Source organism: Pseudomonas sp. Pme6b (genome assembly GCF_058129925.1).
In genome coordinates this window covers 1,886,124-2,347,496 of record NZ_CM176704.1, presented here as the reverse complement: position 1 = coordinate 2,347,496, position 461,373 = coordinate 1,886,124, and the positions used below count along the sequence as shown (strand labels likewise).

390 protein-coding genes, 10 tRNA genes, 1 other RNA gene, 19 pseudogenes and 6 other annotated features (2 of these 426 running past the window's edge) are annotated in these 461,373 nt (G+C 57.9%); of the genes and pseudogenes, 198 read left to right on the top strand and 222 right to left on the bottom strand.

Annotated elements, in window-relative coordinates:
* The 4 genes in view from AC4ANE_RS10730 to AC4ANE_RS10715 are tightly spaced (each overlapping or abutting the next) and all read right to left on the bottom strand, a layout consistent with a single transcriptional unit that may run on beyond the window.
* A protein-coding gene (locus AC4ANE_RS10730; RefSeq protein ID WP_011104541.1) for a PA0613 family protein crosses the window boundary here: on the bottom strand, positions 1 to 340 show its 5' portion. The gene continues 20 nt to the left of window position 1, outside the view; 340 of the gene's 360 nt are visible here — the first part of the coding sequence; the start codon lies at positions 338 to 340; the stop codon falls past the left edge of the window.
* Positions 333 to 2,552 (bottom strand): VapE domain-containing protein, encoded by a 2,220-nt coding sequence (locus tag AC4ANE_RS10725; protein ID WP_460408900.1) that lies wholly within the window; start codon positions 2,550 to 2,552, stop codon positions 333 to 335. Before AC4ANE_RS10725 ends, AC4ANE_RS10730 begins: the two co-directional genes overlap by 8 nt.
* Positions 2,542 to 2,769, bottom strand: a complete 228-nt coding sequence (locus tag AC4ANE_RS10720; protein WP_460408899.1) for a TraR/DksA family transcriptional regulator — start codon at positions 2,767 to 2,769, stop codon at positions 2,542 to 2,544. Before AC4ANE_RS10720 ends, AC4ANE_RS10725 begins: the two co-directional genes overlap by 11 nt.
* Positions 2,762 to 3,280, bottom strand: a complete 519-nt coding sequence (locus AC4ANE_RS10715; RefSeq protein ID WP_004881083.1) for a phage regulatory CII family protein — start codon at positions 3,278 to 3,280, stop codon at positions 2,762 to 2,764. Before AC4ANE_RS10715 ends, AC4ANE_RS10720 begins: the two co-directional genes overlap by 8 nt.
* 650 nt (positions 3,281 to 3,930) lie before the next feature.
* Here AC4ANE_RS10715 and AC4ANE_RS10710 point away from each other — a divergent pair.
* Positions 3,931 to 4,578, top strand: coding sequence for a LexA family protein (locus tag AC4ANE_RS10710; protein ID WP_460408897.1), 648 nt, complete (start codon positions 3,931 to 3,933; stop codon positions 4,576 to 4,578).
* 436 nt (positions 4,579 to 5,014) lie between these two features.
* Here the strand turns inward: AC4ANE_RS10710 and AC4ANE_RS10705 are convergent, their stop codons facing one another.
* Positions 5,015 to 5,929, bottom strand: coding sequence for an AAA family ATPase (locus AC4ANE_RS10705; RefSeq protein WP_460408896.1), 915 nt, complete (start codon positions 5,927 to 5,929; stop codon positions 5,015 to 5,017).
* A gap of 96 nt (positions 5,930 to 6,025) precedes the next feature.
* Complete coding sequence (locus tag AC4ANE_RS10700) at positions 6,026 to 6,307, bottom strand: hypothetical protein (protein ID WP_460408894.1); 282 nt, start codon at positions 6,305 to 6,307, stop codon at positions 6,026 to 6,028.
* 368 nt (positions 6,308 to 6,675) lie between these two features.
* On the opposite strand from AC4ANE_RS10700, the gene AC4ANE_RS10695 reads away from it, so the two are divergent.
* The 7 genes from AC4ANE_RS10695 (at position 6,676) to AC4ANE_RS10665 (ending at position 10,719) form a co-directional block, all read left to right on the top strand.
* Complete coding sequence (locus AC4ANE_RS10695) at positions 6,676 to 7,251, top strand: hypothetical protein (protein WP_460408893.1); 576 nt, start codon at positions 6,676 to 6,678, stop codon at positions 7,249 to 7,251.
* Positions 7,252 to 7,259: 8 nt separating this feature from the next.
* A complete protein-coding gene (locus AC4ANE_RS10690; RefSeq protein ID WP_154972066.1) occupies positions 7,260 to 7,544 on the top strand; it encodes a phage antirepressor KilAC domain-containing protein in 285 nt (94 codons plus the stop codon).
* 140 nt (positions 7,545 to 7,684) lie between these two features.
* The gene (locus tag AC4ANE_RS10685) at positions 7,685 to 8,059 is read left to right on the top strand and encodes a hypothetical protein (protein WP_460408892.1); all 375 of its coding nucleotides are present in this window, start codon (positions 7,685 to 7,687) and stop codon (positions 8,057 to 8,059) included.
* A complete protein-coding gene (locus AC4ANE_RS10680; RefSeq protein ID WP_024690320.1) occupies positions 8,056 to 8,379 on the top strand; it encodes a pyocin activator PrtN family protein in 324 nt (107 codons plus the stop codon). The genes AC4ANE_RS10685 and AC4ANE_RS10680 overlap by 4 nt, the downstream gene beginning before the upstream one ends.
* A 50-nt stretch (positions 8,380 to 8,429) precedes the next feature.
* A complete protein-coding gene (locus AC4ANE_RS10675) occupies positions 8,430 to 8,849 on the top strand; it encodes a hypothetical protein (protein ID WP_460408890.1) in 420 nt (139 codons plus the stop codon).
* On the top strand, positions 8,846 to 9,547 hold the full coding sequence (locus AC4ANE_RS10670; protein WP_460408889.1) for a hypothetical protein: 702 nt from the start codon (positions 8,846 to 8,848) through the stop codon (positions 9,545 to 9,547). The genes AC4ANE_RS10675 and AC4ANE_RS10670 overlap by 4 nt, the downstream gene beginning before the upstream one ends.
* The gene (locus AC4ANE_RS10665; RefSeq protein ID WP_460408888.1) at positions 9,544 to 10,719 is read left to right on the top strand and encodes a hypothetical protein; all 1,176 of its coding nucleotides are present in this window, start codon (positions 9,544 to 9,546) and stop codon (positions 10,717 to 10,719) included. Before AC4ANE_RS10670 ends, AC4ANE_RS10665 begins: the two co-directional genes overlap by 4 nt.
* Position 10,720: 1 nt before the next feature.
* Here the strand turns inward: AC4ANE_RS10665 and AC4ANE_RS10660 are convergent.
* A protein-coding gene (locus AC4ANE_RS10660; RefSeq protein WP_095178853.1) for an IS3-like element IS51 family transposase occupies positions 10,721 to 11,943 on the bottom strand; the annotation gives its coding sequence in 2 pieces (ribosomal slippage) (positions 10,721 to 11,658 and positions 11,658 to 11,943; 1,224 coding nt in all).
* Positions 11,549 to 11,665 (bottom strand) — a sequence feature (AL1L pseudoknot). Its footprint overlaps the gene before it by 117 nt.
* A gap of 61 nt (positions 11,944 to 12,004) precedes the next feature.
* Between AC4ANE_RS10660 and AC4ANE_RS10655 the strand changes: the two genes are divergently transcribed.
* A complete protein-coding gene (locus AC4ANE_RS10655; RefSeq protein WP_460408887.1) occupies positions 12,005 to 12,274 on the top strand; it encodes a pyocin activator PrtN family protein in 270 nt (89 codons plus the stop codon).
* 60 nt (positions 12,275 to 12,334) lie between these two features.
* On the opposite strand, the gene AC4ANE_RS10650 is transcribed toward AC4ANE_RS10655, so the two are convergent.
* Positions 12,335 to 13,384, bottom strand: coding sequence for a hypothetical protein (locus tag AC4ANE_RS10650; RefSeq protein WP_460408885.1), 1,050 nt, complete (start codon positions 13,382 to 13,384; stop codon positions 12,335 to 12,337).
* A gap of 665 nt (positions 13,385 to 14,049) precedes the next feature.
* Here AC4ANE_RS10650 and AC4ANE_RS10645 point away from each other — a divergent pair.
* From AC4ANE_RS10645 to AC4ANE_RS10635, 3 genes and pseudogenes are all read left to right on the top strand, one after another.
* Positions 14,050 to 14,910: pseudogene (locus AC4ANE_RS10645) on the top strand (MCP four helix bundle domain-containing protein); the annotation flags it as partial.
* A complete protein-coding gene (locus AC4ANE_RS10640) occupies positions 14,902 to 15,765 on the top strand; it encodes a methyl-accepting chemotaxis protein (RefSeq protein ID WP_371904465.1) in 864 nt (287 codons plus the stop codon). The pseudogene AC4ANE_RS10645 and the gene AC4ANE_RS10640, both read left to right, overlap by 9 nt.
* A gap of 750 nt (positions 15,766 to 16,515) precedes the next feature.
* Complete coding sequence (locus AC4ANE_RS10635; protein WP_005734080.1) at positions 16,516 to 17,040, top strand: GNAT family N-acetyltransferase; 525 nt, start codon at positions 16,516 to 16,518, stop codon at positions 17,038 to 17,040.
* Positions 17,041 to 17,154: 114 nt separating this feature from the next.
* On the opposite strand, the gene AC4ANE_RS10630 is transcribed toward AC4ANE_RS10635, so the two are convergent.
* The 4 genes from AC4ANE_RS10630 to AC4ANE_RS10615 form a co-directional block, all read right to left on the bottom strand.
* Entirely contained in the window at positions 17,155 to 18,282 is a 1,128-nt protein-coding gene (locus AC4ANE_RS10630) for a sensor histidine kinase (RefSeq protein WP_002552904.1), read from the bottom strand.
* Between the two features lie 134 nt (positions 18,283 to 18,416).
* Complete coding sequence (locus tag AC4ANE_RS10625; RefSeq protein WP_002552903.1) at positions 18,417 to 18,656, bottom strand: hypothetical protein; 240 nt, start codon at positions 18,654 to 18,656, stop codon at positions 18,417 to 18,419.
* Positions 18,657 to 18,734: 78 nt separating this feature from the next.
* Entirely contained in the window at positions 18,735 to 19,178 is a 444-nt protein-coding gene (locus AC4ANE_RS10620; protein ID WP_002552902.1) for a S24 family peptidase, read from the bottom strand.
* A 134-nt stretch (positions 19,179 to 19,312) separates the two neighbouring features.
* On the bottom strand, positions 19,313 to 20,557 hold the full coding sequence (locus AC4ANE_RS10615; protein ID WP_002552901.1) for a M20/M25/M40 family metallo-hydrolase: 1,245 nt from the start codon (positions 20,555 to 20,557) through the stop codon (positions 19,313 to 19,315).
* Between the two features lie 240 nt (positions 20,558 to 20,797).
* Here AC4ANE_RS10615 and AC4ANE_RS10610 point away from each other — a divergent pair, with 240 nt between their 5' ends.
* Both AC4ANE_RS10610 and tal read left to right on the top strand, forming a co-directional pair.
* Positions 20,798 to 23,167 (top strand): TonB-dependent siderophore receptor, encoded by a 2,370-nt coding sequence (locus tag AC4ANE_RS10610; RefSeq protein ID WP_002552900.1) that lies wholly within the window; start codon positions 20,798 to 20,800, stop codon positions 23,165 to 23,167.
* Positions 23,168 to 23,375: 208 nt separating this feature from the next.
* Positions 23,376 to 24,302 (top strand): transaldolase, encoded by a 927-nt coding sequence (gene tal, locus AC4ANE_RS10605; RefSeq protein ID WP_002552899.1) that lies wholly within the window; start codon positions 23,376 to 23,378, stop codon positions 24,300 to 24,302.
* Positions 24,303 to 24,387: 85 nt separating this feature from the next.
* Here tal and rssC read toward each other — a convergent pair whose 3' ends face one another.
* Together rssC and rssB are read right to left on the bottom strand one after the other, a co-directional pair.
* A complete protein-coding gene (gene rssC, locus AC4ANE_RS10600) occupies positions 24,388 to 24,873 on the bottom strand; it encodes an anti-sigma factor antagonist RssC (RefSeq protein WP_002552898.1) in 486 nt (161 codons plus the stop codon).
* Positions 24,870 to 26,054 carry a two-component system response regulator RssB gene (gene rssB / locus AC4ANE_RS10595; RefSeq protein ID WP_002552897.1) on the bottom strand — a complete coding sequence of 395 codons (1,185 nt, stop codon included), beginning with the start codon at positions 26,052 to 26,054 and terminating at the stop codon, positions 24,870 to 24,872. The genes rssC and rssB overlap by 4 nt, the downstream gene beginning before the upstream one ends.
* Before the next feature lie 267 nt (positions 26,055 to 26,321).
* Between rssB and AC4ANE_RS10590 the strand changes: the two genes are divergently transcribed.
* The gene (locus AC4ANE_RS10590; protein WP_002552896.1) at positions 26,322 to 26,621 is read left to right on the top strand and encodes a PilZ domain-containing protein; all 300 of its coding nucleotides are present in this window, start codon (positions 26,322 to 26,324) and stop codon (positions 26,619 to 26,621) included.
* 88 nt (positions 26,622 to 26,709) lie between these two features.
* Here AC4ANE_RS10590 and AC4ANE_RS10585 read toward each other — a convergent pair whose 3' ends face one another.
* Positions 26,710 to 27,411, bottom strand: coding sequence for an MlaA family lipoprotein (locus AC4ANE_RS10585; protein WP_004659844.1), 702 nt, complete (start codon positions 27,409 to 27,411; stop codon positions 26,710 to 26,712).
* 199 nt (positions 27,412 to 27,610) lie between these two features.
* Here AC4ANE_RS10585 and pcrP point away from each other — a divergent pair, with 199 nt between their 5' ends.
* On the top strand, positions 27,611 to 28,219 hold the full coding sequence (gene pcrP / locus AC4ANE_RS10580) for an HAD superfamily inactivated hydrolase PcrP (RefSeq protein ID WP_002552894.1): 609 nt from the start codon (positions 27,611 to 27,613) through the stop codon (positions 28,217 to 28,219).
* 103 nt (positions 28,220 to 28,322) lie between these two features.
* Positions 28,323 to 28,589, top strand: coding sequence for a DUF4404 family protein (locus AC4ANE_RS10575; protein ID WP_002552893.1), 267 nt, complete (start codon positions 28,323 to 28,325; stop codon positions 28,587 to 28,589).
* 229 nt (positions 28,590 to 28,818) lie between these two features.
* Here the strand turns inward: AC4ANE_RS10575 and AC4ANE_RS10570 are convergent.
* From AC4ANE_RS10570 to AC4ANE_RS10550, 5 genes are all read right to left on the bottom strand, one after another.
* Positions 28,819 to 30,170 (bottom strand): IS3 family transposase gene (locus tag AC4ANE_RS10570; protein WP_460408883.1). Its coding sequence is split into 2 segments (ribosomal slippage): positions 28,819 to 29,711 and positions 29,711 to 30,170, totalling 1,353 coding nucleotides; the frame shifts between segments, so codons are not numbered across the junction.
* A gap of 109 nt (positions 30,171 to 30,279) precedes the next feature.
* Complete coding sequence (gene queF / locus AC4ANE_RS10565; RefSeq protein ID WP_002552892.1) at positions 30,280 to 31,110, bottom strand: NADPH-dependent 7-cyano-7-deazaguanine reductase QueF; 831 nt, start codon at positions 31,108 to 31,110, stop codon at positions 30,280 to 30,282.
* Between the two features lie 129 nt (positions 31,111 to 31,239).
* Positions 31,240 to 32,484: a lipoprotein-releasing ABC transporter permease subunit gene (locus tag AC4ANE_RS10560; protein WP_031596118.1), complete on the bottom strand. Its 1,245-nt coding sequence runs from the start codon at positions 32,482 to 32,484 to the stop codon at positions 31,240 to 31,242.
* A gap of 77 nt (positions 32,485 to 32,561) precedes the next feature.
* Positions 32,562 to 33,245 (bottom strand): lipoprotein-releasing ABC transporter ATP-binding protein LolD, encoded by a 684-nt coding sequence (lolD, locus tag AC4ANE_RS10555; protein WP_011168252.1) that lies wholly within the window; start codon positions 33,243 to 33,245, stop codon positions 32,562 to 32,564.
* A 7-nt stretch (positions 33,246 to 33,252) separates the two neighbouring features.
* A complete protein-coding gene (locus AC4ANE_RS10550) occupies positions 33,253 to 34,503 on the bottom strand; it encodes a lipoprotein-releasing ABC transporter permease subunit (RefSeq protein WP_460408882.1) in 1,251 nt (416 codons plus the stop codon).
* A gap of 102 nt (positions 34,504 to 34,605) precedes the next feature.
* Between AC4ANE_RS10550 and AC4ANE_RS10545 the strand changes: the two genes are divergently transcribed.
* A complete protein-coding gene (locus AC4ANE_RS10545; protein ID WP_002552888.1) occupies positions 34,606 to 35,193 on the top strand; it encodes a PilZ domain-containing protein in 588 nt (195 codons plus the stop codon).
* 72 nt (positions 35,194 to 35,265) lie between these two features.
* Positions 35,266 to 35,988 carry a glycerophosphodiester phosphodiesterase gene (locus tag AC4ANE_RS10540; RefSeq protein WP_010203821.1) on the top strand — a complete coding sequence of 241 codons (723 nt, stop codon included), beginning with the start codon at positions 35,266 to 35,268 and terminating at the stop codon, positions 35,986 to 35,988.
* 42 nt (positions 35,989 to 36,030) lie between these two features.
* Here the strand turns inward: AC4ANE_RS10540 and sthA are convergent, their stop codons facing one another.
* A complete protein-coding gene (sthA, locus tag AC4ANE_RS10535; RefSeq protein WP_002552886.1) occupies positions 36,031 to 37,425 on the bottom strand; it encodes a Si-specific NAD(P)(+) transhydrogenase in 1,395 nt (464 codons plus the stop codon).
* A gap of 166 nt (positions 37,426 to 37,591) precedes the next feature.
* The gene (locus tag AC4ANE_RS10530) at positions 37,592 to 38,584 is read right to left on the bottom strand and encodes an FAD:protein FMN transferase (RefSeq protein WP_010203820.1); all 993 of its coding nucleotides are present in this window, start codon (positions 38,582 to 38,584) and stop codon (positions 37,592 to 37,594) included.
* Between the two features lie 416 nt (positions 38,585 to 39,000).
* Between AC4ANE_RS10530 and AC4ANE_RS10525 the strand changes: the two genes are divergently transcribed.
* Positions 39,001 to 40,293, top strand: coding sequence for an MFS transporter (locus AC4ANE_RS10525; protein ID WP_002552884.1), 1,293 nt, complete (start codon positions 39,001 to 39,003; stop codon positions 40,291 to 40,293).
* Positions 40,294 to 40,377: 84 nt separating this feature from the next.
* Here the strand turns inward: AC4ANE_RS10525 and AC4ANE_RS10520 are convergent, their stop codons facing one another.
* Positions 40,378 to 41,640, bottom strand: coding sequence for an MFS transporter (locus AC4ANE_RS10520; protein WP_002552883.1), 1,263 nt, complete (start codon positions 41,638 to 41,640; stop codon positions 40,378 to 40,380).
* A 147-nt stretch (positions 41,641 to 41,787) separates the two neighbouring features.
* Positions 41,788 to 43,251 carry a glyceraldehyde-3-phosphate dehydrogenase gene (locus AC4ANE_RS10515; protein ID WP_005734450.1) on the bottom strand — a complete coding sequence of 488 codons (1,464 nt, stop codon included), beginning with the start codon at positions 43,249 to 43,251 and terminating at the stop codon, positions 41,788 to 41,790.
* Positions 43,252 to 43,441: 190 nt separating this feature from the next.
* Here AC4ANE_RS10515 and mfd point away from each other — a divergent pair, with 190 nt between their 5' ends.
* The 3 genes from mfd (at position 43,442) to AC4ANE_RS10500 (ending at position 50,255) form a co-directional block, all read left to right on the top strand.
* The gene (mfd, locus tag AC4ANE_RS10510) at positions 43,442 to 46,900 is read left to right on the top strand and encodes a transcription-repair coupling factor (protein ID WP_031596112.1); all 3,459 of its coding nucleotides are present in this window, start codon (positions 43,442 to 43,444) and stop codon (positions 46,898 to 46,900) included.
* 11 nt (positions 46,901 to 46,911) lie between these two features.
* Entirely contained in the window at positions 46,912 to 47,436 is a 525-nt protein-coding gene (locus AC4ANE_RS10505; RefSeq protein ID WP_002552880.1) for a CsiV family protein, read from the top strand.
* A gap of 74 nt (positions 47,437 to 47,510) precedes the next feature.
* Complete coding sequence (locus tag AC4ANE_RS10500) at positions 47,511 to 50,255, top strand: DEAD/DEAH box helicase (RefSeq protein WP_460408881.1); 2,745 nt, start codon at positions 47,511 to 47,513, stop codon at positions 50,253 to 50,255.
* A 12-nt stretch (positions 50,256 to 50,267) separates the two neighbouring features.
* On the opposite strand, the gene AC4ANE_RS10495 is transcribed toward AC4ANE_RS10500, so the two are convergent.
* Positions 50,268 to 50,834, bottom strand: coding sequence for a cysteine hydrolase family protein (locus AC4ANE_RS10495; RefSeq protein WP_002552878.1), 567 nt, complete (start codon positions 50,832 to 50,834; stop codon positions 50,268 to 50,270).
* A gap of 114 nt (positions 50,835 to 50,948) precedes the next feature.
* Here AC4ANE_RS10495 and AC4ANE_RS10490 point away from each other — a divergent pair, with 114 nt between their 5' ends.
* The 3 genes from AC4ANE_RS10490 (at position 50,949) to AC4ANE_RS10480 (ending at position 52,594) form a co-directional block, all read left to right on the top strand.
* On the top strand, positions 50,949 to 51,698 hold the full coding sequence (locus AC4ANE_RS10490; protein WP_002552877.1) for a 3-oxoacyl-ACP reductase family protein: 750 nt from the start codon (positions 50,949 to 50,951) through the stop codon (positions 51,696 to 51,698).
* Positions 51,699 to 51,876: 178 nt separating this feature from the next.
* Positions 51,877 to 51,966 (top strand) — tRNA-Ser (locus AC4ANE_RS10485).
* Positions 51,967 to 52,195: 229 nt separating this feature from the next.
* Positions 52,196 to 52,594, top strand: coding sequence for a hypothetical protein (locus AC4ANE_RS10480; protein WP_031596108.1), 399 nt, complete (start codon positions 52,196 to 52,198; stop codon positions 52,592 to 52,594).
* A 117-nt stretch (positions 52,595 to 52,711) separates the two neighbouring features.
* On the opposite strand, the gene AC4ANE_RS10475 is transcribed toward AC4ANE_RS10480, so the two are convergent.
* From AC4ANE_RS10475 to AC4ANE_RS10455, 5 genes and pseudogenes are all read right to left on the bottom strand, one after another.
* On the bottom strand, positions 52,712 to 53,164 hold the full coding sequence (locus AC4ANE_RS10475; protein ID WP_031596106.1) for a hypothetical protein: 453 nt from the start codon (positions 53,162 to 53,164) through the stop codon (positions 52,712 to 52,714).
* Complete coding sequence (locus AC4ANE_RS10470) at positions 53,142 to 53,537, bottom strand: polymorphic toxin type 44 domain-containing protein (protein ID WP_004659794.1); 396 nt, start codon at positions 53,535 to 53,537, stop codon at positions 53,142 to 53,144. Before AC4ANE_RS10470 ends, AC4ANE_RS10475 begins: the two co-directional genes overlap by 23 nt.
* Before the next feature lie 29 nt (positions 53,538 to 53,566).
* A pseudogene (locus AC4ANE_RS10465) lies at positions 53,567 to 54,068 on the bottom strand (Hcp family type VI secretion system effector).
* A gap of 644 nt (positions 54,069 to 54,712) precedes the next feature.
* Positions 54,713 to 54,935 (bottom strand): annotated as a pseudogene (locus tag AC4ANE_RS10460) (IS3 family transposase); the annotation flags it as partial.
* Positions 54,936 to 55,037: 102 nt separating this feature from the next.
* Positions 55,038 to 55,223, bottom strand: coding sequence for a hypothetical protein (locus tag AC4ANE_RS10455; RefSeq protein WP_031596102.1), 186 nt, complete (start codon positions 55,221 to 55,223; stop codon positions 55,038 to 55,040).
* A 637-nt stretch (positions 55,224 to 55,860) separates the two neighbouring features.
* Here AC4ANE_RS10455 and AC4ANE_RS10450 point away from each other — a divergent pair.
* The 5 genes and pseudogenes from AC4ANE_RS10450 to istB (AC4ANE_RS10430) all read left to right on the top strand — a co-directional run bounded on the left by AC4ANE_RS10450 (position 55,861) and on the right by istB (AC4ANE_RS10430) (position 60,798).
* Entirely contained in the window at positions 55,861 to 57,057 is a 1,197-nt protein-coding gene (locus tag AC4ANE_RS10450; protein WP_002552874.1) for an IS256 family transposase, read from the top strand.
* 51 nt (positions 57,058 to 57,108) lie between these two features.
* Positions 57,109 to 57,309, top strand: a pseudogene (locus tag AC4ANE_RS10445) (transposase); the annotation flags it as partial.
* Positions 57,310 to 57,621: 312 nt separating this feature from the next.
* Entirely contained in the window at positions 57,622 to 58,410 is a 789-nt protein-coding gene (locus AC4ANE_RS10440; RefSeq protein ID WP_460408880.1) for a hypothetical protein, read from the top strand.
* Between the two features lie 92 nt (positions 58,411 to 58,502).
* Positions 58,503 to 60,002 carry an IS21-like element ISPsy20 family transposase gene (istA, locus tag AC4ANE_RS10435; RefSeq protein WP_122302115.1) on the top strand — a complete coding sequence of 500 codons (1,500 nt, stop codon included), beginning with the start codon at positions 58,503 to 58,505 and terminating at the stop codon, positions 60,000 to 60,002.
* A complete protein-coding gene (gene istB / locus AC4ANE_RS10430) occupies positions 59,995 to 60,798 on the top strand; it encodes an IS21-like element ISPsy20 family helper ATPase IstB (protein WP_031598096.1) in 804 nt (267 codons plus the stop codon). Before istA (AC4ANE_RS10435) ends, istB (AC4ANE_RS10430) begins: the two co-directional genes overlap by 8 nt.
* A 138-nt stretch (positions 60,799 to 60,936) precedes the next feature.
* On the opposite strand, the gene AC4ANE_RS10425 is transcribed toward istB (AC4ANE_RS10430), so the two are convergent.
* The 4 genes from AC4ANE_RS10425 to AC4ANE_RS10410 form a co-directional block, all read right to left on the bottom strand.
* Positions 60,937 to 61,266, bottom strand: coding sequence for a hypothetical protein (locus AC4ANE_RS10425; RefSeq protein ID WP_460411044.1), 330 nt, complete (start codon positions 61,264 to 61,266; stop codon positions 60,937 to 60,939).
* 101 nt (positions 61,267 to 61,367) lie between these two features.
* Positions 61,368 to 62,627, bottom strand: coding sequence for an IS256-like element ISPsy17 family transposase (locus AC4ANE_RS10420; protein WP_054082596.1), 1,260 nt, complete (start codon positions 62,625 to 62,627; stop codon positions 61,368 to 61,370).
* Between the two features lie 361 nt (positions 62,628 to 62,988).
* A protein-coding gene (locus AC4ANE_RS10415) for an IS3-like element IS51 family transposase (RefSeq protein WP_095178853.1) occupies positions 62,989 to 64,211 on the bottom strand; the annotation gives its coding sequence in 2 pieces (ribosomal slippage) (positions 62,989 to 63,926 and positions 63,926 to 64,211; 1,224 coding nt in all).
* Positions 63,817 to 63,933 (bottom strand) — a sequence feature (AL1L pseudoknot). (Overlaps the previous gene by 117 nt.)
* 785 nt (positions 64,212 to 64,996) lie before the next feature.
* Positions 64,997 to 65,254, bottom strand: coding sequence for a DUF1652 domain-containing protein (locus tag AC4ANE_RS10410; protein ID WP_010197125.1), 258 nt, complete (start codon positions 65,252 to 65,254; stop codon positions 64,997 to 64,999).
* Between the two features lie 214 nt (positions 65,255 to 65,468).
* On the opposite strand from AC4ANE_RS10410, the gene AC4ANE_RS10405 reads away from it, so the two are divergent.
* The 3 genes from AC4ANE_RS10405 (at position 65,469) to AC4ANE_RS10395 (ending at position 67,199) form a co-directional block, all read left to right on the top strand.
* Positions 65,469 to 65,972 carry a cupin domain-containing protein gene (locus tag AC4ANE_RS10405; RefSeq protein WP_002552872.1) on the top strand — a complete coding sequence of 168 codons (504 nt, stop codon included), beginning with the start codon at positions 65,469 to 65,471 and terminating at the stop codon, positions 65,970 to 65,972.
* 261 nt (positions 65,973 to 66,233) lie between these two features.
* A complete protein-coding gene (locus AC4ANE_RS10400; RefSeq protein WP_002552871.1) occupies positions 66,234 to 66,764 on the top strand; it encodes a hypothetical protein in 531 nt (176 codons plus the stop codon).
* Positions 66,765 to 66,830: 66 nt separating this feature from the next.
* On the top strand, positions 66,831 to 67,199 hold the full coding sequence (locus AC4ANE_RS10395) for a c-type cytochrome (RefSeq protein WP_002552870.1): 369 nt from the start codon (positions 66,831 to 66,833) through the stop codon (positions 67,197 to 67,199).
* A 52-nt stretch (positions 67,200 to 67,251) separates the two neighbouring features.
* Here AC4ANE_RS10395 and AC4ANE_RS10390 read toward each other — a convergent pair whose 3' ends face one another.
* Entirely contained in the window at positions 67,252 to 67,422 is a 171-nt protein-coding gene (locus tag AC4ANE_RS10390; RefSeq protein WP_002552869.1) for a DUF6021 family protein, read from the bottom strand.
* Between the two features lie 151 nt (positions 67,423 to 67,573).
* Between AC4ANE_RS10390 and AC4ANE_RS10385 the strand changes: the two genes are divergently transcribed.
* Positions 67,574 to 67,993 carry a DUF4124 domain-containing protein gene (locus AC4ANE_RS10385; RefSeq protein ID WP_002552868.1) on the top strand — a complete coding sequence of 140 codons (420 nt, stop codon included), beginning with the start codon at positions 67,574 to 67,576 and terminating at the stop codon, positions 67,991 to 67,993.
* Between the two features lies 1 nt (position 67,994).
* Here the strand turns inward: AC4ANE_RS10385 and AC4ANE_RS10380 are convergent, their stop codons facing one another.
* Positions 67,995 to 68,324, bottom strand: coding sequence for an EthD family reductase (locus AC4ANE_RS10380; protein WP_031596028.1), 330 nt, complete (start codon positions 68,322 to 68,324; stop codon positions 67,995 to 67,997).
* A gap of 162 nt (positions 68,325 to 68,486) precedes the next feature.
* Here AC4ANE_RS10380 and AC4ANE_RS10375 point away from each other — a divergent pair, with 162 nt between their 5' ends.
* From AC4ANE_RS10375 to AC4ANE_RS10365, 3 genes are all read left to right on the top strand, one after another.
* Positions 68,487 to 68,780: a DUF6388 family protein gene (locus AC4ANE_RS10375; RefSeq protein ID WP_002552865.1), complete on the top strand. Its 294-nt coding sequence runs from the start codon at positions 68,487 to 68,489 to the stop codon at positions 68,778 to 68,780.
* A 125-nt stretch (positions 68,781 to 68,905) separates the two neighbouring features.
* Positions 68,906 to 69,595 carry a crotonase/enoyl-CoA hydratase family protein gene (locus AC4ANE_RS10370; RefSeq protein ID WP_002552864.1) on the top strand — a complete coding sequence of 230 codons (690 nt, stop codon included), beginning with the start codon at positions 68,906 to 68,908 and terminating at the stop codon, positions 69,593 to 69,595.
* Positions 69,596 to 69,719: 124 nt separating this feature from the next.
* Positions 69,720 to 70,691, top strand: a complete 972-nt coding sequence (locus AC4ANE_RS10365; RefSeq protein ID WP_002552863.1) for a magnesium and cobalt transport protein CorA — start codon at positions 69,720 to 69,722, stop codon at positions 70,689 to 70,691.
* Positions 70,692 to 70,731: 40 nt separating this feature from the next.
* Here the strand turns inward: AC4ANE_RS10365 and AC4ANE_RS10360 are convergent, their stop codons facing one another.
* Positions 70,732 to 71,460: an amidotransferase gene (locus AC4ANE_RS10360; RefSeq protein WP_002552862.1), complete on the bottom strand. Its 729-nt coding sequence runs from the start codon at positions 71,458 to 71,460 to the stop codon at positions 70,732 to 70,734.
* Positions 71,461 to 72,068: 608 nt separating this feature from the next.
* On the opposite strand from AC4ANE_RS10360, the gene AC4ANE_RS10355 reads away from it, so the two are divergent.
* On the top strand, positions 72,069 to 72,440 hold the full coding sequence (locus AC4ANE_RS10355) for a rhodanese-like domain-containing protein (protein ID WP_002552861.1): 372 nt from the start codon (positions 72,069 to 72,071) through the stop codon (positions 72,438 to 72,440).
* Between the two features lie 59 nt (positions 72,441 to 72,499).
* Here the strand turns inward: AC4ANE_RS10355 and AC4ANE_RS10350 are convergent, their stop codons facing one another.
* The 8 genes from AC4ANE_RS10350 to AC4ANE_RS10315 form a co-directional block, all read right to left on the bottom strand.
* Complete coding sequence (locus tag AC4ANE_RS10350) at positions 72,500 to 73,330, bottom strand: transglutaminase family protein (RefSeq protein ID WP_002552860.1); 831 nt, start codon at positions 73,328 to 73,330, stop codon at positions 72,500 to 72,502.
* Positions 73,327 to 74,286, bottom strand: a complete 960-nt coding sequence (locus AC4ANE_RS10345; RefSeq protein ID WP_002552859.1) for an alpha-E domain-containing protein — start codon at positions 74,284 to 74,286, stop codon at positions 73,327 to 73,329. Before AC4ANE_RS10345 ends, AC4ANE_RS10350 begins: the two co-directional genes overlap by 4 nt.
* Positions 74,287 to 74,298: 12 nt before the next feature.
* Positions 74,299 to 75,708 carry a circularly permuted type 2 ATP-grasp protein gene (locus AC4ANE_RS10340; RefSeq protein WP_002552858.1) on the bottom strand — a complete coding sequence of 470 codons (1,410 nt, stop codon included), beginning with the start codon at positions 75,706 to 75,708 and terminating at the stop codon, positions 74,299 to 74,301.
* 461 nt (positions 75,709 to 76,169) lie between these two features.
* The gene (locus tag AC4ANE_RS10335; protein ID WP_002552857.1) at positions 76,170 to 76,511 is read right to left on the bottom strand and encodes a ribonuclease E inhibitor RraB; all 342 of its coding nucleotides are present in this window, start codon (positions 76,509 to 76,511) and stop codon (positions 76,170 to 76,172) included.
* A gap of 248 nt (positions 76,512 to 76,759) precedes the next feature.
* A complete protein-coding gene (locus tag AC4ANE_RS10330; protein ID WP_002552856.1) occupies positions 76,760 to 76,996 on the bottom strand; it encodes a hypothetical protein in 237 nt (78 codons plus the stop codon).
* A 192-nt stretch (positions 76,997 to 77,188) separates the two neighbouring features.
* On the bottom strand, positions 77,189 to 79,276 hold the full coding sequence (locus AC4ANE_RS10325) for an LTA synthase family protein (RefSeq protein ID WP_002552855.1): 2,088 nt from the start codon (positions 79,274 to 79,276) through the stop codon (positions 77,189 to 77,191).
* A gap of 262 nt (positions 79,277 to 79,538) precedes the next feature.
* Positions 79,539 to 80,399, bottom strand: coding sequence for a polyamine aminopropyltransferase (speE, locus tag AC4ANE_RS10320; RefSeq protein ID WP_002552854.1), 861 nt, complete (start codon positions 80,397 to 80,399; stop codon positions 79,539 to 79,541).
* Positions 80,400 to 80,588: 189 nt separating this feature from the next.
* Positions 80,589 to 80,780 carry a PLDc N-terminal domain-containing protein gene (locus tag AC4ANE_RS10315; protein ID WP_002552853.1) on the bottom strand — a complete coding sequence of 64 codons (192 nt, stop codon included), beginning with the start codon at positions 80,778 to 80,780 and terminating at the stop codon, positions 80,589 to 80,591.
* Between the two features lie 152 nt (positions 80,781 to 80,932).
* Between AC4ANE_RS10315 and AC4ANE_RS10310 the strand changes: the two genes are divergently transcribed.
* The gene (locus AC4ANE_RS10310; protein WP_002552852.1) at positions 80,933 to 81,859 is read left to right on the top strand and encodes a ZIP family metal transporter; all 927 of its coding nucleotides are present in this window, start codon (positions 80,933 to 80,935) and stop codon (positions 81,857 to 81,859) included.
* Here AC4ANE_RS10310 and AC4ANE_RS10305 read toward each other — a convergent pair.
* Together AC4ANE_RS10305 and AC4ANE_RS10300 are read right to left on the bottom strand one after the other, a co-directional pair.
* On the bottom strand, positions 81,856 to 82,374 hold the full coding sequence (locus AC4ANE_RS10305; protein WP_002552851.1) for a hypothetical protein: 519 nt from the start codon (positions 82,372 to 82,374) through the stop codon (positions 81,856 to 81,858). The genes AC4ANE_RS10310 and AC4ANE_RS10305 overlap by 4 nt on opposite strands.
* Positions 82,375 to 82,469: 95 nt before the next feature.
* Positions 82,470 to 83,015: an ankyrin repeat domain-containing protein gene (locus tag AC4ANE_RS10300; RefSeq protein ID WP_002552850.1), complete on the bottom strand. Its 546-nt coding sequence runs from the start codon at positions 83,013 to 83,015 to the stop codon at positions 82,470 to 82,472.
* Between the two features lie 347 nt (positions 83,016 to 83,362).
* Between AC4ANE_RS10300 and AC4ANE_RS10295 the strand changes: the two genes are divergently transcribed.
* Positions 83,363 to 83,641: a DUF3509 domain-containing protein gene (locus AC4ANE_RS10295; RefSeq protein WP_002552849.1), complete on the top strand. Its 279-nt coding sequence runs from the start codon at positions 83,363 to 83,365 to the stop codon at positions 83,639 to 83,641.
* A gap of 109 nt (positions 83,642 to 83,750) precedes the next feature.
* On the opposite strand, the pseudogene AC4ANE_RS10290 reads toward AC4ANE_RS10295, so the two are convergent.
* The 6 genes and pseudogenes from AC4ANE_RS10290 to aroC form a co-directional block, all read right to left on the bottom strand.
* Positions 83,751 to 84,474: pseudogene (locus AC4ANE_RS10290) on the bottom strand (response regulator transcription factor).
* 258 nt (positions 84,475 to 84,732) lie between these two features.
* Entirely contained in the window at positions 84,733 to 85,416 is a 684-nt protein-coding gene (gene mtnC / locus AC4ANE_RS10285; RefSeq protein WP_002552847.1) for an acireductone synthase, read from the bottom strand.
* A 16-nt stretch (positions 85,417 to 85,432) separates the two neighbouring features.
* A complete protein-coding gene (locus AC4ANE_RS10280; RefSeq protein WP_002552846.1) occupies positions 85,433 to 85,978 on the bottom strand; it encodes a 1,2-dihydroxy-3-keto-5-methylthiopentene dioxygenase in 546 nt (181 codons plus the stop codon).
* An 82-nt stretch (positions 85,979 to 86,060) separates the two neighbouring features.
* Positions 86,061 to 86,675 carry a methylthioribulose 1-phosphate dehydratase gene (locus AC4ANE_RS10275; protein ID WP_002552845.1) on the bottom strand — a complete coding sequence of 205 codons (615 nt, stop codon included), beginning with the start codon at positions 86,673 to 86,675 and terminating at the stop codon, positions 86,061 to 86,063.
* Positions 86,672 to 87,835 (bottom strand): MFS transporter, encoded by a 1,164-nt coding sequence (locus AC4ANE_RS10270; protein ID WP_002552844.1) that lies wholly within the window; start codon positions 87,833 to 87,835, stop codon positions 86,672 to 86,674. Before AC4ANE_RS10270 ends, AC4ANE_RS10275 begins: the two co-directional genes overlap by 4 nt.
* A gap of 30 nt (positions 87,836 to 87,865) precedes the next feature.
* Positions 87,866 to 88,957 (bottom strand): chorismate synthase, encoded by a 1,092-nt coding sequence (gene aroC / locus AC4ANE_RS10265; RefSeq protein ID WP_002552843.1) that lies wholly within the window; start codon positions 88,955 to 88,957, stop codon positions 87,866 to 87,868.
* A 141-nt stretch (positions 88,958 to 89,098) separates the two neighbouring features.
* Between aroC and AC4ANE_RS10260 the strand changes: the two genes are divergently transcribed.
* Positions 89,099 to 90,127: an alpha/beta hydrolase gene (locus tag AC4ANE_RS10260; RefSeq protein WP_002552842.1), complete on the top strand. Its 1,029-nt coding sequence runs from the start codon at positions 89,099 to 89,101 to the stop codon at positions 90,125 to 90,127.
* Between the two features lie 101 nt (positions 90,128 to 90,228).
* Complete coding sequence (locus AC4ANE_RS10255) at positions 90,229 to 91,032, top strand: hypothetical protein (RefSeq protein WP_002552841.1); 804 nt, start codon at positions 90,229 to 90,231, stop codon at positions 91,030 to 91,032.
* A gap of 43 nt (positions 91,033 to 91,075) precedes the next feature.
* On the opposite strand, the gene prmB is transcribed toward AC4ANE_RS10255, so the two are convergent.
* Positions 91,076 to 91,984, bottom strand: a complete 909-nt coding sequence (gene prmB, locus AC4ANE_RS10250; RefSeq protein WP_002552840.1) for a 50S ribosomal protein L3 N(5)-glutamine methyltransferase — start codon at positions 91,982 to 91,984, stop codon at positions 91,076 to 91,078.
* A gap of 261 nt (positions 91,985 to 92,245) precedes the next feature.
* On the opposite strand from prmB, the gene AC4ANE_RS10245 reads away from it, so the two are divergent.
* From AC4ANE_RS10245 to AC4ANE_RS10225, 5 genes are all read left to right on the top strand, one after another.
* The gene (locus tag AC4ANE_RS10245; RefSeq protein WP_002552839.1) at positions 92,246 to 92,836 is read left to right on the top strand and encodes a cysteine hydrolase family protein; all 591 of its coding nucleotides are present in this window, start codon (positions 92,246 to 92,248) and stop codon (positions 92,834 to 92,836) included.
* 149 nt (positions 92,837 to 92,985) lie between these two features.
* A complete protein-coding gene (locus AC4ANE_RS10240) occupies positions 92,986 to 93,303 on the top strand; it encodes a hypothetical protein (protein ID WP_002552838.1) in 318 nt (105 codons plus the stop codon).
* 45 nt (positions 93,304 to 93,348) lie between these two features.
* Positions 93,349 to 93,906: a Smr/MutS family protein gene (locus AC4ANE_RS10235; RefSeq protein WP_002552837.1), complete on the top strand. Its 558-nt coding sequence runs from the start codon at positions 93,349 to 93,351 to the stop codon at positions 93,904 to 93,906.
* Between the two features lie 448 nt (positions 93,907 to 94,354).
* Positions 94,355 to 94,900 carry a GTP cyclohydrolase I FolE gene (gene folE / locus AC4ANE_RS10230; protein ID WP_002552836.1) on the top strand — a complete coding sequence of 182 codons (546 nt, stop codon included), beginning with the start codon at positions 94,355 to 94,357 and terminating at the stop codon, positions 94,898 to 94,900.
* Positions 94,901 to 94,975: 75 nt separating this feature from the next.
* On the top strand, positions 94,976 to 95,353 hold the full coding sequence (locus AC4ANE_RS10225; protein ID WP_004658436.1) for a glutathione S-transferase N-terminal domain-containing protein: 378 nt from the start codon (positions 94,976 to 94,978) through the stop codon (positions 95,351 to 95,353).
* 21 nt (positions 95,354 to 95,374) lie between these two features.
* Here the strand turns inward: AC4ANE_RS10225 and AC4ANE_RS10220 are convergent, their stop codons facing one another.
* From AC4ANE_RS10220 to AC4ANE_RS10210, 3 genes are read right to left on the bottom strand one after another with little or no spacing between them, the layout of a single operon-like run.
* Positions 95,375 to 95,761, bottom strand: a complete 387-nt coding sequence (locus AC4ANE_RS10220) for a lysozyme inhibitor LprI family protein (RefSeq protein WP_002552834.1) — start codon at positions 95,759 to 95,761, stop codon at positions 95,375 to 95,377.
* 30 nt (positions 95,762 to 95,791) lie between these two features.
* Positions 95,792 to 96,394, bottom strand: coding sequence for a glutathione S-transferase family protein (locus AC4ANE_RS10215; protein WP_460408876.1), 603 nt, complete (start codon positions 96,392 to 96,394; stop codon positions 95,792 to 95,794).
* A 38-nt stretch (positions 96,395 to 96,432) separates the two neighbouring features.
* Positions 96,433 to 97,599 carry an aminotransferase-like domain-containing protein gene (locus AC4ANE_RS10210; RefSeq protein WP_460408875.1) on the bottom strand — a complete coding sequence of 389 codons (1,167 nt, stop codon included), beginning with the start codon at positions 97,597 to 97,599 and terminating at the stop codon, positions 96,433 to 96,435.
* Positions 97,600 to 97,681: 82 nt separating this feature from the next.
* Here AC4ANE_RS10210 and AC4ANE_RS10205 point away from each other — a divergent pair, with 82 nt between their 5' ends.
* Positions 97,682 to 98,152, top strand: a complete 471-nt coding sequence (locus tag AC4ANE_RS10205) for a MarR family transcriptional regulator (RefSeq protein ID WP_004658431.1) — start codon at positions 97,682 to 97,684, stop codon at positions 98,150 to 98,152.
* A 116-nt stretch (positions 98,153 to 98,268) separates the two neighbouring features.
* Entirely contained in the window at positions 98,269 to 99,462 is a 1,194-nt protein-coding gene (locus AC4ANE_RS10200; protein ID WP_031596030.1) for a benzoate/H(+) symporter BenE family transporter, read from the top strand.
* Between the two features lie 30 nt (positions 99,463 to 99,492).
* Here AC4ANE_RS10200 and AC4ANE_RS10195 read toward each other — a convergent pair whose 3' ends face one another.
* A complete protein-coding gene (locus tag AC4ANE_RS10195; protein WP_002552830.1) occupies positions 99,493 to 100,428 on the bottom strand; it encodes a S66 peptidase family protein in 936 nt (311 codons plus the stop codon).
* Between the two features lie 231 nt (positions 100,429 to 100,659).
* On the opposite strand from AC4ANE_RS10195, the gene AC4ANE_RS10190 reads away from it, so the two are divergent.
* Entirely contained in the window at positions 100,660 to 101,667 is a 1,008-nt protein-coding gene (locus AC4ANE_RS10190; protein ID WP_002552829.1) for an NADP-dependent oxidoreductase, read from the top strand.
* A 67-nt stretch (positions 101,668 to 101,734) separates the two neighbouring features.
* On the opposite strand, the gene pyrF is transcribed toward AC4ANE_RS10190, so the two are convergent.
* Positions 101,735 to 102,433 carry an orotidine-5'-phosphate decarboxylase gene (pyrF, locus tag AC4ANE_RS10185; RefSeq protein ID WP_002552828.1) on the bottom strand — a complete coding sequence of 233 codons (699 nt, stop codon included), beginning with the start codon at positions 102,431 to 102,433 and terminating at the stop codon, positions 101,735 to 101,737.
* Between the two features lie 291 nt (positions 102,434 to 102,724).
* On the opposite strand from pyrF, the gene eat reads away from it, so the two are divergent.
* Together eat and AC4ANE_RS10175 are read left to right on the top strand one after the other, a co-directional pair.
* On the top strand, positions 102,725 to 104,089 hold the full coding sequence (eat, locus tag AC4ANE_RS10180) for an ethanolamine permease (protein ID WP_460408874.1): 1,365 nt from the start codon (positions 102,725 to 102,727) through the stop codon (positions 104,087 to 104,089).
* Positions 104,090 to 104,208: 119 nt separating this feature from the next.
* Positions 104,209 to 104,376, top strand: a complete 168-nt coding sequence (locus AC4ANE_RS10175; RefSeq protein WP_002552826.1) for a DUF2897 family protein — start codon at positions 104,209 to 104,211, stop codon at positions 104,374 to 104,376.
* Positions 104,377 to 104,412: 36 nt separating this feature from the next.
* Here AC4ANE_RS10175 and AC4ANE_RS10170 read toward each other — a convergent pair whose 3' ends face one another.
* A complete protein-coding gene (locus AC4ANE_RS10170; RefSeq protein WP_002552825.1) occupies positions 104,413 to 105,249 on the bottom strand; it encodes a substrate-binding periplasmic protein in 837 nt (278 codons plus the stop codon).
* Positions 105,250 to 105,498: 249 nt separating this feature from the next.
* Between AC4ANE_RS10170 and AC4ANE_RS10165 the strand changes: the two genes are divergently transcribed.
* Both AC4ANE_RS10165 and ppnP read left to right on the top strand, forming a co-directional pair.
* A complete protein-coding gene (locus tag AC4ANE_RS10165; RefSeq protein ID WP_002552824.1) occupies positions 105,499 to 106,041 on the top strand; it encodes a 3'-5' exonuclease in 543 nt (180 codons plus the stop codon).
* A 112-nt stretch (positions 106,042 to 106,153) separates the two neighbouring features.
* Positions 106,154 to 106,435, top strand: coding sequence for a pyrimidine/purine nucleoside phosphorylase (gene ppnP, locus AC4ANE_RS10160; RefSeq protein ID WP_002552823.1), 282 nt, complete (start codon positions 106,154 to 106,156; stop codon positions 106,433 to 106,435).
* Positions 106,436 to 106,498: 63 nt separating this feature from the next.
* On the opposite strand, the gene AC4ANE_RS10155 is transcribed toward ppnP, so the two are convergent.
* Positions 106,499 to 108,268, bottom strand: a complete 1,770-nt coding sequence (locus tag AC4ANE_RS10155; RefSeq protein ID WP_002552822.1) for an ABC transporter transmembrane domain-containing protein — start codon at positions 108,266 to 108,268, stop codon at positions 106,499 to 106,501.
* Between the two features lie 280 nt (positions 108,269 to 108,548).
* On the opposite strand from AC4ANE_RS10155, the gene AC4ANE_RS10150 reads away from it, so the two are divergent.
* Positions 108,549 to 108,719 (top strand): PA1571 family protein, encoded by a 171-nt coding sequence (locus tag AC4ANE_RS10150; RefSeq protein ID WP_002552821.1) that lies wholly within the window; start codon positions 108,549 to 108,551, stop codon positions 108,717 to 108,719.
* 72 nt (positions 108,720 to 108,791) lie between these two features.
* On the opposite strand, the gene pdxB is transcribed toward AC4ANE_RS10150, so the two are convergent.
* From pdxB to dnaX, 4 genes are all read right to left on the bottom strand, one after another.
* The gene (pdxB, locus tag AC4ANE_RS10145) at positions 108,792 to 109,934 is read right to left on the bottom strand and encodes a 4-phosphoerythronate dehydrogenase PdxB (RefSeq protein WP_002552820.1); all 1,143 of its coding nucleotides are present in this window, start codon (positions 109,932 to 109,934) and stop codon (positions 108,792 to 108,794) included.
* 89 nt (positions 109,935 to 110,023) lie between these two features.
* Positions 110,024 to 110,278 (bottom strand): sulfurtransferase TusA, encoded by a 255-nt coding sequence (tusA, locus tag AC4ANE_RS10140; RefSeq protein ID WP_002552819.1) that lies wholly within the window; start codon positions 110,276 to 110,278, stop codon positions 110,024 to 110,026.
* Positions 110,279 to 110,434: 156 nt separating this feature from the next.
* On the bottom strand, positions 110,435 to 110,761 hold the full coding sequence (locus AC4ANE_RS10135) for a YbaB/EbfC family nucleoid-associated protein (protein WP_002552818.1): 327 nt from the start codon (positions 110,759 to 110,761) through the stop codon (positions 110,435 to 110,437).
* Positions 110,762 to 110,822: 61 nt separating this feature from the next.
* Entirely contained in the window at positions 110,823 to 113,036 is a 2,214-nt protein-coding gene (gene dnaX / locus AC4ANE_RS10130) for a DNA polymerase III subunit gamma/tau (RefSeq protein ID WP_002552817.1), read from the bottom strand.
* A gap of 109 nt (positions 113,037 to 113,145) precedes the next feature.
* On the opposite strand from dnaX, the gene AC4ANE_RS10125 reads away from it, so the two are divergent.
* Positions 113,146 to 113,925 carry a substrate-binding periplasmic protein gene (locus AC4ANE_RS10125; protein ID WP_044343796.1) on the top strand — a complete coding sequence of 260 codons (780 nt, stop codon included), beginning with the start codon at positions 113,146 to 113,148 and terminating at the stop codon, positions 113,923 to 113,925.
* 93 nt (positions 113,926 to 114,018) lie between these two features.
* On the top strand, positions 114,019 to 115,704 hold the full coding sequence (locus AC4ANE_RS10120; protein WP_002552815.1) for an acid phosphatase: 1,686 nt from the start codon (positions 114,019 to 114,021) through the stop codon (positions 115,702 to 115,704).
* 17 nt (positions 115,705 to 115,721) lie between these two features.
* Here AC4ANE_RS10120 and AC4ANE_RS10115 read toward each other — a convergent pair.
* Positions 115,722 to 116,845, bottom strand: a pseudogene (locus AC4ANE_RS10115) (mechanosensitive ion channel family protein).
* A 335-nt stretch (positions 116,846 to 117,180) separates the two neighbouring features.
* On the opposite strand from AC4ANE_RS10115, the pseudogene AC4ANE_RS10110 reads away from it, so the two are divergent.
* Positions 117,181 to 117,834 (top strand): annotated as a pseudogene (locus AC4ANE_RS10110) (DUF1826 domain-containing protein).
* Positions 117,835 to 118,020: 186 nt separating this feature from the next.
* Here the strand turns inward: AC4ANE_RS10110 and ffs are convergent.
* Positions 118,021 to 118,117: signal recognition particle sRNA small type (ffs, locus tag AC4ANE_RS10105), an RNA gene on the bottom strand.
* Between the two features lie 226 nt (positions 118,118 to 118,343).
* Here ffs and AC4ANE_RS10100 point away from each other — a divergent pair.
* Positions 118,344 to 118,832 carry a GNAT family N-acetyltransferase gene (locus AC4ANE_RS10100; protein ID WP_002552813.1) on the top strand — a complete coding sequence of 163 codons (489 nt, stop codon included), beginning with the start codon at positions 118,344 to 118,346 and terminating at the stop codon, positions 118,830 to 118,832.
* A 52-nt stretch (positions 118,833 to 118,884) separates the two neighbouring features.
* Here AC4ANE_RS10100 and AC4ANE_RS10095 read toward each other — a convergent pair whose 3' ends face one another.
* The 5 genes from AC4ANE_RS10095 to AC4ANE_RS10075 all read right to left on the bottom strand — a co-directional run bounded on the left by AC4ANE_RS10095 (position 118,885) and on the right by AC4ANE_RS10075 (position 128,106).
* Positions 118,885 to 120,048 (bottom strand): zinc-binding metallopeptidase family protein, encoded by a 1,164-nt coding sequence (locus AC4ANE_RS10095; protein ID WP_005731470.1) that lies wholly within the window; start codon positions 120,046 to 120,048, stop codon positions 118,885 to 118,887.
* Positions 120,049 to 120,340: 292 nt separating this feature from the next.
* The gene (gene ligA, locus AC4ANE_RS10090; RefSeq protein ID WP_031594825.1) at positions 120,341 to 122,704 is read right to left on the bottom strand and encodes an NAD-dependent DNA ligase LigA; all 2,364 of its coding nucleotides are present in this window, start codon (positions 122,702 to 122,704) and stop codon (positions 120,341 to 120,343) included.
* A gap of 129 nt (positions 122,705 to 122,833) precedes the next feature.
* Positions 122,834 to 123,703 carry a cell division protein ZipA gene (zipA, locus tag AC4ANE_RS10085; RefSeq protein ID WP_002552810.1) on the bottom strand — a complete coding sequence of 290 codons (870 nt, stop codon included), beginning with the start codon at positions 123,701 to 123,703 and terminating at the stop codon, positions 122,834 to 122,836.
* Between the two features lie 250 nt (positions 123,704 to 123,953).
* A complete protein-coding gene (smc, locus tag AC4ANE_RS10080; protein WP_460408872.1) occupies positions 123,954 to 127,442 on the bottom strand; it encodes a chromosome segregation protein SMC in 3,489 nt (1,162 codons plus the stop codon).
* Between the two features lie 4 nt (positions 127,443 to 127,446).
* Entirely contained in the window at positions 127,447 to 128,106 is a 660-nt protein-coding gene (locus AC4ANE_RS10075; RefSeq protein WP_002552808.1) for a GntR family transcriptional regulator, read from the bottom strand.
* A 275-nt stretch (positions 128,107 to 128,381) separates the two neighbouring features.
* On the opposite strand from AC4ANE_RS10075, the gene xdhA reads away from it, so the two are divergent.
* From xdhA to guaD, 4 genes are read left to right on the top strand one after another with little or no spacing between them, the layout of a single operon-like run.
* Positions 128,382 to 129,836 carry a xanthine dehydrogenase small subunit gene (xdhA, locus tag AC4ANE_RS10070; RefSeq protein WP_002552807.1) on the top strand — a complete coding sequence of 485 codons (1,455 nt, stop codon included), beginning with the start codon at positions 128,382 to 128,384 and terminating at the stop codon, positions 129,834 to 129,836.
* On the top strand, positions 129,829 to 132,348 hold the full coding sequence (gene xdhB, locus AC4ANE_RS10065; protein ID WP_002552806.1) for a xanthine dehydrogenase molybdopterin binding subunit: 2,520 nt from the start codon (positions 129,829 to 129,831) through the stop codon (positions 132,346 to 132,348). Before xdhA ends, xdhB begins: the two co-directional genes overlap by 8 nt.
* Positions 132,345 to 133,184, top strand: coding sequence for a xanthine dehydrogenase accessory protein XdhC (xdhC, locus tag AC4ANE_RS10060; RefSeq protein WP_002552805.1), 840 nt, complete (start codon positions 132,345 to 132,347; stop codon positions 133,182 to 133,184). Before xdhB ends, xdhC begins: the two co-directional genes overlap by 4 nt.
* Positions 133,185 to 133,201: 17 nt before the next feature.
* A complete protein-coding gene (guaD, locus tag AC4ANE_RS10055; protein ID WP_002552804.1) occupies positions 133,202 to 134,515 on the top strand; it encodes a guanine deaminase in 1,314 nt (437 codons plus the stop codon).
* Positions 134,516 to 134,679: 164 nt separating this feature from the next.
* Here the strand turns inward: guaD and AC4ANE_RS10050 are convergent, their stop codons facing one another.
* On the bottom strand, positions 134,680 to 135,432 hold the full coding sequence (locus AC4ANE_RS10050) for a GntR family transcriptional regulator (protein ID WP_002552803.1): 753 nt from the start codon (positions 135,430 to 135,432) through the stop codon (positions 134,680 to 134,682).
* A gap of 111 nt (positions 135,433 to 135,543) precedes the next feature.
* Positions 135,544 to 135,897 carry a hydroxyisourate hydrolase gene (gene uraH, locus AC4ANE_RS10045; RefSeq protein WP_002552802.1) on the bottom strand — a complete coding sequence of 118 codons (354 nt, stop codon included), beginning with the start codon at positions 135,895 to 135,897 and terminating at the stop codon, positions 135,544 to 135,546.
* Between the two features lie 388 nt (positions 135,898 to 136,285).
* Here uraH and puuE point away from each other — a divergent pair, with 388 nt between their 5' ends.
* The 6 genes from puuE to AC4ANE_RS10015 all read left to right on the top strand — a co-directional run bounded on the left by puuE (position 136,286) and on the right by AC4ANE_RS10015 (position 141,976).
* Positions 136,286 to 137,215: an allantoinase PuuE gene (puuE, locus tag AC4ANE_RS10040; RefSeq protein WP_002552801.1), complete on the top strand. Its 930-nt coding sequence runs from the start codon at positions 136,286 to 136,288 to the stop codon at positions 137,213 to 137,215.
* Complete coding sequence (uraD, locus tag AC4ANE_RS10035) at positions 137,212 to 137,727, top strand: 2-oxo-4-hydroxy-4-carboxy-5-ureidoimidazoline decarboxylase (protein WP_002552800.1); 516 nt, start codon at positions 137,212 to 137,214, stop codon at positions 137,725 to 137,727. The genes puuE and uraD overlap by 4 nt, the downstream gene beginning before the upstream one ends.
* Before the next feature lie 41 nt (positions 137,728 to 137,768).
* The gene (gene alc, locus AC4ANE_RS10030) at positions 137,769 to 138,764 is read left to right on the top strand and encodes an allantoicase (protein ID WP_002552799.1); all 996 of its coding nucleotides are present in this window, start codon (positions 137,769 to 137,771) and stop codon (positions 138,762 to 138,764) included.
* A gap of 242 nt (positions 138,765 to 139,006) precedes the next feature.
* Entirely contained in the window at positions 139,007 to 139,519 is a 513-nt protein-coding gene (locus AC4ANE_RS10025; RefSeq protein ID WP_002552798.1) for an ureidoglycolate lyase, read from the top strand.
* Between the two features lie 5 nt (positions 139,520 to 139,524).
* Positions 139,525 to 140,799 (top strand): urate hydroxylase PuuD, encoded by a 1,275-nt coding sequence (locus AC4ANE_RS10020; RefSeq protein ID WP_031594823.1) that lies wholly within the window; start codon positions 139,525 to 139,527, stop codon positions 140,797 to 140,799.
* 391 nt (positions 140,800 to 141,190) lie between these two features.
* Positions 141,191 to 141,976 carry an outer membrane protein OmpK gene (locus AC4ANE_RS10015; protein WP_002552796.1) on the top strand — a complete coding sequence of 262 codons (786 nt, stop codon included), beginning with the start codon at positions 141,191 to 141,193 and terminating at the stop codon, positions 141,974 to 141,976.
* A gap of 178 nt (positions 141,977 to 142,154) precedes the next feature.
* Here the strand turns inward: AC4ANE_RS10015 and AC4ANE_RS10010 are convergent, their stop codons facing one another.
* On the bottom strand, positions 142,155 to 143,063 hold the full coding sequence (locus AC4ANE_RS10010; RefSeq protein WP_002552795.1) for a DUF808 domain-containing protein: 909 nt from the start codon (positions 143,061 to 143,063) through the stop codon (positions 142,155 to 142,157).
* 149 nt (positions 143,064 to 143,212) lie between these two features.
* Positions 143,213 to 143,719: an Lrp/AsnC family transcriptional regulator gene (locus AC4ANE_RS10005; protein ID WP_002552794.1), complete on the bottom strand. Its 507-nt coding sequence runs from the start codon at positions 143,717 to 143,719 to the stop codon at positions 143,213 to 143,215.
* Positions 143,720 to 143,906: 187 nt separating this feature from the next.
* Here AC4ANE_RS10005 and AC4ANE_RS10000 point away from each other — a divergent pair, with 187 nt between their 5' ends.
* Positions 143,907 to 144,923, top strand: coding sequence for a 1-aminocyclopropane-1-carboxylate deaminase (locus AC4ANE_RS10000; protein WP_002552793.1), 1,017 nt, complete (start codon positions 143,907 to 143,909; stop codon positions 144,921 to 144,923).
* A 50-nt stretch (positions 144,924 to 144,973) separates the two neighbouring features.
* Here the strand turns inward: AC4ANE_RS10000 and AC4ANE_RS09995 are convergent, their stop codons facing one another.
* Positions 144,974 to 145,828: a LysR family transcriptional regulator gene (locus AC4ANE_RS09995; protein ID WP_002552792.1), complete on the bottom strand. Its 855-nt coding sequence runs from the start codon at positions 145,826 to 145,828 to the stop codon at positions 144,974 to 144,976.
* A 74-nt stretch (positions 145,829 to 145,902) separates the two neighbouring features.
* On the opposite strand from AC4ANE_RS09995, the gene AC4ANE_RS09990 reads away from it, so the two are divergent.
* Positions 145,903 to 146,835: a DMT family transporter gene (locus tag AC4ANE_RS09990; RefSeq protein ID WP_002552791.1), complete on the top strand. Its 933-nt coding sequence runs from the start codon at positions 145,903 to 145,905 to the stop codon at positions 146,833 to 146,835.
* Positions 146,836 to 146,865: 30 nt separating this feature from the next.
* Here AC4ANE_RS09990 and AC4ANE_RS09985 read toward each other — a convergent pair whose 3' ends face one another.
* From AC4ANE_RS09985 to AC4ANE_RS09975, 3 genes and pseudogenes are all read right to left on the bottom strand, one after another.
* Complete coding sequence (locus AC4ANE_RS09985) at positions 146,866 to 147,570, bottom strand: methyl-accepting chemotaxis protein (protein ID WP_374191710.1); 705 nt, start codon at positions 147,568 to 147,570, stop codon at positions 146,866 to 146,868.
* 201 nt (positions 147,571 to 147,771) lie between these two features.
* Positions 147,772 to 148,665: pseudogene (locus AC4ANE_RS09980) on the bottom strand (methyl-accepting chemotaxis protein); the annotation flags it as partial.
* A 397-nt stretch (positions 148,666 to 149,062) separates the two neighbouring features.
* Entirely contained in the window at positions 149,063 to 150,190 is a 1,128-nt protein-coding gene (locus AC4ANE_RS09975; RefSeq protein WP_002552788.1) for a saccharopine dehydrogenase family protein, read from the bottom strand.
* A gap of 153 nt (positions 150,191 to 150,343) precedes the next feature.
* Between AC4ANE_RS09975 and AC4ANE_RS09970 the strand changes: the two genes are divergently transcribed.
* Positions 150,344 to 150,859 (top strand): GNAT family N-acetyltransferase, encoded by a 516-nt coding sequence (locus AC4ANE_RS09970; RefSeq protein WP_002552787.1) that lies wholly within the window; start codon positions 150,344 to 150,346, stop codon positions 150,857 to 150,859.
* 42 nt (positions 150,860 to 150,901) lie between these two features.
* Here the strand turns inward: AC4ANE_RS09970 and AC4ANE_RS09965 are convergent, their stop codons facing one another.
* From AC4ANE_RS09965 to AC4ANE_RS09950, 4 genes and pseudogenes are all read right to left on the bottom strand, one after another.
* Positions 150,902 to 151,771: a TauD/TfdA dioxygenase family protein gene (locus tag AC4ANE_RS09965; protein WP_031594822.1), complete on the bottom strand. Its 870-nt coding sequence runs from the start codon at positions 151,769 to 151,771 to the stop codon at positions 150,902 to 150,904.
* Between the two features lie 98 nt (positions 151,772 to 151,869).
* Positions 151,870 to 161,022 carry a hybrid non-ribosomal peptide synthetase/type I polyketide synthase gene (locus tag AC4ANE_RS09960; RefSeq protein ID WP_031594821.1) on the bottom strand — a complete coding sequence of 3,051 codons (9,153 nt, stop codon included), beginning with the start codon at positions 161,020 to 161,022 and terminating at the stop codon, positions 151,870 to 151,872.
* The gene (locus tag AC4ANE_RS09955) at positions 161,022 to 165,134 is read right to left on the bottom strand and encodes a non-ribosomal peptide synthetase (protein WP_002552783.1); all 4,113 of its coding nucleotides are present in this window, start codon (positions 165,132 to 165,134) and stop codon (positions 161,022 to 161,024) included. The genes AC4ANE_RS09960 and AC4ANE_RS09955 overlap by 1 nt, the downstream gene beginning before the upstream one ends.
* Positions 165,131 to 174,168 (bottom strand): annotated as a pseudogene (locus AC4ANE_RS09950) (non-ribosomal peptide synthetase). The gene AC4ANE_RS09955 and the pseudogene AC4ANE_RS09950 overlap by 4 nt, the downstream one beginning before the upstream one ends.
* A 619-nt stretch (positions 174,169 to 174,787) precedes the next feature.
* Between AC4ANE_RS09950 and AC4ANE_RS09945 the strand changes: the two are divergent.
* Entirely contained in the window at positions 174,788 to 175,306 is a 519-nt protein-coding gene (locus AC4ANE_RS09945) for a GNAT family N-acetyltransferase (protein WP_002552781.1), read from the top strand.
* Positions 175,307 to 175,331: 25 nt separating this feature from the next.
* Here the strand turns inward: AC4ANE_RS09945 and AC4ANE_RS09940 are convergent, their stop codons facing one another.
* Positions 175,332 to 176,054, bottom strand: coding sequence for a haloacid dehalogenase type II (locus AC4ANE_RS09940; protein ID WP_002552780.1), 723 nt, complete (start codon positions 176,052 to 176,054; stop codon positions 175,332 to 175,334).
* A gap of 157 nt (positions 176,055 to 176,211) precedes the next feature.
* On the opposite strand from AC4ANE_RS09940, the gene AC4ANE_RS09935 reads away from it, so the two are divergent.
* Positions 176,212 to 177,207: an aldo/keto reductase gene (locus AC4ANE_RS09935; RefSeq protein WP_002552779.1), complete on the top strand. Its 996-nt coding sequence runs from the start codon at positions 176,212 to 176,214 to the stop codon at positions 177,205 to 177,207.
* Positions 177,208 to 177,495: 288 nt separating this feature from the next.
* Positions 177,496 to 179,136: a methyl-accepting chemotaxis protein gene (locus AC4ANE_RS09930; RefSeq protein WP_002552778.1), complete on the top strand. Its 1,641-nt coding sequence runs from the start codon at positions 177,496 to 177,498 to the stop codon at positions 179,134 to 179,136.
* 72 nt (positions 179,137 to 179,208) lie between these two features.
* Here the strand turns inward: AC4ANE_RS09930 and AC4ANE_RS09925 are convergent, their stop codons facing one another.
* From AC4ANE_RS09925 to AC4ANE_RS09895, 7 genes are all read right to left on the bottom strand, one after another.
* Entirely contained in the window at positions 179,209 to 180,408 is a 1,200-nt protein-coding gene (locus AC4ANE_RS09925) for an MFS transporter (RefSeq protein ID WP_031594820.1), read from the bottom strand.
* A gap of 250 nt (positions 180,409 to 180,658) precedes the next feature.
* Positions 180,659 to 181,951, bottom strand: a complete 1,293-nt coding sequence (locus AC4ANE_RS09920) for a PQQ-dependent sugar dehydrogenase (protein WP_002552776.1) — start codon at positions 181,949 to 181,951, stop codon at positions 180,659 to 180,661.
* Positions 181,948 to 182,376 (bottom strand): DUF2231 domain-containing protein, encoded by a 429-nt coding sequence (locus tag AC4ANE_RS09915; protein ID WP_002552775.1) that lies wholly within the window; start codon positions 182,374 to 182,376, stop codon positions 181,948 to 181,950. Before AC4ANE_RS09915 ends, AC4ANE_RS09920 begins: the two co-directional genes overlap by 4 nt.
* Before the next feature lie 146 nt (positions 182,377 to 182,522).
* Positions 182,523 to 182,666, bottom strand: a complete 144-nt coding sequence (locus AC4ANE_RS09910; RefSeq protein WP_004658371.1) for a DUF2256 domain-containing protein — start codon at positions 182,664 to 182,666, stop codon at positions 182,523 to 182,525.
* On the bottom strand, positions 182,663 to 184,201 hold the full coding sequence (locus tag AC4ANE_RS09905; RefSeq protein WP_031594819.1) for a cryptochrome/photolyase family protein: 1,539 nt from the start codon (positions 184,199 to 184,201) through the stop codon (positions 182,663 to 182,665). Before AC4ANE_RS09905 ends, AC4ANE_RS09910 begins: the two co-directional genes overlap by 4 nt.
* A gap of 255 nt (positions 184,202 to 184,456) precedes the next feature.
* Positions 184,457 to 185,041 (bottom strand): glutathione S-transferase family protein, encoded by a 585-nt coding sequence (locus AC4ANE_RS09900; protein WP_002552773.1) that lies wholly within the window; start codon positions 185,039 to 185,041, stop codon positions 184,457 to 184,459.
* Positions 185,038 to 185,466 carry a VOC family protein gene (locus tag AC4ANE_RS09895; protein WP_005731427.1) on the bottom strand — a complete coding sequence of 143 codons (429 nt, stop codon included), beginning with the start codon at positions 185,464 to 185,466 and terminating at the stop codon, positions 185,038 to 185,040. The genes AC4ANE_RS09900 and AC4ANE_RS09895 overlap by 4 nt, the downstream gene beginning before the upstream one ends.
* A 115-nt stretch (positions 185,467 to 185,581) precedes the next feature.
* Between AC4ANE_RS09895 and AC4ANE_RS09890 the strand changes: the two are divergent.
* Both AC4ANE_RS09890 and AC4ANE_RS09885 read left to right on the top strand, forming a co-directional pair.
* Positions 185,582 to 186,490: pseudogene (locus AC4ANE_RS09890) on the top strand (LysR family transcriptional regulator).
* Between the two features lie 185 nt (positions 186,491 to 186,675).
* On the top strand, positions 186,676 to 188,844 hold the full coding sequence (locus AC4ANE_RS09885; RefSeq protein WP_031594818.1) for a TonB-dependent siderophore receptor: 2,169 nt from the start codon (positions 186,676 to 186,678) through the stop codon (positions 188,842 to 188,844).
* Between the two features lie 50 nt (positions 188,845 to 188,894).
* Here the strand turns inward: AC4ANE_RS09885 and AC4ANE_RS09880 are convergent, their stop codons facing one another.
* Complete coding sequence (locus AC4ANE_RS09880; protein ID WP_002552769.1) at positions 188,895 to 189,578, bottom strand: ArsR/SmtB family transcription factor; 684 nt, start codon at positions 189,576 to 189,578, stop codon at positions 188,895 to 188,897.
* A gap of 125 nt (positions 189,579 to 189,703) precedes the next feature.
* On the opposite strand from AC4ANE_RS09880, the gene AC4ANE_RS09875 reads away from it, so the two are divergent.
* From AC4ANE_RS09875 to AC4ANE_RS09865, 3 genes are all read left to right on the top strand, one after another.
* Positions 189,704 to 190,879 (top strand): MFS transporter, encoded by a 1,176-nt coding sequence (locus AC4ANE_RS09875; RefSeq protein WP_044423665.1) that lies wholly within the window; start codon positions 189,704 to 189,706, stop codon positions 190,877 to 190,879.
* 297 nt (positions 190,880 to 191,176) lie between these two features.
* Positions 191,177 to 191,425, top strand: coding sequence for a hypothetical protein (locus tag AC4ANE_RS09870; RefSeq protein ID WP_002552767.1), 249 nt, complete (start codon positions 191,177 to 191,179; stop codon positions 191,423 to 191,425).
* 59 nt (positions 191,426 to 191,484) lie between these two features.
* Positions 191,485 to 194,175: a beta-glucosidase gene (locus tag AC4ANE_RS09865; RefSeq protein WP_031594816.1), complete on the top strand. Its 2,691-nt coding sequence runs from the start codon at positions 191,485 to 191,487 to the stop codon at positions 194,173 to 194,175.
* A 74-nt stretch (positions 194,176 to 194,249) separates the two neighbouring features.
* On the opposite strand, the gene AC4ANE_RS09860 is transcribed toward AC4ANE_RS09865, so the two are convergent.
* On the bottom strand, positions 194,250 to 194,903 hold the full coding sequence (locus AC4ANE_RS09860; protein WP_002552766.1) for a TetR/AcrR family transcriptional regulator: 654 nt from the start codon (positions 194,901 to 194,903) through the stop codon (positions 194,250 to 194,252).
* A 342-nt stretch (positions 194,904 to 195,245) separates the two neighbouring features.
* On the opposite strand from AC4ANE_RS09860, the pseudogene AC4ANE_RS09855 reads away from it, so the two are divergent.
* The 6 genes and pseudogenes from AC4ANE_RS09855 to AC4ANE_RS09830 all read left to right on the top strand — a co-directional run bounded on the left by AC4ANE_RS09855 (position 195,246) and on the right by AC4ANE_RS09830 (position 204,654).
* A pseudogene (locus AC4ANE_RS09855) lies at positions 195,246 to 198,105 on the top strand (PAS domain-containing hybrid sensor histidine kinase/response regulator).
* Between the two features lie 106 nt (positions 198,106 to 198,211).
* On the top strand, positions 198,212 to 198,820 hold the full coding sequence (locus AC4ANE_RS09850) for a TetR/AcrR family transcriptional regulator (RefSeq protein WP_002552765.1): 609 nt from the start codon (positions 198,212 to 198,214) through the stop codon (positions 198,818 to 198,820).
* 354 nt (positions 198,821 to 199,174) lie between these two features.
* Positions 199,175 to 200,806: a methyl-accepting chemotaxis protein gene (locus tag AC4ANE_RS09845; protein WP_002552764.1), complete on the top strand. Its 1,632-nt coding sequence runs from the start codon at positions 199,175 to 199,177 to the stop codon at positions 200,804 to 200,806.
* A 103-nt stretch (positions 200,807 to 200,909) separates the two neighbouring features.
* On the top strand, positions 200,910 to 201,731 hold the full coding sequence (locus AC4ANE_RS09840; RefSeq protein WP_031594815.1) for an aldo/keto reductase: 822 nt from the start codon (positions 200,910 to 200,912) through the stop codon (positions 201,729 to 201,731).
* A 170-nt stretch (positions 201,732 to 201,901) separates the two neighbouring features.
* Positions 201,902 to 202,921, top strand: coding sequence for a transporter (locus AC4ANE_RS09835; RefSeq protein WP_002552763.1), 1,020 nt, complete (start codon positions 201,902 to 201,904; stop codon positions 202,919 to 202,921).
* A 116-nt stretch (positions 202,922 to 203,037) separates the two neighbouring features.
* Positions 203,038 to 204,654 carry an inorganic phosphate transporter gene (locus tag AC4ANE_RS09830; RefSeq protein ID WP_005733138.1) on the top strand — a complete coding sequence of 539 codons (1,617 nt, stop codon included), beginning with the start codon at positions 203,038 to 203,040 and terminating at the stop codon, positions 204,652 to 204,654.
* Positions 204,655 to 204,969: 315 nt separating this feature from the next.
* On the opposite strand, the gene AC4ANE_RS09825 is transcribed toward AC4ANE_RS09830, so the two are convergent.
* Together AC4ANE_RS09825 and AC4ANE_RS09820 are read right to left on the bottom strand one after the other, a co-directional pair.
* A complete protein-coding gene (locus AC4ANE_RS09825; protein ID WP_005733139.1) occupies positions 204,970 to 206,127 on the bottom strand; it encodes an HlyD family secretion protein in 1,158 nt (385 codons plus the stop codon).
* Positions 206,124 to 207,803, bottom strand: a complete 1,680-nt coding sequence (locus AC4ANE_RS09820; RefSeq protein WP_002552759.1) for an MFS transporter — start codon at positions 207,801 to 207,803, stop codon at positions 206,124 to 206,126. Before AC4ANE_RS09820 ends, AC4ANE_RS09825 begins: the two co-directional genes overlap by 4 nt.
* 278 nt (positions 207,804 to 208,081) lie before the next feature.
* Here AC4ANE_RS09820 and AC4ANE_RS09815 point away from each other — a divergent pair, with 278 nt between their 5' ends.
* Positions 208,082 to 209,179, top strand: coding sequence for an enoyl-CoA hydratase/isomerase family protein (locus tag AC4ANE_RS09815; protein ID WP_002552758.1), 1,098 nt, complete (start codon positions 208,082 to 208,084; stop codon positions 209,177 to 209,179).
* A 3-nt stretch (positions 209,180 to 209,182) separates the two neighbouring features.
* Positions 209,183 to 210,334 (top strand): acyl-CoA dehydrogenase family protein, encoded by a 1,152-nt coding sequence (locus AC4ANE_RS09810; protein ID WP_004664374.1) that lies wholly within the window; start codon positions 209,183 to 209,185, stop codon positions 210,332 to 210,334.
* Positions 210,335 to 210,377: 43 nt separating this feature from the next.
* Here AC4ANE_RS09810 and AC4ANE_RS09805 read toward each other — a convergent pair whose 3' ends face one another.
* Both AC4ANE_RS09805 and AC4ANE_RS09800 read right to left on the bottom strand, forming a co-directional pair.
* Positions 210,378 to 215,603: a dermonecrotic toxin domain-containing protein gene (locus tag AC4ANE_RS09805; protein ID WP_460408869.1), complete on the bottom strand. Its 5,226-nt coding sequence runs from the start codon at positions 215,601 to 215,603 to the stop codon at positions 210,378 to 210,380.
* 137 nt (positions 215,604 to 215,740) lie between these two features.
* The gene (locus AC4ANE_RS09800) at positions 215,741 to 216,310 is read right to left on the bottom strand and encodes an NADPH-dependent FMN reductase (RefSeq protein WP_002552754.1); all 570 of its coding nucleotides are present in this window, start codon (positions 216,308 to 216,310) and stop codon (positions 215,741 to 215,743) included.
* Between the two features lie 211 nt (positions 216,311 to 216,521).
* On the opposite strand from AC4ANE_RS09800, the gene AC4ANE_RS09795 reads away from it, so the two are divergent.
* A complete protein-coding gene (locus AC4ANE_RS09795; protein WP_002552753.1) occupies positions 216,522 to 216,737 on the top strand; it encodes a hypothetical protein in 216 nt (71 codons plus the stop codon).
* A 46-nt stretch (positions 216,738 to 216,783) separates the two neighbouring features.
* Here the strand turns inward: AC4ANE_RS09795 and AC4ANE_RS09790 are convergent, their stop codons facing one another.
* Positions 216,784 to 217,338 carry a GNAT family N-acetyltransferase gene (locus AC4ANE_RS09790; RefSeq protein ID WP_002552752.1) on the bottom strand — a complete coding sequence of 185 codons (555 nt, stop codon included), beginning with the start codon at positions 217,336 to 217,338 and terminating at the stop codon, positions 216,784 to 216,786.
* A gap of 21 nt (positions 217,339 to 217,359) precedes the next feature.
* Positions 217,360 to 218,139 (bottom strand): DNA polymerase III subunit epsilon, encoded by a 780-nt coding sequence (dnaQ, locus tag AC4ANE_RS09785; protein ID WP_002552751.1) that lies wholly within the window; start codon positions 218,137 to 218,139, stop codon positions 217,360 to 217,362.
* Between the two features lie 260 nt (positions 218,140 to 218,399).
* On the opposite strand from dnaQ, the gene epsC reads away from it, so the two are divergent.
* Positions 218,400 to 219,164, top strand: coding sequence for a serine O-acetyltransferase EpsC (epsC, locus tag AC4ANE_RS09780; RefSeq protein WP_031594810.1), 765 nt, complete (start codon positions 218,400 to 218,402; stop codon positions 219,162 to 219,164).
* Positions 219,165 to 219,179: 15 nt separating this feature from the next.
* Positions 219,180 to 220,085 (top strand): VOC family protein, encoded by a 906-nt coding sequence (locus AC4ANE_RS09775; protein WP_002552749.1) that lies wholly within the window; start codon positions 219,180 to 219,182, stop codon positions 220,083 to 220,085.
* A gap of 21 nt (positions 220,086 to 220,106) precedes the next feature.
* Here the strand turns inward: AC4ANE_RS09775 and rnhA are convergent, their stop codons facing one another.
* Both rnhA and AC4ANE_RS09765 read right to left on the bottom strand, forming a co-directional pair.
* Entirely contained in the window at positions 220,107 to 220,556 is a 450-nt protein-coding gene (gene rnhA / locus AC4ANE_RS09770; protein WP_002552748.1) for a ribonuclease HI, read from the bottom strand.
* A 46-nt stretch (positions 220,557 to 220,602) separates the two neighbouring features.
* On the bottom strand, positions 220,603 to 221,364 hold the full coding sequence (locus AC4ANE_RS09765) for a class I SAM-dependent methyltransferase (RefSeq protein WP_002552747.1): 762 nt from the start codon (positions 221,362 to 221,364) through the stop codon (positions 220,603 to 220,605).
* Between the two features lie 81 nt (positions 221,365 to 221,445).
* Here AC4ANE_RS09765 and gloB point away from each other — a divergent pair, with 81 nt between their 5' ends.
* From gloB to fabI, 8 genes are all read left to right on the top strand, one after another.
* Positions 221,446 to 222,225, top strand: a complete 780-nt coding sequence (gene gloB / locus AC4ANE_RS09760; protein ID WP_031594809.1) for a hydroxyacylglutathione hydrolase — start codon at positions 221,446 to 221,448, stop codon at positions 222,223 to 222,225.
* A gap of 99 nt (positions 222,226 to 222,324) precedes the next feature.
* On the top strand, positions 222,325 to 223,911 hold the full coding sequence (locus tag AC4ANE_RS09755; protein ID WP_460408868.1) for a lytic transglycosylase domain-containing protein: 1,587 nt from the start codon (positions 222,325 to 222,327) through the stop codon (positions 223,909 to 223,911).
* A gap of 137 nt (positions 223,912 to 224,048) precedes the next feature.
* Positions 224,049 to 225,878: an extracellular solute-binding protein gene (locus tag AC4ANE_RS09750; RefSeq protein ID WP_002552744.1), complete on the top strand. Its 1,830-nt coding sequence runs from the start codon at positions 224,049 to 224,051 to the stop codon at positions 225,876 to 225,878.
* Positions 225,875 to 227,731 (top strand): extracellular solute-binding protein, encoded by a 1,857-nt coding sequence (locus AC4ANE_RS09745; RefSeq protein ID WP_002552743.1) that lies wholly within the window; start codon positions 225,875 to 225,877, stop codon positions 227,729 to 227,731. The genes AC4ANE_RS09750 and AC4ANE_RS09745 overlap by 4 nt, the downstream gene beginning before the upstream one ends.
* A 1-nt stretch (position 227,732) precedes the next feature.
* A complete protein-coding gene (locus AC4ANE_RS09740; RefSeq protein ID WP_002552742.1) occupies positions 227,733 to 228,806 on the top strand; it encodes a microcin C ABC transporter permease YejB in 1,074 nt (357 codons plus the stop codon).
* Between the two features lies 1 nt (position 228,807).
* The gene (locus tag AC4ANE_RS09735; RefSeq protein ID WP_002552741.1) at positions 228,808 to 229,827 is read left to right on the top strand and encodes an ABC transporter permease; all 1,020 of its coding nucleotides are present in this window, start codon (positions 228,808 to 228,810) and stop codon (positions 229,825 to 229,827) included.
* A 1-nt stretch (position 229,828) separates the two neighbouring features.
* Positions 229,829 to 231,439 carry an ABC transporter ATP-binding protein gene (locus tag AC4ANE_RS09730; protein WP_031594808.1) on the top strand — a complete coding sequence of 537 codons (1,611 nt, stop codon included), beginning with the start codon at positions 229,829 to 229,831 and terminating at the stop codon, positions 231,437 to 231,439.
* An 18-nt stretch (positions 231,440 to 231,457) separates the two neighbouring features.
* Positions 231,458 to 232,252, top strand: a complete 795-nt coding sequence (gene fabI / locus AC4ANE_RS09725; protein ID WP_004660733.1) for an enoyl-ACP reductase FabI — start codon at positions 231,458 to 231,460, stop codon at positions 232,250 to 232,252.
* A gap of 110 nt (positions 232,253 to 232,362) precedes the next feature.
* Here the strand turns inward: fabI and AC4ANE_RS09720 are convergent, their stop codons facing one another.
* The 6 genes from AC4ANE_RS09720 to tig all read right to left on the bottom strand — a co-directional run bounded on the left by AC4ANE_RS09720 (position 232,363) and on the right by tig (position 240,911).
* Positions 232,363 to 234,246, bottom strand: coding sequence for a SurA N-terminal domain-containing protein (locus AC4ANE_RS09720; protein WP_002552738.1), 1,884 nt, complete (start codon positions 234,244 to 234,246; stop codon positions 232,363 to 232,365).
* 205 nt (positions 234,247 to 234,451) lie between these two features.
* Positions 234,452 to 234,724: an HU family DNA-binding protein gene (locus AC4ANE_RS09715; protein WP_002552737.1), complete on the bottom strand. Its 273-nt coding sequence runs from the start codon at positions 234,722 to 234,724 to the stop codon at positions 234,452 to 234,454.
* 146 nt (positions 234,725 to 234,870) lie between these two features.
* The gene (gene lon / locus AC4ANE_RS09710; RefSeq protein ID WP_002552736.1) at positions 234,871 to 237,267 is read right to left on the bottom strand and encodes an endopeptidase La; all 2,397 of its coding nucleotides are present in this window, start codon (positions 237,265 to 237,267) and stop codon (positions 234,871 to 234,873) included.
* A gap of 210 nt (positions 237,268 to 237,477) precedes the next feature.
* On the bottom strand, positions 237,478 to 238,761 hold the full coding sequence (gene clpX / locus AC4ANE_RS09705; protein WP_002552735.1) for an ATP-dependent Clp protease ATP-binding subunit ClpX: 1,284 nt from the start codon (positions 238,759 to 238,761) through the stop codon (positions 237,478 to 237,480).
* A 106-nt stretch (positions 238,762 to 238,867) separates the two neighbouring features.
* Positions 238,868 to 239,509, bottom strand: a complete 642-nt coding sequence (clpP, locus tag AC4ANE_RS09700) for an ATP-dependent Clp endopeptidase proteolytic subunit ClpP (protein WP_002552734.1) — start codon at positions 239,507 to 239,509, stop codon at positions 238,868 to 238,870.
* A gap of 91 nt (positions 239,510 to 239,600) precedes the next feature.
* Entirely contained in the window at positions 239,601 to 240,911 is a 1,311-nt protein-coding gene (gene tig, locus AC4ANE_RS09695) for a trigger factor (protein ID WP_460408867.1), read from the bottom strand.
* Positions 240,912 to 242,034: 1,123 nt separating this feature from the next.
* On the opposite strand from tig, the pseudogene AC4ANE_RS09690 reads away from it, so the two are divergent.
* Positions 242,035 to 242,522 (top strand): annotated as a pseudogene (locus tag AC4ANE_RS09690) (hypothetical protein).
* Positions 242,523 to 242,657: 135 nt separating this feature from the next.
* Here AC4ANE_RS09690 and AC4ANE_RS09685 read toward each other — a convergent pair.
* The 4 genes from AC4ANE_RS09685 to AC4ANE_RS09670 form a co-directional block, all read right to left on the bottom strand.
* On the bottom strand, positions 242,658 to 243,302 hold the full coding sequence (locus tag AC4ANE_RS09685; RefSeq protein ID WP_031594806.1) for a hypothetical protein: 645 nt from the start codon (positions 243,300 to 243,302) through the stop codon (positions 242,658 to 242,660).
* Between the two features lie 391 nt (positions 243,303 to 243,693).
* Positions 243,694 to 243,778, bottom strand: a tRNA-Leu gene (locus AC4ANE_RS09680).
* Positions 243,779 to 243,834: 56 nt separating this feature from the next.
* A tRNA-His gene (locus AC4ANE_RS09675) sits at positions 243,835 to 243,910 on the bottom strand.
* Positions 243,911 to 243,961: 51 nt separating this feature from the next.
* Positions 243,962 to 244,038 (bottom strand) — tRNA-Arg (locus tag AC4ANE_RS09670).
* A gap of 293 nt (positions 244,039 to 244,331) precedes the next feature.
* On the opposite strand from AC4ANE_RS09670, the gene folD reads away from it, so the two are divergent.
* Positions 244,332 to 245,186, top strand: coding sequence for a bifunctional methylenetetrahydrofolate dehydrogenase/methenyltetrahydrofolate cyclohydrolase FolD (gene folD, locus AC4ANE_RS09665; protein ID WP_002552732.1), 855 nt, complete (start codon positions 244,332 to 244,334; stop codon positions 245,184 to 245,186).
* Between the two features lie 62 nt (positions 245,187 to 245,248).
* Here the strand turns inward: folD and AC4ANE_RS09660 are convergent, their stop codons facing one another.
* From AC4ANE_RS09660 to AC4ANE_RS09635, 6 genes are all read right to left on the bottom strand, one after another.
* Positions 245,249 to 247,021, bottom strand: coding sequence for an ABC transporter substrate-binding protein (locus AC4ANE_RS09660; protein ID WP_002552731.1), 1,773 nt, complete (start codon positions 247,019 to 247,021; stop codon positions 245,249 to 245,251).
* A gap of 85 nt (positions 247,022 to 247,106) precedes the next feature.
* The gene (locus AC4ANE_RS09655) at positions 247,107 to 247,379 is read right to left on the bottom strand and encodes a DUF2160 domain-containing protein (protein WP_002552730.1); all 273 of its coding nucleotides are present in this window, start codon (positions 247,377 to 247,379) and stop codon (positions 247,107 to 247,109) included.
* Between the two features lie 12 nt (positions 247,380 to 247,391).
* Positions 247,392 to 248,192, bottom strand: coding sequence for a carbohydrate ABC transporter permease (locus AC4ANE_RS09650; RefSeq protein WP_031594805.1), 801 nt, complete (start codon positions 248,190 to 248,192; stop codon positions 247,392 to 247,394).
* A gap of 10 nt (positions 248,193 to 248,202) precedes the next feature.
* Positions 248,203 to 249,069 (bottom strand): carbohydrate ABC transporter permease, encoded by an 867-nt coding sequence (locus AC4ANE_RS09645; RefSeq protein WP_002552729.1) that lies wholly within the window; start codon positions 249,067 to 249,069, stop codon positions 248,203 to 248,205.
* Entirely contained in the window at positions 249,062 to 250,177 is a 1,116-nt protein-coding gene (locus tag AC4ANE_RS09640; protein WP_002552728.1) for an ABC transporter ATP-binding protein, read from the bottom strand. Before AC4ANE_RS09640 ends, AC4ANE_RS09645 begins: the two co-directional genes overlap by 8 nt.
* Entirely contained in the window at positions 250,177 to 251,271 is a 1,095-nt protein-coding gene (locus AC4ANE_RS09635) for an ABC transporter ATP-binding protein (RefSeq protein ID WP_002552727.1), read from the bottom strand. Before AC4ANE_RS09635 ends, AC4ANE_RS09640 begins: the two co-directional genes overlap by 1 nt.
* Positions 251,272 to 251,570: 299 nt before the next feature.
* Between AC4ANE_RS09635 and AC4ANE_RS09630 the strand changes: the two genes are divergently transcribed.
* Positions 251,571 to 253,424, top strand: a complete 1,854-nt coding sequence (locus AC4ANE_RS09630) for a sigma-54-dependent Fis family transcriptional regulator (RefSeq protein WP_002552726.1) — start codon at positions 251,571 to 251,573, stop codon at positions 253,422 to 253,424.
* A 147-nt stretch (positions 253,425 to 253,571) separates the two neighbouring features.
* Here AC4ANE_RS09630 and AC4ANE_RS09625 read toward each other — a convergent pair.
* The 3 genes from AC4ANE_RS09625 to AC4ANE_RS09615 all read right to left on the bottom strand — a co-directional run bounded on the left by AC4ANE_RS09625 (position 253,572) and on the right by AC4ANE_RS09615 (position 258,140).
* Positions 253,572 to 254,947, bottom strand: a protein-coding gene (locus AC4ANE_RS09625) for an IS3 family transposase (protein ID WP_095178871.1) whose coding sequence is annotated in 2 segments (ribosomal slippage) — positions 253,572 to 254,476 and positions 254,476 to 254,947 — 1,377 coding nt in all. Because the reading frame shifts where the segments join, the coding sequence is not laid out codon by codon here.
* Positions 254,948 to 255,043: 96 nt separating this feature from the next.
* On the bottom strand, positions 255,044 to 256,426 hold the full coding sequence (gene cysS, locus AC4ANE_RS09620; protein ID WP_002552725.1) for a cysteine--tRNA ligase: 1,383 nt from the start codon (positions 256,424 to 256,426) through the stop codon (positions 255,044 to 255,046).
* A gap of 19 nt (positions 256,427 to 256,445) precedes the next feature.
* A complete protein-coding gene (locus tag AC4ANE_RS09615) occupies positions 256,446 to 258,140 on the bottom strand; it encodes a glutamine--tRNA ligase/YqeY domain fusion protein (RefSeq protein WP_031594802.1) in 1,695 nt (564 codons plus the stop codon).
* A 207-nt stretch (positions 258,141 to 258,347) separates the two neighbouring features.
* On the opposite strand from AC4ANE_RS09615, the gene AC4ANE_RS09610 reads away from it, so the two are divergent.
* A complete protein-coding gene (locus AC4ANE_RS09610; protein WP_002552723.1) occupies positions 258,348 to 258,851 on the top strand; it encodes a peptidylprolyl isomerase in 504 nt (167 codons plus the stop codon).
* The gene (gene lpxH, locus AC4ANE_RS09605; protein ID WP_002552722.1) at positions 258,848 to 259,594 is read left to right on the top strand and encodes a UDP-2,3-diacylglucosamine diphosphatase; all 747 of its coding nucleotides are present in this window, start codon (positions 258,848 to 258,850) and stop codon (positions 259,592 to 259,594) included. The genes AC4ANE_RS09610 and lpxH overlap by 4 nt, the downstream gene beginning before the upstream one ends.
* Before the next feature lie 260 nt (positions 259,595 to 259,854).
* Here lpxH and AC4ANE_RS09600 read toward each other — a convergent pair whose 3' ends face one another.
* From AC4ANE_RS09600 to AC4ANE_RS09590, 3 genes are all read right to left on the bottom strand, one after another.
* Complete coding sequence (locus tag AC4ANE_RS09600) at positions 259,855 to 261,192, bottom strand: MFS transporter (protein ID WP_005733175.1); 1,338 nt, start codon at positions 261,190 to 261,192, stop codon at positions 259,855 to 259,857.
* Between the two features lie 148 nt (positions 261,193 to 261,340).
* Entirely contained in the window at positions 261,341 to 262,285 is a 945-nt protein-coding gene (locus AC4ANE_RS09595; protein ID WP_002552720.1) for a 1-aminocyclopropane-1-carboxylate deaminase/D-cysteine desulfhydrase, read from the bottom strand.
* Positions 262,286 to 262,310: 25 nt separating this feature from the next.
* Entirely contained in the window at positions 262,311 to 264,350 is a 2,040-nt protein-coding gene (locus AC4ANE_RS09590; RefSeq protein WP_031594801.1) for an NADPH-dependent 2,4-dienoyl-CoA reductase, read from the bottom strand.
* Between the two features lie 203 nt (positions 264,351 to 264,553).
* On the opposite strand from AC4ANE_RS09590, the gene AC4ANE_RS09585 reads away from it, so the two are divergent.
* Positions 264,554 to 265,687, top strand: coding sequence for a nitrilase-related carbon-nitrogen hydrolase (locus AC4ANE_RS09585; RefSeq protein ID WP_002552718.1), 1,134 nt, complete (start codon positions 264,554 to 264,556; stop codon positions 265,685 to 265,687).
* Between the two features lie 2 nt (positions 265,688 to 265,689).
* A complete protein-coding gene (locus AC4ANE_RS09580; protein WP_002552717.1) occupies positions 265,690 to 266,730 on the top strand; it encodes an AraC family transcriptional regulator in 1,041 nt (346 codons plus the stop codon).
* Positions 266,731 to 266,736: 6 nt separating this feature from the next.
* On the opposite strand, the gene AC4ANE_RS09575 is transcribed toward AC4ANE_RS09580, so the two are convergent.
* The gene (locus tag AC4ANE_RS09575) at positions 266,737 to 267,156 is read right to left on the bottom strand and encodes a hypothetical protein (protein WP_010208991.1); all 420 of its coding nucleotides are present in this window, start codon (positions 267,154 to 267,156) and stop codon (positions 266,737 to 266,739) included.
* A gap of 121 nt (positions 267,157 to 267,277) precedes the next feature.
* On the opposite strand from AC4ANE_RS09575, the gene ilvA reads away from it, so the two are divergent.
* Complete coding sequence (gene ilvA / locus AC4ANE_RS09570; RefSeq protein ID WP_080900718.1) at positions 267,278 to 268,813, top strand: threonine ammonia-lyase, biosynthetic; 1,536 nt, start codon at positions 267,278 to 267,280, stop codon at positions 268,811 to 268,813.
* A gap of 158 nt (positions 268,814 to 268,971) precedes the next feature.
* On the opposite strand, the gene AC4ANE_RS09565 is transcribed toward ilvA, so the two are convergent.
* The 32 genes from AC4ANE_RS09565 to AC4ANE_RS09410 all read right to left on the bottom strand — a co-directional run bounded on the left by AC4ANE_RS09565 (position 268,972) and on the right by AC4ANE_RS09410 (position 296,952).
* Positions 268,972 to 269,790 carry a DUF2242 domain-containing protein gene (locus AC4ANE_RS09565; RefSeq protein WP_002552716.1) on the bottom strand — a complete coding sequence of 273 codons (819 nt, stop codon included), beginning with the start codon at positions 269,788 to 269,790 and terminating at the stop codon, positions 268,972 to 268,974.
* A 233-nt stretch (positions 269,791 to 270,023) separates the two neighbouring features.
* Positions 270,024 to 270,100, bottom strand: a tRNA-Asp gene (locus tag AC4ANE_RS09560).
* A gap of 115 nt (positions 270,101 to 270,215) precedes the next feature.
* A tRNA-Asp gene (locus AC4ANE_RS09555) sits at positions 270,216 to 270,292 on the bottom strand.
* Positions 270,293 to 270,358: 66 nt separating this feature from the next.
* Positions 270,359 to 270,434, bottom strand: a tRNA-Val gene (locus AC4ANE_RS09550).
* A 149-nt stretch (positions 270,435 to 270,583) separates the two neighbouring features.
* Positions 270,584 to 271,348: an SDR family oxidoreductase gene (locus tag AC4ANE_RS09545; protein ID WP_161796185.1), complete on the bottom strand. Its 765-nt coding sequence runs from the start codon at positions 271,346 to 271,348 to the stop codon at positions 270,584 to 270,586.
* A gap of 50 nt (positions 271,349 to 271,398) precedes the next feature.
* Entirely contained in the window at positions 271,399 to 272,610 is a 1,212-nt protein-coding gene (locus tag AC4ANE_RS09540) for an O-succinylhomoserine sulfhydrylase (RefSeq protein WP_002552714.1), read from the bottom strand.
* Between the two features lie 21 nt (positions 272,611 to 272,631).
* On the bottom strand, positions 272,632 to 274,140 hold the full coding sequence (purF, locus tag AC4ANE_RS09535; RefSeq protein WP_004657889.1) for an amidophosphoribosyltransferase: 1,509 nt from the start codon (positions 274,138 to 274,140) through the stop codon (positions 272,632 to 272,634).
* Between the two features lie 12 nt (positions 274,141 to 274,152).
* Positions 274,153 to 274,740: a CvpA family protein gene (locus AC4ANE_RS09530; protein ID WP_002552712.1), complete on the bottom strand. Its 588-nt coding sequence runs from the start codon at positions 274,738 to 274,740 to the stop codon at positions 274,153 to 274,155.
* Positions 274,741 to 274,858: 118 nt separating this feature from the next.
* Entirely contained in the window at positions 274,859 to 275,524 is a 666-nt protein-coding gene (locus AC4ANE_RS09525; RefSeq protein ID WP_002552711.1) for an SPOR domain-containing protein, read from the bottom strand.
* Positions 275,508 to 276,812 carry a bifunctional tetrahydrofolate synthase/dihydrofolate synthase gene (folC, locus tag AC4ANE_RS09520; RefSeq protein ID WP_031594873.1) on the bottom strand — a complete coding sequence of 435 codons (1,305 nt, stop codon included), beginning with the start codon at positions 276,810 to 276,812 and terminating at the stop codon, positions 275,508 to 275,510. Before folC ends, AC4ANE_RS09525 begins: the two co-directional genes overlap by 17 nt.
* Positions 276,809 to 277,729, bottom strand: a complete 921-nt coding sequence (gene accD / locus AC4ANE_RS09515) for an acetyl-CoA carboxylase, carboxyltransferase subunit beta (protein WP_002552709.1) — start codon at positions 277,727 to 277,729, stop codon at positions 276,809 to 276,811. The genes folC and accD overlap by 4 nt, the downstream gene beginning before the upstream one ends.
* A gap of 249 nt (positions 277,730 to 277,978) precedes the next feature.
* The gene (locus AC4ANE_RS09510) at positions 277,979 to 278,599 is read right to left on the bottom strand and encodes a phosphoribosylanthranilate isomerase (protein ID WP_002552708.1); all 621 of its coding nucleotides are present in this window, start codon (positions 278,597 to 278,599) and stop codon (positions 277,979 to 277,981) included.
* A 61-nt stretch (positions 278,600 to 278,660) separates the two neighbouring features.
* Positions 278,661 to 279,485 (bottom strand): tRNA pseudouridine(38-40) synthase TruA, encoded by an 825-nt coding sequence (gene truA / locus AC4ANE_RS09505; protein WP_011168144.1) that lies wholly within the window; start codon positions 279,483 to 279,485, stop codon positions 278,661 to 278,663.
* A 161-nt stretch (positions 279,486 to 279,646) separates the two neighbouring features.
* Positions 279,647 to 282,475 (bottom strand): motility hub landmark protein FimV, encoded by a 2,829-nt coding sequence (locus AC4ANE_RS09500; RefSeq protein ID WP_031594872.1) that lies wholly within the window; start codon positions 282,473 to 282,475, stop codon positions 279,647 to 279,649.
* A 109-nt stretch (positions 282,476 to 282,584) separates the two neighbouring features.
* Positions 282,585 to 283,595, bottom strand: coding sequence for an aspartate-semialdehyde dehydrogenase (locus tag AC4ANE_RS09495; RefSeq protein ID WP_002552704.1), 1,011 nt, complete (start codon positions 283,593 to 283,595; stop codon positions 282,585 to 282,587).
* Between the two features lie 85 nt (positions 283,596 to 283,680).
* Positions 283,681 to 284,241 (bottom strand): DUF1285 domain-containing protein, encoded by a 561-nt coding sequence (locus AC4ANE_RS09490; protein WP_002552703.1) that lies wholly within the window; start codon positions 284,239 to 284,241, stop codon positions 283,681 to 283,683.
* A 20-nt stretch (positions 284,242 to 284,261) separates the two neighbouring features.
* Positions 284,262 to 284,864 (bottom strand): DUF4823 domain-containing protein, encoded by a 603-nt coding sequence (locus AC4ANE_RS09485; RefSeq protein WP_002552702.1) that lies wholly within the window; start codon positions 284,862 to 284,864, stop codon positions 284,262 to 284,264.
* A gap of 123 nt (positions 284,865 to 284,987) precedes the next feature.
* A complete protein-coding gene (locus tag AC4ANE_RS09480) occupies positions 284,988 to 285,650 on the bottom strand; it encodes a TetR/AcrR family transcriptional regulator (RefSeq protein ID WP_031594871.1) in 663 nt (220 codons plus the stop codon).
* Positions 285,651 to 285,805: 155 nt separating this feature from the next.
* Positions 285,806 to 286,459 (bottom strand): LysE family translocator, encoded by a 654-nt coding sequence (locus tag AC4ANE_RS09475; RefSeq protein WP_002552700.1) that lies wholly within the window; start codon positions 286,457 to 286,459, stop codon positions 285,806 to 285,808.
* A 359-nt stretch (positions 286,460 to 286,818) separates the two neighbouring features.
* Positions 286,819 to 287,604 (bottom strand): TatD family hydrolase, encoded by a 786-nt coding sequence (locus AC4ANE_RS09470; protein WP_002552699.1) that lies wholly within the window; start codon positions 287,602 to 287,604, stop codon positions 286,819 to 286,821.
* Positions 287,605 to 287,618: 14 nt separating this feature from the next.
* The gene (locus tag AC4ANE_RS09465) at positions 287,619 to 287,975 is read right to left on the bottom strand and encodes a PilZ domain-containing protein (protein WP_002552698.1); all 357 of its coding nucleotides are present in this window, start codon (positions 287,973 to 287,975) and stop codon (positions 287,619 to 287,621) included.
* Positions 287,976 to 288,009: 34 nt separating this feature from the next.
* The gene (locus AC4ANE_RS09460; protein ID WP_002552697.1) at positions 288,010 to 288,996 is read right to left on the bottom strand and encodes a DNA polymerase III subunit delta'; all 987 of its coding nucleotides are present in this window, start codon (positions 288,994 to 288,996) and stop codon (positions 288,010 to 288,012) included.
* The gene (gene tmk, locus AC4ANE_RS09455; RefSeq protein ID WP_460408865.1) at positions 288,989 to 289,621 is read right to left on the bottom strand and encodes a dTMP kinase; all 633 of its coding nucleotides are present in this window, start codon (positions 289,619 to 289,621) and stop codon (positions 288,989 to 288,991) included. The genes AC4ANE_RS09460 and tmk overlap by 8 nt, the downstream gene beginning before the upstream one ends.
* Before the next feature lie 22 nt (positions 289,622 to 289,643).
* Positions 289,644 to 290,768 (bottom strand): endolytic transglycosylase MltG, encoded by a 1,125-nt coding sequence (mltG, locus tag AC4ANE_RS09450; RefSeq protein ID WP_002552695.1) that lies wholly within the window; start codon positions 290,766 to 290,768, stop codon positions 289,644 to 289,646.
* Between the two features lie 3 nt (positions 290,769 to 290,771).
* Positions 290,772 to 291,587 (bottom strand): aminodeoxychorismate lyase, encoded by an 816-nt coding sequence (gene pabC / locus AC4ANE_RS09445; RefSeq protein ID WP_002552694.1) that lies wholly within the window; start codon positions 291,585 to 291,587, stop codon positions 290,772 to 290,774.
* Positions 291,587 to 292,831: a beta-ketoacyl-ACP synthase II gene (gene fabF / locus AC4ANE_RS09440; protein WP_002552693.1), complete on the bottom strand. Its 1,245-nt coding sequence runs from the start codon at positions 292,829 to 292,831 to the stop codon at positions 291,587 to 291,589. Before fabF ends, pabC begins: the two co-directional genes overlap by 1 nt.
* Positions 292,832 to 292,959: 128 nt before the next feature.
* Entirely contained in the window at positions 292,960 to 293,196 is a 237-nt protein-coding gene (gene acpP / locus AC4ANE_RS09435; protein WP_002552692.1) for an acyl carrier protein, read from the bottom strand.
* A gap of 191 nt (positions 293,197 to 293,387) precedes the next feature.
* Complete coding sequence (gene fabG, locus AC4ANE_RS09430; protein WP_002552691.1) at positions 293,388 to 294,131, bottom strand: 3-oxoacyl-ACP reductase FabG; 744 nt, start codon at positions 294,129 to 294,131, stop codon at positions 293,388 to 293,390.
* Positions 294,132 to 294,146: 15 nt separating this feature from the next.
* Positions 294,147 to 295,085 carry an ACP S-malonyltransferase gene (gene fabD / locus AC4ANE_RS09425; RefSeq protein ID WP_002552690.1) on the bottom strand — a complete coding sequence of 313 codons (939 nt, stop codon included), beginning with the start codon at positions 295,083 to 295,085 and terminating at the stop codon, positions 294,147 to 294,149.
* 116 nt (positions 295,086 to 295,201) lie between these two features.
* Positions 295,202 to 296,224 (bottom strand): phosphate acyltransferase PlsX, encoded by a 1,023-nt coding sequence (plsX, locus tag AC4ANE_RS09420; RefSeq protein WP_002552689.1) that lies wholly within the window; start codon positions 296,222 to 296,224, stop codon positions 295,202 to 295,204.
* Positions 296,225 to 296,228: 4 nt separating this feature from the next.
* The gene (rpmF, locus tag AC4ANE_RS09415) at positions 296,229 to 296,411 is read right to left on the bottom strand and encodes a 50S ribosomal protein L32 (protein WP_002552688.1); all 183 of its coding nucleotides are present in this window, start codon (positions 296,409 to 296,411) and stop codon (positions 296,229 to 296,231) included.
* A 13-nt stretch (positions 296,412 to 296,424) separates the two neighbouring features.
* Positions 296,425 to 296,952, bottom strand: coding sequence for a YceD family protein (locus tag AC4ANE_RS09410; protein WP_002552687.1), 528 nt, complete (start codon positions 296,950 to 296,952; stop codon positions 296,425 to 296,427).
* A gap of 106 nt (positions 296,953 to 297,058) precedes the next feature.
* Between AC4ANE_RS09410 and AC4ANE_RS09405 the strand changes: the two genes are divergently transcribed.
* Entirely contained in the window at positions 297,059 to 297,637 is a 579-nt protein-coding gene (locus AC4ANE_RS09405; RefSeq protein ID WP_002552686.1) for a Maf family protein, read from the top strand.
* Positions 297,638 to 297,692: 55 nt separating this feature from the next.
* Here the strand turns inward: AC4ANE_RS09405 and sppA are convergent, their stop codons facing one another.
* The 3 genes from sppA to rluC are packed head-to-tail and all read right to left on the bottom strand — an operon-like array spanning position 297,693 to position 300,324.
* Positions 297,693 to 298,691: a signal peptide peptidase SppA gene (gene sppA / locus AC4ANE_RS09400; RefSeq protein WP_002552685.1), complete on the bottom strand. Its 999-nt coding sequence runs from the start codon at positions 298,689 to 298,691 to the stop codon at positions 297,693 to 297,695.
* A 24-nt stretch (positions 298,692 to 298,715) separates the two neighbouring features.
* Positions 298,716 to 299,378, bottom strand: coding sequence for an HAD-IA family hydrolase (locus AC4ANE_RS09395; RefSeq protein WP_002552684.1), 663 nt, complete (start codon positions 299,376 to 299,378; stop codon positions 298,716 to 298,718).
* Complete coding sequence (gene rluC / locus AC4ANE_RS09390) at positions 299,368 to 300,324, bottom strand: 23S rRNA pseudouridine(955/2504/2580) synthase RluC (RefSeq protein ID WP_002552683.1); 957 nt, start codon at positions 300,322 to 300,324, stop codon at positions 299,368 to 299,370. Before rluC ends, AC4ANE_RS09395 begins: the two co-directional genes overlap by 11 nt.
* A 717-nt stretch (positions 300,325 to 301,041) precedes the next feature.
* Between rluC and rne the strand changes: the two genes are divergently transcribed.
* Entirely contained in the window at positions 301,042 to 304,383 is a 3,342-nt protein-coding gene (gene rne, locus AC4ANE_RS09385) for a ribonuclease E (protein WP_445261102.1), read from the top strand.
* 154 nt (positions 304,384 to 304,537) lie between these two features.
* Here rne and murB read toward each other — a convergent pair whose 3' ends face one another.
* The 10 genes from murB to AC4ANE_RS09335 form a co-directional block, all read right to left on the bottom strand.
* Complete coding sequence (murB, locus tag AC4ANE_RS09380; protein ID WP_002552681.1) at positions 304,538 to 305,557, bottom strand: UDP-N-acetylmuramate dehydrogenase; 1,020 nt, start codon at positions 305,555 to 305,557, stop codon at positions 304,538 to 304,540.
* Between the two features lie 34 nt (positions 305,558 to 305,591).
* Positions 305,592 to 306,356 (bottom strand): 3-deoxy-manno-octulosonate cytidylyltransferase, encoded by a 765-nt coding sequence (gene kdsB, locus AC4ANE_RS09375; RefSeq protein ID WP_002552680.1) that lies wholly within the window; start codon positions 306,354 to 306,356, stop codon positions 305,592 to 305,594.
* Positions 306,353 to 306,538: a Trm112 family protein gene (locus tag AC4ANE_RS09370; RefSeq protein ID WP_002552679.1), complete on the bottom strand. Its 186-nt coding sequence runs from the start codon at positions 306,536 to 306,538 to the stop codon at positions 306,353 to 306,355. The genes kdsB and AC4ANE_RS09370 overlap by 4 nt, the downstream gene beginning before the upstream one ends.
* A 17-nt stretch (positions 306,539 to 306,555) precedes the next feature.
* Entirely contained in the window at positions 306,556 to 307,551 is a 996-nt protein-coding gene (gene lpxK / locus AC4ANE_RS09365) for a tetraacyldisaccharide 4'-kinase (RefSeq protein WP_002552678.1), read from the bottom strand.
* On the bottom strand, positions 307,551 to 307,982 hold the full coding sequence (locus AC4ANE_RS09360) for an ExbD/TolR family protein (RefSeq protein ID WP_002552677.1): 432 nt from the start codon (positions 307,980 to 307,982) through the stop codon (positions 307,551 to 307,553). The genes lpxK and AC4ANE_RS09360 overlap by 1 nt, the downstream gene beginning before the upstream one ends.
* Positions 307,979 to 308,656: a MotA/TolQ/ExbB proton channel family protein gene (locus tag AC4ANE_RS09355; protein ID WP_002552676.1), complete on the bottom strand. Its 678-nt coding sequence runs from the start codon at positions 308,654 to 308,656 to the stop codon at positions 307,979 to 307,981. Before AC4ANE_RS09355 ends, AC4ANE_RS09360 begins: the two co-directional genes overlap by 4 nt.
* An 81-nt stretch (positions 308,657 to 308,737) precedes the next feature.
* The gene (locus AC4ANE_RS09350) at positions 308,738 to 310,954 is read right to left on the bottom strand and encodes a DNA internalization-related competence protein ComEC/Rec2 (RefSeq protein ID WP_031594867.1); all 2,217 of its coding nucleotides are present in this window, start codon (positions 310,952 to 310,954) and stop codon (positions 308,738 to 308,740) included.
* 136 nt (positions 310,955 to 311,090) lie between these two features.
* The gene (locus AC4ANE_RS09345) at positions 311,091 to 311,879 is read right to left on the bottom strand and encodes an ABC transporter permease (RefSeq protein WP_002552673.1); all 789 of its coding nucleotides are present in this window, start codon (positions 311,877 to 311,879) and stop codon (positions 311,091 to 311,093) included.
* Positions 311,876 to 312,808 (bottom strand): ABC transporter ATP-binding protein, encoded by a 933-nt coding sequence (locus AC4ANE_RS09340; RefSeq protein WP_002552672.1) that lies wholly within the window; start codon positions 312,806 to 312,808, stop codon positions 311,876 to 311,878. Before AC4ANE_RS09340 ends, AC4ANE_RS09345 begins: the two co-directional genes overlap by 4 nt.
* A 183-nt stretch (positions 312,809 to 312,991) precedes the next feature.
* Positions 312,992 to 313,615 (bottom strand): glutathione S-transferase, encoded by a 624-nt coding sequence (locus AC4ANE_RS09335; RefSeq protein WP_031594866.1) that lies wholly within the window; start codon positions 313,613 to 313,615, stop codon positions 312,992 to 312,994.
* 162 nt (positions 313,616 to 313,777) lie between these two features.
* Here AC4ANE_RS09335 and AC4ANE_RS09330 point away from each other — a divergent pair, with 162 nt between their 5' ends.
* The 3 genes from AC4ANE_RS09330 to AC4ANE_RS09320 all read left to right on the top strand — a co-directional run bounded on the left by AC4ANE_RS09330 (position 313,778) and on the right by AC4ANE_RS09320 (position 317,769).
* Positions 313,778 to 316,225: an acyl-CoA dehydrogenase gene (locus AC4ANE_RS09330; protein WP_031594865.1), complete on the top strand. Its 2,448-nt coding sequence runs from the start codon at positions 313,778 to 313,780 to the stop codon at positions 316,223 to 316,225.
* 77 nt (positions 316,226 to 316,302) lie between these two features.
* Positions 316,303 to 316,713 (top strand): PA2817 family protein, encoded by a 411-nt coding sequence (locus tag AC4ANE_RS09325; protein ID WP_004657828.1) that lies wholly within the window; start codon positions 316,303 to 316,305, stop codon positions 316,711 to 316,713.
* Positions 316,714 to 316,914: 201 nt separating this feature from the next.
* Complete coding sequence (locus tag AC4ANE_RS09320) at positions 316,915 to 317,769, top strand: pirin family protein (RefSeq protein ID WP_002552668.1); 855 nt, start codon at positions 316,915 to 316,917, stop codon at positions 317,767 to 317,769.
* 107 nt (positions 317,770 to 317,876) lie between these two features.
* Here AC4ANE_RS09320 and aceE read toward each other — a convergent pair whose 3' ends face one another.
* On the bottom strand, positions 317,877 to 320,552 hold the full coding sequence (aceE, locus tag AC4ANE_RS09315; protein ID WP_460408863.1) for a pyruvate dehydrogenase (acetyl-transferring), homodimeric type: 2,676 nt from the start codon (positions 320,550 to 320,552) through the stop codon (positions 317,877 to 317,879).
* Positions 320,553 to 320,696: 144 nt separating this feature from the next.
* Here aceE and AC4ANE_RS09310 point away from each other — a divergent pair, with 144 nt between their 5' ends.
* Positions 320,697 to 321,149, top strand: coding sequence for a MarR family winged helix-turn-helix transcriptional regulator (locus AC4ANE_RS09310; protein WP_002552666.1), 453 nt, complete (start codon positions 320,697 to 320,699; stop codon positions 321,147 to 321,149).
* A gap of 2 nt (positions 321,150 to 321,151) precedes the next feature.
* Here the strand turns inward: AC4ANE_RS09310 and AC4ANE_RS09305 are convergent, their stop codons facing one another.
* Positions 321,152 to 322,255: a transketolase-like TK C-terminal-containing protein gene (locus AC4ANE_RS09305; RefSeq protein WP_002552665.1), complete on the bottom strand. Its 1,104-nt coding sequence runs from the start codon at positions 322,253 to 322,255 to the stop codon at positions 321,152 to 321,154.
* Between the two features lie 289 nt (positions 322,256 to 322,544).
* Between AC4ANE_RS09305 and AC4ANE_RS09300 the strand changes: the two genes are divergently transcribed.
* Complete coding sequence (locus AC4ANE_RS09300; protein ID WP_002552664.1) at positions 322,545 to 323,288, top strand: helix-turn-helix transcriptional regulator; 744 nt, start codon at positions 322,545 to 322,547, stop codon at positions 323,286 to 323,288.
* Between the two features lies 1 nt (position 323,289).
* Here AC4ANE_RS09300 and AC4ANE_RS09295 read toward each other — a convergent pair whose 3' ends face one another.
* Positions 323,290 to 323,970 carry an acyl-homoserine-lactone synthase gene (locus AC4ANE_RS09295; RefSeq protein WP_002552663.1) on the bottom strand — a complete coding sequence of 227 codons (681 nt, stop codon included), beginning with the start codon at positions 323,968 to 323,970 and terminating at the stop codon, positions 323,290 to 323,292.
* A gap of 218 nt (positions 323,971 to 324,188) precedes the next feature.
* On the opposite strand from AC4ANE_RS09295, the gene AC4ANE_RS09290 reads away from it, so the two are divergent.
* Genes AC4ANE_RS09290 through AC4ANE_RS09270 form a run of 5 tightly spaced genes read left to right on the top strand, consistent with a single transcriptional unit; the run spans position 324,189 to position 327,760 of the window.
* Complete coding sequence (locus AC4ANE_RS09290; RefSeq protein ID WP_002552662.1) at positions 324,189 to 325,385, top strand: aminotransferase class I/II-fold pyridoxal phosphate-dependent enzyme; 1,197 nt, start codon at positions 324,189 to 324,191, stop codon at positions 325,383 to 325,385.
* Complete coding sequence (locus AC4ANE_RS09285; RefSeq protein ID WP_002552661.1) at positions 325,378 to 325,896, top strand: DUF6190 family protein; 519 nt, start codon at positions 325,378 to 325,380, stop codon at positions 325,894 to 325,896. The genes AC4ANE_RS09290 and AC4ANE_RS09285 overlap by 8 nt, the downstream gene beginning before the upstream one ends.
* Complete coding sequence (locus AC4ANE_RS09280) at positions 325,886 to 326,683, top strand: dihydrodipicolinate synthase family protein (protein WP_002552660.1); 798 nt, start codon at positions 325,886 to 325,888, stop codon at positions 326,681 to 326,683. Before AC4ANE_RS09285 ends, AC4ANE_RS09280 begins: the two co-directional genes overlap by 11 nt.
* Positions 326,683 to 327,540 carry an iron-containing redox enzyme family protein gene (locus AC4ANE_RS09275; RefSeq protein WP_002552659.1) on the top strand — a complete coding sequence of 286 codons (858 nt, stop codon included), beginning with the start codon at positions 326,683 to 326,685 and terminating at the stop codon, positions 327,538 to 327,540. Before AC4ANE_RS09280 ends, AC4ANE_RS09275 begins: the two co-directional genes overlap by 1 nt.
* Entirely contained in the window at positions 327,524 to 327,760 is a 237-nt protein-coding gene (locus tag AC4ANE_RS09270; protein ID WP_002552658.1) for a Rieske (2Fe-2S) protein, read from the top strand. Before AC4ANE_RS09275 ends, AC4ANE_RS09270 begins: the two co-directional genes overlap by 17 nt.
* Before the next feature lie 41 nt (positions 327,761 to 327,801).
* Here the strand turns inward: AC4ANE_RS09270 and AC4ANE_RS09265 are convergent, their stop codons facing one another.
* Positions 327,802 to 328,983: a patatin-like phospholipase family protein gene (locus AC4ANE_RS09265; protein ID WP_002552657.1), complete on the bottom strand. Its 1,182-nt coding sequence runs from the start codon at positions 328,981 to 328,983 to the stop codon at positions 327,802 to 327,804.
* A gap of 33 nt (positions 328,984 to 329,016) precedes the next feature.
* Positions 329,017 to 329,949, bottom strand: coding sequence for a lipid A biosynthesis lauroyl acyltransferase (locus AC4ANE_RS09260; protein WP_002552656.1), 933 nt, complete (start codon positions 329,947 to 329,949; stop codon positions 329,017 to 329,019).
* Between the two features lie 120 nt (positions 329,950 to 330,069).
* Between AC4ANE_RS09260 and minC the strand changes: the two genes are divergently transcribed.
* The 5 genes from minC to AC4ANE_RS09235 all read left to right on the top strand — a co-directional run bounded on the left by minC (position 330,070) and on the right by AC4ANE_RS09235 (position 334,823).
* Positions 330,070 to 330,810 (top strand): septum site-determining protein MinC, encoded by a 741-nt coding sequence (minC, locus tag AC4ANE_RS09255; RefSeq protein ID WP_002552655.1) that lies wholly within the window; start codon positions 330,070 to 330,072, stop codon positions 330,808 to 330,810.
* 231 nt (positions 330,811 to 331,041) lie between these two features.
* Positions 331,042 to 331,854, top strand: coding sequence for a septum site-determining protein MinD (minD, locus tag AC4ANE_RS09250; RefSeq protein ID WP_002552654.1), 813 nt, complete (start codon positions 331,042 to 331,044; stop codon positions 331,852 to 331,854).
* Entirely contained in the window at positions 331,854 to 332,108 is a 255-nt protein-coding gene (gene minE, locus AC4ANE_RS09245) for a cell division topological specificity factor MinE (RefSeq protein WP_002552653.1), read from the top strand. The genes minD and minE overlap by 1 nt, the downstream gene beginning before the upstream one ends.
* Before the next feature lie 90 nt (positions 332,109 to 332,198).
* Entirely contained in the window at positions 332,199 to 332,834 is a 636-nt protein-coding gene (locus AC4ANE_RS09240) for an RluA family pseudouridine synthase (protein ID WP_002552652.1), read from the top strand.
* A gap of 699 nt (positions 332,835 to 333,533) precedes the next feature.
* Positions 333,534 to 334,823 carry a M18 family aminopeptidase gene (locus AC4ANE_RS09235; RefSeq protein ID WP_002552650.1) on the top strand — a complete coding sequence of 430 codons (1,290 nt, stop codon included), beginning with the start codon at positions 333,534 to 333,536 and terminating at the stop codon, positions 334,821 to 334,823.
* 252 nt (positions 334,824 to 335,075) lie between these two features.
* On the opposite strand, the gene AC4ANE_RS09230 is transcribed toward AC4ANE_RS09235, so the two are convergent.
* Entirely contained in the window at positions 335,076 to 337,589 is a 2,514-nt protein-coding gene (locus AC4ANE_RS09230; protein WP_460408861.1) for a beta strand repeat-containing protein, read from the bottom strand.
* 658 nt (positions 337,590 to 338,247) lie between these two features.
* Positions 338,248 to 338,970 (bottom strand): UTRA domain-containing protein, encoded by a 723-nt coding sequence (locus AC4ANE_RS09225; protein ID WP_002552648.1) that lies wholly within the window; start codon positions 338,968 to 338,970, stop codon positions 338,248 to 338,250.
* Positions 338,971 to 339,324: 354 nt separating this feature from the next.
* Between AC4ANE_RS09225 and AC4ANE_RS09220 the strand changes: the two genes are divergently transcribed.
* The 6 genes from AC4ANE_RS09220 to AC4ANE_RS09195 all read left to right on the top strand — a co-directional run bounded on the left by AC4ANE_RS09220 (position 339,325) and on the right by AC4ANE_RS09195 (position 344,652).
* Positions 339,325 to 340,392 carry an ABC transporter substrate-binding protein gene (locus AC4ANE_RS09220; protein ID WP_002552647.1) on the top strand — a complete coding sequence of 356 codons (1,068 nt, stop codon included), beginning with the start codon at positions 339,325 to 339,327 and terminating at the stop codon, positions 340,390 to 340,392.
* 78 nt (positions 340,393 to 340,470) lie between these two features.
* Positions 340,471 to 341,274 (top strand): alkaline phosphatase family protein, encoded by an 804-nt coding sequence (locus AC4ANE_RS09215; protein WP_002552646.1) that lies wholly within the window; start codon positions 340,471 to 340,473, stop codon positions 341,272 to 341,274.
* A complete protein-coding gene (locus AC4ANE_RS09210) occupies positions 341,271 to 342,113 on the top strand; it encodes an ABC transporter permease (protein ID WP_002552645.1) in 843 nt (280 codons plus the stop codon). The genes AC4ANE_RS09215 and AC4ANE_RS09210 overlap by 4 nt, the downstream gene beginning before the upstream one ends.
* The gene (locus AC4ANE_RS09205) at positions 342,100 to 342,897 is read left to right on the top strand and encodes an ABC transporter permease (RefSeq protein ID WP_002552644.1); all 798 of its coding nucleotides are present in this window, start codon (positions 342,100 to 342,102) and stop codon (positions 342,895 to 342,897) included. Before AC4ANE_RS09210 ends, AC4ANE_RS09205 begins: the two co-directional genes overlap by 14 nt.
* A 1-nt stretch (position 342,898) precedes the next feature.
* Complete coding sequence (locus AC4ANE_RS09200) at positions 342,899 to 343,888, top strand: ABC transporter ATP-binding protein (protein WP_002552643.1); 990 nt, start codon at positions 342,899 to 342,901, stop codon at positions 343,886 to 343,888.
* 110 nt (positions 343,889 to 343,998) lie between these two features.
* The gene (locus AC4ANE_RS09195; protein ID WP_002552642.1) at positions 343,999 to 344,652 is read left to right on the top strand and encodes an HAD family hydrolase; all 654 of its coding nucleotides are present in this window, start codon (positions 343,999 to 344,001) and stop codon (positions 344,650 to 344,652) included.
* A gap of 19 nt (positions 344,653 to 344,671) precedes the next feature.
* Here AC4ANE_RS09195 and AC4ANE_RS09190 read toward each other — a convergent pair whose 3' ends face one another.
* Positions 344,672 to 345,634, bottom strand: coding sequence for an NAD(P)H-quinone oxidoreductase (locus tag AC4ANE_RS09190; protein ID WP_002552641.1), 963 nt, complete (start codon positions 345,632 to 345,634; stop codon positions 344,672 to 344,674).
* Positions 345,635 to 345,772: 138 nt separating this feature from the next.
* On the opposite strand from AC4ANE_RS09190, the gene AC4ANE_RS09185 reads away from it, so the two are divergent.
* The gene (locus AC4ANE_RS09185; RefSeq protein ID WP_004657761.1) at positions 345,773 to 347,854 is read left to right on the top strand and encodes a carboxy terminal-processing peptidase; all 2,082 of its coding nucleotides are present in this window, start codon (positions 345,773 to 345,775) and stop codon (positions 347,852 to 347,854) included.
* Positions 347,855 to 347,971: 117 nt separating this feature from the next.
* Positions 347,972 to 349,744, top strand: a complete 1,773-nt coding sequence (locus AC4ANE_RS09180) for a bifunctional diguanylate cyclase/phosphodiesterase (protein ID WP_460408859.1) — start codon at positions 347,972 to 347,974, stop codon at positions 349,742 to 349,744.
* 136 nt (positions 349,745 to 349,880) lie between these two features.
* Here AC4ANE_RS09180 and AC4ANE_RS09175 read toward each other — a convergent pair whose 3' ends face one another.
* The 5 genes from AC4ANE_RS09175 to AC4ANE_RS09155 form a co-directional block, all read right to left on the bottom strand.
* Entirely contained in the window at positions 349,881 to 350,252 is a 372-nt protein-coding gene (locus AC4ANE_RS09175) for a hypothetical protein (RefSeq protein ID WP_002552638.1), read from the bottom strand.
* Positions 350,249 to 350,590 (bottom strand): helix-turn-helix domain-containing protein, encoded by a 342-nt coding sequence (locus tag AC4ANE_RS09170; protein WP_002552637.1) that lies wholly within the window; start codon positions 350,588 to 350,590, stop codon positions 350,249 to 350,251. Before AC4ANE_RS09170 ends, AC4ANE_RS09175 begins: the two co-directional genes overlap by 4 nt.
* A 100-nt stretch (positions 350,591 to 350,690) precedes the next feature.
* The gene (locus AC4ANE_RS09165; protein ID WP_002552636.1) at positions 350,691 to 351,143 is read right to left on the bottom strand and encodes a YkvA family protein; all 453 of its coding nucleotides are present in this window, start codon (positions 351,141 to 351,143) and stop codon (positions 350,691 to 350,693) included.
* 366 nt (positions 351,144 to 351,509) lie between these two features.
* A complete protein-coding gene (bamJ, locus tag AC4ANE_RS09160; protein ID WP_002552635.1) occupies positions 351,510 to 352,283 on the bottom strand; it encodes a BamJ family beta-barrel-assembly machinery protein in 774 nt (257 codons plus the stop codon).
* Positions 352,284 to 352,489: 206 nt separating this feature from the next.
* The gene (locus AC4ANE_RS09155) at positions 352,490 to 353,899 is read right to left on the bottom strand and encodes a DUF4329 domain-containing protein (RefSeq protein ID WP_002552634.1); all 1,410 of its coding nucleotides are present in this window, start codon (positions 353,897 to 353,899) and stop codon (positions 352,490 to 352,492) included.
* Positions 353,900 to 354,145: 246 nt separating this feature from the next.
* Between AC4ANE_RS09155 and AC4ANE_RS09150 the strand changes: the two genes are divergently transcribed.
* Positions 354,146 to 354,664 (top strand): cupin domain-containing protein, encoded by a 519-nt coding sequence (locus AC4ANE_RS09150; RefSeq protein ID WP_002552633.1) that lies wholly within the window; start codon positions 354,146 to 354,148, stop codon positions 354,662 to 354,664.
* 10 nt (positions 354,665 to 354,674) lie between these two features.
* Here AC4ANE_RS09150 and AC4ANE_RS09145 read toward each other — a convergent pair whose 3' ends face one another.
* Positions 354,675 to 355,595 (bottom strand): LysR family transcriptional regulator, encoded by a 921-nt coding sequence (locus AC4ANE_RS09145; RefSeq protein WP_002552632.1) that lies wholly within the window; start codon positions 355,593 to 355,595, stop codon positions 354,675 to 354,677.
* Between the two features lie 134 nt (positions 355,596 to 355,729).
* Here AC4ANE_RS09145 and AC4ANE_RS09140 point away from each other — a divergent pair, with 134 nt between their 5' ends.
* Both AC4ANE_RS09140 and AC4ANE_RS09135 read left to right on the top strand, forming a co-directional pair.
* Positions 355,730 to 356,785, top strand: coding sequence for a tartrate dehydrogenase (locus tag AC4ANE_RS09140; RefSeq protein ID WP_002552631.1), 1,056 nt, complete (start codon positions 355,730 to 355,732; stop codon positions 356,783 to 356,785).
* Positions 356,786 to 356,890: 105 nt separating this feature from the next.
* Positions 356,891 to 358,234, top strand: a complete 1,344-nt coding sequence (locus tag AC4ANE_RS09135; protein ID WP_002552630.1) for a dicarboxylate/amino acid:cation symporter — start codon at positions 356,891 to 356,893, stop codon at positions 358,232 to 358,234.
* 1 nt (position 358,235) lies between these two features.
* Here the strand turns inward: AC4ANE_RS09135 and AC4ANE_RS09130 are convergent, their stop codons facing one another.
* The 5 genes from AC4ANE_RS09130 to AC4ANE_RS09110 form a co-directional block, all read right to left on the bottom strand.
* Positions 358,236 to 358,613 (bottom strand): VOC family protein, encoded by a 378-nt coding sequence (locus tag AC4ANE_RS09130; protein ID WP_002552629.1) that lies wholly within the window; start codon positions 358,611 to 358,613, stop codon positions 358,236 to 358,238.
* A gap of 55 nt (positions 358,614 to 358,668) precedes the next feature.
* Positions 358,669 to 359,859: a CaiB/BaiF CoA transferase family protein gene (locus AC4ANE_RS09125; RefSeq protein ID WP_031594860.1), complete on the bottom strand. Its 1,191-nt coding sequence runs from the start codon at positions 359,857 to 359,859 to the stop codon at positions 358,669 to 358,671.
* 122 nt (positions 359,860 to 359,981) lie between these two features.
* Positions 359,982 to 360,362: a hypothetical protein gene (locus AC4ANE_RS09120; protein WP_002552627.1), complete on the bottom strand. Its 381-nt coding sequence runs from the start codon at positions 360,360 to 360,362 to the stop codon at positions 359,982 to 359,984.
* A 181-nt stretch (positions 360,363 to 360,543) separates the two neighbouring features.
* Positions 360,544 to 360,620 (bottom strand) — tRNA-Asp (locus AC4ANE_RS09115).
* Between the two features lie 21 nt (positions 360,621 to 360,641).
* Positions 360,642 to 360,717 (bottom strand) — tRNA-Val (locus AC4ANE_RS09110).
* A 171-nt stretch (positions 360,718 to 360,888) separates the two neighbouring features.
* Between AC4ANE_RS09110 and rdgC the strand changes: the two genes are divergently transcribed.
* The gene (gene rdgC / locus AC4ANE_RS09105) at positions 360,889 to 361,809 is read left to right on the top strand and encodes a recombination-associated protein RdgC (protein ID WP_002552626.1); all 921 of its coding nucleotides are present in this window, start codon (positions 360,889 to 360,891) and stop codon (positions 361,807 to 361,809) included.
* Positions 361,810 to 361,899: 90 nt separating this feature from the next.
* Positions 361,900 to 362,847: a bile acid:sodium symporter family protein gene (locus AC4ANE_RS09100; RefSeq protein WP_002552625.1), complete on the top strand. Its 948-nt coding sequence runs from the start codon at positions 361,900 to 361,902 to the stop codon at positions 362,845 to 362,847.
* Positions 362,848 to 362,944: 97 nt separating this feature from the next.
* Here the strand turns inward: AC4ANE_RS09100 and AC4ANE_RS09095 are convergent, their stop codons facing one another.
* Positions 362,945 to 364,819: an MFS transporter gene (locus AC4ANE_RS09095; RefSeq protein WP_002552624.1), complete on the bottom strand. Its 1,875-nt coding sequence runs from the start codon at positions 364,817 to 364,819 to the stop codon at positions 362,945 to 362,947.
* Between the two features lie 243 nt (positions 364,820 to 365,062).
* On the opposite strand from AC4ANE_RS09095, the gene AC4ANE_RS09090 reads away from it, so the two are divergent.
* Positions 365,063 to 368,536, top strand: coding sequence for a hybrid sensor histidine kinase/response regulator (locus AC4ANE_RS09090; protein ID WP_002552623.1), 3,474 nt, complete (start codon positions 365,063 to 365,065; stop codon positions 368,534 to 368,536).
* Positions 368,537 to 368,591: 55 nt separating this feature from the next.
* On the opposite strand, the gene AC4ANE_RS09085 is transcribed toward AC4ANE_RS09090, so the two are convergent.
* Together AC4ANE_RS09085 and cysK are read right to left on the bottom strand one after the other, a co-directional pair.
* Entirely contained in the window at positions 368,592 to 369,530 is a 939-nt protein-coding gene (locus AC4ANE_RS09085; RefSeq protein ID WP_002552622.1) for an aspartyl/asparaginyl beta-hydroxylase domain-containing protein, read from the bottom strand.
* Between the two features lie 177 nt (positions 369,531 to 369,707).
* Positions 369,708 to 370,682 carry a cysteine synthase A gene (gene cysK, locus AC4ANE_RS09080; RefSeq protein WP_002552621.1) on the bottom strand — a complete coding sequence of 325 codons (975 nt, stop codon included), beginning with the start codon at positions 370,680 to 370,682 and terminating at the stop codon, positions 369,708 to 369,710.
* Between the two features lie 126 nt (positions 370,683 to 370,808).
* Here cysK and AC4ANE_RS09075 point away from each other — a divergent pair, with 126 nt between their 5' ends.
* Complete coding sequence (locus AC4ANE_RS09075) at positions 370,809 to 371,876, top strand: DUF748 domain-containing protein (protein WP_002552620.1); 1,068 nt, start codon at positions 370,809 to 370,811, stop codon at positions 371,874 to 371,876.
* Here the strand turns inward: AC4ANE_RS09075 and AC4ANE_RS09070 are convergent.
* Complete coding sequence (locus AC4ANE_RS09070) at positions 371,873 to 372,361, bottom strand: DUF2442 domain-containing protein (protein ID WP_031594859.1); 489 nt, start codon at positions 372,359 to 372,361, stop codon at positions 371,873 to 371,875. The two genes, AC4ANE_RS09075 and AC4ANE_RS09070, sit on opposite strands and share 4 nt — an antisense overlap.
* Positions 372,358 to 372,588, bottom strand: coding sequence for a DUF4160 domain-containing protein (locus AC4ANE_RS09065; RefSeq protein ID WP_044317730.1), 231 nt, complete (start codon positions 372,586 to 372,588; stop codon positions 372,358 to 372,360). Before AC4ANE_RS09065 ends, AC4ANE_RS09070 begins: the two co-directional genes overlap by 4 nt.
* Positions 372,589 to 372,793: 205 nt before the next feature.
* Between AC4ANE_RS09065 and AC4ANE_RS09060 the strand changes: the two genes are divergently transcribed.
* Positions 372,794 to 373,639 carry an AAA family ATPase gene (locus tag AC4ANE_RS09060; protein WP_002552618.1) on the top strand — a complete coding sequence of 282 codons (846 nt, stop codon included), beginning with the start codon at positions 372,794 to 372,796 and terminating at the stop codon, positions 373,637 to 373,639.
* 39 nt (positions 373,640 to 373,678) lie between these two features.
* Positions 373,679 to 374,857, top strand: a complete 1,179-nt coding sequence (locus AC4ANE_RS09055; RefSeq protein ID WP_002552617.1) for a vWA domain-containing protein — start codon at positions 373,679 to 373,681, stop codon at positions 374,855 to 374,857.
* A 61-nt stretch (positions 374,858 to 374,918) separates the two neighbouring features.
* Here the strand turns inward: AC4ANE_RS09055 and AC4ANE_RS09050 are convergent, their stop codons facing one another.
* The 3 genes from AC4ANE_RS09050 to AC4ANE_RS09040 form a co-directional block, all read right to left on the bottom strand.
* Positions 374,919 to 375,443, bottom strand: coding sequence for a DUF2937 family protein (locus AC4ANE_RS09050; protein ID WP_002552616.1), 525 nt, complete (start codon positions 375,441 to 375,443; stop codon positions 374,919 to 374,921).
* 45 nt (positions 375,444 to 375,488) lie between these two features.
* Positions 375,489 to 376,277 (bottom strand): class II glutamine amidotransferase, encoded by a 789-nt coding sequence (locus AC4ANE_RS09045; protein ID WP_002552615.1) that lies wholly within the window; start codon positions 376,275 to 376,277, stop codon positions 375,489 to 375,491.
* A 76-nt stretch (positions 376,278 to 376,353) separates the two neighbouring features.
* Positions 376,354 to 376,830 carry a hypothetical protein gene (locus tag AC4ANE_RS09040; RefSeq protein ID WP_002552614.1) on the bottom strand — a complete coding sequence of 159 codons (477 nt, stop codon included), beginning with the start codon at positions 376,828 to 376,830 and terminating at the stop codon, positions 376,354 to 376,356.
* 131 nt (positions 376,831 to 376,961) lie between these two features.
* On the opposite strand from AC4ANE_RS09040, the gene AC4ANE_RS09035 reads away from it, so the two are divergent.
* From AC4ANE_RS09035 to AC4ANE_RS09005, 7 genes are all read left to right on the top strand, one after another.
* Positions 376,962 to 379,022, top strand: a complete 2,061-nt coding sequence (locus tag AC4ANE_RS09035) for a S9 family peptidase (protein ID WP_002552613.1) — start codon at positions 376,962 to 376,964, stop codon at positions 379,020 to 379,022.
* Positions 379,023 to 379,102: 80 nt separating this feature from the next.
* Positions 379,103 to 379,579 carry a cyclic nucleotide-binding domain-containing protein gene (locus AC4ANE_RS09030; protein WP_002552612.1) on the top strand — a complete coding sequence of 159 codons (477 nt, stop codon included), beginning with the start codon at positions 379,103 to 379,105 and terminating at the stop codon, positions 379,577 to 379,579.
* Positions 379,580 to 379,645: 66 nt separating this feature from the next.
* Positions 379,646 to 380,020, top strand: a complete 375-nt coding sequence (locus tag AC4ANE_RS09025; RefSeq protein ID WP_002552611.1) for a YajD family HNH nuclease — start codon at positions 379,646 to 379,648, stop codon at positions 380,018 to 380,020.
* Between the two features lie 86 nt (positions 380,021 to 380,106).
* Positions 380,107 to 381,885 carry a copper resistance system multicopper oxidase gene (locus AC4ANE_RS09020; RefSeq protein WP_002552610.1) on the top strand — a complete coding sequence of 593 codons (1,779 nt, stop codon included), beginning with the start codon at positions 380,107 to 380,109 and terminating at the stop codon, positions 381,883 to 381,885.
* A gap of 11 nt (positions 381,886 to 381,896) precedes the next feature.
* Positions 381,897 to 382,781, top strand: a complete 885-nt coding sequence (locus AC4ANE_RS09015; RefSeq protein WP_002552609.1) for a copper resistance protein B — start codon at positions 381,897 to 381,899, stop codon at positions 382,779 to 382,781.
* A 72-nt stretch (positions 382,782 to 382,853) separates the two neighbouring features.
* The gene (locus AC4ANE_RS09010; protein WP_002552608.1) at positions 382,854 to 383,354 is read left to right on the top strand and encodes an RNA methyltransferase; all 501 of its coding nucleotides are present in this window, start codon (positions 382,854 to 382,856) and stop codon (positions 383,352 to 383,354) included.
* Between the two features lie 98 nt (positions 383,355 to 383,452).
* Positions 383,453 to 383,833 carry a YgaP family membrane protein gene (locus AC4ANE_RS09005; RefSeq protein ID WP_002552607.1) on the top strand — a complete coding sequence of 127 codons (381 nt, stop codon included), beginning with the start codon at positions 383,453 to 383,455 and terminating at the stop codon, positions 383,831 to 383,833.
* Positions 383,834 to 383,837: 4 nt separating this feature from the next.
* Here the strand turns inward: AC4ANE_RS09005 and AC4ANE_RS09000 are convergent, their stop codons facing one another.
* A complete protein-coding gene (locus tag AC4ANE_RS09000) occupies positions 383,838 to 384,287 on the bottom strand; it encodes a YcgN family cysteine cluster protein (RefSeq protein ID WP_002552606.1) in 450 nt (149 codons plus the stop codon).
* Positions 384,288 to 384,498: 211 nt separating this feature from the next.
* Between AC4ANE_RS09000 and AC4ANE_RS08995 the strand changes: the two genes are divergently transcribed.
* Positions 384,499 to 385,092 (top strand): nitroreductase family protein, encoded by a 594-nt coding sequence (locus tag AC4ANE_RS08995; RefSeq protein ID WP_002552605.1) that lies wholly within the window; start codon positions 384,499 to 384,501, stop codon positions 385,090 to 385,092.
* A gap of 65 nt (positions 385,093 to 385,157) precedes the next feature.
* On the opposite strand, the gene AC4ANE_RS08990 is transcribed toward AC4ANE_RS08995, so the two are convergent.
* The 5 genes from AC4ANE_RS08990 to AC4ANE_RS08970 form a co-directional block, all read right to left on the bottom strand.
* Positions 385,158 to 386,090, bottom strand: coding sequence for a D-2-hydroxyacid dehydrogenase (locus tag AC4ANE_RS08990; protein ID WP_031594857.1), 933 nt, complete (start codon positions 386,088 to 386,090; stop codon positions 385,158 to 385,160).
* Between the two features lie 70 nt (positions 386,091 to 386,160).
* Positions 386,161 to 386,454 (bottom strand): YcgL domain-containing protein, encoded by a 294-nt coding sequence (locus AC4ANE_RS08985; RefSeq protein ID WP_002552603.1) that lies wholly within the window; start codon positions 386,452 to 386,454, stop codon positions 386,161 to 386,163.
* The gene (rnd, locus tag AC4ANE_RS08980) at positions 386,451 to 387,584 is read right to left on the bottom strand and encodes a ribonuclease D (RefSeq protein ID WP_002552602.1); all 1,134 of its coding nucleotides are present in this window, start codon (positions 387,582 to 387,584) and stop codon (positions 386,451 to 386,453) included. The genes AC4ANE_RS08985 and rnd overlap by 4 nt, the downstream gene beginning before the upstream one ends.
* Before the next feature lie 188 nt (positions 387,585 to 387,772).
* Positions 387,773 to 389,416: a phosphoethanolamine transferase gene (locus AC4ANE_RS08975; protein WP_002552601.1), complete on the bottom strand. Its 1,644-nt coding sequence runs from the start codon at positions 389,414 to 389,416 to the stop codon at positions 387,773 to 387,775.
* Positions 389,417 to 389,651: 235 nt separating this feature from the next.
* Positions 389,652 to 391,343 (bottom strand): NAD-dependent malic enzyme, encoded by a 1,692-nt coding sequence (locus AC4ANE_RS08970; protein WP_031594856.1) that lies wholly within the window; start codon positions 391,341 to 391,343, stop codon positions 389,652 to 389,654.
* 453 nt (positions 391,344 to 391,796) lie between these two features.
* On the opposite strand from AC4ANE_RS08970, the gene istA (AC4ANE_RS08965) reads away from it, so the two are divergent.
* Together istA (AC4ANE_RS08965) and istB (AC4ANE_RS08960) are read left to right on the top strand one after the other, a co-directional pair.
* Positions 391,797 to 393,311: an IS21 family transposase gene (gene istA / locus AC4ANE_RS08965; protein ID WP_054082386.1), complete on the top strand. Its 1,515-nt coding sequence runs from the start codon at positions 391,797 to 391,799 to the stop codon at positions 393,309 to 393,311.
* Positions 393,312 to 393,331: 20 nt separating this feature from the next.
* Positions 393,332 to 394,087: an IS21-like element ISPsy14 family helper ATPase IstB gene (istB, locus tag AC4ANE_RS08960; RefSeq protein WP_002552598.1), complete on the top strand. Its 756-nt coding sequence runs from the start codon at positions 393,332 to 393,334 to the stop codon at positions 394,085 to 394,087.
* Between the two features lie 173 nt (positions 394,088 to 394,260).
* On the opposite strand, the gene gvpU is transcribed toward istB (AC4ANE_RS08960), so the two are convergent.
* Positions 394,261 to 394,743 carry a gas vesicle accessory protein GvpU gene (gene gvpU / locus AC4ANE_RS08955; RefSeq protein ID WP_002552597.1) on the bottom strand — a complete coding sequence of 161 codons (483 nt, stop codon included), beginning with the start codon at positions 394,741 to 394,743 and terminating at the stop codon, positions 394,261 to 394,263.
* A 268-nt stretch (positions 394,744 to 395,011) separates the two neighbouring features.
* On the opposite strand from gvpU, the gene AC4ANE_RS08950 reads away from it, so the two are divergent.
* Positions 395,012 to 395,260: a CopG family ribbon-helix-helix protein gene (locus AC4ANE_RS08950; protein ID WP_002552596.1), complete on the top strand. Its 249-nt coding sequence runs from the start codon at positions 395,012 to 395,014 to the stop codon at positions 395,258 to 395,260.
* A complete protein-coding gene (locus AC4ANE_RS08945; protein ID WP_002552595.1) occupies positions 395,238 to 395,549 on the top strand; it encodes a type II toxin-antitoxin system RelE/ParE family toxin in 312 nt (103 codons plus the stop codon). The genes AC4ANE_RS08950 and AC4ANE_RS08945 overlap by 23 nt, the downstream gene beginning before the upstream one ends.
* A 134-nt stretch (positions 395,550 to 395,683) precedes the next feature.
* On the opposite strand, the gene AC4ANE_RS08940 is transcribed toward AC4ANE_RS08945, so the two are convergent.
* From AC4ANE_RS08940 to dapA, 5 genes are all read right to left on the bottom strand, one after another.
* A tRNA-Ser gene (locus AC4ANE_RS08940) sits at positions 395,684 to 395,773 on the bottom strand.
* Between the two features lie 91 nt (positions 395,774 to 395,864).
* Positions 395,865 to 396,575 (bottom strand): phosphoribosylaminoimidazolesuccinocarboxamide synthase, encoded by a 711-nt coding sequence (purC, locus tag AC4ANE_RS08935; RefSeq protein ID WP_002552594.1) that lies wholly within the window; start codon positions 396,573 to 396,575, stop codon positions 395,865 to 395,867.
* Positions 396,576 to 396,603: 28 nt separating this feature from the next.
* Positions 396,604 to 397,362, bottom strand: coding sequence for an MBL fold metallo-hydrolase (locus tag AC4ANE_RS08930; RefSeq protein ID WP_002552593.1), 759 nt, complete (start codon positions 397,360 to 397,362; stop codon positions 396,604 to 396,606).
* On the bottom strand, positions 397,363 to 398,481 hold the full coding sequence (gene bamC / locus AC4ANE_RS08925) for an NlpB/DapX family lipoprotein (RefSeq protein WP_002552592.1): 1,119 nt from the start codon (positions 398,479 to 398,481) through the stop codon (positions 397,363 to 397,365).
* 18 nt (positions 398,482 to 398,499) lie between these two features.
* Positions 398,500 to 399,378 (bottom strand): 4-hydroxy-tetrahydrodipicolinate synthase, encoded by an 879-nt coding sequence (dapA, locus tag AC4ANE_RS08920; protein ID WP_460408858.1) that lies wholly within the window; start codon positions 399,376 to 399,378, stop codon positions 398,500 to 398,502.
* 324 nt (positions 399,379 to 399,702) lie between these two features.
* On the opposite strand from dapA, the gene AC4ANE_RS08915 reads away from it, so the two are divergent.
* Together AC4ANE_RS08915 and AC4ANE_RS08910 are read left to right on the top strand one after the other, a co-directional pair.
* Complete coding sequence (locus tag AC4ANE_RS08915; protein ID WP_002552590.1) at positions 399,703 to 400,266, top strand: glycine cleavage system transcriptional repressor; 564 nt, start codon at positions 399,703 to 399,705, stop codon at positions 400,264 to 400,266.
* A gap of 9 nt (positions 400,267 to 400,275) precedes the next feature.
* Positions 400,276 to 400,749 carry a peroxiredoxin gene (locus tag AC4ANE_RS08910; protein ID WP_002552589.1) on the top strand — a complete coding sequence of 158 codons (474 nt, stop codon included), beginning with the start codon at positions 400,276 to 400,278 and terminating at the stop codon, positions 400,747 to 400,749.
* Between the two features lie 54 nt (positions 400,750 to 400,803).
* Here AC4ANE_RS08910 and AC4ANE_RS08905 read toward each other — a convergent pair whose 3' ends face one another.
* Both AC4ANE_RS08905 and AC4ANE_RS08900 read right to left on the bottom strand, forming a co-directional pair.
* Positions 400,804 to 401,874, bottom strand: coding sequence for an AI-2E family transporter (locus AC4ANE_RS08905; RefSeq protein WP_002552588.1), 1,071 nt, complete (start codon positions 401,872 to 401,874; stop codon positions 400,804 to 400,806).
* 34 nt (positions 401,875 to 401,908) lie between these two features.
* Positions 401,909 to 402,160: a sulfurtransferase TusA family protein gene (locus AC4ANE_RS08900; RefSeq protein ID WP_002552587.1), complete on the bottom strand. Its 252-nt coding sequence runs from the start codon at positions 402,158 to 402,160 to the stop codon at positions 401,909 to 401,911.
* Positions 402,161 to 402,300: 140 nt separating this feature from the next.
* On the opposite strand from AC4ANE_RS08900, the gene AC4ANE_RS08895 reads away from it, so the two are divergent.
* Positions 402,301 to 403,734, top strand: a complete 1,434-nt coding sequence (locus tag AC4ANE_RS08895) for a M48 family metalloprotease (protein ID WP_002552586.1) — start codon at positions 402,301 to 402,303, stop codon at positions 403,732 to 403,734.
* Between the two features lie 51 nt (positions 403,735 to 403,785).
* Here the strand turns inward: AC4ANE_RS08895 and nadA are convergent, their stop codons facing one another.
* Positions 403,786 to 404,844 (bottom strand): quinolinate synthase NadA, encoded by a 1,059-nt coding sequence (gene nadA, locus AC4ANE_RS08890; protein WP_002552585.1) that lies wholly within the window; start codon positions 404,842 to 404,844, stop codon positions 403,786 to 403,788.
* Between the two features lie 395 nt (positions 404,845 to 405,239).
* On the opposite strand from nadA, the gene AC4ANE_RS08885 reads away from it, so the two are divergent.
* From AC4ANE_RS08885 to AC4ANE_RS08840, 10 genes are all read left to right on the top strand, one after another.
* A complete protein-coding gene (locus tag AC4ANE_RS08885) occupies positions 405,240 to 406,838 on the top strand; it encodes a glycoside hydrolase family 28 protein (RefSeq protein WP_031597583.1) in 1,599 nt (532 codons plus the stop codon).
* Positions 406,839 to 407,157: 319 nt separating this feature from the next.
* A complete protein-coding gene (locus AC4ANE_RS08880) occupies positions 407,158 to 408,018 on the top strand; it encodes a ParA family protein (protein WP_460408857.1) in 861 nt (286 codons plus the stop codon).
* A 57-nt stretch (positions 408,019 to 408,075) separates the two neighbouring features.
* On the top strand, positions 408,076 to 409,422 hold the full coding sequence (gene dnaB, locus AC4ANE_RS08875) for a replicative DNA helicase (protein ID WP_460408856.1): 1,347 nt from the start codon (positions 408,076 to 408,078) through the stop codon (positions 409,420 to 409,422).
* A 638-nt stretch (positions 409,423 to 410,060) separates the two neighbouring features.
* Positions 410,061 to 410,390 (top strand): hypothetical protein, encoded by a 330-nt coding sequence (locus tag AC4ANE_RS08870; protein WP_460408989.1) that lies wholly within the window; start codon positions 410,061 to 410,063, stop codon positions 410,388 to 410,390.
* Position 410,391: 1 nt separating this feature from the next.
* Entirely contained in the window at positions 410,392 to 410,796 is a 405-nt protein-coding gene (locus AC4ANE_RS08865) for a hypothetical protein (RefSeq protein WP_082301281.1), read from the top strand.
* Entirely contained in the window at positions 410,793 to 411,038 is a 246-nt protein-coding gene (locus AC4ANE_RS08860) for a hypothetical protein (RefSeq protein WP_032649250.1), read from the top strand. The genes AC4ANE_RS08865 and AC4ANE_RS08860 overlap by 4 nt, the downstream gene beginning before the upstream one ends.
* Entirely contained in the window at positions 410,974 to 411,291 is a 318-nt protein-coding gene (locus AC4ANE_RS08855) for an Arc family DNA-binding protein (protein WP_060407255.1), read from the top strand. Before AC4ANE_RS08860 ends, AC4ANE_RS08855 begins: the two co-directional genes overlap by 65 nt.
* Before the next feature lie 2 nt (positions 411,292 to 411,293).
* Positions 411,294 to 413,054, top strand: a complete 1,761-nt coding sequence (locus tag AC4ANE_RS08850; protein ID WP_460408854.1) for a ParB family protein — start codon at positions 411,294 to 411,296, stop codon at positions 413,052 to 413,054.
* A 36-nt stretch (positions 413,055 to 413,090) separates the two neighbouring features.
* The gene (locus tag AC4ANE_RS08845) at positions 413,091 to 413,828 is read left to right on the top strand and encodes a DUF2857 domain-containing protein (RefSeq protein ID WP_005734582.1); all 738 of its coding nucleotides are present in this window, start codon (positions 413,091 to 413,093) and stop codon (positions 413,826 to 413,828) included.
* Positions 413,825 to 415,186: an STY4528 family pathogenicity island replication protein gene (locus AC4ANE_RS08840; protein ID WP_460408853.1), complete on the top strand. Its 1,362-nt coding sequence runs from the start codon at positions 413,825 to 413,827 to the stop codon at positions 415,184 to 415,186. The genes AC4ANE_RS08845 and AC4ANE_RS08840 overlap by 4 nt, the downstream gene beginning before the upstream one ends.
* 82 nt (positions 415,187 to 415,268) lie before the next feature.
* Here AC4ANE_RS08840 and AC4ANE_RS08835 read toward each other — a convergent pair whose 3' ends face one another.
* Positions 415,269 to 415,913: a hypothetical protein gene (locus tag AC4ANE_RS08835; protein WP_460408851.1), complete on the bottom strand. Its 645-nt coding sequence runs from the start codon at positions 415,911 to 415,913 to the stop codon at positions 415,269 to 415,271.
* 114 nt (positions 415,914 to 416,027) lie between these two features.
* On the opposite strand from AC4ANE_RS08835, the gene AC4ANE_RS08830 reads away from it, so the two are divergent.
* Genes AC4ANE_RS08830 through AC4ANE_RS08810 form a run of 5 tightly spaced genes read left to right on the top strand, consistent with a single transcriptional unit; the run spans position 416,028 to position 418,828 of the window.
* A complete protein-coding gene (locus AC4ANE_RS08830) occupies positions 416,028 to 416,807 on the top strand; it encodes a PFL_4669 family integrating conjugative element protein (protein WP_460408850.1) in 780 nt (259 codons plus the stop codon).
* 5 nt (positions 416,808 to 416,812) lie between these two features.
* Positions 416,813 to 417,367 (top strand): DUF3158 family protein, encoded by a 555-nt coding sequence (locus AC4ANE_RS08825; RefSeq protein ID WP_460408849.1) that lies wholly within the window; start codon positions 416,813 to 416,815, stop codon positions 417,365 to 417,367.
* Positions 417,368 to 417,372: 5 nt separating this feature from the next.
* Positions 417,373 to 418,206, top strand: a complete 834-nt coding sequence (locus tag AC4ANE_RS08820; protein WP_005747013.1) for a phage regulatory protein — start codon at positions 417,373 to 417,375, stop codon at positions 418,204 to 418,206.
* 10 nt (positions 418,207 to 418,216) lie between these two features.
* Positions 418,217 to 418,681: a single-stranded DNA-binding protein gene (locus AC4ANE_RS08815; protein ID WP_055003405.1), complete on the top strand. Its 465-nt coding sequence runs from the start codon at positions 418,217 to 418,219 to the stop codon at positions 418,679 to 418,681.
* Between the two features lie 9 nt (positions 418,682 to 418,690).
* A complete protein-coding gene (locus tag AC4ANE_RS08810; protein WP_005739996.1) occupies positions 418,691 to 418,828 on the top strand; it encodes a hypothetical protein in 138 nt (45 codons plus the stop codon).
* A gap of 234 nt (positions 418,829 to 419,062) precedes the next feature.
* On the opposite strand, the gene AC4ANE_RS08805 is transcribed toward AC4ANE_RS08810, so the two are convergent.
* A protein-coding gene (locus AC4ANE_RS08805) for an IS3-like element IS51 family transposase (RefSeq protein WP_095178853.1) occupies positions 419,063 to 420,285 on the bottom strand; the annotation gives its coding sequence in 2 pieces (ribosomal slippage) (positions 419,063 to 420,000 and positions 420,000 to 420,285; 1,224 coding nt in all).
* Positions 419,891 to 420,007: a sequence feature (AL1L pseudoknot), on the bottom strand. Its footprint overlaps the gene before it by 117 nt.
* A gap of 55 nt (positions 420,286 to 420,340) precedes the next feature.
* On the opposite strand from AC4ANE_RS08805, the gene AC4ANE_RS08800 reads away from it, so the two are divergent.
* The 3 genes from AC4ANE_RS08800 (at position 420,341) to AC4ANE_RS08790 (ending at position 424,777) form a co-directional block, all read left to right on the top strand.
* Entirely contained in the window at positions 420,341 to 420,613 is a 273-nt protein-coding gene (locus tag AC4ANE_RS08800; protein WP_460408848.1) for a hypothetical protein, read from the top strand.
* Positions 420,614 to 421,256: 643 nt separating this feature from the next.
* Positions 421,257 to 422,822 carry a PcfJ domain-containing protein gene (locus AC4ANE_RS08795; protein ID WP_080268041.1) on the top strand — a complete coding sequence of 522 codons (1,566 nt, stop codon included), beginning with the start codon at positions 421,257 to 421,259 and terminating at the stop codon, positions 422,820 to 422,822.
* Between the two features lie 2 nt (positions 422,823 to 422,824).
* Positions 422,825 to 424,777, top strand: coding sequence for a DEAD/DEAH box helicase (locus AC4ANE_RS08790; protein WP_460408847.1), 1,953 nt, complete (start codon positions 422,825 to 422,827; stop codon positions 424,775 to 424,777).
* Between the two features lie 321 nt (positions 424,778 to 425,098).
* Here AC4ANE_RS08790 and AC4ANE_RS08785 read toward each other — a convergent pair whose 3' ends face one another.
* Positions 425,099 to 425,782: a hypothetical protein gene (locus tag AC4ANE_RS08785; protein WP_005747020.1), complete on the bottom strand. Its 684-nt coding sequence runs from the start codon at positions 425,780 to 425,782 to the stop codon at positions 425,099 to 425,101.
* Positions 425,783 to 426,325: 543 nt separating this feature from the next.
* Here AC4ANE_RS08785 and pilL2 point away from each other — a divergent pair.
* The 10 genes and pseudogenes from pilL2 to AC4ANE_RS08735 form a co-directional block, all read left to right on the top strand.
* Positions 426,326 to 426,889: pseudogene (gene pilL2 / locus AC4ANE_RS08780) on the top strand (PFGI-1 class ICE element type IV pilus protein PilL2); the annotation flags it as partial.
* Positions 426,890 to 427,017: 128 nt separating this feature from the next.
* On the top strand, positions 427,018 to 429,039 hold the full coding sequence (locus tag AC4ANE_RS08775; RefSeq protein ID WP_460408845.1) for a DNA topoisomerase III: 2,022 nt from the start codon (positions 427,018 to 427,020) through the stop codon (positions 429,037 to 429,039).
* 1,071 nt (positions 429,040 to 430,110) lie between these two features.
* Positions 430,111 to 430,644 (top strand): regulator, encoded by a 534-nt coding sequence (locus AC4ANE_RS08770; protein ID WP_460230829.1) that lies wholly within the window; start codon positions 430,111 to 430,113, stop codon positions 430,642 to 430,644.
* 208 nt (positions 430,645 to 430,852) lie between these two features.
* Positions 430,853 to 431,218 carry a hypothetical protein gene (locus tag AC4ANE_RS08765; protein WP_460408843.1) on the top strand — a complete coding sequence of 122 codons (366 nt, stop codon included), beginning with the start codon at positions 430,853 to 430,855 and terminating at the stop codon, positions 431,216 to 431,218.
* Between the two features lie 303 nt (positions 431,219 to 431,521).
* A complete protein-coding gene (locus tag AC4ANE_RS08760) occupies positions 431,522 to 431,740 on the top strand; it encodes a hypothetical protein (protein ID WP_183142423.1) in 219 nt (72 codons plus the stop codon).
* Positions 431,741 to 431,836: 96 nt separating this feature from the next.
* Complete coding sequence (locus AC4ANE_RS08755; protein ID WP_122346800.1) at positions 431,837 to 432,409, top strand: STY4534 family ICE replication protein; 573 nt, start codon at positions 431,837 to 431,839, stop codon at positions 432,407 to 432,409.
* A gap of 360 nt (positions 432,410 to 432,769) precedes the next feature.
* A complete protein-coding gene (locus tag AC4ANE_RS08750; RefSeq protein WP_183142422.1) occupies positions 432,770 to 433,105 on the top strand; it encodes a hypothetical protein in 336 nt (111 codons plus the stop codon).
* 95 nt (positions 433,106 to 433,200) lie between these two features.
* A complete protein-coding gene (locus tag AC4ANE_RS08745) occupies positions 433,201 to 433,806 on the top strand; it encodes a DUF3275 family protein (RefSeq protein WP_122346798.1) in 606 nt (201 codons plus the stop codon).
* A gap of 81 nt (positions 433,807 to 433,887) precedes the next feature.
* Positions 433,888 to 434,412: a hypothetical protein gene (locus AC4ANE_RS08740; RefSeq protein ID WP_460408840.1), complete on the top strand. Its 525-nt coding sequence runs from the start codon at positions 433,888 to 433,890 to the stop codon at positions 434,410 to 434,412.
* Between the two features lie 65 nt (positions 434,413 to 434,477).
* Positions 434,478 to 434,897, top strand: a pseudogene (locus tag AC4ANE_RS08735) (hypothetical protein); the annotation flags it as partial.
* Positions 434,898 to 434,936: 39 nt separating this feature from the next.
* On the opposite strand, the gene AC4ANE_RS08730 reads toward AC4ANE_RS08735, so the two are convergent.
* Positions 434,937 to 436,159 (bottom strand): IS3-like element IS51 family transposase gene (locus AC4ANE_RS08730; protein WP_095178853.1). Its coding sequence is split into 2 segments (ribosomal slippage): positions 434,937 to 435,874 and positions 435,874 to 436,159, totalling 1,224 coding nucleotides; the frame shifts between segments, so codons are not numbered across the junction.
* Positions 435,765 to 435,881 (bottom strand) — a sequence feature (AL1L pseudoknot). Its footprint overlaps the gene before it by 117 nt.
* A gap of 54 nt (positions 436,160 to 436,213) precedes the next feature.
* Between AC4ANE_RS08730 and AC4ANE_RS08725 the strand changes: the two are divergent.
* The 3 genes and pseudogenes from AC4ANE_RS08725 to AC4ANE_RS08715 all read left to right on the top strand — a co-directional run.
* A pseudogene (locus AC4ANE_RS08725) lies at positions 436,214 to 436,393 on the top strand (hypothetical protein); the annotation flags it as partial.
* 30 nt (positions 436,394 to 436,423) lie between these two features.
* Positions 436,424 to 437,875, top strand: coding sequence for a DUF6094 domain-containing protein (locus AC4ANE_RS08720; protein WP_460408838.1), 1,452 nt, complete (start codon positions 436,424 to 436,426; stop codon positions 437,873 to 437,875).
* A gap of 103 nt (positions 437,876 to 437,978) precedes the next feature.
* Positions 437,979 to 439,701: pseudogene (locus AC4ANE_RS08715) on the top strand (SNF2-related protein); the annotation flags it as partial.
* Between the two features lie 99 nt (positions 439,702 to 439,800).
* Here the strand turns inward: AC4ANE_RS08715 and istB (AC4ANE_RS08710) are convergent.
* On the bottom strand, positions 439,801 to 440,556 hold the full coding sequence (gene istB, locus AC4ANE_RS08710) for an IS21-like element ISPsy14 family helper ATPase IstB (protein ID WP_002552598.1): 756 nt from the start codon (positions 440,554 to 440,556) through the stop codon (positions 439,801 to 439,803).
* 20 nt (positions 440,557 to 440,576) lie between these two features.
* Positions 440,577 to 442,091 carry an IS21 family transposase gene (istA, locus tag AC4ANE_RS08705; protein ID WP_082301208.1) on the bottom strand — a complete coding sequence of 505 codons (1,515 nt, stop codon included), beginning with the start codon at positions 442,089 to 442,091 and terminating at the stop codon, positions 440,577 to 440,579.
* A 193-nt stretch (positions 442,092 to 442,284) separates the two neighbouring features.
* On the opposite strand from istA (AC4ANE_RS08705), the pseudogene AC4ANE_RS08700 reads away from it, so the two are divergent.
* The 9 genes and pseudogenes from AC4ANE_RS08700 to AC4ANE_RS08660 form a co-directional block, all read left to right on the top strand.
* Positions 442,285 to 442,842: pseudogene (locus AC4ANE_RS08700) on the top strand (helicase-related protein); the annotation flags it as partial.
* Between the two features lie 417 nt (positions 442,843 to 443,259).
* Positions 443,260 to 444,482 (top strand): IS3-like element IS51 family transposase gene (locus AC4ANE_RS08695; RefSeq protein ID WP_095178853.1). Its coding sequence is split into 2 segments (ribosomal slippage): positions 443,260 to 443,545 and positions 443,545 to 444,482, totalling 1,224 coding nucleotides; the frame shifts between segments, so codons are not numbered across the junction.
* Positions 443,538 to 443,654 (top strand) — a sequence feature (AL1L pseudoknot). (Overlaps the previous gene by 117 nt.)
* Positions 444,483 to 444,850: 368 nt before the next feature.
* A pseudogene (locus AC4ANE_RS08690) lies at positions 444,851 to 445,306 on the top strand (transposase); the annotation flags it as partial.
* A gap of 499 nt (positions 445,307 to 445,805) precedes the next feature.
* Positions 445,806 to 446,273 (top strand): DcrB-related protein, encoded by a 468-nt coding sequence (locus tag AC4ANE_RS08685; protein ID WP_122379490.1) that lies wholly within the window; start codon positions 445,806 to 445,808, stop codon positions 446,271 to 446,273.
* Positions 446,274 to 446,278: 5 nt separating this feature from the next.
* Positions 446,279 to 450,502 carry an RHS repeat-associated core domain-containing protein gene (locus AC4ANE_RS08680; RefSeq protein ID WP_460408836.1) on the top strand — a complete coding sequence of 1,408 codons (4,224 nt, stop codon included), beginning with the start codon at positions 446,279 to 446,281 and terminating at the stop codon, positions 450,500 to 450,502.
* Positions 450,503 to 450,515: 13 nt separating this feature from the next.
* Complete coding sequence (locus AC4ANE_RS08675) at positions 450,516 to 451,109, top strand: hypothetical protein (RefSeq protein WP_053486570.1); 594 nt, start codon at positions 450,516 to 450,518, stop codon at positions 451,107 to 451,109.
* Between the two features lie 739 nt (positions 451,110 to 451,848).
* Complete coding sequence (locus AC4ANE_RS08670) at positions 451,849 to 452,772, top strand: DUF4007 family protein (RefSeq protein WP_081000179.1); 924 nt, start codon at positions 451,849 to 451,851, stop codon at positions 452,770 to 452,772.
* A complete protein-coding gene (locus tag AC4ANE_RS08665) occupies positions 452,732 to 456,094 on the top strand; it encodes an ATP-binding protein (RefSeq protein ID WP_235662945.1) in 3,363 nt (1,120 codons plus the stop codon). Before AC4ANE_RS08670 ends, AC4ANE_RS08665 begins: the two co-directional genes overlap by 41 nt.
* Positions 456,087 to 456,929 carry a phosphoadenosine phosphosulfate reductase domain-containing protein gene (locus AC4ANE_RS08660; RefSeq protein ID WP_053486573.1) on the top strand — a complete coding sequence of 281 codons (843 nt, stop codon included), beginning with the start codon at positions 456,087 to 456,089 and terminating at the stop codon, positions 456,927 to 456,929. Before AC4ANE_RS08665 ends, AC4ANE_RS08660 begins: the two co-directional genes overlap by 8 nt.
* Positions 456,930 to 456,934: 5 nt before the next feature.
* On the opposite strand, the gene AC4ANE_RS08655 is transcribed toward AC4ANE_RS08660, so the two are convergent.
* The 4 genes and pseudogenes from AC4ANE_RS08655 to istA (AC4ANE_RS08640) form a co-directional block, all read right to left on the bottom strand.
* Complete coding sequence (locus tag AC4ANE_RS08655; RefSeq protein WP_053486574.1) at positions 456,935 to 457,822, bottom strand: protein kinase domain-containing protein; 888 nt, start codon at positions 457,820 to 457,822, stop codon at positions 456,935 to 456,937.
* A gap of 18 nt (positions 457,823 to 457,840) precedes the next feature.
* Positions 457,841 to 459,001, bottom strand: a complete 1,161-nt coding sequence (locus AC4ANE_RS08650; RefSeq protein ID WP_460408988.1) for a DUF262 domain-containing protein — start codon at positions 458,999 to 459,001, stop codon at positions 457,841 to 457,843.
* 163 nt (positions 459,002 to 459,164) lie between these two features.
* Positions 459,165 to 459,968 carry an IS21-like element ISPsy20 family helper ATPase IstB gene (gene istB / locus AC4ANE_RS08645; protein WP_031598096.1) on the bottom strand — a complete coding sequence of 268 codons (804 nt, stop codon included), beginning with the start codon at positions 459,966 to 459,968 and terminating at the stop codon, positions 459,165 to 459,167.
* Positions 459,961 to 460,830, bottom strand: a pseudogene (istA, locus tag AC4ANE_RS08640) (IS21-like element ISPsy20 family transposase); the annotation flags it as partial. The pseudogene istA (AC4ANE_RS08640) and the gene istB (AC4ANE_RS08645), both read right to left, overlap by 8 nt.
* A 49-nt stretch (positions 460,831 to 460,879) precedes the next feature.
* Here istA (AC4ANE_RS08640) and AC4ANE_RS08635 point away from each other — a divergent pair.
* A protein-coding gene (locus tag AC4ANE_RS08635) for an IS3-like element IS51 family transposase (protein ID WP_095178853.1) occupies positions 460,880 to 461,373 on the top strand; the annotation gives its coding sequence in 2 pieces (ribosomal slippage) (positions 460,880 to 461,165 and positions 461,165 to 461,373; 1,224 coding nt in all) (it continues 729 nt past the right edge of the window).
* Positions 461,158 to 461,274: a sequence feature (AL1L pseudoknot), on the top strand. (Overlaps the previous gene by 117 nt.)

Here is a 461,373-nt window from a genome sequence, read left to right as displayed (position 1 = left end):
GCAGCCCTTGAATGCTCAGGTGTGCTTGATGCAGCCGGTCATAGTAGGTCTGCCGACTGCAACCGCAGTGGGTGATTTTTTGATGCAGGAAACTGTCGCTGTTGCAGTAATGCTCACGCACGACCAACGCCAGCTCGGGTGCCAGGTGCTTGTTGACGATCAGCTCTATGTCGGCAGACTCATCCAGCAGAACACGGCTGCCCCGCGTACCGCGTATCAGCTCCCCTTTGCACTCCATCAGCATGGCGATCATATTCCCGCCTGCAGCGGTTCCACCCGACGCAGGGGAATGCAGGTCTTCAGCCCAAAGTTTCAACATCGCATCAATTCGTTTAATCATCGAAGCACGGCTCATCAAACTTCTCGACAACCAGATCTGACGAACGCCCCCATGCTGCCGGTTTCTTGTAGACCCATTGCCGCAAGCCGCTTTTCGACAGCACAGAAGAACGCGCCCGCTTCCATCCCAGGCGATGCATGATTGCGCCGACGCGCATCTGTTCTGGCTTGCCCCAATGCCCCGCATCCAGTTTCAAAGCGGTGCCCAGCAACTCGTTGCCGCTGGTGGTTTCACCGATCTGCGACTCTTCCAGCCAGTTCAGAATCAGCCCTTCCCACTCGTCGACCACGAACCGCTCGTCCTGTGCCTCGGCGAACATGGATGACTCGTCACGATTGACCCACCAGATCTCGCCTGCCTGAAAGCAAAACATCGCCTCAGCCCACAACTGATCACGCATTTCACGCAGCTGCTCAAGTTCGACCTTCGTACACGCAACAGGCCAGTAGCGTCGGTTGCCGGTCGCGTCCTTAAGGTATTCCTCTTGGTTGGTCGTACCCACGAAAACACACTGGCGTGGCACGTCGTTTGTTCTCCGGCCATAGCTTTCTCGGTAGGTGTCTGTCGAAGCAGAGAAGAACTGCTTGGCCTTGGTACTCTCGGCTTTGTTGAAGCTGTCCAGTTCACCCAGCTCGACAATCCACTTGCCACGAATGGCCTGAAAGCCATCCTTGTCGCCGAGCGCAAAGGGGGTGTCCATGAACCAGTCGCCCCCGAGGATACTCATGGCGGTTGATTTACCAGCGCCCTGTGCGCCTTCAAGAATCAACACCGAGTCAGCTTTACAGCCAGGCCGCATCACCCTTGCGACCGCCGAGATCATCCACCGCTTGCCGACCTTCTTGACGTACTCAGAGGGCTCTACCCCCATAACATCGATGAGCCATTGTTCCAGTCGCGGCACTTGATCCCACTCAAGCTTCTGCAGGTACTCACGCACTGGGTGGAACGCATGGTCGTGAGCGACAATGCTCACCGCCTCAATAACGCTAGAAGCTTTGACCCGAAGGTTGTAAACCTGAGCCAGCCACTTCATGACCCGCATATCATCGATATCGGCCCAGTCGCCAGTCCCACCGCCGTAGGGCGCGGCCCGCAACTTGACGATCTTGGAGCTGAATGCGCTGAAGCTGATCACTCCGGCCCAGCGTTCGTCGTTGCCGAGTATCAGTTCGATGTTCTGCATGTGAGCGATGAGCGCGCCGTTCTCACTGCGTGCCAACTGGTCTTTCCAACCGCCTGCCGCAGGTGGCCTGACGACCGCCAACACCTGACGGCGGACCGCCTCCAAGCCCTCTGCGACATGCAGATCATTGAAGTCAGTCCATTTGTCATGACGCTCAACCGAGAAGATAGGCGCAACCACCTGGCCACCAACGATCAGAGCCGCGTTGTTGGCCTTTTCTTCGCCAGGGTTCCAAGGCTGTCCATTCGGGCGTCTGGTTTTCCAATCATCGTCGCGGCAGATGATTATCGGTCGACCAGGGAGACGGTCACGCATCAGCTTCGCGACCGCGAGCAGGTTGCCTGCATCAAAAGCAATGGCGACTCCGTATGAAGTCGCCATGTGCAAGCTAGCGCCGGTGGCGTATCCCTCACAGATCAGTAACGGCTCACCAGGCTCAGGCTCAGGGCCGATCAAATGAAACGCCCCCTCCTTTGACATGCCATAGGGCCAGTAGGATTTGTCGCGCCCGGTATCCTGTTGCTTTTCCGGGTAGATCACTTGCAGGCCGACTATCTGATCGCGGGCGTTGCTCATCGGGACCAGCACAGCGCCTGAACGCGGCGCGTAATGAACACGAAACCCGACGATCTGCTTGCGATCCAGATAGGCGCTTTTGCCTTTATCAGGCATGCGTTTGAACATGCCCGCCGCCCGACTGGCCGCACGACGGGCAGCATTGGCGGCGACCTCAGCTGCGCGGCGCTTTGCGTCCTCCTGACGAGCGCGCATGACCTCACGCTCTTCAGGCGACATTCGTCCCGCTTTCACCTTGATCTTTTGTGTCTCACCCGAACGCCAGTCGCCAAAACTGCCGAAGATCAGCGACTCGTTCTTTTCGGTCCGATGCTCGTGAATGACATACCAACCGTTCTTTTCCTTTCCCTTGTCCTGGGATGTCTTACAACGGGTCAACTTGCCGAACACCAACGGTTGAGCAGGCTCAAGGCCATAGTCAGCGAATTGCCCCAGCACCTCATCGAGCATGACGGGCCTCACGCAATTCCAGCAGGGATTGGCAGGTCAGGCATTGCGTACAACCGGGCAAGGCCATCCGTCGTGCATCGGGAATAGCCTCTTCACAGGTTTCGCAAAAAAGAAACGAGTGAAGCGTGAGTACAGGTTTGGCCGCACGCCGAGCAGCGAGGGCTCGGTCTATGCGCTCTTGCACCAGGTCGTTAGCAAAGTCGGCAATGTCAGCCATGATCAGTACCCCGCGTCGTCTGATTGACGTAGGAGGCGCGGTTGAACAACCCGAGCAAGCCCTGAATGCTGCGAAACACCTGCAGACGTATCTCAGCCAGTTCCTGATCGCTCACGACACCGTCGCCGATGCTCTTTGCCCACGTCTCGGCAAGGTTCGCGACCTGATGAAAGTATTCTGCAATGCCAGTGGTCAACGTCTCCGGCATGTCGTTGGTATAAGCCTCTGCCAACTCCTGCCAAGTCGTATCACCGACCAAGGCATGCACTGCGTCCAGAATGCGCCGATCCTTGGTCAGCTCCAGGATCTCGCCGAACTCCTGAATGTTGACGGTGTGGCTTGGGTGAGTCGGTGAAAGCTTGTGTTGCAAGGTAGTGGGGTTTCTGCCGGTGGTGACAGCAATTGCAGCAGCGCCACCGGGATAGTCCCTTGCAGCATGGTAAAGGGCCAAGTCAAGCGGCAGGATTTCCCGCTGCGCCCGTTCAACACAACTCAGAGCAATTCGGCTCATGGCATTAATCCTTGTAAGTTGCCAGTGCCGCGCAGCATGTAGTGGTGATACATTTGCCGCGTGGCTTGAAAGGGTCCACACGCCGGTCTTACCGGCACCGTGCCGAGGCGAACGATCCGTCGTTCACCTCTGGCGCAACAGCTGCCCGCTCTGTGGTGGAAGAGGCAGCAACTCAAGGCATCCGTGCCTTAAAAACGCGGTGAAGACCGACGGATTGCATGTGGTGTGCCCGTCAACCTTGATCGCGGCCCGGCTCCGCTGTGGTGGCGTGTGCAGGGGGAAACGGGGGCGACTTTATGGTCGCCCTTTTTCTTTTGCCTATGCGGCCTCCGAAGCCAGAGCGGCGTCAGTGATCCCGAAATGCTCCAACACCTCATTCAGAGAGACATAGCCTTCACTCTCGCGCGCCAAGGACTTGAGCAGAGATACGCTAGGATCTTTGCTGGCATATTTGATGTGGATCCGAAGGTAGCTGACAGCTATCGAACAACGAGCTGCATAGGCCGACATTTCATCTGGTCCCATCTGGTGGATGTAGTCACGTAGCATCATCAAAATTACCCCCGCAGACAAAGTTAACCTACAGGGTTGTATTTTTCAATACCAAAAAGAAGATTCACCTCAAAGGTTAATCAGTAGACAATCACCGAATGAAGATTTCAGACACCAGGCTACAAAATTTTCGGCGAATACTGACCGAAAAACACCTTAAATTGGCCGACATCGCTGATCTGCTCGGCAAAGCTCCTGCGCAAATCAGCTCTTTCGGGGGCAGGAATCCAACCAAAGGGATTGGTAATCAGATTGCGAGAGAGATCGAGCACGCCCTAGGCCTTCACAACGGCTACCTTGACATGCCTTTCGGTGTCGGTGAATTTAACAATGCCACTGTCCTTAGTCACACCGGTCGAAAGCTTCCGGTCATAGGCTCAATTGCTGCTGGGGCATGGTGCGAATCCCAAGCAGGCTTTGATCACAACGATGCGGAAGAGTGGATTGATGCCCCAGGGCCAGTTGGACCACGGGCGTTTATTCTTCGGGTTGAAGGAATAAGCATGGAGCCTAAATTTTCGGAGGGGGATAAGATAGTAATCGATCCTTCTTTAGACGCTTTGCCAGGACATTTTGTAGCTGCCAAGAGAACAAGAGATCAGGCAGCAACTCTAAAGCAATTAAAACAAGAAGGGAGTGAAAGGTATCTGTTTGCTTTAAACCCAGACTGGCCCGAGCGCATCATCAAAATGACAGAGGAATGGACGATATGCGGTAGAGCAAGATGGAAAATCTCAGACCTATAACGTCCGCGCCTTTAGTCATCTAATAAGAGCCTCTATACTTTCTGTATGTATAGTTCGCCTGACCCTTAGATGCAAGGAGTGAGTTTTTAATATTTCCTTTTGAAGCTTTTGTATAGCAGGTGAAGAAATCGGGGATCTCGTACAAATTAGATATCCATACTTTTTACCTACCCGCTTGCTAAGAGCATTAGCAGAAATACTTAACTGCTTAACTCCTTCAAGCACATCAGAACCTTTCAGCTCTATAAAAACTTCTATGTTAGTCTCCTTATCCACAATCATCCAATCGCATCTTTTGCCTTCAATAACTAAACCCCCATCTACCTTTGTGCGCAAGAGCTCTCGCCTAGCCGGATTACTTATATGCATAACCGACCTTCTTTCACTAAAGGTCTCGATACTATTAGAAGTATTCGTAGTGCAATGACAAGTCATATTAGAAATCCATTTCATAGGTTGCTGAAGCATTGGCCTCTAGCTCAATGAGTTTTTCAAAGCGTGTAGAAAAATACTCGGAAGCCCCATCAATAGCGTCAGCCTGAATCAATTGGTACTCATCATCCATGATAGACGTTACAGCACCGTCAAGTACCATATATGCGGAGATATCCTCATATCGAATATGCTGCTCAGCAGGGATAACTTGATAGACGTCAGAGGCGTCATGCCCAGCAAACGCTCGCACTGCATTATCAGCTTGAATAAGGTTGTTGAAGGCGGTCAGTATGTAAGGGCTATGCGTAGTAATCACGAAATCACCATGATTAATTTCAGCATTGTAAGCTGCGGCAATCAACGATACCACTTGACCTTGAGCAATAGGGAACAAATGAGCTTCGGGCTCCTCTATCACGAAGCTTCTAACAAATGCTTTAGATGAAAGATAAGGCCAAGTCGATAGGACTATAGCCATTGGTAAAACCTCCTGCTGACCCGAACTGGAATGTGACAGGCCGATTCGGCCTCGCGACCCTAGAATCCAGTCTTGGCCTTTTTCATAAACATAGGTACCACAAATTAAATCCTCTACTGTTTTATGGACGCTCTTGGGCCGCCCCCTAGAAGCCTGCCTGAGAAAAGCTGAATCCCTTGTATTTTCGTATATCGAGCCAAATTCTTTAAGAAAAAAATCAATTGGAATGTTTGATGAAATGAAAGAAAACAGGCTTTTCTGTAAGTTTGCAAAAAAAGATCGACCCGCAGGAATATAAATTGTTTGCTCCAGCCTAGAGAATTTGCTGTCGCCGGATAGAACTGATGCCACAGCTTGCCGCACTAATCCTGTGGTGTTGGGCCGATTGCGGACCCCCATGTCTGAACCAAAGTCAACGTCCCTATCGGCCTTAGCCAATTTTCTACCAGCAGCAAGAGCCTTGTTTATGCTACCAGTGTAAGTTATCGAAAACTTGAATTTCGCCCCTACTCTTTCATTTTCAATAAAAATTGCTTAATCTTTATTATCATAAACAATCAAAAAAGCATTTTTCTCCCAAGCATATGCAGGGAAAATTTTCTCAAACTTTTCTTTGTTAGCCGAATCAAACTGTCTTTTATCATGCGCCTCTAGCGCACTATCAAACACATCTAAAGGAAACTCTTTAAAATAATAAATCAACTTCGAAATTATACTTTTACCCTGAGCCTGGGGCCCTATAAAAATATTAATTCTTAGAAGACGCATTCTCGCGTTTTTTATCGTAAGAAAATTGCTAATGCTTAAACTTTCCAAAATGTCTACCTTTCCGTATGTAGAATAGCCCCTACGATAAATTATTGCCCCTCGATACCACAAGAAAATTCAAAAGCAAGCCAGCGGAAATCGCACGCCCACGAAAAAGAAACCTTTTTGGTTGTTTTTTCTTGACTTGTTAACCCCATAGGTTAACTATTTGCCTACTCTTCCACCACAGAGCGAGGCAACACCATGCGTACCACGGCAACGCTGCACGTCCATCCCAAGGTCATGGACCCCATGCGCGTCTTCGAAGTTCGTCACCTAGCCAACATAGCGGGCTGTACCTTCGTAATCAGTAAGCCTAAAAAGCAAATCCCCAGACACCCTGCACCGCTCGATCCGAATGACGGAGGGCGCGCAGCATGAGCAGATACACGCTCGACGCCAAAACGCTGGCCTTGCTCAAAGCGCAGGCCAGGCTAACAGAAACGTTCAACCACACCATTCGCTCCGAAAAAAGCGGTGCTCTGCCCTTTCGTCTCAAGGTCGAACATGCCTCGGCGGAAACTCAGTTCAGGGTCGAGGTAGGCAACCAACGCCACTCCCTGACGCTGCCAAATACCCCGAAGATGCACCTCCAACTGGCAGCTTTCATCGAGGAGATAGCCAACGGCCAGCTCGATTTAGGCACATCTGCGACAAAGCGCTCCGATGGGAAATACAACGTCCTCGACGAGCAACTGAGTCTGCAAGTCTTCGATCTGGTACGCAGGGGCGGCATGCTCAGCCTGGACGTTGGGCTTGAACAGCCGATCCATGTCTCGATTCATCGCAATAGAACCCGAACAGCAGCTACAACCCTCATGACAATCGGAGTCAGGCAGCCCCGGACCAAGTGCTTCACGCTGTCTGGTCCAGATGCCGAAATCCATGAAAAAGTCGTTGAGTCCATCAATCACCTAGCCAGCATTGCGACTCCCGCGATGCAAGCGGCGTAGGAGGACTGATGGAACGCACCTTAGCTCAGACCGCCAAGCAACTTGGCATCAGCAGACCAAAGCTCATCGCCATGATGCGGGAAAAGGCACTGCTCAATGAACGGAACCTTCCCGCCTATCCAACACGGGACCGCGAGTACATGCGTGTCAAGGACAGTAGCTGGTTCCATCACCAGTTGGGCATGCAGTACAGCCAGTCAACCAAGGTGAAGCAGCCCGGCATACGCTGGCTCGCCGAACAACTGGGGCTGGCTGTGCCTGAAATACCGGCAGACAACCGTGACGTGGCCTAGGGAATACGCTCGCCAGATCGTCGCGCTGCATACGCGGGAGGAACGCAATGCAGCGCTTCTTGAGGTTCCTGAACACCTGCGCGAGCTCACCAAACGGCACTGCCTGAACAGCTGGAACCACCCCAAGCGGAGAAGACCGAATGAACCAAGAAGCGATTGACCATTTGCTGCTCGACTTGCTGCGCATTCCTCCAGAACAGCGCACTCAGAATGATGTTGCAACTGCTGTTGCTGACATCAACGCAGCCGCACTACTTGAAGCTGTTGCGGCAACGCCATTGCAGCAGGAGCAAATCAAGTTGCTGGCCATCACTGAGTTTTTGGCCTGCGCACTTCAAATGGTCGAAGCCCATGTCACGCTTGAACTACATCCTACTTCCCGATACCGGACGCCCCTCACCCTCACCATGCGTCGACCTGACGCGGGCTACGTGTTTGGACGCGGAGATACCGCACAAGAAGCCCTCATGGACATCCACGACTACATCCCCAATCCAAAAGAAGCTGCAGCATGAAGGACAACAGCCAGAATCCACTACGTCTGATGCCAGCACCGGAAGCGGCCACCGTTGAACTGCTGTATCGAACCTTCGGAGATGTACTCATCCCCCTGGACAAGCTGCGCGAGCAGTACTTCCGAAACCTCAACGAACGGTCGTTTGTAGCGGAGATTGAGAACGGGCGAATCCCGCTCCCGATCACCACCTTGGACACGAGCCGCAAAGCACCGAAGTTCGCGCACATTCGGCACGTCGCAGCTCTAATCGACATCCGCGCATACAAGGCCGATGAAGAGATGGGCAATTCTCAAACTGAATCCGACTCACCGACATAACCAAAACGGCTGCCACCACCAGCCGAGCAACCTCACCAGGAGCACACCACATGACTACGACTCAAATCTGCGTGTTCATCGGACTCATCATTTCAGCCGGCCTGCTTTTGTGGTTTGGCTACATGATAGGGCGTAGCGACGGCATCAAAGTTGGAATCACGCAAGCCGAGCAAGTACCCCGCGCACAAGACGTCTTGGCGATCCATGAGTTTGAAACATCACTAAGGCTGATGCGCACAGAGAATGAGCAATTGGCGCGACACTGCGAAAGACTCCAGCAGGGTATGGCGTTTGGTGCGCAGGAAAGAGACGCGCTGAACGAAATAGCCGAGAAACTGAGAATCGCTGCTGAGACCTTCAGCGCGTTTCGTACCGGCAAAAAGCTGGAGCGTGATTGCCTGACGCTCCGTCAGCAGGCGTTGCGAATGGCTGAAGCGCTCGTATCAGACCAGCAGGTGAACGCAGCATGAACCGACCTACCCGTCTGCTGCGGCTCAGCCCGCAAGCTGCTGGCGACCTGCACCAGCAGCACACCAAAGCTATTGCCGAACTCCGTGCTACGGCCCGCTTTAACAAAGAGCTGAACAATCGACTGAGGTCGATGATTGGCCCTGACGCTTTGCGCACCTTGCGCAAGGACGTCGAGAACGCACTGCTACTGGCCGATCTGGTCGAGGAGAATGACAAGGCGCACGTGCTTTACGTCGTCGGCACAAAACCAGAAGCGTCCGATGAATCAACTTGCAACCAAGCATCGGAGGAAAGCGGCAGTGATCGCTCACAGACTGACCACCAGCCGCAAGCCGCTTTGCTCCGCAACAGTAGTTGGAGCACCACGCAAAAAACAAACAGTCTCTGCTGCGCAGCAGCAGGCATTACTGCTATCCCCAGCAGCACCACCGAAGCGTCTGTACCCCACGAAAAGCTGCGCGAGGCAGACACTCATGATGCAACGCTAATCGCTCAAAATCGCCCGCCCGCGCAGCCTGTGGTGGGGGGTAAGGCCCTGTCGCAGATCTGTGCCAGACCGTTCCAGTCTGAATGTCCCGTGAAAGAGCTGTACCGCTTTCCCAACGATCATGAACCCAGCCTTTCAGACATTGGGCTGAGATGCACGAAGTGCGGCCTGCAGGCCAGCGCTACGGTCGCGAATGTGGTGAAGCCATGAGCCGCACGGGAGCGCGTGACAAAGCGCGCAGGCAACTTACCGAGACCATCGCAGTGTTGAGCGACAGCGTGGCCCTGCTCGGTAAGTCACGCACACTGGTCGGGAATATCGGTACTCCAGATGCAACTCAATACATTGCAGATTTGGATGCCTTTTGCGCCCGTGTCTTTCCTGGCCAAGTACACCAACACCCCGATAATTTGGCCGTCGACAACTTCGCTGCAGCCATGAAAACAAAGCTAGCCGAAGCTCGCGCTAAAGGTCTTCGTGGCTGGAGTGAAACCAGAGTGCAGGATAGAACGCTGGCAGAGATGTTGGTCGGGCATATTCCCAAGGGAAACCCTGGCAACTTCGAGGACATCGCCAACTTTGCGATGATGCTTCATCAGCGCGATGCCCACCCTAGGGAACTGACATTCGCCTATAACGCGATGCTCAGCACAATTCCAACCAGACGGGTTCAGGGCGGGTCCAGTAACATGGCCACGCCCAACACATCGATGGCTAAAGAGCGCCCCATACTATTCAACGGGCCGATGACGCACGCATTACTGGCAGGCCAGAAGACAGTAACGCGTCGGTTGGTGGAAACGCATCCCCGTACTCAACACACGGAGCTTGCCGAGGGACGTGGAGCGCAAACGGCAGGTGTACACACGCCTGATTGCCCTTACGGCCAGCCAGGTGACCGGCTTTGGGTACGCGAGACATGGATACCCTGCCCCGACGCCGGACATGAGTCCTGGAGCAACCACACCTTTAGTTACTCGGCGTGGGTGAGAACAGGCAAAAAAATCTGCGACGTTCCAGCAGCCCTTCGCAAACCGAGGCACTGCATCTACCGGATAGATGTAGCTGGTGACTCCTACGGTTTTAAATGGCGGCCCAGCATCCACATGCCGCGCTGGGCGTCCCGGATTCTGTTGGAAATAACAGATGTAAGAATCGAACGGCTGCAAGACATCACGCCGGAGCAAGCCATGGCCGAGGGAGTACTGAGCTGCCGTAACCATCTGGACCCAGATGGCATTGGTTACTCGGAAGAGGAGCTGTTCTCGATCCTATGGGTATCTCTCAACGGGCACAAGAACTGGAACGCCAACCCGTGGGTTTGGGTAGTTGAGTTCAAGCAGGTGAACCGCCCCGGGTTTCTCGGAGACCCTTTTGTTTGAGTCATGCCACCTGGGCAGACTCGGTGAGTTGCTGATAATAGATTGCTTCTGCTTCGACCGGTGGAATATGACCGATTGGCTCCAGCAGGCGGCGGTGATTGAACCAGTCCACCCATTTCAGGGTTTCCAGCTCCACCGCCCCCCGTGTGGGCCAAGAGCGTCGATGAATCACTTCAGCCTTGTAAAGACCATTGATGGTCTCAGCCAAAGCATTGTCGTAAGAGTCACCGACACTCCCGACCGATGGCTCAATACCGGCTTCGACAAGACGCTCGGTATAGCGAATGGACACGTACTGCACGCCACGGTCACTGTGGTGAATGAGTCCACCCTGCTTGACTGGGCGACGGGCGTAAAGGGCTTGCTCCAGTGCATCGAGTACAAAATCGGTACGCGCTGAACTGGACACCTTCCAACCGACGATGAATCGGGCAAAGACATCAATGATGAAGGCCACGTAAACAAAACCCTGCCAGGTACTGACGTAGGTAAAGTCCGATACCCATAGGGCGTTCGGGCACTCAGCCACAAACTGACGGTTGACATGATCCTGCGGGCACGGCCTGGCTTGGTCGCTGACCGTCGTCTTGACGGGCTTGCCGCGTACCACGCCTTGCAGGCCCAGCTCTCCCATCAGACGTTGCACCGTACAGCGGGCGACTTGCAGTCCGTCACGCAGCAATTGTCGCCAGACCTTGCGCACGCCATATACCTGGAAGTGCTCATCCCAGACTCGCTGGATGTGCTCACCCAGTTCCTGGTCACGCTGCGCACGCGCTGACTGCTGGCTGGGGTCAGCCTGCTGAGCAGCGTACCGGTAGTACGTCGACGGGGCGATTGGCAACACCTTGCAAATCGGCTCGACCCCGTAAGACTGGCGGTTTTCATCAATAAACGTCTTCATCGTTTGAATGGGCGGTCGAGCTCCGCCTGGGCAAAATAGGCTGAGGCCTTACGCAAGATCTCGTTAGCTTGACGCAACTGACGGTTCTCACGCTCCAAGAGCTTGACTCGCTCACGTTCGACTGTGCTCAGCCCATCACGCTGGCCGCTGTTGCGCTCAGATTGGCGAACCCACAGCCGTAATGTCTCGGGCGTGCAGCCGATCTTGGGGGCAATGGCACTGATGGTGGCCCACTGCGACTCGTACTCAGGAAGGTGTTCGAAAACCATCCTGATGGCCCGCTCACGGACCTCTGGGGAATACTTCGGTAGTTTTTTCATCGCTCCATCCTCTCAAAGGTTGGAGTCTCCGAGAAACCCGGGGCGGTTCACAGGTGAAGCCATGAATACATTTTTCCTACTCATGGCTCAGTACGAAGGCCAAGCAGTCATTCCGTTAGATCGCGTTTGTAAAGACTATATGCATTTGACGGTTGAAAAATTCAAACGAAAAAGACTTGATGGCGAGATCGATATCCCTGTGGTGCGCCTGGGAGCCGACAGTCAAAAAGCGGCCTTAGGTGTTCATCTAACAGACCTGGCTGATTACATTGATCGACAAAGAGAAAAGGCAGCAAAGGAGCAAAATCAGCTAATGGGCAGAGTGGCATAACATTCACGAGACGGACATCTGGGACTTCTTATACAGCCGCAATGATGCGGCTGTTGCAGCCTAAAGGCCTGCAAGTTGTTCATACAATCGATTGCGGGCGTCCACATCAGATTGAGGCTCACCCGGAAACGCTCCAGACGATGCCATTCTTTCAAAATGCTCAGTTTCAGGCTTGACAAAACCATTACTCAAACAATGATCTGACAGCCAACGGTACGTCTCACATGCCAGGTGATCTATGTGATCCCTAAAGTATTCGCGACCTATGCAAGCGTTACTTAAAATTAAAGACGCGCCCAAGCGTCGAGCCATGTCTTGTGAGTAAACAGGGAAGGTCTGCGCAAACCTCTCGGTTATATACTCCACCAAGGCGAGAATGTACATCAACATGTACGGCAATCTTGAATACAAAAAAGACCATTGAGTATGAGACTGCAAACCCGAAGAAAAAATAAAGTTTATGTTGTACTGCTCTGTTTTTATAGCTTTGTGATCGGTAAACAAATGCATTGCCTTATTACATACTCCATCAAAGCTGTCTTGCTCAGTTTTGTCATACCTCAACTTAGCCAAATATTCTGCATCAAAACGTCCTGACGCACCAATGAGATTTAGAACATTACTAATACGCCGAGAATGTCCCTCCACCCCACCCGCGTTCTGAGGACGCAATTTAGACGGATCATCAGCGATCAAGGCTGAAAAGGAATTTTTATCTAATACTATAGACTCCAATAAATAAAGACTTTCTTGGATCGGCTTCCTTAACAGCATAAATGATACAGCCAACTTTCCTTTCCTAGAGGCCTCGATTGCTTCGAAAATACAATGCAACATATCTGAAAGCACAGCCGGAAAAGCAAATGTCACAAGAACATCTGCTTCCTCCTCGATACGACCGCTCAGTCTGAGCCAGTCAATTAAATCATCAGCCTCATCAATCGCTTTTTTATCACGATCGCTTTCCAATATTATATCAGTGACGAATACCCCCTGCTTCATACCTGAAACCAGAAGCTGCGCCAGAACATCATGAATATCAAAACAAAGCTTGTACGCAGAATGAAAGATTTCGGGCAGCACAGTATTATGTTCTAAGAGCCTTTTCATTATTAAACCCCGACGCTTCGCTTGACTACTCTAATATCAGCTTCTTACTTTGAGCAGAGAAGCAATACAACTCTGCTCCACATTTTTTAGCAAATCAGTTATACCCTAGGTTCTCTTACCTACCTGATAACCGCAAGCTCTACCATAAGAGTTATGCTGGTTAAACCTCCTACACCAGCCTCGCCTTTCACATTTGTCACCTCTGCCTCACATGTGCAGGCCTATGCCTACCCAGCCCAGTAATACGGTGATTGCCACTATGATTAAAAAACGTATCGAACACCATGCTTCGAAGATACGCAAGCGGAAGTGTTCCACTGAAGCGCTCAGTGGCGCATTGGCCAGCTACAAGCGAGCAGCCGTTAGCTCATCACTACAAATTTGCTACACAAGCTCAAAAATCGATAGAAATTGCAGTATTTTCTGGGCTTTGCAGGTATATATGTCCAATCCATCACCGCGAAGCCACAGACGTTGGACGTTGGACGTTGGGAGACTCGCCGCGCAGCTCTCACGCTGTCACAGCAAGATTGCCTCCCAGCAGCCGGGAACAGAACGGAAGAACCAGGCACCGGGATGCCTCGAAGCCAGCCTAGGCCAACAGGCTCCATCAGCGCCGATCGATCTAGCCGCCCATCGCTTCCATATCAATAGTCGCTCAGTAAATGACCTATCTGGCAGATACAGGGAGACGCCCTGCTCATTCTGAGACGGAAAGGTACCCTGACAGCGAGTCTAAGATGAATTTACTGAGTGGCACTATGCTATCAACAAGGCTAATTTCTGCATTTTCAGCCTGCGCAATAATTACATTGGGGGTTGGGCTCGTAGGCTATACGGGCATAAGCAACCTGGGGGAAAGCGTTGACGGTGTCATAAGCAACAACCTGGTCTCCGTATATAAAACGAGCAACGCACGCGCGAACGCGGTCGCTCACTACCGCGACTTGCATCGTGCCTTATTATTCAAGTATGAAAAAGTAGATCAGGAAAAATACGATTCAGTTGTCCAATCTGTTGCCGACAACCAAAAAGAAGTAGAGCAGCTTTTCAGGGAGTATCGTCAAACACCATTAGCTGAAGACGAGCGCGCTGCGGGAGACCAGTTTGAAAAAGATTGGCCAGCCTATATTGAAGCTGGCAACAGCATGGTGGGGTTGACGACAAAAGGTGACCTGGAGGGGGCAGCTCGAATTTTTGAGCAGCGAGTTGATCCAGCTTACAAAGCTGTTAATGATGAACTGAAACTTATAGTCGCTTCAAACCTTCGTCAAAGTAACGAAGCAGGACCCGATGCGGATACCACTGCCAGCCGGGCCTACTGGTCGCTAGGCACCGGTGTAATCATCGCATTTATAGCTGCAATCGCCTTGGGCCTAATCGTTACACGCTCTATTACCCGACCGCTATCAGCAGCGCTGCGTGCTGCGAAGCAGGTTGCAAGTGGAGATCTTTCACACTCAATTGATGCGCGCGGGAAAGATGAGATAGGCATCTTACTGAACGCGCTTAGCACAATGCAGCTTAACCTTAGGGCCACGATCAAGGAAATTGGCAGTGCGGCCGATCAGCTCGCATCCGCATCTGAAGAGTTGAATGCTGTCACCGAGGAAAGCTCTCGGGGTCTTGTCCGCCAAAATGACGAAATTCAGCAGGCGGCCACCGCGGTTAACGAAATGACAGCAGCGGTAGAAGAAGTTGCTCGCAACGCTACTGACGCTTCCGTAGCCTCTGAGCAGACGAGCCGCAGCGCCACAGAGGGGCGCGATAAAGTGAAAAACGCCGTCGAATCGGTCGGTGCAATGGCAGACAAGATCTCTGATTCAACTGGCAAGGTTGAAGTGCTCGCACAGCGTGTCAACGAAATCACGAAGATACTCGCAGTCATACAGTCGATCGCGCAACAGACCAACCTCCTCGCCCTTAACGCAGCGATTGAGGCAGCCCGAGCTGGCGAACAAGGGCGAGGGTTTGCTGTCGTTGCAGATGAGGTCCGTGCGCTTGCGCACCGGACTCAAGCGTCAACTGCAGATATCGAGGCAATGATGGACCAGGTCCGTACAGGCGCTGAGGAGGCTGTTTCCGCGATGAACAACAGTAAAACTCTCGCTGATGAGACGCGCAAACAGGCTGCCGAAGCAGGCGAGGCGCTGGATCGAATCACCGAGGGCGTTTCAACGATAAACGAAAAAAACCTTGTAATCGCGAGCGCGGCTGAGGAACAGGCCCACGTTGCGCGTGAAGTAGATCGCAACCTAGTCAATATTCAAGATCTTTCCACTCAGACAGCTACAGGAGCGAATCAGACAAATGCCTCAAGCTCTGAGCTTTCACGACTTGCTTCATCCTTTGGAGTACTAGTTGGAAAATTCAAAACTTGATCCGGGTTTACTCTTTTGCCGAATACGCATGTGGTGTGGCAGCGGCGACCTAAGAATCATGATTTCTTCTAAGGATTTCGGGGCTCATGATCGTGGCAAATTTGCTACATTCTGAACCATAGCCCATTCCAACCCCTTTAAAATCTGGGCCTACGTGCAGGGTAGGTCCAATCCATCATCGGGGCGACGGAGAAGCGGCGGGACAGTGTGGTGGCTGATTGGCTAATGGTTGTAGGGGTTTCGTGGTTTTCAGTTGTCATGTGAATTGATCTTTTATGCAGCCGCTCCTACCCGGGTTGATTCATTTTCAGCAAGCGGTCGTCACAATGTAGCAATCGACGCTGGAAATGTTGCAATTTGAGATGGGTACGATCACAGCACGTAAACGCGAAGGTAAAACCACTGGTCTCACGGCGCAGATACGGATTGTCAGGAATGCGCGGCAGTTTAACAGGAAGGCAGGCTGTGGAGTGCAGTAGGTGGCTTAGGTCAAGGGCCAGTGGGGATAGAAGTCAAATTCTGCTCGATATCTCAAATGGTAACTGCTGGCGTTTATCCTTGCGCAGCTTGGTGGGCGCAGCCGGTTACTGGCGAGGAGGTATGTACGAAACCGGAAGTTCGTTATGAAGAAGTCTGACGTCGAGGTGATATGAGCATCACGTCAGAAGTTCATAGCAATCTGCGCCCTCATCGGCATGCGTACCAAAACGGTCTAACCAGGTATTCAGCGTGCAAAGAAGGAGTAGATCAATGATTCGCATGGCGCGCCCCTCTGACGCAAAGGCCATTGCCCAGGTGCATGTCAGCAGTTGGCAAGACGCATACCGTGACCTGATGCCGGCCGAATACTTGAATTCGCTGGAAGCGAATCTGGCTCAGCGTGAATCATTTTGGGTTCGCTCGATTGAATCGGGCGAGCCTTGCGTATTGGTCGCGGAGTTGAACGAGCAGGTGGTCGGCTGGATATCAGTCGGTGCCAGCCGTGACGAAGATATCACCGGGGGAAACGCAGGCGAGGTCATGTCCATCTACGTCCTGGCCAGGTATTGGCAAACTGGCGTCGGGTCAGCCTTGTGGGAAGCTGGCCTGCAGTACTTGGTGAAGCAAGGGTATCAGCGCTTAACGCTTTGGGTGTTGACCCGCAATGAAAGAGCTATCCGGTTTTATCGCAAGGCAGGATGCGTTGAGCAGGCAGGGAGTGAGCGCAACCTCGAGCGTGGGGGTGTGGCGCTGGTAGAGGTGAGGTATGAGTTGCCCTTTAGTCGGTCACGTTAGACGAGACGGAAGCTACCCGGACAACTACTACACGGCGGCACCGTACAAAGGCTTTTACGCGAAGACGCAGTCGATCGAGAAAGACAGATGACACAAGCGCCATCTGTCGGGGGCTCACTCCGCATTCAGCGGAATAAACACCGCAAACGTAGTTCCCAGATCCGCTTTTGATGTCACTTCAATACGCCCGCCATGGGCATCGACGATCTTGGCGACGATGAACAAGCCAAGCCCAAGGCTTGAGTAGGGACCGTTGTCAGTCATTTTCTCGGGCGAGTAGCGATCCATCGGGTTGAAGATAAAAGGAAGCACGTCTTCGGGAATTGGACTGCCTGTGTTGTGCACGGTGAACTGAAGTGTGCCGTCAGAAGCTGCCAGCGTTACCTCGACAGGGTCGCGGCTGTTGCCGTGTTGTATGGCATTGCCAATGAGGTTCGAGAAGACCTGCTCCAGGCGATCACCATCAAAATTGCCAATGACCGGATCGTTGGAAGTGAGGTGAATATCCGCCTCTGGATTGACCGTACGCGATTCGTCAACGATGCGAGCACAGACGGGCTGGATGTCTGTCTGAGTCTTTTTCAACGGAATGCCGGGACCGATCTGTGACCGTGTGAAGTCGAGCAGATCGCCAACGATCTGATTGGCTCGTTTCACGCTTGAGTAGATCCTTGATGCCACCTTGGTCGGCCGCGCGCCCAGGTCATTGGTACGCAACAGCACGTCTGCACCCAGCAATATGGCACTTAACGGTGTACGCAAGTCGTGCCCGAGGATGCCCAGAAAGATATTGCGCGAGGCCTGAACCGCACCGGTATAGCTGGAGATGGATTCCGCGAGAGCCTGATCTATTGCTTCGTTGAAGCGGATCATGTCCTCCATCTGCTGCTGGGTGTCCGAGGTCGCGCGCATCATCCATTGTTTTATCACGCTCGCGCGTAACGCTCGAAACTCCGAGACCACCTGATCGATGGTGAAACCTGACATCAATCGAGTGATCGCATGGCTTTTCGCCGCGGTGTCTTCTTGCGATACGACCTGGCCCTGAGATTTTTCGACCTGTTGCTGCGACGACTGATCAGTCCTCAAATCGGTGGCAATGGCTCGAAGCATCTGCTCGGCGTGATCTCTGAGCTCCTTGGTATCCAGAGGCTCGCCGAGCGTGGACATGGTGCGCGCGAAGTCGGTCCACTCCAGTACAATAGGCTCGATGTTCTCAAGGATGAAGCCCGATAACCGCATAGCAATTAAAACCCGAAAATGAACCCCGCGAATTGCAGATTCGTGGGGCGAGTTAAACACCAACTCCGATCAAAAAGACGGATACATTTGTTAAATGAATTTCACGCAGACCAGAAAAATATCGAGGCCCGGAGCTAATCGGAAAGCGCTTGTAAACGAGCCTGAACTGCGTCGTCAAAAATGATGTAGAGCGCCTCGGCATCGGCGGGACGCAGCTTTCTGCTTGTCTCAAGACCGTGAATGTATTCGATCTGCAACGCCCCTTCGGCCTCCACGTCAGCGCGGGTGCTGGTTGCCTCGAGCGCTCTTACCAGATCACTGATAGCCCCCTGGACAGCCTTGGGGAGCCGTAACTGGTCAAGTTGTTCCTGCATTCGCTCAATTTCCGGGTTAAAACCATAGGGTCGGCAGCAGATCACGGTGAAGCGTGCAATGCAAGGCCATGAGCCCGATCATCGATGAGCTGAAGAGGCGGTGCGCCCTTCAAGAAGGTTTTTCAGGCTGTAGGTCACCACACCCAGAATGATCAGGTCGTCGTGGTCAGTGACATGCAGTGGTGGATAATCCGGGTGTTCGGACTTGAGGATCACGACGTCGCCACGCATGTGCAAACGCCGACACATCTGCCTTGCGTTGAGTGAGGCGACGACGATGTCACCGTGCTCGGCGTACTGACTACGGTCGACAACCAGCATGTCACCGGTGCGCATGCCGCCTCCCTGCATCCCTTCATCCTCGACCCTGGCCAGATAAACGTGCGGCTCACGGACCTCACAAAGCTCTGCGATAGAGACATGCTTCTCGACCACTGACGACCTGGAGCCGACGGATGACAAGGATAGCAAAGGGAGCTTGATGCCCTCTGCCGACAAGGGGCCAAGGAATGTGACACTCATGGGGCGAGCCTTTTATGATTAACTGTATACATATACAGTTAATCGTTTATCAGGCGCCAGGTCAATCTCCACTACCCGACCCATCGACAAATGGCGTGGACTCAACCCGATGCACGGTCAACATCCGCTGACTGTCAGGGCGCCTCACCTTGCGACAAGGGGGTAATCAGCGCCACCGTCAGGTAAAGCCTGGGAGCGATACTCGACAGTTCGATGTACTCATTGTCCGCATGCAAGCCGGCCCCGACAACACCCATGGTTTCCAGCACGGCAGGCTTTGCGCTACCCGGTACGTAGGCGTAGCCCGCATCGGTGCCGAAGCGCATGGCGATCGGCTCGACACTGCGACCGATTTTTTCATAGAGCGTCTGCGCGGTTTTCGCCAGTTGCTCGGAACCCGGATTCCTGGCCAGTGGCGGACGGCCTTTTTCCATGCGCAAGGTCACTTCGGTGCCTTCAACGAGGGTTTTCTTCATAATCCGCTGACCGTCGGCGAGCACCCTGTCGCTCTCGCTCGGATCGGAATAGCGCATGTCCGCCTCGGCCGAAGCGCTGGACGGGATGATGTTGCGCTTCTCACCGCCTTTGACAAGCGTCCAGTTGACGGTCGTACCCTTCCCAGGATCGCCAAGGTCCTTGAGTTGCAGCAGTTGGTGCGCCAACTCGATCGCCGCATTGCGCCCGGCTTCAGGGGCCGAACCTGCGTGTGACGACTTGCCTTTGACGTCGAGGAGCAAGCCATTGATGCCATTGGTAGCGACAGTCACGGCGTCTTTGTCAGGCGGCTCATAGGAAAACACGTAGTCATGCTGGCTAGCGAGTTCGGCTATGACTTTCTTCGACCCGCTGGAGCCGGTTTCCTCGTCCGGATTGAAGAGCACGGTGAGCGTGCCGAAATCCTTGAAATTCTGGTCCTGCAGCAGTTGCAGCGAATGCAGAATCATCGCCACGCCGCCCTTCGCATCTGCCACACCGGGACCATAGGCGCGTTCGCCGTCGAGCCTGAACGGGCGTTTGGCGGCAGTGCCCGGCCCGAAGACCGTGTCGTAATGGACCATTAGCAGAAAGGACCGGGTGCCATTGCCTTTGAACCTGCCAACGATGTTGTCACCCGCAGAAGGGTCTGCCGGCGTGGTGGAAACTTCGGCACCCAATGCCTTGAGACGCTCCACCAGCATCGCGCTGACTGTTTTCAGTCCGGGTGCCTGACCAGTGCCCGTATCAATATCCACGAGTTGCCGGACGGTTTTGAGGTAGGACTGTTGTTCGGCCTGGGCTTTTTTCAGTAACAGATCAGATGGCAGCTCGGCGGCGATGACGCCCATGGAAAACAATGAAAAGCCGATTGCGGCGGTTATGGGGAAACGTCGTGAATGCATGCTGGCTCCTTCAGATCATCGCGAGTTGAACAGCATCTTTACCCCAATGCACTGCTCGACGCCACAAGCGAGTCTCATCAGACAAATATGTATGAGAGTTTAACTGATAGTGATTAGCATTTAATAAAATGTGAAAAATTTGTTAGTCTCGCCCTCCGCTGCCGTCTGTCACGACCTGCCAGCCAGCACACCATCATCCAGGTGTCCCGCCACGTCCCAGTTCCTGCAGGAATTACCCCAATGCTTCGTCCGCTTCTACCTTCGTTGGCCAGCCTTGTGACTCTCGGTCTGTCGGCCGCCGCTCTGGCCAGTCCCGTTCAACTCGATCTGCCTGCACAGGCGCTTTCCAGATCGCTCGCACAGCTGAGCCAAGCGAGCGGTATGCAGATATCAGTGGATGACAAATTGATTGCAAGCAAGCAGGCTCCAGCCATTAGCGGCAGCCTGGAACCGGCTCAGGCATTGAATCAGCTATTGTTGGGCAGCGGCCTAGATACGCAGGTACAGGGCAATGCTGTGAGGGTGTTCCAGCCATCGAGCGGTGGCTCGATGACGCTGGGCAACGTGGACATCAGCGCTCAGGCGGGCATTGCAGGAATGGCCACCACAGAAGGCAGCGGTTCGTACACCACGGGCTCGATGAGCAGCGCGACCGGGTTGCCCCTTTCGATTCGCGAGACGCCGCAGTCGGTAAGCGTGATCACTCGCCAGCGAATTGAAGATCAGGGCATGAACGACCTCAATGATGTCGTCAAATATGCACCCGGCGTGACACTGCGCAAATTCGGCTCGGACCGTCAGCAGTTTCTGGCGCGCGGCTTTACCATCGATAACCTGATGTATGACGGTCTGCCGACCATCGTCAGCACCTTTACACTGGATACCATCTCCGGTGCTGACCTGGCCTTGTACGACCGCGTTGAAGTGGTACGCGGCGCTACGGGGCTGATGACCGGTGCAGGCAGCCCCTCGGCGACACTCAATCTGATTCGCAAGCGCCCTACTGCTACCCCGCAAGTCAGCGTGACCACCAGCGCCGGGAGCTGGGACCGCTACCGTACCGAGGTGGACGCGTCGAACAGGCTCAACGATTCCGGTACGTTACGTGGCCGGGTGGTGGCAGCCTATGAAACGGGCAACAGTTTTGTCGATGAGCGCGATAAAGAGCGTCAGACGTTCTATGGCGTTCTGGAAGCCGACCTTAACGAGTCGACCACCTGGACCATAGGAGCCTCGAAGCAGCGCGATGATGCAACGTCGGACTGGGGCAGCCTGCCATCCGGCCCTAACGGTGAAAACCTTCACCTGCCACGTTCCACCTTCCTCAGTAACGACTGGGCGTATTGGGACAGGGAAAACGTCAGTGTTTTCACGGACCTGACTCATCGCTTCGACAACGGCTGGAGCAGCAAACTGGCGGCGACCAGAATCTGGGCTGAATCCGACATGTACTCCAACTACCTGACCGCCAGTGGCACCGGTTACGGCCAGGCGGCTGGCGAGTACGACACCACAGACGTGCAGACCAGTCTGGATGGTTCGCTGTCCGGTCCATTCCAGCTGTTTGGCCGGCAGCACGAGCTGATGCTCGGCGTCAGTCGGCGCGAAGAAAAGTTTGATCAGAAAGGCGGCTTTTACGGCTCTACACCGGTCGATATCTACACCTTCAACCCCAATCTCATTGCAAAACCGGACCCTGCCACGCGTACCGCCTACGTCAATCAGAACACCGCCACCGAGGAAGGCGTCTACGCCGCCGCACGTTTCAATCCGATTGATCCATTGCACGTTATCGTCGGCAGCCGGGTAAGCTGGTACGACTATCAGAATCGTTCGGCCAGCAATGGTGACTACAAAGTCATTCGTGAGGTCACGCCTTATGCCGGCATCGTCTATGACCTGAACGATACCTACTCGGCCTACGCAAGCTATACCGAGATCTTCAAGCCGCAGAACCAACTGGACGTGGGAGGCGGCGTATTGGACCCGATGACGGGCGAAAGTTACGAAATCGGCCTGAAAGGCGAATACTTCGACGGTGGTCTGAACGCATCGCTTGCAGTCTTCGACATGACCCAGGAAAACCGCGCGTACGCCATCGTCAATCCGCCAGTCACTTGCCAGCAGCAGAATCGCGTCTGCTACGAAGCAGCCGGTGAAGTGCGCAGCCGAGGGATCGACGCAGAAATCAGCGGCCAGCTGACACCTGACTGGCAGGCTTCCGCCTCCTACACACTGGTGTTGAGCCAGTACGTCAAGGACCGGACCAATGACAAGGGCGACCTGTTTGCGCCCAATCAACCGAAACACCTGTTCAAGGCAGCAACGTCCTATCACCTGCCCGGCAACCTGAACAAATGGCGCGTGGGTGTCGACGTTCTGGCGCAAAGCGAGACGTACAACCGGGTCGGCACCGGTCACTCCGAGCAGGACGCCTATGCGGTTGTGGGACTGATGGCAGGCTACCGCTTCGACGAGCACTGGGACGCGCGGGTCAACCTCAACAACGTATTCGACGAAAAATACTGGCAGGGCATTCCCTTGGCGACCGGTAGCGGCGTTTACGGTGACCCGCGCAACCTGATGGTCTCGCTGAAGTGGTCGCTCTGACTCTTGCACGCTGCAAGCTGCCTGATAGCCGTTAAATTCACATCAAGGGAACAAGCAGTGCGTGCGAGGCTCAAAAACAGTCTCGACAAAGGTATTCACGACAATGCCGTCCCTCAGGGCCTATCATCGGCAGCAGGAAACGCTGCGGCCTTGAGTGGTCGGCAGCGCTCGGGTAATGTCATCCAACCGCACAGGACAGAGCACGCTCATGACTTCCAAGCTGGATCAACTCAAGAAATTCACTACCGTTGTTGCTGATACCGGCGACTTCGGCGCAATCAAAAGCCTCGAACCAGAGGACGCCACCACCAACCCTTCGCTGCTGCTCAAGGCCGCATCCGACGTAAACAACGCTCAGATGCTCGCCGACGCATTCAGCGGTGCCAAGGGTGACATCGGCCTGGCCTGCGACCGCTTTGCAGTCGCCATCGGTCAGGAAATTCTCAAGGTGGTTCCGGGCCGCGTATCCACTGAAGTGGACGCACGCCTCTCGTTCGACACCAATGCCCTGATCGAGCGCAGCGAGCGCTTGATCGGCCTTTACGATGCCGCCGGCATCAAACGTGATCGGGTGCTGATCAAGCTGGCAGCCACGTGGGAAGGTATCCGTGCCGCTGAGAAGCTGGAGAAGGACGGTATTCAGACCAACCTGACGTTGTTGTTCTCCTTCGCCCAGGCAATCGCCTGTGCCGAGGCTGGCGTGTTCCTGATTTCTCCGTTCGTGGGCCGTATCTACGACTGGTACAAGAAATCTTCAGGCATCGACTACGTTGGCGCAGAGGATCCGGGTGTGCAGTCTGTGACGCGCATCTATAACTACTACAAGGCCAACGACTTCAAAACCGTGGTCATGGGGGCAAGCTTCCGCAATCTGAACCAGATCGAACAGCTGGCGGGCTGTGATCGCCTGACCATCAGCACCGACCTGCTCAAGAAACTGGCTGAAGATACCGGTACGCTGGAACGCAAGCTTGCACCGGGCAATGCCGGTGAGGCTCGTCAGAGCCTGACCGAGAGCCAGTTCCGCTGGGCCTCCAATGAAGATGCCATGGCCACTGAAAAACTGGCTGAAGGCATTCGTCAGTTCGCTCGCGATCAGGAAAAGCTGGAAGCGCTGCTCTCCGCAAAAGCCTGATAACGAAAAAGGGCGACACCTTAACGGGTGTCGCCCTTTTTGCTGCCTGTCGTTCAGTGATCAGAAGGACAGACGCCAATGGCGCCTAGCGCTGACCTTCCAGTGCATTGACCAGATCATGGAACGCTTCACGATTCGAGTCGTTAAGGCCCATGAGAATCTTGTGCGCCTCAAGTACCTTGGCCTTTACCACTTCCTCGCACTGATCCTGCGAGGGCAGGTCAGTCAGGCTCTCAGGCCGCGGCAGGGGCCGGTCAACGATGTTGAACACCTGATCAAAGCCCATCGACTGCAACAGGCGCGTGATGTCCTCGTGAGTGGTCACGAGAGTCGGCAACAGTCCAACCTTCTGGCGCGACAGGATCGAAAGTTTGGCCAGCAAGCCAAGCGTGGTGCTGTCAATGCTGCGCGTCTCGGTAAGATCGATGACCACCGCCGAGAAATTCAACGCAGTGAAGATACGCTCGATAGTCGCATCCAGAGCCGAACACAGCGTCAACCGCACTTCACCCACGAACTTGAGAACGAAGGTGCCTTCCTGCTCGGCGAACTGGATTCTACCGGTACTCATTCAAGATTCCTGCTTAACACTAACAAGGCGATATCATCCGGCATCTCCCCTAGCGTTGCCAATTCAAAAACCCGCTGCAAGCCATCCAGGCTGCCGCCAGCCGTCTTGACCAACTCGGGAAGGACGGCTTCTTTCTCTTTGAGTGTATCACCGGGCAACAGATCCAGTATGCCATCAGACAACATGGTCAGACTGAAGGATGCTGGCAGGTCGATTTCGTGATCCTGATAGGTCGCTTCGTTGAACAAACCGACCGGTAGGCCGCGACCTTCCAGATAACGCGCCTGCCCTTCGGAATACAACACCGGCAGTGGCAGATGACCACCCACGGCATAAGTCAGTTTACCTGACTCTTCATCAATAACACCGCCGACCATCGTAACGTGCTTGCCCAGCTTGCAACTGATAAGCCCGCGGTTGATATGCCCCAGTACATCCGACGGTTTGAATTCCGGCAGTGTTCCGCCACGCCTGGATTCAAACAGCAGCCGAGTCGTCATGAACTTCAGCAGCACCGTGATGAACGCCGATGAAGCACCGTGACCTGAAACATCTGCCAGGTAGAAGGCAACACGCCGTTCGTCGACCCTGAAGTAATCGACAAAATCGCCGGACAGATACAACGACGGAATGATCTGATGGGCAAACTTGAATTCGTCAATCGACCACGGAGTGATTGGCAGCATGTTCATCTGCACTTGCCGACCCGCGTCCTGGTCTTCCTGCAACAGGTGAAGACTGGCTTCAAGTTCGCGATTGGCCTTTTCCAGCTTTTCGCGGTAGACCTGGTTTTCAGTAAGCAGACGAGCCCGATCCAGCGCCCGACGCACTGAATGCTCCAGCACGGCAAGATCTTCAAGGGGCTTGATCAGATAATCGGCAGCGCCGAGGCGCAAGGCCTCTACCGCATCGCTCATCACGCCCGCACCGGATACAACGATGACAGGCGTCTGCGGAGCGATGGCGGTGACCTGACGGATCAGCTCAAGCCCGCCCATCTGAGGCATGCGTAGATCGCAGACCACCAGATCGGGGTTCTCTTGCTCGAACATCTGAATTCCCTGCAAGCCATTACTCGCTTGCAGAACGCTGAAGCCACTGTCTTCAAGGTAGGCGGCAAGGCTCGCGCGCACTACGTCGTCGTCATCGATAATCAGCAGCTTGGCACTGGTTTTTGGCATGGGGGCAAACGGCGCCAGATCAGGTTGGCGTAGGCGGCCCGGTGTTTCCGGAGCCAGCTTACTGGATTCGCTTCTAGCCTCTCCGTAATAACACGCGACAACTGGATGTGCGTGGCGTGTCTCAGAGGTGCCCTTCAAGGCGCAGACGGTACTCCCATCCGACGGGTGTTTCAAGCATGCTCCTATCCTCACTTTGCGCTCTTTACATCGCAAATCACCCGGAGTTATAAGAACTCACAAATCAGCAACTAAAACGAAGGACTGTACATGAGTGGAAATGATCGCAACTACGAGGAAAAGCGGGATTACATCCGCATGCGCGTCGAAGCAGACGTCAACCTGATCCACGCGGGCCAGGTGATTCCCGCCGTATGCATTGACCTTTCCAGCTCAGGCATGCAGGTCCAGGCACCACGCTCATTCCAGGTCGGGGACAAGCTTAGCGTGAGCATCGACTCTGATCATCCTGCGCTCAAGGGACTTGAGGCCGAAACCGAGGTGGTGTGGGTCAATGACGAAGAAGGCGGCGGACAGAAACTGGGGCTTTCCATCGTCTCGATGCGCTGACTGCAGGCGGAATTACTTCACACTTTCAAAAAATAATAAAGGCGACCCAGGGTCGCCTTTATTGATTCACGCAGAGGCAAAGTGTCGATTAAAAATCGTCTTCGACCTTTCCGTCCTTGACCTTGAACTCGCGGTTCTGCAGGTAAGCGTTACGGATGAACGTGTAACGATCACCGCTGACCATACGCTCGGCAGACAGCAGGCTGGCACGCGTATCGATGAGGTTGACGCCCAGCGCCGTGTTACGGGTCGGCACATGATCGATGTAGCGGTATGGAGACGTGTAGGTGTCCGGGTATTTGGCGAAGGCATCACGCACGGTGCTTGGACCCAGCAGCGGAATCACCACGAACGGGCCGCTCGGCACACCCCAGTAGCCCAGTGTCTGGCCAAAATCTTCATCGTTGCGTTGCAGGCCCATGCGGGTACCCACGTCAATGAAACCCAGCAGCCCGAACGTGGTGTTGACGATCAGGCGCGCAGTGTCGACACCGGCCGCTTCAGGCTTGGCTTGCAGCACGTTGTTCGCCAGGTTGCCGACATCGCCGATGTTGTTGAAGAAGTTATGGATACCGTCTTCGACAAATTGTGGCGCGATGTACTGATAACCCTTAGCCAGCGGCTTGAGCGTATAAGCGTCGAGGGTATCGTTGAAGCTGAAAATGGAGCGGTTGATGCCTTCCCACGGGTCATCTTCGGCTGCCTGAACGGCTACCGGCACCAGCGCAATGCCGGCACAGAGAGACAATTGCAGCAAACGCTTGATAAAGCCTGCACCGGTCACGGGCATAGCTGACACTCCTGATCGAGATATCGAAATAATGACGCGGGTGCTACGCCCCACACGCTAGGACAGGGAGTATAAAGCCTTCTGTCGAGAATAAGGCAGGTCTGTCAGCAAAGGGTTCCGGATAAACCCCCGTCATCGCACATTCATCGAAGTGTCACAAAATACCGGTAGCGTTTCTGGATATTTCAGAGAGATCCTCATGCTCGCGCCGGTCCTCACGCCTCTGCCAACCTTTCCCGCCCTGCTGTTCGGCCTTAGCGGCTGTCTGGTGGACTTCGGTGCGCAGGCCGCGACCTCGCTTACACCAGGCAATGAGCTCACACAGCTCACACCTGGCGCAAAGGATATTCTGCGGACTCTGCGTGATCAGGGAATGCCTTGCGCCTGGCTTGACGAGCTGCCTGAAACCGTCAGCGCTACGCTGGCTGAACCAGTAAGTGACTGGATGATTCCCGCCCCTCGCCCAACCGCCAAATGGCCCGCCCCGGATGCTTGCTGGATGGCGCTGATGGCCCTGAAGGTCAGCCAGCTGGATGGCTGCGTGCTGATCAGCGGCGACCCACGCCTGTTGCAGTCCGGGCTGAATGCCGGGCTGTGGACCATTGGCCTGGCGTCTTGCGGGCCACTGTGCGGACTTTCGCCTTCGCAATGGCAGGCACTGAGTGACGCCGAACGCGAGCAGCGACGCGCGCAGGCCACGCTCAAACTCTATTCGCTGGGAGTACACTCGGTCATTGATCACCTTGGCGATCTGGAGTTCTGCCTGGCCGATATCGCATTACGCCGCAGCAAAGGTGAAAAACCCTGATACACATGCAGCCAGGCACTGACTGGATTAGTCTTGAGTGATCATGGACCTTTAGCTCTTCGGCGAAGTCCATGAGACAGACTTATCAATCAAGGAGCACGTCATGCCCGCCCGCGAACTGCAAGAACAACTCAACACCCTGCGCGAGCAACTGGAGCATAACCCCCCGCTTTCGGAGTCTGACCGGGAAAATCTTCACGAACTCATGCAACAAATCGAAACTGAAATTCAGCTGGAAAACGCCACCCATGAAGACAGCAGTTTGGCTGACGGCGTGAACCTGGCCGTCGAGCGTTTCGAGCTGGAGCATCCGACCATCGCTGGCACCTTGCGCAACATCGTGCAGACGCTGGGCAATATCGGAGTCTGATTAGGGAATGCCGCTCTGCTGGCTCTGCGTAAGGCCGCTGATGCATGGTGAGGCGTAGAGTTGTGACGCAGAGCGTCACCCAACGCATGCCGACGCGGAGCGTCGGCACGATAATCCTGAACCTGGAAATATCAGCCAGTGGGTAACGACGCGCTGCATCGTCACTGATGGACACAGACAACTATCGTTCCACACGCTCCGTGAACTGCCCCCCAAAAGTTGGACGGTTTTAGCTTGCCGCCTGAGCCCTGTATTTTACGGGGCTTTGGCCGTTGAGCTTCAGCTTGATGCGGTCATGGTTGTAGTAGTGGGTGTACTCATCCAGACCTGCTTTCAACTCATCGATGCTTTCAAACTGTTTCAGGTAGAAAAACTCGGATTTCAGTGTACCGAAAAAGCTTTCCATTGCCGCATTGTCCAGGCAGTTGCCCTTACGGGACATGCTTTGTTTGACGCCTCGTACCGATAGCTTATGGCGATACTGCGCGTGTTGATACTGCCAGCCCTGGTCCGAGTGCATCACAAGCTTCGGCTCGTCCTGCAACTGCTGAAGCGCCTTGTCCAGCATGCTGGTGACCAGCTCAAAGCTCGGCCTTGTCGACACTTCATACGCCACGATTTCACCGTTGTACAAGTCCATCACGGGTGAGAGATACAGCTTTCGATTGCCTACCTTGAACTCAGTCACATCGGTCACCCACTTCTGGTTCGGGCGTTGCGCGCTGAAATTGCGCTCCAGCAAATTCGGCGCAATGGTTCCGATTACGCCCTTATAGGAGCGGTATTTTTTGGGGCGCACCACTGATCGCAGGCCCAGTTCTGCCATCAGTCGTTCTACAACCTTCTTGTTGACCAAAATACCTGCAGTGCGAATGACCGCCGTGATACGCCGAGCGCCATAAAGGCCTTTCTCCTCGTGGTAAATGCTTTCGACTAACTGTTTCAAAGCAGCATAGGGATCGGGTCTGGATTGCACCTGAACCTGATAGTAAAACGTGCTGCGTGCCAAGCCCGCCAGCCTCAGCAGAGCGCAAAGCGGGAACCGGCCCCTCAGTTGCTTGATGCTCAGGGCTTTTTCGGTTGCCGTCGTTTCTGCTCCTTCAGCTCTTCCAACTTTTTTAGGTAAGCGTTCTCCATGCGCAGATATTCAAGCTCGCTCATCAACTGGTCGCGCGTCTTCTGCGTATCGTCGGCGGTTACTGGTTTGGCGGGATAAGGCTTCTTTGGCATGGCGACAGGCTTTCTTCTGGCAGGAACATACGGGGCTGTACCGCTACTGTAATGCCGCTTTTCCCAAATGACTATTTGGCCGGGATCCCCGATACCAAAATGCGCAGCGGCCTGACGGAGCGATAGCTTGTGTTCACGCCTGTGCTCAAGCACTGAGCGCTTGAAAGCTTCGCTGTATCGAAGACCAGGCTTGCGATGGCCGGTGTGACCATGACTCTTGTAGTTAGCGACCCAGCGTCGAAGCAGGCTGAAATCGATCGAGAACTGGCGGGCTACCATACGAAAGCCCATGTTGTCTTCAAGATACGCTTTGACGACAGTGAGCTTGAACTGCTCTGAATACTTACCCATTTGAACACCCCCGTGAGGTCGGATTGGTGTCCAACTTCTTGGGGGCAGTTCACCGCGTGGGAATGCCGTTGCGGACGCTCTGCGTCCACGCCCTGAGCCCCAGACGACACTACTGCCGCGCCAGCCTGCGATTGTTCGCGTCCAGCGTTTCTGTGCTGCGATACGGGTTGATATCCAGACCACCACGGCGCACGTAGCGTGCATAGACGGTCAGTTTTTCCGGTTTGAGCAAACGCTGCAGGTCGAGGAAGATTCTTTCCACACACTGCTCGTGAAAGTCCGAATGCTGGCGGAAGCTGACGATGTACGCCAACAGGCTGCTGTGATCCAGCGCCGCCCCGCCATACTCGACCACCACACTGCCCCAGTCGGGCTGACTGGTAACCGGACAGTTCGATTTGAGCAAATGACTGTGCACGCTTTCTTCGATAATTCGCGACTCATCGCAGCGCAGCAGCTCAGGCTGAGGGCGATCGTAGCTACTGACCGTGATATCCAGATCGTCGATGCAGACGCCCGGCAAAGTCGCCACACCTTCACCCTCAATGTCGCTCAGGCTGCGAATGCGCACGCCAACCGGCTTTCCGGCCGCAGTTGACAGATCCTGTTCGAGGGTTGTCTGCACCTGCTCAACGGTAGCGAAGGCGGTCTGATTCAACGAGTTGAGGTACAGCTTGAAGGACTTCGATTCGATGATGTTCGGCGAATCGGCCGGAATGCTGAACTCGGCAATGGCCACCACCGGCTTGCCGGATGGCAGCAGCCAGGACAACTCGTAACAATTCCAGAAATCGACACCCTGATAAGGCAGCGTCTGAGCCGTCAGCCCAAGCTCGGCCCACTTTGCAGCACGGGGGATCGGGAACAACAAAGACGGCGTATAGGTGGCGATGTACTCACTGGACTTGCCCAGCGGCGAGTGTTCGGCTGCGGGATGCATGGCGATACCTGGATCATGAATTAACGCGGCGAGTTTATAGCGTTTGCGACGGGCTTTCAGCGAAAATCCGCTTCAGCCCGCAGCCGTCGCGGGCCGCAATGCGGCCTCGGCGACTACACTCGGTTCTGATCACTCATAACGCAATGCATGCGCAGGCTGGATCTGCGCGGCGCGCCATGCTGGATAGATCGTGGCCAGAAAGCTCAGGATAAACCCGGCACTGCAGATCAGAAGCACATCACCGCCCTGCAATTGTGAAGGCAGGTTGCTGATGAAGTACACGTCGGAACTGAAGATGTGCTGGCCACTGACCCGCTCGACCCAACCCACCAGACTGCTGACGTTCAGCGCGGCAATAATGCCCAGCACGCCGCCGATCAGGGTGCCGACAATACCGATCACAGTGCCCTGGACCATGAAGATCGCCATGATTTGCCGGGGCGTAGCGCCGATGGTGCGCAGAATGGCGATGTCCGCGCCCTTGTCGTTGACCACCATGATCAACGTGGCAATGATGTTGAACGCCGCAACGGCGACGATCATCAGCAGCAACAGGCCGATCATGGTCTTTTCCATTTTCATGGCACTGAACAGGCTGCCCTGAGTGTGGGTCCAGTCATCGGCGCGATAACCATCCCCCAAGCCGGCGGCAATGGCCGTGGACACCTGAGGCGCCTTGTACAGGTCCTTGAGCGCCAGTCGCACGCCTTGAACCTGATTGGGTTGCCAGCGTTGCATCTGCGCGGCGTCGGCAATGTTGATCAGGCCCATCGAGCCGTCCAGCTCGGCACCGACCTTGAAAATACCCACGACGGTCAAGCGTTGCAGGCGCGGCGTGATGCCGCCCGGCGCACTGCTGACTTCCGGTACGATCAGGGTCAGCTTGTCACCGATGCTCAGGCGAAAGCGGCGCGCGGTTATATCGCCAAGTACCACACCAAATTCGCCCGGCTTCAGGTCTTCAAGACTTCCACGCGTAATGTGTTGAGTGACGATCGACACCTCATGCTCCAGCGCCGGGTCAACGCCGCTGATCTGGATCGGCTGCATCGAGCCCTTGTAGGACAGCATGCCTTCCATGTCGGTAAACGGTACAGCAGCGGTGACTTCAGGATTTTTCAACGCTGCGTCGGCCAACGGTTTCCAGTCATCCACCGGTGTGGCACCGGCGATAACCGCATGCGGCACCATGCCCAGGATCCGCGAACTCATTTCCCGCTGGAAACCGTTCATGACCGACAGCACCACGATCATCGCCAGCACACCGAGTGCCAGCCCGATCATCGAAGTCATCGAAATGAACGAGATGAAGCTTTTGCGGCGTTTTGCGCGGGTATAGCGCATGCCGATGAAGATGGGTAACGGTCTGAACATTCGCGAAGCACCGTGGGAAAAAACACCGTATAAAAAACGTAGAACCCGACGCGATGAGTTGCGCCGGGCCGGGTCAATCAGGCCTCGACGAGGCGGCCGTCTTCCAGACGCAGGACGCGGTCCATTTGCCTGGCGAGGCTCATGTCGTGGGTCACGATCAGAAACGCCGTACGCGATGAAGTGCTCAACTCACGCATCAGGTCCTGAATGCCCTGCGCGGTGTGGTGATCGAGGTTGCCGGTCGGCTCGTCAAGCATCACCAGACCGGGCTGATTGATCAGCGCACGAGCAATGGCCACACGCTGCCGCTCGCCACCGGAAAGCTCCGAAGGCTTGTGCGCAAGACGATGGCCGAGGCCGACACGTTCGAGCAACGCGGTGGAGCGTTTACGGGCCTCGGGTATCGCCGTCCGACCGATCAGCAAGGGCATGCAGACGTTTTCCAGCGCCGTGAATTCGGGCAGCAAATGGTGGAACTGGTAGACAAAACCCAATGCCCGGTTACGCAGCAGGCCACGCGCCTTTTCGCCCAGCGCCGACAATTCTTCGCCCGCCAGCCAGACGCTGCCTTCAGAAGGTGTGTCCAGGCCGCCCAGAAGATTGAGCAAAGTACTTTTGCCCGACCCCGAACTGCCGACAATAGCCACCCGCTCACCGGGATGCAGCTCCAGTTGCAGACCAGACAACACCACGACCGACTCCGGGCCTTCCTCGTAGGATTTACCCAGGTTGCGGCAACTCAATACTGCTTTATCAGACATGCCCGACTCACTCATAACGTAACGCCTCCGCCGGCTGGGTGCGCGCAGCACGCCAGGCGGGATACAGGGTGGCGAGGAAACTCAGGACCAACGCCGCACCGCAGACCTGGAACACGTCCTGGGCCATCAGTTGCGAAGGCAGGTAATCAATGAAATAGACGTCGGCGTTGAGAAACTTGTGGCCGATCAGCCCTTCCAGCGCAGCGATGGCAGCACTGACGTTAAGCGCTGCAAGGATGCCCAGCGCAGCGCCAATCAGCGTGCCGACCACCCCGATCACCGTGCCCTGCACCATGAAGATCGCCATGATCTGCCGCGGTGTCGCGCCCAGTGTGCGCAAAATGGCGATATCGCCCTTCTTGTCATTGACCACCATCACCAGCGTGGAAATGATGTTGAATGCCGCAACGGCCACAATCAGCACCAGCAACAGGCCAATCATGGCTTTTTCCATGCGGATGGCCTGATAGAGGTTGCCGTGGGTGCGTGTCCAGTCACGGGAATAGAAATTGTTTTCGCCCAGTTTCTGGGCGATTTCCCACGAAGTACGCGGCGCTGCAAACAGATCATCGAACTTGAGCCGCAGGCCCTGCACCTGATTGGGCTTCCAGCGGTGCAGACGGGCCAGGTCATCGAGGTTGGTCAGCCCCAGAAAGCCGTCGATTTCGCCAGCGCCGACATGAAAGATACCGGTCACCTCGAAACGCTTCATGCGCGGGAACATGCCGGCAGGCGTGACAGTCACCTCAGGCGCGACAAAGTTCAGTTTGTCGCCGACCACGACGCCCAGTTTGGCAGCCGCCTTGTCGCCGATCATGATGCCGAAACTGCCGGGAGACAGGCTGTCGAGCTGGCCCTGCTTGATGAAGTGGTCAATGATCGAGACCTTGCGCTCCTCGGCCGGGTCGATGCCATTGAGCAGCACCTTCTGAACCTTGCCGTCGTGGGTCAGCAAACCCTGCATTTGGGTGAATGGCGCAACGGCCAGCACCTGCGGGTTTTCCTGAACCTTCGCGGCCAGGCCACGCCAGTCGGTGATCGGGTCAGCCGATTCGATGGTCGCGTGCGGCACCATGCCCAGCACGCGGGTACGCATTTCGTGATCGAAGCCATTCATCACCGATAACACGACTATCATCACTACCACGCCGAGGGCGAGGCCGATCATGGACGTCAGGGAGATGAACGAAACAAAATGGTTGCGTCGCTTGGCACGTGTGTAGCGCGTGCCGATAAATACAAAAAGAGGTCTGAACATGTAGGAATTTGTTCGCAGGAATGAGGACGTCCATGTGGCGGGCCTTGACGTGCAGCTTTACACTCGAAACTCTCAGACCACCGCCGCTAGCTTGGGTTCGCCATGTCGACATTAGATGAAGCAGGACGCCGCGAATACTACCGTATCGACGACAGCGTCGCACTGGAAATTAACCCCCTGTCTGGTGCCGACCAGGCAAGTCAGGACGCCATGCAGGACACCTCGACACTGTTCGACCTGCTCAGCGAGCTGCACGTCAGCGAGTTCGAATCACAGCATTTGATGCGCCAACTCGACGAGCGCGACCGGGTGCTGAACAGTTTTCTCAAGTCGTTGAGCAAGCGCATCGACCTGCTGGGCGAAGTGGTTGCACACACGGCACTGGGCAAACTGGGCGCTCCACAGCCGGTAAAACTGTCCGAAGGCGGCATTCAATTCAATTCACAACAAGGTTTTGCCGTGGGCGAACAGCTGTCGATCAAGATGGTGCTGATGCCCCAGGCGGCAGGTCTGATGCTGCGCGCCAGGGTCAGCCAGTGCGATGCACGGGCAGATGGCGGTTTTGACATCAGCACCGACTTCGTCAACCTGCCGGACGCTCAACGTCAATTGCTCGCACGGCACGTGTTGCAGCGTCAGGCTCAGCATCGACGCCAGGCCCTTGAACAGGGTCAGCCATCCGGCAATTGAGTTTCCGGTATATCTCTTTTCACCTCATCATTTTCATATCAGCAGTGGGTGCCTTAACGGCCAGGAGTAAACGTGACCCTTATCTACGGCCACCGCGGCGCCAAGGGCGAAGCACCGGAAAACACCCTGGTCAGCTTCCAGGAATGCATCAAGCACGGCGTGCGCCGCTGTGAACTGGACCTGCATCTTTCACTGGACGGAGAGTTGATGGTCATTCACGACCCGACCCTCAAGCGCACCACCGACCGACGCGGCAAGGTCAATGAGCATCTGGCCGCCGACCTGGTGACCTATGACGCGCGCAAAGGTGGCCCCGGCTGGGTCTCGCCCTGCCCGATTCCGCGTCTTGAAGAGTTGTTCGAGCAATGCGATTTCGAGCACTGGCAACTGGAAGTCAAAAGCGCTTCACGCACCCGCGCCGCCAACACCGTTCTGGCCATTCGTGAAATGGCTCAGCGTCATGGCTTGCTCGACAAGGTCACCATCACTTCCAGCTCTCGTGAAGTGTTGCGCGCCGCCCTCGACCTGACGCCGGACATATCGCGCGGACTGGTGGCCGAGTACGCCTGGCTCGACCCGTTGAAGGTCGCGCAAAGCTACGGCTGTGAAATTCTGGCATTGAACTGGACACTGTGTACCCCGGAGCGCCTGCAGAAAGCACAGCGTCAGGGCCTGCATGTGTCAGTGTGGACAGTCAACGAGCCTGCACTGATGCGCAGGCTCGCTGATTTCGGCGTCGACAGCCTGATTACAGACTTTCCCGGTTTGGCCACCGCCACGCTCGGGAGTCGCTGAAATCGGTCTCCCCGGCCGGCTCAGGCCACCGGCCGGAGTCGCTTAAAAAAGCCGGTTGAGGCCGTCGTATGCCGCTACCCGATAGGCTTCGGCCATGGTCGGGTAGTTGAACGTGGTGTTGACGAAGTACTTCATGGTGTTCGCTTCACCCGGCTGGCTCATGATCGCCTGACCGATGTGCACGATCTCGGACGCCTGGTCACCGAAGCAATGCACGCCCAGCACTTCCAGCGTCTCGCGGTGGAACAGGATCTTCAGCATCCCGACCCGCTCACCGGAAATCTGCGCACGGGCCATGCCCTTGAAGAACGCCTTGCCCACTTCGTACGGCACCTTGGCCTGGGTCAGCTCGTGCTCGTTCTTGCCGATCGAACTGATCTCCGGAATGGTATAGATCCCGGTCGGTACGTCGTTGACATAGCGCCAGCTGCCGTTGTCGACCATGCTCCCAGCCGCCGAGCGGCCCTGATCGTAGGCAGCGCTCGCCAGACTTGGCCAGCCGATAACGTCGCCTGCGCCATAGACATTGGAAACGCTGGTGCGATAGTTCTCGTCCACCTCGATCTGGCCACGACCGTTGGCCTTGAGACCAATGTTTTCCAGCCCCAGCTTGTCGGTGTTGCCGGTACGGCCATTGCACCACAGCAAGGCATCTGCCTTGATTTTCTTGCCGGACTTGAGGTGCAGGACAACGCCGTTATCCAGACCTTCGACCTTCTCGTATTCTTCGTTGTGGCGAACCATCACGTTGTTATTGCTGAAGTGATAACTCAATGCCTGAGAGATTTCCGAATCCAGGAAGCTCAGCAACTGGTCACGGTTGTCCACCAGCTCGACCAGAACACCCAGACCGCTGAAGATAGAGGCGTATTCACAGCCGATCACACCGGCGCCATAAATGATCAGCTTACGCGGGGTGTGCCCCAGGCTGAGGATGGTGTCGCTGTCGTAGATGCGCTTGTGACTGAAATCGATGTCGGCCGGACGATAGGGGCGCGAACCGGTGGCGATGATGATCTGGTTGGCCACCAGCTTTTCCACCACACCGTTGGTGCAGACCACGTTGATGCTGGTCTCGTCGGCAAAACTGCCGGTGCCGAAGAACACATCGACACGGTTGCGGGCGTAGTAACTGGTGCGCGAGGCCACCTGTTTGGAAATGACCATTTCGGCGTTTTTCAACACATCCGGAAACGAAAACCAGCGCGGCTCGCCAATGGCCCGGAACATCGGATTGGTGTTGAACTGAATGATCTGCTTGACCGAGTGACGCAGAGCCTTGGACGGAATGGTGCCCAAATGGGTGCAGTTACCGCCCACTTGCCGACGGCTGTCGACCATGGCGACCTTGCGCCCCGCCTTGGCGGCGTTCATTGCCGCGCCTTCTCCGGCAGGGCCGGAACCCAGTACCACTACGTCGTAGTTGTAGACAGCCATGCGTACTCCTTTAAACAGACCGAGGCGCCACTCTGGCATCTCTGGCTAAATCACGCGGCGCAGTCTAGCGCTGCACCGAGGCGGCGAACATTAACCCTTGGTCGCGTCGAAGGCCAATTTTTGTCTGTGCAAGGTGGCAATTGACCGGAAGTTCCGGCCTCTTGACTTACCGTGGCTGCTCCACCGCCAGACGATCAAACGACGCGTTGCTACGGATGATAAAGCGCTTATCGGCACGAATCACAAAAAAAGCAGGGATTTTATGTTCTTGCGCGTAATTCCAGCCGCGCCGCGGGCCGAGAATCAACAGCAGTGAGGAGAGGCCGTCAGCCATCAGCGCCGAGGGATGAATGACCGTCACCGACGCCAGACTGTGGCTGATCGGCTTACCGGTCAAAGCATCGAGCGTATCGGAAATGCGCCACCCGTCATGATCGGCGTAACGACGATAGTCGCCCGACGTAGACACGGCGTAGCCCTTCAGTGGAAATACTTTTTGCGTGACATTGCCATCATCGAGTGGCGCGTCCAGCGTCACCCTCCAGGGCGAACCGTCGGGCTTGAGCCCGCTGACTTTCAGTTCACCCGTGGCTTGCACCAGATAATCGTGCAACCCCAGCTTTTCCATGCGCTCGCTGATGCGATCTACCGCATAACCGGCGGCAATACTGTTGAGGTCCACTTGCACAGCGGCGCTTTTGCACAACTGCTGCCCGACGACACGCAGACCGCGATAGCCCACCGTCGCCCGAGTGCGGGCCAACTGGCGCACCAGCGGCATTTGCTCAAACAGTGCATGAGCGCCCAGCCCCCACAGGTCCATCAGCGGCTTCACCGTCAGGTCGAACGCACCATCACTGTCCCGTGACAGCTGCTCGCCAACACCGATCAGTTTCAAAACCGGTTCGGGCATGGTCTGGCAGCTATTGGCAGGCAATGCATTGAAAAGCTCGATATCCGAGTCACTGCGCCAAAGCGACATCTGTTGATCGACTTCGGCCAGAATCGATTCGATCTGCGGGCGCACGACCTCAGGTTCAGGCTGCCCGGAAGCGCGCACGTATACCACTGAATAATGACTGCCCATGGCCGGCCCGCCAAAGCTTTCCAGCTTGCGTTCCTGACCGCAACCACCGCACCCCAGCAGCACCAGGTACACTGCAACCCTGCAAAACCCACGCAAACTGATGCCCCGCACTAAAAAAACCTTTCAGAGTGACTTGCCATCATTGGCAGGCAAGACAGAAACCTTCCGTAGCGGCCCGCTCGGACCAGGGCCGGGCTTCACCCATATGAGGCCGACCAAAGCATTGAGTGGTCAGTGTCGGGCTTATGGTTCCCATACGGCATGCCTGTTCATCCGGTTTCATCTGGTTGATAAGCCGTGCACGCATCGACCGGCCATGCCTGTCAAGCGTCTGTTAAGTAATAGCAAATCGCCGAAACGGTTGTCTTTGAGCCCTGTTACACATACTGTTACAAATGTGCATCGCCAGTCGCACACACGTAATGGCGATGTAAACGGGATAACAACGACAACGGACTCCAAGCCGACGAGCCTGAGCGAGTAACTAAATGGCCTCCACAACAAGTAAGGGCAAAGCGATCTTTCGCGTTGTCAGCGGTAACTTCCTCGAGATGTTCGATTTCATGGTCTACGGCTTTTACGCCACGGCCATTGCCAAGACATTTTTCCCCTCCGACAGCGCATTCGCTTCGTTGATGCTGTCGCTGGCGACCTTCGGCGCAGGCTTCCTGATGCGCCCCTTGGGCGCGATCTTTCTCGGTGCCTATATCGACCGTCACGGACGTCGCAAGGGCCTGATTATCACCCTCGCGATGATGGCAATGGGCACTTTGCTGATTGCCTGTGTGCCGGGCTACGCCACTCTGGGCGTTGTTGCACCGCTGCTGGTGCTGCTCGGTCGCCTGCTGCAAGGCTTCTCGGCTGGCGTCGAGCTGGGTGGTGTTTCGGTGTACCTCGCTGAAATCTCGACACCGGGTCGCAAAGGCTTCTTCGTCAGTTGGCAGTCCGCCAGCCAACAGGCTGCCGTGGTATTCGCCGGTTTGCTGGGCGTTGGTCTGAACCACTGGCTGAGCCCGGAGCAAATGGGCGAATGGGGCTGGCGCGTGCCGTTCCTGATCGGCTGCCTGATTGTGCCGGCGATATTCATCATCCGCCGTTCGCTGGAAGAGTCCCCGGAGTTCGAAGCCCGTACCCATCGCCCAACGCTCCGTGAAGTGGTGCGCTCCATCAGCCAGAACTTCGGCCTGGTGCTGGGCGGCATGGCATTGGTGGTGATGACCACCGTGTCGTTCTACCTGATCACCGCCTACACTCCGACCTTCGGCAAGAACGAACTGAACCTGACCGACCTGGAAAGCCTGCTGGTGACGGTCTGCGTGGGTGTGTCCAACTTCATCTGGCTGCCGATCATGGGTTCGTTCTCCGATCGCATCGGCCGCAAGCCGCTGTTGATTGCAGCGACCGTGCTGGCCATCGCCACCGCCTACCCTGCGCTGTCGTGGTTGGTAGAGCACCCAAGCTTCAGCCACCTGCTGATGGTCGAGCTGTGGTTCTCGTTCCTGTACGGTTCCTACAACGGCGCAATGGTCGTGGCGCTGACCGAGATCATGCCGGTCGAAGTCCGCACCACCGGCTTCTCGCTGGCCTACAGCCTGGCGACCGCAACCTTTGGTGGCTTCACCCCGGCGGCCTGTACTTACCTGATTCACGAATTGGGTAACAAGGCAGCGCCCGGTATCTGGCTGACGGGTGCCGCTGTGCTGGGTCTGGTTGCTACGCTGGTGCTGTTCCGCAAAGGCGGGCAGAAGCTGGAAGCGCCCGGAGCACCTGCAACCGCCTGATTCATCGCTTGATCGATCAGATAGCTGTAACGGCTAAAAGCAAAAACCCCGGCACGAGTTGATCTCGGCCGGGGTTTTGCTTTTTCAGACAGCGCGCCTCCAGGGTCGAAAGCCAAGCCAGAGCAACACCCCGGGCAATTGCAACGCAATCATTAAACCCAGCGACCACTGATAGGACTCAAGCGGATGACCGGCACCCTGCGCAACCGGCCACAGGTTGAGCACCACTCCCATCAGCCACTGGAGGAAGAACGCGAGCACAAACACCACCAGATTGAAGGAAGAGCTGACCCTGCCCGCCAGCTCCGGTGCAACCGATTGCGCCACAATGGCGTAGTTCATGGTGGTCGACGTGCCGAAGAAGCTGAAGCCCATCGCAACAATATAGGGTGACACCGGTAGACCACTGGCCATCAGCATCTGGAAGCCGATGAAGATCACCATCCCTGCACCACAGACCATGATCGACTGTACACCGAACCTGCGCAGATAATCAGTGATCGTGCCGAACGTCAGAGACCCTGCCACCATCGCGATGGCGCCGAACAGCAGTACATTGGCCATGCCTGAATCGCTCAGCCCGGCCATGTCACGCAACCACGGTCCCATCCACAGCGACAGTACCGACATGTAGATGGCGTGCGAAAACACGGAATACAACGCCAGACGCCAGAACGTCCAGGAAGAGTAAAGTTTGCCGACTGCGGCAAACATATCGCTGTAGCGGGTGTTTCTGGTCTCGTAGGCTTTGGGAACACTGAGGTGTATGACCACGGCCACACAAAAGGTCAGCAGCGCCAGCATCAGAAACGCTTCTCGCCAGGTCGGCCAGCTCAGCAACGCATGCAAAGGCGTGGTCGACGCCATCGCGCCCAGCCCGCCAATCGACAGCAGGCAGGCAGTACTCAGTGGCAAACGCTCGACCGGCAACCAGATGGCACATGCCTTGATCGCACTCATCAGCGAACCCGCAACGCCCATACCAATCAGACCCCGCCCGATCAACAACCCTGTCTCGGTGCTGGAAATACTGAAGATGACCGAACCGGCGACTGCAAACAACAGCATCGGCGCCTGCACGCTGCGCGGGCCGTAACGATCAAGCATGACGCCAAGGGGAATCTGTGCGGCAGCGAAGGTCAGAAAATACACGCCAGTCAACAACCCCAGGCTGCTCGCAGGCAAACTCAGGTCGGCCTGCAGATCGACATAGATCACCGCATTGACGGTACGAAACAGGTAGGAAACGAAATGCCCCAGACCAAAGGGGATGAAGATCGTCAGAAACAGCAGGAAGAAGCTGCTTTTGAGGGGGTGTTGCGATCCGTCCATGGCCGAACTGCTCATCCTTGGCTACTCCGTCATCCACAAGGGCTGTGCCTGACAGGTTCTCATGACACGCAACAAAACAAAACGGGCGAAGCCTGCATGTGCGCAGGGTTCGGCCCGCTTATTTGCTGCCCGGTCAGACCGGGCAGTTCAAAAGTTCAACATTTACTGCGGAAAGGCAGGCGGATTGACGTCTGCCATGTCTTCCATCACGCGAACAACCTGGTGGCTGTAGCCAAACTCGTTGTCGTACCAGACGTACAGCACAACGCGGTTATCGTTGACAATGGTGGCTTCGGCATCCACAACACCGGCGTGACGCGAGCCGACGAAGTCAGTGGACACCACTTCCTGCGAGTTCACAAAGTCGATCTGCTTGTGCAGGTCCGAGTGCAGCGCCATGTAGCGCAGGTACTCGTTCATTTCTTCGCGGGTGGTCGGCTTCTCGAGGTTGAGGTTGAGAATGGCCATGGACACGTTCGGCGTTGGAACGCGGATCGCGTTACCGGTCAGCTTGCCGGCCAGTTCAGGCAGTGCCTTGGCAGCAGCGGTGGCGGCACCGGTTTCGGTGATCACCATGTTCAACGCAGCGCTGCGACCACGACGGTCGCCCTTGTGGAAGTTGTCGATCAGGTTCTGGTCGTTGGTGTACGAGTGAACCGTTTCAACGTGACCGTTGGTGATGCCGAACTTGTCGTTGACAGCCTTGAGCACCGGCACGATGGCGTTGGTGGTGCAGGATGCCGCGGACACGATTTTGTCATCCGCAGTGATTTCACCGTGGTTGATACCATGCACGATGTTCTTCAGCTTGCCTTTGCCCGGCGCGGTCAATACAACGCGGTCGACGCCAGGGCAGGCCAGATGCTGACCCAGACCGTCGGCATCACGCCATACACCGGTGTTGTCCACCAGCAGAGCGTCCTTGATACCGTATTGGGTGTAATCCACCTCGGACGGGTTCTTGGCGTAGATGACCTGAATCAGGTTGCCGTTGGCAGTGATGGTGCTGTTGGCTTCATCAATGGTGATGGTGCCATCGAACGGACCATGTACCGAGTCACGACGCAGCAGGCTGGCACGCTTGACCAGATCGTTTTCCGCGCCTTTGCGGACCACGATGGCACGCAGACGCAGACCGTCGCCACCGCCCGTCTTCTCGATCAGAATCCGCGCCAGCAGGCGACCGATACGACCGAAACCATAAAGCACGACATCGGTGCCCTTGCGCGGGCTGGTGCCCTGCTGACCCACTACACTGGCCAGCTCTTCACGTACGAACTGCTCGGGCGTGCGGCCGTTGCCTTCAGTCTTGAACTTCACGGCCAGCTTGCCCAGGTCCACCGAAGCGGCACCCAGTTTGAGCTCGCTCATCGCTTTTACAAGCGGGAACGTCTCGTGTACGGACAACTCAACCGCATCGGACTGACGATGACGCGCAAAGCGGTGAGCTTTGAGAATCGCGATGACTGAACGGTTGATCAGGCTGCGGCCATAGATCGAACTCACCACATTATTATTGCGGTAGAGCTGACCGATGAGCGGGATCATCGCTTCGGCGAGAGCTTCACGATCGATCCATTCACCAAGACACTGGTCGGGCTTCTGAGTCACGGGAACCTTCCACATGTAGGGGCTGAAAAAAGGGGCTACATTATGACCGCGCCTTTGTTCATGAGCAATGCGCGACTGTCATATCGATGGGCACTACATAATTTTCGCCCGTAAATACGCGGTAACACTCTGGAAAACTGACAGCCACCACCTTCCCCCGTTACAATCGCCGCCCCTGTTGCAACGCCTGGAGCCCGACCTTCCCGTGCCAGTTCTGCGTCTACCGCATCTTTCTGCCGCTGCAGGCAAACAACACTGGGGCAATCTTCCCGGTGCCGCACTGAGCCTGGCCATTGCCGAGGCCGCCAGCGCAGCCAAGCGCTTTACCCTGCTACTGACCACCGACAGCCAGAGCGCCGAGCGGCTGGAGCAGGAGCTGAAGTTTTTCGCGCCCACGCTGCCGGTTCTGCACTTCCCGGACTGGGAAACCCTGCCCTACGACCTGTTTTCGCCGCACCAGGACATCATTTCCCAGCGCATCGCCAGCCTTTATCGCCTGCCGGAGCTGGAGCATGGCGTTTTGGTAGTACCGATCACGACCGCCCTACACAGACTCGCGCCGACCAAATTCCTGCTCGGCAGCAGCCTGGTGCTGGATGTCGGCCAGAAGCTTGATGTGGAAGCCATGCGCACGCGCCTGGAAGCCAGCGGCTATCGCTACGTGGATACGGTTTACGAGCACGGCGAGTTCACTGTGCGCGGCGCATTGATCGACCTGTTCCCGATGGGCAGCAAGCTGCCGTTCCGTATTGACCTGTTCGACGATGAAATCGAAACCCTGCGCACCTTCGATCCGGACACGCAGCGTTCCATCGACAAGGTCGAGTCGGTGCGCTTGTTGCCTGCTCGTGAGTTCCCGCTACAAAAAGAAGAAGTCACGCGCTTCAAGGCACGCTTTCGCGAGCGTTTCGATGTGGACTTCCGGCGCAGCCCGATTTTCCAGGACTTGAGCAGCGGCATCACGCCTGCCGGTATCGAGTACTACATTCCATTGTTCTTCGAAGAAACCTCGACGCTGTTCGATTATCTGCCGCAGGACACTCAGGTGTTTTCCCTGCCGGGTATCGAGCAGGCCGCAGAAAATTTCTGGAACGACGTGCGCAACCGCTATGAAGAACGCCGCGTCGACCCTGCACGGCCACTGCTGCCGCCGGCCGAGCTGTTCCTGCCGGTGGAAGACTGCTTTGCACGCTTGAAAAACTGGCCGCGCGTGGTGGCCAGCCAGCAGGATGTCGATGTCGATGCCGGAGCCGGACGCGAACGCTTCCCGGCCCAGACCCTGCCGGATCTGTCCATTGAAGCCAAGGCGAGTCAGCCATTGGCGGCATTGTCGACATTTCTTGATGACTTCCCCGGTCGCGTGCTGTTTACCGCCGAGTCCGCCGGTCGCCGTGAAGTGCTGCTGGAACTGCTTGAACGCCTGAAACTGCGGCCGAAAACGGTCGACAGCTGGCAGGACTTCGTCGATGGCAAGGACAGGCTGGCAATCACCATCGCCCCGCTGGACGACGGCCTGCTGCTGGAGCAACCGGCACTGGCGCTGGTCGCTGAAAGCCCGCTGTTCGGCCAGCGGGTCATGCAGCGCCGCCGTCGCGAAAAGCGCACCGATGGCGGCAATAACGACGCCGTCATCAAAAACCTTACCGAACTGCGTGAAGGCGCGCCGGTGGTGCACATCGACCATGGCGTTGGCCGCTATCTGGGGCTGGCGACACTGGAAGTCGAAAATCAGGTCGCCGAATTCCTGATGCTGGCCTACGCCGAGGATGCCAAGCTGTACGTCCCGGTCGCCAACATGCACCTGATTGCCCGCTACACCGGCAGCGACGACGAGAGCGCGCCACTGCACCGCCTGGGCTCGGAAACCTGGCAGAAAGCCAAGCGCAAGGCGGCTGAACAGGTTCGCGACGTAGCTGCCGAACTGCTGGATATATACGCACGCCGGGCAGCCCGTGAGGGTTATGCCTTCGCCGACCCGAAAGCCGACTACGCCACTTTCAGCGCGGGCTTCCCGTTCGAAGAAACGCCGGATCAGCAGACCACCATCGAGGCCGTGCGCGCCGACATGCTGGCACCCAAACCGATGGATCGCCTGGTGTGTGGCGACGTGGGCTTCGGCAAGACCGAAGTGGCCATGCGCGCCGCCTTCATTGCCGTGCACGGCGGGCGTCAGGTGGCCATTCTGGTGCCGACCACCCTGCTCGCCCAGCAGCACTACAACAGCTTCCGCGACCGTTTCGCAGACTGGCCGGTGACGGTCGAAGTGATGAGCCGCTTCAAGTCGGCAAAGGAAGTCAGCGCCGCCGTTGCCGATCTGGCCGAGGGCAAGATCGACATCGTCATCGGTACGCACAAGCTGTTGCAGGATGACGTCAAGATCAAGAATCTCGGCCTAGTGATCATTGACGAAGAACACCGCTTCGGTGTCCGCCAGAAAGAACAGCTCAAGGCACTGCGCAGCGAGGTCGACATTCTGACCCTCACCGCAACGCCGATTCCGCGAACCCTGAACATGGCCGTGTCGGGCATGCGTGATCTGTCGATCATCGCCACGCCACCGGCGCGCAGGCTGTCGGTACGCACCTTCGTCATGGAGCAGAACAAGCCGACCATCAAGGAAGCCCTGCTGCGCGAGTTGCTGCGCGGCGGCCAGGTCTACTACCTGCACAACGACGTCAAAACCATCGAGAAATGCGCGGCGGATCTGGCCGAACTGGTGCCGGAAGCCCGTATCGGCATCGGCCACGGGCAGATGCGCGAGCGCGAACTCGAACAGGTGATGAGCGATTTCTACCACAAGCGCTTCAATGTGCTGATTGCCTCGACCATCATCGAGACCGGCATCGACGTGCCGAGCGCCAACACCATCATCATCGAGCGTGCCGACAAGTTCGGCCTGGCCCAGCTGCACCAGTTGCGCGGCCGCGTCGGGCGTAGTCACCACCAGGCCTATGCCTACCTGCTGACCCCGCCGCGCAAGCAAATCACCCCCGACGCGGAAAAGCGTCTGGAGGCGATTGCCAATACCCAGGACCTGGGCGCGGGCTTCGTGCTCGCCACCAATGACCTAGAGATCCGAGGCGCAGGCGAACTGCTCGGGGACGGCCAGAGCGGTCAGATCCAGGCCGTGGGTTTTACCCTGTACATGGAAATGCTCGAGCGCGCGGTCAAGTCGATTCGCAAGGGCGAACAGCCCAATCTCGATCAACCGTTGGGCGGCGGACCGGAAATCAACCTGCGTGTACCGGCATTGATCCCCGAAGCCTACCTGCCGGATGTACACACCCGCCTGATTCTCTACAAACGCATCGCCAACGCGGCAGACGAAGAGGCGTTGAAAGACTTGCAGGTAGAAATGATCGACCGCTTCGGCCTGTTGCCGGAGCCGACCAAGAACCTGGTGCGCATCACGCTGCTCAAACTGCACGCTGAACAGCTGGGTATCAAGAAAATCGACGGCGGCCCGCAAGGTGGACGCATCGAATTCGCGACCGAGACTCCAGTTGATCCGCTGACCCTGATCAAGCTGATCCAGAGCCAGCCCAACCGTTACAAGTTCGAAGGTGCCACGCTGTTCAAATTCCTGGTGCCCATGGAGCGCCCGGAAGAGCGTTTCAATACCATCGAAGCGCTGCTTGAGCGCCTGACCCCGAAAACTGCTTGAAGGATTCACGCATGCGTCTGTTTCGTTCATTGATCCTGCTGCTGACGCTGATCGCGCCGACCGCGTTCGCCGACGGCTTGTATCAGGTCGAGATTCTGCTGTTTCGCCAGAACGGCGAACCCGCCTCGACCCGTCAGCTTGTCCCGGAAAACTGGGACAAGGACGCGCAGAAGATCGCCGCGAACGATGAACGAAGCCCCGCCCTCAATGATCTGGCCAGCAAACTGCAGGGCAGCGGCAACTACCAGGTGCTGATGCAGCGCGCCTGGCAGCAGAGCATCGGCACCGAGCCGGGCAAGGTTGCCGTCACCAGTGGTGACGAGCGGCTCGGGCACTTCCCGATCGAGGGCACCGTGAGTCTGGCGATGGCACGCTTTACCGATATTGATGCACAATTCTGGGTCAACCAGCTGGACCCGCATGGCGTGGTCATCAGCAGTGAACGATTGAAGCAGACCGCCAGGGTAAAAAACGGTGAGCTGACCTATCTGGACAATGGCAACCTCGCGTTGCTGATCAAAGTTTCTCCTCTTTGATCTTTACGTACGCAAGGGACGCGAAGGCGCCCCCTTTCTTTTGAGCATCGCTGCGGCGTAGGGCCTTTTAAAACTTGTCGTCCATTCTCGAAAAAGTCCTGGCCTCGGCCTGGACAGACTTATTCAACGATCGAACGCTTGAGCGAGGGCTTGACTACGCCCGGCAAAAACGCATCGTGCTGGAAGACTCCAGCCCGCAGATCATCCGTACCGCATGCCGCGGCTCGGGTCTGGAAATCTACACCCAGACCCTGCTGTTCAAGGACCCGGATCGCTACAAGAACTACCTGACCTGCAAATGCACCTGCCCGGTCCGCAACGACTGTAAGCACTGTGTGGCCGCGCTGCATTTTCTCCAGGACCCGCAGAACCGGCCGCTGCTGCAAGCCGCGCTGACTTCACACCAGCAGGAAATGGAAAAGCATATCGAGCAAAAGCCGAAGCTGCCGGAACGCCTGATCGATAACCTGCAACCGCGGCCAAGACTGATTCTGGCAAGCATCGAGTTCAGCGCCTACGAGCCACGCAACGGGCGCATGCAACGGCATATTCAGCACCGTGCCGCGTTGGCCTTCGCTTACGGCAAGCATTACGCGGTCGGCACCACCAACGTCAGTATTCTGGTCAGTTCGCTGGGCAGCGACCTGGTGAATCAGAAAAGCGACATCATCGAGCACACCGACACCGAAACCCTGCGCATCCGTCGTCAGGGCGAACGGGAGCGGCAGTTGCGTCAGGAACTGGCCGACCTGGGCTTCAAGGTCGCCACCCGGCAGAGCAAGGCCTTGCCCGACAGCGCTGGCGACATGTACGAACTGCCCAACGACAAGGCCTGGCTGCATTTCGTCCTCGACGACCTGCCACGCCTGCGCGAGCAAGGCTGGGAAATCGACATTCAGGACGAGTTCGGCTTCGACGTTACCCCCGTGGAAGACTGGTATGCCGTCATTGATGAAGAGAACGAGCGCGACTGGTTCGACCTGGAACTGGGCATCATCGTCAACGGCGAACGCCTGAGCCTGCTGCCGATCCTGATCAACCTGATCCGCAGCCATCCCGAACTGATGAGCCCCTCGGCCGTGGCCAAGCGCGGCGACGAAGAACAACTGCTGGTGCAGCTCAACCACTTCACCCAGAGCGGCGGCAGCCCGGTACAGATCGCCCTGCCCTACGGCCGACTCAAGCCGGTACTGGCGACGCTGGGCGACTTCTACTGGCGTCAGGAGGGCAACAACGCGCTGCGCATGAGCAAGGCCGATGCAGCACGCCTGACCCAGCTAGAAGACCTGCCGCTGACCTGGCAGGGTGGCGACCGTCTGCGCCACTTCGCCGAACGCCTGATCAACATCAAGGACGCGCCGGTCAGCCTGCCCGATGGTCTTAACGCCACACTGCGCCCTTATCAGCTGGAAGGCCTGAGCTGGATGCAGTCCTTGCGCGAGCTGGAAGTCGGCGGCGTGCTGGCTGATGACATGGGGCTGGGCAAAACGCTGCAGACCCTGGCTCACCTGTTGATGGAAAAACAGGCCGGACGCCTCGACCGCCCCGCACTGGCCGTCATGCCCACCAGCCTGATTCCCAACTGGCTGGACGAGTCCGAGCACTTCACCCCGGACCTCAAGGTACTGGCCCTGTATGGCGCCAATCGTCATCAGGACGCTGGCAACCTGCAGGATTACGACCTGATCCTGACCACTTACGCATTGCTGCCTAGAGATCTGGAACTGCTTGAGAAACAGCCCTTCCACGTGCTGATTCTCGATGAAGCGCAGTACATCAAGAACCCGAACAGCAAGGCCGCCCAGGCCGCACGCAACCTCAACGCACGTCAGCGCCTGTGCCTGAGCGGTACGCCACTGGAAAACCACCTGGGCGAGCTGTGGTCACTCTTCCACTTCCTGATGCCCGGCTGGCTGGGCAACAGCAAGGAATTCAATAGCAATTACCGCACAGCCATCGAAAAGCATGGCAACCAGGACCGCTTGCATCACCTCAATGCGCGCATCAAGCCGTTCCTGCTGCGTCGCACCAAGGAACAGGTCGCGACCGAACTGCCACCCAAGACCGAGATCATCCACTGGGTAGACCTCAACGACGCGCAGCGCGATGTGTACGAAACCGTGCGCCTGGCGATGGATAAAAAGGTCAGGGACGAAATCACCCGCAAAGGCGTGGCACGCAGCCAGATCATCATTCTCGAAGCGCTGCTCAAGCTGCGTCAGGTGTGCTGCGACCTGCGCCTGGTCAATCAGGACATGCCGGTCAACAGCAAACAAGGCACGTCAGGCAAGCTCAACAGCCTGATGGAGATGTTCGAAGAACTGCTGGCCGAAGGTCGCAAGATTCTGTTGTTCTCGCAGTTCACTTCGATGCTCAGCCTGATCGAGGAAGAGCTCAAGCAGCGCGGTATCGCCTACGCCCTGCTGACCGGATCGACCCGCGATCGCCGCACACCGATCCATGATTTCCAAAGCGGCAAGCTGCCGATCTTCCTGATCAGCCTGAAAGCTGGCGGCACCGGCCTCAACCTGACGGCCGCCGATACCGTGATCCACTATGACCCGTGGTGGAACCCGGCAGCGGAGAATCAAGCGACCGACCGTGCTTATCGTATCGGTCAGGACAAGCCGGTGTTCGTCTACAAGATGATCGCGCGCGGCACCGTGGAAGAGAAAATCCAGCGCCTGCAACGGGAAAAGTCAGCGCTGGCAGCCGGTGTGCTTGATGGCCGCACAACCGGCGACTGGAAACTGCGCGACGAAGACCTTCAGGCCCTGTTTGCCCCGCTTCCCGCAGCCCCGAAGAAAACCCGCAAGTAAACCCGTCCGGCGCTATTCAACAGCAATATGCTGAAGGATCTGCGCCGTGGACAAGACCGTAGCGTATTCACCGTGCAGGTTGGCCAGCGACATCGCGTGCACGTCTTCGGCACTACGCGGCGTGCCGAAGAAGTCTGCTTGATCAAAGGTAAAGCAGGCGTCATGCGCGACCATCACGTTAAAGCCAAGATTGCCTCCACTGCGCGCGGTGGACTCGACGGAATTGTTGGTGATCACGCCGACAATCACCACCTGCCCGATCCCGTCCGAGCGTAACCACATCTCCAGAAACGACCCGCAAAACGCGTCAGGCACCTGCTTGCTCAACTCCCGCTCATCGGCGTGCGGCAAGAACGCTGGCTGGTACTCGACCCCCGACTGCTCCGGCCAGAACACTGATTCGGGTGACGTCGAGAAATGCCGGACATGAATCACCGGCCGCCCGGATTGTCGCCAGGCACTCAGCAGCGCGCCGATATTCGCCTCGGCTTGCGGATTGTTACGCCGCCCCAGCTTGGGATGATTGATGCCCTGCTGCATGTCGATCAGGATCAGCGCGCTGTTGCCTTGAGTATCCATGATGAATCAGTCCGAACTTTTGGTTCAGCAAGACTATCGCAATCAAGGTCTATTCTGGTCGCAATCGTCGACAGGCTCAGGCTTGTCCGAGACCCGCCCCTCAAGGAGAACATCGTGATCGAACACCTTAAACTCGCTGGCAAAGTAGCGCTCGTGCAGGGCGGCTCCCGAGGCATCGGTGCAGCCATTGTCCAGCGACTGGCCAAAGAAGGCGCCGCCGTGGCGTTTACCTACGTCAGCTCCGAGGTCAACGCTTTGGAGATTCAAGACAGCATCGTCGCCAATGGCGGTCGGGCACTGGCCATTCGCGCAGACAGCGCCGATGAGAAAGCCATTCGCCAGGCCGTGCAGACCACCGCTGAAACCCTTGGCAGGCTGGACATTCTGGTCAACAACGCCGGCATTCTGGCGATCGCACCACTTAACGACTTCAAGATGCAGGACTTCGACAAAACTCTGGCGATCAACGTGCGCAGTGTGTTTATCGCCAGCCAGGAAGCCGCCCGGCACATGGAAGAAGGCGGCCGCATCATCAACATTGGCAGCACCAACGCCGACCGCATGCCTTTTGCAGGCGGAGCAACCTACGCCATGAGCAAATCGGCGCTGATTGGCCTCACCAAAGGCATGGCCCGCGACCTCGGCCCGCAGGGCATCACCGTCAACAACGTCCAGCCCGGCCCGGTGGACACCGACATGAACCCGGCACAGGGCGAATTCGCCGAAACCCTGAAAGCACTGATGGCCCTGCCCCGCTACGGCACAAGCGAAGAAATCGCCAGCTTCGTTGCCTACCTGGCAGGCCCGGAAGCCGGCTACATAACCGGTGCCAGCCTGACCATCGATGGCGGCTTCAGCGCCTGAACTTCACGAGACGAGCGGCGCTGCGCCTCAGCGCCGCACCGCCTTCTCGGGCTTTTCAGTGGCGCATAAGCGTTTATTTGCTTAACCGCATGAAAAATCTGAAAAAAAGTTTTGCGTTAGGAAAAGGTTTCGACTACATTAGCGCGCCTCGACAGACACAACGTTGTCGTCGAGATACGGTGAGGTGTCCGAGTGGCTTAAGGAGCACGCCTGGAAAGTGTGTATACAAGAAATTGTATCGAGGGTTCGAATCCCTCCTTCACCGCCATATTAAGAAAACCCTGTGAATTCAGTTACTTAGAGTTCACGGGTTTTTTGTTTGTACTACTCACAGTGCTGCAAGTTCTCGCCGGTCAGCGCTTCCCCTCCCCCGATGGCTGGGGATGTGCATACATTCTCGACGCCCGCACACCCTTCTCCAAGCCCGCCAGCTTCTCAGTCTGACTACTCGCCAGCCCGTCGCACTTTCTGCACAGGACAAGATTCTGTGGGTGCTCATGAAAGATCGGCACGACTACTTCACCGGCGAAGGCGAGCTGTGGTTCGACAATCAGAACCACATCGCCAGCGCGTTTGCTTGCAGCCTTACTGTTGCAAAGGCGTTCATCAAGAAATTGCGTGAGCATGGATACCTGACCATCGAGAAGCGCCGTATTCATGGCTGCGCATATTCCAACTCGATGACGATCACTCGCGACCTTATTCTGGCGTCCATGTCGCCGCTGGAGGCCATCCCTAAGCCTGTAGCGGTCACGCCAAACCCAAGAGGCGAACGTGTGCCTGAGTACACCCCTGCTCCCTTGCCAAAAGCGGCGCAGATTGCACCGGCGCCCAGCGTTATCGCGTACGACGAACACTTCGAAGATCAGCCGGAATGGATGAGAGACGTAGCCTAAATTCGATCTCGCCATGGTCGGAAATCGTCTATCCGGGGTAGACGGAATTCGACCGGTAGTAAGACCGATATTCAATAAGACAGATGTAGAAAGACAAAAGCATTAGAGGGTCTTCACTCAGCGTCGCTCATCTTGCTGATTCAAGCTGACGCGGTAACTTTTAAATTTTTCGCCGTCGGTGTATTGCTTGCTGTAATAATTGTAAACAGCGCCTTTAACATCAATACCCACTCCACTCTGAGTATCGCGAATTACGACATCCTGCACATTACTATCCGTAATCATAAAAGAAGCCTGTTTGTTTAGCTGCTTTAAAATCTCCTGATCGGTTCCTTGAATCTGATTGTCGATGTAGAGTCTCAGAGTATCCAAATCAGTAGCAGGTGCACCGTAGCGAGTTACGTATACCCACGCCCCGCCCTTAACCTCCTGCTTAATAACAAGCTCATCAGCATCTGCAATGCCACCGACCACCGAGTCAAGAAAGTAATCAATAACTAAAAGACCTAACAGGCACCAGAACAGAATTTTGTACACATTGCGCGACTTAGTATCCTTTTGACTTTGCATATTCAATACCTTGTTCTATCCAATATTGGTCAGTTGGATCATCGCCATACGGCGCACGCCAGTACCACTTCCCCCAATCCACCTTGGTGCTCTGCGTCCCTGAACGTTTCTGAGCAAACCCCGCAGCCCTCAGCAGAATCTGATCAGGCAACTGACCAGCTCTGCCCACGGCGCCGTAGTGAAAATTGCCGAAATCTTCCCACGCATGATTCTGCTGCTTATAGTCCCATGGACCATGATTACGTACTTTGTAATAAAACCAACTCATGAATGCACCGACAGCGGGGTCCTTCTTCCACTGATCGTTCGCAAGCTTCATGTGCACATCGACACTAACGCCGGGAGGTATCGCTTCTGGCATTTCATAGTTCATGGCTTGCTCTCTTCCAAACGCGCACAGGATCAGGCGTAAATTTTATTGCTGATGGCATCCCAGCCGCCCGCAATTTGCCCTGCGCCTTGCCCAGTCTTTCGACTTTGTTTGGAGTAGATTAATTTGATGCGGCCATAATTTAACGCAATCAGCTCACTCGGAAACGCATTAGACTGATCGCCATTGCCCGTTAAAGCGAAAGAGCTAATTATAACCTCCTCAAGCACTATCTCAAGGTATTTAACTTTCGGATCGCCAGCCCTAAATATATGAACCGACACCTGCTTAAAAATGTTTTCCACTACAGCAAGCCTCATGAAGTTTGGGGGTAGCGTTATCTACAGGTTTGCGGACAAGCAAATCACTTAAGTAAGCGCGACCAGAAGTTGCACCGCCAGCGGACGTAGCTGTAGCGGACGCTGTCTGACTGGCCGAGAGGTCGAAATCCTGTAGCTCAATCCAGTTTTCGTAACCTTCGGAGAGCGTTTCTCCGGGAATACCTTCGATTTGTAGGTAGGCTTCAAATGACATACTTAATTCCTTTTAAGGTTTTCGCAAGGGTTAGCATGATACTGAGATTCCCGCGCTGACGGAACAGTGAGGTCGTTTTCCCTGTTTTCCAATTCTCATGCTGCCTGCTCGCGCTACATTCGACGGCGATTGACTGTGCTGACTGGAAATATCTTTGGGGTCGGGTCAGCTTCAACGCTGCTAAACAGAGCGCAGAGGGGGGGGGCAGTCGAGCACAGCTTAATGATAGTGCGGTGCTTCCGATCCCGATTCAGATTCAGATTGTTCAGCGTACGAACTGGCAGTCTTCAGAAATAGGCGTCTTGGCAATGTCGCCCCTGCCGGTGCAGGCCAGAGTAATGCGCCTACCCTTTTGCAACTGAGCTATAGTAGGGTCTTTTGCATCTTCAAATGAAAACTGGGGTTCCATGAATTGATTGACTCCACCTTGCAGCGTTACGTAAGGACGACCCCGGAAATCTGTTGGGACAGAGCAGAAATTAAGGGTGGCAATGCCAAGGACGTAGGCTACGGCTCTCCAGCCGGTGGCATTTAGCCTCCCAAAGAGAGTTCGATGGGCGTTTTTTTAATCGGTTACGACTTGATATCTCCAGAAAATGACTACTCGGCAATTATTTCTAATATTAAGAGATCCACAACGACAGCCACTTCCCTTGAGCCCAGATGTAGGTGATGTCACCAGACCCGATTCGGCGCCGGCACATCAAACTCTCGATTCAAGATGTTCGGAATATAAGACCGCTCAACCGTCGCTGGCTTGTAGGCGTGTGATCCAGGTTGTTCGCTGACCAGCTCCAGTTCCCGCATCAGGCCTCGCACCTTGAACCGTCCAATTTGCTCGCCGTCTTCCAGCATCATCGACACGATGATGCGGCGTGAAGATGCGACCGTGTGACCGCATCTTCACAGGCATGCACAGGCTTGAAGCACATGTTATTTTTACCGCACATAGCGTGTATCGTAAAAAACTCAACCTTCGCCGCCACCGCCGCACGAAATCAGTTCAATAAGTCCCATCTGATACCATTTATTCTGGCAACTCCACCCGTGTTCAAATGTAAACGCACTTGCAGTGCCGCTGAATGCAACGCCCAATGTGAGCGCCAAGGCGATTCCAATATTTCGCGAACGCACTTTCTTCATATTGTCTTTCATAAATGCTCCATAGTTTTAGCGGGTAATGCGAGCCTGTAAAGGCTGCATGAACGTCACAATACCCTACCGACTTTAACGCTTTATTGTCGGCACTCAAGGTACACTGCCGCGGCCCTAAAACGTGACCAGGCAAACAGCGACCCTAAGTCAGCTGCATGAGTTTTGATTTAGAGATGCACTTCTCTATGGCACATTTGAGTACTGAAACCTAATACGATCAATAGCACAAATGGGCTAATAGCCTCATGCCACAAGGTCAGGCAGCACACGCGTCCCGGTGTCAGAATATTTGTCGCCTCTCCGGTTTTTCCTAGGGTTTGTCTGAAAGTACTAGATTGCCGTCAGAAATCGCGTCCACAAGCTTTTCTGATTGTCAGATCCTGTTTCTGCCGTCCTGGCTGCACCGCTTTGCGGATCTGGAAGATGACGTACTACGGCCCCGATGGATCGTTGATTTGCAGGGTGTATGCCCAATTTCGTAGCGCCTTGGTCTGGCTCACTTTGCACTTCGATCGTGTCCCGAGAAGTGGTGTAACTGAACCAACCGAAAGCGCCTCGAGGGCGAAAGAGGATGGTCATCGTGGTTCTTGGCTACTGTTGAGTTTGCGAAGACCAAACACTCACCAGAGAAACCACGATGACCAAGCCCACTATCGCATTGACCGAGTTGGTTGAGAAAGGGGCAGATGCTGATCTGCTCAAGCAAATGATCCAGTTCGTCGCCCAGCGGATGATGGATTTCGATGTTGAAAGCCTTTGCGGCGCTGGCTTCGATGTCAAAAGCCCTGACCGTACCAACAGTCGCAACGGTTACCGCGACCGCCTGTGGCAAACCCGTGCCGGGGACGTTGATTTGAAGATCCCCAAGCTGCGCCAAGGCAGCTACTTCCCTGGCTTTCTGGAGCCACGCAGAACCGCTGAGAAGGCGATGGCGGCAGTCATTCAGGAAGCCTATATCCAAGGCGTTTCCACGCGTTCGGTCGACGAGCTGGTCAAAGCCATGGGCATGACTGGCATCTCGAAAAGCCAAGTATCCAGACTCGCGGGTGAGATTGATGAACGCGTCAATGCGTTCCTGGATCGACCACTTGAAGGCGACTGGCCGTACCTCTGGATCGACGCCACCTACGTTAAAGTGCGGGAGGCAGGCCGCATCGTTTCGGTCGCGGTAATAATCGCCGTGGCCGTCAGCACCAATGGAGGACGGGAAATTCTGGGCATGCGGGTTGGCCCCTCCGAGGCGGAGCCGTTCTGGACGGACTTCCTTCGTAGCTTGATGCGTCGTGGCTTACGCGGCGTAAAGCTGGTGATCTCTGACGCCCACGAAGGTCTCAAGGCGGCGGTCGCCAAGGTCTTCCACGCGACTTGGCAGCGCTGCCGCGTGCATTTCATGCGTAACGCGATGGCTCACGTCGGCGAGGGGCAGCGCAGCATGGTGGCGGCGTTGCTGCGCACGGTCTTTGCTCAGGATAGCCGTCAGGAATGCCATCAGCAGTGGCGCCTGGTGGCCGACCAGTTGCGTGAGAAATACCCCAAAATTGCGGTGCTCATGGACGGTTGCGAAGATGAAGTGCTGGCACACATGGCTTTCCCGAAAGCCCATCGCCAGCAGTTGCACAGCACGAATCCGCTGGAACGCCTGAACGCAGAGATCAAGCGACGTACCGATGTCGTGGGCATCTTCCCTAATGATCCAGCGATCACCCGGCTGGTCGGAGCGATGCTGTTGGAGCAGAACGACGAGTGGTGCCTACAACGACGTTATATGCAGTTGGAGGCCTTCGAGGCGGTCAGCGATAATCCGCAGGCCAAGCTGTCGGCCGTGATCAACTAAACGGCAAACTCAATGGCCAGAGCCGTGATGAGTTACATCACTTGCTGGGACACGATCCAATACGTGTGCTCTCGCCATGAGCGCAAAAAGGTCGAAATGTTGTTCGCTCATCTCAAACGAATCCTGAAACTGGAACGATTAAGGCTACGAGGAATGACCGGTGCGAACGACGAATTCACCTTGGCGGCTGCGGTACAGAATCTAAGACGACTGGCGAAACTGACCTCTCAAGGGCCACCGACTACGGGATAGGTGCGCCCGGAGCCAGCAAAAACCCTCAAATTAACCTATTAACCAAGCTGCAACGGTCAACGCAGAACTGGAAAGCCACGCAACGTGGTGACCAGGTTCTGAAACGAAGGCCAACGTCGCCTTCTTCCAGCCTGAAATTCCGACTTTTTCAACAGAATCGGTCGATAGCAGCCGCTACATTGGTAACTTCTGCGAAAGCTGCGAAGCCCGGACGTCTGAGACACTGGCTGACGTTCACTCACCTGCGCGTCCGATATCCTCCCGGGTAGGCATTGTCCAATCCGAAGCTCTTCGTTCATGAACCGAGTCAATATGATCAGACCCACAGGCGAACGCCAACAGGTAAGAAGCAAATGCGGTTACCGCCAGTGCCAATCTTCCCAGCGGAGCCGCATCCCTAGAAAAACTACCCGGTTCAATGGCAATCCGGCCTCCTCGAAGGTAAGCGAAGACCGCTTGCATGAACCACGCCTGCACTGCAGCACCGCCCAGAAGTGGCTCCAGTCGCCAGAAAAACGCAACACTGCACTGCCCAATGACGCGATAGCCATCAATGCCGGTATCAGGTACCGATGGCGCTTTAGAATTCCGGTGTTGCTGGTTTCTCTCTCCATCGACCTTTTCCCGCTCCAATCAAAATTGAAATGCTCCAATCATGGAACCTGCGATGTTTCTGATAACATCCGCCCACATTCAATTAGCAACACCAGCATCGACACACGGAGAGTGAAAATGAAACGCCTGCACTGGCTCCTCGCTGGAAGCTGCGCCGCGCTTCTAGCAGCTTGCAGCAATCCAGTTCCCTTTGGAACACCTGAAGATTTGGCCCGTATGAAGCAAGATCTCAACTTGGCGTATTTGCCGTCGACCGTGCTCCCTCTGAAATGGGCCTATTTTGACTATGGCGTTCAACAAGAAGGGGTGGACACAGTTGATACTCTCGCGCTGGTCCAACCCGGCTTACTCACACTGGTCGGGTATGAGAACGGCCACTACGTCCGGCAAGCTGAAATTACCAGCGCGTCAACCGACTGCATGTACATTTTCAAGGGTGATGTCAGCGCACAGCCGGTGTGGTTGTTGCCGCTGACCGAAAACTGACCCAGTAGAGGCTGTTCTGCCGACTGAAAACTGACCCAGGTGTTCAACTGCTTCTGCTCACTTTTTGAGCAGGAGAACACAGGGTGATCAGCATGGAAATGTTGGGAAAAATCCGGCGGATGTACTTCCGCGACAAGCTCTCGCTGCATCAGATAGCCAAGCGTACCGGGCTGTCGAGAAACACCATCCGAAAATGGGTCAGAGCGCCCGAAGCCAATCAACCAGCGTACCAACGGTGCGCATCCTTCAATAAGCTCAACCCTTTTCACGAGACCTTAGAGCAGGCGCTCAAGGCTGATTCGTTCCGGCCAAAACACAACCGTAGGAGCGCCAAGGCACTTTTTGAGCAGATCAAGGCCGAGGGTTATGACGGCGGTTACAGCCAGCTCACGGCGTTTGTCCGCTCTTGGCGGTGCGAGCAAGGCAAGTCTGTACGCGCTTTTGTACCGCTGACTTTTGCCCTCGGTGAGGCCTTTCAGTTTGACTGGAGCGAAGAAGGCCTGCTGATCGGTGGCCTGTTTCGACGTATCCAGGTCTCCCATATGAAGCTGTGCGCAAGTCGCGCGTTCTGGTTGGTTGCGTACCCCAGTCAAGGCCACGAGATGCTGTTTGATGCCCATACACGTTCGTTTGGAGCGTTGGGTGGCGTGCCACGTCGCGGCATCTACGACAACATGAAAACGGCTGTCGACAAGGTTAACAAAGGCAAAGGCCGCACGGTCAATGCCCGGTTTTCCGTGATGTGCGCGCACTATCTGTTCGATCCGGACTTCTGCAACGTGGCCTCTGGCTGGGAGAAAGGCATCGTCGAAAAGAACGTGCAAGACAGCCGGAGGCGAATCTGGCTCGATGCTCAAAATTGCATGTTCCATACCTTCGAGGAGCTGAACGTCTGGCTCGGCCAACGCTGTCGTACGCTCTGGGCTGAACTTGTACATCCGCAGTACAACGGTTTGACGGTGGCAGAAGTCCTGGAGCTGGAGCAGGCTGAAATGATGCCGATGCCGACGGCCTTTGATGGCTACGTGGAACGCACCGTCCGTGTCTCTAGCACCTGCCTGATCAGCGTGGCGCGCAATCGTTATTCGGTGCCTTGCGAGCGTGTGGGTCAATGGGTCAGCAGCCGTTTGTACCCTTCGCGAATCGTGGTCATTGCCGACGAAACGGTGATCGCCAGTCACGAGCGCCTCTTTGATCGAGATCAGATCGGTTTTGACTGGCAGCACTACATCCCACTCATCGAACGCAAGCCTGGTGCACTGCGCAATGGCGCTCCATTTGCTGATCTGCCAAAACCGTTACAGCTTCTTAAACGCGGACTGAGGCGTCACACCAACGGTGATCGAATCATGATGCAGGTACTGGCTGCTGTGCCCATCGCCGGTCTCGAACCAGTGCTGGTGGCGGTGGAGCTGGTACTTGAATCGGGAAGTCTGAGCGCCGATCACATCCTCAATGTCGTTGCCCGCCTGACCTCCACCGCACCACCTCCCTGTGTAGAAACCAGCCTGCAACTCAAAGTGGCGCCGGTTGCCAATACAGCACGCTACGACCGGCTCCGTACGACCGATGAGGAGAATCGCAATGCGTGACCTAATGACTGAACTCAAAGAACTGCGCCTGCACGGCATGGCCAGTGCTTGGGAAGAACTGGTCTCTCAAGGAACAGCGTCGACGGCTTCATCGAAATGGCTGCTGGAACATCTGCTTCAGCAGGAACATGCGGATCGCGCGGTGCGCTCGGTGAATCATCAGATGAACATGGCAAAACTCCCCATGCACCGTGACTTAGCTGGCTTTGACTTCAGCGCTTCCAGCGCTGATGCCCGGCTGGTCAGCGATCTATCCAGCTTGGCGTTCACTGAAACCGCGCAGAATGTCGTGTTCATCGGCGGCCCTGGCACCGGGAAAACACACCTGGCCAGTGCCTTGGCTGTATCCGGAATCACGGCCTACAACAAACGCGTGCGCTTCTTTTCCACGGTGGATCTGGTGAATCTGCTGGAGCGTGAGAAGTACGATGGCAAGGCAGGGCGAATCGCCCAGGCACTGCTGCGCACAGACCTGGTGATACTGGATGAACTCGGATATTTGCCCTTCAGCCAAAGCGGTGGCGCCCTGTTATTTCACCTGCTGTCCAAACTGTACGAACACACCAGCGTGGTCATCACCACCAACCTGAGCTTCTCGGAATGGTCGAGTGTGTTTGGCGACGCCAAGATGACCACCGCGTTGCTGGATCGGCTGACACACCACTGCCACATCGTCGAAACGGGCAACGAGTCCTACCGCCTACAACACAGCACATTGGCTGCCCAGACAAAGATCAAAACACGCGAACGAAAGCGAAAGGACGGAAATGATATCGAGGACGATGAGCCATTTTGATCCGCACCATAAATGCCCTGCTGCATGCGGTGGGGCTTGATGCGTCTTCAATCGGAACACTGCTGCTAAGCTTATCCACAATTGCTGGGGCAAAAATCAGCAATCCGTCCTGGGTCAATTTTCAATCGGCAGGGTGGGTCAGTTTTCAATCAGCGCCAACACCGGGAAATCTTTTTTAGCTATTTTATCGAGGTTGAACGGTAACGAGAGGTCATCGGAGAAACCAGACAGAAAAACCATTTCCCCCAGTCTAGGAGGTGAGAGGCTGGCGGGGAGAAAGCTGAAGACCTCGGATTGTGTTTCCTTGGGAGCGAGGACCGCAATGTCGAGCTGCACGTTTTCAGAAAACGCTTCGACACAGATCTCCAAGGAGCAAAATTTCACGAGGTACTCCAGCACGGGGCGCCCAGAAAATTTGATAAAAATTTTGGCATTGGGATCGGTGTAGTCCTTCACCTGTATCGGCATTCGTCCTGTCACAACATGTGCCGCGGTAATGACTTCACCAGGGAGTATCAGTTTTTTTGTGTTCGGGCTGGTTAGGGCCTGCCGTCAGGCAGGCCCTTGTTTTACCAGCTCGGTCTGGTAAATCGGTCTCCGTACAGGATCGCAAATTGATTCATTGCCACTTTCCAGTCGTGTGCCGCATGACCCCAGTTGGCGGTGATGTTGCGCAACCCAAGCCATATCAGTTTCGTCGCGGCCTCATCGGTCGGGAAGTGCCCTCGAGTCTTGATGATCTTGCGTAACTGGGCATTGATGCTCTCGATGGCATTGGTCGTGTAAACCACTTTGCGGATGCCCGCCGGGAAAACAAAAAACGGTATAACCCGATCCCAGGCGCGACGCCATGCAGCAACCACAGTCGGATACTGCTTGCCCCAGGGGCCCGCTTCAAAGGCGTTAAGCTCTTGCTCAGCCACATCTGCATTGATCGCCTGGTAGATCGGCTTGAGTGCTTTGGCCAGTGCCCGACGTTTATCCCAAGCGGCATAGTCCAAGCTGTTGCGGATCAGATGCACGATGCAGGTTTGCAGCGTCGTGGCAGGAAAAACCGCCCCCAACGCCTCCGGTATTCCTTTGAGGCCATCCGTGACGGCGATCAGAACATCTTCAACGCCACGAGTCTTGAGGTCGTTGAACACCTTCATCCAAAACTTGGCACCCTCGGTGCTCTCGATCCATATACCCAGAATGTCGCGCGTGCCATCAGGTAATACCCCCAGCGCCAGATAAATAGCCTTGTTGCACACTAACCCCTCGTCCCGGATTTTGACCCGTAACGCATCGAAGAAGATCACCGGATACATCGGTTCCAAGGGTCGTTGCTGCCAAGTGCCCACCTCTTCCATGACCGCATCGGTGACTGAGCTGATGAAGTCATGGGACACGTTAGTTCCATACTGCTCAGATAGAAAAGCGCGGATCTCACGCACCGTCATGCCCCGGGCGTACATGGCAATTATCTTGTCGTCGAAGCCTGTAAAACGTCGTTCGTGCTTGGGAATCAGGATCGGGGCGAAGCTACCATCGCGGTCTCTGGGGATATCCAGGCGAAGCGGCCCGTCGTCGGTCAGAACCGTCTTGCTGCTTTTGCCATTACGCTGATTGGTCGACTCCTCAGGGCGCTCCGCGCCCTGAGGGTAACCAAGGTGGTGACCCAGCTCGGCGCCTAGCGCACGCTCGATCAGAGCCTTCTTGAACGCCATGGACGCGTCTTGAATGGCTTCGGCGCTCATCGGGCCTTTAACAAACTGCTCGATCAGCTCTTGGGGAATCGAGGGCAACTCCCTCGCTGTTGCATTGGCGGACTTCTTTTTGGTCGGCATACATGCACCTCTAGCTACATGTTATGCCCGAACACAAAATTTCTGACAGTCTCCTTCACCATCAGGGGTGAACGCAAAACAGGTGCCCTGACTGATCGTCTCGCCATCCAAGACAATTGTGACGTAGCCGCAACTTCGCTTCATGGCTTCATATATCTGATTGTACATTCAACTCTATTCCTAGTTTCTGTGCAGACTGACAGTGCTAGAGCCGGCATATACCCGCTCTGTTCAAAATCTCGACCGTAACAGGCGCTGATCAGGCCTAAGTCGCTACTCCACATTCGAGTGCGGCTGACTGCGCGGATGCCTCATAACCATGTGAACCGCCCCGGGTTTCTCGGAGACCCTTTTGTTTGAGTCATGCCACCTGGGCAGACTCGGTGAGTTGCTGATAATAGATTGCTTCTGCTTCGACCGGTGGAATATGACCGATTGGCTCCAGCAGGCGGCGGTGATTGAACCAGTCCACCCATTTCAGGGTTTCCAGCTCCACCGCCCCCCGTGTGGGCCAAGAGCGTCGATGAATCACTTCAGCCTTGTAAAGACCATTGATGGTCTCAGCCAAAGCATTGTCGTAAGAGTCACCGACACTCCCGACCGATGGCTCAATACCGGCTTCGACAAGACGCTCGGTATAGCGAATGGACACGTACTGCACGCCACGGTCACTGTGGTGAATGAGTCCACCCTGCTTGACTGGGCGACGGGCGTAAAGGGCTTGCTCCAGTGCATCGAGTACAAAATCGGTACGCGCTGAACTGGACACCTTCCAACCGACGATGAATCGGGCAAAGACATCAATGATGAAGGCCACGTAAACAAAACCCTGCCAGGTACTGACGTAGGTAAAGTCCGATACCCATAGGGCGTTCGGGCACTCAGCCACAAACTGACGGTTGACATGATCCTGCGGGCACGGCCTGGCTTGGTCGCTGACCGTCGTCTTGACGGGCTTGCCGCGTACCACGCCTTGCAGGCCCAGCTCTCCCATCAGACGTTGCACCGTACAGCGGGCGACTTGCAGTCCGTCACGCAGCAATTGTCGCCAGACCTTGCGCACGCCATATACCTGGAAGTGCTCATCCCAGACTCGCTGGATGTGCTCACCCAGTTCCTGGTCACGCTGCGCACGCGCTGACTGCTGGCTGGGGTCAGCCTGCTGAGCAGCGTACCGGTAGTACGTCGACGGGGCGATTGGCAACACCTTGCAAATCGGCTCGACCCCGTAAGACTGGCGGTTTTCATCAATAAACGTCTTCATCGTTTGAATGGGCGGTCGAGCTCCGCCTGGGCAAAATAGGCTGAGGCCTTACGCAAGATCTCGTTAGCTTGACGCAACTGACGGTTCTCACGCTCCAAGAGCTTGACTCGCTCACGTTCGACTGTGCTCAGCCCATCACGCTGGCCGCTGTTGCGCTCAGATTGGCGAACCCACAGCCGTAATGTCTCGGGCGTGCAGCCGATCTTGGGGGCAATGGCACTGATGGTGGCCCACTGCGACTCGTACTCAGGAAGGTGTTCGAAAACCATCCTGATGGCCCGCTCACGGACCTCTGGGGAATACTTCGGTAGTTTTTTCATCGCTCCATCCTCTCAAAGGTTGGAGTCTCCGAGAAACCCGGGGCGGTTCACATGTGTTGGTCCAACGTAACCGCTCATAGATGAGCTCCATTCAGACGGCCTTACGTCCTGGTAACCGTAAAAGTGAGTCGCCCCGGCTTCTGTAGATCTCGATGACCGCTCCTGGCCAATGGCGGTCGGGCGCCACCGGCAGATTCAGGCCCAAGCGGAGACGCCTGCGACTCGACGCAATCCAGTCGACATTGCAAAGGCGATGTAGAACATATCAATCCTCGCCCACCAGCCTCCGGCGAAGAACGCCGCACAGGGCTTTTCTAAATCCATGCGGGTGAGCTTTTGGAACGTCTTCCAGCATAGTTCACTAGATGGCAACGCCTGCGCGGCTGTATGAACTGAGTTAAACGGTGGGACATGACTTGCTAGCACCGTGATCGCGGCTCTCATCATTTTTGAGGATCCATCTGCAAATGCGGCTCCTGCCATTGGGCGCCGGTGGTTATGCATCATATTGTGCATTCAAACCGGGAGCACCGCGGCTTTCGTTACGTGAGGGAATCACTTCAAGCCCGACTCAAGGTTCGTTTCCCTGGAAAGCATCAAGTCATTGTCTTGGTGATGGGCTCGCGAGGGTAGACGCTCCGGTATCGCACCAAGCCATTGACGATTACTTGAGCCCCCTCTTTCACCGCCACATCGATAAAACGCAAACCCCCTGAATTCTGAAAGGAATTCAGGGGCTTCCTGAATGCAATCAAACAACCACAATCAAAATCCGCCCCCAGCCCCTACGCCAACCGCCTCATGGACAAATCCATCAACCCCATCAGATCCCTCTGCTCTCTCAGCGAAAGCACCAGCCGCGCGATGGATCGGCTGCTCTCTACCTCGGACAAGGACAGCCCCTTTACATACAGCTGGATATCGCCTGACTCGGGGTGGAGAAGCTTCACTGAAAAGGTTTCATCCAGCGCGACGACGCACTCGCACTTTGACGGCAGAAAGGCCGTTTCAAGAACGCGTTGAATATCGGTTTTTGAAAACATGGTGCGTCCTCTGCAAAGGGCTGAATCGTGATGTAAAGAGTAGACGAGTTTCAGGTGAATAGGTTTCCGACCTGCGCAACGGATGCACGCGGCGCGGGGGCTTTTTTGTGGCGACTGCCCGGGATTGTTTTTCCTGATCAAGGTAACTGCCTGCAACGCATCACGCTGTCTGGTCTAAAGTACCCTCTTCTGAACTCCCCGAGCGTCGACCGACATGAATGAACGCGCACGTGAACTGGCGTCTCGTCTGATTCGCAATTTCAACGAGGCTCCCCTCGCATATGAAGTTCGTGAACCTCTCTATGAAAGCTCGGCAGCCCGTCTGGGCACAGGCACGGCGGCACAAAAGCTCGGGGCCTCGATTGATATCGTCGCGCCGGGCAAGCGCTCGTGCCCTTATCACTTTCATCATGCGCAGGAAGAGATGTTCGTGATCATCGAGGGCGAAGGCAGTTTGCGTGTCGCAGGCGAGATGCTGCCGATCCGGACGGGTGACATCGTGTTTATCCCGGCTGGTTCCGAATACCCTCATCAGATAATCAACACCTCGCAGACGCCGCTGAAGTACCTGTCGATCAGCACCCGGGAAACGCCGGAGGTCTGTGAATACCCCGACTCGGGGAAGTACCAGGCGATGGTTTCAGTGCAGGGAACCCGGGTGTTTACCGCCAACCAGCGGACCACTGAAAACCTCGATTACTGGGAAGGCGAGCCCTGATTTCAATTGTTCATAAATTGTATCCGGCAGTTCACGCTTTTTTCACGTTCGCGGGTTTATTGTTAACTCAATTCCCAGCAAGACCTTAAGCCCGCTCCCCCCCATCGCGGGCTTTTCTTTGTCTGCGATTTGAGCACATGGTACCCCACATGCGCCCAGAGACATCAGGAACACGACTGCTTTCACAGGCGTCGGGCAGATAGGGAACATCATGCAGAAAATGGTTTCCAAGCCCTACTTCCCGGAAGAAAAACCTCCCACATGAAATACACCCTGAAAAAACTGGTCCTCACCGTTGCGTTTCTGACGGCGGCTCCTGCCTTCGCTGCATGCCAGATGGCACCCGTCTCCTATGACATGCCTTCACAACGCCTGGATGAGGCGCTGCAACAACTGGCGCATAGATCCGGCTGCCCGGTTACCGTCGACCTGGGCGCTGACAGCAGCAGAAAGGTCAAGAAATTCAAGGGTACGTTCACGCCGGATCAGGCACTTTGGCTGGTGTTGAAGAAAACCGGGCTGGAGGGCTATGTCGAAAACGACGGGCTCACCGTTGATCGTCGAGGCCAGGATTTCGTAAACCAGCGAGCAACCGAGCTACGCACGGCTATCGATGAGGCTGGCGCACGGATGGAGGCGAGAAAGAAGAAGCGCTTCCTTCATCAACTGGACACCATCGAGTCCGGCGCGAAGAAAGTGGTCCTTGAACAGAGCTTCGTCAGTGCCGCAGAGATGGCGAGTTACAAGCGTGACTTCGACGAACTGTCGAGCCAGATCCCGGCCAGCAAGTGAACCTCCGATAATTGCGCTAACATTCGTCGCTTTTGACCAGACGGCCGCACGCGCTGTGGGATATCGATGAGAAAAACTGCCTTATTCATAGTGGCGCTGGCACTGCAACCGCTGGCTTACGGCGCAGGTGATGCAGAAGCCGGAAAAGCAGTCTTTACCCGCCTCTGCTCCGGCTGTCACAAGATCGGCCCTTCTGCACGCAATGCATTTGGTCCGCCCCTCAACGGCATCATTGGTCGTCAGGCAGGGCAACAGGAAGGCTACATCTATACCGACGCAATGAAAAACTCGGGGCTGGTCTGGACGCGTGAAGAGTTGCGCACGTATCTCAAGGACCCAGGCGAAGTCGTGCCTGGCACGCGGATGAAACTGTGGTGGATGGGCAACGATGAGCGAATGGAAGACCTGCTCGAATACCTGGACGCAAACAAATAATACGGACAGGTAGATAAACCGCCCTCGGTGTTTACCGAGGGCGGTCGCTCAGTTACTTGTCCGGGGTGTACGGCGGGTAATCATCCTTGCTGCCCTTGTCACTGGCTGGAGTCTTGGCGGGCTCGGTCGGATCGATTTGCGGGTCCTGGGTTTTCGGTGACTCTTCGTCAAAACCCGGATCATTCTTGTCTTCGTTGCTGCTGCCTGGCTTGGTGCCGGTCATATGCGCCTCCACTGGTTAAATTCAGAACCTGATAGTCAGAAAGCGGATCAACATAGCCGTGCGATATGTCTGACGAACGGGGTCTTGCAGCAAGAGGATATGGCGGCGTTCAGAGGCAAATGATAGCCTTGCGCCATGCAAGGAGAGAACCATGAAAAGGCTTTCAATCACGCTGGCAGTGTTAGCGCTACTGGGTGCAGGCACGGCGTACGGCGAGATCTTCAAATGCACATCACCGCAGGGACAGGTGAGCTATGCGTCGATCCCCTGTGACAACGCTGCACAGAGCGCGCTGCAGCGCCAGGGCCCGCCGAACATGCGGCGCGAGGGTGAGCCTATCGATTATGTTCACCAGACCAATCTCAAGGCCACTGAATACCTGAAGATCAGTGGCCGCACCCACGTGACGGTCTACGAGACGGAACGCTACAAGGCGTATCAACGAAACCGCCCGCCACCGCCGAACATCCCTTCGCAGTGCCAGAGCCCACGTTACGACAGCCAGTGCTTTGATCCGTCGGGTGGCATGTCTTCAAAAAAACAAGCGGCTCGCCAGGACGCCGCTCGATAAGCTATCGCGCGGTTTTCACATCGGCACGCACTTCGCTGATCTGTATCTCCGGGATCAGGTCGGTGTAGTTGGTGATGTCGGCATTGATCTGCTTTGAATGCGGCCCCATGCCGGCTTCAAAGTCTTCTATGGCATCGCAATAGATGTGGCACATGCCGATATACCGAGGCTCCGAGCCCGGCGTTGCTCCGCCTATGCCTCTGTCGACGCTGTAGCCCTTGCAGTAACTGCCCATCAGCTCTTGCACCAGCGGCAAGTGTTTGTCGCGATAGTAATCGTGGTCGAAACGGGCACCCTCTTCATACGCATACAGCACACTGACTTTAATCATCTCGATAGGCTCCTGAGTGAAGGATCAATACATTCGTCTGAGCACTCTAGCGATTATTGCGGCCGGGTGCTGACATCAATGACGTGCTCCCTCACAATCACGCCGTCTTGCCCCCTGCCCTGAAAAGCAGCCGGGCTATCGAACCATTTTGAGGAACCCCGCATGAATACGCTTGAGTGGAACGAGGCCGCGCTGGCGAAATACCTCGCGACCCATCCGACCCTGAAGGACGAAATCAGCGCGTTGAGCCCGAAAGAGCAAAAGCAGCAATTACAGTGGGCTTTTGAAGACGAGGCCGAGAGCCAGGGCATCGAGTCCTGGGAACTGGCGCTGGAACTGATTGCCGAGTCGCCCGAACAGTTGCAGAGCATGCGCCTTGAAGCACACCGCCAGGTAGCCGAAGCGCTGGGAATGGACTGGGAAGAATATTGCGGCTTCAACGATATCCAGCCATGACCCGAGCCGCCGTTGAGGGTAAATCGGCCATTGATTGGCGATCTACCGAGTGACTCATCAGTCAGCGCTTTACCTGTTCCTTATGGGTGAGTAACGTCTGCTCACTTCAATAAAGGAATCACGTCATGAGTGATCTGGTCTCGTACCATCTGGACGACGGTGTCGCCACGCTGACCCTGAACAACGGCAAGGTCAATGCCATTTCTCCGGACGTAATCATCGCGTTCAATGCTGCGCTGGATCAGGCCGAACAGGACCGGGCAATCGTGATCGTCACTGGACAGCCCGGGATTCTCTCGGGCGGCTACGACCTCAAGGTGATGACCTCGAGCGCCGAAGCGGCGATCAATCTGGTTGCTCAGGGTTCCACCCTGGCGCGCAGAATGCTGTCGCACCCCTTCCCGATCATCGTCGCCTGCCCCGGCCACGCCGTTGCCAAGGGTGCCTTTTTGCTGCTGTCCGCCGATTATCGTATCGGTGTCGCAGGGCCGTTCAGTATCGGATTGAACGAAGTACAGATCGGCATGCCCATGCACCACGCCGGCATCGAACTGGCGCGTGACCGGTTGCGTAAATCAGCCTTCAATCGCTCGGTTATCAATGCCGAAATGTTCGACCCTGAAGGAGCGATGGCCGCCGGCTTCCTGGACAAGGTGGTCAGCGTCGATGAACTGCAAAACACCGCATTGTCGGTCGCTGCACAGTTGAAGAAGATCAACATGAGCGCGCACAAGAAGACCAAACTCAAGGTTAGAAAAGCCTTGCTCGATACACTGGATGCAGCTATCGAGCAGGATCGGCAACACATGCTGTGATACCCAATCGAAGCCCGCCCGCGCGGGCTTTTGTTTACCGGCGAACTCATACGCATTTGATCAATCTGATCAGCTACCGCGCATGTTTTTTGCGCCACTGACATATTGAAGAAGCGATAGCGCCATGGGTCGAGTTGTTGCAGCAGCGGTATACAGCAAAGGCAAAAAAGTCCGCGATATAACCCTTGATGAGGGCGCCGCCTGGGCCGCCAAACCCGATCATTTCGTCTGGATCGGCCTGGAGCAGCCCAGTAATGAGGAACTGACCAGCCTCAAAGAACAGTTCAACCTGCATGAACTGGCCCTTGAAGATGCCATGGAGGTTCACAGCCGTCCAAAGCTGGAAACCTTTGGCGATGCGCTGTTTATCGTGACCTACGCGCCGGTACGCGAAAACGGCAAGCTGCTGTTCATCGAAACCCATATCTTCGCGGGCAAGGGCTATGTCATCACCTCGCGCAACGGCCATTCCAAGTCCTACGGGCTGGTGCGTCAGCGCTGCGAGGCCAGACCACTGCTGCTGGAGCACGGCGAAGACTTCGTGCTCTACGCCCTCCTGGACTTCGTCACCGAGAACTATCAACCGGTGACCGAAGCCATCCATGCCGAACTTGAACTGTTGGAGCAAAGTGTCATCGGCGGCTCGTTGCGCGAATCCGACATCCAGCACATTCATGCACTGCGCCGTGATCTTTTGCGCATGCGCCGTTATGTAGCGCCGATGGTGGAAGTGGGTGAAGAACTGCAGAGACTCAATTTCCCGTTCATCGACAAGAACATGCGCCCCTACTTTCGCGACGTGGAAATTCATGTCAAACGGCAAATGGAAGACCTGGGCAACCTGTGTGACATCGCCAGCCAGACAATCGAAATCGGCCTGTTGCTGGAGTCCTCGAGGCAAAGCATCGTGCAGCGCAAGTTTGCTGGCTGGGCAGCGATTCTGGCCTTTCCAACCGCAATTGCCGGCATCTACGGCATGAACTTCGAGAACATGCCGGAGCTCAAGTGGGAATACGGCTACTTCATCGTGCTGGGCGTCATTCTGGGCGGGTGTACGGCGCTGTTTGCCAGCTTCAAGCGCTCTGGCTGGCTATAGCACCGCCACTGCATTCCCGTTCAAACAGCCATGCGCCGGATCAGACAGACTGTTTTTCCGGCTTGTGCGCCACAAAGCGCATCATCCATTCTGCCACCGTCGCCCCATGATGGTCGTGATCCAGGCTGGCAACACCCTGTTGGTAAACCTGTTCGCCCAGCGCTTCCTGACGAAGATCAAGCAAGGTCCGGGAAAACTCGTGAATGAACTCGGGATGGCCCTGGAAACACAGCACCTGATCATTGATATGGTAGGCCGCAAATGGACAGAACTCGCTGGATGCAAGCACCGTTGCGTTCTCGGGCAGCGCGGTCACCTGATCCTGATGGCTGATCAGCAACGTGAGCTTGTCCATTGCTGGCGTCATCCACGGTCTGGCGGGTGCCAATTGATAGTGATGAATACCGACACCCCAACCCTGCACGGCACGCTCGGTCCTGCCGCCCAGGAGCAAGGCCAGCAACTGGTGACCAAAGCAGATACCCAGCAGTTTTTCGCCGCGCTGATACAGCTCCAGCAGATAAACCTTCAAGGTCTGAATCCAGGGATCGGTGCCAAACGAGTCTGCCTTGCTGCCGGTCACCAGATAAGCATCGAACTGCTCGTCTGCAGGTGGATAGTCCCCTTGCACCACGTTGTAAACCGTCAGCTCTGCAGCGATTGGCTGGCGAGCGAAGAGCAATTCGAACATCCGCCCGTACCCCTGATATTGCTCGACCAGTTCCGGTCGCAGGTTGTCGGTTTCCAGAATACAGATGCGTAAAGACATAAAAGAGGCCCTGAAACAATGATGAGGCAATAGCGCACGGGCAGAGCCTGCCTTGAAGGCATCGGCAAATCAAGCAGCACCCCGCGCCTTGTCGGAGGTTTAATGCGCGTAGGAAAAGTCTGACCCGGACGAACGGTGCAAAGCTGACCGATGTGAATGAAGCGTCTAGCAAAGGCCTGAGCCTCTGGCGAACAGTTGATTGATAACGTTAAGTTGGATAAGTAGACGTTTAAATTCCCAACCGTTCTAAGGCGTGGGGCACCTCGGCTCTATTGTTAAATCTGTAACAGGAGGCGCGCAAAATCCTTTCAGCGCTCGGGCCAGCGGTCAAATGACCGGGTCCACCTGTTCAATGCGCACCCATGCCAGCGGTCGACTCTCCGCGTTGCGGAATAGACCTGCTTCTGTCGCTCAGGAATAACAACAAAAGGCGGTCAGCCATGTTCAAGTTCAAACACTCCAAAGTACGTCAGGCGGGATTAATCCTCTTTACCACTGCGCTGTTATTGATCGTGCCTAACCTGAACAGGTTGTTCGGCTGATCTGACACGCTTTCGGTCAGTGTGTAACTGTGCCACTCTTTCCACTCGACTGAAGGAGACGCGCCTATGCGCCAATGGATTGCGGTTTTTGCACTTGTCAGCAGCTTCGCAGCCCACGCGGGCATGGTAGATCAGGCTGCAGCGGTGGCTGCGCTCAAGGAAGGCAAACTGGCGATGGATGTACGCAGCCAGACCGACTATGACGCGGGCACGGTATTGAATGCGGTACGGGTCGATGACCGGCGGCTGGTCAATCAGATGAAACAGGTGCTCAACGACCGCAATGCGGTGTTCGTCATTTTCAGCAGCACTGACAGCAAAGCCGACAAGGCTCAGGAAAAACTCAGGGCAGCGGGCTATTTCAGCGTCATCAATGGCGGTAATTACGAAGAGCTGCACAACGCGCTCTACAGCACCACCGACGACCCTGCCGAATAAGCAATGGCCGGAGTTTGAATTCCGGCCATTTCAGTGATGCGCAGGTCAGTGCTTACGCGCTACTGATGCTGCGCCTGGACCTGCACACGGGTTTTCACTTTTGGCGTACCGGTCATGGGTGAAACCACGACCTTGGCGTGCATCTGTTCAGACCCGCCACCCCGGCGCATGCCGCGCACCGGACAAGCATCCAGATAGTCCAGCCCTACCGCCAGCTTCAAATGACGTTCGGGAATGGCCAGCTGGTTAGTGACATCGAAGCTGTACCAGGCGTCGTCTATCCAGGCTTCGGCCCAGGCGTGACTGGACAAATGTTCGCTGTCTTCGCTGCACAGATAACCGGACACATAACGTGCCGGCACCCCAAGACTGCGGGCGCAGGCCAGGAAGGCGTGGGTATGGTCCTGACAGACCCCCGAGCGTCCGGCGAAGGCTTGGGCGGCACTGGTGTCGACTTCGGTCGCACCCTGCGTGTAAGTCATGTGCTGGTTGAGCGCCTGCATCAGGTCGATCAATGCGCTACGGTCAGCGCGCTTGCGACATTCCCTGGCTGCGAAACTGCGAATCGCTTCGTCAGGCTCGGTCAGCCGGGTAACGCGCAAAAAAGGCAACGCTGACTGGCTTTCGTGCTCGGCCTCACGGGTTTCGTCGATTTCCACCTGCCCGCGCGCGCCGATGATGATCGCCTCGTGCGGCTCTTCCAGGCTCAGGACATGCAGGATATTGCCGAAAGGATCAATCTGCGCGCGCACAGGGCGCGGCAACGTCAATTGCCAGCTAAGCACTTGCTGGCGCTCACTGTCGTGAGGCGTCAGGCGCAGATACTGGATACTCGAGCGCACCTGGTCATCGTAGTGATAGGTGGTCTCATGGCTTATCGAAAGTCTCATGCAGCCTCCAGGTACGAAGTGTGAATGGCATCACCCAGTTGGGCCAGCATTGGAATGAATTCGTTCAACCACTCATGCAGGCCCTCATCCAGAATCTCGTCGATACTGGTGTAGCGCAATCTTGCATCCATCTCGGCGGCCATGCGCTGCGCAGGTCGGCCATTGACGCCGGGCAGACTGGCCAGAATGACGTCCATTTCTTCCAGACAGGCGCGCAACGAGCGCGGAATGTCGGCACGCAGCAGCAACAGTTCGGCAACCTGACGCGCGCCTGGCGCATCCCGATAGACTTCAGTGTAAGCCTCGAACGAGGACAGTGCGCGCAACAAGGCGCTCCACTGGTAGTACCCGGCAGCCGAGTTGTCCGCCGCGGCGTTGGCCTGTGGCCCACGCAGTTCGAGCATCTCATAGCGGGCGTCGAGCATGCGCATGGTGTTGTCAGCGCGCTCGATGAACGTTCCCAGACGAATGAAACGGAACGCATCGTTACGCATGATTGTGCCGTAGGTCGCACCACGGAACAGGTGCGAACGCTCCTTGACCCACTCGCAAAAGCGACTCATGCCGTAACGGGTCAAACCCTGTTGAGCAATGCCGCGAATTTCCAGCCAGGTGGAGTTGATGTTCTCCCACATGTCGGCAGTGATACGCCCGCGCACGGCATGCGCACTGGCCCTTGCGGCGCCCAGGCAGCTGTAGATGCTGGCCGGGTTGGTCGCGTCCAGCGCGAAGAAATGCAGCATGCGCTCGGCATGCAGTTCACCATGACGCTCGATGTAGGTTTCCAGCGTTCCGGTAATCAGCAACGGCATGGCTATTTCATCCAGCCCGTCGCCCCGCCCGTCCTGAGGCATCAACGACAGTGAATAGCTCACGTCCAGCATTCGGGCGAGGTTCTCCTCTCGCTCCAGGTAACGCGACATCCAGAAAAGATCAGAGGCAGTTCTACTTAACATTGGCAGGCATCCTTAATCCTCGACCACCCAGGTGTCTTTGGTTCCGCCACCCTGTGACGAATTGACCACCAGTGAGCCTTCACGCAAGGCCACTCGGGTAAGCCCGCCAGGTACGACGCGGGTTTCGCGACCGGACAGAACAAAGGGGCGCAGATCGATATGTCGCGGGGCTATGCCATTTTCGACGAAGGTCGGACAGGTCGACAGGCACAAGGTGGGTTGGGCGATGTACGCATGCGGCTTGGCCTTGAGGCGTGCCCGGAAGGCTTCGATCTCGGCGGCGGTCGCTGCAGGGCCGACCAGCATGCCGTAGCCCCCGGAGCCCTGGGTTTCCTTGACGACCAGATCGCCCAGGTTGGCCAGCACATGTGACAGCTCTTCCGGCTTGCGGCACTGCCAGGTCGGCACGTTCTTGAGAATTGGCTCTTCGTCCAGATAGAAACGAATCATGTCGGTGACGTAGGGGTAAACCGACTTGTCATCAGCAACGCCGGTACCAATGGCATTGGCCAGAACCACATTGCCGGAACGATACGCGGCCAGAAGTCCTGGAACGCCCAGCATGGAATCAGGGTTGAACGCCAGCGGATCAAGGAATGCATCGTCAAGCCGACGGTAGATAACATCGACAGCCTTGGGACCGTCGGTGGTACGCATGAACACGCGGTCGTCGCGGACAAACAGATCGGCACCTTCAACCAGCTCGACCCCCATCTCGCGAGCCAGAAACGCATGCTCGAAAAAGGCGCTGTTGAAACGCCCGGGCGTCAGTACCACGACACTCGGGTTGTCCAGATGGCTGGAACTCTTGAGCGTGTCGAGCAACAGATTCGGATAGTGATCGATCGGTGCAATGCGCTGGGCCGAGAACAGCTCGGGGAACAAACGCATCATCATCTTGCGGTCTTCGAGCATGTAGCTCACGCCGCTCGGGGTTCGCAGGTTGTCCTCCAGCACGTAATACGTGCCATCACCGTCGCGCACCAGATCGACGCCGGAAATGTGCGAATACAAATCGCGGTGCAGGTTCAGGCCCTGCATCGCCAACTGATATTGCTCGTTGGCCAGCACCTGTTCGGCAGGAATGATTCCGGCCTTGATAATCCGCTGGTCGTGATAAAGATCCGCCAGAAACATGTTCAGCGCCTTGACGCGCTGGATACAGCCACGCTCGACTACACGCCATTCGCTGGCGGGAATGCTGCGCGGGATGGTATCGAAGGGGATAAGCCGCTCGGTGCCCTGCTCATCACCATAGAGTGTGAACGTGATCCCGGCACGGTGAAACAGCAGATCGGCTTCGCGCCTGCGTTGAGCCAAAAGCTCGGGAGGCGTATCACCCAGCCAGCGGGCGAACTCCCGATAGTGCGGACGGACTACGCCGCCCGCATCGTACATCTCGTCATAAAAGGTGCGGATCATGCCGTACTCCTTGTCACCATGGACACCAAGACCATCGCAAAGCCCGTGCCACCGGCATAAACGCTTTGATTTCAAAAGGTTAGGTAAACACTCGACGTTCTACGCACCATTCCTGTGCACTAAACGCCCAAGCCGATTATTTCGCGCTTCATTCGGAAGCGTCATTCAACCGTGAAATCTATGATCAGCATAGTCAGAGTTGATTTCCGCCAACAACATTAGTTCGCCACACTCCACAGCAACCGAGCAAACAGGGCACCAAACGCCGTTTTTGCGCTAACCGTTATTTTGTCCAGCAGGCGAAGAACGCGTGCGGATTTTAAACAGACTTCCCTTTGCGCCACTCATTTGAGTGGCTTTTTTTTGACCACTGTTTATGAGCGCGAAGCAAAAACAGAACCGGCCGATCCAGAACGTATCCCGAATCAGCCGGTAATGTGTTGCCTGACAATCAAAAGCCATCAAGCGTGCAGTCTTCTGATCTCCTGAGTAACACCCCAACCTTCAACCTCACCGTCCATGGGCGAAATCACCATCTGAAAGTCCTGCTCGAAATCACCGATACCGTCATAAGTGGCATACATCACTTTGCTCAACTGCAAGTGCCAGTTACCGTCATCACGTACGTTTACCTGGGTATTGAGGGATTCACCGCGAAATTGCTCTGCAGCCTGCCGTGCCCGCTCCTCATCCGGGAAGATGGCGTAAAACTCGATGGGATAGATTCGCGCAAAATCAAAACCGCCTTCTTTCATGCGGCGCAGTACGTTACTGCTGATGTCCTCTTGATAGGCTGTGCTCATGAAACGTCCTCCTATGCAACGATAGATAGAGTTTCAACTCTTCCAGAGCGACCGCCGAATCATCGGGGGCCGCCGCACGACAGATAATCCGGCGTGGGGAATCAAGCATGTAGCTGACCAGACCAGGCTTGGCACAGGTCGGGTATCGAGATGTCAGAGGCCGTTTGAACAGCCTCATCTGCAGAGTAGACCCATCGTGGGCAGGATGCCAAGTGGTTGCCACGAAAAGCTTTTTGAATCACCGCAGGTCAGGCAACTTCTGTAATGGAAATGATCCGCACACTGTTATGGTCTTTAAGCGTTTTAACCGTAGGCTCGTCGGTGCGCCCGTCAAGATCATTGAGATCCAGCTCATCGGTGACTGGATACAGGTCCTTGCGCAGGAAACGCGCGGCCTCCTCCTCACTGGGACGCTCGTCAAAACCAGCCTCACGGAGTTGCTGCACACCATCCTTGTCCAGATACGAAATGGCCCACTGTTTCATCAATGCCTCCAGAACGAAGCCAGGCACTCTGGCTTATGTGATAAGGACCTTTTGGCCCACGCATTCGTTCCAACGAATTACGCCGGACAGCCCGCGATGACGGGCAAAACAAAAGGCCCTCGCAATGGATGCCGAGGGCCTTTTGTGTACTGCTGATCCGACTTGCCGGTTACCCGGACAAGTCAGTCATGGTCAGTTACGGTTCTTGCTGGCCTCGACACCGGCCGTGTTGTCCAGAAGGCTCTTGGTGGCGGTCTGCAGGAAGCTTTCCAGCTTGCGCTTGAGCTCCTGAGTGTCAGGTGCATCAGGCACTTCTTCGGCAGACGGCTTGGCACCGAGCGTGTAGGTCAACAGCTTGGCCGGCATTTCTGTCGGCTCGATCAGAATGCGGTTGCCGCTGATGATCGCGACCACCTGCTCACTGCCCGACGGCTTGATCACGCCAAAACCCTTGTCGCCTTCCGGCAGGTTCAGCAGATCGCGGCCCCAGCACTGGTTGCGGTTCAGACCACCCAGACGGCCCATGATGGTTGGCACGACGTCAACCTGCGTGCCGACAATGCTGCTGCGCTGGCCGAATTTCTCTTGTACACCAGGCCCGATCAGTAGCAATGGCACGTTGAAACGCCCCAGGTCCATTTCAGTCAACTGCTTGTCATTGCCGAAACCGTGGTCGCCCAGCACCACGAACAGGGTGTTCTTGTAGTAAGGCTCTTTTTTGGCCTTCTCGAAGAACTGGCCCAGCGCCCAGTCGGCATAACGCATGGCGGTCAAATGCTCATCCAGCGAGCCGTGCCCGGTCACGCGCTCGACCGGCAGCGGGTCCGGCAACGCATACGGCGTGTGGTTGGACAGGGTCTGCAGCAGCGCATAGAACGGCTTGCCGTCCTGACGGGCTTTGAGTTCCTGGGCGCCACGGTCGAACATGTCCTGGTCGGAAACGCCCCAGGTCGGATCGGAGAACACCGGATTGACGAAGTCCTCGCGACCGACAAAGTTGGTCATGCCCTGGTTGCTGAAGAAACCCGACTGGTTGTCCCAGGCGAAGTTGCCGTTATAGACATAGACGTCATCGTAGTTGCGACCCGCGCTCAGCAATTGCGGAAGGCCCGACAGCTTATGGCTGCCCTCTGGCGTCTGCATCAGGTACTCAAAACCCGGCAGGTTCGGGAAGCACGCCATGGTGGCGAACATGCCCTGATGGGTGTGGGTGCCGTTGGAGAAGAAGTGGTCGAACAACAGCCCCTCTTTCGACAGCTTGTCGAAATACGGCGTGATGTTGGCATCGTTGCCCAGCGCCCCTACCGAGTGACCGGCGAAGCTTTCCATCAGGATCACGACCACGTTGCGGATCGGCAACGTGTTCTCTACTGGCGGTGTGAAGTCGCGACGCACAGCGGCAATATCAGGTTCTACCAGCTTGTCATGCGAGGTCAGCAGCATGTCGCGCACCGTCTGCTGCGCCTCGGCCTGTGGCAGCGTGGCTTTCCAGATGTTGTCGCGATCTTCGGACATACGGCTCTTGGCCGCCGTAATCAGGGTCAGTGTGCCGTTCAGGCCCAGCTGGTTGGCGAAGTTGGAGTCGGTAGTGTAAGCGTCACCCCAACGCAGCGGTGGGCCTTGGCGCAGGGTGCCACGGATGCACACCACCATAACCAGCAATACCAGCACGAAAACGCCAACACGCATGTACCACGGCGCAACTGTACTGACCGTCTGGGTGCCCTTCGTCGTTACGAGGCGTGGCCGCGTCAGGCGGTCGATGCCCTTGAATACCAGGCTCAACAGCCAAGTCACGATTGCCCAGGCGAGCAGGTAGCGAACCACCGGAAAGCCATACCAGAGCATGCTCAGGACAGTCTTGGGGTCTTCCTTGACATATTGAAACACCAGACCGTTCAGGCGCTGGTGAAACTCACGGTAGAAGTCCATTTCCATCAAGCCGAAGAACAGCGTGATGCTGCCGACCAGGGTCAGCCAGAACCGGAAAAACCCGCGTGCAGCCATGGCCCGGGCGCTGAACAGCGACAGCACCAGCGGAATGAGCAGATACATGGTGAGGCGCAGGTCGAAGCGCGTGCCGTTAAACAGTGCTTCAAGGAATGTCGAGGCTGGCGTGTCGCCAATCATCTCGCGGTTGTAGACCAGCAGACCGATACGCAACAGCGTGTACATCACCATCAAAGCGAAACCGCTGAGCAGGATGTAAGCCAGATGCGATTTGACAGTCGGGTTCAGCAGGCGGGCTTGCCGATGAATCTGGGCGTCCGTTTTAGCCATGGTTGTCAGGATCCGGTGGATTCAGGGGTAGGTTCAGGGTGCAGCACCGCCCTTCACCAAGGGCGGGCGGCGTACGACAGGGCGCAGATATTACTTGATTGCGGGTCACCAGGGGCCGGGGCGGCCCATGAATACGCGTGCCTGTTCAGCTTCGCGCGCAATTCTGGGACAGAAAGTGTGAAATTTCTGTCGCCAGTTGCGCGCTTCAACGCCTCTCAGGCGGCGTTAAGGCTGACCCGGCCGCTAACGTCAGATCTATTGATCAGTCGTTGCTGGCCTTGCTCACAGCCTGCAGTACGTACTGCGGCAAGGCGAATGCGCCAATGTGAACTTCCGGGTTGTAATAGCGCGTAACAATACCGCTGCCCATGAAGCGCTGACGCAGGGTTTCCAGTGGCAGTTTGCGGTAGCCATTGTCAGTGGCGCCCCAGGCAAAAGTCATGGCACCGCCGATGTAGGTCGGGATGGCGGCCTGATAGAAATGCCAATCGGCAAACAGGCCATTCATGCGTCCTGCAGTGGTCTGCACACCGCTCAGTTGCATGAAGGGCGTACCGTTCTGGGTAACCAGAATGCCGCCTTCGTTCAGACAGCGATGACAGGCCTGATAAAAGTTCTCCGAAAACAGCACTTCGCCCGGACCGATAGGATCAGTGGAGTCGGAGATGATCACGTCGAACTTCTCTTCGGTCGTCGCGACAAAGCGCATGCCGTCGTCGATGACCAGGTTCAGGCGCGAATCGTCAAAAGCGCCACTGGAGTGATTGGGCAGGAACTCCTTGCACATCTCGACCACCGTGGCGTCGATCTCGACCATGGTGATGTGCTCGACGGTCAGGTGCTTGGCGACTTCGCGCAGCATGCCGCCATCGCCGCCGCCAATGATCAGTACACGTTTGGCAGCGCCGTGGGCCAGAATCGGCACGTGAGTGAGCATTTCGTGATAGATGAACTCATCCGCCTCGGTGGTCTGGATCACGCCGTCCAGCGCCATGACGCGGCCCATGCGCGGGTTCTGGAAGATCACCAGATGCTGGTGTTCGGTACGCACTTCGTGCAGCATTTTTTCCATACGAAAGCGCTGGCCGTAGCCTTCGTACAACGTTTCCTGATAATCGCTCATGGGTAAGCTCCCGCTGGGTACTGATGACAGGACGGCCGACCGCCCACAACAAAGGCGCGCATTCTACGTCGAGGAACATGACAGGTCGAACCTCTGTGCAGCGTCTTGCTTGCAAATGCCTTGGCCCATGAACGAAAAACGCCTGATTACTCAGGGTAATCAAGCGTTCGTTGATAACCTGGCGGCGTATCAGATTCGCACGTTGCCACGCGGTCCGAGGATTGCCCAGATGATCAGGCCCACAACAGGCAACAGCACGATCAACAATACCCAGAGAATTTTCTTGCCGGTCTCGGCGCCGCTTTTCAAGACATTGATGATGGCCCAGATATCGAGCGCCAGAATGATCAAGCCGACCAGGCCGTTGAAACTAGAACCCATGGTGTTGCCCCTAATTGAATGCTTACCTTCCTAGGATAGTTGCGCCGTTCGGGGGTTCCGTTGAACCAACCTTATATTCTCAGGCTCCCAACGGGGGTCGACTTCGCATTTCATTCATTATCGCTTTCACCCTCACACAGGTAGCCGTCTTCATGCCAACGCCCGCACAACCCCGAACGCCTTGGGCGACATGGTTCAACCATCTTCAGGGCAGCCCGCTGGTGAGCCTGGGTTTCGCCCTTGCTCTGCTGATCGTCGTCGGCCTCGGCGGCATCAGTCTTTACAACGCCTTCTATGGCACTAGCCAGGTCAACTTCAATCATGCACTGCTGGGCGGCACGGCCGGCTTCCTGGCGACGGCGCTGGGTGCAGTCATGGCGGTCGCCCTGCGCAACGTTTCGCAACGCGCTCAAGACATCATGCTCGGTTTTGCTGCCGGCATGATGCTGGCTGCCAGCTCGTTCTCGCTGATACTGCCCGGGCTGGAGGCCGCTCGGGGCATAACCGACAGTGGCCCTTGGGCGGCTGCGACGGTAGTGACCGGTCTGGGCCTGGGTGTGCTGTTGATGCTTGGGCTGGACAAGTTCACACCGCACGAGCATGAAAGCGTGGGCCGTCAGGGTCCTCATTCAGAGCGAATCAGCCGGGTCTGGCTGTTCGTACTGGCGATCACCCTGCATAACTTGCCTGAGGGCATGGCGATAGGTGTGAGCTTCGCCAGCGGCGACATGAATGTCGGCCTGCCATTGACTACTGCCATTGCTATTCAGGACATCCCTGAGGGCCTGGCCATTGCGCTGGCCCTGCGTGCTACCGGGCTGTCGGCATTCAAGGCGATGCTGGTGGCCATCGGTTCAGGACTCATGGAGCCGCTGGGCGCGCTGGTGGGCCTGGGTATTTCCAGCGGGTTTACCATAGCCTACCCGCTCAGCATGGGGCTGGCGGCAGGTGCGATGATCTTCGTGGTGTCCCATGAAGTCATCCCGGAAACCCACCGCAACGGCCATCAGACCTCGGCGACGCTCGGCCTGATGGGCGGCTTCGCGGTAATGATGTTTCTCGATACGGCGCTGGGTTAACCGCGCAATGCCTGCAGAGCGGGTGCGGCATGGATGCCGGCCAACGCTGCCAGTTCAAGCACCCGCGCCTCGTCACGGCCATACACCAGCACCGCTTGCAGTTCGTCATCCAGCGGCTGGCTGAAGTTCATCAGCACATAGCCGCCCATGTCCTTGTTCATGCTGCTCAATTGAATCTGAATCCGGTTGAGCGCTACCAGTGGTTCGACCTTGGCCAATTGTTTTGGCTTGATGTTGAACGTCACTTCCTTGCCGAATGACTGCACGATCTGCTCGAACAGGTCCATATAGCTGTCGGCCTGAAACAGCACGGTTTCCGGCAGACTGCCTACCACCACCCATTCGCCCAGTGGAATCGGAAAGGTGTCGTCGTAGTTGATATCAGGGTTGGCGGTCAGAAAAGCCTGCGGGTCGGCATACGCCTGCGCGGCTTCATCGGCAATACGCACGATTTCGTCGTCGCCCATGCAGCCGGAGCTGACTTTGCTGATTAATTCGACCAGTGAGTCTTTCATGGGAGCGATCCTGATAACGGGCAAAAAAAGAGGCGCGAAGGATAACGGTAAATCCATCGCGCCTCTATGTGTTCATGCCCTGAAGGCACTCGGCATCAGGACCGGGCCGGCTGCACACCCAGTTTGATCAGTTGATCAATGGTGACAGTCGCACCCATTGCCTGAGCGGCACCCAGTGCCGTGATGCCCTTGGCATCAGTGGCATGCGGGTCCGCGCCCTGACTGATCAGGTAATCGACTATCTCGTTGCGATTGAACATGGCCGCCATCATCAACGCAGTACGACCATCGGCAGAGGCGCCGTCGACGTCGGCACCGGCCTCGACCAGCAGCCTGACCACTGCCAGATCACCCTTGAACGCTGCGCCAGCGATGGGGCTCTGGCCATTATCGTTACGAATTTCAGGGTCAGCCTTGTGGTTCAGCAGCACACGGACCGCATCCGCATGGCAGTGGTAGCTGGCCAGCATCAGCAGCGTATCGCCCTTGTGGTTGCGCAGGTCTGCGGGCAGGCCTTTTTCAAGCAGACGCTCCAGCATGACTGCATTTCCCTGGCGAGCCACATCGAATACCTGCTCGGCGAACTCGGCGGCTTCGTCTTCAGTCATGGTTTGCGAAGCGCTGATATCTGTATCGGTCATTAACTACTCCTTGGCGCACGGTACTCCGGGCATGCGTTGACCCGGCGTCGATACACACACTGACCTCAAGTCTCGCCAGCTGTTCGATCAGCATCGATGCGGATGCGCAATGCCTGCTCCTGATCACCGCAATCGATGCAATCCTCCTTCTGCCCAATATCCATCGTGCAGGAAACGGCAAAATGCAGGGCGCACGAAGGGTGTTCATGCAAAATGCACGAAGCCTTAAAATAGAGAATATTTCAAGTCATTGATTTTAAAGGATTTAATTCAAGTGCAAAGACTGGCACAGACACTGCAATAGTACTTCCAAGCTTATTATCCCATGAGCAATGGAGCCGCCAGACATGACTTTTATTCAAGAAAAATTCGCTTCCGTATTCTCCGACTACACCGTTACCACCCAGCCACGTCCTGATGGTGGTGTTCTGTTGTCACTGCGTACTCACGATGGCAAGCAGATCCGTCGCTCCGTGTCTTATGCTCAGTTGCACACTCCGGTTCAACTGGAATGGGTAATCAGCGCTATCCGCCGCGACCTGGCTGCACAAGCCAGCGAGTTGCCAGCTATTTCGATGCTGCAAAGTCAGCACCGCTTCGACCTGCCGACTTACCACACCCGTTGATTTTCCCGCCGCCTTGACAGGCGGCACCCGCTGTACGCTCTCATCCCTTGTTTGCCGCGATTACACCTTGTTCTCGCGGCTTTTTTTTGCCCGCGTTTTCAGGTGTCGATTACCTGATCAAACCCCGGCAAAGCGCTTCGCCTACCGCCTGCGCCCTATTGGCGACACCCAGCTTGGAATAGATGGTCTTGAGGTGATACTTCACCGTCGACTCCGACACGTCGCGGATCATTGAGATCTCCCAGGCAGTTTTTCCATCCCTGGCCCACTGCAGTACCTCCAGTTCCCGATGGGTCAAACCGCGAGAGCAGAACTTCAAACCCCGCGCAACGCTGTGCAGCACCGGCATGAGACTGCTCATGAGGTATTTTTGTTCAGCGGAGATCGCTCGCCCCACTTCACCCAGCGTACAAACCGACGTCACGCTGTCGGCACCACGGCAATGGTTCATGTAGCCGTAGGAAATGGCCGGAAGCAGTTCGCACGTATCGACGATTTCTTCGTAACACGCTGACACCGGATACTGTCTGAATGCATCCTGCCAGTTCACAAATCCCAACTGATTGCGATAACAGCGGATGACCGGATCCTGGGTGATCAACCCGCGCTGGCGGTAAGCCTTGCCCCAGGCATCATCGACATTGCAGGTAATGAACGTCAGCAGCACCGGCCCTTTGAACTGATAGAACATCGCCCGCTCACTGTTGCATTCGCGCCTTAGCCATTCGAGGGCATTCTCGACGGCGGTCTGGCCGTCGAGTTCGCTGATCGTGCTCACCATCTGCTGTATCAATAAGTCCCTGCTTGCGCTTTCTTTAAATGGCACTGCACATCCGCTGCCGCTCCTTATGCGCCCGTGAATCGGTACAGGTGTTGTCCGTGACTCAGGGGGGCGATGGGCGCAGAACTTACACGAATAATCGCGTTGAAGAATGACGAGCAGAACAAACAGATTCAACGCACTTTCAGGTAGGCAACGTCCCACTCAAAAGCAGGACGCTCCTTACAGAAAATAGCGTGCAAGCCTTGCGGCAGGCAGATTTGCATGCTGCGGCATCAGGGCAATGCCGTGCACGACAGGCTGATGTCGTTTAGAACGAAGCAGGGTCGATGAGCGCGAAACTGCTCACATATCTGTGACCCGCAAGCACCCCGCCGTCACGCGCCAGACCGCAGGTGATCATGCCAGCGGCCTGCGCTGCGTCGAGCTCTTCGACGATATCCGAGAGGAACAGAATGTTCTCGGCAGGACACTCGATTGCCTGCGCAATCGTCCGGTAGGACTGCGCTTCGCGCTTGGGGCCGGACGTCGTATCGAAGTAACCACTGAACAGACCGGACAGATCGCCCGCCTCGGAACAGCCGAAAATCAATTGCTGAGCCTGAATTGAGCCCGAGGAATAAACGTAAAGCCTGTAGCCCTGTTGATGCCAGTGTTTCAAGGCATCGACAGCATCCGGATAAACATGGCCCTTGAGCTGTCCGGCGTTATAGCCCTGCTCCCAGACCATGCCCTGCAACGCTTTCAGCGGCGTGGCCTTGCGGTCTTCGGCAATCCATTCCAGCAGTATTGCAATAACCCGCTCGACATCGGCGTCAGGCTCGCCGGCCTCGGTGCGTACCGCTTGCAGCTGCGACGCCACTGCCGGTTGCCCGGCGTTTTGCCGAACAAACCCGGGCAGGTGCTTTTTGGCAAACGGAAACAGCACGTCGAAAACAAAACTCACTGCGCTGGTGGTGCCTTCAATATCCGTGAGGATAGCTTTGATGGGCATCAGAATCGGGCTCCTGTCAGTCTTCCAGCCGTGGAAAACGGCCAGCAATGTCTTCACCGGTAAAATTCGCCACCCAGCCTTCCGGATTGTTGAACAGGCGGATGGCAACGAAATGCGGGTTTTCGCCCATATCGAACCAGTGCCGGGTGCCGGCCGGTACGGAAATCAGGTCGTTCTTTTCGCACAGCACGGCGTATACGTAGTCGTCGATGTGCAATGTGAACAAGCCCCGCCCGGCTACGAAAAAGCGCACTTCGTCCTCGCCATGCCGATGCTCTTCAAGAAATTTGGCGCGCAATTCGGCTTTTTGCGGATGATCGCTGTTGAGACTGATAACGTCCACGGTGACATAACCGCGCTCGGTCATCAGCTTGTCGATCTGGGTGCGATAGGCGCTGATCACCTCTTCCTGACTGGCACCGGGGGTGATCGGCGTCGCGGCCTCCCAACGGTCGAACGCCACACCGTGCTCGGCCAGCGTCGAAGCAATATCTTCCAGATGGGTCAGCACCTTGTTGGGCGTGTCAGGGCTTGAAACGTGATAAACGGACAGGCTGCTCATGGCATGAATCCTCGGTTTAGGGCACCACCTTCCGGCTTTTACAGGCCGGTCAGGCTTACAGGCTGGTTTTAATACGACGTTTTCAACGGTTCAATACCGCGCGCATTTTAAGCTCGCATTCAAAAAGAAACTCGAACGCTTCGATCTGGCGCAAAGCGTCGCTCATTTTCGCCCCCCAGGTGTAGAGACCGTGACCGCGGATCAGGTAACCAGCGCACTCGGGATGGGCGTCCAGCCAAGGCTGCACCTTTGCGGCGAGACGGGCAATATCCTGATCGTTGTCGAAAATCGGTACCACGACCTGCGACTGATGAGTGACCACGCCATGAAAGGCCTTTTGCAGCTCGTAATCCTCGAACACCAGATGATCGGCGGCAGTCAGCCTCGACAGCACCGTCGCATTCACCGAGTGGGTGTGCAGCACCGCGCCGACCTGTGGCCTGCTGCTGTACAACTGGGTGTGCAGCAAGGTTTCAGCAGACGGCTTTTTCCCGGGCTCCAGGCTGTTGCCTGCCATATTGGTAGCCAGCACATCGTCAGGACCCAACTGGCCCTTGTGCCTGCCGGATACGGTCAGCAGCGCCTCGGTGGCTGAAAGACGCGCGGAGTAATTGCTGCTGGTGGCAGGCGACCAGCCGCGGCCATACAGGAAGCGCCCGGCCTCGATTATTTCCACGCTAAGTTGTTCGCGGCTCATACACCTTCCTCTTTCTTGGGTGTGATAATCATGATGGCTGCGGCAAAGGCTACAAGGCTGGCAATGGCAAACGTCCAGGCTGGCCCCAGCGCGTTCCAGCTGTAACCGGAATACAGAGCGCCCAGCGCGCCACCCACGCCGGACCACGCGGCATACAGTGCCTGCCCCTGTCCTTGCTGACGCGGGCCAAAGCTACTTTGCACGAAATGAATGGCGGCGGCGTGAAAGCTGCCGAACGTGGCGGCGTGCGTCACCTGAGCAATCAGCAGCGCGGTCAGGTGATCGGCAAACAGCCCCAACAGCAGCCAGCGCAATGCGGCCAGCAGAAAACTGGCGAACAGTACCTGGCGCACGGAGAAACGCTGCAGAATCCGGCTCATGACCATGAACATCAGCACTTCAGCCACCACACCGACCGCCCATAGCAGGCCGATCAGGCCACGGCTGTAACCGAGCGCTTCGAGGTGCAGGGTCAAAAAGGTGTAATACGGCCCATGGCTGAGCACCATCAGCGCGACACTGAGGTAGAACGCCAAGACACCAGGACGCGCCAGTTGCCTGAGAAAGCCGCCCGACACGGTTTCACGGCTCGACGGTGAGGAATGCGCATTCGGCACCCACCAGCTGCTGACAACGATACCGGCCATGATCGCCAGCGCGATGTAAGGAAACAGATCCAGACTGAACCATTCGAACACCCGTCCCAGCACCACGACCGCCAGAATGAAACCGATCGAGCCCCACAGTCGGATCTGACTGTAACGCGAGGTCTGGCCTTGCAGGTGCGCGAGGGTGATGACTTCGAACTGCGGCAGGATGGCATGCCAGAAGAACGCATAGAGCGCCATGACCATCGCCAGCCAGGCATAGCTTTTTTCGACCAGAATCAGCGAAAACGCCAACAACGTGCAGATGGCACCAGACCGCACAATGTTCAGACGCCAACCGGTGTGATCACCCAGCCACCCCCAGAGATTGGGCGCAACGCAGCGCATCAGCATAGGGATGGCGATCAGTTCGCCTATGCGTGAGCTGGAAAAACCCAAGTGATGAAGATAAAGGGCCATGAACGGCGCAGACAGGCCGAGCAAGGCGAAATAGCACACGTAGAACCCGGACAGCCGCCAGTAAGGAAGCTGTCCGCCGGATGTTTGCGTCACGCTAGCAGTCCGCGACCGTGACAGCGCGCATTACAACTGTCCCAGCACAGGTGTGTTGACGCTGACATCGGCGTTCTGACCGCGATGACGCAGCAGATGATCGAGCAACACGATGGCCATCATCGCCTCGGCAATCGGTGTGGCGCGAATGCCGACACACGGGTCGTGCCGGCCTTTGGTAATGACGTCGGCCGCATTGCCATCGGTATCGATCGAGCGCCCCGGCGTGGTGATGCTGGAGGTTGGCTTGAGCGCCAGATGCGCAATGATCGGCTGGCCGGAGGAAATGCCGCCGAGAATGCCGCCCGCCTGATTGGACAGGAAACCCAGTGGGGTCATCTCGTCACGGTGCTCGGTGCCGCGTTGTGCAACGCAGTCGAAACCGGCACCGATCTCCACGCCCTTGACCGCATTGATGCTCATCAGCGCGTGTGCCAGCTCGGCATCCAGACGATCAAAGATCGGCTCGCCGAGGCCGGGCATTACGCCTTCGGCCACCACGGTGATTTTCGCACCGACCGAGTCCTGATCACGTCGCAGCTGGTCCATGTAGGCTTCCAGCTCCGGCACCTTGTCAGGGTCGGGGCAGAAAAACGCGTTGTCTTCTACCGAATCCCAGGTCTTGAACGGGATCTGGATCGGGCCCAGCTGGCTCATGTAGCCGCGAATGACGATGCCCTGGGTTGCCAGGTATTTCTTGGCAATCGCCCCCGCTGCCACGCGCATGGCGGTTTCCCGTGCCGAACTGCGGCCGCCGCCGCGGTAATCGCGAATACCGTACTTGTGGTGGTAGGTGTAATCGGCATGAGCCGGACGGAACAGGTCCTTGATAGCCGAATAGTCCTTGGACTTCTGGTCTGTGTTGCGGATCAGCAGGCCTATGGAGGCACCTGTGGTTTTACCCTCGAAGACGCCGGAGAGGATCTCGACCTCATCGGCCTCCTGACGTTGCGTGGTATGACGGCTGGTGCCTGGCTTGCGCCGGTCCAGATCACGCTGCAGGTCTTGCAGGTCCAGCTCCAGCCCCGGCGGGCAGCCGTCGACGATAGCGACCAGCGCCGGGCCGTGGCTTTCGCCGGCGGTGGTGACAGTGAACAGCTTGCCGAAAGTGTTGCCGGACATGCGGGCGCTCCGAAAAATCAGCCAAAAAACCAGATCGTTAAACCAAGCGCGCCAGTATACGCAGGCTCGCGGTTCAGTTCATCCTCGAACCTTCTGTCACGCCGCGCGTCCAAGCGAGACTCTCCCCATGATGGCCTTGCGATGTTATCCGGTAATTCCCTGCTTCGAGTACCAAACGCGCTGCGTCTGCTGGCCCTGCCGATAACATTGACCCTGAGCCTAATCGCCGGAACAGCCAGTGCTGCGGCGCCCAGCGTGGTGCAGCGGCCGATCACGGTGGATACCGAAAACGGCAAACTGTACGGCACTCTGCTGATGCCCCGTTCGGACAAACCGGTCCCGGTGGTGCTGATCATCGCCGGTTCCGGCCCCACCGACCGCGACGGCAACAACCCTGAGGGTGGACGCAACGACAGCATGAAACGCCTGGCGGTGGTTCTGGCTAAAAACAATATCGCCAGCGTGCGCTACGACAAACGCGGCGTCGCAGCCAGCAAGGCAGTCACGCCGGATGAACGCAATCTGAGCGTCGAGCGCTACGTGGCCGATGTTCAACTCTGGGCCAGAGCGCTCAAAGCCAACCCGCGCCTTGGCCAGCTGATTCTTCTGGGCCACAGCGAGGGTGCGCTGGTGGCGACGCTGGCGGCTGAAAAAGTGGGTGCAGCAGCGCTGATTTCCGTGGCAGGCACCGGACGGCCTGTCGATCAGGTGCTGCGCGAACAATTTCAGGAGCGCTTGCCACCAGATCTTCTGCAACGCAGCAATCAGTTGCTCGATGAACTGAAGGCGGGCAAGACCGACGACAACGTGCCCGCCGAGCTGGAAGTGGTATTTCGCCCCAGTGTCCAGCCGTATCTGATCTCGCTGTTTCGCCAGGACCCCGCCGCAGCCTTCGCTGCAGTGCACATTCCGGCGCTCATCGTTCAGGGGCGTAACGACATTCAGGTGGGCGTGGGCGATGCCCTGCTGCTGCAAAAAGCCAGACCGGATGCCGAACTGGCCCTGATCGACGGAATGAATCATGTGCTGCGTATCGTGCCAGACGACTTACAACAGCAGTTGTTGTCCTACCGCAACCCGACCCAGCCGCTGGCCAGTGAAGTGACCAAGCGGATCCTGGCCTTCATCAAGGCCCTGCCCCAACCAGGAAAAAAATCTGACGTCAGATAATTGCAAGCCCTTCAGTCTTCGGACATCTGGCCGATAGCGGTTTGCTGGCTTTTTGTTCCGTTGCAAGTATCCCGGTGCAAGGCCCAGGAAAGGACACCATTATGACTGACGCGAATATCATGACTGAAACCACTGCAGCACCCGAAAGCGTAGAAGCCGAGGTTCAGGCATCGCCGCAGCCGTGGGAAGACGTTCTGCCCGAGAACTTTCAGATGTTGCGTCTGGCACCACAGCCTACCGACCGCGCCACCGGCGGACGGCCCTTGCGTTTTGTGCAGTTTGGTCGTGCCGAGCGGCACAGCAAGGAATTGAGCCTGCTGCGCATCAATGTGCAGCTGCCAGGCCAACGGGTCCGCAAGGAGCAGAACAATCTGGATGTCTGGGCCGATCACGAAAAGCGCACTGTGCGCTTCGGTCCCGAATCAGGCTTGCAGATTGAGCCGTGGAACCGCGGCATCGGTCGTTTCATGATCGCCCATGCCGTGCATTGGGCGCAGAAAAGATGGTCATCCTACAAGATTGAAGGCGTAGCGCTGGCGAGCAAGGACGGCCTGAACGAAGACACACGCCTGCGTCGTGACCACTTTCTGCGCACCTTGGGTTTTGAAGTAGCGTACGCCGATGCCCAGCACATGAAAGGCACCATCAAGGACGTACACGTCGGCAACCTGCACAGCACCTGGAACAACGACAAGGTGCAGATCATCGAAATTCTCGAAGCCTCGCAAATGCTGGAAAAGGCCGAGAAGAACCTGATCGAACAGGAAGTGACCATTCGCCAGCACGAGGACCGGGTCGGCAAGTACAAGCGCGAGGACGCCGGTCTGCGCTTCACGATTGCCTGCCTGGTGACCTTCGCAGTGTTTCAGGCGGGACTGTTGATCTGGATCGCGACCCACCGATAAAAAAGGAGCTGATCTCAGCTCCCCCTTCTCTCAGTCTTCCCTGTCAAACCTTCGACTGGAACAACGCCTGATGGTTGCGGCACTGTTCTGCTGTGAGCATGAACACCCCGTGACCACCGCGCTGGAAATCCAGCCAGGCGAAATCGACTTCCGGGTACAGCGCCTGCACGTGTACCTGGCTGTTGCCTACTTCGACGATCAGCAAGCCTTTCTCGTTCAGGTGATCGGCTGCCTGCGCAAGCATACGGCGTACCAGGTTCAGACCATCGCTGCCACAGGCCAGCGCCAGCTCAGGCTCATGCTGATACTCGTCGGGCATGTCGGCAAAGTCTTCGGCGTCCACATAGGGCGGGTTGGACACGATCAGGTCGAAGCGCTGACCCGGCAAACCGTCGAACCCGTCGCCCTGCACGGTGTAGACGCGATCCTCCATACCGTGACGCTCGATGTTCTGGTTAGCCACCTCCAGTGCGTCGTAGGACAAGTCGGCCAAGGCCACCTCAGCTTCGGGAAACACCTCGGCACAGGCGATACCGATGCAACCAGAGCCAGTGCACAGGTCGAGAATCCGTGCTGGTTCGTTGGCCAGCCAGGGCGCGAAACGCTCTTCGATCAGCTCGGCAATAGGTGAACGCGGGATCAATACACGGTCATCGACAATGAACGACATACCGCAAAACCAGGCTTCGCCCAGCAGATACGGCGTTGGCACACGGTCATCGATTCTGCGTTTGATCAGGCGTTGCAGTTCGGATATTTCATCGACTTCCAGGCGACAATCCAGGTAGCTGTCGGCGATTTCCCAAGGCAGATGCAATGCGCCCAGCACCAACTGCCGCGCTTCATCCCAGGCATTGTCGGTGCCATGACCGAAAAATACGTCTTCCTCGTGAAAGCGGCTGACGGCCCACCGTATATGGTCGCGCACGGTACGCAAACGGGAAGTGATCATGGACAAACTCCTTGGAAAGGCGACGAGCTGCTGTAAGACGAGCCACGGTAAAAGTCTGGTTCCGAACAATGCACATTCTTCGTACCCGATAGGCATGGAAGTTTCCATGATTCGCGTACTGCCATCAAGGCAAACCGCCAGCCACCCCCTCCCCCAACTGCCCTGCAGGCCATAAAAACCGTGGCCTGCGATGGTTGCCATTCCCAGAACGCCTCAGCCAGAGGACAATGTCACAAAAGCCCCACACCAAGGAGCCCGTGAATGTCCGATTTAAAGACCATGTTCCAACTCAGCGGCCGGGTGCATGCGCCCGCCAATTTGAGCAATGCGACGCTGATCATCATCGATGCCCAGAAAGAATACCTCAGTGGCCCGCTGGCCCTGACCGGCGTCGACGAAGCCCTGGCCAACATCTGCCAATTGGTCGAGAAGGCCCGTGCGGTCAAGTGCCCGATTGTTCATATTCGCCATCTGGGCACTGTGGGCGGCCTGTTCGACCCACAGGGCGAGCGCGGTCAACTGGTGCCGGAGCTGTTGCCAAAGGACGACGAACATCTGGTCGAAAAACGCCTGCCCAACGCTTTCAACGGCACCGGGCTGCATGATCTTCTGCAAAAGCTGGGTCATCTGGACCTGATCGTCTGCGGCTTCATGAGCCACTCGAGCATCAGCACCACGGTTCGCGCTACCAAGGACTATGGTTATCGCTGCACACTGGTCGACGATGCCTGCGCAACCCGCGACTTGCCGAGCCCGCACGGCGTCGTCAGCGCGCAGGTGGTGCATAGAACCGAGATGGCGATCATGGCCGACAACTTCGCCACACTGGCGCTGACCAAAGACCTGATCTGATCTGCGCCGGAACGAGTGGTTGTGTGGGCTTATTCACATAACCGCCTATCCCTTGCCGGCTCGTATCATCCCTGAGGCGGGAACCACCCCTTATTCTCCGGGTCACAGCGCCGATACTCCATTGAGCCGATACCTATTGAGGAAAAGGCATGAAAACGTCAGATGGTTTCGATGCACGTCGCCTGCGCCCCAGGGGTCAGGGCAACTGGGGCAAACGCATCGGTACGCTGATCGCGCTGCTTCTTTTGGCGTCAGGCGTGTTGCTGACCGTTGCCGGAGTTTCCAGCCTGACCGTTCACCCGCAGATGCTCGGCGAGCTGAATGCCAGCCCTGGAGGCGCCGCATTTGTCGCCGTCGGCGGGTTGCTGGTGCTTTATCTGGGTGTCTGGCTATGGCGCCGCTGCCGCCGTCAACGCAGTGCCAGCGGCTTGAGTATCTCGGCGCACCTGATGAAAAAACACAACTGACCTTGGCGCTTGAACGGTTAGAATGGCTTCCTTCGCGGAGGCCCCATGCAAGACGACGATTTTTCCCTGTTCAGAAGCGAAACGCGCGGCGTAAAGCCGCTCAAGCATGAACATGCCGATGTCGGCAAACCCAAGACCGATCGAAAAATGCTGGCCCGCCTGCGTCAGTCGGCGACTGTGCGCACCGATTCGGTGACCGTCGACGGCTTGTCGGATCAATTCGTGATCGATGTCGGTCCGGAAGATGTCCTGAGCTGGTCGCGTGACGGCGTGCAGGAAGGCCAGATGCGCAAGCTCAAGCTCGGGCAGATCAGCTTCGAAGGCAGCCTGGACTTACACGGCATGAGCGTGGAAGTGGCGCGTGAGACGCTGTGGGAGTTTCTGGCTGAAGCGACCCGACTGGAAATACGCTGCGTACGTGTCACCCACGGCAAGGCGGTACGCCTGGACGGCAAGCGCCCCATGATCAAGAGCCACGTCAACACCTGGCTGCGTCAGCATTCGCAGGTACTGGGCTTTTGTTCATGCCTGGCCAAGCATGGCGGTGCGGGTGCGGTGTACGTGATACTCAGACGCACCATGATGGAAGGACGCGACGAGTAATCCTCCTCGCGCCCCTCTTGCCGGACAGCAATCTGCTGCCCGGCGTATTACTCAGCGCGGGCCAGGACCGCCCGGGCCACCAGGTCCACCCCCTTCATGATGGCCACCGCCGCCGCCATGTCCGCCCGGACCAGGCCAAAACGGCCAGCAGCCGGAAACCGACGACAGTACGATTGCGAACAACGCTATTTTTGCTACTCGACTCAACATCCGGATTCACTCTCTCGACAGGCAATTGATTAATAACCTGCACAGTCAGACAGCGCCGCACCGGGGAAGTGGGTAGCGATCTGGTCGCCAACGTGTAAGCGCTACGATACAAAACGCATAACGCCCGGTTGATTTGCAGCGCTGCCGTGCACCCGCACTCTTGCGTAAGTTACTATGTGCGCCGTCGGCGACGGGCCAGCCCTCGCACCCATCGAAACCCACACGGAAACACACCCCTGTGACACTGGAACAGAATTACACCGCCATACTCGGGCAACTGGGCGAGGACGTCTCGCGCGAAGGTCTGCTGGACACCCCCAAACGCGCCGCCAAGGCCATGCAGTACCTGTGTCGCGGTTACGCGCAAACGCTGGAAGAAGTCACCAACGGCGCGCTGTTCAGCTCCGATGCCAGTGAAATGGTCATGGTCAAGGACATCGAGCTGTACTCGCTGTGCGAGCATCATCTGCTGCCGTTCATTGGCAAGGCACATGTCGCCTACATTCCCAACGGCAAGGTGCTGGGCCTGTCGAAAGTGGCGCGGATCGTTGATATGTACGCCCGCCGCCTGCAGATCCAGGAAAACCTCAGCCGTCAGATCGCCGAGGCCATCCAGCAGGTTACCGGTGCACTGGGTGTGGCGGTGGTGATCGAAGCCAAGCACATGTGCATGATGATGCGCGGTGTCGAGAAGCAGAACTCGGCCATGATCACGTCAGTGATGCTCGGCGAATTCCGTGAAAACGCTGCCACTCGCAGTGAGTTTCTCAGCCTGATCAAGTGACCCGTTCAGCCAGCGTTCACGTGCCACGGCGCACACTGAACGTCCGGCCGATTCCCGCCACTGTCCGCAAGAGGTATGACCGTGTTCATGAAAGCGTTAAGAGTCGGCCTTGGCCAGCTCGTCATCGGTATCGACTTCCTGACCCGCCCGAGCAGGAAAAAGCGCGATCCGCAGGCCCAGGCGGCTGTCGCGGAGGCGGCTCAGGACCTGACGCTGTACCAGTTCCACGCCTGCCCGTTCTGCGTGAAAACCCGTCGCACCCTGCACCGTCTCAATGTTCCTGTCGCTTTGCGCGATGCGAAGAACAACGAGCTTGACCGTCAGACGCTGCTTAACGAGGGCGGCAAAATCAAGGTGCCTTGCCTGCGAATCGAAGAAGGCGACAAAACCGTGTGGATGTACGAATCCAAGGTCATTATCGACTACCTGAATCAGCGGTTCGGCGCGATCTGAACACCTCGTGCCCGACGTGCCTCAACGCGGGCAACCTTCCTCGCGGCAGGCGACATAGGCTTGCAACTGCTTGAGGCGAACGCGGGTCTGGTCAGCCAGGCATTGCGATTGCAGCAACGGCCATATGGAGCCTGAATCCTCGGGCTTGCCAGCCTGATACAGGCAATCGGCGTCACGCAGGGCTATCCACTTCAGTTGTGCATCCTTGAACGCCTGCTTTTTGGCCGACGTCTTCAGCCACGTCATCTGCGCCTTGTACTGCTTGTTGAGATCAGCATCGAGCGCCGACAGCTCATTGGCAGCACACTGATTCATGCTGGCCTGATTGGCATCGCAATCCTGAGCCTGTGCCGAGCAGCCGATACCCAGCGCGATGAAAGCGGCCAGAAGTGCTATTGAAACACGCATAAATTTCCTTTTATTCAGCCAATGGGGGCATCAATCCAGCATACCGACATAACCCGGTTGCGCCTTGACCCGATCCAGCCAGCGCCGAATTCCGGTGTAAGGTGCCAGATCGAAACCGCCCTGATGAGCGACATGGGTATAGGCGTACAGGGCGATATCGGCGATGGAGAAATTCTCACCGACCAGAAACGGTGTGCGATCAAGCTGCTGCTCCATGACCGCCAGCGCTCGATAACCGGATTTCTGCATGGCCCGATACTCGGTCATGCGTTCAGCCGGCAAGCCCAGATAGAACTGGATGAAGCGGGCAACCGCCACCGACGGCTCATGGCTGTAATGCTCGAAAAACTGCCATTGCAGAACCTGGGTGCGCAGCCGCGGTTCGCTCGGAAGATACCTGGAACCATCAGCCAGAAAATTGAGAATCGCATTGGACTCCCATAGACAAGTGCCGTCTTCCAGTTCCAACACCGGGATCTTGCCGTTTGGGTTCTTCTCCAGAAAAGCAGGGGTCTGGGTTTCGCCATTAAGAATATCGACCGGCACCCACTCGTACTCACTGCCCAACAGGTTAAGCATCAACTTGACCTTGTAGCAGTTGCCCGAGTTGTAATCGCCATAAACCTTGTACATCGCCTGCTCCCTCGATATGCCTGTAGTGCCGGCTCTGATCAGGCGGCTTTCAGATTCTGTGCCGCACGGACCACGGACGCCAGTCGTTTTATGCCTTCATTCAGGCGCGCCGGGTCGATATGACTGAAATTGAGGCGCAGATGGCCGTGATTGGCATCCGGGTCAGCAAAAAAAGGTTCGCCCGGCATGAACGCGACGTCCTGCGACAACGCGGCATCCAGCAAGGTACGGGTGTCCAGCGGCTGTTTCAGGGTCAGCCAGAAGAACAATCCGCCTTGCGGGCTATTCCACTCGGCCAGGTCTGAAAAGTGCGTCTGCAAGGCATCCTCGAATGCATCCCGGCGACCGCGGTAGAACTCGCACAGCGTCAGCAGATGTTCACGATAGTGCTCAGAGCCAATCCACTGCAAGGCCTGCCATTGGCCGAGGCGATTGGTATGCAGATCGGCGGACTGCTTCAGGCGCAACAGGTGCGGAAACAGATCGGGACTGGCGATCAGATAACCCACACGCAGGCCGGGCAATAGCGTTTTGGAGACCGTGCCGGTGTAGATCCAGCTTGCTGTCTTCAGGCCGCTGACAATCGGCCTGGCACTGCCGCCGTCAAAACTCAACTCGCGGTACGGCTCATCCTCGATCAACGTAACGCAGAACTCGTCAAGCAACGCCGCAACCGCATCGCGGCTGGCCTGGCTGTAGCGCACTGCCGAGGGGTTCTGGAACGTCGGGATCAGGTAGGCGAATGCGGGCCTGTGCTGCTCCAGGCGCTGGCGCATGGCAACCAGGTCCGGGCCTTCGGCCTGCAGGGGCACAGTGATGCAGTCGGCACCAAACAGCTGAAATATCTGCAGCGCCGCCAGGTAGGTGGGTGCTTCAAGCAGAATCTCGGTGCCTTTGTCGATGTAGAGCTTGGCCGCAAGGTCCAGCGTCTGTTGAGAACCACTGACCACCATGACCTGACTGGCATTGCAAGCAATACCCAGGGCGCGGGCGTCGGCAGCCAGCGCTTCGCGCAGCGCAGGTTCGCCCTCGCTCATGCCGTACTGGCCCAGAGAAACAGGCATGTCAGCCCACTCGACTTTGGGCAGCATCGACTCGGCAGGCAGGCCACCGGCGAACGACATCACTTGCGGGCGCTGAGCGGCGGCGAGGATCTCGCGAATCAGAGAACTTTTCAGACGGGAAACGCGTTCGGAAAAAGCCATGGCACTTACCTGTAGCCGAGACGAAGGAAAATAAGTCAAACTTGTTGACTCAAATTACGACGCCCAGCCCGGATACGTCAACATGCTTGACTTAAAAAAACCTGCCAATCAACAAATGGCCATGGAAGCCTTCTTCTTCGGCTACCAGGCGTTCACCGCCAAGGCTGATGAAATGCTGGCCAAGCGCGGCTTCAGTCGCGTGCATCAGCGCATTGTATTTTTCATCGCTCGCTATCCCGAACTGAGCGTCAAGGAACTGCTCACGGTATTGGGCGTGAGCAAGCAGGCGCTCAATGCCCCGCTGCGCCAATTGATCGGCATGGACCTGGTGCACAGCACCGCCCCGGAAACCGACAAACGCAAACGACTACTCGGGCTCACCGATGAAGGCGCCCGTTTCGAGCAGGCGTTGCGGCGTGAACAGGTCAAGCTTCTGCAACGCGTGTTCGCCGAAGCGGGTCAGGAAGCGGTGGATGGCTGGATGACAGTCAACCTCGCGCTGGGCCAGACACTGCAATCCGGTGCGTGTCCAATCGGGACTGACGTCGAGTAAATGCCACTGTCGCAACTGTGCTGGCGGTTACTCGTATCGCTGTATCGTAAAGCCGAGTGGTCATGCGTTTAGGCTTGGCGTCCTTTGCTACCTGCCCGCTTCAAGGAACGCCCTGCATGAACGAAACCCTCAAGGCACCATTGCGCCCGCTGACCGACTCATCGCCGTCTGCGGTGGTTGCCGGCTTCATTGCCATGATGACTGGCTGCACCAGCTCACTGGTGCTGATGTTTCAGGCCGGACAGGCGGCCGGTCTGAGCAGCGTGCAGATTTCGTCCTGGCTGTGGGCGTTGTTCATGGGCATGGCGGTGTGCAGCATCGGCCTTTCGTTGCGCTACCGCATGCCGATTACTGTCGCGTGGTCCACACCCGGTGCCGCACTGCTGATCACCAGTCTGGGTGGTGTGGCATACCCGCAGGCGATTGGCGCGTTCATGACCAGCGCGCTGCTGGTTATTCTGTGCGGCGTAACGGGCAGCTTCGAACGTATCGTGCGGCGTTTGCCAGCCTCGCTGGCTGCGGCCTTGCTGGCGGGAATCCTGTTCAGGATCGGCAGTGAAATATTCATCGCCGCCCAGCACCGCACCAGCCTGGTATTGGGCATGTTTTTTACGTATCTGGTGGTGAAGCGTCTTTCCCCACGCTACTCGGTGCTGCTCGCACTGCTGGTCGGCATCGGGATATCGGGCGCGCTGGGCTTGCTGAACTTCAGCGGTCTGGCGCTGCAAGTCGCCGCGCCGGTCTGGACCACTCCCGAGTTTTCCTGGGCCGCGACGGTCAGCATCGGCATTCCGCTGTTCGTGGTGGCCATGACCTCACAGAACATGCCGGGTGTGGCGGTGTTGCGAGCCGACGGTTACTACCCGCCTACCTCACCGCTGATATCGGTAACAGGCTTTGCTTCTTTGCTTACCGCACCGTTCGGCTGCCACGGGATCAACCTGGCCGCCATCAGCGCCGCCATCTGTACCAGCCCTCATGCGCACGAAGACAAGTCCAAACGCTACACAGCGGCGATCTGGGCCGGGATTTTCTACGCAATCGCCGGGATTTTCGGCGCCACGCTGGCAGGTCTGTTCAGTGCGTTCCCCACGGAGCTGATGATTTCGATTGCCGCACTGGCGCTGCTCGGTTCGATCACCAATGGCCTGACCGTGGCCATGGCCGAGCCCCGCGAGCGCGAACCCGCTCTTATCACCTTTATGGTGACGGCCTCAGGGCTGACGCTGTTTTCCATAGGTTCGGCATTCTGGGGCATTGTTGCGGGCCTGCTGACCATGCTGATTCTCAATGTACGCAAGCCCGGATAAGCCTGCCTCAAGCCCACAGCAAAAGAGCGATCAACTACGGGCAGTGGCCGATACCAACAGGGTTCCAGCATCTGCATCAAGTATTGCCTGCGTTCCCAGTGGCACGGCCTGATTGAGATCTCCATGCCCTACCGGCAAGCCGCCCAGCACCGGAATGCCCAGACTGCCCAGCCGTTCCAGCAGCACATCGGCGGGGCTGATGGTGCCGCCGGTGTTCGCGGCAGGGGTGAACTCGCCCACCGCGACACCCGCCAGACGCGCAAGGATGCCGCAGTTACCCAGATGGGTCAGCATGCGGTCAACCCGATAGGCCGGTTCGTTGACCTCTTCGATGAGCAAAATCGCACCGGTCATGTCGGGCATGAACGGCGTACCCACCGAAGTATCGAGGATGCACAGATTGCCGCCCAGCAACAGGCCCTGCGCGCTGCCGCCGGTTCTGACCTTCGCCGTTGGTGAGGCATGATCGGCCTTGAGCAATACCGGCTCGGTACTCATCAGCACATGGTGCATGCCGCTGACGAACAGGCCACCGCGTTCCAGCTGCGAGGCGACCGGGCCATGAATAGTGGCCAGACGCGCATGGTTCCATAGCGCACCATGTAGTGCGGTGATATCGGAAAAGCCGGTCACCAGCTTGGGGTCACGACGCACAGCGTCCATATCCACCTGCTGGACAATTCGCTGCACGCCATAGCCGCCGCGGTTGCAGATGACCGCACGGATCTCCGGATCAGCCAGCGCGGCATTGAGGTCAGCAAGCCGCTCCTCGTCGGTCCCCGAATAGAATGAGTATTTACCCAGCGCATGCGGATAGACGCGCGGCCGCAGCCCCCACCCCTTGAGTACTTCGACCGCAGCGTCGATTTTGCCAGGGTCAACCGGCCCGGCAGGCGACACCAACGCCACGGCGTCGCCAGCGCGCAGAACCTTAGGGTAAAGCGTCGGTTTAGATATAGCTGGCATTACGGTCACCCAGGTGTTTGTCGAGCGACGAATCTAGAGCACAGCCGCAACTGACTCAAGCCCTATCGGCCTTCAGCATGCGTCATCTGCAGATCCGTCTGAACGCCAAAGCCGCAACGGACTCCTATCAATCACATGGATCAAACAGCATTCGCTTGATGATCGCTTCTTGCCTGAGCAACGCGGCGAGCGTTTGAATCCATCTTTGAACCATTTTCTGGAGACCCTGCCATGACTGATCTTTCCAACCGCCAGTTCCTGCTCGCCAAGCGTCCGTCGGGCGATGTGCGCCGTGAAGACTTCACCTATCAAGAGGCTCCGGTCACCGCACTTGCCGAAGGCCAGATACTGGTCAGGAACAAATACCTGTCGCTGGACCCGGCGATGCGTGGCTGGATGAATGACGGAAAATCCTACATTCCGGCCGTAAAGCTGGGCGAAGTGATGCGCGCCCTGGGCGTGGGCGAAGTGCTTGAATCGAAAAACCCGAAATTTGCCGTAGGCGACCATCTGCAAGGCGCACTTGGCGTTCAGGATTACTTCGTGGGCGAGCCAAAAGGCTTTTACAAGGTCGATACCAGCCTTGCCCCGCTACCGCTTTATCTGTCTGCTCTGGGCATGACCGGCATGACTGCCTACCTGGCGCTGCTGGATGTCGGCCAGCCAAAAAGCGGTGATACCGTAGTGATTTCCGGTGCAGCGGGTGCTGTCGGCAGCGTCGCCGGACAAATTGCCAAGCTCAAGGGCTGCCGGGTTGTCGGCATCGCAGGAGGCGCAGAAAAATGTCGCTTACTGACCGAAGAACTGGGCTTCGATGCAGCCATCGACTATAAGTCCGAAGACGTTATGGATGGTTTGAAGCGCCACTGTCCGGATGGCGTGAACGTGTACTTCGACAACGTTGGCGGCGACATTCTGGACGCGGCGCTCAGCCAGCTGGCGGTCGGCGCGCGCGTGGTGATCTGCGGTGCCATCAGTCAGTACAACAACACCACGGCGATCAAAGGCCCGGCCAACTACATGTCACTGCTGGTCAACCGTGCACGCATGGAAGGCTTCATCGTACTCGACCACCCCGAGCGCTTCGCTGAAGCCGGTCAGGTAATGGCGGGCTGGATCAAGGAAGGCAAGCTCAAGAGCAAGGAGCATATCGTCGACGGTCTCGAGACTTTCCCGGAAACCTTCCAGATGCTGTTCAGCGGTGAGAACCAGGGCAAGCTGATCTTGAAAGTGGAATAAAGCTCGCGGGCCGGACACCTCATGCTTCGGCATGGGGTGCCTTGCCTGACGCTGTGCGTCCTCGCGCTCAAGCCAGCTCGGCAACCACCGCAGCCAGGGCCTTTGCCGGGTCAGCTGCCTGGCTGATCGGGCGGCCGATGACGAGATAATCGGAGCCGGCGTCCAGAGCCTGGCGCGGAGTCAGGATGCGGCGCTGGTCGTCCTGCGCACTGCCCGCAGGACGAATGCCGGGCGTCACCAGTTGCAACGACTGGTGAGCCGCTTTCAGGGCCTGCGCTTCCAGCGCCGAACAGACCAGACCGTCCATACCGGCCTTCTCGGCCAGCGCAGCAAGGCGCAGCACCTGCACCTGCGGATCAATGTCCAGGCCGATACCGGCAAGGTCTTCCCGCTCCATACTGGTCAGAACGGTAACGCCAATCAGCAGTGGTTGAGGACCGCTGCGCTGCTCCAGCACTTCGCGGCACGCCGTCATCATGCGCAGTCCGCCTGAGCAGTGCACGTTGACCATCCACACACCCATCTCGGCAGCGGCCTTGACCGCCATCGCCGTGGTATTGGGGATATCGTGGAATTTGAGATCAAGAAACACCTCGAAGCCCTTGTTGCGAAGGGTCTCGACGATATCGGCCGCGCAACTGGTGAACAGCTCCTTGCCGACCTTGACCCTGCACAACTTGGGATCGAGCTGATCAGCCAACCGCAAGGCGGCTTCACGGGTCGGAAAATCCAGGGCGACGATGACAGGAGTCTGGCAGGCGGACATGAGCGTGGTCTCAGGTAAGTCGAAATCGGCGCGCATTGTAGCCGAACCGGCGAGCAGACGGGACCCGTAGATCGGCATTTAGCCAGCCGCCATCGTAAAAACTCATGATTCCCTGCACTCGCAGCGACCATTGCTTCGGCGGCCTGCACCAAACCTGCACAACCCGATGAATCGGTTCACTGCAGCGTTCTGTAAACGACCCGTTTTGAAGCAACACGACAATGATCAGTGCACTGGCACGGCCTCTGCTACAGGATGTTTCAACGATTACCGAATCTCAGGGAGATGACCATGAGCACGCAACTTAAGCCAACGCTGGGCACGATTCATCTATGGGGGATCGCTGTCGGGCTGGTGATTTCCGGCGAGTACTTTGGCTGGAGTTACGGCTGGGGCGTGGCGGGTACACTGGGCTTTTTGGTAACAGCCTTGATGGTTGCGACCATGTACACCTGCTTCATCTTCAGCTTTACCGAGCTCACTACGGCCATCCCGCACGCGGGCGGCCCATTTGCCTATAGCCGCCGCGCCTTTGGCGAAAAAGGCGGGCTGATCGCCGGTATGGCCACGCTGATCGAATTCGTATTCGCGCCACCGGCCATTGCCATGGCAATCGGTGCGTACCTTAACGTGCAATACCCGGGGCTGGACCCCAAACATTCGGCTGTCGGCGCTTACATCGTGTTCATGGCGCTCAACATCGTGGGCGTAAAGCTGGCAGCAACCTTTGAGCTGGTCGTGTGCATTCTCGCCGTGGCCGAGCTGCTGGTGTTCATGGGGGTGGTCGCACCTGCATTCAGCTTCAGCAACTTCGCCCTCAACGGCTGGGCCGGTTCCCAGACCTTCGGGCCGGAAGCGATTGCCGGCATGTTCGCCGCCATCCCCTTTGCGATCTGGTTCTTCCTGGCCATTGAAGGCGCTGCAATGGCCGCCGAAGAAGCCAAGGACCCGAAACGCACCATCCCGAAGGCCTACATCAGCGGCATTCTGACCTTGGTGATACTGGCGATCGGCGTCATGCTGTTTGCCGGTGGCGTGGGCGACTGGCGCACCCTGGCCAACATCAACGACCCACTGCCGCAAGCAATGAAAGCCGTGGTCGGTGACAGCTCCGGATGGCTGCACATGCTGGTGTGGATCGGCCTGTTCGGTCTGGTCGCCAGCTTCCACGGCATCATCATGGGTTACTCGCGCCAGTTCTTCGCCCTCGCCCGTGCCGGTTACCTGCCTGCCTCGCTGGCCAAGCTGTCACGCTTTCAGACACCGCACCGGGCGATCATCGCAGGTGGCCTGATCGGCATCGCCGCCATCTACAGCGATGGCCTGGTCAACCTGAGCGGCATGACACTCACCGCCGCGATGATCACCATGGCTGTTTTCGGCGCTATCGTCATGTACATCATGAGCATGCTCAGCCTGTTCAAGCTGCGCAAGACCGAGCCTGACCTTGAGCGCAGCTTCCGCGCGCCAGGCTACCCGGTGGTGCCCGGCATTGCGCTGGCTCTGGCAATCGTGTGTCTGGTGGCAATGGCCTGGTTCAACATGCTGATCGGCCTGATTTTCCTCGGGCTGATGGCCATAGGTTTTATCTACTTCAGCCTGACCGCCAAATCGCGCGCCGATGCACCGACCGACGCGATGCTGACCGGGCAATAATTCAGAGACTTTCCGGGGTTGCGTGCAAAGGGTTTTGCACGCAACCCGATCAGGGCACATACACTTGAACCATTGAGCAGCCTCGCTGCTCAAACCGGTATCACAACAAGGAGAGCGCTATGCCCTGGTATGCCTGGTTAATTCTGCTCGTAGCCATCGGCTCGATCGTCGGCGGTCTTATGATGCTGCGCGATACAGCCAAGAAACTGCCCCTCACCGAAGAACAACTCAAGCGCGTCCATGAGCGCAACGCCGAAATGGACGCCAAGGAAGCCAAGGACCGTTAAATAAGTCCGGGTGGCAGGCTGAAAACCTGCCCCTGCCTATTTCCCGATCTCTGCGCTGACCGAAAGCACCTTGATATGAAGCGGCTGAAAGATCGTCTCCAACTCGCCGTCCGCGCGCAACTTCTGCAGCAGCGCTTTGAAGTGTGGAACATCAATGTTGCCATTGGGGCGCAACAATGCGTATTGACGGTAGATCTGATCAACGCGTTCGGAGACCATTAACTGCGCCGCTTCATCTTTGTTATGTGCCATAAAATCAATCAGATAGGAACGGGTAACAGGCGCGATATCCGCGCGATTGCGCACCACCATCAATAGATTACTGTCGTGAGAATAGGTGGAGGTCACATTGAAGTGCTCACTCAAGTACTTCTGATCGGTATTGAAGTTGGCAAATCCATAATGGTAACCACTGAACAACGCCAGACGTTTGTCAGACAGATCATCGAAGTAATTCTGATCACGCCCTTCGACCCGCCTTGCTACATAGACCTCGGCATCTTCAAGGCCCAGATCGACGGTTTCGTGCGCAATATCCTTCCAGCCCCAGTCAGGGTTCTCGAAGATCGCAACATCGAAACGCCCTTCCGCGAAGTCACGAAAACGCCGGGGCACGGAGGTGGGGATCATCACAAACTCGTAATCGTCCTGCTCGGCATTCAGGGCATCGATCAGCTTGGGCAACAGACCGGCGTCTTCGCCTTTTTCAGGGCGGACCATATACGGAGGGAAATGCACGGCGGCCACCCGCACGACCTGCGCGGCATAGACTTGGGACGTTGCCATGAACGGCACAAAGAGCAGAAGGCCTGTGGCGAACGTGCGCGCGACGCCATCAATTAATACTGCAAATTTTTTCATAAAACACGACATCAATCAAAGCCCTCCACGCTATGCGGTTTCCATGATTTAAACAACTGTCAAATCAACGGCGTCAGCATTGCTCACAGTGGTTACTATTGTGCACCGCTGCGATGAACTCGCGTGAGGCACCAATGCCATTAGCAGCGGTCACTGTAAGGGCAGTTGTAAAAACGATATTGTCGGCGCAGCCTCAAGCGTGGGCGCAACAGGCTAATCTGGCTACGCTGAAGCCATTGACTATCGTAAGGGAGCTTGATGATGCCGCATTGGCTGGTGATTGATCTGGAGGCTACCACTGAAGAAGGTGGCTGGCCGGTCGCAGAAATGGAAGTCATCGAAATAGGCGCGACGCTGGTCAATCAGGACGGGCGCGAGCTGGACCATTTCGAGCGCTTCGTACGCCCCGCACGCAGGCCTGTGCTGACTCATTTTTGCCGGGAGCTGACCCATATCAATCAAAGCAGTATCGACAGCGCTGCGCCCTTGACGGCCGTGTGGCCTCAGTTCGAGCGCTGGCTGAGCCATCACCGTGCCCGCGTGCTGGGTTGGGCCAGCTGGGGGGATTACGACCGCCAGCAACTGGAAGAGGAATGGCGCTACCACCGCCTCGACAGCGCATTGTCGAGCATGCCGCACGTCAATCTCAAACAGCGATTCGCCCAGGCCCGTCAGCTACAAAAGCCGATGGGCCTGAACAGCGCCCTGCAATTGGCAGGCATGCAATTCACAGGTCAGCAACACCGGGCACTGGTTGATGCACGCAATACCGCCCGGCTCTTGCCGTTGATACTGCCTAATTGAATCTCGCTGCACGTCGTCGTTTGTTCAGCATCGACTTGCAAGGGGCGTGACGAGTTTTACCGTGTTGGGCATACTGGCGGGCCATTTCCAGCCCTTTCAAAAGGAATCGCCCATGTTCAAGGTCAACGAGTACTTCGACGGCACCGTCAAATCCATCGCCTTCAGTCAGGTCGACGGTCAGGCAACCATCGGTGTCATGGCGGCGGGCGAATATGAGTTCGGTACAGCGCAACGGGAAATCATTCACGTGATCTCCGGCGAGCTGAACGTGAAGCTCCCGGACAGTACCGACTGGGAAACTTTCTCCACCGGCAGCCAGTTCAATGTCCCGGCCAACAGCAAGTTCCAGCTCAAGGTCAGCGTTGATACCGCTTACCTGTGCGAATACCGCTGAGACTGAACACGTGGGGGGCCTGACCTCCCACCTTGCCCGCACACCTGCCTATACTGCCCCTTTCTATTCGACGCCAGCATTGAACTGCAACGCCGCCAGACGTGCGTAGAGCGGGTTGCTGGCAATCAGTTGCTGATGGGTACCGACCGCCACCAGCCGGCCCTGATCCATAACGGCAATCCGGTCGGCATTCTGCACAGTGGCCAGTCGATGGGCGATGACCAGCGTAGTACGGCCCTGCATCAGGCTTGGCAAGGCTTGCTGAATCAAGTGCTCACTTTGCGCATCCAGCGCACTGGTCGCCTCGTCCAGCAACAGGATCGGCGCATCGACCAGTAACGCACGGGCAATCGCCAGACGCTGCCGCTGTCCGCCGGACAATCCCACCCCGCCCTCACCCAGATGCGTACCGTAGCCGTCGGCCATGTCGAGAATGAACTCGTGCGCATGGGCGATACGCGCTGCTGCCTGTACCTGCTCAAGGCTCGCAGTGGCGTTTCCGTAACGAATGTTGTCCTCGACACTGCCGAAAAACAGTGCGGGCGATTGTGAAACCAGCGCGAAGCAGCGGCGCAGATCGTGCGGATCGAGCCGTGCGATCGGCACGCCCTCGATCAGGATGCGCCCTTGAATCGGGTCGTAGAAACGCAGCAGCAGGTCGAGGATAGTCGACTTACCTGCTCCGGAAGGCCCGACCAGCGCCAGGGTTTCACCGGGCTCGATGTTCAGGGTCAGGTTATCCAGCGCATTGCGCTCGGGACGCGACGGGTAGGCGAAAGTGACATTCTCCAGCGCCAGACGCCCGCTGATGCGTTGCGGCAGGCTCTGCAGCTCTGTGGCTGGCGCTTTGATCTCGCTGCGAGCCTGAAGCAGCTCGCCAATCCTCTCTGCGGCACCGGCGGCGCGCTGCAAATCGCCGATCACCTCGCTCAATGTGCCAAACGCCATGCCGACCATTAGCGCGTAAAACACAAACGCTGCCAGCTCCCCGCTGGAAATACGTCCGCTGATCACGTCCATGCCGCCCACCCACAGCATTACCGCCACTGCGCCCAGCACCAGAACGATCACCAGCGTAATCAGCCAGGAGCGCTGCAAAATCCGTTTGCGAGCGGTATCGAACGCCTGCTCCACCGTATGTGAAAAACGCTGTTTGTCCTGCTCTTGATGGTTGTACGCCTGCACCGTCTTGATCTGCCCCAGCGCTTCGGCCACGTAGCTGCCCACATTGGCGACCCGGTCCTGGCTCTCGCGCGACAGGTTTCGTACCCGCCGTCCGAACATGAGAATGGGCGCGATGATCAGCGGCAACGCCACCACCACGATGCTGGTGAGCTTGGGGTTGGTGATGAACAACAGCACGATGCCGCCAACGACCATCAGTACGTTGCGCAGGAACATCGACAGTGACGAGCCGATCACCGACTGCAACAACGTGGTATCGGCAGTCAGCCGCGACTGGATTTCCGAGCTGCGATTGTTCTCGTAGAAGCCCGGATGCAGCTCTATCAGGTGATCGAATACTTTCTTGCGCAGGTCGGCGACCACGCGCTCGCCGATCCATGACACCAGATAAAAGCGGGCGAACGTTCCGATGGCCAGGCCAACCGTCAGCAGCATGAAAAAGCCGATCGAGCGTTCGAGCAACTGCGGCGAGCGGGTCATGAAGCCCTGATCGACCATCAGCTTGATGCCTTGGCCGATCGACAGGGTGATACCCGCGGTAATGACCAGTGCCAACAACGCTCCGAACGCTTGCCAGCGATACGGCGCAATGAAACTCGCGGCCAGGCGAAGTGCCTGGCGGTGACGTCGGGTAATCCGTGAAATCATGAAGCCTGCCTGTTTGCCCGATCTGTCTGAATAGCGAAGCCTACACCTGTCATGCATGGCGCGCTGTGCATCATTTCGAATGAACTTGCGCCCGGCTTCAAAGGTCAGGTTATGACTGCTTTACAGAGGCGCTATAAGACATCGATCTAAGCGCCTGCTGGCAGATTTGCATCATTTCTGTTGCACTGGGAACGCGTTTGAGCGGCTGACAGAACCTGTCACGGACCGGTCATCAAGCGCGGTTAATTTAACGCCGTTACCTGATGAAAGGAGAAACACCATGAGCCTGCAAGAGCGCAGCAACGAAGTTCCAGTCGTTCGAGCCACGCCCAATCTGCCGGTTGGCGGTGCAATTCTCGACGAGCATGGGCAAGAAGTCCTGATCACTGAAGCAATGGTTCAGGCTGCCTGCCAGGAATGCGACAAGAACTGGGTAACCCCGGAAAAATAAAACCGAACCTGACCAAATGCCTTGAAACCCGACCCTGAGTCGGGTTTTTTATGCCCCGCGTTTACCGGACGATCAGACCAGTACCGCCCCCAGTGCCCGCACGAGTTGCGCAAGCTCCCCGGACTCACCTTCCACGCGGACCTTCAGACCTTCGATTTCCCGACGTGGCGGGTAATGCTTGCGCAACGCATCGAAGGCCAGGCGCTGGCTGGCAGTGTCGCCGGTCAGGCTGCGCCGAAAATCTGCATCGTCACGCCGCGGGTCGTACACGCCACGGCACAGCATGTTCAGTGCCCAGACCGGATCGCTTGCAGCATCAAGGCTGACCTGCGCCAGCCACGGCTTGGGCAGCAGATCGTCCAGTTTTATCACCGCAGGCTGCCCCAGGAAGGCACACAGCGCCTGATAGATCTGCGCAGTGCCCCGTTGCCTGCCATCGAGGCTGTAACCGGCGATGTGCGGCGTACCCAGAACGCACAGGTCGGCCAGCGCCACGTTGACCTGCGGCTCACCTTCCCACACATCCAGCACGGCTTGCAGGTCTTCGCGCTCAAGCAGCACGTCGTGCAGCGCAGTGTTGTCCACCACGGCACCACGGCTGGCATTGATCAGCCAGGCGCCCTGCCTGAGTTGGCGCAAACGGGTTTCGTCGAGCAGGTGCCAGGTTGCCAACGCCCCGGTCTTGCTCAACGGCGTGTGCAGGCTGATGACGTCACAGCGCTGCAATATCTCGTCAAGGCTGACGAAGTCACCACCTTCGACAGACTCGCGTGGCGGATCGCAGACCAGTACGTTCCAGCCAAGCACCTTCAAGACATCGACCAGACGACCACCCACCTGCCCTGCACCGACCACACCGTAAGTACGTTGCGCGAGGTCGACGCCTTCGATTTCAGCCAGGGTCAGCAGGCTGCCGAGCACGTAATCCACCACGCCGCGCGCATTGCAGCCCGGTGCGCTGGCCCACTGGATACCGGCTTGCTGAAACCCGTCCAGATCCAGATGATCGGTGCCGATGGTGCAGGTGCCGACAAACCGCACCGGGCTGCCTTCGAGCAGCTCACGGGTTAAGGGTGTCACGGAGCGCACCAGCAGGATGTCGGCGTTCGCCACCGCAGCGCGATCTATGGCGCGTCCCGGCAAGCGATGAATCTCACCGAAATGAGCGAAAAAAGCGTCGAGCAGGGGAATATTTTCGTCAGCAACAATGCGCATGGAAGACTCTCTGGGTCTGGCGAACAGGGACCGGTCCCCAGTGGGAACAGGTGCGTCGTGAACCGGCGCGGGTTGCAGCGATGTAACAATCAATCAGGCTTTTTGCGTATCCAGTACAGGAACGTGCCTTCTTCAGCCTGCTCCGCAACCAGCTCATGCCCAAGAAATACACAGAACTTCGGAATATCGCGGCGCGTGGACGGATCGGTCGCGATCACCTTGAGCAGGCCGCCCGCAGGCAAGTCACGCACCTTTTGATGCAGCATCATCACCGGTTCCGGACAGAACAGGCCGACAGCGTCCAGCACGGCGTCGACGGTCAGGTTTTCAATGGGCTCAGACATGGGGCACTCCAGAGGCGGGTGACGATTGTCGCTCAATTCAGTCGGTCAGGCCAAATACTGATGGTTGTACTGATGCCGAACGGCGGCGCGCAGCAAGACAGCAGACAGAAAAATGCCAGGCACATGGCCTGGCATTGATCGTGACCCAGACGACCGTCAGAACGGCAGTTTCATGCCCGGTGGCAACTGCATGCCCGCGGTCATGGAAGCGGTCTTGTCCTGGCTGGCCTGCTCGATCTTGCGCACGGCGTCGTTGACGGCGGCGGCGATCAGGTCTTCCAGCACTTCCTTGTCTTCCTGCATCAGGCTGTCATCCAGATTGATGCGCTTGACGTCGTGACGACCGGTCATAACGACGCTCACCAGGCCTGCGCCCGATTGACCGGTGACTTCCGCGTTGGCCAGTTCTTCCTGCATCTTGGCCATTTTTTCCTGCATTTGCTGCGCCTGCTTCATCAGGCCAGCCATGCCACCTTTCATCATGGGATATCTCCTCGAAAATGGATGGTTTGTTTGCGCGGCGCCAATGGCGCCCTGTGTTCAGTTATTGAGGCTGCACCGCAGGCGCGTCTACGGGCTGGATAGTATCTTCCCGGATAACAGCGCCAAACTGCTGCAACATCTGCTGGATATACGGGTCGGCCTGGATCGAGGCTTCGGCCTGACGCTGACGCTCGGCACGCAGTCGCGAAGCAGCCTGGGCAGGAGTTTCCTGCTCGGGCTTGATCAGCTCGATACTCAGATTGATCGTGCGACCATGATACTGGTTCAACGCATCGTTCAGGCGGCGCTGCTGGGTTGAGTTGAACAGGGCGCTGTGCGCCGGGTCCAGGTGCAGCAGCCACTTATCGCCATCGACCGCCATCAAGGTGCAGTTGGCGGCAATGCTGCCGGTCATGCCGGAGATCGGCAGTTTGGGGAATACCTCCAGCCAGTCGGCAGCAAGGCCGGTGGCTGGTTTGGCGGCCGGAGCGGGCTCGGGCTCGACCGCTTCAAGCTCGACGACGCTCTCGTGGGCCAGTTCATCCAGATAGCTATAGGACGCCGGGTCGATGTCGATATCCGGCTCGACGTAATCGTCATCCGCTGGCGGCTCGTCATCGCGCCCCATTGGGCCGGAATTCGAAGACATCGAATCCGGATTCATGGACAGATAGGCGGAATCAGGGATGGCTTCAAGCATCGCCGGTGTAACCTGCTGCTCGGCAACCGGCTGCACAGGTTCCGCCTCCGGCGCATCTGGCACTGGGCTGGCGGGCGCAGGCGTCGGCATTGGCGTGAGGTCTGGCTGTTCGGAGACAGTCTCCAGAACCGGCTCGGCTACCGGTTCTGCAACAGTGCCAGTGTCAGGTGCGGATTCAGCGTTTTTTTCGGCAACCGGTGCCTTTGGCTCATTCCACGGCAGATCGACTTCTTCGACCGGCTCGGGCTGTGCTTGCGGCTGTGATTCTGGCTGTGCTGCGGGCTCAGCTCGTACAGCAGCGGTCGGCATCGGGGCGGCGGCTGGCGGCAGCGCTTCGAAGGCCGGATCGGGCGCAGCCATCACCGGTGCTGTTGAAACTGCGGGAGCTACCGATGCAACAGGTGTCGCATCAGCCACTGCTTTTCGGGAATCAACCGTGGCCTGGCTGATCCCCACCGGCTTTAGCGGTTGCCTCGGCGCATCGTCGTTATCGGCCGGGCGGAACGCCAGCATGCGCAGCAGGACCATCTCGAAACCGCCACGCGGATCCGGGGCCAGCGGCAAGTCACGACGACCAATCAGACCCATCTGGTAATAAAACTGCACGTCTTCGGCAGGCAATGCCTGGGCCAGCGCCAACACCCGGTCGCGGTCGCCGTGCCCGTTGTCGACGCCTTCGGGCAACGCTTGGGCAATCGCCACGCGGTGCAGAACATTGAGAATTTCCGAGAGCACACCATTCCAGTCAGGCCCCTGCTCGGCCAGGTGGCGTACCGCCTCCAGCACACCGCGAGCGTCGCCTTCCAGCAACGCAGTCAGCACATCGAACACCTGACCATGATCCAGTGTGCCGAGCATGGCGCGCACATCGGCAGCCATGACCTTGCCTTCACCAAAGGCAATGGCCTGATCGGTCAGGCTCATCGCGTCACGCATCGAACCGTCGGCAGCGCGCCCGAGCAGCCACAGCGCGTCGTCTTCGAACGGCACATTCTCGACGCCCAGCACGTGGGTCAGGTGCTCGACCACACGTTCTGGCGTCATGTTTTTCAGCGAGAACTGCAGGCAGCGCGACAGAATGGTCGCAGGCAGCTTCTGCGGATCGGTGGTAGCGAGGATGAACTTGACGTAGGGCGGCGGCTCTTCAAGCGTCTTGAGCAAGGCGTTGAACGAGTGACTGGAGAGCATGTGCACTTCGTCGATCAGGTAGACCTTGAAGCGACCGCGACTTGGCGCGTACTGCACGTTATCCAGCAGTTCGCGCGTGTCTTCGACCTTGGTGCGGCTGGCGGCGTCGATCTCGATCAGGTCGACGAAACGACCTTCATCGATCTCTTTGCACACCGAGCAAGTGCCACAGGGCGTGGAGGTGATGCCGGTCTCGCAGTTCAGGCACTTGGCGATGATCCGCGCGATAGTGGTCTTGCCGACGCCTCGCGTGCCGGTGAACAAATAGGCATGGTGCAGGCGCTGGCTGTCCAGCGCGTTGATCAGGGCCTTCAACACATGAGCCTGGCCGACCATTTCGCGGAACGAGCGCGGACGCCATTTACGTGCAAGAACCTGATAACTCATTTAAAACCGTCGCAACTGGTAAGCGGAAGACCGCCAATGCTAGCCGAGCAGGGGCAAAATTGCATCTGGTGTCCGCCTCTATTGTGGCTAAGCTGAGCAAATGAATCCAATGACGCGCTTTAAACGGACGTTTGCAGAGCCACGGCTGCCTCGTGCAGCCGTGGCGTGCATGCTATTGCTGTCGACGCAGACCGTCAGCGCGGCCAAAGCTACTCTGGACTTCGCGGTCAACGAAGGCTGGACCATGCCGATGATGCATATCACCGACTTTCGGCCCGAATCCGGCATTCTGTTCGACATCATGCAAAGCGTTGCGCACCATGTCGGCCTTGAAGCCAGGTACCACGTGATGCCGCGCCTGCGCATCCAGTCGGCGCTTGAGCGTGGCGAAGTAGACATGCATTGCTACAGCTCACAGGCGTGGTATCCCGATCTGTCCGGGGATTACCTCTGGAGCCTGCCGATTCTCTATCAACGCGACTGGCTGGTCGCTTCAGCCGAAACAGCTGCGGGTCCTTACCCGGAGCAGTTCGACAATGAAACCGTCGGCACGGTACTTGGCTACAACTACCCTGCCCTGCAGCATCTTTTCGATAATCATCAACTGATACGTGAAGACGCGCGCACACAGAACCAGACGCTCGGCAAGCTGATGGCTGGACGCTACAACTACGCCGTGACCAACCAGTTGATCCTTGAATGGACCAATCGAAACCTGCCTGTCGGCAGAAGGCTGAAGCCCATATCGCTGGTCGCAGAGCAGCCTGCGGCCTGCCTGATACGCAACACCCCCGAGCTGCCGACAGGTAAAATCCTGCGCACACTGGTGCAAATGCGCCTGTCGGGCGAGATTCAGCAAATCATCGATCACTACACCGCGCCCCCGTAACCCTTCATCTGCGGTGTAGCAATAGCGTCATATTCCGTCGTTACGCTCGCCTGAAATCTTTGGTAATACATTAACCAGCGCGAGTATTTGGCGATGAGCGACAGACCAGACGACGAAGACACCAACAACAACCCCAGCCGCCGTCGTTTTCTGGGCGGGATGGCTGCCTTGGGCGCAGGCGTCACGCTGAGCAGCTACGTTTCGGCCCACGAGAAACCGCCCGCCGACAACGACAAGCATCATCATCTTGCCGGGCCGGCGCTGGACCGGGCCTTGCGCGAAAACGTGAAGACCATTGTGGTGATCTACGCCGAGAACCGCAGCTTCAATAACCTGTTCGGCGATTTTCCCGGGGTCCAGAAGCCACTCTCCTCGCTCAGACCTTCCGACTATGAACAGCGCGACCGCGACGGCACGCTATTGTCCAAACTGCCGCCCGCCTGGGGTGGTGTGTTGCAGGTCGGGCCGCAAACCGTTGACGGCGTGACCTACCCGGCAGGCGAGCAGTTTCAGAAAGACCTGCCCAACGCTCCCTTCCCGCTCAAGGGGCCAAACGGCGAAGATCTGCCGCTGAGTCTGGTCACTCGCGACCTGTGGCACGTTTTCTATCAGAATCAGATGCAGATCAACGACGGTCGCAATGATCGATTCGTCGCCTGGGCCGACGCTGGCGGGCTGACCATGGGCAACTACGCACAGACTCAGTACTCGCTGCGCCTGTGGGACGTTGCCTCGGAATTCGTGCTGTGCGACAACTTCTTTCAGGGTGCATTCGGCGGCTCGTTCCTCAACCACCAGTACCTGATTTCAGCCACCGCGCCGATTTACCCCAACGCTGCCGAGTCTCCGGCCAAATCCCAGATCGCAACCCTGCAGAGCTTCAACCCGCAAGACCCGCGCCTCAAGCCACTGGACAAGTCGCCTGCCAGCGCAATGGAGGGGCCACCGCAGTTTGGCCCCAGCGCCATTACCCCGGACAACTACGCCGTCAACACCATGGCCCCGCCCTACTGGCCAACCTGGCTGCGCGACCCGCAGAACCCTGATTACTCGAAACCGGATCTGCCCAACGTGCTGGTTCCGCAAAGCCACGAACACATCGGCGACAAACTGTCGAAAAGAAATGTCGACTGGGCCTGGTACGCTGGGGCCTGGCAAGTGACGCTGGACGAGTTCAAGGACTCCACGGGAATCCCGAAAATCCCTAACTTTCAATACCATCACCAGCCGTTCAACTACTTCAAGCAACAGGGTCCGCAAAACCATGAAGAACGCAAAAAACGTTTGCGTGACGGCGGCCTGGGTGACGAGTCGAGCACCAACCGCTTCCTCGCCGATGCCGAAGCCGGCAAGTTGCCCGCGGTAACCTTCTACAAGCCCCAGGGCAACCTGAACATGCACGCCGGTTATGCCGACGTGGCTGCGGGTGACCGGCACATAGACCGGGTGATCAAGGTGCTGCGCAAGAGCCCGCAATGGGACAACATGGTGATCGTCGTGACTGTGGACGAAAACGGCGGCTGGTGGGACCACGTCGCACCGCCCAAAGGCGACCGCTTCGGCCCCGGCACGCGTATTCCGGCGCTGGTCATTTCACCCTTCGCCCGCAAAGGCAAGGTGGACCACACGGTCTACGACACGGCCTCGATTTTGCGCCTGATTACCCGTGTTCACGGCTTGGAAAAGCTCGACGGGCTGAAGCGCCGCGACGACGCCATGATCGCGCGCGGCCAGGCTCCCATGGGCGACCTGACCAACGCATTGCACTTTCCTGCCTGATTCCGTCGCTGTATCGCTCAGGTACTCGCGTCGGCTGCCTCCAGTGCAGTCGGACGCGACGTCTTGACCGGTGGCAGGGACGCCACATACACCGTGCGGGACGGAAATGCGAAACGCACATCCAGTTCGGCGAAGGCTTCCATGATGTCCAGATTGATCGCCTGCTGCACATCCATATAAACGTTGTAGCTGGGGTCGAGAACGATAAAGACGATCTCGAACTCCAGTGACGTTTCGCCAAAACCACGGAAATGCGAGCGGTCGAAACGGGCGAGTTTCTGCGCGTTGATGATCGTTTCTACTTTCTTTGGCACTTCCCGTATCTGATCGACAGAGCAGTCATACGTGAGCCTGAATTCGAAGACAATGCGCCGTTCCTGCAAGCGTTTGTAGTTCTGAATGGTGTTGTTGATCATGTCGGCGTTGGCCATCACGATCTGCTCGCCGCCCAGGCTACGGATGCGTGTGGTCTTCAGACCCACATGTTCGACCGTACCGGACAGCGCGCCAACCACAATGAAATCGCCCACTTCAAAAGGCTTGTCCACTGCGATGGAAAGTGAGGCAAACACATCACCCAGAATGTTCTGCACCGCCAGCGCGACCGCAATACCGCCCACCCCGAGGCTGGCGACAAACGCGGTGATGTTGACCCCGACGTTCGACAACATCGCCATGACCACCGTGGCCCACAGCAACACCTTCGCGCCCACAGGCTCAAAGTTGCCAGCGCACTGCCCTGATAGGTGCTGCCAGCGTTGTGACGTACAAAGTAGCGCTGCAGCGCGAGCGCAATTGCCCGGTTCGCCCACAACCCGACCTGCAATGCAGCAACCACGAACCACAGACTGCTGACCCGCCCAAGCCAGCGCTCCGGCAGATCGAGCATGCCCACCCCGATCAGAATCGAAGCCAGCAGTAACAGTGTATTGCTGGTGCCCGACAGCACCTGCACCACGATGTAGCGCATATGCGTGCTGGGCGAATCAGGCCGCGAGCGCATCTTTCGGAGCACAAAACCGATAACCCCCCTGACCAGAATAAAACTCATGGTCGAGGCGAACACAGCGAGTATCCAATTGGCGAGCGAAATGCCCAGAAATTGCGAGTCTGTGAAAAATCTGATGATGTCCTGTTCCATCCGGCCCCCGGCTCCACTGCTACGAGACGCCTGACCGAAAAGCCCGTGACACCCGCAGCGACCTGAATTGCCCCTTGCCGTAAAACGGTTTCAAGCGACGCGTAAGGGGTTAGGGGGTGTGTAGGAGTGAGGGTTCAGTTGAATTGGCTATTGATCGATCACCTGAACGCACACCGAGTTTTCACTGTTCGTCGAAACTGATCGGACAGCATGGAACCTCTCCTCAATGAGTTGCCACTCACGGCCCGAGCGACGGGCTACCAAGCACCAAGCGTTCAAGCGGCCCAAAAGGCCAATTCGTGGTTAACACCACATTCAACCAGAGGAAAATATCCGTGACCTACGGCATTCGCGGCGGAGTTGGCACATCGGCTTACTACACCCAGCCCCAGCCTTTTGATGAGTTGAAGCTGAAGCCGGAACAGATTCAGGAAAAGACGGCAAAACTCATGGAGAAAGGTTATTTCACCGTTCCCATAGCAGAACCTACAAGACGTTTTTTGCATGAGCAAAGCAGTCTCAGTAACCCCGCCTGGAGACAGGAGCCCGTTGGAAAGGTTATTGATTTGAAAGCAACCGACTACGAACGATCAACAACAGCCGTAGCGAAGGAAATTGCAACCACTCTCACCGGGAAGCAACAACAATTGGGGCCTCATGAGTTCTAACTGCGAAGGGCCAAAAATCAGGGCGCAGACAAATGGCATCAGGATAAGGAGCCGAAAAAGGTCATCTGCATCGCCACTATCGAGGGGCGCGGCACCGAATACGTGAAGCGCGCAGAATCAGAAGGAATATTTGAAGCGGGGCATTTTGGGAAAATGACGCCTCTGGATGCCAGGGCTGTCGAGCAGAGAACCAGAGAAGCCAAGCAAGACCGCTTCTATTTCTTTGCGGGCAAAGGTATTTGCGAAGACAGCATTCCCAAACTGATACACCGCTCGCCCCATCAGAGTGGTCGCTCCATCTTCCTGGCACGATGGCAATAAGGCAGGCCACGCAGGATTAACCGCCGGATTGGAGACATCCGGCGGTTATCTCCGTGCCGGGCAAACTGTTTTTACAGACGCACGAAGTTCTCGCCAGCGCATGGCGCAGTCGAAACAGGAATAGGCTTTCATTTTTACGGGTAAGCCCCTTTCAGAAAAGGACCTTGAGCTTGAGATAGGTGGTGCCCCCACCAGCCACACCCCGGCACACAATGTTCCCGCTGTGGCTGCTTCCTTCCGGATCTGACCAGGTTCACGGGTAATCGTTGCGGGGGGACCGATGGGGTCACCATAACGACACTCACCAGTTGGCGAGCCGCGCCATTGTACCGGTCTGGCGTGAGTTTACAACCGTTGGTTCGGATAAAAATTTCGAGGGGGCTCAAGCACTTGTGTGCAGGGGCTAAAAGGCAAATACGTGCCGGTCATCAGCGTTACAAATCCTCGAAACGGCCCCGTTCGATCCTGTACCCTGCCCGCCTCAACCATAATCAGCCAGCAGGTTGCTCATGCAGACTCGATTGGTCGACTACCACGACCTCAGCGCCTCTCAACGCCAACAGCTCGGATACCTCGAGGTGACGCAGGAGCAGACACAGTTCTCCGGTGATATTTACACCGCGCTCAATACTCTGCTGGTCAACCCCAGCCCGAATGTTTGCGGCGTTGTGCTGCTGGGCGACGACAAGCCGGTGGGTTTTTTCCTGCTTAAGCGTGGCGACTGTCTGCCGCACTGGGCTCAGGAGGAGCTGGCTGCGACGCTGCATGCGTTGCAAATAGATCATCGCGAACAGGGCAAGGGGCTAGGCAAAGCGTGCTTGCAGGCGTTGCCTGCGGCGCTAAGCCTGAAGTGGCCAGACATCAAGCATTTGATGCTCTCGGTAGATGCAGATAATAGCGCTGCTATCGGGCTTTATTCAGGTCAGGGCTGGGTGGACACCGGAGAGGCTTACCGCGGAAGGATCGGTTTTGAGCGCAGGCTGGTGCTGAAGCTTTGATACGGCGTTTGAACACGCGCCTGACATCCAGCGATGTCAGGCGCTGTCTGGGTTACTGAGCCTGCAACACCTCGTCGGCCTTGCCGCCCGCATCCTGAATCACCAAGTGGATGAAATGCAGCTTGGCGATTACCGCAGGAGGCAGCACGAACGGATAGAAGTCCGGCTGACCCATACTGCGTGACAGCTCGTTGAGCATGCTGGCCAGTTCGATCCAGGCGTTGACGAACGACAGGAACGCCGGGCCGCCTGGGTGCTGTGGATCGTAGAGCACTTCCAGCGGGAATGGCTGGTAGTCCAGCTCCATGTCGCGCGCGCTCATGCCAAAACCCAAGGCAGTGTCGACCGCGTCCATCATGTGCAGGTAGTGAGCCCAGGTTTCGGCCCAGTCTTCCCACGGGTGCATGGTGGCGTAAGCACTGACAAAGCTTTCCTGCCAGTTGTCGGGCGCGCCGTTTTTATAATGGTGATCAAGCGCATCGGCGTAGCTGGCGCGCTCGTCGCCGAACAGATTGCGGCAACCGTCCTGCCAGTGGGTATTGGCGATCAGTCGATCCCAGTAATAATGGCCAACTTCATGGCGGAAATGGCCGAGCAAGGTGCGGTAGGGTTCGTGCATCTGCACGCGCATCGCTTCGCGGTGAGCGTCGTCGGCTTCCTCGATGTTAAGGGTAATCAGGCCATTGGCGTGGCCAGTGGTCGGCAGCTTGCCTTCCAGATCGACACCGACAAAGTCAAAGGCCAGGCCGGCTTCTTCATCGACGCTCTTGGGGATGACCTGCAGCCCCAGGGAAATCAGCTGCGCAACCAGACGACGCTTGGCGGTCTCGACCTTGCGCCAGCGCTCACCGTTTTCGGCGATGGACAGGTCGGGAATGGTGCGATTGAGGCTGCACGCAACGCAAAACTCACCGGCATTGTGCTCCGGAAACAGCCAGTTACAGGCTGCCGGGGTATCGAGGTTGGCGCAACGCCGATACAGACCAGCACCCGGCTCGTCGCTCAGGCGCCAGGTAGGCTCAGGGCCTGCTTCAAGCGTAGCCACGCGCCCCTGCTCTGGCAGGTAACCCAGCGCAGCCGAACAGGCCAGGCATTGGGAATTGGGGAAAAACACCGACTGGCCGCATGTGCACTGCCAGACCTTGCTGTTACGTTTGGATTCGCCGACAAATGGGGCGGTAATGCGTGAACTCAATTGCTCGAAAAAGCGATACATGGCGATCTCCCGTTGGCCTTGCATGGACTAGATCATGCCTAAGCTTCAGGGGTTCAAAATATTATCGAACGGTGGGGACGGATAGCGTCGACGGCGTTTGCGTGGGCGAAAACGGTGCGTCGCACGGTAGCTAAGATTATCGTTCCGCACGCTCCAGCGAGGGAATGCCGTGCGTGACGCTCTGCGTCACAGATCTACGCCGCACCATCACATTCAAGATCGGACGCAGAGCGTCCAGAACGGCATGCGACGCGGAGCGTCGCACGATAATCAAGTGGAGCGTCGGCCTGCCTCAGTCAACCGCCACGCCCAGTTCGGTCAGGCGTTTGAGCAGCGCATCTTCGTCCAGTACGGTCAGCCCCAGCTCGTTGGCCTTGGTCAGTTTCGAGCCTGCACCGGGGCCTGCAACCACGGTGTGGGTCTTGGCCGAGACCGAGCCGGAGACTTTGGCACCAAGGGTTTCGAGTTTTTCCTTGGCGACGTCGCGACTCATGCGTTCCAGCGACCCCGTCAGTACCCAGGTCTGTCCGGCCAGCGGCAAGCCTTCGACGGTTTTTTTCTCGCTGCGCCAGTGCATGCCGAAGTCTTTGAGCTGGGCTTCTATGGCGCGGGCACGCTCGGCATGTGCGCTTTCGTCGAAGAAATCACGGACTGATTTGGCCTGCTTCTCCGGCAGCGTCTGGCGCATGTCCAGCCAATCGGCGCTGATGATGGCCTCCAGCGTGCCGAATCTGTCAGCCAGTTTCTGTGCAGCGCCCGGCCCTACCGACGGGATATGTAATTTGTCGATCAGCCCTTCGAGCGTAGTGCTGGCCGCAAACTCGGCACCCAACTCGCCCTGGTCCTGCAATTTCAGTCCACATTCGCCCAACAGCGCATCAATGACGTTACGGTTGTGCTCGTCTTCGAAGAAGCTGTGAATTTCGTAGGCGACTTCCAGACCGACATCCGGCAGGTACGTCAGGACTTCCGGCAATGCCTGTTTGACGCGGTCCAGAGACGCCAGCGAACGCGCCAGCACCTTGGCCGTCTCTTCTCCCACATCAGGAATACCCAAGGCATAGATGAAGCGCGCCAGGGTCGGCTGTCGACTGTCGGCAATCGCCTTGAGCAGCTTGTTGCTGGAAATTTCGGCAAAGCCTTCCAGGTCGATGATCTGCTCGTATTTCAGCTTGTACAAGTCGGCAGGCGAGCCAATGAGTTTTTCATCGACCAGTTGCTCGATGGTCTTGTCGCCCAACCCTTCAATGTCCATCGCACGACGTGACACATAGTGGATGATCGCCTGTTTGAGTTGCGCACCGCAGGCCAGACGCCCGACACAGCGATACACCGCGCCCTCGGTGACGGTTTCCTTGCCTTTGCTGCGTTTGATCAGCTGCGTGCGCTCGACATGCGAGCCACACACCGGGCAGGTCTGTGGAACCTGCACCGCCCTGGCATTCTCGGGGCGGCGCTCGGCAACCACCTGCACTACCTGCGGAATCACGTCACCGGCACGCCGGATGATTACCGTGTCGCCAATCATCAGGCCGAGCCGCGCCACTTCGTCCATGTTGTGCAGCGTGGCGTTGGCGACCATGACACCCGCCACCTTGACTGGCTTGAGGCGCGCGACCGGCGTTACCGCACCGGTACGGCCTACCTGGAACTCGACATCCAGCAACTCGGTCAGCTCTTCCATGGCCGGGAATTTATGGGCGATCGCCCAGCGTGGCTCGCGGGCACGAAAGCCCAGTTCGCGCTGCGCAGCCAGGTTGTTGACCTTGAACACCACACCGTCGATCTCGTAGCTCAGCGTCAGGCGCCGCTCACCGATATCGCGGTAATAGTCCAGACACTCCTCGACGCCATTCGCCAGCTTCAGCTCGCGACTGACCGGCATCCCCCATTTTTTCAACGTTTCAAGCACGCCGATGTGAGTGTCGGCGATTTCCGCCGAAGTCTGCCCCAGGCCATAGCAGCAGAATTCCAGCGGACGATTGGCAGTGATTTTCGAGTCCAGTTGGCGCAGGCTGCCCGCCGCTGCATTGCGCGGGTTGGCGAAGGTTTTGCCGCCGATTTCCAGCTGGCTGGCGTTGAGCCGCTCGAAACCTGCCTTGGACATGAACACTTCGCCGCGCACTTCCAGCACATCCGGCCAGCCCTTGCCTTTCAGCTTGAGCGGGATGTTGCGCACGGTGCGTACATTGACGCTGATGTCCTCGCCGGTGGTCCCGTCCCCGCGCGTCGCACCGCGTACCAGCGCACCATCGCGATACAGCAGGCTGACTGCCAGACCGTCCAGCTTGGGCTCGCAGCTGTACTGCACCTTGCTGCCCGCACCAAACAGGTCCCCGGCAGGCAAATCCAGCCCTTCGGTTACCCGCCGGTCAAACTCGAGCATGTCGCTTTCTTCGAAAGCGTTACCCAGGCTGAGCATCGGCATTTCGTGTCGCACTTGGGTGAACGCCGACAAAGCGGCACTGCCAACCCGTTGCGTCGGCGAATCCGGCGTGACCAGATGCGGGTTTTCTGCCTCAAGGGCCTTGAGTTCGTGAAACAGGCGGTCGTACTCGACATCCGGGATGCCGGGCTCATCCAGAACGTGATAGCGGTAGTTGTGCTCATCCAGCTCTGCACGCAGTTCCAGGATTCGGGTTTCGACGGCCTTCATACGGTGTTCTCTCAAAAAGCAAAAGAGCAGCCGAGGCTGCTCAATCTGTTGGCTCTGTTCTGTTCAAGCCCAAGTCCCGAAAAGGCCTGCCGGAGCATGCTCCTGATCGGGACGTGGACAAGGATTCGCTTAACCGCGACGCTGGGTCAACGCACGGCGCTCGAATTCAACGATGCGCTGACGGTAATGCTCGATGGTTTGCGCGGTCATGACGCTGCGCTGATCATCCTTCAGTTCGCCATCCAGCTCGTGAGCCAGCTTGCGAGCGGCGGCAACCATGACGTCGAAGGCCTGCTTGGGATGACGCGGGCCTGGCAAACCAAGGAAGAAGCTCACTGCACGGGTGCTGAAATGGTCGATATCGTCCAGATCGAACACGCCGGGCTTGACCGCATTGGCCATCGAGAACAGCACTTCGCCGTTACCTGCCATGCTTTCGTGACGGTGGAAAATATCCATCTCGCCAAAACGCAGGCCGCTTTCCAGGATGTTCTGCAACAACGCAGGGCCCTTGAAGCCGCCTTCACTGCGCGAAATCACGCTGATGACCAGCACTTCCTCAACCGGAGGCAGGTCCTTGTCCTCAGTGATGCGCTGGGCAGGCTTGTCGTCCGGGAAGTCATCGTCACGCCCGGTGAACAGGCTCGGGCCGTCCAGATCCAGATTCAGGTCACCCTGCTGCGGTTCGTCCTTGCGCTTCTTGTCGCTGTTGCCACGCTTGTCACTGTTGCTGCGCTTGCCCTCACGCGGGCTGGCGCTCATCGACGGCAAATCATGCTCATCGAGCTGCGGCTCCTTGTGGGTGTCCAGCACACGGGGCGGCCCGAGCACTTCGGCCGACGTGGCTTCCTCCTCATCCGGAAGATTGGAGAAGCTTCGATCCAGCCTGAATTTCAACTTACCTTTGCTGCCGCGCATACGGCGCCAGCCATCGAAAAGAATACCGGCAATGACTATTATGCCGATGACGATCAGCCACTCGCGCAGACCGATTTCCATGTAATCCAGTGCCTCTAATGAAGAAATCTGAAAATAAGGGCCTAAACCCCTTTAATACGTGGTGCCAAGTCTATGTTCTGACTGGCAATTTGCCCACGCGAAAATAAAAAGTGGTCACTAAACTAGCACGACCAAAGGTAACTTTACACCGTCTGTTACGTCTCTTCGCCGCCCAAAGTGCCATCTATCACACAAACGTCAAATTTTCAGACCCTTACGCAGCGATTTCGCGACTGAATCAAGCCAGAACTCAAGCATCCACGAGCGCCATCGCCTGCTCTACATCCACCGCTACCAGCCGCGAACAGCCTGGTTCATGCATCGTCACCCCCATCAATTGGTCAGCCATTTCCATTGCAATCTTGTTGTGGGTGATGTAGATGAACTGAACAGTTTGTGACATTTCTTTCACTAACCGCGCATAGCGACCCACGTTGGCGTCATCCAGCGGCGCATCCACCTCATCAAGCATGCAAAACGGCGCAGGATTGAGTTTGAAAATGGCAAAAACCAGCGCCAGTGCAGTCAAGGCTTTTTCCCCACCCGACAGCAGATGAATGGTGCTGTTCTTCTTGCCGGGAGGGCGCGCCATGATTGTCACCCCTGTATCGAGTAAATCTTCGCCCGTCAGTTCCAAATAAGCGGAGCCACCACCGAAAACTTTTGGGAAAAGTGCCTGAATTCCGCTATTTATCTGATCGAAGGTATCTTTGAAGCGGTTTCGGGTTTCTTTATCGATCTTGCGGATGACGTTTTCCAGCGTGTCGAGTGCTTCCACCAGATCAGCATCCTGCGCATCCAGATAACGCTTGCGTTCGGATTGCTGCTGGTACTCGTCAATGGCGGCAAGGTTGATCGCCCCCAGACGCTGAATACGCCCGGCGATGCTCTCCAGTTGCTGCTCGGCCGCCTGCTCGCTGGCATCAGGGGTCAACGTGGCGAGCACGCCGTGCAGGTCGTAGCCGTCCTCGTGCAATTGGTCCTGCAACGCCGTGCGGCGCACCGTCAGCGACTGCCATTCCAGACGTTGCTGCTCAAGCTGACCGCGCAGCAGTTGCGACTGCTGTTCGGCCTGGGTCCGGCGCTTTTCAGCTTCACGCAATTCGCGGTCAGCGTCTTCGAGGGCGTTCTTGGCGATGCGCATTTCATCATCGACCACCATGCGCCGCTCCAGCAGCTCTTCAAGCTTGAGGCGCAGCTCTTCAAGCGGTGCCTCGCCCTCCTCCAGATTCAGACTCAGTTGCTCGCGCTTTTCGGTCAGCCTCTCGGACTGCATACGCAGGCGCTCCAGCGCCTGACGCGTCGAATCGTACTGCGCCTTGAGCGAGCCCAGACGCACCGCCAGTTGATGACTGTGATCCTTGTGCTGCCGCGCATCCTGACGAATCCTATCCAGACGCTCACGCAGCGCATCACGCTGCGCCTGAAGCACTTCGCGCTGTTCGGTATCCTGCGCCATGCTGTCCAGTGCATCCTGCAATTGCAGGCGCGATTCGCCGAGGTGCTCGTGCTCGACAGCGCGTTGCTCGCCCAGCTCGGCCAGCTCTTCGTCCAGACGAGTACGACGCAGGGTCAACTGCTCGACCTTCACCCTGACCGCCGACAGTTGCGCCTTCAACTCGCTTTGCTGACGGGTTTCGTCCTGCACGCGGCGGCGCAGTTGCTCGCGGGCTTCTTCCTGCTGCGATTGTTGCTCGCGCAGCACCAGCAATTGCTCTTCAAGCGTAGCCAGCGTCGCTTCGCGCTCATCACGCTCCAGGCCCAGCATTTGTAATTCCTGCCCCCGCGCCAGCACGCCACTCTGCGCCTCGCTGGCACGTCGCACACGTAAAAAGTGCCGACCGAGCCAATAGCCGTCACGGCTGATCAGGCTTTGTCCGGCGCTGAGTTGCGCACGTCGCGCCAGCGCTTCGTCCAGATCCTCGACCGGAATCACCTGGCCCAGCCAGGCGGACAGATCAACCGTACTGTCCACTTTCTCCAGCAGGCTGCCAGGCACCCGCACTGTATCGGCACCTGCGCTGAGCAAGCGCAGATCGCCCTGCTGGAAGTTCGCCAGATCAAGCGCGTCGAAGTCATCCACCAGCACAGCCTGCAAATCCGCGCTGAGCACGGTCTCCACGGCCAGCTCCCAGCCCGCTTCGACACTCAGCCCCTCGGCCAGACGCGGGCGTTCGGCCAATTGCTGATCGCGCAGCCATTCGGCGGTGCCGGTGTCCGGGTCAAGCGCCGCCTGTTGCAGCGCTTCCAGGGAAGCCAAACGCCCGTTGAGACGTTGCAGCTCGCCCTGCGCCTGCTGTTGCGCCTGGCTGGCCTGCTGCAGAGCTTCACGCAATTGCTCAAGACGCTCGACCGCCTGCTCTTCGCCTGCGTGCAGCTCTTCAAGGGTCATATCACGGGTGGCGAGGTCTTCGCTCAGTTCCAGAATGGCCGCATCTTCAGGATCGGCGGCCAGCAACTGACGCTCTTCGGCCAGACGCCGCTGGCGTTCGGCCAGGCGTTCGATGCTTTGTTCAAGTTGCTGAATGCGCGACTGCTGGACCTGCGCCTGGCGCTGTGGCTCGGCGGATTGCTGATTGAAGACGTCCCACTTCTCCTGCCAGCCCTGCATGGCCGCTTCGGCGTCTTCCAGGGCAATGGCCGACTCTTCGGCGGCCGCGCTGGTCATTTCCTGCTCGGGCTCAAGCATCTCCAGCTCTTCGCCCAGGGTGGCAAGCAAGGTGGTGTCGTGGCCGAGATGGGATTCGGTTTCCTGGCGGGCGCGCTCTGCTTCGCGCAGGTCGTCCTGCAATTGACGCAGCCGCTGCTGACCGTGCTGGATGCTCTGCTCGACGCGGGCGATGTCGCCACCGACCGAATAAAAACGGCCCTGCACCAGGTTGAAGCGTTCGGACAGATCATGATGGCCGTCGCGCAGCCTTTCGATGCTGGCATCGGCGCTGCGCTGATCAGCCACCAGCGCTTCAAAACCGATCTCCTGATTGCCGATCACAGCCTCGCGCTGCCCCACCAGATCATTCAGCGCCTGCCAGCGCAGGGCCGACAGTTGCGCCTTCAACTGGCGTTCTTCGGCCTTGTATTCCTGATACTTCTCGGCGGCCTGGGCCTGCCGGTGCAGACGCTCCAACTGACGCTCGAGTTCTTCCCGAAGGTCAGTCAGGCGCGCCAGGTTCTCGTGGGTGCGGCGAATACGGTTTTCGGTTTCCCGACGTCGTTCCTTGTATTTGGAGATCCCGGCGGCTTCTTCGATAAAGTTGCGCAGGTCTTCAGGCTTGGCTTCGATCAGCTTGGAGATCATGCCCTGCTCGATGATCGAATAGCTGCGCGGCCCCAGGCCGGTGCCAAGGAAGATGTCGGTAATGTCGCGACGGCGGCATTTGGTGCCGTTTAGGTAGTAGCTGTTCTGGCTGTCGCGCGTCACTTTGCGGCGAATGGAGATTTCCGCATACGCCGCGTACTCGCCAACCAGCGTGCCGTCGGAGTTATCGAACACCAGCTCGATGCTGGCCTGGCTGACCGGTTTACGGCTGGTTGAGCCGTTGAAGATGACGTCGGTCATCGACTCGCCGCGCAGGTTCTTGGCCGAGCTTTCGCCCATGACCCAGCGCACGGCGTCGATGATGTTGGATTTGCCACAGCCATTGGGGCCGACAACGGCCGCCATGTTACTGGGGAAGTTCACCGTGGTGGGATCGACGAACGACTTGAACCCTGCCAGCTTGATGCACTTCAGGCGCATGGCGTCAGTCCGCTGCCAGGGCGGCCAGCACCAGCTGGCAGCTGCGCTGACAGTAGGCGATCAGCACAGCACGAATTTTCGGCAGATCCCGCGCGATCACCGCGCCAAGCAACTCGTCGAACAGCGCCAGGTAGTCGCCCATATCGGCCTTGCGTTGCTCGAGCGCGAGGAAATAGCTGCGGCTCATGGACGGCTGCAGGTTCTCGACCGTTTCTTCGAGGTACGGGTTGCTGGCGAACGGATAGGCCGCGCGCATGACATTGAAGCTCTCTTCGACAAATGCCTTGACGTCCTGCTGCTCGAAGCTGACCTGCAGACGCTGCTGTATCTGCACGAACGGCGCAAGATCATCCTCGGTGCGCCAGCGCTCGACCACTGCATTGGCCAGCAGAATGTACAACTCGCTCATCAGGCCACACAGGCTGGTCACGTTATGCGCGTTGAGCACCGTGACCTGTGCCCCCCGACGCGGCAGGATCACCACCAGGTGGCGGCGCTCCAGAATCAATAATGCTTCGCGCACAGAACCACGGCTGACGTTCAACGCCTGCGTGACTTTCTGTTCCTGAATACGCTCTCCAGGCTTGAGCTCACCGCGAATGATCCGCTCGGCAAGATGATGAGCAATTTGCTCAGCGAGGCTGTCCGGGGCCTTGAACGTCATGACTATCCTTCAAAAAAACCAGTTCTGCACGCAAGCCGCGAAGTGTAGCGCAACCGGTACGGATGGCGCAGGGCCATAGACGCGGAAACTGGCACGAAATACGCAAAACCTTGAATACACCCGGCAGGCGATTCAAGAACCAGAGGTTGTTTGATCGGCAGATCGCCGAAAAACTCAATTTCCTGACTCCTAAGTCAGAAACAAATTGACCCAATAAGCAGAGCTGATAGATTCATCGACATGTCTGATGACAATAAATATGAGGGCTTTGCGCCGTGATTCAGTTCCTTTTGAACCAAGAGCTAAAAACCGAGCGCAGCCTGAATCCGAACATGACCGTGCTGACCTACCTGCGTGAGCAGGCACACAAGCCCGGTACCAAGGAAGGTTGTGCCAGCGGAGACTGCGGTGCCTGCACCGTCGTGGTTGGCGAGTTGCACAGTGACGCCGATGGCAAGCAAACGTTGCGTTATCGCAGCCTCAATTCGTGCCTGACGTTCATGGCGTCGCTGCACGGCAAGCAATTGATCAGCGTCGAAGACCTCAAGCACCAGGGTCAGTTGCACAGCGTGCAACAGGCCATGGTCGAGTGTCACGGCTCGCAATGCGGCTTCTGTACCCCAGGCTTTGTGATGTCGCTGTTTGCCCTGCAAAAGAACAGCACCGACGCCAACGCGCATCAGGCTCACGAAGCGTTGGCAGGCAATTTGTGCCGCTGCACCGGTTATCGCCCTATTCTGGCCGCCGCCGAGCAGTCTTGCAGCCAGCGCCAGCCGGATCAGTTCGATCAGCGCCAGGCTGAGACGGTCGAGCGCCTGCGGGCAATCACCCCAGCCCAGACCGAAGCACTGAGCGACGGCGAAAAAAACTGCTTCATTCCGCTGACCGTGGCAGACCTGGCCGACCTTTATGGCAGCCATCCGCAGGCCCGTCTGCTGGCGGGCGGCACTGATCTGGCGCTGGAAGTCACCCAATTTCACAAACAGTTGCCGGTGATGATTTACGTCGGACACATCGACGGGATGAAGGGCGTGAAGCGTTTCAACGACCGTCTGGAGATCGGCGCGGCCACTCCGCTGACCGATTGTTATGCAGCACTAAAGGCCGAATACCCGGACTTTGGCGAGTTACTACAACGCTTCGCCTCGTTGCAGATCCGCAATCAGGGCACGCTGGGTGGCAATATCGGCAATGCCTCGCCGATTGGCGACTCCCCGCCCCTGCTGATCGCCCTTGGCGCGCAGATCGTGCTGCGCAAAGGCAACAGCCAACGCACGCTGGCGCTGGAGGATTACTTCATCGACTACAAGGTCACGGCTCGTCAGGAGAGTGAGTTCATCGAAAAGATCATCGTGCCGACCGCCAATCCACTGCAGACCTTTCGTGCCTATAAAGTTTCAAAACGCCTGGATGACGACATTTCGGCGGTCTGTGCGGCATTCCGCCTGACCATAGAAGACGGCGTGATCCGCGAGGCACGTGTGGCGTATGGCGGCATGGCAGCTATTCCGAAGCGCGCAGCGGCCTGCGAGCGAGCCCTGGTCGGTCAGCTCTGGAGCAATGAAACCGTTGAGCAGGCCTGCGCCGCACTGAGCGAAGATTTCACACCGCTTTCGGACTTCCGTGCCAGCAAGGAATATCGCCTGTTGAGCGCGCAGAACCTGCTGCGCAAGTATTTCATCGAAGTGCAGACGCCTGCCGTCGCAACGCGGGTGACTGACTATGTCTGAGCATTCTCCATCCATTACCCAGGCCGAAATGCTCGCCGTGTTTCAGCAGGGCTTGAGCACTGGCGTCGGTCGCAGCGTCAAGCATGACAGCGCCGACAAACATGTGTCCGGCGAAGCGGTGTATATCGATGATCGCCTGGAGTTTCCCAATCAGTTGCATGTGTATGCACGTCTTTCCGACCGTGCCCACGCGCGAATCATCAGCATCGACACCTCGCCCTGCTACGCCTTCGACGGCGTACGCATTGCGATTACTCATCAGGATATTCCGGGGCTGAAGGACATCGGGCCGTTGCTGCCCGGCGATCCGTTGCTGGCCATCGACACGGTGGAGTTTGTCGGTCAACCGGTGCTTGCCGTTGCTGCTCGCGATCTGGACATTGCCCGGCAGGCGGCAATGGCGGCGATTATCGAATATGAGGACCTGGAGCCGGTGCTGGATGTGGTTCAGGCGCTGCGTCAGAAACACTTTGTGCTCGACAGCCACACGCACAAACGTGGCGACTCGGCCGCAGCGCTGGCAGGCGCAACCCACCGTTTGCAGGGCAACCTGCACATCGGCGGTCAGGAACATTTTTACCTGGAAACCCAGATATCCTCGGTGATGCCGACCGAAGACGGCGGCATGATCGTCTATTGCTCGACCCAAAACCCCACGGAAATCCAGAAGCTGGTGGCCGAGGTACTGGGCGTGCCGATGAACCGCATCGTGGTCGACATGCGGCGCATGGGCGGTGGCTTTGGCGGCAAGGAAACCCAGGCGGCGAGCCCGGCCTGCCTGTGCGCCGTGATTGCAAGGCTGACCGGCCAGCCCACCAAGATGCGCCTGCAACGCTTTGAAGACATGCAGATGACCGGCAAGCGCCACCCGTTCTACATCGAGTACGACGTGGGCTTCGACGACGAGGGTCGTTTGCAGGGTATAGAGCTGGATCTGGCAGGCAACTGCGGCTACTCGCCGGACCTGTCCGCGTCGATTGTCGACCGCGCCATGTTTCACGCCGACAACGCCTACTATCTGGGCGAAGCCACGGTCAACGGCCACCGCTGCAAGACTCACACCGCGTCCAACACGGCCTACCGTGGCTTTGGCGGCCCGCAAGGTATCGTCGCCATCGAAGAGGTCATGGACTGCATCGCACGTTTCCTCGGCAAGGACCCTCTGGCGGTGCGCAAGGCCAACTATTACGGCAAGACCGAGCGTAACGTCACGCACTATTACCAGACGGTCGAACACAACCTGCTGGAAGAGATGACCGCCGACCTCGAACAGAGCAGCCAGTATGCCGAGCGCCGCGAAGCCATTCGCACGTTCAATGCCGGAAGCCCGATCCTGAAAAAAGGCCTGGCGCTGACGCCGGTCAAATTCGGCATTTCCTTTACCGCCAGCTTCCTCAATCAGGCAGGCGCGCTGATTCACATCTACACCGACGGCAGCATCCACCTGAACCATGGCGGCACCGAAATGGGCCAGGGTTTGAACACCAAAGTCGCGCAGGTCGTGGCTGAAGTGTTTCAGGTGGACATTGACCGTATTCTGATCACCGCCACCAACACCGACAAGGTGCCGAACACCTCGCCCACCGCCGCCTCAAGCGGCACCGACCTGAACGGCAAGGCCGCGCAGAATGCCGCTGAAACCCTCAAACAGCGGCTGGTGGAGTTCGCAGCCCGGCACTATCAGGTGGCAGAAACAGAAGTCGAGTTTCGCAACGGCCATGTGCGGATCGGCGATATTTTCCTGCCCCTCGCCGAGCTGGCGCAGTTGGCATGGATGGGCCAGGTTTCGTTGTCCAGCACCGGCTATTACAAGACGCCGAAGATTTTCTATGACCGCAGCCAGGCGCGTGGCCGACCGTTCTATTACTACGCGTTTGGTGCGGCATGCGTCGAGGTCATCGTCGACACGCTGACAGGCGAGTACAAAATGTTGCGCACCGACATTCTGCACGACGTCGGCGCCTCGCTGAACCCGGCCATCGATATCGGCCAGGTCGAAGGCGGCTACATTCAAGGCGCAGGCTGGCTGACCACCGAGGAACTGGTGTGGAACGACAAGGGCAAGCTGATGACCAGCGGCCCGGCGTCCTACAAGGTCCCTGCGGTGGCGGACATGCCGCTTGATCTGCGCATCAAACTGGTGGAGAACCGCAAGAACCCGGAAGACACCGTATTCCACTCCAAGGCAGTGGGCGAGCCACCGTTCATGCTCGGCATCGCGGCCTGGTGCGCAATCAAGGACGCCGTGGCGAGTCTGGGCGACTACCGCCATCAACCAAACATCGCCGCCCCGGCGACGCCGGAAAAAGTGTTGTGGGGCTGTGAGCAGATGCGCCAGAAAAGCACTGCGCGTCGCGCATCCGGCGAAGGTGCCGAGCCGACTGTTTCCGCCCCTTCGCGGGTAAGTGAAGCTTCGCCAGGCTCGCCTTCACCTATTCAGGATGCCCCCGTGGAAGCGAGCTTGCTCGAGAAGGCGCCTGGCCTGGATCACTCTGTCCTGGAGCAGAAATGAACAACTGGATCAGCGCCCTGGCCGAGCTACAGGCCCGTGGAGAACCCGGCATTCTGGTGACCATCATCGAGGAGCTGGGCTCGACGCCACGCAACGCCGGCTCGAAGATGGTGGTCTGTGCCGAGCATATCCACGACTCCATCGGCGGCGGGCACCTGGAATACAAGGCCATGCAAATCGCCCGCGAGATGCTGGCCAGCGGCACCCGGCAGACGCGTCTGGAACGTTTCAACCTCGGCGCAAGCCTCGGTCAGTGCTGTGGCGGCGTCAATGTGCTGCTGTTCGAACCAATGGGCGAACCGGTCGCACAAATCGCCGTGTTTGGTGCCGGTCATGTTGGCCGTGCGCTGGTGCCACTGCTGGCCAGCCTGCCCTGCCGGGTGCGCTGGATCGACGCACGTGAGAACGAATTCCCCGAGCCGATGCCCGAGGGCGTGTTGAAGATCGTCAGTGAAGAGCCGGTCGACGAGGTCGCGCAGTTGCCTGTCGGCACTTACTGCATTGTCATGACCCACAACCATCAACTGGACCTTGAGCTGACTGCTGCAATCCTCAAGCGCGGCGACTTTGCTTACTTCGGGCTGATCGGCTCGAAAACCAAGCGCGTCAAGTTCGAACATCGCTTGCGGGAACGCGGTTTCGACGCCAGCCTGCTGCAACGCATGCGTTGCCCGATGGGCCTGGCGGAAGTCAAAGGCAAGCTGCCCATCGAGATCGCGGTGTCCATCGCCGCCGAAATAATCGCCACCTACAATGCAAGCTTTGGCCAGCACAGTGCCAATGCCGAACCAATCGCCAGACTGCTGCCCGCATCACGCCGCAGCCAGTCGCAATGAGTCACAACGAGAGTGCCATGAGTTCAGTTTCCCGCCGTAAAGCCTACCGCGCCGCCATCCTTCACAGCATTGCCGACCCCGCGGAGGTGGCAGTAGAGGCGTCTTATGAGTATTTTGCCGATGGCCTGTTGCAGGTCGAAAACGGCAAAATCATTTCAGTGGGCCCTGCTGCCGATTTGCTCGATAGCCTCGACAGCGATGTCGAGCTGATCGAATACCCGGACGCACTGATCACACCGGGTTTCATCGACACTCATATCCACTTGCCGCAAACCGGCATGATCGGCGCGTACGGCGAGCAACTGCTCGACTGGCTCAACACCTACACTTTCCCCTGCGAAAGCCAGTTCGCCGACCCCGAGCATTCAGCGCAAGTGGCGGACATCTTTATCAAGGAACTGCTGCGCAACGGTACGACCACAGCGCTGGTGTTCGGCAGCGTGCATAAAGAATCGGTAGAGGCGTTTTTCAATGCGGCTCAGGCACTCGATCTGCGCATGATCGCCGGCAAGGTGATGATGGACCGCAATGCGCCGGATTATCTGGTTGATACGCCAGAATCCGGGTATGCCGACAGCAAGGCGCTGATCGAACGCTGGCACGGTAAAAGGCGTTTGAGCTACGCAGTGACCCCGCGATTCGCGCCGACCAGCAGCCCGGAGCAATTGAGCCTGGCTGGGCAGTTGCTTACTGAGCATACCGGCCTGTACATGCAGACCCACATCAGCGAAAACCTTCAGGAGATCGAGTGGGTCAAGGCGCTGTTCCCCGAGCGCAAGCATTACCTGGATGTATACGATCACTTCAACCTGCTCGGCGAGCGCTCGGTGTTCGCCCATGGCGTGCACTTGTGTGACGAACAGTGCGCACGACTGGCGCAGACCGGTTCGGCGATTGCCTTCTGCCCGACCTCCAACCTGTTTCTGGGCAGCGGCCTGTTCAACCTGCCGATGGCCGAAAAGCACAAGGTGAATGTAGGCCTGGGCACCGACGTGGGCGGCGGCACCAGTTTTTCGATTCTGCAAACCCTGAACGAAGCTTACAAGGTCATGCAAATGCAGGGCGCACGGCTCAATCCGTTCAAGTCGCTCTATCTGGCGACATTGGGCGGCGCACGCGCATTGCGACTGGAAGACAAGGTCGGCAGCCTGAAACCCGGTAACGAAGCCGACTTTCTGGTGCTGGACTACAACGCCACCCCGCTGCTGTCATACCGGTTGAAACAGACTAAAGACATCGAAGAGATTCTGTTTGTGCTGATGACGATTGGTGATGACCGGACAGTGAAGCAGACTTGGTCGGGCGGGCGCTTGGTGCATGACAGAGGCTAAATCGTCCCTCATGCTCACGCAGGCTCTGCGTCGTCAAGAGGACGCGGAGCGTCGCACGATGGTCAAAGCTTCAGCACGAAGTTGAGATTATCGTTCCCACGCTCCGCGTGGGAATGCAGGTCTCGACGCTCTGCGTCGCACGATAATTGTTCATCCACACAGCCTCAACGCCCGGTCTTTTTCCGACCCATGACGTGCGAGAACACCGCATGCAAATCGTCCGAGGCACTGTCCTGGTCGAGGTTGAGCTTGCCGTCGATGTGGTCCATGTGATGCATCATCAACTCGACGGCGAGCGGCGCATCGCGCGCTTCGATAGCGTCGATCAGCTGAGTGTGTTCGTCATAGGAACAATGTGTGCGGTTGCCGGTTTCGTACTGGGCAATGATCAATGAAGTCTGCGATACCAGGCTGCGCTGGAAGCTGATCAGCGGCGCGTTTCTGGCGGCTACGGCCAGTTGCAGATGGAATTCGCCGGAGAGACGGATGCCTGCACCTCGATCACCACGGGCAAAGCTGTCGCGCTCGTCGCTGACCATCTGACGCAGTTCGGCCAGTTGCTCGGCAGTGGCGTGCGCGACTGCCAGTTCAGTGATTGCCTTCTCGACCATGCGCCGGGCAAAAAATACCTGGCGCGCCTCTTCGACGCTGGGGCTGGCGACCACCGCGCCACGATTAGGGCGCAACAGCACCACACCTTCATGCCCCAATCGCGATAGAGCGCGACGAATGATGGTGCGGCTGACACCAAAGATCTCGCCCAGCGCCTCTTCACTCAATTTGGTGCCCGGCGCCAGCCGCTGCTCCAGAATGGCATCGAAAATATGCTCGTAAACGACATCGTCCTGAGTAACGCTGCGGCTGGCGCTGGTCGTGCCGCGCGGCTGTTTCTTGAGAGGCAGGGACTGGTCGTTCATGGGCACTCGTGCGCAGATGGATTACGGCGTTGGGACTGGCGCATTGTACACAGGGCAAAACCGGAAACGCGCGCAAAAAAAGGCCCGCAGTGTGGGGCGGGCAAGAGGCACTCAGCTGCCCCGATACGTCGAGTAGCTGTACGGCGAGATTAACAGCGGTACATGAAAGTGTTCCTGACCTGCATCAATGCCAAAGCGCAGCACCACTTCATCAAGAAAGGCCGGTTCATTCAATACCACGCCTCGCGCACGGTAATAATCGCCAGCCTGAAAGTGCAGTTGATAAACCCCGGACTGATAAGTGTCTCCCTGCAACAGGGGCGCATCGCAACGTCCGTCGCTGTTGGTGACAGCGCTGACAACGTGCAGAAGCTGCTGGCCTTCGACCCGATACAATTCAATGCGGATGGCACTGCCTGGGCAACCGTGGGCAGCGTCCAGCACGTGTGTGGTCAATTTCCCCAAAACTTCACTCCTCACATCCGGCGATGGTGAAACAGTGCACCAATGAAGTGCTCTGCATGGTGCGATTGCGACCGATTAAGACACTTTCGCAAAAACCTGTACACAATAAAATCTTCAGTGGATTGCAGCTGACGCCTATGCTGCTCGCCAATCGTCGAATTACCTGAAAAGAAAGGAAGCAAAGGAAAAATATCAGATTTTTTTCGATTAGCTGACCACTCAGGCAGGTTTCTTGCTTTCTTTATTTGAACCGGCACAAATCGGTAACGAAACCTACAGGGTTACAAGCCGAAAATAAAATTGTATACAATCTGCGCGTCGCAGTGCCTTGTCTGCCATTCGCACCGCACCTGGCTTAACGCACATAACGCACAAAAGGAAGCTTGCAGTGAGCGCTGACTACCCACGCGACCTGATCGGTTACGGCAACAACCCGCCTCATCCACGCTGGCCGGGCAACGCGCGCATTGCCTTGTCATTCGTGCTGAATTACGAGGAAGGTGGCGAGCGCAATATTCTGCACGGTGACAAGGAATCAGAAGCCTTTCTGTCCGAGATGGTTGCTGCGCAGCCATTGCAGGGCCAGCGCAATATGAGCATGGAATCGCTGTATGAATATGGCAGCCGCGCAGGTGTATGGCGCATTCTCAGGCTGTTCAAGCAGTTCGATATTCCCCTGACCATCTTCGCCGTGGCCATGGCCGCGCAGCGTCATCCCGAGGTGATCCGCGCCATGGTCGCCGACGGTCACGAAATCTGCAGCCACGGTTATCGCTGGATCGACTATCAGAACATGGAAGAAGCCGACGAGCGTGAACACATGCGCCAGGCGATTCAGATCCTCACCGAGATCAGTGGCGAACGGCCGCTGGGCTGGTACACCGGGCGCACCGGGCCCAATACGCGGCGACTGGTGATGGAGGAAGGCGGTTTTCTCTATGATTGCGACACCTACGACGACGACCTGCCGTACTGGGAGCCGAACAACCCTACCGGCAAGCCGCATCTGGTCATCCCTTACACGCTGGACACCAACGACATGCGCTTCACCCAGGTGCAGGGCTTCAACAACGGCGAGCAATTCTTTCAATACCTCAAGGACGCGTTCGACGTGCTGTATGCCGAAGGCGAAGACGCACCGAAGATGCTTTCCATCGGTCTGCATTGCCGCCTGATCGGTCGCCCTGCCCGGCTGGCTGCGCTCAAGCGTTTCATTGAGTACGTCAGAGGCCATGAGCAGGTGTGGTTCACCCGACGTGTCGATATCGCCAGGCACTGGCACACTGAACATCCGTTTACCGGCAAGGCCGAGCAATGAGCACGTTTAAAACACTGACACCTTCAAGCCTGGGCCGGGAGGCGTTCATCGCGGCCTTTGCCGATATCTACGAACACTCACCGTGGGTCGCGCAGCAAGCGTTCGACCAAAGCACAGGCGCGCATCTCGATCAGGTCGAGACCCTTCACGCACGCATGAGCGAGATCCTGCTGGGTGCCACACACGAGCAACAACTGGCACTGATCAATGCCCACCCGGACCTGGCAGGCAAGGCTGCCGTCCAGGGCGAGCTGACTCAGGCCAGTACCGATGAACAGGCCGGCGCCGGTATCCACCACTGCACGCCTGAGGAGTTCCAGCGCTTTACCGAGCTGAACGAGGCTTACAAGGCCCGCTTCGGCTTTCCGTTCATCATGGCGGTCAAGGGCAGCGACAGGCACAAAATTCTGGCAGCGTTCGAACAACGCATCCACCACTCACCCGAGGCCGAGTTCGCTTGCGCCCTGGCCGAGATCAACAAGATCGCACTGTTTCGTCTACAGGCGCTTTGAGCGTCGCAGTCATAACCGTATTCAGAAGGCAGACAAAGAGCATGAAAGTTTACGCCGCACCGTTCGAGAAGTTCGTGAACCTGGCCGACGCACGTCTGGGCACCAAAATCCTTTCGGTCACCGATGACTGGTTCGCCGACGCCAACCGGCTGTTCCAGCCGACCCCGGCCGTCTGGAAAGAAGGCGTGTTCGACGACAACGGCAAGTGGATGGACGGCTGGGAGTCGCGCCGCAAGCGTTTCGAAGGGTACGACAGCGCAGTGATTCGCCTCGGTGTGGCAGGAACCATCAAGGGTGTGGACATCGACACCTCGTTTTTCACCGGCAACTTCCCGCCTTCCGCGTCGCTGGAGGCGTGCTTCCTGGCGTCGGGCGAGCCCGATGAAAACACTGCCTGGACCGAAGTGCTGCCGTCTGTGGAGCTGCAAGGCAACAGCCATCATTACCACGAGATCAGCAACGATCAGGCGTTCAGCCACCTGCGCTTCAACATCTACCCGGATGGCGGCGTAGCGCGCCTGCGCGTGTACGGCGTGCCGCATCGCGACTGGTCGAAAGTCAGCGAAGGCGAGCAGATCGATCTGGTCGCGGCACTCAACGGTGGCCGGTCGATTGCCTGCTCGGACGAGCATTACGGCAGCATGAGCAATATCCTCAACCCCGGTCGTGGCGTGAACATGGGCGACGGCTGGGAAACCGCGCGCCGTCGCACACCGGGCAACGACTGGGTCATCGTGGCGCTGGGACACAAGGGCGAAGTCGAGAAAGTCATCGTCGACACCCTGCACTTCAAGGGCAATTACCCGGACAGCTGCTCGATCCAGGGTGCTTTCGTCAAGGGCGGTACCTACAGCCAGATCGAAACCCAGAGTTTGTTCTGGCGCGAGCTGCTGCCAAGCCAGAAGCTGACCATGCACGCCGAACACGAGTTCGCCGAGCAGATCAACGCCATCGGGCCGATCACCCATATCCGCCTGAACGTATTCCCTGACGGTGGCGTGAGCCGCCTGCGAGTGCTGGGCAAGGTGTCCAGGTAACAACGTGTGAACTCTCGTTCCCACGCTCCGCATCATACACAGGCCTGATTTGGATTCTGGCCGAAGGCTGTAGGAGCGAACTTGTTCGCGAAGGCTTTGTTCCAAACGGTACATCTTCAGGGGGTGTACCGGCCCTTTCGCGAACAAGTTCGCTCCCACGCCCTTCGGGCAGAAGCAGGCGAGAACCGTATTCCAGGCGCGCCAAGTGCGATAAACCCTGAAGCCATTGAAGAAGAGCCCGCATGCGCAAACTGATAATCGAGCCACTGACCAAGGAAGCCTTTGCGCCATTCGGTGATGTGATCGAAACCGATGGCAGCGATCATTTCATGATCAATAACGGCTCGACCATGCGCTTTCATCGTCTGGCTGAAGTACAGACCGCGCAACCGGATGACAAGGCGATCATCAGCATATTCCGCGCCGAAGCGCTGCCGATGCCGTTGACCATTGGCATGCTGGAGCGTCACCCGCAGGGCAGTCAGGCCTTCATCCCACTGCTCGGCAACCCCTTTCTGATCGTGGTCGCGCCGGTTGGCGATGTGCCTGAATCAGAGCTGACCCGCGCCTTCGTGTCGAACGGCAGGCAGGGTGTCAATTACCATCGCGGCGTCTGGCACCATCCGGTGCTGACGATCGAAAAGCGGGATGACTTCCTGGTGGTTGATCGCAGTGGCGAAGGCAACAACTGCGACGAGCATTACTTTGCCGAGAGCCAGTTGCTGGTTCTCGATCCCAACCCACTGGAAGGGTAAAAACCGTGCTGGCACATATGATGGAATGGCTGAATCTGGGCGTACGCTGGATTCACATGATTGTGGGCGTGGCCTGGATCGGCGCATCGTTCTACTTTGTCTGGCTGGAGAACAACCTCAACCGCAGCAACCCGCGTGAAGGGTTGTCCGGTGATTTATGGGCGATCCACGGCGGTGGCATTTATCACCTGGAGAAGTACAAGCTCGCGCCGCCGACCATGCCGGAGAATCTGCACTGGTTCAAATGGGAAGCGTATTCAACCTGGCTGTCGGGCGTGGCCCTGTTGTGCGTGGTGTTCTACGCCAATCCGACGTTGTACCTGTTGGCGCCGGGCAGTAGCCTCAGTGGTGCCGAAGGCGTGCACATTGGCCTGGGTTCCTTGTTTGTCGGCTGGTTCATCTACAGTTTTTTGTGCGACTCGCCACTGGGCAAGCGCCCTGCACTGCTGGGCCTGATTCTGTTCCTGCTGCTGGTGGCCGCAGCGTACGGGTTCAGCAAAGTGTTCAGCGGTCGTGGTGCCTACCTGCACGTGGGCGCGATCATGGGCACCATTATGGTCGGCAACGTGTTCCGCATCATCATGCCGGCCCAGCGCGCCCTGGTGGCGGCAATTGCCGAGAACCGCACGCCTGACCCAAGCCTGCCCGCCAAGGGCCTGCTGCGCTCGCGTCACAATAACTACTTCACCCTGCCCGTGCTGTTCATCATGATCAGCAACCACTTTCCGAGCACATACGGCAGTGAGTACAACTGGCTGATTCTGGCGGGCATCGCACTGCTGGCGGTCCTGGTGCGCCACTATTTCAATACAAGACATGACAGCCATCGATTCGCCTGGACCCTGCCGGTCGCTGCGCTGGGCATGCTCTGCCTGGCGTACGTCACCGGCCCTGCGCAACCTCCCGCGAAAATCGTCTATCAACCGCTGCCCGGCACCGCAGTCGGCGGTCATCGGGCCGACGAGAAACCTCCGGAGCCGGTCACCGCGCCGGTCGAGGCCAAGCCTGCCAGTACCGGCGCGGACTTCGCCAAAGTGCATGAAGTGATTCAGCATCGTTGCACGGTGTGCCATTCGGCCACGCCTACCAGTAAGTTGTTCAGCGTTGCGCCTGCGGGAGTGATGTTCGATACGCCAGAACAGATTCAGCAGCAGGCCCCGCGCATCAAGGCGCAGGCCGTCACCTCGCCGATCATGCCGCTGGGCAACATCACCCAGATGACACAGCAGGAACGCGAACTGGTCGGTGCCTGGGTCGATCAAGGCGCACACACTAATTGAGCCCCTCGCTAACCAAGCGCCCCTGAAAAGGGGCGCACTCGCCCCACTTTCGCTCCAGACGCCCTGCGCTGGAGCACTTGAGCCAGACAACGCAAGTCAGTATTCTCCGCCGCCGCTGCAAAACCGGACAACCGCTCCTTGTACGCTGACTTTGACCGAACAGCCAACTAGCTGACTGTACGGTCAGGACTCTGTCGACCCGGAAAAATGACTTGAAACCGACACGTTGATGCCGGTTTGGGGATTACTTCAACTTTTTTCGCTGTTTGGCGCAGCTCTTGCTAACAACACAAAGCTGACCAGACAGACAAATTACTGCAACCACAGACAAGGCGTCATTTAGAGAACGCCAGTCTGAAAAAATCACGATCTACTTCAAGGGACTCACCGCATGAACCGTACGTTTTCCAGCGTGTTACTGGCCAGCAGTCTGCTGGCCGCTGCGCCAGCCATGGCCGGGGATATCTTCCAGTGGCAGAGCAATAGCCTGACCTATCTCAATGGACGAGACTTTGCCGTCAACCCGGCAAACCAGCAGACGTTCACCTTTGAACATGCTGACAGCTGGAAGTACGGCGACAACTTCTTCTTCGTCGACAAGATCTTCTACAACGGTAAGGGAGACGCAACGGCTGGCGATAACACCTATTACGGTGAGTTCTCGCCACGCTTGTCGCTGGGCAAGATATTTGGCCAGAAGTTTGAGTTCGGCCCGATCAGCGATGTGCTGATTGCGGCAACTTACGAATTTGGCGAAGGCGATAACGAGTCTTACCTGATCGGCCCGGCGTTCGATTTGAAGATCCCGGGTTTCGACTACTTCCAGCTGAACTTCTACCAGCGCCAGACCGAAGGCAACCGTCCGGGCGATGGTGTATGGCAGATTACCCCGGTGTGGTCCTACACCATCCCCATGGGCAAATCGGATGTGCTGATCGACGGTTTCATGGACTGGGTAGTGGACAACGACAAGACGTCGCGTGGTACTTACCACTCCAACCTGCACTTCAACCCGCAGATCAAATATGACCTGGGCAAGGCACTGAATTACCCTGAGCGTCAGCTGTACGTCGGTATCGAATACGATTACTGGACCAACAAATACGGCATCAAGGACAGCCGCTCGTTCGACACCGACCAGAACACCGCGAGTTTGCTGGTGAAGGTGTTCTTCTAAGCACGATCCGGTTGTGACGCTCGTTCCCGCGCTCAGCGCGGGAACGCATTTCTGAAGCCTCTGCGCCCAACCTTGAGAGGGTGTTGCTGCGCAGATCTGTGACGCGGAGCGTCACGGGATGCATGCCAACGCGGAGCATTGGCACGATATTCAACTCCTGCGCGGCGCCGGCCTCCACTCACTCCCTCGCCGCTTTCCAGACCTTGCCAATCAGCGTCACGACCAACACCAGCACCGCGCCAGCGATAACCCCGGCGACCGCATCGATCAGCGTCGGGACGACCATCGACAGCCCGCCCACCGCACCGGCTGCAGCTTCGGTCACGCCTTCGACCCAATGGTGAGCAAACGGCAGACCGTGAACCAGAATCCCGCCGCCGACCATGAACATGGCCGCAGTGCCGACAATCGACAGTACCTTCATCAATACCGGCGCAAGCCAGAGCAAAGCACCACCGGTTTTCTGCGCCGCAGAGCTTGCAGTCTTTTTCAGGTACAGGCCCAGGTCGTCAAGTTTGACGATACCTGCCACCAGTCCATAGACACCGACGGTAATAAGTACCGCGACAATAACCAGTACACCGACCTGATCCATGAAGGGTCGAGCCGACACTACGCCCAGCGCCAGCACGATGATTTCTGCCGAAAGAATGAAGTCGGTGCGAATCGCGCCTTTGATACGGTCCTTTTCGAACGCCACCATGTCCACTGAAGCATCCGTCGCCGCCTGCTTGCGCTGATCATGCTCTTCGCCGGTTTCGGGATGCAGCCATTTATGGGCGATTTTCTCGAAACCTTCGAAACACAGAAATGCGCCGCCGATCATCAACAAGGGAAGAATCGCCCAGGGCGCGAAGGCGCTGATCAACAGTGCTGCCGGAACCAGGATTGCCTTGTTGAGCAACGAGCCCTTGGCCACGGCCCAGACAACGGGCAGTTCGCGATCGGCTGAAACACCGGTGACCTGCTGGGCATTGAGCGCCAGATCATCGCCCAACACACCCGCGGTTTTCTTGGTGGCCAGTGCCACGTCATCCAGCAGGGTCGCAATATCGTCGAGCAGGGTAAGCAAGCTTCCAGCAGCCAAAATAAAAATCCTTGAGCAAGTAAAAAAAGGAAATAGCACTGATTGAATCATGCGCCAGGGTCAATCGTGTGGCAGTCAACAACTCTGACCTTTATCAGACGTGAACGTTTGACGCTGCGTAGTACAAGCAGGCCACGTCGAGCAACCGGTTAAATGGGTAATTGCGTGGTCGACACCACCTGACGCAATCCCATGAACGAGCGGATCTGTCTGACACCGGGCAAGTACAGCAGCTGTTCGGCATGCAGGCGGTTGAAACTCTGACTGTCTTTGGTGCGCAGCAGCATGAAGTAATCGAACTCGCCGGTGACCACATGAAACTCCATGCAGCCGGACACCTTCTGCGCGGCTTCTTCAAATTGGGCAAATGAATCCGGGGTCGAGCGGTCGAGCACCACACCGATCAGCACCACCATGCCCGCGTCCAGAACGTCGCCATTGAGCAACGCCACCACGCCCTTGATAACGCCCGCCTCCTTCAACCGCTCGACGCGCCGCAAACAAGCAGGCGGGCTCAGCTTGACCTTCTCGGCGAGTGCCACGTTGGAAATCGAGGCGTCACGTTGCAGGGTCTTGAGAATGGCGCGGTCAATCCTGTCCAGCAGCGGCGCTACATCGCCAGCGGACTTTTTAGTGCGTTCATTTATTGCTTTCATGATGGCTTTCACAAAATAAAAGTTTGCGTTAGTGGCATGACACTAACGCTAATTTTGCAAATAGACAATTCTTTGCAACCACGATTATTCAGCTATTTCCTATGATAGGAACCACTTCAGGCACACCGTTCAAAACGTCGAACTCATTCCTTGCAGGCCTGAATCAACTTATCAACGGAGCCCCGATATGAACCTGAGCAAGTTCAAGCGCTACCCTCTGACCTTCGGCCCCTCGCCCATCACCCCTCTGAAACGCTTGAGCGAGCATCTGGGTGGCAAGGTCGAGTTGTATGCCAAGCGCGAGGATTGCAACAGCGGTCTGGCCTTTGGCGGTAACAAGACCCGCAAACTGGAATACCTGGTGCCGGAAGCCATCGACGGCGGCTACGACACACTGGTGTCGATCGGCGGCATCCAGTCCAACCAGACCCGTCAGGTGGCGGCAGTCGCGGCGCATCTGGGCATGAAGTGCGTGCTGGTTCAGGAGAACTGGGTCAACTATTCCGACGCGTTGTACGACCGGGTCGGCAATATCGAGATGTCACGCATCATGGGTGCCGATGTGCGCCTGGATTCGGCAGGCTTCGATATCGGCATTCGCCCGAGCTGGGAAAAGGCCATGGCCGACGTCGAGGAAAGCGGCGGCAAACCGTTTCCGATTCCAGCGGGGTGCTCGGAACACCCTTATGGCGGCCTGGGGTTCGTGCGTTTTGCCGATGAAGTGCGCCAGCAGGAAGAGGAACTGGGCTTCAAATTCGACTACATCGTGGTCTGCTCGGTAACCGGCAGTACTCACGCAGGCATGCTGGTGGGATTCGCTGCCGATGGCCGGGCACAGCGTGTGATCGGTATCGACGCGTCGGCCAAACCGGAAAAGACCCGCGCGCAGGTTCTGCGTATCGCTCAGAACACCGCAAAACTGGTAGAGCTGGGTCGCGAAATCACCGCCGAAGACGTGGTGCTCGACACCCGCTACGCCTACCCCGAATACGGCCTGCCGAACGATGGCACCCTTGAAGCCATTCGCCTTTGCGCGCGCCTTGAAGGCGTATTGACCGACCCGGTCTACGAAGGCAAATCCATGCACGGCATGATCGACATGGTGCGCAATGGTGAATTCCCCGAGGGCTCGAAAGTGCTCTACGCACATTTGGGCGGCGTACCAGCGTTGAATGCGTACAGCTTTTTGTTCAAGGATGGTTGAAGCGCCAGCGCTCTGACAGTCGATAGCGCTGCCAACTGCAGCGCTATCGACTAAAGCCGAAAATACTTCTGCAGCGCCTGCGCCAACAGGCTAACCGCCTCGTCGTTGTGTGACGACAGCGAGCGCAGGAAAACGATTTCGTGCTCGGGAATTTCAGGCAGGTCATCGAGAATCTGCATGGCTTCCGTGACACCGCTCCGGTCGATGAGGCTGATCGCCAGGCCCGCTTCCACACAGGCTTTGATCGCCTGATTGGACGGGCTTTCGAGAACTACCCGGCTTTTGCGGCCGTTGTCTTTGAGTGACGCCATCATGGCTTCACGGTAAGGACATTGCGCTGCGTGAATGGCCAGCGGCAACGGGTCCGCAGATCCCAGTGCGACGCTGGCCGGCCCGACCCAGACCGGCTTGGTGGATACCAGAAACTGCGTATCAGCACTTGGCTGCCCTTTGGGTTGCGCGATCACGGCTGTCTGCAACTTGCCGCGCGCAATCTGCTCGCGCAGGGTGTAGCTGGGTGCGGTTTTCAACTCCAGCACCACATTGGGCCAGGCCGCAGCGAACACCGGCAGGATGTCGCGGATGACATGAACGGCGTACTCATCCGGAACACCCAGCGTGATGCGCCCTGCCAGATGAGTCCCCTGCAGGTCAGCCAGCACCCGGTCATGGGTGGACAGCAATTCCGTCGTCGACAGCAACAAACGCTTGCCCAGCGCAGTCAGAGACACCGCCTGGTTGTCCCGATTGAGCAAACGCCCGCCCGCTACCGCCTCAAGCCGCTGGATATGCACACTGACTGCCGCGGGGCTTTTGTGAAGTAGCTCGGCAGCTGCAGAAAACTTCCCTATTCGCGCCACGGCATGAAAAGTACGTATCAGTTCGATATCGAGAATTGCGCTCATGATTCATAAAACCTGAACAACTACTGCACTTAATTTTGATTTATTAGATTACGCTGACTTCGTAACCTGTGTCCATGAATCAGCACCTATCGATTTCTCCGAGCGTAACGCGGCCTGCCTGGCATCAGGCCATTCCCCTTATCTTGCTGGAAGCAGCCCTTGTCCTGACCTGGAGCTCGGGTTTCATCGGCGCACGGTTTTCGCTTGATTACGCACCGCCACTGCTGGTGGTGTTCTGGCGTTGTGTGGTGGTCACGTTGATCCTCTTGCCTTTCGTCGCCAGGCAACTGAGATCGATACCGCCTGCCACGCTGTTGAAAAATGCGGGCATCGGTCTGCTGGCCATGGCGGGCTATGTGGCAGGCGTTACGCAGGGCATCGCGCTGGGCGTACCCGCAGGACTCGCGGCACTGTTTGCCGACTTGTTGCCGATGGGCATGGCACTGCTGGCTGCCGCCGTGCTCGGGCAGCGACTTGTCTGGCAAATCTGGGCGGGGCTGGTGGTCGGTCTGGTCGGCGTGGTGCTGGTCACGTACAGCGCGCTGGCGGTGGGAGATGCGCCATTGTGGGCCTACGGCCTGCCACTGCTTGGCATGTTGTCACTGGCTATCGCGACACTGTGGCAAAAACAATCGACCCACATGCAGCCCATGGGCTTGCTTCCCAACCTGTGGCTGCAATGTTTTATATCGAGCTTCGCGTTCGCCATCATTCAGGGAACACAGGGCAGCCTGGCCCCCATTCCCAGTACCGGGTTTGCGTTGAGCGTGATCTGGACGGTGGGGCTGGCGACGCTTGGCGGCTACGGGCTTTACTGGGTGTGTCTGCGCCGCGCATCAGCCACCCGCGTTGCCAGCGTGCTGTACCTCAGCCCACCGGTGACAATGCTCTGGGCCTGGGTGATGTTCAACGAGCCGCTGTCCTGGCAGATGGCGTCAGGCATGGCGGTGTCGGGCGTCGGTGTGTGGATGGTCGTACGGGCGGAAGCGCGGCAGGTCGCCTCGTGACCGAGTCACAAGGCGCCTGGTACAGGGAAGTTAAATCTTGAAACGTGCCACCATGCTCTGCAAGTCGCTGCCCAGGCGGGCCAGTTCTACAGTCGATGCGGCGCTTTGCTCGGTTGCCGAAGCCGATTGATCAGCAATGTCGCGCACGCTGAGCACGCTACGGTTGATTTCGTCGGTCGCGGCGCTCTGCTGCTCGGCCGCGGCAGAAATCTGCTGGCTCATCTGCTCGATCGTACCGATGGACTGATTGATCTCAACCAGTGCCTGTTCGGCCTGACGAGCCAGCACTACCGTGCCTTCGGTGCGTTGCAGGCTGGCATCCATCAGACCCGATGCGGCACCTGTACCTTTTTGCAAGGCCTGGATGAGCGCTTCGATTTCCGTGGTGGAATTCTGGGTACGCTGAGCCAGCGAACGTACTTCGTCAGCCACCACCGCAAAACCGCGGCCCTGCTCACCCGCACGTGCAGCCTCGATGGCCGCGTTGAGCGCCAGCAGGTTGGTTTGTTCGGCAACGGCCTTGATCACGTCAATCACGCTACCGATCTTGCCACTGTCTTCGGTGAGGCGCTGCATGGCTTCGCCCAGCTGCTTCACTTCACCGGCCAATTGGCCGATTTCGCGAGTGGCGTGCTGCACCACACTGCTACCGTGAGCGGCACGCTCGCTGGCCTGCTTGGCCGCCAGCGAAGCGTCTTCGGTGTTGCGTGCTACTTCCTGCACGGTCGACGCCATTTCGTTCATGGCGGTGGCAACCTGGTCGACTTCGTTTTTTTGCAACGTGACGCCGGCACTGGTCTGTTCGCTGACAGCAGACAACTGTTCGGCCGCAGTGGCGATCTGCGTCACACCGTTGCCGATGCCGCCGATCAGGCCGCGCAGAGAAACCGTCATGTGCTGCATGGTGTTCTGCAACAGGCCCAGTTCGTCCTGGCGGGTGGTGCTGCTGTCATGGGTCAGATCGCCGTCGGCAATCCGGCGCGCCGCAATTACGGTGCTATTCAACGGCACGGTAATCTGACGCGTGATCAGGAACGCAGCAAAGATGCCGACCAGCAGCACTACCAGCGCCACACTCAGCAATTGCACCACAGCGGTTTGTTGTTCCTTCTTGGCACTGATGACCTGCAACGCCGCCAGATCATCGGCACGGGCAGCGGTCGCTATGGATTGCTGTTGCAGATCGGTACGGACTTGCTCGGTCTGCTGCAGCATGTCCGAAATCGACGTCATCAGCACCTTGTACTGTTTCAACGCGACCAGCGCGGCATCCACTGCAGTATTTGCCTCGACAGGCAACTGGCTGCGAGCGGCGTCCACTTGCGCGATCAGGGCGTCGGCGGCCTTATAGGTGGCCTGACGGTTGTCGGCATTCGGAACACTCAGGTAGCGGCGAAACACCAGACGGAAATTGGTCATGCCGTTACGCAGGTCGCCAGCGATCTTGACCTGCCTGATGCCGGTTTCATTCGGCGAACGCAAGGTGTCGTCAATGGTCTTGTTCAGCAGATTTTCAAAGGTCGCGCTGACGTCATCGGAAACCTTGATGATCGGTTTCAACGCCTCGTCGACTTTCTGATTGATGCCGACCAATTGGTTGAACGTCTGCTTCAGACCGCCCACCTGTTCCTTGATCTCGCGCAGCTTGGCCAGGTTGCTCGATATCACGAACACCTGCAGGCCCTGATCGACACTGCGGTCCAAGGTATCCAGCGCGCTGGCGTAGTTCTGCACACCCGCAGCGGTAGGGCCGGTCGCATAGGCTTGCGCAGCAATCCGGGCATTCAGAACGTCAGCCTTGATCTCGGCGACCTTGCTGCTTTTGCCCATGCGCTCGATCAGCAGGTTGGTGCTGGAGTAACCGATGGCGGTAACGGTCAGTACGCCCAGCAAAATAGCGGCAAAGCCCAGCCCTAATTTTTTGCTGACTTTCAAGTTGTCCAACCATTTTGCGCTCATTACGTGTGTGCCTTTGATTTTTCGGGATGCACGTGAATCGGCGCTGAAAGATTTAACTTTATAGTTAACGTTATCGGAATCACGCACGCGCCAATCGAAGGCACCCTGAAGCCCAAGAATTACGTGGCCGGAGCGCGATGATGAATATTTATTTAAATCGCCTGAGCAGAATTTTTCCGATGATTGGCACCGCGCGAAACCGGAAGATCACGCAATGAAACTGCCTTGATCTTCGCCTGTACGGAGCCATCGGAGATTGGCAACAGCGTCAGACGTTGCGGTCGGTGAAATGAACATCCAGCCGGATGTTTTCCGGCTCGTTGATCGCTGCCAGGTACTCGTCTAAGGTGATTTCTCCGACGCAGGCCCGTGCGCCCGGTTGTGGGCGATAGCCACCGGCCATTTTGCCGCTCAGCGCGACGGCAGCACTGCCGGGGATCTCCGGGCCCTTGTCGTTCAGTGCAGTCAATTGCGCACGCATGTGCAGCGGCTGGCCGGTGAGGTCGACGCCATCGACATCGATGTACATCGCGCTCTTTCGATCACCCCAGTGTTCAAAGCGCGCGCCCCAACGGTACAGCCGCTCGGCCCACGACGCAGGATCGCGCAGCAGCCCACAGCGAATCGCCAGCGCCAGCAGCCAGGTCGCGATGCCGCCGGCCTTGAGCGCGGAGCCGGCCTTGAAGCTCAGATGCCGCGCGGCATAACGTGTCGCGAATACATCCAGGTCCGGGACGTCGACATTGGCCACCAGCCGTGTGCCCATGCCGGGCATCCGGCGCAGGGTCAGGTCCATCCAGCCATGGACTTCGTGGACCTTGCCGTTGCGCAGTTGCCTGATCGGCCGCCCGGCATTGGCCAGTACGCCACGCACGGTCGACAGACCGGGCATTTTCGCTGCCGAGGAGATGCCATGCGCTATCGAATCGATGCGCAGGAAACGCTGGCGATGCTGATCGATGATGGCCGCCGAAAGCGTCGGCACCGAGCTGCATCCGCTCAGCACGCAGACGCCCGCCTCACGCGCCAGGGCATCCAGAGTAGCGATACCGGAGACGAAGGTCCGGCAATCCGACAGGTCGCAATAATTCACACCCGCCGCGATGCAATGCCGGGCCACGGCATACGACTGCCCCTGAAAAGGCCCCGCCGTATGGATAACCAGATCAATGCCCAGCGCGCGAAGTTGGCTGCCAGCGCCGTCCTGCATGATATCCACGCACCAGCTCTCGCAATATTTGCCACCCTGTGTTTGCAGCTCAGCGACTTTTTCCGCCAGCTTGCGGCTGTCACGGCCGGAAATGACCAGTTCAATGTCCGGCATCATCACCAGATGATTGCAGATAAGGCTGCCGAAGTTACCATAGCCACCAATGACCAATACGCGAAGTGCCATTTACTCGTCCCTGAAATGCTGAAGGGTATGACCATGCCTTGCTGCTCAGCGATTGCCGCGAGCGATGGCGATGAAATGCGCGTGCATTATTGATCATTGGCCGAATGCCGAGTACAAAACCCTGTGCCTTTTTGATCGTGCAAGGAGCAACGGATGCTGAAACTACACACCGAACGGCTTTATCTGCGGACCCTGTTCGCCAGTGACTGGCCGTTGTTTCTGAGGCTGCACTCCGAGCCTCAGACGATGCAGTACGTCTTCGGGGAAATCGAAGAAGCACAAGTTCGCAAAGGCTTTGATCATCGCCTCCCGGTGTGGACGCCAGAGTCCGATCACTGGCTGTGCCTGGTGGTCGTCGACAAGCAGAGCGGCGTGGAGCTGGGGGTTAGCGGCTTTCGCATCATGTCGCCAGGGCATGCCGAAGTGGGCTGTCTGTTGCTGCCGGAACATCAAGGCAAAGGCTTCGGCACCGAATCCCGCCGGGCAATCATCGACTACGCTGCCGCCATCGGCCTCGATTCACTGGAATCGACCGTGACCGATGGCAACATTGCCTCCTGCAAGGTGCTGGAGAAATGCGGTTTCTCTTTCGAACGCCGCGTCCCGCAGGCCTATCAAATCGGCGATCAGTGGTTCGACGACCTGATATACCACCTGCCACTGCGCTGATGAAGCAGCTGACCGGCGTTCGCCGGTCAATCGCAAACGCCTTCAGGCCTGGGGCCGCCCTCCGAGAATCGTCACTCGCTCGCCATAGCGCGAGTGCGGGAAGTAATCCCACACCGCGTGATGCTGGGTGCAGCGGTTATCCCAGAACACCAGCGTGTTGGGCTCCCAGCGCACGCGGCAACTGAGACAGGGTTCACGGGCGATCAGGTCGAACAGCATGTTCAGCAGCGTGCGGCTCTCTCCTGCGGACAGTTGCACGATATGCGAGGTGAAACCGGAATTGACGAACAGGCTGCGGCGTCCGGTTTCAGGGTGGCGAACCACCACAGGGTGCTCGCTTTTGGGAAGGTTGGCAGGCGGCTGATAGCCCTTCCACGGAATCTCGCCATCGTGAATGGCCGTCAGTTCGCCAAGAAACGCCTGCATCGCAGGCGAGAGCATTTCTATGGCCAGGTGCATGTTGGCAAACAGCGTGTCGCCACCGGTTCCAATGGCGGGCGTCTCTTTTACATACAGCATCGAGCCCATCGACGGTTCCAGGTCGGCGGTGCCGTCGGTGTGCCACAGCTCGCCAGCAGCGAAGCGTGACTGGGCGTTGGCGCGCACCACGACCAGCTCCGGGTCATCGCCATCAATGCTTTCTACCGGCAAGGCACGTAACGGTCCAAACAGCCGGCCAAAGGCTTTGTGCTGTTCGACCGTCAGGTGCTGATCACGAAACACCAGCACGTGGTTTTCCAGAAAGGCACGACGGATTTCCGTCAGTTGCTCCTCACCCGGAGGCTGCGACAGGTCGACCCCGCTGACCTCTGCACCGATTATGGGTGTCAGGCGGTTGACCGTGATGCTGTGATACGGCGCGCGAGGCGCCCCCGCGATGCCTTCGATGGCCTTGAGTGCCATTTGATCCATGATCCCTCACCCTTGAATGGTTGGCATGGCCGATCACCATGTCCGTAACTGGTTTACCGGGACATCAGCCCCGTCTGAAAAGCGTGCCGGTAACGCGTTCAGCCCTCCCCCGCTGGCAGGTCTGCGTTGATCATCTCGGCAATCAATTGCGCCCACGGCGCTGCGACAATGCTGTAATGATCAGTATCCAGAGGCTGCCAGCTCAGCAGGTGCGGCAACAGGTCCTGCCAGGCACGCTGCAGGTCTGCCATTTGCCAGGCGCTGCCCATGCCATATGGATTGGGACGCGTAGCAATGAACAGTCGTGCCTTGGTATCAGGCAGTTGCGCGGGCCGATGATCAGCCATGCTCGCCATGTTGTTCTGGCAGCAGACAATCAGGCTTTGCAGGTAACGTGACGCGTCTTCGCTGGCCGTGCTGGCGGCAGTGTTGAGGGCCCGTCGTGCAGAAAACTCGCGCTGGAAGACCTGCTGAATATGTTCTTCGTCGATCCGCGCCAGCTCGGTGCCAGCGTCCGGCGCAGGCGGATCGATCAGGTACAGCAACGGCTGCTCGCAACCGTCCGCCAGCAGGTTGCACATCGCCTGCGCCACCCACGCGCCGAACGACCAGCCGGCCAGCCGCCATGCTGTGCCGTCGGGGTGATGGGCCTGCAACGCGTCGAGATATAGCTGCGCCCGTTCGGCCAGGCTGATATTCGGCAACTCGGCCAGGCGCAAGGCCGGGTCGGCAATTACCCACACACCCAGATCAGGGTGCAGCGCCGAGGCCAGCTCGCGATACGCCTGAACATCGCCGCCCACCGGATGGATCAGGTACAGGCGCTCGCGGTCAGCCCCCGCATGCCATTGGTCAATCCTCACCGCATCGGCCCATTGGTCTTCGACTGCAGCCGCACCGCCCTGCGCTGACTGCACCAGCGCCAGTACCTCGCGCAGGCTGACCTTGTGGCTGAACTGTGACAACTGGAATACCACACCCGTCGCGGCCTGCAATTCGTCGATCAGGTCCAGCAAGGTCAGGGAATCAGCGCCCAGCTCGTACAGCGAGTCATCCGGATCCAGAGCGCTTACGCCAAGCCATTTGCACAGGCAGCCATGCAGACGCTCTGGCAGACCGGTTTCTGCCGCAACGGCTGGCGCAATATCGACCAGCGTCGCCCCACCGCTATGACGAGCCGGGTAAAACTGGCGTGCGGTGTTCAGATCGGTCGTCGAAATCAACAATTGCGGTAGTTGTGCAGTCATGGCGGCGTCGAATACCCGGCAGCCCTCTTGCGCCGACATGCCGACCGCCAGGTGCCGCTGATGCGCTTCATCGCCGACGCCGCTGGCAGTGGCCATACCGGTTTCGCTCCAGATGTCCCAGTTGATACCCAGCCGCACGCAGGCATTTTCGGCATTCGGGCGGTAATGGGCGAAGCCGTCGAGCACCGCGCTGGCGGCGGCATAATCCAGATGTCCAGCGCCGCCAAACAGCGCCGACATCGATGAGCAGTACAGCACAAACCCAGGCGTCATCTGTTCGATCAACGCTTCGACCGCCAGCATGCCGCGGGTCTTGCTCGCCATCGCTTCAGACAACAGGTGAGCATCGCGCTGACGGATCAGGCTGCCCGCTCCGGTCCCGGCAGCATGGATTACCCCATCAAAGCGTCCATAACGCTCGCGCAGTTGCTCAAGCACCTTGGGCCAGCGTGCCAAATCGGCGATATCCGCCTGAACGCTATCGATACGCGCGGCATAATCGCGCAGCTCCTGCGGACACTCCCCACGGCGTGACAACAGCACCACCCGCCGCTGGCTTGATTGCAGAAAGTGTTCGCACAACGTACGGCCGATACCGCCTGCACCGCCGAGCACCAGAAACGTGCCATTTACCGGCAGCAGATTCGAAACGACCGTTGGCAGCGCGAGCGAGCTGGGCTGCAACTGTGGCTGCCACAGGTAACCGTCACGAATGGCCATGCGCCGTGGCAGCGACGTCGGCTCGGCGAGCAGCGTCGCCAGTTGCCGAGCCTGCGTGCCCCATTGCGCAGTGGGCAGATCCAGCCAGTGACAGCGTATCGGGTACTCCTGCGGGACCACTTCGGTAATACCTGCCAGCGCCGCCAGTTCCGGACGCATGACCTGACCATTTACCGGGCACGCCTGCCAGGACAGCAGCCAGAGTCGCAAAGCGGTCTTCTGTGCGCGTTGCCCCCAGGCCTGCAAAAACGCGCTGACCGTGTCCAGACACGCCCATTGCGCGGCGGCAAGGCTTTGCTCGTTGACCACCCCGGCAACCGAGAGTGGCAAGGCATGCAGCCAGTCGAGTTCGGTCGCCGCCTGCCCACTCTGATCAAGTTCGGCGATCAATCGGCTAAACGCCAGCGGGTCCAGTGGATCGAGCTCATAACGGTTCGGGCCAAGCTGCTGATAGCCATTACCGGCCTGCACCTCGATGACGTGCCGATAAACGCCCTGCAGGCTGCCAAGCAGTGCGGCATCAATGCGCTCGTGACTGCACACCACCAGCCTGTCGCGACGCTCGCCAATCGGTTGTGTGCCCAGACGACGCACCCGCTGCCACTGACGCTGATAAAACCAGTCCGCCATCGGCTGGCGCTCAGCGGTTTGCGGCGGCTGCGGCTCGACAGCGGCGGATGGCTTGAAGCGGAAGGTCTGCAAGTCGAACGCCGAGGGCGGCAAGTTCCACGGTGGCGGTGCCGAACGCGTCGCCACCTCGATACTGGCTCCCGCGTACCAGGCTTCCAGCAACGCCTGCGGCGAGTGTTCACTGGCCTTCAGACGCACGTCCGAGACCGTCACCCGTTTGATCGAAGAAGGTTGCAAGCGCAGCGTGTGACCCGGCTGGCAGATCACCGCAAAGCGCCAGGGCAACGCGCGCCGTCCGTTTTGCAGGTAACGCAGCAGTGCGGTCTGTTGTTCGGGAAAGGTATTGAGCCACGCATCGATTGCCGCGACGTCCCGCTCCAGCGCTGTACGGCTGTGCGCCGACAGCAGCAGGCACGGCGGGCATTCCTCGGCGCTGTCTGCCTGCGATGGCGGCGCGCCGACAATCACATGCGCGTTGGTGCCGCCGATACCGAAACTGCTCACCCCGGCCAGCCGCCGACGGCCTTCGGGCCATGGCCGTGAGGTGGTGGGTATGTAGATCGGTGAGTGCTGCAGGTCGATTTGCGGGTTGATCCGGGCAAAGCCCAGATTGGGCGGGATCACACCATGAAATACCGCAAGCGTCGCACGAATCAGCCCGACTACACCCGCCGCCGCGCCCAGATGGCCGACCTGGCTTTTCACTGAAGCCAGAGCGCAACTGGCAGCGGGCGTTGCACCGAACGCCTTGCTCAGTGCCGCCACTTCAATAGGGTCGCCCAGCAGCGTGCCTGTGCCGTGGGCCTCGATGTAGCCCATGTCAGCCCCTGTGACACCCGCCTTGCGCAGGGCCTCGCTGATCACCGCGCTCTGCCCCGCCACCGAAGGCGCGGTGTAGCTCATCTTGGCCCGGCCATCGTTGTTCAGCGCAGAGGCCTCGACCAGCGCATAGATTCGGTCGCCATCGGACTGGGCGCGGGCCATCGGTTTGAGCACCACCACCCCATAGCCGCTGGCCCCGATGGTCCCGCTGGCATCGTCACTGAAAGGACGGCACAGCCCGTCACGAGAGAAAATGTGTTGCGGGCGATAACGGTAGCCATTCGTCAGAGTCGGGTCGACGAGCACCCCGGCGGCCAGCATTACATCACTGTCGCCCTGGCGCAGCATCGCCGCCGCAAGGTGCACGGCAATCAGCGAACTGCCGCACGCTGCCTGAACACTCAGCGCCGGGCCGCCGAGGTCCAGGTGGTACGCCGCCTTGGTGGCCAGAAAGTCCTTGTCGTGGTGCAACGCCATCTGAAAGCCGTCCGGCAGATCACCCTCGGCGGTTTCACGCAGCATCTGCTGGAAATACGTGGTTTCGCCGCAACTGGCGATCAGGCCAATGCGTGGGCCGTCGGCTGTGGGCGTGATTGCAGCATGTTGCAGCGCCTGCACACAGCCCATCAACAGGTGCCGCTGTTGCGGGTCCATCAGCCGTGCTTCCTGAAGGCTGATGCCGAAGTATTCCGGGTCGAAATCCAGCATTCTCGCCAATTGACTACGCGCGCCGACCAATCCATCGGCGGCGTCGAACAGCTCGATGCCCAACTGGTTTCCCTGGACCATTGCCCAGAACTCGGCAAGGTTGCCCGCCCCCGCCACATTCACCGACATGCCGATGATTGCCATCGGCTGTTCGTCAGCTTCGGGCCCTTGCGTACGCGCCACCGAGACCGATGGGGAGGCCGAAAGGTGCTGCGCCAGACGGCGCACGGTGACATGTTCGAACAGCGCTGCCATCGCCACTGGTTGTGCCAGTTGTTCGTTGAAACGGGCATGCAGGCGCATCAGCCCGAGGCTGGTGGCACCGGCCTCGAAGAAGGTCTGATCAAGCTCGATATCACGGCCGATGACCGCCACGAACAACTCGCTCAGTTGCTGTTCAAGCGCGCTCAGCGGCACTTGCGCAAGTGCACTGCGACGCCGTGGCAGTGCCTCGCCCACTGAACCCAACGCCTTTCGGTCGATCTTGCCGCTGGGCGTACGCGGCCAGGCATCGACACAGCGGTATTCGTCGATACGCACATGCGCAGGCAAGTGCAGCGTGACCTGGCGATCCAACTGCTGCACGTCAGGCGGCGTGCCTTTGACCTGCAACCAGGCCACCAGACGCGGCGGCTCGCCGTGCATGGCCACCACCGCATTGCTTACCTGAGCGTCCTGCATCAGTGCGGCTTCGATCTGCCCAAGCTCAAGACGCTGGCCACTGACCTTGACCTGTTGGTCGTCACGGCCAAGGTAGTGCAGGCAGGCATCGGCATCAGCCCGGGCGAGGTCGCCGGTGCGATAGAACAGCATGTTGCCCTCGGGCTGCGGCAACTCGACAAACCGCGCGGCATTCAGCGCCGGGTCGGCCAGGTAGCAGCGCGAAATCATCGGCCCCGCGACCAGCAGATACCCCCGGCTGCCACCTGGCACTGGCTGGTCGTGTTCGTCCACCAGCAGCAGCCGCGCGTTGTTCACCGCCAGCCCGATAGGCGCTCGCAGTGGCCAGTCCTGAACCGCCGCTGGCAAACGCCAGGCGCTGACCACGTGGGTTTCGGTCGGCCCGTAATGATTGAACAGACGCGCCTGCGGCATGCCACCAAACCAGCTGCGCAGTGCATCGGTGCAGAGCAGTTGCTCGCCGGCCGTGATCACCTCACGCAACGCCTGCGGGTAAACGCCCTGGCTGACTGCCGTCTGCGCCAAGTGCTGCAAGGCCACGCACGGCAGGAACAACCGCTCGATGCGCGCTTGCTGCAGATAACTCAACAATGCCTGGGCATCCTGCCGCCAGCGTGGGTTGATCAGGTGGTAGCAGCCACCGCCGCAAAGCGTGCTGAAAATCTCCTGAAACGACACATCGAACGACAGCATGGAAAATTGCAGGGTCACCGACCTGGCTGGCAACTGACCTTGGTTACGCTGCCAGTGCAACAGGTTGCAGAGGGTTCGGTCCGGTACCTGAACGCCTTTCGGCGTACCCGTCGAGCCGGACGTGAACAGCGTGTACAACGGTCGCTCGCCCGCGTGACGGCGACGTTCGAATGACCGTGGCGCAGCGCTCAGGTCGACCCGATGACGGGCCACCCGACCAGCGCTCAGTTCATCCAGTGCCGCCTCGGTGGCTGTGCTGTACAGCAGGCAACACGGTTGTGCCTGCTGCATGACCTGACGCTGCACCGCCAGCGGATAGCCAGGGTCCAGCGGCACGGCCGTGAGGTTGAGTCTGGCCAGCGCCAGCAAGGCCACGATGTGCTCGACCGACGCTTCGAGGTACAGCACCACTTGCTGCGGTGCGTCATACCCTTCCGGTAATGGGCATTGCTCGACCAGGGTCGCCGCCAGCGTGTCGGCCAGCGCATCCAGTTCGGCATAGCTGATACGCTGCTGATCCGCGACCAGTGCCAGGGCATCCGGTGTGCAATTGACCTGATGTTCGAACCAGTCGGCCAGGGTGCCGAATGGCGCCGCATCGCTGCCACCCTGACTGGCGGGCGGCAGGCTGAAGCGGTAAGGCGTGAGCAGATCGTCAAGGATGGCCGCGGGTTTTTCCAGGAGCAGATCAAGGCCCTGTTGAAACACCTGGTTGACGGCGGTCATTTGCGCGGCGTCGAAATAGCTGCACTGGTATTCCCACCAGCATTCCAGCTGTGAACCGGCATCGACCACTGACAAAGTCAGCGGGCATTTGGCCTGCACGGTCTCGGTGAGTTCGAACGTCGCTCGCAAGCTGGTACGAGCGAGTCTGGCGTAGTCGGTGTTTTCCAGCACGAACATGAAATCGAACAACGCACTGCTCGACGACAGCCGCAGGTCTTCGACCAGATCAGCCAGGGCGACGTCCTGCAAGGCCAGCACCTCGCGCACTGTGCCAGTCTGGCGGTGCATCTGCTGGTCGAGCGTCATGCTGTTGTCGAACGCCGTCGGGATCAGCACGGTGTTGGCAAACATGCCGATTGCGTCTTCGAACTCGGTCAATGGACGGTTGGAGACCGGGCTGGCGATTCGCGGCCGTTCGCAGCCGGTCAGCGCGTACACGCTCCAAGCATAAACGCTGAACAACACTTCATAGCGGGTGACGCGTTGCTGGCTGCAAAACCGATCCAGTGCGGCGCTGCGCATGGCACCCAGCGGCTGGCGGTACAGCCGTGCCTGCGGGCCTGGTTCGCGAACCGCCACCAGCGGTGGAGAACATGCTGGCTGCTGGCGATGCAACCCGGCCAAGGCACGGCGCTGGTCGCGATAGCGCGGGTCGACACGCCATTGCCGCTGCCAGAGCGCAAATTCCAGCGTGCCCAGCCCAGGCAAAGGCTCGGCACTCGCCCGCCCGTGCAGCGCATCGTCGTACAGTTGCACCAGATCATCGAACAACAGGTTCATCGACCAGCCATCAATGACAATGTGGTGCAGGTTCATCAGCAAGCGACAGCTGCCATCGGCAAACGGCAATAGCCAGGCCTGGCACAGGGCTGATGTCGCCAGATCGAAGGGTGTATCGAATACCAACGTCGCGAAGCTGCGCCAGGTCTGTTCGCTGAACGCCCCCACAGCAAAGGTGCGGCACAGCACGTCACGCTCGCAAACCTCCTGATACAGCCCGTCGGCCGCGGACACGAAGGCCGTACGTAACCCGCTGTGTCGGGCCAGCAGGCGTTGCACGGCTTCGGCCAACGCAGGCAACTGAATGCCTGCCGCAAGGTGCAGAATGAGCGGCACGTTATAGGCCGTGGCTTGCGGCGTGCGTTGCTGCATCAGCCACAGGCGGCTTTGCTCGGCAGTGGCTGGCGCACGCCCGACCCTGTTGACGGGTGGCGCGGGTGGATAGGCAGACGCAGCGCCCTGTTCATCGCTCAGGCGTTCGGCCAGTGCTGCGAACGATTCGCCCAGCACCGCGCCCAGCATAATTTCGCGTCGCCAGTGCGTGCGGATTGCAGAGCGCAGGCGCATGGCCTTGAGAGAGTCGCCACCACTGCCCAGCCAGTCATCCTGGCTGTTGAGGTCGGGCTGTGCCAACAGCCTGCGGGCCTGGGTCAACAGCCAGTCCAGTGCGGGCGAGTGCTGATCGTCAGGCAGTGAGCAGGCTTGCGGTCGCCAGGGTTTCAAGGGCTGCTCCAGCAGCGCACGCTGATCGACCTTGCCATTGGCAGTCAGCGGCAGACGCTCAAGCAGAAACAGCTGATGCGGGCGCATCCATACCGCCAGGTGTTCACGCAGGTGCTGGTCCAACTCGCGATAGTCCAGGCCTTCGCGTGGCACGATGAACGCCAGCAACTGATGGTCTTCGGCCGTTTGCCTGCGGGTACAGACATGCGCCTGCGCTACCCGCGGATGGTCCAGAATGCGTTGTTCGACCTCGCCCGGCTCGATACGAAAACCGCGCACCTTCACCTGTCGGTCGATGCGGCCCAGGTACTCGATCAGCCCCTCGGCATTGACCCGTACCTGATCGCCGGTGCGGTAATAAAGAGTGTCTGCAGCGTCGAGCGCGGGCAGGCGCACGAAACTGTGTTCGGTCTCTGCCGGACGGTGGCGGTAACCCCGTGCCACCCCGCTGCCACTCAGGTAAAGCTCGCCCGCCTCGCCGACAGCAACCGGTCGCTGTTCCGGGCTCAGCACACGCACGCCTGTGTCAGGCAATGGCCGGCCAATTGGTACCGTATCACCGGTAAAGTCTCGGGCAATGGGATGGCACAGCGCAAAGGTGGTGCATTCAGTGGGACCGTAGGCGTTGAAAATCCGGCAACGGCTGTCGGGATTGGCCTGATACCAGGCACGCACCGCAGCGGCGCTGACTTGCTCGCCGCCGATCAGTACCTGGCGCAGGCTGGCAAAACAGCCAGGGTCATCCGCACTCAGCGTGTTGAACAGCGAAACGGTCATGAACAGGTTATCGACCTGTTGTGTTTCCAGCACTGTGGCCAGCAGCCGTGCGTCCTGCAGGTCTGCGTCGGCAATGATGACGCAGCAACCGCCATTGAGCAGCGGTGCCCACAGTTCGAAGTTACAGGCGTCAAACGCCGGATTGGACAGGCAGCCAAAACGGTCGCCTGCACGAATCTCGATGTAACTGTCGGCCCGGGCCAGACGCAACAGGCCGCGCTCGCCCACTTCCACTGCCTTGGGTGTGCCGGTAGTGCCCGAGGTGTAGAACAGAAAACTCAGCTCGGCGAAGTCATCCGGCACAGGTTGTGGCGGCTGATCAGGGTAATCCAGCAGCGCCTCGACGCTGATGTGCCAGCCACGCAGCGTCGAAACGGCATCAGAATCTTCGCTCAGGGTGACCAGCCCGACACACCCCCCATCGTCCAGCATCAGTTCCCGACGCCGTAGCGGGCTGGCCCGATCCAGCGGCACCACGACGCCCCCCACTTTCAAGGCGGCCATGATCGTCGCCACCCACTGCCAGCCACGCGGCATGCACAGGGCAAGCGGATCACCGCGGCCTGTGCCTTGTGCCAGCAACCCCTTGGCGATGCGCTCACTGGCGCTGGCCAGTTGCGCGTAGGTCAGCCGTACGTGCTGATCGATCACCGCCAGTGCCTCGGGATCGCGTCGCACCTGCTCGGCAAAGCGCGACAGCAGAGTTGCGGGTTGCCGGGCCATACCCTCCTTGTGGCTGCTCATCATTGCGCCTCCTGCGTGTCGAAACGTTGCAATTCCTGCCTGAGCGTCTGCGAGACCCGATGCACCTCGGCACTTTCCAGCATGTCCCAGTGCCCGCCGTGCACCAGCCTGGCTCGATAACCGTTGCCCGCGCGGCGACGCCAGAAGCTGCGCAACTCGTGCAACTGCGCGCGGCTGAAACCTTCACGGGCCTGAATCAGCACGACGCGCCCGGCGTGCGGCTCGCATTCGTAAGCGGCCATGGCCAGGCGGTTGTGGTTGTAGAGGTGGAAATAACGCTCGACCTGCGCGTCTTCGATACCGGGGTACATGCCGTTGAAGCGCACCAGCTTGTCGCGAAATTCAGCCATGTCGACGGTGCCGATCTGTTGCCGAAAGCCTGGGTCATCCGAGCCCTGGGTATCGAGCAGCACCACCGTGACCTGACGATTGCCAGCAGCCGTCAGGCGCCGGGCCATTTCGTAGGCCACCAGACCGCCGAACGACAGCCCGGTGAGTATCAGCGGTTGTGACGTCAATGGCGCGATGCGCCGCAGATAGGCGTCGGCCATCGCTTCGACGCTCGGCTCGGTGCTCTCTCCAGGGTTCAGCCCCGGCGATTGCACGCCGTACACACCGATAGCGTCCGGCAGTTCCTTGGCCAGCGACAGGTAGCAAAACGCCGTGCCGCCCGCCGGGTGAATGCACACCACGTTACGTTGCCCGGCACCACGGCGGAATTCGATCAGGTTGCCCTGTGCCGAAGTCAGGCTGGCCCCGGTACGCAGCCAGCCGCCCAGCGCCTCGATGGTCGGATGGCCGATGATCACACGCACCAGCACTTCGACTGCGAAGGCCCGGCCGATCTCGTAGGCCATCTTGATCGCCGCAATCGATGTCCCGCCAACGTTGAAGAAGTTGTCGCGAATGCCAATCTGCGGCACCAGCAGCAGATCTTTCCAGATCTGATACAGCGTCAGCTCGATATGGTCTCTGGGGCTGCCGAGGTTGACCTGCCGTTCGGCCAGGTCCTGATCGGCCAGTGTCGCGAGAGCCACACGGTCGACCTTGCCATTGACCGTCAACGGCAAGGCGTCCAGCCACAGATAAGCGCTGGGCATGACGGCGCTGGACAGGGTCGTCGCCAAGTGAGCCCGCAGCGCGGACTCGTTCACTGCGCCGTCGGCGACACAGCACGCCACCAGACGCTGGTTCTGCGCGGTATCGCCAACGATCAGTGCCACACTGCTACGGATGCCGGGAAACAAGTCGAGCCGCGCTTCGATTTCACTCAACTCCAGGCGGATGCCGCGCAGCTTGACCTGAAAGTCGTTGCGGCCGAGAAACTCCAGCTGACCGTCCGGACGATAACGCGCCAGATCGCCGCTGCGGTACAACCGGTCACCGGCAACGAACGGGTTATCGATAAACCGTTCGGCAGTGAGCTCGTCCAGCCCCAGATAACCCCGTGCAACGCCGACCCCACCAATGTGCAACTGACCGGTGACCCCGACCGGCACCGGCGCATCACGCTCGTCGAGCACGTAAAAACGGGTGTTGGCGATAGGTCGGCCGATGGGCAGTTGGCGCGGCGGAACCTCTGCGCCAGGCTGCAGCGTCCAGACACTGCTGATCACTGTGGTTTCGGTCGGGCCATAGACATTGTGCAAGCGGGCATGCGGCAGACGCTTCTGAAACAGTCTGGCCACTGCGGGCGACAGCTCCCCGCCGCCACTGAACACATCCTTCAGGGTGTGACAGGCGCTGACCTCTTCGACCTCCAGAAACAGTTGCAGCATGGCCGGGACAAATACCATCGCGGTGACGCTTTGTTCACGCACCACCTGAGCCAGATAACCGGGTTCGAAATGCCCGCCGGGACGGGCGATGACCAGTCGGCCGCCCGTCAGCAGCGGCCAGAAGAGCTCCCAGGCGGAAGCGTCGAAACCGAATGGAATCTTGTGCAGCATGCTTCCGGATTCGCCACAGAACTGCTGACACCAGAGCAGCAGGTTGCTCAGCCCCTGGTGCGTGACCATCGCCCCTTTGGGCAGGCCGGTAGTGCCCGAGGTGTAAAGCACGTACGCCAGATGGTCGGCGTTGACCCTGACACGCTGCGGGTCTGGATTGTCTGGCGAGCATTGAGCCCAGAGCACGGCATCAGCCTGCACATCGAGGATCGGCACCTCGCAGTCTGCACCTTGCAGGGCCTCGCGGAGAATCTTGCGCGTCGGCCCGAGAGCAAGCAACACCACCGGGCAAGTGTCGTCGAGAATATGACGCAAGCGTCCTGATGGATAGTCCGGGTCCAGCGGCACATAGGCGCCACCGGCCTTGAGCACAGCCAATAAAGCCACCGGCAGTTCCAGCGAGCGCTCGATACAGACGGCTACACGCACATCCGGGCCGACGCCAAGGGTGAGCAAGTGCTGCGCCAGTCGGTTGGCCTGGCTGTTGAGCTGGCTGTAACTCAGTGACCGACCTTCGAAAATGACAGCGCACTCATCATCGCGACGCGCTACCTGAGCTTCGATCAGGCGATGCACGCAATCGACAGGCTGCGTCAGCGCTGCCGGGCTGTTCCAGTCGTGCAGAATCTGTTCACGTTCGGCGTCAGTGATCAGCGTCAGTGCGCCAACCGGCTGTTTCGGGTCCAGCGCAACCTGCTCCAGCAGGTGTCGATAATGTCCACTCAGGCGCTCGATGCTGGCCTGATCAAACAGATCAGTGTTGTATTCCACCAACAGGTTCAGCGCACCGTCGCGCTCGACCCATTCGAAGGCCAGGTCGAACTTGGCCGTGGCACTGCCGGTGCCATATGGCGTCATGCTCAGCCCCGGCATCTGCACAGCGGTACCCGGGGTGTTCTGTAGCACCATCATCACCTGAAACAACGGCGAATAACCGGTATCACGCTGTGGGTTGACGGCCTCGACCACCCTGTCGAAAGGCACATCCTGATGGGCGTGGACATCCAGCAGCGTGGCACGTACCTCGCGCAACAGTTCAGCAAAGGTCTGCTGCGCATCGAGACGCTGGCGAATCACCTGGGTGTTGACGAAATGGCCGATCAGAGACTCGATTTCAGGACGGCTGCGGTTGGCAAACGGCGTACCGATGCACAGGTCCCGCTGACCGCTGTGGCGCCACAGCAGCACGGAAAGCGCGCCGATCAACACGTTGAACAGCGTGCCCTGGGTTTGTCTGGCCAGTGCATTAAGACCGCGCAAGGTGCTGCCATCGACTGTCGAGCTGAAGGTCGCCCCAGCGTAACGCTGCACGGTCGGGCGTGGTCGGTCGGCAGGCATGTCGAGCAGCGGCGGCGCGTCGGCCAGCGTGCGCTGCCAGAAAGCCAGTTGCCCCGCCAGCGCCTCGCCGCTCAGACGCTGTTGCTGCCAGCAGGCGTAGTCGGCGTACTGCACCGCCAGCGGTGCCAGACTGGACGCCTGACCGCGCAGAAAATCGCCATACAAGGTGCTCACTTCGTGAAGGATCACCCCCATCGACCAGCCATCGGCGATGATGTGGTGCACGCTGTACAGCCACAGATACTCGTCATCGGCCAGACGCCGCAGCGAAGCCCGCAACAGCGGGCCGCTGGCCAGGTCGAATGGCGCTTTGGCCTCCCGATCGACAGCCATTCCGACCTGCACTTCACGCGCCTCTGGCGACAGGTCACGCAGGTCGACCTTCGGCATCGCCAGCGCCATCACCGGGTGCACGATCTGCCGTGGCTCGCCGTCCACACTGGCAAACGTGGTGCGCAGCATTTCGTGGCGCATGATCAATTCGTTCAGCGCCTTTTCCAGCACCGGCACATCCAGCGTGCCCTTCAGCAAGATCGCAGTGGGAACGTTATAGAACGCATTGCCCGGTTCCATCTGGTCGAGAAACCACAGCTGGCGTTGCGAAAAGGACAGCGGCAGCGCCGTTAGCCCGACAGCACGACGGGGGATCGCCGCCGGGTCGGTGCCGCTCAGCAAAGCGATCAGCTCTGCCTTGTGTTGCTTGAGTGCCTGCAACATCTCGTCATTGAGAAACCCGCGCGGAGCCTTGCAACGCAGTTTTTCGCCGTCCACTTCAAGCACCACGGCATGACGACCGAACAACTCCAGCAATTGATAGGCATTCATATCTCGATCTCCTCCATGTCGCTGGCGTCGTCCGTTTGATCCGCAGCAGAAGCGAACGCCTCGATCTGCGTGCGGCGATGTTCATCAGCAGTGCGCAGGCCGCCCACCATCGAGTAGATCAACTGATGATTCGGTCCCAGTTCGAACAACGCCGACAATTGCTGCTCTTCGAACGAGCCCATGCCGCACAGGCCAAGGCCCTGCTCGACCGCAGTCATGGTCAGCAATTGCGCCATGCCTCCGGCTTCGATATGACAGAAGTCGCGACTGCGCTCGCCATACAGCGGCCGGATTGCGGCCATGTCGGCGATGAAGAACAGCGAGAACGCAGCGTTTTCGAACACCGGACGATTGACGAAGTAGTCGTAGGTGTCCGGGTCCAGCACATCACTGTCGAGCCTCAGCAGGCGGTGCTGAACCGGGTCGTAGTAATAGGCACCCGCTGCGACACCGGTTACCCGCTGCGGCTTGACGTACAGGTAGCTCTGGATCGGGTACAGACCGCCTGCGGACGGAAACTGGTATTTGACCTCTCCATCCAGTTGCCCCTGCGCCAGGCTGGCCAGCAACCCTGCAAAGGCTGCGGTCGGGATCGGCTGGGTAGCGAACTGGCGTACCGAGCGGTAATCGCTGAAGCGCCGCGCCAACGCCGGGTCATCCGGGCGCGCAAGGTCCAGCGCCGGAACCTGCGCGTTGAAGGATCGACGCCCGCGCTGGTCGGCCTTGAAGCGCGCCCGCTGCTGCGGATCTTCAATCACCTGCTCGGGCGCAGCTGCCCGTTGCCGGACGCTGTCGACCACGCTGCCATCGGCCAGAGTCTGGCGGTACATGCCGAGCAGATTGAGCAGGGTCGGCTGCGCCAGCAATTGCGCAACGTTGGGGCGGAACTGCAGCTCGCCAGACAGCGCATTGCTGATCCTGACAATGTCGATCGACGTTGCGCCCAGGTTCAGCAGATTGGCGTCGGCAGCAATCGAAGGACGCTTGAGCACGCCCTGCACAATCGTCACCAGTTGTTGCTCCTGTGGCCCTTCGACTTCAAGCGCGGGACCTGACGCCTGAGCCTGCGTTGGTTCCGGCAGGCGTTTCTTGTCGACCTTGCCGTTGGCCGACAGCGGCCATTCCTGCACGAAGGTAAACGAGCTCGGCACCATGTAGGCGGGCAACTTGTCTGCCAGGTACTGGGCAAAATCACTGGCCTGCAACGAGGGATCGGCCTTGAGTACGTAGCCCGCAAGACGCTTCTCGCCCAGCGCTTCGCCCAGCACCCGCACCACAGCGCTTTGCACGCCGGGATGGGGCGATTGAGCGCAGCTTCGATCTCGCCCAGCTCGATACGATGCCCCTGAACCTTGACCTGAGTGTCTTCCCGACCGAGAAACTCGATATTGCCATCGGGCAACCAACGGCCCAGATCGCCAGTGCGATACAGACGCTCGCCGGTCAGCGGGTGAGCGAAGAAGCTCCCGGCACTCAGGGTTTCATCGCGCCAATAGCCCTTGGCCAGACCGATACCGCCGATATACAACTGACCGGCCACCCACGTCGGGCGAACCTGCAACGCATCATCCAGCACATAGAAGCGCTGGTGATCCATTGCCTTGCCGTAGGGAATGCTGCGCCAGTTGGGATCGACCTGTTGCAACGGATACAGGATCGACCAGATGGACGCCTCGGTCGCCCCGCCCAGGCTGATCAGCTGCAAGGTCGGCTGCAACGCCCAGGCGCGTTCGGGCAGCGTCAGGGGAATCCAGTCGCCCGACAGCATCGCCACCCGCAGGCTCGACGGCAATGCACTGCGCTCGCCTTCGGCATACTCCAGCAACATGCCGAACAAGGCTGGCACCGAGTTCCACAGGCTGACCTGATGCCGCTCGATGAGCCCCAGCCAGTGCGCCGGGTCGAGGGCCTGCTGCGGTTCGAGCAGCACCACCGCCGCGCCAGCGGCCAGCGTGCCGAAGAAGTCATAGACCGACAGGTCGAAACTCAGCGACGAAACCGCCAGCACCCGGTCCGCAGCGCCGACGGCAAAGCGCCGGTTGATGTCGAGCAACGTGTTGACCGCGCCGCGATGATCGATGACCACGCCCTTGGGCATGCCGGTCGAGCCCGAGGTGTAGATCACATAGGCGAGGTCGTCTGGCGTGAGGTCTACAGCGTGCAATTCAGGCTGATCGGAAATGGCATCGCCGGAAATGACCGGGTCGGTCACGCTGATGACCTTGACCTGCTCGGGCCATTCGATGCGTTGCAACAGTGCAGGCTGAGTCAGGGCCAGACTCGCTTCGGCACGCTGCAAAATGTGCTCCAGACGCTCTGTCGGCAACGCCGGGTCGAGCGGCAGGTAGGCACCGCCTGCGTACTGGATCGCCAGGGTTGCGACGACCTGTTCCCAGCCACGTTCCATGACCACAGCGACCAGCCTGTTGGGCACCACGCCCATACGCTGAAGCCGCGCCGCCAGATGCCGCGCTTTGGCTCGCAGCTGTCGATAACTCAACTGGCGCTGCGTGCCGATCACCGCCAGCGCGTCCGGGGCAGCAAGCGCCTGACGGTCGAACAATTCGTGCATCAGCGCCGAGTCGACAGGACTGGCATCGGGCACAGGCAAGCGTGCCAGCGATATCAGCTGCGCGGTGTTGGCGCTCCAGGCATCCGGCGCCAGCAGACGGTCCAGCAGCGCGTTGTAGGCGACGAACATCTGCTCGATCATGCCCACCGGAAACAATTCGTCGATGCTGTCCCAGTTGAACAGCAGGCGCCCTTCCAGCTCCAGCAACGTGTGGTCCAGCCACACCTGCGGGGTCTGGGTGATGCTGTGCATGTGCTCGGCGTTCAGGGCGTCGGCCAGATTGAATTCGGCCAGTTCCGGTGCGGCCTCCGACAGGGTGCTGTTGAAGACAACCGGCATGGCGGTCTGCTGCACACCACGGGCCTGGGACAGCTCGCGCAGTACCCGGACCCCGCTGACCACTGAATGGTCGATGTCTTGCCACAACCTGGCCTGCACGGCACGCGCCTTGTCAGTGAAGCTGGCTGCCGCTTCAAGGCTGACTTCGAGCAAGATCAGCGAGGTGAAGTCGCCGATGATGTCATCGACATCCGCGTGCAAGGGCATGCGATTGAACAGCGGCAGACTCAAAGTGAAGCGCGGCTGTCGACTCCACAGCGCCAGCACTTCACTGAACGCGGTCAGCAGCATCACCGACGGCGTCACGGCAAATTGTCGGGCCAGCTCCTTGAGTCGCGACCACTGCTGCACCGACAGTTCGCGATCGCGGCGGGTAAAGTGCGGCTGGCTGATGCTTTCCGGCTGACACACCAGCGGCAGGTCCGGTGCGGGCGCCAGCGTAGCGACCTTCTCGCGCCAGTAGCCCAGCGCCTGTTCGTAGCGGCGGTCACTGCGCAAGCGCTGTTCGGCCAGCACGTAGTCGCGAAAGGTCAAGCCCGGCTCAGGCAGTTGCAACTGCGGGTCGGCATAAAATGCCATCAGTTCGCGCGCCAGAATCTGCGTACTCGCCGCGTCGACGATCAGGGCATCAAGGCTGATGTGCAGATGGCTGATGCCGTCATCGAGCAACGACAGACTGAACTCGAACAATGGCCAGCGACTGGCGTCCAGCACCTGATGGGACTGACGTTCGCGGGTCTCTTGCAGGGCCTGCTGCGCAGCGGCGACGGGCAAGCCGCGCAGATCACTGCGTGGCATCCGATACGTCGGTACGCTCTCCAGAACCTGCTGCGTGCCGTCGCTGCGAAACACCACGCGCAGCATGTCATGCCGCTGGATCATGCGGTTCAGCGCCTGCTCGAAACGTGGCACGTCGAGGCCGGGAATGCGCAGCTCTTCGTAGCCGTGGGCACTGACACCGCCGAGGCTGACCGAAGACTCGCGGCCAAACCAGTACGCTTGCTGGATATCGGTCAATGGAAAGGGTGCGTAACGTGCGCCGCGGTCAGCTTCAATCGGGGTAAACGGCGTTTCAACCGAATGACCTTCGCCACGCCCGAGCCGTACCTGCTCTGCCAGATCCACCAGCACCGGCGTCTTGAACAGACTGCTCAGGGACAACTGCGCGGCCATGCGCTGGTTGATCATGTAGACCATCCGCGTGGCCAGCAGCGAATGCCCGCCCAAGTCGAAAAAGTTATCGTGGAGGCCGACCTGCTCGCATTTGAGCACCTCGGCCCAGATCTGCGCCATCTGCCGCTCGGTCTCATCACGCGGGGCCACGTAAGTGCTTGCGTTCTGGCGCTCTGGCGCAGGCAGGGCTGGACGGTCAAGCTTGCCGTTGCGGGTCAGTGGCAGTTGCGCCAGAGAAACCCAGGCGGTCGGGACCATGTGTTCCGGCAGGTGGCGCTGCAGCCCGGCGCGCAGGGTTTCAGTACTTGCCAGGCCCACCACGTAAGCCACCAGACGCTGGTCGCCCGGCACGTCTTCGCGCAGCAGCACGACCGCTTCCTGCACGCCCGGCTGCTGTTGCAAAAGGCTGTCGATCTCGCCAAGTTCAACGCGAAAGCCGCGCAGCTTGACCTGCTGGTCGATCCGCCCCAGATACTGCACGTTGCCGTCGGCGTGAAACCGCGCCAGGTCACCGCTGCGGTACATGCGCGCGCCAGGCTGCGGATCGAACGGGTCCGGCAGGAAGCGTTCGGCGCTCAACGCCGAACGATTCAGGTAGCCACGGGCCAGACAGGTACCCGCGATGTACAACTCCCCGGCCACGCCGACCGGCACCGGGTTCAAGTCGCCGTCCAGCACGTACAGACGCGCATTGGCGATGGGCCGGCCAATCGGTGGCGCGTCCGGCCACTGTCCGGCTTCGTCACAGTTCAGGCTGAACTGGCTGACCACATGGGTTTCGGTCGGGCCGTACTGATTATGCAACTGCGCGCCGCCAAGGCCGCAAACAAAGGCACGCAGTTCGTCATTGATCAGCAACGCCTCGCCGGCCGTGACGATTTCACAGCCATACGCCGGACGCGCGGCATCGGCCTCGCTGAGACCGGCCAGTTGCTGGAGCACGGCAAAGGGCAGAAACGCCCGTTGTACGCCTTCGGCCACCAGCGTCGGGCGCAGTGAAGCGAGGTCCTTGCGAGCAGTTTCGCTCATCAGCACCAGGCTGCCGCCCTGACACAAGGTGCTGCAGATTTCCTGAAAGGACACGTCGAAGTTCAACGAGGCGAATTGCAACACCCGTTGCGAAACAGGTGCCTGTTCCAGTTGCCAGGCGATCAGATTGTCCAGCGCGGCACGGCTGTGCGCTACGCCCTTGGGCCGCCCGGTCGAGCCGGAGGTGTAGAGCACATAAGCCAGATTGCCGGGGCTGACGGGCACGTGTGGATTGCAATCCGAACACTGCGCCCACTGCTGCGCATCCACGTCCAGGCAGCAGATCGACAGCGTGTCGCGCAGCTGCGGCAGGTCTGCGCGCAGGGAGGCCTGAGTCAGCAGCAGGGTCGGTGCGGCGTCACCGAACATGAACGCCAGCCGCTCGGCCGGGTACGCGGGATCGAACGGCACGTAAGCGGCACCGGCCTTGAGAATGGCCAGCAAACCGATAACCATCTGCGGCGAGCGCTCCAGACACAAACCCACACGTTGCTCGGGCTTTACACCCTGCTGGATCAGGTAATGTGCCAGCCGGTTGGCAGACTGATTCAGCTCGGCATAGGTCAACGCTTGCTCATCGGCAAGCAACGCCACGGCATTGGGCACGCGCTGCACGATAGCCTCGAAGCGCGTTACACAATCGGGCTGCCGCGAGGTGTCGCGTTCAGTGCGGTTCCAGTCATGCACAATCTGGCGATGTTGCTCGGTGTTCAGCAAGGCGACCGTCGCAAGGGGCTGTTCGCTGTCCTCGACCATCTGCGTCAGGATGCGGCGCAAGTACTCGCCCATCTGCACCACGGTCTCGGGCTCATAAAGGCCCGAAGCATATTCCAGACCGCCGACTATTTGCCCGTCACGCTCGCTGAGCGCCAGTTGCAGGTCGAATTTGGCCACTGGCTGACTGCTTTGCAGCACGCTGACGTCAAGTCCGGACAACGTCAGGTCCGAATCCTGATGCTGTTCCCAGGCGAACAGCGCCTGAAAGACCGGGCTGTAAGCCAGACTGCGCGGCGGGTTGAGCACTTCCACCACCTGATCGAACGGCAGGTCCTGATGTTCCTGGGCCGCAAGCGCGACGTGAAGCGCCTGTTGCAGCCAGCTCGCCACTGTCGGGTTGGCGGAGCGGGTCATGCGCAAGGCCAGGGTGTTGACGAAGAAACCGATCAAGCCCTCCAGCTCTTGCTGGCTGCGGTTCGCCGAAGGCACACCGATAACCACATCGTCCTGCCCCGACAGGCGCATCAACAACAGCGACCAGGCGGCCAGCAGGTTCATGAACAGCGTGGTGCCTTGTTGCGTTGCCAATGCGCGCAGGCGTGCGCTCAGCGCACGGTCAAACACCAGCGGCACGAAGCCGCCACGGTAATTCTGGACCGCTGGACGTTTGTGATCGGTAGGCAACTCCAACAGTATCGGCGCACCGCTCAACGTTTCACGCCAGTAACGTCGCTGCGCTTCCAGCACTTCGCCAGACAACCACTGGCGTTGCCAGACTGCGTAATCCACGTACTGGATCGACAGGGGCGGCAATGGGTCGGCGTGTTTGTGGAGGGCTGCTTCGTACAACACCCCCAGCTCACGCGTCAGCACGCCCATCGACCAGCCATCCGAAATGATGTGGTGCTGGGTCAGCAGGAGCACGTGATCGTCTTCGGCCAGCTTCACCAGGCTGACGCGCATCAGCGGCCCGACCGCCAGGTCGAACGGCCTGCTGCCCTCCTCGCCCATCAGCTCAGGCAGACGCGCCTGGGCATCAGGCTCGCCATGCAGGTCGATGATCGGCAATGCAGCAATCGTCCCCGTCGCAGCAACCCGCTGCCGCCCCTCACCCTCGACGGCGATGAACGTGGTACGCAACGCCTCATGGCGGGCCACCAGCCGGTTGAAACTGCTTTGCAGTGCAGCCACCTGCAACGGTCCGCGCAGGCGCAGATTCAACGGCATGTGATAGGCCGCGTTGCCACCCTCCATCTGCGCCAGAAACCACAGCCGCTGTTGAGCAGACGACAACGCGTGTGCGCCGCAACGCTCTATGACTGTGATGGGCGGACGAGCGCTGCCTGAAGCGCTGCTCAGTTGCTCAGCAAACTGCCGCAGCACGGGGGCGGCAAACAGCGCAGCCGGCGACACGTCCAGACGCAATGTCTGCCGAACCTTGGCCAGCACGCGCATCACCAGCAGCGAGTGGCCGCCAAGCGCAAAAAAGTGATCCTGACGACCGACCCGCTCCACGCCCAGCACCTCGGCCCAGATAGTCGCGAGTGTCGTTTCCAGCGGGCCCTGAGCCGCCTCGAACGCGTGTTGATCGAACGCATCGGCACCCGGTTCCGGCAATGCACTACGGTCCAGCTTGCCGTTGGCGGTCAGCGGCAGCGCGTCCATGCGCACGAACGCTGCGGGGATCATGTAGTCCGGCAGGCTGAGTTGCAGGTGCTGGCGAAGGCTTTTCGGCGTCAGCCCTGCATCAGCCTGTTCGCGAAAGTAGGCGACCAGCCTGGGCACACCGACGCTGTCCTCACGCAGCACCACCAGGTTGTCACGCACGCCGGTAACTTCGGCCAGACGCGCCTCGATTTCACCCAGCTCCAGACGCAGACCACGCAGCTTGGCCTGCGAGTCATTACGCCCGAGAAATTCCAGGTTGCCGTCTGCGCGATAACGCGCCAGGTCGCCGGTGCGGTACAAGCGCTCACCGGCCACGAACGGGCTGTCGACAAAGCGTTCAAGGGTCAATTGCGGCAAGTTCAGATAACCGCGTGCGACACCTGCGCCGCCGATATACAGCTCCCCCGTAACACCTGGAGCAACCTGTTCGCCAAACGCATCGAGCAGGTAAATCCGCGTATTGGCCAACGCCCGCCCGATGGGCAGCACCGCATCAACGTGGCTGTTGCTATCGAACTCAAAACAGGTGCTGTCGATGCTTGCTTCAGTGACCCCGTAGGCCTGAACAATCTGCACGCGCTCGCCACACAGCCTGCGCAGTTGCCGCGCGCTATGGGCAGTCCAGATGTCCGATCCGCAGACCACCGTGCTCATGAACGACAGATTGCGCCCCGTCTCCTGCGCCCAGACCAGCAACGGGTTGAGCACCGCAGGCACGAAGTCCGCAAAATCGATGCGCGCCTCGCTCAACAAGCGATACAGCGCGGGCGGGTCCATCAGCGTGTCGCGCGGGCACAGAACAAGCGTGCCGCCAAAGCCCAGTGCGCGAATCAGATCGGCGCTGAACACATCGAAGGAAAACCCGGCCATTTGCAGGTGATTGAGGGGGTTGTGCAGTGCGTATAGCCGCTCCCATGCAGCGCTTACCGCCATCAGCCCGCGATGCTCGACCATGACGCCCTTGGGTGTGCCGGTCGAGCCCGAGGTGTAGATCACATAAGCCAGATGACGCGACGTGAGCCCGACCGCATGCGGGTCCGGATTGTCTACCGGCTGCGCTGCCCACAGCCGGGTATCGGCCAGATCAAGCAGCGGCGCTAATGCCGCACCACCCTCAAGCGCTGCCAACAACGCCGGACGCGCAGCTGCATGGCTCAGTAGCACGCGCGGTGCACTGTCCGCCAGCATGTGTGCCAGACGCGCTTTTGGGTAAGCGGGGTCGAGCGGTACATAAGCGCCGCCCGCCTTGAGTATCGCAAGCACGCCGACCAGCATGTCCAGCGAGCGCTCCAGGCACACACCGACGCGCACATCCGGTCCGACGCCGAGGCTGCGCAGGTAATGGGCCAGACGGTTGGCCTGGGTATTGAGCGTCGCGTAGTCAAGCGCGCCCTGTTCGAAGCGCGCGGCTATGGCGTCGGGATTGCGCCGCACCTGAGCCTCGAACAGGCCGTGTACACACCGGTTTTCGGCAAAGGGTTGCTCTGTATCGGGATGAGCGAAGCCCGTCCCGCGCGAGGAAGATTTGTCGACCATCAGGAACCACCGTCCGTGAGCAGATTATTTTTATGAACGGACAGAGGCACAGAGCGTCCCGCCCGTCAGGCACGGCATAGGAAATGCCGGATGTACCTTGAGACTCAGGGAGAAGGTGCGGCGCGTGCTCTTGCGCTCACGTCATGACCAGACATGGAAGCGCTTGGGGGGATCGCAGAGAAATGACGGGCGAACGCGGCAAGGCGCGACTCGCATACAGAAAGGGGGGTGGCTGGCTCGTTGACGAGACTGATCGCTCTGCCCTTGGAACTGACGTTTGCATACCGCGTGACCAATTGAAACCTCATCTTCCGTTTGAGGGTCAACGACGGGGAACGGCCTGCGCCGGGTGTCAGCGCCAAGGTGGACCCGATCGGCTGCGACTGCGGGGTTGTAGACCCATGGCAATCATTGACGCTGGGTTTTTGGCCCTGAGCGCCCGGGATAATAACCATGATTTTTGGCAGTGAGGCAAACAAAAAGTTACAAACCCCCAAAGTGTCCGTCAAACGGCACTGCTGCGCGAACCAGACATCTGTTTAAAACTCAGCGTGCGGTTAAGACTTTTCCCGCCTCCGGGTGCAATACTCAACGCTTGAGTCAGACGAATCCTGCTTTTATGACCCTTACTTACCGACGACTGACACCGACCGATGCAGTGGCTTATCGCGCGTTGATGCTTGAGGCATATGATCGCCACCCGGACGCCTTTACCTCAGATGTGAAAGAGCGTGAAACGCTGCCTGGCGAATGGTGGGAAAACAGGCTGGATAACAGCAATGCGTCGACCGAAGCAGTGTTTGCCGCCGTCGAAGACAACAAACTGCTGGGCGTAGCCGGGTTGTCCGTTGAAACCCGAAATAAGGCCCGGCACAAGTCAACCTTGTTCGGGATGTACGTGCCTCAGGCTCACAGAAACAGAGGCATTGGTTACCAATTGATGTGCAGCGTGCTCGAGCATGCCAGATCCCGTCCTGAGCTTCTGGTCGTACAGCTCACCGTCACGCAGGGTAATGCCGCAGCACAGGGGCTTTATGAGCGCGTGGGCTTTGTGACCTTTGGCGTTGAACCGCTTGCAGTTGCCGTAGGCAGCCGGTTCGTCTCCAAGGTGCATATGTGGAAGGATTTACGGGAGTAAGTTATCCCCTAGCCATTATCTGCGCTCAGCATCCGAGCGCCTCGGCTGCGTCGGTCAGAGAGTCGACAATAACGTCCCAGTCCTGTTCGGCAGTAAGGTCAGACGTCTGGCCTGGCCCGTGCTCGGACGGGCGTCGGACAAATACCGTCTTGAAGCCATTCGCACGGGCTGCCGCCAGGTCGGAGTTATGCGCAGCCACCATCGCGACTGCTTGCGGGGCCAGGCCCACGGCGTCTGCCGATTTCAGGTAGGTCTGCGGCATTGGTTTGTAAGAGCCCGCGATTTGCGCGCCGACAATCACGTCCCACGGCAAGCCAGCGAACTTTGCCAGGTTGAGCATGCCGGCAATATGCCCGTTGGAAAGCGTGCCAATCGAGAACCTGCGCTTGAGCCGCGTGAGGCCGGCGACGGAATCGGGCCATGGATCAAGCCGTTCCCACGCCTTGTTGAGCTCAATCAGTTCGGTATCCGGAATGCTGCCGAAGTCTACCTCGTGCCGTGCCAGCACGGTTTCCAGACTCTCCCGGTTGAGCACGTCAAGTGTCACGAAAGGACGCTCACCCGAGCGAACGCGCTGCATGGAAGGCTGGTAGAGCCCGCGCCATTGATCGGCAAAATCGAGGGGGTCGACGTTCACGCCATGACGCAGCAGAAAGGGCGCCGCGGCGCGTGCCACACCACCTCGCCAATCCACAACGGTGCCGAATACGTCGAACCCGAGAAAACCCACCTGTGCAAATCTGGCCATATTATCGCTCCGGTAATGTGTATCGTCGCTTATAGTTCTACACAAGCAGTCGCTCGGAGGACAGTCGTTTCCGGGCAGACATTGCCCTCGTTGAAGAGGTAATGAGTGATATCGAAACCGGTCGGCGACTGGCCAATCAACGATGGATGGAGAATTCATGAACTACGTGAAGCTTGGAAACACAGGGCTGGATATTTCCAGACTGTGCCTTGGGTGCATGACCTTCGGCGAACCTGATGCCGGAACGCATCCCTGGACACTGGGCGAAAAAGCAAGCAGACCGATCATCAAGCACGCCGTCGAGCAAGGCATCAACTTTTTTGACACCGCCAACAGCTACTCGGCAGGCACCTCGGAAACCATCGTCGGAAAGTTGCTGAAAGAGTTCACGCGCCGCGACGAAACCGTGATCGCCACCAAGGTGTTCTTCCCGGCAAACATGTGGGAAGGCTCGACAAGGCCCAACGAGAAAGGGCTCTCGCGCAAAGCCATCATGTCCAGTATCGATGCGAGCCTGACGCGGCTCGGCACTGATTATGTCGACCTGTACCAGATTCACCGCTGGGACTATGACACGCCCATCGAGGAAACCATGGAAGCCCTGCACGATGTGGTCAAGGCAGGCAAAGCCCGATACATCGGCGCCTCGTCCATGTATGCGTGGCAGTTCGCCAAGGCCCAGCAGGTCGCGGTCGCGCACGGGTGGAGCAAGTTTGTGTCCATGCAGAATTATCTGAATCTGGTGTATCGCGAAGAAGAACGCGAGATGATCCCGCTGTGTATCGATCAGGGTGTCGGCCTGATGCCCTGGAGCCCGATGGCGCGTGGCAGGCTGACCCGGCCCCATGGGCAGCAGACCGAGCGGACCAGGACCGACATTTCCGGTCAATCGTTTTACCAGGCGACGGAAAAGGAAGACGGTCGGGTGATCGACGTTGTGGAACAGGTCGCAGCAGAACGGGGTGTGCCGATGGCGCAGGTCGCACTGGCCTGGGTATTGGCCAAACGAGGGGTTTCAGCGCCGATTGTCGGCGCGTCCAAAGCGTCCCAACTGGACGATGCCATCGCCGCACTGGAGCTGGTGCTCAGCGACGAAGAGATCCAACGCCTTGAGGCACCTTATGTACCGCATCTGGTGACCGGATTCGTCTGATCCGCACAGCAGAAACCCGACGCCGGCGAACGTTACAGCGTCGCCGGTAACCTGATGGACCGCAGTCATCCGATAGAACGGTGACCAGCAACGCTTATCTTATGAACACAACATCACAACCCTCGTAACCGTCACACACTTCTGAAATAACACCTGTCTATCTCGCCGCATGCAAATATCTATTGGGCGACCGACCCGCTGCACGGTATTGTCTTGCCATTCGCAATGAATGGCCGTTTGCCAGTGCTTGATTCGACTTTACCCACTTCCCCAGTTCGAGTTCCTTCCATGAAAAATCCGGTTTCTCTGGCTACCCGCATCGGCTTGGGGTTTGCCGCGGTCGTTTCACTGCTCATATTGATCACCGCTGTCGGCATTCAGCGGGTTGGCTTCATCGACAGCACCCTGGAAGACGTTGGAGACAATGCCGCAAAGGTGCAACGCTATGCGATCAACTTTCGTGGCAGCGTGCATAACCGGGCGATCGCCCTGCGCGATGCGGTGCTGGTCAACAATGATCAGGACCTCGCGCTCCATCTGGCAGAGATGACCCGGCTGGAAAAGGACTACATCGATTCGGCTGCACCGATGGATCAACTGTTCTCCAGGCCGACCGTAAGTGCCGAAGAGCGGCAACTGCTGCGTGGCATCAAGGAAATCGAACAGCAGACGCTGGGCTCTACCAAAAGCGTCATTGCCTTGCGCCGTACCGGTGACATCGCCGGTGCCCAGGCCCTTTTGCTGAGCCAGACATCGGGGGACTACAGCGAATGGCTGAAGCGCATCAACGCGCTCATCGACCATGAGGAAGCCTCGATCAGGGTTCAGCTGGATAATGTGCAGGCGACCGCCAGCCAGTTCCGTGGCCTGATGCTGCTGGCAACGGCTTTCGCCGTGCTGCTGAGTATCGTGCTGTCGGTTTTCATCATTCGCTTTGTGAAAAAGACGCTTGGCGCGGAGCCTGTAGAGGTTGCGCAGGCCATTCGAAGATTGGCGGCCGGCGATCTGCAGCAAACCATCACCACCGCGCATCCCGACAGCGTCATGGGCGTACTGAAAACCGCGTTGACTCGTCTCTCGGAAACCATCACAGAGGTGAGGACGGCTGCCCAAGAGGTCAGCCAATCATCCACCGTGCTGTCGGCGGCGTCATCTGCCAACAATACCCAGATCATGGTGCAGACCCGTGAAGCCGAACAGGTGGCGACCGCCATCAGCCAGATGGCCGCCACGGTCAATGAAGTCTCGGGCTATGCAGCACAGGCAGCGGACGCTGCACGTTTGGCAGACAGCGAAGTGGCGACCGGTAACCGACTCGTCGAAGGCACTACCACTGCCATCGAGCAACTGGCAGCCACGCTGACTGAAACAACAAATACTGTGGAGCAGGTGTCCAGGCACAGCGAGCAGATCGAAACGGTGATCGAGGTGATCAACTCGATTGCTTCGCAAACCAATCTGCTGGCGCTTAATGCGGCCATTGAAGCAGCCCGTGCGGGTGAGCACGGCAGAGGCTTTGCGGTCGTCGCCGATGAAGTTCGTTCCCTGGCGAATCGTACCCAGCAGTCGACCCAGGAAATTCAAAACATGATCAGCACGCTGCAAGGCGGTACTGAAACCGCGGCGCAGAACATGCGCGACAGCTGCGAACTGGTCAATCGCGCCGTTGACCAGACACGCAACGCACAAAGTGCTCTGTCCAGAATCAATCAGGAAGTGGGCGCGATCAATCACATGAATGCGCAAATCGCCAGCGCTGCGGTTCAGCAAAGCTCGGTGGCAGAAGACGTTGCCATGAACATCAACAGTATTCACGACTCGACACTCAAGTCCGCCAATGGATCGCAGCAGGTGGCAAGCGCCAGCGAAGAGCTGGCACAGCTTGCAGATCGCCTTACCCGCAAGGTCGCGTTTTTCAAAGCAGGCTGACGGTGTGAGCAGGTATTCGGCGATGGATGCTGCATCGGATGCTGCATCGCCGGATACCTCATTAGCGGCAAATCAGTCTGTGCAAATGACCGACCTGGAGCTACGTATCGCCAGCGCAACGGTGAACATGGACAGCGCGGCACATACCGCACCGATGACGATGGCGGCGGTAAAGCCGGCCCGACCGGACACCACGCCGCCGATGAACGCCCCACCGCCAATCGACAGATTCACCACACAGACCAGTAACGCCTGAACACCCTCCACGCGGTCATTGGAGGCCTCGAAACACCAGATCTGCGTGGTGACGGGGATCATCCCGAAAGCGAACCCCCAGACCAGAATCACCGGCCAGAGCAGCCACGGGTTGCCGACAAACATCAGCAATGCGGTCAACGATCCCAGCATCAGCAGGGTCATGATCAGCACCGAGGACGGCGCGCTTCTGGCTGCCAGGGCTCCCCCGGCCAGATTCCCTGCCACCGCTGCCAGACCGAAGGCGAAGAGCAATGCTCCCAGGGCCTGCCCCTGGATATGCGCGAACTCCTGCACGAAGGGCGCGAGGTAGGTGTAAGCCGCGAAGTGTCCGACGTAGATCAACAGTGCGGCGGCGAACATACGACGAATGCGTTGCTCGCCAGCCAGCGACAGCATCTGACTGATGCCGGCAGAGCGCTCGCCCGGTAACGCCGGTAAAAACGCTGCGATCAACAGCCCTACCGCAACCGTGACCACTGCTGCTGTTTCAAATGCCGCCCGCCAGCCGAAGGCTTCACCGATCAACGTGCCAGCCGGAATACCGGCAACGGTGCCGATCGAGACGCCCGCCAGCACATACGCGGTGGCCTTTACGCCCTCCTTGCCGGGCCTCAAGCGAGGCCCGAGCGAACCGGCAATCGTCCAGAAACCTCCCAGTGCGAAGCCAAGCAGGACCCGGCCGGCAAGCGTCAGCCAGAAGTGCGTCGACAGCGCCACGATCAGGTTGGACGCCAGCAATATCGACAGCAGCCCCAGCAGCAGGCGCTTGCGATCAACATGACTGAACAGGGCAATACAGGAAGGTGCTGAAATGGCCGCGAGGATGCCGGGGACAGCCATCATCAAGCCCGCTTGGCTGATGCTGGTTCCCAGGTCACGAGCAATATCGGGCAGCAGCCCGACAGGGAGAAATTCAGTAGTGACGGTAGCGAATGACCCAAGGGATACACTGCCTACAGCCCACCATGAAGCGGGGTTTATTACGAGGTTTCCAGCAGTTTCAAAACGACTCACAGCGGTTCCAGAATTCGGGGATGTCAGCAGCTGACCCGTCGGGCCAGCGCGTGGATGCGCGTAACCCTACCGTGTAAAGCCTTGACGAAGCCACCTTGCGAGAGAAATTCTGTGTCAACGACCCGCGATAATTTCTGCGGAAACTGGCTATCAGGCCGATGCTCTGCGTCGAGGTTTCGTGGGTGACGCAGAGCGTCACGAAAGGCGTTCCCATGCAGAGCATGGGAACGCTCACTCAGGCAGTCGTGACCTACTTGTTGCGGGTCACTCTCCAGACGGTGTTGGCCAGGTCGTCGGCGATGATGAGCGCGCCCTTCGGATCAACCGTCACGCCTACCGGCCGCCCGCGAGTCTTGCCATCAGCACCACGGAAACCCGTTGCGAAGTCCACCGGTTCACCCGCAGGACGTCCATTGCTGAACGGCACAAAGATGACCTTGTAGCCAACCGGATTATCGCGGTTCCAGCTGCCGTGCTCGCCAACGAAGACGCCGTCAGCGAACTTGTCACCCATGGCCGGGATGGAGAAATCCACACCCAGAGCGGCAACGTGCGAACCCAGGCTGTAATCCGGCTTGATCGCCGCAGCGACCTTGGCCGGATTCTGTGGCTGGGCACGCGTGTCTACGTTCTGGCCCCAATAGCTATACGGCCAGCCATAGAACGCGCCCTCCTTCACCGAGGTCAGGTAATCGGGAACCAGGTCCGGGCCCAACTCGTCACGCTCATTGACCACCGTCCACAACTGCCCGGTATCCGGCTGAATCGTCAACGCGGTCGGGTTACGCAGACCGGTCGCATAAGGCTTGTGGGCACCGGTTGCGGCGTCGATCTGCCAGACCATCGCGCGATCGATTTCGACTTCCATGCCACGCTCGGTCACGTTGCTGTTCGAGCCGATGCCAACGTACAGGGAGCGACCATCAGGGCTGACAGTCAGTGCCTTGGTCCAGTGGTGGTTGATCGCCGAAGGCAGATCGGTAACCTTGACCGGCTCACCGCTGGCCCTGGTCTGACCGTCCTGATAATCGAAGCGAACCAGCGCGTCCTGATTGGCCACGTACAGCTTGCCATCGGCAAACGCCAAGCCATAAGGAGCATTGAGGTTTTCGGCAAAGACTGTCTTTAGCTCGTACTTGCCGTCACCGTCCGCGTCGCGCAGCAAGGTCAGGCGATTGCCGCCTTTGACCTTGGTATTGCCCTGGGCTTTGATGACGCTGGCAATCACATCCTTGGGCTTGAGCTTGGCAGCACTGCCGCCGCGACCTTCGGCGATGAGGATGTCGCCGTTCGGCAACACGAGGGACTGGCGCGGAATGCTCAAGTCGGTGGCAATCGCAGTGATGCTGAACCCCTCGGGTACGGTGGGCTTTTGATCGCCCCATGCAACGGGCTCGGCAATCTTCATGCTGGGCAACAGGCCACGTTGCGGTTCCGGTAGTTTCGGGTCCGGCCCGCGTGCCTGGGTACTGTCCGCTTCGCCACCACAGGCGCTCAGCAGCAGCGCCATGCTCAATACTGTCAGTGCGTGAGAGTGCTTCATTCTGCACCTCCCGAACGCAGGCTGGTCAGCCCCGTCCATGTCGCAACACCGGCCAGTACGGTCACGATAACCGACAGGATCAAGCCAGACGGCATGACCGCCCAAGCGTCTTTAGCATGCTCGAAAGCATTGACCAGACCCAGCACCCAGGTGACCAGCAACAACAGAAAGTACACCACGGGACGACCGGCCTTGTGATCCGCACGCACTAGATTGACCAGCGCGAACAGCAACGCCAGCCCGCAGAACAGCAAGCCTCCGGCAATCAGCCAGGCGGCAAAGTTGCTCCACTGAATCTGAAAGGTCTGGTAGTAGGCGATGTCGCTCAGCAATCCGCCAAGAAACAGAGGAACGGTTCCTGCAAGCAAGGTCGCGTGTAGCGGGCCTGGCGTATATCGGTAGACGGGATGGGTGGTTACAGTCATGACGGCTCCTTTTCGTTCGGCGACCCTGGATCAATGCTCAGTGCGAATGCACTCGCCTGTCAGGGTCGCGCTGAATGCGCATAGAAAAGGATCATGCTGGCGAAGCGATAGTTCAGCACTTTTCATTTCGAAATATTTTGAAAACGCTACTGGCTTGCAGTGCGCTTGTTTCGCCGGCAACGCTCAGAGCAATAAAGCACCTCATCCCAGCAGCGCGCCCACTTCTTGCGCCAGGTAAACGGCAGCCCGCAGACCACACAGGTTTTGACCGGCAGTTCACTCTTTTTCAAAGTGCCTCTCCGGCATCGAGCCTGGCCAGCAATGCCTCGCCTCGCTCCCACAGCGCCTGCTGTTTGGGTTCAGCCATGCGATCAAGGTTCTTGTAAATAATGCCCATACGCTGGTTGCGCCGCAAAAGATCGCCATGGCGCATCAGAAAATGCCAGTAGAGCGCATTGAACGGGCAGGCATCGTCAGTCGTGCTTTCAGTGACCTTGTAAGCGCAGTCTCGGCAATAGTCAGACATGCGCTTGATGTACTGGCCGCTGGCGCAGTAGGGCTTGGAGCCCAGATAGCCGCCATCGGCGTGCATGACCATGCCCAGCGTATTGGGCAGCTCGACCCAGTCGAAAGCGTCCATGTAAATCGCCAGATACCACTCGCAGATCTGGCTCGGCACGATACCGGCAAGCAGCGCAAAGTTGCCGGTCACCATCAGGCGCTGAATATGATGGGCATAGGCATGCTTGAGGCTCTGGCCGATCGCCTGACTCATGCAGTTCATCTTCGTTTCGCCGGTCCAGTAAAACTCCGGCAGCGGCCTGCTGTTACCGAACAGGTTGCCATCGGCATACTCGGGCATTTTCAGCCAGTAAACGCCACGCACATATTCCCGCCAGCCGATCAATTGGCGAATGAAACCTTCGGCGGCATTCAGCGCCACCCTGCCCGACCAGTACGCGGACTCAACGTCACTGCAGATCTGGCGCAGATCCAGCAGACCGATGTTCAGCGCAGCGCTGATCCGCGCGTGAAACAGAAACGGCTCATCAGTGGCCATTGCATCCTGATAATCGCCGAAGCCAGACAGCCCGAAATCGAGAAAGTAGTCCCACAGCGCCTGAGCATCGACATGCGTCACCGGGTAATCGAAATCATCCAGCGAACCGTAATGACTGGCAAAACGTTCAGCGACCAGTGTCAGCACGTCGCGAGTGATCCCATCTGCCGAGAAGCGCATCGGGTAAGGCGCAGCGACGCCCTTGGGCAGCGCCTTGCGGTTTTCCGCATCAAAATTCCAGGCACCGCCCACCGGTGTGCCATCGCCGTTCAACAGCAACCGGCTCTTGCGCCGCATCTCCCGGTAGAAGAACTCCATGCGCAACTGCTTTTTACCCTGCGCCCACGACAAAAACTCTTCGCGGGAACAGAGAAAGCGCGTATCGGCATACCATTGAATCGGCAACCCGCTGTCCTTGATCGACTGCTCCAGCCGCCAGTCACCGCACTCGGTGACGTGCAGCTCTTTGGCTTGCAGCAGGGCCTGCCAGCGCCGCAACTCACCCGGCACCGACCCGGTGTTCTGCGGGTCATCAAGCATGACGTACTGCACCCGAATGCCGCGCTCACGCAGCGCCTCGGCAAAATGACGCATGGCGCTGAAGATCAGCACGATTTTCTGCGGATGATGCGGCACATGGCTCGCCTCCTCCATCACTTCGACCAGCAGGACCGTATCGCGCTCTGGGTTCAGGTCTTTCAGGGACGCCAGGTCGAAACACAGTTGATCACCAAGGACGAGGTGGAGATGGGGGGATTCGGTCAATGGAAAAAGCTCCGCATGGCGTCTGCAAGGATCTGAAAAGCTGTGGCGACAGACGATTGGCCTGTACCTCAGGGCCAGCTACCCAATACTCCGAAGCCGCAAAACTTGTACCAATGTAATTTCATGTACAAGATTTTCATAGCGTTTTTCGATGAGTTACCTGTAATGGTTGTCGCAGGTACAGCTGCGGTGGCCGAGTGGTGTCCTGCCAACTGGCAGGCACCTACACGATCATTGCCAGGCCACCGGCCCGAATCAAACCGACTGGTAACCCGCCAGCCCCGCCACCCGTTCAACCCACCGCAAAACACTCGGATACGCCCCCAGCTCCACACCGCCTTCCGGTGCCAGCACCACATACGGATAAACCGCACACTCGGCAATCGTAGGCCGCCCCATTGCCAGCCAGTCATGCTGTTCAAGGTGTTTGTCGAGTAGCCCCAACACAACAGACGATTTCTGCAGGGCCTCGGCCTTGTTCAGCGCAGCGCCGAATTTCTGCACCAGTCGCGCCGCGCAAAGGCTGTGCTGGATCTCGTTGCCGGCGAACGACAGCCATTGGGCGATTTCGGCCTGGCCTTGAGGGTGAGCGGGCCACCACGCCAGGCCGCCATATTCGCCAGCGAGGTAAATCAGAATGGCCTGCGAGTCGCGCAGGACGACCGGACCATCTTGTAGAACAGGTAATTCGCCCAGAGGATTGAGGTCAGACAGTGGTGGCTTTTTATGCTCGCCGTTCAGAAAGTCCACCGCTACCACTTCAAGCTCGATATGGGCCAGGGCAGCGAACAGGCGGACTTTGTAGCAGTTGCCGGAGGCTTGCAGATCGTACAGTTTCATTGTGTGTCTCCATCGACGAGTTGATTGAATTCCAGAACGTTGCCATCGGGGTCGCGGATGAACAGTGCAATTCGTCGCGGGCCGATGGGGTGCGGCCCTTCAGTGACGACAATTCCCTGCGCGTCGAGCCAGCGCTCTAGCGCCTGCAAGTCATCGACGATAAACGCCGGGTGCGTCATGCCGGGTAGTTTCAGCGGGGCATCCAGCAACACGTTGTGAGCACGGGGCACGCGAACGCCATTGAAGATCAGGTTGATGCGCACGCCGTCCGGGCTGAGCATCTCGTTGGCTTCGTAACGTGGAAAACGCGCACTCTCGACAAAACCAAGCGCCTGATAGAAGGCCAGTGCGCGGTTTTGGTCGCTGACGCGAATACCGATGTGGTCGTATGCGAGAATCCGGGCGGGGTTGGGTTGCAGACTCATGAGGTTGAAACTCCGGTTGGAAGCAGTTTCGCAAGTGTCGGCCACGGCAGCGGTTTCACCTATGCTGCGGACCTGACAAGACCTATGCACTAATCGCACAAATCAGAAGGTGGCAATGGACAGGCTCAAGGCAATGGCCAATTTCGTGCGGATCGTCGACAGTGGCAGTCTGAGTTCGGCGGCGGATGTCACCGGGCAATCGGTTGCGTCGCTGGTCCGCTCGCTGGCCGCTCTGGAAAGTCATCTGGGCGTACGCCTGTTGAACCGCAGCACGCGGCGCATGGCTCTGACCGATGAGGGCGAGGAGTATTTGCGCTGGACCCGGCGCATGCTCGCGGACTTCGATGATATGGAACAGCGCCTTGATGGCCGCGACGGAATCGTACGCGGCCTTCTTCGGGTGACGGCACCTGTCGAGTTCGGACAGCGTTATATCGCCCCGTTGGTAAACGCCTTTCTCTGCGAGCATCAGAACATCAACGTCGAGCTGAACCTCAATGACCAGATCGTGCCTCTGCTCGACGAGCGCCTTGATCTGGCGTTGCGCATCGGCCATCTCCCGGACTCGGCGATGGTCGCGCGCAGGATCGGGGCGACCCGGCTGGTGAGCTGCGCAAGCCCGGGCTACCTGCGCACCGCCCCGCTGCTGGACACCCCGAAATCCCTGCCTGAGCACGCGTGCATTACGCTGGCTTCGCACGGCCGGCAGTGGTACTTCCGGCATCAGGGCAAAGAGTTGATACAGGACATTATCCCCAGACTTGTCTGTAATCAGGTCCGCGCCGCCAGCCTAGCCTGCGTGCAGGGTCTGGGCGTGACCCGGCTGATGCATTATCAGGTTGCAGACGAACTGGCTGACGGTCGCCTGATCAGGGTACTCAACGACTTCGAAACGGCAGATCTGCCGATTCAACTGGTTTATCCGCACGCCTTGTAGCTCTCGCCACGGGTCAAGGCATTCGTCGAATGGGCAATTCCACAGCTGGAAAAATGCCTGCCTGATCCCTCTCTTCAAGACCGATAGCGCTGCCAAAAGCTCATCTGATGTACGGTACAGAGGCACCTGTGCTCGCAGTGGAAATGTGAAAATTTTGTTAACTATTTGTTCGCAGTGTCTTTTTCTGACAGAAACAACCTGCCACAATAATGCGAACAGTTATCAACATTATTATCATCCAGCCACGGACGGCTTCAGGGAGTGTCGGGTTCATGCCGGGCCAGCAATCGCAAAGCCGTTTTCTTTTTACCCCTGCCCTGCTGACAATGGGCATCTGGATCGCAACTTCTCAGGCTGCCTACGGCGCTGAAACGCAAGCCACAGAAGCGTCATCGGCGACGACAATGGAGCTGGGCGCGACGCAAATCAGCAGCGACCAACTTGGCTCTACTACCGAAGACAGTCAGTCCTACACCACGGGCCCGATGCAGACAGCGACCAAATTGCCGCTGACCATCCGCGAAACCCCGCAGGCTGTGACCGTCGTCACTCGTCAGCGCATGGACGACCAGGCCATGACCAGCATCAACGACGTGGTGAAATACACCCCAGGTCTGTTTTTGGACCAGTCCAGCGGACCGGGTCGGCAAACCTATACCTCTCGCGGTTTCGACATCGACAACATCATGTACGACGGCCTGCCCGCCTCATACTCGGGCTACACGGCAGGCGTTCAGCCCAACCTGGCCATGTTCGATCATGTCGAGGTGATCAGAGGCGCTACAGGCCTGGCGACAGGGTCTGGTAACCCTTCAGCGGCGATCAATATGGTGCGCAAACGTCCTACCGCCGTTCCACAAGTCACCCTCACCGGCACGGTCGGGAGCTGGGACGACTACCGCGGCGTATTCGATGCCTCCGGACCACTGAACGATAGCCGCACGGTACGCGGCCGAATAGTCGGTTCCTACCAGGATGCCAACAGTTTCCGCGACAAGGAAAAAAGCGATCACGGCGTTTTCTACGGGGTTGTCGAGGCCGATCTGAACGATGCCACGACCGCCACTCTGGGCTTGTCTCGTCAGGAAGATCAGACCAATTACTTCTGGGGCGGCCTCCCACTCGGCACTGACGGCCATCACCTGAACCTGCCGCGTTCGACCTATTCCGGCTCGGATTGGGAAAACAAGAAAATCCGCATAGACACCGTGTTCGGTGAGCTGGAGCACCGTTTCGACAACGACTGGAAACTACGCGTAGCAGGCTCGAGCTCGTCGCTGGACGGTCTGTTTTCAGGCACTTACCTGTCGCGCTACAACGGCCCGCTGGAAACGACGGCCTATCAGTCCAAGCCTGAGGAGCAGCAGACTGCGTTCGATGTCTACGCCAGCGGACCGGTCGAAGCGTTTGGGCGCACCCATGAAGTGGTGGTCGGCACCAGCAGGCGCTTGTACGACAAGACCAGCAAGGAATACAGCCCCTACGACACAGGACTGCCGATTGGCGCGCCGAAGCCGGACTTCGTCCGCGATGGCAAGACGCATAGCATCGCCACTCAGGACGCGATTTACCTCACTACACGTCTGAGCCTGGCCGACCCGCTGACCCTGATCCTCGGCGGCCGTCTGGACTGGTACGACTACGACGATCGCTCTGGCGATGAAGACTACAAGGTCACCCGCAATCTGACCCGCTACGCGGGGCTGATCTACAAGCTGGATGAACACCATTCCCTGTACACCAGCTACACCGATGTCTTCCAGCCACAGAGCGCGCAAAGCTTGTCTGGCAAGGTGCTAGACCCCGTCGTGGGCGAAAACTATGAAGTCGGTATCAAGGGCGAATATTTCAACGGCGCCCTCAATGCCAGCCTGGCAGTGTTCCGGATCGACCAGAAAAACCTCAAGACCGAGTCACCGACCCAGGCGGGCTGCGCGGTCCTGACCTGTTACGACGCAGCCGGTCTGGTACGCAGTCAGGGCATCGAGATGGAACTGCAAGGCGCGCTGACCGAGAACTGGCAAGTCGGCGCAGGCTACACCTATGCCCGCACCCACTACCTCAAGGACACCGATCCGGCGAACAAGAACCAGCAATTCAACACCGACACACCTGAGCACCTGTTCAAGGTATCGACCGTCTACCGCCTGCAAGGCGCACTGGAAAAAATGCGCGTCGGCGGCAACGTCTACTGGCAGAGCCGCATGTACAACGACATCGCGCTCACCAATGGCAGTTACCGCCTGGAACAGGGCAGCTACGCCGTCGCAGACTTGATGGCGGGGTATCAGGTGAGCAAGAACCTCGACTTGCAACTGAACGCCAACAACATCTTTGACCGCACCTACTACACGGCGATTGGCGCAAGCTCGGTATGGGGCTCCACCGACGTCTACGGCAACCCGCGCAGCTATGCGTTGACGGCCAAGTACAGCTTTTGAGCCTGAGCCACGCTGCTACCAGGCATGCTCGGTAGCAGCGTGGTTACGCCTCACACCCCAAACACCTTCGCCATACCGCCCACCCCTTTGGCCGTCAGCTTCAGTGCTCTGGAGTCCAGATGGCGGCTTACCCAGCCGCGCGTGAGCATCAGCTCCAGCAGCGCCGCCCCCAGAGCGCCACCGATGTGCGGGGCGCGTTCGCTCCAGTCCAGACAGGCATAGGCCAGACGTCTGCGTTGCTGACGTACTGCGTCCACGTCGATGCCCAGCGCATTCAGTGATTCGACACCCCGCTCACTGATCACATAGTCCTTGCCCTGCTCATTTAACCAGCCGGCCTTCAGTAAGGCATCGTGCAACTTGACGGCGACTTCACCGGCGCAATGGTCGTAACAGGTTCGAGCCTGTCGCAAGGCCGAAGGCGTGTTGGGTTTGAAGGGCACGGCGCTGTGTTGAGTCAGTAACAGCAAGGCTTCCAGCGCTTGCGCCACCTGCGCATTGGTCAGTCGATAGTAACGATGCCGGCCCTGTACGAGCATTTCCACCAGCCCCTGCTCACGCAAACGCGCGAAATGGCCGCTGGCACTCGATGCGCCTATATCGGCCAGCGCCGCCAGCTCGGTCGCGGTTCGTGCATGCCCGTCCAGTAGCGCACAAAGCATTCGGGATCGTGCAGGGTCAGCAATGGCACCCGCCACTGCCGCCAGCGAGAGGTCTGCTGCTTCAACATCCATAGTTCAGCCATCCCTGAAGTGTTCTGGTAGGCGGTCATCATACTGCTGCCAAACCACTTGAAGGGATTCACCTATGCATCAATCTAGTTTTTTTTGGCAGAAAAGTCGTCGCAGCTACATTTCTGATGGCTGTGTTTGGCTGGGGCATCGGCTTTTACGGTCCGCCAATATTCATGTATGCCGTGATTCAGAGAACCGGCTGGTCGACCGCGCTGTGCTCGGCTGCGGTCACGGTGCATTTTCTGGCAGGTACGTTGGTCGTGGTCAACCTGCCTGTGTTGTACAAAAGGTATGGCCTCCCGTGGATTACGGTTTCAGGGGCGGCAACCCTTGCTGTCGGTGTGTACGGCTGGTCGATCGCCAATCAGCCCTGGCAATTGTTCATCGCCGCAGCGCTGAGCGGATTCAATTGGGTAACCATGGGCGCGGCAGCGGTCAACGCTACCATCTCGCCATGGTTTGTCAGCAAGCGCCCTGGCGCATTGGCGATGGCCTATAACGGCGCGAGCATCGGCGGTGTAGTCTTTTCATCGGGCTGGGTGTACCTGATCGACCGGTTCGGGTTCAGCCTTACTGCGGTCGTGGTGGGTGTGCTTTCAACAGGTGTGATCGCGCTCCTCGCTTTCGGTGTGTTCCGCTTCAGGCCTGAACATCTGGGTCAGCAGCCCGACGACATTCTCCAGATAACCACTGACCTGCCTCCATTCCAGGACACTGCGCCCTTAACGTTACGGAGTAACCGACCATTCCTCACGCTGGCGGCGGCCATGTCGCTCGGGCTGTTTGCGCAGATCGGCCTGATCAGCCAATTATTCCTGCTGCTGATTGATCACGTCACACAGCAGACCGCAGGTATGGCCATGGGTGTCGCTACCTGCAGCGCTATCTTCGGCAGATTTCTGTCCAGCAGGCTATTAGCGCCAGGCACCTGTCGACGCCACGTCGCCTGCCTGAGTTACGCCTGCCAGTGCCTGGGCTGTGTGGTGCTGATGTTTATAGGCACAAGCCCTGCTCTGTTATGTGCCGGCATGATTCTTTTCGGTGTGGGTATCGGCAATGCGACATCACTGCCTCCGCTAATTGCCCAAGCGGAATTTCCCAGGCATCAGGTTGCGCGCGTGGTGACGTTGATCGTCGCCATCGCTCAAGGCTGCTACGCCTTTGCGCCAGCCTTCTTCGGTGGCGTCCGGACTTTATTCAACGGGCCTGACAGCGACCTGATAGCGCTGGCACTTGCTGCCAGTATTCAGGCGGCAGCGATACTTGTCCTCATCAGCACGCGGCCACATGTAAAACCGTAGCCAATGCCAAAAACAGAGTGAGCACTCTGCTTTTAAAAAAGAATATTAATTTCTATAAAATAGTAAAAAACACTAATTTATTGCCGTAAATATGAATTTTATGGGATTAAATCAAAGTTAAATCCGTATAGTTGATACCTGAATTTACATACCATCAACTATATAAAATTGCATTCGTGTATTTTACCGTTCAGCAATTTTCTGCTTGTTACGCACGTTTTGAAGAACCTGTCGGCCGCCCCGAGCTGCCGACTTGCCTGTCTGCCTGTTTCATATTTCTATTTGGAGACTCTCCCGATGGCCAGCCCCCTGCTGCCTGTTGTTGCCACTTTACTGATGTCCCTTGCCGCCCTGCCGGTGTCTGCCGCTGACAGGCAGAACCCGCTGCCATCCACGTCGAGCGAGCGCCGCGCAGAGGTCGACGCTCAGCGTGAGCAGATCACCGGTGCCGACGCTGCCGTACAGAAAACGCCCAATGGCGCGCAAACGGTGGTGGATGCGCCGATCGACACTGCTGACGCCCCTGCCGGCAATGAAGACCACTGAGTGACCCACTGACTGCAACCGATCAACCTATGAATGACGTAAGGAATAACTCCGTGTCCATGATCAAACAAGGCCTGGGCCTGAGCCTGTTGGCGCTCGGTATCGCCCAGGCAGGCAGCGTGTTCGCTGTGACGCCGATGACAGGCAATGAAGTCGAAGCGCGCGTAGGCGCAATGCTCGACAACATGACGCAATCGGAAAAAATCAATTTCTCGCGCGTTGACGACGGCCGGATGATTCCGAAGCTGGACAAGTTCAACCTGCAGGGTACGGTCGCCTATGATTCGGCGATGGGCGTGCTGGTCGGCGGCAAGACGTTCGGTGCGCAGTACCCTTCCCCGTCAGCACTCGCAGCCACCTGGAGCATCAACCGGGCCAAGGAATTCGGTCTGGCGATCGGCTACGAAACCCGGATAGCGGGCGGGCAGCAAATGCTCTCGCCAGCCATCAACCTCTACCGTACGCCTTTCAACGGGCGAGCGGCTGAGTACATGAGCGGCGAAGACCCGTTTCTCGGTGCCGTATTGGCACCTGCGGTGACCAACGGCATTCAGGTGCAAGGCGTCCAGGCGGCCGCCAAGCACTACCTGATGAACGAGCAAGAAGCGAACCGTCATTATCTGGATGTGAAGATTGACGAGCGAGCGATGCAAGAGCTGTATCTGCCTGGCTTCGAGTCACTGGTCAAGAACGCCAATATCGCCTCGATCATGTGCGGCTACAACAAGATCAACGGCGAATATGCGTGTGAAAACCACCACCTCATCACCGACATCCTGAAAGGCCAATGGGGCTTTCAAGGTAACGTCATGAGCGATTTCAACTCGGTTCAGGACGCCTTCAAGGGTGCGTGGGCGGGTACCGATATCGACATGCCCAGCGGGCTCCAGTTTACTGAAGCCAAACTGCTGCCTTACATCTGGAATGGTCAACTGCATCAGAACGTGATCGATGACAAGGTGCGCAGGAACCTGAGAGCGCTGGTCAGCTACGGCTTTGACAAGGGGATCAACAAGGCGCAGCCACTGGAGCATCGTGAGTACGGGCAACTGGCGGCCTTGAACGTGGCCAGGGAGTCGATAGTCCTGCTGCGCAACCAGCCGGTAGACGGAAACAAGCCTCTGCTGCCACTGTCCAGAAACGCAAAGATAGCGGTCATTGGTGATCTGGCCATGCAGCCCCCGACCGCGCCGTTCGGTACGGCTTATTCGGCACCCGCAAGCTATGTCCCTGAACTAAGCGGCCTCAAGCAACTGGCGTCGAATACATCCAACGTGGAATACCTTTCACAGATGAGCCTGAACCCGAAGTCGTCGGTCTGGTATCAGCCCGCTAAAGACCAACAGGCCATCAGCAATACCGGTGTAAAAGCCGAGTATTACGCCAATACCTCGCTGTCCGGCGACCCGGTTGCAACCCGCGTCGAACCCGGCATCAATCTGGACTGGATTACCAACACCAACCAGACCGATAACGGCACCAGCACAGTCAACGGCTATACCCCGTCAGCAGGCTCGTTCTCGGCGCGCTTCACCAGCAAGATCAAACCGACGATCAGCGGCCCTCAGGTGTTCAAGGTACGGGCGGACGGTGCCTATAAACTCTGGATCAATGACGAGCTGGTGCTTGAGGATGAGGGCTCGCAAGTCTCGTTCGACCTGATTCCAGTGGTGCCGCGCACTGTCAAAACGGCCAGTCTTAAGGCCGGTACCGAGTACAACGTGCGCCTGGAATATCGCCGGCTTAAAGGCAACTTCACTCCGGTACTGGGCGGCATGAACGGTGTGCAGATGAGCTGGGCAGCGTTGCGTCCACCGAAGAACCTGGGGGATTACGACGCTGTCGTGGTAGCCGCCGGCAATAACTTCGAATACGAGGGTGAGTCGCTTGATCGGCCGTTCGAACTGCCGCAATTCCAGTCCGAGTTGATCAGCTTCATTCAGAAAGCCAACCCTAAAACCATCGTCGTACTGCACGGTGGCGGTGGTATGGATATGCAGCCCTGGGCTGACAAGGTAGCTGCGTCTCTGCACGCATGGTATCCGGGGCAACAGGGTGGTCAGGCACTGGCCGAAATTCTGTATGGCAAGGTCAACCCGTCGGGCAAGCTTCCGATCACCCTGGACAAGAAGGCGCAGGACAACCCCAGCTATGCTTCCTACTCGAACCCGGTGCCGTACTATTTCAGCAGCGCCAACCCTCCAGTTGAAATGACCTACAGCGAAGGCCTGTACCTGGGCTATCGCGGTTACGACAAGAAGCACACCAAACCGCTCTATCCATTCGGTTTCGGGCTTTCCTATACCACGTACGAGTACAGTGATCTGAAACTGTCGAGCAACGTATTGGCTCCGGGCGCGACCATTCAGGCCTCTTTCAAGGTCACCAATACTGGCGACAAGGCAGGTTTTGAAGTTGCTCAGCTTTATGTGCAGCCATCCAGGCCTCAGGTTGATCGCCCGGAGAAAGAGTTGAAGGGCTTTACCAAGGTTTACCTGAAGCCAGGCGAAAGCAAAACCGTCACGATTGCACTGGACTCGCGTTCTTTCGCTTATTACTCACCCGATTCGGTGAGCTGGAACGTCGACCCTGGCAAGTTCAAGGTCCTGGTGGGCAAGGACTCGGAAAACCTGGCACTCGACCGCACGGTAGTAGCGCTTTATCCGGAGCAACTGACCACACGAGATTCAAACCCCCTTCCAGTCCCCCTGCGCAAGGCAGTACAAGTCAAGGCAGAGCAGGCTTACTAAGCAACAGCCATTCTGAGTAGCGGTAATCGGTGGTCGATGCGACCACCGATTACTCTCATGCGATTGATCGTTGATCAGCGCCCTGCCAGTTCCTGCGCCAGTCGTTCGAGAAACCTGGCAAATGCACTGTCTATCTGCACGTCTGCTGGCGATCGAAGCCACTGAATCTGCATGCCATCCATCATCGCAACTATCTCAAGGCTGATTTGCCTGACATCAACGTCCTGGCGAATTTCACCTGCCTGAGCCAGCACATTCAGATGCGTCTGAAGATGACTGTGCACAATCTGGAAACGCTCACTGAACCAGCGGTGTGCAGGGTGCGTGACCGACAGACTTTCAGTGTTGATGATCATCAGCGCCTGGCTGACGGAGGCGTCTTCGATGCTGAAACTCATGACCTGCTTCAGAAAGGCAATGAACCCCTCCAGCGAAGCGACTTGCCCGGCGTCCTGTAACCTGGCAGCAACGTACTGATCCCTATGTTCAAGAACAGCTTGCAACAACACCAGTTTGGTCGGGAAATGATGCAGCAATCCGACCTGAGAGAGACCTGCAACCTTGGCAATGTTAGACAACGAGGCCCCCGCATAGCCATCCCGGGCGAAGATGGTCATGGCTGCCTGAATGATCTCTGCCTTGCGCACCTCCCCTTTGGGAAGACGTCGCTTAACCGCAGGTTGCTTGACTGTGGCGGGTGTATCAGAACTGTTTGAATTCACGGACATACGAAGGGCACTGTTCGCACAACGAAAGGATAAATCGTAGCATGCGACCGGAAGAAACCCGGAAAAAAGGCCTGAGCACCGATATTGACGCCCTTTAAAGAAACCCGCACGCATGCCGATGCATACCGAAGCCCGACTGTATGTCGATAGCCATAGAGAGACATACCCAAAGTACGGCACCTGGCACCCGGACGCTGAGGGGCACTGGCAAGCGTCGACCTCGACAGTGAGATTGCAGTGCGAAAAGCAGCCACGGGCAGCTGCCCGACCATGCAGACAATTAACGTGTGAGCCGGAGGCGCTCTGAAATACCTGACAAGAGAAGAGCTGGAAGCACAGGTCGTGCACCTGCGCGCAGCACTTGAAGAAGCCGGTATCGACGCCGGGCCGGAAAACGGCGCAGCAGCACTGCACAGCCGGGAGGCGCGCAAGCGTGCGGCTTTTGACAGCGCGTTGGACTTTGCCATGATCCTCACGGATCCAGACGGCATCATTACCGACTGGAATCCGGGTGCAGAACAGGTGTTAGGCTGGTCCGCTGCACAAATGGTCGGGCAGGATGCGGAGTGTTTCTTCACGCCGGAGGACCGCGCCTGCGGCCGGATCGAACATGAAATGCAACTCGCTCTGAGCGTCGGCCGAGCGTCGGACGAACGCTGGCACCTGCGCAAGGATGGTCAGCTGTTCTGGGCGTCTGGCGAAATGATGCCGCTGTATGACGAGGAAAATACTCGTCAAGATCCTGCGCGACCGCACCCGGGAGCATCTGGTGGCACGCGCAACCGAAGAAGCCCAGGAACGTTACCGGTTGGCCGCCAAGGCTACCAATGACGCAATATGGGATTGGGATTTTACCGCCAACCACGTGCTCTGGAATGACGCACTGGAACATGCATACGGCCACCCCCTGACGACACTGGACACCTCCGGTAACTGGTGGATAGCCCAGATCCATCCCGATGACCAGACACGCATTTACCACTCTATCCATGCATTGATTGACGGCAGCGGCACTGCCTGGACCGATGAATACCGTTTTCGCCGATTCGATGGTACTTATGCCAATGTTCTGGACCGTGGTCATGTGATACGCAACAACGAGGGCAAAGCCGTACGCATGATCGGCGCGATGCTCGACATGTCACAGATGCAACAGGCAGAAAACGCGCTGCGCCAGAGCGAAGAGCGCTCCAGAGCCATGCTGGAGACCATCGAAGCAGCGTTCGCCATCATTCAGGTCAAGTTCGATGCAGACGACAGCCCGGTAGACTACCGGTTCATCGAGGTCAATCCTGCCTTTGAACGTCAGGCCGGTGTCGATTTGCGTGGCAAGTGGGTGACCGAGTTTGCTCCAGACCTGGAGCGTTTCTGGTTTGAGGCTTATGGCCATGTCGCCAAAACCGGCGAACCTGCCAATTTCGAGAATTACGCCAAGGCGTTCGAGCGCTGGTTTGAAGTCAGAGCGGTGCGTGTCGGTGAACCGGCTGATCGACAGATTGCAGTCATCTTCAGTGACGTGACGGAAAGACGCAACGCCGAGGAGCGATTGCGCACCAGCGAAGCCGTCGCACGCGCGAACGTCGACCGCGTTCAGCTCGCCCTCGCCGCGGGTGCGATTATCGGTACCTGGCATTGGGACTTGACGGCCGACCGCTTTACCGTCGACGAAGCCTTCGCCAAGGCGTTTGGTCTTGACCCCGCTCTGGGCTTCGATGGTTTGAGTCTGGAACAGGTCATTGCCACTGTTCATCCCGAAGACAAGCAAGGCTTGATCGATGCGATCAACGCGGTCATCACCAGTGGGCGTGTTTATGCCCACCAGTATCGGGTCCGCCGTGCCGACGGCCTCTACTACTGGATCGAGGCGAACGGTCGTGTCGACCGTGCCGATGACGGCACTCCACTGAGCTTCCCGGGCGTGCTCATCAACGTCGATGAACGACGTGCTGTGGCGGCCGAGCGCGACCGGGCCACTGCAGCGCTGCGCTCGCTCAACGACACGCTTGAACAGCGCGTGGCAGCACGCACTGCGGAACTGATGCAGGCTGAAGAAAAGCTGCGTCAGTCGCAGAAAATGGAAGCTGTGGGGCAACTGACTGGCGGTCTCGCCCATGATTTCAACAACCTGCTGGCGGGCATTTCCGGTGCTCTGGAATTGATGAACACCCGTATTGCACAGGGGCGCTGGAACGATGTAGACAAATACATCGTCACCGCACAGGGCGCTGCCAAGCGCGCCGCGGCCTTGACGCACAGGCTTCTGGCCTTCTCCCGACGCCAGACACTGGACCCACAGCCAACCGACGTGAACAGGCTGATGAAAGGCATGACAGACCTTATCCAGCGCACGGTAGGCCCCAGCATCGTGGTCGAAACCATTGGCACCATAGGTCTATGGCCAACGCTGGTCGATGCAAGCCAGCTGGAGAACGCGCTGCTGAATCTGTGTATCAACGCCCGCGACGCGATGCCGGACGGCGGGCGCATCACGATCGAGGCCGACAACCAATGGATAGAAGGTGATGTGGCGCGGATGCACGATATGCCTGAGGGTCACTATCTGTCGCTGTGCGTGACCGACACCGGCACAGGCATGACGCCCGATGTCATCGCCAAGGCATTCGACCCCTTCTTCACCACCAAGCCCATTGGTCAGGGCACCGGTCTTGGTCTGTCGATGATTTACGGGTTCGCCAATCAGTCCGGCGGTCGGGTGCGCATTCAGTCGCAGGTGGGCAAGGGAACCTCGATATCCCTGTATCTGCCACGTTACGACGGTACAGCGACCAGAGACGAGAGCGATGTGCACCAGGCGCCGTTCGAGTTTACCCAGTCTGGAGAGACCATTCTGATCGTGGACGACGAACCGACGGTACGCATGCTGCTCACCGACGCGCTCGGGGATCTGGGTTATACCCTGATCGAGGCGGCCGACAGCCTGGCCGGCCTCAAACTGCTGCGCTCGGACGTGCATATCGATCTGCTCATCACCGACGTGGGCTTGCCCGGTGGCATGAACGGGCGACAGATGGCCGACGCGGGACGCGAAGTACGTCCGCATCTGAAAACCCTGTTCATCACCGGTTATGCAGAAAACGCTGCCATTGGTGACGAGCAGCTCGGGCCAGGCATGCGGGTACTGACCAAGCCGTTTGCGATTGATGCTCTGGCTGCCCGAGTCCAGGAATTGATGAGCGCCTGATGCAACCGGCTCGTTGCGATCCTGCTTCGGGCCTTCGACATTGAGCGCTGCGCGAACCCGGTGCTAACATGCGCGACCGCCATGCAGGCAAGGGAATAACCGGGTCATGAGCAGTATCCGCGAGCGCAACAAAGAACTCATCCTGCGCGCTGCCAGCGAAGAATTCGCCGACAAGGGCTTCGCCGCCAGCAAGACCAGCGATATCGCGGCCAAGGCCGGTGTCCCCAAGCCCAACGTCTATTACTACTTCAAATCCAAGGACAACCTCTATCGCGAGGTGCTGGAAAGCATCATCGAGCCCATCCTGCAAGCTTCGACGCCGTTCAATCCTCAAGGTGTACCGGCCGACGTACTGAGCAGCTACATCCGTTCGAAGATCCAGATTTCCCGTGACCTGCCCTTTGCCTCAAAAGTGTTCGCCAGCGAGATCATGCACGGCGCCCCGCACCTTACGTCAGAGCAGATCGAACAGCTCAATGGGCAGGCGCGGCACAATATCGAATGCATTCAAGCCTGGATCGACAGCGGGCAGATCGCCCCGCTCGATCCCCATCACCTGATGTTCACCATCTGGGCCGCGACCCAGACCTACGCAGATTTCGACTGGCAGATCGCAACCGTTACCGGCAAGGCGAAACTGGAGGACGCTGATTACGAGGCCGCGACCCGGACCATTCTCAGGCTGGTGCTCAAGGGTTGCGAGCCGGACCGCTGAACCCCACCCCGCTTTGCTGCAGACGCAAAAAACCCGCCGAAGCGGGTGGTTTTGCAACATGACCATTCCGACATCCTGTCAGTAGCCTCCTGGCAATGGTCGATCTTCCCTGATCGCTGCGGCGTTCCTTCGCTGCAGCTGTTGAATTGGATCCTACATTCACTGAGGGTCCGTCGATAGAGCCAATCGCGTCTGTTGCTGTAAGCCTTTCGCTATACCGATGTAGGTCTGTAAAAAAATGTGACTGTTATCTCATGTTTGGTCATGATGCGCCGAGAAGCTTAAAGGCTCTGCATCGCGCGTTGCGCGGCTCGGTTTCCATAAAAAGAAAAAATAATGCACGGGATGATAATCATGAGTATGCGCAGTTTTTCCATCAGCCGCCGTCTGTGGCTGATCCTTGTGGTTTCAGTGCTGATGCTTTTTGTTTTGTCGGCGACCCTGCTCAGACAGATCCATAACGATCTGTATCAGGCCAAGGCCGAAAAAACCATGCATGTGGTCCAGACCGCCAGCGGCATACTCACCTACTACCAAGGGCTTGAAGCCGCGGGCAGCATGACGCGCGAAGCCGCGCAACAACAGGCCCTGAAAGAGATAAAGGGCTTGCGTTACAGCCAGAGCGACTACTTCTGGATCAACGACCTGCGCCCGGTGATGATCATGCACCCCACCAACCCCAAACTTGAAGGCCAGGACATATCGACCATCAAGGACCCGGACGGCTTTGCGGTGTTCAACGAAATGGTCACGCTGGTCAAAGCCCAGGGTGCCGGGATGGTGAATTACCGCTGGCCCAAGCCCGGCGCCAGCGAGCCGGTGAAAAAAACTTCTTACGTGCAGCTTTTTCAGCCCTGGGGCTGGATTCTGGGGTCGGGCGTATACGTCGATGACGTAGCGGCAGAGTTCAAGGCACAGCTATGGAACGCCGGCATCTTCATCGCAGGCATCGTGCTGGTCATGGTCCTGCTACTGGTCATGATTGTGCGCAGTATCGTGCGACCGCTGAGAGCGGCGGTCGGTGCAATGGCCAGCATCGCCAGTGGCGAAAGTGACCTGACCCGTACGCTGGAAACCCACGGCAAGGATGAAATCACCGAGCTGGGCGTTCACTTCAACGCCTTTGTCGCCAAGCTGCGCAATGTCGTCGGCCAGTTGCAGAATTCGGCAGTAGCGCTGGGCCAGGCCTCAACGGATCTGGGCAGCAATGCCGGGCAGGCGCAGAAACGCAGCGAGCAGCAGTCCCAACAAATGGACCTGGTTGCCACCGCGATCAACGAAGTGACCTATGGCGTACAAGACGTGGCCAAGAACGCCGAGCAGGCCGCCAACGAAATGCGTGATGCCGAGTCACAGGCGCAGCAGGGTCAGGTCAACATCGATAACAGCCTGCGCCAGATCGAACACCTGTCCACCACCATCGGCCAAGCCGTTGAAGTGATGCAGAGTCTGGCCAGCGAGAGCACGCAGATCGGCAGCGTACTGGAAGTCATCAGTTCGATTGCCGAGCAGACCAACCTGCTGGCGCTGAACGCCGCCATCGAAGCGGCACGCGCAGGTGAACAGGGTCGTGGCTTTGCCGTAGTGGCTGACGAAGTACGTCTGCTGGCCCAGCGCACCCAGAAGTCGACTGCAGAAATCCAGGCCATGATCGAACGCCTGCAAAAGCATTCCGACGCGGCGGTCAAGGTAATCGGCGACAGCAGCCGTTCCTCGCAACTGACTATCGAGCAGGCCAACCAGGCAGGCCAGAGCCTGACGTCCATCAGTCAGGCGCTACGCAACCTCAATAGCCTGAACACCTCCATTGCCAGCGCTACTCTGCAACAGACGCATGTGGTGGACGACATCAACCAGAACGTGACCCAGGCCGCGCAACTGTCCCAAAGCACTGCACTCGCCGCTGAACAATCGACTTCGGCCAGCCTGCACCTGCGCGACTTGAGTGAAGAACTGAACGGGCTGCTGAAGCAGTTCCGGGTTTAAATCTGCATTGCGATGGGGTGCACGGAACCTAGTGCGCCTCTTGTTGCCTGACACCTGCTTAATCAACCGCTCATTTAGATGCTTATTTATTGCAGGGGGTCACATGCGCACACTGGAATTGGCAGGCAGAACTGTACCAGTGCTGGGTCAGGGCACCTGGCACATGGGTGAAAAAGGGCACCTGCGCTCGGCAGAAATTGCTGGCCTTTGCATGGGTATCGAACAGGGCCTGACCCTGATCGACACCGCCGAGATGTACGCCGACGGCGCTGCCGAAGAGATCGTCGGGCAAGCCATCGCCGGGCAACGCGACAAGGTATTCGTGGTCAGCAAGGTCTACCCGCACAATGCCAGCCGCAGCGGTATCCCGGCCGCGTGCGAAGCAAGCCTGCGAAGGATGAACACCGACTACATCGACCTTTATCTGTTGCACTGGCCGGGCCAGTACCCACTGACAGAAACCGTCGAAGCCTTCGAACGCTTGCAGGAAGCGGGTAAAATCGGCGCCTGGGGTGTTTCCAACTTTGATGTCCCGGACATGATCGAACTGAACAACCCGCGTTGCGCGACCAATCAGGTGCTGTACAACCCGGAACAACGCGGCATCGAGTTCGACCTCATGCTGTGGAGCGCTGATCGCCACTTGCCACTGATGGCGTATTGCCCGATTGGCCAGGCAGGCGATCTGCTCTATCACCCTGCCCTGCACGAAATCGCCAAACGCCATGACGCAACACCGGCGCAGATTTCCCTGGCGTGGGTGCTGCGTCAGGACAACATGATCGCCATTCCCAAGGCGACCAACCCCGAGCATATCCGTCTGAATATCGCTGCCGAGCAGAGTCGCCTCACCGAGCGCGACCTGGCCGACATTGATCTGGCCTGGCCAGCGCCGACTCGCAAAGTACCGCTGGCAATGGTCTGACCGGTGTCGATGCAGTAGCAGCTGTCGATTGACTGAACGGCCGCCAATGCGGCCGTCTCTTCATGTGACAGATGACACACCCGGCAACAAGCTGTCACAAATATGAAATAACGCCTTGTCATCATGCGGCCTTCGCCTCCCTGCCCGGGCCAGGCCGCACGTGGACAGCCATGAACCACAGTATCGCGCACCACCATCAGGACTCCGACCTTTTCGGTCTGCTCTACGGCTTCCGTTTTCGCCACGCTGAAAGTGGCCAGGAAATCGGCTCGGCCGCCGCGCTGGATTACCTGCAAAATCCTCCCGAAGAGAACGACTTCATCTGGCTGCACCTGAACCTGTCGCACGCAGCCTGCGAGCGCTGGATGAAAACCCATCTGGACCTTCCAGAAGAGTTTTTCGAGGCCCTGCACGAGGGTTCGCGTTCCACCCGAATCGAGCACGTCGACGCCACGTTGCTGGCAGTAGTCAACGATGTGGTGTTCGATTTCAACAGGCTCTCGACCGACATCTCGACCTTGTGGGTCTGCGCTCGACAGCGCTTGCTGATCACCGCCCGGCTGCAGCCACTGCGTTCGGTAGACAAGTTGCGCTCGGCGGTCAAACGCGGCGAACAGTTCGATTCACCGCTGGAACTGCTCGCTCACCTGCTGAGCGATCAGGGCGAAGTGCTGACCCAGTTTCTGCGCAAGACCAGCGTCAACGTCGACCGCATTGAGGACCAGTTGCTTTCGCAGCGACTGAGCAACAATCGCTCCGAACTCGGTGCCATGCGCCGTGTGCTGGTGCGACTGCAGCGTCTGCTGGCGCTGGAACCGGGCTCTTTGATGCGCCTGTTGCACAAGCCTCCGCAATGGCTGCGCGAGCAGGATGTCCAGGCGTTGCGTCAGTCCATCGAAGAGTCCTCGCTGGTGATCAACGACCTCACGGCACTGGGCGAGCGCATCAAACTGTTGCAGGAAGAAATTGCCGCCAACCTCAACGAACAGAGCAGCAGAACCCTGTTTACCCTGACCGTGGTAACGGTTCTGGCATTGCCGATCAACATTGTCGCGGGCTTTTTCGGCATGAACGTGGGGGGTGTACCACTGGCGTCCGACCCTGAAGGCTTCTGGATTCTGGTGGCACTGGTCGCGACGTTTACGCTGGTCGCGGGACGCTGGGCATTTCGCAAACGTGGCGATTATTGACCCGGCCTGCCGGTTGTCAGAAATCTGGCGCAAAAGGCCACTGATTACTCGCATGTCGCATCTCTGTCACATTTTGCAATGACCATGTCAATATTCTTTCAATCAGGATTGCGAACATGGCTATAAACGCACTTTCTCCCGATGCGACGGGCCGGGCGGGCCTGTCGGCAACTCACTTCGGGCGCAAACCGGGTCGACTGACCATGGTCATCTTCTTCGCGATACTCATCGCCGGCCTGCTATTTACTGGCTACAGCCTCAAGCAGGATGTCGATGACATGGGCACGGTGGTTACCACCTGGACCCCGTTCGTGCTGCTGGGCGTGGCGTTGCTGATTGCACTGGGGTTTGAGTTCGTCAACGGTTTCCATGACACCGCCAACGCAGTCGCAACCGTGATCTATACCCATTCCCTGCCACCCGGCTTTGCGGTGGTCTGGTCGGGGTTCTTCAACTTTCTCGGCGTGATGCTCTCCAGCGGTGCAGTAGCGTTCGGCATCATCGCACTGCTGCCGGTGGAGCTGATTCTGCAAACCGGCTCATCGGCAGGCTTCGCCATGATCTTCGCCCTGCTGATCGCGGCGATCATCTGGAACCTGGGCACCTGGTGGCTGGGCTTGCCAGCGTCCTCGTCGCATACGCTGATCGGCTCGATCATCGGTGTCGGCATCGCCAACGCCTTGATGCACGGACGGGACGGGACCAGCGGCGTGGACTGGTCTCAGGCAACCAAAATAGGCTACTCGCTGCTGCTGTCTCCATTGGTGGGTTTCGGCTGTGCCGCCTTGCTATTGCTGGCCATGCGCATGTTCATCAAGAACCGCGCGCTGTACAAGGCACCAGAAGGCAATGCACCGCCACCGCTGTGGATTCGCGCCATGCTGATCGTGACCTGCACCGGCGTATCATTCGCTCATGGCTCCAATGACGGGCAGAAAGGCATGGGGCTGATCATGCTGATTCTGGTCGGTACCCTGCCGATGGCCTATGCGCTCAACCGCACCATGCCGGCCGATCAGGCCACTCAGTTCGGCGCGGTGGCAGAGGTCACCCAACAGGCACTGATGCGCAGTGCTCCCCTGCCTGCCCCGGCTGACTCGCGCCAGACCCTGTCGGATTATCTGGTCAGCAAACAGGCAGGCCCCGACCTGATCCCTGCGCTGGCGGTCATGACCGGCAAGATCGGCAATCAGGTCGCCAGTTACGGCTCGCTCTCGAAGGTGCCTGCGGAAGCGGTGACCAACGTTCGAAACGACATGTACCTGACCTCGGAAACCATTCGGGTGATGGATAAGAACAAGGTAGGCAATTTCGACGCCGATACCCAGACCAAGCTCGATGCGTTCAAAGGGCAGATCGACAGCGCGACGCGTTTTATTCCGACCTGGGTCAAGATTGTGGTCGCTATCGCCTTGGGGCTGGGCACGATGGTCGGCTGGAAACGCATCGTCGTGACGGTAGGTGAGCGCATAGGCAAGACGCACATGACCTACGCACAAGGCGCGTCGGCAGAAGTCGTGGCGATGTTCACCATCGGCGCGGCGGACATGTACGGGCTGCCCGTATCGACCACCCACGTGCTGTCATCCGGGGTAGCGGGGTCGATGGTCGCCAACGGTTCAGGCCTGCAAATGCGCACCTTACGCAACCTGGCCACCGCCTGGGTGTTGACCCTGCCGGCTGCCATCCTGCTTTCGGGTTCGCTGTACTGGGTGTTCAGCAAACTGTTTTGAGGTCTTCAGCGAGCGGTGCCTGCTGCCATCAAGTCTTGATGCAGGTCGCAAAGAGGACGCGGAGCGTCCAGAAATGCATGCGACGCGGAGCGTCGCACGATAGTTGCGATGATCGTTCCTCACGCTCCAGCGCAGGAATGCAGGTCGCGACGCGGAGCGCCGCACGATAGTTGCGATGATCGTTCCGCACGCTCCAGCGTAGGAATGCAGGTCTCGACGCGGAGCGTCGCACGATAGTTGCGATGATCGTTCCGCACGCTCCAGCGTGGGAATGCAGGTCGCGACGCTCTGCGTCGCACGATAGGGGTGGCGAGATTATCGTGCCTCGGGACCCGATGGTTCATCACCCTCTACACTGGTATCGATACTCACCACCACCGACATGCCCGGCCGTAAATGCTCGAGCATTGGCTGATCGGCATCGACCACGATGCGCACCGGGATGCGCTGGGAAATCTTCACAAAGTTGCCGGTCGCGTTATCGGCAGGCAGCAGGCTGAATTCAGAACCTGCGGCAGGCGAAATTCGTTGTACGTGGCCGTGCATCTCGTGACCGTCGAGCGCATCGACGGTAAAGCTTACCGGCTGGCCAAGGCGCACATGGGCCATCTGGGTTTCTTTCATGTTGGCAACGATCCAGCGCTGCTCGGGTACCAGCGCCATCAATTGTGCACCCGAGTTGACGTAGGCACCCAGGCGCACGCCGATCTGCCCCAACTGCCCGTCACGCGGGGCGACAATGCGGGTGTTGTCCAGGTCGATGCGCGCCAGTTCGATGGCCGCCTGAGCATTGGCCACTGAAGCTTCCAGTGAGCCACGGTTGACGATCACCGTTTGCAGATCCTCGCGGGCGATCTGCAATACCGCCCTGGCTTCAGCGACCGCGGCATTTGCCTGCGCATCGGCAGCACGGGTCACATCAAGCTCGCTTTTCGATACCGAGCCATCGGTCACCAGTGCCTGATTGCGGCGCAGATCGGCAGCACTCTTGCGGCTCTGGGCGATGCTGTTCTGCAGTTCAGCCTGGCGCTGGCCGATGGTCGCTTCGGCACTGCGTCGCTGTTGCAGGTTATTAGCCAGCGAGGCTTTCTGTACCGCCAGTTGCGCAATGGCCTGATCCAGGCGCTGGCGATAAATACGATCATCCAGACGCACCAGCAAGTCGCCGGCCTTGACGAACTGGAAGTCCTGAACCGGCACTTCGTAAACATACCCGCTCAACTGCGGCCCGATCAGCGTGGTCTGGCCCTTTACCTGGGCGTTCTCGGTGCTCTCGATCGGACTTGCGAACGGTGGCAGTTGCCAGGCGTATAGCACAACCAGCACCCCGACCAGCGCGACGGCAGCGAAAATCACCGAAGACACGACTCGCTTGCGGGTCGAGCGCGGCTTGCTGGTCACCGGCGACGTCAACGGTGCAGGTGGCGGCGCGCTGCGGGTTGCTTCTGTATCTGAGGTCGTGGATTCGTTCATGAAGATTTAACGCCGGAATTGGATACGGAAGGCGAAGCGGCAGGTGCTACAGGTGCCAACGCCAAAGGTTGAGTGGTCATTTTCAGCCACAGGACCCGGGCTGAAATCCAGATCATGGTCAGTACGGCAATCAGGGCGATCAGCATGAACACATCGTTGTAGGCCAGCACATTGGCTTCTCGGGTCGCAGCCGTAGCCATTGCGCGCATGCCTTGAGTGTTGCGCAGCGACGGGTCGGCAATAACCGAACTGTAACTGGCGCTGTAGCTCTGCAATCGCGCCTGAACCAGCGGGTCAATCAGGGTCAGGTGCTCAACGATGTGACTGGAGTGAAACTTCTCGCGCACGATCTGAAAAGTGCCCAGTGCAGCAGACCCGATCAGGCCGCCAATGTTTTGTGTGATCCCGAACAACACCGAAAAACTCACCATGTTGCGCGGGTTGGCCAGTACACCACTGATCCCCAGCACCAGCGTCGGACCGAGAAAAAACGTACCGCCGAATGCCAGCAGGAATTGACTGAGGTACATGTTCGACTGACGGGTCAGATTGGTCGAATGACTGTCCATCCAGGCACCGACTGCCATCATCGCCAGAGAAATCAGCAATGGCTTGATCAGGTGCGCAGGGTTGATGGTCAGCGCACTGACCGCCAACCCGGCCACACTGCCCAGCAACATCACCATGTACAGCGTGTGCAGTTGCTGACTGCCCATGTTCAGCGCCTGAAGAAAGCCTACGGCACCCACTGACTGCTCGGACAGCACCACGCGAAACAGGATAACGGCCAGCCCTAGACGCAGAATCGCCCCGCTGCCTAGCCAGCGCGTGATCAGCAACGGATTGCTTCGGTTATGCTCGATGGCCAGTCCGGCGCAGATCAGCACAATGGAGGCCGCCGACGCCAGACCTATCCACTGCGCTTCCAGCCACCATTCAATGCGCCCCAGCGAGAGAACGGCACAGAGCAGCGCAAAACCACCAGCCAACAGGCCGAAGGTCAGGAAATCCAGCTTTTCGAACGCCTTGAAACGATCACCCGGTGGCAGCTTGAGCAGCAGTACGCAACCCAGCGAGAGTAGCGCCATACCCAGTTCAAACAGATACAAACCGCGCCACTGGGCGATCTGCAACAAGTCTTCTGACACCAGCCGGGCCAGCGGCGTCGCCAGCTGGGCGGTGCCAAGCCCGAGCACCAGCGCCTTGAGCCGCCATTTCTGCGGAAACGCCTGAATCATGTAATACAGCCCAAGGGTACTGAGTGCAGCGCCAACCATGCCGTGCGCCGCACGCACGGCGATGGCTGAATCAATATCGTTGACGAACAGGTGCGCCAGCGTCACCAGTGCATAAAGCACTAGAAACAGTTCGGTGAACGCGCGCAAACCAAATTGCTGACGAAACTTCACCAGCAGCAGGTTCATCGACACATTGGTCATGATGTACGCAGCGGGCAACCAGGCGATGTCCTGCGACGTCGCACCCAGCGCACCCTGCAAATAGGGCAGGTTGGCAACCACCAGCGCGTTGCCGAGCCCGCCAGTCAGCGCGACGATCACCCCCACCAGCGCAAATGCCCAGCGCCGCGCATCGGAATGCAGAGGCGTCGAAGGCGAGCCGGGCATGGTTGGACGCTCATGGGCGGCCCACTCGCGCGGGGCATATTTATCAGTCATAGAGAACGGTCATGGAGACTTTCATGGGTGCACCCGAGGAATTCCCTTTTGTGACACTAATGACAGTCATAATACTCATCAGCCAGGCAATGATTCACCCCGGTCAGCCCGGCGCATTAAACTCAGTCTCGCCGCAAACGCTCTAAATAGTGGCTTTGTAAAACTTCAGGCTATGCTTAAACGCAGTTTTGCTTTGCACATTTGCGCTGCTAGGATCTTCTGCGATGCTCCAACAAGACTCGAACAAGAAGAAAGCGCAACCGAACAAGGAGTTCAGAATGAGTTCACAGGTTTCATCGGCCCGCCCGGTTCGGCAACCCTCCAGCCGGGATTCGATCGTTGTCGAGGTGCGTAACCACATGGGTCACCTGACCCTCAATCGCCCGGAAGGCCTGAACGCAATCGATCTGGATATGGTCCGCACACTTCGCCAGCAGCTTGACCTCTGGGCTGACGACCCGTCTGTTCATGCAGTGGTTCTGCGCGGCGCAGGTAGCAAAGCATTCTGCGCTGGCGGCGATATCCGTTCACTGTACGAAAGCCATCAGAACGGCCAGGACCTGCACTACACATTCTTTGCCGAAGAGTATGAGCTGGACCTGACCATTCACCGTTACCGCAAACCGATACTGGCCCTGATGGACGGTCTGGTGCTGGGCGGCGGCATGGGCCTTGTCCAGGGCGCTGACCTGCGCGTGGTAACCGAACGCAGCCGGCTAGGCATGCCGGAAGTCGCCATTGGCTACTTTCCGGATGTCGGTGGCAGTTATTTCCTGTCGCGTCTTCCAGGCGAGCTGGGCACCTGGCTGGGCGTGACCGGGTCCCAGATCGGCGCTGCCGATGCCTTGTACTGCGGGCTTGCCAACTGGTCGATGAACAGCGAAATGCTGCCGCGCCTCGACCACATGCTCGACCACCTGAAATGGAAATCGACGCCGCTCAAGGACCTGCAGGGTGCCCTCGCCAAGCTGGCGACCCAGCGCCTGCCCTACCCGCCTCTGGAAACCCTGCGCCCGGCGATTGATCATTTTTTCGGCTTGCCGGATATCCCCAGCATACTCGAGCAGTTGCAAGAGGTGGTCATCGGCGACACCCGCGAGTGGGCGCTGGATACCGTCGGCCGCATGAAGCGTCACTCGCCGCTGGCGATGGCCGTGACCCTGGAAATGCTCCGTCGTGGCCGTCACTTGCCACTACAGGAATGCTTTGCCATGGAACTGCACCTGGACCGCCAATGGTTCGAGCGTGGCGACCTGATTGAGGGCATACGCGCCCTGATAATCGATAAAGACAAGAAGCCGCAATGGAAACACGCCAGCGCGCAGGACGTCAGCAGCGCGCATGTGCAGGGTTTCTTCAGCGGTGTGGAGAATTAAGTCGTGCACGACCTTGAATTGACCGAAGAACAGGTAATGATTCGCGACATGGCGCGCGACTTTGCCCGCAACGAAATCGCCCCGCACGCCCAGGCCTGGGAAAAGGCTGGCTGGATCGATGATGCGCTGGTCGCCAAACTTGGCGAGCTGGGCCTTTTAGGCATGGTGGTGCCGGAGCAATGGGGCGGCACTTACATCGACTACGTCGCCTATGCGCTGGCGGTTGAAGAGATCTCCGCTGCCGACGCAGCTACCGGCACGCTGATGAGCGTACACAGCTCAGTTGGCTGCGGGCCAGTGCTCAATTACGGGACTGATGAGCAGAAACACACTTGGCTGGAAAAGCTCGCCACCGGTCGGGCTATAGGCTGCTTTTGCCTGACCGAACCGCATGCGGGCTCCGAAGCACATAACCTGCGCACTCGTGCCGAGTTGCAAGGTGATGAGTGGGTCATCAATGGTGCCAAACAGTTCGTCAGCAACGGCAAACGCGCACAACTGGCCATTGTGTTTGCCGTGACCGACCCGCAGCTTGGTAAAAAGGGCCTGTCAGCGTTTCTGGTACCCACCGAAAACCCGGGGTTCGTGGTTGACCGCAGCGAACACAAGATGGGCATCAGGGCGTCCGACACCTGCGCTGTCACCTTGAACAACTGCCGAATCCCGGCGGCCAACCTGCTGGGCGAGCGCGGCAAGGGGCTGTCCATTGCCCTCTCCAATCTGGAAGGTGGCCGTATCGGCATCGCGGCGCAGGCGCTGGGCATCGCCCGCGCCGCGTTTGAAGCCGCGCTGGCCTATGCGCGTGAACGTGTGCAGTTCGACAAGCCGATCATCGAGCACCAGAGCATCGCCAACCTGCTGGCCGACATGCACACCCGCATCAATGCCTCGCGGCTGTTGATTCTGCATGCCGCGCGCCTGCGCAGCGCCGGGCAGCCGTGCCTGTCCGAAGCCTCGCAAGCCAAGCTGTTCGCTTCGGAAATGGCCGAGTGGGTGTGTTCCAAAGCAATCCAGATTCATGGCGGCTACGGCTACCTGGAAGACTACCCTGTCGAAAGGTACTACCGCGACGCGCGCATCACCCAGATCTACGAAGGCTCCAGTGAGATCCAGCGTCTGCTGATTGCCCGCGAACTGCGTCACTACCTGGTCTGATAAACGCGACTGCCCCGGCGATGCCTGTCGCCGGGGCATGCTGTCAGCGCGTCATGAATCGCTCCCGCCCAAGCAGTGTCACCAGCAACGCGACCGAGTCGGCGTTTTTAAGCGTGATGTCGATACGCTTGCGAACATCGTCGTAAAACACGTCTCGGGCCTCATCTAGGGTCTTCTTACCCGCTATCCGCAGAATCGTCTGCTTACCATTACCGTCCGTTCGCCTCAAGTCGCGCCACGCGTCTTCATCCAGCTGCCTGAACAGTTTGTCGCGGTCAGTGTGGTAGGACAGGGTCTTCTGCTGTTGATAGGTCAGCTCGTTTCTGATGCGCAGTCGATACTCCGATGCATCATCCAGTAAATCAACAAATGGCGCCTGAGATTCGAGATAGGCAATGTCGTCAGTCTTGAGCACCAGGTGAGATAACTCATGAATCAGGATCGTGGCGCGATAATGCGGACCATGCTTGAATTCACCCGAGCGAATGACGTTGAGCTTGAAACGGTAGGTAGGCAAACGAAAGAACTGCTCAGTCAGAAAAACCCGCCTTAATGGGTCAGCTTCGAAGATAAACGCACTGGCGGACTCGTTGCCCACCCGGTTAATGCCGACCACGTAACGCTTGGAGTCGATAGGCGACATCGAAGGGCTCATCAACTCCTCGTAAATCTTGGTAACGGCCTTTTTGGTGACTTTATATAAATGCTCATCCGGGACCTTCTGAGCAAAAAAATCAGCCAGTATCTTTTCCGTCCGTGGATCTGGCTTTCCGTCCGGCAATCGCCTGGTCAGGTTGGCCAGGCAGTTTTCCAGATAATGCTGAGCCTGAACATATGCATCTTCGATGGCCTGGGCCATTTCTCGATAGGAATGTCGAATCTCGGACATACCTCGAGCATTGATGACTATCAGGTCGTCAACCAGATCATCAATGACGCTGCCTTCAATACGGGTAAGTGCACCACCGCCACCTTTTAGTCCGCCCTGAATATCGAGTTTCCATTGCTGATCGGCATCAAGACTGACCGAGGGGCCAATCTTCTTGCCCGCAATAATGAACCAACCGTCCTCATCGGACTGCAATTCATAGGTCTTACCACCAATGGCTGCATACTTTCTATCGGTGGCCGGATCGCGGTAGACACTTAACAGCTCATCCCTTTGCAGCGTGTCCAAGGCGATCTCATGAGCTTCGAATTCGCGCAGGCGGTCTCTTATCTGCTGCGTCAGTGAGCTATTGCTCCAGGAAAACCCGGACTCATTGGGCTCATCTTCCAGTTGCAAAAGCGTGTCGGACAGAGCAGCGTCGTCCGGTAACGTGCTGGTCTCGTCAACCGTACGTGATGTGAATGCCGAAGAGTTCTGCCCGGAAGAGATCATTACGCTCAAGGCAGCCATGAACTCCGACAGGGCCTTGCCCCAGTGCTGCCCCCCGGCCGAGATGACCGACAGATTCAATAGCGCCTGCCCCTGGATGATACCAACCAATGCACCCAGACGCCCCGGCATCAGTGCCATGACTTGCTCGGCCCCCAGAGTGAACAGGTACCGGGAAGCAGCGCGGCGCTGTTCGGCATTAGTGACGCTGTGCTGTTGCACTTGTAACTTCAGGGTATCCAGAGCGCCCTCGAACATCAGCAGCAGACAGTTACCGTTATAGGGATCGATTTGCACGGTCACCGCTGCAGGAGTATCAAAGGGCACGTCAAAAGAGGATTCTGCACTGAAAGGTAGATGCGGCTCCACGAAGCCACCTTTGTCATAGACTTTGCGCAAATGGGGATCAACACGATCCAGAATGTACGCTTGAAGATAGGTAGAGGTATGGATGTCCCTCAACAGCGCAGCCTGGTCCGGGTACTCCTTGAAAACAAATTCGTCGTGCAGTGGCGCGTAAAGCACCCACGGTCCCGATTGGCTTTCATGCGGCCCCATCAGATACGTATTGAGTACGAGGGTCGGCTCCCAGCCTTCCTTGGCAGGGAGCAACTGCAGGGGGCTGAATACCATCTTGCAGCCGTTGACGGGAAGGCGTGCAATGGCATCAGGCATATCAAGAACGTTTTCGATAACCGTATAAGCTTGCTCGGACAACTCATTCTTGAGCCTGAGCGCAAACGCTCGCAGTATATCCAGCGAAGGGATCTGATCGACGAACAGTTTGCGTCGCTTGAGGTAATCAGGAGCAGTCGCGGCAAGGATCGGGTCGAGCATGCTCCGGTAACCCGCAGCGATGTCCAGCGACCTCACCAGATCACGAACGTAAGCCGGAGTGAGCGACGCGTTCAGTGGCTTATCGTGCGCTGATGAGAGAAGGATGACCCCGTCCTGCCTGGACAGGAAACGGTCGATGGCATATTCCACAAGGGTTTCGCTGACTGATTGTGTGGCCGCCGGTATCGACTGGGGTGTCTGCCCCGGTGCGACCGGGACAGGAATGTAATGCGCCATTGTCACCCGGACGCTTTCAGGGTCAGGGCGAGGCTCGGTGAAATCAGTGTTGAACCTGCTTTTCAGTCGCTCGCAGGAGTAGTCATAGAGACTGGGTATATCAAACAAAAAATCTTTCTGGCCGATACAGGTCACATAGAACCGCTGCAGGGCATTCACCAGCGTAATCTGATCAGTCCCCGACGCTTCGCTGACCCATGAAGGGACGATGGCTTTGTAGATGATGAACTGGATGGCAACGCCCAGATAGCCAAGAGCCTGGCGATTTCGGTCATCGCGCTCTCCTGCACTCAGCAGGTTGACGAAAAGTTCTGACGGTACCCGCCAGGTCACGGCCTGCTGATAAAGATACGCCACGGTGCTTCGCTGACGTTCCACCTCGCCACGTTGTAACGTTTCGATGAAATGCTCTTCAATGCGTTGCAGTTTTACCTTGAGATCCAGCGTGCCAGTCCGGGTACGATGATCAAGCAGCCTCTGCCTGTCCGGCTCGGCAAGAACCCCCGACAAGTGCGAAACCAGTTCGAAACCTGTCAACCGCGCAGCAATGTAGTCTTTCAGTGCCTGCAGGGTTTCGAAACTTACAAGTCCCTTGCTCAGTACCCACAGAGCGGGCGAGCTGTGAGCAAGCCTGTTATTGATCACGAACGCGTTGGGCACCTGGATTGCAGGTGATTCAGGATCGAACTGAACAGAAACGGTGAACGCATCGACCTGTGACTCACCCAGAGCCTCCCTGAGACCAGGCAGTGGCCGGTCCAGTAATTGCTGAACGCTCTCGATGACCGACTCGGGAAGCAAACCTGTACGCTTTTCAACAAGCAATTCCAGGCGCAGTGCATACTCGCGGACCAGGCCGGATATCACACCGGGGCGCTCGCTGCTATCCAGCTGACGAACCGTACGTGAATAGAATTGGCTGATTTGCTCTTCGAAGCGGCGAGGAAACTCCTCCTGTACACAGACCAGTATGTGTTCGAGCAATGCCAACGGCAGGCGTTGCAACGGCCGATTCAGAACCGGAGTTATCAGCCCTGCCACCACCACGCTGTCTGACAGGGGGTCCTGCGTGTAGCCACAAACGCGGTCAAGCGCCAACGAAAGCAGCCGCACAGGCACCGCATCCATGGCAGCCGGCAAGATCCAAAGGGCCCGGGCATCCAGAGGTGGTCCTCCAATTACAGCCAGGTAACGGTTCAGCGCGTGACGCATGCAGCCCTCTACACCGGCATGTAGAACATCAACACGCTCAAGCAACACATCAAGCTTCTTCAGTTTGCCAATCCAGTTGTAAGAAGGCTCGGAAACAAGCGTCGGATGCTCCCCCACGCTAGCCTGGATCGAGGCTCCCCAGGTTTGGCCAAAGGGCAGCACTTCCGGACGCCAGCGCCCTGAGTCGTGGAGGTTTGATAGCCGGCCATCCAGTAGTGCGCGAATATCCAGTGCATCATCAACCCGAACCGGATTTTTTTCGTATTGGATCGGTGGCAGGCCCAGGACATAACGCAAATTGCGCTTTTGCAGAGCGATCACAGAGTCAGCGAATTCACTGAAAAACACGTTGGCTAACGCATCCTGATACGACTCGACCTTACCCTTCTCTTTAATGGCAAGGTGATCGTTCAAGGATGAATAAAACAGCAGCTCGGCACGTGAGGGGTCGCTCAGTACGTGCGATATTGCACGAGCCGGATCATCAAAGCGCAAGAAGCCCGACAGCGAGAAGTAGAGAAACGCACTCGACGGCTGTTCTGCGGGAAAATCAATCAGGAACACGCCCACCAGCTTGACAGGCTCCTGTCCAGCAACGGTGACTGACAACCGTTGAACGCGTATCGACTGTGCATTGCCAGGTTGCGAGGGTAACAGGCTGAGCAAACAGCGATACTCTGCTTCAGTCATCGTGCCATGTGCCCGGCTCGATAGAAGATGCTGAAGAAAGCACTCAGCGAGCGCATGACCAATAAAGTCTCTTGCTGTACGGCCGTCCTGTCGTTTTGACATCCAGTAGTCAGACAGCAATTGCTCGTATGCATCGCGGACTCCCGAAACCACGTCAGCCAGCGCCAGCTCGAAAAGCTCGCTCTGCGCTTGCGGCAAGACAAGGCCCCGCGCATCCAGAAATTGCCGTATCAGACCCGTCGGAAGAACGTTCAGGGAAAATGCCTGCACAGCAGCATCAGCCAGATACTGAGTGCCCACTACCGATGACACCACCGGATTGGCTCCGGGGTCAGTGCCCAGAATCTGCACCACCTGACTGAAAACGTCGACGCTGTCTGCGACGCCTCTCTGCACTAACGCCGTCTGCAAGGCCTTGCCTGCCGCAGCTCGCAGGTCCGGCAGCTCCTGCAACTGGACCAACAGGCGTTCCAGATGCCCGGCCTGCTGGCGCATGATCGCCAGCGTACGCGCTTCGAAGAGCGAGCCCTCGACACGCTCTGCCTCGATAGTCGATATATCGCTGACGTCGCCAAACCGCTGCTGCAAGGCACTTAGCAGCGAAGTGCGGCTCTCGAATCGCTCGACCCCGAAGGTCAGGGTACTCAAAAAGACTGGCGCGACACCTGGCGTGGGGTCACTGATTAACAAGGCACCCGCAAGTTCGGCGTTAGCGGGCGAATTGTCGCCTATGATCAGCCGATCAGCTCTTGGAAGGGGTGCATCGCTGTTGGGCTCGACACTTACTCCGACCAATAATTGCAGCCACTTGCCATCTTCACTGCTGATGCGTGAGCTGCCGACTGCGTCATGAATGTCCTGTGTGAATCGGCTGCGCAGAGAGTCGCTGAAAAAATAGGGAAGTACTGTTGGCATGTGCTGTTTCCTTTGACTAGCCCTCATCGCTCACTGCGCCGGGGCACGTGGCAGAGGAAAAGGAAACAGCTTATTGAGGTAGCACGACGCGCCTGCGTTACATAAAGCAATGGGTCCGCAGGCGCACGTCGCTCACATCAATTAACGGAAGGCTGGACGTTCTTTTCAACCCATGCAGCGAAGGCGTTGATGAACGTCTCCAGAAATGGCCGTGTCTTGTCGGACAGTGCGCCCGCTTCATCGAAAAAGCTTCCAGCGCCACCCAGGTATGCCTCAGGCTGCTGAAGGCACAGCACGTCCAGAAATACCAGAGACTGGCGCAGGTGATGGTTGGCACCAAAGCCACCGACAGCACCCGGAGAAGCGCTTATGACCGCGCCGGGTTTGCCGCTGAAAGCGCTTTTGCCGTAAGGACGCGAGCCCACATCAATGGCATTTTTCAGGGCACCCGGCACCGAACGGTTGTATTCCGGTGTTACAAAAAGCACGCCGTCGGCAGCGCCCAACTGGTCGCGAAATGCACTGTAGGCTGGCGGCGGAGAAGCGCCATCAATGTCTTCGTTATACAGAGGCAAATCGCCAATTTCGACGATATTAAGTTTAAGGCTGGCAGGTGCCAGCTCCGCGAGGGCAAGCGCAATTTTTCGGTTGATGGAGTCTTTTCGCAGACTGCCGACCAATACGGCAATGGTATGAACCTGGCTCATGAAAATATCCGTCATCTGATTAATAGGGAATATCAGGTATACAACAACAGCCGCCTTTAGACGACCATTGCCCTGGTCAATTCCCCGACGCGCCACAACCGCCCGGATTATTTTTTTCCTGCCGGCAAACTCACCTATAGATCAGTGGTCTACTAGCCTCGATGGATTCGTAAACCAGCAGTTATATTCAGTTTCAGAGGTTACAGAGCAAATGGCTTCAGTTCTCGTCGGACAATTTCATGCCAGAGACGCCGAAGGTCGCGTCTACCCGGTCCATGAATTCCAGGAATCGCAGCCGGGTGAGGTGCAGGGCGGGCAGCCGGTAATCACTTACAGACTGGCAATTGGTGACCGGGTCAAGCATTTGGGCGGTGAAGACTTTCAACTGGTGCAATCGGGCGTGAAAATCACCCGTACAACGCCGTAATACAAACAGAACTCCCGCTCGAGCTACCGCTGCCAGCGGGAAGTTGCTAGTCAGAAAAGATCAGATACCAGAAAATTGCCGTTTCACGTGTATTGGGATCTATGCCTCGATAGCGCATATGGTCCACCCCGCCTACCACGTATCCACAACGCTCATACAACCTGCAGGCACCCAGGTTATTGTTCTGGGTTTCCAGAACGATGCCGGGCAGATTGCGCTTGCGGCTCCAGAATTGAGCGACATCGAGCAATGAGCGCGCGACCCCATGACGACGCGCCGACTCGTCTACCGCCAATTCATCGATGTAGGCGAACCCGCTCCAGTGAGTGCTCATCACGATATGGCCAACCGGGCGGTCATCCAGCCAGGCCACCATCACCGAACTCGTGGCGGCATCGCGATGATCGGCAAACTCCTGAGAATCGATACCATAATTCTTGCTGTACGGCTCGACCAGCTCAACCTGCCATGAATCAACGCTTTCGCCGATACGCGGTTGGGCATAGCCAAGCACTGTAAACGTGAATTCGCTATTGAGAATGTAGTCCTCGAAGCATTCGTCTGCGATCCGAATGCTCAAGGCAGGGTTTGCCAGGTTCATGTCACCACTCGCTGGTTGCTGTCAGGAGGACGTCTGCGCTGCGGCTTCCAGCATTTGTACCCACAAAGCAGGTGCACCGGATGCCTTGGCAATGGTGCTCATACGGACTTCATGCTCGGCCAGTTCACTTTCCGAAGCACGAATGATGCGGCAAGGTTTGCGATCGGCAGGCAAACGGCGGATTTCGCTGCCTCGGTTGCCAGAGCCTTCACCGGAGCCGTTGCCGTCAGAGGCATTACCAGCCAGCGACAGGCTGGTCTGCCCGCCGGTCATCGCCAGGTAGACGTCGGCCAGAATTTCAGAGTCGAGCAGTGCGCCGTGCAGCTCGCGGCCCGAGTTGTCGACGCCGTAGCGCTTGCACAGGGCATCCAGACTGTTGCGCTGCCCCGGATGGCGCTCACGCGCCATCATCAGGGTGTCGAGGATCGAACAGTGCTGGGTAATATCAGCCCTGTCCTGCGAACCCATCAAGGCAAATTCGTTGTTGATGAAGCCAACATCGAACGCTGCGTTGTGAATGATCAGTTGCGCGCCTTTGATGAATTCGAAAAATTCATCGGCGACTTCGGCAAACCGGGGCTTGCCGACCAGAAATTCGTTGGTGATACCGTGAACACCAATCGCGCCTTCGTCACTTTCGCGATCAGGTTGCAGGTACACGTGAAAATGCCGACCGGTCAGGCGCCGGCCAATCAACTCGACACAACCGATCTCGATGATCCGGTGACCATCTGTCACCGGCATACCGGTGGTTTCGGTATCGAGAACGATCGATCTGTTATCCAGGTTTTGTAATGCCATTGACTGTCGCCTCATCTACAGGCCGCGATTCTAACACGCCATGGAAGCTGCGAGCCTGTCGGATCCATCCGCAATTGAAAGGGATAAACGTCAGCAGGCGCTGCAGGGATACAACGGATTCGGCGATTTTACCCGGAACTCGCCCGCCTCCCGAGTTGCATCATGAGTTGCGATAAAGGCAACAGAGTTCCGAGTTTGCGATGATTGCTGACGCGTCTGCCGCGTGTCCATACTCGACCCATCGGCAACAGGAGATCGATATGAGCCCTCTTTGGCAGCGCCTTCGCGATCAAGCCCGGCAACTGACCGAGCGCAACCCGGTACTCGGCGATTATGCGACAAGCCACCTGCTGGTCTATTCGACTTTCGAGGATGCGCTCGCTGCGAACCTTGCCCGACAGATGCAGGCCCAAGCGAGTAACGTGGCGCTGGAAGACTGGTTCAAGGCGATCATAAAGGCCAGGCCGTCCATCGCTCAGGCAGCAGCTGCCGATATCAACCATCTGGAAACAGTCAATCCTGCCTGCCCGGATCACCTCACGGCCTTTCTGACCTTCCGGGGCATACAGGCCGTTCAGGCATACCGCATCGCCCATGCACTGTGGGCTGAGGGCGATGAGCAAAGCGCGGTGCTAGTACAGAACTGGGCGGCCAACACCTGGAGCATCGATATTCACCCGGCGGCGCGGCTCGGCAAATCCTTGTTTGTCGACCATGGCATCGGCCTTGTTATCGGGGAAACCGCTGTAGTCGAAGATCAAGTGAGCCTCTGGCACGGTGTCACGCTGGGCAGCACCCTCAACGAAGCAGGCGACCGACACCCGAAAATCCGCAGAGGCGCACTTATTTGCGCCGGAGCAACCGTTCTGGGAAACATCGAAGTAGGAGCCAATGCCATTGTGGCGGCCAACTCGGTCGTACTCAAAGCAGTGGCGGCTGAAACGGTCGTCGCTGGCACACCGGCAAAGGTGGTGGGTAATGCCCCTGCTTTTCTGGCGACCTTTACGACAAAATCCAAAGGCTAATCAGGAGCTATTACCATGACAGCCGTTGCTCAATTTGCGCAGGGTATCGATCATCCTCTTGTCACCGTGCGTAATCATGCCGAGGCTCTGGAGCTGTATCGCAGAATGGGCTTCGCGCCGTCGCCGGTCAGCTACCACCCTTGGGGAACCGTCACCTCGTTGATGATGTTTCCCAGTAACTTTATCGAATTGATCGGCGTCGAAGATGCTTCGAAATTCGGCACCCACTCGGTAAACGGTTTCTGCTTCGGACGTCAGTTGGGTCAATTCCTCGACCGCGGCGAAGAAGGCGTTTCGCTGGTGGCGCTGCACAGTAAAGATGCCGACGATGACCACGCGCGTATGGCGGCTGCAGGGCTTGAAAGCCAGGGCCGTATTGATTTTCGCCGAAAAATGACGCTTCCCGATGGTCGCGACGATGAAGCCGTTGTTTCGCTGGCGCTCTTCATCGACCCGGAACTCCCGGACGCCTCCAACTTTATCTGCCATCAGCATCGTCCTGAGCTGATCTGGGTGCGCGGCTGGCAGAACCACCCCAATGGTGCAGACGGGATTCTGGCGATCACCTATCTGGCAGACCCCGAACGGCTTGAACCCCGCTGGCGAGCTATCTACGGCAATGCGGTGACATACAACGGTGCCGCCCTGGAGGCTGATACCCGATGCGGCGTATTGCGTGCCATCGACGCCGCGACAGCTGCCCTGGAATTTCCGGACGTCGAGCTACCTGCAATTACCAGGGAGCGCCCCCATGCGATTTCCATCCGGCTGCGCACCACGAGCCTCAACGATCTGCGCGCAATACTGGCGCGTAATGACGTGGCTCATCATGAAATACGGGGTCATGAAATACCGGACCGCGTCCTCGTGGCGCCGCACGCGGCAGGCAATGTCATCCTCGATTTCGTACAGAGTATCTGACTGAACGTCGACTGACGAATATCAGCTTTTTATGCCACGCACTTCGTCAACACCACGGTTGGCAAGCTGGTCGGCACGCTCGTTGCCGGGATGGCCGATATGGCCTCGTACCCACTGCCATTTCACGTTATGCCGGCTGACCTGTTCATCGAGCAGCTGCCACAGATCGGCATTTTTGACCGGTTCCTTGGCCGCGGTTTTCCAGCCGCGTTTCTTCCAGTTGACCATCCACTCGGTAATGCCTTTCATCACGTACTGAGAGTCGGTCACCAGCGTCACTTCGCAGGGACGCTTGAGTTCTTCGAGCCCGCGAATGGCACCCGTCAGCTCCATGCGGTTGTTGGTGGTGTTGGCCTCGCCACCCCACAGCTCTTTTTCGACACCCTTGCACACCAGCAGGGCACCCCACCCGCCCGGGCCAGGATTGCCCTTGCAGGCACCGTCGGTGAAGAGTTCAACGCTATCGCTCATTACGACCTTTCCAGAATGATGGGCTTCATGTGCAGCATGGCATTGCTCAGGAATGATCCTGAGTGTTGCGACTGACCTTGGCCATCGGCATGGGAATCAGCTTGCCGATAGGGTCGCGGCGTACCTGACGTACAGGCCTCAGGCCTACCACCAGTTTACGCGCCACCAGAAGGTAGAAGCCGCCACCGGGGCTCTGACGTCCTTCACCGAGGCTTTCGAGCCCAGCAAGGCGTGACTGCCATGCCGCTGAAGCAAGGGGCGGACGATAGCATCCGAAGCGCCGTTTCTCCAGCGCGAAGCCCAGCAGGTTCAGCCAGTCGGCGACCCGCGAGGATGAGATGCAGCGCGCCTTGCGCAGCCCATCCCGAGCGAACACGTGACGCATGCCCCAGGCGCTCCAGGGGTTGATGCCGATAATCAGCAAGTGCCCGCCCGGCCGAACACTGCTGGCCGCTTCACGCAGCAGCCCGTGGGGCGACAGACAGAAATCCAGACCGTGCTGCAGTACCACGACATCCGCCGCGTGCTCGCTCAATGGCCAGGCCTGCTCTTCGCAGACAATCTCGACGCCCGGCAATGGTGCTCCGAGCCGCACATTGCGTTGCACCTGCGGGGCAACCGGCGGCGCTTGCGCCGACGGGCCGTAATGCACCAGGTAGCCGCCGAAATACCGCCCCAGCTCTTCGTCGAGAATGCGCCGTTCCTCTTCGAGCAGAAGCTGCCCCAGCGGCCCGGAAAGCCATTCACGGGCAGCGCGGATCAATGCAAGCCACTCAGGATCAGCCTGAGCGAACGCTTCATCGGTCATGAGTTCTCCTCCAGAGGTGCTCGCGTACAGCGGCAACAGACTCTAAGATGCACCATTGTCCGCCGCTATGCGAACTGCGCCATGATACAGATCCACGCCCTTCCTGCTTTCAATGACAACTACATATGGTTGTTACAAGACCTTTCGAGCCAGCAATGCGCTGTGGTCGATCCTGGCGACGCGAAACCGGTGCTGGGCTGGCTGGCGGAGCATCCGGACTACCGGTTGACCGATATTCTCATCACCCACCACCACAATGATCATGTCGGCGGCGTGGCGGAACTCAAGCAGGCGACCCGGGCACGCGTACTCGGCCCTGCGGCAGAGACTATTCCGGCACGCGATATCGCACTGGTCGACCATGACCGACTGACAGTGCTCGGCCTCGAGTTTGTGGTGCATGCAGTTCCCGGCCACACGCTCGGTCATATCGCCTTCTACCATGAAGACGCTACAACGCCCTTGCTGTTCAGCGGCGACACGCTGTTCGCAGCAGGCTGTGGACGTCTGTTCAAGGGTACGCCAGAGCAGATGCATGACTCCCTCGAGCGTCTGGCCAAACTGCCGGACAGCACGCTGATTTATTGCGCCCACGAATACACGCTGAGTAATCTGCGCTTCGCTCAGGCCGTCGAGCCCGATAATCAGGATATTGCCCAACGCCTCGCCGAAGTCACCCGCTGGCGTAGTGAAAATCGCATCAGCCTTCCTTCAAACCTGGCTCTGGAAAAACGCACCAACCCGTTCCTGCGAACCCGGGAAACATCTGTTAAAGAAAAAGCGGACGAACGGAGCGGCGGGCAAAACACCTCGCAGAGTGCGGTCTTTGCCAGCTTGAGGGCATGGAAAGATAAGTTCTGACCTGACCATAAAACCGCAATAAAATTCTGAAAGGTTGACCGACGGCAGGCTGCTTCCTAGAATCGCCCGACATTTTCGTCTGGATGTACCCCCCGAACAATGTCGTCATCTATCAGCAAGCCTTCACATTCGGACGCATTGACTCGGTTGGCTCAGGCCATGGCTGTCACCGCGAGTGCGCTTTTGGCCGGTTGCCAGAGCACTGCCAGCGTCGACCCGGTCAGCAGCCATCGCACGCCTAATCTGGCCGCCGGCATCAAGCAAAAACCGATTTTCCTGTCTCACAAGCCCGTCACTCCCCTCGCCCCGCCACAAGATGTGTGGGAGCGCATGCGTCAGGGCTTTCAACTGCAACAAGGCAACGATCAAAACCCCCGTATCGACCAGCAGCGCCTGTGGTTCGCCAACAACCCTTCCTTTCTGGAAAACGCTGGCGAGCGTGGCAGCCTGTATATGCATTACATCGTCGAGCGCCTTGAAGAACGCAACATGCCGCTGGAGCTGGCTCTGCTCCCTGTCATCGAAAGCGCCTACAACCCGATGGCCGTTTCACGCAGCCAGGCTGTAGGTCTATGGCAGTTCATCCCCTCGACCGGGCGTTACTTCAACCTGCGCCAGACCAGCTTTTATGACGGACGTCGCGACATCCAGGCCTCGACCGTTGCCGCACTGGATTACCTGACCCGTCTGCATGACATGTTCAACGGTGACTGGTTACTGGCCCTCGCGGCCTACAACGCGGGCGAAGGCACAGTGAGCCGTGCCATCGAGCGCAATGACAAGCTCAACCTGCCGACCGACTACTGGAACCTGCCACTTCCGCAGGAAACACGGGACTATGTGCCCAAGCTGCTGGCCTTGTCCCAGGTGGTACTGTCGCCGGAAGCCTATGGCGTCAACCTCAATCCGATCGCCAACCAGCCCTATTTCGAAGTCGTCGAACTCAACAAGCGCGTCGATCTGTCCAAAGTGGCCAGCGCTGCCGATATTGACGAAGATAAGCTTATCCAGCTCAACCCTGCCTACAAGAAGCGCCTGACGGTCGATGGGCCTCAGCATCTGCTGGTGCCAACGTCCAAGGCGCAACTGCTGACTGCCAGCCTGCTGACCATGAAACAGGAAGAGCTGGTCGCCTGGCAGCCTTACCGCGTACGCAAGGGCGATACTCTGGAAAGCCTGGCGAGTCGCTATCAGGTCACGGTCAGCTCGCTCAAGGGCAATAACAAGCTGTCCGGCAACCGCCTGAAGGTCGGTCAATCACTGAGCATACCGGTCAAGCCGGGCATGCAGAATTCACAGCCCGTGTTCGAAGCGTTGGCCAGCAACGACAAGCCGTCACGTACCCGAAGTTACAAGGTGCGCAGCGGTGACAACCTGACCACCATCGCGCAAGCCAACAAGGTGGATGTCGAAGACCTGCAACGCTGGAACAAGCTGACCGGCAAGAAGCTCAAGGTCGGCCAGACGCTGGTCATGCAGGACACCAGCAAATCCAGCAGTAAAACGGTCGCCAGCGCCAAAGACGGCGAAAAGAAATCCATGCAGTACAAGATCCAGAAAGGCGACTCGATGTACCTGGTCGCCAAGCGCTTTAACGTCGAGATGCAACATCTCAAGCGCTGGAATCCACGTAGCGGGCAGGCCCTCAAACCCGGTCAGACCCTGACCGTTTACCTGCCGCACTGATGATCGCGGCCACTTGCCCTTCGATAACCTTGGGGCGGGTGGCCGATGCAGCCCCGGCTGCGCAGTCACCTGCAGTCTTTTTCCAGCTGGAACAAGCTGTTACTGTTAGCGACCCGAAAGCCCAAGTCGCCCGGATCGTGATACGTCCCTTCCTGCTAACCATCAGCCTGGCCTTGAGCTTCTGCGCCAACGCAGCCATCACAGAAAGTCATGGCTATGCGCAGTTTGGTGTTCTCAAGTACCCGGCCAGCTTTACTCATTTCGACTGGGTCAATCCCGAGGCGCCGAAAGGTGGCACCTTGAGAATGATGGCGTTTGGTACGTTCGACACGCTCAATCCTTACACATTCAAGGGCAGCAGCCCGGTCTCGACCGGAAACTTCCTGCAATACGGCGTCAATGAACTGAACGAGCCGTTGATGGTGGGCACAGGGCAGTACGACCCGTCCGGCGATGAACCGACCTCCAGTTACGGGCTGATCGCGCAGTCCGTTGAATACAGCGAGGACCGCAGCTGGGTGGTGTTCAACCTGCGCCCGCAGGCGCGCTTTCACGATGGCAAGCCCATCACCGCCTACGACGTGGCGTTTTCCTACCGAACGCTGCTCAAGGACGGTCATCCTCAATACCGCACCGCCTTGCAGGAAGTGCAGCGCGTCGACATCCTCAATCGTCATCGCATCCGGTTTGTCTTCAAGCGCTCTGGCAATCCGTTGCTGATTCTGCGTCTTGGGGAACTGCCAGTGCTGCCCCAGCATTACTGGAAGAACAGAGACTTCAAGGCGACTACCTTCGAACCGCCGCTGGGCAGTGGCCCCTACAGCATCACCCGCGTGCAGCCCGGACGTCAGCTGGTGTTCGAGCGGGTCAAGGATTACTGGGGCAAGGACCTGCCGGTCAACCGCGGCAAATACAATTTCGACCGGGTGGAAGTCGAGTTCTACCGCGACAGCGATGTGGCGTTCGAAGCATTCAAGGCGGGCGAATTCGATATCTACATCGAGCATCAGGCCAAGAACTGGGCGAATGGCTATAACTTCCCGGCAGTCGCAAACGGTCAGGTAATCAAGGCGCAGATTCCGCACCGCATACCGACCCAGACCCAAGGCCTGTTCATGAACACCCGGCGCGCGGCCTTCGCCGATATCCGCGTACGCGAAGCACTGGGGCTGTTGTTCAATTTCGAATGGACCAACCGCACACTGTTCAGCGACGCTTATGAGCGTTCGACCAGCTATTACCCCAACAGCGAGTTTTCCGCGACGGGCCTGCCGAGCGGGGCTGAATGGTTATTGCTGGCGCCTTATCGCGATCAGTTGCCCGCCAGTCTGTTTACCCAGCCATTTGCCCCATCGAAAACCGATGGCGGCGGCATCCCGCGCGACACTCTGCGCAAGGCCTTGAAACTGCTTGCCGATGCTGGCTGGACGCTGTCGGACAAGGGCTTGCTCAACGCCGACAAGCAACCGCTGCGCTTCGAGATCCTGCTGGTCAACCCCAACCTCGAACGCATCCTGCAGCCCTACATCGAAGACCTGCAACGCCTGGGTATTGATGCAGGGCTGCGCACCGTCGATCGCGCCCAGTACAAACAACGCCTGGACCGTTTCGACTTCGACATGATTCTCATGACCCTGCAACAGACGCTGAGCCCCGGTCTTGAGCAGTGGCAATATTTTCATTCAAGCCAGGCCGCGATCAACGGCAGCAAGAACTACGCCGGCATTGCCAACCCGGTGGTCGACGCCCTGCTGAACAAACTGCTCGGCGCGCAAACCCGCGATGAACAGGTCGCGGCTGCGCGAGCGCTGGACCGCGTGCTGCTGGCTCAGCACTACAGCATTCCCAACTGGTATCTGAACAATCATCGGCTTGCCTATCGCAACCGATTCGCCATGGTCACCACCCCGCCCTACACCCTGGGGCTGCGTGCGTGGTGGCTCAAGACTCTGGAGAAGCCCCGATGAACCCATTGCATTCCCTGCGCGCGCAAGCGGCCGGCCTGCTGTTGGCCAGCCTCGCCTGCACGGTACAGGCTGCGCCTCAGCATGGCGTGACGCTGTACGACGAGCCGCCCAAGTACCCGGCCGACTTCAAGCACTTCGACTACGTGAACCCGGATGCGCCCAAGGGTGGCACGTTCCGTCAGGCAGGCTTCGGCGGTTTCGACAGCCTCAACCCGTTCATCAACAAGGGCGTGCCGGCAGATGACATCGGCCTGATCTACGACACCCTGGCCCGTGCAAGCCTGGATGAACCGTTCAGTGAGTACGGGCTGGTTGCCGGTAAAATCGAGAAAGCCCCGGACAACAGCTGGGTACGCTTCTACCTGCGCCCGGAAGCGCGCTTTCATGACGGCCACCCGATGCGTGCCGAAGACGTGGAGTTCAGCTTCAAGACACTGATGGAGCACGGGTCGCCCATGTACAAGGGTTACTACGCCGACGTCGATCAGGTGGTCGTCGAAGACCCGCTGCGCGTGCTGTTCAAATTCAAGCACAAGGGCAATCGGGAGATGCCGCTGATTCTTGGCCAGTTACCCGTGCTGCCCAAACATTTCTGGGCAGATCGCGACTTCAGCAAGGGCAACCTGGACTTCCCGCTGGGCAGCGGGCCGTACAAGGTCGCCGATGTAAAAGCCGGGCGCTCGGTGCGTTATGAACGGGTCAAGGATTACTGGGCCAAGGACCTGCCGATCAATAAGGGCTTCTACAACTTCGATGTGCTGACCACCGACTACTATCGCGACAACACCGTCGCGCTGGAAGCGGGCAAAGCCGGGCAGTTCGATTATTGGGTGGAAACCAGCGCCAAGAACTGGGCAACTGCATATGACACGCCAGCAGTCCGGGATGGCAGGCTGATCAAGGAAGAGCTTCCCAATGGCAATCCGACGGGCATGCAGGGTTTTGTCTTCAACCTGCGCAAGCCGGTGTTTCAAGACGTCAGGGTCCGTGAGGCGCTGACTCTGCTGCTGGACTTCGAGTGGACCAACAAACAGCTGTTCAACGGCTCGTACAGCCGCACCAAAAGCTATTTCGACAACTCGGAAATGGCCGCCAGCGGCCTGCCGTCCGCCGAAGAACTGAAAATTCTTGAACCGTTGCGCGGCAAGATTCCGGATCGAGTGTTCACCGAACCCTTCACGCTGCCGGTAACCGATGGCAGTGGCATGATTCGTCCACAGCAACGCCGGGCCTTCCAGCTGTTGCAGGAAGCGGGCTGGAAGATCGTCGACGACAAGATGGTCGATGCCCAGGGCAACCCGGTGAAGCTGGAGTTTCTGATCGCCCAGACCGAATTCGAGCGCATTCTGTTGCCTTACAAACGTAACCTGAGTGATCTGGGCATCGAGCTGGTGATTCGCCGCGCCGACGTGTCGCAATACATCAACCGCCTGCGCTCGCGGGACTACGACATGATCGTCACTGGCTATCCGCAGTCCAGCTCACCCGGTAACGAGCAGCGCGTGTATTTCGACTCATCCAGCGCCGACAACCCGGGCAGCCGCAACTTCATGGGCCTCAAGGACCCGGCGGTAGACACGCTGGTCAACGGGCTGATCAACGCCGACTCCCGGGAAAGCCTGATCACCCATACCAAAGCGCTGGACCGCGTATTACTGTGGGGTTTTTACGTTGTACCCAACTGGCACATCAAAACCTGGCGGGTGGCTTACTGGAATCACATCGACCATCCCAAGGCCAAGGCGCTTTCCGATATCGGCCTGATGACTTGGTGGGCGAAGCCGAATGTCAAACCCGCCACCGCGACCCCGTCAGCCACTGATCAGGCCAAGCCTGCGAACGCGGAGCAATAACATGCTGGCTTATATTCTGCGACGGCTACTGCTGATCATCCCTACCCTGCTCGGCATTCTGATCATCAACTTCGTCATCATTCAGGCCGCACCCGGTGGACCGGTCGAGCAGATGATCGCCAAGATCGAAGGCTTTGATGGCGCTACCAGCCGAATTGCGGGTGGCGGTGCCGAGGTATCGGTGGCGGGCTCCAACTACCGTGGCGCGCAGGGCCTGGACCCGGCACTGATCAAAGAAATCGAACGCATGTACGGTTTCGATAAATCGGCACCGGAACGCCTGTGGATCATGATCAAGAACTACGCCACGCTGGATTTCGGCGACAGCTTCTTTCGCGATGCCAAGGTGATCGACCTGATCGTCGAGAAGATGCCGGTCTCCATCTCTCTGGGGTTATGGAGCACGCTGATCATGTACCTGGTGTCGATCCCGCTTGGGATCGCCAAAGCCACTCGCCACGGCAGCCAGTTCGACGTGTGGACCAGCTCGGCGATCATCGTCGGCTACGCCATCCCGGCGTTTCTGTTCGCGATTCTGCTGATCGTGGTGTTTGCCGGTGGCAGCTACTTCAACTGGTTCCCGCTGCGCGGGCTGACTTCGAACAACTATGACGAACTGAGCACTCTGGGCAAGGTCTTCGACTACTTCTGGCATCTGGTGCTGCCGGTCACCGCGCTGGTGATCGGCAACTTCGCCACCATGACCCTGCTGACCAAGAACAGCTTTCTCGACGAAATCAGCAAGCAATATGTCACCACCGCCAAAGCCAAGGGCCTGAGCAACCACAAGGTGCTCTACGGCCATGTGTTTCGCAACGCGATGCTGCTAGTGATCGCCGGCTTCCCGTCGGCGTTCATCGGTATCTTCTTCACCGGCTCGCTGCTGGTGGAAGTGATCTTTTCGCTGGACGGCCTGGGCCTGATGAGTTTTGAAGCCGCTATCAACCGCGACTACCCGGTGGTGTTCGGCACCCTGTTCATCTTCACCCTGCTGGGGTTGGTGGTGAAGCTGATCGGCGACATCACCTACACCCTGGTAGACCCGCGCATCGACTTCGAAAGCAGGAAGCATTGATATGAAGCTGTCTCCTCTCAATCGCCGTCGCTTCGAACGCTTCAAAGCCAACCGACGCGGCTGGTGGTCACTGTGGCTGTTCCTCATCCTGTTCGGCCTGAGCCTTGGCGCCGAACTGATCGCCAACGATAAACCGCTTGCCGTGCGCTACGACGGTCACTGGTACTTCCCGGTGCTGGAGCGTTACCCGGAGACCACCTTCGGCGGCGAATTCCCGCTGGAAGCCAATTACAAGAGCCCGTACATCAAGGAATTGCTCGCGGCGAAGGATGGCTGGACCCTGTGGGCGCCCATCCCGTTCAGTTACCAGAGCATCAACTACGACCTGAAAGTCCCCGCCCCTGCGCCACCGTCCCGGGAAAACCTGCTGGGCACCGACGATCAGGGCCGTGATGTGTTGGCACGAGTGATCTACGGCTTCAGGATTTCCGTGCTGTTCGCCCTGACCCTGACCATCCTCAGTTCGATCATCGGCGTCATCGCCGGTGCCCTGCAGGGTTTCTATGGCGGCTGGGTCGACCTGCTGGGCCAGCGTTTTCTGGAGGTGTGGTCGGGCCTGCCCGTGCTGTATCTGTTGATCATTCTCGCCAGCTTCGTGCAACCCAACTTCTGGTGGCTGCTGGGCATCATGCTGCTGTTCTCCTGGATGAACCTGGTGGACGTGGTGCGTGCCGAGTTCCTGCGTGGCCGGAATCTGGAATATGTAAGAGCCGCGCGAGCGCTGGGCATGGAGAACGGCGCGATCATGTTCCGCCATATCCTGCCCAACGCCATGGTCTCGACCATGACCTTCATGCCGTTCATCCTCACCGGGGCCATCGGCACCTTGACTGCACTGGACTTCCTGGGCTTCGGCCTGCCCGCCGGATCGCCTTCGCTGGGCGAACTGGTGGCGCAGGGCAAATCCAACCTGCAGGCACCCTGGCTGGGCATCAGCGCGTTCGCTGTGCTGGCCATTATGCTGAGCCTGCTGGTGTTCATCGGCGAATCTGCCCGCGATGCTTTCGACCCAAGGAAATAAGATGAGCAATGACAATCTGATCGAAATCCGCGATCTGGCGGTCGAGTTCGTGACGGGCGACTCACGGCAACGGGTGGTCGAGAACATCAGCTTTGACATCCGTCGGGGTGAAACCCTCGCACTGGTCGGCGAAAGCGGCTCGGGCAAATCGGTTACAGCGCATTCGATCCTGCGCCTGCTGCCCTACCCCATTGCCAGTCATCCGAGCGGCACTATCCGCTACGGCGGTGAAGACCTGCTGAAAGTGGAAGAGAAAAAGCTGCGCTCGATCCGTGGCAACCGTATCGCCATGATCTTCCAGGAACCGATGACTTCGCTGAACCCGCTGCACTCGGTCGAAAAACAAATCAACGAGGTGCTGGGCCTGCACAAGGGCCTGACCGGCAAGGACGCCACCAAACGCACGCTGGAGCTTCTTGAGCTGGTAGGCATCCCCGAGCCACACAAACGGCTCAAAGCCTTGCCACACGAGCTTTCAGGCGGCCAACGCCAGCGTGTAATGATAGCGATGGCACTGGCCAACGAGCCGGAGCTGCTGATTGCCGACGAACCGACTACTGCACTGGACGTCACGGTACAGCTGAAAATTCTTGAGTTGCTCAAGCAATTGCAGGCTCGTCTGGGCATGGCGTTGTTACTTATCAGCCACGATTTGAACGTGGTAAGGCAAATAGCCAACCGAGTATGTGTCATGCAGCGCGGTTGCATCGTCGAACAGGCATCGTGCGAAGAATTGTTCCGTTCGCCGCAACATCCTTACACCAAAGTGTTGCTCAGCGCAGAGCCCAGCGGCGGTCCTTCGACCAACCCGGCCGGCGCCCCGCTGCTTGAAGTCGAGGACCTGAAAGTCTGGTTCCCGATCAAAAAGGGCCTGCTCAAGCGCACGGTCGACCACGTCAAGGCGGTGGACGGCATACGCTTCAGCCTGCCGCAAGGGCAAACACTGGGCATCGTGGGTGAAAGCGGGTCGGGCAAATCGACGCTGGGGCTGGCGATTCTTCGGCTGATCGGCAGCCAGGGCACCATACGTTTCAAGGGCAACGCGCTAGAATCTCTGTCGCAACAGCAGATCCGTCCGCTGCGCAGGCAGATGCAGGTGGTGTTCCAGGACCCGTTTGGTAGTTTGAGCCCGCGTATGTCAGTGGGTGAAATCGTTGGCGAAGGCTTGCGAATCCATGGCATGGGCACGGCCGCCGAGCAACAGACGGCGATCATCGAAGCACTCAGGGAGGTTGGCCTGGATCCGGATACCCGGCACCGCTACCCTCACGAGTTCTCCGGTGGCCAACGGCAGAGGATCGCCATTGCACGTGCGCTGGTATTGAAACCGGCGCTTATCTTGCTGGACGAGCCGACGTCAGCCCTAGACCGGACCGTACAGCGTCAGGTCGTCGAGCTGCTTCGCTCGCTGCAAGCCAAGTACAATCTGACGTATTTGTTCATCAGCCATGACCTGGCTGTCGTCAAAGCGCTGAGCCACCAGCTGATGGTGATCAAGCAAGGCCAAGTGGTCGAACAGGGTGCAGCGCAGGACATCTTCGCCGCACCGCAACATCCTTATACACAGCAGCTGCTGGAAGCCGCCTTTTTGGCACCGGTAGCTGTCGATTAACCTGAAGAGGAACAACACATGGGTTTTCTCGCCGGTAAGCGCGTCCTGATCGTCGGTGTCGCCAGTAAACTGTCCATCGCATCCGGCATTGCTGCCGCCATGCATCGTGAAGGTGCAGAGCTTGCTTTCACCTACCAGAACGACAAGCTCAAGGGCCGTGTCGAAGAGTTCGCCGCAGGCTGGGGCTCAGGTCCTGAGCTGTGCTTCCCTTGCGATGTGGCCAGCGACGAAGAGATCACCAAGGTCTTTGAAGAGCTGAGCAAGAAGTGGGACGGCCTGGACGTGATCGTTCACTCGGTCGGCTTTGCTCCGGGTGACCAGCTCGACGGCGACTTCACCGACGCTACCACTCGCGAAGGTTTCCGCATCGCTCATGACATCAGCGCCTACAGCTTCGTGGCCCTGGCCAAGGCTGGTCGCGAAATGATGAAGGGCCGCAATGGCAGCCTCCTGACCCTGTCGTACCTGGGCGCAGAGCGCACCATGCCCAACTACAACGTCATGGGCATGGCCAAGGCCAGCCTGGAAGCCGGCGTTCGTTACCTGGCCGGCAGCCTCGGCCCGGAAGGTACTCGCGTCAATGCTGTATCGGCCGGCCCGATCCGCACACTGGCGGCTTCGGGTATCAAGAACTTCCGCAAAATGCTGGCTGCCAACGAGGCGCAGACTCCTTTGCGCCGCAACGTGACCATCGACGAAGTCGGCAATGCCGGTGCGTTCCTGTGCTCTGACCTGGCGTCGGGCATCAGTGGTGAGATCATGTACGTCGACGGCGGTTTCAACACCACCGCGATGGGCAGCATGGAAGAGTAAGACGGCAAGCGCCGCTCCTCGCGAGCGGCATTTTTCCGGCAGGCAACTTTCCTGCACTCAAAAAGAAGGCCGCTCAGTGAGCGGCCTTCTTTTTTGTGCGGGTTTCGAGCTTAGAACTTCTCGATCTTCGCGTTGCTTTCCAGCTGTGCACGGTACGCAGCGAAATCCTGCTGACCCGCACGCGACGCGAGGAAGCGACGGTATTGCGCCTTTTCCGCGTCAGTCGGCGCAGCAGCCTGATTCACGCCATTGAGGCGCACAATCACGAAGCTGCCATCGGCTGCAGTAATGCTGGCGAATTCCGGCTTGCCCTTGCCATCAGGCTTGGGCATGCGGAACAGCGTCTGCAGTACTTGAGGATCAACGCCTTCCTGACTGCGAGTGACTGCTTCCATCGATTTCCAGTCACGTCCATCCTGCTTCGCAGCCAGCGGGATCTTGCCATCACGCAGCCCGGCCAGCAGAGCCTCGCCCTTGGCCTTGGCAGCGGCCGTGGCGTGCTCCTTGACCAGTTGAGTGCGAATCGAGCTGGCAACGCTCTCAAGCGGCAACTGCTGAGGTTGCAGATGCTCTTTGGAGCGCACCACCACGACGGTCTCCGGATCCAGCTCCAACGTGTTGCTGTTGGAGCCTTCTTCCAGCACTTCCGGGCTGAACGCAGCCTGGATAACCGCACGGTTGGCTGTAATACCCTCACCGCCTTCACGACCGAATGGCGCAGTGGTCTGAACCTTCATGCCCAGGTCCTGTGCCGGTTGAGACAGATCGGACGATTCAAACGCAGAATCTTCCAGCTGCTTGGTCACTTCGACAAATTTCTGCTCGACCAGCTGCGATTTCAAATCCGTGGTCAGTTTGTCTTTCAGACTGGCGAAGGTCGGCACCGATGGAGCCTCGACGCCCAGCAACTTGATCAGGTGCCAGCCGAAGTCGGTACGCACAGGCTGCGATACCTGGTCCTTGTTCAAGGCATACAATGTGTCTTCGAACGCAGGGTCATAGACACCCTTGCCTGCGTAACCAAGATCACCGCCCTTGCTGGACGAACCAGGGTCCTGCGAATATTCCTTGGCCAGCGCCGCAAAATCTTCACCCTTGGCCAGACGCTGTTGAATTTCTTCAATCTTCGCCTTGGCCTGCTCGTCGTTCAGTTTGTCGTTGACCTCGATCAGGATGTGCGCAGCACGACGCTGTTCGGACAGATTGGCGATTTCCTTCTGATAAGCCGCCTGCAAGTCCTCATCCTTGACCTGCACCTTGTCGAAGAAAGACGACTTCTTCAATTCGATGTAATCAAGCACAACCTGCTCAGGGCTCATGAACTCCTTGGCATGCTGGTCGTAGTGAGCCTTGACTTCGTCGTCCGTCACTTTGACCGCCGTGGTATCGGCGGGCAGGGTCAGCGACGCGAAATCACGGGTCTGCTTTTCCAGACGGGCAAAAGCGTCAACCTGTGCATCGGTTACGAAAGCACTGCCGGCAACCCCCGCACGCACCTGACCGATGAGCATTTCCTGGCCAAGCATCTGGCGGAACTGCAGACGGCTGTAACCCAGCTGGCGAATGACCTGATCGAAACGGTCAGCACTGAACTTGCCATCGACCTGAAACTCAGGCGTCTGCAAAAGCTGCTGATCCAGTGCCGCGTCGGAAAACGAGAATTTCGCATCCGTTGCACCTTGCAGCAGCAGCTTGCGGTCGATCAGGCCTTTGAGGGCTGATTCACGCAACAGCTTTTCATCCAGCATCGCAGGATCGAAATCCTTGCCCAACTGCTGCGCGAGCTGCTGAGCCAACTGACGCCGCTGCATGTCGACGGCCTGGCTCAACTCATTCTGAGAGATGTCCTCGCCGTTCACTTCAGCCGCGTTCTGCTTATTGCTGGTAGCGGTAAACAACGCCTCGATGCCGGTGAAGGCCATCAAAGCGATGATGATTCCGATAATTGTCTTGGCAATCCAGCCTTGTGAATTGTCCCTGATGTTCTGCAGCATTGCGTCCCCCAAAACGGTTGAACTGACTAACCAACCGCGGAGCGTGGGTAGAAAGCGGATAGAAGAAAGGCGCATCCGAGGATGCGCCTTCTCGTAACTGACGGAGCGATAGGGCTCGAACCCCTCGGTGTTGCAACCGAATGCACCACCGCTCCGCTACTGGATCAGGACAGACCCGACCCAGCGGGCAAAGGCATCGAGAGGCTTAGTTGACAGCTTCTTTGAGGGCTTTACCAGCTTTGAAACCTGGTTTTTTAGCAGCAGCGATTTCCAGCGTCTTACCAGTCTGAGGGTTGCGACCGATGCGAGCAGGACGATCAGTCACGGAGAACGTACCAAAGCCAACCAAAACAACCGAGTCGCCAGCCTTCAGAGCGCCAGTGACGGATTCGATCACTGCGTCCAGCGCACGGCCAGCAGCAGCTTTCGGGATATCAGCAGATGCAGCGATAGCATCAATCAGTTCCGACTTGTTCACTCTAAGTCCCCTTATCTCTATATTGAGTATGTTTCTAAGTTTTAGGTGTTAAGCAAAACGAGCGCTGGAAGGCTTGCTGGTGCTTGCTTTAAAGAGCCGCTTTATAACAAGGGCTCTAAAAAGCTGTCAAGGAAGCCTACCCAGTCTTAATGCGTGCTAATTCTGTCCTTAGAGTCAGACTCGCGTTTTTCTTCCTTTGCGACCAGATCTGTAGCCACGTCCGGCAACGGCTCCGGCGCGTATTGCAGCGCAATTTGCAGGACTTCGTCAATCCATTTAACGGGCTTGATTTGCAGATCCTGCTTGATATTGTCAGGAATCTCCTTCAAATCACGCACGTTTTCTTCCGGAATGATCACCGTCTTGATTCCGCCGCGATGCGCAGCCAGAAGTTTTTCCTTCAGACCACCAATCGCCAGCACCTGCCCGCGCAAGGTAATCTCGCCCGTCATTGCCACATCGGCACGTACCGGGATCTGTGTAAGCGCTGATACCAGAGCAGTACACATGCCTACGCCAGCGCTTGGTCCATCCTTGGGCGTCGCGCCCTCCGGCATGTGGATATGCGTGTCGTGTTTCTCGTGGAAATCGGCTGGAATGCCCAGACTACGGGCACGACTGCGCACCACGGTCTGCGCGGCTGTAATGGATTCGACCATGACATCACCCAGCGAACCGGTCTTGATCAACTGGCCCTTGCCCGATACAACCGCAGCCTCGATGGTCAGCAATTCACCGCCCACCTGAGTCCACGCCAGGCCTGTGACCTGACCGATCTGATCCTGTTGCTCGGCCAGTCCGTAGCGGAATTTGCGCACACCCAGGAAGTGTTCGAGCATCTCGGCAGTAACCTGCACGGAGAAGCGTTTTTCCATGGCGTGTTCTTTGACCGCCTTGCGGCAAACCTTGGCAATCTGGCGCTCTAGACCGCGTACGCCCGCTTCACGGGTGTAGTAGCGAATGATGTCGCGGATTGCTTCCTCGTCGAACTGGATCTCGCCTTTCTTCAAGCCATTGGCCTGAATCTGCTTGGGCGAGAGGTATTTGACGGCGATGTTGATCTTTTCGTCTTCGGTGTAACCCGGCAGGCGAATGACTTCCATCCGGTCCAGCAAGGCTGGCGGAATATTCATCGAGTTCGACGTGCACAGGAACATTACGTCGGAAAGATCGTAGTCGACTTCGAGGTAGTGATCATTGAAGTTATGGTTCTGCTCGGGGTCCAGAACCTCAAGCAATGCCGACGCCGGATCGCCGCGCATGTCACTGCCCATCTTGTCGATTTCATCAAGCAGGAACAGCGGGTTGCGGACGCCCACTTTTGTCATCTTTTGTATCAATCTTCCTGGCATCGAACCGATGTAAGTCCGGCGATGACCACGAATTTCAGCCTCGTCACGCACGCCACCGAGTGCCATACGCACGAATTTACGATTGGTTGCGTTGGCGATGGACTCGGCCAGGGAAGTTTTACCCACACCCGGTGGACCTACCAGACACAGTACAGGGCCACGAATCTTCTTCACGCGCTTTTGCACGGCGAGGTATTCGAGAATGCGTTCCTTGACCTCATCCAGACCATAATGGTCTGCATCCAGGATCGCTTCGGCGCGCGCAAGGTCCAGACGCACCTTGCTCTGAGCCTTCCACGGCACCTGAACCAGCCAGTCGATGTAGGAGCGCACCACAGTCGCCTCGGCCGACATCGGCGACATCTGCTTGAGCTTGTTAAGCTCGGCAGTCGCCTTTGTCAGAGCGTCCTTGGGCAGCCCGGCAGCGTCGATGCGCTTTTTCAGCTCTTCAATTTCGTTATGGCCTTCGTCGCCATCGCCCAGTTCCTTCTGAATGGCCTTCATCTGCTCATTCAGGTAGTACTCGCGCTGGCTGCGCTCCATTTGTTTTTTCACACGACCGCGAATGCGCTTTTCAACCTGCAGCAGGTCGATTTCGGCATCCAGCAAGGCCAGCACGTGCTCGACACGGGCCGACAGGTCGATAATTTCGAGAATTTCCTGCTTCTGCTCGATCTTGAGCGCCATGTGCGCTGCCATGGTGTCAACCAGGCGACCGGGCTCATCGATGCTGTTGAGCGACGAGAGGACTTCTGCGGGGACTTTCTTGCCAAGCTGCACATACTGCTCGAACTGAGCCAGCAGGCTGCGCACAAATACTTCGGATTCTCGATCCGGGGCATCGACTTCGTCGATCAACGCGACGTCGGCGCGGTAATGGCCATCGACTTCGATGAAACGCTCTACCGAACCACGCTGCTCACCTTCGACCAGCACCTTGACGGTGCCATCAGGCAGCTTGAGCAACTGCAATACGGTGGCAATAGTGCCGACGTTGTACAACGCCTTTTCATCAGGATCGTCGTCAGCCGGGTTTCTTTGCGCCAGCAGCAGAATCTGCTTGTCGCCCGTCATTGCCGCTTCAAGGGCTTCGATAGACTTCTCGCGCCCCACGAACAGCGGGATAACCATGTGCGGATAAACCACGACATCACGCAATGGCAAGAGAGGCAATTCAATAGTGGTCTTCATGATTTCGCCTCTACGGCGGCCAATTGGCCGGGACAGATGGAATTAGCTTGAAGCCAAGATGGGGGTAGCGTCCAAAAAAAACAAGCTCTAGAGCCACGACCCGTCAAGATCAATTTCTTCATACAAAACGAATGAACGGCTGAAAAATGCAAAAGGGGGCCAAAAAGGCCCCCTTCCGTATTACTTCACACGCCCATACGCCTGCGTGTGTTACGCGTCAGGGGCAACCTTGGCAGGCGGCTCACTGTTTTCGTAGATCAGCAGCGGCTTGGACGTACCATCGATAACGCTCTCATCGATCACCACCTTGCTCACGTCACTTTGCGACGGAATTTCGTACATGGTGTCGAGCAGCACGCCTTCGAGGATGGAACGCAAGCCACGGGCACCGGTCTTGCGCTCCAGCGCGCGACGGGCAACCGACTTCAACGCGTCGGTGCGGAACTCGAGGTCCACGCCTTCCATCTCGAACAGCTTGGCATACTGCTTGGTCAGCGCATTCTTCGGCTCGGTGAGGATCTGTATCAAAGCAGCCTCATCCAGCTCGTCCAGCGTTGCAAGCACTGGCAGACGGCCCACGAACTCAGGGATCAGACCGAACTTGACCAGATCGTCAGGCTCGACTTCACGCAGGGACTCGCCAACCTTCTTGCCCTCCTCCTTGCTGCGAACCTCGGCGTTGAAGCCGATGCCGCCACGGGTGGAACGGTTCTGAATGACCTTTTCCAGGCCCGAGAAGGCACCACCGCAGATAAAGAGGATGTTGCGTGTGTCCACTTGCAGGAATTCCTGCTGCGGATGCTTGCGACCACCTTGCGGAGGAACGGAAGCCACGGTGCCCTCGATCAGCTTCAGCAAGGCTTGCTGCACGCCTTCGCCGGAAACGTCACGAGTGATCGAAGGGTTGTCGGATTTGCGCGAAATCTTGTCGATTTCATCGATGTAGACAATGCCCATCTGGGCCTTCTCGACATCGTAATCACATTTCTGCAACAGCTTCTGGATAATGTTTTCAACGTCCTCACCCACATAACCGGCTTCGGTCAGGGTGGTGGCGTCAGCGATGGTGAACGGCACATTGAGCAGACGGGCCAGTGTTTCGGCCAGCAGCGTCTTGCCGGAGCCCGTAGGGCCGATCAGCAGGATGTTGCTCTTGCCCAGTTCGACATCGTCATTCTTCTTGTCACGCTGGTTCAGACGCTTGTAGTGGTTGTACACCGCTACTGCGAGGACCTTTTTGGCACGTTCCTGACCGATTACATACTGGTCAAGGATGCCGCTGATTTCTTTAGGCGAAGGCAATTTATGCGCGCTGCTTTCGGCCTGTGCTTCCTGCACCTCCTCGCGGATGATGTCGTTGCACAGGTCGACGCACTCGTCGCAGATAAAGACCGAGGGGCCGGCAATCAATTTGCGCACTTCATGCTGGCTTTTGCCACAGAAGGAGCAATAGAGCAATTTGCCGTTGTCCTCGCCGTTGCGGGTGTCAGTCATTCGATCGATCCAATCCGGTAGGCTTGCAACACAAGATGAAGGCTATTGCGGGCTTTTTCAAGTCCGCAGGCGGTCGGTTGTGCCGACCCCCTACATTTTGAGCCGCTTAGGCAGGCATTTGACGCTTGTTGATCACGGAGTCGATCAGGCCGTATTCAGCCGCACGCTCTGCGCTCATGAAGTTGTCACGCTCGGTGTCGCGCTCGATGGTTTCGAGGCTCTGGCCGGTGTGATGCGCCAGCAGCGAGTTGAGACGATGACGAATGTGCAGGATTTCCTTGGCATGGATGTCGATATCCGACGCCTGACCCTGGAAACCGCCCAGCGGCTGGTGAATCATCATCCGCGAGTTGGGCAGGCAATGACGCTTGCCTTCTGCACCACCGGCCAGCAGGAATGCACCCATGCTGCAAGCCTGACCGATACAGATAGTCGAAACGTCCGGCTTGATGAACTGCATGGTGTCGTAGATCGACATGCCTGCTGTCACCGAACCGCCCGGCGAGTTGATGTAGAGATGGATATCCTTGTCCGGGTTTTCCGCTTCAAGGAAGAGCAGTTGTGCCGCGATAAGGTTGGCCATGTAGTCCTCTACCGGACCAACCATAAAGATGACTCGCTCCTTGAGAAGGCGCGAATAGATGTCATAGGCGCGCTCGCCACGGGCGGACTGCTCGATAACCATCGGGACCAGGCCGCCAGCGGCCTGGATGTCAGAGTTCTGCTGAATATAAGAATTGCGGGACATGTCCTGCATTCACTCCCAAATAGTCGAGTCTTGAATACGCACAAGCCAGCGCGAAGGCTGGCTTGTGGGTGTTTTCGCACGAAAAGAGAAATCAGTCGGCTTTTGGAGCTTCCACCGGCTTGACAGCTTCTTCGTAGGAGACCGATTTGTCGGTCACGCTAGCTTTCTGCAAAACAGTATCTACAACTTGCTCTTCAAGCACAACAGAACGTACCTCGTTCATTTGCTGCTCGTTCTTGTAGTACCAGGCAACAACCTGCTCAGGCTCCTGATAGGCGGATGCCATTTCCTGAATCATTTCACGTACGCGAGCATCATCAGGCTTGAGGTCGAACTGCTTGACGACCTCGGCAACGATCAGACCCAGCTCGACGCGACGCTTGGCCTGCTCTTCGAACAGCTCAGCCGGCAACTGGTCTGGCTTGATGTTGCCGCCGAACTGTTGAACAGCCTGGACGCGCAGACGGTTGACTTCGTTTTCCAGCAGCGCTTTAGGCACTTCGATCGGGTTGGCAGCCAGCAGACCGTCCATGACCTGATTCTTGACCTTGGACTTGATCGCCTGACGCAGCTCGCGCTCCATGTTCTTGCGAACCTCGGTGCGGAAGCCTTCGATACCGGTTTCCTTGATACCGAACTGCTTGAAGAACTCTTCGTTCAGCTCAGGCAGCTTTGGCTCGGAAACGGTATTGACGGTCACGGTGAACTCGGCAGCCTTGCCGGCCAGCTCAAGGTTCTGATAGTCCTCGGGGAAGGTCACGTTCAGAACGCGCTCTTCGCCAGCCTTGGCGCCAACCAGACCGTCTTCGAAACCAGGAATCATGCGACCCGAACCCAGCACCAGCTGGGTAGCCGTGGCAGAACCGCCAGCGAACACTTCGCCGTCGACCTTGCCCACGAAATCGATGTTCAGCTGGTCTTCGTTCTGGGCAGCACGGTCGGCCACTTCAAAACGAACGTTCTGCTTGCGCAGCACTTCCAGCATGTTGTCCAGATCGCTGTCCGCCACATCGGCAGACAGGCGCTCTACGGCGATGGTGTCGAAACCGGCAACGGTGAATTCCGGGAATACTTCGAAAGTAGCCACGTATTCCAGGTCTTTGCCTTTTTCGAAAGATTTCGGCTCTACAGCAGGAGCACCGGCCGGGTTCAGCTTCTGCTCAACCACAGCTTCGTAGAAAGTAGCCTGAATCAGATCGCCCAGTGCTTCCTGACGTGCGCCGTCTTCATAACGCTGACGGATCACGCTCATAGGCACCTTGCCTGGGCGGAAGCCCGGGATCTTGGCTTTGCGTGCGGTCTGCTGCAGACGCTTGTTGACTTCAGTCTCGATGCGTTCGGCAGGCACGCCAATGGTCATGCGGTGCTCAAGAGCGGAAGTATTTTCAACAGAAACTTGCATGGATATTCCTCGTTGCACAGACGTTAGCCGGCCGTTTCCGACCCCAGAATCAAGGGCATGCATTCTAGTGGGTCAAACTCAAGAAGTCACCCTACTGAAAAAGGGTGGATTTATAGGACGAAAGCGGAGCGCTGCAGCGCAAGGAAGAAAAAAGCCTCACACCCTCGGCGACGCGTCTGGCACGGCCTCTATATAAAGAAGCATCAGCGCCGGAGACGACCGACTCCATCCAGGTAGCACGTCCCACTCGACCGACGGCGGCAAGCCACCGGACCCGTGAAACGGTAAAGCGAATACGCTGAAACAAAAAAAGCCGCTTCACGCGGCTTGCAGCGACCCGGGCTTTCGCTTGAATCACTTCTGCTCTGGCGAACGGAGAACACAAAGAAATCTCCGCACACCTGCCATGCAAGGCTTCAGCCTCGAAGCCTGATGAATCAACGCACATTTTGCGCTGCTGATTCCATAGCGCCGGGCTGCTTGCAGCCTTATTCAACCCGGCGCGCATCGTACACAACGCAACCCACGCGCGCCACCCATTGCAAGCAATTGACGCGCCTGACAATTTTACTCTCGGATAAGCCCTACAACTTGTCACCCACCAGAGGCAAAAGCTGGCGTACGCTCAAACACCTTGCGGCAGCAGCCACACTGCGCACCACGGAAAGGCGGTGCAACTTACCGAGGTAACGCTTCTGACCTGCAACTCTGCACTACGCCATGATTAAAAAAGATTAACGACTGAGGAAGCAAACACCACAGTGACACGCTCGGCACGACCGCAATCATGCGGACCTCCCAACGCCAGGCCATGACGCCTCACCCTAAACCAGACACAACGTCGAAAACCGACCATCTTCCGCGTGACCATACCGGCCTCCGGCACCCGCCAACCTTGCGGCACAGCAAGGCCTGACGAGAGCCAGCACCTCCGCCGCACCCCTGTACTGCTTAGCCATCCGCTACATAATCCGACCACTGATTTCACCGCTGCTGGCAACAATAATGAAGCCTGCGCCACGAATGAACTGCACTGTTTTCGCACCACACCAGCAGCATCGCCCGAGCTCTTACACGCCAAGAAATCAATGCCCTTAAACATTGAAACCCGTCAGGAAAAACCATGTACAAGATGATTGCTGCACTTACTTTTCTCGCCATCACCTCAGCAACACTGACGGGGTGCAAAGACAAGGAGGGGAGCACGGGAAACGCAGCAGCCACTAAAACCACTTATTATTCTTCCTACAAATGCAACATTGACTCAATTGCCGGGAAGATCAGCCCGGGAACAGGAGCAAGCATTTACGTACCGCGGGGCGTCGCAATGTTCAACGGCTCGGTGATCACTGCGAACCAGGACGCTCCGAAAGAAATCAGACTTCGCCTGACCGGCTACAAAGGAAAGCCCACTACGTTCAAGGACCCGCCATCGTTGATCGAATTGACCTGGTGAAGACGTACAACAATGAAAAACTCCTGAAGTGAGGTTTTTCGTTCACCGCAGATTTATCGTCAATGGAATCCGGCGGCTACAACGTCGTACTCGAGATCCCTGGAGCAAACCCACCTCTTCTGTGCCAGGGCAAGGTGTTGCTTGTCATCGAATAACTAGAAAGCCTGATGGCGAGACTGAGCCTCGACAATCTGGTAGCTTTCTTTTCCACTTCAACGCAAAAGCCCATGCCGCTGGGGCTTTTTGGTTTCTGCCAGATGCAAAAACCGCCCAATGACGGGCGGTGCTGGTCAGTTTTTGCAGACTACCTGCGGAGGTGCCGCAGGTGTCAGCTTTTGGGGAATCACGATTGAAGTTCCGGGCAGAGACACGAGCTCGATGACTCCAAACATGCAAATAAGCGCTTGCTCACCATCGTTGCTTGATCTGCTACGTACCCCTACTAAAGCCTCGTAGTCCTTCCCTGGTTCCAGCTTGTAAACGACCGCTTGGCCAGCACAGGACAAGTAAGTGCTGCCATTGCCACCAATCGTCGCGCCCAGGGTTGCAATTTGAAACGGGAGATCAGTCCTGACGCGATACTCGGTCACAACCTCTTTATAGACACCTTCGCCCATCCGGGTGGCTGGGACGTATTCAGTAAGCGTGGGCGCAACTCGCTTCGGCATGCGAACGCTTGCCGATTTCAGGGGGTACTGCGGATAGTTGATATTCGCCGTGCCGTCTCGCCCGAAACGTCCAGCATCAGCCATCTTGTGGCGGGTAGCAGGGGCACAACTACCCATAATGCTATCTCCATACACACTGGAGTTCGTGATAACGCGAACATGTGCCAAGTCTTCTGACTGAGCAGGCTCTTCGTAGGGCACTGAAGGTATTCCGGAGCAACCAGTAAGCGCTACAGCAAAAAAAATTACGAAAGTGACAGCCCGCATTACGATGTCCTTATTGACTTGCCAATCAAAAAACCGACGCGATGGCCGGTTTTTTTGTCCCCTTTCCTACGCATGCACAAAGGAAGTAATGGCCAAATGATGGCTTTGTGACCCACTGCTGTCAAGCAGCTGCCGCATTCATTAGTCTCTCGCGAATACCCCGCCCCAGCGCTACCGCCTTTGTCAGTGCGTTTCGATTGCCAGACGGCGGATCAGTGAAACGGAAGCATGAGTACATCACCAGCAAGCCAATTCAGGATGTACTCATTAACGTACTAAAAAAATCCAGACACCGGCAAATACTCATGAAACTCAACACAACAAAAAGCCCGCACTTGGCGGGCTTTTCTTGGCTTTCGCGGTTCTCAGTGGAACCCGGCGAAAGTACATCTGGTGCGGACGGAGAGACTCGAACTCTCACACCTTGCGGCGCTGGAACCTAAATCCAGTGTGTCTACCAATTCCACCACATCCGCATTTCAGACTTTTAAAGCAAAGGCGCCAGACTATGAATCTTGCGCCCTTCTTAATATGGGGTGGACGATGGGGTTCGAACCCACGACCGCAGGAGTCACAATCCTGTGCTCTACCAACTGAGCTACGCCCACCATATTGCGCGTGACGATAAAACTTACTTGCTGTGCCAAAGCTGCCTTAAATGGCGCACCCGGCAGGACTCGAACCTGCGACCATCCGCTTAGAAGGCGGATGCTCTATCCAGCTGAGCTACGGGCACTTATATAATTTGTATTCTTGCGATAACAAACTAAAAGGCTTTCAATCACACCGAGCTGATTTGCAACTCTGCCTGACCTAATCAACCAGTGCTAGCTTAACCAGTGCTGGGCTCTGCCCGGCAAGTGCGACGAATCTTATAGACGGCCCCTGGGGTCGTCAACCTTTTTTTGAAAAAAATTCAGCTAGATAAAGGAGTTAGCGGAATATCCAACGCATGCGCCTTTGCCCTCGCGCCATGTCATGCGAGAATGCGCGCTCATTTTATTTCCTCTCGATGGTTAATCACGCGTCATGACTGCAAAACTAATCGACGGCAAGGCGATCGCCGCCAGCCTGCGCCAGCAGATCGCCAAACGTGTCGCCGAACGTAGCCAGCAAGGTCTGCGTACGCCGGGCCTCGCGGTGATTCTGGTCGGCAGCGACCCTGCCTCTCAGGTCTATGTCTCTCACAAGCGCAAGGACTGCGAGGAAGTCGGCTTTATCTCCCAGGCCTATGACTTGCCCGCTGATACCACTCAGGTTGCGCTGACCGATCTGATCGACCGCCTCAATGAAGACGCCGCTGTCGACGGCATTCTGCTGCAATTGCCTTTGCCAGCCCATCTGGACGCATCGCTGCTGCTCGAGCGCATCCGCCCGGACAAGGACGTGGACGGTTTCCATCCTTATAACGTCGGCCGTCTCGCCCAGCGCATTCCCCTGCTGCGACCGTGCACACCCAAAGGGATCATTACACTGCTGGAAAGCACTGGAGTCGATCTGTACGGTCTGGATGCTGTGGTGGTTGGCGCGTCGAACATTGTCGGCCGCCCCATGGCCATGGAATTGCTGCTGGCGGGCTGCACGGTCACCGTGACCCACCGTTTCACCAAGGATCTGGCAGGCCATGTAGGTCGCGCCGATCTGGTGGTGGTTGCCGCCGGCAAGCCCGGCCTGGTCAAGGGCGAATGGATCAAACCCGGCGCGATTGTCATCGACGTCGGCATCAACCGTCAGGACGATGGCAAGCTGGTGGGCGACGTGGTTTACGAGACTGCCCTGCCCCGCGCCGGCTGGATCACTCCGGTTCCGGGCGGCGTTGGCCCCATGACCCGCGCCTGCCTGCTGGAAAACACACTGTACGCCGCAGAAACCCTGCACGACTGATCAGCCTGCAGCAATAAAAAACGGCACCTCCAAGGTGCCGTTTTTTTTACCTCGACAAAACCTTACTTTTTGCCAGCCTCCCAGCTTTTCAGCAGGTCAGCGTAGGCGATGGTTTCACCCTTGGGTTTCTCGTTGGCCAGTTTGCGCTGTGGCGCGAGGAACTTGCCGTTGCTGTTCTCAGCCTTGGCATACCACTCCTCGGCAGACGTTTCGGGGTTCATCTTCGGCGCACACTTGCTGGCTTCCTGAACCTTGGAACGTTCGATGCGCGTCATGATGGCATCCTGATCCTTGGCCAGACCGTCCAGCGCCTGCTGTGCTGTCTTCTCGCCAGTGACCGCCTCGGCCACATGGCTCCACCACAGCTGTGCCAGCTTCGGATAGTCAGGCACGTTGGTGCCGGTAGGCGACCATTGAACGCGGGCCGGGCTGCGATAGAACTCCACCAGACCTCCCAGCTTGGGCGCCAGAGCGGTCATCTCCTTGGAATTGATATCCGACTCGCGAATCGGCGTCAGACCGACAATGGTCTTCTTCAGCGAAACACTTTTCGAGGTCACGAACTGCGCATACAGCCAGGCCGCCAGGCGCTTCTTCTCGTCGGAAGACTTCAGGAAGGTCCATGAGCCCACGTCCTGGTAACCGAGCTTCATGCCTTCTTTCCAGTACGGCCCTTTGGGTGACGGGGCCATGCGCCATTTCGGCGTGCCATCGGCGTTCATGACTGGCAGGCCGGGCTTGGTCATGTCGGCAGTAAAGGCGGTGTACCAGAAGATCTGTTGCGCGACGTTACCCTGCGACGGAACCGGACCGGACTCCGAAAAGGTCATGCCCGCAGCTTCAGGCGGTGCGTAGGCTTTCAGCCAGTCGATGTATTTCTGAGTCGCGAACACCGCTGCCGGCCCGTTGGTGTCGCCACCGCGGGTAATGCTGGAGCCGACCGGGTGGCAATCCTCGACGCGGATGCCCCACTCGTCCACAGGCAGACCGTTAGGCAAGCCCTTGTCGCCGCTGCCAGCCATGGAGAACCAGGCATCGGTGAAGCGCCAGCCCAGCGACGGGTCCTTCTTGCCGTAATCCATGTGCCCGAAGACTTTCTTGCCGTCGATCTCCTTGACGTCTTCGCTGAAGAATTTGGCAATGTCTTCGTAGGCCGACCAGTTGACCGGGACGCCCAGCCCATAGCCGTACTTGTCTTTGAACTTCTTTTTCAGGTCGGGACGTTCGAACCAGTCGGCACGGAACCAGTACAGGTTGGCGAATTGCTGATCAGGCAGCTGGTAAAGCTTGCCGTCCGGCGCGGTGGTGAACGAGGTGCCGATGAAGTCTTTCAGGTCCAGAGTCGGCGAGGTGACCTTGCTGCCTTCCGGACTGGCCATCAGGTCGGTCAGCGACAGTGCCTTGCCGTAGCGGAAGTGTGTCCCGATCAGGTCCGAGTCGTTGACCCAGCCGTCGTAGATACTTTTGTCCGACTGCATGGCGGTCTGCAGTTTTTCGATCACATCACCCTCTTGCAGCAGGTCATGGGTGACTTTGATACCAGTGATTTCAGTGAAGGCCTTGGCCAGGGTTTTCGATTCGTACTCGTGGGTGGTCAGGGTTTCCGATACCACCTTGATGTCCATGCCACGGAACGGCTCGGCGGCCTTGATGAACCACTCAAGCTCTTTCAACTGTTCTGCATCGGAAAGCGTACTCGGCTTGAATTCACTGGCCGCCCACTTCTTCGCCGCATCTTCGTACTGATCTGCCCACGCCGAAACACTCAACCCGCTGAGCATCATCATGGTCGCCAGCGTCACGCTATGTTGCAGCTTGTTTTTCTTATTGAACATAGTCATCTCCAATGTTGCTTTTATGTAGTCCCGCTTTTCGAATATTGCCGACCGGATCACCCCGGCAATCGCGCCCGGCCGCCCTCTAACCCCAACGCATCACCACCAACAGCCACACCAGGGAGGCCCCTGAAGCGATCCAGACACTCCAGTCGGTCGCGCCGATCACCAGCAAATGCAGGTAAGCGCTACCCAGAAGCCCAATGAACAAACGGTCGCCACGCGTGGTGGCAATCGGCAGAAAACCACGGCGCTCGATACTTGCCGAGCGCAACTCCCATACGGTCATCCCCGCCAGAAGCAATGCGATGCTGATGAAAAAGGCCGCAGTGGGCAGTGTCCAGGACATCCACTCCATTTTTTCGACTCCTCAGACACGACCAAGAGCAAAGCCCTTGACCACATGGTTGCGAACGAACCAGATCACCAGCATACCCGGCAGGATAGTCAACACCCCCGCCGCCGCCAGCCCCCCCCAATCGATACCCGATGCCGAGACGGTGCGGGTCATTACCGCAGCGATCGGCTTGGCGTTCACCGACGTCAGGGTGCGCGCCAGCAACAGCTCGACCCAGGAGAACATGAAGCAGAAAAACGCGGTGACACCGATACCCGAGCCAATCAACGGAATGAAAATCTTCACGAAAAACTTCGGAAAGCTATAACCGTCGATGTAGGCCGTTTCATCAATCTCCTTGGGAACGCCGGACATGAAGCCCTCCAGAATCCAAACCGCCAGCGGAACGTTGAACAAGCAATGCGCCAGAGCAACGGCGATGTGCGTGTCAAACAGGCCGATGGACGAGTACAGCTGGAAAAACGGCAGCAGGAACACGGCCGGTGGCGCCATGCGATTGGTCAGCAGCCAGAAGAACAGGTGCTTGTCGCCGAGAAAACGATAGCGAGAAAACGCGTAGGCTGCCGGAAGCGCAACGCTCAGCGATATCACGGTATTGAGGCACACGTAGTACAGCGAGTTCAGGTAACCGCTGTACCAGCTTTCGTCGGTGAAAATCACCTTGTAGTTGGCCAGGGTAAAGTCCTGCGGCCACAGGGTCAGGCCACCGAGGATCTCGGTATTGGTCTTGAACGACATGTTGATCAGCCAGTAAATCGGCACCAGCAGAAACAACAGGTAAATCCACAGCGGTATGATTTTGCGCAGACTCATGACCAGCCCCTCAATTCTTTTCGCTGTGAGTCATGGCGGTGTAGAACACCCATGACACCAACAGAATGATCAGGAAGTACACCAGCGAGAACGCCGCCGCAGGCCCCAGGTCGAACTGCCCGAGCGCCATGGTGGTCAGGGTCTGACTGAGGAAGGTGGTGGAGTTGCCAGGACCGCCACCGGTGAGCACGAACGGCTCGGTGTAGATCATGAAGCTGTCCATGAAGCGCAGCATTACCGCGATCAGCAGCACGCTTTTCATCTTCGGCAGCTGGATGTGCCGAAAGATGGCCCAGCCGGAGGCACGATCAATCCGCGCCGCCTGATAGTAGACATCCGGAATGGCTCGCAGCCCTGAATAGCACAGCAAAGCCACCAGCGAAGTCCAGTGCCAGACGTCGATGACCAGCACTGTCACCCAGGCATCCGAAGCATTGGCGGCGTAGTTGTAGTTGATGCCCAGCACGTTGTTCAACGTGTAACCCAGCAAGCCGATATCGCCACGGCCGAAGATCTGCCAGATGGTACCGACCACGTTCCACGGAATCAGCAACGGAATGGTCATCACAATCAGGCACAGCGAAGACCAGCGGCCTTTGGTGGGCATGGTCAGGGCAATCGCGATACCCAGCGGGATCTCGATCAGCAGTACACAACCCGAGTAAATGAACTGGCGCAGCAGCGAATCGTGCAGACGTGGGTCCTGCAAGACCTGACGGAACCAGTCAGTACCAACAAAATAGCGGCTGGACTGGTCGAAGATGTCCTGCACCGAGTAGTTGACCACAGTCATCATCGGGATAATCGCGCTGAATGCCACCAGCAGAAACACCGGCATCACCAGCCACCAGGCTTTGTTGTTCTGCACCTTACGCATGGGACACCTCACTGGCCGGGCCGGCTTCAAGCAGGTAATCGTCGGCATAGAGCATCAGCCATTGCCCTGGAAAGCTGATCCAGGCCTGGCCATGCGGCACCGGTTTGTCTTCCTGCAAACGAACCTTGAGCAGTTGCCCGGCCAGTTTCAGGGTAATGATCTTGTAGGTACCGAGGTCTTCCACATAGGTCACGTCGGCGCACATCGCATCGTCGTAAGGCCCGTCCCAGACATGCACGAACTCTGGACGAATACCCACTTTCAGACTTTTCCACGGTGTATTGGCAAGCTTTTGCTGCAACGACTCAGGCAGCGGCAGATGAATGTCGGCAAAACCGACACCGCCCGGTCGAGGCGTAACGTCAATCAGGTTCATGCCAGGGCTGCCAATGAAATAGCCGACAAAGGTGTGCGAAGGCTTTTCAAACAACTCCCGCGGCGTGCCGAACTGCACAATCTGTCCGCCATACATCACGGCGATCTTGTCGGCGAAAGTCGACGCCTCCAGTTGATCGTGGGTGACGTAAACCATAGTGATATTGAATTGCTCGTGGATCTGCTTGAGCTTGCGGCGCAGTTTCCATTTCAGGTGCGGGTCGATCACGGTCAGCGGTTCGTCGAAGAGGATCGCCGACACGTCATCGCGCACCAACCCGCGACCCATGGAGACTTTCTGCTTTTCGTCCGCGCTGAGGTTGCGCGCTTTCTTTTTCAGCAGCGGCTGCAGGTCCAGGACATCGGCAATTTCATTGACCTTGATGAGAATCCGCGCCTCATCCAGGCCCTGATTGCGCAACGGAAAGGCCAGGTTATCGAACACCGTCATGGTGTCGTAGATCACTGGAAACTGGAAAACCTGAGCGATGTTGCGACGCTCCGGGGGCAGCTCATTGACTACTTTCGAGTCGAACAGCACTTGGCCCTGCGACGGACTGAGCAGACCGGAAATGATGTTGAGCAGGGTTGACTTGCCACACCCGGAAGGCCCGAGCAGCGCGTAAGCACCGCCCTGCTCCCAGATGTGGCTCATCTCGCGAATTGCATAATCGTCAGGACCAGGCTTGGCGCTGTAACTGTGCGCCAGGTTCTGCAAGCGGATCTCGGCCATCAGGCAACCCTCGCCATGCGCAGGCCCGGCGCCTGAATCAGGCCGCCCTGCTGATCGAATACAAATAATTTGTGGGTCGGGATGTACACCCGAATCGATGCGTCAACGTCGTAGGCATGCACGCCCGGCAGGTGCAAAACCAGTGAAAACAGCTCGTTGCGCACATGCAGAAAGGTTTCCGAGCCGCTGATTTCTGCCAGCTCGACGGTGACCGCCAGCTCCAGATCATCATCGTTGGAAGGCACAAGGCTCAAATGGCTGGGGCGCACACCAAAGCGGTACTCACCATCCCCGACGGCCCGCAGGTCGACGTTGAGCGGGAAATGCACAAAGTTGGCGAAGCTGACCTCATTACCGTCTATTCGACCCGGCATCAGGTTGATCGGCGGTTCAGAGAACAGCTCGGCCGCCAGTACCGTGCTCGGGCGGTGATAGACCTCAGGAGTCTTGCCGCTCTGCACCACCCGCCCTTCATGCAGAATGGTGGTGGTACCACCCAGCGCCAGCGCTTCATTGGGCTCGGTAGTGGCATAGATTGCGATGGTATGGCGGGCTGCAAACAGCTCGCGCATTTCCTGACGCAGCTCTTCACGCAGCTTGTAATCAAGGTTGACCAACGGCTCGTCGAACAGGATCAACTCGGCGTCCTTGACCAGCGCCCTGGCCATAGCGGTGCGCTGCTGCTGCCCACCGGACAACTCGAGGGGGTGGCGTTGCAGGAATTTTTCGATGCGCAGCATCTTCGCCGTTTCCTGCACACGGCTGTGGATAACATCCTTGGACAGACCGGCCTGACGCAGCGGCGAGGCAATGTTTTCAAACACCGTCATGCTTGGGTAATTGATGAACTGCTGATAAACCATCGAGACGTTGCGCAGACGAACCGGTCGATTTGTAACATCGACCCCGTTCATCAGCACCCGCCCGCTGTCAGGCTTGTCCAGCCCGGCCATCAGGCGCATCAGGCTGGTTTTGCCGGACAGGGTTCGCCCCAGCAGAACGTTGAAAGATCCTGGCTCAAAGCTCAGGGAAGCGTCGTCGATCCAGACCTGACCATCGACCGCGCGACTGACGTGCTCCAGCGTGAGAGACATGGCGTGCCCTTTGTTGTTTTTTTCTTAAGGGTGAATGCGTGACTGTTTGCAGATAGCGACATTCGTGCCAGCTCGGCCAGACTGCTTGAGAGCCCCGAAACAGAGCCTTCCCCCGTATTCAGGGGGCGAAAGCGCTTTCACAGCTGAACAATAATGAACAGTAAACACTGAACACTTGAACAAAATGAACATTGACTTTGAACAAAACTGAACGACACTGGACGGACGTTGCGGGCAAGGATGGTCACGCCGACGGGACCTAAAAACAAAAACAACACGTCATATTCGCAGGCATCCTAATGTCTCAATCCAGCGCTTCGCTCGTTCACGACATCATCATTCAGGATTCATGGAGGCGCTGCCGGGATTTCGGTCTCAGCCATCAGACGCGCCCTTCATTCGGCCAACTGCCGGGCGCTGAGGTTTCCAGGCTGCTGGAGCGCCATCACGGGCTGGTGCAGACCACCCATCAGGAAGTCCTGCCGGTTTATGAAAACATTCTGAGCAACTCCAATTGCCTGATTCTGCTGGCCGACCCTCAAGGCCAGTTGCTCAAATCCTGGGGCGCGCAACGCTTCGTCGAGTCTTCTCAGGCACAGGGCTTCATGGCTGGCGCCAGCTGGAGCGAACGGGGCACCGGCACCAATGCCATCGGCACAGCACTGGCCTGTGAGCAGGCCATTCACATTGAACCGGACGAGCACTTCCTCAAGGCGAATCGCTTCATGACCGGTTCAGCTTCACCGATCTTCGATGCCGATCGGCGGATCATTGCCGTGCTGGATGTATCCAGTGACAGTTTCCTGCCCCCCTCGCATACCCTGGGTATGGTCAAGATGATGAGCCAGTCGGTGGAAAACCGACTGATCCTCGATCAGTTCCGCGACTCCCACTATCAGTTGATATTCAATACGGGCCTGAACAATCTCGACAGCCAATGGGCAGGCCTGCTGATTTTTGACGAAAGCGGCCAGATCCTTTGCGCCAATCGACGCGCTGACAATTTGTTGGGGACGACGCCGTCCGGTGCCAGTATTGAAACGTTGTTCAGATGCCCGATCCTGCAACTGCTCAGCGAGACAGAAGCGCGGCCGTTTGCGCTGCACGCGTTTGGCAACAATCGCTTTCAATGTCTGCTCAAGCGTCCGACCCGCAAGCCGCTGAAGCTGCACAGCGTCCAACCGGCTCAGGCACCTGTCGCGCCGCGGAGCCTGGATCTGGAGGCGATCAGCCTGGGTGATGCAAAAATCGAGAAAGCAGTGAATCAGGCGCAGCGGCTGCTGGAAAAAGACATCCCGCTGCTGATCCACGGGGAAACCGGGGTCGGCAAGGAAGTGTTTGTCAAAGCCCTGCATCAAGCCAGTACCCGCGCCACTCAGCCGCTGATCGCTGTCAACTGCGCGGCTATCCCGGCCGAACTGGTCGAGGCCGAGCTATTTGGCTATGAAAGGGGGGCGTTCACCGGTGCCAGTCAAAAAGGCAGCATTGGCCTGATTCGCAAAGCCAACAAAGGCACGCTGTTTCTGGATGAAGTCGGTGACATGCCCCTGCCGGTACAGGCGCGATTGCTGCGTGGGCTTCAAGAGCGCTGCGTTCAGCCGTTGGGCAGCAGTGAATTATATCCGGTAGACATACGCCTGATTTCAGCCACCAATCGCAGCCTGCGCGATCAGGTTCAGACGGGGCACTTTCGCCAGGACCTTTATTATCGAATCAGTGGGCTCAACATCGAGTTGCCGCCGTTGCGCGAGCGCACCGACAAACATGCACTCATCCAGCGTATCTGGGAGCGGCATCGCGACGCTCATCAACGGGCAGGGTTTTCCAGAGAGGTTCTCGAGCTATTCGAACATCACCCGTGGCCGGGCAACATTCGTCAGCTCAACAGCGTGATTCAGGTGGCGCTTGCTTTGGCAGATGAACAGCCGATCAGTACCGAGCACCTGCCGGAGGATTTTCTGCTGGATATGGGCATGGATGAGGACTGCCGAGAGCCGGTGAAAACTCAGGAATCCACTGTGCGCCTTCACACGACAGAAGACCTGAGCCAACTGTTTCAAGCGGCAGGCGGAAATATTTCACAGCTGGCAAAACGTCTGGGGGTAAGCCGCAACACGCTGTACAAGCGGTTGCGGGAACAGCGGATTGTCTAGTTTTTGGCTTTCGGCAGACCGCACATCGAGGATCGGACGCGGAGCGTCCAGAACAGCATGCCCACGCTGAGCGTGGGCACGATAGTCTTCCGGGTCATTTCGTTCCCATGCTCTGGTATGCCCCCCGAAGGTTGGACAATTATCCACTTACGCTGCCTTGGCGGCCTGCATCCTGAATTCCACAGGACTCAGGCCGTTAAGCTTCAGTTTTATGCGTGAGTGATTGTAATACTCAATGTACTCTTCGATACCCGCTTGAAGCTCATCCAGATCGTTAAATTTGTTCAGGTAGAAAAATTCGGATTTCAGCGTGCTAAAAAAGCTCTCTATAGCCGCGTTGTCATAGCAGTTACCCTTGCGCGACATGCTGGCTGTGATCGAATTCTCATGGAGCAGTCGCTGGTAAATAGGCATCCGATATTGCCAGCCCTGGTCAGAATGCAAAATCGGCTTTTCATCCGGTCCAAGCCGCGTGAATGCTCCGTCAAGCATTTCGTCGACCATGGAGTACAGCGGGCGCCTGGCAATCGCATAGGAAATGATTTCGCCGTTGTACAAATCCATGATCGGCGACAGATAGAGTTTCTGGCCTCCTACTTTGAATTCGGTCACGTCGGTGGCCCATTTCTGGTTAAGGTATTGCGCTTTGAAATCACGCTTTAGCAGGTTAGGCGCGGCCTTACCTGTTTCGCCTTTGTAGAAACGGTATTTCTTCACGCGTATCAGGCTCTTCAGGCCTAGCTGCCCCATTAGTTTCTGCACCGTCTTGTGGTTCACAAGATGGCCCGCCCTGCGCAAGACTGCCGTGATGCGACGATAGCCATACCGGCCCTTATGCTCGTAGAACGTTGCCTGAATCAGGTCCTTCAGCCCTGCGTATTTGTCGTCTGCCAGCAGTACCTTTTGTTGATAGTAAAAAGTGCTGCGTGCCAGACCGGCAAACTTCAGCAGGCCGTCCAGAGAATGCAAAGGCCTCAGTTCTATTACGATTTGCGCTTTTTCTGCTGCGCTATTCGTTGCTTCTTCTGAACCAAGGCATCGAGCTTTTTTAGATAATCGACCTCCATCCGCAGTTGCTTCACCTCGGCAAGCAACTCGTCACGCGAACGCGATTCATCGTCGACTGGAGCGGAATTCACAGGGGGAAGGGTCGTCGTCATCTTTCTTGGGCGTCCAGCTTTCTCAGGGGGCTTTGAGGAGGCGTTAAGCGCACCTTCGTCAAAAAGGCGCTGCCATAGATTGATGATGCCGAACTGACGGATATCGAACAAGGCCGCTGTCTGGCGCAGTGATAATCGCTCATCATGCATGCGCTTCAAAACAGCTAGCTTGAACTCGTCACTGTAACGCTGCCGCTTTTTCTCTTTAAGAGCCGCTGGGCCGTGGATCTGATAAGCCGCGACCCACTGACGAAGACAGGAAAAGTCCACATCGTGGCGATGCGCAACATCCCTCAACCCTGCCTTGCCGGCACAATATTCTTTCACGGCTGCGAGTTTTGCCTGCACTGTATATTTACCCATGACGCCTCCAAAGGTTGCGTCCAACCTTCGGGGGTCATACCACTCCGCGTGGGAATGCACGTCGTGACGCTCCGCGTCACTAGCCGCCTTATTTGATCAGTCCGCCAGACGCCAGGTCGTGCCGCCCTTGCCGTCTTCCAGCAGTACACCCATGGCGGTGATCTGGTCGCGAATCCGGTCGGATTCGGCCCAGTCCTTCGCCGCGCGTGCAGCCAGACGTGCCTGAATCAGCGCTTCCACTTGCGCCGCATCGACCCGCCCTTCCGCGCCTGCACGCAAAAAGTCGTCGGCTTCGAGCTGCAGAACACCCAGCACACTGGCCAACTGCTTCAAGCGCGCCGCCAGACCCGCCGCTGCGGTGACATCGGATTCACGCAGGCGGTTGATCTCACGGACCATTTCGAACAGTACCGCACACGCTTCCGGCGTGCCGAAGTCATCATTCATCGCCGTGCTGAAACGCTCGACGAACGCTTCCCCACCCGCAGGCTCGGCAACCGGCAACCCCTTGAGCGCGTGATAGAAGCGTTCCAGCGCCGCCTTCGACTCACGCAGGCTGTCTTCGGAGTAGTTGATCGCGCTGCGGTAGTGGCTGGATACCAGCAGGTAACGCACCACTTCCGGATGGTATTTCTCCAGCACGTCGCGGATGGTGAAGAAGTTGTTCAAGGACTTGGACATCTTCTCGCCATTGATGCGAATCATCCCGCAGTGCAACCAGGCATTGGCGTAGGTCTTGCCGGTGGCCGCTTCGCTTTGGGCGATTTCGTTTTCATGGTGCGGAAACTCCAGATCGCTGCCGCCACCATGAATATCGAAGGTGTCACCCAGGCAGCAGGTCGACATCACCGAGCATTCGATATGCCAGCCCGGGCGCCCTGCGCCCCATGGCGACTCCCAGCTCGGCTCGCCAGGCTTGACGCCTTTCCAGAGCACGAAGTCCAGTGGGTCTTCCTTGGACTCATCCACTTCGATCCGCGCGCCGATGCGCAGGTCTTCGATCTTCTTGCGTGACAGCTTGCCGTAACCCTGAAACTTGCCGACCCGGTAATACACATCGCCGTTACCCGGCGCGTAGGCATAGCCCTTGTCGATCAGGGTCTGGATCATGGCGTGCATGCCGGGGATATGATCGGTGGCACGCGGCTCCATGTCCGGCTTGAGGATATTGAGGCGCGCCTCGTCCTCGTGCATGGCGTCGATCATGCGCGCAGTCAGCGCGTCGAACGACTCACCGTTGTCACGCGCACGATTGATGATCTTGTCGTCAATGTCGGTGATGTTGCGCACATAAGTCAGCTCGTAACCGCTGAAGCGCAACCAGCGAGCCACCAGATCGAACGCCACCATGCTGCGCCCATGGCCCAGATGGCAGTAGTCGTACACGGTCATCCCGCAGACGTACATGCGCACCTTGTTGCCATCCAGCGGTTTGAATACTTCTTTGCTCTTGGTGAGCGTGTTGTAAATAGAAAGCACTATCTGCCCCTCGGACATCTCAGGTCCAGGAATCCCGCAACGTGACCGTGCGGTTGAAGACTGGTTGACCAGGTTTCGAGTCCTTGATGTCCGCGCAGAAATAACCTTCGCGTTCGAACTGGAAACGGTCTTCCGGTTGCGCGTGTCCCAATGATGGTTCAGCACGACAACCGGTCAGCACTTGCAGGGAATCAGGGTTGATATTGTCCAGAAAGCTCGCGCCGTCTTCGGCTTTTTCCGGGTTGGCGGAGCGGAACAGGCGGTCATACAGACGCACTTCGCATTCAACGCTCTCGGCCGCTGGCACCCAGTGCACAACGCCCTTGACCTTGCGGCCTTCAGGGTTCTTGCCCAGGGTGTCCGGATCGTAGGAGCAACGCAGCTCGACGATATTACCCTCTGCGTCCTTGATCGCTTCGTCGGCGCGAATCAAATAGCTGCCTCGCAAACGTACTTCACCATTGGGTTCAAGACGTTTGTAGCCTTTTGGTGGCTCTTCCATGTAATCGTCGCGATCGATGTAGATCTCCCGCGAAAACGGCAGCTCGCGCATGCCCAGGTCTTCTTTCGGATGGCGCGGCAGTTCCAGCTTCTCGACCTGGCCTTCCGGGTAGTTGGTGATGACCACTTTCAGGGGGCGCAGCACACACATGGCGCGCGGCGCGCTGTGGTCCAGGTCGTCGCGAATGCTGAATTCGAGCATACCGAAATCGACCACCCCGTCAGAGCGGTTGGTGCCGATCATTTCGCAGAAATTGCGAATCGATTTCGGCGTGTAGCCACGACGACGAAAACCGGACAGCGTCGACATGCGCGGGTCATCCCAGCCACTGACGTGTTTCTCGTCAACCAGTTGCTTGAGCTTGCGCTTGCTGGTGATGGTGTAGTTCAGGTTCAGCCGCGAGAACTCATACTGACGCGGTTTGCACGGCACCGGCAGGTTGTCGAGGAACCAGTCGTACAGCGGACGATGGCTTTCGAACTCCAGGGTGCAGATCGAGTGGGTGATGCCTTCAAGGGCATCCGACTGACCGTGGGTGAAGTCATAGATCGGGTAGATGCACCACTTGTCGCCGGTCTGATGGTGATGCGCATGACGAATGCGGTAGATGATCGGGTCACGCAGGTTCATGTTCGGCGAGGCCATGTCGATTTTGGCACGCAGTACACGGGCGCCATCTTCGAATTCACCAGCCTTCATACGCGCGAACAGGTCGAGGTTGTCCTCGACGCTGCGCTCACGGAACGGACTGTTCTTGCCCGGCTCGGTCAGGGTGCCGCGGTATTCGCGGGCCTGCTCGGGGGTCAGATCGTCAACGTAAGCCTTGCCTGCCTTGATCAGCTCGACCGCCCAGTCGTGCAACTGGTCGAAATACTGCGAAGCGTAGCGCACTTCGCCCGCCCACTCGAAGCCCAGCCACTTGACGTCGCTCATGATGGCGTCGATGTATTCCTGGTCTTCCTTGGCCGGGTTGGTGTCATCGAAACGCAGGTGCGTATCGCCACCGAACTCCTTGGCCAGACCGAAGTTCACGCAGATCGACTTGGCGTGACCGATGTGCAGGTAACCGTTGGGCTCTGGCGGAAAGCGCGTGATGATTTTACTGTGCTTGCCCGAGTCCAGGTCTGCCTGCACGATTGGACGCAGGAAATTGGTCGGTACGGCTGGGCCTGCCTTGGAATGGGCAGCGGGTTCTGGAGTGGGCTTGCTCATAGGATCCTTGGACATACGTGCGCGGCCAGGGTAGGCCGACTAAATCAAAGCGCTTATCATAGCCGAAGCTGTCAAGTCCCTGACAACAGAGTGCACATTTGAGGGCATAAAAGCTGCAAAAGCGCTGAAAAATGTAACCTCGTCCGTAAACTGCGCGTCAGGGTCATAATGTGCCCATTCATGCATGACTATAGAGCGACTTTCCACATGTCCAAAGTAAAGCTGACCACCAACCACGGCGACATCGTTCTGCAACTGAACGCAGAAAAGGCGCCACTGACTGTAGCCAACTTCATCGAATACGTTAACGCTGGCCACTACGAAAACACGGTTTTCCACCGTGTAATCGGTAACTTCATGGTTCAGGGCGGCGGTTTCGAGCCTGGCATGAAAGAAAAGAAAGACAAGCGCCCAAGCATCCAGAACGAAGCCGACAACGGTCTGCCGAACAAGAAGTACAGCGTCGCCATGGCCCGCACCATGGAGCCGCATTCGGCCTCTGCGCATTTCTTCATCAACGTGGCTGACAACGCCTTCCTGAACCACAGCGCCAAGACCGTTCAGGGCTGGGGTTACGCTGTATTCGGTGAAGTGATCGAAGGCACTGATGTCGTCGACAAGATCAAGGGCGTTGCGACTACCAGCAAAGCCGGTCATCAGGACGTGCCTGCAGAAGACGTGATCATCGAGAAAGCCGAGATCGTTGAGTGATACTGCTGATCTCCGATCTGCACCTTGAACAGGAGCGCCCGGACATTACCCGGGCGTTTCTGGATCTGCTCGCGGGCCGCGCCCGCGAAGCCGAGGCGCTGTATATCCTCGGGGATTTCTTTGAAGTCTGGATCGGTGACGACGCCATGTCACCGTTTCAGCTTTCAATCTGCAAGGCCCTGCGCGTATTGAGTGACAGCGGCACACGAATTTTTCTGATGCACGGCAACCGCGACTTCATGATCGGCAAGGGTTTCTGCAAGGCAGCGGGTTGCACCCTGTTGAGCGATCCGAGCGTCGTGCAGTTGAACGGTGAGCGCGTGCTGTTGATGCATGGCGATAGCCTGTGCACCCGCGATGAAGGTTACATCCGGATGCGCCGTTATCTGCGCCATCCGCTGACGCTTTTCATTCTGCGCCATTTGCCGCTGGGCACCCGGCACAAGCTGGCGCGCAAGTTACGCAATGAAAGCCGTGCGCAAACCCGTATGAAGGCCAATGATATTGTCGATGTGACGCCAGACGAGGTGCCGCGGATCATGCAGCAGTTCGACGTGCGTACTCTGGTCCACGGCCACACTCATCGCCCCGCGATTCATAAGTTGCAGATTGGCGATCAGGCAGCCAGGCGCATTGTGCTGGGCGACTGGGATCGTCAGGGCTGGGTGTTGCAGGTGGATGAGCAGGGTTTCAGTCTGAACTCATTCGACTTTGTGCCCGAGACGACTGCGCTGTTGAATTGATGGCGCGGGAACGCGGCTGAGAGCACAGCGGTTCTGCGATGTCAGGTGGATTGGGGTTCGACTCAGGTCACCTTTTTCACCCCTCGGCGAGTTACTTTGAGGGGCCATAGCAACCAAAGCCCCTCGCTCCTGTTTCCGGCCCGACTTCGTCGGATTCGTTCGCCGTGTCACTAAGGTCGCACTCTGCGTCGCCAGTGCCATCGCGGTTGAAACGCACTGCGTTGGCAGTTGCTATTTATATGGCATGCCGATCGTGACGCTCAGGCGATCGACCCCATCACCGGCTCTTCGCCTGCAACGGGCACATCATGCAACGAGATTTTCGAGGTTTCCGGCAGGGCTAGGCCGCCAGCCATCGCCAATACGGCTACGGCGATGAGGTAGAACGCTGGCGACAGGTTGCTGCCCGTGACACCGATCAGCCAGGTCGCCACCAGCGGCGCGGTGCCCCCGAACAGGGTGTAGGCCATGTTGTAGGTGATTGCCGAGGCGGTATAGCGGGTGCGGGTCGGGAAGGTTTCCGACAACAGCGCTGCTGTCACTACACCGCACAGCACTGCGCCCACAGCAAGCAGCATGACCCCGACGATCGAGGCAATGAACGAGCCGGAGCTGGCCATCAGGAATGACGGAAACACCACGACCATCAACAGAGTACAGGCCGTTGCCATGGTGACCCGACGGCCTACCCGATCCGAATAGGCACCGGCCAGCGGACAGAGAGCAGCGGCGAAGGCCAGTGCGATCAACGAAACCAGCAGCGCCGTCGCCCTGCTCAACCCGCCGGCCACTTGCAGGTAGGTCGCAAAGTAAGTGGTGAACATATAGAACGACAGCGCCGTCAACGACACGAACGCTCCCAGACAACACATGGCCGCTGCATGATGGCGCAAGGTGTCCTTTAGTGGCGAGTGAGCCACGGCGTGCTCTTGCGTGACAGCCTGAAAGGCCGGGGTTTCGTCGAGCTTCCAGCGCAAGTACAAGCCGACCAGCCCCAAGGGCGCTGCAATCAGAAACGGCAGGCGCCAGCCCCAACTGCCCATGGCTTCGGTCGACAGTGACGACTCCAGCGCGTAAGCCACCACTGCTGCGGCAGCGAAGGCGGAAAACGTCGACACCGGCACGAAGCTGCCGTACCAGGCCCGCTGCGTGCGCGGAGCGTGCTCCATGAGGTAGGCGCAGGCCCCGGCATACTCCCCTCCGGCCGAGAAACCCTGCGCACAGCGAATCACGGTCAGCAGAATCGGCGCCATCACGCCAATCGCCGCATACGTCGGCAACAGACCGATCAGTGTGGTCGCGCCTGCCATCAACAGGATGGTCATCGCCAGGGTCTTCTTGCGCCCGATGCGGTCACCCAGCATGCCAAAGAAAATCCCGCCCAATGGCCGGAATGCGAAGGCCACGGCAAACACGGCGAAGGTTTTCAACAACGCGGCGCTGCTGTCACCGCTGGGGAAAAATTGCAGCGCGATGGTGGTTGCCAGAAAGCCGTACACGGCGAAATCGAACCATTCGACGAAGTTGCCGATGGCCGCCGCGACGATGACCTTTTTCAGCGTGGCAGGATCGACTTGCTCTACGGCGGTAGTTGTCATGGCTGACCTCAGCGTATTGATCTGGAATGGACCAATTATCGAGACAGCGACCCGGATGCCTCACTCCAGAAGTGTCATCCACGTAGTCATGGCCGACGTCTCGCCACCGATCTGCGCAGAATTCATGCCAAAGGCTCTGCCACAAGGCTTACAGGCCCATCGCGCGCCGCCCCTGCAGGCCACCGGTATGGACGAGGACCAGACGGCTGCCTGACTTGAACCGACCGGCCAGCACCTCATCGTGCAGGGCCAGCAAAGCCTTGCCGGTGTACAAGGGCTCCAGAGGTACGCCGCTATGCGCCTCGCTGCTGGCGATGAAGTCGAGCAGCGCGGCATCGGTTCTGGCGAAACCGCCCCGGCTGGCCTCCAGCAGGACACAGGCAGCGGGCAGGTTCGGCGAGGCGTTCACCTGCGACCCTGCGGCTTCTTTCAACACAGCCACGATGTTTTGAGCAACGCCATGATCGTCCGGCACCGCCATCGCGCCATATACCGGATGGGCGCCGGCCTCGGCCAACAGCAAACCGGCAAGCGTTGTGCCTGTGCCGACTGCCAGCCACCAGCCGTGATAATCGTCCCAGCCAAGGTGCCCGAGCTGGCTATCGACCATCTCCCGCAACCTTGCGCAGCCCAGCGCACCGGCAAGCCCGCCACCGCCTTCGGCAATCGGATACAGCTCAGGATATTGCGCCTGCCAGGGCAGCCAGAAATCCGCAGCATGTCGTGCTCGATAACCCGCATAACCCAGCCAATGCAATTGCATGCCAAAAGCTTGCAGGTCCAGTACCGTCGGCGTCTGCTGGGCGTGACCACGCAACAGGCCCACCGTCGGGAAACCGAAGCGCCTGCCCGCTGCTGCCAGAGCATGGAGATGATTGGAGTGTGCGCCGCCCAGGCTGATCAATCCCTCTGCACCCGCCTCGACAGCCTGGGTCAGGTGTTCGCTGAGCTTGAACCATTTGTTGCCGCTGATGAGCGAGTCAATAAGGTCCAGGCGCAGGATCGCCACCTCGACCCCGGCATCTTGCAGCCAGGGCAGGTTCAAGCGTTGCAGCGCAGCAGTGGGCTGCCAGTCAAGGGCGTCAACGATCATCCGCGCAGTTTACAGACAAGCTCAATCAGAGCGCAGCGGCCAGACGCGAACCTTGATCGATAGCGCGTTTGGCATCCAGCTCGGCGGCAACGTCTGCACCGCCGATCAGATGGACGCTTTGCCCGGCGCTGACCAGATCGTCATACAGCTCGCGCAGCGGGTCCTGCCCGGCGCAAATCACAATGTTATCTACCGCCAGCAGCTTTTCCTCGCCGTCTTCACCAATGCGAATATGCAACCCGGCATAGTCGATTTTCAGGTACTGGACACTGTTTAGCATCTGCACCTGCTTGTTTTTCAGCCCGGTGCGGTGAATCCAGCCGGTGGTCTTGCCCAGGCCGTCGCCCACCTTGGAGCTCTTGCGTTGCAGCAGGTACACCTGGCGTGCCGGGGCGTGCACATCAGGTTTGATCCCGGCCACGCCGCCGCGCGCTTCAAGCGTGGTATCGATGCCCCACTCTTTCCAGAACGCCTCACGATCCAGGCTGGTGGCCACGCCCTGATGCACGAGAAATTCCGACACATCGAAACCGATACCGCCTGCGCCGATCACTGCCACGCTGCGCCCGACCGGCTTGCGCTGCAAAATGACATCCAGATAGCTGAGCACTTTTTGGTTATCGATACCTGGGATGGCAGGAGTGCGCGGTGCGATGCCGGTTGCCAGAATCACCTCGTCAAAGCCGGCCCCCAGCAAGTCTTCGGCTTTTATGCGAGTGCCGAGGCGCAACTGCACGCCGGTTTCTTCCACTTTGTTGCGGAAGTAACGCAGCGTCTCGGAGAACTCTTCCTTGCCCGGCACGCGCTTGGCGATATTGAACTGGCCGCCGATTTCGCTGGCCGAATCGAACAACGTCACCTCATGTCCGCGCTGTGCAGCAACGGTTGCAGCAGCCAGACCGGCAGGACCGGCACCCACCACGGCAATTTTCTTCACCTGCCGGGTGGGCAGGTAGTTGAGTTCAGTCTCGTGACAGGCGCGCGGATTGACAAGGCAACTGGTGAGCTTGCCGCCGAAGGTGTGGTCAAGGCAGGCCTGATTACAGCCGATGCAGGTGTTGATCCGTTCGGCGTGCCCCGCCGCAGCCTTGTTGACGAATTCCGGGTCGGCCAGAAAAGGACGAGCCATCGAGACCATGTCGGCGTCGCCTTCGCTGAGGATGCGCTCGGCAACTTCCGGGGTATTGATGCGGTTGGTAGTGATAAGCGGCACCTTCACCGAACCTCGCAGTTTGGCAGTGACCTTGCTGAACGCTGCACGCGGCACCTTGGTGGCGATGGTCGGAATACGTGCCTCGTGCCAACCGATCCCGGTGTTGATCAGCGTCGCACCCGCCTGTTCGACCGCCTTGGCCAGCTGGACGATCTCTTCCCAGGTGCTACCACCCTCCACAAGGTCCAGCATCGACAGTCGAAAGATAATGATGAAATCCGCACCGACCGCCTCACGCACCCGCGTAACGATCTCGACCGCCAGGCGCATGCGGTTTTCATAGCTGCCGCCCCAGCGATCGGTGCGGTGGTTGGTATGTGCGGCGAGGAATTGATTGATGAAATAGCCTTCCGAACCCATGATTTCGACACCGTCATACCCGGCACTGCGGGCCAGCGTGGAACAGGTCACGAAATCAGCGATCTGCTTTTCGATGCCCTCTTCGTCCAGCTCACGCGGCGTGAACGGATTGATCGGTGCCTGGATAGCACTCGGCGCAACCTGCTTGCGGCTATAAGCGTAGCGACCGGCATGCAGGATCTGCAGGCAGATCTTGCCGCCAGCCTCGTGGACGGCACGGGTAACGATGCGATGCTGCTCCGCCTCTTCGGCATTGGTGAGTTTTGCCGCACCGTCGTAGACGCCACCCTCTTCGTTGGGCGCGATCCCGCCGGTCACCATCAACCCGACCCCGCCGCGTGCCCGCTCGGCAAAATAAGCCGCCATGCGCTCGAAACCACCCGGCCGCTCTTCAAGACCAGTGTGCATCGAGCCCATCAAGGTCCGGTTGCGCAAGGTTGTGAAGCCCAGGTCCAGCGGGGCCAGCAGGTGCGGGTAATGAGCAGCAGTCATGGCGAAGCTCCATCGAGTCAATCACGGGAAAACAAGGACCTCTGCGGGTCCTCTCATGGGCAACAGTAAAGACGCATCCAGCCCCACACTCAATGACCGAAAGTGACAAGTTATTGATCCAAACGCGCAGCGGCACTTGGCAAGCGACTGACGTCGTCCTACCCTAGTCGACAATTCCCTGATGGCAGCCAGCCGGCCTTTTTATGCGCAAACTCTTCGCCATCTGTCTGATCCTGCTGAGCATAGCCAGCCTTGTCAGCTACGCAGTCTGGACCGGACAACGTCCGGCGGGCCACTACCTGTCCGATCTGCGCATTCGCCTGGCAATCAATGAAGGCGAGCCCGGTGAACGCGGAAACATGCTGGGCATCGAGCCGGAGCTGTTCCCCACGGACTACCAGAACACTGACCGACTGCACCGCAAGCTGGCCGCCTATCTGCAACAGGCCCGCGATTACGGGCTGATCAACCACAGAACGGTGGTAGTACTCCCCGAGCATATCGGCACCTGGCTGTTCGCCAGTGGCGAGAAGGATGAGCTTTATCAAGCAGCAACAGTCGATGAAGCGATGGACTGGCTGTCCTGGAGCAATCCGCTGCAATTCATCACGGCGATGCTCAGTGCCGAAGGCCAGGACCGTTTGGATGACGCCCATCTGCGCCTCAAGGCACGATCGATGGCACGCGACTATCAGGCACTGTTCGGCGGTCTGGCCAAAGAGTTCGGCATAACACTGGTGGCAGGCTCGATTGTGCTGCCGGAACCAAGCGTTGAAAACGGTCAGTTGAAAGTCGGTAAAGGCGCCCTGTACAACAGCAGCCTGACATTCGGCAGCGATGGCCAGCCGCTCGGCCAGCCTCAGCGTCAGCTGTACCCGGACCGTTTTCAGAAACGCTACGTGCACACGGCGAGCGACGCACCATTGAATGTGCTCGACACGCCCGCAGGGCGTCTGGCCGTGCTGATCGGTAGCGACAGTTGGTACGCGGACAATTACGCACGCTTGAATCAGAGCGGTGCGCAGCTGATTGCGGTGCCTGCTTTTGTGATCGGCAAGGCCACTTGGTCCGAACCGTGGCGCAAGCCTCGGCACTCAAGCATCGATATGGCAGCCGACAATCCAAGCGAGGGCGAAGCCTGGCATCGCCTGACCCTGATCGGCCGTCCAGCGCAAAGCAGTGCACAGGCAGGGGTCAGCGTGTTCATGCGCGGGCAATTCTGGAATCAGGGCGTTGCCGGGCAAAGTTTTGCCAGCCACGCAGGTCAGACAATTGCCGAACCGTCGTCTGACAATGGCCCCGCTGGCGGTGCCCGCCTGATCAACCTCTGGCTTTGACGATGCCGACCTTGACCCTGCGCCTTGGTGACCTGTCGGTGGGCTACATCCAGAGTCTGGCCGGTGCGGTCACTCGCTTAGGCAAGAATCCTGATCCGCTGCTCGAGCAGTACGGTCTGGACCCCGCCCGCCTGAGTCAGGCGCGTGCGCGACTGTCTATCCCACGCTACATGCGCCTGGGGCATGCTGCCATACAGCTTACCGGCCAGCCCGGGCTCGGCTTGCACATGGGCCAGCTCAGTCGTTTCGCGCATGCAGGTCTGGCGGGCGTGACCGCCGCCCAGGCTCCCACAGTGCGCGAGGCCGCCCGCACGCTGATCCGTTTCGAGCCATTGTATGCCTCCAACTATCGCGGTCAGTCGAGCTTTCACGAGGATGCGCAAGGCGCCTGGATGCGCTTCTATTCAATCAGCCCCTATAACGCTTACAACCGCTTTGTTGTGGACTCGATTTTGGCTGGCTGGCTGGCTCAGCTCTCAACACTGGCGGGCACCAGACTACGTGCACAACGTGTCGAGATCGAATTCGATGCGCCTGACTACGCCGCGCAATATGCCAGCCTGAGCGACAGCCCGGTGATATTTGCCGCAGCCACCAATCAACTGCGCCTGGATCAGAGCTGTCTTGCATTACGCAACCCTGACCACTGCCCGAGTACCTGGCGGCATTTGCTGCAATTATGCGAAGGCGAACTGGATCAACAGACCCGTACCCGCAGCTTGCGTGAACGCATTATTCAATTGCTTGGGCCGCTATTGAACGGTGGCAGGGAACCGGATCTGGAAGAGGTGGCGGCAAGGCTCAAGCTGCCGACCTGGACACTGCGACGCAAGCTGGCCGAGGAAGGCACATGCTTTCGCGCCGTACTCAATGACACGCGGCGTGATCTGGCGATGACTTATATTCGCGACACTGAACTGGCGTTCGGGGAGATCGCCTACCTGCTGGGGTTCGCTTCTGCCGAAGCCTTTCAACGCGCCTTCAAACGCTGGAACGCACAGACTCCAGGAGAGTTCCGCCGCAGCCAGCGCCAAAGCGCATGAAGCCTTTCATAACTCGGTAGCGTCGTCGGCAGGCTCTACCGGGTCCAGCTCCGATGCACGGTATTCAAGCAGTTCTTCCTGGTATTCGTCCATTTCTTCGCCCTCTTGGCTGATTGAGTATGGGTGATAATTAAAGCTGAAATAACTGACCGCAAGATCAACATTAAAGTGCCAATGTGAAATAAAAATGTTGATCCCTATCAAACAGACGAAAAAGATCGTCGCCGATTCAGCACGTCTCTCGATACGCGGCCAGCCAGGCACTATTGACTTGCAGGCCCGTGTCGACCTAACCTCAGGGCCATGAACCTCATCAAGCAAAACCTCGGCCAGATTATTATTACCGTCATTCCAGTCATGGCGGGTTAGCCGACGTTTGCAAAAACCCGCCCTGGAGGCGGGTTTCTTCTGTCTCCTGGGCAACATTATTGAACCAGGAGTCAGACATGATCGTTATCCCTCGCTCTATCGCCCTTCGCGCCTTCCTGAACCTGATTAGCGGTCTGCCATCTGTTGCCGCCCTGCGCATGTATGAGGGATCGACGCGATGAGCCAAGGCCAGCACGATCTGCTCAATCATTACGCCCGCAAAATCCTCACCTCCCGTGTTTATGACGTGGCTATCGAAACCCCGCTGCACGGCGCTCGCCAGCTGTCCGAGCGGCTGGGCAATCAGGTGCTGCTAAAACGAGAAGACCTGCAGCCGGTGTTCTCCTTCAAGATTCGCGGCGCGTACAACAAGCTGGCGCAATTGACCGCAGAAGAGGCCGCACGCGGCGTGGTCACGGCCTCGGCGGGTAACCACGCGCAAGGTCTGGCACTGGCAGCGCGTGAACTGGGCATTCTGGCGACTATCGTCATGCCGCGCACCACCCCGGAAATCAAGGTCGCAGGCGTGCGCTCACGGGGCGCCACGGTGGTGCTGCACGGCGACTCCTTCCCCGAGGCGCTGGCCTATTCGCTGAAACTGGTCGACGAACAGGGTTTCGTCTACATCCACCCGTATGACGACCCCGATACGATTGCCGGGCAAGGCACCGTGGCGATGGAGATTCTTCGTCAGCAGCCGGGGCAGCTGGATGCGATCTTTGTTCCGGTCGGGGGCGGCGGTCTGATCGCCGGTATCGCAGCGTATGTGAAATACCTGCGCCCGGAGATCAAGGTGATCGGCGTCGAGCCGGACGACTCCAACTGCCTGCAAGCGGCGATGGCCGCCGGGGAGCGCGTGGTGCTGAGCCAGGTCGGGCTATTTGCCGATGGTGTGGCGGTGGCGCAAATCGGCCATTACACCTTTGAAGTGTGCCGTCATTATGTCGATGAGGTGATCACCGTCAGCACCGATGAAATCTGCGCGGCGATCAAGGACATCTACGACGACACCCGCTCGATCACCGAGCCTGCGGGCGCGCTGGGTGTTGCCGGGATCAAGAAATATGTCGAGCAGCGCGGCATCAGCGGTCAGACACTAGTGGCCATCGACTCCGGAGCCAACGTCAACTTCGACCGTTTGCGTCACGTGGCCGAACGTGCAGAGCTGGGCGAAGGTCGCGAGGCGATCATTGCCGTGACGATTCCTGAACAACCGGGCAGCTTCAAGGCGTTCTGCGAGGCCATCGGCAAGCGGCAGATCACCGAATTCAACTACCGCTATCACACTGATCGCGAGGCGCACATCTTCGTCGGCGTGCAGACCCATCCCGAGAACGACCCACGCAGCGCCCTGATCGCCAGCCTGACCGGCCAGGGCTTCCCGGTGCTGGACCTGACCGACAACGAACTGGCCAAACTGCACATCCGCCACATGGTCGGCGGGCATGCCGAGCGCGTCGACGACGAAGTGGTACTGCGTTTCGAATTCCCGGAGCGCCCCGGCGCGCTGTTCAACTTCCTCAACCGCCTGGGCGGACGCTGGACCATCTCGATGTTCCATTACCGCAACCACGGCGCAGCAGACGGCCGAGTGGTCGCTGGCCTGATAGTGCCGGAGGAAGAGCGGCACCTGGTGGGCGCAGCGCTGGACGAGATTGGTTACCCGTATTGGGACGAGAGCGAGAACCCGGCGTATCGGTTGTTTCTGGGCTGAGGACGTGGATACCTCTCGTTCCTCATGCGGACCGGCATACCCACGCGGAGCATGGGCACGATAGAGGTTCTCTGGACACCTTGATTATCGTCCCCAAGCTCTGCGTGGGGATGCAGTTCTGGACGCTCTGCGTCCGCCGTGCATGATCACGACAGCCGTTATTGAGCGGGCTCAGCCTCGGCTGGCTTGGCGCTGTCTGCTGGCTCGGCTGCCGGTGTGTCGACCGTTTCCGCCTTGAACGATGCAGGCTCGGCTGGCGCTGGCAGTGGTTCGCTTGCCGCGGGCGGCGTGGCTGATTCGGCAGCGGGTTCGGCCTTGGCGGGCGACTCCGTTGCTGCTGGAGCCAGTTTGGCGGGTTCGGCCGCCTTGGCCGGCTCGGCTGCAGCAGGGGCTACATCAGGAACACCCAGATCTGCCTTGGGCTTCTCGACAATATGCGCAGCCTTTTTCACTTCCGGTGGCAGGAAGTTTTCCACCAGACCGAAAAAGCGCTCGTAGAACTTCGCCGATGACACGGTTTCACTGGCCACCTTGACCATCGAGTCATCAGTGGAGCCTATCGGCATCGAGACGGAACCCAGCACTCCAACCCCGAGGCTGGCCGAGTTGTTGGTCTTCTTCAGCGCATAGCGGTCCTGCAGAGCGTTGGCGAACATGGTGGAACTGCCGTCCTTCGCATCAGCGGCGCACACCAGATTGAAGCTGATTTCAATATGCGCATCGCCGGTCTGTTGAAAGCTCTTGCGACCGGCAATCATCTTCGGGTCGCTGCTGGTGATGATATAGCCCTGGCTCAACAAGGCACGCCGCCCCGCTTCGCAATAAGCCAGGTCGGTGGCGGGATAACTACGGGAGAAGGTCCCGGCGTCATCGAAATGTTCGTGGTCATAAACCGCCTGCTTCGGCGATGAACAACCAGCTGCCATCAACACGGCAGAGATCCAGAATGCGGTACGAACGTTCAGTAGCTTAAACATCGAAAATCCTGAGGAAGGAAAAGACTGCCAGCAAGACTGCGAACTGGGAAATGGCGGTAAGTCTGCAACAAGGCCGACGCTGGATCAACGTACAGATCAAAAGGATTTGGATACAACACGTGTTCAGGCCAACCACCCTACTCGCCTAAGGACAAAACGCAGACAACAAAAAAGCGACCCTAGGGTCGCTTTCGTGTTTGCTTCAAGGAGTTCAAGGGCCTTGAAACGGTGTATGGCGCAGCGGACGGGACTCGAACCCGCGACCCCCGGCGTGACAGGCCGGTATTCTAACCGACTGAACTACCGCTGCGTATCGCTGTAAACCTCTTTGAAACAAACCTTCGGTAGTTTGCTTCCTGTACTTGTGACTGAGATACCCCTGGGCTTTTCAATCGCAGACCCGGCGAACCCGATCTGTACAAATATGGCGCAGCGGACGGGACTCGAACCCGCGACCCCCGGCGTGACAGGCCGGTATTCTAACCGACTGAACTACCGCTGCGCATTGTGGACTTGCGTCCTTTTGATACTTTGAAAGCCCTCGTACTTCAGCTTTCAAACTCAACGATGGTGGGTGATGACGGGATCGAACCGCCGACCCGCTGCTTGTAAGGCAGCTGCTCTCCCAGCTGAGCTAATCACCCTTTGCTTCGTTGAGGCCGCGAAATTTACGCACCTAACGAACCTAAGTCAATAGCCTGATTGAAGTTTTTTAAAAAACAGGCTCAATCGCAAAACCGCTACCACACATCAAAAGCACAACAAAGAGTCAATGTTGGCAGACTGCACGAAACTATTCGGCGTAGACCATCTTGCGCGTCATGCCGCCGTCGACCACAAATTCCTGCCCGGTCACAAAACCGGCGTTTCTGGACAACAACCACGCAACCATCGCGGCCACATCTTCTACCGTCCCTACCCTGCCGGCAGGATGCTGGGCGTGATCGGTCTCGGACAACGGCTCGGCCTTGCGCAACGAGGGGTCGCGCGCATCAATCCAGCCGGGACTGACGGCGTTTACACGTATCTCCGGCCCCAGACTGATTGCCAGCGCGTGCGTCAGCGCCATCAGGCCGCCCTTGCTGGCCGCATAAGCTTCGGTATCGGCCTCGGACTGGCGGGAGCGAGTAGAGGTAAGGTTGACGATGCTGCCACAGTGCGCACGCAGGTAAGGCGCGCAATGCTTTGCGAGCAGCATCGGACCGCCGAGGTTGACTGCCAGTACACGGTTCCAGTGCGACAGCTCAAGGCTTTCCAGCGTAGTGTTGTGCGGATCGGCAATCGCGGCGTTGCACACCAGCGCATCGAGACGGCCAAACTGCCTGAGCACCTCGGCCACACCTGCCGCGACCTGCTCTTCACTGGCAACGTCCATGGCAATGAACAGGGCATTTTCACCCAGTGCACCCGCCACTTTGAAGCCCCTCGCACGATCCAGATCGGTCAGCACCACTTGCCAGCCCTCGGCAATCAGCCACGCCGCGATACCCAGCCCGATGCCGCGCGCGGCACCTGTCACCAGAGCAACACGGCCGTTGTGGGTGCTGGCAAATTTCAACGCCCACTCTTCGCCCGTCTCGCCACTGTTTTTGTTACCGGACTTGTCGTTCACAATGCCGCCAGACCACGAGCCAGGTCGGCTTGCAGGTCCGTCACATCTTCCAGGCCCACTGCAACCCGTATCAGGCTGTCCCGAATACCCGCTGCCTCACGCTCCTGAGGTGCCAAACGACCATGAGACGTAGTGCTCGGGTGAGTGATCGTGGTTTTGCTGTCGCCCAGGTTGGCGGTGATCGAAATCAGCCGCGTGGCATCGATGAAGCGCCATGCGCCATCCTTGCCACCCTTGACTTCGAAACTTACCACCGCGCCAAAACCCTTTTGCTGACGCTGCGCCAGCTCATGCTGCGGATGACTCTTGAGTCCGGCGTAGTGGACCTTTTCGATACCGTCCTGCTGCTCGAGCCACTCGGCCAGCGCCTGGGCATTGGCACAATGAGCGCGCATCCGCAGGTTCAGGGTTTCCAGGCCCTTGAGGAAGATCCACGCGTTGAACGGGCTGAGTGTCGGCCCGGCGGTGCGCAGGAAACCCACCACTTCCTTCATCTGCTCGCTGCGGCCGGCAACCACACCGCCCATGCAACGACCCTGGCCGTCGATGAACTTGGTAGCCGAATGCACGACAATATCAGCACCCAGCAACAGCGGCTGCTGCAAGGCCGGCGTGCAGAAACAGTTGTCGACGATCAGCATCGCACCCTTGGCGTGAGCGATTTCAGCCAATGCAGCGATGTCCACCAGCTCGGCCAATGGATTGGACGGCGACTCGACAAACAGCATTTTGGTGTTGGGCTTGATGGCCGCGTCCCAGCCACTCAGCTCTGCGAGCGGAACGTAATCCACCTCAATGCCAAAGCGTTTGAAGTACTTGTCGAACAGGCTGATGGTCGAGCCAAAGACGCTGCGCGACACCAGCACATGATCACCGGCACTGCACAGGCTCATCACGACCGCCAGGGTCGCCGCCATGCCGGTGGCCGTAGCGACGGCCTGTTCGGCACCTTCCAGCGCGGCGATGCGCTCTTCAAAAGAGCGCACGGTCGGGTTGGTATAACGCGAGTAGACGTTGCCGGGCACCTCGCCAGCAAAACGCGCGGCCGCATCGGCAGCCGTGCGAAAGACATAGCTGGAGGTAAAGAACATGGGATCGCCATGCTCACCTTCCGGGGTGCGGTGTTGCCCGGCACGTACGGCAAGGGTATCGAAACCCACACCTTCAAGGTCGCTATCCAGCCGACCTGCATCCCATTCCTGAGTCATGCCGCCCACTCCTTGTCCAATTTAGTTGTTGTACAGATCGATGATCGCGCTCACGGCCTGAGTCTTGATCTTGGAGGCGTCGTTACGCGCGCTCTCGATCCTGTTCAGATAATGCTCGTCGATGTCACCGGTCACGTACTTGCCATCGAAAACCGAGCAGTCGAAGTTGTCGATCTTGATCTTCTTGCTGCCACTGACCGCTTCGATCAGGTCATTCAGATCCTGATAAACCAGCCAGTCGGCACCGATAAGGTCGGCAACGTCCTGAGTGGAACGGTTGTGGGCGATCAGCTCGTGAGCACTCGGCATGTCGATACCGTAGACGTTCGGGTAGCGCACGGCCGGGGCCGCCGAACAGAAGTAGACATTCTTGGCACCGGCTTCACGGGCCATCTGGATGATCTGCTTGCAGGTCGTGCCGCGCACGATGGAGTCATCCACCAGCATCACGTTCTTGCCACGGAACTCCAGCTCGATGGCGTTGAGCTTCTGGCGTACGGATTTCTTGCGCGCAGCCTGGCCCGGCATGATGAAGGTCCGGCCGATGTAGCGGTTCTTGACGAAACCTTCGCGGAACTTGACGCCCAGATGATTGGCCAGCTCCAGCGCAGCGGTACGGCTGGTGTCCGGAATCGGGATGACCACATCGATATCGTGATCCGGACGCTCGCGCAGGATCTTGTCGGCCAGCTTCTCGCCCATGCGCAAACGCGCCTTGTAGACCGAAATGCCGTCGATGATCGAGTCAGGACGTGCCAGATAAACGTGTTCGAAGATGCACGGCGCATACTTGGGGTTGGCCGCACACTGACGGGTATGCAGCTTGCCATCTTCAGTGATGTAGACCGCTTCGCCCGGTGCCAGGTCGCGAATCAGGGTAAAGCCGAGCACGTCCAGCGACACGCTTTCCGACGCGATCATGTATTCGACGCCTTCGTCGGTATGACGCTGGCCAAACACGATAGGACGAATGGCGTCCGGGTCACGGAAGCCGACAATGCCGTAGCCGGTGATCATTGCCACGACCGCATAGCCGCCACGGCAGCGATTATGCACGTCGGTCACTGCGGCGAAGATATCCTCTTCGGTCGGCTGCAACTTGCCACGCACGGCCAGCTCATGGGCGAAAACGTTGAGCAGCACTTCCGAATCGGAATTGGTGTTCACATGGCGCAGGTCGGATTCGTAAATCTCCTTGGCCAGTTGTTCGACGTTGGTGAGGTTGCCGTTGTGCGCCAACGTGATGCCATAAGGCGAGTTGACGTAGAACGGCTGGGCCTCTGCAGACGTCGAGCTGCCCGCCGTTGGATAGCGCACATGACCAATGCCCATATGCCCGACCAAGCGCTGCATATGGCGTTGATGAAACACATCACGCACCAATCCGTTGTCCTTGCGCAGGAATAACCGGCCATCGTGGCTGGTTACGATACCGGCAGCGTCCTGGCCGCGGTGCTGGAGGACGGTAAGCGCGTCATACAGCGCCTGATTGACGTTCGACTTGCCGACGATACCGACGATGCCACACATGCGACACAACCCCTACTTAGTGGAACTGGATTTACCGAGCACATCCTGCGGCATTGTAGACGGCAGGATCTGTTCCTTGAACGGCAGATCAGCGGGTACGCTGATGCCGCTGGCGAGCCACTTGCTGGACATCCCTAGAATCAGGTTTTTCGACCAGTCAGCGACCATGAGAAATTGCGGCACCAGCCTGGACTGCTGCCACCATTGATCCTGTTGCACCGGCCCCAGGCTCAACAGCCCTACCGCTACAACGACAAGCAGGCCTCCGCGCGCTGCGCCGAAGACCATGCCGAGAAAACGATCGGTCCCGGAAAGCCCGGTGACGCGAATCAGCTCGCCTATCAGAAAGTTGACCATGGCGCCTACCAGCAAGGTGGCGACAAAAAGAATGGTGCAGCTCGCAATCACGCGGGCCGAAGGTGTTTCTATGTAATTGACCAGATACTGCGACAGCCCCGCGCCAAACATCCAGGCCACAACGCCTGCAATGATCCACGTCGTCAACGACAGTGCTTCTTTTACGAAGCCGCGCTTCAGACTGATCAGGGCGGAGATGGCGACAATTCCCAGAATTGCCCAGTCAACCGGAGTAAATGGCACGTTGCAGCCTGCAGACGGATAAGGCGGCGCATTTTAGCAGAGCGCCCGCCTGCCGGTAAGCAGCGATTACCGGCGCGAGGCATTTTCCTTTAACGCAAGGGCACGAGGTGCCGAACGGTCAGCCCCGCTCAGGCTGAAAGCGCACCACAATACCTTTGAGCTTTTGCTGTTTGTCGAGCTGATCGCGCAGACGATCAGCTTCGGCACGCTCGATAAGCGGGCCGACAAATACCCGATTAACGCCATCGGCAGTGCGAATGTAAGCGTTGTAACCTTGAGTTCGCAGGGTCTTTTGCAGGTTATCGGCGTTGGCACGGTTGGACATGCTTGCCAGTTGAACCGACCAGCTGATCGACAGCCCGTTGGCATCGACGCCAGCAGGTGCTGCTGGCTTGGCGGGTGCCGCAGGGGCTGCCGGGGCCGGGGCCAGAGCAGGCGCAGGTGCCGGCTTGGCAGCAGGCTTCGGGGCCGGGGCGCTGGCAACCGGGGGTGCAGCCGGAGTACTTGGGGCAGGTGCGATCGGCATGGAAGGCGGCTGGCTGCTGCTCATGTCATCGTCGTTGGGCACAGGCTCCTGAGGCAGGGCCTGAGGCTCCGGAACAGGCACCGGGTCGACCCGGATCTGCGAAGCCGCAGGTGCCTGGGGTGCGGACGGTGCATCGACCTGCACCTGACGCGTTTCATCTTCCCGCGTGAAGAGCATGGGCAAGAAGATGACCGCCACAGCGATCAGCACCAGTGCTCCAACCATTCGCTGCTTGAATACGTTATCCAGCAAAGCCATTTGCAGCGTCCTCATCGGTGTACCGGGCCACCCATTCCAGGGCCTCGGCAACACAGTAAAATGATCCGAACAGCAGAATCTCGTCATCGGGCGTGGCGTGCGCGCACTGAGCTTCCAGCGCCAACGCAACACTCTGATAGGACGTCACGCAGGCGCCAAGGTTCTGCAAGGCCGAATGCAACTCTTCTGCCGGTCGGCTGCGCGAGGTAGGAAGCGGCGCAACGGCCCACTCATCGATGACCGGCACCAGATGCGCGACCACACCCTCGAGGTCCTTGTCGTTCAACAGGCCAAATACGGCGCGACGCTTGCCGACAACCGGCTGGCGCGCAAGGCATTGCTCCAGAAATTGCGCCGCATGGGGGTTGTGACCCACATCGAGAAGCAGATTGAGCCGCTTGCCTTGCCAGCTGACAGTTCTGCGATCAAGACGACCGGCGAGCCGGGTCTGCGCCAGAACCCGCCCTACTGCATCCGTTTGCAGCGGGTACCCCAGCAAGGCAAACGCCTGAAGTGCCAACGCTGCGTTCTGCATAGGCAGGTCCAGCAGTGGCAGACCGCGCAGTTCGACCTGTTCGCCGTGAGCAACACCACGCCAGTCCCAACTGTCCTTGCCTATCGAGAGGTCGAAATCACGACCACGCATCAGCAGCGGGCAACCCAACTCACGAGCCTTGGCCAGCAGCGGCTCGGGTGGTTCTGGATCGCCGCACAACGCTGGGCAACCGGCACGAAAGATTCCGGCCTTTTCGAAGGCGACCGACTCACGGGTGTTACCCAGATACTCGGCGTGATCAACACCGATACTGGTGACCAGCGCGAAATCCGCATCAACAAGATTTACCGCATCCAGGCGACCACCCAGACCGACCTCCAGAACGACCGCATCCAGCCGGGCCTGTTCGAACAGCCAGAATGCCGCCAGCGTGCCCATTTCGAAATAAGTCAGGGTTACATCACCACGCGCCGCTTCAACCGCCGCGAACGCATCGCATAACTCCAGGTCGGTTGCCTCGACACCCTGCACTTTCACCCGCTCGTTATAGCGAATCAAATGTGGGGAGCTGTAGACACCGACTTTCAAGCCCTGAGCCTGCAACAAGGCAGCGACAAAGGCGCAGGTTGATCCCTTGCCGTTGGTGCCGGTCACCGTAATCACCCTGGGAGCCGGACGCGTCAGCCCCAACTGCTGCGCTACCTGCCGAGAACGATCCAGCCCCATGTCGATGGCGGATGGATGCAGTTGCTCCAGGTAAGCGAGCCAGTCGCTCAGGGATGTAGAGGTCATATCGTGGCCGGTGCCGGTGGAACGACGATAGGCTCGATGACCGGCGCTACAAAACGAGGCGTCGGCAGGTTCATCATCTGCGCCAGCAGGTTACCCAGACGCGGACGAAGCTCGCTACGCGAGATGATCATGTCGATAGCACCGTGATCCAGCAGGAACTCGCTACGCTGGAAGCCCTCTGGCAGCTTCTCGCGAACGGTTTGCTCGATCACGCGAGGACCGGCGAAACCGATCAGCGCCTTGGGCTCGGCAACGATGACATCGCCCAGCATGGCCAGACTGGCGGAAACGCCGCCGTAGACCGGGTCCGTCAACACCGAGATAAAGGGCAGGCCTTCTTCGCGAAGACGTGCCAGAACGGCCGAGGTCTTGGCCATCTGCATCAGCGAGATCAGTGCTTCCTGCATGCGCGCACCGCCGGAAGCGGCGAAGCAGATCATCGGGCAACGATTTTCCAGGGCGTAGTTGGCGGCGCGCACGAAACGCTCGCCGACGATGGCGCCCATAGAACCGCCCATGAACGAGAACTCGAATGCTGACGCCACCACCGGCATGCCCAGCAGGGTGCCGCTCATGGAAATCAGCGCATCCATTTCACCGGTCTGCTTCTGCGCAGCGGTCAGGCGGTCCTTGTATTTCTTGCCGTCACGGAATTTCAGACGGTCGACCGGCTCAAGATCGGCACCCAGCTCTTCGCGGCCTTCAACATCCAGAAAAATATTCAGGCGTGCGCGCGCACCGATACGCATGTGGTGGTTGCACTTGGGGCAGACGTCCAGGGTCTTTTCCAGCTCCGGGCGATACAGAACCGCCTCGCAGGACGGGCATTTGTGCCAGAGGCCTTCGGGAACCGAGCTCTTTTTGACCTCGGAACGCATGATCGATGGGATCAGTTTGTCTACCAACCAGTTGCTCATGCTTTATATCTCCAGTACCGGTGTGGCTCGAACGGCTGGCGATCACGCGCCAGTCGCATGCCCTCGGATAAATTCGTGTATGGACGATGATGAAGGATAGCGATCGACCCAAGCCAGACCTGCACATCCCTCACCCCGATTTTTCACAACGACGGCGTTGCACTCTGGCACCACCGCTTACTTGATTCGACCCGCATGCCTCGTGGCAGGGACAGGCTTATGGACGGCGGCCGACCGGCAACCGTCACATCAGGTGCCATGCACCGCACTCATGAACGCAAGGATCTTTTCCCGATCCTTGATGCCCCTGCTCTTTTCGACACCGCCGCTGACATCCACGGCGTAGGGCCGAACCTGGGCAATGGCCTGCGCCACATTCGCCGACGTCAGCCCGCCCGCCAGAATGACCGGTTTATCCAGATCGTCCGGAATCAGCGCCCAATCGAAGGTTTCTCCGGTGCCGCCAGGAACACCCTCTACATAGGTGTCGAGCAGCACGCCTCGCGCATTGCGATAGGTACGGCAAACCTGAGCGATGTTATCACCCGCCTTGACCCGCAAAGCCTTGATGTAGGGGCGATGATAACCATCGCATTCATCAGGTGTTTCATCGCCATGAAACTGCAGCATGTCCAGCGCAACCGCATCCAGCGTCTCGTTGAGTTCGCAGCGGCTGGCGTTGACGAACAGGCCGACAGTGGTAATGAACGGCGGCAACGCGGCAATGATAGCGCGAGCCTGCAGCACTGTTACTGCACGCGGACTTTTCGGGTAGAACACCAGGCCAATTGCATCGGCTCCTGCCTCGGCTGCAGCCAGAGCATCCTCTATGCGGGTAATCCCGCAGATCTTGCTGCGAACGGCTGACATATAGTGAGCAACCTCAGACCTTTCGGAAAGTCCCGGATGTTAGCAAATGCTGCTCGGGTCGTCAGCCGTCCAGTTCTGCAAAGCCCGTAAGAAAATGCGGACCTACAAAACGCTCGGGCAGCGGAAATTCATCACGGTACTCGACCTGCACGAGGTACAGACCATAAGGATGGGCTGTCACACCACCGGTACGCCGAACCCGGCTTTCCAGCACGTCCCGCGCCCATTCGACCGGACGTTCGCCAGTGCCGATGGTCATCAGAACACCGGCGATGTTGCGCACCATATGGTGCAGGAAGGCATTGGCGCGCACGTCGATCACGATCATCTTGCCGTGACGCGTCACGCGCAGGTGGTGCAACTGCTTGACTGGCGACTTGGCCTGACACTGGCCGGCGCGGAAAGCGCTGAAGTCGTGAGTACCGACCAGATACTCGGCTGCCAGTGCCATCCGCTCTACATCAAGTGGGCGATGATTCCAGGTAATTTCCTGATTCAGGTGCGCCGGGCGAATCTGATCGTTGTAGATCACGTAGCGATAACGACGGGCAATGGCCTTGAAGCGGGCATGAAACGTAGCGGGCATGACCCGGGCCCAGGTTACGCTGACGTCATGGGGCAGATTGATATTTGCGCCCATGACCCAGGCCTTCATGGTGCGCTCGGCCTGCGTATCGAAATGCACCACCTGCCCGCAGGCATGCACGCCAGCATCTGTGCGGCCGGCACACATCAGTGATACCGGTGATGCAGCCACTTTTGACAAAGCGTCTTCAAGAGTTTCCTGCACGGTCAGCACACCGGATGCCTGACGTTGCCAGCCGCAATAGCGCGAGCCCTTGTATTCAACGCCCAGCGCGATTCGGGAAAAACCCTCGGCAGCCATTTCGGCTGCCGGGTTGTCTATGTTCGCCAAAGTGGTACAGCCTGTCGGTTCGCAAAAAGTCGGTCATTATACGGCCGCAAGAAAAACACGCTACCAAGCCGGGCGATTGAAATGCAAACGGCCGCATAAGCGGCCGTTTGCAGGTTGTTGCCTTAGGGGGATCAGGCCAGCCGCGAAAGCATCTCCCGCGCTTCGCTTTTCTGTCCGTCATCGCCCTCGGTGACCACTTCGTCAAGAATATCCCGGGCACCGTCTGCATCGCCCATGTCGATATAGGCGCGCGCCAGATCAAGCTTGGTCGCGGCTTCGTCAGTGCCGGCCATGAAGTCGAAGTCCGGTTCGTCATCCAGTGCCGCGGCATCTTCGGCCGTGAACCTTGGTTCATCAAGCGGCGGATGCTCGAGATTCTGTGAAAGGCGGTCCAGCTCGGCATTGACGTCGTCGATTTCGGTCGCGAATGCCTGGCTGGCCTGATCGGTTTCAATCTCGTCCGCCAGCGACAGATCAAAGTCTTCCGGAAGCTCAAGGTCATCACTGACAGGCGGCACAGACGGCGTTTCACCCAGATCAAGTGGATCATTGCCAAGGCCGAGCAGGAAGTCATCCTCGTTCTTGAGCGCCGGATCTTCTTCGGACAGGTCCAGATCGAAGTCGGCAAGGTCTTCCGGCGTAGTCGCCGCACGGACCTCTTCCTGTTGCTGCATGATCGACTCGAAGCTCAGCTCCTCGTCATCCGCTGCTGCCTGCACCTTCGGCTCATCCAGCATCAGGTCGTCAAGCTCGTTCACAGTGGTGACTTCAGGCGTGGGCGCTTCTTCGAATTCATCCAGGCTCAAGTCAAAATCGTGATCGAACGGGTCCGCTTCTTCAGCAGGTTCAGCGGCCAGCGGCGTAACCACTTCAGGTGCGGGCTCGGGATCTGCTGTTACAGCGACTTCAGGCTCAGGTTCAACCTCTTGCTCTGCCGAATCATCGGCCAACAGCTCTTCAACATACTTGGCGTCAAGCTCTGCAACCAGCGCAGCAGCACTGGCAGCTGCCGCCGCGGCCACTGCCGGAGCAGCCGACGCAGTAGCAGATTCAGAAACCGCTGGCGCAGCAACAGGCGCTACCGGCTTCAGGGTCGAGTTAAGTTCTTCCTGCTGCTCGACCTCAGCTTCACGCTTTCCCGCTGCCACCAGTTTGCGTTCGTGGGCGGCGTAAGCTTTGTTATTACCCTGCTCGGCGTAGATTTCCATCAGCTTGAGGCGAATATCATCGCGCTTCGGATCTTCCTTCACTGCTTCTTCAAGCAGTTCGACAGCCTGATTCATGCGCCCGTAAGCAATATGGATCTCGGCCTGAAGCAGCGGATCGGCAGGACGTTCGCGAGCGGCGGTGGCAGCGGCGGCACCAGCAGCCCCCATGCGAACGTTCGGTGGTGGCACGTCCAGGCCATCGAAGCTGGCTGGCGGTGCATTCATGTCCATGTCTGAAACAAAATCCGACTCCTCAGCCAGAGCACGCGCCATACGCTTGTGCTTCTCGGCTTCGGCCTTCGCAGCGCGACGACGCGCCAGGAACAACAGCAACAAGGCCAGAATCAACAATACGGCACCGCCGATCAGGCCAAGCAGTACCGGGTTGTTGAGGATTTTCTGCAGCACGTCTTCATCTTCGGCTGCAGCCACCGGCTCCACAGCCAGCGGCTGATCGGCTGCAGGAGTCGCAACCTCGGCGGCACCTGCCGGCAATGCATCCTCAGGAGCAATCTCCCCAGCCGGTTTGACCGGAGCTCCATTGGCATCGACCAGCGAAGCAGGCACTGCCGCATTGGCAGGCGTGGTGGCTTCCGGGGTGGCAGCAGCCGGAGGCACAGCTGCACCGGCGGCCTGCATTTTGGCCAACTGACCGTTTTTCAGCTCAATCAGTCGCTGTAGCTTGTCGAGCTGGCTTTGCAGGTCGTTCATGCGGCTTTTCAGCTCGGCATTGTCACGGCGCGTGGTGTCCAGAGCTTCCTGAGCCACCGCCAGCTTGTTGCCAAGATCACTGTCACCCGCTGCACCTTTTGCCGCAGGCTTGCCGCTTGCCGAAACCAGGCTCAGGTTGTCGGAGGTATCGACCTTTGAAGGAGCAGCGCCAGCGCGATCACGGCGGGTGGCATCGACCTGGCGCGTGCCGGCAGGCAGGCGACGGCCTTCACGCCAGGCGCTGTACTGCCGGGAAACTTCTGCAACTGCCTGCGGTTGTGGCAACGCGGTGGTTTGCTGCGGAGTCGGAAGGCGCAGCACCTGCCCCTTCTTCAAGCGGTTGATGTTGCCGCCGATGAAGGCTTCCGGGTTCAACGCCTGAATGGCCAGCATGGTTTGCTGGACAGTGCCGCCAGTACGTACCTTCGCGGCAATTTCCCACAACGTATCGTTATTGGCGGTGACATATTGTGCCTGTTTGTCCGCGGCTGGCGGCGGCAATACCGGCGCACTGGCGGCAGGTGCTGGAGCCTCGGGTGCCGCAGCCTCTGTCGACGGCGCGACTGTCGCCAGTTGCGCGGGTGCGGCAGGAGCAGCAGCTGGTGCCGGGGCGGCGGCCGCAGCGGCGGCCTCTGGAGAAAACTTCGGTGGATCGAGCAGAAGGCTGTATTCACGCAGCAACCGGCCATTTGGCCAGAGCACCTGAACCAGGAACTTCACGTAAGGCTCGCGCACCGGCTTGCTGGAAGTAATGCGCAGGACACTTTTACCGCTGGCGTTGATAACCGGGGTAAAAGTGAGATCGTTGAGAAATGCCTGACGGGTAACGCCCGCCTGAGCGAAGTCAGCAGTGGTCGCCAGGCTCGGCACAACTTGCGTTGCGTTAAGCCCCTGCGCCTCAGTCAACTCTATTTCCGCTACCAGGGGCTGATTCAGGGTCGACTTGACCGACAATTCCCCGAGCCCCAGCGCCTGCGCCATACCCGATGACAGCGCTGAAGCCGCAGCGATTGCTAATACCAGTTTACGAACCTGAACCATAGCCCATCCCTTGTTTAAAGATTCCCCGAGATCCGGGGAGGTAGTCCTGCATTTGGGTGTAAGGCGTATCGCCGCTAAAACAATTATTCAAATTGTTGCCAAGTATCTTTTACACATAGTCTTTTATCAACAATTCGCCAACCTGCACAGCATTGAGCGCAGCGCCTTTTCGTACATTATCTGACGTCAGCCACAGATTCAGCTGCTCGGGATCGTCAATTCCCGCCCGAACGCGCCCCACATAAACCACGTCCTGCCCTACGGCATCACCCACTGGCGTAGGGTAATCACCCTCATCGACCAGTTCGATTCCGGCGGCAGACTCGAGTGCCGCATTGATCGCCGCAACATCGACCGAACCTGCGGTGCGCAGCGTTACGGTAAAGCTGTCGCCAAAGAACACCGGCACTTGAATGCAGGTAGCAGACACTTTGAGCAATGGCAGCGTCAGCAGTTCGCGTAATTCATCGACCAGACGCCTTTCCAGCGGCAAATGCCCCGACTCGTCAGGCGTCCCGACCTGGGCCAGTACGTTGAACGCCATCTGACGATCAAAAAAGCGGGTTTCCAGCGGGCGGACATTCAATAGCTCGGTAGTCTGACGCGCCAGCTCACTGACGCCTTCGCGCCCGAGTGCGGAGACCGCCAGACAGGCCGTTACTGTCACCGACTGGATATCGATCAACCCGCGCAACGGCGCCAAAGCCAGTGCGACCGCAGTGGCAGAGGCGCTCGGGCTGGCCACCAGCGAGGCGGCCGCGCCGCTGTGCAAAAGCGTAGCATTTATTTCCGGCACGATATTAGGTGCCTGCACGACGGGAAATGCACCGGACAAGTCGACGACCGAGCACCCCGCCGCCACGGCCTTTTCGGCGTAACTGCGGCTTACCGCCGGGCCAGCGGCGAAGAATGCCAGGCGCACCTTGCTGAAGTCGAACTCATCGACTTCCCGTACGCGTACATTCTTGCCCCGAAACGGCACCGAGTGACCCGCAGACTCGATACTTGCCAGCAGGTGCAGATTGCCGACCGGGAAGTTGCGCTCCTCCAGCACCTGGACAACGGTTTCGCCGACAGTACCGGTTGCGCCGATTACGGCGATATCAAAGGACTGGCTCATGCAAAAACCTCAGGGAAATCAGGGAGCGGCACTTTAACTGTCGCACTGGCGACAGGCAATTCAAGCCGGCAAATAGCCGTGTTTTTCAAGGTTCAAGACCCACCGGGAAAAACACGCCGTGACTCCAGACACCCAGCCAGCGCTGCCCGTCGATCTTGCGGGAGACCGCCAGCTCGACCAGTTGATAAAAGACATTGCGGTGAATCAGCGCCTCAAGATTGCTCCGCACATGGATATACGGCGCTGGCTCCTGAGTATCAGGGTTTGTCACAACCCGCAAAGGGTGCTCCGGCCCCGCTTCAGTCTGATCCTCGACATTGGTCAGGAAGCGCAGCACCTGACCCTCACCCTCTCCCAGCACCTCAAGGGTTACGGCGACAAAGGGCGCGTCATCGACCTTGATGCCGACTTTCTCGACAGGGGTAATCAGAAAATAGTCATCGCCGTCGCGACGCATGATCGTCGAGAACAACCTGACCATTGGTTTGCGGCCGATCGGCGTGCCCAGGTAATACCACGTCCCGTCTCGGGCGATACGCATGTCGATATCGCCACAGAAATCCGGATTCCACAAATGAACAGGCGGCAACCCCTTGGTTTTGGGGATCTGCGCAAACAGATCACCCGCCTTGTTTGAATCGGTCACTCCACTCTCCTGACGCTGGCTTAACGTTCGACGCCCAATAAGGTACGAGCGTAGTCCTCAAGAGGCGGACCCAGCAAATCTTCGGGGCTTTTGTCGTAAAGCGTCAGCAATCCGCCACGGCTGCGAATGCGCGCGCTGTCGATAAGGTAACGGGTGCTGGTTTCGATCAGCATCAGTTGAATGACACCGCTGTCGACACCCAGACGGTCCACGGCTTCCTGATCGGCCCACTGATCGCCGGTGCCGATGCGATCATCGGCCTTGGCAAAACGGGTGTAGAGCAAATAATGTGCGCCTGCACTGCGCGCCTCGATCATGGCCTCATCCAGGCCCATTGGCCCACGGGCACGACGGACCATCGGGAAGTACTCGATGAACCCCTTGAAGGCCTCTTCAGCCACCACATTGGGCCGCGGATAGGCATTGCCTGGCGGCACGAAGGCACCTTGCGCGATATAAATGAACGAGTCGGGCTGCACACGCCAGTTGGCAGTACGGCGAGTGTCGCTGTGATCGAGCAGACCCGCATCGCTGAATTGCTCGCGAACCCCCTCGCCCATGTCACTGACTTTCATGCAGCCACTCAACGCCAAAAGCGCGAGCAGCATAACCAGGCTACGCATCATCCCCTCCCAAATACCGGTGACGGAAAACCGGCGAATGGTCGTCGGATGCAGCTTCCGCGCCATCTCTGGCACAGCAGGCACCAAAGCCTTGAAGCAGATGCTCAAGACCGGGCCGGGGCGTTATTCCGTAGCAGGGTCGGGTTTGGGCTCGGCGACGACGTCGGCATCGCGCTTGCGCTTGTTGCCCATACGCACGCCGATGTCCATGAGGAAGTGGAAGAAGCCTTCCTGATCTTCCAGCACATTGCTCCAGAACGGCGAGTGGTACAGCGCAACGGCGCCATGCACCAGCGCCCAGGCGGCACAGTAGTGGTAGTAAGGCGGGACATCTTCGAGCTTGCCTTCGGTGATGCGGCCTTTGATCAGCAGGGTCAGGTGTTCGAAGTTGGAGGCGCGGATCTTGTGGAGCTCTTCGACCAGCTCGGGCACCTGATTGCCCTTGACCACTTTTTCCTCCAGGCGGTCGAACAGGCGATAGCGCTGCGGATCACGCATACGGAATTCGAAGTAGGCACGTGAGAGCGCCTCCTTGTCCTTGTCGACATCAGCGGAGTGCAGCAGCTCGTTCAGGTCTCGCTCATAGTCGAGCATCAGGCGCAGATAGATTTCTGCCTTGGACTTGAAGTGCTTGTAGATGGTGCCTTTACCAATGCCGACGGCGTCCGCGATCATCTCGACAGTGACGCTGTCTTCGCCCTGCTCCAGGAACAGCTTTAGCGCGGTGTCGAGAATTTCCTGCTCACGGCGGCGAAATTCACGGACCTTACGAGGTTCTTTCTGCATAGAGAGGTCTGTCAGGATCGAAATCGAAGCCGGGTATTATGCCCAATCGGCGCTAAATTGCACGGATCATCCTTACTTGTCGATCTTTATGAACGAAACCGGCGAAAAATTCGCATTTTGGCGTCAGCTTCGCAAACCGGACACACGACGGTATGCTACGACGCAGGCAGTACCGGGGATGCAGCGACAAACTCCAGGTAACCCGTGATCACTACATACAACGTGAAATAGGCAAAGATCAGCGCCGAGGCAATGTAGGACCAGCGCAACATACGCTCCCCCATGAAACGCCCACCCTGATGTGCCAGCGCACACAGCGAGATCGACCAGACCACGCCCGCCGCAACGAACCCGGCAAGAAAGGTCGAGGCACTGGCAAGATCAGAACCCTGTCGAGCAATCAGCGCACCGCCGACTGCAGCAAACCAGAGAATGGCGCTGGGTGATGACATCGCCAGAAAAATTCCGCGCAGGAACAACGCCAGGCTGGATTTTTCCGATTGAACATCCTGATTATCGAGGCCGGCACTGAGCGCGGTGGCACTCATGACCATCCTGAAGCAGAACCAGGCCAACACCGCCGTACCGCCGAGCCAGAGCACGTAGCGTACGGCTTCATATTGCAGCAGCACCGCCATGCCGAGCATGGCCAGGACCGCATAGGCCAGATCGCCGACACAGGTTCCCAACCCAAGCCACAGCCCCTTGGAAAAGCCGCGCTGCATGGACAGCGTGATCATGGCTATATTTGCCAGGCCAATATCCAGGCATAACGACAGACTCAGTAGAAAACCGTTGGAAAACTCCACTCGAACACTCCGACCAGGCACTGAAAAACCTCGGCATGCCTGACCTGCTGGCGTACACGGGCAAATTTGATGCGATGGCCTTGTATCCCGTCCGGCAAAAAGTGCTCATCAAGGACTCAAGAATCGCTTTAGTATTCCAAAACTGTTTAAAAAACGATCACAAGGCACTGGACGGTACGCCATGCTGGGCAATACTTAAGCCACTGACGGGTCATCATTCCCCAAATGACTCGCCAGTAAAGGTGCCTAAGGACTAGCGTGCCTTTGTTTTACTCCTAATGGTCTTAACCCGGCTTCACCCCCCCCAGAATCCGGGTTTTTTTTGCCCGCGATTTGCCGTCAGTCAACGTGTACGCCACTCAGCGTTGAACATGCGCCAGCGGGAACAGGCGAGCGAAGTTAGCGGTGGTCTGCTCGGCGAAATGTTCGTAGGACTCGCCCCGTAGCATCGCCAGAAACTCGGCAACTTCGCGTACGTACTGCGGCAGATTCGGTTTGCCCCGATAAGGGATAGGCGCAAGGTACGGGGAATCGGTTTCGACCAGCAGCCGGTCAGCGGGGACTTGCCTTGCGACATCCCGCAGGGCGTCGGCGTTGCGAAAGGTCACGATGCCGGACAGCGAGATGTAGTAACCCATATCCAGCGCCGCCCTGGCCATCTCCCAGTCTTCGGTAAAGCAATGCAGAACGCCCGCCTGAGGCAGCGCCGCATCACGCAGAAGGCTCAATGTATCGGCGCGCGCGCCACGGGTATGGATGATCACCGGCTTGCCAGTGACACTGGCTGCCTCCAGGTGCAACCGAAAAGAAGCCTGCTGCAGCTCGGCAGCTTCGGGTTCGTAGTGATAGTCCAGACCGGTTTCACCTATCGCCACCACTCGCGGGTGATCCAGCTCCTTGAGCAACCAGTCCAGAGGCGGCATCTCACCGGGCTTCACGTCCAGCGGATGAATGCCTACCGAGCAGTCGACATCGGCGTAGCGCTCGGCGAGCGCCTTGACCGCGCCTGCATTGTCGGCGCTGACACCGATACATAGAAAATGCCCGACCCCTCTGCCCCGAGCGGCTTCAAGGGCTGCATCCAGCGAACCGTCGTGCTGGGCAAGGTCAAGGCGATCAAGGTGACAATGGGAGTCTACAAGCATGGGTTAAAACACAACTACATCGTATGGGTTGGACGATCGGACTTCAGAGCACCGACCAGATGAGTTTCGATCAGATTGCGCGCGGTATTGTCGCCATCATTGAATTGCACGCCGACACCGGCAGTCCGGTTGCCCTGCGCACCTTTTGGCGTAATCCAGGCGACGCGGCCAGCCACCGGAACCTTCTCCGGTTCGTCCATCAGATTGAGCAGCATGAACACTTCATCACCCAGCTTGTAGCTTTTGCTGGTGGGGATGAACAGCCCGCCGTTTCTGATGAATGGCATGTAGGCAGCGTAAAGCACGGATTTGTCCTTGATGGTCAGGGACAGAATGCCATTACGTGGACCTGTGTTCAGCGGCAGACTCATGACAACACCTCAACGGTTCCGGATAACGCCGAGTCTACGCCTGTCCCGGCAGGCCTGCCCACTGCACCAGCAATGCTTCAAGCAGCAAGACCCGGTTTAGATTGGCCTTGGACATGACTTTTTGCCTCTGTGCCAGAATCCAGTCCTGGATCTCCAGCACTTTTGCGCGAGAAGACTTCTGCGCCAGGTATTGAACGACCTTGCGCATGTCGCCAAGACCAAGGCCTTCCTCGTCCTGCGTCATCTGATAGCGCAGGATCAGGTGCGACCAGTCACAGAACCAGTCGAACAACAATAACAACGGGATATCCTTCCAGCCTTCGGCCAGCTGGGTAGCCGATTGCTGTTGCTTGAGTAGCTTCTTGACGCCATCCACCACCAGCGCGTGTTGTTCGCGAACGCCTTGCGTGTAAAGTGCCACGGCAGCCAGCGGCGACCCCGCTGCCAGCGTCAGCAATTCGAAGCGTTCTTCCTGCGTGCAATCAGGCAGGGCATTGCCCAGCCAGTCCAGACTCATCTGCTCACTGGGCAATGGGCAGGCCTGCTGCACACAGCGACTTTTTACCGTTGGCAGCAAGCGGCTCGGCTGATGGCTGACCAGCAATAGAACGGTATTGCCCGACGGCTCCTCAAGACTCTTCAACAAGGCATTGGCAGCGTTGATGTTCATCGCTTCCACCGGCTCGACAAGCACCACCTTGCGACCGCCCATCTGGGCGGTCTGCACCACAAAGCTCACCAGGTCACGGACCTGATCAACCTTGATCGGCTTGTCTGCTTCTTCCGGCTCCAGCACATAGTTGTCCGGATGACTGCCAGCCGCCAGCAGCAGGCAGGATTTGCAATGCCCGCAGGCCTCAAGCGCTTCGGGAGCCTTGCACAGCAGGCTGGCCATCAGGCGCTCGGCCAGTGCCCGCTTGCCGATACCAGCCGGACCGTGCAGCAGATAGGCATGAGCGTGCTGAGCACGACCGGCCATCTGCTGCCAGAGTGATGCCTGCCAGGGGTAGGCTTCAGCCACGTCGCAGCTCCAGCAACTGCGGCAGCAATGCATCAAGGGAAGCCTGAACGTCAGCCAGCGGCTGGGCCGCGTCCACCAGACGATACCGCGCAGGATCCGCCTTCGCCCGCTGCAGATAAGTCGAGCGCACCGCGTCGAAGAAAGCCCGGCCTTCCTGCTCGAAGCGATCGAGTCGGCCACGTGCTGCGGCACGTGACAGACCGATTTCCACCGGCAGGTCAAACACCAGCGTCAGATCAGGCCGCAGATCGCCTTGAACAAACTCTTCCAACACGGCAATACGCTGCTGAGACAAGCCGCGGCCACCACCTTGATACGCGTAGGTTGCATCGGTAAACCGATCACAAAGCACCACCTCGCCACGCGCCAGAGCCGGGCGAATGACCTCGGCCAGGTGTTGTGCGCGCGCGGCAAACACCAGCAGCAGTTCGGTGTCGGCACTCATGGCTTCATCACTGGGAGCCAGCAGCAGTTCGCGAATGCGCTCGGCCAGCGGAGTGCCGCCCGGCTCGCGGGTCAGCAATAACTGAACGCCCTGCGCGCGCAGCTGTGCCGCCAGGTATTCGCGATTGGTACTTTTGCCAGCACCTTCCGGGCCTTCAAGGGTGATAAACAAGCCAGTCACAGGTAATCCTTAATTATTGCCATCATTGCGCATTCGGCTCGGGCTGAGGGGCATCTGTTGCAGTCGCAGGCTCGGGCTCTGAAGAGGGAGAATCAGTTGATGGTGCCGGTGCAGCAGGTGCCGGGCTGGAGCGATAATCTGCGCGGCGCTTGAGCTGATAGTCACGCACCGCTGAGTTATGGGCATCCAGATCGTCCGAGAACACATGGCTGCCGTCCCCCTTGGCCACGAAATACAGGCTGCTGCCCGCTACCGGGTTGAGCGCGGCATGAATCGCCTCGCGCCCCACCAGTGAAATCGGTGTCGGCGGCATACCGGCTATCACGTAGGTATTGTACGGCGTGGGTTCCTTGAGATTGGCCCGGGTCAACTTGCCGTTGTAGCGCTCGCCCATGCCATAGATCACGGTCGGATCGGTCTGCAACTGCATGCCCAGCTTCAAGCGACGCACGAACACACCCGCGATCTGGCCACGCTCCTGAGGCACACCGGTTTCCTTCTCGACCAGCGACGCCATGATCAGGGCCTGATAAGGATTGGAATACGGAGCCTCAGACGACCTGGCGTTCCATTCTTCATCCAGCACTTCTTCCAGACGACTGTAAGCCTGCCTGAGCAATTCGGCATCGGTCATGCCGCGCACATAGCGATAGGTGTCAGGAAAGAAACGCCCTTCAGGGAATACATCAGGATGGCCGATTTTTGCCATCAGCTCGCCGTCGGACAAGCCAGCCAGCGTTTGATCGAGCTTGGCCTGTTTGGCCAGCGCAGCCCGCACCTGACGGAAATTCCAGCCCTCGACCAGCGTCAGGCTGTATTGCACAACCTCCTTGCGCTTCCAGACGTCGAACAGCCCCTTGACGTTCATGCCCGGCACCATGCGGTATTCGCCGCTGTGCAGTGCCTGTCCGGAGAGGTTGAAACGCCAGTAGAGGCGCAACCAGAAGGCGTCCTTGATCACGCCATCGGCCTGCAGTCGATTAAGCACACCGGTCGGCGTTGAGCCGGCCGGGACATCCAGCAGTTGCTCCTGAGCGACTTCGAGCGGCTGGTTCAGCGCCTGATGTTGCTGCCAGAACGCAAAGCCGAGCAAAAGGCCTGCCAGAACGACAGCTGTTTCCAGCAACACCAATATTTTTCGGATCACAAATCAGATATCCAGAAGGGTGCGAGCAATACCTTGCAGTTTACGGGTGAGCGGCCCGACCGGCCAGCTCAAGACTGTAAAGCCGCGAACCGGCCAGACGCCGTAGACGCTATTGCATAGAAACACTTCGTCCGCCGATTCAAGGTCGGACAGGTGCAAATCACGGATATCGACAACCAGTCCCAGGTTTCGTGCCTGATCCAGTAACTCGGCACGCATCACCCCCGCTACCCCGCAGCGGCTCAGATCGGCAGTCAGCAGGCGGCCCTGGCTTACCAGAAACAGATTGCTGTAGACACCCTCGATCAATCGCCCGGAGGTATCGCGCATCAAGCCTTCGGCATGCTCGCTATCGCTCCATTCCGAGCGGGCCAGCACCTGTTCCAGGCGATTCAGATGCTTGAGTCCAGCCAGAAGCGGCTGTTCCGCCAGACGCGTCTGGCAGGCAAACAGGCGCACGCCCTGCTCGGCATGCACACCCGGATAGGCTGGCGCAGAGCCGCCCTGCAGGATTCGACGCGATTGGGCATTGGGGGCTGGAGCGTAACCGCGCTGGCTGTCGCCGCGGGTAAGGATCAGCTTCATGACACCATCGCCAAGCTCTGCAGCGAAGCGGGTCATTTCTGCACGGATAAGCGCATGATCGGTTGCGATCGACAAGCGCGCGCATCCGTTTTCGAGACGCTGCAGATGGCGCTCCAGGAGCAATGGCTGCCCGGCCTTGACGACGATGGTTTCAAACAGTCCATCGCCGTAGGCCAGCCCCCGGTCCTTGAGGGACAAGGCGTCTGCGGGGCAGCCATCGACCCAGGCGGGCATTACTCGGCGAACCGACGGAATACCAGCGAACCGTTGGTGCCACCGAAGCCGAACGAGTTCGACAGAACGACATCGATCGGCATGCGGCGTGCTTCGTGAGGCACGAAATCCAGATCGCAGCCTTCGCTTGGCTCATCCAGGTTGATGGTCGGCGGAGCCACCTGATCAACCATTGCCAGCACACTGAAGATCGCCTCGACAGCACCAGCAGCGCCCAGCAGGTGGCCGGTCATCGACTTGGTCGAACTGACAGCCAGCTTGTAGGCGTGATCACCAAACACCGACTTGATCGCAGAGGCCTCGGCCAGATCGCCCGCAGGCGTCGACGTACCGTGTGCGTTGATGTACTGCACCTGATCGGCATTGACCTTCGCATCACGCAACGCATTGACGATGCAGCGTGCAGCACCGGCACCGTCATCAGGTGGCGAGGTCATGTGATAGGCATCGCCGCTCATGCCGAACCCGACCAGTTCAGCGTAGATGGTCGCGCCGCGTGCTTTGGCGTGTTCAAGCTCTTCAAGCACCATCGCACCGGCACCGTCAGACAGGACGAAACCATCACGGCCTTTGTCCCAGGGACGGCTGGCACGGGTCGGGTCGTCGTTGCGGGTCGACAGCGCACGCGCGGCACCGAAACCACCCAGCCCCAGGCCACAGGCAGCCATTTCAGCGCCACCGGCAATCATCACGTCCGCTTCGTCATAGGCGATGTTGCGAGCCGCCATGCCGATGCAGTGGGTCGCCGTGGTGCAAGCCGTGGCGATGGAGTAATTAGGCCCCTGTGCACCCAGATGGATAGACAGGAAACCGGAAATCATGTTGATGATCGAGCCCGGCACGAAAAACGGTGAAATCCGTCCTGGGCCTTGCTCGTGCAGCAGACGACTGCTGTTTTCGATGTTGGTCAGACCACCGATACCCGAACCCATCGCGACGCCGATGCGTTCACGGTTTGCATCAGTGACTTCGAGGCCTGCATTACGCACCGCCTGAAAGCTGGCCGCGAGGCCATACTGAATGAAGAGATCGAGCCGGCGCGCTTCTTTGGGCGCGAGGTATTCTTCGACGTTGAAACCCTTGACCGAACCGCCGAAACGGGTGGTGAAGGCCGACAAGTCCGTGTGCTCGATAAGGCCAATGCCACTGCGGCCCGCCAGAATGCCCTGCCAACTGCTGGGCACGTCATTGCCCAGTGGCGAAAGCATGCCCATCCCGGTGACCACGACGCGTCTACGCGACACAGGACTCTCCTTCTCTCTTGTTTACGGAACAATCAGTTACGAACAATCACAGCGTTTTCTAAAGAAAAAACCGCACGCCGGTTAAAGCAGTGCGGTTTTCCCGTGACAGCAGTCAGCGATTACAAATCTTAAGCCTGGTGGCTAGTGACGTAGTCGATTGCTGCTTGAACGGTAGTGATCTTTTCCGCTTCTTCGTCAGGGATTTCGGTCTCGAATTCCTCTTCCAGAGCCATTACCAGCTCGACAGTGTCCAGGGAGTCAGCGCCCAGGTCTTCAACGAAAGAAGCAGTGTTGACAACCTCTTCTGATTTGACGCCAAGTTGCTCTGCAACGATTTTCTTGACGCGCTCTTCGATGGTGCTCATACCTAGTTTTAACTCCTAGTGGAAATGTTCAGGCATCTGGCCAGTGGGTAAGTGTATAGAAGAGGTTTTGCGAATTTCAAGCTTAACGCTCTTCCCTTATGCCCAACCGTACCTTTGCCCATGCATAGATTGCAGCTTTATAACGGATTTTAGACAGCTCGTATGACATTTTTTTGAAACAGGTGGTCACATTAGCTCATGTACATGCCGCCGTTAACAGGGATTGTGGCCCCGGTAACATACCCTGCGCCTTCGGAGGCAAGAAAAGCGACTACATGCGCAATCTCTTCAGCCTGCCCCAGACGGCCCAGGGGTATCTGGGTAATCAGTGACTCACGCTGAGCCTCAGGCAGCTCACGCGTCATATCGGTGTCGATGAAACCGGGCGCAACCGAATTAACGGTTACTGCCCGCGAACCCACTTCACGGGCCAGAGCCCTGCTGAAACCTTCCAGCCCGGCCTTCGCGGAAGCATAGTTTACTTGACCGGCGTTGCCCATGGCACCCACAACCGAACCAATGCTGATAATACGACCCCAACGCGCTTTGGTCATGCCGCGCAAAACACCCTTGGAAAGGCGGAAAAGGCTGTTCAGGTTGGTGTTGACGACGTCATACCATTCGTCATCTTTCATGCGCATCATCAGATTATCACGGGTGATGCCAGCATTATTGACCAGAATCAACGGTGCACCGACACGCTCCTGGATGGTCGACAGGACCGAATTCACGGACTCGGCATCGCAGACATCGAGCATCAGGCCAAAGCCTTCGATGCCGTTTTCCTTGAGCGTCGCACTAATGCGCTCGGCGCCGGACTCAGAGGTCGCGGTGCCCACAACGACAGCACCATTGCGCCCCAATTCCAGGGCGATGGCTTGACCAATACCGCGACTCGCACCGGTGACCAGTGCAACTTTACCTTGAAGGCTCATACAGGCTTCTCCTAATCAGGCCAGTGCCGCGCGCGCGGCGGCAAAGGCGTCCGGGGTATCAAGGTTGTAAGTAATCACGCCTTCGGCGCAACGCTTGTTCAGACCGGCCAGGACTTTGCCCGGCCCACATTCCACAAGCTGGTTCGCACCACGGCTCGCCAGGCATTGAATGGATTCAACCCAGCGAACCGGCTTGTACAACTGTTCCAGCAAGTCACGCTTGAGCGTCGCCAGATCACTGACAGCACTGGCACTGACGTTTTGTACCAGCGCGATTTCCGGCGCCTGCCATTCGATGGCCTCAACAGCCTCGGCGAAACGTTCGGCAGCCGGGCGCATCAGTTCGCAGTGCGATGGCACGCTGACCGGCAACGGCAAGGCGCGCTTGGCACCACGGGCCTTGCACAGCTCCATGGCACGCTTGACGGCCTCGGCGGAACCGGCAATCACCACCTGACCCGGCGAGTTGAAATTCACGGCACTGACGACTTCGCCCTGCGCCGCTTCGGCGCAGGCTGCGATAACGTCGGCATCATCCAGCCCCAGAATGGCGGCCATGCCGCCCTGACCCGCTGGCACCGCTTCCTGCATCAACTGGCCGCGACGCTCGACAAGCTTCACGGCGTCGGCCAGGCTCAGGCTTTGCGCGGCCACCAGTGCGCTGTATTCACCCAGGCTGTGACCGGCGACGAACGCAGGAACCGCACCGCCCTCGGCCAGCCACACATGCCACAAGGCAACGGAAGCGGTGAGAATGGCCGGCTGGGTCTTGTCGGTCTGATTGAGCAGCTCGGCAGGACCGTTCTGAGTCAATGCCCACAGGTCGTAGCCAAGGGCTTCGGAAGCCTGCTCGAAAGTGTCGAGGATCAGCGGATGCTGCGCGCCTTGCTCGGCGAGCATACCGAGCGATTGCGATCCTTGACCCGGAAAGACGAATGCGAGGGATGCAGACATTTGACAAGCCTCTGAATTATTGTCGCCAAAATGGGCGTCCGGACAGGCCGAACGCGGGTATTCAAATTTACATGACTGATCGGTTGGATGACTGACCAGTCTGATGCGTCACATTTTCAGGCTCCGCCGTTCTGGAGAAGCAATTCAAGCCGCCCCTTCAGGCGCTGCGGCAGGTTTTCACGGGATTCAACGATCGCTCGCTGAATCGCACTCTGGAACCCTGAAACACTGGCCGAACCGTGGCTTTTCACCACAACCCCCTGCAACCCGAGCAAGCTCGCGCCATTATGACGAGCAGGTGCCAGATCAGTCTGCAGTCGCTTGAGCAACGGCAACGCCAGCGCTCCGACCGCCCTGCTCAGCAGGTTGCGGTTGAACAGTGTATCGATTCTGGCGGCAATCATGCTCGCCAGCCCCTCGCTCGACTTGAGCAGTACATTGCCGACAAAGCCATCACACACCACAACGTCAGCCTCACCCCGGTACAAACCGTCGCCTTCGATGTAGCCAATGTAGTTGAGCCCCAGGGCTGCCTGCAGAAGACCAGCGGCAAGCTTGACCTGCTGATTGCCCTTGATGTCTTCCGTGCCCACATTAAGCAAGGCAACCCTGGGTTTTGTGACGCCCAGGGTCTCGGCAAGAACAGAGCCCATTACGGCAAACTGATAAAGCGCCTCGGCGCTGCAATCGACGTTCGCACCCAGGTCGAGCAACTGGCAATGGCCAGACCGGGTGGGAATGGCTGCGATCATCGCGGGACGGTCGATACCGGGCAAGGTCTTGAGCACAAACCGCGAAAGCGCCATCAGCGCACCGGTATTACCAGCGCTGACACATGCCTGGGCCTGCCCGCTCGCAACAAGCTCAAGCGCAACGCGCATGGACGAGTCAGGCTTGCCACGCAGGGCCTGGGACGGGCGCTCGTCCATTGCAATGGCTTCACTGGCATTTACGACACGCAGACGCGAGTGATCCACGGCACCGTGACGGGCAATGAGTTCTTCAATCAGGGAGGCTTGGCCGACGAGGACCAGATGAAGCGAGGGCGTAGCTGTCAGGCACGCGAGGCTTGCCTGAACAATGTTGCGGGGACCGAAGTCCCCGCCCATTGCGTCGATCGCTATGATCGGAGCGGACAAGAAATTACTCGTCAGCGCCCTTGTCGATCACTTTACGACCACGGTATACGCCTTCTGGCGATACGTGGTGACGCAGGTGAATTTCACCAGTGGTCTTTTCTACCGACAGAGTGCTTGCCTCAAGGGCGTCGTGCGAACGACGCATGTCACGGGCAGAGCGGGATTTTTTGTTCTGCTGAACAGCCATAATTGATTAACTCCTAAACGTTTGGGTCACGCTTTAACTGCGCCAATACACTGAACGGGTTGGACCGCGTTACCTCGTCCACGCTCGGTTCGGGCTCATCGAGACCCGCCGGTTGCTGGCATTCTTCAGGATGATGAGCAGGCACAATGGGCAAGGCGAGCAATAGCTCCTCCTCGATCAATGCCAGCAGATCCAAAGGATCTTCGCCCAGTTCCAGCACGTCATAACCTTTCGGTAACGACTGGGTATTCGCACCCTCCTTCACCACGGCGTAACTGCATTCGCTGTGGATCGGCAGGGTCACCAGCTCAAGACAACGCTGGCAAACCATCTTGACCGGGACGTCTATCGAACTGTGGATAACCACAGAACGGCGTTCGTCACGCTCAAAAACGAATTTCGCCTGCACCGTACCGACAGTGTCGGCAAGCGGGTCGCAGAGTCTCTTCAAATCGCCCAGCAGCACTTCACCCTGAAGGGTAGTGCCGCGATCAGACAATTTGCGCGGGTCAACGTGAGATGGAATCGGGTCATTCAACATAGGCGCAGCATTCTAGGGATGCCCCCTTGGCATGTCAAAGGAAATTCAGGCCTGTTCGTCACTCCGGCCACTCTTTAGAATCGACGCTCAGCCTACGGAGAACCGCATGCCATCCCTGCTCCTTGCCTCCAGCTCTTCATACCGGCGCGAACTGCTCACTCGCCTGCGCCTGCCATTCACCTGCAAGTCCCCGGACATTGATGAAAGTCACCGACCGGACGAAACCGCACACGACCTCGTTCGACGCCTTGCCTTAAAGAAAGCCGAGGCGCTGGCGGGCGAATATCCGCATCACCTGATCATTGGCTCCGATCAGGTTGCCGTCCTAGACGGGCAGATACTCGGCAAGCCACATACCTTCGAGCGCGCACTTGAGCAACTGACGGCTGCCAGTGGCACCAGCGTAACCTTCCTGACCGGACTGGCCCTGCTTAATAGCTCGACAGGCGAGCATCAGGTCGATTGCGTACCCTTTACCGTGCACATGCGCGAACTCGATCAAGCCAGCATCGAACGCTATCTGCATGCAGAGCAACCTTATGACTGCGCCGGCAGCTTCAAGGCTGAAGGGTTGGGGGTTAGCCTGTTTCGCAGCACCGAAGGCAGCGACGCGACCAGCCTGATCGGCCTGCCACTGATACGCCTTGTGGACATGCTAATAAAGGAAGGGGTCAGCGTACCCTGACGCTCAGACAAAGAACCCGGCCATTGGCCGGGTTCTTCATTTCTGCATCAAGCCGTCAGCGCAGGCTTGGACCGTTGAAGCCGACCAGCATGGCAATGCGCTCAGCGATACTGGTGCCCAGCTTTTTCGAAAAGCGGTCGAAAGGCGACTCTTCGACGGTGTATTCAACGATATCCTTTTCCTTGATCACATCCCGCGCGACATAACTGGCGCTGCCAAGACCATCCACCAGACCGAGCGCAACGGCCTGCTCACCGGTCCAGATCAACCCCGAAAACAGCTCGGGATGATCCTTGTCCTTCAGACGATCACCACGACCCTGCTTGACGCTGGCAATGAACTGACGATGCGTTGTGTCCAGCACACCTTGCCAGAACTGCGTCTCATCGGCCTTCTGCGGCTGGAACGGATCAAGGAATGCCTTGTGCTCGCCCGATGTGTAGGTACGACGATCAACGCCGAGCTTGTCCATGGCACCGACAAACCCGAACCCCGCCGCCGTCACACCGATCGAACCCACCAGACTGGCCTTGTCGGCGTAAATCTGGTCAGCGGCACTGGCGATGTAATAAGCACCCGAAGCACCCAGGTCGGTAATGACCGCATACACCTTGATGTCCGGCTTTGCAGCACGCAGACGACGGATTTCGTCATAGACATAGCCCGACTGCACAGGACTGCCGCCCGGGCTGTTGATACGCAGAATCACGCCCTTGGTTTTCTCATCCTCGAACGCCTTCTGCAGCGCCGTGACGATATTCTCGGCACTGGCCGACTCCTTGTCGGCAATCACACCCTGCACATCGATCAGCGCTGTGTGGCTGGAGCGGCGCGATGTACCGCCTTCAAAGTCCAGCATCGGAACGACCACTGCAACGAACAGAAACGCGAACGTCAGCAGCTTGAAGAAAATTCCCCAGCGACGCGCACGACGCTGCTCCTGAACACTGGCCAGCAGCGTCTTTTCCAGAAGTTTCCAGCTTTTTGCTTCTTCCTTGCCATTGACGCCCTCATCCGCGCTTTGCGAGACGGGTGCCTTCCATTCGTCAGACATGTTCCAATCACTCCAACCCTAAAACTAGACGCCGCGCCCATTCAACCAGGTGCGCAGCTCGGAAAAATGCTCAATAGCCAATCGTGGCTGAAACTGGCGCAACGACTCCAGCGACTGAGCACCATAACCCACCGCAACCGAATCCATACCTGCGTTGCGGGCCATCAGCAGATCGAACGACGCATCGCCGATCATCAACGAACGCTGCGGCGCAACATCACAATGCGCCATGATCTCGTTCAACATCAGCGGGTCCGGCTTGCTGGCGGTTTCGTCGGCAGCCCGGGTGGCATCGAAGTAATCTCCCCAGCCATTGGCCTGCAGCACCCGATCCAGCCCACGGCGCGCCTTGCCGGTAGCGACCGCCAGACGATAGCCGTCCTCGCGAAACGCCTGCATCGACTCCAGAACGCCCTCGAACAGCGGCGAAGGCACGTTATCCATGGCCATGTAGCTGTCAGCGTAGCGTTGCCGAAAGTCGATCACCTGACTGTCGCTGATCTGCGGATAAAGGGTTCGAATCGCCTCGGGCAGACCCAGACCGATAATGCCCTTGATCGCCGGATCATCACGAACCTCCAGATCAGTCTCGATAGCCGCGGTACGCATGGCCAGAACAATTCGCCCCACAGAGTCGGCCAGCGTGCCGTCCCAATCGAAAATCAACAGGTCGTAATTACGGCGCACTCAAACGCTCCACTGTCTTGGCCCACATTTCGTCCACAGGCGCCTGCACATTCAGTTTGCTGCCATCGGGCATCGGTACCGTCAGCATATAGGCGTGCAGGAACAGACGCTTGCCGCCCAGATCACGAATCTCGCGACTGAAATTCTCGTCACCGTATTTGGTATCGCCTGCAATGGCGTGCCCCGCATGCAGCGTGTGCACGCGGATCTGGTGCGTGCGCCCGGTCACCGGCTTGGCTTCGACCATGGTGGCAAAGTCACCGAAACGACGCAGTACCTTGAAGATCGTCAGAGCCTCCTTGCCCTCTTCATTCACTTCGACCATGCGCTCGCCGGAGCGCAGATTGCTTTTCATCAGCGGCGCACGCACCTGTTTCTGAGCCGTTGCCCAGTTACCGCGGACGAGCGCCATGTAGCGCTTGTCGACGCCGTCGCCGCGCAGGGCTTCGTGCAGATGACGCAGCATGCTGCGTTTCTTGGCAATCATCAGCAGACCGGACGTGTCGCGATCGAGACGGTGCACCAGTTCGAGCTCCTTGGCATCCGGACGCAACTGACGAAATGCTTCGATTACCCCGAAACTCAGGCCGCTGCCGCCATGCACAGCGATACCCGCAGGCTTGTTGAGCACGATCAGCGCCTTGTCTTCGTAGACAATCGCAGCCTCGAGGCGCTGCAGCAGAGCCTGCGCAACCGGCACCGGCTCGTCGCGCTCAGGCACGCGTACTGGAGGAATGCGCACGATATCGCCTGCCTGCAACTTATACTCCGGCTTGATCCGCCCCTTGTTCACACGCACTTCGCCTTTGCGCAAAATGCGGTAAATCAAGGTTTTGGGCACACCCTTGAGATAAGTGATCAGAAAATTATCGATGCGTTGACCGGCAAGTTCCGGGGCAACCTCAACCAGCTGGACGCCGGGGGTTGGAGGGGCAATATTCGTCATGCCGCAAATGATAACAATTTTTTATGGATTTGAAGCACTTAATGATTGCTGCTATAGTCGCGAACGCCGCCAAAAGCGGCCGGACAGCGGACCAACGGTTGACAACCGGCCCTGACCAACGCAATTCACAAGGACGGGAGGCCGTCCTACGCAGTGTTCGGTGACAACGGAGCACGCTGAAAACGTAACGAGCGCAGGTGACATGAGGCCGGAAACACGCCTGACAGCAGAGCAGACAGCTCGCGGCCAGTGCGGACAGTTCATGGCCAGTTCACAAAGTGCAGTCGCTTTCAGACGCTACGAGCGAATGCTTCGGGAACAACGCCTCAAGCCATGATGCGCGACCTTCCCTATCGAAGATCGCGGTAAATGCCAACCCGCTGCGGATTCTGCGCGCGGCAGCACCCGAATTATCAGGGATACGTGTAGGGTGGAGACGCACAACCATCGGACTGTGTAGCACAAGGCTTGTTCTAGACGCTTCATCTCGTCCGCTACCGATGGTCGATTCCTCCTCCTGACAAAGCTTTTGCTGAAAAGGGTGTCTTATGCCACCACAGCAAGCAGGAAACGTCGTCGCGACCCTCCGCCCCCTCTGGGCGAGGACCTCGCTAGACACTGGAGTGTCCAACCACTCCTGACGTGCCCTGACACCGACCGTGAGAAGTCGTGTGTGCCGAACGCCGTTTCCGGCAGCCCGGAAACCGACGGTACTACATGAAAAGAATGCTGATTAACGCAACTCAACCCGAAGAGTTGCGTGTTGCACTGGTAGACGGCCAGCGCCTCTACGACCTGGACATCGAGTCAGGTGCACGCGAGCAGAAGAAGGCCAACATCTATAAAGGCCGAATCACTCGCATTGAACCCAGCCTTGAGGCTGCCTTTGTCGATTTCGGCTCTGAGCGCCACGGCTTTCTGCCCCTCAAGGAAATCTCCCGCGAGTACTTCAAGAAAGCCCCTGAAGGCCGCGTCAACATCAAGGACGTCCTGAGCGAAGGCCAGGAAGTCATCGTTCAGGTCGAGAAAGAAGAGCGTGGCAACAAGGGCGCAGCCCTGACCACCTTCATCAGCCTTGCAGGCCGCTATCTGGTCCTGATGCCGAACAACCCTCGCGCCGGTGGCATCTCGCGCCGTATCGAAGGCGAAGAGCGCAACGAACTGCGTGAAGCCCTCAACGGCCTGATCGCTCCAGCCGACATGGGTCTGATCGTTCGTACTGCCGGCCTGGGCCGCAGCAGCGAAGAAATGCAGTGGGACCTCGATTACCTGCTGCAACTGTGGACCGCCATCAAGGAAGCGTCCCTGGACCGTTCGGCCCCTTTCCTGATCTATCAGGAAAGCAACGTCATCATCCGTGCCATCCGTGACTACCTGCGTCAGGATATCGGCGAAGTCCTGATCGACAGCGTCGAAGCCCAGGAAGAAGCCCTGACCTTCATCCGCCAGGTGATGCCGCAGTACGCCAGCAAGATCAAACTGTACGAAGACAGCGTTCCACTGTTCAACCGCTTCCAGATCGAAAGCCAGATCGAAACCGCCTTCCAGCGCGTGGTCGAACTGCCTTCCGGCGGCTCCATCGTCATCGATCCGACCGAAGCCCTGGTGTCCATCGACATCAACTCGGCGCGCGCCACCAAAGGCAGCGACATCGAAGAAACCGCCCTGCAGACCAACCTTGAAGCGGCTGAGGAAATCGCCCGTCAATTGCGTCTGCGCGACATCGGCGGCCTGATCGTGATCGACTTCATCGACATGACACCGGCCAAGAACCAGCGCGCGGTGGAAGAAAAAGTCCGCGAAAGCCTGGAAGCCGACCGCGCCCGCGTGCAGATCGGTCGCATTTCGCGCTTCGGTCTGCTGGAAATGTCCCGTCAGCGCCTGCGTCCATCGCTGGGCGAAAGCAGCGGCATCGTCTGCCCTCGCTGCAACGGCACCGGCATCATCCGTGATGTTGAATCGCTGTCGCTGGCCATCCTGCGCCTGATCGAAGAAGAAGCCCTGAAAGACCGCACTGCCGAAGTGCGCGCTCAGGTGCCGATTCCGGTCGCGGCTTTCCTGCTCAACGAAAAACGCAATTCGATCACCAAGATCGAGCTGCGCACCCGTGCGCGCATCATCATCCTGCCGAACGACCAGCTGGAAACCCCGCACTTCGAAGTTCAGCGTCTGCGTGATGACAGCCCGGAAGCACACAACAGCCAGACCAGCTACGAAATCGCCGCGGCTGCAGCCGAAGTGGAAGAAATCGCCCCGCTGGCTGCCGCAACCCGCACTCTTGTTCGCCAGGAAGCAGCCGTCAAGACTGCACCTGCTCGTGCCAATGCGCCGGTTCCGGTAGAAGCCGTTGCGCCTGCCCCAACGCCTGCACCGGTCGCTCACGAGCCAAGCCTGTTCAAGGGCCTGGTGAAATCCCTGGTCAGCCTGTTTGCGACCAAGGAAGAGCCTGCCGCTCCGGTAGTGGTTGAAAAACCTGCTGCCGAACAGCGTCCGGCCCGTAACGAGGAGCGCCGCAACGGTCGCCAACAGAGCCGTGGCCGCAACAACCGTCGTGACGAAGAGCGCAAGCCTCGTGAAGAACGCGCCCCCCGTGAAGAACGTGCCGAACGCGCGCCGCGCGAAGAGCGCGCCCCACGTGAGGAGCGTGCACCTCGTGAAGAACGCGCACCTCGTGAAGAGCGTACCGTTCGCGAACCGCGTGAAGCCCGCGAGGATTCAACACCACGTGAAGAGCGTCCAGCCCGTACTTCCCGCGAGCGCAAGCCACGTGAAGCACGCGAAGATCGTCCGGTCCGCGAACTGCGCGAGCCTCTGGATGCAGCCCCTGCCGTAAACCTTGCTCGTGAAGAGCGTCCTGAACGCGCACCGCGCGAAGAACGCCAGCCGCGCGCACCTCGCGAAGAACGTCAACCACGCGCCGAACAGGCCGCGGCTGCCGTGAGCGAAGAGGAAGTGCTGCTCAACGAAGAGCAGATCAATGACGAGAACCAGGAAGGCAACGACGGTAGCGAAGGCGACCGCCCTCGCCGCCGCTCCCGCGGTCAGCGTCGTCGCAGCAACCGTCGTGAGCGTCAACGTGATGCCAATGGCAACGTGATCGAAGGCTCTGAAGAAAACGGTTCCGAAGAAAACGGCTCGGCAGAAAATACTGAAGAAGGCAGCAGTGCCACCGATCTGTCGGCTGGCCTGGGATTCACCGCAGCAGCTGCGGCTGGCGGCGTGATCAGCGCCACAGCAGAAGCCGATGCACACCAGCAGGCCGAGCGGGCCAACAGCACTGCTGTAGACGCTCCAGCCGTAGAGCCCGCGCAGCAAGCGCCTGTTGCCGAAGCAACTGCTGCCAAGGCACCGGAAGCTGACGCACCGGCAATTGAAGCATCCACTCCAGAAACTCCGGTAGCAGCAGAACCGGTCGTTGAAGTGCCTGCCGTTGAAGCGCCGGTTGCGGATAATGCGCCAGTCGCCAAACCGGCTCCGGAAGTAGAGGTTCAACCTGCTGCGGTCGAAGCACCTGCCATTGCCGCGCAGACCGAGCTGTTCGAAGCGCCGCATGCAGAGCGCGTCGTGCCGTTCACACCAACGCCAGAGCCAGCGCCACAAGCGCCGGTCGAAGCAGCGGCCCATGAAGAAGTGCCAGCCACTGAATCGTCCGAACTGCCAACGCCTGCTACTCCTGCTGCCGAGCCTGTCGTCGTGAAGGAGGAGCCTGCTCCTTACGTCGCGCCTCAGGCCATCGAGGAAGCAGCGCCTGCACCTGCAGAGCAACAACCTGTGGTCGTGGAAACACCGGCAGCACCGGTCAGCAGCACCGGCCGTGCACCGAACGATCCTCGTGAAGTTCGTCGTCGCAAGCGTGAAGAAGAAGCACGCCGTCAGCAGGAAGCCGCTGCTGCCAGCACTCCAGTCATCGCCGAAGCAGCACCTGTTGCCGCTGAAGCAGAATCGGTCCAGCCTTCTCAGGCTATCGAGGAAAAGACTGAAGAAGCGGCGACTGAGCAACCAGCAGTCAAACCGCAACATGAAGCCGAGAAAGAAAACGAGCCTAAACCACTCGTTTAACTCCGGCTCATGAAAAAGCCCCGCCTGTGCAGACAGGCGGGGCTTTTTCATGTCCGCTGATTGAGGACTGCACTGCGCTCATCTTCAATACACAGCGCTTGATCTAATCCCTTCGCGAGCAAGCTCGCTCCCACAAGAGACCATCCCCAGGCTATCAGTAGAGGTTCGGCTCCATCTCCAGCTCAACGCCAAAACGCTCGACGATGTCACTCTGGATGCGGCGCGCCAGGCTCAATAGCTGCAAGCCACTGGCCTGCCCGTAATTGACCAGTACCAGTGACTGGAGCTTATGCACGCCAGCGTCGCCGTCACGATAGCCCTTCCAGCCAGCCTGTTCGATCAACCACCCCGCTGCCAGCTTCACCCGGCCATCGACCTGCGGATAGCCCACGACGCCCGGATGCCCGCTTTTAAGCGTTGCGTACAGTTCAGCAGAAACCACCGGGTTCTTGAAAAAGCTGCCCGCATTGCCAAGTACCGCCGGATCGGGCAGTTTTTCACTGCGAATTGCGCAGATTGCCCGACTGACATCAAAAGGCGTCGGTTTATCGATACCCAATTCGTCGAGACGCTGACGAACCGGACCATATTCAAGGTGCAGATTGGCTACGCGGCTGAGCTTGAAGCGCACCCGCAGGATCAACCAGCGCGCGACCTGATGCTTGAACACGCTGTCGCGGTAGCCGAACGCACAGTCCTCCAGGGAAAACTCGCGCAATTCACCCGTTTCACGATCCAGCGCAGTCAGGCTATGGAATATATCCTTGATCTCGACGCCATAAGCACCGATGTTCTGCATGGGTGCCGCCCCAACGGTGCCTGGAATCAGACTGAGGTTTTCCAGCCCCGCCAGCCCCAGTTCCAGACAGGACTGCACGAACGGATGCCAGGGCTCGCCAGCCTCTGCCTCGACAATCGACTCGAGACAGTCCTCATGCACGATGCGAATGCCGCGACTGGCCATGCGCAGCACCAATGACTGCACGTCACCGCTGAGCAGCAGGTTACTGCCACCGCCAATAACCAGCAGCGGTACATCGTGCTCGACCGAATACGCCAGCGCCTCGCGAACATCGTCATCGCTATGCGCTTCGGCAAACAAGCGGGCCTGAACATCCACGCCAAAGGTGTTGAAAGGTTTGAGGGAAATCGCGGACTGCACCTGCAAGGTCATACTCTCGCCTTCCCGAACCACTGGACGAAGCGCATCAACCCTCCAGCAAGCGCCTTACGCGCTCCAGGTCTTCAGGCGTATCGACGCCACCGGGTGGCGCTTCAAGCGCGTCGGCAACGTGAATTCGCACGCCATTCCACAACGCACGCAGTTGCTCCAGGCTTTCGGTGTTTTCCAGCCAGCACGGACCCCAGCTAACGAAGTCATGAAGAAAGCCCGCACGATAGGCGTAAATACCGATATGACGACGATAAGGCACGCCAGCGGGCAACTCGTCCCTGTTTGCGGTCAGCGCGTCACGCGCCCAAGGCAATGGGGCACGGCTGAACGTCAGCGCCAGGCCGTTGATGTCTGTTGCGACCTTGACGATGTTCGGATTGAACAACGCGACCACATCGTCGATAGGCTCGGCCAGCGTAGACATGCCGGCTTCGGGGTGAGCCGCCAGGTTGGACGCCACCTGATCGATCACCGCAGGCGGGATCATCGGCTCGTCGCCTTGCACATTGACCACAATCGCATCAGCAGCCAGCCCCAGTTGCGCAGCCACCTCGGCCAGACGATCGGTGCCGGAATTGTGATCCTCGCGGGTCAGCAGCACTTCTGCACCAAAAGCCTGACAAGCCTCGACGATGCGCGCATCGTCGGTAGCAATCACCACACGCTCGGCGCTGCTTTTGCACGCCTGCTCCCAGACAAGCTGAACCATGGGCTTGCCTGCAATGGTTTTCAGTGGCTTGCCGGGAAAACGGCTGGAGCCGTAACGCGCAGGAATGACAACGGTGAACGCTGCTGTCATTTTTCCAGCCGCTCATCGGTGCTCAAGGTGCGTGCTTCGCTTTCGAGCATCACAGGGATGCCGTCGCGTACCGGGTAGGCAAGGCCTGCCCCTTTGCTGATCAGCTCGGTCTTGTCGGCGCTGAGCTTCAATGGTCCCTTGCAGACAGGGCAAGCGAGGATATCGAGTAGTTTGGTGTCCATAGGAGATCCTGAAGCAATCATGGAGAGAGACGTAGCAGTTGCTCATCGAACCAGTCGACAAAAGCATCGGACGGTACTGCATCCACTGCCAGATACCACCAGTCATCGGCTGCAAAGGCACGACATTTCACCGCATCCTTCTCGGTCATGACCAAGGGCAATGCCGGTGTGAATGTCAGCGCCTGGGCACTGTAGACCGCATGGTCGGCGAACGCGTGAGCCACCGGCCGCCAGTGTAATCCTTCGAGGGTATTGAAGAAACGTTGAGGATTGCCGATTCCGGCGACCGCATGCAGCGCCTGCCCGGCCGGGAAATAATCCACCGGCTGGCGTTCGCCACTGCGCAGATTGATAAGGGCTGACGGTTTGAGCATAAATGCGTAGCCATCGTCACGATCAGCCATCGCGCCGTTGTAAAGCAAAGCGTCGACACTGCCTAGGCGCTCAACCGGCTCGCGCAATGGCCCGGCAGGCAGACAACGACGGTTGCCCAGCCCGCGGGCGGCATCGATCAGCACCAGCTCCAGATCGCGAGCCAGACGATAATGTTGCAGGCCATCGTCGGAAAGAATCAGATCCAGAGGCTCGGCAGCGAGCAGGGCCTGCACGGCGCGACTGCGATCCGGATCGATCATCAGCGGCACGCCACTGCGTTTGACGATGAGCAACGGCTCATCGCCCGCCTCGCTGGCACTCTGGTCGGCCTTGACGCGCCAGGGCAGGCTGGGAGGTTTGGCACCGTAACCGCGACTGACCACACCAACGCGCAGGCCACGACGACGGCAGTGCTCGATCATCCATAGAATCAGTGGCGTCTTGCCAGTGCCGCCGATGGTGATATTACCCACCACAATAACCGGCACCGGAGCGCGGTAGATAGTGCCCTCACCCGCCAGAAAACGCGCGCGCTTGCCCTCTACGACGCGCCGATAAAGGCCTTCGAGCGGACGCAAAAGCGCCAGCGCAGGGTGGCCCTTGTACCAGGCATCGAGCAAACGGTCGGTAAATGCCATCAGTTAGCCGGTGTGGCCTCGACAGTGGTCATGCGCAAATGGCTGAAACCCAGTTTACCCGCCGCATCCATGGCCGTAATCACCGATTGGTGAGGGGTCTTGCCGTCGGCACTGATCGACAACGGCAGGCTGGTATCGCCCGCCGACTCGCGTTGCAGCGCTTCGATCAGGGTTGCCAGGTCGTTCTTGGGCAACAGTTGGTTGTTCAGCGAGAAGATCCCGTCGGCGTTGATGGCGATGTCGAGATGCTTCGCGCTGGCGTCCACCTCCGGCGTACCGGTGACCGCCTGTGGCAGATCCACCCGCAGTTGGGTTTCACGGGTGAAAGTGGTCGTCACGATGAAAAACAGCAGCAGGATGAACACCACATCAATCAGAGAGACCAGATTGATGTCGATGTTTTCCCGGGGTCTGCGACGGCGAAATTTCACTTCTTCTTGCCCCCGCCCGCTCTGGCCAGCGACTTGAGATCGATTTTGGCGTCGATCAGATCGACATCGCGGTCGCCCTGCACCACTTCAACCAGACGAATGGCCTGCTGCTCCATGCCGACCACCAGTTCATCGACGCGACTTTGCAGAAAGCGATGAAAGAAGATTGCCGGAATAGCCACGATAAGGCCCGACGCGGTACAGATCAGCGCCTTGGAGATACCACCGGCGAGTACACCGGCATTGGCCGTGGCCCCCGAACTGTTGAACGAGCCGAAAATATCGATCATGCCCAGCACCGTACCCAGCAAGCCAAGCAGCGGTGCCATGGCGGCAATCGAACCCAGCGCGCTCAGGTAGCGCTCCAGTTCATGGATAACCCGGGCGGCGGCTTCTTCGATGCATTCCTTCATGATCTCGCGACCGTGCCTGGAATTGGCCAGACCTGCGGCGAGAATTTCACCCAGAGGCGAGTCGGCGCGCAGTTGCTTGAGCTTTTCGCCGTCGAGCTTCTTTTCCTGAATCCACTGCCAGACCTGTCCGAGCAGATGCGGCGGCGTGATACGGCTGGCACGCAGCGTCCACAGACGCTCGATGATAATGCCGGCAGCGGCGATGGAGCTCAAAATAATCGGCAGCATCATCCAGCCGCCAGATTTGACCAGTTCCCACACAGTGATCACTCCCTCGAAAAATTGGCACCACTCTATCATAGGGTCGTCAAGTGCCGAACGCCGAGATCGATATCCATTCACTCAGTCACGCCAGAAACGCCGTTGCGCGCGCTCTGCCTGCGGCGTGCCGAACGTCCCCAGCCGCAGACTGACAGTGCCCAGCTCAGCGCTGTCATAACTGGCCATACCCAGCCATCGATAACGCGCCATGACCAACGGATGCGGGTGGCCGAAGGCGTTGTTACGGCCACGGGAGATCAGCACGCCAACCGCTCCGACGGCCTGAAGAAATACTTTGGATGACGAGGTCCGGCTGCCGTGATGCGGGGACTGCAACCAATGGGCACGAAGGTCGAAACCGCTGGCGATTGCCGCACGTTCCGCGTCGGCGTCTATATCACCCGTCAGCAGCAGACGCTCGCCCCCTGCGTCGACACTCAACATGCAGGATGCCGGATTGCCATCAGGGCCCTGCTCCCAGCGCCAGGTGGAGAACATCACCCCATCCCACTCCCAGCGCGCATCGCTCTCACACAAGCGCGCGTCGAGTTGCGGCGCGAGCCTGGCCAGCTCACCGCCCAGTACACGGTCAACCGGAAATGCCTGATGAACCGCCGCTGCGCCCCCGGCATGATCGGCATCGGCGTGACTGATCAACATCAGGTCCAGATGACGCACACCGGCCTTGCGCATGGCGGGCACGACCACACGCTGACCGATATCGAACTCGCCGAAACGTGGACCTGCGTCGTACAAGAGCGTGTGATTTCGAGTGCGCAGGAGAATGGCCAGGCCCTGCCCCACGTCCAGCTGCAATACTTCTACCTGGCCTGCTGGCACTGAGTCGAGCGGCGGAAAAGCGCACAACAACAGCAATGGCCAACCCAGCAGACGCATCGGCACGCCTTTGGGCAGTAATAAAATGAAGGCCCCGAGCAGACTAAGCAGCCACGCCCAGCCTGGCATTGCACTGGGCAACCAGGCGGGCAAGACTGCGGCAACCCAGCCGAGAAACATAAACAGCCACTCCAGCGCCCCTCCGGCCAGCCAGAGCAAGCCTTCGCCCACACCAGAGACCGGCAGCAGCAGTGTTCCAAGCAACGCAGGCGGCAGGACGATCAAGCTGACCCAGGGCACAGCCAGCAAATTGGCAAACGGCCCGCTGAGGCTGATCGGCAGGTTCAGCGCCAGCAGAATAGGCAGCAAGCCAATTGCGATCAGCCACTGCGCACGCGTCCAGCTTTGCCACCAATTCCAGGCACCGAGACGTCCACTGAAAATCAGCACCAGAATGCCAACCGCCGCGAAAGACAGCCAGAACCCCGGCTGCAGTGTCACCAGCGGCTCGAAAATCAGCACCGCGTTGAATGACAGTAACAACGGCCAGACAACGCCCAGGTGCCGAAAGCGCAAACGCCACAGCAGCACCATCGCGACCATCACACAGGCACGCCGTACCGGCACCTCGAAACCGGCCAGCAGCCCGTAACCCAGCGCAGCGATGAACGCCAGCGCACAGGCCCAAGGCAGCCAGGGTAAAGCCCGTGGCCACAGCCCCCAGCGTGCAAGGCCTGCGACCAGCGCGTAAATCACCCCGGCCAGCAAACCGATATGCTGGCCGGAAATCACCAGCAGATGCACCGTGCCGGTGTCCTGCAGCACCTGCCAATCGGTGCTCGACAATCCGGAGCCATCGCCCAGCACCAGCGCCGCCAAGCCGCCCTCTCTGCCCTGCGCATCGACCGCCAGCAAGCGCTGACGAATAAGGTCGCGCCACGCCCCGCGCGCAGGTGTCAGCAGTTGACCATCCACCACCGTACCGGTGGCACCGATACGCTGCGCCAACAGCCAGGCTTCGTAATCAAAAGCATCAGGATTGACCAGCCCGGCCGGCCGCTTGAGTTTGACCGCCATGCGCCAGCGCTCACCGCTGTTGACCTGCGGACCGCCGTACCACGCCACCCGGATGCGTGCAGGCAATATCGCCCTGCGCGACCTTGCCCCTTCCAGTTCGAAACGCACCACGCCCTCGGCGACACTGGGCAAACCGACTACCTTGCCTTGCAGCCACAGCGTCTGACCGTCCAGACGATGAACCAGACGGTCATTCAACGCCCACTGCGCAGAAACACACGCCCAGGTAAAACCGAGCAGGAACAGCGCCAGTGGATAGGTGCGAAACGGTAGCAGCATCAACGCCAGTATCGGTATCAGCAGCAACAGCCAGGTCGGCGGCAAAGCAGGCAGCAAGCGTAAGGCCACAAGCCCCGACGCGAGCGCGATCATCCCTGTGCGCATGGTGATTCCTTGAAGCGGAAAGCTTCAAGGATCAGCGCAATATGGAAATGTCGGAAGTGATGGTGTGTTGCAAAACCTGAACAGCCGGTCTCGGCAGACAGCCGACCCGCCAGGCTGGCGGGTCGCAAAGCATGTGTTACTGACGCATACCGCGCCCGCTCACCAGCAACCGTGCGCAGCCGAAGTACAGCACAAACGTTGCCACGATCATGAACGCCAGGGCGATGCTGATCTTTATGTCGGAGACGCCCAGAATGCCGTAGCGGAAGGCATTGACCATGTGCAGGACTGGGTTGGCCAGCGATACGGTCTGCCAGAACGGCGGCAACAGGTTGATCGAGTAGAACACGCCACCCAGATAGGTCAGCGGGGTCAGGACGAAAGTCGGGATGATCGAGATATCGTCGAAGTTGCGCGCGAACACTGCGTTGATGAAGCCCAGCAGCGAGAAGATGGTGGCGGTCAACACCACCACAAGGATGGTTACGCCCAGGTGATGCACTTGCAGGTCGGTGAAAAACATCGACAGCATGGTGACAATGAAACCCACCATCAGCCCGCGCAACACGCCGCCCAGGGTGTAGCCAATCAGAATGGTGTGCGGGGAAACCGGCGAGACCATCAGTTCTTCGATGGAGTGCTGAAATTTGGCACCAAAGAAGCTGGATACCACGTTGCCGTAGGAGTTGGTGATCACCGACATCATGATCAGCCCCGGCACGATGTACTGCATGTAGGTAAAGCCGCCCATGTCGCCAATCTGGCGGCCGATCAGGTTACCGAAGATCACGAAATACAGAACCATGGTGATCGCAGGCGGCAGCAGGGTCTGCGGCCAGATCCGCATGAAGCGATGGACCTCGCGGTAAACGATGGTCTTCAGGGCAATCAGGTTGGGGCGCAACTCGCCGCTCTGCACAGTCATAGCGCCACCTTCGCAAGGTTTTTTTCCACCAGGGACACAAACAACTCCTCAAGGCGATTGGATTTATTGCGCAGGCTCAAGACTTCGATGTTCTGGAAAGCGAGCTGGCTAAACAGCGCGGTGATGCCGACATTCTTGTCGACCTGAACTTCCAGGGTGTGGCTGTCGAGCAAACGGCAAGGGAAACCGGGCAGCTGCGGCGCGGTCTGCCAGGACGCCTTCAGATCCAGCACGAAGGTTTCGACAGTCAGGGTGCTGAGCAATTGCTTCATGCCGGTGTTCTGCACGATCACCCCGTGGTCGATAATGCCGATGTTGCGGCACAGCTGCTCGGCCTCTTCCAGGTAGTGCGTGGTGAGGATGATGGTGATGCCTTTTTGATTCAGTTCGGTCAGGAACGTCCACATCGAACGGCGCAACTCGATGTCCACACCAGCAGTGGGCTCATCGAGGATCAGCAGACGCGGCTCATGAATCAGCGCACGGGCGATCATCAAGCGCCGTTTCATACCGCCTGACAGCGACCGCGAAGGCACGTCGCGCTTGTCCCACAGGCCCAGTTGAGTCAGGTACTGCTCGGCGCGCTCCTTGGCGATCTTTGCCGGGATGCCGTAGTAACCCGCCTGGGTGACGACGATGTCGAAGGTCTTCTCGAACTGGTTGAAGTTGAACTCCTGCGGCACCACGCCAATGGAACGCTTGAGCGCAGCGGGCTCGCGATCCAGATCGTGACCGAAGATGTTCACCGTTCCGCTGGTCTTGTTGACCAGCGTCGAGATGATACCGATGGTGGTGGACTTGCCTGCGCCATTAGGGCCAAGCAAAGCGAAGAAATCACCCTCGGCCACGTCCAGATCAATGCCACTCAAGGCCTGGAAACCGTTGCCGTAGGTTTTGGTTAGCTGCCGAATGGACAGAGCGGAAGACATATCGGAAAGAGTACTCATCAGGAAAAAGGAATGAAGCTGACCGGGAACACACGCCTGTCATGACGACCCAGGCGTGCAATGGTGCTCGGCTGGGTCATTCAAGTACAGACACATCTGTTAATAGTAAATATCAAGAGCCGAACATGAGCCCGATCAACTGTTTTAAATGCTCAGACTGCATGCTCAGGTCAGCGGACTCATGACGGCCTTGCGATACGCCGGACGCGTCTTGAGGCGTGCATACCAGGCTTGGAGGTGGGGCAGCGGCGGACGTTCAATCGGCATTTCGAACCAGCCGTAAGCGAAGCACCCCAGGGGAATGTCGCCCATGCCAAAAGCTTCGCCGGACAGGTAAGGCTGGCGAGACAGGGCCTCATCGGCGACCAGCAACAGACTGTGCAGGGTCTTGATGCCTTGCTCGATGGCCGGCCAGTCCTGTTTCTCGGGCGGGGTGCGTACCACGCCCCAGAATACCGGGCTGAACGGGGCCGCGATGGTCGAGGAGGTCCAGTCCATCCACTTGTCTGCGTTGGCGCGGGCCTGAAGGTCAGCGGGGTATAAGTCCGAGTCCGGGGCATGGCGGGCGGCCAGATAGCGTACGATCGCGTTCGACTCCCAAAGCACGAAGTCGCCGTCCTCAATCATGGGAATCCGGCCATTGGGGTTTTTCGCGCGGTAAGCTGCTTCATTGACCAGCCCGAATGCCCCACCGGCGTCCTGCGTCTCGTAGGGCACGCCCACTTCTTCGGCAATCCAGAGTGCCTTGCGCACATTGCTGGAATTCTTCCGTCCCCATATCTTGAGCATTGCGTTCCCCTCGCAGTCGCTGATAAATAAAGGCTCACAGTCTACCCAGAAGCGACGGCAACTTCCTCGTCAACCAGGGGTCACTATCGATGTCGCCTCACCACTGCCCGGCGACCAGTTCTTGATCGCTGCCACGGCGGCGGTCATCACGGAGGAATACCTATGCTGTTGTTGTGGATTGTAGTGCTGGTCGTCGGCATTGCCTGGCTGGCCCATCGGCGTACCGCCCCGCTCCCGGCGCTTGGCGTGGTAGCCGTCTACCTGCTGGCCATGGGCATTTTCAGCCACGCGCCAGGATGGCTGCTGACTGTTTTCTGGGTGCTGTGGCTGGCAGTGTTCGTACCTGTTGTGCTGCCCGACCTGCGCCGCAAGCACTTCACTGCGCCCATGTTCAGCTGGTTTCAGAAAGTGCTGCCGCCCATGTCGGAAACCGAGCGCGATGCGATTGACGCCGGTACGGTCTGGTGGGATGGCGAGCTGTTCAGCGGTCGCCCGGACTGGGACAAGCTGCTGGCCTATCCAAAAGTCCAGCTCACCGAAGAAGAACAGGCCTTTATCGACGGGCCGACCGAAGAACTCTGCGCGATGGTCAGCGACTGGGAAATCGGTCAGGCCATGGACCTGCCGCCTGAAGCCTGGGCGCACATGAAAGAGCACGGGTTCTTTGCCCTGATCATTCCGAAAGAATTCGGTGGCAAGGGCTTCTCGGCCTACGCCCACTCTCAGGTGGCCATGAAACTGGCCACCCGCAGCGGCGACCTGGCCTCCACCGTGATGGTGCCCAACTCCCTCGGCCCTGCTGAATTGCTGCTGCATTATGGCACTGACGAACAGCGCAACCATTACCTGCCACGTCTGGCACGTGGCGAAGATATCCCCTGCTTCGCGCTGACGGGTCCATTGGCAGGTTCCGATGCGGGCGCGATGCCCGACACCGGGGTTATCTGCAAAGGTCAGTGGCAAGGCGAGGAAGTCATCGGCCTGCGCCTGACCTGGGAAAAGCGCTACATTACCCTTGGCCCGGTCGCCACCCTGCTCGGCCTGGCTTTCAAGGCTTACGACCCTGAGCACTTGCTCGGCGAAAAAGAAGATCTGGGCATCAGCCTGGCGCTGATTCCGACCGACACGCCCGGCGTTGAAATCGGCCGTCGCCACTTGCCGCTGGGCGCAGCGTTCATGAACGGCCCGAATTCAGGCAAGGACGTCTTTGTTCCGCTGAGCTACCTGATCGGCGGCCAGCCAATGCTCGGCAAAGGCTGGATGATGCTGATGAACTGCCTGTCGGTAGGACGTTCGATTTCGCTGCCCGCGGTCGGCACCGGCGCTGCCAAGTACACCAGCCTGGTGACCGGCCAGTACGCCAAGGTGCGCGAGCAATTCAATGTGCCGCTGTCGGCGTTCGAAGGTATTCAGGAAGCGCTGGCGCGCATCGGCGGCAACGCCTGGCTGATGGACAGCGCGCGCATGCTGACCGCCAATGCGGTCGATCTGGGAGAAAAACCCTCGGTGCTCTCCGCGATCCTCAAATACCACCTGACCGAGCGTGGCCGCGAATGTATCGGTCAAGCCATGGATGTGCATGGCGGCAAGGGCATCATCATGGGCCCGAACAACTACCTGGGCCGCAACTGGCAAGGTGCGCCGATCTTCATCACCGTTGAAGGGGCGAATATCCTTTCACGTAACCTGATGATCTTCGGCCAGGGTGCCATTCGCTGCCATCCATTCGTGCTCAAGGAAATGGCCTTGGCCGGTCGCGAAGACAAGCAGCAGGCGCTGCTCGAGTTTGACGCGCTCCTGCTCAAGCACATCGGTTTTGCGGTGAGCAACGCCGCCAGCACCCTGATTCTTAATCTGGGCTTTGGCCATTTTGAAAGAGCACCGGGCAACAGCCTGAGCCAAGGCTACTTCCGCGCGTTGAACCGTCAGGCAGCAGCTTTCGCGATGTTGGCGGACTTGAGCATGATGCTGCTGGGCGGCGAGTTGAAACGCCGCGAACGCCTGTCGGCGCGTCTCGGTGACGTGCTCAGTCATATGTATCTGGCTTCGGCGGCACTCAAGCGCTACCACGATCTTGGCTCGCCAGATCACATGAGCCCGCTGTTTCGCTGGGCCATGGAAGAAAGTCTGGGCCACTCGGAACGTGCCATGGACGAAATCCTCGGCAACTTCCCTAACCGTGTGCTGGGTGGGCTGTTGCGTGCAGTGGTGTTCCCGTTCGGTCGTCGCCACAAGGGCCCTTCGGACAAGCTGGACGCCGAAGTTGCACAGGTACTGGGCCGCGCCAAGGGCGATCCGACACTGGAAGAGTTGCTCGCAGGCTGCTATCGCCCGCAATCGGCAGAAGATCCGGTCGGCGCGCTGCAACATGCCATCAACTTGCTGACTACTGCATATCCGTTGCACAAGAAGCTGCAAACGGCGCTCAAGAGTGGTCAGATCAAACCGGCCGCAGGCGAGCATGCCATCGACGCTGCGTTGCGCATCGGTGTATTGCAGGCAGAAGAGGCACAGACACTGCGTACAGCCGAAGCCGCCCGTCGCAAGGTGATCGACGTGGATGATTTCGACAAGGAAGAACTGACCCTGGCAGCGGGCAAGATTCGCTGACGTTCAAGGTCACACCACACAGCAGGCGCGTAGAGCTTTATACTCTCGCGCCTGTTTTTGCATTTGAGGATTACCCGATGGCCGACGCCACTCTCGATCACCAACTTGGCCTGCTGGCACACCTGCGCAGCATTCTGGTCGCGCTGGGCGAGGCCGAGCAGGTTCCGGAAGAAAGCCACGCGCTGTTCATGGAGCGCTTCGACGAACTGGTCGAGCAACTGCCGCAGGACCCGATAGAAAGCCAGTACCTGGGCCAGGACATCCTGTGTCAGGTCATCCAGCGCTACCCGCAAATCGCCCACCTGGTGCCTCGCGACCTGCTGTGGTTTTTTGCCGGTGACTGCCTGCATTTCATGCCGGATGATGAAATCGAGCTGTATCAGGCGCTGGAAGAGCGCCGTTACGAAGCCGAGCAGAACGACGAACCATTTGACTGGAACCAGGAAAAGCAGCTGCTGGCCATGTCGACACAGGGCAGCAAACACTGATCACCTCTCGTTGTAACGCCTGGCCCGGAGTCTGTTCCGGGCAGGTTGCCTGTTACTCACGCCAATGCGTATCAACAGGCAACACATCGATAAATACGATCATTCCGTTCCGGGATTCGAATCAGTTAATCGAATAGACAGGCATACCATGACACTCCCTTGCGCCTGAAAAGGCCACCTGATAAGGAGTGCTCTCTTTCCATGACTCAATTTCGTAAAGTCCTGTCGATTCAGGCAGGCCAACCTGCCTCTGACGGCGCGGGAGTCAAACTGACACGCGTTTTCGGCGGACGGGGCGTGGAACAATTCGATCCATTCCTGATGATGGACGAGTTCGGGTCGGACGTGCCTGATGACTATATCGCGGGCTTTCCACCTCATCCGCACCGTGGCTTCGAAACGGTGACCTACATGCTTGAAGGCCGTATGCGTCACGAAGACCATATGGGCAATGTAGGCCTGCTGCAGGGCGGCGGCGTACAGTGGATGACCGCTGCACGCGGGATCATTCACAGCGAAATGCCTGAACAGGAAGAAGGCACCATGCGAGGTTTTCAGCTATGGCTGAACCTGCCGGGCAAGAACAAGCTGAACGACGCCAGTTATCAGGACATCCAGCCGGAAAACGTTCCTCGCCTGACCACTGAAGCCGGTGTGCAGGTGGTGGTATTGGCCGGGCATTTCGACGATGGCCAGGTTCGACAGGCCGGTGCGGTACAGCGCCCGGATACCGAGCCCTTGTACTTTGACTTCGACATGCCTGCCGGCAGTCGTATCAGCCCGCGCTTGCCCGAAGGGCATCTTGCATTGCTGTACGTGTACGAAGGCAGAATCGAAATAGAAGGCAGCGCACAGTCAGTGAGCAAGCGCCATCTTGCGCGCCTGTCTGACACAGGGGATTTGCAGATCAGCAGCACCAAGGGTGCGCGCGTCTTGTTGATTGCAGGCAAGCCCTTACGCGAGCCGATCGTGCAGTACGGGCCGTTCGTGATGAACACCCGCGAAGAGATTGACCAGGCGTTGCGTGATTTCCGGGAAGATCGTCTGACGGCGTGACAGGCTAAAGTGAGCAGATACTCTCACTCAGGTAATCAGGAAACCGTGCACCTCGCTTGAAGTGCACGGTTTCGCAACTACTGTCTCGTGACAGAGACGAGCGCGACTCAGACCAGCACCGGGTTCTGCTTGCCTGGGTCGATCTTGTAGCGTTCGATGGCCTGGGCCACGACCTTACGCTCGACCTTGCCGTCATCGGCCAGCGCCTTGAGCGCAGCCACAGCCACGAAGTAACGGTCCACCTCGAAGAAATGACGCAGCGATTCACGGGTATCGGACTGACCAAAACCATCCGTACCCAGCGCCACGAAACGACGCAGGGGTACGAATGGACGGATCTGGTCAGCGAAGATCTTCATGTAATCCGTTGCCACGACGACCGGCCCTTCCCTGTCGGCGAGACAGCTTTCAACGTAGCTCAGGCGCGGCTCCTCCTCAGGGTGCAGCAGGTTCCAGCGCTCGACGTCCTGGCCTTCACGGCGCAGCTCGGTGAGGCTGGTAACACTCCAGATTTCACTGCTAACACCAAAGTCGTCCTCCAGCAATCTGGCGGCCGCGATGACTTCCAGAAGGATCGACCCGCAGCCCATCAATTGCACGTGTTTGCCGGAGTTGACCGACGCACTGGCCTGCAATGGGTACATCCCTTTGATAATGCCGGCTTCGGCGCCCTCGGGCAGATCAGGGTGCGGGTAGTTCTCGTTGAGCAAAGTGATGTAGTAATAGATGTCCTCATTTTCGGCAAACATGCGGCGCATGCCATCTTGAATGATCACCGCCAGTTCAAAGGCAAACGTCGGGTCGTAAGACACACAGCACGGTATCGTCGACGACATCACGTGGCTGTGCCCGTCATCATGCTGCAGGCCTTCGCCCATCAGCGTGGTCCGGCCTGAGGTGGCCCCCAGCAGAAAGCCCCTGGCCCGGGCATCACCCGCCGCCCAGGCCAGATCGCCCACACGCTGGAAACCGAACATCGAATAGAAGATATAGAACGGCACGGTCATCACGCCATGGTTGGCGTAGGACGTACTGGCGGCAATCCACGAGGAAATGGCGCCGGACTCATTCAGCCCTTCCTGCATGATCTGCCCGTCGGTGCTTTCCTTGTAGTAGCTCAGTTGCCCTGCATCCTGTGGCGTGTACAGCTGACCGACATGGGAATGGATGCCGATCTGGCGGAACAGGTTCTCCATACCAAAGGTTCGCGACTCGTCCGGCACAATCGGCACGATCAACTTGCCAATGTTCGGGTCCTTGAGCAGCGTCGAGAGGATGCGCACAAAGGCCATGGTCGTCGATATACCGCGATCACCGGTGCTTTTCAGCTGGGTATCCAGCACCGAAAGCGGTGGAACCTGCAAGGTGGCCGCGTCACTGAAACGCGCCGGAATGTACCCGCCCAGCTGAGCACGGCGGGCCTTGAGGTACAGTGCTTCGGTGCTGCCCTCGGCGGGTTTCAGATAAGGCATGTCGCCCAGTTGATCATCGGTGATGTCCAGAGAGAAACGGTCGCGGAAGGCCTTGATCGCCTCTGCCCCGAGCTTCTTCAACTGGTGGTTGATGTTCTGCCCCTCGCCCGCCTCGCCCATGCCGAAACCTTTGACCGTCTTGGCCAGAATCACGGTCGGCCCGCCCTTGTGACGCATTGCGGCAGCGTAGGCGTTGTAGACTTTTTCCGGATCGTGCCCGCCCCGCGAGAGCTTCCAGATATCGTCGTCGCTCATGTCGCTGACCAGCTCCAGCAACTCAGGGTACTTGCCGAAGAAATGCTCACGCACGTAAGCGCCGTTCTGGGATTTGTAGTTCTGGTACTCGCCGTCCACGCATTCCATCATGCGCTGACGCAGCAGCCCGCTCTTGTCCTTCTCCAGCAGCGCATCCCAGCCACTGCCCCAGATGACCTTGATTACGTTCCAGCCAGCGGCGCGATACAGGCTTTCGAATTCCTGAATGACCTTGCTGTTACCACGCACCGGGCCGTCGAGACGCTGCAGGTTGCAGTTGACCACGAAGATGATGTTGTCGAGCTTTTCGCGCCCGGCCAGCGCAATGGCCGCCTGAGACTCGGGCTGGTCCATTTCGCCATCGCCGAGAAAAGCCCAGACCTTGCGCCCCTGATGCTCCTTGAGCCCGCGATTTTCCAGGTAACGCATGAAACGCGCCTGATACGCCGCCGTGATTGGCCCAAGCCCCATTGAAGCAGTAGGGAACTGCCAGAAGTCCGGCATCAGGCGCGGGTGCGGATGCGGATAGGACGAAATGCCATCGCGATCCGTTTCGCGACGGAAGTTGTCCAGTTGCTCTTCGCTCAGGCGACCTTCCAGGTACGCCCTGCCGTAAATGCCCGGCGAAGAATGGCCCTGGATGTAGACCAGATCGCCAGCGAACTGCTCGGTACGGCCACGGAAGAAGTGATCGAACCCCACGTCATAGAGCACGGCGGCAGACGCATAGGAGGCAATATGGCCGCCCACACCGGAATGCTTGCCGGCACGCAGTACCATCGCCAGGGCGTTCCAGCGGATGAACGCGTTGATACGCTTTTCAACCTGGAGGTCACCCGGATAAGGCTGCTGACGGTCGCTGGGAATGGTGTTGACGTAGGGCGTCGTGACCCGACCATAGAAATCGCCGTGTTGAGCGACATCGAAGTCCAGCAACTGATCGATCAGGTAGTGCGCGCGCGGGCGCCCTTCACTGTTGAGTACCGACTCAATCGATTCGAGCCATTCGCGGGTTTCTTGCGGATCCTCGTCAAGAAACCGGGGTTGCTGTGCCATCGTCGTCTCCTACTGTGATGCGGCAGTGGACGCCGGACAGGCGTCTGCCTTGAAAAATCTGATTGCAATTGCAACCACATGCCGGAATTTATCCCGTGCTCGGTTACTATTGCAACCCTCAAGAATTTCAGACAAAGGTGATTCATGTCGTCAGCCGAACCGGATATGTGGTTCAGATTCGTCAGGGCGCACCGCTGTCTTATTCGCGAAATCGAACGACGTCTGGCGGCGGCCGAACTGCCCCCATACGCTTGGTATGACGCGCTCTGGGGTGTGGAAAGCGGGCCTCAGGGCATGCGCCGCATGCATGAGCTGGCCGATGTCATGGCCATCGAACGCTACAACCTGACCCGCCTCATCGACCGCCTTGAAAGCGAAGGGCTGGTGGAACGCCACAGATCCGACAGCGACGGCCGGGGCGCGGTGGCAGCGATCACCGACAAGGGCCGGACACTGCGCAAACAGATGTGGCAGATCTACGAAACGGCGGTCGACGAGCTGTTTCTGGCGCAATTCGACGCCCCGCAGCGCCGCGTGTTTGCTGATGCGCTGGAGCGTGCCGCACTGGCAGCCCGACAAAGTGGCAGTAAAAGCTGACATCAGACCAGCCGATAGCGTTGCAGGGCGAGTTTCAGCGGCTCGTAGCTCAGTTGCCCGCCCTCCGCAAGCGCGGTCAGGGCCTGAACGACAATCCACTCGGGGCTGATTGCAGGCTTACCTTGCGGCGCAGCGGAATCGGCTCCCAAGGCAACAAACCGTCCGGGGACATGTTCACGCAGTTGCTCGGCCACGGCCTGCGGATAACCGGTGACCGCCACCACGGCGTCGTGCCCTTCGCCGAGGCAATCACGCAAGTGCCAGGACCGAGGGGTCTTCAAGGGATGGAAACGATTCCAGCGTCGGCCCGAGCCGGCATCGCGCGCCAGTCGGGTATAGCTGGGGCAGCTCCAGACTTCGCAATCGACATTCCAGTGCTCCTTGAGCAGGCTGGCCGCCTGACGTACTGACCGCAGGGCCAGGCCCGCACCCAACAGGCGCACGCGACGGCCGTCGTTGCCGGAAACGACATCGCCAACCCGATACATACCTTGCACAGCCGCCGCAGCCTGCGTCTCGCTCAACGCGCTGACCTGATCATTGGATTCGTCATGCAACGCCATGTAATAAAAACCGGCCCGGCCTTCAACATACAGACTGTGCAAAGCGTGCAGCGTGATCGCCCGCGCCTCCGCAGCATCCGCAGGGTCGTAAGGCTGACACTTGCTGTTTGAAAGGAGCCACAACGGCAGCCACGGATGAGCGCCCTTGGGCCAGCGAGATGGCAACGTCTCGATGTCGTTGCAGAAAATTCCACGTTGGGATGACTCCGATGCCAGCGCGCTCAGTTCGGCCGAGGTTTCGCTGCTGATCATGTAGATCAGAGGCAATTCGACCTTGCCGGCCTGTGCAGCAAATCGCAAAGGCCAGGCGCTGGCGAGCACGCCCTCCTGTTCGCAGGCCATGTGCTTGCTGGCTCGCACCACGGATATACGCCGCGAGGTAGACGGGTCTCGGGTCAGACGCTCGACGATGTCGGCCATCGCAAACAGGGGTGAACAGCACCCGCGCAGCGCAAGCCCCGCAGCCGCTTGAATCTTTTCCATGCAAGCCAGCGCTGCAACCCGGGTTTGCGGCGCCAACTGGTGGCCATTTGCGCTGTTCATCACTACTCCTTGCTGTCGGACAAGCGTCCTTGCACCTTAATGGAACGAAGAATATGATTGCAATCGCAACAAAATCCCATCCGGTGTGCGTGATCGCAGTGCAGGGCCCAACGCCCAAACACGCGTGCGCTCGTATGCAAATGCTTCGACGAGCGCACTTTTTTACAGCCTTGACCGGTGTTCAAAATCAAAAGACACAGGTAGTCCATGTTTTCATGTACTACTTAAATTACACATGCGGATAATGAGTACAGCCAGGCCGAGAACAAAACAATAAACAAGGTATTACATGGAGGTTCGTACCGTGAAAGCCCAACTTGACTGCCCACCGTTGAAGATAAACGGGGCCCCTGCCCCTCTCCGTCAACTGATCGAAGACTTTGAAAACGATCTGCACCACATTGGCGATTTCACTTATGCCTACTTTTCCACGCCCAAGACGCGTAATGTCAAACCCGTCATTTCGTCCAATTACCCCGACTCCTGGCTGAAATCTTATGTAGCCTCAAACTATCACCTCATTGACCCCATCATCAAACATGCCTGGCATAGCATTACGCCATTCTTCTGGAGAGAGGCCCGCAATGCTGTTCAGGGCGTCGAAACCGACGATTTCCTGAAGCGGTCAGCCAAATATCAGCTCTCCTCGGGGGCCACTTTCACCCTGCACGATGCCAGTGGGCTTTTTGCCGCACTGAGTCTTTGCAATGCCCGGCAGCAGAACGATTTCGATCAGCGAATCCGCGAAAAAGCCGCCGATATCCAGATGAGCCTCATCCGCTTCCATGACCGGTTGATCAAGACCCGAGCGCCCCATGAACTCTTTCCGCAGCCCGCCCAGTGCAAGTTGTCCACCCGCGAGACAGGTGTGTTGAAATGGATGGCGATGGGCAAGTCGTACAGCGAAATCGCTGAAATATTTTCCATCTCGGAACGCACTGTGAAGTTTCACATGTCCAATGTCTCCAGCAAGCTCGAAGTGCGCACTGCCAAGCAGGCGGTCTACAAAGCCATCAACATGGGCATGGTCTGATTCAGGCAGCGCTATGCATGCAGGCTTGCGGTGCGGAGCCTGATACGCCAAGCGCTATCGGCCAACGCAGCAGGTCATCCGTGACAGGCTGTCTGAAGGCAATATTCTCGAGCAGCCGCTGATGGTTGTCGGCCGTCACCGGCATCTCGAGCAACAGCACTGTCTCGCCTGGCGATGCTTCACCGGTCGACAGCACATGGTGCTCCCATCCAGACTTGCGCACGATCCGCGCCATTGCCTTGCTGACCACCGTGATGATCGATTGCAAATCGGACAACGCAGCATGGTTGTGCATGGAGAACAGCAGCATTTCGGTCAGTGGTGCGTGCAGAATACCCAACGAGCGTGCCCGAGCCGTGTCGACAAAGAACCTGCTCGACTCCGCCATGGCGGCATTTTTGGGCGCAGCGCAGTCAAAAAAACTGCGGAATGGGCCTTCCAGCATGTAGGGATCACAGGTGTTGATCAGCCTTAGCCCGGCCAGCGGAACCCCCTTCCAGCTTCCGACAAGGTAAGTGGTAGTGGCATTGTCGTATTCATCAAATTCAAATGCGTGACTCACACGAACTTTCCATTCAAGACGATCTGAAAAAATCTTCTTGCGCATGGAATACAGTGTTTCCAGCAACGTAACGGGCATCGTCGTGTAACTGGCTAACTGAAACTCAAACCCGCTCGACATTATAAACTCCACTTCGCACAACCAGTGTCAAGCATCGCGTATTTCAAAGGGTAAATCTACTGTACCTAAGAACAGGTCAATACCTTGAAATATAACCTTCTGTTATTTGCACTTAGGTACAGTGTTATTTCAGCCAAAAATAAGGAAATCTGCTTCGGCGCTCTGGATATCCAGGACGGCTGCACCCCAAACAATAATGACTCCATAGGGATAATGGTATGAACAGTCTATATGCCGGTATCGACACCTTGAACGCGGTTCCAGTTCTGGACGATATTACCCAACACGAAATCTCTGCCCTGAAAACCCGTTTCAACCTGGCCGATGCACACACTCATCAGGATCAGAGCGACACTCAGCGCATGATCGTCGCCAGCCTGCCCGAGCTGTGGTATCAGGCGCAGAACCAGACCCAATACCAGAGTGAGCAGGCCTTCATTCATGCCTTTTTCACCTTCCATGGTCAGCACCATGCGCTGAAACGCCACGACGAAATCTATCTCGTCTACGCAGCGTCCATCGCCATGCACATTACCGCGACCTACCTGCGCAAACAGAACATGAGTGTCGGGCTGATCGAGCCTTGCTTCGACAACCTGCACGATCTCTTGAAACACATGGAAGTGCCTATGTCGGCACTCGATGAAAGCCTGTTCACCTCATCGACCGAGGTGTACGCAAACTTGCAGAAAGCGGCCATCGGGCTGGATGCGATCTTTCTGGTCGACCCCAATAACCCGACCGGTTCCAGCCTGTTTGCCGGCGGACCGGATACGTTCGTCGAAGTGGCCAGATACTGCCGCGATTACAACAAACTGCTGATACTCGATTTCTGTTTCGCCTCGTTCTTCAAGGCGGCCGGTCGGGAACGCGTGGACGCCTACGCGATTCTCGACGATATCGGCACGCAATACCTGGTCATGGAAGACACTGGCAAGACCTGGCCGCTACAAGACACCAAATGCGCCACCCTCATGGCCAGCCAGGACATCAACGCCGATATCTATAGCATCGTCACCAGCGTCCTTTTGAACGTCTCGCCATTCATCCTCAATGTGGTTACCCGCTACATCGAGGACAGCAACGACGATGACTTCAACTCCGTGCGCTCGGTGCTGGACGTCAACCGCCGCATGGCCCGGGCGAGTCTTGAAGGCAGGGTTTTGAAGTATGTGGAGCCGATGATCGACACCAGCGTGGCGTGGTTCGAGATTCTGCCCACTGGCATTAACGCCGATGAGTTGCAGGCTTATCTGTTGCAATGGGACGTGTACGTACTGCCGGGCAAATATTTCTACTGGAGCCAGCCCGAAAAAGGCCAGCGTTACATACGTCTGGCGCTGGCACGCAAGCCGGAAGAATTTGCGGCCGCCGTTCAGGTCATCGCAAGGGCCCTGGAGAACTTCCATGTCTGACTTCGACCTGCCAATGATCGACGCAACAGTGTTCATGGGCATGCACCACGCCGATCCCGGCGTGCGTGAAAAATCCCTGGGTTTGTTTTCCCGGTTCTATGAAAGCAGCGTGCAGATGAGTTTCGCCCAGATAGGCATTTGCGACGCCATTATCTGGAAGAAAAGCCGCGCCTTGCAGGACGTGTACTACCCGTTCATGGATGTACTGCACACTGACATGGCCATCCAGCGCCAGGGTTGTAGCGAACACATACTCCAGCGCGCCGCGACGGACACACTGCTCAAAGGCCTGCCCGTCGAAAAGAAACTGCTGGCGGCGCAGGTACTGGAGCAGGAAATCCCGTTTTATACCCATGATCCAGAGCTGCTGCGCCTGCACGTCCTGCAGCCTTTCCTGCAGCCGTTCGAAAGCCAAGTCAGACAGCCTGCGTTCCCGGAGATGTTGCAACGTCTCTATGACCAGTCGAGTGCCATGGTGATCCGCAACGAGGACTTTGAACATGTCTGGTAAAACCATTCTGGTGCCGCTGGTAACGCCCCTGAACGAACAGGCGCAGGTCTGCGAAACCAGTCTTGAACGTCTTTTGAGCAGCCTCGCAGCCCACGTCGACGGCTACATTCCATGCCTGACCTCCGGAGAAGGCTGGCGGCTGTCGCGCCAGCAATGGCTAAAGATGCTGGAGCTGACCCTACGCCATGCGGGCGACAAGCTGGTCATCGCCGGGATTGAGCGCAGTTCGACGCAGGAGGTACTGGACTTTGCCCTGATGGCTCAGGATGCCGGCGCGCAAGCGGTGATGTTCACCTCGCCGTTTACACCCGGTATCAGTCAGCAGGTGATCATCGATCATTACCAGACCATTCATGACGCGACCCGTCTGGATATCTTCATGTACAACGAGGCCGCCCTGTCAGGCAACGAGAAGACCTTCACCACCCTCGAGGCCATCGCGCAGTTACCCAGGGTGATTGGCCTCAAGGACTCGCCATCCATGTCTCGCTCGCAGGATCAGGTGGATGCCATTCGGCAACAGGGCGTCGACTACTTTATCGGTTGGGAAATGCAGCTGGCTGGCGAACTGGAGTCAGACGGCAATGTGGTGTCCCTCGCCAACCTGGAACCGCGGCTCTGTCGGCAAGCGGCTGCCCGCCAACAGCCAGCGCTCAGTCAGGAAATCGCGACGCTCAATGAACGGTATCTGCTGAGTGCGTCCGACTGGTACGCCCAGGTCAAGCGCGAGCTTAAAGCCCGTGGCGTGATCGATAGCGACCGGGTTATGACCGAGGAGGCTGCTTAATGGAAAACATGCAAAAGCAACTGTTTCTGGCCAATCGTGCACTTATCGAAAAACTCGTACCTATCCCACAGGAGCTTCTGACATTCGAGCAGCGCTGGATCGACGACGCCATCGAACGCAGCATGACCGCGGATGTTCCTGGTGATCTTGCTGGTCTGCGCAGGATGCTGGCCGAACTGGTCGAGCTGGAGAGCAGCGAAGTGCCGCCCAGCGCGCAGTATGTCGGCAGCGACATGACGCTCGACGAGTTCCGGATTCTGGTTCAGGAGTTTGCGCTGGATGGTCTGACCGAAGCGCAGGTTTTCTATCATCTGATGCCCAGGCTCAGCCTGCCCGCGCAAATGCCCATGCTGCGCATGATGATCGACGAGTTTGGCTCGGGAAACCTCAAGCGCTCGCATACCACGCTGTATCAGGACCTGCTGCGCGAACTGGACATGCCGCTGGACCTGCAATTCTATGTGGAGGCCAACTCCAGTGCCGGTTTCACCTTTCCCAACATGTTCTGCTGGCTGGCCATGCGCGCGGATGATCCATCATGGTTTGCCGGGGTCATTACCTACTTCGAGACCGTGGTGCCGTTCTTTTTCGAGTGTTACACCAAGCTCTGCGAGCGATTGCAGATCCAGGCTCATACCTACTACTCCGAACACGTTCATATCGACGTTTTCCATGCCATCGAGGGGCAGCGCCTGCTCAAGGCCATGGACGTCAGCGGTGATCTGGACCCGGTGAAAGCCTGGCGAGGCATCTGCATGGGGCGCGAGATCACCAATCTGGCATTCGACCTGGCCGTAGAGAAAGCTCGTCGAGTCAAGCACTTCAACAAGGAGGCCAACCTTGAACGAGCCTGCTGAGTTTCGTCGTCCCGACACGTTCACCGTGCATATCGGCCAGGAGCAATACCTGGTACCGAGTAGTTGCCCGCATCGTGAGGGGTGGCTGGAGCATGGAGTGGTCAACGAGAAACGCCGATCCATTACCTGTCCCCTGCACTTCTCGGTGTTCAGCCTCGAAACCGGAGAGCAATTGAGCGGCCCGCCTTGTGGCAACCTGCAGGTTCGGCGACTGAGGTAGAAGCGCGTCCCACGGCAGGATTCGCTCCTGCCGTGGAGGCGTCATGTGAGGCGCAGGAACCTTTTCAATTCCGCACCTTGGGCAATCGCATCGTGTCGGCCCAATTCGATCAGTTCGCTGCAATAACCCGATTCGAACAACAGATAGCTCAGGACACTGGCGCCACTGCTTTTGGTCGCGCCCGGCCCGCGCAGGAACGTGCGCAATGCAGGCGGAAGTTCACGGCGGTGCCGGGCAGCGATTTCGTCCAGCGGGCGGCTTGGGGAAATCACCAGCACTTCCACCGGCTCCATACCCGGCTGCCTGATCTGATCGCAAGGCAGCAACGCGCTGGCCATGTTCAAGCGCTCCAGCAACTCGATATCGCTTTCCAGATTATCGATGAAGGTGCTGTTGAGCATGTGGCCGCTGATCTGCGCCAGACTTGGCTGTATGCCGATTGGCGCACGCGGTGCCGGCCTTTCGGTTTTCAGCCCGCGCGGATTGCCACTCACGCCTACGACCAGAACACGATTGGCACCCAGGTGCAGTGCCGGACTGATCGGTGCCGACTGACGCACGGCGCCGTCACCAAAGTATTCCTGATCCAGCATTACGGGGGCGAACAGCAAGGGAATGGCTGAACTGGCAAGCAGGTGATCCACGGTCAGTTGAGTCGGGCGGCCGATACGTCGATGACGCAGCCAGGGCTCGATGGTGCCGCGGCCCTGATAGAACGTGACTGCCTGCCCTGATTCATAGCCAAAGGCTGTTACCGCCACGGCGCGCAGGTGATGGGCATCGATGGCGGCCTCGATCCCGGACAGGTCCAGCCGCTCATTGAGCAGTTCACGCAGAGGCGAGCTGTTGAGTAAGGCAACCGGGATATTTCGCCCGAAGCCCATCAGGCTGCGGCCAAAAAAACGGCTGGCCTGATGAATCACACCAGACCAGTCGCTGCGCAGCACCTGATGGCTGCGGAACGACTGCCAGAACTCGGTCAACTGGTGAATGGCAATGCGAAAGTGCAGCGCGCCGCTGGCCAGTTTCACCGCGTTGATTGCCCCGGCTGACGTACCGACAATGACCGGAAAGGGATTGGGAGAACCGGGCGGCAGCAAGTCGGCAATGCCTGCAAGTACGCCAACCTGATACGCAGCACGCGCACCGCCACCTGACAAAATAAGCCCGGTCACGGGCTCGACTTCGGTTACAGCCTGGGTCACTACTGCGGTATCTGGCATCTACAACTGGCCTCGATGGTCAACGACGCTTTTTTATCTACGTTTGTTATATAGCTTCGGTTCGCCAGCCGGTCGACTCTTGAAGCGCCGATGCGCCCAAAGATACTGTTCCGGGCATTCAGTGATAGCACTTTCTACCCATTGATTGATACGCAAGCAATCGGCTTCGTCGCTTTCACCCGGAAAATCCTGCAGCGGTGGGTGAATCACCAGCCTGTAACCGCTGCCGTCAGCCAGACGCTGCTGAGTGAACGGCACCACTTGAGCACGGCCCAGACGCGCAAATTTGCTGGTAGCGGTCACGGTCGCGGCCTGAATGCCGAACAGCGGCACAAAGATGCTCTGTTTAGCGCCATAGTCCTGATCCGGTGCATACCAGATGGCCCGGCCGGCACGCAGCAACTTGAGCATGCCGCGCACGTCATCGCGCTCGACAGCCAGCGAATCAAGGTTGTGCCGCTCGCGTCCGCGACGCTGGACGAAATCGAACAGTGGGCTCTTGTGTTCGCGGTACATGCCGTCGATGGTGTGTTGCTGGCCCAGCAGTGCCGCACCGATCTCCAGCGTGGTGAAGTGCAGCGCCATCAGAATCACGCCCTCGCCTTTCTCCTGAGCATTCTGCAGGTGCTCGAGCCCTTCGATATGGGCAAGTCTGGCCAGACGTTTTTTCGACCACCACCAGCTCATGGCCATCTCGAAGAAGGCGATCCCGGTGGAGGCGAAGTTTTCCTTGAGCAGACGCTTGCGCTCGGCGGCGGACAAATGAGGAAAACACAGCTCAAGATTGCGTGACGCGATATTTTTTCGATCAGTGGCCACTCGGTACATGACCGCACCCAATGCCCGACCGATGGCCAGCAGGGCGCGAAACGGCAACTGGACAACCAGCCATAAAAGCCCCAGCCCCAGCCACAACGGCCAGAAACGGGGGTGAAGGAAACTGGCTTTAAAGCGCGGGCGATCCATTTGGGCTTCCGTCAGAACAAAGGCCGCGCATTCTACAACGGTTCTACCTGCTTGCGGCTCGCGGGCGTTCTCGCTATAAGTCTCGGCACTTTTAGCGACAAGCTGTTGTGTATATCAACCATGAGCCAGATTGAATCGCAAAACCCGGAACCTGTATTTCAGCTCAAGGGCAGCATGCTCGCCATCACTGTGATGGAGCTGGCCCGGACCAACCTTGAAGCGCTCGACAGGCAACTGGCGGCGAAAGTGGCACAAGCCCCCAACTTCTTCAGCAATACGCCGTTGATCCTGGCTCTGGACAAACTCGCGCCGAACGAAGGCCCGGTGGATCTCCCCGGGCTGGTGCGTATCTGTCGCCAGCACGGTCTGCGCACCCTGGCGATCCGTGCCAACCGCATCGAAGACATCGCTGCAGCCATTGCCGTTGATCTTCCGGTGCTGCCGCCGTCCGGCGCACGTGAGCGCGTAATCGACCCGATTGAAGTCGAAGCGCCGAAAAAGATCCCGGAAAAACCACCCGAACCGCTCATCAAGCCGACCCGCGTGATAACCGCTCCGGTGCGCGGCGGTCAGCAGATTTATGCCCAGGGCGGCGATCTGGTTGTGGTTGCGCCGGTCAGTCCCGGTGCGGAACTTCTGGCCGATGGAAACATCCATGTGTACGGCCCAATGCGCGGCAGGGCACTGGCGGGAATAAAAGGCGACACGAAAGCACGAATCTTCTGTCAGCAGTTGAGTGCAGAGCTGATTTCGATTGCCGGGCAATACAAGGTTTCCGAGGACTTGCGCAGGGACCCTCTATGGGGCTCGCCGGTCCAGGTCAGCCTGTCAGGTGATGTGTTGAACATCATTCGTCTTTAACGGATACTGCCGCAATTTTCAAAGTATCTCTGATTCGTCGCGAAACCGTCGTGAAGGCGGCAGGAAGTTCTGACAAGCACTGCTTTTCAGCGGGTATATGAGTTGAAAGTAATAGCTTAACGCTACCTTTCCGGAATCAGACCCCAGAATTGACACAATGCTTCGACGGGCGCGGCGCCAGGAGATGCTCTTCAGGGACTTAATGTCCTTTTCCTCTAGGGGTGATACACCTTGGCCAAGATTCTCGTTGTTACATCCGGCAAGGGTGGTGTGGGCAAGACCACCACCAGCGCCGCTATCGGTACCGGTCTCGCATTGCGTGGTCACAAGACAGTCATCGTCGACTTCGACGTCGGCCTGCGTAACCTCGACCTGATCATGGGTTGCGAGCGTCGGGTCGTGTATGACTTCGTCAACGTGGTCAATGGCGAAGCCAACCTGCAACAGGCGCTGATCAAGGACAAGAAGATCGAAGGCCTGTACGTGCTGGCTGCCAGCCAGACCCGTGACAAGGAAGCACTGACCAAGGAGGGCGTTGAAAAAGTCCTCATGGAGCTGAAGGAATCGTTCGAATACATCGTCTGCGATTCGCCGGCAGGTATCGAGACCGGTGCTCACCTGGCCATGTATTTCGCCGATGAAGCGATCGTCGTGACCAACCCCGAAGTATCCTCTGTACGTGACTCCGACCGTATGCTGGGCCTGCTGGCCAGCAAATCACGTCGTGCCGAACGCGGCGAAGACCCGATCAAGGAACACCTGCTGCTGACTCGCTACAACCCTGAGCGTGTCAGCAAGGGCGAAATGCTTGGTGTGGAAGACGTCAAGGAAATCCTTGCTGTTACCCTGCTCGGCGTGATCCCCGAATCCCAGGCTGTCCTGAAAGCCTCCAACCAGGGCGTGCCGGTCATCCTCGATGACCAGAGCGATGCTGGCCAGGCCTACAGCGATGCCGTTGACCGCCTGCTGGGCAAAGACCGGGAACATCGCTTCCTGGATGTGCAGAAGAAAGGATTCTTTGAACGTCTGTTCGGGGGTAATTAATGAATATTTTTGACTTCTTTCGTGACCGCAAAAAAGAAAGCACGGCCTCGGTAGCGAAAGAGCGTCTGCAGATCATCGTTGCGCACGAACGCGGCCAGCGCAGTACCCCGGACTACCTTCCTGCACTGCAGAAAGAGCTGGTGGAAGTGATCCGTAAATACGTCAATATCGAGTCCGATCAAGTTCAGGTTGCTTTGGAAAGCCAAGGCAGCTGCTCGATTCTGGAACTCAATATCACCCTGCCAGATCGCTGATCAGGCAGTCGCTTGCGGCGGTATCGGCGCACTTCTCAGGAAGCTGCGCCCTTACCGCCGTTGGCGTTTCTAGCGTTTCGAGGCCGTTGCATGCCGTTGTCGAACATCCGCATCATTTATCAGGACGCAGCCGTTCTGGTAATCGATAAGCCTACCCTGCTGCTTTCCGTCCCCGGCCGCGCCGATGACAACAAGGATTGCCTGATTACCCGCCTGCAGGAAAACGGCTTCCCCGAAGCCCGCATCGTCCATCGTCTGGACTGGGAAACGTCGGGCATCATCCTGCTGGCCCGCGATCCCGACACGCACCGCGAGCTGTCGCGGCAGTTTCATGATCGCGAAACCGAAAAAGCCTACACCGCACTGTGCTGGGGCCAGCCGTCGCTGGACAGCGGCAGTATCGACCTGCCGCTACGCTACGACCCGCCTACCAAGCCCCGGCATGTGGTGGATCACCAGGGTGGCAAACACGCGCTGACATTCTGGAAAGTCGTCGAACGTCACGACACCTACTGTCGGGTCGAACTTACCCCTATTACCGGCCGCTCGCACCAACTGCGGGTGCACATGCTGTCGATCGGTCATCCGCTGTTGGGCGATGGTCTGTATGCCCACCCCGAAGCGCTGGCGGCGTACCCGCGCCTGTGCCTGCATGCCAGCATGTTGAGCTTTACCCATCCGGGCACCGGCGAGCGGTTGACCTTCGAGTGCCCCGCGCCTTTCTGATCTGAATGACACGCTGGCTATCGTGCAGATGCTCCGCGTCATACAGCTGCTCTGACTATCGTTCCCACGCTCCGCGTGGCAATGCCGTTCGTGACGCTCCGCGTCACACAGCGGTTCTGCGACTTCAGGTGGATTTAGGGTCGACTCAGGTCACCTTTTCGCCCCTCGGCGAGTTACTTTGATGGGGCCAAAGTAACCAAAGCCCCCCGCTCCTGTTTCCGGCCCGACTTCGTCGGGTTCCTTCGCCCTGTCACTGATCCGGGGGTCGCCGCAACGGGCCATCCATGGCCCGGTGCGGCTAGCCTGGCGTCCTGCCAGGCTACCCCCGGATCAGCGCCAGGACTCAGCCGTCACTAACGTCGCACTCTGCGTCGTCAGTGCCACCGCGGTTGAAAAGCGCTTTTACTCTCGGCGCTGTGCGTCAGCTTAGACTATCGTGCCTGCGCTCCGCGTAGGCATGCAGTTCGTTACGCTTCGCGTCACACAGCGGTTCTGCGACTTCAGGTGGATTGGCGTTCGGCTCAAGTTACCTTTTTGCCTCTCGGCGACTCACTTTGAGGGACCAAAGCGAGCAAGGCCCTTGGCTCCGGTTTCCGGCTCAACTTCGTCAGGCCCTTCGCGGTCGAAAAGCGTTTCTGTGGCAGCGGCAACGACTGAGCCAATGGGGTAAACTCGCGCCATTGCTGTCTGGAGCTATTTATGCGCGCAGAGTTGAACAACGGCCTCATCGATTTTCTGAAGGCTTCTCCCACCCCGTTCCACGCCACCGCCACCCTCGTGCAACACTTCGAAGCTGCGGGTTTTCAGCGGCTGGATGAACGTGATACCTGGGCAATAGAAACTGGAGGTCGTTACTTCGTCACCCGTAATGACTCCTCTATCGTCGCCTTCCGCATGGGCCGTCAGTCGCCACTCACCGGCGGGATTCGCATGGTTGGCGCACACACGGACAGCCCGTGCCTGCGGGTCAAACCGCAACCGGAACTGCAACGCCAGGGCTTCTGGCAACTGGGCGTCGAAGTCTACGGCGGCGCGCTGCTGGCACCGTGGTTTGACCGTGATCTGTCGCTGGCAGGTCGCGTCACCTTCCGCCGCGATGGCAAGGTTGAAAGTCAGTTAATCGACTTCAAGCTGCCGATTGCCGTGATTCCCAATCTGGCCATACACTTGAACCGCACTGCCAATGAAGGTTGGGCGATCAATGCGCAAAACGAACTGCCGCCAATCCTCGCACAAGTGGCTGGCGACGAACGCGCGGACTTCCGTGCACTTCTGACTGATCAACTGGCCCGCGAACACGGGCTGAATGCAGACGTGGTGCTCGATTACGAGCTGAGCTTCTATGACACACAGAGTGCCGCCGTTGTCGGCCTCAATGGGGACTTCCTGGCAGGCGCACGCCTGGACAACCTGCTGTCGTGTTATGCCGGGATGCAAGCGCTGCTGAACAGCGAAAGTGACGAAACCGCTCTGCTGGTATGCACCGATCATGAAGAAGTCGGTTCGTCGTCGACCTGTGGCGCAGACGGCGCAATGCTTGAGCAGATCGTCCAGCGCCTGCTGCCGAGCAGCGAAGACTACGTACGAACCATTCAGAAATCGCTGCTGATATCGGCCGACAACGCTCACGGCATACACCCCAACTACGCCGAAAAACATGACGCCAATCATGGTCCCAAGCTCAACGCCGGGCCGGTGATCAAGGTCAACAGTAACCAGCGCTACGCCACAAACAGTGAAACAGCCGGTTTCTTCCGCCATCTGTGCATGGCTGAAGAAGTACCGGTGCAGAGTTTCGTGGTGCGCAGCGACATGGCCTGCGGCTCGACTATCGGGCCAATCACCGCCAGCCATTTGGGGATTCGCACGGTAGACATCGGCCTGCCGACGTTCGCCATGCATTCGATTCGCGAGCTGGCTGGCAGTCATGATCTGGCGCATCTGGTCAAAGTATTGAGCGCGTTCTATGCCAGCCACGAGCTGCCATAACGCCTGCAATGATTGATTCTCGTGGGGGCGGCGTGCTGCTCCCGCGTAACAGTTCTGACGCCCGGTCGAATACCCTGATTGAAAAAATAAAGTTTCGCGGCTTACACATAAAAAACAACGCAGGTTTTATCGGTTTTACCCCTGGCACCTTTGTGCCGTACACCGTTGATTCGTTTATAAAGGGACATCATGTCCCGAACCGCATCGACGTACCCTGTCGATGATTCAGTACGAATAACCCGGTTACGTGACTCAGGTATCGTCCTCGTCGGTTTTATTGACGATATCGTCATCGTCGTTCACGTAATACGGAATGTCGGCTTCGACACCGTTCTCTCCCGTCCTGGCCACCAATTGTCTGTACCGCTTACCGTCCCAGAGCCTGAAAACAAGCGTGGAGTCTTCTCCTGCCGATAACGTGGAACCTTCACTGCCAATAAGTTTGCTGCGAGCGCCTGCTGTCAACACACTGTTCTTTCCAGCGGTCAGTCTGCTTTGGTCTCCCGCCATCAACGTGCAGTCATGTCCGCCGGTCAACTTGCTTCTGTCTCCAGCGGTGAGGTAACTGTTGTTACCGGCCAGTAGTTTACTGCGGTCTCCCGCCGTCTGATTACTGTCTGCACCGGCGATAAGTCTGCTGCGGTCACCTGCCAGCTGTACGCTGCCTGCACCGGCTATCAGCGTGCTGCGAAAACCTGCGGTCTGCGAACTGCCCTTGCCGGCGATAAGCATGCTTTTGTGTCCGGCCACCTGAATACTTTCATGGCCCGCAATCAACGAGCTGCCATAACTTGCAATCTGGTTACTGCCGTAGCCCGCAGTCAATGTGCTGCGAATGCCCGATGTGAGACTGCTGCCATAACCGGCAATCAACACACTGCGAAGTCCGGCGATCAACGTACTGCCATAGCCTGCCGTCAGAAAACTTCGGATTCCGCTGGTCAGGGAACTGCCATAACCGGCGATCAATGAGCTGTCCTGCCCGGCTGTTGCCGTACTGCCATACCCCGCCGTCAGTGAACTTCCATGCTCGGCAGTCTGGGTACTGCCATAACCTGCCGTGAGCGTACTTTTATAGCCTGCCGTCTGCGTACTGCCATAGCCCGCGATCAGCGAACTCTCATAGCCGGCGGTAGAGGTACTTCCGTAGCCGGTGGTGAGCAAGCTTTTTTCCTGCGCGGTTTGCGTACTGCCATAACCGGCTGTCAACGTGCTCTCGTAACCTGCCGTCTGCGTGCTGCCGTAACCCGCGATCAGCGAACTTGCATAACCTGCGGTGGAAGTGCTTCCGTAGCCTGTAACCAGGTCACTGCGTTCCTGCGCCGTTTGCGTACTGCCATAACCCGCAGTCAATGTGCTCTCGTAACCTGCCGTCTGCGTACTGCCGTAACCCGCAATCAGCGAACTTGCATAGCCCGCAGTGGAAGTACTTCCGTAACCAGTGGTCAGCGAGCTGCTGTCCTGTGCGGTTTGCGTACTGCCGTAACCGGCGGTCAACGTGCTCTCGTAGCCTGCCGTCTGCGTACTGCCATAGCCAGCAATCAGGGAGCTTGCGTAACCCGCAGTCGACGTGCTTCCGTAACCTGTGACCAGGTCACTGCGTTCCTGTGCCGTCTGGGTACTCCCATAACCGGCAGTCAATATGCTTTTGAAACTCGCCGTTTGGGTGCTTCCATATCCGGCGATAAGCGAACTGTTTGAGCCTGCCGTTGAAGTGCTGCCATAACCTGCGACCAGGTCACTGTACTCTCTGGCCGTCTGATTACTCCCATAACCGGCGGTCAGCATGCTTCTGTAACTCGCGGTCTGGGTGCTGCCATACCCTGCGATCAGCGAACTGCCCGAACCTGCTGTTCCAGTACTGCCATAGCCCGCGATCAGGTCGCTACCGTCCCTGGCAGTCTGAGTGCTTCCGTAGCCAGCGGTCAGAATACTTTTGTGGCCTGCTGTCTGCGTACTTCCATAGCCCGCAATGATGAAGCTCTCATGACCCGCGGTGCCCGTGCTTCCATAGCCTGCTGTCAGGTTACTGTCAGCGCCGGCCGTTTGCGTGCTGCCGTAACCGGCAATCAGAGAACTGTCAGAGCCTGCTGTGCCGGTGCTACCGTATCCAGCGGTCAGGTTGCTGCCCTCCTGCGCAGTCTGCGTACTGCCGTAGCCTGCCGTCAGTGCGCTGTCCCCTCCTGACGTTTGCGTACTGCCGTATCCGGCGGTCAGGTTGCTGCCCTCCTGCGCAGTCTGCGTACTGCCGTAGCCTGCCGTCAGTGCGCTGTCACTTCCTGATGTCTGGGTGCTGCCATATCCGGCGATCAATGAGCTATCCGCGCCTGCCGTGCCGGTGCTGCCGTACCCAGCGGTCAGATCACTATGGCTTCCCGCCGTTTCGGTGCTGCCGTAACCCGCGACAAGCTGGCTGTGGCTGTCACCAATCAACGTGCTGCCGTAGGTCGCTGTCTGCAGCGTCTGCGTGGTGACGGCGGGAAGATTACCCTCCGCGCCGACAGCGGCACTCACTGATGCCACGTCAAATACTTCATGACTGACAACAAGCTCGCCACTGGCCGGACGAACCTCGACAGCCGCAGGGGGACTTGTCGATGAGTAACTGGCCCGGTGCATCAAGAGGTAATGTGCAGCACTGCTTTTGTCACCGACATGAACGACTTGCGCCCGCTGGAATTTCACCATTCCGCTCTCGGACAACGCAATGAGGTCGGCAACGGCCACTTCACAGACAACCCATCGCGCATCGGCATGAACACTCAAAAAGGCGCTGGTTCCAACACCCCACAATAAACCTGCCAGTCAATTTTCATGTGCTTTTGTGGGTTGCCAGTGCCTGCACTCAACGGTCCCTGAGACAGGCCACACCAAACCACAGTGATCGGCCATGTTATTTGCACATGTCCGTAATACCAACGCTTTTTCGAGATTCATTACAGCGCCCTCATAGATCCTTTAAATGAAAGTAGCCGCACTCATCAATTCACACGTTAACGGCCAGCTACGATATCAACCTTCACATCCCACACACGAAACTGCGCCAGGTAATCCACTTACCGACCACGCGCAATGACGCTCTAAAAACGTATCACACCCAAATAATAAATATTAATCAATACGGATTTTTACTATTTATTTTCGACAACCGGAATAAAAAAACCTTAACTTTTTCACCTCAAAAACTTTTTAAATTACGCTCACCCCTTTGCAGCTTAAAGTTATTTTCTGATTAAATTTTTAAATAAGCCGGACGTCTGCGCGCATGTACTCGACCTGAGCGCCCCGCACAGCCAAGGTTTTCAATGAAGAGGAAGGTCACGTCTTACTGGCTGGCACCCGCAACTAACAACGCGCTGAATACACCGATATTAATTTACTGAAACTTGCCGCATGCCCGGAGTTTTTGAAGAGCCGCACTCAACTACAACTTGCCACGCACATTGGCGCGCACATGAATAGCATCATGACGCCAGTATTCAAGATCGCAATCAATCAGTCGATCACGCTGGTCATAGTTTATTCTTGCAATACGCAGGCCGGGGCTGCCCAGGGAAACCTTCAAGGCGGCTGCAGCGTCGGCATGCAGTGCCGTGGGGACCATATCGAAACGTACTTGTCCGTAATGCAGGTCATAACAGCGGGCATAAAGCTCGGTGAGTGACTCGTTCAGGTCGTGATCGAGGATGCCGGGGAATAATTCCGGCCTCAGGTAATGCTCGACATAGAGCACCAGCCGCTGATCGATACGCCGGGCGCGGCAGATCTGGATCACGCTCGACAGCGCAGGCAGTTCGAGCATTTCGCAGATCATCGCCGAAGCCGGTTGCAGACGTGCCGACAGCAGCTGAGTGTGAGCCACTCTTCCCTGCGCGCAGACCATTGCGTGAAAATGGCTGCGCCGAATCAAGTCATACGCCAGTCGTGGCGGGGAAATGAACCAGCCGCGACGCTCTTCACGGTAAATAATCCCTTGCGCCTCCAGTTGCACGAGGGCCTCACGCAACGTGATACGGGTGGTAGCAAACACCTCGCTAAGCTTGCGTTCCGCAGGCAGCTTGCTGCCATGCGGCAACAAGCCATGTTCGATCTGCTCCTGCAGAGCACTGCAAATCGTTGTTACCGCCCGTGGCACATCTTCGCGCATTCCGGTATCCGTCTGGACTAGACCAGCTCTATTGCGGGGCACACATCAGTGCAACCGACGCCATTAACTCCATTGCTTCAAGCCTAGGCCGGGCACATGACCATTCTGTGACATGACAAAACACGATACATGCCAACTGCTCCGAAAAAAGGCCTTTAGCCGTTGAAAAGCAAGCACGATCCCATGGTCTACGCTTAGCGCCAGGCACTGCCGAACCACGTTAAAAACAGCTTCTGGCACTGAACACGACACGAAAATGTCATGCAAAAAGCCTAACTTGGCTCAGGTATTGCTGATCTAGACCAAACAATCCGAAACGAACACTTCTTGCAAGAAGTGCACTAGGAGCTCCGAATGAAACATCTTTTGTTGGCATCACTCCTCGGTTCAGCCATGGCAATGAGTTCGCTGGTCATGGCTGCGGACACAGACCTTAAAACGCTGGAGGCTGCGGCCAAGGCTGAAGGTGCGGTCAATAGTCTCGGCATGCCGGATGACTGGGCTAACTGGGGTGGCATCTGGAAAGACCTGGAAACCAAATACGGCCTCAAGCACATGGACACCGACATGAGTTCGGCCCAGGAGATCGCCAAATTCGATGCGGAGAAAGACAACGCCAGCGGTGACATCGGCGACGTGGGTGCCGCGTTCGGCCCTATAGCCGTCGCCAAAGGCGTGACCCAGCCTTACAAGCCAACCACTTGGGAGCAGATTCCGGACTGGGCCAAGGACAAGGACGGCCATTGGGCGCTGGCCTATACCGGCACCATCGCCTTTATCGTCAACAAGAACCTGTTGCACGGCTCTGAAATACCGAAAAGCTGGGCCGACCTGAAAACCGGTAAATACAAGGTTTCCATTGGTGATGTAAGCACTGCTGCGCAAGCAACCAATGGTGTACTGGCCGCAGCCATTGCCATGAAAGGCGACGAAAGCAACATCGAGCCAGGCCTGGCACTGTTCACCGACCTGGCCAAGCAGAAACGCCTGTCACTGGCCAACCCGACCATTCAAACCATCGAAAAAGGCGAAATCGAAGTCGGCGTGGTCTGGGACTTCAACGGTCTCAACTACAAAGCCAAGATGGCCAAACCGGATGACTACGTGGTGCTGATCCCGTCGGACGGCTCGGTGGTTTCCGGCTACACCACCATCATCAACAAATACGCCAAGCACCCGAACGCCGCCAAACTGGCGCGTGAATACACCTTCAGCGATGCCGGTCAGATCAACCTGGCCAAAGGCAATGCGCGTCCGATTCGCGTTGAACACATCAAGCTGCCAGACGACGTGAAAGCCCAGTTGCTGCCGCATGAGCAATACCTCAATGCCAAGCCGATCAAGGACGCGGATGCCTGGGAAAAAACCTCCAAAGCGCTGCCTCAGAAGTGGAACGAGCAGGTCATCATTGAGATGAACTGATTCTCTCCTGCGGCTCAGGGATGAAGTCGTGTACATCGGGCGAGCCAGACTCGCCCGTTCTTTTAAAGCGAGTCGCCCATGAAACACAACGTCATCCTGATCGTGCTCGATGGCCTCAACTACGACGTGGCGCGCCACGCAATGGGCCATCTTCAAGCCTGGCATGATGCTGGCCGTGCCGCGCTCTACAAGCTGGAATGCGAGCTACCCGCCCTCTCCCGCCCCCTGTACGAATGCATATTGACCGGGGTCGCGCCTATCGACAGCGGCATCGTGCATAACAACGTTTCACGCCTGTCTAACCAGCGCAGCGTCTTTCACTACGCTCGTGACGCCGGCCTGACCACCGCAGCGGCGGCCTATCACTGGTTCAGCGAGCTGTATAACCGCACGCCGTTCGACACGGCACGCGATCGTCATACCGAGGCAACGGAACTACCCATTCAGCACGGGCTGTTCTACTGGGCCGATCACTACCCGGACTCGCACCTGTTCGCCGACGCTGAAAGCCTGCGCCTGAAACATGCACCGAACTTTCTGCTGATTCACCCCATGAACATCGACGACGCCGGGCACAAGCACGGCCTCGACACTGCGCAATATCGCAACACCGCCCGCAATGCCGACATCATTCTGGCTGACTACCTGCAACGCTGGCTGGACGCGGGTTATCAAGTGCTGGTGACCGCCGACCACGGCATGAACAACGACCGCTCGCACAATGGCCTGCTGCCGGAGGAACGCGAAGTGCCGCTGTTCGTGCTGGGTGATGCGTTCAGCCTGAATGATGCAGCGCCACGCCAGACCGACCTGTGCGGCACCATCTGCGAATTGCTCGGCATACATCACGACAAACCGGTCTGCCGGGAGATGCTCAATTGACCCGATTTTCCCGAGGCAAGTGGCTGGGGCTGTTGTGCCTGGTGCCCTTTGCCGTGTTCTTCATTGTGTTTCAGATTGCGCCGCTGCTCTGGGTGGCGATTCACAGCCTGCAAAGCGACGCCGGTTGGGGCTGGGAAAACTTCACCAAAGCGTTCAGCTCGAAGTTCTATCGGCAGGCGATCCAGTACAGCCTGGAGATCAGCTTCTGGTCGAGCCTGTTCGGCATCATCATCTCTGTGCTGGGTGCCTATTCGCTGCGCAAGGTAGACTCGCGGCTGCGCGATTTCGTCAATTCGTTCGCCAACATGACCAGCAACTTTGCCGGCGTTCCATTGGCGTTCGCATTCATCATTCTGCTGGGTTTCAACGGCGCATTGACCCTGATCCTCAAGCAAACCGGGATCATTGATGACTTCAACCTGTACTCCAAGACCGGGTTGATCATCCTCTACACCTACTTCCAGATCCCGCTTGGCGTGCTGCTGCTCTACCCGGCATTTGACGCGGTGCGCGAGGACTGGAACGAGTCGGCGGCGCTATTGGGTGCCAGCAGTTATCAATTCTGGCGCTATATCGGCCTGCCGGTCCTGACCCCTGCGCTGCTCGGTACGTTCGTGATTCTGCTGGCCAACGCGCTGGGCGCGTATGCCACGGTGTACGCCCTGACCACCGGCAATTTCAACGTGCTGCCGATCCGCATTGCCGCGATGGTGGCAGGCGATATCACTCTGGACCCGAACATGGCCAGCGCTCTGGCGATGATTCTGGTCGGCCTCATGACTCTGGTCACAGTCGTCCATCAGTGGCTGTTGAAGAGGAGCTACCATGTCGCGCGCTGAACGACGGCCTGCGGGCATTTACCACAAAACCGTGGTTTACCTGCTGTTCCTGATCCTGTTATTACCGCTGGCCGGGACCTTTCTGTACTCGATTTCCACCAGTTGGTCGGCGACCATTCTGCCCAGTGGCCTGACCTTCAAGTGGTACGTGGCGCTGTGGAGCGATCCGCGTTTTCTGGCGGCGTTCGGCCAGTCACTACTGGTATGCGTCGGCGCGTTGATACTCTCGGTGGTGCTGATTCTGCCGCTGCTGTTTGTCGTCCATTACTACTTCCCGCGCCTCGACGGGCTGATGAACATCCTGATCCTGCTGCCGTTCGCCGTGCCTCCCGTGGTCTCGTCGGTCGGCCTGCTGCAACTCTATGGCTCCGGCCCCATGGCCATGGTCGGCACGCCGTGGATTCTGATCGGCTGCTATTTCACTGTTGCCCTGCCTTTCATGTACCGCGCCATCACCAATAACCTGCAGGCCATCAACCTCACGGACCTGATGGATGCCGCCCAGTTGCTCGGCGCCAGCACCTGGCAGGCGGCTTTCATGGTCGTGCTGCCTAACCTGCGCAAGGGCTTGATGATTGCCCTGCTGCTGTCGTTCTCGTTCCTGTTTGGCGAATTCGTGTTCGCCAACCTGCTGGTCGGCACCCGCTATGAAACCTTGCAGGTCTACCTGAACAACATGCGCAACAGCAGCGGTCACTTCAACAGCGCGCTGGTGATTTCCTATTTCCTCTTCGTGTTGGTGCTGACCTGGGCCGCCAATCGACTGAACAAGGACAAAGACTGAAATGAGTTTTGTCAGCATTGAAAACCTGCAGAAAAGCTATGCCAGCACGTCAGTGTTCAGCGACATCAACTGCAGTATCACGAAAGGCGAGTTTGTCACCTTGCTCGGCCCGTCCGGCTGTGGCAAGTCCACGTTATTGCGCTGCATTGCCGGGCTGACGCCAGTCAATAGCGGGCGCATCCTGCTTGATGGCACTGACCTGGTGCCGCTCACACCACAAAAACGCAACATCGGCATGGTGTTCCAGAGCTACGCGCTGTTTCCCAACATGACCGTCGAGCAAAACGTCGCGTTTGGCCTGCGAATTCAGAAAGTCAGTGCGGCCGACAGCGAAAAGCGCGTTGCCGATATTCTGCGCATGGTCGAGCTGCACGACTTTGCCACGCGTTATCCGCATCAGTTATCCGGCGGGCAATGCCAGCGCGTGGCTCTGGCGCGCTCGCTGGTCACTCGCCCACGCCTGCTGTTGCTTGATGAGCCGCTGTCGGCACTGGATGCGCGAATTCGCAAAAACCTGCGTGAGCAGATCCGCGCCATTCAGCGCGAGCTGGGCCTTACCACGATCTTCGTGACCCACGATCAGGAGGAGGCGCTCACCATGTCCGACCGCATCTTCCTGATGAACGAAGGCCGGATCGTGCAGAGTGGTGACGCAGAAACCCTTTACACCGCTCCGGTTGACGTGTTCGCTGCGGGCTTCATCGGCAACTACAACCTGCTGGAAGCCGAAGACGCCACGCGCCTGATGCAACGCCCGATCACCAGCCGTATTGCGATTCGCCCTGAATCGATCCAATTGAGCCTGACCGGCGAACTGGAAGGCGAAGTACGCAGTCACAGTCTGCTCGGCAACGTCATCCGCTACCGGATACAGGCCCGCGGCGTGGAACTGGTGGTCGACGTACTGAACCGCAGCGCCGACGACCTGCACCCGGATGGAAGGCGTGTAACACTGAACATCGAACCGTCGGCGCTCTGTGCTCTGAACTAACCGTGCTCTGAACTGATTTTGTTCTGCACGGATAACGCCACACGCTTGCCGATCAAGACGCCAAGCGTGAAGCTGACAGCTGATTCAACAGACTTTTAGGAGAAACGCACATGCCCCTGGCAATTTTCGACCTGGACGAGACCCTGATCGGCGGCGACTGTGCCACGCTCTGGAGCGAGCAGATGGGTCGCCTGGGCTGGGTCGACTCAACCTCGTTCATGCAACGCAACGACGAACTGATGGCCGCCTACAGCGCAGGTGAGCTGGCAATGGAAGACTACATGGCGTTCAGCCTTGAACCCATGGCTGGCCGTACGCCTGAAGAAATCGATCATCTGGTCGGCCCGTGGGTTGAGGACGTCATCGAGCCGATCATCTACAGCGACGCCTGCAAATGTATTGCTCAGCATCGCGCCAAAGGCGACCGGATTCTGGTGATCTCGGCGTCAGGTGTGCACTTGGTAAAACCCATCGCAGAACGCCTCGGGATCGACGAAGTGCTGGGTATCGAACTGGACGTGCAACATGGCGTGTACAGCGGTGCCACGGTCGGCGTGCTGACCTATCGGGAAGGCAAGATCACGCGCCTGATGGAGTGGCTGGACGCCGAAGGGGAAAACCTTGAGGGGGCGAGCTTCTACTCGGATTCACGCAATGACCTGCCGCTGCTGCTCAAGGTTGACCACCCCAATGTGGTCAACCCCGATGCCGTGTTACTGGAACACGCGCAGAAAGCAGGCTGGCCGGTGCACGACTGGAGCTGAGTCCAGAGGCACCGACGGGTCAGACCAGGCTTTCGTCGATGACCAGCACGATCTTGCCGGACACCGTGTTGGTCGCCAGCTCTTCGAACGCAGCGTCGGCATCCTTGATCGCAAAGGATTTCGCCAGTTGCGGCTTGAGGCGGCCTTCAGTGAACAGCGGCCAGACGTGCTGGCCCAGGTCGCTGAGCAGGTCGGCCTTGAATGTGTCATCGCGACTGCGCAAGGTCGAACCCATCAACTGGATACGTTTGCCCAGCACGTGCGCCAGATCCACCTGCGCCTCGCGCCCGCTCATGATACCGATCAGCACCCAGCGACCGTCCAGAGCCAACAGTTTGACGTTGAGTTCGGCGTAGCTTGCGCCCACCGGGTCGAGAATGACGTTGAACGGTGCAAAATCGTTCAGGCCTTCAAGACTTTCGCTACGTACTACGCCCCCCTGTGCTCCCAGTTCGACGCAATAGGCCAGACGCTCGGTCGAACCGACACTGACCCAGACCGGGTTGCCGAACGCTTTGCAAAGCTGAATACCGGCTGAACCAACCCCACTTGCGCCTGCGTGCAACAACACCTTTTCACCCGGCTTGAGGCCTGCCAGCTGAAACAGATTGAGCCACGCGGTGGCATACACCTCAGGGATGGCGGCGGCCTCATGCAGCGACAGCCCTTCTGGAACTGGCAGTACATGTCGCCCGTCGACCACCACTTCTTCAGCCATCGCCCCGCCCGCCAACAGCGCGCAGACGCGGTCTCCGACCACCCAGGACGTGCCCGGACCCACTTCGGCGATCACACCCGAGCACTCCAGACCGAGCGTTTGAGTGACCCCGGGCGGCGGCGGATAATTGCCCTCGCGCTGTAACAGATCGGCTCGATTCAAACCTGCCGCAGCCACTTTGATACGTACCTGCCCCACATCAAGGGCCGGACTCGGCTCCTCGACCCATTCCACATGTCCTTCAACGCCTTGCAATGCCTTCACGGTGCCTCCATAGTGAGTCCAGACTGAGCCCGTGGCTGTTTTGCCCGGGCTTTTGCATTATGCGGCCGGGTCCGAAGGAACCGGCGACCTCAAAGACGGCCTAATATGCGTTATCAATTGTCCTCGCGTCGAATCAGCATGAAGCAATTATTCCCCAGCACTGCCCTCGCACTGTTTGTCGGCCTTAGCGTTTTGCCGATGTCAGCCAGTACCTTTGCCGCCAACAGCTGGGATAATCTTCAGCCGGACCGCGACGAAGTGATTGCCAGCCTCAACGTGGTTGAGCTGCTCAAACGACATCACTACAGCAAGCCGCCCCTGGACGACAAGCGTTCAGCGATTATTTACCAGAGCTACATCAAGCAACTGGACCCCTCGCGCAGCTATTTCATGGCCAGCGACATTGCCGAATTCGACAAATGGCAGTTCCAGTTCGACGACTTCCTCAAAAGTGGCGACCTGAATCCGGGTTTCACTATCTACAAGCGCTACCTGGACCGCATCAAGGCGCGTCTGGACTTCGCGCTGGCTGAGTTGAGCAAGGGCGTCGACAAGCTTGACTTCAATACCAAGGAAACCCTGCTGGTGGACCGCAAGGACGCCGCATGGCCCAAGGACACTGCCGAGCTCGACGAGCTATGGCGCAAGCGCATAAAAGATGAAGTCCTGCGCCTGAAGATCGCAGGCAAGGACCCGGCGAAGATCCAGGAAACCCTGACCAAGCGCTACAAGAATCAGCAGGCCCGTCTGAACCAGACTCGCGCCGAAGATATCTTCCAGGCCTACATCAACACCTTCGCCATGTCTTACGACCCGCACACCAACTACCTGTCGCCTGACAGCGCAGAAAACTTCGACATCAACATGAGCCTGTCGCTGGAAGGCATCGGCGCTGTGTTGCAGAGCGATAACGACAACGTGAAAATCGTGCGTCTGGTCCCGGCAGGCCCTGCGGCCAAAACCAAGCAGGTCGCGCCAGCCGACAAGATCGTGGCCGTTGCCCAGGGCGACAAGGAAATGGTCGATGTAATCGGCTGGCGTCTGGATGAAGTCGTCAAGCTGATCCGCGGTCCGAAAGGTTCCGTGGTCCGTCTGGAGATCATCCCGGCCAGCAATGCGCCGAATGACCAGACCAGCAAGATTGTCGCCATCACCCGTGAAGCGGTGAAACTTGAAGAGCAGGCGGCCAAGAAGTCGATCCTGCACCTCAAACAGGATGGCAAGGACTACAAACTCGGGGTCATCGACATCCCTGCGTTCTATCTGGACTTCAAGGCCTACCGTGCTGGCGATCCGGAATACAAGAGCACCACCCGTGACGTGAAGAAACTGCTTACCGAGCTGCAGGCCGAGAAGGTCGATGGCGTGGTACTGGATCTGCGTAACAATGGTGGCGGTTCGTTGCAGGAAGCGACCGAGCTGACCAGTCTGTTCATCGACAAGGGCCCGACCGTGCTGGTGCGTAATGCCGACGGCAAGGTCGATGTGCTGGAAGACGAAGCCAAAGGCGCGTTCTACAAAGGCCCTATGGCCTTGCTGGTCAACCGTCTGTCCGCTTCGGCGTCGGAGATTTTCGCTGGCGCGATGCAGGATTATCACCGCGCACTGGTGATCGGTGGCCAGACCTTCGGTAAAGGCACCGTGCAGACCATTCAGCCGCTCAATCATGGCGAACTGAAGCTGACACTGGCCAAGTTCTACCGGGTTTCCGGTCAGAGCACCCAGCATCAGGGTGTAGTGCCGGACATCACTTACCCGTCGCTGATCGATACCAAGGAAATCGGCGAGAGCGCGCTGCCCGAGGCCATGCCGTGGGACAGCATCAAACCGGCGATCAAGCCGGCAATTGACCCGTTCAAGCCGTTCCTGGCGCAGTTGCAGGCACGTCATGAAGCACGTTCGGCGAAAGACGCCGAGTTCGTGTTCATTGAAGACCGTCTGGCGCTGGCCAAGAAGCTGATGAACGAAAAAACGGTCAGCCTCAATGAAGCCGACCGTCGTGCAGAGCATGCGTCCATCGAAAGCAAGCAGCTCGCGCTGGAAAACACCCGCCGCAAGGCCAAGGGTGAAGAGCCGCTCAAAGAGTTGAAGAAGGAAGACGAAGACGCGCTGCCGGTGGAAGACGAGAAAACCAAACCCGAGGACGATGCCTACCTGGCAGAGACCGGGCGTATTCTGATCGACTATCTGGGGCTAAGCGCCGCTGTGGCAAAAAAATAAGACAGACTCATTGATGGCCATTTAGCTTCAACGTCATCAAACAGTCACGAAGCTGTCGTGAAATACGGGGCTGAACGCGCAAGCGCTCAGCCCTTTTTTATCCTCTTCGAGACGACCATGACCCTAACCGAGCAGTTGAGCACACTGAGTTCAATTCTGGCTCGTGGTGATTTGCACAGCTTGTTCCAGCCCATCGTGTCGCTATCGGAACGTCGCATTCTGGGTTATGAAGCCTTGACCCGCGGACCGTCCAACAGCGCGTTGCATTCGCCCCTGAACCTGTTTTCCATCGCTCGACAGGCAGGCCGCCTGAGTGAGCTGGAACTGAGTTGCCGTGACAGCGCCTGCCGGCGTTTCAGCCAGCAGAAGTTGCCGGGCAAGCTGTTTCTCAACGTCTCTCCCGAATCGCTGCTCGAAACGTCTCATCCACCGGGCCGCACCCTGGAAATGCTGCGCCGTTATCAAATCGCGCCCAAGGATGTAGTCATCGAACTGACCGAGCAGATGCCCACCGATGATTTCGACCTGCTGTACAACGCGCTGCACCACTACCGCGACATGGGCTTCTCCATCGCGCTGGATGACCTGGGTGCCGGTTATTCGAGCTTGCGACTCTGGTCGGAGCTGCGCCCGGACTACGTGAAAATCGATCGGCACTTCATCGACGGAATTCACCAGGATGCGGTGAAGCGCGAGTTCGTTGGCTCGATGCTGCAGATGGCCAAGGCTTCCAGAGCGACCGTGATTGCTGAAGGCATCGAATTGCCCGAAGAGCTGGCGGCGCTGAAGGACATGGGCGTGGATCTGGTTCAGGGCTATCTGCTTGCCCGTCCGCAAGAGCGCCCGCCACGCGAAACCCGCGCCATGCTGCCCAAGGCAGAGACCACCAGCGCGCCGTTGAACGAAGAAGCGGCAGACCTTTCTGCCCTGCTCAACCCGCAACCATCAGTCAGCCAGTCCACGCCCACAGCTGAGGTGCTGGAAGCGTTTCGCAGGCAGGCCAATCTCAATTCGCTGGCCGTGCTGGACGACGAGGCCAGGCCCTGCGACATCGTCCATAGGCATTCATTGTCCGTGGCACTGCTCAAGCCCTTTGGTACCGAACTGTTTGCCCGCAAGCCAATCAGCCGCCTGATGAGTGATGACTTTCTGGCCGTGGAAGTCAGCCAGTCACTGCAACAGGTCAGCCGACTGTTGACCAGCCGAGCCCGGCAGCGCATCGAAGAGGATTTCATCATCACCTCCAACGGTACCTATCTGGGCCTGGGACGGGTAATCGATGTTCTGAAGCTGATTACCGAGATGAAAATCCAGCAGGCACGTTACGCTAACCCGCTGACCCTGCTGCCCGGCAATGTTCCGATACAGCAATGCCTGACGCGTCTGCTGCAACAGGGCCGCGAATCGGTGATCTGCTACGTGGACATTGACAGCTTCAAGCCTTTCAACGACATCTACGGTTACGCCCGTGGTGATGAAGTGCTGCTGTGTCTCGCGCAGTGCCTGAACGACCGTATCGACCCAAGCAGGGACTTTGTCGGACACATCGGCGGGGATGATTTTCTGATGGTGCTGGGCGTCGAGGATTGGGAGCGGCGCCTGAAAACCCTGCTGGATGATTTCCAGAATCAATGCCGACGTTTCTACCGCGCGGAGCATCTGGAAGCCGGTTGCTTCGTCGCCCTCAACCGGCAGGCGCAGCGTCAGGAGTTCCCGTTGTTATCACTGTCGATTGGCGTAGTACATCTGCACGAAGAAAGCTGCACGCTGGTCGATGCCAGCCAGCTGTCCGACCTGGCCTCACAAGCCAAACATTTCGCCAAGGACGTTGCTGGCGCGAGCATTCATGTGATCGATTCGACGCGGCTGGATTTATTGGTACAAGCGTGAGGGTAAATGAGCTGAACGTGCGACTTCGCGAGCAAGCTCGCTCCCTCAGGTTCGCTGTTGTGGGAGTGACCGGGCGGCGATCCGCATTACCCACGAAGGGGTCGATACAGCCACTGAAGATTCGGGGGCCGAATCGCTACTGCACCTCCACTTCCGGGTAGCTGTATTCAAACACCCGAACCACTTCGGCGGCGTGCCATGAAGCGGCGGCGACGCCATCTGACGGGCCAGAGAAGCGTCCGAGACGCTCTGCGCATTCAAAAAAACCTGGGCGCGGCAAGCGGCTTGCGCCCTGGCTGATCACCAGCGAGCTGCGCAAAGGCTGTTCCGCGCGGGCGTCCATGGCGGCCAGATGCTCCAGAGCTGCGGTCAGAGTCTGCATGGCCGGACTGGGCAATTGCAAACGCTCGACCAACGCGCGATAGGTCAGCAGATGACGCTGGCGGCGCGCCTGATCGAGCTCATTGAGCAGGCCGTCCCAATGCTGACGGCTGATGCGCACGCTCACGACTCACCTCGCCAGCCCGGCACTCCAAGCTCCCATGCCAGGCTGCGCTTGATTGCAGCATCCGGCTGACGAGTACCATTCTCGATCAACTCCAGATAAGACGGACTGATGCCGACCGTACGGGCCAGGCTGGCCACTTCAAGACCTTTGGCCTCGCGCAGCGCCCGCAACTCATCGAACCCTGGAAGCTCACCGGCAGCGATGCCGGAAGTCGATGCAACCGGTTCCTGGCGCGCCTTGCCGACCAACCCGGCAGCCTTGAGCAGTGCCTGGTACTGAGCCCAGGGCAGCACTGCATATTCCGGCTCACCGTCACGGGATATCACTTGAAGATCCATAGAGTCACCTTGTAGTACACGACCGCACACTGATCAGGCTTGATTCATAGGCTGGCATCTTAACAGCGGAACGCTATGGCTTGTGTTCAATCGGTGAGACTTACACCTTACCCCGCTCTTTCTCCAACAGCGCCTGAGTCTTGGGCAACTGCTCGACCACGATGAGTTTCTCGGGCGGTTGCTGCTCGCGCCATGCACGAAAAGCATCCAGTTCGTCGCTCAAGTGCTTGGTGACCCAAGCCAGCACTGCGATGTCATCGAACATACCCAACCCTGGAATCCAGTCAGGAATAGCGTCCAGCGGGCTGAGGAAATACATCAGGCCCGCGACAATGGACAAAATGGCTTTAGGACTGATGCTTCGGTACTCACCACGCCAGTAAGCCAGACACAAGGCCTGGAGCAAACGCAGATCGTCCTTGAGCTTGCCCAGACGATTACCTTCACTGTTGCCCTTGCGTGCGACTGCAAACAACAACCCTGGCAGTCGCCCCGCTGCCAGCAGACGCCGGGCTCCGGGCAGATAACGAATAAAATTCCACGGCGCTTTCATACCCACTCCCGTTCAGCAAAATGTCTTTCGATAAAAGCAGATCCGACGAACCTGCCTGGCCGGTACCACAAGGTTATCCACAATAATTGTGGATAACCTTGTGAACAGTGGCTTTTTTCATGCCTGAACTCCCCGTTATCGGGGGACCACAGTCAAATCGGGCGTTTTTTACTCACAAAAAAAGCTACAAAGGTGTGAAACCGCCCCCACGCTCAAGCGAGTGCCGTTACCTTGCCGGACTGTCGGACAATGCTACTGCGCGCTTCCATGATAGTGGGACTGCCCGAATGGCCAAGCGTTCGGGAAATAAGCCGGACACAAAAACGCCCTGTCGAGACAGGGCGTTTTCTGTAGCCAGGTAGTGCGTTACTTCTTGGCCGGAGCCGAAGCGGCAGGAGCTGCCTCTTCTTCTTCGTCAGCATCAGCACCAGCTGTCGGAGCAGCTGCCGGGTCTTTGATGCCAAGCAACTCAAGGTCAAAGACCAGTACCGAATTTGCCGGGATCGCAGGGCTCGGGCTCTGCGCGCCGTACGCCAGATCACTAGGGATGAAGAGTTTGATCTTCTCGCCTACGTGCATCAGTTGCAGACCTTCGACCCAACCCGGGATAACGCCGCCTACAGGCAGGTCAATCGGGCTGCCGCGTTCAACGGAACTGTCGAAGACCTTGCCGTCAATCAGTTTGCCTTCGTAGTGAACAGTCACAACATCGGTAGGCTTAGGCTGAGCGCCATCCGCTTTCTTGATGATTTGATACTGCAAGCCGGAAGCAGTGGTGACCACGCCATCCTTTTTGCCGTTCTCTTCGAGGAATTTCTTGCCAGCGGCCGATGCCTCTTCGCTCATCTTGGCCAGACGCTCCTCGGAGCGCTTCTGCAGGGCCGAGAAGGCTTCAACCAGCTCTTCGTCTTTGAGTTTCTGATCTTTCTTGCCGACTGCGTCTTCGATACCCAGGGCCACAGCCTTGGAATCCAGATCATCCATACCTTCCTGAGCCAGGCTTTTGCCCATGTTCAGACCGATGCCATAAGACGCTTTTTGTGCCGGAGTTTTCAGCTCTACGGTGCTGGCTTGCTTGTCACAACCTGCGAGTACCAGACCGACCAGGGCAATCGCCGCTGCCAACCGATGCTGTTTCATGCTAATTCCTTGTTCATGCGCCAAAAGGGCAAACGAGTAAAGCCGCGAGCTTATCAGGCCGCCGCGATCAATGGCTACCGGCATGAGAGGGAGAAAACGCCGATAAGTTCAGGTATCCAAAGGTTTTCCCGGCGCGGCACTGGATTGTTCAGTTGCAGTTCAGTTTGTGATTCGCATGGGAAACACGCGGGTTTGCAGCGAAGGGCTCATGACACGGGGCTGACCACCCCGGCATGAGGCCAGCGCTTACTGGTCTGCAGCACGCGCAGGTGCCCGGCTCGTGCCACTGCGCGAACAAAGTCCTGCACATTGATCGTACCTGCGGCGAGTTGCGCCTGGATGGACTCAGCCCCCGAGTACACGCGCGATACGCTTCGTAAAAGCCGAAGCTCCTCGTCGGACCGGCTGGGTGTGTACGCGAGCAGCGCACCATCGGCTGCCGAGAAATAAACTGCCGACATCTCGAAGCCGTAACGAATTGGCGAGCCTTTGGGTCGCTGTGCAGGCTTGTAACGATAACTGAACATGCGATGCAGATCGTCCGGGTCGAAGAAATCACTCACTACTTCACGCCCGCCCTCAGCTACGAGGTTGGCAGATGAAAAATACATGCCGTCAACACGATAGCCATCAGGTAATGCAGGCCGGTAGTAAGCATCGGGGTGAAACGCCGAACAGGGTGCGTAGACCGGAGCGCCATCTTCAAGGATCGGCTCGGCGATCAGGTAAGCGCGCGTTACCGGGTTGAACAGTAGGAAACCGATGATCTGCGAATGAATGCGAGTACCGATCCGGCCGTGCGCGTAACGTGCAGCTTCATCAGCACGGGTAAACGGCACGCTGAGGCTCAGAGGCCTGGGTGGCCATTGCACGGCGCAGCTTGCAGGCGATGTCACAGGAGGCGTGCGAGTGGCGGCATCGTCCGGATAAGGGCGCCAGTCTGTAGACACTTTCCCGACCCGCCCCCACAGACGACTGGGCACTATCACTTCCAGATCCCCGGCACCTGCCAGCAACCGGACCACATCACTGGGCAGCATGGTGAGGTTCTGCAGCGCCTTGTGGATCTGACTGAGTTCACTCAGGTGCGGCATGCCTGGCGGTCCGGCTACGCGCGCGAACAGCGTGTCTTCGGCGGCAGAACGGGACAGCGTGTATTTGATCAAGGAGCCGTCAGGTCCGGAAAGATAAGTCGCCGGACAAACCTCCTGGTCATCGATCGCTGCATAGATGTCGCCCGCTGAAAAACTGTCCGGGTAAGTAACCTTTTCACGCTCCGGCCATTCTTCAAGCCCGGCCTGAAGTGACGGGTGAGAATGGTAAATCGCATAGTCGTCATACCCTTGCGGGTAGAGCACATACCCCTCCTCATCGTTGCGCGGAAAGACTTCGTCGGGGTCAAAGCTGAACCGGCTGCCGTTCATGGGTTCGGTCGCAACGTACTTGCCATCCTTGCGAACCAGAATAAAGCCGCCGTATTCACGGTCACGCCGATTGCCGATCCGCTCATGGGCATAGCGCGCCGCATCATCAGGATGATCGAAAGGCACGCTAAACGCTGGCATGCCGGGATGATGGTCAACGGACCGTTTTTCAATTCTTTTTCTGGGGTGCATCCAAGGCTCCTTGAAAGCCTGACTGATTGAGTCATTAGCGTAAGGAAACTCAGGGTGGCGGGTGACATAGATGAATATGACAACAGGTAGACGCCGCGGCACCCGGCAACATGAAACTAAAGATAATTTTTAACCGTTAACGGATGTGGTTCGATCCGCTGCGTGGGCGAATCTGCCCAGCCCCTGTTTCGATCACCACGACTGGCGATCAGGGCTTATGCAGTTTGTCGTGCTCAGGAACGTATTATGCAATCGAACAATCGTTTTCGCCTGATGCGCTCGACGGCTTGCCAATTGGCAGGCCTTGCAGCCATCACCACAGCAGTCATGTTGCCGGTCAGCTCAGCCTACGCGACCAAGAAGCCACCTATCGTTGTAACCGAGGGCATCAAGGCATACAGGCTGTGCACAGGCCCCGACAATCTGTCACACGTCATCGAAGGCTCGATTGATCAAAAGGCAATGACCGATGTCAACGCCCTGCACTTCAAGGAAACCCCGGCGCACTCGCAATATGACTGGCACGCCGCACCGGAAGAGCAATACGTGATCACCCTTTCAGGCACGCTCGAATTTTCCACCACGGGTGGAGAGAATTTCGTACTGCGCCCAGGGGAAATATTATTGGCACAGGACACCACCGGCCCTGGCCATCGCTGGAAACTGATAGACGACCAGCCGTGGCGACGCGCTTACGTCATTACCAAACCGGGCGACAAGGCTGCATTCGTACCAAAGGACGGAGCTGCTTCGAAGGGCTGCTGACGTCCAGAGCTCAATGCGGGTCTTGCAGCGGGACAACCTGATCCAGACTGGCAAAACGCTCCACCAGAAAATCGATCAGACAACGCACCCTGGCGGACAAATGCAACTGCTGCGGATAGACCGCGTAGACGTCCGCCCGAGTGGGTGTCTGGTCTTCAAGCACCAGACGCAGACGGCCACTGCGCACGTACCGGGCAATGTCCCATTCGGCGCGCAGCAAAATGCCGAACCCTTCCAGCGCCCAGTTCAGCGCGACCTCACCGTCGTTGCAGCCCAATGCGCCATGTACCTTGACGTTCTGCGTACGCCCCCCGTTGCTGAAGCTCCACACCCCGTAGGGTGTTTCGTTCTGACGCAGAAAAATACAATTGTGGTGCTGCAGTTCCGCCAGACGTGTCGGCGTACCGTGCTTTTCCAGATACAGCGGTGATGCGCAGAGCAGACGCCGATTGGATGCGATCTTGCGCGCATGAAAGGCCGCGTCCGGAAGGCTGCCGAAACGAATGCCCAGATCAAAACCATGGGTGGCCAAATCCAGTGGATGGTCACTGATTTCCAGCTGGATCTGAACCTCGGGGTAACGGGCAAAAAAAGCCGCCAGTGCCGGGCCTATATGGCGGCGACCGAAACCCAGTGAAGCGTTGACCCTGATGAGCCCTTTGGGGCTGGCAGAACTGCTGGTGATCAACTGCTCGACTTCATCGATCTGGGTCAGAATCCGCGCCGCATGGCTGAAATACAACTCGCCCTCGGCAGTCAGACTCATGGACCGCGTGGTGCGATTCACCAGGCGTGTGCCGAGCCGCGCTTCCAGAAGGCTCAAGCGTTTGCTGATGGCAGGCGGCGTCACGCCCAGTTCGCGGGCTGTCGCGGCAAGACTGCCCTGCTGAGCCAACAGATGGAAAAACGACAGGTCCTGTGTCTGATTCATTGGTAACTCAAAGTTAATTATGTAGTGATTTCGAGTAACTCATACGTTCCGGTTCACTACATATACTCCTTCCACACCCTGTCGAACAGAGCGTTCGCAGGCACAACAAAAAGCACCGGACAGTGGAGTGGACCATGAGCAGTTACAACATTGCAGCAGTACCCGGCGACGGCATTGGCGTGGAAGTGATCGCCGCAGGTGTTGAAGTCCTGCAGGCGCTGTCGAAAAAATCCGGCTTCGACCTGACCTTCAAACACTTTGACTGGAATTCGGATAACTACCTGAAGAACGGCCACTACATTCCTGAAGGCGGTCTGGCCGAACTCAAGACATTCGATGCGATTTTCTTCGGCGCAGTGGGTGCCTTGAATGTACCCGACCATATTTCCCTGTGGGGTTTGCGCCTGCCGATCTGCCAGGGCTTTGACCAATACGCCAACGTACGTCCAGCGCGCGTTCTGCCTGGCGTAAAGAGCCCGCTGCACAACGGCCACGAGATCGACTGGGTCGTCGTTCGCGAAAACTCCGAGGGCGAGTACTCCGGCAATGGCGGGCGCGTGCATCGTGGTTTGCCAGAGGAAGTCGCAACCGAGGTTTCGGTGTTCACACGGGCCGGTGTAGAGCGCATTCATCGCTTCGCTTTCGAACTGGCGCGCACTCGCCCGCGCAAGCACCTGACCATGGTCACCAAGTCCAACGCGCAGCGCCATGGCATGGTGTTGTGGGACGAGATTTTCTACGAAGTGGCCAAGGACTTCCCGGACGTCAGGATCGACAAGGAGCTGGTGGATGCCGTGACCACGCGCATGGTGCTCAAGCCATCGTCGCTGGATGTCATCGTTGCCACCAACCTGCACGCCGACATCCTTTCCGATCTGGCTGCCGCCCTGTCCGGCAGCCTGGGCATCGCCCCTACCGCGAACCTCAACCCAGGCCGCAACTTCCCGTCGATGTTCGAACCGATTCACGGCTCGGCCTTCGATATCACCGGCAAAGGCGTCGCCAACCCGATTGCAACGCTCTGGACCGCTGCGATGATGCTTGAGCATCTGGGTGAATCGGCAGCGGCCAAGACCCTGATGTCGGCCATCGAGGCGGTCACCGAAAGCGGTCTGCATACCCCGGACCTCGGCGGCACGGCCACCACCAGGCAGGTCACCGACGCGGTACTGCAACTGATCAACCGCTGAGGCGCGTTCGCCAGATCATCGTCGTATCGCGGTACAACGCCACGGAGACCGACCTGCCGAGTCTCCGGGCATTTCCTGACAACAATAAAAACTCAGGACCCGGTCATGAAAAGCATTCTAGGCAAACTGTACGTACAGGTTTTACTCGCGGTCATTCTAGGCGCCATCGTTGGCGTTGTGGCACCGGAAACCGGCGCAGCGCTCAAACCCATCGGCGATGCATTCATCAAGCTGATCAAGATGCTACTCGCACCAGTGATTTTCCTGACAGTGGTGTCCGGCATCGCGCGCATGGAAAACATGAAGGAGCTGGGCCGCGTCGGGTTTTGGGCACTGATCTATTTTGAAGTGGTGTCGACCCTGGCGCTGGTCATTGGTCTGGTCGTGGTGGATGTATTCAAACCCGGTGCCGGGATGAACATTGATGTGGCAACGCTGGACTCTTCCAGCCTGAGCACCTACACCAGCGCGGCGAAGCATTCGTCGTTCATGGACTTTTTGATGGGCATCATTCCCGACACCATCATCGACGCATTCGCCAAGGGCAATATTCTGCAAATCCTGCTGTTCTCGATCCTGCTCGGGATCGCTCTGGCTCAGGTAGGTCCGCGCGCTAAACCTTTTGTCGATGCGCTGGACAGCCTGATGCAGGGCATGTTCAGAATCGTCAACATGGTCATGCGCCTGGCACCGCTCGGCGCATTCGGCGCAATTGCCTTCACCATAGGTAAATATGGTTTCGGTTCGCTGTTTTCTCTGGGCAAACTGATGGCCTGCGTCTACCTGACCTGCGCAGTGTTCGTGATCTTCGTACTCGGGCCGATATGCCGCTACAGCGGGTTCAGCCTCTGGAAATTTCTGCGTTTCATCAAGGAAGAACTGTTCACGGTGCTGGGCACCAGTTCATCTGAATCGGTGCTGCCACAGATGATCTCGAAAATGGAGAAAGCCGGCGTGTCAAAACCGGTTGCAGGAATGATCATTCCATCCGGCCTGACCTTCAACCCGGACGGACAGGCGATCTACTATACAATTGCCGCGATCTTCATCGCCCAGGCGACCAATACGCCACTGACCCTGGCCGACCAGTTGATCGTACTGGTGGTGCTGATGTTCACCTCCAAGGGGTCGGCGGGTGTCACGGGTTCAGGCTTCATCATTCTCGCCGCGACCCTCGCGTCACTTGGCACCATCCCTGTCGCGGGCATGGTGCTGTTACTGGGCGTGGACCGTTTCATGTCCGAAGCGCGGGCGATCACCAATACCATCGGCAACGGCGTCGGCACCATGGCCATCGCCAAATGGGTCGGCGCACTGGACAGCGAAAAGATGCACCGGGCGCTGAATGGCGAGGACGAGCCGAAACAACCCGAGCCTTTGCCCCTGCCGAAAACCGGTCAGGCCAGACCTGCCGCGATCACGGAAGGGATCAGTCCGTCGCCGACCTGAATCAGGCCAATTCGGAAATTTCGATCAGGTTCAGATCAGGATCGCGCACATACACAGAACGAATCGGCCCGGTGGCGCCGGTACGCTCCACCGGACCTTCAACGATAGGCCAGTCCTGCTCCTGCAGGTGTGCGATGACTTGAGCCAGCGGGATGCTGGCAATGAAACACAAGTCCAGCGCACCTGGCACAGGCAGATGGGCCTTGGGCTCGAACTCTTTACCACGCTCATGGACATTGATTTTCTGATTGCCGAAGCGAAACGCCAGTCGGCCCTGGCGAAAGCGTTCAGGGGCCATACCCATGACACGTACGTAAAAATCCTTGCAGGCGTCAACATCAGCAGTGGTCAATACAAGATGGTCCAGATGATCAATCACGGGATCAGCTCCGTTTGGAATAGAGTTCTGTTTACGGCAAAGGCCGCATTTCGGATCAAATGATGCCAAGCCGACGCCATTCGGCGCGAGTGGCTGCGTCTATACCATGTGCTTCGAGAACGGCGTCGGTGTGCTGACCCAGGGTCGGCGCGGGCGTTCTTACCTGGCCCGGCGTGCCTTGAAGTTTAGGCACAATCCCCGGGAGGGTAACGGGCGTGCCGTCATCCAGCGCGCTCTGCAACAACATGTCACGCGCCTGATAATGCGGGTCGCCGGCGATATCGGCAGCGTCGTAGATCTTGCCTGCCGGGATACGCGCCTCGTTGAGTGCAGCAAGAACTTCGTCCATCGAGCGCTCGGCGGTCCAGGTCGAAATGGCAGCATCAATGCGTGCCACATGCCTGACCCGCCCGTCGTTGTGCTCAAGCTCGGGGTCATTGGCCAGATCCATTCGACCGATTTTTTCCATCAACCGGCGGTAGATACTGTCGCCATTACCTGCGATCAGCGCGTACTTGCCATCATTGCAGCGGTAGGCGTTGGTTGGTGCAATGCCTGGCATGCTGCTGCCTGCTGGCTCACGGACAGTACTGAATACCGAATACTCGGGAATCAGGCTTTCCATCACGTTGAACACTGACTCGTACAACGCGACATCTATCTGCTGCCCATCACCGCCATTCTGTTCTCGGTGACGAAGCGCCAGCAGAATGCCGATCACGCCGTGCAACGCTGCAAGTGAATCGCCGATCGACACACCGACACGCACCGGCGTACGCCCTGGCTCGCCCGACAAATGACGCAAACCGCCCATCGCCTCGCCTATTACGCCAAAACCCGGCCTGTCACGGTACGGGCCGGTCTGCCCATAGCCGGAGACGCGCAGCATGATCAGTTTCGGATTGAGGGCATGTAGCTCTTCCCAACTGAGCCCCCAACCCTCAAGTGTAACGGGGCGGAAATTCTCCACCAGCACATCTGCATCACGGATCAGCTGGCGGGCCATCTCCTGCGCCTTTGGTTGACGCAGGTCGAGGGTCACCGACTGCTTGTTGCGCGACTGCACCGCCCACCATACGGAGGTGCCGTTGTGCAGCAAACGCCATTTGCGCAAAGGATCACCGGTCAGCGGCGGCTCGACCTTGATGACCTCGGCACCGAACTCGGCAAGGATCTTCGCCGCAAAAGGTCCGGCAATAAGCTGGCCCAGCTCCACCACCTTGATGCCCTGAAGAGGTAAGTTCATGACACGTCCGTTCTTGTTGGGAATGGATAGATGATCTGCGCAAATGCGGTGGATGGAAAGCCGGAGGTGTTTAACGAGGTTCTGCCCTCGAGAAAGCCCCGCACCCGGTGAGGCTCATTCAATCAGTTGCTGCACGCCAGCTGAAACCCCATGGAAGCGTCACCCGAGGCACCGTCCTTACCGACCATGAGACCTAACACATTGACTTCTTTTGTGGTGGCAGCCCCACCCAACTTGACGTGACCGTAGAACAGCCGTTCATAGTCACTGGTATCAATAGAAGATGCCGAGCAGAAACCAGGCGAGTGTTTGAAGTGGCCCTCATTGAAAATCACTTTATACGTTGCGAAATAGTCGTTCTTACTACTGTAACTTACGGACTTGATCCACGGAGACGACTGAGTAACGACAGTACCGTGCTGATCGATGGTCGCGGTGTGCAGCACAGGCAAGGCCAACGCGCTGACGGAGGCGGCCATGGCCGATGCAGATGGCCCGCGCATGGTCGAAAGCCTGGGCGGAAATAGCTTGGTCGTATGGTTACCAGGATGGCTCGGTAGCTGCCTGTCACACCCCGATGAATGAACGAAGACTTCATCGTTTCAGGAAAGCAGAAAGCAGAAAGCCCGCACAAGGCGGGCTTTCTGTTTGCTTCAAGGAGTTCAAGGGCCTTGAAGCTGAATATGGCGCAGCGGACGGGACTCGAACCCGCGACCCCCGGCGTGACAGGCCGGTATTCTAACCGACTGAACTACCGCTGCGCATAACACTAAAAGCGAGTTTGGTGGGTGATGACGGGATCGAACCGCCGACCCGCTGCTTGTAAGGCAGCTGCTCTCCCAGCTGAGCTAATCACCCTTCACTCTCGGTGTGGCGCGCATTCTACGGAGCGACCTGCACTCTGGCAAGCACTTTTTTAAATAATTTTTATAATCCTTCCAAAGGCTTACAAACGCTCTGTGCAGGGTTGGCCGCAGCCGCCGAGGAGCGAATAATGCCCGCCTTTGTATAGAAAGAGAGACTCACCTCATGTGGTTCAAAAACCTGCTTGTCTATCGCCTGACCCAGGACGTGCCTTTCGATGCCGAAGCGCTGGAGACAGCACTGGCAACCAAACCGGCTCGTGCCTGCGCCAGCCAGGAGGTGGCCACCTATGGTTTCGTCGCTCCTTTCGGCAAGGGCGAGGACGCTCCATTGGTACACATCAGCCAGGACTTCCTGCTGATTGCTGCACGCAAGGAAGAGCGCATTCTGCCGGGCAGCGTTGTACGCGACGCGCTCAAGGAAAAGGTCGACGAGATCGAAGCCGAGCAGATGCGCAAGGTCTACAAGAAGGAACGTGATCAGCTCAAGGATGAAATCATCCAGGCCTTTCTGCCGCGTGCGTTTATCCGCCGCTCCGCGACCTTCGCTGCCATCGCGCCAAAGCAGGGCCTGATTCTGGTCAACGCCTCCAGCCCGAAACGCGCCGAAGACCTGCTGTCGACCCTGCGTGAAGTGATCGGCTCGTTGCCGGTACGTCCGCTGACCGTCAAGGTTTCGCCAAGTGCGACCATGACCGACTGGGTCAAGACCCAGAAAGCGGCCGACAACTTCTTCGTGCTGGACGAGTGCGAACTGCGCGACACCCACGAAGACGGCGGCATCGTACGTTGCAAGCGTCAGGACCTGACCAGCGACGAAATTCAGCTGCACTTGAACACCGGCAAGGTCGTCACCCAGCTGTCGCTGGCCTGGCAGGACAAGCTGTCGTTCGTGCTGGACGACAAGCTGGTGGTCAAGCGCCTGAAGTTCGAAGACCTGCTGCAGGATCAGGCGGAACAGGACGGTGGCGACGAGGCACTGGGCCAGCTGGACGCCAGCTTCACACTGATGATGTTGACCTTCGGCGAGTTCCTGCCGGAACTGTTCGACGCGCTGGGCGGCGAGGAAATCCCGCAGGGGATCTGATCCCCGCCCGTCGCTGCCTGCAACACCGCGCCGTCCTGTGAGACGGCGCGTTCATTTCACACAGGTTTTTTTTACAGGAGGGAGCACCCCATGCGTGCGTTGGCAGCCTTGAGTCGGTTTGTCGGTAACACCTTTGCTTATTGGGTGCTGCTGTTCGCCATCCTGGCGTTTCTGTTCCCGCAGGCCTTTATCGGTCTGAAAAGCTGGATCGTACCGCTGCTGGGTCTGGTAATGTTCGGCATGGGTCTTACCTTGAAGCTGGAAGACTTCTCTGAGGTGGCGCGAAACCCGTGGCGCGTTGCGCTGGGGGTGGTCGCGCACTTTGTGATCATGCCCGGCGTGGCCTGGTTGCTGTGTCAGGTGTTTCAACTGCCGCCGGAAATCGCTGTGGGTGTGATTCTGGTCGGCTGCTGCCCGAGCGGTACGTCATCCAACGTCATGGCCTGGCTGGCCAAAGGTGATCTGGCGCTGGCGGTGGCAATCGCGGCGGTGACCACCCTGCTCGCCCCGCTGCTGACCCCGACCCTGATCTGGTTACTGGCGTCGGCGTGGCTGCCGGTGTCCTTCCTCGATATGTTCTGGTCGATTCTGCAACTGGTCATGCTGCCGATCGTGCTCGGTGTGGTTGCACAGCGTCTGCTGGGCGCACGGGTCAGCTACGCCGTGGACGTGCTGCCGCTGGTCTCGGTGGTGAGCATCGTGATGATCGTCTGCGCCGTAGTTGCCGCCAGCCAGGCGAAAATCGCCGAATCGGGCTTGTTGATCATGGCCGTGGTGATCCTCCATAACACCTTCGGCTTTTTGCTGGGTTATTTCACCGGCAAGGTCTTCAAGCTGCCATTGGCGCAACGCAAGTCACTGGCGCTGGAAGTCGGCATGCAGAACTCCGGCCTGGGCGCTGCGCTGGCCAGCGCACATTTCTCGCCGTTGGCGGCGGTGCCGAGCGCGCTGTTCAGCGTCTGGCACAACATTTCCGGTGCGTTGCTATCGACGTATTTCAGGAAGATGCCGGAGGAAGAAACCAAACCGGGCCTTTGATCAGCGGCGGCACCTGAAGGTGACGCAGAGCGTCACGAAATGCATGCCTACGAGCATTGGCACGGTAGTCATATCGTGCCAATTCAGCGCGGAGCGCTTATTGCACCTTCCCTCTCAGTGCCTTCACCTCTTCACGCACATCCACCGGCGTTGCAACATCTGCTGCAATGGGCGAACCCGCGACCAGCACCACACGCGACCAGAGGCGACGGAACAGGGTCTTGCTCGGGTCACGGCTGAAAAAGCTGCCCCACAACCCTTGTAGTGCCAGCGGAATGACCGGCACCGGGGTTTCCTCAATGATGCGGCTCATGCCGCTCTTGAAGCCGCTGATCTCGCCGTCGGTGGTCAGCTTGCCTTCCGGGAAGATGCACACCAGCTCGCCTTCCGCGAGGTACTGAGCGATGCGCTTGAACGATTGCTCGTAGATGTCCATGTCCTCGTTGCGCCCGGCAATCGGGATGGTCCCAGCCGTGCGGAAGATAAAGTTGAGGACCGGCAACTGGTAGATCTTGTAGTACATAACAAAACGGATCGGCCGCCGCACTGCACCGGCAATCAGCAACGCATCGACAAAGGACACATGGTTGCAGACCAGCAGCGCTGCGCCCTCATCTGGTATCCGGTTCAAATCGCGATGCTCGACGCGGTACATGGAATGGCCCAGCAGCCAGATCATGAAGCGCATGGTGAACTCGGGGACGATTTTGAAGATGTAGATATTGACGGCGATGTTCATCAGCGACACCGCCAGAAACAGCTGCGGAATCGACAGTTTGGCGAAGCTCAGCAGCAGGATCGAAACAATCGCCGAAACCACCATGAACAGCGCGTTGAGGATGTTGTTGGCAGCAATGACCCGTGAGCGCTCTTTCACCGGTGTTCGCGATTGGATCAGGGCGTACAACGGCACGATATAGAAGCCGCCGAACACGCCAATGCCCAAAATATCGAACAACACCAGCCAGCCCTGCCCGTAGGAAAGGACCGCCAGCCAGTCGTTGGCCTGCACGTTCTGCGGGAAACCACCGGAATGCCACCACAGCAACAGACCGAAAATCGTCAGCCCCATCGAGCCAAACGGCACCAGCCCGATCTCGACCTTATGCCCGGATAACCGCTCGCAAAGCAGCGAGCCCAGCGCGATGCCAATGGAGAACACGGTCAGGATCAGCGTGACGACCGTTTCGTCGCCGTACATCCACTCTTTGGCGTAAGCGGGGATCTGCGTCAGGTAGATAGCACCGACAAACCAGAACCACGAGTTGCCGACAATCGAGCGCGAGACTGCGGGCGTCTGTCCAAGCCCCATGCGCAGGGTCGCCCATGACTGGGTGAAAATATTCCAGTTGAGTTTCATCTCGGGCGAGGCGGCAGTCGCGCGCGGAATACCGAAGCTGGCAACGAACCCCAGGCAGGCGACCAGCACGATAGCGGCCGCAACAACCCAGGCATAGTGCGCAGAAGACATCATCACGCCAGCACTGATGGTGCCGGCCAGAATCGCCAGAAAGGTGCCCATCTCGACCAGCGCGTTGCCGCCGACCAGTTCGCTCTCGCGCAGGTGCTGAGGCAGGATCGAATATTTGACCGGCCCGAACAGCGCCGAATGCGTGCCCATGGCGAACAGCGCCGCCAGCATCAATTCAAGGTGATCGAACAGAAAGCCCGCAGCCCCGACCGCCATGATGACGATCTCGCCGAACTTGATAATGCGGATCAGCGTGTCCTTGGGGTACTTCTCGCCGAACTGCCCGGCCAGCGCCGAGAACAGGAAGAACGGCAGGATGAACAGCAAGGCACACAGATTGACATAGATCGAACGATCCCCGTCGATGCTCAGCTTATAGAGGATGGCGAGGATCAATGACTGCTTGAAAATATTGTCATTGAACGCCCCGAGGGACTGCGTGATGAAAAACGGCAGGAAACGGCGTTTCCCGAGCAAGCTGAATTGTGACTGTTGGCTCATCGTCCGTGGTCCTGAGAGGCTAGGGTGAACTGACGTAGCCGCCAATCCGAGGCACATTGAAGACGTAACGCTGCCGAATGTCGATAGGACATTTCTTTTTACAAAACACCCCGCACCTTTTTTCATCGTTACTAGCGTTTGCGTAACAGCTGCGACACCCCGCCACGCTCGACCTTGGTCGACAAAGACGAAGCGCGGCCATCGTGCGAGACTGCGCGCTATCGATACGGTGTGGAATTTCATATGTCGCTGTCCAGCGGGCTGATTGCGGCCGTTGCCCTTACCTACATGGCCATCATGTTCGCCATCGCCTTTTACGGCGACCGGTACAGCGCATCGCTGCGCCCGACCATGCGCGCCTGGGTCTACAGCCTGTCGCTGGCGGTGTATTGCACCAGCTGGACGTTTTTCGGTGCGGTGGGTCAGGCCGCTGAACAGCTGTGGTCGTTCCTGCCGATTTATCTGGGGCCTATCGTGCTGATGGTGCTGGCACCCTGGGTGCTGCAGAAGATGGTGCTGATCAGCAAGCAGGAGAACATCACCTCCATTGCCGACTTCATCGCGGCACGCTACGGCAAGTCCCAGTCACTGGCGGTCATGGTCGCGCTGATTTGCCTGATCGGCATGCTGCCGTATATCGCGCTGCAACTGAAAGGCATCGTGCTGGGCGTGAATATCCTGATCGGTGCCGTGGCTGATTCCACCGGCACCCGCGCTCAGGACACCGCGCTGGTGGTGTCGCTGATTCTGGCGTTGTTCACCATCGTCTTCGGCGCACGCAATCTGGATGTGACTGAACACCATCGCGGTATGGTGCTGGCTATTGCTTTCGAAGCGCTGGTCAAGCTGTTCGCGTTCATGGCAGTCGGCGTGTTTGTCACGTTCGGCCTGTACGACGGATTCGACGACCTGTTCAATCAGGCCAAACTTGCGCCACGCCTCGAGGAATACTGGCAAGACACGATCAACTGGCCGTCGATGTTCGTGCAGACCGGTGTGGCGATGATGGCGATTGTCTGCCTGCCGCGACAGTTTCACGTCACGGTGGTCGAAAACATCGAGCCTCAGGACCTGAATCTCGCCAAATGGGTGTTCCCGGCCTATCTGGCACTGGCGGCATTGTTCGTCGTGCCGATTGCGCTAGCCGGACAAATGCTGCTGCCCGCGTCCATGCTGCCCGACTCGTTCGTGATCAGTCTGCCACTGGCGCACGCTCACCCGTCACTCGCCCTGCTGGCCTTCATCGGCGGCGCATCGGCGGCAACCGGTATGGTGATCGTCGCCTGCGTGGCGCTGTCGACGATGATATCCAACGACATGCTGCTGCCCTGGCTGTTAAGGCGCAAAAACACCGAGCGGCCGTTCGAAGCGTTTCGTCACTGGATGCTCTCGGTAAGGCGCATCAGCATTGTGATGATTCTCCTGCTGGCCTATGTCAGCTACCGGATGCTGGGCTCAACGGCCAGCCTGGCGACTATCGGGCAGATTGCCTTCGCCGCGATCACCCAGTTGGCACCGGCCATGTTCGGTGCGCTGTACTGGAAGCAGGCTAACCGGCGTGGTGTCTTTGCAGGCCTGGCGGCGGGGATCTTCATCTGGTTCTACACCTTAGTATTGCCGGTCGCGGCGCATGGCATGGGCTGGTCGCTGAGCAATTTCCCGCTACTGTCCTGGCTGCACAGCAACCCGTTCGACCTGCCGATCTCACCGATGACTCAGGGCGTGGTGCTGTCGATGGCCGGCAACTGCACGCTGTTCGCCTGGGTGTCGATGTTGTCGCGCACCCGAGTGGCGGAGCACTGGCAGGCAGGTCGTTTCATTGGCCAGGAAACCCAGGGGCGCGACTTCAGCCGACCGCTGCTCGCCGTCCAGATAGAAGACCTGCTCAACCTCTCGGCGCGCTTTGTTGGTGAAGACCGGGCGCGTCAGAGCTTCATTCGCTTCGCCAACAGACAAGGCAAGGGTTTCAACCCCAGTTTGAATGCCAACGGAGAGTGGATCGCGCACACCGAGCGGCTGCTGGCTGGCGTGCTCGGCACTTCCTCGACCCGCGCCGTGGTCAAGGCTGCTATTGAAGGGCGCGACATGCAGCTGGAAGACGTCGTACGCATCGCCGACGAAGCGTCCGAAGTCTTGCAGTTCAACCGTGCGCTGTTGCAGGGGGCCATCGAAAACATTACCCAGGGCATCAGTGTGGTGGATCAGTCCTTGAGGCTGGTGGCCTGGAATCGCCGCTACCTCGAGCTGTTCAATTACCCCGAAGGCCTGATTGGCGTCGGCCGGCCGATTGCCGACATCATTCGCTACAACGCCGAACGTGGGCTGTGCGGGCCGGGTGAGGCCGAAGTGCATGTAGCGCGACGCCTGCACTGGATGCGTCAGGGCCGCGCGCACACCTCGGAGCGGCTGTTCCCCAACGGGCAGGTGATCGAGCTGATCGGCAATCCGATGCCCGGCGGCGGTTTCGTCATGAGTTTCACCGACATCACCGCGTTTCGTGCCGCCGAACAGGCCCTCAAAGGCGTCAATGAAAGCCTTGAGCAGCGTGTCGCCGCACGTACCCATGAGTTGTCGCAGCTCAATCAGGCGCTGACCGAGGCCAAGGGCACCGCCGAAGCCGCCAACGAATCGAAAACCCGCTTTCTGGCCGCCGTCAGCCATGACCTGATGCAGCCGCTGAATGCTGCAAGGCTGTTTTCTGCTGCGCTGTCGCATCAGCAGGACGGAATTTCCAGCGACGCCCAGCAATTGGTCCAGCATCTGGACAGCTCGTTGCGTTCTGCCGAAGACCTGATCAGCGACCTGCTGGACATCTCGCGCCTGGAAAACGGCAAGATCACCCCGGACCGCCAACCATTCCCGCTCAACGCGCTGTTTGACACCCTGGGCGCCGAATTCAAAGCGCTGGCCCAGGAGCAAGGTCTGAATTTTCGTGTCAGAGGCACTTCACTGCGCGTCGACAGCGACATCAAGCTATTGCGCCGGGTCCTGCAAAACTTCCTGACCAATGCTTTCCGCTATGCCAAAGGCCCTATTCTGCTGGGTGTCAGGCGTTACGGCGACAGCCTGAGCCTTGAGGTCTGGGACCGCGGGCCGGGCATCCCCGAAGACAAGCGCCAGGTGATCTTCGAAGAATTCAAACGCCTCGACAGCCACAAGACTCACGCAGCGAAGGGGCTGGGCCTGGGGCTGGCTATTGCCGATGGTTTGTGTCGCATTCTCGAGCACCCTTTGCAGGTGCGTTCGTGGCTTGGCAAAGGCAGCGTTTTCAGCGTGCGGGTGCCACTGGCAGCAGCCCCGGCGACAATGCCCGACACGCTGCCGGATGTCAGCCGACCCGCGCTGAACGGCACGCAGGTGCTGTGTGTCGACAATGAAGACAGCATCCTGATCGGCATGAACAGCCTGCTATCACGCTGGGGTTGTCAGGTGTGGACCGCTCGCAGTCGTCAGGAATGCGAAGCACTGCTGAACAATGGCGTCAGGCCGCAGATTGCGTTGGTGGATTACCATCTGGATGAGGGAGAGACCGGCACTGAGCTGATGGCCTGGCTAAGAACACGCCTGGGGCAACCAGTGCCGGGCGTGCTGATCAGCGCCGATGGTCGTCCGGAGTTGATCGCTCAGGTGCACGCAGCAGGACTCGATTATCTGCCAAAACCGGTCAAGCCTGCAGCGCTGCGAGCGCTGCTGAGCCGGCATGTGAATCTGGACTGAGAAAGGGCTGACGGTTGTTCGCCGTGACCGCGGACAACCGGATCAAAGCGGTTGCTTAACCAAACAACCAGTAGCCCAGCAATGTCAGCACCACTACCGCCAGCACAGGCCGCAAAACGCGGTAAGCCTTGGGGTTGGCGCGCTTGAACTGCTTGACCTTGCCACTGAAGACGTCGCTGAAGCGCTTGCTGAACGCATACGCCTGATTGATCCCGCCGACCCGCTCGTCGTCCAGATTCTGCGGCGCGGTTGCGCGGCCCAGAAACGCACTGACGCTGCGGTTCACACGCGTCATGAAGCGGTTGGTCAGCGGACGCTCGACGTCACAGAACAGAATCACCCGGGTCTGCGGCGTTTCATTCTTGACCCAGTGCACGTAGGTCTCGTCGAACATCACGTCCTGGCCGTCACGCCAGGCGTATTCCTTGCCATCGACAAAGATCCGGCAGTCATCGGAGTTCGGCGTGGACAGCCCCAGGTGATAACGCAGGGAACCGGCAAACGGATCGCGGTGCGGATTGAGGTGGCTGCCGCCCGGCAACAGCGCGAACATCGCGCCTTTGACGTTGGGAATGCTGTTGACCAACTCAACGGTCTTCGGGCAAAGCGCTTCGGCAGATGGCAGTGCCTTGTCATACCATTTCAGATAAAAACGCTTCCAGCCCTTCTTGAAGAACGAGCCGAAACCGGCGTCGTTATTCTTCTCGGCCGCACGAATGTAGCCTTCATCGAACAGGTGCATGGCTTCGTCGCGAATGGTTTCCCAGTTGTCCTTGAGGATATCCAGCTCAGGGAATTTGCTGCGATCCAGATACGGCTCGGAGGGCACACGGGAAAACAGGTACATCAGTGCGTTGTAAGGCGCGAACAATGCCGAATGGTTGACGAACTGCCGCAACAGGGGCAGCCGGGCCCGACCGCGCAAATGAACGTACAGCGTGCTGCCCAGAAACAGCATCAGGATCGATGCCTTGGCAACAAATGAAAGGGTCATGAAGCTCTCCTTGAAGCGGGCAGATAACGCCAAACGTCACGCGGGCAGTACTGATGCATGATTCTGAATGAAGGACCGCAAGCACCGGACGAACAGAGATAATCGTCCGGTGACGCGTAAGCTGACCATCATAAACCCTTGCGTTGCCCGCATGAAGTGCACACTTGCGAAGATGTGTTACTGGGAAAGCTCCTGATCGGTAAACAGGTCGCTGAACAGCATGCTGGACAGGTAACGTTCGCCAGAGTCAGGCAGGATCACCACGATAGTCTTGCCCTGCATCTCCGGTTTTTCAGCCAGACGGACGGCTGCCGCCATGGCTGCTCCGCAAGAGATACCGCAAAGGATGCCCTCTTCCTGCATCAAGCGCCGCGCCATGGCCTTGGATTCCTCATCGGTGACACGCTCTACGCGGTCCACAATCGACAGATCGAGGTTTTTCGGAATGAAACCGGCACCGATGCCTTGAATCTTGTGCGGGCTGGGTTTGATCTCTTCACCGGCCATCGCCTGGGTGATAATCGGCGAACCGTCTGGCTCGACCGCAACCGACAGGATCGGCTTGCCTGCGGTGTGCTTGATATAGCGGGAAATACCGGTGATAGTCCCGCCAGTCCCGACGCCTGCCACCAGTACGTCGATAGCGCCGTCGGTGTCCGCCCAGATTTCAGGGCCGGTGGTCTTTTCATGGATGGCCGGGTTGGCCGGGTTCTCGAACTGTGCGGGCATGAAATATTTTTCCGGATCGCCCGCCAGCAGCTCTTCTGCCTTGGCAATCGCGCCTTTCATCCCCTTTGCCGGTTCAGTCAACACCAGTTCGGCACCCAACGCCTTGAGTACCTTGCGACGTTCTATGCTCATGGAAGCGGGCATGGTGAGCATCAATTTGTAACCACGGGCGGCGGCAACGAATGCCAGGCCAATCCCGGTATTGCCCGAGGTCGGTTCGACGATGGTCATGCCGGGCTTGAGTTTGCCGCTGCTTTCAGCGTCCCAGATCATGTTGGCGCCGATACGGCACTTGACGGAGTAGCCCGGATTACGCCCCTCGATCTTGGCCAGAATCGTGACACCGCGTGGCGCAATACGATTGATCTGCACCAGCGGCGTATTACCGATGGAATGGGCGTTATCAGCGTAGATACGGCTCATGAAAGTGTCCTTGTGCACATCGGTTAAAGACCCAAAGCCTATGCCGCCAGCCCTGGGGCGTCCAGTCTGACCGAACGGATGACCGCGTGCGTAGTCAATCCCTCATTGAAACAGGAGACTCATGTCATGAAACGTCGCTACAGCTGGCCGCTATGGACCCTGGCCGCTCTGGTAGTTCTGCTGATCGCGATCAATATCGCCTTGCCCTATCTGGTGCGCGACTATCTGAACGACAAACTGGCCGACATGGGCGACTACCGAGGTGAGATCACCGACGTAGACCTCGCACTATGGCGAGGGGCTTACCGGATCAAGGGACTGAAGATCGTCAAGACCGATGGCAAGGTCCCGGTGCCCTTTTTCGACGCACCGATGATCGAACTGGCTGTCAGCTGGCATTCACTCTGGTATGACCATGCAGTGGTGGCGAAAGCCCTCTTCACCGACCCGCAGATCAACTTCGTGGACGGCGGCAGCAAACAGAACTCGCAGACCGGTCAGGGCACCGACTGGCGTACCCAGATGGACAAGCTGCTGCCCATCACCCTCAACGAATTGCGCATCGATAACGGGCGCATCACGTTCAATAACTTCAACTCCACGCCCAAGGTCAAAATCGAGGCGGATCAGGTCAATGCCAGCATCTATAACCTGACCAACGTGGTCGACGTGGAAGGCAACCGCGATGCCGAGTTCAAGGGCAAGGCACGTCTGCTGGGCCATGCCGATCTGGAGAGCACCGCCAGATTCGATCCGTTCAGCAACTTTGAAGATTTCGACTTCAAACTGCGCGCCACCGGCATTCAGCTCAAGAAGCTCAACGACTTCTCGTCGGCGTATGGCAAGTTCGATTTCAACGCCGGCGATGGCGATGTGGTGATTGAAGCGCAGGCCGACAAAGGCCAGCTCAAGGGCTATATAAAGCCGCTGCTGCGCAACGTGGACGTGTTCAACTGGCAGCAGGACGTCGAGAACAAGGACAAGGGCGTTTTCCGCTCGATCTGGGAAGCGCTGGTCGGCACCAGCGAAACCGTATTGAAAAACCAGCGGGAAAACCAGTTCGCCACCCGTGTCGATCTGAGCGGCAGCGTCCATCAGCAGGACATCAGCGGCTTCCAGGCGTTTCTGCAGATCCTGCGCAATGCTTTCGTGCAGGCATTCAATGCGCGTTATGAGAGCAGCAAGGGGTCTTAGTGGTCCTTTTTATCCACGGAATAAACACCCCGCTCCTCGGCGGCATGTGCCTGTTGCTGCAATGCATCCCAGCCCAGGCAAGCCAGCGCAAGGGTACGTGGCGTAGCTTCGCGAGAGTTGCTGTAGCGAGTGATGCTGCGAGGGCTGACACCCAATGCCTGTGCGGCCTTAGCCAAGGGCAAACCCGTGCGGGCACGCCACCCGATGAAAATACGCGTGTTTTCGTCGGTGGCAGCTTGAGCCTGAGCGTCGAGATACAGGGTATCCGCACCGATCTGGATATCCAGTTCAGGCCATTCAACCGTCCAGCCATCATCGCCCACTTGGGCGTGGGCAAAGGCTTCAGCAGCAATCAGGGGTCGTAACCCCGGAAAAGCCTGCACATCAGCGCTCATGTCGAGGACGAATTGTTGATCGTCGATGAATGTCAGGGCCAGCCGGTATCCGGACTGCGCCTGAACATCCCTGAGCCGGGGTCGTTTCATGGATGCCATCGTTTCCACTCCTCCATCAGTTCGTCGCGGTGAATTCGTATCCATTCGAGAGCTTCCTTAAGCACAACAGTCGGGGCATGTCCGCGCATGGGCTCTACGAGCTCAAGGCAAATCAGTACATCCAGACCACCACCGGTCAGATGCACATGCGGCGGCAGGTGGTCTTTTTCCCTCAACTGAATCCTGTATTTATCCCTGAATCTGTATTTAGTCGACATGAAGCGTATGGTATAGCCAAATTAGCCATACCAAAAGCAGCGTTACAATTTCGACCCGGTCACTGCGTGACGCCCCATTCAAGAACTGAATGAGGCGTCTGCGTTCACAGCCGTCCGGAAGCCACGTTATAGTTCCGGCATTGCTTGCCCCTGTTACGGTGTGCGCGCCGACAGGCTGCGCCTACCCACGTGAAAAGGATTGATCATGAAGTTCGAAGGCACCCCGGCATACGTCGCCACTGACGATCTCAAGCTGGCGGTCAACGCGGCAATCACGCTGGAGCGTCCGCTGTTGGTCAAGGGCGAGCCCGGCACCGGCAAGACCATGCTGGCCGAGCAACTGGCCGAGTCCTTTGGCGCGAAGCTGATCACCTGGCACATCAAGTCCACCACCAAGGCACATCAGGGCCTTTACGAATACGATGCCGTCAGCCGTCTGCGTGACTCTCAGTTGGGCGTGGACAAAGTCCACGACGTACGTAACTACCTGAAAAAGGGCAAGCTCTGGGAAGCCTTCGAGTCCGATGAGCGGGTCATTTTGCTGATCGACGAGATCGACAAGGCCGACATCGAGTTCCCCAACGACCTGTTGCAGGAACTCGACAAGATGGAGTTCTACGTCTACGAAATCGATGAAACGATCAAGGCCAAAAAGCGCCCGATCATCATCATTACCTCCAACAACGAAAAGGAATTGCCGGACGCCTTCCTGCGTCGCTGCTTCTTCCACTACATCGCCTTCCCGGACCGTGCCACGCTGCAACGCATCGTCGACGTGCATTACCCGGACATCAAGAAAGACCTGGTGAGTGAAGCGCTGGACGTGTTCTTCGACGTGCGCAAAGTGCCTGGCCTGAAGAAGAAGCCTTCCACGTCCGAGCTGGTGGACTGGCTGAAGCTGCTGATGGCCGACAACATCGGTGAAGCCGTGCTGCGTGAGCGCGACCCGACCAAGGCGATCCCGCCGCTGGCCGGGGCGCTGGTCAAGAACGAACAGGATGTGCATTTGTTGGAGCGTCTGGCGTTCATGAGCCGCCGCGGCAACCGTTGAGCGCCTTCATCCACCCCGTTACGTAAAAGGGCGACAGCCATGCTGCTCAACCTGTTCAACGAAATGCGCGCGGCCAGAGTGCCGGTGTCTCTGCGTGAATTGCTGGACCTGATCAATGCGCTGAAACAGCGGGTTATCTTTGCCGATATCGATGAGTTCTACTTTCTTGCGCGCACGATTCTGGTCAAGGACGAGCGTCATTTCGACAAATTCGACCGGGCCTTCGGTGCGTATTTCAAAGGTCTGGAAAATCTCGACGATCATTTGCAGGCATTGATCCCCGAAGACTGGCTGCGCAAAGAGTTCGAGCGCTCGTTGAGTGACGAGGAACGCGCGCAGATTCAGTCCCTCGGCGGCCTCGACAAGCTGATCGAGGAATTCAAGAAGCGTCTGGAAGAACAGAAGGAACGCCACGCCGGTGGCAACAAATGGATCGGCACAGGGGGCACCAGCCCTTTCGGCTCGGGGGGCTATAACCCTGAAGGCATTCGTGTCGGCGACGCAGGGGAACGCAAGGGCAAGGCAGTCAAGGTGTGGGATCAGCGCGAATATAAAAACCTGGACGATCAGGTCGAGCTGGGTACGCGCAACATCAAGGTGGCCCTGCGCCGTCTGCGCAAGTTTGCCCGCCAGGGCGCTGCGGATGAACTGGACATCGACGGCACCATTGATCACACCGCTCGCGATGCGGGCCTGCTGAACATTCAGATGCGCCCTGAGCGGCGCAACACCATCAAATTATTGCTGCTGTTCGACATCGGCGGTTCGATGGACGCGCACGTCAAGATCTGCGAAGAGCTGTTCTCGGCCTGCAAGACCGAGTTCAAGCATATGGAGTATTTCTACTTCCATAATTTCATCTACGAATCGGTGTGGAAGAACAATCTGCGCCGCAGCTCGGAGCGAACCGCCACTCAAGACCTGCTGCACAAGTACGGCGCAGACTACAAAGTGATTTTCATCGGCGACGCTTCGATGGCACCGTATGAAATCACCCAGCCCGGTGGCAGCGTCGAACACTGGAATGAAGAAGCAGGCTATGTATGGATGCAGCGCTTCATAGCCAAATTCAAGAAGATCATCTGGATCAATCCCTATCCGAAAGATGCCTGGGACTACACCACGTCCACGCATATCGTGCGCGACCTGATTGAAGGACAGATGTACCCGCTAACCCTGCGCGGCCTGGAGGAAGGCATGCGTCATCTGGCGAAATAAGCATGACGGGCGCGTGCTGACTCTACGCAACGCCCGTTCTCGTTATTACCCTCTCCAGCGATCAGCGCCAGTCCCGCTCAAGTTGCGGCTTGCGTCGTCCACCGTGGATCACCCAGCCGAGTAACAGCCCGACGCTTTCCACCACAAGAGCCAGCAGCAATGCACTGATGATGCCCCAGGCAATGACTTCGGGGGCCAGCAGGACTTGCCACGTATAACCGTTGAACGTTTCCCGGCGAATATCCGCATCGGCAGACGTGACGACGAACAGGGCTTTGGAATACCACGGCCCCTGGAGTCCGAGCCACTGACGCTCAAGGATATGGGTACGGCTCATCAACGTATCGATGTTGTCCGCATCGGCTCGGAAAACCGGGTCTTCGCTGCTGCGATAGTGCTGGATCAGCGCCTGTATATCGCCCTTGAAGAACTGCTGCGCAGTTGCGGTGTAGCCCTTGACGGCCTGTTGCGCCTCGATCAGATGCGCTTCGACACGCTTGCTGTAATCACTGATGAATCCGGGGATCTGTACCCCGAACAGCAGGCCTGTGGTGAACAGGACCAATCGCAGATAACTTCGCAGCATCAATATCCCTCTCCTTTTTTATCCAGTATGCCGGTGGAGGCGCTGTTACTGCACTGCTGTCTCGACCGAGCCTTGCGCCACGCACTCACCCTTGCGCCACAGGCTCCACTGGCCCGGTTCATAGCGCTTCCAGTTTTCGTTCTCGGTCAATGGCTCGGTGGCGATCACAGTCACCACGTCGTGCGGCGTTGTTTCAGCCTGAAAATCGACAATCACGTCGACATCTTTCAACCTTGCCGGGCCGAACGGCGCGCGCCGGGTGATCTGAACCAGTTTGGTACTGCAAAAGCAAAACAGCCAGTCGCCATCGCTCAACAGGCAGTTGAACACGCCTTTACTACGGTATTCAGTGCAGGCCTGGATCAGCGAAGGCAGTAATTGCTCGACCTCAACCGGCTCGGGAAAGGCTTCGCGAACGCGATTGAGCAGGTCGCAGAATGCAGCTTCGCTGTCGGTATCGCCCACCGGCCTGTAAAAGGTGGCAACGGGGGTGAAATCGGCTAGCTGGCCATTGTGCGCAAAGCACCAGTTGCGGCCCCAGAGTTCACGCACGAAAGGATGTGTGTTGGACAGACAGACCTTGCCGACGTTGGCCTGACGAATATGGCCAATCACCACTTCGCTTTTGATCGGATAGCGCTGCACCAGTTGCGCAACTTCAGATTCACTGCTGGCTGCGGGGTCCTGGAACAAGCGCAGGCCGCGACCCTCGTAGAAGGCAATGCCCCAGCCATCGCGATGCGGACCAGTACGCCCGCCACGCTGCATCAGCCCGGTAAAGCTGAAGACTATGTCGGTCGGGACATTGGCGCTCATGCCCAGTAGTTCACACATGCTCAGGTTCTCGCTTCAAGACGTTTTGCAGCAGGTCATGCGCCGACAATGACGGCGCATGCCAACGAAGCGGGATCTACAACCGCGGTTCGACTCGCGCAGCCCTGGTCGGAGGAAGCGGCGCAGCGGATTTGCGAGGGTAGTGATCGTCCTCGGCAAACGGCTCATCAGTGGGGTCTGTGTCGGCAGGCTGAGCGACAGTCCGGGGCTGGCGAGCCTTGCGGCTGCGCTCGATCGGCCAGCGGATGAGCACGAACAGCGCGTACGCAGCGAAGGCGAACATGCCATACATGGCCAGATCCGACACAGCGGTCCAGACATTGCTGCCGACCTTGAACATCAGGTCGAGCGCGGTGATCGCCACGGCTGGCGCCATCGCATCCTTGGCAGGGTCGACCATGGTCGGCGTAAACAGCAGCACCGCGACTGCTACCAGCAACGGTTCCTTGAGATAACGCCACATCCAGCGGGTCATCAGGAACCATACCAGCAGGCAACCCAACGCGGCGAAGGCGTAGACGCTCCAGGCGATCAGATAGTCGTTTTCGGTCATGACGTCCGTGGTAAGGCAGGTAAAGAGGCGCTTATGATAACGGCTTTTGCCTGACGCGGCTTGCCTCGCTTCAGTAATCGGTTCAGCGTGTACCGAATTTCCATGATTGATGCCTAAACAGAGAGCCCAGCATGTCCTTCTCGAATGCAACCTCCAGCGCCCCGATTGCTCGCAAGGCCGACGGTTCCGATCCCTATGCCTGGCTACAGAACCGCGACACTGACGAGGTGCTCGACTACCTCAAGGCGGAAAACGCCTGGCAGGAGCAGCAACTGGCAGAGCAGACCGGGTTGCGCGAAAACCTGTTTCAGGAGATCAAGGGCCGTATCCTTGAAACCGATCTGTCACTGCCCTCCCCTTGGGGGCCGTACCTTTATTACACGCGCACCACACAAGGCGATGAATACGCCCGTCACTATCGCTGCCCGCGCCCGGCCGACGACTCCAATACCGTGGACGAAAGCCGTGAAGAACTGTTGCTGGACCCGAACGCCATGGCCAATGGCGGCTTCTTTTCGCTGGGCGCGTTCAGCATCAGCCCCGACCACCAGCGCCTGGCCTACAGCCTGGACACCAGTGGCGACGAGGTGTACCAGCTTTACGTCAAGGAACTGAGCACCGGCCAGATCAGCAGCCTGCCGTTTGAGGACTGCGACGGCAGCATGACCTGGGCCAACGACAGCCTGACCCTGTTTTTCGGTGAGCTGGACGAGACCCATCGCCCCGGCAGGCTGCATCGCCACACATTGGGCAATGCATCGGCAGAGCTGGTGTTCGACGAGCCGGACGGTCGATTCTTCCTGCACTGCTTCCGTAGCAGTTCCGAACGCCAACTGATCATTCTGCTCAATAGCAAAACCACCAGCGAAGCGTGGGTGCTGGACGCCGATTATCCGCAACAGGCCTTCACCTGCCTCGCGCCGCGCAGCGAAGGGCACGAGTATTATCCGGATCACGGGCTGCTCGATGGTGTGTGGAGCTGGTTCATCCGCAGCAATCAGAGCGGCATTAACTTCGCGCTGTATCACGCAGCGGAACAGGCCAGTGGCGCCCCGGTTCGCGAAGACTGGCAGACCCTGGTTGCGCACGATGACAAGGTCATGCTCGAAGGCGTGAGCCTCAACGCCAAGGCCATCAGTCTGAGCCTGCGCGAAGGCGGCCTGCCGATCATCGAAGTACGCCCGCAGGATCTGCCTACCTATCGCGTGCAGTTGCCCGACGCCGCGTACAGCCTGTATGTGCAGGACACCCTGGAGTTCGACAGCGACAGAATTCGCCTGCGTTATCAGTCGCTGAACCGTCCGGCACAGGTGCGTCAACTGACCCTGGCCAGCGGCGAGCAGGTAGTGCTCAAGGAAACGCCGGTGCTGGGCACTTTCAACGCCGACGCCTACGTCAGCCAGCGTCTGTGGGCCACCGCCAGTGATGGCACTCAGGTGCCGATCAGCCTGGTGGTCAAGCGCGAACTGGCCGGCAAGGCGACCCCTCTGTATCTGTACGGCTACGGTGCCTACGGCGAAAGCCTCGACCCGTGGTTTTCCCACGCGCGCCTGAGCCTGCTTGAACGTGGCGTGGCGTTTGCCATCGCCCATGTACGCGGCGGTGGCGAGCTGGGCGAGGCCTGGTATCGCAATGGCAAGCAGGAACACAAGCAGAACACCTTCGGCGACTTCATTGCCTGCGCCGAACATCTTGTTGCACAGGGCCTGACCAGCGCCGAACAGCTTGTGATCAGCGGCGGCAGCGCCGGTGGCCTGCTGATCGGTGCCGTGCTCAATCAGCGACCCGAGCTGTTCAGGGCAGCAATTGCCGAAGTGCCGTTCGTCGATGTGCTGAACACCATGCTCGATCCGGACCTGCCGTTGACCGTCACCGAATACGACGAATGGGGCAACCCGCAGGAGCCTGAGGTCTATGAGCGCATCAAGTCCTACGCGCCTTATGAGAACGTCAGCGCTCAGGCGTACCCGGCCATGCTGGTCATCGCCGGTTACAACGACAGCCGTGTGCAGTATTGGGAAGCCGCCAAATGGGTCGCGAAGTTACGCGCCAGCAAAACCGACGATAATCTGCTGCTGCTCAAGACCGAACTGGGTGCCGGACACGGCGGCATGAGCGGTCGCTATCAAGGGTTGCGTGACGTGGCGCTGGAGTACGCGTTTATCTTCAAGGTATTGCAGATCGCCGAATGAACTTGGCGTGAAACACCTGTCTTACTAGCATCGGGGGGCACGGAGCTGCCCCCTTCGTATCAGGATTGAAAGACCGAACCATGTCAGAACCATTGTCCAACCTGAACAACGCCATACGCGACATGCTGCTGGACTGCGGCCTGTTCGACACGCTGCTGCCCGGCGACTTCGTGACTGTAGCCGGGTATTTCAGCATTACCGACATCGAAAAAGGCGAGACCATCTTTGCCGAGGGCGATGCCGGGACATTCATGTGCATCATTCATCAAGGCACTGTGTCTGTGCAGAAACTTGCCGCAGACGGTCAACAGGTCGAAATCGCCGTTCTGCGGCGCGGGCGGGCGTTCGGGGAAATGGCTGTACTGGATGGCGAACGTCGCTCGGCCAGCTGTATCGCGGCCACCCAATGCCAGTTATTGAACCTGGGACGCGACTCTCTGGACAAGATGCTCGACGAAGCGCCGAAAATCGCCGCCAAGATAATTCGTGCCCTGGCCATCTCGTTGTCCAGGCGCCTGCGCATGGTCGACGGCCAATTACTGTCTCAGCAGGTGTGAGTTTGCCAATCTGGCGCTAAACTTGCCGATATTCCGCTTTCAATGCGCACACGCACAGGTGACACCATGAGCACGGCCAATCCTCCTTCCCATACTGCCAAGCTGGACCGCATTCTGGCCGACGCCCAGCGCGACCGAGAAATGGGTTACCGCGACAAGGCGTTGCGTATGTACCCGCACGTTTGCGGCCGTTGCGCCCGCGAGTTCGCTGGCAAACGTCTCAGCGAACTGACCGTGCACCACCGCGACCACAACCATGACAACAACCCGCAGGACGGTTCCAACTGGGAGCTGCTGTGCCTGTATTGCCACGACAACGAGCACTCGCGTTACACCGATCAGCAGTATTTCGCCGACGGTTCGCTGAGCACTCCGAAAACCGCCAAGGCAACCCACAACCCGTTCGCCGCGCTGGCGGGATTGATGAAGAAGGACGAGTAACCCGGTACTTTCCCGCAACTGTATTTCCCCGCCCCTACCCACGCAGTCTTCGGCCTGCGGCCACCCGACTGACCGGATACTTCGCCATGCCCTCCCGTACCTCAAGACGAACCTTTGTGAAAGGGCTTGCCGCCAGTGGCATCCTCGGCGGCCTGGGGCTGTGGCGCAGTCCGGCATGGGCGGTTCCGAACCCGGGTCAGCCGGCCGGGCTGTCCGGCACCGAGTTCGATCTGTATGTCGGCGAAACCCAGGTCAATATCACGGGTAATACCAGAACCGCGATGACGATCAACGGCGGTATTCCAGGCCCGCTGTTGCGCTGGCGCGAAGGCGATACGGTGACCATCAGGGTAAAAAACCGTCTCGACGAAGCCACCTCGATCCACTGGCACGGCATCATTCTGCCCGCCAACATGGACGGCGTGCCGGGGCTGAGCTTCGACGGTATCGCGGCCGATGGCATGTACGTCTATCGCTTCAAGGTCAAACAGAACGGCACCTATTGGTACCACAGCCACTCGGGCTTTCAGGAACAGTCGGGGGTTTACGGGCCGCTGGTGATCGACGCCAAAGAGCCAGAGCCATTCAAATACGACCGCGAACACGTGATCATGCTCAGCGACTGGACCGACGAAGAGCCGCTTCAACTGATGAAAACGCTCAAGAAACAGTCCGATTATTACAACAATAACAAGCGTACTGTCGGCGACTTCATCAACGACGTCGGTGAGAAAGGCTGGAGCGAGACCACTCGTGATCGCTGGATGTGGGCGAAAATGGGGATGGAGCCGACTGACCTGGCGGATGTCAGCGGCGCGACCTACACCTACCTGATGAACGGCCAGGCCCCGGACATGAACTGGACCGGGCTGTTCAAGCCTGGCGAGCGGATTCGACTGCGCTTGATCAACGGCTCGGCCATGACGTATTTCGACGTGCGTATTCCGGGCCTGAAAATGACCGTAGTCGCCAGCGATGGCTTGCACGTCAAGCCAGTAACGGTCGATGAATTGCGCATCGCAGTGGCAGAAACCTTCGACGTGATCGTCGAGCCTGCCGAAGGTGCCTACACGCTGTTCGCCCAGTCGATGGACCGCACCGGCTACGCCCGCGGCACCCTGGCCAGCAGGCCCGGCTTGCAGGCCGTCGTCCCGCCCCTGGATCCACGCCCATTGCTGAGCATGAATGATGTGGGCATGGCGGGCATGGATCATGGCAGCATGAACCACGGCGCAGCCCCGGCAATGGACGACATGTCAGGCATGGACCACAGCAAGATGGGCCATGACTCGATGCCCGACATGGACCACAGCAAGATGCCAATGAAAGAAACACCTGCCATGCAGCCACACCCGGACAGCGAACAAAACAATCCGCTGGTCGACATGCAGGCCATGAGCACCTCGCCCAAACTCGACGATCCGGGCATCGGCCTCAGGAACAACGGGCGCAGAGTTCTGACTTACGCAGACCTGCGCAGCACCTTCGAAGACCCGGACGGTCGTGAGCCCAGCCGCACGATAGAGCTGCACCTGACCGGGCACATGGAAAAATTCGCCTGGTCGTTCGACGGCGTGAAATTCTCGGACGCCAAACCGCTCATGCTCAAGTACGGCGAGCGAGTGCGTGTCGTGTTGGTCAACGACACGATGATGTCTCACCCCATCCATCTGCACGGCATGTGGAGCGATCTGGAAGACGAAAACGGTCAGTTCATGGTGCGCAAACACACCATCGACATGCCTCCGGGGTCACGCCGCAGCTATCGCGTCACCGCTGACGCACTGGGCCGTTGGGCTTATCACTGTCACATGCTGTACCACATGGAAATGGGCATGTTCCGCGAAGTACGGGTGGAAGAATGAGGATTTTACCGGTGAATGGATTGCGCAACTCGTCCTGCCTGCCAACCCTGCTGCTGACGGCAGGCCTGGCCATAACACCCTGGGCAACCACGCTGGCTGCCGGAATGGATGGCATGGAAGGCATGGATCATGGCAGCCACTCGATGCCTATGGACGCCAGCGAGCACAATGCCGCCCCAATGCAGAGCCGGACACCAATCCCGCCTGTCACCGACGCCGACCGGGCTGCGGTGTACGCCAGCCATAGCGGGCATCAGGTCCACGACAGCGCCATCAACAGTTACTTTCTGGCCGACAAGCTGGAATGGCAGGACGCAAACGACGGCAGCGCGCTGGCCTGGGACCTGTCCGGCTGGATTGGCGGTGATGTCGACCGCTTGCTGCTGCGTTCAGAGGGCGAGCGCACCAACGGCAAGACCGAGGAAGCGGAAGTCCAGGCGTTATGGGGTCATGCCGTCAGCTCATCGTGGGACGTAGTCGCCGGGGCACGCCAGGACTTCAAACCTGGCGCGCCACAAACCTGGGCGGCTTTCGGCCTGCAAGGGCAGGCGATTTCGGATCTTGATATCGAAGCCACCGCATTCATCGGTGAAGCCGGGCAGACCGCGGCGCGCCTGGAAGCTGACTACGACCTGCTGCTGACCAACAATTTGATTCTTCAACCCACTGCCGAGCTGAATTTCTACGGCAAGAACGACCTGCAACGCGGCAATGGCTCGGGCCTGTCGACCAGTGAGTTCGGTCTTCGGCTGCGCTATGAAATCACCCCGCAATTCGCTCCTTACGTTGGCGTAACCTGGGATCGGTCCTACGGCAATACTGCCGATTACGCACGCGAAGACGATGAGGACGTTGCCGACGCGCGGCTGGTCGTCGGTCTACGCATGTGGTTCTGAGCGTCGGAATTGAAAATGGCATTGCTCTGACGCTGCCGTATAATCCGCGGTTTTCTTCAGAGCACCCTCCCCGTGGCCAATAAACGGTACGCCTGCATCGGTCTTTACAACCCCAAGTCCCCGGAAAATGTCGGCTCCGTCATGCGAGCAGCCGGCTGCTACGGTGTGGCATCGGTGTTCTATACCGGTAAACGCTATGAGCGTGCGCGGGATTTCATCACCGACACCAAGAAAATCCATCAGGACATCCCGCTGATCGGCATCGAAGACCTCAAAAGCATTCTGCCGCTGGGTTGCATTCCGGTGGCCGTTGAACTGGTCGACGGCGCCCGTGCCCTGCCTGAATACACGCACCCTGACCGCGCGCTGTATATCTTCGGCCCGGAAGACGGCTCGCTGGATCAGGACATTCGCGACTGGTGTGAAGACGTGGTCTATATCCCGACCGAGGGCTGCATGAATCTGGCCGCAACCGTCAACGTGGTGCTCTACGACCGTATGGCCAAAGGCATCAATACCCGCTCGGGGCCACAGTTCGGTCGCGAGAAAATCGATCCGGCCAGCGACCGCTGACGGAAAAGCATTGAACCTGTGTCGCGGGCGAGCAGTCAGTTTCTCTGAACCGGTTTACTACCTACTTCCTGCGAATTACCGCCTCATGGAGAGCCATCATGCGCGACACCCCGATTATCGAACGCATCGACACACCTGAACTGCTGCAGCGCAACCCTGATCAGAACGTCCACGGCTGGGAGCGCATTGGCTCACTGGCTGGCGGTGTACTGATGATGGGCAAAGGTGTCCGTCGTGGCGGCTTTCTGGGCCTGATCCAACTGGCCATCGGCGGCGCAGTGCTGGCTCGCGGCATCAGCGGTCACTGCTCGGCCAAAAGCCTGGTGGAAAAAGGTCGCAGCGACCTGCACAGCGCCCGCTCGACCATCGAACGTGCCGGTGCCCAGTTGAACAACCTGAAAGACGACGCCGAAAACGCGGTGAAAAACGCTGCCGTCAAAGGTGTGGAAGCGCTGGCCGAGCCAAAGCCGGTCGTTTAAACGCTCAACCTGCGCGAAAGATCAGGTAATCCTCCCAGTCGTCTTCAGCCACACTGTTCTCGCTGAGCATGCGGCCTGACTGGGAGATACGCTCGTGATGCACAGCCGTGCGATCACCACACACCAAATGATGCCAGAGCGGCAAATCCTTGCCCTCGCTGACCAGCCGATAGCCACAGGTGGGCGGTAGCCATTTGAATTCATCTGCCTGCCCCGGCGTCAGCTGAATACAGTCAGGCACCGACGCACGACGATTGGCGTAGTCGGAGCACTGGCAGGTCTTCAGGTCCAGCAGCTTGCAAGCGATCCGCGTGTAATAAACGCTGTTGTCTTCTTCGTCTTCCAGCTTCTGCAGGCAGCACAAGCCACAGCCATCGCACAACGATTCCCACTCCTCGGTGTTGAGCTGGTCGAGGGTCTTGCGAATCCAGAAGGGTTCAACTTTAGCGGCCATGGTTCGGACAACGGTATCGAAAATGAAAAGGCCGTCAGTCTAGAGGTACAAGGGGTGCGGGCCAAGCACTTGCGACTGCCGGTAGCCAGGACTTGTCAGCGACAGGGCAAAACAGTAGCGTTAACGGGTTTTCCAGTGCGCTCAAGCGATGCCTGCCGACCACGGCCCATCAAGCCACGCTCGTTTTTCACCTTCGCTATCAAGGACTTTCATGAGCACGAACCCTCGCATCGCCGATCACCCTATCGACCCGCAATTCACCGAACGCTGGTCGCCACGTGCATTCAGTGGCGAAAGCATCGATCAGGAAACCCTGCTGAGCTTTTTCGAAGCGGCACGCTGGGCACCCTCGGCGTATAACTCGCAGCCCTGGCGCTTTCTCTATGCACGTCGCGATACGCCAAACTGGGAGCGTTATCTGGGCCTGCTGAACGAGTTCAACCGCAGCTGGGCGCAACATGCAGCAGCATTGGTGATCATTGTCTCCAAGACCACCTTCGTCGCGCCAGGCGCAACCGAAGAAAGCCCGGCCTTGTGGCACACCTTCGATACCGGCGCGGCCTGGGGTTATCTTGCGCTGCAAGCGAGCCTGAGCGGCTGGCACACCCACGGCATGGCGGGCTTCGATCAGGACCTGACCCGCAAGGAGCTGAACATTCCAGAGGATTACGCACTGCACGCTGCCGTAGCCATCGGCAAAATCGGTGACAAGTCGACGCTGCCGGAATACCTGCAAGGCCGCGAAGCGCCAAGCCCGCGCAAGCCACTGGCAGAACTGGCTGCTGAGGGTGATTTTTCGCTGTAACTGACTGTTCTCTGCAATCGATGCCGACGAGCCGACGCCTAAACGTCGGCTCGTTCGGAACGGCTTCAATAACCTCGCGAAAAATCGACCTCTCCGCGCAGTGCTTCTCCAGCCTGAAACGCCTTGAGGTTTTCAACGAAAAGCTCGGTCATGGCTACCGGCGATGTCGGTGCCGAACTGTGACCGGTCAACAGCAGACCATAGGCGGTCCAGAATGGATGGCGCTGCGGCAAAGGCTCCTGACGGCAGACGTCAATGACCGCACCGGCCAGATGGCCTTCCTTCAACGCCTCGACCAGATCTGCGTCCACAACCGCTACACCGCGCCCAACGTTAATGAACAGCGCCGTTGGCTTGAAGCTGGCGAACAGCTTCGCGTCATACAGGTCGTGGGTCTCAGGTGTGTTGGGCAGTAGATTGATGACGTAATCCATCTCGCCAAGCAGCCGCGTCATGTCAGACAGCGCTGTTACCTCGATGAACGGCGCCTGAGTGCGCGCACTGGAGGCCACGCCGTAGACGTGCACACCGAACGGCAAAAGAAACTCGGCGACACGCTGGCCGATATCACCGGCGCCCACGATCAATACCTTGCGACCAGACAGGCTCTGGCCAGTACGATTGTCCCACTTGCGCTCGACCTGACTCATCAAACGCGCCAGCACCTCACGCTCGTGACCGAGCATGTAGGTCAAAACGAATTCGGCCATGACCTGACCGAAAATCCCGACTGCACGCGTCAGGCGATATTCGCGCGACAGGCTGTCGGCTAGCAGTGGCGTGATGCCCGCCCAGGTGGATTGCAGCCACTGAGGCTTGTGCCCTTGACGCAGCAGGTTGGCCATGAGGTCCGGCTGTCCCAGCCAGACCGGGCAATCGCTGGCCATTCGCGACAGCTCGGCAGAGTCGCCCGTACTGAAGACTTCCAGATCAGGCGCAGCCTGGTGCAACAATTGGGTGTAAACGTGATAATCGTGCTCGGCAATCAGAACGCGCATGTTTCAAAAACCTTAAAAACAGGACAGGCAGCCCACGGCGATGTGGACCGCTTTACAACGTGAGCAACCATTACATCGGATCGTTGCGGCGCAGCAGCTCTTCCGGCAAATGCTCGATGTAGTCATCTTCGGCAGGGGGCATCTGCAGGTGATAGCCCTGGCTGTCGAGATTCTCCAGCACCGCATTGATGTCCTCGCGCGACAGCGCACGCTCGGGACTCAGGACCAGGTCAAATGCATGAACCGGCTTGCCAAACGCGACCAGCAGTTCAGGCGGCACGCGTTTGAGGACATCGCTTTTCAAGACGTAAAGGTACATCTCGTTTCTTTTCGGGCTGCGATAAATCGAGCAGATACGCTTCAAGACTGTTCTCCGGGGGTGGCCAGGCTGTCCAGCAGCGCCTGACCCATCAACTCGCGACGCCAGCCACGCAGCGAGTCGGGCAATTGGTAAGGACCGTCGGGGTAGCCGCTCTTGAGCAGCGCTTCTAGAGTCTTCTTGCGCAGCATCAACTCCGGGGCCATGTCCAGTTGCTCGGCGTATTGCTGACCGATTGCACGCAGACGCTTGATCGACCCGGCCGCATCAATGGGCAGTGGCTCAGGCAATGCAGGCGGCCACTCTTCTGGCGGAAGCGTGCCTGCGGTCTTTATCAGCTCAAGCAGAAACTCGCCGTCATGGCGAACGGTGCGCGGGTGCATGTCTTCGATACGCCCCAGTGCGGCGAGGTTATCCGGCTGCGTCTTGGCCAATGGCCACAGCGAGTGCTCACGCACAATGCGGTTGCGCGGCAGGTTGCGGGCGCGCGCCTCGCGCTCACGCCAGGCACACAACTCACGCAGCACCGCCAACTGGGCACGGGACAGTTTCCAGGCCAGTTTGGCCTCACGGTACACCTCGTACGGGTCAACTTCGCGGCGCAGGTTGGCGACCAGTTCGGCACCGTCATCCAGCAGCCAGGCGTATTTGTCATCGGACAAACGCGGACGCAGGATGGCGAACAGTTCGGCAAGGTGCACAGCATCTTCGGCGGCGTAACTGATCTGCGTCTCCGACAGCGGACGTTGCAGCCAGTCAGAACGGGTTTCGCCCTTGGGCAGGTCGATGTTAAGGACCTCCTGCACCAGACGCGAATAGCCCATGGAAAAACCGAGGTTCAGGTAAGCGGCTGCCAACTGGGTATCAAACAACGGCACCGGCAGGCTGCCAGTCAGACGCAGCAAAACTTCGAGGTCCTCGCTGCACGCGTGCACCACTTTGATGACGTCGGGGTTTTCAAGCAACGCGGACAGCGGCCGCCAGTCGTTGATCAGCAAAGGATCAATAAGCCAAGCGCTTTGCCCGTCGCCAATCTGCAGTAGCGCTGCTATCGGATAAAAAGTATCGACCCGCATAAACTCGGTGTCGAGCGCGACAAAAGGCAGCAACTGCCATTCTGCGCAATGCCGGGCGAGGCTGTCGTCGTCGCGAATCCAGTGAATATCGATGGCCACACGGCTCTCCCTTCAACAATGGCGCGCAGTATATATCGTGATGGGAGATTATCGCGCGTCTGTCGTCCCGGTCTGGCGTATCTTCACGCAAATGACGGACAGGAGGAACTGTTGCCTGGCAAAAGGGCCAAGGATGAGCGTCCCCACGCAAGCGTGGAAACGATCTCTATCCTGAGCAAGCACAGATTTTACTGCTTGTCAGCGGCCGCCAGCTCAGTGCGGCACCCGGAGAACATATCCAGGCTTGGGTTGTAGACCTGGGTGTCGACTTTCAACAAGCCGAGCATTGAATGAAAGAGATTGTCCTGGCTCAACGGCGCATTGCGCTGTTTGGCCAGGCACTCCGGGCTGACTGCAAAGGACTTCTGATAGGTATCGGACAACCAGATAAGCATCGGCACATGCTTTTGCTGATCAGGAGCCAGTACATACGGTGTGCCGTGCAAGAACAAGTTGTACTCGCCAAGCGACTCACCATGGTCCGACAGGTACACCATGGCAGTGTCGACCTTGTTTTGATTACTGCGCAACAGATCAATCAACGTGGCCAGTACGTGATCGGTATACAACAGTGTGTTGTCGTAGGCATTGACGATGCTGTCCCGGCTGCAATTGTTCAAGGCATTGCTTTCACACACCGGCGTAAACTTTTCAAACTCTTTAGGGTAACGCTTGAAGTATTCAGGGCCATGGCTACCCATCTGGTGCAGCACCAGAACAGTGTCCTTGTCGAGGCTGTCGATAAAACCCTGCAGGTTTTGCAACAGTATCTCGTCGCGGCATTCATGGCTGTTGCACAGCAGCGGGTCCTTGAGATTACTGACATCCTGGAAGGTCACTCGATCACAGGTCCCTTTGCAGCCGGCCTGATTATCACGCCACACCACTTCTATACCGGCACGTTTCAGGACATCCAGCAAACCTTCCTGATTACGGGCCTTGGTTGCGTTGTAGTTCTTGCGACCCATGTTGGAGAACATGCACGGCACCGACACTGCGGTTTCGGTGCCGCACGAGTAAACATCGGTAAACGCCACCAACCCGCTCTCCTTGTTCAGGTTGGGCGTGGTGTCGCGACCATAGCCAAGAATCCCGAAGTTTTCGGCACGGGCACTTTCGCCCACCACCAGTACGGTCAACGACTTACGGGCATGCGTGGCCCAGTCCGCCGACCGTTTGGCGTCCTCGCCAATCTTGACGAACGGGCGCTGTGCGGAGATCACCTGCTCGCTCAGGTAGCCAATCGAGGCACCGATGTAATTGCTTGGCACGACCATCAGGCGCAATTCGTGATGGTTGCGGAACAACGAGGACAAGCCTTGATAATTCGCCAGCGCAACGCCGCCTATTGCCACGCAACAGACCACGCCTACCACCAGCTTGCTGAACAGTTCCAGGTGCCAGCGACGGTAGCTGATCGGCAGTTTCCATAGAATCAGCGAAGGCAGTACGCCCAACAGAACGATATACAACGCCAGTTTAAAAGACAGCAGCCCTTGCACTTCCGTCACGTTGGTTTCGGCGAAGTTTCGGAACATCCCGGCGTCAATCATGACACCGTACTCGGTCATAAAATACACCACCCCGGCGCTGATCATAAACAGAGCGATCACCACAGGCTTAAACACACGGCGAAATGCCAACAGCGTCAGAACGATATTGAATACGCAGAAAATCATCAGCCCGAATGCAAAACGCATGGCCAGGCCTTTGGCATCGGAGCTGGTAATCGCGAAAAGATGCTGCCACAGATTTATATTGAAACCCAGTAACAGAAAGGCGCTGGCAAGTAAGGTAACAACCTCTGGACGAACAGTTCTGGGTGTCGGCATCGTGGTCTGCTTATCGAATTAATATGCATCGGGCATTTAGGAGCCAGATAACTCCCGATGGCGCGCACTGTAGGCAGCGCTTCATCAATTTTATGTGAAAACGGTGAGAGGATTGGGTTGAATGAAGCTTATTTCACCGTGAAGCAATACGCGCCCATAAACGTGCACTTACTCCGCCAACAAAGCGTCTGCGCAAGCAAGCTAGCGCAGACGCTGTCACTCTGGAAACGCTCGATCAGACCGAACGACGGCGATAGGCACGATAGCCCGGCAGCCAGAAATTACGCTCGATGGCTTCAAGCAGTGCCTCTTCGGAAGTTTCCAGTGCCAAGCCTTCAGCCTGGGCCTCTTTGGCAACAGCCAGCGCAATTTTACGACTCACTTGCTGAATTTCCTTGAGTGGCGGCAACACCGCATCGCCCTGCCCCGTGACCATCGGCGAACACTCGGCCAGCGCATTGGATGCCGCCATCAGCATACGGTCGGTGATGCGCGACGCCTTGCAAGCCACCACGCCGAGGCCGATGCCCGGAAAGATATAGGAGTTGTTGCACTGAGCGATGTGCACGGTGCGACCGTTGATCTCCACCGGCGCGAACGGACTGCCGGTAGCAACCAGCGCATTGCCATCCGTCCAGCGCAGGATTTCTTCCGGCGTGGCTTCTACCTTGGAAGTCGGATTGGATAGCGGCATTACCAGTGGTTTGGCGCAATGTTTGTGCAGTTCGCGAATCACTTGCTCGGTGAACAGACCACGCTGCCCGGACACGCCGATCAACACCGTGGCCCCGGCGTTCGTCACCACGTCGAGCAACTGCGGGAAGGCTTCTGTGCCAGCAGTCCAGCCAGACACATCGGCGGTCTTTTGCGCCAGGCGCTTCTGGAAATCGAGCAGGTTATCCATGCTTTCGGTCAGCAGGCCGAAGCGATCAACCATGAAGATACGTTTGCGCGCTTCGCTTTCGCTCAGGCCTTCAATTCGCATCGCTGCGATGATGTGCTCGGCGATCCCGCAGCCCGCCGAACCGGCACCGACAAACACCACTTTCTGCTGGCCAAGGGTTTCATTCTTGGCCTTGCAGGCCGCCAGCAATGTACCCACGGCAACCGACGCAGTGCCCTGAATGTCATCGTTGAAGCAGCACAGCTCATCCCGATACTTCTCAAGCAACGGCATGGCGTTGGACTGGGCAAAATCTTCGAACTGCAATAACACGTCGGGCCAGCGACGCTGCACCGCGTCGATGAACAGCGCGATAAAGTCTTCGTATTCCTTGCCTGATACCCGCTCGTGACGCCAGCCCATGTACATCGGGTCATCCAGCAGCTCACGGTTGTTGGTGCCCACATCCAGCACGATCGGCAGCGTGTAGGCAGGGCTGATTCCGCCACAGGCGGTGTACAGCGACAGTTTGCCAATCGGAATGCCCATGCCACCGATACCCTGGTCGCCCAGACCGAGAATTCGCTCGCTGTCGGTCACGACAATGATTTTGATCCGGTCCTTGGTGGCGCTACGCAGAATGTCATCGATGCGGTCGCGCTCGGGGTAGGAAATGAACAGGCCACGGTGCGTGCGGTAGATCTTGGAGAATTCCTGACACGCCTGACCCACCGTCGGGGTGTAGATAATCGGCAGCATCTCGTCCAGATGCGAGTCCAGCAGGCGGAAGAACAGGGTTTCGTTGTTGTCCTGGATCGAACGCAGGTAGATATGCTTGTCCAGATCGCTCGCGCACTGCTTGTACTGGCTGTAGACCCGGGTGACTTGCTCTTCGATAGTCTCTACGTTCTGCGGCAGGAGCCCGATCAGATTGAATTCGACCCGCTCTTGCGGGGTGAAGGCACTGCCTTTGTTCAGCAGGGGCATTTCCAGCAGTGAGGGTCCTGCATAGGAAATATACAAAGGTCGCGAAGTTTTGGTCATTTTCTCTAATCGCCTTTTTCGTCTACTCATTAATTCTTTACGTCGACCGAGGCGGGCAGCCTGGCTCGTTTCTTGTTATTTTTTCTTGTCGCCAGTTCTCTATCAGGCCATGCCGAAAACCATTCGGCGTGTAAGGTCAGGGCGAACATATTACCCGGCTAAAGGCCCATTGCGACATTTTGTCGCGCAAAGAATGGCTAAGTGACGCTACTACCGGCGCAGCCTTCCTGACCAGCGGGTGCACATAGCACTGCGGATTCCACGACTATCCGGACACCCATTCCACCAACATCCGGACACTGATTCCATGCTGATCCGGACACTCATTCCACAAGCATCTGGACACCGATTCCACGGCCATCCGGACACTTTCAGGCAGGCAGCAACGCAGGACTATTCACTACTATCGACCTCTTTTTTCGAAGCGAAGAGGTCGTCGTGGAGCGTTTATCCATGCGTAAAATCCGAGAGGTACTACGCCTAAAGTTCGACGCTGGCCTGTCCGTGCGCAAGATCGCCGCCAGCTTATCCATCGGCCATTCGAGTGCAGGGGATTACCTTTGCCGGTTCGCCGCCAGTGGGCTTCAGTGGCCCATCGATATTTCTGACGCGGAGTTGAATCGACGGCTGTTTCCACCGGCAGTGCCAGTGCCGACCGACCAGCGCCCAATGCCTGACTGGGCATGGGTACACGCGGAGTTGCGCCGCCCCGGCGTCACTTTGGCCTTGCTCTGGCAGGAATATCGACTCGCTCACCCGCAAGGCTTCCAATACAGCTGGTTCTGCGAGCACTACCGCCTTTGGACCGCCAAGGTCGACGTGGTCATGCGCCAGGAGCATCGTGCTGGCGAAAAGCTGTTCGTCGATTACGCCGGGCAAACAGCGCCGGTCATCGACCGACAAACCGGCGAGATCCGTCAGGCTCAGATCTTCGTCGCCGTTCTCGGCGCGTCCAGCTACACCTTTGCCGAGGCCACCTGGTCGCAGAAACTGCCCGACTGGCTGGGCTCGCACGTCCGATGCTTTGCTTTTTTCGGCGGCACAACGCAGATCCTGGTGCCCGATAATCTGCGCAGTGGCGTGACTAAAGCGCACCGTTACGAGCCGGATATCAACCCCAGCTACCGCGATCTGGCCGAGCATTACGGCGTCGCCGTCTTGCCTGCTCGCTCGCGCAAGCCCAAGGACAAAGCCAAGGTCGAAGTCGGCGTGCAAGTGGTCGAACGCTGGATCCTGGCGGTGCTGCGCAACCGCCAGTTCTTCTCGCTTGGCGAACTCAACACAGCCATCGCGCTACTGCTGGATCGCCTCAACCACAAGCCCTTCAAAAAGCTGCCCGGCTCACGCCGGTCAGCCTTCGAGGCCATCGACCAACCGGCCCTGGAAGGCCTGCCGGAACACCCGTACGTCTATGCCGAATGGAAAAAGGTACGCGTCCATATCGACTATCACGTTGAGGTCGATGGCCACTTTTACTCGGTGCCGTACCAGCTGGTGAAGCACCAAGTCGAAGTGCGGCTCACGGCCCAGACCGTCGAGTGCTTCCACGCCAACCAGCGCGTGGCCAGCCACCTTCGCTCGCAGCACAAAGGCCGCCACACCACCCAAACCGAGCACATGCCCAAGAGCCACCGCGAGCACGCCGAATGGACACCGCAACGGCTGATCCGCTGGGCAGAGCAGACCGGGCCTAACACCGCCGGCGTCATCACCTACATCCTCGAACGCCGAATCCATCCGCAACACGGCTTCCGCGCCTGCCTGGGCATCCTGCGCCTGAGCAAACAGCACGGCGAAGCGCGGCTGGAAGCCGCGTGCCAGCGTGCGCTGGCACTGGGCGCATGCAGCTACAAAAGCCTCGAGTCGATCCTGCGCCAAGGGCTGGAGCGCCTGCCGCTGGCCCAGCAAAACCTGCCGCTGCTGCCTGACGAGCACATCAACCTGCGTGGCCCGGGCTACTACCACTGACCTGAGAAAGGAGCTTCGAAATGCTACCGAATCCAACGCTCGACAAGCTACAAACCTTGCGCCTGCACGGCATGATCAAGTCGCTGGGCGAACAACACGCAACGCCTGATATCAATGATCTGAGCTTCGACGAACGCTTCGGTCTGATGGTCGATCGCGAGCTGACCGAGCGCGAAGACGCCCGCCTGACCACCCGCCTCAAAGCCGCGCGGTTGCGCCACAACGCCTGCCTGGAAGACATCGACTACCGCAGCCCGCGTGGCCTGGATAAGGCCTTGATCCTGCAACTGGGCAGCGGCCAATGGCTGCGCGATGGCCTGAACCTGATCATCGGCGGGCCGACGGGCGTAGGTAAAACCTGGCTTGCCTGCGCGCTGGCTCACAAAGCCTGCCGCGACGGTTACAGCGTGCGCTATCTGCGTCTGCCGCGCTTGATGGAAGAACTAGGCCTGGCCCACGGCGATGGCCGCTTCGCCAAATTGATGGCCGGCTACGCCAAGACTGACCTGCTGATCCTGGACGACTGGGGCCTGGCACCGTTTACCGCCGCGCAACGGCGCGACATGCTTGAGCTGCTGGACGACCGCTACGGCAACCGCTCGACGCTGGTGACCAGCCAAATGCCAGTGGACAAATGGCATGCGTTGATCGGCGATCCGACCTTGGGCGATGCGATCCTCGACCGGCTGGTGCATAACGCTTATCGAATTGAACTGAAGGGTGAATCGATGCGCAGGCGCGCAACGAAATTGACGGCGGCAGGGGCTTCAGACTAACAATGCAAACCTGCGTCGCTGCGCTCCGACTGCCTGTCCGGATAAGCGTGGAACGAGTGTCCGGATGTTGGTGGGCTGAGTGTCCGGATGACGTGGAATTCGCACATAGCACGCTGGAGACCGTCATCAGAATGGATGAGAACGCCCCGACGAAAGCCGGGGCCTGAAAAAGGTCAGGACACGCCTGGTTTTTCAGCGATGAGCCCGATGGTGAAGCCGTCCACCGCCGAGATCCTGCCGCGCCACAACACACCTGCGTCGCAAATCGGATTACCGTCAGTGGAATAGGTCCGGCAATCCTTCAGGTGAATGAAATGGAATGCTGGCGTGTCTTCGGAAGACTCTCCCGGCTTGAAGGACAGAATCATTTCTTTCATCGTCGCGTCAGTGCCATTGGCAAACGAACTGAACGGCGCCGAAATATCATCGGCCAACTGCTCAAAATAGGTGTCGTGAGAAATCAGGTGCCCGGAAACCAGATTCCCGCCCACCGATAGCGTCACGCCCAGCTCCACCTTGGTGTTCGCGACAAACTTGACCAGCCATTGCAGCAACCAGTCGATCTGCTTGCCCTGCCACTTGAACTGGGCAATCACATCATCATGGCTCTGACTGGGAGAGGGTTGCGACTTTTGTACCTGATCTACGTCCGACATCTGATAGCTCCTCGCCTCACAAAACGTTGAACCCAAGGTATAGATCAGAAAGGGCTAAAGGGGAAACCGGGAGGGGTGAATAGTTTGGGAGTGGTGATGGGGCGGCATCGTCCCGACTTCGCTCAAGCGTTCGGGGTTGCTGTCGATTTCCAAAAAGTGAATAGCAACTCGGCGAAAAGCACACAAATTTGTTGCGCAATCAAAGCCTCAAGTATACTTTTCAGGATTCTGTATACACTGTTTACAATCACCACCCGTGGAGGCCAATATGGCATCGCCTGTTTTGTCATTCCGTGTCGAAGAAGGCTTGGTCGAAATGCTCGACCAGCTAGCGCTTGCCACGGACCGTGATCGTCAGTACCACCTGAAACGTGCTTTGTCTCGCTATGTCGAAGCAGAAGCCTGGCACCTGAAAGCCATTGACGAAGGCTTAGCCGACATTGATGCAGGAAAGACGATCAATCTGGAAACGGTTAAAGCCAAGTGGGTAGCACGTGCCGCAAATCGAGTTAAGTGAAAAAGCCGATAGCGATCTGGAAGCGATTCATGAGCATTATGCGGGGCTGATGGGCCATCAGAGAGCTGACGAAGTCGTCAGCACCATTCTGGAATCCATTGAGCAGCTCGCAACGTTTACAGGTATGGGACGCCCTTCCCAAGCCCCGGACGTACGCGAGCTGGTACTTACTCGCTACCCCTTCTTAGTGAGCTATGTGGTTCGCAGCCAGGTCGTGTTCATCGTCCGCGTGCTGCATGAACGGAACGAGCGCCTGAACACTTCAAAAATCCCGGATCAATTCAGCTAGTTCTGACCGGCCAGCTATCTTCGACTGCGGAAAAAACGGAGTCGGGGAAGGGAAAAATCTGGGAACGAGGGAGGTAGTACAGCCTGAAAACAAAAAACCCCGTGAATCAAATATTCACGGGGCTTTTCAAATAATGGCGGAGAGATAGGGATTCGAACCCTAGGTACCGGTGAAGGTACAACGGATTTCGAATCCGTCCCATTCGGCCACTCTGGCATCTCTCCAACGGCGCGCATCATAACAGCATCAACGCAGAAGGCGAAGCCCTTCTGCTGTTTTTTTTCGTGCTATCAAGCGCTTGCGTGTTTTTTCCGCTTACAGCGGCACGCCCAGACGGTTTGCGACTTCTTCGTAAGCTTCGATGACATCGCCCAGACCCTGGCGGAAGCGGTCCTTGTCCATTTTCTTGCGAGTGTCCTTGTCCCAGAGGCGGCAGCCGTCCGGGCTGAATTCGTCGCCGAGGACGATTTCACCGTGGAATACGCCGAATTCGAGTTTGAAGTCGACCAGCAGCAGGCCAGCGTCGTCGAACAGTTTGGTCAGGACTTCATTGACCTTGATCGACAACTCTTTCATGCGAACCAGTTGCTCGGCAGTGCCCCAGCCGAATGCCACAACGTGGGATTCGTTGATGAACGGGTCGCCCTTGGCGTCGTCCTTGAGGAACAGTTCGAAGGTGTAAGGATTGAGCCTGGTACCCTCTTCGATGCCCAGACGTTTGACCAGGCTGCCGGCAGCGTAGTTACGCACGACGCATTCGACCGGGATCATGTCGAGCTTCTTGACCAGGCACTCATTGTCGCCCAGCAGCTTGTCGAATTGGGTCGGAACGCCCGCTTCTTCAAGCTTTTGCATGATGAAGGCGTTGAACTTGTTGTTCACCATGCCTTTACGGTCCAGTTGTTCGATGCGCTTGCCGTCGAACGCCGAAGTGTCGTTACGGAACAGCAGGATCAAGCGGTCAGCGTCGTCGGTCTTGTAAACCGATTTGGCTTTGCCGCGGTAGAGTTCTTCACGTTTTTCCATGATGGGCTCCGCTTGCTAAGTAGTTGGGCTAGGCGATATGTCGCCAGTCGAGCCCTGAATCTTGATCGGCCAGTTGCAGCCAGTCCGGGTCGCACCCAAGGGTGTCGACAAAACATTGCCGGGCCAGATGCGGCAGGTTGTTCTTGCTGCTCAGATGCGCCAGCACCAGGTGCTGAAGGTCCTGCCATCCCAGCTCGCTCACCAGGCTGGCGGCCTGATGATTGTTCAAATGACCTGTTTCACAGCCAACGCGCTGCTTGAGAAAGACCGGATACTGGCCTCGGGCAAGCATGTCGCGACAGTGATTGGCCTCGATCATCAAGGCATCCAGGCCTTGATAACGCTGCAATACGTTGGAGCAGTAAGAGCCCAGGTCGGTCAGCAGACCGAAGCGGCGCTTGCCGTCATTGAAGACAAACTGCGTCGGTTCAAGCGCATCATGAGCGACAGACACTACATCGATGCCCAATGCGCCCACCTGCAAGCTCTCCCCGCCCGCCAGCAAACCGGCAACTTCAACCGGTTTTCGCATACCGCGCAAGGTACCGCTGCTGAGGTAGACCGGTACATTGTAGCGCCGCGACAGCAAACCCACGCCATGCACATGATCGGCATGCTCGTGGGTTACCAGAATCGCACTCAACTGGTTTGCAGCGACGCCCAGACGCGCCAGGCGCCGCTCGGTTTCCCGCAGGGAGAAACCGCAATCGACCAGTACGTATGTATCGTTGCTTGCGACCAGCGTGCCGTTGCCACGACTGCCGCTGCCGAGAACCGCGAAACGCACTTAACCCAGGTTGTCTTGAATAACGCTCAACACCCGACGCGCGATATCCGCAGGCGCAACGGTGTTGATGTTCTTCTCGACGGTCACTTGAACGTTGTCACCCACCTTGCTCAGGCGAACCTGATAACGCTCGGCACGGGCATCGATCTCTTCCTTGCTCGACTTGCTGCCAAACAGGCGACCGAAGAAACCAGGCTCGTTTTCAGGCGTTTTGGCCTTTTCGGCCAGGTTGATGTAGTACAGACCCAGGCTGCGGTTGATGTCCTCGACGCGCCAGTCACCCTGATCCAGCGCGCGGCCGACACTCGACCACGCACGGTCGAGATCGGCACCGAGGTTCAATACCGGGTTGCCGCTACCGTCTTCGCTCAAGGCAACACGGCTCGGGGTGTCGTAGTCACGTGCCGCCAACAGGGAAATAGAACCGCCCTTCTCGGCGTTGCGACCCATGCTGGCCAGCAGATCGTCGGTCAGTGCGGCATCAAGCCCCAGGTTGGTGGTACGGGTCGGGAAGGCCACATCGGCAGTGCTGCCGGCAGGACGCTCGACGCTCACCACATAGACTTCACTGGTATTGCGCTGCACGCCCGGCTCGATACGAACCCGCACGCGGGTTTCAGCGTCGGCTGAAACGCCAGCGGCGCTCAGGCGCTTGGCAACCGAAGCGGACAGTTCATCAAGACGCTGCCACGAGGAGCTGAATTCGCCAGTCTGCGGGCGCTCTTCAGCGATACGAAAACCATTGTCTTCAAAGTATTGATGAGCCACCGGCCAGACTTCGGCTGGCTGACGCTGAGCCAGAATCCAGCGCGCATCGCCGCTTTTCTGCTGGCTGAAATCGCTCGACTCGGAAGTCGTGCCCAGTGGCAGAGGACGAGGAACCGTGTATTCGCCTTCTTTCTGGGTGCTGTCAGCCACATTGCGCGGGATCGGCAGCAACGGGTCGAGGCGCTTGACGCCGGACACATCGGCAGGCACCTGCATGGGTGGGGTCTGGGTAGCCTGGAGGTAATCGCTACCGCGATCACGGAAGTAACCATCTTCGCCCCAGAGCCAACCGCAACCGCTGGTGCTGGAGATAATAAGAGCAAGTGCGGAAAGTCCGGCCAATCGCTTCATTGCGTGATACTTCCTCAATTAAACCAGGACGCCGGACTGGCGCAGGGCCTGACGCAGCGGTTCGTGACAGGCTTCGCTGAGCCAGGTAAGCGGCAGACGGATACCGGCTGGCATCTTACCCATTTCATGCAAGGCCCACTTCACGGGGATAGGGTTGGATTCGATAAACAGGGTGTTGTTGAGCGGCATGAGCTTTTCGTGAATCGCCCGCGCCGTCTCGGCATCGCCACGCATGGCCGCTGCGCACAGATCGCTCATGAGGCGCGGTGCAACGTTGGCAGTGACGGAAATATTGCCCTTGCCGCCCAGCAGCATCAACTCGACTGCCGTAGCGTCGTCACCGGAGTACACCAGAAAATCACTGCTGACGCTGTCCAGAATGTCCTTGGCGCGCTGCCGGTTGCCGGTGGCTTCCTTGATGCCGATGATGTTTTTTACCGCAGACAGACGCGCAACAGTCTCTGGCAGCATGTCGCAAGCCGTACGGCCCGGCACGTTGTAGAGGATCTGCGGGATGTCTACGGCGTTGGCGATGTGGCTGAAATGCTGAAACAGGCCTTCTTGCGTCGGCTTGTTGTAATAAGGCGTTACCAGCAGGCACGCATCGGCGCCAGCGGTCTTGGCGTTGGTGGTCAGCTCGACGGCTTCGCGCGTCGAATTGGCGCCTGTACCGGCGATGACCGGAATACGTCCTGCAACCTGGGCAACCACACGGCGGATGACCTCGATGTGTTCGCTCACATCCAGCGTCGCCGATTCACCGGTGGTGCCGACGGCAACAATGGCGTTGGTGCCCTCTTGCAAGTGGAAGTCAACCAGTTTGCTCAGGCTGTCCCAGTCCAGACGACCTTGTGCATCCATTGGTGTGACCAGTGCCACCATACTGCCCGCAATCATGCAACCGCTCCTGCCGGAAAAAGAGAGCCGTAATGGTACTGGCGCTATCAGCCTTGTACAAGCGAAGTACCGCGCTCTGAGCATTCCCCTGAGCGATGGTTTTCGCTACCCTTCGTCCTTTGATCGGTACTGGTCACCTGCGCACCTCGCTCAATCGGTCGAATTTGTCGCCAGAAGCCCTGCCCCAGTGCACTCCAGCCCGTCATGGTACTTCCATGCAAGGCAGGCGCTCCGGGACCCGGGAAGGTATCTCGCGCCATCGATTGTCGAAACAGCCCCGCAAGTCCGAAAAAGTACCGACCGCTCATCGTCTAGGAATGCTGCATGTCGTCCACCCCCACAGTTCGCGAACAATTCCTTGTCATCAGTGCCCTTGGCGCAAACCCCATGGAGCTGACCAACGTCCTGTGCCGTGCCAGCCATGAAAACCGCTGCTCGGTAGTCACCTCGCGCCTTACTCGCCACGGTGAGTGCAGTGCGCTGATTCTTCAGGTGTCAGGCAGTTGGGACGCTCTGGCGCGCCTCGAAACCAGCCTGTCGAGCCTCTCCAAGAAGCATGCGTTCACCACCAGCGTGGTACGCAGCGCTACCCTGGAGAACCGCCCGGAAGCCCTGCCCTACGTGGCTTACGTCAGCTCGGCGTACCGCCCGGACATCATCAATGAGCTGTGCCAGTTCTTCATTGACCACAACGTCGAGCTGGAAAATCTGATCTGTGACACATATCAGGCTCCGCAGACCGGTGGCACCATGCTTAATGCCACATTCACGGTGACACTGCCTGCCGGGACCCAGATCAGCTGGCTGCGCGATCAATTCCTCGATTTTGCCGACGCGCTGAATCTCGACGCACTGATCGAACCCTGGCGCCCACAAGCCCCAATGTAAGGAGTTCCCATGACCGTCACAGTAGATCAACCGGTTCCCGACTTTCAGGCACCCGCGACCAGCGGACAGACCGTAGAGCTGTCCGCGCTCAAGGGTCAGCAGGTCGTGATTTATTTTTACCCGAAAGACAACACGCCCGGCTGCACCACGCAGGGTCAGGACTTTCGTGACCATATCGCGCAGTTTCAGGCGGCCAATACGGTTGTGCTCGGTGTTTCACGAGACAGCCTGAAAACCCATGAAAACTTCAAGGCCAAGCAGTCTTTCCCGTTCGAGCTGATTTCGGACAAGGACGAAGCCGTCTGCCAGCTGTTCGACGTCATCAAGCTCAAGAAGCTGTATGGCAAGGAATACCTGGGCGTTGACCGCAGCACCTTCCTGATCGACAAGGAAGGCGTACTGCGTCAGGAATGGCGCGGCGTGAAAGTGCCGGGCCATGTGGCTGAAGTACTGGCGCAGGCCGAGGCCCTGAACAAAGGCTGATATTCCGATAAGCGTTGCGGCACGCAAGGTGCCGCAACGATCCAGACTTGCTGCTTAAAGCAGTGGTGCCACAGTGGGTTCATTACGCGGCCAGGCATCGAGGACGGCCTTGAACAACGTGGCCAGCGGAATCGCAAAGAAGATCCCCCAGAATCCCCACAGCCCGCCAAACAGCAGCACGGCGCAAATGATTGCAACCGGGTGCAGGTTGACGGCCTCGGAAAACAGCAACGGCACCAGAACATTGCCATCCAGCGCCTGAATGATGCCGTGGGCAATCATCAGGTAGATGAACTGATCACCCCAGCCCCACTGGAACAATCCGATCAACGCCACCGGCACTGTGACCACCACCGCGCCAACGTAAGGCACGACCACAGATATGCCGACCAGCATCGCCAGCAGCGCTGCGTAGTTGAGCCCGAGCGCGGCGAACGCGATGTAGGTCACGCCACCACAGATGAAAATCTCGATGACCTTGCCGCGAATATAATTGGCAATCTGACGCTTCATCTCATCCGCCACCCGGTTGATCAACGCACGCTCGCGAGGCAGATAGCCGCGCGCCCAGCGGCCGATCATGTGCCGATCCTTCAGAAAGAAGAACACCAGAATCGGCACCAGCACCAGGTAGATCATCAGGTTGACCAGCAATGGCAGGCTGGAGATCGAGAAGGTCAGCGCCAACTGACCGATCTTGCCCACTTCACCACGGGCGACTTCGATCGCCAGCAACACTTGCTCGTCGGAAACCAGATGCGGGTAACGTTCGGGCAGCAACAGCAGTACAGACTGCCACTTGGCAAGCATGCCCGGTGCTTCGTTGAACAGCGTGATCAACTGGTGCCAGAGCAGTGGTACCAGCACCAGCAGGAACAGCAGCAGCACACCGATGAACAGCGTGAAGACCAAGCCGACTGCGGCCATTTCAGGCAAGCGCAGGCGCTCCAGAACACTGACCAACCCGTGCATCAGGAAGGCCAGCACCAACCCCGCAATGACCGGCGCGAGCATTCCGCCCAGGGTCAGGACAAGGGTAAACGCCAGAAACAGCAAGACCGCCAGTACCACCGCCTCCTCATCGGAGAAGTAGCGTTGCACCCAATTGCGAAGCACATTGAACATCAAACATCCTTTTCAAAAAAACGGCGGTGGCGGTTCAAGCCTTGCGTAGCCAGTAAAGATAAGTGCCAGCGTCGACCTCTTCATGCAGCAACTCATGCCCGGAAAGTCTGGCAAAGGTTCGAAAATCCCGCTGTGACCCGGCGTCAGTCGCGATCACCTTCAGCACCGCGCCGCTGGCCAGACGATTGAGTTCCATCTTGGCTTTCAGCAGAGGCAGCGGACAGTTGAGACCACTGGCATCCAGTTCGGCGTCGCACACCTCGGGGCGCACTACAGCGTCAGACATCGTTTCCCTCCAGGCGGACACATCGAATTACAAACCATGTCCGAAAAGGCATGGCGGATAAGGCGGCAAGAATACCTCACTCTGGTCAGCACGCCATTGAGCCAGCTACAGTACAGGTTCTTCTGACCAGAGCTTCGTGCATGAATTTTTTGCGTCCTACACTGCTCACCCTCGCTTGCCTGTTCGCTACGCATGGCATGGCTGATGACCTGCCTTCACTTGGCGACGCCAGCTCCTCGATTGTCTCTCCCGAACAGGAGCACCGTCTGGGCCGTGCGTGGCTGGGGTTGCTGCGCGGCCAGGTGGCGCAGCTGTCGGACCCGCAACTCAAGGACTACGTCGAGACCTCGGTGTACCGCCTGGCCGAGACCAGCCAGGTTCAGGACCGGCGTCTTGAATTTATCCTGATCAACAGCCCGCAACTCAACGCCTTTGCCGCACCCGGCGGGATCATCGGTGTCAACGGCGGCCTGTTCCTCAACGCCCAGACCGAGGGCGAATACGCGTCGGTACTGGCCCACGAGCTGGCTCACTTGTCGCAACGCCACTTCGCCAGAGGCATGGAGGCCCAGCAGCGTATGCAGGTGCCGGTAATGGCCGCGATGCTGGCGGGTATTGTCATGGCTGCCGCAGGTGCCGGTGATGCCGGTATCGCAACCATCGCCGGCTCACAGGCGGCTGCAATCCAGGAGCAACGTCGCTTTTCGCGCCAGAACGAGCAGGAGGCCGACCGTATCGGCATTCTCAATCTGGAGAAGGCCGGTTATGACCCGCGCAACATGCCCACCATGTTCGAGCGTTTAATGCGTCAGTATCGGTTTGATGCAAGGCCACCGGAGTTTCTACTGACTCACCCGGTGAGCGAATCGCGGATCGCTGACACACGCAACCGCGCCGAGCAGGCCAAGCCTGGCGGCAAGGAAGACAGCCTGCTGTATCAACTGATGCGCGCCCGCGTTGCGTTGATATACGAAGAAACACCTGGTATCGCCGCCAAGCGCTTTCGTGCGCAACTGGTTGAAAACCCGAAATCCGATCCAGCTCGCTATGGTCTGGCCATCGCACAGATCAAGGGTGGGCAACTGAACGAAGCCAGAGAAACCCTCAAGCCATTAATCGAAAAAGCGCCAAACGACATCACCTATAATCTGACGCAGATCGACCTGGACATCACCAATAACCGCTTGGCCGATGCCCAGCAACGGGTCGATCGCATGCTGACGCTGTACCCTGGCAGCTACCCGCTCAATGATGTGCGTATTGACGTGCTGCTCAAGCAGAACCGCACCGCCGAAGCCGAAAAAAGCCTTGAAGCGCTGCTCAAGACCCGCCCGGATGATCCCGACATCTGGTACGTCGTGGCGGAAACCCGTGGCCTGAACGGCAACACCATCGGCCTGCATCAGGCGCGCGCCGAATATTTCGCACTGGTCGGCGATTTCCGTCAGGCAATCCAGCAACTGGACTTTGCCAAACGCCGTGCGGCCAACAACTTCCAGTTGGCGTCACGCATTGATGCACGGCAAAAGGATCTGATTGAACAAGAGCGGATGGTCAAGGACATGATGAACTGATGTCCGAATGAGAAAGCCCGACGCAAGCGTCGGGCTTTTTCATTACGGCTGTCAGGCATTGCCCGCTTGTCGCAAGCGCGCCGCTTGGGTGAAGTCCAGCATGCGCTGCAACGGGCGTACGGCGTTGGGGATCAGCGCCGGGTCAACGAATATCTCATTGCTACCCTCGCGCAGGCACTGCAAGGTGCGCTCAAGCGTATTCATCGCCATCCACGGGCAATGTGCACAGCTTCGGCATGCAGCGCCGTTACCGGCCGTAGGCGCCTCGATGAAGATCTTGTCCGGGCACAACTGCTGCATCTTGTAAAAGATGCCCCGGTCGGTGGCCACAATGAACGTCTTGTTGGGCAAGCGCTGCGCGGCGGCAATCATCTGACTGGTGGAGCCGACAACGTCAGCCAGCTCGATCACTGCTTCCGGCGATTCCGGGTGAACCAGAATCGCAGCCTCGGGATACAAGGCTTTCATGTCTTCAAGCTGCTTGGATTTGAATTCTTCGTGGACAATGCAGGCACCGTCCCACAGCAACATATCGGCACCGGTTTCACGCTGGATATAGCGGCCCAGATGCTTGTCTGGAGCCCAGATGATTTTCTCGCCGTTGTCCATCAGGCTTTCGACGATCTCCAGCGCGCAGCCAGAGGTCACTACCCAGTCCGCACGGGCTTTGACCGCTGCAGAGGTGTTGGCATACACCACCACGGTACGCTCCGGGTGCTGATCGCAGAACGCGGAAAACTCATCGACCGGGCACCCTACGTCAAGCGAACAGGTGGCTTCGAGCGTTGGCATGAACACGCGTTTTTCCGGGTTGAGAATCTTCGCGGTTTCGCCCATGAAACGCACGCCTGCGACCAATACAGTACTGGCAGCGTGGTTATTGCTGAAGCGGGCCATTTCCAGAGAGTCGGCCACGCAACCGCCGGTTTCCTCGGCCAGGGCCTGAATGACCGGGTCGCAATAATAGTGAGCGACCAGCACGGCATCCTGCTTCTTGAGTTCGGCAGCAATGTCGGCTCGGTAACGCGCCTGCTCTGCCGGGCTCAGCGCCTTGGGCTGCTTCGCATCGAGATGAGCCTGCACCAGGAAACGTTCGGAGATCTGTGTCATGTTCGCGGGACCTGAAGGCGCTAGAGCGCGAAAGGCAAGTTTACACCCGAAATACAGGCAATAAAAAAGCCGGAAACCCTTATCAACCAAGGCCCTCCAGCTTTACGCATACATCGCCTGACAAAGGCTGCGCCATGTGCAATCAAGCATATGGCTGATATTCAGTAAATATCGGCCCGACTTCTGAAGGCGCGCCGATTCTAACGCCAAAAAACCGATTTACCAGAAGTTTCTGGCTTGCCCATAGCCGATGAGAATCGTTCTTGAAACCGTCTAGAGATCCATTAAATAGCGAAACATGACAAAGAAATAATTTGTAGCGACTTTCTATTTGACACATCTCTAAAATATCTTGGTCGACCCAACATGGTTACTCACTATCACAGGTCTCATAGATGCCAGGTCCCCTACACTTCGCCATGCACACTTTTCGGCAGACCTCCTGGATGGCCGCTTCCGCGGCTATGTCACTGACCCTCATACTGCCCGCGCAGGCGGCCAGTGAGGCAGCCGTGGTGACGCCATGGGGCACTATAAGCGAGCCAACCAGCCCACCAGTCTGTAAGCAACTTCAAGCGCACCTGACTCCCAGAGACGGCTCGCTGGACAGCGCTGACGGTTCGGCGCTCGACTCCAGGCCTGACCAGGAGAATATCCAGAATGCAATCAATGGGTGTGCTGCCGGACAAGCCGTAAAGCTTGTAAAAGGTGACGGCGACAACTCGGCATTCCTCAGCGGGCCGCTGCAATTGAAATCCGGCGTCACGCTCTGGATAGACGAGGGCGTAACGTTGTTTGCGTCACGTAACCCCAAGGACTACGACAACGGCAAAGGCACTTGCGGCGTCACTACAGTTGCCAATCAGGATGCCTGCAGTTCACTGATTTCGGCCAAAAACACCCACTCCAGCGGCGTCATAGGCAAAGGCGTTATCGATGGTCGCGGCGGCAGTCTGCTTACCGCCGGGGCGAATGCCAATCTGCGCAGCTGGTGGGACCTTGTTTATCAGAAGACCTTGTCCAACGTTTATCAACAAAAGCCGCGCCTTATACAGGTCAGTGGCGGAACGGACTTCGTTATCCAGGGGCTGACGCTGCAAAACGCTCCGGACTTCAACATTGTGACTGACGGCGTGACCGGGGTGACTGTATGGGGGATCAAGATTCTGAATCCAAGCCGGGTCTACAGCGTAGAGGGCTACCACTGCCCAAGCGGCTCGACGCCCGACCAGAAGCCCCCTGGGACCTGCTTTACCCCGGAAACCGTGAAGAACACCGACGGCTTCGACCCCGGTCAATCGAACAAAGTATTGCTGGCCTATTCCTACATCAGCACAGGTGATGACAACGTAGCGATAAAGTCCAGCCGAATCTCCGGCAGTCGGGACCTGATGTTCGCGCACAATCATTTTTATTATGGCCACGGCCTGTCCATCGGCAGTGAAACCAACGGTGGCGTACACAATGTCAGCGTTGTGGATTTGGCGGCAGATGGTAGAGACAGCCAGGACGGCATCGGACTGAGAATAAAGACGAGTGCCAAGAACGGTGGAAAGGTAGACGGTATCCGTTACGAAAACGTGTGCATGCGTAACGTCAAATTCCCGCTGGTGTTCGACACCAACTACGGCAGTGCCAGCGGAACCTCGGACCCTGATCTCAGCGACATCACAGTGAAGGGCTTCCACTACCTGAACAGTCCGCGATTCGGTGGCGGCAAAATGACCTTCGCCGGCTACAGTGACAATGGCCAGAAACGGCCGATTCTGATCAAGCTGGATAACGTTGTCTTTGACGGCACTCAACCAGCCTTCACAGCGCTTACCGCCACCCACTTCACAATTGGCCCAGGGCCGGTAAGCTTCTTCAACAAACTGGTGCCTTCGATAAAAGACGACGTCACGGTGTCCGGCAGTCCAGGTGACGGTGCCCCGGTCGATTGCACGGCAGCGTTTGTGCCGATGAAATCAGTGGTGCCTTGGGCTCCGTTTTAACGGACGTTTGTTGTCGGACAGCGCTGCGGGGGCTTGGAGTTCCCCGCAGATGGCTGCCAGCTTAAGGGCACGGGATGGCGGGTCATTCCGGCGCGTGCTGATCTGGGTACCTGAATAAAAGACAGGCAAAAAAAAACCTGGAAATCCGCATTTTCATGGGCCTTCCAGATTTTCGAAATGGTGGGTCGTGTGGGATTCGAACCTACGACCAATTGGTTAAAAGCCAATTGGCTTTTGCTGACATAAAAAAGCGGCACACTCGGATGGTGTGTTGATCGGTTCACGCAGCCTCTAATGTCCCCATTAGAGGCTTTATACCATGTTCGTAACCTCGCTTTTGTCCACCAAAGGTGGTGTCGGAAAAACCACGCTGGCTGCCAACCTCGGCGGCTTCTGCGCCGACGCCGGCTTGAAGGTCCTGCTCATAGACATGGACCCGGTCCAGCCTTCACTGTCCTCTTACTACCCCATGACAGAGGAAGTCAGCGGCGGCATCTTCGACCTGATCGCACACAACCTGACTGATCCAGAAAGAATCATCTCCCGGACCAGCATCCCAAACCTGTCTTTGATCTTGTCGAACGACCCCAACAACCAGTTGATCAACCTCCTGCTTCAGGCACCGGATGGTCGGCTGCGATTGGCTCACCTGCTGAAAGCGTTCGCGACCCATTTCGATCTGATCCTCATAGATACTCAGGGCGCACGCAGCGTCATGCTGGAAATGGTGGTGTTAGCGTCAGATCTGGCCGTTTCACCATTACCACCGAACATGCTGAGCGCCCGGGAATTTAACCGTGGCACATTGCAGATGCTTGAAGGCCTGCGTCCTTACTCAAGGCTGGGACTGCTCGTTCCCCCCATCAAGGTCGTGGTGAACTGTCTCGACCAGACTGTCGATGCCCGCGAGATCCATGACGCGATCAGAAGGACTTTTGCTGACAACACTGAGATCGACGTCCTCAGAAATACAGTTCCCGCTTCAGTTATTTTCCGCCAAGGTTCAACCGCAGGCATGTCGGCTCATCGGATAGAGTACAAGCAACCTAGCAATCGCCGCGCGCCCAGCGCCCTGAAGATCATCCGAGATCTGGCCATCGAGCTTTTTCCGCAATGGGCGGACCGCTTTGAGTCAATGACCGAAATCGCCGTTGAAACCCTCGTCAAAGGGGGCCATTGAGATGGCCTGCGTCGACGATCAGGACTCGTCGTCCCTGGCAAGCATCGGGAGGGCGTGATGGATATTTCTCACATGTCCCCTCCTCACTCCGTCGAAGCGGAACAAGCCGTGCTTGGCGGGCTGATGCTCGACAACGAGTCATGGGATTTGATCGCAGACCGAATCAAAGCCGATGACTTTTCCCGGGCCGAGCACCGTCTGATCTTCCAGAGCATTGCGGCGCTGGCTGAATCGAACAGACCATTCGACGTGGTCACGGTATCCGACTCCATTGCGGCAATAGATGCTGCTGGTGGCTTGGCTTACCTCAGTGAGCTCGCCAAGAACACACCCTCCGTGGCTAACATCAAGGCGTATGCCGACACAGTGAGCAACCGAGCTCATCTGCGTCGGCTGATTTCACACGGCTATGCATGCACCCGGGAGGCTTCGGATCCTCAAGCGAATGCGTCCGAGGTACAGGACGTAATCGAACAGCAGCTGTTTGCCCTGGGACAAGGACGGCACACGTCTGACTTTGTCGACGTCAACCAGATGCTCCTGCAGGTGGTCGACAAGATCGATCTTCGCTTCAACGCAGGAGAGTCGGTGGTCGGAGTGCCCACTGGACTGTCCGATCTGGACGAGTTGACGGGTGGCTTACAGCCAGCGGATCTGATCATCCTCGCTGCAAGGCCTTCAATGGGAAAAACCAGCCTGGCGCTGAATTTCGTGGACGCTGCGCTTCAGAAAGATGACCACTCCACTGTTCAGATCTACAGCTTGGAGATGCCAGCCGAAGCGATCATTTACCGCCTTCTATCCATATTAGGGCATCTGAATCTTGAGAAGCTGATACGCGGACAGCTCGAAGATGAGGATTGGTCGAGGCTTTCGTTGGCAGTGGCCAAGGTCAATTCCTACAGGGAGCGCCTCGTCATTGATGACCAAGCAGACCTGACGCCTTCGGCAATTCGTGCCCGGGCACGCAGAGGGGCACGGCGTTTCGGAAAGCCAGGCCTGATCATGATCGACTATCTGCAAATGATGAAGTGCCCTGGCACGGAAAATCGGGCCAACGAAATCAGCGAGATATCTCGCTCGCTCAAAGCGCTGGCCAAGGAGTTCGACTGCCCTGTCGTCGCGCTCTCTCAACTAAACAGAGAGCTGGAGAGACGTCCGAACAAGCGGCCTATCAATGCGGACCTACGTGACTCGGGCGCGCTTGAGCAGGATGCGGACCTGATTCTCTTCGTGTATCGGGATGAGGTTTACAACGCCGACACCGAGCACAAAGGCATCGCCGAGCTGATCCTTGGCAAGCATCGCAATGGCTCGCTCGGCACCGTCAGAACGGCTTTCATCCCCCAGCACACCCGTTTTGAAAATCTTGCGGCCAGCACCTGGCAAGGAGCAAGGGCATGACGTCCTTCATTGAACTGACAAAGGAATCTCTTGCCCCTCATCTGCACGAAGCAATAAGTCAATGCCTGACAGAAAAGCCTCATCCGTCTGCTTGGCTGGTGGATGACATCGTGCTGATAGATGCAGCCGCCCTGAGCGCGCTTATCAGCATTGCATTGAACCCTCTACCACGTCGGCAAATTCCGAGCGATTTGGCTGACCTTCTGCTGCAACTCGAATTGGTATCACGTCCGCAACGCTACGTTCTGAGGTATGACTCGAAATTCGGCGGTCGAGCGCGTTGGCGTCCATTGTTGCAGCTCGCCAAAGGCGAGCTACCTGACAACGCACTTCTGGATGCATTTCCCTGGTTCTGCCATGAGGTTGAAGATCACCCCTTCATGGCACTGGGTATCCCCGGGGATATACACGCCACACGTCCTCAGGCGAATCGTTGGCGTCTAGCTCTGTTGCTTCCCGATCCCTCCACGCTTGCTTCGCACCATAGGCCATCTCCAGTCCTGCCAGTTCCTCATGCAGTGATAGCCACTTATCGAGAGGAGTCATTTGTCGGATCTGATCAGAACTCTACCACTGGCTGCGTCCGGCACCCTTTTGCGCAACGCGCCACCCACTTTTCTCGCCCGGGAGAATCGCTTATGAATCCGTGTGCTAGCCCCCCTTCGATTACAGATGAATGCCGTAACTGCGGCCAACACCTCCCACCTCATGTAGCCATTGCGGAGGGAGAGTGTCCGGTATGCCATAGCGGCGACTTGGTCGAGGTCCTCACGTTCGAGACCAAGGCACTTGATGCAGCGCTCAATCAGATGCCCCGCGGCATGGAGTACACCGTTGTGTTTCGTATGGAAGGTGACTGTTCGCGTCGCTCGTTCATGGAGAAGCTCACCGAGACTTTCGCCGACCACGAGGTTGAAATCCTGGAGATCCAAGCGGGTAACAAGCTCAGCGGATCGGAGGAACAGTGACATGGCGCGCCACTACAACATTCTTGAAGAGGATCTACCCAGTCAGTCAGATCGAGAGAGAGACAGGCTGCGGATCGAGAAGGCCATTACGGAATACTTCAGTCGCGGAGGGTCCATCCAACGAGTGGAAGCCGATCAGCGTGTGAATGACCCTTCGTTCATCATCAATGCTGAAAAAACGGCCTTGTTGAAGGCTGGTACTGAGTCTCAGAAGCAGAAAAAAGCAAATGCGCTCAGCGATACCGAGCTGGCACGCTTGCTTAGAGCTCACTGCACTGCCGGCTCATCACTCTTTTCAGCAGCTGCATCGCTCAATCAAACGCGTAAGCGTTGTGAGGCCATAGCTCGCCGCTACCAGATCCCCTTTCGCTCGGCTGCTTTCGGCAATGCGAGGGCACGATCATGAGCAATATGCCTGCATCTATTCGAGGCGCAAAAAAATCTTTGCAGGCGTTGGCTGACTTCGCCATTTCGCAGGGATGGGCGGTCCATCGCACTCACGGTGGTCACGTCAAGTTCACCAAAGGTGGATGTTCGCCCATTTTCACCTCGTTCACACCCAGCGACCACAGGGCCGGCCTCAATGCTCGCGCTCAACTGCGCCGCGCACACCCCCTCAGCCATGATGGAGAACGCCATGTTGAATAACGAAACCGTGAATATGCGTGACGACGACAAAGACGAAAAGTTTGTTGTTCGTTTCCCGATGGGAATGAGAGCTCGGCTATCGATGGCAGCCAAAGCCAGTCATCGCTCCATGAATAGCGAATGCGTATACCGCATCGACTGCAGCCTGAAGCAAGAGCAGGAGATTGCCAGGCTCAAGGCCGTGATCGATGTGTTGCTCAACGGCGGGACGCCAGCGAGCAATGTCGTTCAACTTTCTGAGGCGGGCCAATAATCATGGCGAGCAAACTCACTGCCGATGAAATAACGGGCAAGTTGCTCCAGGGCTCATTTAGTCGATCAGGTCCATCCGTAGATCGACTGCCAGACCCTATTGCAGACACGCCTATGGTTTTGACCCTGGATGAGTTGTCAGCGTATGAGCATAACCCTCGCACGGTGACCAACATCAAGTACCAGGAGATCAAGGACTCCATTCGGGTCAGGGGTCTGGATCAGCCCCCCCAGGTGACACGTCGTCCGGGGGAGAAGAAGTTCATCATCCGCAACGGCGGCAATACGCGGTTGTCGATTCTGCGAGAGTTGTACAGCGAAACGGGGGACGAGCGCTTTTACAGGATCAGCGTATTGTTCCGCCCCTGGGATGGCGAGCGTGGGGAAATCATTGCCCTCACCGGTCACCTGGCCGAGAACGACCTGCGCGGTAACCTGATGTTCATCGAGCGCGCCGTGGGCATTGAAAATGCCCGAGCTATCTATGAGCAAGAAACCGGCGAGCCCATATCTCAACGGGAATTGGCAAGAAGACTGAAAGCTGACGGTTACCCGGTATCGCAGTCCCACATCAGCAAAATGCAGGAGACGATCCGTTGCCTGCTGCCGGTGATCCCCGCCGCGCTCTACTCCGGTTTGGGCAAGCATCAGGTCGAACGGCTGCTGGCCCTTCGTAAAGCCGCCGCTCAGACGTGGCAGACGCACACCGAAGGGAAACCGAACGTCACCGACTTCGAGGTCTTGTTCCAGGACGTGCTGTCAATGTTCGATGGCGATGCCAGCGAATTCGTCTGTGAACGTGTTCAGGATGAACTGATCAGCCATATGAAGGAAGGTACGGGCAGGACGTATGAGCAGGTCCTGCTGAACGTCAACGAAAACCTGACGATGGCGCGTCGTTCATCGGTCATTGAAACGCCGCTGCGATTACCACCCACACCGCAGGTGCAGCCCGAAGCCGAGTCCGAATCTGATGCGTACCTGCTCCAAGATGACTCGGAACAAAAAACGCTGCAATCGGAATCACTGCCCCAGTCACCTGGCACGCAGGTGACTGAAAAAAGCACGCTGCCTGCACCGCCAGAGTCTGCCCTGAAAACCGACAAGCCTTTGCCGCCGCCACTCTCTGAAGAAGAGCGTATCGCGCGGCTGGAAGCCCATGTCGTCACACCGGTCTCGACTACCGACCGCGTCTTTGAGATCAAGCGCCAGGTTGCTGCGCTGGATGGCGAGGAACTGCCGGACTTCAAAGCCAACGCCTTGGTGTCGATTCCCGTGCAAGCCGGGGGCCTGCACCCGATATCGGATGTCTGGTACATCGAACGCATCATGGACCAGCCCGACCAATTGCGTCAGGTCATCGCTCAGCTTGCTCACGAAATCGCCACAACCGCTGGGCTGAACCGCGACACCGTGGCACGAGTACCTGGAGGTCTGGGCTTTATATGTCACGAGCCGCCGATGGACCTGGAACTCACAGAACTGGCCAACAACACCCTGACCCTGCTCCAGGCCATCAGCGGGGTCTACGCCATCGCCCTGAACCGGCAGACACCCGAGGCTCCCCTGAATGTGACGGAGTTTCAATTCACGGCAGCGCTGGGCCAGTTGCTAATCGGCAGCCCCAGGTATGAAGACCGGGAGGCCGTGTTGGCGGGCCGTCTGGACGATGCCTGCATCGTCAAGCTTTTCCGGCTGATCCGGTTAGGCCGCCGGCTGGTCGAGCTGGAAGCGATGAACGTTGATGGGCAATACACCTCGTGAGGTTTTATCGCGGCGTTCTGCGACAGGAGTTTGAACATGTCAAAACGACATAATCCACTGAATGAAGCCATGGTCGCCCAGATTCTGCATCACCTGCGCAACGGTGAGGTGAAGCGCTGCATCGACATGGGCCTGGACCCGGAAATTCTGGTACTGCTCCAGCAGCCTTCCTCTCAGAGCGTGCTGTTGAACTCCAACGTCATCTGGTGCCAGGTGGCGATTGATCCGGACATGGTCAAGCGCCTGCTCTCCAACAAAGAGCGGACCGACGAAGAGATCCGCATCGTGCAGCGCGCGCTTCGTCTGGGTGCCACCACACCGATGCTTCAGCAGTTCTTCGGCATGTCGCCGCAAGAAGTCTCTCTGCAGCGAGTTCTGGTCGGCGTACCTGGCAAGCCCGGTCGCTTTCGCGATCTGCCCGATGACACGCCGTTATGGCACCGGTTCGTCCAGTTGATGGCTGATCTCAACGTCGATCACACTGACGGCGTCGCCTTGCTCGACGTTGCCATGTTACTGACAGAAGAAATCAACATTCCGGCTGAAGAGCAGGATAGTCACTCGCCCGAACCGATTACGCTGGGCCTGGTGTGGAACAAGATTCAGCAATGGCTGGCTCAGGACCTCTACCCTCCGGGGAAAAACCGTAAATCCGCCAGCCTCGTTCTGATGAGCGAATCCCGACGACTGACCAAAGCCAACCCGAAAGGCAGGGCTCCCGAACGTGGCCTAGAAGAAAGCGCCGCTGGCAAGGTAGAAGGCGAACGGATGTGACGAAGATGAACCGGCGCCCTCCCCTGGCAGTCGCCATCAATGCTGCGGCTGGAACACTGCAAAACCACTTGCTGCTCCAGCAGATGAAATTGGCTCAACAGCAGAATGCTGGCTCAGGTTCCACACCCAGTGACACTGAATCAGTCCGCGACGAGCCGTATGCAGGCGTCGTCTTCAGTGGCAATCCACACGAAACGGTGCCGCGTGGCCTGCTACTTGATGATCGTCTCTCACCGCTTGATCGCAATGCCTGGCAAGTCTTCAGGCTGCTGATCAACGGTGATGGCGTCACAGCTTTTCCGAGCTATGAAAAGCTACGTCCGTACCTCGGCTCGTCGCCAGGTAAATCGGCCTCCAAAGAAACCGTGGCCAAGGCGTTGACCGTCCTGAGGCTGACGCGCTGGCTCAGCCTTGGACAACGGGTACGTGACTCGGTCAGCGGTCGGGTGCAAGGCAACGTCTACATCCTGCACGATGAACCGGTGGGATGTGCCGAGGCGATGGAAATCGACCACAACTATATGCAACTCGTCGGCCAGGCGCTTGAACATGCCAACAAAGCCGTCAGGCTCGTCGCAAACCATGCATTCAAAGAGTTTGCAGCCGCGACAAGCACGATGCCTTCACGACTCGAAGTCATCGAGCAGAGATGGCAGCAGCAGGGATGGCATGACGCACCGCAAGCCATCGAACACTCACAGGATGGCCCTGAGTTCGGAATCCGAACCAAGGGCTCAGACGAGTCAGATTCACTGAGTTCGGATTCCGAACTCAGTGAAAAAAGCCCGGGAGCGAATTTAAAAACACCGGGTTCGGAATCCGAACTCAGTCTGAATTCGGCCTCTTTCGGCTTGGTTCGGATTCCGAACTCATATAGTACGTATACCAATACAAATACATCTGTATGTAAAAGCTTTGTACCGCGCGAAGCTCAGGAAAGTGCGCCGGATCTGCCCTCCGGGTTTGAGAGGTTCACACAGGATCAACGTGACAAGGCCATGATCGCCTTGCAGCGCGTAGAACCTGGGTTGCGAACACCGCTGCTCGATCAGTGGCAACATCGGTGCAAGAGCGGATCGGTGAAGAACCCGTTTGGCTACCTGCTGAGCTGCACGCAGAAGGCACTGAGTGGTGAATTCAATGCCCAGTGGCAGGCCCCCTCAGCGGCCACCCAGCAGCCACAGGTGGCTGCCAGTCACTCAAGATCACCGACCGCCCAGCCACCCGCTCCCACTCAGGTTCCCCATCCCCCTGTCACGAGGGCTTCGCCTCGAGAACGAGATGCGTCGTCACTGGCAACCGGACGCGATGCCATGTCGAGCATCAAGCAGATGGTTCGGCCGAGGACTCAGGGTTGAAAATGCTTGATGATTGCTCCGTTGGGGACGCCCAGCCACATCTGGATCTGGGTGATTTCCCAGGAATCACTTCAAGCACCGATCAGGGTGATGCCCCGGGCATCACTTCGAACGCCGAGCTGGGTGATGCCACTGGCATCACTACGAAACCCGATCTGGGTGATTCCACGGGAATCACTCCGAGCACCGATCCAGGTGATTCCCCGGGAATCACTTCGAACACCGATCCAGGTGATTCCCCGGGAATCACTTCGAACACCGATCCAGGTGATTCCCCGGGAATCACTTCGAACACCGATCTGGGTGATTCCCCGGGAATCACTTCGAGCACCGATCCAGGTGATTCCCCGGGCATCGCTTCGAGCACCGATCCAGGTGATTCCCCGGGAATCACTTCGAGCATCCAGCCAGGTGATTCCCCGGGAATCACTCCAAGCACCGACCAGGGTGATGCCCCGGGAATCACTCCGAGCACCGATCTGGGTGATTCCCCGGGAACCACTTCGAACACCGATCCAGGTGATTCCCCGGGCATCGCTTCGAGCACCGATCCAGGTGATTCCCCGGGCATCGCTTCGAGCACCGATCCAGGTGATTCCCCGGGAATCACTTCGAACACCGATCTAGGTGATTCCCCGGGAATCACTCCAAGCACCGACCAGGGTGATGCCCCGGGAATCACTTCGAGCATCCAGCCAGGTGATTCCCCGGGAATCACTTCAAACACGGATATTGAGAAACCCCAATCGATCAAGAAACGGTTTGTTACTGACCAGAGCCAGCACGCGCGGGCAATCTTGCCTCTCTCCATCAATCCGCTCATATAAAGGAAGCGCTCAGCATGGCTGACAACTTTCAGCTCAACCTCGGTTCACTGCGAAGCAGCGTCAATCTGACCCTGCACACCCACCACGCCTCAAGGCTCTGGTTTGGTCGTCAACGCACCGAAGGCAAGCCCGGGATGATCGGCCTGAGTGGCTTTGCCAACATCCTCAATCGCATCAAACGTGGCTGCGAACAGGACGATCCTTATTCGGACTGGTTCCTCCTTCTTATAGAAGAAAAGATCGACACCGCCGAACAGGAAATGAAGGACATCGATAACAGGCTGGATGAAGTCATGGCTGCACTGCCCGCCATGCTGTCCATTGGCGAGAACCTGTCCGTGCAGCCCGTGACACTCCCGTTGTATCTGTCGACGCCTTTGGCCTTCAAAGCGGTGTATCTGCTGACCGCCTACGACGAACTGGTGCGCCGTATTCTGCTGGCCAGCCATGTCGGTTTGATCGACAACAATGCCAAGGGCCAGTGGCTGGATGAAGGTGCTGCGATCCTGAGACGCCTCTTCGGCCTGAGTCAGCGTTACAAATTCTCGGGCGCTAGCCGGGGAGACTTTGCAGCCAAGAACGCACGCGCCGAGCAAGCGCGCGAAATGTATGCACCATTTGGCGAAATCCCCCAGGACATCCTGGAGGGCGTCCGACGTTCCAAGTTTGCTCCAACTCTGGCCACCGCATCAAACAGCCCAGCGGACGTAGACGACCGTGAAGACAGTTTCGACGAGGCAATGACACTGGGCCAGTCTGACCACGAACAGCCTGGTCCAGAGTCCGAAGAGTGAGCGGCGTGAAACAGCAGGCGGCTAACGGGAAAAAACTGCAACAGGGCGCCTTCCAGCCTCTGCAACAGGATGCCTTCAGCACCCTGCAACACGCGCCCTTCCTAAAAGGCCTTTTAAAACCTTTTAAAGGTAAGGGGGGGATGCTCCAGTTGACCGAGCTGTGCCGTTCCCTTGAAGACGATTTGAACGCGCTGGCCGAAGATCAAATGCTGGCCCAGGCGAACAGACATCCCTACACCCTTCTACCGGTTCGGATGGTTCGGCAACGCACAAGCGCCGGCACCGTTTTTCTCCGCTGGCAGGAAATGGGGACACGGCAGATGGGCGTCAATGTTTGGTCCAGCTTACTGACCGATCCCAGAACCCCCGAATCACTGCTCCAGGATCTGCACGCCATGGAACAGCAGCGCATTGCTTTGAACATGCAGATCAGTCTGATTCATAGCATCGGTCGCCAGGCTGCCGAATGCGCCGAGAAGATGGCCCAGGCTGATGCCGTTTACGCAGAACGGCTGCAACAGATCAACCAATCCCGCGTCGCCAATGTCTCTCAGGAGTAACTGCAATGGCTGAATCAATCGTCACTTCTTCCAACGCTAACGCGACTTCCGAAGTCAGCATCGAACTGGTCAAGGGCCAGCCCATGACGACCAGCGTCGATATCGCATCGCACTTTGGGAAGCTGCATAAGAATGTAATCAAGGCCATCAAAGCCCTTGATTGTACGGACTCTTTTCATAAGCTCAATTTTGAGCCCATACAAATTGACGTTGATTTAGGTATGGGTAGAACGCGTAAAGACCCAGCATTCCGCATTACCCGCGATGGCTTTACTTTTCTGTGCATGGGGTTCACCGGCAAGGAAGCTGCACGCTGGAAGGAGGCCTACATTAACGCCTTCAATCAGATGGAGCTGGCCCTCAAAGCCCAGCCCGTGGAAGTCGACAACAAAGCGGTGCTCGCTTTCGCCCTCAAGACACTCGAACTCATGCGCGGCCAATCGCAAGGTCGTCCTCCTCGGCCCAATAGCGAGCAGGTGGTCCAGACCTACCTCGATATCCAGTCGCTGGATCAGGCCACCGCTGAACAGATCAAGCTGGCGTTGATCTTCGTCCAGGGTCAAATCATCGGCGAGGGGTCTGCCGCCGTGAACCTGCCCAATGTCGCGGGCTCCTCCATCGCCAAGGATTTGCTCTATGGCCTGCTGCGCTCGGCACACGATGCGGAACTGATGTTTAACGCGTTGTACGACAAGGGGGTCGAGGCACTGGCCAGCGACGCCTTCAAAAACCACATGACCGGCAAGCTCGCCGACACCTCACGCCAGGCCCGCGAGTTGCTCGGCTACGTCGCCAGTCACGCAGCACGCACGCCATTTGCTCCAAAATTCACACACTGAGGGATACACCATGGGTACATCAGTAGATTGGGAAGGCAACATCGGATCTGCTCCAGAATTCAAGGAGTTTGCCAATGGCAACAAGGATCCGCGCCGCTTGCTACGGCTGAACGTCTACTTCGACAACTCAATCCCTAAAAGCGATGGCACAGGCTTTGAGGACCGTGGAGGGTTCTGGGCCAATGTCGAGTTTTGGCATAAAGACGCAGAGCACTATGCCAACCTTTATCAGAAAGGCATGAGGGTGTTGATCCAAGGGCGAGCGATCATTGATAACTGGACCAAGGACGGGAAGGAGTTCTCTGCGTTGAAAGTGCAGGCATCGCGGGTCGCAATCCTTCCTCACAGGGTTGAAGCAGTGCAATTGGCACCTTCCCAGTCATACAACCAGCCGCAAAGCGATCAACAGCATACCGATCAGAGTTCAACTCAAAACAATGCAGCTCCGGATTTCGACGACGATATTCCCGTGTAGATGACCGGAGTGAAAAACCGCGCCTTCTGCGTGAGGCTGCTGGTGGAAATGAAGCTGCTCAGCGTCGTTCTTCACCAGCAGGCAGCTCTTTCTGAACTGTTTATTCGCCAGAGCAAAAAAACGCCCTTTACGTGGATCAGTTGGTGAAAGAAATCTGCACATCGGCGAACCCACGCCACGATGAATCTCTTACGGGTCGAATCTCATGAATCTCAGAAACTTTGTAACCTATGTCATCCGCATGCCAGACAACACCGCATCAAGAACCGCCCTGACTGCCAAATTGAATGATGCCCACAAACTAAATCCGTTTTCTGGAGAAATGAACAATGACAAATGAAATGAACCGCCCCGGGTTTCTCGGAGACCCTTTTGTTTGAGTCATGCCACCTGGGCAGACTCGGTGAGTTGCTGATAATAGATTGCTTCTGCTTCGACCGGTGGAATATGACCGATTGGCTCCAGCAGGCGGCGGTGATTGAACCAGTCCACCCATTTCAGGGTTTCCAGCTCCACCGCCCCCCGTGTGGGCCAAGAGCGTCGATGAATCACTTCAGCCTTGTAAAGACCATTGATGGTCTCAGCCAAAGCATTGTCGTAAGAGTCACCGACACTCCCGACCGATGGCTCAATACCGGCTTCGACAAGACGCTCGGTATAGCGAATGGACACGTACTGCACGCCACGGTCACTGTGGTGAATGAGTCCACCCTGCTTGACTGGGCGACGGGCGTAAAGGGCTTGCTCCAGTGCATCGAGTACAAAATCGGTACGCGCTGAACTGGACACCTTCCAACCGACGATGAATCGGGCAAAGACATCAATGATGAAGGCCACGTAAACAAAACCCTGCCAGGTACTGACGTAGGTAAAGTCCGATACCCATAGGGCGTTCGGGCACTCAGCCACAAACTGACGGTTGACATGATCCTGCGGGCACGGCCTGGCTTGGTCGCTGACCGTCGTCTTGACGGGCTTGCCGCGTACCACGCCTTGCAGGCCCAGCTCTCCCATCAGACGTTGCACCGTACAGCGGGCGACTTGCAGTCCGTCACGCAGCAATTGTCGCCAGACCTTGCGCACGCCATATACCTGGAAGTGCTCATCCCAGACTCGCTGGATGTGCTCACCCAGTTCCTGGTCACGCTGCGCACGCGCTGACTGCTGGCTGGGGTCAGCCTGCTGAGCAGCGTACCGGTAGTACGTCGACGGGGCGATTGGCAACACCTTGCAAATCGGCTCGACCCCGTAAGACTGGCGGTTTTCATCAATAAACGTCTTCATCGTTTGAATGGGCGGTCGAGCTCCGCCTGGGCAAAATAGGCTGAGGCCTTACGCAAGATCTCGTTAGCTTGACGCAACTGACGGTTCTCACGCTCCAAGAGCTTGACTCGCTCACGTTCGACTGTGCTCAGCCCATCACGCTGGCCGCTGTTGCGCTCAGATTGGCGAACCCACAGCCGTAATGTCTCGGGCGTGCAGCCGATCTTGGGGGCAATGGCACTGATGGTGGCCCACTGCGACTCGTACTCAGGAAGGTGTTCGAAAACCATCCTGATGGCCCGCTCACGGACCTCTGGGGAATACTTCGGTAGTTTTTTCATCGCTCCATCCTCTCAAAGGTTGGAGTCTCCGAGAAACCCGGGGCGGTTCAAAATCGTGAAAACTGAAACGTTGCCAAGCATCGTCGAACTGCAGTACAAGGTTGCCCTACAAGCGCCTGACGTCAGGGCCGCGCTTTTCGATTGCGAGGGAGCGCAGGCACGGCGGGACAGCATTAGCCGCAAGCTATGTAGCGGGTCTACTGCTGTGACGGTGCGCGATCTGGAGCGTTGGGAGAAAGCACTTTCCGACGCCAAGAAAGTCTTGATGCAGATTGCGCCCATTTTGGAACGGCACCCGATTTGCGCTTCTGTGGTTGCCTACAGCTAAATCCGGATACCCGAAAAATCGCCTCGTTCGTGAAGTCCTGGATGTCTTCGATCTCCACCACGGGAATCCTCAGTTCTGAGAACAGCCCCTACAGCGACGCATGAGACTTTGGATCGGCGTCGTTTCAACAACCCTCACCATGCCGTGATGCGCGCCGGTGCTGAAAGGGCTTTGCCCAGGAGCAACAGCAACGCTTGGATTTCTGACTCAGAGCGATTAACCCACTCCACCCACGTTTACGGTTACGTATGGCGAGCGCAGATCAGGTCTAGGACAGTGCTGGCTCAAGTCACTTTGAGCTCATTGATTCATGACCGCCGAGCCTATTTGCAAACCAAGTTTCGTCCAGACTCTTCTCGATATTGCAAAATTCCCAGAGCGTCATCGTGCTGTTGCTAACACTTGGGCTGATCATTTCGGCGTACCACCGGAGCGACGTGACGAGTTCATTCTGCACTACCTGACTCACACTTCGTCGACACGGTGCTGGTGCGTTTCACTCCATAACGACGACCAGGTCGCACGGCCAACTGTGGCGCGATTCGGCAGACAGCTCCAATACTTCGATGGCCAGCTGATTTCCGCTGTGCGCTTTGATGAAAAGCGAAAAGTCCCAGTGCACGCACCCACAACGAGTCGAGCGTTGAAGCTGGTTCATCAGTTGATTACTCATGGGGGTGCGCAAGCACTTCTGACGTCGTTCAGCAAACACGCACGGGACCTGGCACTGCACGAGTCGCAGCTCAGTATCAAACCGCTCATGAAACTGGATTTCTTGGCGGCCAGCGAAGAAGGCCGAAACAAGCGCTTTTACGGTCCACGTAACCGGTTTTACCTCACCTGCATCGGTGCCACGCTGAAGAGGTTTTGTCAGAGTCTGGATCAAGAGCTTTTACACGCCGTACGTTCGGTACAGTGCCCGTCAGCCCAACTGTATAACTGGCTGGCTCAGGGGGATCGCACGCGTCGGCTCCAAGCCTTGAAAGCGCAACCCGTCCTCATTCCAGTGCTGGTCATTGGCCATGCACTTCCTTGGCCACACCTTGCAGACAGCGGCATTCTTGAACAGTGCCCATGGAAAGACCTGCAGGAGTACTGCGGCTCTTGGGATGATGATTGCACCAGAGATGGAGCAGGCTTGGTGGGGCACGCAGCCGATACCGGCCTGCCTTTGAACAAGGTGCTGGCGTGGCTGTTTTCCACCCCCATCTCCGCGATCCGCTATCTGGGTCAGCAGCGGGTGTACGACACCGGCAGTGCGTTGAGCCGCTTGAATGCTGAGGGGCTCGAGGCCGGATGGGGCGATTTGATTGCAGGTGCCCGTTTAGGTAACCGTCGCCCGAGCACCAAAGCTCAATGGCGCTCGTTCTATACATTTAGGTCGGCAATCCCGTGGTCATTGCTTCGAGCATTGCCTGACATGAACGCTCTTTTGGCGGGTTGCCCAACCGACTGGGCGGACCCTGCCTGGTCGAACATCACGACCAAGCTGGTCGATCTCAGAGAGCTGTTCTCCAGCCTCGACAGGGCTGGCAGTCGCGCGGCGTTAAACACCAAGAACCGTCTGAACGCGTTTGTGGGCGGCTTGAGCTTTCGTCAGATATCAAATCTGACCGATGCGTTCCACAGCGAACTCGAAGCGATCAGGGCCAGGCTGGAGAAGGCTATCCCCCCTGAGCCATCAGATGCCTTCACTCGCTGGCCGGGGCTGATGCTCAACACCGACACCATCACCTGCTGTGAAACAGGCCTACACATCGTCGAACTACGCTGCGCTGACGACTTGGACCGGGAGCACCGTGCTCTGGGTCACTGCATCGACACCTACGACTATCATGCATTTTTAGGTAACTGCCGACTCCTGTCGATCCGTTCTAACGGGATCCCGCTGGCATCGGTCGAACTCGCGCTCAGGGCCCATGGTCATGAGCACAAGACGGGGCAATCGGGCAAATGGACTCTCAGGCATCTGCACGTCGTTCAAATCAGAGGCCACCACAACGAAACCCCGGACACCCTCTCGCCGGTGATGAAAGCGTTCGAGAGGTTCATCGCAGAAGTCAGGAACGGTCGTATTCCGGTGAACCTGGACTGGCCCAACCTGGTAGCGAAAATGGATCGGTATGCCGACAAGACCTCAATCTACAACATCCGTTTCGCAGAAGAGGTTATCGGGTGGGCCGAGCGGCTCATGGACAGAGGGCTCTGATCGTGGCCTCGCCCAACCTGATGAACAAGCGACCGGTCCTTTTGCGCAAAGCCATTTACGACGGCTATGACTTCGGACTATCCCTGAGTTATGTCGAAGGTGCCAGCAAGCTGTTGTTACGCCGGGGTGGCTTTTTCATACGCCGGTCTGATCACCCGCTAAATCAGTTCTGGCGCGTGCCCAAGGTCAAGCTGCTCGATGACCTCGATGTGCTGTATCGGGAACTGGCGGAGCTCGCGAATGGGAAACACATCGAAAGCTGGCAAGCCTTCCGGGACAGGATCACCTCTGCCCAGTCCGACCTGCACCGTGACGCATTCACTTGGGGGATGAAGCTTCGGCTCGCGCCGTTGGCGGAAGGTGGCGTGATCCTGTCAGGGGATTTTCATCCGGGTGCTGTCGCCATCGCCAAGCGCATGCGCGGAGTATACCTCTCGGCGGGCAAAGCCTGGCGGGTCCAAGGCACCGCGGAGTTGGTCCGAAGCAACCTGATCCTGGAGCTGGGCCTGGCTGAGGATCAGTTCGAGATTCTGGATACCTTGCAAGAACTGCTTGCCGACGGGTCTGTTTCTCCGGTGCGTGAAGTCACCAGCATCAGTTTGGGGGGGTACTCCCCGGAGCCGACGAAGTCCGAGGAGGAGGTTTCAGATTCAGGTATCTATTTGGCGTCGGTGCCCTCGATCAAAAACACCGAACTCACGAATGCAGAGATCGACAAGGCGCTCAAGTCTTTTTCTCTCATGGATCACCAGCCTGCTGGTATTCGTCATTTGCTACAGCGCACCAGCGCACTGCTGGCCGATGACATGGGGCTGGGGAAAACTCGCCAGGCGGTGATTGCCGCCGGTATCCGCGCACAGGGCAAACCCGTTCTGGTGATCGTGCTCAACAGCCTGATCATCAACTGGCAGCGCGAAATCCTGATGGTGTTTCCAGAGGCTCAGATTGCCCTGCAAACCTTCGATGCGCAGGCGAGCTGGATCATAGTCAACTACGAACGTCTGGGCGACTTCGTCAAACACGCAAGCTCGTTTGCAGTGATGGTCATCGATGAGGCTCACCGGCTCAAGGAACCCACTGCTGCATGGACACGCCACGGTTTCGATATAGCCGCTCAGGTACAAAACCGCTACCTGTTGACGGGCACGCCTGTGCTCAATCGAGAAGCCGAGCTGCACACACTGCTCAGGCTTTCGGGCCACCCAATCGGTCAACTGCCCCTCAATGAATTCTGCGAGCGATTCGCCGGCAGTCCTGAGTTTCGCAAGACGCTTCGTGCCGAGATTGCTGACTGGATGCTTCGCCGCCGTAAGGACGTGCTGCCCAACCTGCAAGGCAAGCAAAGGCAGACTGTGCCCGTGATCCTGAGCCAGGTTGAGCGTGACGAGTACAACCAGATCATGCGCAGCGATACGCATCGTTTTGCGCGACTGGGCGCACTGCGCCAACTGCTCGAGCGCGTGAAAGTCCGGATCGTGGCGGACCTGATGGCCGAGCTGGACGTCGACGACAAGGTGATCCTCTTCTGCGAGTATCAGGAATCCGTGGCCAGTTTGCGTGAGCACTGTCTTGCAATGGGCGTCGGGTGCGTGACGTTGGTGGGCAGCGACTCGCCCAAGAAGCGGCAGAAGGCTATTGATGCTTTCCAGCAGGATCCGGACTGCAGGGTATTCATCGGGACCAGGTCGGCCGCCGGCACAGGTTACAACCTGACTGCGGCCAACTATGTCTTTTTCCTGGGACTGCCCTGGACGCCGGGGCTGCAGGACCAGGCTGAGGATCGAGCGTATCGCAATGGGCAACTGCGCATGGTGGTAGTCAAAATTCCTCTAGCTGAAGACACCATCGATCAGCAGCTGTGGCAGATGCTCATGGACAAACGCGCACTGGCCAGTGATCTGATCGATCCAGAAGCGGAGGAGTCGAGCAAGAAAGCGCTTGCTGAGATCCTTTGATCGGTTGCAGCAGAATGAAATTCAAGTACTAGGCGCGCATGCTCGCGCGTAGCCATGCCTGTTGGAAGTAAAGATTCAACCGCAAAAACGAAGTTTCATCCTGTGAGGAATATTAACTATGAGTCAATCGATCGATACGGTTCGTGCAGTCGCTGCTAAGTGGAGAGCAGGCAATCCTGGCCCTGACCGTCGTGTGGGTTTCGTGCTCGCCTGGCAGGTTGATGGCAAACCTTCGAAGCCTAGCAAATGGCAGACCGACATACGCTCCAAAAGCCTTAGCGATTTTGTCCGAATTCTTTAGCCTCCCCTTCTAGGCCAAATTCAAGGCCTGGCTTGGAGGACTTGTCTAACTGATTGTGTATCATCCATCCATTTGGATGTATGTTTACAGCGATATTCGACTAGCCTCAGAATATTCGAGTAATCTTGGGCAAGATGGCGAGCAAAGATGGGTTCGTGGTGTGCAATTCGGTTGCGCAGCTTGCGAATCGATTCAAGTGACTTATGAATTTTGGATCTGATTTCGTGGTTAGGCATGCTGGCGGGCGCATTCGGGAAGACAGTTTTGAGATGATTGGCCCATAAACCATGATCGTACCTGGCCGTAAACATGGATTGCCAGAATGCAAAGCTCATTTCCGCAATGGCTTTGTCAGTTGACGGAGTATCTGCGCCTGCCAGGTCCTCAGCTTTTCTGCAGGCGGCAAGGACGGCAGTGCGTGGCTTGAACGCACTCGGGCTGCTTGGGTTTGGAAGGCTGAGAAAAAAACCGTTGTTCCAAGGCCATTGAGGCCCATACGTTGCCGTGAGCACCTCAGCAACTGCGTTACGGACAAGAACCTCACAAAAGTGCAGTGGGTACATGAATGCAGCGGCGGCTTGGGCATTCCAAGCGTAGAGAGCGATCCCTGCGCTGAGAGGTGAGGGATTGGTGGAGTTCACGGATAGATATGTACCCATCCTGGGAAATGAAAGCGCTGCCTGTCTGGCAATGTCTGGTGACATGGGGTCGGTTCTCTGTTGACGAGCACGCTATTTAGCCATATAGTTAATTCACTAGCCACTTGGTTAGGAATCATGAGTATAACGCTCTGATTTCGCCGAGGGATGTACGTCAGTACACAAAAAGACCTGCCAGCGATGGCAGGTCTTTTTGCATTTGGTGTTTAAAGGCCTGAATCTAGGGGGGCGGGGAGCTGTGAGACAGCTCAGCCCTGGCCGACAGTGATCAGTGTTGCTTACCGTTGAATAGCTTCGATCTTAAACGGCTGGATGGCCAGGCTACCGCTGTTTGGTGTCAATCCGCACCAGTACTGGCTTCCCGCCCATGACGAAAATTTGGGCGGTTCCGGCTTTCCGGCTTACAACCCCGTTATGGAAAATAAGAATAGCAGGAGATTCACCAACGCCTCACAGCTATGACTAGACGCTGACGCCTTCGAGCGTCGATGCGAAGCAAACCTTTCGCGTTCAAGTAAAGGTTTTCAACTGCTATTAGTCGGTTGTCCTGTCACCTTGGCCCCATCACGAAATGGGGTCAAGGCACACATGATCAGGCAGCTCTCCACACTTTCCATACTCGCGATATTCGCCGGATGCACGTCTGTAGTGGACAAACCGGTTGGACCAGCTTACGACAGCAGCCAGAATCCTGAGCTGCTCTCGCCAGAGCTGTATTCAAATGGCGCGAAGCCCGGTCAGGAGCCCACGGTTCGTTACGGTCGATACGCCCTGGTGAATACCGCTCCAGAAGCCGAACAACGCGACCTGATGGCCCAGTTCATCGATGTCAGCATTCCTCCCAACATGCAGCCGTCCGTCCAGGATGCGATGCAATATGTTATCAGCCGCTCGGGCTATGCCTTGTGCCCACCGACCACGGATCACCTAAACATCCTGTTCACGCGCCCCCTTCCTTCCGCGCAATACAAGCTCGGCCCCATGAGCCTGCGCAACACCCTGCAGGTGCTCGCAGGTCCCGCATGGCAGGTCAAAGTCAATGAGGTTACGCGCGATGTCTGTTTCGTACTGCGGCCTGGTTACCAACTTCCGGATACACCAAAGCCCACAGCACCGGTTCAAACTGACCCACCGTCCAACACTGAAAAAACCCGGTAAACAGCACCTTATCAGCCGTGGCCGTTGGGCATTGGCCATCGGCACTGCATCCCCCGGCTACCTTCTCACTCCTACCCCAGACAGCAGGATCTGAGGGCGGGAGAAATCTCATTGGAGTCTTTATGCGTTTGTATCTGTGCGAAAAGCCCAGCCAGGGTAAGGACATTGCCGCCGTGCTCGGAGCAAAAACCCGGGGCGACGGCTGCCTCAGAGGGCCGGGGGTGGTCGTCACCTGGGGAATTGGCCACTTGCTGGAAACAGCCCCGCCGGGTGCCTATGGCGATCACCTGAAAAACTGGAGCCTGGATACGCTTCCCATTCTACCTGCACAGTGGAAAGTCATCGTCAAACCGAAGACCGCCAGCCAGTTCAAGGTCGTGAAGCAGTTGCTCAAAGAAGCAACAGAACTGGTGATCGCGACCGATGCCGACCGCGAAGGTGAGATGATCGCGCGCGAGCTGATCGAGTATTGTGGGTATCGCGGCCCCATTCAGAGATTGTGGTTGTCCGCGCTGAACGAAGCATCCATCCGTCAGGCACTCAGCAGCGTCAAACAGGGTGCGGAAACCTATCCGCTATACCTATCAGCGCTCGCACGCTCCAGGGCGGACTGGCTGATCGGCATGAACTTTTCACGGCTGTTTACCCTGCTCGGACGACAGGCCGGGTACACCGGCGTGCTGTCCGTCGGCCGTGTTCAAACACCGACCCTTCGCCTGGTGGTCGACCGGGACCGGGAAATTGCAAACTTCATCCCCAAACCGTTCTGGAACCTCGACGTTCAGCTCTGCACTGCCGGGCACTCGTTCCTGGCTAAATGGGTCGCCGATGAATCAGTCACCGATGACGAAGGCCGCTGCCTTGATCAGAGCGCAGCAACTGCCGCGCTCAATGCGCTGCAAAATAGCCAGATGGCTACAGCCATCTCTGTGGAGACTGAGCGTGCCCGTGATAGTGCTCCGCTGCCGTTCGATCTGAGTACGCTGCAAGAGGTCTGCTCGGCGAAATTCGGGCTGGGGGTTCAAGAGACGCTGGACGTCGCCCAGGCGCTTTATGAGACCCACAAAGCGACAACCTATCCCAGGACTGACTGCGGTTATCTGCCAGAGAGCATGCTGGATGAAGTCCCCATGGTTCTTGATGCCATCAACCGAACTGATCCCACTATTGGAAAGGCACTCCTGCTGATCGACCCGGAGCAGCGCTCACGGGCGTGGAATGACAAAAAAATCACGGGGCCCCACCATGGAATCATCCCGACCCTGGAACCCGCGAACCTTTCAGCAATGTCTGAGAAGGAGCGCAGGGTCTATGAGTTGATCCGCGCTCACTTTCTTGCGCAGTTCCTGCCTAACCATGAATACGATCGTACCGTGGCGACCTTCGAATCCAATGCAGTTTCACTCCAGGCAGTGGGCAAGCGAATAGTGGTGCCGGGCTGGAAAATTCTATTTCCTAGCTCATCCGAGGAAGAGGGAGACGAAAGTGGGGGTCGGTCACAGACCCTGCCAATGCTGCAGGTTGGCTCTCGATGTGACATCCAGGACCTGCAGCTGAAAGCGCTGAAGACAGAACCTCCCAAGCCCTACACCGAGGGCACGCTGGTCAAGGCAATGAAGACCAGCGCCAAGCTGGTCAAGGATCCACGGCTGGCTCAGAAGCTAAAAGAAACGACGGGGATCGGGACGGAAGCAACTCGCGCCGGGACAATCCAGAGCCTGATCGACCGAGGTTCGCTCATCAAGAAAGGTCGCGCGCTGCGGGCAACTGAAGCAGCGTTTTCACTGATCGATGCGGTGCCTCCAGCAGTGGCCGACCCCGGCACCACTGCGATCTGGGAACAGGCACTCACGATGATCGAGCAAGGCACCCTGACGCTCGATGACTTTATCGCCAGGCAATCGAGTTGGATCACCAGGCTCGTCGATCAGTACAAGGGCACTACCTTGTCGATCAAGGTTCCCGAAGGTCCCAAGTGCCCGTTGTGCAACGCGAAAACCTCGCAGCGCAAAGGAGCCTCAGGTGTTTTCTGGGCGTGTACCAGGTACCCCGAATGCAAAGGTACGGTGAACATCGGTACAGGGAAGAAAAAATCGCCGGGCAAGTCAGCCAAGACGCGCACCGCCACGACCAAAACCGCTTGAACCACTGGATATGGCGGCCTGACAAATGATGTGCCACAATAGATCCATTCACTGTTCCACCCCGCTGGTCACTGACGGTCATCAGTGACACCCTGGAGAAGTCGGCCTTGCCTTCATTCTCCAACCCCAAAGTACGCAAAGCATCGGGAGGGGCGTACAGATCTTGTTGTGAATTCTCCCTGTGTCTCCCTGTTCAATAGCAGACACGCAGCCGTCTAACTCGTGAAAGCGGGTTCATAGGCACATAGGGTTCATGGAAGGTTCGATGCATAATCGTCTAAGGGTCACACTGGTGTTGTGGCCCACTTTTTTTCAAATTCCCCCGCTTTTTCGGAAGGTAACCTGGTCATCTCGCAGCGCGCTGGATGACCAGGTTACCTTCCGAGGTAGCCACTTTTCGCTGCCGGTGCCCGCCGGTGAAAAAACGGGCTCCTTTTGTGCGCGAATGCGTGCCTTTTGATTACTGGCCCAAGCCACGACAACGGGTCGGGTGATGTCGATGAAGCAATGCGTGCGATCAATGCCCAGGGATCCTCGCTGAGCTTGCGCTCACAGGTGGCACATTTTTCAAGTTATAGCCAAGCCCACATTGGCTGAGAGTGATCGTCTGTGACGATGATAACTCTCAGCACGATTCTCATCGTTATCCTCTTGGCCGCTGCGCTCAAGTGATCCCCGATCTGGCGAGCATTCTCGCCTAAATGGTGTCCGACTCATTACGTCATTGCCGTTCACCCAAGATCATAAGCGATTCCTGCGCTACTACTGCTTGACAAGCCCTCCCCGAATTCACATTCTGAAACATGTACCGCTGACGTTGTCAGCCACATGCCCGGGTAGTCTGGATCTCATGACTACGGTGCGTTCAACGCATTGATCCATCCTCAAGTTCGCAAAGCTTCCGGAGGCGCGAACGATCGGTATTCCGTACCGATGGATGCATACTTCACGTCGCACACCGTGCTGCACTCGGCTTAGCCGAGTCATATCATATAACTCACCTACCCTCGGGGAATACTTTCCCTCGGGGACAAGTGTCTCCGTTTTCTGCTGTTTGAACGGAGATAGACCATGCCGAACCACGCGGCTTCACCCTCACCACTCCAAAATGTTGAGATTACTGAACGCGTCAACATGCTGTACGGCGACGCATGTCGTAAGTTTCCCACATACGAAACTATGGTCCTCAAACATTTCTGTTCGCGGATGATCGAGACTTTTGGCGATGACGAAACGTCTCCAGAAGTGGCGGAGACATTTGCCTATGCACGCTGCGCCTATGATTATCTTTCACCGCCGGAAATTGAGGCACACATGGACGATAATCGTAGTCACGGCATCTGCAGCCACGGTCTGACTGAAAACACTTGTCCTTGCGGGTGTTTTGAGCTCCCCGGGCCAGATGACCATGTGGACTTCAGTACAGATGCATATTACCCCGAGGATGATTCGGAGCTCATCTGCAAAGAGTGGGCTAAGAAAGAGGAGCGCTGGCGTCAAGAGGAAATTGCAGACGCAAGTAGAACCGACATGAAAGCAATTGTCCTCAACACAAAGAACGCCTGTATCCGGAGCGTCCTCAATATCTTGCGCCTATGGCGTTGATGTTCTCAGCAGCACCCCAGGTAGTCTGGATCTCATGACTACGATGCGTTCTGCGCATTGATCCAACCTAAAGTTCGCAAAGCTTCCGGAGGCGCGAACGATCGGTGATGTAAACGCCGATGGATGCACATTAAACGCGTCACTCACCCAGCGGGGAATCACTCCCCTCTCGGGCGGTGTTCTCCGCATTTTTCCCAGGAGAAACACCATGAGTTCAGCAAGCTTTCGTTTTGGCGTTAGGGTTGGTACAGCATTGCGTGAATGCATCCGTGCGGTCACTCATAAGCTGAATTCTGAACCCGTGCAAGTGGCACCACAGCAAGTCAGGACAATGCCTGAACCTGTGATGTCCAACGAACAGTGGGAAAAATACCGCCTGCCGGCATTGGCTCGATGCAAACACGTCGATCTTGGTGGCTGGTATGATCACCACATGCAAGAAATTCAGGCCAAACCCCTGAAGAAACCCCGGAAATCTCGCGCATCGAAGGCGCTGGAAACATCCCCAAAGCAGGATGCTGAACCACCAGTTAAGGCCCCTGTCATGGGTCCTCTGGACCAGCTCATTGCTTGATACTCCCCTCCCTGACTAGCCCCTCATTTATTGAGGGGCTTTTTTCATTTGAAGGGTTGACAAACGAATCTCTCTTAAAGGATTCTAAAGCCATGTACCGCTGACGTTGTCAGCAACATGCCCGAGGTAGTCTGGATTTCATGACTACGATGCGTTTTTCGCATTAATCCAACCCCGAGTTCGCAAAGCATTCGGAAGCGCGAACGGTTGATCAGTTTATCTGGTTGATGGATGCACAATGATTCTCTCACCCCATCGGGACCTTTCCCGTAGGGTTGGTCTCGTGCCCAGCAGGAGACCTTCATGAAAAGCAGTATTGCGCTGTACCAAGCATTGATTTCGATTGATGTCGAGGAAACCCGCGCCGCTGCAGTTGTCGATGCCTTGGAGTCTGACATGCAAACGCAGCTCGCCACCAAAGCCGATCTCGACAAACTTGAACTCAAACTTTCAATTCGTATGGCACTCATGCTGACTGCGGCTGTAGGTGTCATGCTTACTGCGCTCAGATTCATGCATTGATTGTCGTAAAATTTCGCTTTACCACCCATGCGGGGAATACCTTCCCCCTGGGCGAAGTGTATCTCCGCTTTGATCATTCAAAACTGGAGACACACCATGAGCAACTCTACTAACGAAAGCAAATACTTCGACCTGCACACCGTCGGCATTGGCTATCTCAACCGCATTCGTGAAGTGAAGCCTCGTAAGGGCGCTCCTTTCATGGCTGTGACAGTAGCGGCCCTCAAAGGCACATCTGAGAAACCTGAGTACGCCTACATCGACTGCAACGTGGTTGGTGCTGAAGCTGACAAGCTGATTCGCCGTTGCCAGGAAGCTGTTGCTGCCGAGAAGAAGGTTCTTGTCTCTTTCCGGATTGGCGATATCTGGGCTGATGTTTTTACCTACAGCAGTGGTGCTAAGCAGGGCCAAGCAGGTGTCAGCCTCAAAGGCCGTCTCTTGTACCTTGCCTGGATCAAAGTTGAAGGTGAATACGTCTATCAGGCTCCGCAGAAAGAAGAAGCACCTGCCTCTTCTGAAAGTTCAGAGTCCGAAGCTACCCCAGTCGTTCAATCCGAGGCGTCTGCCGCAAGCGAACCAACTGATGTAGCTACTTCAGCTGCGACTCCCTCTAAGCCAACACGAGCAAAACCAGCTCGCGCAGGACGAGGAGAGAAACAAGCCGCTTGATAGATCTTTTACAACCTCAAGGCGCCCTGCAGGCGCCTTTTCTTTTCATCACAACCTAGGTGTCGATTTCATGAAAAGCGCCATCGCTACGCTCGTGCTTATAGTGTTAAGCATCTTTTTTTTGGAATGTGGACAGCAAATGTCCGCGCAAGTATTGACTCAGATAGGGGCTGGAGGATTGGTAGCCACTTTCCTTTCCTTGATGGCTACCGCAATGATGTCCTGATACGACACGTATGCCAGATGACTTTCACTTTATAGAAAGATTCTAACTAACCGTTCTCAAGAACGTAAACCAACCTGACCGGGTAATTCACCTCCCGGTCGGGCCAGGTGGTTGCCCGCACCTGGAGAATTACTATGTCCATCACCATAAATCACTTGCCATCCACTTTGCTGAAACTGCCTGTTGTGCTGACTCCTTCCGCCTGGAAAGAATCGGTTCATTTGGAACAACCATCACACATTGCGGAGGTCGGCACTCGTCTTGGCGAAGTCGTACTCGAAGCCTATCGCGAGCTGCATCTGCAGCCAGATGAGGTTCAGATCGACTTCGGTATCTATCGTTTTCTGCCCAACGGTGACCGCTCGGGGCGTCATTGGCTCGAACTGAAACTTCATCGGATGGATGCCATAAACGGCAATTCCTACCTTTGCATTTCGCTTAGAGCTGAACAGCCTCTCAACCTCTTCTGACCCAGTCGTCAACCTGAAACCACGAACAAGCCCGAATCTTCGGGCTTTTTTTCGGGCTCCCATATAAGTGGCCTGCCCGATAATCCGGAGTAGTCATGATCAACCTGCCCGGCTATTTGGCCATACGCACCATCAGCGGTCGCAACGGCGCTTTCAACGTTGGGCGACTTTCGACGTCCATCGGTGAGTTCGTTATCAAGGACGCGCTGCTGGACCAGTACCACGAGGGCAAATATCGAGGCGATTTTGCTATCACCGAGATTCGCCCTTCTTACTACACCAACGGCGGCAGACTGGTTGTAGAGATCCGCGCCAGGCTGGACAGCATGTCGTTGGACGACGTAGCCAACCTCAGCGCAGATGAAGCTGAAAGGCTGTCAAACCATGAAACTGACCCAATAGACGAAGAGGTTTCGGGAGGTTCGCCTCCAGCCAAAGCCCGGCGCGCTGTTCCCACGATGTCCAAGATTCCAACTGATGACAGCGACGCACCGTTCGGTATGGCGAAAGCAGTGCCGAAATCGGATACGTCCCTGACACCTGACATTGAGCTGTTTGGCACGATCTGGCCAATTGGAAACTCAGTCAGACTGGACACAACCGTAGATCGCCAGCGGTTACGGCAACAATGTGTTCGACTCGGCGAGCTCGGCTACGAACTCGATTTCAAGCTGCAGACCTGGAACCTACGCAGCCTTTAACGCGATCTGGACCTGATAACTCTCTTTGCACGCCCTTGAGGACTCCCTCATGGGTGCTCCTCACACTTACAGGAGCATCACATGAACCCAGTTTTCAAAACCCTTACTAAAGCGATCCTGGAAAATGTTGAGGATCAGCTCGCCAACAACGAGGATGCGCATGACGGCGAGTTGTGGGACTTCATGGTGGACGAGCTCGGCCTTACTGGCGAGCAAGCTGACGCCGCTGTGGCCCTTCGACCTCTCTATCGTTGCGAGATCTACCTCACCGGCCAAAGCCCGCTGTACCAGGCAAACAGCATCTCGTTCGACCCCCGCGAGAAGAAACTCGTATCTGTCGAGCCTTTCAGCTTCGATCAGGTAATAGCTGTGTACCTAATCCTCTTGCAGGGTAGACATGGCTATCGGCTCAAACTAGGTAACCACTGGGCAGCAGGATTGAATCCGGAAGGCCTGTTGTGCTGCACCCAGCTGGATCCCTGCGACCCAGACGCCGTGTTTGAGGTGTTTGAATTTGCCCCTGACGCATGGGTTGATGGTCACTGGCAGTGTGAAACGCAAGAGCAGACACGCTCAGCCATCGATACACCTGTATTCATTAAGTAAACATACTAAATCCTGAGGGGCTTCTTCGCCCTCGGGGCGGGTGCCCCTCCTCATCGGAGGTCCTTATGCCCAGCCATACACAGTTGTTCCACATTGAAGAATGCCCGGATCTGTACGTCGACGCGTGCGTCTGTGACGAGCAGCGAAACCTGATATTCCTCTCAGCCTGGGGCCGCGACACGGCCATGCAGGAGTTTGTGGCCAGGCTAACACTCGGTAACTCCGAGAACGGCCTGGAACAGTTTCATATCGTCATGAATGACCAACGCATCCCCGTGTTCCCTGATACGGGTCAGTTGGAAAAACGTACCACTCGCCCGCTTCGCGGATCGCTTTTCGGCAGCCTGTTGCACTTGTGGTTGTTCGATCTGCGTTGCTCGCAGCCGGATAGAGCAAACCATTCTGCTTACGCGCTCATCAATCAAGCCCAAGACCCGTTCGATAGGTTATGGCCGCTGATCGTAGACACTTGCCCTCTTCCGTTCTGAACCGCCCCGGGTTTCTCGGAGACCCTTTTGTTTGAGTCATGCCACCTGGGCAGACTCGGTGAGTTGCTGATAATAGATTGCTTCTGCTTCGACCGGTGGAATATGACCGATTGGCTCCAGCAGGCGGCGGTGATTGAACCAGTCCACCCATTTCAGGGTTTCCAGCTCCACCGCCCCCCGTGTGGGCCAAGAGCGTCGATGAATCACTTCAGCCTTGTAAAGACCATTGATGGTCTCAGCCAAAGCATTGTCGTAAGAGTCACCGACACTCCCGACCGATGGCTCAATACCGGCTTCGACAAGACGCTCGGTATAGCGAATGGACACGTACTGCACGCCACGGTCACTGTGGTGAATGAGTCCACCCTGCTTGACTGGGCGACGGGCGTAAAGGGCTTGCTCCAGTGCATCGAGTACAAAATCGGTACGCGCTGAACTGGACACCTTCCAACCGACGATGAATCGGGCAAAGACATCAATGATGAAGGCCACGTAAACAAAACCCTGCCAGGTACTGACGTAGGTAAAGTCCGATACCCATAGGGCGTTCGGGCACTCAGCCACAAACTGACGGTTGACATGATCCTGCGGGCACGGCCTGGCTTGGTCGCTGACCGTCGTCTTGACGGGCTTGCCGCGTACCACGCCTTGCAGGCCCAGCTCTCCCATCAGACGTTGCACCGTACAGCGGGCGACTTGCAGTCCGTCACGCAGCAATTGTCGCCAGACCTTGCGCACGCCATATACCTGGAAGTGCTCATCCCAGACTCGCTGGATGTGCTCACCCAGTTCCTGGTCACGCTGCGCACGCGCTGACTGCTGGCTGGGGTCAGCCTGCTGAGCAGCGTACCGGTAGTACGTCGACGGGGCGATTGGCAACACCTTGCAAATCGGCTCGACCCCGTAAGACTGGCGGTTTTCATCAATAAACGTCTTCATCGTTTGAATGGGCGGTCGAGCTCCGCCTGGGCAAAATAGGCTGAGGCCTTACGCAAGATCTCGTTAGCTTGACGCAACTGACGGTTCTCACGCTCCAAGAGCTTGACTCGCTCACGTTCGACTGTGCTCAGCCCATCACGCTGGCCGCTGTTGCGCTCAGATTGGCGAACCCACAGCCGTAATGTCTCGGGCGTGCAGCCGATCTTGGGGGCAATGGCACTGATGGTGGCCCACTGCGACTCGTACTCAGGAAGGTGTTCGAAAACCATCCTGATGGCCCGCTCACGGACCTCTGGGGAATACTTCGGTAGTTTTTTCATCGCTCCATCCTCTCAAAGGTTGGAGTCTCCGAGAAACCCGGGGCGGTTCAGCTCCTTCCACATTGGCGTGAGCCGGTGATGGAAGTCCTTACTGCGCACAACATGTTGCACCCGCTACCGGGAGCTATTGGCTCGGTGACAGCCTGGCGTTTGTCGCTGCAGCTGGACGTGCTCGAAAAAGCCCTGGGCGAACTCATTCGCGAAGGAAAACTGACCACTGAAGTGACAGCGTAGCTCTGCGCCGAACCTACCAAGGAGCCAACCATGGCTTTGATGTTTTCACGGCTTGCCCGTAATTTTGCACGCAATGGATACTACCCGACTGACGAACTGACGCTGGAACGCACTCTGCAGGCGTTGGTGCCAGCTTCCTCGGGACGAATGCGGATACTTGATCCGTGTTCGGGAGAAGGCGTGGCGTTGGCTGAAGTCGCACACCGTCTGGAGCGCGACCGAACCGAGGCGTATGCGGTTGAGTACGACAAAGAGCGCGCTGATCACTCGAAAACGTTGCTGGACCGAGTGCTGCAGGGTGACTTGATGGACACCATGATCTCTCGACAGTCCTTCGGACTGCTTTGGCTCAACCCTCCCTACGGTGACCTGGTCGCTGACCACTCTGGCGCGTCACAGTACCAGGGTAGCGGCAGACGGAGGCTGGAGAAAGCGTTCTACCAACGATCACTGCCGTTGCTGCAGTACGGAGGGGTGATGGTATTTATCGTTCCTCACTACGTGCTGGACGACGAGCTGTGCGGCTGGCTCACCAATCACTTTACCGGGCTGCGGATATGCGCTGCGGTAGACCGGACGTTCAAACAGGTCGTTATATTCGGGATCAGGGTACGCCGTCAGGATCTGGCAAGGCCTCGGGAAGTGGCTGCGATGCGTGAGCATTTGCGGGCAATCGGATCCGGGGAGCAAGCTGCTGATCTGCTACCGGCCACCTGGCAATGGGAGCAATACGCTGTCCTGCCGATCGCCAATGATCTGGAACACTTCTACCGAATCACGCTTGAACCAGAGCAATTCAGTGAAGAGGTTCTTCGTCTGAAAGGCCTATGGCCTGACTTCACGCTGCACTTTGGCCAGACTGGCGCTCAACCGCGCGCGCCCGTGAAGGCACTTTCACGGTGGCACTTAGCATTGGCACTCGCTGCTGGAGCCATAACCGGTGTGGTGACCTCTCGGTCCGGGCGCGTCCTTGTCCTCAAGGGCGACACCTACAAGGATAAGGTTCCCAAGACCGAATTCACCGAGGACGAGGACGGCAACGTTTTCGAGACACGGATACTGACTGATCGTTTTGTGCCCAGGATTCGGGCATGGGATATGACGCCAGACTCATCCTATCTCGGGTGCGCACTGACCATCAGCTCGGATGCGACAACACCAGCTGCACACGCAACTACCTCAAACACTGTTGCATGTAGTCAGGACCCTTCATTTGAAATGGGCCATGTGATGCTCACGCATAGCGTTCAAAGTCTGCTCGAAAACAACTCTCTCGACGTGATGCAGTACCTGCGGCGTCACGCGACGGGCGATTGGGGCGAGATTTCGAACGACGACTGGGACAGCAACCAGCAAGCACTGAGTGCTGAAGGTCGATTGTTTTCCGGGTATGACATCAACGCTGGAGATGAAACCAGACTTTGGATCATCACCGAGGTCGATCGCTCCGTGACCACCATCATGTTGCCGTCGGACTACTGACAGCGCATTACACAAAACATTCTCTCAACCAACCCGCAGGGTACGCCCAATACCCTCCGTGGTGTCGTGCGTGCCCTGTTTCAGCCCTATGTGGAGAAACATCATGAACGACCTGACTGTGACAGAGGCTGTTAACCACTTCCAAGCCAATGCTTTATATATTGGACTCACTGAATTCATCGAAGAATTCGGCGATGAGCTTCTGGAATCTCTCAACCGCTCAAACCCGCCGGTCTATGCCGGCATCGACAATCCGGCTCGGCAGCGGGTGATGGACGGTCTCAAACGACAGCCCTTCCCAGCGCAGGCTCAAGTGGTCCAGGCAATTGCCGCGCTTTTGCTGGATCAGAATGAGCAGGCTGGCATCATCAATGCCGAGATGGGTACAGGCAAAACGATGATGGCCATTGCGCTCGCTGCAGTCATGCATGGAGCTGGTTATCGCCGGACGATGGTCATCGCGCCTCCGCATCTGGTCTACAAATGGCGGCGCGAGATCCTCGAAACCATCCCTGACGCTCGTGTCTGGGTGCTCAATGGACCGGATACCCTGGTCAAGCTGCTGAAGCTGCGCGACCAACTGGGCGATACCTACGACGGGCGTCAGGAGTTTTTCATTCTCGGCCGCGTGCGGATGCGGATGGGGTTCCACTGGCGTCTGGCCTTTTGGCAACGGCGTGCCGGCGGTGGAAGGAGCCTGGCAGCGTGTCCAGATTGTGGGCGTCTGCTCCAGGACCAGGAAGGCAATCTGATCACCGCTGAGGAATTTCAGCGCGAAGAGCGACGTCGACGCTGCGATCACTGTGATGCCGCTTTATGGACGCTGATGCGACCGGGCAAACCAGATGGCGGCAGCCGCCGCAACACGATCCTCAAGTCGATGTGCCGCATCCCTACGATCGGACCTGTTCGTGCAGAACGGCTTTTATCTGACTTCGGCGAAGACTTTCTCGCCTCAATGCTTCTGGACAATGTCTCTGAGTTCATCAACCTGATGGACGCCAAAGGCAATTTCATCTTCAGCGACCGCCAGGCCAAGCGCATGGAGCGTGCGATGGCCAACATCGAGTTCGGGTTCGGCGAGGGGGGTTACCAACCCACCGAATTCATCAAACGCTACCTACCTGACGGGTGCTTCGACCTACTGGTCGTGGACGAGGGACACGAGTACAAAAACAGTGGATCTGCTCAAGGCCAGGCTATGGGCGTGCTCGCAGCCAAAGCTCGAAAGACTGTGCTGCTGACCGGCACTCTCATGGGCGGCTATGCAGACGATCTGTTCTACCTACTGTTCCGGATCCTCACCAGACGTATGATCGAGGACGGCTATCAGCCCAACGCGCGAGGAAGCATGGCGCCGGCGGCGATGTCTTTTATGCGGGATCACGGGGTATTGAAGGACATCTACACCGAGCGTGATGGCAGCTCTCACAAGACGGCCAAAGGCAAGAAACTCTCAGTGCGGACGGTCAAAGCTCCGGGCTTCGGCCCGAAAGGCATACACCGCTTCGTTCTACCCTTCACGGTGTTCCTGAAACTCAAGGATATCGGCGGCAACGTGCTACCTGGTTACCGGGAGGAGTTCATTGACGTACCGATGTCTCCAGACCAGGAGGCGGCTCACCGTAAGCTTGCCCAGACATTGACCGTCGAGCTTCGCCAGGCGCTGGCCCGCAGAGACACCACACTGTTAGGGGTGGTGTTGAACGTGCTACTGGCATGGCCGGACTGCTGCTTTCGACCTGAGGTGGTGAAACATCCCCGTTCCAGAGACACGTTGGCTTTTGTGCCGTCGGTCTTCGAAGACGATGAGCTCATGCCTGCGAATTCCACGTCATCCGGACACTCAGCCCACCAACATCCGGACACTCGTTCCACGCTTATCCGGACAGGCAGTCGGAGCGCAGCGACGCAGGTTTGCATTGTTAGTCTGAAGCCCCTGCCGCCGTCAATTTCGTTGCGCGCCTGCGCATCGATTCACCCTTCAGTTCAATTCGATAAGCGTTATGCACCAGCCGGTCGAGGATCGCATCGCCCAAGGTCGGATCGCCGATCAACGCATGCCATTTGTCCACTGGCATTTGGCTGGTCACCAGCGTCGAGCGGTTGCCGTAGCGGTCGTCCAGCAGCTCAAGCATGTCGCGCCGTTGCGCGGCGGTAAACGGTGCCAGGCCCCAGTCGTCCAGGATCAGCAGGTCAGTCTTGGCGTAGCCGGCCATCAATTTGGCGAAGCGGCCATCGCCGTGGGCCAGGCCTAGTTCTTCCATCAAGCGCGGCAGACGCAGATAGCGCACGCTGTAACCGTCGCGGCAGGCTTTGTGAGCCAGCGCGCAGGCAAGCCAGGTTTTACCTACGCCCGTCGGCCCGCCGATGATCAGGTTCAGGCCATCGCGCAGCCATTGGCCGCTGCCCAGTTGCAGGATCAAGGCCTTATCCAGGCCACGCGGGCTGCGGTAGTCGATGTCTTCCAGGCAGGCGTTGTGGCGCAACCGCGCGGCTTTGAGGCGGGTGGTCAGGCGGGCGTCTTCGCGCTCGGTCAGCTCGCGATCGACCATCAGACCGAAGCGTTCGTCGAAGCTCAGATCATTGATATCAGGCGTTGCGTGTTGTTCGCCCAGCGACTTGATCATGCCGTGCAGGCGCAAGGTTTGTAGCTTGTCGAGCGTTGGATTCGGTAGCATTTCGAAGCTCCTTTCTCAGGTCAGTGGTAGTAGCCCGGGCCACGCAGGTTGATGTGCTCGTCAGGCAGCAGCGGCAGGTTTTGCTGGGCCAGCGGCAGGCGCTCCAGCCCTTGGCGCAGGATCGACTCGAGGCTTTTGTAGCTGCATGCGCCCAGTGCCAGCGCACGCTGGCACGCGGCTTCCAGCCGCGCTTCGCCGTGCTGTTTGCTCAGGCGCAGGATGCCCAGGCAGGCGCGGAAGCCGTGTTGCGGATGGATTCGGCGTTCGAGGATGTAGGTGATGACGCCGGCGGTGTTAGGCCCGGTCTGCTCTGCCCAGCGGATCAGCCGTTGCGGTGTCCATTCGGCGTGCTCGCGGTGGCTCTTGGGCATGTGCTCGGTTTGGGTGGTGTGGCGGCCTTTGTGCTGCGAGCGAAGGTGGCTGGCCACGCGCTGGTTGGCGTGGAAGCACTCGACGGTCTGGGCCGTGAGCCGCACTTCGACTTGGTGCTTCACCAGCTGGTACGGCACCGAGTAAAAGTGGCCATCGACCTCAACGTGATAGTCGATATGGACGCGTACCTTTTTCCATTCGGCATAGACGTACGGGTGTTCCGGCAGGCCTTCCAGGGCCGGTTGGTCGATGGCCTCGAAGGCTGACCGGCGTGAGCCGGGCAGCTTTTTGAAGGGCTTGTGGTTGAGGCGATCCAGCAGTAGCGCGATGGCTGTGTTGAGTTCGCCAAGCGAGAAGAACTGGCGGTTGCGCAGCACCGCCAGGATCCAGCGTTCGACCACTTGCACGCCGACTTCGACCTTGGCTTTGTCCTTGGGCTTGCGCGAGCGAGCAGGCAAGACGGCGACGCCGTAATGCTCGGCCAGATCGCGGTAGCTGGGGTTGATATCCGGCTCGTAACGGTGCGCTTTAGTCACGCCACTGCGCAGATTATCGGGCACCAGGATCTGCGTTGTGCCGCCGAAAAAAGCAAAGCATCGGACGTGCGAGCCCAGCCAGTCGGGCAGTTTCTGCGACCAGGTGGCCTCGGCAAAGGTGTAGCTGGACGCGCCGAGAACGGCGACGAAGATCTGAGCCTGACGGATCTCGCCGGTTTGTCGGTCGATGACCGGCGCTGTTTGCCCGGCGTAATCGACGAACAGCTTTTCGCCAGCACGATGCTCCTGGCGCATGACCACGTCGACCTTGGCGGTCCAAAGGCGGTAGTGCTCGCAGAACCAGCTGTATTGGAAGCCTTGCGGGTGAGCGAGTCGATATTCCTGCCAGAGCAAGGCCAAAGTGACGCCGGGGCGGCGCAACTCCGCGTGTACCCATGCCCAGTCAGGCATTGGGCGCTGGTCGGTCGGCACTGGCACTGCCGGTGGAAACAGCCGTCGATTCAACTCCGCGTCAGAAATATCGATGGGCCACTGAAGCCCACTGGCGGCGAACCGGCAAAGGTAATCCCCTGCACTCGAATGGCCGATGGATAAGCTGGCGGCGATCTTGCGCACGGACAGGCCAGCGTCGAACTTTAGGCGTAGTACCTCTCGGATTTTATGCATGGATAAACGCTCCACGACGACCTCTTCGCTTCGAAAAAAGAGGTCGATAGTAGTGAATAGTCCTGCGTTGCTGCCTGCCTGAAAGTGTCCGGATGGCCGTGGAATCGGTGTCCAGATGCTTGTGGAATGAGTGTCCGGATCAGCATGGAATCAGTGTCCGGATGTTGGTGGAATGGGTGTCCGGATAGTCGTGGAATCCGCACTCATGCCGAAGGAACAGGCCCTTCTGGACCTATGTCTTGCTGAAAAAGCCCGTAACCGCAAGGTTCTGGCCTACTCGGTTTACACGGGTACCAGAGACACCACGAGCCGCATGAAGCGGGTGCTCGAGCAATCGGGGCTGAAGGTGGCAGTGCTGCGTGCATCGGTGGACACCGCCAGGCGCGAGGACTGGATCCTCGACCAGGTTGATCGAGGTGTCGACGTACTAATCACCAACCCGGAGCTCGTAAAAACAGGTCTGGATCTGCTCGACTTTTCGACCATTGCGTTCATGCAGACGGGTTACAACGTCTACACGGTGCAACAAGCGGCAAGGCGGTCATGGCGGATCGGACAGAAGCAGGACGTCAGGGTGATCTTTTTCGGCTACATCGGCAGTTCTCAGATCGCCTGTCTGCAACTGATGGCCAAGAAGATCGCCGTATCACAGAGCACTTCAGGAGATGTTCCAGAGTCTGGATTGGATTCACTGAACCAGGATGGTGATTCAGTAGAAATGGCGCTCGCCAGACAACTCATCAACGCTTGACCACGGCCACCTTCGGGTGGCCTTTTTGATGGACGAAGCAACGCTGTCCAATCGATTTTCAATTTCGTGATCAATGCTGATGGTTCTGTTCGATATGATCGGCTTGAAGCCCAATTTCGCGGGCCGTACCGGCTCGATAACATACGCCAAGGGGGTCAATTTTAGTCGGCGATTTAAAACATAGGTGGGTCACTTTTCGGCCGGCGTTGACAGTCTATGACGCACTCAGCTTGGCGTCTGACCAGTCAACACAAACCAACCATCATCCCACTCTATTATAAATGGTAGATTTATATCCCTATCTAGAGCGGTTATCGATGTTTTGGTCTTTCTGATACCATGAAAAATACTACCCCCCTATTTAGCTTGAACCGCCCCGGGTTTCTCGGAGACTCCAACCTTTGAGAGGATGGAGCGATGAAAAAACTACCGAAGTATTCCCCAGAGGTCCGTGAGCGGGCCATCAGGATGGTTTTCGAACACCTTCCTGAGTACGAGTCGCAGTGGGCCACCATCAGTGCCATTGCCCCCAAGATCGGCTGCACGCCCGAGACATTACGGCTGTGGGTTCGCCAATCTGAGCGCAACAGCGGCCAGCGTGATGGGCTGAGCACAGTCGAACGTGAGCGAGTCAAGCTCTTGGAGCGTGAGAACCGTCAGTTGCGTCAAGCTAACGAGATCTTGCGTAAGGCCTCAGCCTATTTTGCCCAGGCGGAGCTCGACCGCCCATTCAAACGATGAAGACGTTTATTGATGAAAACCGCCAGTCTTACGGGGTCGAGCCGATTTGCAAGGTGTTGCCAATCGCCCCGTCGACGTACTACCGGTACGCTGCTCAGCAGGCTGACCCCAGCCAGCAGTCAGCGCGTGCGCAGCGTGACCAGGAACTGGGTGAGCACATCCAGCGAGTCTGGGATGAGCACTTCCAGGTATATGGCGTGCGCAAGGTCTGGCGACAATTGCTGCGTGACGGACTGCAAGTCGCCCGCTGTACGGTGCAACGTCTGATGGGAGAGCTGGGCCTGCAAGGCGTGGTACGCGGCAAGCCCGTCAAGACGACGGTCAGCGACCAAGCCAGGCCGTGCCCGCAGGATCATGTCAACCGTCAGTTTGTGGCTGAGTGCCCGAACGCCCTATGGGTATCGGACTTTACCTACGTCAGTACCTGGCAGGGTTTTGTTTACGTGGCCTTCATCATTGATGTCTTTGCCCGATTCATCGTCGGTTGGAAGGTGTCCAGTTCAGCGCGTACCGATTTTGTACTCGATGCACTGGAGCAAGCCCTTTACGCCCGTCGCCCAGTCAAGCAGGGTGGACTCATTCACCACAGTGACCGTGGCGTGCAGTACGTGTCCATTCGCTATACCGAGCGTCTTGTCGAAGCCGGTATTGAGCCATCGGTCGGGAGTGTCGGTGACTCTTACGACAATGCTTTGGCTGAGACCATCAATGGTCTTTACAAGGCTGAAGTGATTCATCGACGCTCTTGGCCCACACGGGGGGCGGTGGAGCTGGAAACCCTGAAATGGGTGGACTGGTTCAATCACCGCCGCCTGCTGGAGCCAATCGGTCATATTCCACCGGTCGAAGCAGAAGCAATCTATTATCAGCAACTCACCGAGTCTGCCCAGGTGGCATGACTCAAACAAAAGGGTCTCCGAGAAACCCGGGGCGGTTCAGCTGATTTTTTGCGAGGCCAACCCGGTACGCATCTACTCCAATGACTCAGCTAAGTCTCAGCGCAATTACTTCCGCTCGTCGAGGGGAAGCGCCACAACGCGTCCGCGGGCCAACTCCGCTTGTGTCCATTCAAAATGGCGACACCATATCCAGGCATAAAGCCTAGGTCTCGGCCGGCAGTAGCCCTTGCACGTTCGGTTATTGGTTGGTCGCCATGGTTGCGGCTTCGGCCCAGAACCGCGCCCTTCCCGATAATGAACTCGACGCATTTGTCGACAATCTTGCTCGACGCATCGCGTCGTTCGACAAGCCTGCGCTCGCCGAGGCCAAGGCTCACATCGGCGCCGACGACGAGTCAGGCCTGGTGCACAGCGTGGTAGTCACAGAGGCCAATGTGGCAGACGTCACGCAGGTTGCCAAACTGCTGCACGGCAAGGAAAACGTAGTCTGCGCCGCCGCAGGTTACACCGGGGTCGAGAAGCGCGAACAACATGCTGGCCGCACGGTCATTTGGCAAATTGCTGCTCGCCGCAGCACTTACAAAAAGCACGGAAAACGCAGCGCTTTGTACAAGGCGATCCGCAAAATCGAGAAGGCCAAGGCCCAGGTTCGCGCCAAGGTCGGGCATCCGTTTCGGGTAATCAAGCGCCAGTTTGGCTATGAAAAAGTGCGCTTTCGGGGCTTGGCAAAGAACACCGCGCAGATGGTGACGTTGTTCGCCCTGTCAAACCTGTGGATAGCCCGCCAATATTTGTTGGCGAACGCAGGAGAGGTGCGCGTGTAATGCAGGAAATGGTTACTGCAAAGGGCTTTGCAGCGGCCGAAAGAGCTGAAAAACGAACAGATTGAGCGAATTACTGCATGCATCGTTTTTGAAGCGTGCCGAGGATTCGGTAGCCGGAAAATATCCGGCTATTTCAGAGCATCCCTAGAGAAAGTGTTACTTTCTGCATAGGTAGTGGCAATTTTGCCTTTCTGGACGGTCTGAAGCGCTGGTTCGGTAGAAGCTTAGCGGGACTGCTGTAGTAAGGCTCCTACGAGCGTTTAGGAGACATTACACGTCTCGAATCGGCGTCAAGCGTAGAAAAATATTTCAAGACGAAATATTCTGCAGACTGGCTGAGGCATCAGCTTCCGACCTTTTGCTAGCATTTCTCCGCAGTAGCAGCCGTAGACGCATTCAAGGATATGTATATGACCATGGGTAGCCGACTTTGACAGCATGCTGGGTGGTCTCGCCGCTCACTGATTGTTTCCTTTTTGATTTCAGGAATTTTTATCACATGGACTACGAGTTGCACGAAGGCAGTATCACACTGCCGGAAGGTTTTCAGGACCGCACGGTGAACATGTTTGTGCTGGGATCGACGCTCCCTGCCCCGTTGAGCATTACAGTGTCCAGAGACACCTTGCTGTCCACCGAGCTTCTCAAGACTTACGTTGATCGTCAGGTCAAAATGCTTTCGTCCAAGCTGCGCGGTTATACGCTCCTGAACAGAAAAGCGGTTTCGCTATCGACCGTGGCGCCCATAGAAGGCATCCAGATTGACGCGTACTACATGACCGAAGGGCGGCCTTACTATCAGCGTCAGGCGGCATTTTTAATCGAGCCGGAGCGCGCAATTGTGTTCTCGACCACAGCCCAAACGGATTTCAGTGTCGAGCAGACGCAAGGTTGGGATAGCTTGTTGGCCAGCTTCCAGCCTCGCCTGTCTGAAGCTCCTCCAACCGACACCCGCGAACAGGAGTAACGCTTATGTTCGAGGCCGCGCGGTTTGGTGACGAAATATCGCATACCGGCGCCCTGGGAGGCTTCCTGATCGGGGCTGTACTCGGTATTGCGCTCATTGCGACCGTAGCGATCGCTACGTTCACGTGCGGTTTTGGCGTGGCTCTTCTGGCAGGGCTTGCTGCAGGCGTCGGAGGTAGCCTGCTCACCGCCGCAGGAGAGGCAATAGGGAGTATGTTCTCCTCCCCCTCCGGCACTATCATCACGGCATCGCCCAATGTCTACATCAACAACCGCAAGGCGGCGCACGTTGAGAAAAGCATCGGGGCCTGCGAAAAGCATCCGGGGCCGGTCAAAATTGCCGAGGGCTCGACCAACGTATTCATCAACAGTGTGGCGGCGGCGCGCAAAGGCGACAAACTGACCTGCGGCGCCACTATCTCCGGTGGTTCCGACAACGTATTCATCGGCGGCGGCAGGTATCGCTATCTACCAGTAGACGATGAAATTCCGGGCTGGCTGCGTACCACCGTCGATGTGCTGATGGCGGTGGCCGGAGCAGCAGGTGGTATTGCCCAACTGCTTAAGGCAGGGGCACAGGCGGGCATGAAAGCAGTGTTGCCCTGCGCACTTAAATTCACAGCAGGTTTCGTGGCCGGCGAAGTTGCCAGCCGCTATGTGGTCGAGCCGGTGGCGCGCAGAGCCATCGGCGGCCTGAGCGGCAACCCGGTCGACACGACTACTGGCCGCAAGCTGATCCCCGATGAAATTGACTTCAGCCTGCCTGGCTTGATGCCCATCGAGTGGTCGCGCTTCTACGCCAGTAATTTGGATGTGGACAGCGTGCTTGGCAAAGGCTGGGTGCTGCCGTGGGAGCAAAGCCTGCGCAAGCGCGGCAGTTTCGTCTACCTCACCGACAATCAGGGCCGTACCGTCCCGTTCGTGGACATAGCGCCGGGCCAGCGCATTTACAATCCCCACGAGCAGGTCTATCTGGTTTGCACCCAGGGTGGTCATTACCTGTTGCAGACGCTGGATAACATCTTCTTCTACTTCGGCGAAGTGCCCGGCGATAACAAGCCGGTCCCTCTGGATCGTATTGAAAACGCACTCGGCCACTTCCTGCATTTCACCCGCACTGAACAAGGCACGCTGACCGACATCAGTGCCACGGGTGGCATGCGCGTTCACCTGCACTACGACGAGGTGACGACACGCCTGAATTCGGTGAAACGCATCGTCGACAACGAAGCTGTCGAAACGCTGGTGCAGTACCACTATGACAACAACGGTCAACTGGCCGAAGTATTCAATCGCAACGGCGATTCAGTGCGTCGTTTCAGCTACACCGACGGCGTGATGACCCGCCACAGCAACGCACTGGGCCTGACCTGCGAGTACCGTTGGGAAACCATCGACGGCCAGCCGCGAGTCGTCGAACACCAGACCAGCGATGGCGAGCATTTCCACTTCCGCTACGACCGCGAGGCGCGCACCACGTGGGTCACCGATGTACTGGGACGCGAGCTGGAGATTCACTACAACAAGGACCACCGCGTTACCTCAAGCCGCGACTACGGCGGTGATCACTACGCCATCGAGCTGGACGACACCGGCAACATGACCGGCCTGACCCTGCCCGACGGCAATAAATTGTCCTTCGAGTACGACGAGTTCGCCCGGCTGCTCAAGGAAACCGACCCGCTGGGGCGCAGCATTCGTTACCAGTATCACCACCTGACCACGCTGATCACCCAGGTCGATTACCCCGACGGCAGCATCTGGAAGGCCCGCTACGATTCCAAAGGCAACCTCGTCGCCGAAATCGACGCACTGGGCCACAAGACCGAATACCTCAACGGCGACGACGGCCTGCCCCACACCATCGTCGACCCGACGCTCAAGTCCAAACACCTGTGGTGGAACACACTGGCGCAGGTCCAGCGGTTTCAGGACTGTTCGGGCAAAAGCACCTTTTACCGTTATGACGAGCGCCACCATCTGATCGCCGTCACCGATGCGTTGAACAACACCACCACGCTGGAGCGCAAACCCGACGGCGAAGTGCTGCGCATCAATCATCCGGATGGCACTAGCGAAACCTTTACCTACAACGAATTGGGCCAGGTGCTGACCCACACCGACGGCAAGGGCCAGACCACCCAACTGCTGCGCAACGGCCGTGGCTTGCCCAAATGGCGGCAGGATGCCAAAGGGCAGACCATCACCTACGAGTACGACAAGGCCATTCGCCTCGTCGCCCTGACCAACGAAAACGATGCGACCTACCGCTTTGCCTACGACAACGCAGACCGGCTGATCGAAGAAAAGCGCATCGACAACCTCACCCGCCGTTTCAGCTACAACCTCGGCGGGCACCTGACACAGGTCGAGGAAATCGGCTACGGCGAGAAAGGCGAACAGCCGCGCCGTAGTACTCACCTCGAGCGCGACCCGATTGGCCGTTTGCTGGCCAGGCTCAACGACGACGCGCGTCAGGACTACGTATACGACGACGGCGACCGGTTGCTGTCGATTGAGCGCAAGCCGACCGATACCGGCAGAAAACTCGGCGTCGCCGCTGAAAAGATCGACTTCGCCTACGACATGCTGGGCCGCCTCATCAAAGAGACCACCCCGCAAGGCGCGCTGACCTACGAGTACGATCCGCTCAGTAACCTGACCACGCTGACCCTTCCGACCGGTCAGCACCTGAACCATCTGTATTACGGCAGTGGTCACCTGCACCAGTTGAACCTCGATGGCCAACTGATCAGCGACATGGAACGCGATGACCTGCATCGCGAGATCTATCGCACCCAAGGCACACTGACCAGTTGCTTCGGTTACGACAGCATGGGCCGCAAGGCCTGGCAGTACGCCACAACCCTGCCGGCTGAAAAACTCTCGCAGATCCAGAACCCGCTCATAAAGCCAGAGCGCTACGTCGAACACGCCTACAACCCGATCCACCGCCGCTACGAATACGACCCGGCCGGCGAACTGAGCCGCACCCTCGACAAACTGCGCGGCGAAACTCAATACGAATACGAAGCCAACGGCCAGCTGCTCGAGCGTAACCCCGAAAAACGCTACGAAGGCGAAGCGTTCCGCTACGACGCCGCCGCCAACCGCCTCAACTTCAACACCAGCCGCTTTGATCACGTCAAAGACAACCGCCTGAAACAGTGGGCGAATCAGGAGTACAAGTACGACGCCTGGGGCAACCTGATAGAGAAAACCGTCGGCATCGTACGCTGGCAAACCTTCACCTACGACTGCGAAAACCGCCTGGTCAGAACCGAGACCATGGCCAACACTCAGGTGGAAAGCACCAGCAGCTACCAATACGACAGCCTCGGCCGACGTGTCGCCAAGCAGTCAGAGATCAAAGGCCAGACCGACCATAAACGCTTCCTCTGGCAAGGCCTGCGGATGCTGCGTGAAGAGAGTCCTGGACAGAGCAGCCTGTACCTCTACGAGCCCGGCAGCTATGCGCCGCTGGCCCGTGTTGATCAGAAAGAAGGGGAGGCAGAGAACAAGGTCTACTACTTCCACACCGACCAGATCGGCACACCGCTGGAAATGACCGACGCCGAAGGGCAAATCGTCTGGCAGGCCAAGTACCGGACGTGGGGTTCTATTGAAAAGCTGGTGGTGAACGAGGTTGAGCAGAACCTGAGGTTTCAGGGGCAGTATTTTGATGTCGAGACGGGGCTGCACTACAATACGTTTCGGTATTATGACCCGGAGATTGGACGGTTTATTACGCAGGATCCGATTGGGTTATCAGGAGGCACGAACTTATATTTGCATACATTCTCCCCTAACAATTGGATTGATCCTCTAGGTTGGTGCTCTACCAAGCTGGGTAATAATATGGGAGCAAAGCCAGGTGATGGAATGGCAAACCATCACCTGTTGCCGGAAGAATTGATAAAGAGCCCACAGTTCAAAACCATGTTCGGTAGACTGAAAGGTATTGGCTGGAATCCTGATGGGGCCTCAAATGGTATTTTTCTTCCTGGCTCCAAAAATCTTGCTCAGACTACGGGAATGCCAGGGCATTGGTCAAATCACGGCCAATACACAGAAGCAGTGAAAAACAAATTAGTGAAGCTGAATAACAACCTAGGCAGCTTAACTGATATTGACTTGGCTCTTGGAGTAAAAAACATCCAGGCTTGGGCTTCGCAAGGCCTTGAGAATGGCCTGTTTAAAATAGATGCTATAACCGGCCGATTGCTATGAGGGTAATATTATCATGAAAGATCTATATATAATCAGCTATGAGCCGAATGGTGAGGGCGCGCCATATTTTTTTGATCTAGAGTGGGTACCAGATCTTCCAACGTTTCACTATCCAAGCGAAAATCCGGTAGAGAGCTCACTTACTTCTCATTATCGTGCAATTGCTGACACTCCGAAAATTAATGCAGACTGGCTGCCTGATCATTTCTTAGCGTCTAAAAAATTATTGGAAATTTGTGATCATCTTAGGTGCTCTTATATTAGTCGACCCATTGAACTTAATATTCAAGGCAAAGCCAGTGAGAAAGAATACTTCTTTTTTATTGCTTCCGACAGAATAAATGCAATGGATTTAGATATGTCGACATTCACCCTTGACACTAACCCTAAGATTGACGCCTCAATGTCTAATGCCCCGGTATACGAGCGCATTGAGAAACTGGTAGTGCTGAAAAACATAAAATCAGATTTATTTTACTTCGAAGAGATACATGAAGTAGTTTGCTCTAATGAATTTCTAGACAAATATATAGAACAAGGTTTAGCAGGCCTATCCTTTAAAAAAATAGATGAGAATTATGAGTATACCCCTTGGGATGACTTTTAAAATCTTGAGAATCGATATTTGATTTTTCAAGAAAATATTTTCGCCCACAGCTCTTTTAAAAATTACTTATCAAGGTAGCTGCCAACTTTGCCTCAGCTACCTATTAATATCTTTTATAACGCTTACTTAAATGCCGCTATCTAGAGGAGACTCTCCGCCCGGAATGACATGGCTGATGCAGAATTGATCCATCTGCCGAAATTTCGCTGACCCAAGCTTCCACTTCGTAAAGCGTTAGCAGGTCTGACTTGGGACTAAACACTCATGGGGCATTGCCAAGTCGGCAGATGGATCAATTCTGCATCAGCATTAACAACTCCAGATCGACTTCGGCATCTATCGTTTTCTGCCCAACGGTGACCGCTCGGGGCGTAATTGGCTCGAACTGAGACTTCATCGGATGGATGCAATGAACGGCAATTCGTACCTGTGTATTTCGCTGAGGGCTGAACAGCCTCTCAACCTCTTCTCACCCAGTCGTCAACCTGAAACCACGAACAAGCCCGAATCTTCGGGCTTTTTTTCGGGCACTATATTGGATTAACGGAAGTACCTTGCCTCAGCAACCCTTCCAGACACGGGACTTGTAGTGCGCTTGCGACGCGTTCAGCCGATCTCGTACCTCACCGAGAGCTCAGGATCGATTGCGGATGAATGCCAAGAACTGTATACATATACAGCAAAAACTTGTAGAGTCTTGAACTGGAGTAATCCACCAGTTCGCGGTAAGCTTGAAATTATGAAGAATACAAACACCAAATCTAACCGAATAGCATCCGTTCACCTCTCCGGACATGAAACGTTTCCTCTTCGCCAAATGTGGCTTAAGAAAGCGTTCGATCAGGCAAGCAATGACGGACTGATTACCAAATCAACCTTCACCGATGAGTCTGCAATTGCAGCTTTCGGTGTTGGTAAAAACATGGTTTCATCGATTCGGCATTGGGCATTGTCATGCGGGATCATGGCCGAAGAAGGCGATGCGTTCCGCGTAAAAAGCCTGGCAATGGAGATACTGCAAAATGGAGGTCTTGACCCCTATGCGGAGAACCCTTCTACAGCATGGCTCGTACATTGGCGCCTCGCCGGGCGGCACCACCGCTCGACCACATGGTATTGGCTCTTCAATCATGTGACAGCTCCAACCTTTACACGCCAAGAACTCGAAGAGCCTTTGGCCCTGTATGCCCGAAGCCTAGATCCCAAACACCGCGTTTCTATAGCAACTATTTCGCGTGATTTGGAGACCTGTCTACGTAGCTACGCGCCGCGGGCAGCAAACGGTTCTCCAGAGGATTTTGCCGAGCCTTTACTCGGGGAGTTAGGGCTGCTGCAAGAAGTACACAAGGGGCAATATGCATTCCGACGCGGTCCCAAGGCCGCACTTCATGATGGCGTCTTCACTTATGCCCTCATGGATTTTTGGCGCAGAACTGCAGACAGCCAAAGTTCGCTAGCTTTTGAGACCATCGCATATGCAGAAGGCTCTCCAGGTCGAGTCTTTAAGCTCGACGAAGAGTCGATAGCCCAGCGTTTGATCTCTTTGGCAGATCTGACCGGAGGCAAGTTAGCGTGGTCCGACTCCGCTGGCCTTCGCCAAGTCCACAAAAAAAACCTCTCTGATGACGATCGACAAGAAATGGTTAGGCGCGCATATGACTGAGGTAGGAGAGGCAGTGCTCGCCGACATCGTCCAGATTTCCCACCAGTACCAACGATCAATCCGTATTGATGCGGACATTGGCCGATCCGACGCACTCGACGGGTATATCTTCCATTCGACCGCAGCGAGTGTGGTAGAGGGCATGAGTAGGCAGCTTGCCGCAACCAATCAGCGCAGCTTCACTTGGACAGGCCCCTTTGGCGGCGGAAAATCATCTCTGGCCGTAGCATTGGCGAGCGTCCTCCATACTGATAAGAGCCTTCGCACAAAAGCCCGATCCACACTAAATTTGGACTCGAAGCCAAACTTTGACAGTGCTTTCCCAGTTCAAGATGGGTGGCTCGTAATCCCAGTGGTTGGCCGGCGAGGTAGTGTCGTCAAGGAATTGGACTTAGCCCTTCGCAAGACAAAGGACAAGGGTTTTGAAGGTCGCAACAAACCCAATGCACAGGGCGTCATCAATGAACTGATCGCCGAAGCAAAAGACCGCCCGAACGATGGTGTCTTGGTGCTCATTGATGAGATGGGCAAGTTCCTTGAAGCTTCGGCCTTAGGCGTGGGCGACGATGTCTACTTCTTCCAGGAGCTCGCAGAGGCATCTGCCCGCGCTGAAGGCAGACTGGTTGTGATTGGAGTGCTGCATCAATCTTTCGCACAGTACGCCAACCGTCTTGGTATCGACACACGTGACGACTGGAACAAGGTTCAAGGCCGTTACCTTGACCTCCCTTTGGTGGCGGCAAGCGACGAGGTTGTCGAGCTTATCGGCCGTGCAATTGATGCAAAGCGGCGACCCGAGTGGGTACGGGGGGCCTCTGATTCTATTGCCGATGCCGTCAGATCACGTCGGCCTGCCGTCGGCAACGATTTCGCTGTTGCTTTGGAACGCTGCTGGCCGCTGCATCCAACCATGGCTGCATTGTTGGGTCCAATATCGAAGCGGCAGTTCGGTCAAAATGAGCGGAGTACCTTTGGCTTCTTATCTTCAGTCGAGCCTTATGGTTTTCGCGCCTACCTACAATCGACTCCGGCGAACCAATCGAATTGGTATCGCCCAAGCGACTATTGGGAATATCTGCGTGCGAACCTAGAGCCTGCCATCCTAGCTTCTGCGGATGGGCACCGCTGGTCCCAAGCTGTCGAAGCTGTGGAGCGCGCTGAGGCCAAATCTGGTGACTTGCTGCAGGTGTCTCTGATTAAGAACATCGCCGTCATCGACCTTTTCCGCACTGGTTCAGGACTTGCCGCCGACTTACCAGTCTTGTCGACCCTTTTTCACAGCGTGCCACAGGATCAGATCGAGGCCGCACTAAAGAAACTGGCCTCGCTCAAAGTGGCTCTGTTCAAGAGCTATACCGGAGCTTGGTCAGTTTTCGAAGGTAGCGACTTCGATATCGATGCAGCTATTGCCCAAGCTGTAGCGTCATCTCCTGGTATTGACTATGCCAAATTATCCCACCTTATGGGAATGCACCCAGTGGTCGCCAAGCGGCACTACCACGAAACGGGCTCAATGCGCTGGATGGAAATTTCTCTGCGAAGCATCGAGCAAGCGGAAAAGATCTCGAGTACTTACAAACCCCAGCGGGGAGAGTTCGGCCAGTTCATCCTTGCGCTTCCCAGCCGAGACATGCCTCTTCGTGAGGCTCGAAAGCGAGCTCAGGCCTGTGCTTACGAAGAACCTTGGCCGGTGCTAGTAGGCATCCCGGATAATCATGCCAGGATCGCGGAACTGTCGACCGAATTGGTTGCATTAGAGCAGGTAAAGGAACGCCACGAGCTCGGAGGAGACGCTGTCGCCCGCCGCGAAGTATTCGCCCGCTTGGCCGCTACTCGCTCCGACCTTGAGGACCAACTTCAAGCTGCTGCCTCACTGTGCAAATGGCATGATGGTAGCGGCCAGGTTATTGAGCCTGGTGCAAAGCTATCACCTATTGCTTCAGACCTCGCCGACGACCTCTATGAGCATTGTCCTCGAGTGTGGAGCGAGCTAGTTAATCGCGATAGTGTGTCGAGCAATAGCGTTAAAGCCCGCCGTGATCTGTTACACGCAATGATCAACGCCGAAGGCCAAGAGCGGTTAGGTATTGAAGGTTTCCCTGCCGAGCGCGGACTTTTCGAAACGCTGCTCGTGGCATCACATCTATACCGTAAAGAGGGAGAGGCTTGGCGCGTCTGCGAACCATGCGAAGCCTCACCCAAAGGCTTTTCCGAGATCTGGGCGTTCACTCAGCAACTCTTTGCCGATACCAGCGCCCGCGTTAGCGTGAGCACCATCTATGACCATTGGAGCATGCCGCCGTACGGCATGAAGCGGGGCATACTGCCAGTTTTTCTGACAACATTCTTGTTGGTGCACAAAGCAAACATCGCCGTATACAAGGAAGGCATGTTCATCTCTCGACTCAGTGATGCTGATATCGACGAGTGCCTCCAAGATCCGACCCGCTTTACGCTCCGCTGGATCGCGATTGATGAGGATAAAAGCCTAATTCTAGATGGCATCTCTCATCTCCTTGAGGAAGCTGGGGAAATAGGAGGAGCTGCTGATCCTCTAGAGGCGGCGCGCGGCCTTGTGGCGTTGATTTTTAATTTGCCGGAGTGGTCTCGGCGTACACAGCGGCTGGGGGAAACTGCCAAAGCAATTCGTGACATGCTGCTAAAGGCCAGCGACCCGCACAAAGTACTGTTCGTCGACTTACCAACGCTGCTGGAAGTAGCCGATGGCAAAGCGTACGTGAATGCTCTGCGCGCGCCCCTGAAAGAAATCGCAACAGCTTACGCAATGATGCTCTCCGGAATAGAAGCCAAGATGCTTGAAGCGCTTGATGCGCCTCTCGACAACTTGGAATCACTCCGTGAAAGAGCGCGGGCTGTAGCGGGCGTTTCAGGCAACTTCAGGCTCGATGCATTTTCGACAAGACTTACGGCTTATGATGGCAGTCGCTCCGTTTTGGAAGGAATTCTGAGCCTAGCCGCTGATAAACCACCACGCGACTGGGTGGACCGCCATATCGATGCTGCGGTGCTCGAACTGGTCCAATTCGCAAGACGTTTCCGCGAGGCTGAGGCCTTCGTAGCCGTAAAAGATCGTCCAGCACAAAGCGAAGCAATCGCAGTTGTCATTGGCGTAGGAGCGGACACAACGACGATTTCTAGATCCTTTTCGATTTCAGACCGTCATCGTAAAACAGTAGAAGAAAAGGCCAGTGAAATAGCCAAAATGCTGGAGGATCAAGGTCTTGATACTGACATCTTACTTGCCATCTTGGCCAAAGTCGGAATGAACTTGGTTATCGAAAAGGAAAAGATGCATGACTGAACGACACGTACTGGGTTTATCCGGAGGAAAAGATAGCGCAGCTTTGGCAGTGTGGATGCGTGACCACCATCCCGAGCTGAATATCGACTACTTCTTTACGGATACCGGCGAGGAGCTTCCCGAGGTCTACGAGTTCTTGGGACGACTCGAAGGCTATTTAGGCAAGCCCATCGAGCGACTTAATCCCCGTCGGGACTTCCGCTTTTGGCTGCGTGAATACAACCATTTCCTCCCCAGCGCCCAGACTCGCTGGTGTACGCGTCAACTCAAACTGGCGCCATTCGAACAGTGGGTCAAACCATGGCTGGCAGCGGGAGATAAAGTTTTCTCCTATGTAGCGATTCGGGCTGATGAGGAGTACCGCGAAGGGTACTCAGCAAAAGCCGAAAACATGCTTGTGAAATTCCCCTTCCGTGAGGCGGGCGTCGACAAAGCTAGTGTCGTCGATATTCTCGAGTCCTCTGGATTGGGTTATCCAAAGTACTACGAATGGCGCTCTCGTAGTGGCTGCACATTCTGTTTCTTCCAACAGAAGATCGAATGGGTACGCCTCAAAGAACGACATCCCGAGGACTACGAAAAGGCCAAGGCATTAGAGAAAGATGCACTGGAGCATGGTTCACCTTTCACTTGGACTAAGGGTGAGTCGCTTTGGGATCTAGAGAAGCCTGCGCGTGTTACTGAGATAAAAGCCGAATATGAGATCCGCCGTGCGCGCCTTCGTAAAAATATACCTGTCAACCCCCTACGCCCAGTGAAAAACTTTCCCGAAGACATCGACGATGTATACGGGGAGGACGAAGGCAATAGCTCCTGCCTCATCTGTCACAAATAGATTTCTCACCTAATGATTGCAGCTTCCAAGGCTGTACAGAACTCGGCGCTTGTCTGAAACCGGTTAGTACTGCAATGGAGCAGAGCTCGCTCTATGACGGGAAATAGCTCCGCAGGCCCACGCCAATCCGCAGCGCGGACTATCCCAGTCGGGTGCCGGCCGCATGTTGCGTACCAAAAGACTGAAGCCAACTGGAATACGTCCGAGGTTTGGCCAATAGAGTCTGCGCAGCCCAAGTTTTTGTTGAACGCCTCAGGCGACATCCATAGCGCGGGACCAATCCTTTCGCCCACAAATGACAGATCGGGCCCGCCCTCATGCAGATCGCATAAGCCGAAGTCACTGATTGCCCAAGCACTGCCAACAACCAGAATGTTCTCGGGTTTGATGTCGCGGTGCAGGGCTTTTTCGTTGAGCTTCACTAACGCCTTAGAAAGACCAAGAAATTGCGCAAGATATGTCGCTGACGGAATCTGCTGCGGGTTTTTGGCATGTTTGCGTAAGTCGTCTGATGCTTTCATGAGGACGACAAAGGGCAAATCCTCGGCTTGGCCTTGCTGCTGAGACACGAATCGACCACGACGCCTAACGCGCTCCATTCGGATGCCAGGCACAGTACCGGTTGCGACAAACCGGATGATGTGAGGGTCGTCGAAGCTACGAAGCAGCTCGACTTCGCGTTGAAATCGTTGCCGGCGACGTTGCCGCAGCTCAAGCTGAAATTTGACCGCGTAGCTGTCGCCTGAGAGCTTCTCGTTACATTCGTGGACAACGGCGTTACCTCCCGCCGCAATTCGCTCGCCAACGATGTAGACCCGACCATCATCACCCGTGATATGGTCGTCAACAGCATAGATACTAGTATTGTTCCGATAGAGTTCGACACGGCTCATACTTGGGCTCCCATCTCTTTACTCTGCGTATTCTGCATCGTCGAGGTCGTAATCATCCTCGACTGCGCCCGGGATAGAAGCACCATTGATGACCACAGCGGCGTCGATTCTACTTTCGCATCTAGCGTGTGCCCACTTTGAGTTTGACAATTGAAACACCGTGCTTCCAGTAGGCCAGTAGAGAACTGAGCTACCTAAGCTAGTCTCGCCTTCGTCAAATCCGTCACACCCACCGCAGACAAAACCTGCCGCTGGCGGGCACCCGTCGCCGTTGAAAGTCGGATCGATCGCAAACCGAAGATCGGTTGCCGTTCCCGACACAATTTTGCGCTGCTCTTCGTCATCCATCGCAGCGGCATAAGTCCCTCTTAGGATCGCGCGAATGAGCGCCATGCGCCAATTTCGGCTGGATGCTGAGTTGGCCTGGGAGACGCAGTAAACAGCATACCTGCTAAGTACAGGAACCTCCGATGTGGGGGCAATTCGAGCGTCCAACAGTGTCAAGTCCTGTCGCAAGAGGCTAACGTCTGCAGGTAATACGAAACCAGAGCGTCTCAGAGACAAAACCGCAAAGAAGAAAGAGTAGAAATCCGCTTTCTGCTTCCACCGGGTCTTCTTCATTGGGTATGTTGAGTCGAAAATATTCGAAATATCTGCGATCGCGCTCTCAAACTCCGCGCGTGCAGCAGCGGACTCAATCGATGGCCACGTCGAATAGTCGCGACAACACTCGTCAATTGCATTCTTCTTGTCGCTGATGCCTTTTAGCTGTGCAGCCAACAACTCGCTGACATATTCAACGTCGAGAGAACGCCGTCGCGCCGTGGCGTTGAACAAACCCATATCATCAAGGGCATCTAGGTTGGCCAGCTCCTCGGTGACTCTCAAAAATTCACCGGGAAAGTCAGCCTTTCGCAGTTCCTGCCTGTTAAGCGGCACTAGGTACTTGTTGACACGAGCGTAGACCTCCCGAAGTTCCTCAGGTGCCAAGCCAGAGGCCTCGTTGAAGTCGATCGAATAAAGCAAGATGTCATCGCGAATATTCTCTGACAGTTCGGAGAACTTCTTGCCCACATGAGGCCCACGGTATGGTTCCTCTAATGCGAATCCGTCATTCAAAAATGAAAGGATCGTCGTGATCCGCTGCTGACCGTCGATAACACTTCGATACGTCCTCATATTGTTGGCGCTGATTGAAAACTGACCCACCCTGCCGATTGAAAATTGACCCAGGACGGATTGCTGATTTTTGCCCCAGCAATTGTGGATAAGCTTAGCAGCAGTGTTCCGATTGAAGACGCATCAAGCCCCACCGCATGCAGCAGGGCATTTATGGTGCGGATCAAAATGGCTCATCGTCCTCGATATCATTTCCGTCCTTTCGCTTTCGTTCGCGTGTTTTGATCTTTGTCTGGGCAGCCAATGTGCTGTGTTGTAGGCGGTAGGACTCGTTGCCCGTTTCGACGATGTGGCAGTGGTGTGTCAGCCGATCCAGCAACGCGGTGGTCATCTTGGCGTCGCCAAACACACTCGACCATTCCGAGAAGCTCAGGTTGGTGGTGATGACCACGCTGGTGTGTTCGTACAGTTTGGACAGCAGGTGAAATAACAGGGCGCCACCGCTTTGGCTGAAGGGCAAATATCCGAGTTCATCCAGTATCACCAGGTCTGTGCGCAGCAGTGCCTGGGCGATTCGCCCTGCTTTGCCATCGTACTTCTCACGCTCCAGCAGATTCACCAGATCCACCGTGGAAAAGAAGCGCACGCGTTTGTTGTAGGCCGTGATTCCGGATACAGCCAAGGCACTGGCCAGGTGTGTTTTCCCGGTGCCAGGGCCGCCGATGAACACGACATTCTGCGCGGTTTCAGTGAACGCCAAGCTGGATAGATCGCTGACCAGCCGGGCATCAGCGCTGGAAGCGCTGAAGTCAAAGCCAGCTAAGTCACGGTGCATGGGGAGTTTTGCCATGTTCATCTGATGATTCACCGAGCGCACCGCGCGATCCGCATGTTCCTGCTGAAGCAGATGTTCCAGCAGCCATTTCGATGAAGCCGTCGACGCTGTTCCTTGAGAGACCAGTTCTTCCCAAGCACTGGCCATGCCGTGCAGGCGCAGTTCTTTGAGTTCAGTCATTAGGTCACGCATTGCGATTCTCCTCATCGGTCGTACGGAGCCGGTCGTAGCGTGCTGTATTGGCAACCGGCGCCACTTTGAGTTGCAGGCTGGTTTCTACACAGGGAGGTGGTGCGGTGGAGGTCAGGCGGGCAACGACATTGAGGATGTGATCGGCGCTCAGACTTCCCGATTCAAGTACCAGCTCCACCGCCACCAGCACTGGTTCGAGACCGGCGATGGGCACAGCAGCCAGTACCTGCATCATGATTCGATCACCGTTGGTGTGACGCCTCAGTCCGCGTTTAAGAAGCTGTAACGGTTTTGGCAGATCAGCAAATGGAGCGCCATTGCGCAGTGCACCAGGCTTGCGTTCGATGAGTGGGATGTAGTGCTGCCAGTCAAAACCGATCTGATCTCGATCAAAGAGGCGCTCGTGACTGGCGATCACCGTTTCGTCGGCAATGACCACGATTCGCGAAGGGTACAAACGGCTGCTGACCCATTGACCCACACGCTCGCAAGGCACCGAATAACGATTGCGCGCCACGCTGATCAGGCAGGTGCTAGAGACACGGACGGTGCGTTCCACGTAGCCATCAAAGGCCGTCGGCATCGGCATCATTTCAGCCTGCTCCAGCTCCAGGACTTCTGCCACCGTCAAACCGTTGTACTGCGGATGTACAAGTTCAGCCCAGAGCGGGCGACAGCGTTGGCCGAGCCAGACGTTCAGCTCCTCGAAGGTATGGAACATGCAATTTTGAGCATCGAGCCAGATTCGCCTCCGGCTGTCTTGCACGTTCTTTTCGACGATGCCTTTCTCCCAGCCAGAGGCCACGTTGCAGAAGTCCGGATCGAACAGATAGTGCGCGCACATCACGGAAAACCGGGCATTGAACCGCCCCGGGTTTCTCGGAGACTCCAACCTTTGAGAGGATGGAGCGATGAAAAAACTACCGAAGTATTCCCCAGAGGTCCGTGAGCGGGCCATCAGGATGGTTTTCGAACACCTTCCTGAGTACGAGTCGCAGTGGGCCACCATCAGTGCCATTGCCCCCAAGATCGGCTGCACGCCCGAGACATTACGGCTGTGGGTTCGCCAATCTGAGCGCAACAGCGGCCAGCGTGATGGGCTGAGCACAGTCGAACGTGAGCGAGTCAAGCTCTTGGAGCGTGAGAACCGTCAGTTGCGTCAAGCTAACGAGATCTTGCGTAAGGCCTCAGCCTATTTTGCCCAGGCGGAGCTCGACCGCCCATTCAAACGATGAAGACGTTTATTGATGAAAACCGCCAGTCTTACGGGGTCGAGCCGATTTGCAAGGTGTTGCCAATCGCCCCGTCGACGTACTACCGGTACGCTGCTCAGCAGGCTGACCCCAGCCAGCAGTCAGCGCGTGCGCAGCGTGACCAGGAACTGGGTGAGCACATCCAGCGAGTC

Coding starts and splice junctions, on each gene's coding strand:
- AC4ANE_RS10405 (WP_002552872.1), top strand. CDS start 65,469: ATGAATGAACGCGCACGTGAACTGGCGTCTCGTCTGATTCGCAATTTC.
- AC4ANE_RS10695 (WP_460408893.1), top strand. CDS start 6,676: ATGAGCAGATACACGCTCGACGCCAAAACGCTGGCCTTGCTCAAAGCG.
- gvpU (WP_002552597.1), bottom strand. CDS start 394,743: ATGTCGGACGTAGATCAGGTACAAAAGTCGCAACCCTCTCCCAGTCAG.
- AC4ANE_RS09685 (WP_031594806.1), bottom strand. CDS start 243,302: ATGCGGGCTGTCACTTTCGTAATTTTTTTTGCTGTAGCGCTTACTGGT.
- AC4ANE_RS10220 (WP_002552834.1), bottom strand. CDS start 95,761: ATGCGTGTTTCAATAGCACTTCTGGCCGCTTTCATCGCGCTGGGTATC.
- AC4ANE_RS09790 (WP_002552752.1), bottom strand. CDS start 217,338: ATGAACCTGGCAAACCCTGCCTTGAGCATTCGGATCGCAGACGAATGC.
- fabI (WP_004660733.1), top strand. CDS start 231,458: ATGGGTTTTCTCGCCGGTAAGCGCGTCCTGATCGTCGGTGTCGCCAGT.
- AC4ANE_RS08815 (WP_055003405.1), top strand. CDS start 418,217: ATGGGTACATCAGTAGATTGGGAAGGCAACATCGGATCTGCTCCAGAA.
- AC4ANE_RS09795 (WP_002552753.1), top strand. CDS start 216,522: ATGGCTTCAGTTCTCGTCGGACAATTTCATGCCAGAGACGCCGAAGGT.
- smc (WP_460408872.1), bottom strand. CDS start 127,442: ATGCGCCTGAAGTGCATCAAGCTGGCAGGGTTCAAGTCGTTCGTCGAT.
- AC4ANE_RS10240 (WP_002552838.1), top strand. CDS start 92,986: ATGAAAACGTCAGATGGTTTCGATGCACGTCGCCTGCGCCCCAGGGGT.
- rnhA (WP_002552748.1), bottom strand. CDS start 220,556: ATGAGCGATAGCGTTGAACTCTTCACCGACGGTGCCTGCAAGGGCAAT.
- AC4ANE_RS09310 (WP_002552666.1), top strand. CDS start 320,697: ATGTCGTCAGCCGAACCGGATATGTGGTTCAGATTCGTCAGGGCGCAC.
- AC4ANE_RS10715 (WP_004881083.1), bottom strand. CDS start 3,280: ATGAGCCGAATTGCTCTGAGTTGTGTTGAACGGGCGCAGCGGGAAATC.
- AC4ANE_RS10690 (WP_154972066.1), top strand. CDS start 7,260: ATGGAACGCACCTTAGCTCAGACCGCCAAGCAACTTGGCATCAGCAGA.
- AC4ANE_RS09650 (WP_031594805.1), bottom strand. CDS start 248,192: ATGAGTCTGCGCAAAATCATACCGCTGTGGATTTACCTGTTGTTTCTG.
- AC4ANE_RS10245 (WP_002552839.1), top strand. CDS start 92,246: ATGTCCGATTTAAAGACCATGTTCCAACTCAGCGGCCGGGTGCATGCG.
- AC4ANE_RS10005 (WP_002552794.1), bottom strand. CDS start 143,719: ATGAAAGCAATAAATGAACGCACTAAAAAGTCCGCTGGCGATGTAGCG.
- AC4ANE_RS08685 (WP_122379490.1), top strand. CDS start 445,806: ATGGACTACGAGTTGCACGAAGGCAGTATCACACTGCCGGAAGGTTTT.
- tusA (WP_002552819.1), bottom strand. CDS start 110,278: ATGTCTGAGCCCATTGAAAACCTGACCGTCGACGCCGTGCTGGACGCT.
- AC4ANE_RS10370 (WP_002552864.1), top strand. CDS start 68,906: ATGAGTGATCTGGTCTCGTACCATCTGGACGACGGTGTCGCCACGCTG.
- clpX (WP_002552735.1), bottom strand. CDS start 238,761: ATGACTGACACCCGCAACGGCGAGGACAACGGCAAATTGCTCTATTGC.
- AC4ANE_RS10585 (WP_004659844.1), bottom strand. CDS start 27,411: ATGCCCGTGACCGGTGCAGGCTTTATCAAGCGTTTGCTGCAATTGTCT.
- AC4ANE_RS08990 (WP_031594857.1), bottom strand. CDS start 386,090: ATGCGCGTTCTGATTGCCGAGCACGATTATCACGTTTACACCCAATTG.
- AC4ANE_RS09265 (WP_002552657.1), bottom strand. CDS start 328,983: ATGCCAGATACCGCAGTAGTGACCCAGGCTGTAACCGAAGTCGAGCCC.
- AC4ANE_RS09880 (WP_002552769.1), bottom strand. CDS start 189,578: ATGGATGTTGAAGCAGCAGACCTCTCGCTGGCGGCAGTGGCGGGTGCC.
- AC4ANE_RS08950 (WP_002552596.1), top strand. CDS start 395,012: ATGGCATCGCCTGTTTTGTCATTCCGTGTCGAAGAAGGCTTGGTCGAA.
- AC4ANE_RS09800 (WP_002552754.1), bottom strand. CDS start 216,310: ATGAGCCAGGTTCATACCATTGCCGTATTGGTCGGCAGTCTGCGAAAA.
- AC4ANE_RS10025 (WP_002552798.1), top strand. CDS start 139,007: ATGCGCAAACTGATAATCGAGCCACTGACCAAGGAAGCCTTTGCGCCA.
- AC4ANE_RS10675 (WP_460408890.1), top strand. CDS start 8,430: ATGACTACGACTCAAATCTGCGTGTTCATCGGACTCATCATTTCAGCC.
- purC (WP_002552594.1), bottom strand. CDS start 396,575: ATGGAAAAACGTGAAGAACTCTACCGCGGCAAAGCCAAATCGGTTTAC.
- AC4ANE_RS09405 (WP_002552686.1), top strand. CDS start 297,059: ATGCCATCCCTGCTCCTTGCCTCCAGCTCTTCATACCGGCGCGAACTG.
- AC4ANE_RS10325 (WP_002552855.1), bottom strand. CDS start 79,276: ATGGCTAAAACGGACGCCCAGATTCATCGGCAAGCCCGCCTGCTGAAC.
- AC4ANE_RS10340 (WP_002552858.1), bottom strand. CDS start 75,708: ATGATCCGCACCTTTTATGACGAGATGTACGATGCGGGCGGCGTAGTC.
- AC4ANE_RS10650 (WP_460408885.1), bottom strand. CDS start 13,384: ATGAAAAGGCTCTTAGAACATAATACTGTGCTGCCCGAAATCTTTCAT.
- AC4ANE_RS10075 (WP_002552808.1), bottom strand. CDS start 128,106: ATGACGTTCAAGGCCCCGGACAGCCTCGCTGAGCAAATTGCTCATCAT.
- pabC (WP_002552694.1), bottom strand. CDS start 291,587: ATGCCCGCCTGGGTCGATGGCTGCCCCGCAGACGCCTTGTCCCTCAAG.
- AC4ANE_RS09960 (WP_031594821.1), bottom strand. CDS start 161,022: ATGAGCAGCCACAAGGAGGGTATGGCCCGGCAACCCGCAACTCTGCTG.
- AC4ANE_RS10620 (WP_002552902.1), bottom strand. CDS start 19,178: ATGAGTGTCACATTCCTTGGCCCCTTGTCGGCAGAGGGCATCAAGCTC.
- AC4ANE_RS10295 (WP_002552849.1), top strand. CDS start 83,363: ATGACTTTTATTCAAGAAAAATTCGCTTCCGTATTCTCCGACTACACC.
- tal (WP_002552899.1), top strand. CDS start 23,376: ATGACTTCCAAGCTGGATCAACTCAAGAAATTCACTACCGTTGTTGCT.
- AC4ANE_RS10630 (WP_002552904.1), bottom strand. CDS start 18,282: ATGCGGTTATCGGGCTTCATCCTTGAGAACATCGAGCCTATTGTACTG.
- AC4ANE_RS10015 (WP_002552796.1), top strand. CDS start 141,191: ATGAACCGTACGTTTTCCAGCGTGTTACTGGCCAGCAGTCTGCTGGCC.
- AC4ANE_RS10450 (WP_002552874.1), top strand. CDS start 55,861: ATGACCAAGCCCACTATCGCATTGACCGAGTTGGTTGAGAAAGGGGCA.
- istA (WP_122302115.1), top strand. CDS start 58,503: ATGGAAATGTTGGGAAAAATCCGGCGGATGTACTTCCGCGACAAGCTC.
- AC4ANE_RS09720 (WP_002552738.1), bottom strand. CDS start 234,246: ATGCTGCAGAACATCAGGGACAATTCACAAGGCTGGATTGCCAAGACA.
- AC4ANE_RS10225 (WP_004658436.1), top strand. CDS start 94,976: ATGACCGTGTTCATGAAAGCGTTAAGAGTCGGCCTTGGCCAGCTCGTC.
- zipA (WP_002552810.1), bottom strand. CDS start 123,703: ATGGAAATCGGTCTGCGCGAGTGGCTGATCGTCATCGGCATAATAGTC.
- AC4ANE_RS09095 (WP_002552624.1), bottom strand. CDS start 364,819: ATGAGCCAACAGTCACAATTCAGCTTGCTCGGGAAACGCCGTTTCCTG.
- AC4ANE_RS09730 (WP_031594808.1), top strand. CDS start 229,829: ATGAGCAATGACAATCTGATCGAAATCCGCGATCTGGCGGTCGAGTTC.
- AC4ANE_RS09195 (WP_002552642.1), top strand. CDS start 343,999: ATGCCCCTGGCAATTTTCGACCTGGACGAGACCCTGATCGGCGGCGAC.
- AC4ANE_RS10280 (WP_002552846.1), bottom strand. CDS start 85,978: ATGAGCAGCCTGTCCGTTTATCACGTTTCAAGCCCTGACACGCCCAAC.
- AC4ANE_RS09630 (WP_002552726.1), top strand. CDS start 251,571: ATGTCTCAATCCAGCGCTTCGCTCGTTCACGACATCATCATTCAGGAT.
- istB (WP_031598096.1), top strand. CDS start 59,995: ATGCGTGACCTAATGACTGAACTCAAAGAACTGCGCCTGCACGGCATG.
- AC4ANE_RS10345 (WP_002552859.1), bottom strand. CDS start 74,286: ATGTTAAGTAGAACTGCCTCTGATCTTTTCTGGATGTCGCGTTACCTG.
- bamC (WP_002552592.1), bottom strand. CDS start 398,481: ATGAAGCGATTGGCCGGACTTTCCGCACTTGCTCTTATTATCTCCAGC.
- AC4ANE_RS09125 (WP_031594860.1), bottom strand. CDS start 359,859: ATGAACTTACCTCTTCAGGGCATCAAGGTGGTGGAGCTGGGCCAGCTT.
- AC4ANE_RS09985 (WP_374191710.1), bottom strand. CDS start 147,570: ATGGCGTCGACCGTGCAGGAAGTAGCACGCAACACCGAAGACGCTTCG.
- AC4ANE_RS10215 (WP_460408876.1), bottom strand. CDS start 96,394: ATGTACAAGGTTTATGGCGATTACAACTCGGGCAACTGCTACAAGGTC.
- acpP (WP_002552692.1), bottom strand. CDS start 293,196: ATGAGCACCATCGAAGAGCGCGTCAAGAAAATCGTTGCAGAGCAACTT.
- AC4ANE_RS09735 (WP_002552741.1), top strand. CDS start 228,808: ATGAAGCTGTCTCCTCTCAATCGCCGTCGCTTCGAACGCTTCAAAGCC.
- ligA (WP_031594825.1), bottom strand. CDS start 122,704: ATGAAGGCCGTCGAAACCCGAATCCTGGAACTGCGTGCAGAGCTGGAT.
- AC4ANE_RS10385 (WP_002552868.1), top strand. CDS start 67,574: ATGAAAAGGCTTTCAATCACGCTGGCAGTGTTAGCGCTACTGGGTGCA.
- AC4ANE_RS10255 (WP_002552841.1), top strand. CDS start 90,229: ATGACTGACGCGAATATCATGACTGAAACCACTGCAGCACCCGAAAGC.
- rluC (WP_002552683.1), bottom strand. CDS start 300,324: ATGACGAATATTGCCCCTCCAACCCCCGGCGTCCAGCTGGTTGAGGTT.
- AC4ANE_RS09275 (WP_002552659.1), top strand. CDS start 326,683: ATGGAAAACATGCAAAAGCAACTGTTTCTGGCCAATCGTGCACTTATC.
- AC4ANE_RS09065 (WP_044317730.1), bottom strand. CDS start 372,588: ATGTCGACTAAATACAGATTCAGGGATAAATACAGGATTCAGTTGAGG.
- AC4ANE_RS08910 (WP_002552589.1), top strand. CDS start 400,276: ATGACCGTCACAGTAGATCAACCGGTTCCCGACTTTCAGGCACCCGCG.
- AC4ANE_RS09040 (WP_002552614.1), bottom strand. CDS start 376,830: ATGACCGAAAACGACTATCTGATCGCCTGGAGCGTCTACGCCTTCGCC.
- murB (WP_002552681.1), bottom strand. CDS start 305,557: ATGACCTTGCAGGTGCAGTCCGCGATTTCCCTCAAACCTTTCAACACC.
- AC4ANE_RS09290 (WP_002552662.1), top strand. CDS start 324,189: ATGAACAGTCTATATGCCGGTATCGACACCTTGAACGCGGTTCCAGTT.
- AC4ANE_RS09260 (WP_002552656.1), bottom strand. CDS start 329,949: ATGGATCGCCCGCGCTTTAAAGCCAGTTTCCTTCACCCCCGTTTCTGG.
- AC4ANE_RS09510 (WP_002552708.1), bottom strand. CDS start 278,599: ATGTCAGCCGTTCGCAGCAAGATCTGCGGGATTACCCGCATAGAGGAT.
- AC4ANE_RS09070 (WP_031594859.1), bottom strand. CDS start 372,361: ATGAAACGACCCCGGCTCAGGGATGTTCAGGCGCAGTCCGGATACCGG.
- AC4ANE_RS10330 (WP_002552856.1), bottom strand. CDS start 76,996: ATGAAACAGTGGGCCATTTCGTATCTGGACAAGGATGGTGTGCAGCAA.
- AC4ANE_RS09885 (WP_031594818.1), top strand. CDS start 186,676: ATGCCGGGCCAGCAATCGCAAAGCCGTTTTCTTTTTACCCCTGCCCTG.
- AC4ANE_RS09935 (WP_002552779.1), top strand. CDS start 176,212: ATGAACTACGTGAAGCTTGGAAACACAGGGCTGGATATTTCCAGACTG.
- AC4ANE_RS08675 (WP_053486570.1), top strand. CDS start 450,516: ATGAAAGATCTATATATAATCAGCTATGAGCCGAATGGTGAGGGCGCG.
- AC4ANE_RS10120 (WP_002552815.1), top strand. CDS start 114,019: ATGAGCGACAGACCAGACGACGAAGACACCAACAACAACCCCAGCCGC.
- AC4ANE_RS08670 (WP_081000179.1), top strand. CDS start 451,849: ATGAAGAATACAAACACCAAATCTAACCGAATAGCATCCGTTCACCTC.
- lpxK (WP_002552678.1), bottom strand. CDS start 307,551: ATGGCATTTACCGACCGTTTGCTCGATGCCTGGTACAAGGGCCACCCT.
- AC4ANE_RS10610 (WP_002552900.1), top strand. CDS start 20,798: ATGCTTCGTCCGCTTCTACCTTCGTTGGCCAGCCTTGTGACTCTCGGT.
- purF (WP_004657889.1), bottom strand. CDS start 274,140: ATGTGTGGCATCGTCGGTATCGTCGGCAAGTCGAACGTCAATCAGGCG.
- AC4ANE_RS09835 (WP_002552763.1), top strand. CDS start 201,902: ATGAACCACAGTATCGCGCACCACCATCAGGACTCCGACCTTTTCGGT.
- rssC (WP_002552898.1), bottom strand. CDS start 24,873: ATGAGTACCGGTAGAATCCAGTTCGCCGAGCAGGAAGGCACCTTCGTT.
- AC4ANE_RS10195 (WP_002552830.1), bottom strand. CDS start 100,428: ATGCCAGCTATATCTAAACCGACGCTTTACCCTAAGGTTCTGCGCGCT.
- AC4ANE_RS09205 (WP_002552644.1), top strand. CDS start 342,100: ATGTCGCGCGCTGAACGACGGCCTGCGGGCATTTACCACAAAACCGTG.
- AC4ANE_RS09740 (WP_002552742.1), top strand. CDS start 227,733: ATGCTGGCTTATATTCTGCGACGGCTACTGCTGATCATCCCTACCCTG.
- AC4ANE_RS10000 (WP_002552793.1), top strand. CDS start 143,907: ATGAACCTGAGCAAGTTCAAGCGCTACCCTCTGACCTTCGGCCCCTCG.
- AC4ANE_RS08885 (WP_031597583.1), top strand. CDS start 405,240: ATGCCAGGTCCCCTACACTTCGCCATGCACACTTTTCGGCAGACCTCC.
- AC4ANE_RS09865 (WP_031594816.1), top strand. CDS start 191,485: ATGATCAAACAAGGCCTGGGCCTGAGCCTGTTGGCGCTCGGTATCGCC.
- AC4ANE_RS08820 (WP_005747013.1), top strand. CDS start 417,373: ATGGCTGAATCAATCGTCACTTCTTCCAACGCTAACGCGACTTCCGAA.
- AC4ANE_RS10410 (WP_010197125.1), bottom strand. CDS start 65,254: ATGTTTTCAAAAACCGATATTCAACGCGTTCTTGAAACGGCCTTTCTG.
- AC4ANE_RS09320 (WP_002552668.1), top strand. CDS start 316,915: ATGACTCAATTTCGTAAAGTCCTGTCGATTCAGGCAGGCCAACCTGCC.
- AC4ANE_RS09305 (WP_002552665.1), bottom strand. CDS start 322,255: ATGAACAGCGCAAATGGCCACCAGTTGGCGCCGCAAACCCGGGTTGCA.
- aroC (WP_002552843.1), bottom strand. CDS start 88,957: ATGTCCGGCAACACTTTCGGCAAGCTGTTCACTGTCACCACCGCCGGC.
- AC4ANE_RS09635 (WP_002552727.1), bottom strand. CDS start 251,271: ATGTCTCTCACGCTGGAGCACGTCAGTCGCGCGGTCGATGGTCAGGTC.
- AC4ANE_RS08770 (WP_460230829.1), top strand. CDS start 430,111: ATGCCGAACCACGCGGCTTCACCCTCACCACTCCAAAATGTTGAGATT.
- AC4ANE_RS09965 (WP_031594822.1), bottom strand. CDS start 151,771: ATGGATCAAATGGCACTCAAGGCCATCGAAGGCATCGCGGGGGCGCCT.
- kdsB (WP_002552680.1), bottom strand. CDS start 306,356: ATGACAGCAGCGTTCACCGTTGTCATTCCTGCGCGTTACGGCTCCAGC.
- AC4ANE_RS08880 (WP_460408857.1), top strand. CDS start 407,158: ATGTTCGTAACCTCGCTTTTGTCCACCAAAGGTGGTGTCGGAAAAACC.
- AC4ANE_RS09920 (WP_002552776.1), bottom strand. CDS start 181,951: ATGAAGCACTCTCACGCACTGACAGTATTGAGCATGGCGCTGCTGCTG.
- AC4ANE_RS09830 (WP_005733138.1), top strand. CDS start 203,038: ATGGCTATAAACGCACTTTCTCCCGATGCGACGGGCCGGGCGGGCCTG.
- AC4ANE_RS09930 (WP_002552778.1), top strand. CDS start 177,496: ATGAAAAATCCGGTTTCTCTGGCTACCCGCATCGGCTTGGGGTTTGCC.
- AC4ANE_RS10050 (WP_002552803.1), bottom strand. CDS start 135,432: ATGAACGACCAGTCCCTGCCTCTCAAGAAACAGCCGCGCGGCACGACC.
- uraD (WP_002552800.1), top strand. CDS start 137,212: ATGAGCACGTTTAAAACACTGACACCTTCAAGCCTGGGCCGGGAGGCG.
- AC4ANE_RS10560 (WP_031596118.1), bottom strand. CDS start 32,484: ATGTTCAGACCGTTACCCATCTTCATCGGCATGCGCTATACCCGCGCA.
- AC4ANE_RS08680 (WP_460408836.1), top strand. CDS start 446,279: ATGTTCGAGGCCGCGCGGTTTGGTGACGAAATATCGCATACCGGCGCC.
- AC4ANE_RS09150 (WP_002552633.1), top strand. CDS start 354,146: ATGCAATCGAACAATCGTTTTCGCCTGATGCGCTCGACGGCTTGCCAA.
- AC4ANE_RS09075 (WP_002552620.1), top strand. CDS start 370,809: ATGAAACGTCGCTACAGCTGGCCGCTATGGACCCTGGCCGCTCTGGTA.
- AC4ANE_RS09060 (WP_002552618.1), top strand. CDS start 372,794: ATGAAGTTCGAAGGCACCCCGGCATACGTCGCCACTGACGATCTCAAG.
- AC4ANE_RS10390 (WP_002552869.1), bottom strand. CDS start 67,422: ATGACCGGCACCAAGCCAGGCAGCAGCAACGAAGACAAGAATGATCCG.
- AC4ANE_RS10515 (WP_005734450.1), bottom strand. CDS start 43,251: ATGTGGAAGGTTCCCGTGACTCAGAAGCCCGACCAGTGTCTTGGTGAA.
- AC4ANE_RS09500 (WP_031594872.1), bottom strand. CDS start 282,475: ATGGTTCAGGTTCGTAAACTGGTATTAGCAATCGCTGCGGCTTCAGCG.
- sthA (WP_002552886.1), bottom strand. CDS start 37,425: ATGGCTGTCTACAACTACGACGTAGTGGTACTGGGTTCCGGCCCTGCC.
- guaD (WP_002552804.1), top strand. CDS start 133,202: ATGAGTTCAGTTTCCCGCCGTAAAGCCTACCGCGCCGCCATCCTTCAC.
- AC4ANE_RS09610 (WP_002552723.1), top strand. CDS start 258,348: ATGTCCAAAGTAAAGCTGACCACCAACCACGGCGACATCGTTCTGCAA.
- AC4ANE_RS09235 (WP_002552650.1), top strand. CDS start 333,534: ATGCGCGCAGAGTTGAACAACGGCCTCATCGATTTTCTGAAGGCTTCT.
- AC4ANE_RS09845 (WP_002552764.1), top strand. CDS start 199,175: ATGAGTATGCGCAGTTTTTCCATCAGCCGCCGTCTGTGGCTGATCCTT.
- AC4ANE_RS09100 (WP_002552625.1), top strand. CDS start 361,900: ATGCGTGCGTTGGCAGCCTTGAGTCGGTTTGTCGGTAACACCTTTGCT.
- AC4ANE_RS10575 (WP_002552893.1), top strand. CDS start 28,323: ATGCCCGCCCGCGAACTGCAAGAACAACTCAACACCCTGCGCGAGCAA.
- AC4ANE_RS09345 (WP_002552673.1), bottom strand. CDS start 311,879: ATGACTGTGCAGAGCGGCGAGTTGCGCCCCAACCTGATTGCCCTGAAG.
- AC4ANE_RS10545 (WP_002552888.1), top strand. CDS start 34,606: ATGTCGACATTAGATGAAGCAGGACGCCGCGAATACTACCGTATCGAC.
- AC4ANE_RS09410 (WP_002552687.1), bottom strand. CDS start 296,952: ATGTTGAATGACCCGATTCCATCTCACGTTGACCCGCGCAAATTGTCT.
- rdgC (WP_002552626.1), top strand. CDS start 360,889: ATGTGGTTCAAAAACCTGCTTGTCTATCGCCTGACCCAGGACGTGCCT.
- AC4ANE_RS10505 (WP_002552880.1), top strand. CDS start 46,912: ATGCGTCTGTTTCGTTCATTGATCCTGCTGCTGACGCTGATCGCGCCG.
- lon (WP_002552736.1), bottom strand. CDS start 237,267: ATGAAGACCACTATTGAATTGCCTCTCTTGCCATTGCGTGATGTCGTG.
- AC4ANE_RS10310 (WP_002552852.1), top strand. CDS start 80,933: ATGCCAACGCCCGCACAACCCCGAACGCCTTGGGCGACATGGTTCAAC.
- AC4ANE_RS09155 (WP_002552634.1), bottom strand. CDS start 353,899: ATGCACCCCAGAAAAAGAATTGAAAAACGGTCCGTTGACCATCATCCC.
- AC4ANE_RS10210 (WP_460408875.1), bottom strand. CDS start 97,599: ATGGCTTTTTCCGAACGCGTTTCCCGTCTGAAAAGTTCTCTGATTCGC.
- AC4ANE_RS10350 (WP_002552860.1), bottom strand. CDS start 73,330: ATGAGACTTTCGATAAGCCATGAGACCACCTATCACTACGATGACCAG.
- AC4ANE_RS09340 (WP_002552672.1), bottom strand. CDS start 312,808: ATGTCTTCCGCTCTGTCCATTCGGCAGCTAACCAAAACCTACGGCAAC.
- AC4ANE_RS09480 (WP_031594871.1), bottom strand. CDS start 285,650: ATGCAGAAAGAACCTCGTAAGGTCCGTGAATTTCGCCGCCGTGAGCAG.
- istA (WP_054082386.1), top strand. CDS start 391,797: ATGCGTAAAATCCGAGAGGTACTACGCCTAAAGTTCGACGCTGGCCTG.
- AC4ANE_RS09895 (WP_005731427.1), bottom strand. CDS start 185,466: ATGAGTCTGCAACCCAACCCCGCCCGGATTCTCGCATACGACCACATC.
- AC4ANE_RS09815 (WP_002552758.1), top strand. CDS start 208,082: ATGAGTTCACAGGTTTCATCGGCCCGCCCGGTTCGGCAACCCTCCAGC.
- AC4ANE_RS10425 (WP_460411044.1), bottom strand. CDS start 61,266: ATGCCGATACAGGTGAAGGACTACACCGATCCCAATGCCAAAATTTTT.
- AC4ANE_RS10625 (WP_002552903.1), bottom strand. CDS start 18,656: ATGCAGGAACAACTTGACCAGTTACGGCTCCCCAAGGCTGTCCAGGGG.
- AC4ANE_RS10640 (WP_371904465.1), top strand. CDS start 14,902: ATGCAGCTTAACCTTAGGGCCACGATCAAGGAAATTGGCAGTGCGGCC.
- ilvA (WP_080900718.1), top strand. CDS start 267,278: ATGAGCCAAGGCCAGCACGATCTGCTCAATCATTACGCCCGCAAAATC.
- sppA (WP_002552685.1), bottom strand. CDS start 298,691: ATGTCTGACGAATGGAAGGCACCCGTCTCGCAAAGCGCGGATGAGGGC.
- AC4ANE_RS09180 (WP_460408859.1), top strand. CDS start 347,972: ATGACCCTAACCGAGCAGTTGAGCACACTGAGTTCAATTCTGGCTCGT.
- lolD (WP_011168252.1), bottom strand. CDS start 33,245: ATGTCTGATAAAGCAGTATTGAGTTGCCGCAACCTGGGTAAATCCTAC.
- AC4ANE_RS08755 (WP_122346800.1), top strand. CDS start 431,837: ATGAGCAACTCTACTAACGAAAGCAAATACTTCGACCTGCACACCGTC.
- AC4ANE_RS10455 (WP_031596102.1), bottom strand. CDS start 55,223: ATGAAAGACAATATGAAGAAAGTGCGTTCGCGAAATATTGGAATCGCC.
- AC4ANE_RS10495 (WP_002552878.1), bottom strand. CDS start 50,834: ATGGATACTCAAGGCAACAGCGCGCTGATCCTGATCGACATGCAGCAG.
- AC4ANE_RS09580 (WP_002552717.1), top strand. CDS start 265,690: ATGCCGACCTTGACCCTGCGCCTTGGTGACCTGTCGGTGGGCTACATC.
- AC4ANE_RS09775 (WP_002552749.1), top strand. CDS start 219,180: ATGACAGCCGTTGCTCAATTTGCGCAGGGTATCGATCATCCTCTTGTC.
- AC4ANE_RS09025 (WP_002552611.1), top strand. CDS start 379,646: ATGAGCACGGCCAATCCTCCTTCCCATACTGCCAAGCTGGACCGCATT.
- AC4ANE_RS10395 (WP_002552870.1), top strand. CDS start 66,831: ATGAGAAAAACTGCCTTATTCATAGTGGCGCTGGCACTGCAACCGCTG.
- AC4ANE_RS10170 (WP_002552825.1), bottom strand. CDS start 105,249: ATGTCGTGTTTTATGAAAAAATTTGCAGTATTAATTGATGGCGTCGCG.
- AC4ANE_RS09240 (WP_002552652.1), top strand. CDS start 332,199: ATGCCGTTGTCGAACATCCGCATCATTTATCAGGACGCAGCCGTTCTG.
- xdhB (WP_002552806.1), top strand. CDS start 129,829: ATGTCTGAGCATTCTCCATCCATTACCCAGGCCGAAATGCTCGCCGTG.
- accD (WP_002552709.1), bottom strand. CDS start 277,729: ATGAGCAACTGGTTGGTAGACAAACTGATCCCATCGATCATGCGTTCC.
- AC4ANE_RS09915 (WP_002552775.1), bottom strand. CDS start 182,376: ATGACTGTAACCACCCATCCCGTCTACCGATATACGCCAGGCCCGCTA.
- AC4ANE_RS09585 (WP_002552718.1), top strand. CDS start 264,554: ATGCGCAAACTCTTCGCCATCTGTCTGATCCTGCTGAGCATAGCCAGC.
- AC4ANE_RS09050 (WP_002552616.1), bottom strand. CDS start 375,443: ATGCTGCGAAGTTATCTGCGATTGGTCCTGTTCACCACAGGCCTGCTG.
- AC4ANE_RS10360 (WP_002552862.1), bottom strand. CDS start 71,460: ATGTCTTTACGCATCTGTATTCTGGAAACCGACAACCTGCGACCGGAA.
- AC4ANE_RS10190 (WP_002552829.1), top strand. CDS start 100,660: ATGACTGATCTTTCCAACCGCCAGTTCCTGCTCGCCAAGCGTCCGTCG.
- rssB (WP_002552897.1), bottom strand. CDS start 26,054: ATGCCAAAAACCAGTGCCAAGCTGCTGATTATCGATGACGACGACGTA.
- AC4ANE_RS09485 (WP_002552702.1), bottom strand. CDS start 284,864: ATGCGTAGCCTGGTTATGCTGCTCGCGCTTTTGGCGTTGAGTGGCTGC.
- AC4ANE_RS09140 (WP_002552631.1), top strand. CDS start 355,730: ATGAGCAGTTACAACATTGCAGCAGTACCCGGCGACGGCATTGGCGTG.
- AC4ANE_RS10655 (WP_460408887.1), top strand. CDS start 12,005: ATGAATACATTTTTCCTACTCATGGCTCAGTACGAAGGCCAAGCAGTC.
- alc (WP_002552799.1), top strand. CDS start 137,769: ATGAAAGTTTACGCCGCACCGTTCGAGAAGTTCGTGAACCTGGCCGAC.
- nadA (WP_002552585.1), bottom strand. CDS start 404,844: ATGACACAGATCTCCGAACGTTTCCTGGTGCAGGCTCATCTCGATGCG.
- AC4ANE_RS09820 (WP_002552759.1), bottom strand. CDS start 207,803: ATGACTGATAAATATGCCCCGCGCGAGTGGGCCGCCCATGAGCGTCCA.
- AC4ANE_RS10525 (WP_002552884.1), top strand. CDS start 39,001: ATGGCCTCCACAACAAGTAAGGGCAAAGCGATCTTTCGCGTTGTCAGC.
- xdhC (WP_002552805.1), top strand. CDS start 132,345: ATGAACAACTGGATCAGCGCCCTGGCCGAGCTACAGGCCCGTGGAGAA.
- pyrF (WP_002552828.1), bottom strand. CDS start 102,433: ATGTCCGCCTGCCAGACTCCTGTCATCGTCGCCCTGGATTTTCCGACC.
- AC4ANE_RS09945 (WP_002552781.1), top strand. CDS start 174,788: ATGACCCTTACTTACCGACGACTGACACCGACCGATGCAGTGGCTTAT.
- AC4ANE_RS08765 (WP_460408843.1), top strand. CDS start 430,853: ATGAGTTCAGCAAGCTTTCGTTTTGGCGTTAGGGTTGGTACAGCATTG.
- AC4ANE_RS09085 (WP_002552622.1), bottom strand. CDS start 369,530: ATGACCCTTTCATTTGTTGCCAAGGCATCGATCCTGATGCTGTTTCTG.
- AC4ANE_RS08650 (WP_460408988.1), bottom strand. CDS start 459,001: ATGAGGACGTATCGAAGTGTTATCGACGGTCAGCAGCGGATCACGACG.
- AC4ANE_RS08995 (WP_002552605.1), top strand. CDS start 384,499: ATGAGCACGAACCCTCGCATCGCCGATCACCCTATCGACCCGCAATTC.
- AC4ANE_RS09185 (WP_004657761.1), top strand. CDS start 345,773: ATGAAGCAATTATTCCCCAGCACTGCCCTCGCACTGTTTGTCGGCCTT.
- AC4ANE_RS09995 (WP_002552792.1), bottom strand. CDS start 145,828: ATGAGCGCAATTCTCGATATCGAACTGATACGTACTTTTCATGCCGTG.
- queF (WP_002552892.1), bottom strand. CDS start 31,110: ATGCATCCCGCAGCCGAACACTCGCCGCTGGGCAAGTCCAGTGAGTAC.
- gloB (WP_031594809.1), top strand. CDS start 221,446: ATGATACAGATCCACGCCCTTCCTGCTTTCAATGACAACTACATATGG.
- AC4ANE_RS09350 (WP_031594867.1), bottom strand. CDS start 310,954: ATGCGCACAGGGATGATCGCGCTCGCGTCGGGGCTTGTGGCCTTACGC.
- istB (WP_002552598.1), bottom strand. CDS start 440,556: ATGCTACCGAATCCAACGCTCGACAAGCTACAAACCTTGCGCCTGCAC.
- AC4ANE_RS09465 (WP_002552698.1), bottom strand. CDS start 287,975: ATGAGTCTGCCGCTGAACACAGGTCCACGTAATGGCATTCTGTCCCTG.
- AC4ANE_RS09045 (WP_002552615.1), bottom strand. CDS start 376,277: ATGTGTGAACTACTGGGCATGAGCGCCAATGTCCCGACCGACATAGTC.
- AC4ANE_RS09120 (WP_002552627.1), bottom strand. CDS start 360,362: ATGCGCGGGCCATCTGCATCGGCCATGGCCGCCTCCGTCAGCGCGTTG.
- ppnP (WP_002552823.1), top strand. CDS start 106,154: ATGTTCAAGGTCAACGAGTACTTCGACGGCACCGTCAAATCCATCGCC.
- epsC (WP_031594810.1), top strand. CDS start 218,400: ATGAGCCCTCTTTGGCAGCGCCTTCGCGATCAAGCCCGGCAACTGACC.
- AC4ANE_RS08740 (WP_460408840.1), top strand. CDS start 433,888: ATGAACCCAGTTTTCAAAACCCTTACTAAAGCGATCCTGGAAAATGTT.
- AC4ANE_RS08775 (WP_460408845.1), top strand. CDS start 427,018: ATGCGTTTGTATCTGTGCGAAAAGCCCAGCCAGGGTAAGGACATTGCC.
- AC4ANE_RS08900 (WP_002552587.1), bottom strand. CDS start 402,160: ATGTCTGACGCTGTAGTGCGCCCCGAGGTGTGCGACGCCGAACTGGAT.
- AC4ANE_RS09165 (WP_002552636.1), bottom strand. CDS start 351,143: ATGAAAGCGCCGTGGAATTTTATTCGTTATCTGCCCGGAGCCCGGCGT.
- AC4ANE_RS08895 (WP_002552586.1), top strand. CDS start 402,301: ATGAATTTTTTGCGTCCTACACTGCTCACCCTCGCTTGCCTGTTCGCT.
- prmB (WP_002552840.1), bottom strand. CDS start 91,984: ATGATCACTTCCCGTTTGCGTACCGTGCGCGACCATATACGGTGGGCC.
- AC4ANE_RS09850 (WP_002552765.1), top strand. CDS start 198,212: ATGAGCAGTATCCGCGAGCGCAACAAAGAACTCATCCTGCGCGCTGCC.
- AC4ANE_RS10125 (WP_044343796.1), top strand. CDS start 113,146: ATGACGCGCTTTAAACGGACGTTTGCAGAGCCACGGCTGCCTCGTGCA.
- AC4ANE_RS09215 (WP_002552646.1), top strand. CDS start 340,471: ATGAAACACAACGTCATCCTGATCGTGCTCGATGGCCTCAACTACGAC.
- AC4ANE_RS10305 (WP_002552851.1), bottom strand. CDS start 82,374: ATGAAAGACTCACTGGTCGAATTAATCAGCAAAGTCAGCTCCGGCTGC.
- AC4ANE_RS08660 (WP_053486573.1), top strand. CDS start 456,087: ATGACTGAACGACACGTACTGGGTTTATCCGGAGGAAAAGATAGCGCA.
- AC4ANE_RS08975 (WP_002552601.1), bottom strand. CDS start 389,416: ATGCCGACACCCAGAACTGTTCGTCCAGAGGTTGTTACCTTACTTGCC.
- AC4ANE_RS09200 (WP_002552643.1), top strand. CDS start 342,899: ATGAGTTTTGTCAGCATTGAAAACCTGCAGAAAAGCTATGCCAGCACG.
- AC4ANE_RS10095 (WP_005731470.1), bottom strand. CDS start 120,048: ATGTATCGCTTTTTCGAGCAATTGAGTTCACGCATTACCGCCCCATTT.
- AC4ANE_RS10300 (WP_002552850.1), bottom strand. CDS start 83,015: ATGACCGATACAGATATCAGCGCTTCGCAAACCATGACTGAAGACGAA.
- AC4ANE_RS10100 (WP_002552813.1), top strand. CDS start 118,344: ATGCAGACTCGATTGGTCGACTACCACGACCTCAGCGCCTCTCAACGC.
- AC4ANE_RS10380 (WP_031596028.1), bottom strand. CDS start 68,324: ATGATTAAAGTCAGTGTGCTGTATGCGTATGAAGAGGGTGCCCGTTTC.
- AC4ANE_RS09285 (WP_002552661.1), top strand. CDS start 325,378: ATGTCTGACTTCGACCTGCCAATGATCGACGCAACAGTGTTCATGGGC.
- AC4ANE_RS10720 (WP_460408899.1), bottom strand. CDS start 2,769: ATGGCTGACATTGCCGACTTTGCTAACGACCTGGTGCAAGAGCGCATA.
- AC4ANE_RS09565 (WP_002552716.1), bottom strand. CDS start 269,790: ATGTTTAAGCTACTGAACGTTCGTACCGCATTCTGGATCTCTGCCGTG.
- AC4ANE_RS10680 (WP_024690320.1), top strand. CDS start 8,056: ATGAAGGACAACAGCCAGAATCCACTACGTCTGATGCCAGCACCGGAA.
- AC4ANE_RS10550 (WP_460408882.1), bottom strand. CDS start 34,503: ATGTTCAGACCTCTTTTTGTATTTATCGGCACGCGCTACACACGTGCC.
- AC4ANE_RS09370 (WP_002552679.1), bottom strand. CDS start 306,538: ATGGACACCAAACTACTCGATATCCTCGCTTGCCCTGTCTGCAAGGGA.
- AC4ANE_RS10205 (WP_004658431.1), top strand. CDS start 97,682: ATGCTTGACTTAAAAAAACCTGCCAATCAACAAATGGCCATGGAAGCC.
- AC4ANE_RS08855 (WP_060407255.1), top strand. CDS start 410,974: ATGCTCGCGCTCAACTGCGCCGCGCACACCCCCTCAGCCATGATGGAG.
- truA (WP_011168144.1), bottom strand. CDS start 279,485: ATGGCTGCCGAGGGTTTTTCCCGAATCGCGCTGGGCGTTGAATACAAG.
- fabD (WP_002552690.1), bottom strand. CDS start 295,085: ATGTCTGCATCCCTCGCATTCGTCTTTCCGGGTCAAGGATCGCAATCG.
- AC4ANE_RS10375 (WP_002552865.1), top strand. CDS start 68,487: ATGAATACGCTTGAGTGGAACGAGGCCGCGCTGGCGAAATACCTCGCG.
- AC4ANE_RS09525 (WP_002552711.1), bottom strand. CDS start 275,524: ATGGCTTTGCTGGATAACGTATTCAAGCAGCGAATGGTTGGAGCACTG.
- istA (WP_082301208.1), bottom strand. CDS start 442,091: ATGCATAAAATCCGAGAGGTACTACGCCTAAAGTTCGACGCTGGCCTG.
- AC4ANE_RS10635 (WP_005734080.1), top strand. CDS start 16,516: ATGATTCGCATGGCGCGCCCCTCTGACGCAAAGGCCATTGCCCAGGTG.
- AC4ANE_RS09805 (WP_460408869.1), bottom strand. CDS start 215,603: ATGCCAACAGTACTTCCCTATTTTTTCAGCGACTCTCTGCGCAGCCGA.
- AC4ANE_RS10470 (WP_004659794.1), bottom strand. CDS start 53,537: ATGAACTATGAAATGCCAGAAGCGATACCTCCCGGCGTTAGTGTCGAT.
- AC4ANE_RS08905 (WP_002552588.1), bottom strand. CDS start 401,874: ATGTTCAATGTGCTTCGCAATTGGGTGCAACGCTACTTCTCCGATGAG.
- AC4ANE_RS10260 (WP_002552842.1), top strand. CDS start 89,099: ATGTTATCCGGTAATTCCCTGCTTCGAGTACCAAACGCGCTGCGTCTG.
- minE (WP_002552653.1), top strand. CDS start 331,854: ATGAATATTTTTGACTTCTTTCGTGACCGCAAAAAAGAAAGCACGGCC.
- AC4ANE_RS10440 (WP_460408880.1), top strand. CDS start 57,622: ATGATCAGACCCACAGGCGAACGCCAACAGGTAAGAAGCAAATGCGGT.
- dnaX (WP_002552817.1), bottom strand. CDS start 113,036: ATGAGTTATCAGGTTCTTGCACGTAAATGGCGTCCGCGCTCGTTCCGC.
- istB (WP_031598096.1), bottom strand. CDS start 459,968: ATGCGTGACCTAATGACTGAACTCAAAGAACTGCGCCTGCACGGCATG.
- AC4ANE_RS09030 (WP_002552612.1), top strand. CDS start 379,103: ATGTCAGAACCATTGTCCAACCTGAACAACGCCATACGCGACATGCTG.
- AC4ANE_RS09990 (WP_002552791.1), top strand. CDS start 145,903: ATGAATCAGCACCTATCGATTTCTCCGAGCGTAACGCGGCCTGCCTGG.
- AC4ANE_RS10665 (WP_460408888.1), top strand. CDS start 9,544: ATGAGCCGCACGGGAGCGCGTGACAAAGCGCGCAGGCAACTTACCGAG.
- AC4ANE_RS09970 (WP_002552787.1), top strand. CDS start 150,344: ATGCTGAAACTACACACCGAACGGCTTTATCTGCGGACCCTGTTCGCC.
- AC4ANE_RS10165 (WP_002552824.1), top strand. CDS start 105,499: ATGCCGCATTGGCTGGTGATTGATCTGGAGGCTACCACTGAAGAAGGT.
- AC4ANE_RS09940 (WP_002552780.1), bottom strand. CDS start 176,054: ATGGCCAGATTTGCACAGGTGGGTTTTCTCGGGTTCGACGTATTCGGC.
- AC4ANE_RS09300 (WP_002552664.1), top strand. CDS start 322,545: ATGGAGGTTCGTACCGTGAAAGCCCAACTTGACTGCCCACCGTTGAAG.
- AC4ANE_RS10685 (WP_460408892.1), top strand. CDS start 7,685: ATGAACCAAGAAGCGATTGACCATTTGCTGCTCGACTTGCTGCGCATT.
- AC4ANE_RS09590 (WP_031594801.1), bottom strand. CDS start 264,350: ATGACTGCTGCTCATTACCCGCACCTGCTGGCCCCGCTGGACCTGGGC.
- AC4ANE_RS09975 (WP_002552788.1), bottom strand. CDS start 150,190: ATGGCACTTCGCGTATTGGTCATTGGTGGCTATGGTAACTTCGGCAGC.
- AC4ANE_RS08915 (WP_002552590.1), top strand. CDS start 399,703: ATGTCGTCCACCCCCACAGTTCGCGAACAATTCCTTGTCATCAGTGCC.
- dapA (WP_460408858.1), bottom strand. CDS start 399,378: ATGATTGCGGGCAGTATGGTGGCACTGGTCACACCAATGGATGCACAA.
- AC4ANE_RS08865 (WP_082301281.1), top strand. CDS start 410,392: ATGGCGCGCCACTACAACATTCTTGAAGAGGATCTACCCAGTCAGTCA.
- AC4ANE_RS09495 (WP_002552704.1), bottom strand. CDS start 283,595: ATGAGCCAGTCCTTTGATATCGCCGTAATCGGCGCAACCGGTACTGTC.
- AC4ANE_RS09870 (WP_002552767.1), top strand. CDS start 191,177: ATGGCCAGCCCCCTGCTGCCTGTTGTTGCCACTTTACTGATGTCCCTT.
- AC4ANE_RS09470 (WP_002552699.1), bottom strand. CDS start 287,604: ATGCTTGTAGACTCCCATTGTCACCTTGATCGCCTTGACCTTGCCCAG.
- AC4ANE_RS09860 (WP_002552766.1), bottom strand. CDS start 194,903: ATGTCCGTGAATTCAAACAGTTCTGATACACCCGCCACAGTCAAGCAA.
- AC4ANE_RS10475 (WP_031596106.1), bottom strand. CDS start 53,164: ATGCAAAGTCAAAAGGATACTAAGTCGCGCAATGTGTACAAAATTCTG.
- AC4ANE_RS10200 (WP_031596030.1), top strand. CDS start 98,269: ATGAACGAAACCCTCAAGGCACCATTGCGCCCGCTGACCGACTCATCG.
- AC4ANE_RS10335 (WP_002552857.1), bottom strand. CDS start 76,511: ATGAGCACAGCCTATCAAGAGGACATCAGCAGTAACGTACTGCGCCGC.
- rpmF (WP_002552688.1), bottom strand. CDS start 296,411: ATGGCTGTTCAGCAGAACAAAAAATCCCGCTCTGCCCGTGACATGCGT.
- AC4ANE_RS09540 (WP_002552714.1), bottom strand. CDS start 272,610: ATGACTCAGGAATGGGATGCAGGTCGGCTGGATAGCGACCTTGAAGGT.
- AC4ANE_RS09955 (WP_002552783.1), bottom strand. CDS start 165,134: ATGAATGCCTATCAATTGCTGGAGTTGTTCGGTCGTCATGCCGTGGTG.
- AC4ANE_RS10135 (WP_002552818.1), bottom strand. CDS start 110,761: ATGATGAAAGGTGGCATGGCTGGCCTGATGAAGCAGGCGCAGCAAATG.
- AC4ANE_RS09600 (WP_005733175.1), bottom strand. CDS start 261,192: ATGACAACTACCGCCGTAGAGCAAGTCGATCCTGCCACGCTGAAAAAG.
- AC4ANE_RS09745 (WP_002552743.1), top strand. CDS start 225,875: ATGAACCCATTGCATTCCCTGCGCGCGCAAGCGGCCGGCCTGCTGTTG.
- AC4ANE_RS09330 (WP_031594865.1), top strand. CDS start 313,778: ATGCTGTTGTTGTGGATTGTAGTGCTGGTCGTCGGCATTGCCTGGCTG.
- AC4ANE_RS09170 (WP_002552637.1), bottom strand. CDS start 350,590: ATGGATCTTCAAGTGATATCCCGTGACGGTGAGCCGGAATATGCAGTG.
- rne (WP_445261102.1), top strand. CDS start 301,042: ATGAAAAGAATGCTGATTAACGCAACTCAACCCGAAGAGTTGCGTGTT.
- fabG (WP_002552691.1), bottom strand. CDS start 294,131: ATGAGCCTTCAAGGTAAAGTTGCACTGGTCACCGGTGCGAGTCGCGGT.
- AC4ANE_RS09280 (WP_002552660.1), top strand. CDS start 325,886: ATGTCTGGTAAAACCATTCTGGTGCCGCTGGTAACGCCCCTGAACGAA.
- tig (WP_460408867.1), bottom strand. CDS start 240,911: ATGCAAGTTTCTGTTGAAAATACTTCCGCTCTTGAGCACCGCATGACC.
- AC4ANE_RS08750 (WP_183142422.1), top strand. CDS start 432,770: ATGTCCATCACCATAAATCACTTGCCATCCACTTTGCTGAAACTGCCT.
- AC4ANE_RS08760 (WP_183142423.1), top strand. CDS start 431,522: ATGAAAAGCAGTATTGCGCTGTACCAAGCATTGATTTCGATTGATGTC.
- AC4ANE_RS10150 (WP_002552821.1), top strand. CDS start 108,549: ATGAGCCTGCAAGAGCGCAGCAACGAAGTTCCAGTCGTTCGAGCCACG.
- cysK (WP_002552621.1), bottom strand. CDS start 370,682: ATGAGCCGTATCTACGCTGATAACGCCCATTCCATCGGTAATACGCCG.
- AC4ANE_RS10365 (WP_002552863.1), top strand. CDS start 69,720: ATGGGTCGAGTTGTTGCAGCAGCGGTATACAGCAAAGGCAAAAAAGTC.
- AC4ANE_RS08655 (WP_053486574.1), bottom strand. CDS start 457,822: ATGAGCCGTGTCGAACTCTATCGGAACAATACTAGTATCTATGCTGTT.
- AC4ANE_RS10725 (WP_460408900.1), bottom strand. CDS start 2,552: ATGCTCGATGAGGTGCTGGGGCAATTCGCTGACTATGGCCTTGAGCCT.
- AC4ANE_RS08665 (WP_235662945.1), top strand. CDS start 452,732: ATGACGATCGACAAGAAATGGTTAGGCGCGCATATGACTGAGGTAGGA.
- AC4ANE_RS09335 (WP_031594866.1), bottom strand. CDS start 313,615: ATGCTCAAGATATGGGGACGGAAGAATTCCAGCAATGTGCGCAAGGCA.
- AC4ANE_RS09035 (WP_002552613.1), top strand. CDS start 376,962: ATGTCCTTCTCGAATGCAACCTCCAGCGCCCCGATTGCTCGCAAGGCC.
- AC4ANE_RS10420 (WP_054082596.1), bottom strand. CDS start 62,627: ATGCCGACCAAAAAGAAGTCCGCCAATGCAACAGCGAGGGAGTTGCCC.
- AC4ANE_RS10155 (WP_002552822.1), bottom strand. CDS start 108,268: ATGATTTCACGGATTACCCGACGTCACCGCCAGGCACTTCGCCTGGCC.
- AC4ANE_RS09645 (WP_002552729.1), bottom strand. CDS start 249,069: ATGCGTAAGGTGCAGAACAACAAAGCCTGGTGGCTGGTGATGCCGGTG.
- AC4ANE_RS09225 (WP_002552648.1), bottom strand. CDS start 338,970: ATGCGCGAAGATGTGCCACGGGCGGTAACAACGATTTGCAGTGCTCTG.
- AC4ANE_RS09840 (WP_031594815.1), top strand. CDS start 200,910: ATGCGCACACTGGAATTGGCAGGCAGAACTGTACCAGTGCTGGGTCAG.
- AC4ANE_RS09135 (WP_002552630.1), top strand. CDS start 356,891: ATGAAAAGCATTCTAGGCAAACTGTACGTACAGGTTTTACTCGCGGTC.
- AC4ANE_RS10710 (WP_460408897.1), top strand. CDS start 3,931: ATGAAGATTTCAGACACCAGGCTACAAAATTTTCGGCGAATACTGACC.
- AC4ANE_RS09900 (WP_002552773.1), bottom strand. CDS start 185,041: ATGAAACTGTACGATCTGCAAGCCTCCGGCAACTGCTACAAAGTCCGC.
- AC4ANE_RS09660 (WP_002552731.1), bottom strand. CDS start 247,021: ATGTTCAATAAGAAAAACAAGCTGCAACATAGCGTGACGCTGGCGACC.
- dnaB (WP_460408856.1), top strand. CDS start 408,076: ATGGATATTTCTCACATGTCCCCTCCTCACTCCGTCGAAGCGGAACAA.
- AC4ANE_RS10590 (WP_002552896.1), top strand. CDS start 26,322: ATGAGTGGAAATGATCGCAACTACGAGGAAAAGCGGGATTACATCCGC.
- AC4ANE_RS08860 (WP_032649250.1), top strand. CDS start 410,793: ATGAGCAATATGCCTGCATCTATTCGAGGCGCAAAAAAATCTTTGCAG.
- AC4ANE_RS08845 (WP_005734582.1), top strand. CDS start 413,091: ATGTCAAAACGACATAATCCACTGAATGAAGCCATGGTCGCCCAGATT.
- AC4ANE_RS08745 (WP_122346798.1), top strand. CDS start 433,201: ATGATCAACCTGCCCGGCTATTTGGCCATACGCACCATCAGCGGTCGC.
- AC4ANE_RS10315 (WP_002552853.1), bottom strand. CDS start 80,780: ATGGGTTCTAGTTTCAACGGCCTGGTCGGCTTGATCATTCTGGCGCTC.
- AC4ANE_RS08970 (WP_031594856.1), bottom strand. CDS start 391,343: ATGACCAAAACTTCGCGACCTTTGTATATTTCCTATGCAGGACCCTCA.
- AC4ANE_RS09005 (WP_002552607.1), top strand. CDS start 383,453: ATGCGCGACACCCCGATTATCGAACGCATCGACACACCTGAACTGCTG.
- folC (WP_031594873.1), bottom strand. CDS start 276,812: ATGACCTCTACATCCCTGAGCGACTGGCTCGCTTACCTGGAGCAACTG.
- AC4ANE_RS09595 (WP_002552720.1), bottom strand. CDS start 262,285: ATGATCGTTGACGCCCTTGACTGGCAGCCCACTGCTGCGCTGCAACGC.
- istB (WP_002552598.1), top strand. CDS start 393,332: ATGCTACCGAATCCAACGCTCGACAAGCTACAAACCTTGCGCCTGCAC.
- AC4ANE_RS10670 (WP_460408889.1), top strand. CDS start 8,846: ATGAACCGACCTACCCGTCTGCTGCGGCTCAGCCCGCAAGCTGCTGGC.
- AC4ANE_RS10400 (WP_002552871.1), top strand. CDS start 66,234: ATGAAATACACCCTGAAAAAACTGGTCCTCACCGTTGCGTTTCTGACG.
- AC4ANE_RS09615 (WP_031594802.1), bottom strand. CDS start 258,140: ATGAGCAAGCCCACTCCAGAACCCGCTGCCCATTCCAAGGCAGGCCCA.
- AC4ANE_RS10235 (WP_002552837.1), top strand. CDS start 93,349: ATGCAAGACGACGATTTTTCCCTGTTCAGAAGCGAAACGCGCGGCGTA.
- AC4ANE_RS09575 (WP_010208991.1), bottom strand. CDS start 267,156: ATGTTGCCCAGGAGACAGAAGAAACCCGCCTCCAGGGCGGGTTTTTGC.
- AC4ANE_RS09020 (WP_002552610.1), top strand. CDS start 380,107: ATGCCCTCCCGTACCTCAAGACGAACCTTTGTGAAAGGGCTTGCCGCC.
- AC4ANE_RS10175 (WP_002552826.1), top strand. CDS start 104,209: ATGCCCTGGTATGCCTGGTTAATTCTGCTCGTAGCCATCGGCTCGATC.
- AC4ANE_RS08850 (WP_460408854.1), top strand. CDS start 411,294: ATGGCGAGCAAACTCACTGCCGATGAAATAACGGGCAAGTTGCTCCAG.
- aceE (WP_460408863.1), bottom strand. CDS start 320,552: ATGGCACAGCAACCCCGGTTTCTTGACGAGGATCCGCAAGAAACCCGC.
- AC4ANE_RS09755 (WP_460408868.1), top strand. CDS start 222,325: ATGTCGTCATCTATCAGCAAGCCTTCACATTCGGACGCATTGACTCGG.
- AC4ANE_RS09655 (WP_002552730.1), bottom strand. CDS start 247,379: ATGGAGTGGATGTCCTGGACACTGCCCACTGCGGCCTTTTTCATCAGC.
- AC4ANE_RS09825 (WP_005733139.1), bottom strand. CDS start 206,127: ATGAACGAATCCACGACCTCAGATACAGAAGCAACCCGCAGCGCGCCG.
- AC4ANE_RS09875 (WP_044423665.1), top strand. CDS start 189,704: ATGGCTGTGTTTGGCTGGGGCATCGGCTTTTACGGTCCGCCAATATTC.
- AC4ANE_RS09295 (WP_002552663.1), bottom strand. CDS start 323,970: ATGTCGAGCGGGTTTGAGTTTCAGTTAGCCAGTTACACGACGATGCCC.
- pcrP (WP_002552894.1), top strand. CDS start 27,611: ATGCTCGCGCCGGTCCTCACGCCTCTGCCAACCTTTCCCGCCCTGCTG.
- AC4ANE_RS08870 (WP_460408989.1), top strand. CDS start 410,061: ATGAATCCGTGTGCTAGCCCCCCTTCGATTACAGATGAATGCCGTAAC.
- AC4ANE_RS09765 (WP_002552747.1), bottom strand. CDS start 221,364: ATGACCGATGAAGCGTTCGCTCAGGCTGATCCTGAGTGGCTTGCATTG.
- AC4ANE_RS10480 (WP_031596108.1), top strand. CDS start 52,196: ATGAAAGATCGGCACGACTACTTCACCGGCGAAGGCGAGCTGTGGTTC.
- speE (WP_002552854.1), bottom strand. CDS start 80,399: ATGAGCGATTATCAGGAAACGTTGTACGAAGGCTACGGCCAGCGCTTT.
- bamJ (WP_002552635.1), bottom strand. CDS start 352,283: ATGAAACAGCATCGGTTGGCAGCGGCGATTGCCCTGGTCGGTCTGGTA.
- AC4ANE_RS10615 (WP_002552901.1), bottom strand. CDS start 20,557: ATGCATTCACGACGTTTCCCCATAACCGCCGCAATCGGCTTTTCATTG.
- AC4ANE_RS08720 (WP_460408838.1), top strand. CDS start 436,424: ATGGCTTTGATGTTTTCACGGCTTGCCCGTAATTTTGCACGCAATGGA.
- AC4ANE_RS08785 (WP_005747020.1), bottom strand. CDS start 425,782: ATGTCACCAGACATTGCCAGACAGGCAGCGCTTTCATTTCCCAGGATG.
- AC4ANE_RS09325 (WP_004657828.1), top strand. CDS start 316,303: ATGGCCGACGCCACTCTCGATCACCAACTTGGCCTGCTGGCACACCTG.
- AC4ANE_RS10275 (WP_002552845.1), bottom strand. CDS start 86,675: ATGAGCCGCGAACAACTTAGCGTGGAAATAATCGAGGCCGGGCGCTTC.
- AC4ANE_RS09145 (WP_002552632.1), bottom strand. CDS start 355,595: ATGAATCAGACACAGGACCTGTCGTTTTTCCATCTGTTGGCTCAGCAG.
- AC4ANE_RS10355 (WP_002552861.1), top strand. CDS start 72,069: ATGCGCCAATGGATTGCGGTTTTTGCACTTGTCAGCAGCTTCGCAGCC.
- AC4ANE_RS09640 (WP_002552728.1), bottom strand. CDS start 250,177: ATGGCCGAGATCCGCTTGCAGAACCTGGCGCACAGTTACAGCGCCAAG.
- AC4ANE_RS08830 (WP_460408850.1), top strand. CDS start 416,028: ATGGCTGACAACTTTCAGCTCAACCTCGGTTCACTGCGAAGCAGCGTC.
- dnaQ (WP_002552751.1), bottom strand. CDS start 218,139: ATGGCATTACAAAACCTGGATAACAGATCGATCGTTCTCGATACCGAA.
- eat (WP_460408874.1), top strand. CDS start 102,725: ATGAGCACGCAACTTAAGCCAACGCTGGGCACGATTCATCTATGGGGG.
- AC4ANE_RS09000 (WP_002552606.1), bottom strand. CDS start 384,287: ATGGCCGCTAAAGTTGAACCCTTCTGGATTCGCAAGACCCTCGACCAG.
- clpP (WP_002552734.1), bottom strand. CDS start 239,509: ATGTCCCGCAATTCTTATATTCAGCAGAACTCTGACATCCAGGCCGCT.
- AC4ANE_RS09090 (WP_002552623.1), top strand. CDS start 365,063: ATGTCGCTGTCCAGCGGGCTGATTGCGGCCGTTGCCCTTACCTACATG.
- mtnC (WP_002552847.1), bottom strand. CDS start 85,416: ATGCCCATCAAAGCTATCCTCACGGATATTGAAGGCACCACCAGCGCA.
- pdxB (WP_002552820.1), bottom strand. CDS start 109,934: ATGCGCATTGTTGCTGACGAAAATATTCCCCTGCTCGACGCTTTTTTC.
- AC4ANE_RS10520 (WP_002552883.1), bottom strand. CDS start 41,640: ATGAGCAGTTCGGCCATGGACGGATCGCAACACCCCCTCAAAAGCAGC.
- minC (WP_002552655.1), top strand. CDS start 330,070: ATGAGCCAGATTGAATCGCAAAACCCGGAACCTGTATTTCAGCTCAAG.
- folD (WP_002552732.1), top strand. CDS start 244,332: ATGACTGCAAAACTAATCGACGGCAAGGCGATCGCCGCCAGCCTGCGC.
- AC4ANE_RS09220 (WP_002552647.1), top strand. CDS start 339,325: ATGAAACATCTTTTGTTGGCATCACTCCTCGGTTCAGCCATGGCAATG.
- AC4ANE_RS09055 (WP_002552617.1), top strand. CDS start 373,679: ATGCTGCTCAACCTGTTCAACGAAATGCGCGCGGCCAGAGTGCCGGTG.